Origin of the sequence: Martelella endophytica (genome assembly GCF_000960975.1) — a bacterium.
Taxonomy (GTDB): domain Bacteria; phylum Pseudomonadota; class Alphaproteobacteria; order Rhizobiales; family Rhizobiaceae; genus Martelella; species Martelella endophytica.
Genome location: NZ_CP010803.1, coordinates 4,265,518 through 4,716,602 on the forward strand (window position 1 = coordinate 4,265,518; position 451,085 = coordinate 4,716,602).

A 451,085-nucleotide genomic window follows, 5' to 3' on the forward strand; every position below is an offset into this window, starting at 1 on the left:
CGGACTGGGCGATGCCTCTCAACCAACAATCTCCCGCCTTGAGTGGAGAGATCGAAGGGGGCTATGCGAAATCAAGCCGAGTGCCAGCATCGAACTGAACAGCCGGGACGCGACCCGGTGCCAAAAACCAGAGGAAACATCATGAAGGCGATCCAGCATTTCATCGGCGGCAACAGCGTGGCCGGCAGCGGCAGCCGCACCGTTCCGACCTATAATCCGGCAACCGGCGAGCAGAGCGGCGAGCTTTCGCTGGCAAGCCCTGCCGATGTCCGCGCTGCGGTCGAAGCGGCGAAGGCGGCGTTTCCCGGCTGGGCCGGCACGACGCCGCTGCGGCGCGCGCGCATCCTCAACAAGTTCCTCGGCATTCTCGAGGACCGCATCGGAGAGCTCGCCGCCATCATCACTGCCGAGCACGGCAAGGTGATTTCCGACGCCATGGGCGAAATCCAGCGCGGCATGGAAGTGGTCGAGTTCGCCACGGCCGCCCCGCAGCTGCTGAAGGGCGAATATACCGAAAACGTCGGCACCGCCGTCGATAGCTGGTCGATGCGCCAGCCGCTCGGCGTCGTCGCCGGCATCACGCCTTTCAACTTCCCGGCCATGGTGCCGATGTGGATTTTCCCGGTGGCGCTTGCCTGCGGCAACACCTTCGTTCTGAAGCCTTCCGAACGCGATCCCTCCGCCTCACTGAAGATCGCCGAATGGCTGACGGAAGCCGGTCTGCCCGACGGGGTTTTCAATGTCGTGCAGGGCGACAAGGAAGCCGTCGACGCGATCCTCACCGATCCTGATATCGAGGCCGTTTCCTTCGTCGGCTCGACGCCGATCGCCCGCTACATCTACACCACCGCGACCGCAGCCGGTAAGCGCTGCCAGGCGCTCGGCGGTGCCAAGAACCACATGATCGTCATGCCCGACGCAGACATGGACCAGGCCGCCGACGCGCTGATGGGCGCCGGTTACGGCTCTGCCGGCGAACGCTGCATGGCAATTTCGGTCGCCGTGCCTGTCGGTGATGAAACAGCCGACCGGCTGATCGAGAAGCTGAAGCCCCGCATTGCTGCCCTGAAGGTCGGCCCCGGCACCGATCCGGAAGCCGATATGGGCCCGCTCGTCACGGCCGAGGCGCAGAAGCGTATCCTCTCCTATATCGACTCCGGCGTTGCCGAAGGCGCGGATCTCGTCGTCGACGGCCGCGGACTGAAGCTGCAGGGCTATGAGAACGGCTATTTCGTCGGCGCCACCCTGTTCGACCGCGTCACCACCGACATGAAGATCTACAAGGAGGAGATTTTCGGTCCGGTGCTCTCGATCGCCCGTGCGCAGAGCTACGACGAGGCGGCCCAGTGGATCAACGACCACGAATTCGGCAACGGCACGGCGATCTTCACCCGCGACGGCGACGCCGCCCGCGAATTCGCGCACAAGATCCGCGTCGGCATGGTCGGCATCAACGTGCCGATCCCGGTTCCGATGGCATTCCACTCCTTCGGTGGCTGGAAGGCCTCGCTCTTCGGCGACCATCACATGCACGGCCCGGAAGGCGTTCGCTTCTACACCCGCATGAAGACCATCACCAGCCGCTGGCCGAAGGGCATCCGCTCGGGCGCCGAATTCTCGATGCCAACGATGAAGTGACGATCGCTGCCTCCGCCCCGTATGCCGGGGCGGAGGCAGATATGACAACCTCACTATACCCGATTGCAAGCGTCGCTTTAGCAGCCATTTCGTCTCTGGACGTCGGCGTTTTTTTTGAGCGCTCCTTGAAAATATGGGATGTCTCGACGCTTCTGGGCCAATTGGTCTCGTCTATAAGCGAGAAGTTGCTTCGCTTCTTTCAATTGCGCTTTCTCATCTGCAATGAGTTTGAACTGTGCGATCGCTTCCGGTGCGCTTTCCGGCTTTGGAAACGGAAGGCGCCGCTTGCTTTTCATAAGGGATCTCAGGAGATCTACGGCACTGGCAAGTATGATCGATAGCCCTTGTTCCAAGTTTATCAGCTTGCCCTGGCTCTGTGAGATGAATTCTTCAAGCTTGCGGACTTCTTGCTTGTTCAGTTCTTCCTCTCGGACGGCCTGCTTCAAAAATGCACGCGCTTCATTTGCATTCTGACCAAGTTCACGACAGCGCCTGCTATCAGTAGCCATTGACATTTCTCCATCTTTTTTCAAACGAGGAGAAATGCTACACTTCAACTACCTAGCGGGAATTTTGTAGGAAACTGCAGATGCGGGCGCTGCTGACCTTCATATTGTTCGTCGTGACAGCTCCCGCTGCCCTCGCTTGGTCTTTCGAGGACCACCCGCAGCCCGTCCGGTCGGAAATGACGTTCGAGGAATGGGAATTCGTGACCTCCGAACTCGAATACAATCCCCGCATCCCCGACTGCGGTGACTATCTCCGCGGGCACTACGAAATCTACGAGAAGCGTTACCCGGCATATGCACAGGAAGGACCACCGGACGAACGATATGCACTTTGGCGCGCATACATTCAGACAGATAGTGCCTTCGACAATCTCAACACCTGCATGACTCTGCCCTATGTTATGGAGATGTTCAGGCTGGCCAAGGGCGAACTTGTGCAAAGCGATCTCCGCTATTGCGGCCAGTTTTCCCGCGAGCCCGAAACCGAGCGGGAGGCCGAGTTCGCCGCGCTGATGGATCGTCTACAGGAAGCTGCCCAAAGAGGCAGCGAGGCCGCCCTGCTTTCCTTCCTCGTGACAGACAATGGCGAGGGCATGACGCCGTTGAATCCGGATGTGCTTTTTTATCTGCGGCTAAGCCTGACTGGCACGCAGACGGCCAACGAGCAGCGCCTCTTCGACGACGACTTCATCTACTGGTATCGCGCCTGGAACCAGGACAATCTCGCCGCCCAGCTTTCGCCCGAGCGAAGGCGCTTCGTCGAGCAGGCGGTCAGGGACCGCGATCTCGCAGCCGTCCTCGCGACCACCGGACCTTGCGGCGACATGGGATGGCGGCCCCCCACGCCGGAGTAACGCCGCCCCTTACCAAGCGGATTTTTTCTGTTATAACGACCCCACAAGAGCGACAGGGGCGTCGGTGGAAGCCGGCTGAGAAGCACCCTTCGAACCTGATCCGGATCATACCGGCGGAGGGAGTCACTCGGGTCCGCTTTCGATCTTCTGCCGGCCCTGAGCGTTTCCCCGCCACACACAGGGAGACCATCATGACAACGATCGCCGTCGACACCATCCTCGAAAAAATGCGCGCCGAGACACCGCTCGTGCAGTGCATCACCAATTATGTGGCGATGAACATCGCCGCCAATGTGCTGCTGGCTGCCGGTGCTTCGCCGGCGATGATCCATGCCGAGGAGGAAGCCGGCGAGTTCGCCGGCATCGTTTCGGCGCTCACCATCAATATCGGCACGCTGTCGCCGCCATGGATCGCCGGCATGAAGGCCGCGGCGGCTGGCGCCAAGGCGGCAGGCACGCCCTGGGTGCTCGATCCCGTCGCCCATTTCGCCACCAGCTATCGGGCCAGGGCCGCGCAAGAGATCCTCGACCTCGGGCCAACCATCCTGCGCGGTAATGCGTCTGAAATCCTCGCCTTCTCGGGTGCCACCAGCGGCGGCAAGGGCGTCGATGCGGGGGACACCGTGGAGGCGGCGGAGGAGACCGCGCGCGCACTCGCCCGCGAACGCAAGATGGTCGTCGCTGTCACGGGCGAAACTGACTTTGTCACGGATGGCGAGCGCGAGGCCCGCATCGGTGGCGGTTCGGCGCTGATGCCGCAGGTGACGGCACTCGGCTGCGCGCTGACCTGCCTCGTCGGCGCCTTCGCCGGCGCCTGGCGCGACGATGCCTTCGAGGCAACCGTCACCGCGCTGGCGCTCTATGGCGTTGCCGGCAAGCGCGCGCATCAGCTGGCCCAGGGCCCCGGCTCGTTCCAGGTCGCCTTCCTCGACACGCTCGCCGCGATCAACCCGGCAGAACTCAAGGCAAAGGTCGAAATCGCATGAAGTTCGACCTTTCCCTCTACCTCGTGCTCGATCCCGAACTTTGCGGCGATTACGGCATGGTCGAGACCACGCGGCAGGCGATCCGCGGCGGGGCGACCATGGTGCAGCTACGCATGAAGGAGGCGACGACATCGGAACGCATCGACATTGGTCGCCAGTTGAAGGCGGTCACCGATGGCACGCCGGCACGGCTGATCGTCAATGACGACGTCGAGGCGGCGATCGCGATCGATGCCGACGGTGTCCATGTCGGCCAGTCCGACGAGCGCCCGCAACAGGTTCGGGCCATGATCGGCCCAGACAAGCTGCTCGGCGTTTCGGTCGATGGCATTGAGATCGCGAAGCGCTTCGATCCGGCCGGCATAGACTATATCGGTGCGGGCCCGGTCTTTGCGACATCGACCAAACCCGGCCACGAACCGCCCGTCGGTTTCGACGGGTTGAAGCAGATCATCGCCCTTGCCGGACTGCCTACCGTGGCGATTGGCGGGTTGAAAGAAAGCCATGTGGGCGCCACATTCGAAGCGGGCGCTGATGGCATTGCCGTCGTTTCGGCGATCTGCGGCACGCCCGATCCCTATCAGGCGACACTTGCGCTCGCCCGGGCCATCGAAAAGGCAAAGAGATGATTGCGAACGTTCTATCGATCGCCGGTTCCGACCCTTCAGGCGGCGCCGGCATCCAGGCTGACCTCAAGACATTTTCGGCACGCGGCACCTATGGCATGGCCGTGCTGACCGCACTGACGGCGCAGAACACGCAGGGCGTGACATCGGTCCACAACGTTCCATCGGCCTTCGTCGCCGAGCAGATTGCCGCGATCTTCGATGATATCGCGGTCGGCGCCATCAAGATCGGCATGATCGCCAGTGCCGATATCGCCGGCGCGATTTCCGACAGCTTGCGCACGCAGGTGCAGACCCCGGTCGTGCTCGATCCGGTCATGGTCGCCAAGGGCGGCGCCCGCCTGCTGCCCGAAGATGCGATCGAGGCAGTGCGGCACGAACTGCTGCCGCTCGCGGTTCTGCTCACGCCGAACCTGCCGGAAGCAGCAGCCTTGCTCGATAGGCCGGAAGCGCAAAGCCGCGATGAGATGCTCGCCCAGGCAAACGACCTGAGGGCGCTCGGCCCGACGGCAGTTCTCCTCAAGGGCGGCCATCTCGACGGTGGCGACAGCCCTGATCTCCTGGTCACCGCACAAGGCTCCACCTGGATCGAGGGCGAACGGATCGACACCCGGAACACGCATGGCACCGGCTGCACGCTCTCAAGCGCCATCGCCGCCGAGATCGCCAAGGGTGCCTCGATCGAGGAGGCGGTGCGCACGGCAAAGGACTATGTCACTCACGCAATCGCTGCTTCCGGTTCGCTGTCGGTCGGCTCGGGCCACGGACCGACGCACCATTTCCACGCATTCTGGTAAATCATCAATAATTCGTGAGAACCGTGGCTGACGGGCCAACCGCCATTCATCTTTACACACTTAGCCTTCATACTGACGATATGAACGCGGCGGCAGAGAGGCCGCCTTGCAGTGAAGGAGGCTTTATGAAGAACCGTTATTTGATCGCCGGCGTTGTCGCGCTCTGTCTTGGCGCTGGCGCTGTTGTCGCCGAGGACGCGCCGCAGATTCTGCGTCAGGATGACATGAAGGGCATCGGCCGCGCCATGGGCCAGCTCGGCGCCATCGCCAAGGGCGAGAATGCCTACGATCCGGTCGTCGTCGAAGGCGCGCTGTCGACAATCTCGGCCAATGCCAAGGACTTTCCAACCCATTTCCCGCCCGGCTCCGAAACCGGCCTCGACACCGAGGCGAGCCCGAAAATCTGGGAAAACATGGACGATTTCACCGCCCACTCCGAAAAGCTCGCAAGTGCCGCGGATGCGTTGCTTGCCGATCTCCCCGCCGATCAGGCCGCTGTCGGCGCAGCCGTGAAGTCGCTCGGCTCCAATTGCGGTACCTGCCACCAGCTCTATCGCGTGAAGAACTGACGCCCTTGCGCGCGCCGCCTCTTTTGCGGCGCAAGGTGCTGTTACGCTCTCGATATGCGTGACGCGGAAAACCGGTTTCGGTTTTCCGCGCCTTACGTTAGAATCGGCTCCGTCCGGCGCTCTCGGCGGGCGGAGATCAGCGTCCAGGGAGGCGTCCGGTGAAAAAACTTGTTGTCGTCGTTCTTATCGTCGCGGCGCTGTTCATGGGCGGCGCGTTCGCGGTCGCCTTCACGCCCGCCAAACTCGATCCGGCGGATTTCGAGACGCTTCAAGCCGCCAATGTCGACAATGGCGAAAAGGTATTCTGGGCTGGTGGGTGCGCCGGCTGTCACGCCGCGCCCGGTACGACCGGCGAGGAACGCCTCGTGCTCTCCGGCGGTCTTGCCATCCACAGCGATTTCGGCACCTTCTATGCGCCGAATATCTCCCCGGACAAAAGCCACGGCATCGGCAACTGGTCACTCGTCGACTTCGCAAATGCAGTGAAGAAGGGAATCGACCGGCATGGCAGCAACCTCTACCCCTCCCTGCCCTATACCTCCTACGTCCGGATGAAGGATCAGGACGTCAAGGACCTGCATGCCTATATCGGCACCCTGCCGCCGAGTCCGGAGCCGAGCAAGCCGCACGAGATCGCCTTCCCGTTCAACCTGCGTCCGGCGCTCAGCTTCTGGAAGCTTCTCTATTTCGTCGACAAGCCCAGGGTCGAACTTGCAAGCAGTTCACCCGAAGTGATGCGCGGCCAGTACCTTGTCGAAGGCCCCGGCCATTGCGGCGAGTGCCATACACCGCGCAACGCGCTTGGCGGCCCGGAATACAGCAAGTGGCTGGCCGGCGGGCCAAATCCCGATGGCGAAGGCCGGATACCGGACATCACGCCCGGCTCGCCCGATATCGGCAACTGGTCGGCGGGCGAGATCGCCGACTATCTCGAAACCGGCTTCACGCCCGATTTCGATTCCGCCGGCGGCTCCATGGTCGAGGTCCAGCAGAACATGTCGCATCTGCCTCGCTCGGACCTTGAGGCGATCGGAGCCTATCTGAAGGCCGTGCCAGCGCACTAGAGCGCCGTGCATCCATTCGGATGCACAAAGGACGCTCTAAACCTATTGAATCTACGCATCGTGCTTTCCGAAAATCGATTCCGATTTTCGGGCCGATGCTGCAAGCCGCCTCATTACGCCAGCGTCTGGAGGTAGCGCATGCCGGTCACAGGCCGGGCGCTGAATTCCATCTGCTGGTAGAAACGGTGGGCGTTGATGTTGCCGGTCGCGGCACTGACGGAGAGATAGGCGCAGCCGGCGGCTTTGGCGAAATCGCGGGCACGGGCAATCAGATGCTGGCCCACACCGTAGTTGCGGTGGCCTTCGCGCACGAAGAGATGGTGGAGATCCATGCCGCGCTTGCCCTGCTGGGCACGGTAGAGCGGTGCCAACATGGCGTAACCGAGAAGCTCCGCTCCGGCATCGGCTACCAGCGCCGTCACCCACGGCGCGGGGCCGAAGAGATCGCGCTTGAGCCCCTCCTCGCTCGCCTCCGAGGTATCGCCGTGGAAGGCAGCGAGCATGCCGATCATTTCAACGAGTTGCGGAATATCGTTCGCGACCGCCTTCCTGATGGTCATCAGTGCGGGTCTTGGTAGCGAGATTTCATCCTGATCATCTATCATTGTCTTCGTCCCTTGGTCGTTTTCAGTGCCGCCGGGGACGTGACGTTTTCAACACCTTGCCGCCCCTGGCGACCGGTGTTGAACAAGATCAAACGCGGCCGCTCCTATCGGAACAGCCAAAAATACTTCGCGGTGGTGAGTGCGTGTCTGATCATGACAAATCCAATGCGCTCAAACGCCAGGATTGTCAATTCGAAAACTCAGTCGTGCTCGTGGACGCATAGGCCATGATCGGAGAGCGAACGAATGACGTAGCAGTCGCCCACGGCATGGCCGTCGCAACGCGAGACGATCCGTTCCAGCTCATCCTCGAGCCGCCTCAGCCGCGCAATCCTGGCCCGAACGGCGTCGAGATGCTCGCGGGCGATCACGTCGGCACGCGCGCATGGCTCCTCCGGATGGGCCGAAAGCTCCAGCAATTCGCGGATCGCGTCGATGGTAATGCCGAGGTCACGCGCGTGGCGGATGAAGGCGAGCCGCTCGAGCTCGTCCTCGCCGTAACGCCGCTGGTTGCCCTCAGACCGCTCGGCCGGACGGATGAGGCCGCTCGTCTCGTAATAGCGGATGGTCGGCACCTTCACGCCGGTCCTGCGGGAAAGCTCGCCAATCGAAAGCATGTCGAAAAAACCTCTTGAAGCTCTAGTCGCTAGAGGAATTATGGTGCCTGCCAACCGGAAAAACAACAGGTGGCAGACAATGAGTGCAGGATGCGGACACAGCCATGGGCCTTTCGACGGCATGTCGGAGACCTACAAGCAGCGACTCTGGATCGTGATTTTCCTCAACGCGGCGATGTTCATCGTCGAGATGACGGCTGGCCAGCTTGCCCGCTCCCAGGCGCTGCAGGCCGATGCACTCGATTTCTTCGCCGATGCGCTGACCTACGGCATCTCGATGGCCGTGATCGGCGCTTCGCTGAAGACCCGCAGCATGGCCGCGGCCGCCAAGGGCATCAGCCTGTTCCTGATGGGCCTGTGGGTGTTTGGCTCCACCGTCTGGCGCATCTTCGGCGCTGGCATGCCCGAGGCCCCTGTGATGGGCATCATCGGCTTCCTGGCGCTTGCCGCCAATCTCGCCACCGTGCTGCTGCTGGTCAGCTACAAGGATGGCGATGCCAATGTCCGCTCGGTCTGGCTCTGCTCGCGCAATGATGCGATCGGCAACGTCATCGTGATGATCGCGGCCCTCGGCGTCTGGGGCTCGAACACAGCCTGGCCGGACCTCGCGGTCGCCTTCGTGATGGCCGGCCTGTTTCTGACCTCCTCCTTCCAGATCCTCACGCAGTCCTTCCGCGAGTATCGCGCTGGCGGCGCGGCGGCGCTTGCGGCCTCGCTGGAGGATGACGGGCATGGGCATGGCGACAGCTGCTGCGGCCATCATCACCACGAGGATCACCGGCACCACCAGCACGGCTGAAGCATTGGCGTTTTGCCGCCAATCGACTAGAACCCGTCCCAGACGGCCATCCGGCGGATGGCGCGATTATCCAAGGACGGCAGAATGAAACCGAGAGACAGAGCGAACGCGAAAGCGGTGACCGGGACGGCCGGCCTCGTCGAGGCCGGCCTGGTGCCGCCTGATGCCGCTCTGGAACTCCGCGCCGTCGAGGAGAACTTCCGTATCCGCATTCCCGCCCATGTGCGCGAGCAGATGCAGGCCGTCTCGCCCGAAGACCCTGTCTTTCGCCAGTATGTGCCGGATGTCCGCGAGCTCGACCATCGACCGGAGGAAATGGACGACCCGATCGGCGACGGCGTCTTCGAGAAAGTGAAGGGCATCACCCACCGCTATCCCGATCGTGTGCTGCTGAAGCCGACGCATACCTGCCAGGTCTATTGCCGCTTCTGCTTCCGCCGCGAGAAGGTCGGCCATCCGGAAGAGGCTTTGAGCGCAGACGAGCTCGAAGCCGCGTTCGACTATATCCGCGCAAATGAGGCGATCTTCGAGGTGATCCTCACCGGCGGCGACCCGCTTGTGCTCTCAGACCGCCGGCTCGGCGACATCATGGACCGTCTCGGCACGATCCCCCATCTTGGCGTCATCCGGCTCCACACCCGCGTGCCCCTTGTGGAACCGGATCGTGTCGGCGCGGCGCTTGTCGCCGCCCTGAAGCGCGCCGGCAAGGCTGTCGATGTGACCATCCATATCAACCATCCTGCAGAGCTCACCGAACCGGTGAAGGCGGGGCTGGCGCTTCTTGCCGACAACGGCATTCCGCTGCTCTCGCAGACCGTGCTGCTGAAGGGCGTCAACGACGATGCCACCGTGCTCGCCGCCCTCTTTCGCGGCCTCGTCGCCAACCGGGTGAAGCCCTATTACCTGCATCATCTCGACAAGGCGCGCGGCGTCAGCCACTTCCGCGTGCCGATCGCGCGCGGTCAGGAGATCATGCGCGAGTTGCGCGGTCGCGTCTCCGGTATCTGCCAGCCGACCTATGTGCTCGACATACCGGGCGGCCACGGAAAAGTGCCGATTGGCCCTGATTTTCTGCGCGAGCCTGCCAAAGGCTACTACCAAGTAACCGACTATCTCGGTAAAAAGCATGAGTATCGCGACGACGGCTGACGAATGGGTGGAGGTCTCTCTCTTCGGCTAGCGGTCGTTCAGGAGGCGGGCATTCGCCCATTCTAAAAGGCATTCTCATGAAATACGCCATCGTCGGAACCGGTTCGCGCCACAAGATGTTCCGCAACGCCATATCGGACACCTATGCCGACCGCAACGAACTGGTCGGGCTTTGCGACATCAACGAAAAGCGGCTGTCGCTGTCGGCCGAAGCGGTTTCCGCCGGCGGCAACGGCATCGCCACCTATCACGCCTCGCAGTTTCCCGAACTGCTGGAGGAGCAGAAGCCCGATACCGTCGTCGTCACCGTTCCCGACTACCTGCATCACGAATATATCGTTGACGCCATGCGCGCCGGTTGCGACGTGATGACCGAGAAGCCGATGACCGTCGATCTCTCCAAGCTGAAGGCGATCCTCGACGCCCAGGCCGAGACCGGCCGCAAGGTGACCGTCACCTTCAACTACCGCTACACCCCGGCCCGCACCCAGCTGAAGGATATCCTGATGTCGGGCGCGATCGGTGAGATCACGGCGGTCAGCTTCCGCTGGTATCTCGACCGTGTTCACGGCGCCGATTATTTCCGCCGCTGGCACCGCTACAAGGAACAGTCCGGCGGGCTGCTCGTCCACAAGTCCACCCACCACTTCGACCTCGTCAACTGGTGGCTCGGCTCCACGCCGACCGAAGTCAGCGCCCAGGGACAGCGCGCCTTTTACCGCCCGGAAATGGCCGAGAAGCTCGGCCTGTCGGAGCACGGCCCGCGCTGTCATGACTGTCCGGTCGCGGAGCGGTGCGACTTCCGCCTCGATCTCGAGGCTGATCCGGCGCTTCGCGAGCTTTATCTGGATGCGGAGGACCTCGACGGCTATCTGCGCGACCGCTGCGTCTTCGACGAGGACATCACCATCGAGGACACGATGCAGGTCCAGGCACGCTATGAAAGCGGCGCGAGCCTGAATTACACGCTCTGCGCCTACAGCCCCTGGGAAGGCCTCGAAATCAAGTTCTACGGCACCAAGGGCGAACTCTCGCACCGTCATGTCGAGGTCCACGGCGTTTTCGGCGGCAAGCGCGACAAGGCTGACGGCTCCGAATCGATGACGACGACGCTGCATATCGCTGGCCAGCAGCCGGAAAACCTCAAGGTCTGGGAAGGTGCCGGCGATCACGGCGGCGCCGATCCGGTCATGCTCGGCTACCTGTTCGATCCCGACGCCGAGGCAGACCGTTACGGCCGCTCCTCGAGCCACGTCGACGGCGCCTGGTCGATCCTCACCGGCATCGCGGCCAACCGTTCGATGGAAACCGGCGAGACGGTCCATGTGGAGAAATTCCTGGCCGAGAACGGCATCGTCCTGCCGCAGAAGGACTGGGTGAAGTAACGCCCTGTTGCCGGCGAAGCGGTCGCATGGCCGCCTCGCCTGACAAAAGCATAGCAGAAAAAAAGCCGGGCGCTTTCGCACCCGGCTTTCAATTAATCCACGTCGGTCAGAAGACCTTACGCGGCTTCCATTTCCGCTTCGGCTTCGACGCGGGCCTTGTCGGCGGCGCCCTTAGCGTCGGCGTCGCGGTCAACGAATTCGATGACGGCGAGCGGGGCGTTGTCGCCGTAGCGGAAGCCGGCCTTCATGATGCGGGTGTAGCCGCCGTTGCGCTCGCCGTAACGCGGAGCGAGCGTATCGAACAGCTTCTTGACGGCCTCGGCATCCTTGACCTGCGCGATCGCCTGACGGCGCGCGTGAAGGCCGCCACGCTTGCCGAGCGTGATGAGCTTTTCGACGATCGGGCGAATTTCCTTCGCCTTCGGCAGCGTGGTAACGATCTGCTCATGCACGATGAGCGAGACGGCCATGTTGGCAAACATCGCCTTGCGATGGCTTGCCGTTCTGTTCAGCTTGCGGCCTGCACTTTTATGGCGCATTGCTATTCTCCTTCACTTGCAGGCTGAAAGCCCACAGTATGATTGATTAGTACTGATCCTCGTACCGCTTGGCGAGGTCGTCGATATTTTCCGGCGGCCAGGCCGGCACTTCCATGCCCAGATGCAGGCCCATGGAGGCCAGCACTTCCTTGATCTCGTTCAGAGACTTGCGACCGAAATTCGGCGTACGCAGCATTTCGGCTTCGGTCTTCTGGATGAGATCGCCGATGTAGACGATGTTGTCGTTCTTCAGGCAGTTGGCCGAGCGGACGGAGAGCTCCAGTTCGTCGACCTTCTTGAGAAGGGCCGGGTTGAAGGCGAGTTCGGTGACGTCGTCCTCTTCCGTATCCTTCTGCGGCTCCTCGAAGTTGACGAAGACCGAAAGCTGGTCCTGGAGAATGCGGGCTGCAAAGGCAACCGCGTCTTCGCCGGAGACCGAACCATCCGTCTCGATCGTCATCAGAAGCTTGTCATAGTCGAGAACCTGGCCCTCACGGGTGTTCTCAACCTTGTAGGAGACCTTGCGGATCGGCGAGTACAGGCTGTCGACCGGGATCAGACCGATCGGCGCGTCTTCCGAGCGGTTACGCTCGGCAGGCACGTAGCCCTTGCCGTTGTTGACGGTGAATTCCATGCGGATTTCAGCGCCCTCGTCCAGCGTGCACAGTACCAGTTCCGGGTTCAGTATCTCGATGTCGCCCACCGTCTGGATATCGCCGGCGGTGACAACGCCCGGGCCCTGCTTGCGCACGACCATGCGCTTGGCCTCATCGCCTTCCATGCGGATGGCGATTTCCTTGATGTTCAGGACGATATCGGTGACGTCTTCACGTACACCCGGGATCGACGAGAATTCATGCAGAACGCCATCGATCTGAACCGCAGTCACGGCAGCGCCGCGCAGCGAGGACAGCAGGATGCGGCGCAGCGCATTGCCGAGCGTCAGGCCGAAGCCGCGCTCCAGCGGCTCAGCGACGAGCGTGGCCTTTTTCGGGCCGCTCGAGGTGAATTCCACCTTGCTGGGCTTGATCAGTTCCTGCCAGTTTTTCTGTATCATAATTTCTACCTTTCGTTCGCCGCACTATCCAATCGTGACGGCCGAGCTTCGTAGAACCGACGCCAGAAGCGCCGGAGCAAAGTGACAGATGATCAGACGCGGCGCTTCTTGCGCGGACGGCAGCCGTTGTGCGGGATCGGCGTAACGTCGCGGATCGACGTGATGACGAAACCGGCAGCCTGGAGCGCGCGCAGAGCCGACTCACGACCCGAACCCGGACCGCAGACTTCGACTTCCAGCGACTTCATGCCATGCTCCTGGGCCTTCTTGGCGCAGTCTTCAGCAGCAATCTGGGCAGCAAACGGGGTCGACTTACGCGAACCCTTGAAGCCCTTGGCACCGGCGGACGACCAGGCAATCGCGTTGCCCTGTGCATCCGTGATGGTGATCATCGTGTTGTTGAACGACGAGTTTACGTGGGCAACGCCCGACGAGATATTCTTGCGCTCGCGGCGGCGAACGCGGGTGGCTTCCTTGGCCATGACTTCCCTTTCGTTGATCTCTGCACCGCCGTAACACCAGCGGCTCCACCGACGGGGGCCGGCAGGCCCCAATCATTCTTGTTGTTGCTGCGCTCTCAAGCCTGAGCTGCGATACGCAGAAAGCCGGCGTTCATCCCGCCGGCTTCGTCCGGAACAGATACGTTCCGAAAATTACTTCTTCTTACCTGCGATCGCCTTTGCCGGGCCCTTGCGGGTACGGGCATTGGTGTGCGTGCGCTGGCCGTGAACCGGAAGGCCACGACGATGACGCAGGCCGCGGTAGCAGCCGAGGTCCATCAGGCGCTTGATGTTCATCGAGTTCTCGCGACGAAGGTCGCCCTCGACCATGTAGTCGCGGTCGATGGCTTCGCGGATCTGAAGAACTTCAGCGTCCGTCAGTTCGTGCACACGGCGCTCGGCCGGGATGGAAACCTTCTCGCAGATTTCCTGAGCGAATTTCGGTCCGATCCCGTGGATATACTGCAGCGCGATCACTACGCGCTTGGCAGTCGGGATGTTGACGCCAGCAATACGAGCCACGCCGATTCTCCTTAAAGCATTATCAATGGGCAGCAGGCGAGCCGCCGGTTTCATCTGGCGGGTGACCGCCTCAATCTGCTCAGCCGCGACAACAGTCCGATTTGCATGCAAAAGGGACTCAAGACATTCATGCCCCATGTCGCGAGTTGGAGCGCTCTTAGCGGAAACAGCGCCTGAATGCAACCGTTTCCTTCATTTTTGTGACGTCGGCGCGCCGTCTTCCGGCACGCCGACACCTGCTCAGGCAGCGACGCCCGACAGGATCTTCTCGACGCTGGCGGTGACCGTGTCCATGTCGGCCATGCCGTCCACCGTGTGGAGCTTGCCCTTGGCATAGTAGTAGCCGATCAGCGGAGCGGTGCTCTTGTAGTAGGCCCTGAGCCGATCGGCATAGACCTCGGCATTATCATCCTTGCGCACTGGCTGGCCAGCGGCCTTCGCCTCTTCGGCACGACGCAGGATGCGGCCGACCATGGCCGAATCATCCACCGCGAGTTCGATCGCGACGTCGAGCGCCTGGCCCTTGTCCTTCAGCATCGCATCCACAGCATCGGCCTGCACCAGGGTGCGGGGATAGCCGTCGAGTATAAAACCGTCGGCGCAATCCGCCTGCTCGATGCGATCGGAAACGATGGCATTGACCACGTCATCCGGCACCAGTTCGCCGGCATCCATCAGCGCCTTGGCCTTCAGGCCGACATCGGTGCCCGCGGCCACAGCGGCGCGCAACATATCGCCCGTCGAAAGCTGCGGAATACCGAACTTGTTAACAATCCGCTGTGCCTGCGTCCCCTTGCCTGCACCGGGCGGCCCCAGAAGTATAAGCCTCATCGTCCCCTCTTGCCTCCACGCAATTTCGATTTCTTGATCAGCCCCTCATATTGCGCGGCGATCAGGTGACCCTGGATCTGCGAAACGGTATCCAGCGTGACGCTGACGATGATGAGCAGCGACGTGCCGCCGAGCGCCAGGGATACGCCAGTCCGCGCCACCAGGATTTCCGGCAGGATGCAGACGAAGACCAGATAAATGGCACCGACCACGGTAATGCGGGTCAGCACATAGTCGATATATTCCGCGGTGCGCTCGCCCGGACGGATGCCCGGAATGAAGCCGCCATGCCGCTTCAGATTGTCCGCGGTCTCCTTCGGATTGAAGACGATCGCGGTGTAGAAGAAAGCGAAGAACATGATCAGCAGGCCGTAGACGATCATGTAGAGCAACTGGCCGTGGCCAAGAGCAGCAATCGTTGCCGTCGCCCAGTTCGGCAGGTCGCTGGAGGTGAAGCCAGCAAGCGTTGCCGGCAGCAGCAGCAGCGAGGATGCAAAGATCGCCGGGATAACGCCCGAAGTGTTGAGCTTCAGCGGCAGGTGCGAGGTGTCGCCCTGGAACATGCGGTTGCCGACCTGGCGCTTCGGATACTGGATCAGCAGGCGGCGCTGTGCGCGCTCGACGAAGACGATCAGCGCAAACACGGCGACGACGACGACGAGGACGAGGACCGCCACGAATGCGGAGATCGAGCCGACGCGTGACAGCTCCAGCATGTTGCCGACAGCGGCCGGAAGGCCTGCGACGATGCCCGAGAAGATGATCAGCGAAATGCCGTTGCCGATGCCGCGCGAGGTGATCTGCTCACCGAGCCACATCAGGAACATGGTGCCGCCGACCAGCGTGATCACGGTCGAGATGATGAAGAACCAGCCCGGATCGGTGACCAGATTGTTGCCGGACTGCAGGCCGATCGCAATGCCGTAGGCCTGCGCCGTCGCCAGCACGACCGTGCCATAGCGGGTATACTGGTTGATGATCTTGCGGCCCTGCTCGCCTTCCTTCTTCAGGTTTTCCAACGAAGGAACAACCGCCGTCAGAAGCTGAACGATGATCGAGGCCGAGATGTAGGGCATGATCCCAAGCGCGAAGATCGCCATGCGCTGCACGGCCCCGCCGGAGAACATGTTGAACATGCCGAGAATGCCTTCGGACTGCCCCTGGAAGGCCTGGGCATAGGCATCGAGATTGATGCCGGGAAGCGGGATATGCGTGCCCAGCCGGTAAACCAGAAGCGCCAGAAGGGTGAACCAGATACGCTTCTTGAGATCCGTCGCCTTGGCGAAGGTTGAAAAATTCAGGTTGGAAGCTAGTTGTTCCGCTGCAGAAGCCATGCGTCTCTCCGCGTCGCCGCCCCGGCCGGATGGCCGGAACATTCGGTTGCCTTATCGCAGGATGACAAGGCAGCTATTGAAAGCGCTCAGTCGTCTTCGCGATCAATCACCGGCGAGAAGAAGACCTTCAGCCGGTGACCGAGGCCACATATGGAAGAAAAAACGCCCGGTGTGAAGCACTCCGGGCGATCATTTTGCGTTGTGGGCCGATTTTATTCGGCGTCTTTGGCTGCGGCGGCAACGGTAATCGAACCGCCGGCCTTCTCGATCTTCTCGATAGCGGCCTTGGAAGCGCCGGCAACCTCGAGGGTCAGCTTGGCCTTCAGTTCGCCATCGGAGAGGACCCGGACGCCATCCTTGGCGCGGCGAATCACGCCGGCTTCCAGAAGCGCTTCGGCATTGACCGTCTTCTTGGCGTCGAGCTTCTTGGCATCGACGGCGGCCTGCAGGCGGCCGAGCGATACTTCAACATACTTCTTGGCGAAGATGTTGACGAAGCCGCGCTTCGGCAGGCGACGATAGATCGGCATCTGGCCGCCCTCGAAGCCGTTGATCGCTACGCCCGAACGAGCCTTCTGGCCCTTGACGCCGCGTCCACCGGTCTTGCCCTTGCCGGAGCCAATGCCACGGCCAACGCGCTTCTTCGAATGGGTAGCGCCTTCGCGATCCCTGATTTCGTTGAGTTTCATCTTGCTCTCCCGTCTCACTTCTCGTCGACGACGCGGACGAGATGGGGAATACTGTTGATCATGCCACGCACGGAGGGGGTATCTTCCAGCGTGCGGACGCGATGCATCTTGTTGAGACCGAGGCCGATCAGCGTCTTGCGCTGGGCTTCCGGACGGCGAATCGGGCTGCCGATCTGCTCGACGGTAACGGTCTTCTTGGTGCTAGCTTTGGCCATGGATGCGTCTCCCCTTATTCGTCGACGACAGCGCCGGCAGCTTCGCGGCGGGCCTGAAGCGTGGCGTATTTGAGGCCGCGCTGAGCAGCAACATCCTTCGGATGAACCTGGCTCTTCAGGGCGTCAAACGTCGCACGGACCATGTTGTAGGGGTTGGACGAACCGGTCGACTTGGCAACCACGTCGGCAACGCCCAGCGTTTCGAAAACGGCACGCATCGGACCACCGGCAATGATACCGGTACCGGCCTTGGCGGTGCGCAGCAATACCTTGCCGGCGCCGTGACGGCCCTTGACGTCGTGATGCAGCGTACGGCCATCGCGCAGCGGCACGAAGATCATCTCGCGCTTGGCGGCTTCCGTCGCCTTGCGGATGGCTTCCGGCACTTCGCGTGCCTTGCCGTGGCCGAAGCCTACGCGACCCTTGCCATCGCCGACGACGACGAGGGCTGCAAAACCCATGCGACGGCCGCCCTTGACGGTCTTGGCAACGCGATTGATGGCAACGAGCTTGTCAACGAATTCGCTGTCGCGCTCATCCCTGTTGTTGTGGCGATCGTCGCGCGATCCCCGCCTGTCCTGTGCCATTGTCCTGTTCCTTTTTCTTTTCCGGGTGCAATCGGCATATGCATTGGCCACCGCTTCGAAAGCACTGTGGCCGGTGAATGACCGAGGGCGACTTGAACCATCGAGGGGTCAGTATCGCCCTGGCCGAACGCTGAAGGCGCCCGAGGCAAGCCAGGGGCGCCGGAGAGGAGCCGGCCGGAGCCGGCATCCATCAGAACGTCAGACCGCCTTCGCGGGCGCCATCGGCCAGCGCCTTGACGCGGCCGTGGAAGATGAACGAGCCGCGGTCGAAGACAACTTCCGAAACGCCGGCCTTGACGGCACGCTCGGCGACGAGCTTGCCGACGGCTTCGGCAGCCGCACGGTCAGCACCGGTCTTCAGATCGCCACGCAGCGAAGCGTCGAGCGTCGAAGCGGCGGCCAGCGTGCGGCCGGCAACGTCGTCGATAACCTGGGCATAGATGTTCTTCGAAGAACGGTGAACCGAAAGACGCGGACGACCGTTCGCGACCTTCTTGAGCTGACGGCGCACGCGGCTGGCGCGGCGCGTAATCGCTTCTTTCCTGCTTGCCATATCCGGTGTTCCTTACTTCTTCTTGCCTTCTTTGCGGACAATCCGCTCTTCCGCGTACTTGACGCCCTTGCCCTTGTAGGGCTCGGGACCGCGGTATTCGCGAATGTTCGCGGCCACCTGGCCAACCTGCTGCTTGTCGATGCCGGTGACGGTGATTTCCGTCGGCTTCGGGCAAGCGATCGTGATGCCTTCCGGCGGCTGGTAGACAACTTCGTGGGAGAAACCGAGCGAGAGCTGCAGGTTCTTGCCCTGCATCGCCGCACGGTAGCCAACGCCGTTGATCTCGAGCTTGCGCTCGTAGCCAGTGGTGACACCCTTCATCAGGTTTTCGACCATGGTGCGCGACATGCCCCACTTGGAGCGCGCGTCCTTGGTCTCATTGATCGGAGCAACAACGATGGCGTCGTTCTCCAGCTTGACGCTGACTTCGTCATTGGCGACGAAGACCAGCTCGCCCTTGGGGCCCTTGGCAGTGATTTTCTGGCCGTCTACCGACGCCGTCACACCCTTCGGAACCTGAACGGGCTTTTTACCGATACGAGACATTTTTTCTACCTGTCTGTTTCGCTAGGAGGATCTGCTCGGGCCTTAGAAGACCGAGCAGAGAACCTCGCCACCAACATTCTGTTCGCGAGCCTGGTGATCAGCCATCACGCCCTTGGGGGTCGAGAGAATGGTGATACCGAGACCGTTTGCGACCTGCGGGATGGACTTGACCGAGACATAAACCCGGCGGCCCGGCTTCGATACGCGGGCGATCTCACGGATCACCGACGAACCTTCGTAGTACTTCAGCTCGATTTCGATCTCGGACTTGCCGTTTTCGAATTCGGTCTGGGTGTAACCGCGGATGTAGCCTTCAGCCTGCAGAACGTCCAGAACGCGTGCACGCAGCTTGGAAGCCGGCGTGGAGACGGAGGACTTGCGGCGGGAGGCGCCATTGCGGATGCGGGTGAGCATATCGCCCAGGGGATCAGACATTGCCATGGAACGCCTCCTTACCAGCTCGACTTGACGACGCCCGGCACCTTGCCGGTGTTGCCAAGGTCACGAAGTGCGATACGGGACATGCCCAGCTTGCGGTAGTACGCACGCGGACGACCGGATACTTCGCAACGGTTGCGGATACGGGTCTTGGAGCCGTCACGCGGCATTTCGGCAAGCTTCAGGGAAGCCCGGAAACGCTCTTCGATCGGCAGTTCCTGATTCTTGATGATCGCCTTCAGTGCGGCACGCTTTTCAGCATCCCGGGCAACCGTCGCGCGGCGGCGCTTGTTCTTTTCGACTGCGCTTACTTTCGCCATGTCGTTTTCCTTTTCTACGCTCGTCGTTACGGTTACTGGCGGAACGGGAAGTTGAACGCCTTCAAGAGCGCCCGTGCTTCGTCGTCCGTCTTAGCCGTCGTGCAAACGATGATATCCATGCCCCACATCTGATCGACCTTGTCGTATTCGATCTCAGGGAACACGATGTGCTCCTTGATGCCCATGGCGAAGTTGCCACGGCCGTCAAAGCTCTTCGGATTGAGGCCCCGGAAGTCGCGAACGCGCGGAAGCGCGATGTTGACGAGGCGGTCAACGAATTCATACATGCGGTCGCCGCGCAGCGTCACCTTGGCGCCGATCGGCATGCCTTCGCGGACCTTGAAGCCGGCGATGGAGTTGCGCGCATGCGTAACCTGAGCCTTCTGGCCGGAGATCGCCGAAAGATCGGCGGCAGCGGTTGCGGGCTTCTTGGAGTCATTGACAGCTTCACCGACGCCCATGTTGATGACGATCTTGTCCAGACGCGGCATCATCATTTCGTTGGCGTAGGAGAACTGCTCCTGCATCTGGGCGCGGATCTGGTCGTTGAAGACCTTCTTCAGCCGCGGCATGTACTTTGCATCAGCCATCGATCACTTCTCCCGAACGCTTGGCAAAACGGACCTTCTTGTCGCCCTCAACCTTGAAACCGACACGGGTCGGCTTGCCGTCCTTGGGGTCGGCGATGGCGAGGTTCGACAGATGAACCGGCGCTTCCTTGGAGATGATCCCGGCTTCGGTCGTCTGCGACTGGCGCTGATGACGACGAACGACATTGATGCCGGAAACGACGGCGCGGTCTTCCTTCGGGAAAACCGAAACAACTTCACCGGTGCGGCCCTTGTCCTTGCCGGCGATCACGACGACCTTGTCGCCCTTCTTGATCTTCTGCATTGTTCGCGCTCCCCTTACAGAACTTCAGGAGCCAGGGAGATGATCTTCATGTGGCTCTTGGCGCGCAGTTCGCGCGGCACTGGCCCGAAGATACGCGTACCGATCGGCTCTTTGTTGTTGTTGATCAGAACGGCAGCATTGCTGTCGAAACGAATGACGGAACCGTCGGCACGACGGATGTCCTTTGCCGTGCGGACGACAACGGCCTTCATCACATCGCCCTTCTTGACGCGCCCGCGCGGAACAGCCTCCTTGACCGAAACGACAATGATGTCGCCGATCGAGGCATATTTGCGCTTGGAGCCGCCCAGAACCTTGATGCACATGACACGACGTGCGCCGGAATTATCCGCCACGTCGAGGTTTGTTTGCATCTGAATCATATCAGGTCGCCTTCTTGTTGTTACCGGCCCGGTTGGGCGTGAGCCACCCCCTAGACCAGCTTGATCGACACGTATCGAAGCGTCCGCCCTGCCCTTTTCGAGCCTGGCGTCCGCTCAAATTATCCTTCCGGCCGTGACCCCGACCCGCTCAATGCGGATATCGTCTCTGCCGGAGCGTCTTTTTCAGCAGCGTCTTTCAGGTCGCCGGGCCGGTATCAGACCGTCCGCACCCCGAAACCGGGGAGGCGCCCTTACGGAAAAGGCCGCCCGTTGCCGGACGCCCTTTGCACTTCAATGCCGTGCTTCATACAGATATTTCGCCAAAGCGCAAGGGCCGTGGCGAAATCACTGTGTTCTTTCCGGTTAAGCCTGGGCGGAAACCACCGTCCAGCGCTTGTCCTTGGAGATCGGTGCGCATTCTTCGATGAATACGGTGTCACCAATCTTGTACTGGTTCTCGGCGTCGTGCGCCTTGTACTTCTTCGAGCGGCGTACCGTCTTCTGCAACAGCGGGTGGGCGAAACGACGCTCAACCCGGACTACGACCGTTTTATCGTTCTTGTCGCTGACGACAACGCCCTGCAGGATGCGTTTAGGCATTTTCTTGTCGGTCCTTTAATCTCAAGCCTTGGCGGCTGCCGCCTTCTGGGCGGCAATGGTTTTCACACGCGCGATGTCGCGACGCACTTCCTTGATGCGTCCCGTCTGCTCCAGCTGGCCGGTCGCCTTCTGGAAGCGCAGGTTGAACTGCTCCTTCTTCAGCTTGGCGAGCTCGTCCTTGAGCTGGTCTTCGGTCATGGCGTGTACGTCAGAAGTCTTCATCGGTACCACTCCTTACTCTGCGATACGCTGGACAAAGCGCGTCTTGACCGAAAGCTTGGCTGCGCCGAGGCGCAGGGCTTCGCGGGCAAGCTCTTCGCTCACGCCATCGATTTCGAACATGATACGGCCGGGCTTGACCTTGGCTGCCCAATAATCGACGCCGCCCTTACCTTTACCCATACGCACTTCGGTCGGCTTGGAGGTGACCGGAACGTCAGGGAAAATACGGATCCACACGCGACCGGCACGCTTCATGTGACGCGTGATCGCGCGGCGGGCCGCCTCGATCTCGCGTGCGTTGACGCGGTTGGGTTCCTGCGCCTTAAGCCCATATTCTCCGAAAGCCAGATCGCTGCCGCCCTTGGCAACGCCATGGATGCGGCCCTTGAACTGCTTGCGGAACTTTGTACGCTTTGGCTGCAACATTTTTTTCTATCTCCGAACTTCGCGGAAAGCGCCCGATCAGGCGTTTTCGCGGCGGCGATTGTTGCCGCTGTTACCCTTGTTGTCGCCTTCGGTCGCGCGACGCTCGGAGGCCATCGGATCATGCTCAAGGATTTCGCCCTTGAAGACCCAGACCTTGATGCCGCAGATGCCGTATGCGGTTTCAGCTTCCGCCGTGCCGTAGTCGATGTCGGCGCGCAGCGTATGAAGCGGAACGCGGCCTTCGCGATACCATTCGGTACGCGCGATTTCAGCACCGCCGAGGCGGCCCGAGCTAACGATACGGATGCCTTCGGCGCCGAGACGCATGGCCGACTGAACCGAACGCTTCATCGCACGGCGGAACGCCACGCGGCGCTCGAGCTGCTGCGCGATCGACTGTGCGATCAGCGTTGCGTCGGTTTCCGGCTTGCGCACTTCAACGATGTTGAGGTGCATTTCCGAATCCGTCATCGTGCCGAGCTGGCGGCGCAGCTTTTCGATGTCCGCGCCCTTCTTGCCGATGATGAGACCCGGACGAGCCGAGTGGATGGTGACGCGGCACTTCTTGTGCGGACGCTCGATGACGACCTTGGAAACACCCGCCTGCTTCAGTTCCTTCTGGATGTAGCTGCGGACCTTCAGGTCTTCGTGGAGCAGCTTACCGTATTCGTGGTTGTCAGCGAACCAGCGGCTGTCCCAGGTACGGTTGACGCCGAGACGGAAACCGATCGGATTGATTTTCTGACCCATTATGCGGCCTCCTCTTCGACTTCGCGAACGACGATCGTCAGGTGCGAGAACGGCTTCTCGATACGCGATGCGCGGCCACGACCACGAACCATGAAGCGCTTGGCGACAATCGACTTGCCGACATAAGCTTCCGCGACGACGAGCTGGTCGACGTCGAGGTCGTGATTGTTTTCAGCGTTCGCGATCGCGGACTCGAGCGTCTTCTTGACGGTGTCCGAAATCCGCTTGTTCGAGAATTCGAGTTCGGCCAGAGCCTTGTCAACCTTCTTGCCACGGATCATGGCTGCGACGAGGTTGAGCTTCTGGGGGCTTACGCGGATCGTGCGCGTAACGGCCTGCGCCTCGTTTTCCTTGAGCCGGCGTGCGGCTTTTGCCTTGCCCATTGTTACTTCCTCTTCGCCTTCTTGTCGGCGCCGTGACCGTAATAGGTCCGCGTCGGTGCAAACTCACCGAACTTGTGGCCGACCATCTCTTCCGAAACGGATACCGGAATATGCTTCGATCCGTTGTAGACGCCGAAGGTCAGACCGACGAACTGCGGCATGATCGTGGAGCGGCGGCTCCAGATCTTGATCACTTCGTGGCGACCGCCTTCACGCACCTTCTCAGCCTTCTTGAGAAGATAGCCGTCAACAAACGGTCCCTTCCATACTGAACGAGCCATCTAGGACTACCTCTCTTACTTCTTCTTCTGGTGGCGCGAGCGCATGATGAACTTGTCGGTCGACTTGTTCTTGCGCGTACGCTTGCCCTTGGTGGGCTTGCCCCAGGGCGAGACCGGGTGACGACCACCCGAGGTGCGACCTTCACCACCACCGTGCGGGTGGTCGATCGGGTTCATGACGACGCCGCGGTTATGCGGACGCTTACCCCGCCAACGCGAACGACCGGCCTTGCCGTCATTCGTGTTGGAATGGTCGGAGTTCGATACAGCGCCGATCGTTGCAAGGCAAGTGCCCGAAACCAGGCGCTGCTCGCCTGAGTTCAAACGCAGGATCGCCATGCCCTGGTCGCGGCCGACGAGCTGAACGTAGGTGCCAGCCGAACGGGCGATCTGGCCGCCCTTGCCCGGCTTCATCTCGACGTTGTGCACGATCGAACCAACCGGCATGTACTGCAGCGGCATGGTGTTGCCAGGCTTGACGTCGATTGCCTTGTCCGAGGCCAGAACCTTGTCGCCGACAGCAAGACGCTGCGGCGCCAGGATGTAAGCCAGCTCACCGTCATCATAGTTGATGAGGGCGATGAAGGCGGAACGGTTCGGGTCGTATTCCAGACGCTCGACGGTGCCTTCGACGCCGAACTTGCGGCGCTTGAAGTCGACGAGACGGTAGCTGCGCTTGTGGCCGCCACCCTGGAAACGGGCCGTGATGCGACCGTAGTTGTTACGGCCGCCCTTGGACGAAAGGCCTTCGGTCAGTGCCTTGACCGGCTTGCCCTTGTAAAGCTCCGACCGGTCGACGATGACCAGCTGCCTCTGGCTCGGCGTTGTCGGATTGAAAGTTTTCAATGCCATCTTATCATTCCCTATTGGGTTTTTACCCTAACGGGCCTGTTCAAACGCCGGTCGTCACGTCTACCGACTGACCTTCGGCCAGCGTGACGATCGCCTTCTTGACGTCCTTCTGCTTGCCGGAGAAATTCCGGAAGCGCTTGATCTTGCCCTTGCGGACGAGCGTGTTGACCGACTTGACCTTGACGCCGAAGAGCTCTTCGACGGCGGCCTTGATTTCGGGCTTGCTCGCATTCTTCGCAACGTTGAACACGACCTGGTTGTTATCGGAAACCAGCGTGGCCTTTTCGGTGATGACCGGCGAAACGATCACGTCGTAATGGCGGATATCGCTCATTTGAATCGCTCCTCCAGAGCTTCGACCGCAGCCTTGGAAAGAACGAGCTTTCCGCGGCGCAGAATGTCGTAAACGTTGATGCCCTGAACCGGCAGAACATCGATGTTCGGAATGTTGCGAGCAGCAAGCTTGAAGTTGCCGTCAACTTCCGAGCCGCCGATGATCAGCGCATTGTCGAGGCCGAGACCGGCGAACTTCGCCAGAAGACCCTTGGTCTTGGCTTCCGAGGCGACCAGATCGTCGATGATGATCAGGTTCTCGGACTTCGCCTTGGTCGAAAGCGCATGCTTCAGAGCCAGAGCACGGAGCTTCTTCGGAAGATCGTGCGCGTGGTCACGGACAACCGGACCATGGGCGCGACCACCGCCGCGGAACTGCGGAGCGCGTGCAGAATGGTGGCGGGCGTTACCCGTGCCCTTCTGCTTGTACATCTTCGAACCGGTGCGGGCGATTTCCGAACGGCCCTTGACCTTGTGCGAACCCTGACGCTTGAGAGCGAGCTGGTAGCGCACCATACGGGCGAGGATGTCTTCGCGCGGTTCCAGGCCGAAGATCTCTTCCTTCAGGCTGAGCGTGCCGGCGTCCTTGCCCTCAAGTGTTTTAACAGTGAGATCCATTATTCGGCTCCATTGGTTTCAGCTGCACGCAGGCCAGCCGGCCGCGGCGCATTTTCAGGAACACCGGACTTCACGGCATCGCGGACGGTGATCCACGCACCCTTCGAACCGGGAACGGCGCCCTTCACGAGGATCAGGCCGCGCTCTTCATCGGTGCGGACAACCTCGAGGTTCTGCGTGGTCACGCGGGTCTGACCCATGTGACCAGCCATCTTCTTGCCCTTCCAGACCTTGCCCGGATCCTGGTTGTTACCGGTCGAACCGTGCGAGCGGTGCGAAACCGAAACACCGTGGGTGGCGCGCAGGCCACCGAAGTTGTGGCGCTTGATCGCACCGGCAAAACCCTTACCGATGGTGGTACCGGTCACGTCGACGAGCTGACCCGAAACGAAGTGGCTGGCCGTCAGTTCGGCGCCGACATCGAGAAGGAAGTCTTCCGATACACGGAACTCGACAACCTTGGCCTTGGGCTCGACGGAGGCCAGGGCGAAATTACCGCGCTCGGCCTTGGTCGTGTTCTTGACCTTCTTGGCGCCGGCGCCGAGCTGAACGGCGGTGTAGCCGTTCTTTTCCTTGGTGCGCGTGCCGACGACCTGGCAGCCGTCCATTCGCAAAACTGTTACAGGGATATGCTCTCCTGCGTCATTGAAGACGCGGGTCATTCCCACCTTCTGTGCTATCACACCTGAACGCATCGGTTCATTCCTTTAAGAGTTCCGGCCGAGGCAATAAGCCCCCGCGTGTCTCCGTTTGGGACATCATCCACGCCGTTTCCGACGTGAAGCGATTGGTCCCGTTTCGTTATTCCCTCGCCCTGAAAATCAGAGCTTGATTTCGACGTCTACGCCAGCGGCCAGATCGAGCTTCATCAGCGCATCGACCGTCTGGGGGGTCGGATCGACGATGTCGAGCAGGCGCTTGTGGGTGCGCATTTCAAACTGCTCGCGGCTCTTCTTGTCGATATGCGGACCGCGGTTGACGGTGAACTTCTCGATCCGGGTCGGCAGCGGAACCGGACCGCGCACATTGGCGCCGGTACGCTTGGCCGTGGAAACGATCTCACGCGTCGAGGCATCAAGGATCCGGTGATCAAACGCCTTCAGGCGGATGCGGATATTCTGGCCGTTCATGCGACTCGTCCTTGTCTTCTTATTCTCTCCGCCGTCTCGTCATCGATCGGGCGCGTTGTTAACTTCAGTTCCGGGCTTGCCGGCTTTCCAAATATCTGCAGGGGCGGGTAACCCGCCCCTACGAAATCGGCCTCAAGCCCGAAGGCCCGTCGATTACTCGACGATCGAAGCGACGATGCCGGCGCCGACGGTGCGGCCGCCTTCGCGGATCGCGAAGCGCAGCTTTTCTTCCATCGCGATCGGAACGATCAGCTGAACGTCAACAGTGACGTTGTCGCCAGGCATGACCATTTCCGTGCCTTCCGGAAGCGTCACGATGCCGGTCACGTCCGTCGTGCGGAAATAGAACTGCGGACGGTAGTTCGTGAAGAACGGCGTGTGACGGCCACCCTCTTCCTTCGTCAGGATGTAGGCTTCAGCCTTGAACTTCGTGTGCGGCGTAACAGAGCCGGGCTTGCAGAGGATCTGGCCACGCTCGACCTGGTCACGGTTGATACCGCGGATCAGCGCGCCGATGTTGTCGCCTGCCTGGCCCTGGTCGAGCAGCTTGCGGAACATTTCAACGCCGGTAACCGTCGTCTTCTGCGTCGGGTTGATACCGACGATTTCGACTTCTTCACCAACCTTGACGATGCCGCGCTCGACACGGCCGGTCACGACCGTACCACGACCCGAGATCGAGAAAACGTCTTCGATCGGCATCAGGAACGGCTGGTCAACCGGACGCTCAGGCGTCGGGATGTAGTCGTCGACAGCAGCCATCAACTCGCGGATCGCGTCTTCGCCGATCTTCTTGTCCGAATCTTCCAGAGCAGCAAGAGCAGAGCCCTTGATGATCGGGATTTCGTCGCCGGGGAACTCGTAAGAGTCGAGCAGCTCGCGAACTTCCATTTCGACGAGCTCGAGAAGCTCTTCGTCGTCGACCTGGTCAACCTTGTTGAGGAACACGACGATCGCCGGAACGCCAACCTGACGGGCAAGCAGGATGTGCTCGCGGGTCTGCGGCATCGGGCCGTCGGCAGCCGAGCAAACCAGGATCGCGCCGTCCATCTGGGCAGCACCGGTGATCATGTTCTTGACGTAGTCGGCGTGGCCGGGGCAGTCGACGTGCGCGTAGTGGCGCTTGTCGGTTTCATACTCGACGTGTGCCGTCGAGATGGTGATGCCACGGGCCTTTTCTTCCGGGGCCGCGTCGATCTGGTCGTAGGCGCGGAAATCACCGAAATACTTCGTGATCGCAGCCGTCAGCGACGTCTTACCATGGTCAACGTGGCCGATCGTGCCGATGTTTACGTGCGGCTTGCTCCGCTCAAACTTTGCTTTTGCCATTTTAAGGCTCCTATTCTTTCAGAACCCGCGACGGGGTTATTGCTATTCGACGTAACGGGTAACCCCGGTCACTTCTGACCGGAGTACTTTGCCTGAATTTCCTGTGCGACGTTCGACGGTACCGGCGCATTGTGGTCGAAGACCATCGAATACTGGGCACGGCCCTGCGACATCGAGCGCAGGTTGTCGACGTACTTGAACATGTTGGCGAGCGGGACCTGCGCCTCAATCACGACGGCATTGCCGCGCGATTCCTGGCCCTGGATCTGGCCACGGCGGGAGTTCAGGTCGCCGATGACGTCGCCAACATAATCTTCCGGGGTCACAACCTCGACATCCATGATCGGCTCGAGCAGCTGGGCACCGGCCTTGCGGGCCGCTTCGCGGAAGCATGCACGGGCAGCGATTTCGAAGGCGAGAACCGACGAGTCAACGTCATGGTAAGCACCATCGAGAAGCGTCGCCTTGATGCCGAGCATCGGGAAGCCCGCGAGCGGACCGGACGACAGAACGCTTTCGATACCCTTCTGGACACCGGGGATGTATTCCTTCGGAACGGAACCGCCGACGATCTTGGATTCGAAAACGAATTCCTCGCCATCCGGGTTCGGTTCGAACAGGATCTTGACGCGCGCGAACTGACCCGAACCACCCGACTGCTTCTTGTGGGTGTAGTCTTCTTCGTGCGCGGCCGTGATGGTTTCGCGGTAGGCAACCTGCGGCGCACCGACGTTGGCCTCGACCTTGAACTCGCGCTTCATGCGGTCGACGAGAATGTCGAGATGAAGCTCGCCCATGCCAGCGATGATGGTCTGGCCGGATTCTTCGTCGGTCTTGACGCGGAAGGACGGATCCTCGGCAGCCAGACGGTTGAGCGCGAGACCCATCTTTTCCTGATCGCCCTTGGTCTTCGGTTCGATCGCGATCTGGATAACCGGCTCGGGGAATTCCATGCGCTCCAGGATAACCTGCTTCAGCGGGTCGCAGAGCGTGTCACCGGTCGTGGTTTCCTTCAGGCCGGCCAGGGCAACAATGTCACCAGCATAGGCAACGTCGATGTCCGAACGGGAGTTCGAGTGCATCTGCAGCATACGGCCGACGCGCTCGCGCTTTTCCTTGACCGTGTTCATGACCGACGAACCCTTCTCGATCGTGCCGGAATAAACGCGGCAGAACGTCAGGGAGCCCACGAAGGGGTCGTTCATGATCTTGAAGGCCAGCATGGAAAGCGGCTCTTCGTCGTCAGCGTGACGCTCGATTTCGCCTTCGGTCTTGACGTCGATACCCTTGATCGCAGGGATATCGATCGGCGACGGCAGGAAGTCGACAACAGCGTCGAGAAGCGGCTGAACGCCCTTGTTCTTGAAGGCCGAACCACACAGCATCGGGAAGAACTGCACGTCGATCGTGCCGCGACGGATGAGCTGACGGATCTTGTCGTTGTCGGGCATTTCGCCTTCAAGGTAGGCTTCCATAGCCGCCTCGTCGACCTCGACGATCGTTTCGATCATCAGTTCGCGGTATTCTTCAGCCTTTTCCTTCATGTCAGCCGGAATGTCGGTGACATCCCACTGCGCACCAAGATGCTCGCCGTCCCAGACGAGAGCCTTCATCTCGATCAGGTCGATCACGCCGGCAAAGTCGTTTTCAGCGCCGATCGGCAGCTGAATGACAACCGGGATCGCGCCGAGACGGGACTTGACCATGGACACCGAGCGATAGAAGTCGGCGCCGATCTTGTCCATCTTGTTGCAGAAGATCATCCGCGGAACGTTGTACTTGTCGGCCTGGCGCCAGACGGTTTCCGTCTGCGGCTCGACACCGGCATTGGCGTCGAGAAGCGCGACAGCACCGTCGAGAACGCGCAGCGAACGCTCGACTTCGATGGTGAAGTCAACGTGTCCGGGAGTGTCGATGATGTTGAAGCGACGCTTCTTGCCGTCGCGGCCCTGCCAGAAGGTGGTGGTGGCAGCGGACGTGATCGTGATGCCACGCTCCTGCTCCTGCTCCATCCAGTCCATCGTGGCCGCGCCGTCGTGAACTTCACCGATCTTGTGGGACTTGCCGGTGTAGAAGAGGATGCGCTCGGTCGTCGTGGTCTTGCCAGCGTCGATGTGCGCCATGATACCGAAATTACGGTAGTCTTCGATTTTATATTCGCGAGCCATGATGTTAGGCCTTCCCTCGGATCTTGATTACCAGCGGTAATGCGAGAATGCGCGGTTCGCGTCAGCCATCTTGTGCGTGTCTTCACGCTTCTTGACAGCCGAACCACGGTTGTTCGCCGCATCCATGAGCTCGCCCGAAAGGCGCTCGATCATGGTGGTTTCGTTGCGCTTGCGGGCAGCAGCGATCATCCAGCGGATGGCGAGTGCCTGGCGGCGCTCCGGACGAACGTCAACCGGAACCTGATAGGTCGCACCACCAACGCGGCGGGAACGGACCTCGACGTGCGGCGCGACGTTGTCGAGCGCCTGATGGAAGACCTCGACCGGGTCCTGCTTCATCTTGCCTTCGACGGCGTCGAGCGCACCGTAGACGATCGACTCTGCGACCGACTTCTTGCCGTGCAGCATGACGGCATTCATGAACTTGGTGACAACCAGATCGCCGAACTTCGGATCCGGGTTGATCTCACGCTTTTCTGCACTGTGGCGTCGTGACATGCTTTTGTCTCTCAACAGTTGCGGCGCTTAAAACGCGGAGAACCTCGCGCAGCGCCAGAGAAATGAAAACCGAATTACTTCGGACGCTTCGCACCGTACTTCGAACGACGCTGCTTACGATTCTTAACGCCCTGGGTATCGAGCACACCACGGATGATGTGGTAGCGGACACCCGGAAGGTCCTTGACGCGGCCGCCGCGGATCATGACGACGGAGTGTTCCTGCAGGTTGTGGCCTTCACCCGGGATATAACCGATGACTTCGAAGCCATTGGTCAGACGGATCTTGGCAACCTTACGCAGAGCCGAGTTCGGCTTCTTCGGCGTCGTCGTGTAGACGCGGGTGCAGACGCCGCGCTTCTGCGGGTTCTGTTCCAGCGCGGGAACCTTGTTCCGCTTGACCTGGGGCTGGCGCGGCTTGCGGATCAGTTGGTTTACGGTAGGCATATACCCATCCCTTAATATTCGTGTCTCATCGCCCTTCTGGGGCATTTCATGCCGTCGCCGGCGATAAAGAAGCACATAAACGCCTATATGCGCACAAGCACGGCCCGACCCGCCTACCCGGCAGATGGACCTTAAAGCAGAGGACACAGGCGCCTTGCCGCGTCATGCGTGCAGCATTTTGATCTTCAACGTGCTGTTTAGAACCTAGTCCGAGGTGAACTCCGGGACATTTGGCTTCCCGAACGGCCAAGCCTCACTTGGGTTCTGTTGGCGCCGACATACTCAAATCCCTTGTCTTCGTCAAGGGCGCCGGCGGAAAATCTTAACCCTGAGGCGCTGTCTGGCAGGGCTTTAGGGGCGGCATTCCCGAGTTCGGCAATTTTCGGCATTCCTTGTAGCGATTGACGCAAGAAAATGTCAGTCGCCCCTTTTCCCCCGTGGTCCAAGGCGAATCTGGCGGGTGATGCCGATTCTGGCGAGGAACACCGGATCGTGGCTGACCACGAGCAAGGCGCCGTCATAGGCATTGAGCCCCGTCTCTAGCGTGGCCAGCGTGTCGAGATCAAGGTGGTTGGTGGGTTCATCCAGGATCAGGAGCTGCGCCGGCCTGCTGCCGCCGATCGCAACCGCAAGCCCTGCCCTGAGCGTCTCCCCGCCGCTCAGCGTCGCAACCTGCCTGAGGGCGGCATCGGCGCGGAAGCGGAACCGGGCCAGTGTGGCGCGGCAGGCATTTTCGTCATCGTCCGGATTGAGCCGGCGGAAGTTGTCGCGCACCGTCTCTGCTGGATCGAGAAGCGACACGGTCTGGTCGAAGAAGGCATGGGGAACAAGGATCTCTGCTTTGCCTGACAGCGGCCGACACCGGCCCGCGAGGTGCTTCAGCAGGGTCGACTTGCCCGTGCCGTTCGCCCCGGAAATCGCCACCCGCTCCGGCCCGGCCATCTCGAAGGTGAGATCGGCAAAGAGGGGCACTTCGGGGCGATATCCGCCGCAAAGGCCGGTCACGCTGATTACGTGCCTGCTGGAAGCGAGCCCCGAAGGCGAGAGCGCGACGGCGAAGGGCTGGACCACCTCGAAGCGCGCCTTGGCGGAAGCGAGCCGCTCTTCGGCCTGCTCCATCTGCCGCTGCGACAGATCCCTTTGACGCGCGGCCGTTGCCTCGGACGTCGCCTTCATACCGTCGAGCATCATCTTGGGCATATCCCCACGCTTGCGCAGCGCCCTTCCCCTTGAATCAGTCCTCGCCTTGCGCTCGCTCCTCTGGCGGACCACCCCGGCCACCCTGCGGCTTTCCTTTTCCGCCTCGCCCAGCGCATGTTCGCGCGCCTGACGCTCGGCCTCCTTTTCCGCTTCATAGAAGCCGAAATTGCCGCCGTAGCGGGTCATCCCAAGTGAGGTCAGTTCGACGATCGCGTCCATCGCCTCCAGCAGCGCCCTGTCGTGGCTGACCACGAGCGCTCCGCCGCTGAACGCATGCAGGAATTGCAGAAGCGCGTCGCGCCCATCCGCATCGAGATTGTTGGTGGGCTCGTCGAGCAGGATGAAGTCCGGCTCATCGAAGAGCAATGCTGCCAGCCGGCCGCGGGTCATCTCACCACCCGAAAGCCGGGCGAGCGGCGTGGCGAGCGGGAAGGCCAGGCCGAAGCGGGCGAGTGCGGCCTCCGCCCTCTCCTCCGCCGCCCAGTCGATGCCGGCGATGAGTTCGGCGTCCGCCTCACCCCGTCCCGCCCGCTCGATCGCCTCGAGGTTCGCCGCGATGCCGAAAAGCGAGGCCAGCGTTTCCCGCTCGCCCGCAGCAACCGATTGCTCGAGCCTGGCGATGCGGCCATTGACCTCGACACTGCCGGACGCCGGCGACAGTTCGCCGGCAATGAGTTTCAGCAGGGTGGTCTTGCCGACGCCATTGCGACCGACAAAGCCGGTCAGGCCCTTGCCGAACACTGCGGAAATATCTTTGAAAAGCGTGTGGCTGTCAGCAGTGCTGTAGGACAGGCAGGAAAGCGTGATTGACGCATGCATGGATAGAATTCTCCCTCGAAGCCAGAACGTGTGCTGTCTTGAGGTGAGAAATCATCGTCGTGTGCATCCCTTCGCTTTCAATGACCTCTCTATACGCGCCTTTTGCTGTTTGCTCAAGGCGCGACTGCGGTCAGAAGGTGGCCTGGGAGCTTGGAAGCTTCACGAAACCGGCCCGCTTCCAAGGGTGAACTGTCCGAAGTTCGGAAACGCAGACGAAGCGGTATTGCCGTCATGCGGCAGCGGCTTGGCGATCTCCATCTCGCGCTGGAACAGCGCCCACTGATTGCCGCCGAGCATCTGCTGCGTGCCTGACCAGCCAGTGGAGCCGGCAAGCCAGATCAATTCAGCATAGCGCGCCTGCTGCACTGCGGATGCGACCGTTCCGGAGCCGTAGACACCCACCCTGTAAGCGCCTTGCAGCGCCGCATCGACGGCGGCGAAATAGGCCTTGATGCTCTGCAGATCGGCGCTCGAGTCGTAGTCATAATCGACCGAGAAATAGATCGCCGAGCCGTGCGGCTGGCCGATCTCTCCGGCAAGCTTCAGTGCCTGTGTGGCATCGCGGCTGCCGGTCTCGCCATCGAGATCGCTGATCTTGCCGCCCGCCCCGCCGGTCTGCTCGAAGACGACGGCCATCGACAGTCCCGCCGCCGCGAGAGCGATGGCCTCATCCGCGCCGAATTGCTTCTCCGGCAGAGACGATGAATCCTCAAGATTGTAGTAGCGGATGACGGTCTCGACACCGCCGCTTTTGAGCTGGGGAATATAGGAGGTTGTATCCCACGGAGTGTCGATGATCGTGTACATCAGGAGTCATCCTTGCCTGGCCTTAATGCAACTTATGGTATATATTTTCCATAAAAGCAACCAGCTAAAAACGAGGGTCGCAATCTTCCCCTCGATTGCGGTATCATTCCGACAGCTGGCCAAACGCCAAATATCCTCCCCCTCCCCGCGCTCATCGCGAAGGAGGTCGATCATCAGCTTCAGAGAAAGGCCCGACATGATTGCCATACCCGGCTACACCAGCGACGGCGAGCGCATGATCTTCATCATCACCGGCAAGGTCTATCACGAATGGAACGGCGATACCGAGGTCCACGTGCTGATCGCCGCCCCCGACGAGGACACCGCTGTCCGCAACACGCTGAACGCGCTCGCCAATGAAGGCTATTCTGAAGCCGACCTCGACCAGATCGGCCTGATCACCGAGATCCCCGACGAAGAACCCCACGCCTCCGCCTACCAGACGGCGATGGAAGGCGAAGTGGCGATTGTGAAGCTTTCATAGGAGTAGCCACTCTCCTTCTCGTGTCGAAAGAGCCCCACCTCTGTCGGCATAGGCTTTTTAAAGAGTACGCCCCTAGGACGAAGCCGTGGAACCGGCCAATTCCGGCGTGGTTCGTGTAGCCGAACATAGGCACGGCAATGTCGCACTGTTGCGTCCTGTCGGAATGCGGCGCGTTGCCTCCAGACGCCTCGCCTCCAGGTATTTGACGGTCCAGTGAGCATCACAGTCTTCCGGCCAAGCATTGCCGGTTTGTCCTTCTTGGTACCCGGGCTATCGCCCGCCCTGATCGCATCTTTTCGTCCTGAAGGTTGGGCTGGAAAATACTCCATCGCACCGTACCCAAAACAGTGGAAAATCCGTGATGTTAATGCAAAAATAACATATTCATATAAAACTACTAATAAATTACGTTTATTTTAAATTTTACATTTATATTGACTATTATTTCATTTATTCTAAGTTAAATTATTATTATTAATACTGGGAGCTAAACATGTCATTAGAAAATGTATCAAACAGATCTCTTTACGATTTGGTTGTAACAAAACTAGAAGATACAAAAAATAACGTTCTTGTACCGGCCGGACAAACTATGGTTGGTTTAGGATACTGGACACCTTGGGTAGACAATCAGCATGAACTTCAAACTAAATCCATCGTTATCGTCGTTGGAAACTCAGGATCGAATACCTCAGGATATTTTCTTTTCGAACACGATGGAAAAATTTATACGGCACTTCGGTTTGAAAAAAAGAGGCAGCTACTCGATAATAAGAAAAACTTTAATCTGATTGTCGACAACAACGATATTTGGATGGAACAGTAACGGGCGCAAAGCATAGTGAATTGAACGACTAGACATTGACTATTTTCGATCCAGAGTGAAAATACCGTTTACACGCCCGCAAGCAGATTTCACTTTATTGACCGAATAACCGCGTCGCACACATCTTCTAGACATGAAAAGGCCCAGCAGATCGATCTGCCGGGCCTTTCTTTGTCGTCTCATGATATCCGCGGGGCCTATTCGCCCGGCTGCGGCTCTTCGTTCATCTGCGACAGCATCGGCGTCGCCTCGTCGGCGCCGGAAGCCTTGCGGCGGGCGTCGATGATGAGGTCGTCGCGGGTCGTCGCGATGCGGCGGATCTGCGACATCGCGCGGCCGGTACCGGCCGGGATCAGACGACCGACGATGATGTTTTCCTTCAGGCCCTGCAGGGTATCGACCTTGCCGGCAATTGCCGCTTCGGTCAGCACCTTGGTGGTTTCCTGGAAGGAAGCCGCCGAGAAGAAGGACGGGGTCTGCAGCGAAGCCTTGGTGATGCCAAGCAGCACCGGCTCGCCTTCGGCAGGACGCTTGCCCTGCTCGATCAGCGCCTCGTTCATGTTCTCGAAGGCGATCGCCTCGACAACATCACCCGTGATGTACTCGCTGTCGCCCGAAGCCGTGATCTCGATCTTCTGCAGCATCTGGCGAACGATCACCTCGATGTGCTTGTCGTTGATCACAACGCCCTGCAGACGGTAGACTTCCTGGATCTCGTTGACGAGGTAGGAAGCCAGCGCCTCGACGCCCTTGATCGCAAGGATGTCGTGCGGAGCCGGGTTGCCGTCGAGAATGTAGTCGCCCTTCTCGATGTAGTCGCCATCCTGCAGATGGAACGGCTTGGCCTTCGGAATGAGATATTCCACCGGCTCGACACCATCTTCCGCAGGCTCGATCTGGATGCGGCGCTTGTTCTTGTAGTCGCGGCCGAAGCGGATCGTACCGTCGATCTCGGCGATCACGGCATGGTCCTTCGGACGGCGGGCTTCGAACAGTTCCGCAACGCGCGGCAAACCACCGGTAATGTCCTTGGTCTTGGCGCTTTCCAGCGGCGAACGCGCAAGCACGTCACCCTGGCTGACCTTCTGGCCCGGCTCGACCGAGAGGATCGCGTCAACCGACAGCGGCAGGCGGGCTTCGCCACCACGCGGCAGCTTCATCACCTCGCCATCGGCGTCCTTGATCACGATCGCCGGCTTCAGGTCGGAACCGCGCGGCGTCGAGCGCCAGTCGATGACCGAACGCTTGGTGAAGCCGGTGGCCTCGTCCGTCGTTTCGGTGACCGACAGACCTTCGACGAGGTCCTCGAAGTCGACCGTACCGGAGACTTCCGTCATCATCGGGCGGGTATAGGGGTCCCATTCCGCCAGACGCTGACCGCGGCGAACGGTGTCGCCATCGTCCACGAACAGCTTCGAACCATAGGCAACCTTCTGCGACGACCGCTCCTGATCGCGCTGGTCGAGGATCTGGATCGCCATGTTGCGGCCCATCGCCACCAGAACGCCGTCGGAGTTGCGCAGAACGTTGCGGTTCTTGATCCGCACGGTGCCCTCGTAAGAGGATTCCAGGAACGACTGGTCAACCACGGTTGCCGTACCACCAAGGTGGAACGTGCGCATGGTCAGCTGCGTACCGGGCTCACCGATCGACTGCGCGGCAATGACGCCGACAGCTTCGCCGATGTTGACCGGGGTACCACGGGCAAGGTCGCGACCGTAGCAGACCTGGCAGACGCCGGTCTGCACTTCGCAGGTCAGCGCCGAACGGATCTGGACGGACTGGATGCCCGAGGCCTCGATCTTGATGACATCGGCTTCGTTGATCTGACGACCGGCCTCGACGATGAGTTCGCCGGTGACCGGATCCTCGATGTCGACGAGAGCCGCACGACCCAGCACGCGCTGGCCGATCGAGGCAACCACCTGGCCGGCATCGACGATGGCCGTCATGGTCAGGCCCTTGTCGGTACCGCAATCCGGCGTGTTGACGATGCAGTCCTGTGCGACGTCGACGAGACGACGGGTCAGGTAGCCCGAGTTCGCGGTCTTCAGGGCGGTATCGGCCAGCCCCTTACGGGCACCGTGTGACGAGTTGAAGTACTCGTTCACGGTCAGGCCTTCCTTGAAGTTCGAGATGATCGGGGTCTCGATGATTTCGCCGGACGGCTTGGCCATCAGGCCGCGCATGCCGCCGAGCTGACGCATCTGGTTCACCGAACCACGCGCGCCCGAATGGCTCATCATGTAGATCGAGTTCATCTGCTTCTGACGACCGGTCTCCGGGTCGAATTCGACCGCGCGAATGCGGGCCATCATCTCTTCGGTGACCTTCTCGGTAGCCTTGCCCCAGGCATCAACGACCTTGTTGTACTTTTCGCCCTGGGTGATCAGGCCGTCATTGTACTGCTGCTCGTACTCCTTCACGAGAGCTTCGGTCTCGGCAACGATCGTGTGCTTGGCATCCGGGATCACCATGTCGTCCTTGCCGAACGAAATGCCGGCGCGGCAGGCATGGCCGAAGCCGAGCTGCATGATCCGGTCGCAGAAGATCACAGTGTCCTTCTGGCCGCAGTGACGATAGACCGTGTCGATCATCTTGGAGATGTTCTTCTTGGTCATTTCCTGGTTGCAGGTCTCGAACGGCACGGCAGCGTTCTTCGGCAGAAGTTCGCCGATGATCATGCGGCCGGGCGTGGTTTCGTAGATCTTGGAGACCTCGTTGCCATCCTCGTCAACGGTCTTGAAGCGACCCTTGATCTTGGTGTGCAGCGTGACGACCTTGTTCTCCAGCGCGTGATGCAGTTCGCCCATGTCGGCAAACGCCATGCCCTCGCCCGGCTCCTTCTCGTTCATGATCGAGAGGTAGTAGAGGCCGAGAACCATGTCCTGCGACGGCACGATGATCGGCTGACCATTGGCCGGGTGCAGGATGTTGTTGGTCGACATCATCAGCACGCGGGCTTCAAGCTGGGCTTCGAGCGACAGCGGCACGTGAACGGCCATCTGGTCACCATCGAAGTCGGCGTTGAAGGCCGTGCAGACGAGCGGATGCAGCTGGATCGCCTTGCCTTCGACCAGCGTCGGTTCGAAGGCCTGGATACCCAGACGGTGCAGCGTCGGCGCGCGGTTCAGGAGAACCGGATGCTCGCGGATGACCTCGTCGAGGATATCCCAGACTTCCGGACGCTCCTTCTCAACCAGCTTCTTCGCCTGCTTGACGGTCGAGGAGTACCCCTTGGCGTCGAGACGGGCGTAGATGAACGGCTTGAACAGCTCGAGCGCCATCTTCTTCGGCAGGCCGCACTGGTGCAGCTTCAGCTCCGGACCGGTCACGATGACCGAACGGCCGGAATAGTCGACGCGCTTGCCGAGCAGGTTCTGACGGAAGCGGCCCTGCTTGCCCTTCAGCATGTCGGAGAGCGACTTCAGCGGACGCTTGTTCGCGCCGGTGATGACGCGGCCGCGACGGCCGTTGTCGAACAGCGCATCAACCGATTCCTGAAGCATGCGCTTCTCGTTCCGGATGATGATGCCCGGCGCGCGCAGCTCGATGAGACGCTTCAGACGGTTGTTACGGTTGATCACGCGACGATAGAGATCGTTGAGGTCGGAGGTCGCAAAGCGGCCGCCGTCCAGCGGAACCAGCGGTCTGAGGTCCGGCGGGATCACGGGAACGACCTTCATGATCATCCATTCCGGACGGTTGCCGGATTCGATGAAGTTCTCGACGATCTTCAGACGCTTCAGAAGCTTCTTCTGCTTCAGGTCGGACGTGGTCTCGGCAAGCTCGGCACGCAGGTCGCCGGCGATCTTCTCCAGATCCATGCTGGCGAGCATCTCGTAGATGGCTTCAGCACCGATATTGGCCGAGAACTGGTCCTCGCCGAATTCGTCGACGGCGAGCATGTACTCTTCTTCCGAAAGGAGCTGGTTCTCCTTCAGGTCGGTGAGGCCGGGCTCGGTGACGATGTAGTTTTCGAAATAGAGAACGCGCTCGACATCCTTCAGCGTCATGTCGAGAAGGGTCGAGATACGGCTCGGAAGCGACTTCAGGAACCAGATATGGGCAACCGGAGCAGCAAGCTCGATATGACCCATACGCTCACGGCGAACGCGCGACAGCGTCACTTCGACGCCGCACTTTTCGCAGATGATGCCCTTGTACTTCATGCGCTTGTACTTGCCGCACAGGCATTCGTAGTCCTTGATCGGACCAAAGATGCGCGCGCAGAACAGGCCGTCGCGCTCGGGCTTGAACGTACGATAGTTGATGGTTTCCGGCTTCTTGATTTCGCCATAAGACCAGGAAAGGATCTTTTCCGGGCTGGCGATCGAGATCCGGATCGAATCAAAGACCTGCGCAGGCGCCTGCGGATTGAAAAGATTCATGACCTCTTGGTTCATGCCTGTCTCCTTGATGGGCGGCATCGCCCTTGCTGACAGATCACCGACAAAGCCCCGTGGCGGATCAGCTGTCTTTTGAAACGGTTATGGCCGCAAAATGCGGCAAAATTGACATTCCGCGCTTACGGTAAGCGGGGAAGGTCGCAGACGCGCCTCTTGGCGGGCGCGCCTGCCGTTTTGTCATTCCGCAGCGTCGGGAAGCTCTGCCTCAGGCTCTTCGGGAGCCTCGGCCTGGTTTTCGAGTTCAACCGACAGGCCCAGCGAGCGCATTTCCTTGACGAGAACGTTGAAGCTTTCCGGAATACCGGCTTCGAACGTATCATCACCACGGACAATGGCTTCATAGACCTTGGTACGACCGGCAACGTCATCCGACTTCACGGTCAGCATTTCCTGCAGCGTGTAGGCGGCGCCGTAAGCTTCCAGAGCCCAGACCTCCATTTCGCCGAAGCGCTGGCCACCGAACTGCGCCTTACCACCGAGCGGCTGCTGGGTGACGAGCGAGTACGGACCGATCGAACGGGCGTGGATCTTGTCGTCAACCAGGTGGTTGAGCTTGATCATGTACATGTAGCCCACGGTCACCTTGCGGTCGAAGGGTTCGCCGGTACGGCCGTCATAAAGAACCGACTGACCCGACGGATCATAGCCTGCCCAGGACAGCATTTCCGAGACGTCGCCTTCATGCGCACCGTCAAAGACCGGTGTTGCAATCGAGACACCGCGCTTGGCTTCATCGGCCAGACGCACCAGGCTCTCGTCATCGAAGGTCGAGACTTCGTCCTTGGCTTCCGAGGCATAGACCTTGGTCAGCGTTTCCTTCAGCGGCGCGATGTCATTGGTCTCGCGATACTCTTCGAGCATCTCGCCAATGCGCTTGCCCATGCCGGCACAACCCCAGGCCAGATGCGTCTCGAGGATCTGACCGACGTTCATGCGGCTCGGCACGCCGAGCGGGTTCAGCACGACATCGACATGCGTACCGTCTTCCAGGAACGGCATGTCCTCGGCCGGCAGGATGCGGGAGACCACACCCTTGTTGCCGTGACGGCCAGCCATCTTGTCGCCCGGCTGGATCTTGCGCTTCACAGCCACGAAGACCTTGACCATCTTCATCACGCCCGGAGGCATTTCGTCGCCGCGCTGGACCTTCTCGACCTTGTCCATGAACCGCTGTTCAAGCCGGTTCTTGGATTCGTCGTACTGGCCACGGAGCGCTTCGAGTTCGCCCTGAACGTCTTCGCTTTCAACGGCAAACATCCACCACTGCGAACGCGGATAGGCCTGGATCACCTCATCGGAGAGCTCGACACCCTTCTTGAAGCCCTTCGGGCCTGCAATCGAGGTCTGGCCGCGCAGCATGTCGGAAAGACGGGCATAGACGTTGCGGTCCAGAATGGCCTGCTCGTCGTCGCGGTCCTTGGCGAGGCGTTCGATTTCCTCACGCTCGATCGCCATGGCGCGCTCGTCCTTCTCGACGCCGTGACGGTTGAAGACGCGAACTTCAACGACGGTACCGAAGGTGCCGGGCGGCATGCGCATCGAGGTGTCGCGAACGTCCGAAGCCTTTTCACCGAAGATGGCGCGCAGAAGCTTTTCTTCCGGCGTCATCGGGCTTTCGCCCTTCGGCGTGATCTTGCCGACGAGAATATCGCCCGGATGCACTTCCGCGCCGATGTAGACGATACCGGCTTCATCGAGGTTCTTCAGCGCTTCTTCCGAAACGTTCGGAATGTCGCGGGTGATTTCTTCCGGACCGAGCTTGGTGTCACGGGCCATGACCTCGAATTCTTCCAGATGGATCGAGGTGAAGACGTCATCCGAAACGATCCGCTCGGAAAGCAGGATCGAGTCCTCGTAGTTGTAGCCGTTCCAGGGCATGAACGCGACGAGCGCGTTACGGCCGAGCGCCAGGTCGCCGAGATCCGTCGACGGACCGTCAGCGATGATGTCGCCCTTGTTCAGAATGTCACCGACGCGCACCAGCGGACGCTGGTTGACGCAGGTGTTCTGGTTCGAACGCTGGAACTTCATCAGCCGGTAGATATCAACGCCCGACTTCGACGCATCGAGGTCTTCGGTGGCGCGGATAACGATACGGGTCGCGTCAACCTGGTCGACGATACCACCACGCTTGGCAGCGATCGCAGCGCCCGAGTCACGGGCAACGACCGGTTCCATGCCGGTACCGACGAACGGAGCTTCGGCTCTGAGAAGCGGCACGGCCTGACGCTGCATGTTCGAGCCCATCAGCGCGCGGTTAGCGTCGTCGTTTTCCAGGAACGGAATAAGAGCGGCGGCAACGGAAACGAGCTGCTTCGGCGAAACGTCCATCAGGTTGATGTTTTCGCGCGGGGCCAGCATGACTTCGCCGGCATGACGGCAGACGACGAACTCTTCGGAGAAGGTGCCGTCATCGTTCATCACCGAGTTGGCCTGGGCGATGTAGTACTTGGCCTCTTCCATGGCGGAGAGGTAGATCACATCGTCGGTCAGCTTGCCGTCATCCGAAATCTTGCGGTACGGGCTCTCGATGAAGCCGTACTTGTTGACGCGGGCGAAGGTCGCAAGCGAGTTGATCAGACCGATGTTCGGGCCTTCCGGCGTCTCGATCGGGCAGATACGGCCGTAGTGGGTCGGATGCACGTCGCGGACTTCGAAGCCGGCGCGTTCGCGCGTCAGACCGCCCGGGCCAAGTGCCGAAAGACGACGCTTGTGGGTGATTTCCGACAGCGGGTTGATCTGGTCCATGAACTGCGAAAGCTGCGAGGAGCCGAAGAACTCACGCACGGCAGCAGCTGCCGGCTTGGCATTGATCAGGTCCTGCGGCATCACGGTGTCGATCTCGATCGAGGACATACGTTCCTTGATCGCGCGCTCCATGCGCAGGAGACCCAGACGATACTGGTTCTCCATCAGCTCACCAACGGAGCGGACACGACGGTTGCCGAGATTGTCGATGTCGTCGATCTCGCCCTTGCCGTCACGCAGGTCGACCAGCGTCTTGACGACGGCCAGGATGTCGTCCTTGCGCAGCACGCGCATGGTGTCCGGAGCGTCGAGGTCGAGACGCATGTTCATCTTGACGCGACCGACGGCCGAAAGGTCGTAGCGCTCGGCGTCGAAGAACAGCGAGTTGAACATCGCTTCGGCCGAATCCATGGTCGGCGGCTCGCCGGGGCGCATGACACGGTAGATGTCGAACAGCGCGTCCTGGCGGTTCTCGTTCTTGTCGGCAACCAGCGTGTTGCGGATATAGGCACCGACGTTGACATGGTCGATGTTGAGGATCGACAGTTCGTCGATGCCCTGCTCGATGATGCCGGCAAGGTTCTTCTCGTCCAGCTCTTCGCCGGCTTCGAGATAGATCTCGCCCGTTTCCATGTTGACGATGTCTTCCGCAAGGAAGGTGCCGTAAAGCTCTTCGTCGCTGACCTTCAGCGCCTTGACGCCGCCGTCGGAAAGCTTCTTCAGCATGCGCGGAGTCAGCTTCTTGCCGGCCTCGATGACGACTTCGCCGCTGTCGGCGTCGACGAGATCGGTGACGGCTTTCTGGCCGCGCAGCCGCTCCGGCGAGAAGGGAACCTTCCAGCCTTCGCCATCACGCGTGTAGGGCGCCTTCTCATAGAAGGTTTCGAGGATTTCCTCGGTATCCATGCCGAGCGCCATCAGCAGCGACGTTACCGGGATCTTCCGGCGACGGTCGATACGTGCATAGACGATGTCCTTGGCGTCGAACTCGATGTCGAGCCAGGAACCACGATACGGGATCACGCGGGCAGCAAACAGCAGCTTGCCGGAGGAGTGGCTCTTGCCCTTGTCGTGGTCGAAGAACACGCCCGGCGAACGGTGCATCTGCGAGACGATAACGCGCTCGGTACCGTTGACGATGAACGTCGCGTTGTTGGTCATGAGCGGCATATCGCCCATGTAAACGGACTGTTCCTTGATGTCCTTGATGGACTTCGCGCCGGTATCTTCGTCGATATCGAACACGATAAGACGCAGCTTCACCTTCAGCGGCGCTGCATAGGTGAGGTCGCGCTGGCGGCATTCCTCAACGTCGAACTTCGGCTGTTCGAACTCGTAGGAAACGAATTCGAGCATCGAAGCGCCCGAGAAATCGGTCATCGGAAAGACGGATTTGAAAACCGCCTGCAGCCCCTCGTCGGGACGACCGCCCTTGGGCTCGTCTACCATAAGGAACTGGTCGTATGATGCCTTCTGAACCTCGATGAGGTTCGGCATTTCCGCGACTTCCGGGATCTTTCCGAAAAACTTGCGTACGCGCCTGCGACCATTAAAGGAAAGGGTCTGAGCCATCGTCGCTCCTTGTCAATCTGCATCCGGGCCTGCAACAGACGGTCACCGATGGCCAGTCGGCTCCGTCATCATCAAAGGGTCTTCTTGAGAACCCATTACCCAAAGGCCCGAAAAGGGACTTTGGGTAATGGTTTCAAATCAGTTTTGGCCCTGCGGGCGGAGGACCCGCCCGCAAGACACAAATAGTAGAGCTTACTTGAGCTCGACCTTGGCGCCAGCTGCTTCCAGCTTGGCCTTGAGGTCGTCAGCTTCGGCCTTGGAAACAGCTTCCTTGACCGGCTTCGGAGCGCCTTCGACGAGGTCCTTGGCTTCCTTGAGGCCGAGACCGGTGATGGCGCGAACTTCCTTGATGACGCCGATCTTGTTACCGCCGGCATCAGCCAGGATAACGTCGAATTCGGTCTTTTCTTCGGCGGCTTCAGCAGCAGCGGCAACGCCACCGGCAGCAGCAACAGCAACCGGAGCAGCGGCGGAAACGCCCCACTTTTCTTCGAGCATCTTGGAAAGCTCAGCAGCTTCGAGAACCGTCAGCTCAGAGAGTTCTTCTACGATTTTGGCGAGATCAGCCATGTTAGTCTTCCTTTAGTGTGTCTGGTTCGAACTGGGTCGAAATTTTCGTAAACAGCGAAAAACCGCCTCAAGCGGCTTCGTCCTTCGTGGCGTAGGCGTTGAGCACGCGCGCAAGCTGGCTTGCGGGTGCCGAAGCAATCGTCGCGATGCGGGTAGCCGGGGTCTGGATCATACCAACCAGCTTCGCACGCAGCTCGTCCAGCGAAGGCATCGTCGCAAGCGACTTGACACCATCAGCATCGAGCACGGTTGCCCCCATGGCGCCGCCGATGACAACGAGCTTGTCGTTGCCCTTGGCGAAATCCATGACGACCTTCGGAGCCGTCACCGGGTCATCGCAATAAGCGATGAGCGTCTGACCTGTGAACAGGTCAGCCATTCCCTCGGACTCCGTACCCTGAAGGGCAATCCTGGCCAGGCGGTTCTTCGCGACTTTGACAGTGCCGCCCGCAGCGCGCATCTTCGAACGGAAGTCGTTCATCTGCGCAACGGTGACACCGGCATAGTGGGCCACGACAACCGAACCGGAAGCCTTGAAGACTTCGTTCAGTTCCGTGACGAATTCGCGTTTTTCCGCTCTTTCCACTGCCTATCTCCAGTTGACAGGACCATTATCGGACCTGCCGGTTTGCCTTTGCCGCATGGGGCTTCTTGTTTTTATCCAAGATCCCAAGCGACGCTCGAGGATCCTGCCCCCTTTGGCGCGCGATTTCTCAAGCGCCTAGGCACAACCAGGTTCGAACCAAACTTTTCCGCCAAAGGGCTTGGGGCCAGAGCCGCCGCACCGTACGGTAAAAATTGGGTCTCACCCGTCTCATGCAGGCAATGAATTAAGGTTGCCCACCTGCAATCTCGGACAGGAAACCGGAATTTTCATTCCGGATTTTTCCGGGCCCTGGAGCCCGGAAACTTGTTACCGGAAGCAGAAGCTTCCGGAGAATTCGTGGCTTACGCGCCGACCGACGAGAAGTCGATCTTGACGCCCGGGCCCATCGTCGAGGACAGCGCAACGCGCTTGACGTAGTTGCCCTTGGCGCCTGCCGGCTTTGCCTTGACGACAGCGTCGGCAAAGGCGCGGATGTTTTCTTCCAGCGCATTGACGTCGAACGAGGCCTTGCCAACGCCAGCGTGAACGATACCGGCCTTCTCGACGCGGAACTCGACAGCGCCGCCCTTGGAAGCTTCAACAGCCGCCTTGACGTCCATCGTGACCGTTCCGACCTTCGGGTTCGGCATCATGCCGCGCGGGCCGAGCACCTTGCCGAGACGACCGACGAGCGGCATCATGTCCGGCGTGGCGATGCAGCGATCGAAATCGATCGTGCCGCCCTGAACGGTTTCGACCAGGTCTTCCGCACCGACGATGTCCGCGCCGGCTTCCTTGGCTTCATCAGCCTTGGCGCCGCGGGCGAAAACGGCAACGCGCACGGTACGGCCCGTGCCGTTCGGCAGGTTGACCACGCCGCGGACCATCTGGTCTGCATGACGCGGGTCGACACCGAGGTTCATCGCAACTTCGATGGTCTCGTCGAACTTGGCGGTGGCGCGCTCCTTGACGAGCTGCACGGCTTCGGAAAGCGAGTACAGCTTGTTGGCGTCGATGCCTTCGCGGTTCTTCTGGATACGCTTTGCAATCTTGGTCATGGCAATCAACCCGTCACTTCCAGGCCCATGGCGCGGGCGGAGCCCTCGACCATGCGCATTGCGCCTTCGATATCGGCGGCATTGAGGTCGCTCATCTTCGCTTCGGCGATCTTGCGGACCTGCTCGGCGGAGATGGAACCGGCTGCGGCCTTGCCCGGCGTCTTGGAGCCAGACTTGATCTTCGCTTCCTTCTTGAGGAAGTAGGAGACCGGCGGCTGCTTCATGACGAAGGTGAAGGACTTGTCCTGGAAATAGGTAATGATGACCGGGATCGGCATGCCCTTTTCCATTTCCTGCGAGGCGGCATTGAACGCCTTGCAGAATTCCATGATGTTAATGCCACGCTGACCAAGCGCGGGACCGATCGGCGGGGACGGATTAGCCGAACCTGCCGGGACCTGCAACTTGAGCTGGCCTGCAACTTTCTTAGCCATTACTCTGCCTTTCCTTATTCAGACCGGCTTGCCGGCCCTTCATGCCGGCATCTGCCGGCGGCTGCGGTTGCGTGGTGCGAACATCAATGGACACCGGCTAAGCGTCCGTTCTTCCACGCGAAAATGCCCCAAAGGGCAAACCTTTTAAACTTTCTCGACCTGAGCGTATTCGAGCTCAACCGGCGTGGCACGACCGAAGATCGAAACCTCGACCTTCAGGCGGGCGCGCTCTTCATCGACATCCTGTACAACACCGTTGAACGATGCGAACGGACCGTCGGAAACGCGGACATTCTCGCCGATCTCGAAGGATACCGTCGCCTTCGGGCGCTCGACGCCTTCCTGCACCTGGCCAAGGATATGCTCGGCCTCGGAGTCCGGAATCGGAACCGGCTTCTGGTCACTGCCGAGAAAGCCCGTGACCCGCGGCGTATTCTTGATCAGGTGGAACACCTCGTCATTCAGGTCGGCGCGCACCAGCACGTAACCCGGAAAGAACTTGCGTTCCGAATCGACCTTGCGGCCGCGACGGACCTCAACGACCTTTTCGGTCGGAACGAGGATACGATCAAAGAAATGATCGAGGCCCTTCTGCTTGGCCTTCTCCTCGATTGCCTCGGCCACCTTCTTCTCGAAGTTGGAATAGGCATGTACAATATACCAGCGCATCGCCATCTTGCTTCTCCCCTTTTCCCGATCAGGCGCCGAGATTGAGGATGAAATTCATCGCCAAGCTCAAAAGCTGATCGGCAGCGAAAAAGAAGAACGCTGCCACGACAACCATCACCATCACCATGAGGGTGGAAATCACAGTTTCGCGCCGTGAAGGCCAAACGACTTTGGCCGTCTCAGCGCGCACTTGCTGCAGAAACGTGAATGGATTGGTTTTCGATGCCATAAACTGCCCACGCCTTTACGGCACGTAAAGCGGAAGTTTCCAGCTCCACGCACCGCGAGTCTGTTTTGCATTACATATCATCGTTTTTCCCCAATTCAAGAGAAAAACGAAACTGATCCGAAATTTCGACATTCCACGCCGAAGCGCGAATGGCAGGGGCAGAGGGGCTCGAACCCCCGACCTGCGGTTTTGGAGACCGCCGCTCTACCAACTGAGCTATACCCCTTCACCGGATCCGGCTGCATGCGTTTCCGCGCCGCCCGACCTGATCTGGCGCCCCATTTACGGGGATGGGGCGCGCTTGGCAAGAGTGTTTTTGATGATTACCGGGGAAGCGTTCAGGAAAAGCAGGCCACCTGTCCCCGCAGTGACTGCTTGCCCCTCCTCCAGCCCCTACGCCCCCAGTGCCGCATTGTCCGGATCGAACGGGCTCTCCTCCACCACGGTCGCATCGTAGAGCGCGCCGAGGATCTTGATCTTCAGCTTGGTGCCGGGGGTCGCATAGTCCGGCTTCAGCATGGCAAGCGCAATAGAATGACCGATGCGCCAGCCGAAGCCGCCCTGGGTCGCCCGGCCGGCGAGATTGCCGTCGGCGTCATAGATCGCTTCGGAGCCGCGGGCATCGCAATCGGTGATGCCGTCGACGATCAGCGTGGAAAAGACGGCGGAAAGCCCTTCTTCCTTCTTCGACAGCAACGCCTCCTTGCCGATGAAGTCCTTCGTTGGACGAATGAAGCGGTCGAGGCCTGATTCGTAGGCCGTGTATTCGATCGACATCTCCCGCTGCATCGCGCGGTAGGATTTTTCCAATGCCATCGCGTTCATCGCCCGGATACCGAAAGGCTTGATGCCGAATTCCGCGCCGGCTTCCATCAGCTTGTCGAAGATATAGGTCTGCATCGCGATCGGGTGATGCAGCTCCCAGCCGAGCTCGCCGACGAAATTGACGCGCAGTGCGTGGCAACTCGCCGCACCGATCGCGATCGGCTGACCGGTGAGCCAGGGGAAATCGGCATTCTCCAGCGAGCTCCGCGTGAGCTTCTTCAACAGATCGCGCGATTTCGGTCCGGCGACGACCAGAACACCCATTTCCATGGTCAGCGGCCGAAGCGTCACCGAACCGTCGCTCGGCGCAAGCTTTGCCAACAGGTCGTGGTCATGGTTTTCCAGCCCCGCGCCGGAGACCAGATAGAAGCGGCCCGGTGCCCATTCATAGAGCGTGAATTCCGCCCTCACCCCGCCGGCCTGCCCCAGCAGATGACAAAGCGCGATGCGGCCACGCTTCTTCGGCACCGCATTGGCAAAGATCGAATCGAGAAAGGCGCGGGCGCCGGGACCGGAGACTTCCATCTTGGCAAACGGCGTCATGTCGAGCACGCCGACATGCTCGTGCACATGCTTCACCTCGTTGCCGACATGCTCGAAATAGTTCGAGCGGCGGAACGACCATTTCTCGACGATCCGACCATCGTCCAGCGCCGGCGCGTGATTGTGGCTGGTGATCACATCGGCGCCGACGCCGAGCTCGCTTTCATCGAGCGCATAGCCCGCCGGCGCATACCAGTTGGCGCGCTCCCAGCCATAGACCGAGCCGAACACGCCGCCCGCCGCCTTCAGCCGCGAATAGACCGGCGCGGTCTTCAGCGGCCGAGCGGCGGAGCGCTCCTCGTCGGGATAGTGCATGGTGAAGACGTTGGCATAGGCCTCCTCGTTCTTGGCGATGAGATAGCCTTCCGTCGCATAGGGTCCGAAACGGCGCGGATCGACGCCGGCGAGATCGACGGTCGGCTCGCCGCCGACGATCCACTCGGCAAGCTGCCAGCCGGCGCCGCCGGCGGCCGTGATGCCGAAGGAGTGTCCCTCGTTCAGCCAGAAATTCTTCAGCCCCGGCGCCGGGCCGACGATCGGATTGCCGTCCGGCGTATAGGCGATCGCACCGTTATAGACCTTCTTGATGCCAACCTCTGCAAAGGCCGGAACGCGGGCGAAGGCCGTCTCGATATGCGGCATCAGCCGGTCGAGCTCCTCCTGGAACAGCTCGTATTCGCTGTCGTCGGATGGTCCGTCGACATAGCAGACCGGCGCGCCGGCTTCATAAGGCCCGAGGATCAGCCCGCCCGCCTCCTCGCGCATGTACCAGGCGCTGTCGGATTCGCGCAGCACGCCCATCTCCGGCAGGCCCTGCTTCTTGCGCTCCAGAATGGCCGGATGCGGCTCGGTGACGATGTACTGGTGCTCGACCGGGATGACCGGGACGTTGATCCCGACCATTTCGCCTGTCTTGCGCGCGAAATTGCCGGTGCAGGAGATGACGTGGTCGGCGGTGAAGGCCTCCTTGTCGGTCTCAACATGCCAGGTGCCGTCCGGGTTCTGGTGGATCGCGTTCACCGTGGTGTTGCGCATGATCCGTGCGCCGCGGTCGCGCGCGCCCTTCGCCAGCGCCTGCGTCAGGTCTGCCGGCTGGATATAGCCGTCATCGGGATGCTGGATCGCGCCGAGCAGGCCATCGGTCTCGCAGAGCGGCCAGACCTCCTTCACCTCTTCGGGCGACAGGAACTTTACGTCGACCCCGATGGTCTCGGCGATGCCGGAATAATAGAGATACTCGTCCATCCGGTCCCTGGTCATCGCCAGACGGATGTTCGAGACCTTCGAGAAGCCGACATTGAGCCCGGTCTCCTCTTCCAGCGACGAATAGAGATTGACCGAATATTTGTGCAGCTGGCCGACGGAATAGCTCATGTTGAAGAGCGGCAGCAGACCGGCGGCGTGCCAGGTCGAGCCGGAGGTCAGTTCCTTGCGCTCGATCAGGACGGCGTCCGACCAGCCCTTCTTCGCCAGATGGTAGAGCGTCGACACGCCAACCACGCCGCCGCCGATCACCAAAGCCCTTGTCTTCGTCGTCATCCGTTCCGCCTCTGAGAATTTCGCGCCCGCAGGCATTCTCAAGACTATGCAATGCCGGCCCCTGCCCCCGAAAGCCCGTTTGCGACATGCATGGCTGCGGGCGCGACGCGGTTCGATTTGGCGGCGGCTCAGCGAGCGCCGTCATCGTCATTGCCGGCATCGGGATGATCGTAAGCCGGCTTGGCATCAGTCTCGATGCCGCTTTCCTTCGCCCTTTGCACACGCTTCTCGATTTCCTGTGCCAGCGCATCGGTCTGCCCGCCGCCGGAAACGATGTGAAGGTCGCGCTGCGGGAAGGGAATGGAAATGCCTTCCGCCTTGAAGCGCTCATAGATCGCAACGCGGATATCGTTGCGCACCGTGATGCCGTTGAAGATATCGGCGAGATAGACCCGCACCTCGAAATCGAGTGACGATTCGCCGAAGCCCACGAAGATCACCATCGGCTCAGGGTTTTGCAGCACCAGCGGATGCGAGGTGCCGATCTCCATCAGGATTTCCATCACCTTGCGCGGATCCGCGTCGTAGGACACACCGACGGCCACTTCCGAGCGGCCCATCTGGTTGTGGTGCATCCAGTTGCCGACCGAGGCGTTGATCAGCTCCGAGTTCGGTACGATGATCGACTGGCGCTGAAAGGTCTCGATCTCGGTGGCGCGCACCGAGATGCGCTTCACGAAGCCCTCGGCGGAACCGGAGACGATCCAGTCTCCGACCTTGAACGGCCGCTCGACGAGCAGGATCAGGCCCGAGACGAAATTCGAGACGATGGTCTGGAGACCGAAGCCGATGCCGATCGAAAGGGCCGAAGCCACGAGGGCAAGGCTCGAGAGATTGACGCCTGCCGCCGAGATCGCCAGCAGGCCGGCCAGCACGATGCCGAGATAGTTGATTCCCGTCTTCACCGAATTGCGCACGCCGGCATCGGCGCGCGAACGCAACAGCACGTTGCTGTCGAACCACTTCTCGAACCAGCGCGTCGCCAGAAAGGCGCCGATGAAGAGCAGAATGCCGATGAAGATGCCGCCGAGCGAGATCGAGATCGAGCCGAGCTTGATCGCGGTCAGATGGTTCTCGGCCCAGAGCCTGATCTGCGAGAACCGGACGCCCCAGGAGAGCAGCAGGAGCGTGATGCCGATCACCAGCGCCACGACATAAGTGACAAGCCCGGCGACAAGCGACAACTGGTCGGCGCGCACCGCACTCAGCGAGAACCGCTCGACGAAGCGCCGCCCGAAGCTGGTGCGCATCATGCCGCCCGGCTGCGCCACCGCCTGGCCGACGAGGATACCGATATAGGTCGTGATCAGCACGGCGCCGGTCAGCACCACCTGCATGGCGGCAAACCGCGCCAGCGAGACATATCCCGTCAGCGCGCTCAAAACCACGAAGCCGCCGCCGAGGCGCACGACGAGCCTGATGAAGGAGGGGCGCAGGAAGTTCAGAAGGCCGCGCCCAGGTGCCACCGTCCCCTCTCCTGCCCTCAGCTTGATAAAGGAGATCGCGATCAGGATGCTGCCGATGAGTACCGCCGTTATCAGATTGCGCATCACCTCGAGATGAACGTCGGCGTTCAGCGTATCGTTCAGGACAGCGAACAGCCGGTCGAGCCAGTTGACGGCGACCATGGTCGTCAGCGCCAGGGTCAGCTTGCGCGCGGCGCTGTCGCTGATCGGCAGGAGCCGCCATTGCGGCCGGCCCGGCGCGAGCGTGTTGCGCGACAGCAGATAGGCGAAGGTGATGATCGCGAACACCGCAAACGCCACGCCGACGAACCGCCGGGCATCTGGCAGCAGCACGTTCATGCTCTCAAGCAGGATGAAGGAGGCGATCAGGAACACGACCAGCACGATGATCGGCACCATGGTCGTCCAGAACGCTACCAGCAGCCTCGCGACATAGTCCGGCTCCTCCTCCTGAAAGTCGATCTTGGTGCGCTCGACGAACTTGCCGGAAAGCCGATAGAGGAAGAAGGCGGCGAAGGCGGAAATAACGATCGACAGAGCGAATTCGACGCGCTTCTTTTCCCAGACATAGGTCAGCCAGGCACCGTAGGTCGCCGCGAAATTGTCGACCTCATCCTTCATCAGCGGCCGAAAGTCGGTCGAAAACAGTTCGATCAGCGCCGTGTGCTTGAACAGCGTCTGCTTGAAATATTCGCGCCGCTTGGTGCTGATCTCGTTCGAGAGCGCGTTGGCCGAGGTGGTCAGCTTCGTCGACTTGTCGGAGACGGCGTTGATCTCGGAACGCTGTGCGAGAAGCTGATTGCGCTCATCCGTGGTCACCGCCGGCTCGGGTGGCTCGCCGGGACCGGGCGCCGTGCCAAGCTCGGTAAGGCTGTCGCGCACATTCGAAAGCTGTGTCTCGATCAGGTCCTGCCCCTTGCCGAGCTCGCTCTCGATCTCATCCACCTGCGTCTGCAGCGCGGCAAGCGTCGCGTCGTCCAGGTCGCCCTTGGCCACCTGCTTGGCGATATCGGACAGTGTCTTTTCCACACTGTCGAGGCGCTGATTGGCATCCTGCACTAAGGGGTCGGCGGCCGACGCAGACGCCGGCGCGGCATTCCTGGCCGGTTTCGTCTGGGCAAGGGCACTTCCGGCGAAGGCACAGACAAGGGCAACGAGCAACAGACGGGCGACAAGGGCCGGTAGCAAACCAGACGTGGCGTATCTCAAACCGTGATCCCTTTCCTCTGGCCCGGGCTGAACATCAGGCTAGCATTCATGTCGCGACGACTGCAGGATATTTGTGAACTTTTTCAGACGGACGCGCCGGCGACCTTCCGATTTCGCAACGATGCTATTTCTGTCCCCAGCCGGTATTCTCCTCACTTGCAAGATAGCCGAGCTCGGCGCGGGTCGAGCGGCGCTTCAGAGTCGCATTGCGATGAGGGAAGCGGCCGAAGCGGGCGATCACATCGCGGTGGCTTTCGGCGAACTTCAGATATTCGGGATTGCCCAGTTTCTCGAACAACGCGACGGAACGGTCCTGATCGGCGAGATCCTCCGAATGTTCGAACGGCATGAAGAAGAAGGCGCGGCGCTCCGCGGGCAGCTTCTCGTGCGCGCTGCTCGCAATCGCGAGCTTGGCTTCCCGAAGCGCCAGAACATCCGTGGCAAAGGCCATCGGCGTACCGCGGTAGATGTTGCGCGGAAACTGGTCGAGCACGAGGACGGCGGCAAGCTGGCCCTCCGGAGTCGCACGCCAAGCGCCGCCGATCGACCGTGCGAGCGCCCTGTGAGTCGAGAAGAAGCGGAACAGGATCGTGCGGTCGAGGCCGTCCCGATCCTCGGGATCGAACCAGTCCTTCGGCGTCAATTCCTCGAACCAGAATGCCAGCACCGCCTCCGGGCTGCTGACAGTTTCGGTGAATTCGCTCATCGCCTCTCCTTCCCCTCCTGGCCCTGCAAGGCCAAGACTTCACTTGCGCATGGTCGGCCGGAACGATACATTTTCATCAACATCCGCTCAAGCAGACATTACCCAAGAGACATGCATGCCTGAAATGGGACCGGTGGGTTCGCGACGCGCCGTCACCGTCGTCACATCGCTGATTTTCGTCATTCTGCTGCTGCTGGCGGTCCGCTGGGCTGGCGGGTTCCTGAAGCCCGTGGCGCTGGCGCTGTTCATCATCGCCGTCACCTGGCCGATCAAGAACGCGCTGCAGAAATTCATGCCGCCGCTTCTGGCGCTCGCGGTAACCGTCATCGCCACCATCGTTGTCTTCATCGTCTTCACCATGCTGGTCGTCTGGGGCTTCAGCCGCATGGCGACCTCTTTCATCAATGCGGCATGGCAGCTTCAGATCGCCTATCAGGATGCCGTCAAATGGCTGGGTGACAACGGGATTTCGGTCGCAAGCTCGCTCAACGACGTCTTCAACGTCAGCCTGCTCGTGCGCACCATCCAGCAGGTGACCGGACAGGCCAGCACGACGCTCAGCTTCTGGCTGGTGGTACTCGCCTATGTCGTTCTCGGGCTCACCGAAGTCGACAAGCTGCGCGGCAAGCTCGGCGCCCTGCAGCAGCCAGATTTTGCCGCAACGCTGATCCGCATCGCCGACGACACCGCCAAGAAGTTCGGCCGCTACATGCTGGTGCGCACCGCGATGAGCGCCATGACCGGCCTGCTGTTCTGGGGCTCCGCCACCGTAACCGGCCTCGACTTTCCGGTCGAATGGGGCGTCATCGCCTTTGCGCTGAACTACATTCCGTTCATCGGCTCGGTGATCGCCACCGTCTTCCCCTCGCTCTACGGAGTGATCCAGTTCGAAAACTGGGAGACGGCCCTCGCCCTGTTCATCTGCCTCAATCTCATCCAGTTCATCATCGGCAACTATGTCGAGCCGATGGTTTCGGGCTCGACGCTGTCGATCTCGCCCTTCATCGTCGTGTTCTCAATCTTCTTCTGGACCTTCATGTGGGGCCTGTTCGGCACGTTTCTGGGCGTACCGATCACCATCGCCCTGCTCACCGTCTGCGAGCACATCCCGTCGCTGAACTGGGTTGCGGAAATCCTCGGCGGGCGACCGCGACGGCACGAGCGTGTCGCCGCAGAGGCCTGATCACCACATGCTCTTTGCCGCGCGCTCCGGCCACTCGCGGTCATAGGCCTCGGCGTCGAACGCCGCAGCGCTTGCCTGCTTCGTCATCTCGCCCGCTGTCGGCAGCGCCTTCGGATCGACGACGCGTTCCGGGTCCCAGAGCCGCGCACGGATGATCGCCCGGGCGCACTGGAAATAGACTTCGTTGATCGTGACGACGATGACGCTGCGGGGATGCCTGCCGTCCATCTCGAAGCTTTCGAGCAAGGCCGGCTCGATGGCGAGCACAGCCCGGCCATTGATCCTCAACGCATTGTTCGAACCCGGCACCATGAACATCAGGGCCACCCGCGGATCGCGCACGATATTGGCGAGCGAGTCGACGCGATTGTTGCCGCGCCAGTCCGGCAACAGCACCGTCTTCTCGTCGGCAATGCGCACCACCGCCCCATCATCGCCGCGCGGCGAGCAGTCGAGCCCTTCCGGCCCGACGGTGGCAAGCGCCAGGAACGGCGATGCCTCGATCCAGCGCCGGTAGGCCGGCGTCAGGGCCGGCGTCACCTTGGCGAGCGAGGCCTCACCCGGTTCACCGTAAAGTGCTTTCAGCTCCGCAACGGTCTCGACAGTCTTCATATCGCCCTCATCTGTTCAGCGCGGCCGTTCCGCCTTGTCACGGGTCATGCCCTTCTCGCTCAATTCACGCTCGTAACCGGCAAACAGCACATCGCCATCCTCGCCGAGTTCGCGCAGATAGACCCAGGTGTAGATGCCGCTGTCGTGCATGTCGTCGAAGCCGATGCGAACGGCATAATTGCCGGCGGGTCTTACCGTCATGATCTCGACATTGCGCTTGCCCGGCACCGTCACCTTCTGGTCCGGCCCATGCCCCTGCACTTCCGCTGACGGCGAAAGCACGCGCAGCATCTCGGCGGGAAGCGCATGGCGCGCGCCGTCTTCGAAAGTGACCGTCAGCGTACGGCGATCTTTGGAAACCCGGATTTCGGTCGGTATTGCGGTCATGGGACCTCCCGATGGTGCGCGATGCAGTCATATCACGGCCAAGTGTTTTACACTTCCCTTGACGCTTGCCAAGCCTCGACACATGTTCAGGGTCAGTCAGGAGATGTGGCTTGAACATTCAACTCGCCGAAAGAAAAGTGGAAACCGCAGACCAGCCGATGATCGATCCCTTCGGCAGGACAATCAGCTATCTGCGCGTCTCGGTGACCGATCGCTGTGATTTCCGCTGCACCTACTGCATGGCGGAAAACATGACCTTTCTGCCCAAGCGAGACCTGCTCTCCCTGGAAGAACTCGAACGTCTCTGCAATGCCTTCATCGACAAGGGCGTGCGCAAGCTCCGGCTGACCGGCGGTGAGCCGCTGGTGCGCAAGAATGTCATGCACCTCATCGAAGCGCTTGGCCGCCGCGTTTCCGACGGCGCGCTCGACGAACTGACGATGACCACCAACGGTTCGCAGCTCCACCGCTACGCAACCGCCCTCCACGACGCCGGAATGCGCCGGATCAACGTCTCGCTCGACACGCTCGATCCCGACAAGTTCCACGCGATCACCCGCTGGGGCGATTTCGGCAAGGTGATGGAGGGGCTGGACGCCGCACAGGCGGCCGGGCTCAAGGTAAAGCTCAACGCGGTCGCTCTTTCCGGCGTCAACGACCACGAAATCCCCGATCTGATTCGTTTCGCCCATGGCCGGGGTATGGACCTGACGCTGATCGAGGCCATGCCGCTCGGCGAAGTCGACCAGGATCGCTCCTCCCATTACCTGCCGCTATCGAAGCTGCGCGGCGATCTCGGCCGCGAATTCACGCTTGAAGACATCCCGCTCGATACCGGCGGCCCGGCCCGCTATGCGCGCGTCACCGAAACCGGCGGCCGGATCGGCTTCATCACCCCGCTCTCCCACAATTTCTGTGCAAGCTGCAACCGGGTGCGGCTCACCTGCACCGGCATGCTCTACATGTGTCTCGGCCAGGACGACAATGCCGATTTCCGCAAGGTGCTGCGCGAAAACCCCGATGACGACGGCGTTCTCAAGGCCGCTATCGACGCCGCGATCGCGCGCAAACCCAAGGAACATAATTTCGAACTCGATGAGACCCACTCCCGCATCGCGGTCTCGCGGCACATGAGTGTTACCGGCGGGTAGCCTCATCTGATCGAGATCACTTCCAAGTCTGCCCATTCGTCTATATGTACTTACTTCTTGTAACAGAGACGAATGATGCGACTATCGCCCAATGTAACCGGCGCGCTGTTCATGATCGCGGCCATGGCCGCGTTCTCGATCAATGATGCCACCGTCAAGCTTCTGACAACCGAAATCGGCATCGGCCAGATCATGTTCGTGCGTGGACTGATCCTCTCCATCTTTGCGGTCGGCATCGCCTGGCGCAGCCGCGTCCTTTCCCGGCTCGGGGCGATGTTCGATATCAGGGTCGGGCTGCGCAGCTGCTGCGAACTGGTGGCGGCGATCGCTTTCCTCGAGGCGCTGAAGCAGATGCCGCTCGCCAATGCGGCCGCGATCATCCAGTGTCTTCCGCTCGCCGTCACGCTCGGGGCGGCGCTGTTCATGGGCGAGCCCGTCGGCTGGCGCCGCTGGAGCGCGATCATCGTCGGCTTCATCGGCGTGATGATCATCATCAAGCCGGGCCCGGACGGTTTCGAGCAAGGTGCGGTCTTCGCTGTGGTGGCAATGCTGGCGGCATCCGGGCGCGACCTCCTCACCAAGACGATCCGTACCGACATCCCCGCCATCATCATCACGCTCGGGACCGCTCTGACGCTCACGATCGGCGGGGCCATTCTCGGATCGATCGAGCAGGACTGGAGCATGATGTCGCTGCCGATCACCGCGAAGCTCCTGCTTGCGGCACTGTTTCTGCTGTCGGGCTACCAGTTCCTGGTATTCGCCGTGCGGCTCGGCGATATCTCCTATATTGCGCCGTTCCGCTATGCGGGCCTGATCTGGGCGACGCTTCTCGGCATGCTGCTGTTTTCAGCCTATCCCGGCCCGAATGTCCTCGTCGGTGGCGCGATCGTCGTCGTTGCCGGCCTCTATTCCTTCTATCGCGAACGCAAGCGCGTCGCGCAGGGTAACCTCGCGCCGGAAACGCTGGTGCCGGCGGCGCGCGGCACCGTCGTGGTGCCACCGGATGAAGACGGGAAAGGACCATGAGCGACTGCGGCCTTCCCGCTGTCATTCTCGCAGGCGGACAGTCGCGGCGGATGGGCACCGACAAGGCAAGGCTGCGCATCGCCGGCCGGACGCTTCTGGACCACGCCATCGCTCGGCTTTCGCCGCATGTGGGCCCGATGGTCATCAGCCGCCACACGGCAGACATCAACCCTCCGGATGGCATCGGCCTGGTCACCGATGAAGGCACGGATTTCGACGGACCGCTTGCCGGCATTGCGGCAGCACTCTGCCGCTTTCGCGGCGAACCGGCCACCCATATGCTGTCCATCGCGGTCGACAGTCCCTTCTTCCCGAGGGATATTTCGCACCGGCTGAGCGCCGGCTTCATCGATGGCGGCAATATCGCAATTGCCGCCTGCGAAGGTCACAGACATCCCGCCTTCGGCATCTGGCCGATCGACCTTGCCGAGTCACTCGCGGACCATCTTCGGGAGGGCGGCAGCCGCCGGATGACGGATGTCATCGAACGCTATCCCCATATCACGGTCGAGTTCCCGATGGTCAGCACACCGCTCGGGGCAGTCGACCCGTTCTTCAACATCAACACGCCGGCAGATCTCGATCGCGCCCGCGAGCTCGCGCCGCACCTTTCTTGAAACACCCTTTTGCGGTTGCGCCGGGGCGAGCAGCAGCGTAGAGCGTGCGCTCAATCCTCAATGGCCGAGACGAGACCCATGGCAGGCAAGATCAACGAAAAGAAACTGGCGAAGGCCTACAATCAGGCCCTGGCGCTGGAAAAGGCCGGGGATTTCGCAGCCGCCGCCGAAGCCTATCGCGCCGTGCTGGCGCTCGACCCGGACGATCATGGCGGCGCGGCCGTCCGCCTTGCCGCCATCGGCCACGGCGAGGCCCCGTTGAAGGCGCCCGATGCCTATGTCGAGACCCTGTTCGACCAGCATGCCGACGATTTCGAGGACATCCTTGTCGAACAGCTCGGCTATTGCGTGCCGATGATCGTACGCCAGCGTTTCCAGTCGCTGGAACTCGGCGGTTTCAAGCGCATGCTCGATCTCGGCTGCGGCACCGGCCTTGCCGGCACGGCGCTGCGCGACATGGCCGATGACATCACCGGACTCGACCTTTCGGAGAACATGGTCAGCATCGCCTATGACAAGGAGGTCTACGACACCCTGTTCGTGGCCGAGGTCGTCGACTTCCTGCAGGAAAACGAGGAGGAGGCGTTCGACCTCGTCGTTGCCGCAGACGTATTGCCCTATCTCGGCGCGCTCGAGCCCATTTTTGCCGGCGCAGCGGCCAATATGCAAAAGGGCGGCACATTCGCCTTCTCAGCAGAGACACTCCCCGATGATGCCCTGAAGGGGCGCGGTTACACCGTCGGCCCGCATCACCGTTTCGGTCACAGCCTCGCCTACATTTCGAACGCACTTGCGGAGGCTGGTTTCGAAACCCTCGAAGTCACCGACATCAATGTCCGTTTCGAAGACGGCCAGCCGACGCCCGGTTATCTGGTGATCGCACGCTACGCGCCGTCGTGACGCCGGCCCGCCTCCAGATAACGCCACGGCAGATACCACCGCCAGCGCGGTTCGAGTAGCTCCGGGACAGGATCGAAACCCGATGTCCCTCCCGGCCCGCAGCGGCCGACGCGAAACAGCGTCAGGAAACCGCCGGCCCAGAGGCCATGGCGGGCGATCGCCTCGTATCCATATTCCGAACAGGTTGGCAAATGCCGGCAGGATTGGCCGATAAGGCTGGAAAAGGTGAGCTGGTAGGCGCGGATGAAGCCAAGGCCGAGGAGCCGACCCGGCGTCTTGCGAAACGGCCCCTGCCAGTTGCGCGAGGCGGCCGGGTGGCCACTCTCACACATTGGCCGTTCCGGCCGGCTGAGGCACCGCCTCGCCTTCGGCCATGTCGAGCGCTTTCACCGTCGCCTCGAAGGTCAGCATCACCGAGCCGTGGCGCGCGGGATAATCCCTGACCGGCAGCAGACAGCGCATCTCCTCGAAGCGGCCTTCCGGCCCTTCGCCCCCCGCCTTCAGCATTGCCCGCATCGCCTCGCGCGCGGCGCGGATCTCCCCCGGAGTGGCGCCAATAACCGTTTCGGCCATGATCGCCGCGGATGCCTGGCCGAGGGCACAGGCCTTGAGCTCGTGGGAAAAATCGCTGACGCGACCATCGGTCAGCTTGAGATAGACGGTGAGGCGCGAACCGCAGAGCTTGGAATGGGCCGGCGCCATGCCGTCGGCATCCTCTAGCGCGCCAAGCCGGGTCACGTTGCCGGCATGTTGCAGAATTCGGGCTGAGTAGATGTCGTCCATGGCGTTTCCAGCGGCGTTCGTCACTAAGTGTGGTTACAGGAAAACATGGGCGTGCGGCAAGGCCGGGGCAAGAGGCGACGATTGCAAGAAGGGACGCGGCGGGCTATCACATCGCCCGCAGACAGGAAAAACCATGCTCCAATTCGAAAAGCCGCCGCAGGACAAGGCCCTGCTTGATGAAGCGAAAACCTTCACCCCGCGTTTCGACGCGCACGGCCTCGTCACCGCCGTCGTGGTCGACGCGCGCGATAATGCCGTGCTGATGCTTGCGCACATGAATGCCGAGGCGCTGGCGCTGACGATCGAGACCGGATTTGCCCACTACTTCAGCCGTTCGCGCGGCAATATCTGGAAGAAGGGCGAGACCTCCGGCAACCTGCAGCGCGTGACCGAGGTTCTGGCCGATTGCGACCAGGATGCCGTGCTCCTGAAGGTGGCCATGGAAGGCCATGACGCGGCCTGCCACACCGGCCGCCGCTCCTGCTTCTACCGCAAGGTCAGCGTCAGGGACGGCGCCGCCGTGCTCGACAGCATCGACGACAACCGCGCCTTCGATCCGCAGGCGGTCTACGGCAAGTCCTGATCCGGGCTCAGCCCGCGATATAGGACTTGATGTGCTCCGCTTCCTGCTCGACCTCGCGGATGCGGGACTTCACCGCGTCACCGATCGAGATGATGCCCGAAAGCCGACCCTCGGTCTCGACCGGCACATGGCGAAAATGCCGCTCGGTCATCACCTGCATCAGTTCGTTGACCGTGGTTCCCTCCTCGCAGCGATAGACCTTCTCGGTCATCTCCTGGGAGACTGGCGTGGTGAGTGTCGCGGCCCCATGCTTGGCGATGGCGCCGACCAGGTCGCGTTCGGTGAAGATGCCGGCGATCTTGTTGTCGGCGCTGACGATCACCACAGCGCCGATCCGGTTCTGGTGCAGGATCGACGCCATTTCGGCAATCGGTGTTCCCGCCGGCGCGGTCACGACCGCACGCCCCTTCTGATCAAGTATCATTCTGACCGTAATCGCCATGGAAACCTCCTCGTTCACGGCTCGCGCCCGCCTCCTCCGCAGGCGCCTGCCGGAATGGTGCATGAGGTGTCCCGCGATTGCAAGCTTGCGACGGTCCGGGGGTGTCAATAGCCGAGCGTGTGCGGCAGCTTCACGTCGAACAGCGGAAAGGCGAGAAAGCCGAAAAGGAAACCGCCAATATGGGCCTGCCAGGCAATCTCACCGGCACTAACACCGGCAAGGCTGACACCGACGGCCACCAGCAGATTGCCGAGAAGCCAGATGATGACGAAGGCGCGGGCGGTGCGATCGGCAAAGACCTCCGGGATGGTCAGGCGCCGGTTGAGATGGGCATAGGGCGAGAGCCCGCCGCGGCCGGCAAAGGCAAACCGGCAGGCCGCTCCCATATAGGCGGAAACGACGCCGGAAGCCCCAATCAGCACTGCGACGGCGCCCCAGTCGACGGCGGCGAAGAAGAAGGCGGAGGCTGCAGCGCTCGTCACCCAGAGGGCGAGAAAGCGCACGGCTCCGATCCGCCGCGCGACCGGCGCGCCAAAGATCGCCAGCCAGAGCGAATTGAAAATGATGTGAGCCCAGCCGCCATGCAGAAGCGAATAGGTGACCGGCGACCAGAGCCAGGCCAGGTCCTGCTCGCCGAGCGGATGAACGTAACGCGCAGGCATGAAGCCGAAATCGCGCCAGACGATCAAGTTCGTCGCATAGCTGAGAAAATATTCCTGCACCAGGAAGATCGCGAACAGGATGCCGAGCGCCGACAGCACCGCCCCCGGCAGATTGACCGGCGGATTGCGCGGTGGGCGGGTCGGGTTACCGGCTTGCGGTGTGCGCATAAGGTTGCCTCCTGTTCGCGACCTGCTTATCCGATACGAACGCCCTTGAAAAGCGCGTGCGGTAAGGGTTACACATTGGTCATGTAGGGGGGCGACGCACACCGTGCTTCCGTCTTCGGGGAATTGATCGCTAAAAGCCGCGGACAGCTTGAAAAGCTTAAATGAATGTTAACCGCAAAGTGATGAGACTAACCGGCAGTCTAGCCTCGCTGGCGCCGGACCGGTAACATCCGTTCACGGCTTTGCCAGGAACAACAACCGCCAGATTTCGCAAGAGTTTATCGAATGCAGAGACAGGCCTCCCGCCGCTTTCAACTGAGCCGACTGTCAGACGCCGTGACGGTTCTGGCCGCCATCCTGGTTTTCCTCACCGGCCTTGCCGCCGTAGAGGCGCGTGCCGATACCAATGACGCGGCCATCGTCATCGACACCAACACCGGCAAGGTGCTCTACAGCGACAATCCCGATGCCCCGCGCTATCCCGCATCGCTGACCAAGATGATGACGCTCTATCTTCTGTTCGAAGCGATGGACGAAGGTCGCGTTTCGCTGAACACGAAGATTCCGTTCTCCAAGAATGCCGCAGCCGAACCGCCGACCAAGCTCGGCATTCCGGCCGGCGGCAGCATCACCGCCGAGACCGCGATCTACGCGCTGGTGACGCGCTCCGCCAACGACGTCGCGACGGCGCTCGGCGAATATCTCGGCGGATCGGAAGACAATTTTGCCCGGATGATGACCAACAAGGCGCATTCGCTCGGCATGACCCACACCACCTATCGCAACGCCCACGGCCTACCGAACAGCGCGCAGAAGACCACGGCGCGCGACCAGGCCCGCCTCGGCATTGCCCTTAGACAGCACTTCCCGCAGTACTACAGCTATTTCAGCACCCGCAGCTTCCAGTACGGCAAATATTCGATCGGCAATCATAATCACCTGCTCGGCAAGGTGAAGGGCGTCGATGGCATCAAGACCGGCTATACCAATGCTTCCGGCTTCAACATCGCCACCTCCGCTGTCGTCGGCAACCGGTCGATCGTTGCCGTCGTTATGGGCGGCTCCACGGCCGCAAGCCGCGACAAGTGGGTGACCGGCCTGATCGAGAAATACATGTCGAAGGCTTCGAATGGTCGCGGCGGCGGTTTCGTCATCGCCCGTGGCGCCAGCAGCACCCGGCTTGCCATGCAATTCCCGAAGACCGGTCCGATCCCCTATCCGCGTCCGGTCAACGACAATGCGGGCGTCGCGCTTGCCTATGCGGCCAATGACGATGCCGTACCGGCCGCCACTGCCGCTCTCTCGGGCCCGCAGGCCGATCTCATCGCCAATGTTCCGGTTCCGACAGAGCGTGTCGAGCAGCCCGACGACGGCCTGAGCGTTGAGGATATCCTCGACACGGCCGACGAAGTCGCAGATAGCGTGGGCAGCGCCATCATCACCCCTGCCGCGGCCGCGACCGCGCCCGACCGCTCGATCAAGACCAACTCGGTTCGCCCGAAGAGCGGCTGGGTCGTCCAGGTCGGCACGGCAGCAACGCCCGAAGGCGCCAAGGCGATCCTCGATCGCACGCGCGGCCAGGCCGGCGGTGCGCTCGACAGCTCCGAGCCCTTCGCGCTTGCCTACAACAGCGGTGGCCAGCAGATATACCGCGCCCGCTTCGGCGGCTTTTCCGACCAGGAAGAAGCCGTCCGGGCCTGCCGGGCACTGAAGAGCAGCGGCGTGAGCTGCTGGGCCAGCCTGCAGTAAAAGCCCGCTCCATTCCAGAGCTTCAAAACAGAAAACGCCGGTCCGCATGCGGGCCGGCGTTTTCCGTAAAGAGTTTGGAAACGTTTACCATTTAGATTCGGCGTCAAGGCTTTCGAAAGCAAGAAAAGCGAAAGCTCAATCCAGCAACTGTCTTGCGTAGCTATGGGGATTGACGTGAACAGGAAGCAGCGATCCGGATCTATGACAACCAATACACTTGCCCAGCGTCGCGGTTTCAGCCCGTTTCAGGAAGCGGCCCACAAGCTGGCCGAATACGCCCGCTCGCAGAGCCGCTACAAGGCACGCGAGCTGGTGAACATGCTGACCAGCCAGGGCGAGCGTGCCGCGCGCGGCGCAAAGCCGTACGTCACCATTCACCTTTACATTCCGAAGAGCGGCGGCCGCCACCGGCCCGTCAATCTGAAGCTTCGCTGAGCTCCTCCCGCAGAAGACTGCGAAAGTCCCAAACTGAAAAAGGCGCCCGATGGGCGCCTTCTTTTTTTGAGTTGGTCGATCGGCCTTACATCTTGACCGCAGAGATCTGTACCTCGACACGACGGTTCTGGGCCCTGCCTTCCGGCGTCGCGTTGGAAGCGACCGGGTTGCTCGGACCGAAGCCGACGGCGGAGATGCGGCTGCCGCTGACGCCGCTCTGGATCAGGTAGTTGGCGACGCTGTTGGCGCGCTGCTGTGACAGGGTCTGGTTGTATTCGGCAGAACCGGTCGAGTCGGTATAGCCGTTCACGTTGACCGCGGTGCGGTTGTACTTGGCCAGAACGGTCGCGACGGCGTTCAGCGTCGAATAGAAGTTCGGCAGGATCGAGTACTGGTCCGTCGGGAAGGTGACGTTGCCCGGCATGACGAGCGTCAGCATGTCGCCGTTGCGGACGACGGAAACGCCGGTACCGGCAAGCGCGCGACGGAATTCGGCTTCCTGCTGGTCCATGTATGCGCCGATGCCGCCGCCGGCGATCGCGCCGATGGCGCCGCCAATGGCCGCTCCCTTGGCGTCACCGCCGATGGCCAGACCGGTCAGCGCACCCAGTGCGCCACCAGCCAGCACGCCCGTGCCGGTATTGTTGGCGACCGGCTGGCCGGAATAAGGATCAGTGGTGGTGCAGCCCGCCAGAAAGGCCAGGCCCACGGCGGCAATCGTCAGGTTTTTCAGCATTTTGTCCCTCGGGTGCGAAAAAAACAGTTATTCAGTTCAAGCCGTGCCATTGCGGCAAACATATGGCTCCCACTGCCAAAATAGAGCGGGGATGGTCCGGGGCAATGCCCGGACCGGATTGATCAGCCGCTCATGCCCGGCGCCATCGGATCAGCCGGCGGCGCGATGCGGATTTCGACGCGGCGGTTCTTGGCACGGCCCTCGGCGGTATCGTTGCTGGCCACCGGATTAGCCTTGCCGTAACCAACGGGCTTGATGCGCATCGGGCTGACGCCGCGCTGGATCAGCGCGCCCGCAACCGAATTCGCCCGCATCTGCGAGAGCTTCAGATTGTAGGCATCTGTTCCGGTCGAGTCGGTATAGCCGTTTATGTCGAGATTGGTGGCCTGGTACTTCTGCAGAAGACCGGCGATGACATCGAGCGCGGGGCCGAAGGCCGGTACGATATCGGACTTGTCGGTTGCGAAGGTGATCGAGGACGGGAACACCAGAGCAATATACTTGTCGGTGTGAACGATGGTGACGCCGGTGCCTTCGAGCTGCTGGCGGAACTCGCTCTCCTGGTTGTCCATATAGGCCGGATCGTCGACCGAGATCTGGGTAACCGTGACGGTTTTCGGCGCAGGCTCGTTCATCGACGTGCTGGAGCAGCCCGCAAGCAGGGCGGCGGCGAAAGCCGCAGGTACGAGTTTGTAGAACATGTTTCCCCCTTCAAGGATCAAAAGCCGGCCGAGCCGGACTCATCGTTTGAGGCCGACATAACAGCAGGTGTCCGCCGCAGAAGCAAGTCAAAGGCATAAGACGCCCCCATCACGACTACGCTCTCCAGCAGACGCGGCCGGCAGTGCGGCCTACTGCTCCAGCATGGAGGCCTGGTGCATCTCGACATTGAGACGCTGCTCCTCGTCCGCCTTCGGCTTGGAGAACCGTCCGAGGATCAGATAGGCGACCGGCGTGACATAGAGTGTCACGATGGTGGCGAGCCCCAGTCCGCCGACAATCACCCAGCCAAGCGCAACACGTGCTTCCGCGCCGGCACCCGAGGCCAGCACCAGCGGGATGCCGCCGAGCACGGTCGAGATCATCGTCATCATCACCGGCCTCAGGCGCAGCATCGTCGCGTTCTCGATCGCCTCGCGCACGCTCTCGCCTCTGTCGCGAAGCTGGTTCGCGAATTCGACGATCAGGATGCCGTTCTTCGCCATTACGCCGATCAGGAGGACAAGACCGATCTGGGAATAGATGTTGAGGCTGGTTCCGGTAATCAGCATGGCGATGACGGCGCAGCCGATACCGAACGGCACGGTCGCCATGATGATCAGCGCGCTCCAGAAGCTTTCGAACTGGGCGGCGAGCACAAGCATCACGATGACGATGGCAAAGCCGAACACCATGCTCATGCCCGAGGCATTTTCGCTGAGGGCAGCCGCCTCCGCCTGCGCCTCGATATGGGCGCCGGCGGGCAGCAGCGGTTCGGCGAGCTCGACCATCCGGTTATAGGCCTGGCCGAGCGCGACGCCATCGCCAAGACTCGCCGAGATCGACACCGCCGGAAGCTGCTGCTCACGCTCGAGTGTCGGGGCGATCGCCTTCTCGGTCAACGTCGCGATGGTGGAAAGCGGCACGATACGGCCATCCGATGTCCTCAGGAAGATATTCTGAAGATCGGTCGGATCATCGAGCTTGCGGGTATCGGCCTCCAGTTGAACGTCGTAGGCATCGCCGTCGACATAGACATCGGCGATGGAATTACCGTCGAGAAGCGCTCGCAGCGCCTGCGACAGGGCGGAGATGTCGATGCCGAGATCGGAGGCCCGCTGGCGGTCGAGCGTCAGGGATATCTGCGCCTGGGTCGCGTCATTGCCGAGGCGGGGATTGGAGAAGGTCGGATCGCCTTCCATCTCCGTTACCAACGTGGCGGCTGCCGCGGCGAGCCTCTCATGCGTAGCACCGACCAGCGCGAAACTGAGGCCACTGCCGCCGCCGCGGATGTTGAGCGAATTCGGCTGGAAGGCAAACGCTCGCACGGCCGGCACCTGCGCGGCAGCCGCATTGACGTCGCGGGCGATCTCGTCCTGGCTGCGGGTCCGCTCGTCCCATGGCGCCAGTGTCATCACCATGAAGCCGCTATTGGTGGAGCTGCCAAAGCCGGAAATCGAGAAGATGCTCTCAATTTCGCCACTGTCGACGAGCGGCTGCAGCTTCTCCTCGACCTGCTGGATACGGTCGCGGGTGTAGTCGAGGCTGACGCCCTGCGCCGTCGAGATCCGCATCATCAGCGACGAGCGGTCCTCCTTCGGCAGAAGCTCATTTGTGATGTTGGTATAGGCGATGTAGGCGCCGAACATCAAAAGCGCACCGAAGGCCAGAACCACCATGGGTGCGCCAAGCGACCAGCGCAGTGTGCGCGCGTAAAGGCCGGTAAAAGCCATTCCGAGCCGGGCTATGTGCCCCGGCTTCACATGCTTGTGCTCGACCAGGATGCGCGAGGCGAGCATGGGGCAGAGCGTCAGCGCGACGAAGGAGGAGAGCAAAACGGCAAAGGCCAGCACGAAACCGAATTCGCGGAACAGCCCGCCCGCCTGCCCCGGCAGGAAGGAGAGCGGCACGAACACGGCCGCAAGCGTCGCAGTCGTGGTTATGACGGCAAAGAACACCTCGCGCGTGCCGAGCACGGCGGCGGCGCGCGGGCCCATGCCCTTGGCCCGCAAGCGCACGATGTTCTCCAACACGACGATTGCATCGTCGACCACCATGCCGGTCGCCAGCACGATGGCGAGCAAGGTCAGGATATTGACCGAGAAGCCGGCAACATAGATGGCTGCAAGCGTACCGATCAGCGCCACCGGCAGCGTGATCGCCGGGATGATCGTTGCCCGCCAGTCGCGCAGGAACAGATAGATGATCGCGACGACGATGAGCGAAGCCAGGATCAGCGAGCGGACCACCTCATCGATGGAACCGGCGATGAAGACAGCGTCATCGCTCGAAATCTGGATCTCGGTGCCTTCCGGCAGCGTCTCGGACAGCTCGCTGACGACCCGGTGCACGCCCTGGGAAATCTCCAGCGTGTTCGATCGCGCCTGCCGGATGATACCGAGGCCGATGCCCGGCTGGCCATTGTAGCGCAGCGCCGTGGCCGCGGTGTCAGGGCCGAAGATGACGGTCGCGACATCGCCGAGCCGGACATTGTCGGCGATGATCAGGTCCTTGAACGCTTCCGGCGTGGTGACGTCGGCGGTCGCGCGCACGGAGAGGTCCTGTGTGGTCGAGGTGAGAGAGCCGGCCGGAACGTCCCAAGAGACGTCCGAGAGCGCGGAAGCGAGGTCCGCAACCGTCAGGCCGCGACTGGCAAGGGCGGCCTGATTGATGTCGATGCGGAAGATCTTGTCACGGTCACCGTAGACCTCGATGTCGGCCACGCCCGGCACGGCGGCAAGGCGGTCCTCGACCTCGTCGGAAACGAGCTTTGTCAGGTCGTCGATATTCATCGTTGTGGAGGTGACGGCAAGACGGAGGACGGGCTGCGAATCCGAATCCGCCTTGACGATGCGCGGCTCATCGGCATCGTCGGGCAACTGGCCCTCAACGCGGCCGACCGCATCGCGGACATCCATCGATGCGACGTTGACGTCGGTGTCCTTGCTGAACTCCAGCGTCACCCGGCTTGAGCCGGTCTGCGATCGCGACGACATTGACTGCAGGCCCGAGACGCGGGCAACGGCACCTTCGATCACCGAGGTGATCTCCCGGTCGACCGTCTCCGGCGAGGCGCCCGAGAAGCTGGTGCGCACCGTGATGACCGGCTGGTCGACATCGGGGAGCTCGCGAACCTCGACGCCGAAATAGGCGGCCAGGCCGGCCACGACGATCAGCGCATTGAAAACCAACGCCAGGATCGGCCGGCGCACGAAGAGCGCGGTGAAGCCGTGTTCGGTGGCATAGTCCGCGGAGGTTTCCTCACCGGGCGCTACGCCGGGGTTCTCGCTGTCACCGGAGACGGAAGGCTCGTCGTCGCGGCTCATGAGCGGGTCCCCCCGGCTCCGGCCATTTCCTCAGTCGCTGCCGAATTGGCAGGCGTTACGGCAACGCCTTCGCTCAGCCGCTGGATGCCCTCGGTGATCACCATGTCGCCGGGCTTAAGCTCGGCATCGACCAGAACCACGTCCGGGTTGCGCTGGATGATGCGCACGCGCTGCTTGGTCGCCTTGCCGTCGACGAGCTGCCACACAAAGGAGCCGGTGCTGTCCCACTGGACAGCCAGCGGATCAACGCCGGGATACTGGTCGCCGGGAAAATGCATGTTGACCTCGAAGGACATGCCGGCGCGAAGCGCGTCATCGTCGTTTGCGATGCTGGCGCGCACCATGAAGGTACGGCTTGCCGCATCGATGCGGTTGTCGACCGCCGAAACCTCGCCGTCAAAACGCATCTGCGGCGCAGAAACGAGGCTTGCCTCGACAGCCTGCCCGGCCTTTACGGAGGCGGCAAACCGTTCCGGCACGGCGAAATCGACGAGGATGGAAGACCGGTCATCGATCGTCACGATCTCGGAGGTCGTGGTGACATAGTCGCCGACATTGGCGTCGACGATGCCGGCAACACCTGAGATCGGAGCAACGATCTCGCGCCGCGACAGGGCAAGCTCTGCATTCTGCAGGTCGAGTTCGGCGGATTTCTCGGCAATCTCGGCGTTATAGACTTCGGTTTCGGAGATCGACGACTTGATCTTGCGGTTGACCTGAGCCTGACGAGCCGCACTTTCGAGCGCGACCTTCGCCTGGTCGCGGGCAAGCGTTTGCTCGCGGTTATCGAGCCGCACCAGAACCTCGCCCTTCTCCACCTCCTCGCCGGAGCCGATCAGGATTTCCGTGATGGTGCCGGCCTCTTCGGGCTTCAGCGTCACGGTCTGCTCGGCCTCGCCGTCGCCGATCGCGCTTAGCTCGTCATTGAGCGTTCCGGTGGTCACCGGCGCGGTAACGACCGCGATGCCCGCGCCACCAAAACCGCCACGGCCGCCACCGCCCGGAGTGCGCGGCGCTTCACTCGCCGTATTTTCAACGAGCCCGGCGCTCGCCAACAATGCGCGGCCGTCAGGCGCCAGCAGAAGCCAGGCTCCGGCCCCCACGGCCAGAACACCAAGACTGACGGCAGCCTGTTTGTATAGACGCATTGATAACCCCGGCTAGACCTGACGCAATGACTTGAAAAGAAAGCGCATACGGAAACGTTGCAGGCTTCGAGTATCCTGATCGGTTTGCGATCTGCAAGCGTCTAATCCCAACCTCTCCAAATTGTAATGTAACCTGGAGTTCAGTGGCTACTCCGGTCCCGCAATGCCGCGCGGGGTCGGGTCCGATATGCAAATGTTCCTATTTTATTCATGTTTGCCGGTATCATCTCTTTGCCTTTTGCAGGTGAGCCACTAAATTGGCATCCATGAATCAGGGCCACGACGACATTCCGTTTTTCGACGACGACGAACCGACGCCGCGCCAGCCGGCAGCCTCGGCCGCCGGCTCCATTGCTGCGCGTGCCATGGCGGCCCGGCGGGCGCCGGAAGCGCCGGACTATCTGATCGGGCTGAACCCCGAACAGCGCGACGCCGTGGAGACGACCGAAGGCCCGCTGCTGGTGCTGGCAGGAGCCGGAACCGGCAAGACGCGGGTGCTGACCACCCGCATTGCCCATATCCTCGCCTCCGGTCGCGCCTATCCGAGCCAGATCCTCGCCGTCACCTTCACCAACAAGGCAGCGCGTGAGATGAAGGAGCGCATCGGCGTGCTTGTCGGCGGCGCCGTCGAGGGCATGCCGTGGCTCGGCACCTTCCACTCCATCGGCGTGAAGCTTCTGCGCCGCCATGCCGAGCTTGCCGGCCTGAGGTCGGATTTTACCATCCTCGACACCGACGACGTGATCCGCCTCATCAAGCAGCTCATCCAGGCCGAAGAGCTTGATGACAAGCGTTGGCCGGCGCGGCAGTTTGCCTCGATGATCGACGGCTGGAAGAACAAGGGGCTGACGCCCGAGCTGATCCCGGAAGGCGACGCCCGCGCTTTCGCCAATGGCCGCGGTCGGCAGCTCTATCAGGCCTATCAGGACCGGCTGAAGACGCTCAACGCCTGCGATTTCGGCGACCTGCTGCTGCATCCGATCCGGCTGTTTCGCGAAAATCCGGACGTGCTCAAGGAATACCATCGCCGCTTCCGCTACATTCTGGTGGACGAGTATCAGGACACCAACACCGCGCAGTACATGTGGCTGAGGCTTCTCGCCCAGCGTCCCGCCGGCGAGACCGTCAATCTTTGCTGCGTCGGCGACGACGACCAGTCTATCTATGGCTGGCGTGGCGCCGAGGTCGACAACATCCTGCGCTTCGAGAAGGATTTTGCCGGCGCCAAGGTGATCCGGCTTGAGCGCAACTACCGCTCGACAGCCCATATTTTGGGTGCTGCCGGCAACCTGATCGCCCATAATGACGGCCGCCTCGGCAAGACACTGTTTACCGACCGCTCCGACCCCGAAGACGACAAGGTTCAGGTCCACGCCTCCTGGGATTCCGAAGAGGAAGCCCGTGCGATCGGCGAGGAGATCGAGCAGTATCAGAAGAAGGGCGAAGCGCTGAACGACATGGCGATCCTCGTGCGTGCCTCTTTCCAGATGCGCGAATTCGAGGACCGGTTCGTCACCCTCGGCCTCAATTACCGCGTCATCGGCGGCCCGCGCTTTTATGAGCGCCTGGAGATCCGCGACGCCATGACCTTCTTCCGGCTCACCTGCCAGCCGGCCGACGACCTGGCGCTGGAGCGCATCATCAACACCCCGAAACGCGGGCTCGGTGATCAAAGCGTGCGCAAGATCCACGACTATGCGCGCTCCCGCAACATTCCGATGCTCGCCGCCGCCCGCGAGATGATCGACACCGACGAGTTGAAGCCGAAACCGCGCAAGGCGCTGTTCGACGTCGTGACCCAGTTCACCCGCTGGCAGGAACTGCTGGAGACCACGCCGCACACCGAACTTGCCGAGCAGATCCTCGACGAGAGCGGCTATACCGAGATGTGGCAGAACGACCGTTCTGCCGAGGCCCCCGGCCGGCTCGAAAACCTCAAGGAGCTGATCCGCTCCATGGAGGGGTTCGAAAGCATGCGCGGCTTCCTCGAACACGTCTCGCTGGTCATGGATGCCGACCAGAACGAGGACATGGATGCCGTCTCGATCATGACGCTGCATTCGGCCAAGGGACTGGAGTTCAAGACCGTGTTCCTGCCGGGCTGGGAGGAAGGCCTCTTCCCGCATCAGCGGGCACTTGATGAATCCGGCCGCGCCGGGCTGGAGGAGGAACGCCGCCTCGCCTATGTCGGCATCACCCGCGCCAAGCGGAACTGCCACATCTGGTTCGTCTCCAACCGCCGCATTCACGGGCTCTGGCAATCGACCATGCCGTCGCGCTTCCTGGATGAATTGCCGGAGGCGCATGTCGAAGTGGGCGAGACGGAGGTCTCCTATGGAGGCTACGGCCAGTCGCGCTTCGATCGCGCCGAGCCGTTTTCCAACACCTATGCCACGCCGGGCTGGAAACGGGCCCAGCAGAACAGCAACGACGCCACCCGCGACAACTGGGGCAGCCGCTCCGGCCACGCGGTCGAGCGCATCGGCTATGGCGAGAGCGGACCGCGCGGACGCACGATCGAGGGCGAGCTTGTGGCGCGCAGCACCGAGGAAACGCCATCCCGCTTTTCCATCGGCGACCGCGTCTTCCACATGAAGTTCGGCAACGGCAATATCGTGGAGATAGAGGGCAACAAGCTTACTATCGACTTCGACAAGGCCGGGCGGAAAAGAGTCCTCGACGGCTTCGTACAGCCTGTGTGAGCGCGCTGTTTGACGCGTTCAAATGAACAGGCAACGGCAGCGGAAAACCTTCGTTCGCGCAAAGTCTCATTCAGATCGCCACCGTATTGTTCCTACTTAATGGAACGATGACAATGTTAGTAACTTCTTGAAAATTTTCCCATGCTATCCGTTTGGTGATGATCGCGCTGTCTTCGATATCTCATCGACGTTCAGCTCGCGTTCACGGTGCGCAACAATAAATTACACCTAGATCTAGCAAAGATCATACTTCTTGAACGGGGCACATCACGAAATGCGAATGCCGGGGCAGACACTGGGGAACTGTGCGAAACTGGCTTTTGCATTCTGCCTTTTCATTGTTCTGTTTACCGACCCGGCCTCTTCGCAGACCGACAGGAAAGCCTTTCCCCTGCCCGCCCTGTTCGAAAAAAGCCCGGTCGCGATGCTCGTGGTCGACCCCGGCAACGGACGCATCCTCGCGACCAATCCTGCGGCCCAGGCGCTCTATGGCTGGGACGCCAAGGCCTTCAGTCAGCTCTATATCTTCGATCTCAACCAGATGTCGCGCGAGCGGATCAACGACTATATCGAGCAGGTCATTTCAGATCAGAAACATGATTTCGTCGTGCCCCACCGTTTCGCCGACGGTTCCGTTCATGCCGTCAGGCTGTTGTCCTGGGCCACCGACTTCGACAATCGGCGCGCCCTTCTTTCGCTAGTCACCGAAGATGGGTCCCAGCCGGAAGCGGGCAAGCCGGCGGCGACCTATTCCAAAAACCTCGAGGATGCGGTGCGCGCCAAGTCGGCCGAGCTCGACCAGAGCTACAGCCTGCTGACACTCACCCTGAGCGTCGCGATCGCCGTCCTCGCGGCGATTGTCGTGCTGCTGGTGATCTTCGTTCTGCGCCGGCGGCATCTCGTGCGGGAACTCGCGCGCCAGCACCTGCTGCTGCGCGTCGTCATCGACGCCATACCGGACCAGATCTACTTCAAGCGGTCCGACGGCCGGCTTGCCGCCTGCAACCAGGCGGCCGCGGAGTTTGTCGGCAAGCCCGCCGAAATGATCATCGGCAAAACCGACGTCGAGATATTCGGAAACAGTAATGACGCCCTCTTGAAGCAGCAGGTGTTTTCCGAGATCGACAACGAGGAAGAATTCGTCAGTCAGGGCGAAGTCGCCAGTCCCACCGGCCGGAAATATGCGCTGGAAATGATCAAGGCGCCGGTGATCGACGCTGGCGGCGAGCGCCTCGGCACGGTCAATGTCTGGCGCGACATTTCCGAACGGCGGCAGATCGAGGCCCGGATTGAATCGCTCGCCTTCTACGACCCGCTGACCAAGCTCGCCAACCGCGCCAAGGCACACGACGTGCTGATCGGCTTCCTCGCCTCGCATCGCCAGCAAAATCAGTATCTGGCGCTGGTCATCTTTGATGTCGACAATTTCGCTGCCGTCAACTCGATCTTCGGCCACAATGTCGGCGACGGCCTTCTGCGCATCATCGGTACCCGGCTCAAAGACAATATCGGGGCCGGCAGCTTTGCGGCACGGCTTTCGAGCGATGAATTCCTGGTACTGCTCTCCGGCCTGGGCACCGATCCGGAGACCGCCCGCGAAAGGGCGCAGGCGAAACTCGAAGCGCTGATTGAGGCGCTTTCGCAGTTGGCGGTGATCAACACCAGCCACATCACGCCGAGCACCTGCGCCGGCGCCGTCATGGTCGGCGACGATGCGATGGGCGCGGAGGAAGTCCTGCGCCGAGCCGACCTCGCCATGCATGCCGCCAAGCGCAGGGGCCGTGGACAGCTCTCCTGGTTCGACAACAACATGGATGACGATCTCGTCGAGCGCTTCGATCTCGAAACCGCGCTCGGCCAGGCGCTTGCCAATGACGGCTTCCGCCTCTACCTCCAGCCCAAGGTCTATCTGAATACCTCGGAGCGCCATTTCGAGGTGCTACTCAGGCTGCAGCATCACGAACGCGGCACGATCAGCCCCGGCGGGTTCATCGACGTTGCCGAAAGCACCGGCATGATCGTCCCCATCGGCGCCTGGGTGCTGGAGGAAGCGGCGCAGCTCCTGTGCAAGCATCCAAATGTTCACCTCTCGGTCAATGTCTCGGTGCAGCAGCTCCTACAGGTCGAGTTCGTCGACGGACTAGCGGAGCTGCTGCAACGCTATCCCTTCGATCCCTCGCATCTGACGCTGGAAATGACCGAAAGCCTGATGATCGCGAATTTCGAGCTGGCATTGTCGCAGCTCCGGAAAATCCGTGCGCTCCGGGTGCGGCTGTCGATCGATGACTTCGGGACGGGCTATTCGGCGCTCGTCTATCTCAAGCAGCTGCCGATCGACGAGCTGAAGATCGACCAGACCTTCATTGCCGGCCTGCCAGACGAGAGCAATGACAGCTCGCTCGTCGAGCTCATCATCGCCACCGCCCATCACCTCGGCCTTTCGATCGTCGCCGAGGGCGTGGAAACGCCAGAGCAGGAGGCATGGCTGCGCGAGCGCGGTTGCGAATGCCTGCAGGGCTATCTTTTCGACGAGCCGCGCCCGGTCGCCTTCTATCTGTCCTGACGCCATTTCCACCCTTCACAAGCGCCGGTCCGCCGTGGCAATTTGCCGGTGACGCGAATGGAGATGTGTGATGAAGGCGCTGCTGCTTGTCGATATCCAGAACGGTTTCTGCCCGGGCGGCAATCTCGCCGTCGCAGAGGGTGATGCGGTGGTGCCGGTCGCCAACACGCTGATCGAGCGCGGCGGCTATGGCTTCGTCGTCGCCTCGCAGGACTGGCATCCCCCGGGGCATGGTTCCTTCGCCTCCTCTCATCCGGGCAAGGCGCCGTTCGAAGTGGGAGAGCTCGCCGGCAAGCCACAGATGATGTGGCCGGACCATTGCGTGCAGGGCACGGAAGACGCCGCCTTTCATCCCGACCTCAACGTCAGCGCCATCGACTATGTCCAGCGCAAGGGCGAAGACCCAGCCGTCGATTCCTATTCCGCCTTCCGCGACAACGACAAGAATGCCGTTACCGGCCTTGACGCAGTGCTGAAGGAAAAGAACGTGACGGTGCTCGATATCGTCGGGCTGGCGACGGATTATTGCGTCCGCTTTTCAGCGCTCGATGCCCGCGCCATGCTGCCGCACGCAACCGTCCGGCTGGTCACCGATGGTTGCCGCGGGATCACCGAAGAGGGCGTGACGGAAGCGCTTGCCGAAATGCGCGACGCCGGCGTCGAAATCATCAGCCTCGACGAGGCGCTTCACGACCACCGCTAACACCTGTCGCTAACAGGCCACCGAACACGTTCACCAGCATCAGACGGCTTCGTCGGGGTGCGGGAGGTTCCAGGTGCCAAGGCGCATGAGGTCGGCAGCGATCACCTTTCGGGGGGGCGGATCGGCCTTTTCTGCCTGCTTCTCCGCTTTGCCTTCCTTCATCTGCCGCCGCAGAGCGTCAAAGGCGGCGCGTGCCAACGCCTCTTCATCCTGACGCACGACGATGACGGGGTTGGGCAACAGCTCAAGAAAGCCGTCATAGTCGAAAGTGCCGACGATCAGATCGGCGGGCACGTTTCCCCTTTCGCGCTTGAGACGGCGCAGTGCGCCTTCAAGCACCAGCAGCGATGAACAGAGGATGGCCGGCGGCAGGTTGTCGGCGGCGAGCAGGCCTTCCATCATGCTTTCGCCGGCGGCGACGCTGTCGTGGCGCGCGGTCAGAACCCGCAGCTTGCGCTCGTCGATGCCGCTTGCCTTTCCCGCACCATAGAAGCCGGTCACACGGGCGCCGATGCTCGGATTGTCGGGATGGCCGCAGAGAAAGGCGATATCCTCAACGCCAGCGGCGACAATGCCTTCGGTCAGGAGCCGGGCATTCTCCTCGTGATTGCTGGCAATGGCCGGCGCTGCGTCACCCGGCCAGGCGCGGTCGATCAGAACGAGTGGGGTTGCCTTGGCGCGCTTGCGGGCGGCCTCGCGCGGGCGCGGCGTACAAGGGGCGAGCACCAGGCCGTCGACGCCACGGGCGACGAGGCTCGACAGTGCCCGCGCCTCGACCTCCGGATCCTCGGCGCTCGAGGTCGTCACCAGAACGAGGCCCTCGGCGCGGCAGAACTCTTCCAGATGGGCCATCACCCTTGCGAAGAAGGCATTGGCGATGTCGGGCGCGACGAAACCGACGGTCTGGCTCTGGCGCGTCTTCAGGCTGCGGGCGGTCTGGTTGATGGTGTAGCCGTGCTCGGCGACATAGGCGTTGATGGCGTTCTGCGCCCGTTCGCTGATGCGATATTCGTTGGCCCGTCCGCTCAGCACCATCGTGATGGTCGTGCGCGAATAGCCCGTCTCCTCAGCAATTTCGGCGATGGTCTTCGCCATGCTCTCCTCTTTCTCCCCGGCCGATGGACCGGAGACAGCCCATGAGCCACGAATTTGCTGCGGCTCAAAAGCGAAATTTCAACGGAATCACAGGATTCCGCCCCCGAGATGCGGCGGCCCTCCAAGCCGCCCTGCCAGCAGCGGCGATGGGGCGAGGCAGAAATGCCCGCGCGCCCATCGCCACCGCAGCGGTTCCCTTGGGAGGATGGGAACCCTTAGTCCTGCATCAGGGCGCGGATCTTGCGATCGGCGTCCTGCAGCATGGCAAAAGCCTCGAACTTTTTGGCGTGCAGCGCTGCGGCAGCACTGCCGGCCGGCGCGATGATCTCGCGGATCGAGGACATCTTCTCCGCGCCCGCCTTCAGGTCGGAGGCGTGGCCGGAGGCAACGGCACCAAGGATGGCACCGCCGAGAAGCACCGGCTCCGCCGTATCGGGAAGCGCGACCTTCAGCCCGGTGGCGTCGGCAAGGATGCGCCTCAAGAGCGCGCTCTGGGCCGCACCACCACTGACGACCAGGGTTTCGAGCGGCAGGCCCTTCGCCTTTTCGGCCTCGATGATCTGGCGCGTGCCGTAGCAGAGGCCGCAAAGACCGGCGACATAGAGCTTCACCAGGCTTTCTTCCGACGTGTCGAGCGTCAGGCCCGAGATCACGGCGGTCGCTTCCGGATCGGCATAAGGCGCACGATTGCCGAGGAATTCCGGCACGACGTGGACACCCGCAGCAAGTTTTGCCGCGTCTTCGGCCGAGCCCGCCTTGGCGATCGCTTCGGCTTCGAGATAGAACGGCAGCGCCTTGCCGGCGGCCTCCGCCTTCGCCTTGACCGCCATATAGGCCGGATGCAGCGTCAGCAGATAGTCGAGTGCTGCGCCGTAAGCGGACTGTCCGCCCTCAAGCAGCCAGTAGCCGGGCACCATGGCCCCGAAATACGGGCCCCAGACGCCATCGACGAAATTGGCTTCGTCGGCGAGCGTCATGGCGCAGGCGGACGTGCCCATGATCAGCGCCATCTGGGTGGCCGGCGGCAGTTCCTCGCCGTCCGGGCCCTTGCAGGCAAAGGTGCCAACGCCGCCGCAATGGGCGTCGATCAGCGAGGCGCCGACCGGGGTTCCGGCAACGAGGCCGAGTTCGGCCGCGGCTTCCGCCGTCAGTCCGTCGCCGAGCGGCGTACCGATATCGGCGACCGTCGAGCCGATGCGGGCGAAATCATCTTCAGCGAGCTCTTCCAGACCGATGGCGCGGAAGTAGTCGCCGTCCCAGCGCTTTTCATGCGCCAGATAAGTCCATTTGCAGGTGACGGTGCAGACCGAGCGTGCCGTCGAGCCCGTAGCCCGCCACGAAAGAAAGTCCGACAGGTCGAAGAAATGCTGCGCCTTGGCAAAGGTTTCCGGCCGGTTTTCCTTCAACCAGAGAAGCTTCGGCGTTTCCATCTCCGGAGAGATGCGACCGCCGACATAGTTCAGCACGTCATAGCCACCGGCATTGATGCGGTTGGCCTGGCCGATAGCGCGATGGTCCATCCAGACAATGATGTTGCGTGCCGCATCCTCGGAGGGACCGACGGCCAGTGGTGCGCCTTCGCCATCCAGCACCACCAGCGAGCAGGTGGCATCGAAGCCGAGCCCCTTGACGGTAGCGGGGTCGATGCCCGCCTGCGCGATCGCCGTCTTGGTGCAATAGCAGATCGCCTGCCAGATATCGTTGGAGGACTGCTCGACGATGCCGCCCGGCTCCCGCCAGATCGTCAGGTCCTTCTTGGCAACGCCCAGTAGGCGGCCGTTTTCGTCAAACACGCCGGCCCGGGCGCTGCCGGTCCCGACGTCGATGCCGATGAAATGTGTGCTCATGATCTTCCGCCCCGAGAAAAGAGGCCCCTGCCCGGTCTCGCCGGGAAGGGGCGCGGTTTATCAGCTCTTCAGCGCGCCGCCCTTGGCGTCCGTGCCGCAGAACGACACCTTGATGCCGAGTTCATGGGCAAGGGCCGCCTTGGCCGCCATGGCGAAATCGGCATCGTCGGCGCTGTTGGCGTAGACGACCTGAATGTGGTTTGCCTTGTGGCGGGCCATCATCTGATCGCGGGAAACGCCGTAGAGCACGCCGTGCATCATCGGCCAGGCGTAGTCGGTCAGCTTCCAGCGACGTTCGGTCTCTTCTTCCGGAAGTTCGACGGCCTTGCCGCGACCGATATCCATGTGCAGGGCACCGTCCATCAGGAAGATGCGCGACCAGACGATCTCGCCGGGCTTGGCAACGCCGCGCAGCGTACCACCACCGGCCGGGAAGAACATCGCCGGCTGGCGCATCGAGGACGACTTGTCGTAACCGCCGTGATGGGCGGCAGGCGCCGCGCCCGAGATTTCGAAGGTCCAGACATACTCGTCGGTCGTCCCGGTGGGGTCATTGTCGCCCCAGCGCAGATCGTGCAGCGTGGTTTCGAGCGGCTGACCGATGGCGGAGTGGACACGATTGATCAGCAGCGCGTCGAGACCGGCGCATTCATCCACCTCGTTGAAGTGGGTGACCGGCTTGCCGTCGCGAATGATCTTGCCGTCGATACCCTTGACCGGCGGGCGCTCGGCGTTGTTCAGCAGGCCTTCCACCAGGTCGGACGCCGGCAGCAGATCCTTCAGGCCCTGCTGGTACTGGATGCCGATCGTCTCGCAGCCGAACTGTTCCGCAAGGCGGACGGCGGCGATGTACATCTTGCACTGGATGACAACCTGTTCCTTGACCAGATCCTCGGCGCCGTTGGTGCCGAAGTGGAACTTCAGGCCCTTTTCGACGAGCCAGTCGAAGGCAGCTTCTGCTTCGGCGTCCGGCACCTGCGTTGTGGCGTAGTAGAGTGCCGACTGAGACAGGCGCTCCTTGAAGACACCGAGCGGGAACAGCAGTTCGTCGGGGATGATGGCATTGTACATGCCCATGCAGCCCTCGTCGAAAATGCCCATGATGGAGCGGCGGTTGCGCAGATCGTCGGCGATCGTCCTGGCCGTCGACAGCACCTTCTCATTGCTGGAAGGCGTATAGGGCTTAACGTGCGAGGTATCCTGATTGACCTTGCCGGTCTTCACCCACTGTTCGAGACGGGTCAGGAACCATTCGTCCTGGAAGTCGATGGTCCAGAGCGAGGAATATTCGACACCGGCCTTGGTCAGCGAACCATTGAGGTTCAGAAGGCCGACGAGACCGGGCCAGGTCGGCGACCAGTTGCCGACAGTGAGGATCGGACCTTCATGGGCGATGAGGCCCGCCAGCAGGTGCTGCGAGTACTGCCACACGGCCTCGGCGACGATGATCGGCGCCTTGCGGTCGATATTGGCGAAGACCTCGAGGCCTTCCTTCTGGCTGGCGATGAAGCCGTGGCCGAGATCGGCCTTGACCTTATGGGCGCGCTCGACCTTGCCGCCGAACTTGGCGACCGCTTCGGTGAGCTTGTCCTCAAGCTCCTTCTGTGCCGGCCAGCACTTGACGTTGGCGCTCTCGCGCAGGTCGCCGCTTGCAACCATCAGAATATTTGTCGTCATTTTGTTTTGCTCCTTGGAAGCCCAACTGGCCTCCTCCCCGAATATGAAGTGTGCAGCCCCGGCGGACCGGGGCCGCGTATTACGTCTCGTTCTCGGCCTTGCCGCCGGACGCAGCGCGCATCTTGCGGAACGCCTTGATCTTCGGCCCGACGATCGGCAGCAGCAGCGTCAGAATCGCAATCGTAAGGAAGATGGCGCTGACCGGGCTGGTGACGAAGATCGACGGATCACCGTCCGACATGATCAGCGAACGCCTGAGATTGCCCTCGATCATCGGCCCCAGAATGATGCCGATGATGACCGGCGACATCGAGAAGTCGAGCTTCAGCGCCACATAGGCGAGAACGCCGGCAGTCATCATCACGAAGACATCCGTCATCGTGTTGTTGACCGAATAGGCACCGACCGTGCAGAGCACGAAGATGATCGGAACCAGGATCTTGCGCGGCACGGACATGACGCGGCTGAAGAGGCGCAGGCTGGAGAAGCCCAGAATGCCCATCATCAGGTTGGCGACGAACAGGCCGATGAAGATGGTGTTGACGTCGACGGCGTGCTCGGTGAAGAGCAGCGGGCCGAGCTGCAGACCCTGCACCATGAAGGCGCCCATCATGATCGCGGTCGCGCCGTCACCGGGAATGCCGAGCGTCAGCAGCGGCACCATGGCACCGCCAGCCACCGCATTGGCGCCGGCTTCCGGGGCAGAGACGCCCTCGATCGAGCCATTGCCGAATTCTTCCGGATGCTTCGACCAGCGCTTGGCCTCGGTGTAGGAGATGAAGGACGCGATATCGCCGCCGGTGCCCGGGATCGAGCCGATAGCCGTTCCGATCGCCGAAGAGCGCACATAGGTCGGCAGCACCCGGCGGAAGTCCGGCCATGTCGGCAGAACACGGGTGATCTTGGCGTTAACCTTGCGGACGATGCCCTCGCGGTTCTCGCGAATGTTCTCCTCGACACCCAGCATCGCCTGGGAGAAGGCGAAGAGGCCGACCAGGATCGGGACGAAGGAGAGGCCGCCCATGAGGTAATAGGAACCGAAGGTGAAGCGCATGCCGGCGGTCATCGGATCGAGACCGATCGTGGCGATGAACAGACCCACGGCGCCGCCCATCAGGCCCTTGATGACCGAATGCGACGAGACCGAGGTGATGATCGAGATGCCGAAGACGCCGAGGGCGAAATAATCCGGCGCGGAAAGCCCGGTCGCGACCTTGGCAAGCTGCGGCGCGATGATGACCAGCGCCAGCGCGCTGAACAGTCCGCCGAACATCGAGCTCGCGGTTGAAAGGCCGAGCGCGCGCCCTGCCTCGCCCTTGAGCGTCATCGGGTAGCCGTCGAGAACGGTGGCGGCCGATGCCGGCGTGCCGGGCGTGTTGATGAGAATGGCGCTGATCGAGCCGCCGTAGATGGCGCCGCAATAAACGCCGAGCAGCATCAGTATGCCTTCCATGCCGTCGAAGGTGAAGGTCAGCGGCATCAGCAGCGCAATGCCCATGTTCACCGTCAGGCCCGGCAGCGAGCCGATGATGATGCCGGCGAGCGCGCCAAGGAAGGTGACCAGGAGTGCCTGCCAACTGAAGACGATGGCCGCGGCCTGAAGAATATCATGCATGTTCGAACCCTCCGCCGACTATTCGAGAAATGCCGGAAGCGGCAGCGAGATGTGGAAGACGTGGACGAAGAAGATCCAGATCACCGCAACGGCGGCGACGGTCGTAACTCCGATCACGAGCGGGCGACGCTCGCCCATGATGAGCATGACGGCCGGCATTGCGATCACGGCGCCCACCAGGAACCCTGCCCAGGCCATGAGCCCGGCGAAGCAGAAGCCGACGATTGCGGCGAGATAGGCCCAGCGTTGTTCTGGAGCGAACAGGGCAACCTCTCGGCCCGCATTGACGGCGGAGAAGAAGATGACTTCAACGAACTGGAGAATGCCAAGTGCAATCAGAAGCCAGGCGATCATGTGCGGCCAGAAGGCCTCACCGGGCACGCCGTCGGAGCCCGTTATAGTCAGTCCACGAGAGAACCAGAAAATGGCCAGACCGAACAGAATGGACAGGGCGGCCACGATTATATTGAGTTTTCGCATTGTTTCCTCCCGTCCAGCCACCCGCGACACATGCGGTCGCGGGTGGTGTTCAGGTTAGCCGTCGTTAGTTGGCCGCCTTGGTGTCGGCGATCAGCTTTGCGTACATTTCGTCATCCTGCTGCATCATCTCGGAGACCTGGTCTCCGACAAGCGTGCTCGGCATGATGCCCTGGTTCTTCATGGCCTGCTGGAATTCGGGATCAGCGGCAACGGCCGTGAAAACGTCGACGAGCTGAGCCGTGACATCTTCAGGAAGATCGGCCGGACCGGCGATTGCGGCCCATGCACGCATCGTCGTGTTGGTACCGGCGCCGAGGGCTTCATTGAAGGTCGGAACGTCCGGGAACAGGTCGAAACGCTTGGTGTCCATGACGCCCAGCATCTTCAGCGCGCCGGCGTCGATCTGCGGCTTGGCAGAACCGGGCGTGGTGATGACGGCATCGACGTGACCGCCCACGAGCGCGGCGATCGACGGACCCGTGCCTTCCGAATACGGAATGTGCTTCAGCTCGATGCCGAGCTGCTGCTCCATGTTCGTGGTGGCGAGGTCGTAGATGGCACCGGCGCCAGAGTTGGCGACCTGGATTTCACCCGGATGATCCTTCGCGTACTGCACGAATTCCTCGAGCGTCTGGTAAGGCGCATCGGCCTTGACGATCAGGGCGCAGGGGTCAGCGATCGGCGCGAAGAGACCGGTGAAGTCCTTGTAGGTGACCGGCGACTTGTTCTGATGCGGGAACATCGCCAGCTCGACCGTGGTCATGACCAGCGTCTGGCCATCGGGCTTGGCGCGGGAGGCCTCGATGAGACCGGTGACGCCGTTGCCGGCCGGCTTGTTTTCTGGAACGAAGATGACGCCTTCAGGCAGGTACTTCTTCGCATATTCCAGCGTCAGACGAGCCGACGTGTCCGTACCACCGCCCGGATTCTTCGGAATGATGACGGTGATGTTCTTCTTGGGGTAGGTCAGCTCCTGAGCGCTGGCCTGCACGGATGCAATGGCGAGTACGCCGCACAGTGCCAATCCAATAGCTTTTAACATTCTCAACTCCCTGTAGTTGCTCTGGTTAGTCCGCTGGCCCCGAAGGCCTGCGGCAGTACTAGCCATCCTCCAAAGACAAATGGCAGTATACGATCGACTTACGGTTATGCGTGTAAGTCACATGAAGCTCCTTTTCCCGCGCAATGATGGCGGGATAGGAGAACTCTCCCTCTTCCGTTTCGAGGTCGAGAACCTGGTGGAATGCACCGCCATTATCCGTGGAGAGCGCGACCGACAGCGGCGAACGCCGCCCCCAGTTGCCACCGTTCGGATTGTAGACGAGTGCCAGAACACCTCCTGCATCGGCAAGATCGATGCCGGAATTATTGTTGACCACTGAGGTCGGATAGGCCTCGCTCCAGGTCTGGCCGAAATCGGCGCTGTCGGAGCGGTAGATGAAGCCGCGGGTCGATCGCATCATCAGATGGATATGCCCCGGGGCTGATTCCCATGCGCTCGGCTGGATGACACCGTCCCAGGAGAACACCTTGGCGGGATCGGTTTCCCACAGCGCATTGTCGGCAAGTCCCGACCAGACGCCGCCCGCCTCGCCAGCCTTGCCGGCTTCGCGGTGGGTGAAGGGAATATCGACACGGCTCCAGGTCTTGCCCTTGTCAGCCGAGATATCGACAAAGGCATCCCAGAGCTTGCCGGCCTCGATGGAAGCTGGCGCAAGCCAGCCGCCGTTCGACATCACCAGAAGCTTGTTCTTGACCGGACCGCGCGGCGCCTTGTCGCCGGGAACGAGCTCGGCGGGCGTCGACCATGTCAGCCCGCCATCGTCCGAAACGCTCCAGCGGGTGACCCAGTCATGAACCGTCGGGCCAACCTTGTAGAACAGATAGACCGTGTTGCCCTCGTTCAGAAGAACGGGATTCCAGTGGGCAAGACCGTGCTCGGCGAAGAGGCGCCTTGGCGGATGCCAGGCCTCGCCGTCACCACGCACGGTCCAGATCGCGACGTCATCGGCGCCCTCGCGCTCGCCGCCGAAAAAGGCGATGAGACGCGTTCCGTCCGGCAACACCACGACAGTCGAGGCGTGGCAATTGTTGAACAGGTCATGCCCTTGCGGGACGATGAAGCTGCGGCTTTTGAGCCGTGCCGTGAACATGATCGCTTCCTCCCACGCTGCCCTTAGCGGGCAGCGAGACGCATTTCTTCTTTTTCTTCGGCAAGTCCGAGGAATGCCGTAACCTCTTCACCGAGCGAAATCATCTGACGCACGGTCGAGGAGAAGTGATTGCCGAAATAGCCGTTGATCGGCCGCGTGCGGCTGTACATGCCGGCGAAGTTGCCGATTTCCTTCTGGTAGTCCTTGGCGCAAAGCGGGTAATCCATGCTTTCCGTCATCGCAGCAACCGAAAGATAGTTGGACAGAACTTCGGCCTTTTCGGGCTCGGCCTTCCAGTTTTCGGTCAGCCAAACATAAAGGGCCGGATGGAAGTTGGCCATCACGCCGCTATAGCCATGGCAGCCGGCCTTCAGGCTTTCCAGAAGCGTCTGCGCATTGGCGTTGGCGATGTGCAGGTCCGTGCCTTCCACCAGGTTGGCGCGACGGCGCAGAGTTTCGATGTTGCAGCAGGTATCCTTGAGGAAGGTGAAACGGCCGGATGCCGCAGCCCAGGAAACCGCTTCGTCGCTCAGAAGGCGCTTATAGGGATAAGGGCATTCGTAGACGCCGATACCGACCTTCTGCGGAACCTTTTCCGTCAGCGCGGCGAGGCGCTCCAGCAGAACCGCATCGCTTTCGTCGGAACTCGCCAGGCGGTTCGAGATCATGATGACACTGTCGACACCGCATTCCGCGGTCGCCTGAAGCTGTTCGGCCTGATGTGCCGGCGAAACCGCCGTGTGGCCGGAAGCGACGACCGGAACCCGGCCATCCACATAGTCAACGACGAAACGCGTCAGCTTCAGCGATTCTTCGTCGCTCAGAAAGAACATCTCGCTCGACTGGCAGTTGGCGAAGAGGCCGTGAACGCCGGCACCGATGTACCAGTCGATCAACCTTTCGAGGGATGCCCAATCGATTTCGAGATTTTCGGTGAAGGGAGTCAGCATGACGGGCCATACGCCCGTGTGATGATCTTGTGCCCCGTTGGTGGCCGTCATTTTCAAATGCCTCGCTCAAATTTCCACGCTGACCGTGGCATCGTCCGTGGGAGACGGAGTTTTCGTTTTTCGGGGAAGAAGCGATGCGCAAAGGCTGGTCTCTGTGTCGGATTTTGCCGACGGCCTCACCTTGCCGCAACCGCGCATTTCCTCCCAGAAACGCTTGCTGTCACGAGTTAGCAATCCGTAGCTACATCTTTTTCCGAAGCCACGCAAGCGGATTCAAATCAGGTTCCAACTTTTTGAACACGGCGCCGAGGCGCCCTTTCGGACGGACGCCGCGCGCTCTGGCAGCACTGTTTTGTGCCCGGGCCGGCCTGTGGATAAGTGCCGGAACGGGGTGCCCCGTTGATAAGGCACGAGGCCAGGTACCCCCCGGCCGCCTGCAACCCTGTCTTAAAAGCTTCAAAAATCTGCAATTCGTCTGTCGTGAGCGTGGTCGATAAGTTTTTGCAAGCGCGTGCAAGCTGTGCCAAGCTGGATGCACGCGTGTGCAAAACCTCCACGCGTATGGGAGGAGAAGGATTAATCATGACCAATACAAAGCTATTGGCCGCTGCCGCGGTCATTCTTGCTGGCACGACGGTTACCGCCGCTGCCGAGGAATACACCATCACCGTCTGGGCTGGTGGCACCAACCCGACGGAGAACTATCGCCTCGACAACATCGAGCTTGCCGCCGACCTGCTCGAGCGCGAAGCCGCCATCAATGGCGAAGAGCTGACGATCAACATCGAGAAGCAGTCCTGGTCCGGCTGGGACGATTTCCGCCAGGCGGTGACGCTCGCCGGCGAAGCCGGCAATGGCCCCAACATTCTCGTCGCCGGCCATGACGACATTCCGACCTGGTCGAAGTCCGGCCTGCTGCGCCCGATCGGCGACTATATCTACACCGACACCTATCCGCTGTCGCAGATCTATCCGAACCTCTGGGACGTGGTCACCTATAACGGCCAGATCTGGGGCGTGCCGCAGGACGCCGAAGCGCGTGTGATGTACTGGTCGATCCCCGGCCTCAAGGCCATCGGCTGGAGCGATGCCGAGATCGCGGACCTGCCTGCAAAGGTCAAGTCGGGAGAATTCACGCTCTATGACATGCTCGACGCGGTCAAGAAGATGCAGGACGAGGGCGCCGTGGCCGCCGGCGACGGCTTTGCGCCGCGTCCGTCCAATGGTGGCGACTACTGGCAGTTCTACCAGTCCTTCGGCGGAGAAATTGCCGACGAAGAATCCGGCAAGCTGGTGCTCGACAAGCAGGCGATGCAGGACTTCTACACGTTCTTTGCCGATGCCGTTGACGATGGCGTCGTCTCCTCCACCTATCTCGGCCTGCCCTGGGACACCTGGCACGGCTCGGTCGTCGAAGGCAAATACGGCGTCTGGCACGGCGGCTCCTGGCACTATGCCCAGTGGACCCGCCAGAACGGCATGACCGACTTCTTCGACAAGGTTCAGTACACGCTGATCCCGGCCGGCAACGAAAACGGTCGCGCCAACTCGATCACCCATCCCCTCGCCTATCTGCTGACCGCGCAGGGCAGCGAAGACGAGGCTGAGATCGCTGCCGAACTCATCGCCCGCGCATCGAGCCCCGAGCTGAACGCGTTCCACGCCGTCAAGTCGGGCCACCTCGCCATCGGTGAGGATGAGGTCAACGTACCGCTCTATGCCAACGATCGCTGGCTGTCGGAGGCAAGCGCCTTCCTGCCGGATGCCAATGCCACGCCGAACAACGTCAATGTCGGCATCTTCCAGAACGACATGTTCGCCGGCCTCGAGTCGGTCTGGACCGGCACGGCCACGCCCGAGCAGGCGGTCAACGATCTGGAAGCCAAGCTTCATGCCGATGTTGGCGACGACCTGATCGTCCGCTGATCCGATTGTGACAAACCGGCCGGCGGCTCCCCGTCGGCCGGGCATTTTTAAAGGATCAGAGGATGCGAACCAGGACCAGCTTGCTGGGTCTGGCGTTTCTGACGCCGACCCTCGTTCTGCTCATACTTTTCTTCATCATGCCGGTGGTTTTTACCGCCTATTTTTCGTTTACGAACATGAGTACGTCGACCGGTATCGGCCGCGGCGAATACATGTTGACCGACACGCTGCTGCGCCGGCTGAAGTCGGAGGGGCTGTCGCAGGCCGATGTCGACGCCGTCTCGCGCGAGACCTTCACCGTCGACGCGGCCGGCCACGATACCGCGATCGCTGCCGGCGTCGACAAGCGTTTTGCCGACGATATTCTCGATAACTTCGCCGGCCAGAGCTTTAGCGACGCGCGCGACTTCGAACGGGCCCTGCGCGGCCTGCGCTCGGCGCCGCGTTCGCCGCGCGCCGTCAAGGAGGCAGCGCGTGCCTTCACCCATTCCGCGCTCAACACCCGCTATCGAACACCCGATGAACTGTCGGCCGTGCTCACAGCCGTGGCGCCGGAGGTTGAGGAAGAGACCCGCGACCTGATAGTTCACCGCAGCTATACCGGCCACGTGCTGACCACGGATAACTTCCGCAAGCTCGCCAGCGCGCCCGACACGCTGCAGCTCATCGGCAATACGGTTCTTTACGTCGGCCTGACGCTGGCCTTCTTCAATGTCAGCCTCGGCCTGTTCCTCGCGATCCTGATGTTCTACCTGCCGAAGCGGGCAAGCGGCATCTTCAGCGCGCTGTGGCTCCTGCCGCGCATCACCCCGATGGTTCTCTATGCGGTGTTGTGGAAGTGGTTCACCTGGGATTCCGGCTTCCTGCCGACGCTGGCCGCCCATCTCGGCCTGCCGAGCTTCAACTACATGAAGGGCTCGATCGTCACGGCCTGGATCACCATGATCTGCTCGAATGGTTTCGTCGGCGCCTCGTTCGGCATGCTGCTGTTTTCCGGCGCCCTGCGCTCGATCCCGATCCAGCAGATCTGGGCCTCCGAAGTCGACGGTGCCAATCGCTGGCAGCAGGTCCGCCGCATCATCCTGCCGCAGATGCGCTGGCCGATCCTGTTCGTGACATCCTATCAGACGCTGTCGCTGATCGCGTCCTATGAACTGATATGGCTGACCACCAACGGCGGTCCCGGCAGTTCCACCACGGTCTGGTCGCTCTCCGCCTTCAAGACCGCCCTCTTCAACTACACCGGCAATCTCCAGTACGGCCTTGGTGCCGCAATGGCGCTGGTGCTGGTTGTCATCGGTCTGGTGGCGTCGATCTTCTATCTGCGGCTCTTCAAGTTCAACGAGCTTCTGACGAAGCCGCGGATCGAGTTCTGAGGAAAGCCCATGACCAAGAACTTCGCAATGTTCCCGATCATCGTGCTTTTGACGCTGCTCACTGCACCGATCATCATCATGTATGTCTACCTCGTGCTCGACACCTTCTCGAACACGCCGCCGGGCGCCCTCTTCCCGACATCCTTCACGCTCGAGCACTGGCGCTTCCTCATCGATCCGTCCATTGCCGGCAATGTCTGGATACCGACGCTCAACTCGCTGATCTTCGCCTCCTGCTGCACGGTGATCGTGCTGACGATCTCCTCGACCGGCGGCTATGCGCTGTCGCGGCTCAACATGCCGTTCCGCTCGTTCTTCCTGGGCGGCCTGATGGTGCTGCACGCCTTTCCGGCGGTAACGCTCCTGATCGGCATATTCCTGATCCTGAACTTTTCCGGGCTCTACAACACGCTGACTGGCATCGTGCTGGTCAAGGCGGCACTGACGCTGCCGCTCGGCGTCTGGATCATGAAGGGCTTCTACGACGCGGTTCCGTGGGAAATCGAGATGGCGGGCGTCCAGGATGGGGCGAGCCGCTTCACCGTCTGGCGCAGGCTCGTCCTGCCGCAGATCCGGCCGGGCTTCGTCGCGCTCGGCGCCTTCGCCTTTCTCGAAGGCTGGGGCGAATACCTTCTCCCCCGCGTACTGGCGCCCAGCGCCGATTTCCGGGTGCTCTCCGTCTTCCTCGCCACCCTGTCGGCGCCCGATACGGCCAATTACGACTTCTCGCTGTTCCAGGCGGTCGGTCTTTTCTACACCCTGCCGGTGCTTCTGCTTTTCCTCATCTTCCAGAACCGGCTGATGAACATCTTCAACGGAGGCACGAAGGGCTGATGCGTCTCGAACTCGACAATTTCACCAAAAGCTTCGACGACGTCAAAGTCATCGAGAATCTCAACCTCACCGTCGAGGAAGGCGAGATGCTGGCCCTGCTCGGCCCTTCCGGCTGCGGCAAGTCGACGACGCTGTTTGCGATCTGCGGAATTCACCGGGTCAATGGCGGGCGCATTCTGTTCGGCGGCAAGGATTTTTCCGATCTGCCGTCGCAGAAGCGCAATGTCGGCGTCGTCTTTCAGAACTACGCCCTCTATCCGCACATGACCGTGTTCGAGAATATCGCCTTTCCGCTGGAGGTGCAGAAGCGCTCGAAGGCGGAAATCGACAAGGCGGTGCGCGAAATCGCCGAGCTGATCCATATCGAGGAACTGCTGGAGCGTCGCCCGGCACAGCTTTCCGGCGGCCAGCAGCAGCGCGTGGCGCTTGCCCGCGCCATCGTTCGCCGCCCCAACGTGTTGCTGCTCGACGAGCCGCTCGCCAATCTCGATGCCAAGCTCAGGCTGGAAATGCGCACGGAAATCCGCCGCATTCAGCTCGAGACCGGTATTACTGCCATCCTCGTCACCCACGACCAGGTCGAGGCGATGAGCATGTGCGACCGGGTGGCGATCATGAACAAGGGCAAGATCCTGCAGATCGCGACCCCGACGGAGATGTACCGCGCGCCGGCCAACCAGTTCGTCGCCGGCTTCCTTGGCAACCCGCCGATTGTCTTCGTCGAAGGCAAAGTCGGCGAAGGCGCCACCTTCGAGCGTGAGGGCCATATCCGCCTTCCGCTTCCGGCCCGCCTCAAGGACCTCGCCCCCGGCACGCCGATCACCTACGGCATTCGGCCGGAGCATTTCGGCACGAATGGCGGCGCGCCACTTTCCGGGGTGATCCGCTTCGTCGAGCCGCAGGGCCGCGAGATGCTGTTCGACGTGGAGGCGGCACCCGGCGTGCTGCTGCGCTCGATCCAGCCGGTGCGCCAGGATGTCGGCATGGGCGACCGCGTCGACTGGTTCGTCGATATCGACCATGTCCTGGTCTTCGACAGCCACGGGGAGCGGCTCTGAGATGGATGTCTCCCGCCTCGACCTCTGGCCTGCCCGCCGCCCCGGCGGCAGGCCCTCCTCGATCGCCCATCGCGGCGCCTCTGCCTATCGCACCGAGAACACGCTCGCCGCTTTCTCGCATGCGGCCGCGCTCGGCGCCGACATGTGGGAGATCGACCTACATCTGACGGCCGATGGTGTTCCGGTCATCTCGCATGATGCCTCGACAGCCCATGTCTTCGGCATCGACCGGATGATCGCCGAAACCACGGCCGCCGATCTTGCCGCCGCCGTGCCGGACCTGCCGACCTTCCGTGCCGTGGTCGATCTGGCACGGGAACTTGACCAGGCGCTCTATGTCGAGGTCAAGGCCAGGGGTGCCGGGCGCGTCGGCATGGCCCTGCTCGATGAATGGGGTTTCGGAGCTGCCGTTTTCGGCAGCTTCAACCACGACGAAGTTCGCGACATGGCGGCGGCAGGAAGCCGCTTTCCGCTGTCGGTGCTGGTGCGCTCGGGCGAGGACCCGTTCGCAGCCGCATATGAGACTGGCGCCGGTATCGTTCATCTCTGCTGGGAGCGCGCCGCACCCGCCCCGCAGACGCTGGTGACGCCGGCGCTGCTTGCATCCGCCGCCGAGAAAGAGCTCGGCGTCGTCCTCTGGCACGAGGAACGCAACCCGGTGCTCGCCGACCTTGTCGGCCTGCCGGTACTCGGCATATGCTCCAACTGCCCGGAGCTTGTGACGCTTTCCCGCGCCGAACTGCTCGCGGCACAGCGCAAGGACCCTCTCCATGAGCGATGACGGCGAAGAGCGTTTCAGACCGGCAACCGCCGATGATGTGGCCCGCCTTGCCGGCGTTTCGCGATCGGCAGTGTCGCGCACCTTCACCCCCGGCGCCAGTGTGGCACCGGCAACGCGGGAAAAGGTACGGGAGGCCGCCGAGCAGCTTGGTTACCGCGTGAATTTCCTGGCCCGCTCGCTTTCCATGCAACGCACCAAGCTTGTGGCAATGGTCGTCTCCGACCTCGACCACTCGCTGCGAGCACTTCTGGTCGACAGGCTGGCGCGCGGGCTCGTGGCCCGTGATTTTCGGCCGTTTCTGCTGCCGTGGAGCACCGGCGACGACATCTCGCACCTCACCGACATGATGCTGCACTACAACGTCTCCGGCGCCATCGTCACCTCCGATACGCCACCCAAGGCGATCGCGGCGGAATGCATGCGCCACGGCGTGCCGCTGGTTCTGGTCGAAAAGGCCACCATCGGTGGCCGGGTCGCCAGTGTCGGCCACGATCACGCCAAGGCCGGCCGGCTGGCGGCTGAGGAGCTCTACCGCATCGGTTGCCGCAAGATCGCCTATGCCGGCCAGCACCGCCCCTCCTATTCGATCGGCACGCGCAAGAAGGCATTCGACGCTGCCTGCGCCGAGTTCGGCATCACCATTGCCGGCCGCTATTACGGCGCTCGGCAAAATTATGCTGGCGGAACCGAATCAGCCACGGCCTTCCTGTCCGCCTCGCCGTCGGTCGACGGCATCTACTGCGCCAATGATTTTCTCGCCCTCGGCTTCATGGATGGCGTCCGCAAGCAATCGGGCGCACGTTTTCCCGAGGATTTTTCATTGGTTGCCTGCGACGACATTCCCGAAGCCGCCTGGGCGAGCTACGATATGACGACGGTCCGGCAAAATCCCGATCGCGTTGCCGAAGAGGCGCTGGAAGCGCTTGTCGGGCGCATGCGGTCGGACGCGGTGGCGCCCCACGTCGCCACGATCGATGTCGCGCTCGTCAAGCGCGGAACCACGGCAGGCCGGCAGCAACAACAAGAAGAGCAAGCGTAAATTCCATGACAACAGACAGCAAAGAAGCCGCCCGCGCCGAGAGACTCGCGGCGGCCAAGACCATCATCCGTGCGGCAGGCGACGTGGCGCTCGACTATTTCAGCCGGCTGGAAAAGCTGACCATCGAGCGCAAGACCAGCGGTCAGGACACCGTGAGCGAGGCCGACCGCAACGTCGAGGAGACGATCCGCAAGGCGATCCTCGAGCGCTTCCCGGAAGACGGCCTGCTTGGCGAGGAACATGGCGGCAAGGATGGCAAGAGCGGCTATACCTGGGTCATCGACCCGATCGACGGCACCACGGTCTTCCTCCACGGCCTGCCCACCTGGACGGTCGTGATTGCCATTCTGGCAGATGGGAAGCCGGTGCTTTCCTGCATCCTCGTGCCCGCCCAGAACAAGCTCTATCACGCCATCGACGGCGCTGGCGCCTTCTGCAACGACAGGCCGATCCACGTCGATGAGACAACGCCGTTTGACGCCGGCCTGTTCGGTGTCGGCCCCGGCGCGCCGGAATTTGCGGGCCATGTCGGCACGCTCGTGACGAGGCTGATGTCGGCCGGCAGCATGTATCTGCGCTTCGGCTCGGCCGCCCATTCACTGGCGCTGGTCGCCGCGGGCAACCTGCTCGGCTTCTACGAACCGCGCCTCAACGCCTGGGACTGCGTGGCCGGCCTGCTGCTGGTTCGCGAAGCCGGCGGCACCAGCCGCGGTTTCGAACAAGGCACCGACTGGACGAAGCGCCAGCCCGTGATCGCCACCGCATCAACAGTGACCAAATCCTTCGAGACGATGATTTCGGAGAGTATCTAAGCGGAGATTGCCGACTGCAATCTCTCCCTTAAGGCACGGCGGTTGCATATGGAGCCGCCTTGCCGCCCGCATTTCTTCTCGCCCCGGAGGGAAGAGATGCCCCGAAAGGGGCCGTGAGGGGCGAGTGTTTCCGCGCGAGCGCCCTCACGAAATGAAATGCAGCATCACCCTCACTGTCGCTTTCGCGACATCTCTCCCGCAGGCGGGAGAGAATGTTAGGAGCAAGCCTCAAGGCACATATCCAACTCGCCGACTTCCGAGGAAGCAGGCGAGTTGATTGAAGGCTCCATCAGCCTTACTTGCAGGTCGCCCGGGCCCAGTCCATGTAGAGTTCCATGGCCTTCTTGGCCCTCGGCCCCTGCTGGAAGTCGCGGTCGTCGAGTTTGATGACGGGGACGACCTTGTTGTAGTTGCCAGTGAGGAACAGTTCGTCGGCTTCCATGAAGTCCTTTACCGTCAGCGTCCGCTCCTCGGCCGGAATGCCGTTGTCGCGGAACAGCTTGAGGATGCGCTTGCGGGTGATACCGGCAAGGAAGCAGCCGTTATCGGCGGGCGTCATCGGGATACCGTCCTTGACCAGGAAGATATTGGCCGAGGCGGTCTCGGCGACGTTGCCGTTCATGTCGCAGGCGAGCGCATTGTCGAAGCCGCGGCTGCGCGCTTCCAGCATCATGCGTCCGGAATTCGGATAGAGACTGCCGGCCTTGGCATGGGTCATCGCCACTTCCGGCGACGGGCGGCGGAACGGCGAGACGGTGAGCTTGACCGGTACGGTCGAACGCATCGGCGTCTCGAACAGGCAGAGCGCGAACCGGGTCGAGGCGGGATCGACCGGCACCAGACCGGCCTGACCATGCTCGCCCCAATACATCGGCTTAATGTAGACGGCGGCATCCTTGTCAAATCTTTTCAGGCCTTCCCAGACCAGCGCCTCGATCTCTTCCGGCTGCATGGTCGGCGCGAGGCCGAGCGCACGAGCCGAGCGGTTGATACGCTGGCAATGCTGGTCGAGGTCCGGTGCCATGCCTTCGAAGTAACGGGCACCATCGAACACGGTTGATGCAAGCCACATTGCGTGCGATGTCGGGCCGATCAGCGGCGGATTGCCGGGAAGCCACTCGCCATCGACATAGGTCCAAGTCGTCGAGGACGGGGAAGTATCGACTGCCATTTCCATTCTCCTTGCAGAACGCCATCCGCCCGCACCGGCCTTGCTGCAGGCCGCGCCTTGATCATGCGCCATGCGGGATAAGCGGCGTGAAATCACCGCGCACAATCAATTCGCATCGCCATCCAAGGTCAAGAACAAAATCGCGCACGTTGGCGCAACTTCCTTGCGCGGCGGTCGAGTTGATCGCGGCACGCGAAAGGAATATGACTGCGCAAGAACGTGCCGCAGGGGCCAGCCTGCGCTGTCGTCGGACCGCGAAACCCGAGACCGCCTTGGGAACGATCGCGCGTTCTGGCGGTTGTACAGGTCACACACACCGGAGGCTCAATCCCCATGTCCTGCTCGGCCTATGTCTTCGATGCCTATGGCACCTTGTTCGACGTCCATTCCGCCGCCCGCAAACACCAGGACCGTGCTGGCGGACAATACCGCCTGCTCTCCAACATCTGGCGCGCCAAGCAGCTCGAATATTCCTGGGTACTGACGTTGACCGACGAATATGAGGATTTCTGGACGCTGACCGAGCGCTCGCTCGATTTCGCCATGCATTCGGTCGGCCTGCTCGACAAGAACCTGCGCGCCGACCTGCTGGAAGCCTACTGGACGCTCGATTGCTATCCGGAAGTGCCGCGCGTGCTAGCCGCATTGAAGGCCCGCGATGCAAAGGTCGCGATCCTGTCCAACGGCACCAACGCGATGATCGACGCGGCCGTGAAGAAGGCTGGCATCGAGACCCTCATCGACGACGTGTTCTCGGCCGAGCAGCTCCGCCGTTTCAAGCCCGCGCCCGAAGTCTACGATCTCGCGGTTTCGGCCTATCAGGTCTATCCCGACGCGATTTCCTTCCAGTCGTCGAACCGCTGGGATATTGCGGGCGCCGCCAATTTCGGGTTCCGCACCGTCTGGGTGAACCGCCACCAGACGCCGAACGAATATGAAGGCATGGGTCCGAACCTGATCCTGCCGAGCCTTGACGGACTTTGAGGGAAACAGGATGGAATGGTCGGCGACGCAATATCTGAAATTCGAGGATGAGCGCAGCCGCCCCGCCCGCGACCTCATCAACGCCCTTCCCGACATCTCGCCCGGCACGGTCATCGATCTCGGCTGCGGGCCGGGCAATTCCACCGAACTCCTTGCCGAACGGTTTCCGAATGCGCGGATTTCCGGAAACGACGTCGATGACGACATGCTGGCAAAGGCCCGAGCGCGGATGCCCGGGACCCGCTTCGACAAGGTTGATCTCGAGGAGTGGCTGCCGGAAAGCCCGCCCGACCTGATGTTTTCGAACGCGGTCTTCCAGTGGGTTCCGGATCATCTTTCAGTGCTGGCGCGACTGATGGGTGCTCTTGCCGCTGACGGCGTTCTTGCCGTGCAGATGCCCGACAATCTGGCGGAGCCCAGCCATCTAGCCATGGAGGAAACGGCGCGGGATCCGGCCTTTACCGCACATTTCTCTGGTGGCAGCGTTCGCCGGTCACCCCTGCCTGCGCCGAAAACCTATTATGACCGGCTGAAGCCGTTCGCAGCACGGCTCGATCTCTTCCACATCACCTATCATCACCCGCTTGCAGATGCCGCGGCGATCGTCGAATGGGTGAAGGGGACCGGGCTGCGGCCCTATCTCGCCCGCATCCCCGCCGAGGCTGAGGGCGATTTTCTCGCCGCCTATACCGAGCGGATCGCGAAGAGCTATCCCGCTATGGAAGACGGCCGGGTGCTGCTGAAATTCCCGCGCCTTTTCCTCGTCGCCACAAAAGCGTGAACGCCCGCCATCGGAAACGACAAGGTTTGGCCGCTTTTCCGGCCGACGTTTGGCGTTCTGATATCCGCGCCTTATCGGGCAAGCGGAACAATGCGGAGAATGTGATGAAAAGACATCTCGTAGCGGCAGCAGCCTGCCTGTTTCTTGCAGCAAGCCCGGTGCTTGCCGCGCCCTTCATTCACGATCAAAGCGCCGTTCCCCATCCGGGAAAGACGGAAAAGGCGCCCGTGGGAAGCACCTTCACCATCGACACTTATGGCAAGTTCGGTGTGCAGTATGCCAACGTGTTCAAGGTCCAGCCGGACAGATCGTCCAAGCTTGTCTACCAGTACGTGACGGCCAGCCAGCCGACGAATGACTGACAGGCACCGAAACGCATTCGCGCCGCACCCGGACTTGTCCGGATACGGCGCGCTCAACAATCGAAATCAATCGGCGAGCGATACCGGAACCTCGTAGTTGACCCGCAGTGCATGGCTGTAGGGGCAGACGATATGGGCGGCGTGCGCCAGTTCCTCGCCCTCGGCGCGATCGATCCCCGGAATGGAAACCGTCAGTTCGGCCTCGATACCGAAGCCGCCGCCATCGTCACGCGGACCGACACTGACCGTGGCGGAAACCGTGGTGCCTTCGGGAAGCTTGACCTTCTTGGAGGCCGCGACGTTGTGAAGCGCGGAATTGAAGCAGGCAGCATAGCCGGCGGCGAAAAACTGCTCGGGATTGTTACCCTTTCCGGAACCGCCCATCTCCTTCGGCAGTGCCATGCTTGCTTCGAACAGGCCGTCTTCGGTGCTGACTGTGCCTTCGCGACCGCCCTTGGAGGTGGCCTTGGTGGTGTAGAGCTTCTTGATCATATCAATTCTCCTTTGCCGACGTGGTGTTTGAACGACGCGCGGAACCGAAAAGAGTTCCTTCGCTTGAACTGCACAAATTATATAGGACACTGTTTAATTGTGCGCAATATAATTTGGCAAATTTTATCGTAGGCTCTATATTGGCGGCATGAACGCTTACGAAACCGAAGCGCCCGAGCCGCTTCTCAACATCGACCACCAGCTCTGCTTTGCCGTCTATTCGGCCGAGCACGCCTTTGCGCGCGCCTATAAGCCGCTGCTGGCGGAGCTTGGCATAACCTATCCGCAATACCTGGTGATGATGATACTCTGGGAGGGCAAGCCGCTGACCGTCAACGAGATCGGCATGCGCGTCGGTCTTGATTCGGGGACGCTGTCTCCCCTGCTGAAGCGGCTGGAAGCGGCAGGCTATGTTCAGCGCAAACGCGCGGAAGAAGACGAGCGGCGCGTAACCGTCGCCCTGACGGCGAAGGGGAACGCGGCCAAGAAGAACGCCCGCGAGGTCGCCCGCTCGATCGCGGTCAAGACCGGCTGCAGCCTGGAGGAAGCCCGCACCCTGCTCGCCGAACTGAATGCCCTGCGCCGGCGCCTCTCCGCCGCTGTCGAAGAGGATTAGTGCGGAAGCACGGCCTTGACGGCGCCGACTTCGGTTCCGTTCCAGTTGATGAGCGTTCTATTCGCCATCGCTTCAAGCGCCGCCGTCACTTCAGCATCATCCGCGAAATAGCGCATCAGCACCGCCGCGATCATCGCCTCGGCGGCGCGGGTGGCGCCATCCTCGCATTTGAGCGCGATGCCGAGGCCGTGCTCCGGCAGCGCCGCGCAGAAAACGCCTTCGGCGCCGGTCTTGGCGAAGATGCGCCCAGGTGCGGCCTGCATCAGCTCGGTGCAGGCCCGGTCCGTGCCCGCCACGTAGAAGGGCTCGGCCATGCATGCGGTAAGGATGCGCTTGCCGGCGGCCGCCCGACCTTCCGACAGGCCGGTACCCGTCACCAGTTTGGCAAAACCCTGCGCCAGCGCCTTCACCGGCACGGCATAGGTCGGTATGGCGCAGCCATCGATACCGGCCACGTCCTCGCCGATATGGGCGCCGGTGACATCGGCCATCGCCACGCGGATTTCCCGCTGCAGCGGGTGCTCGTAACCGGTATAGCCCTTGGGGTCGACGCCGAGATGGCAGCAGGCGCAGATGAACCCGGCATGCTTGCCGGAGCAATTGTTGCAGAGCGCATCCGGCGCCTTCCGGGTGCGCGCCTGATGGATCAGGACATTCTGCTGGCCGGACCAGTGCGCGCCGCATTCGAGGTCGGCGACGCTTCGGCCGACCTTGGCGAGCATGCTGCCGGCGAGCGCAATATGCTCGTCCTCGCCCGAATGCGAGGAGGCCGAGAGCGCGATCTCGCGGTCGGTGAAGCCGAGCGCGTCGGCCGCCCCGCTTTCGACAAGCGGCAGCGCCTGGATGGCCTTGCAGGCCGACCGTGGAAAGATCGCCGCATCGATATCGCCGGCAGCGTAGGCCACATGACCGTGGGCGTCGAGCACGGCGATCATGCCATGATGGCGGCTTTCCACCCGACCACCGCGCGTTACTTCCACAAGAACCGGATTCGCCATCACAAAACCTCCCGCAGTGCCGCTTCAGGCGGCATCACTACACCCGAATTGCCTCTATTTTTTGACGGAATTCAAGAGTGAAACTCACTCGAAGCTCAGCACGATCTTGCCGATATGGCTGCCGTCTTCCATCAGCCGATGGGCAGCGACGACGTCTTCGAATGCAAAGACCCGCTCGATCACCGGCTTGATGGCGCCTTTGGCCAGCAGCGGCCAGACCTGCTCCCTGAGTTCGTCGCGGATCTGGCGTTTCTCGACCTCGGTGCGCGGCCGCATCGTCGAGCCGGTCACCGTCAGGCGTTTGGCCATGATCGGCCCGAGATTGACGCTGTCGGCCTTCGGTCCGCTGAGGAAGGCGATGATCGACAGACACCCGTCTTTCGCCAGTGCCGAAAGATTGCGCTGGAAATAGGCGCCGCCGACCATGTCGAGAATCACGTCGACACCCCTGCCGTCGGTCAGGCTCTTCACCACCTCGACGAAATCCTGTTCCCGGTAGTTGATTGCCGCGGAAGCCCCGAGCGCGACACAGGCCTCGCACTTGGCTTCCGAACCGGCGGTGACGAACACGGTTGCGCCAAAGGCGCGGGCAAGCTGGATGGCGGTGGTGCCGATGCCGCTTGAGCCGCCGTGAATGAGCACGCTCTCGCCCTCGGTCAGTCCTGCCATCTGGAACAGATTGGCCCAGACCGTGAAGAAGGTTTCGGGCATGGCGGCCGCCGTCACGTCATCCATGCCATCGGGAACGGGGAGCGCCTGGCCCGCCGGCAGCAGGCAGTATTCGGCATAGCCACCGCCGTTCGCGAGACCGCAGACGCGATCGCCAGGGGCAAACTCGGTCACCGCCGCGCCTGTCTCGACGACGGTTCCGGCAACCTCGAGGCCCATGACCTGACTGGCGCCGGGCGGCGGCGGATACTGGCCCTGCCGCTGTGCCACATCCGGCCTATTGATGCCGGCGGCTGCGACCTTGACGAGGATCTCGCCGGGACCGGGGCGCGGCCTCGGGCCGGTCGCCATCTGCATCACGTCTGGGCCGCCGAAACCACTGATGGTTATGTAGCGCATGGAACCGTCTGAAGACATGTTTCGCTTCCTTCGGACCGCAGTCTGTCTGAATGGCAAGACCCGGCGCAGGCTGCGCCGGGTCTTCTAGTTTCGGTTTTTAAGCGCGCGGCTTCAGCGCCAGTGCGAACACCACCAGCGAAATCCCGTAAACGAGGAAGTCGGCCGCAACGAACAGGCCGAGCAGCCACAGGCTGTTCTGCGGGAAGTTCGAGGCGATGAGCACGGCAGCAAGCACGAGCACCAGGCCGGAGAAGATCATCCAGCCCCAGCCCTTTACCGGACGCATGGTCATGCCGAGATAGATCCGGAAACCGCCGGCAACCGCCAGCGACACCCCGATGAAGATGGTGAAGAGGCTGGAACCGAGCAGCGGGTTTCTAAGCAGCAGGATGCCCGCGATCACATAGAGCAGGCCGCTCAGCACCCAGAACACCACGTGCCCTGTCGAACGCCGGTAGAAGAGCTGCGAAAGATGCACAACACCCGCGACGATCAGCATGATCGCGCAGAAAAACACCGATGCGAATGTCGCCACGGCAAGATTGCCGAGCAGTGCGAGACTGAACACGATCAGCAGGATGCCGAAAGCCAGCACCCAGCCCCAGCGCCCCCTGACGCGCTCCACTTCCGGAAGCCGATCGCCGAGATATGTCATTTAAGTAGCCCTTCCCTCTGTCAAAATCGAAGAGACGATAGTGAGGAAGGGAGGGGTTAGCAACCGTTCTCTAACCAGCGCTTTGTCGCACGTGGTCAGTGGGCGACGTTGCGGACCGAAGGGCGCAGATAGATCAGCCAGTAGACGAGGCCGACGAAGGCGCCGCCGAGGATATTGCCGATGGTGACCGGCAGAAGGTTGTGCGCCAGGAAATTCGCCCAGGTGAGATCGGCAAAATCGGCCGCCCGCGCACCGGCCATCGTCCAGAACTCCTGCCCGGCGCCATTCTTGGTCAGGATAGCCATCGGGATCTGGAACATGTTGGCGACGCAGTGCTCGAAGCCCGAGGCGACGAACATGGCGACCGGAAGCACCACCGCCAGCAGCTTGTCGGTGAGCGAGCGTCCGGCATAGCTCATCCACACGCCGAGGCAAACGAGAATGTTGCACATCGCGCCAAGCGCGATCGCTTCGGCAAAGCCATGATGCAGCTTGTGCTGGGCGATCTGCATGTAATTGATTCCCAGCTGTCCGCCATCGCCGTCGTAGTGACGCGCGATCTGCATCACGATGACAAGCCCGATGGCGCCCACAAAGTTGCCGGCATAGACGATCAGCCAGTTCTTGGCGAAGGCGCCCCAGCCGACCTTGCCGCTCGCCTTGGCGACGATCGTCAGCACGGTCGAGGTGAAGAGATCGGCGCCGCAGACGACCACAAGCATCAGCCCGAGGCTGAAGGCGAGGCCACCGATGAACTTGTTCGCGCCCCAGCCCATGTCGCCGTTGCCGGTCGTCACGACCGTGTAAAAGATGAAGGCTATGCCGATATAGGCGCCGGCCGTGACCGCCGAGAGAAACAGCGAAAGCGGATCTTTCCTGATCTTGGCGAGGCCCGCCGCTTCTGCTTTCTCGGCCATGGTTTGCGGAGGAAAGGCATCGAAATTCAGGTGTTGCATGGTTTCCGTGGCTCTCTGTCGTTGCACAGCGCTTCGATAAGGTCGAAAGTCTGGTTCTAACTACCAGCCTGCCCCTTACCCGCGTTGATCAAGATCATGTCCGGGCGGGCACCGTCTTGAAGGAATCTCTTATGTTGAACATCTGGGGCCGCAATACCTCCTCCAACGTCCAGGCCGTGATGTGGACTGTCGGCGAACTCGGCATCGCCCACAGGCGCCACGATGCCGGCGGCAAATTCGGCGGGACCGACACGCCCGAATTCCGGGCGATGAACCCGAACGGCCTCATCCCGGTGATCAGGGACGGCGATGACGAGCCGATCTTCGAATCGGGGGCGATCTGCCGCTATCTCGCGGCGCGCTACGGTAACGACAGCTTCTGGCTCGCAGATCCCGTCGCCCGCGCCCAGGTCGACAAGTGGGCAGAATGGGGCAAGGTGACGGCCGCCGCCGCCTTCACCATGCCGATCTTCTGGGTGATGGTGCGCACGCCCGCCGAGAAGCGCGATCTTGCCGCTGTCAGCCGCGCCATCGCCAGTTTCGACCGCCTGCTCGGGATTGCCGCCCCTGAGCTCGAGAAACACGCATTCCTTGCCGGCGAAAGCCTGACACTCGCCGACATCATGTTCGGGCACCTGCTTTATCGTTACTACACCATCGACATGGAGCGCCCGTCACGGCCGGTGGTTGAAGCCTATTACGACGCCCTCACCAGGCGCCCGGCCTTCGCCGAACATGTGATGGTCTCCTACGAAGAGCTGAAAGCCTGATGCCCGGCATTTTCGTCGCCGGTGCGACCGGATATCTCGGTCGACGCCTCTGCCGCGCCTTCCGCGCAAGCGGCCTTGCCGTGACGGCGCTGGTGCGCGACCGGGAGCGGGCGGGCGCAATCAGCCTCGACGCGGATCGTCTCGTCGAGGCAGAGGCCACCGATCCGGCGGCGCTTGGCGGCAGCATGGCGGGTTGCGACACCGTGATCTCGGCACTTGGGATCACCCGGCAGACCGATGGCCTCACCTATCGCGACGTCGACTATCAGGCCAACCTCAACCTTCTGCGCGAGGCAGAGGCCGCGGGCATCACCCGCTTCGCCTATGTCCACGTCTTCAACGGCGCGCTGCTTGCCAGGGAAAGCGCCCTTGCCCGCGCCAAGCAGGATTTCGTCGAGGCGCTGGAGAAAAGCCCGCTTGCCGCCACAGTCATCGCGCCGACAGGCTATTTCTCGGACATGGAGAGTGTTTTCGACATGGCGCGCAAGGGACGCGTCTTCCTCTTCGGCGACGGCTCCGTGCGGGTTAATCCGATCGATGGCGACGATCTGGCCGCGGTCTGCGTCGACGCGGTGCAAGCCGGCGCGCCCTATATCGAGGCCGGCGGGCCGGACATCATGACGTTTGACGAGATCGGTCAGCTTGCCTTCGAAGCGCTCGGCCGCAAGCCGCGCTTCCTGCACATGCCCTACCCTATCGCCGATGGCGCGCTGAAGCTGATCCGCCGCGTCACCCCGCAGCAGGCCTACGGTCCCTTCGAGTTCTTCGTCGCCGCCTCGCGCAGCGACATGGTTGCCCCCTGCCACGGAACGCTGAGACTTGCCGATCATTTTCGCGCCCTTGCCGCGGCGAAGGCCTGACCGCAATTGCGCCAGCGCATTTCCATCGGCGGCAAAGCGGAGTATGACCCTCGCGTAAGGCAAGGCGCCTGACGGCGCCCACGCCGTCCCCCAATGCAAGTTCGAGGAATGACCCCGTGCAGAACAATTACGCGGAGAAGATTGTCGAAGCCCACAAGACCGGCAAGGCGATAGACCACCAGGAATTCAACGCCATCAGTGCAGACGAGGCTCGCACCGTGCAGGCCGAGGTGATGGCAAAGCTCGGGACCAAGCCCGATGCCTTCAAGGTGATGATGGCTGCTGACGGAGCCGGCTCTGCCGCGCCGATCTTTGCCGAACGCGTGGTCAATTCCGGTGAGGCGCTGTCGGTCCCGGCCCGTGGTGTCATCGGCCTCGAAGTCGAGCTGGCGGTTGTTCTCGGCAAGCCGGTGACCGCCGAGATGGCGCGCGGCGGGATCGATGCGGTGCTGCCGGCGGTCGACCATTTCGTCTTTGGCATCGAAATCTGCGCCACCCGTTTTGACGACCAGAAGCAGGCGACACCTGCCGCCCAGCTCGCCGACAACCTCTCAGGCGTCGGCTATATCGTCGGCACGGAGCCCTTTGAGGGCGGCCCCGCGATTGACGGCATGCCGCTCGTCGTCACCGCCGATGGCGTGGAAATCTACAACAAGCCGGCCAAGCACCCCTTCGGTGACGCAATCGCCCCGATCATCGCCTGCGCGCTCTCCGGCGAGAACCGCCTCGGCATGCTGGATGCCGGCGCGCTGATCACCACCGGATCGCTCTGCGGCGCCGTCGCCTTCACCGCCCCGTGCGAGATCGTGGCGAAGATCGGCGACAAGCACGAAGTCCGGGTCAAGCTCACGGCTTGATTCTCGAAGCCCCGCCATCCCAATCTCCCTTCTTGAGGGGAGATTAAGGGAGCGAGTGACCGGCAAAGGTGCTGGTGGAGCGCTCTTAGGCCTCCACCGCCCGCATCGGCTTCAGCCGGGTCATCAGCGCGCCGTAGGGCAAAAGCATGATCAGGCTGAAGAGAAGCTTGACGGAGAGATCGCCGAGTGCCCACGAAATCCAGCGCGGAATGTCGATGGGGAACACGCCGAAGAGCGGGGCGAAGCCGAGGGCGAACTCGTCATTCGGGCCAATGAAGGCGAAGACGGCGGCAAAGCTGATCGAGAAGAACAGCACCGTATCGATCGTCGAGCCGAACAGCGAACCGATCAGCGGCGCCTTCCACCAAGTCTGGCGGCGCAACCGGTTGAAGAGGGTGACGTCGAGCAGCTGGCCGATGAGGAAGGCCGTTCCCGAAGCGATCGCAATCCGCGGCACCGAGGCATAGAACGAGAAGGCGACACCGACCACGAAGCCGGCGAACACCACTTTGCGCGCAGCCGAGGGGCCGAACTGACGGTTGGTCAGGTCGTTGACGAGAAAGGCGAAGGGATAGGTAAAGGCGCCCCAGGTCAAAAGGTCGGCCAGCGAAATGCCGTAAACCGTTCCCTGAACGGGATACTGGACCAGAATGTTGGAGGCGAGAACCACGCCTGCCATCAGCAGGCTGTAGATGATGACGGATTGAGTCTGACGCATTTTTTTACCCTGGGTGATGCCACCAGCTGGAGCGGGAATAAAGAGAGCCTTGCCACGGTGCGGCAAGGCTCTCCAGTTCAGGTATCAGTGCCTGGAATCAGGCAGCAGCCTTTTCGGCCGTCTTCTTGATGATTTCCTTGCGCAGCAGACGTGCGCGCGGGGAAAGCTCGGTGTCGGCTGCCTTGATCAGGAAGGCATCGAGACCGCCGCGATGCTCGACCGAGCGCAGGGCTGCGGCAGAAACGCGCAGACGGTAGCTCTGGCCGGTCACTTCGGACATCAGGGTCACGCGGCACAGATTCGGGAGAAACTTGCGGCGGGTCTTGTTGTTGGCGTGGCTGACATTGTTGCCGGACAGCACGCCCTTGCCGGTCAATTCGCACATGCGGGACATGGTTACACCTATTCTCGTCTTCGCCACAGGCTTGCAACGGGACGTCAGAGCCCCGCGATCCAATTGGCGGCTAATTGGAAAGTCGCGGTTCTATAATCTTTGGACTTGGAAAGGTCAAGGCGGGCGACCGGTTTTTCGAAAACGCCCTGAAATTTACCGCTGTTTTTTTACGGCAGGCTGAGACATAAACAATGTTAAGCTTCGGCGAAACACAGATTTGTCGTCCATCCGTGCGATGATCGGCTCTGTTTCGAACGCCCCCGCAAGCGCCCTGAATGACCCGAGCGAGAGTGCCAGATGCCCATAAGCCTTAACCGATACCTTGCAATCGCCTTGGTCTTCTTCGGATGCAGCACCGCTGCAAAGGCCGAGGACGTCACCCAGAAAACCGTCTACACGCTCTCCTTTTCCGGCATCAAGATCGCCGATGCGGCGTTCAATACGGAGGTGAAGGACGGGGATTACACCATCCAGGCCGATATCAAGGCCGCAGGCATCGGCAGCCTGTTCTCCGACATCGCCGTCGGCGTGAAGGCGCAAGGCGTGTGGCAGAACGGCGGACCCGAATCGCGCCATTTCTTCCTCAAGTACCGCGACGGCGACTATGCCCGCGATTACGCGGCGGAATTCTCACGCAAGCGCGTCATCGGTTCGACGATAACGCCCGATCCCGGCCCGCGCGGCGATGACTGGGTGGACGTGCGCTCCAGCCACCTTCGCAATGTCATCGACCCGATCTCGGCGCTGCTGTTGCCGCCCTCGCCCAATCCCTGCCAGGGATCGATCGCGATCTTTGACGGCGAGACGCGGTTGAACCTCGAACTTGCTTCCGCCGGCAGCCGGCCGTTTTCGACCAAGGGCTTTTCCGGCCGTGCCGTCGGCTGCGCCATCCGCTTCAAGCCGATCGCCGGCTACGAGCGCAAGGATGACGACATCGAATACCTCGCCAACAGCCGCGAGCTGGTGGTCTGGTTCGCGTTGAACGACGAGCTCAACATCTACGCACCGGTCATGGCCAAGATCCCGCTGAAGATCGGCCAGCTGACGATCTACGCCTCGCAGTTCGGCGTCTGACCAGGTGGCCGAGACGTCCCATCTGCGCGCGACGCTGATCGGCTTCACGGCCGTCATCATGTGGTCGTTCCTGGCGCTGTTCACCGCGGCTTCCGGCAAGGTGCCGCCGTTCCAGCTTTCCGCCATCGCCTTTGCGATCGCCAGCATTCCCGGCATTGCGGTTCTCGCCGCAAGGCCGGCGCGCCGCGCCGCCCTGCGCCAGCCCGCAAAGGTTTGGGTTGCCGGTATCGGCGGACTGTTCGGCTATCACTTCCTCTATTTCACCGCGCTGCGGAACGCGCCCGCCGTCGATGCCGGGCTGATCGCCTATCTCTGGCCGCTGCTGATCGTGGTCGGTTCGGCGCTGCTGCCGGGCGAGCGGCTGAAGTGGCACCATATTGCCGGCGCGGTTGCGGGCTTTGCCGGCACGGCGCTGCTGGTGACACGCGGCGGCGGCCTGACGCTCTCCGGCGCCTACACGCTCGGCTACATCTGCGCCTTTCTCTGCGCCTTCACCTGGTCCGGCTATTCGCTGATCTCGCGCTCCTTCGCCAAGGTCTCGACCGATGTCGTCACCGGTTTCTGCCTCGCGACCGCGGTGCTCTCGCTGGTCTGCCACGTGCTACTGGAAACGACGGTGTGGCCGGCAAGTGCCGGCGAATGGCTCGCCGTCATCGGTCTCGGCCTGTTTCCCGTCGGCCTCGCCTTCTATGCCTGGGATTTCGGGGTGAAGCGCGGCAACATCCAGGTCTTGGGCGCTGCGAGCTATGCCGCACCGCTGCTGTCGACCATCATCCTCATCTTGTTTCGATTCGGCGAGCCCGGCTGGCGCGTCGTCGTCGCCTGCCTGCTGATCACCGGTGGCGCCGTTCTCGCCGCCCGCGAAATGATTCTGGGAAAGAAATCCTAGGCTTTCGGCGTCCAGTCCGGCGGCGCCAGTTCGAAATCGTCGAAGGCGAAGCCCGGCGCGACGGTGCAGCCGACCAGCGTGAAGTCTCCGGTCGTTTCCGCCGCCTGCCACACACCGCGAGGCACCACGGCCTGCGGCCGAGCGCCTGTGGCCAGATCCGGCCCGAGCGTCATGCTCTCGGTCGCGGCACCATCAGCGGAGAGATGCAGGATCAACGGCGCGCCGGCATAGTAGTGCCAGACCTCGACCGCCGTGTGCAGGCGATGCCAGTGCGAGCGCTCGCCGGCCTTCAGCAGGAAGTAGATGAGGCTCGAAACCCCACGCTCCGTGCCATCGGAAAGATCGCGATAGGTTTCCGCGAACCAACCGCCTTCAGGGTGGCCCTGAAGGCCAAGCTTTGCGATGATTTCGTCGGCAGTCATCAGAAATTGTCTTTCCGAACCCGCACTTCGGCGAACACCTCGGCGTCCGTGGCGCCCTCCATGCCGATGGCCTTGCGCAAGCCCGAATCCGTGACGCGCAGGAAGGGGTTGGTCTTCTTCTCGAGGCCGATCGTGGTCGGGATCGTGAAGTCGCCGGCCTCGCGCAGCTCGGCAACCGCCTCGGCGCGCTCCTTCAGCACCTGATTCTCCGGATCGACGGTCAAGGCGAACCTGGCGTTGGCGAGCGTATATTCGTGGCCGAAATAGACCTCGGTGTCGTCCGGCAGCGCCATCAGCTTCTGGAGCGACGGCCACATGTCGGAAGCGGGGCGCTCGAACAGCCGGCCGCAACCCATCGCAAACAAGGTGTCTGCGGAAAACAGCAGCTTTTCCGAAGGGATCGAATAGCAGACATGGCCGGCGGTGTGGCCCGGCGTCCAGATCACATCGACCTTTCGGCCGGAAAATTCGAGCTCATCGCCCTCCGCGACGGCAAGATCGAGTCCAGGAATCACCACGGCTTCCTCCACCGGGCCGACGATGCGGCAGTCGTAGCGTTCCTTCAGCGTCAGGTTACCGTCGACATGGTCCTTGTGGTGGTGAGTGGTGAAGAGGTCGGTGATGGTCCAGCCGCGCTTGTCGGCCTCCGCAATCACCTTGTCGCCGTCGGGGGCGTCGATGCTCAGCGTCGCGCCGGTTTCGGGATCGTGAACCAGCACACCGTAATTGTCGGAACGGCACATGAAGACGGCGATTTCCAGTGAAGTCATGGGAAGCTTTCCTCGCGAAGGCTGCAAACTGAAACGAATGTAGTGCCTTGGGACTTGAAGTCCAACCGGAGCCGGGATTAACTCTGATCATGAACGCCGATATCGTCGACCTCCGCGCCTTTTATCATTCCCGCCTCGGGCGGCTTGCCGCCCATTCGATCGCAATGGCGATCGCGCCGATCTGGTCGCGCATGCCGGAAGAGCGGCTGGTCGGGCTCGGCTACAGCCTGCCCTATCTCGACCGTTTCGCAGCCGACGCCGAGCGCGCCATGGCGCTGATGCCGGCCTCGCAGGGCGCGGTCAACTGGCCGGCGGGCGAGGCCTCGGCCACCGCACTGGTCGATGACTGCGACCTGCCGCTGCCGGATGCCTCGATCGACCGCGTGCTGCTCGTCCACGCTCTCGAATTCGCCGAAAGTCCGGCCGAGATGATGCGCGAACTCTGGCGCATCCTCGCCCCCGGCGGCCGGCTGATCATCGTTGCCCCCAATCGCCGCGGCGTCTGGGCGCGGCTGGAGCACACGCCCTTCGGCAATGGCCGTCCCTACTCGAAGGGCCAGATCATCCAGCTCCTGCGCGAGACCAACTTCACGCCCGGCGCCTTTGCCGAGGCGTTGTTCTTCCCGCCCTCGCGCAGCCGCGCTGTGCTGAAATTCCGTTCCAGTTTCGAGCGCTCGGGCCGCACGCTTTGGCCGGCCTTTTCCGGCGTCATCATTGTCGAGGCGCAGAAACGGCTCTATCAGGGCCTGCCGGTCGCCGCCCGCGCCCAGCGCAAGGTTCTGGTGCCGGCGCTTTCCCCGCAAGGCGTTCCGACGACGCGCACGCACCATCCCTGAAGCGCGTTTGCGGCCTCGACAAGCGGGCCGTTGGTGATTATTGCTGTCCGCGTTTCAACACGCCTTTTCGAGGTTTTTCGATGCGTAATTCGACGATGAAGCCCACTCCCCGTCCCGGTATCATGGATATTGCCGCCTATGTGCCCGGCAAGGATCATGTCGAAGGCGTGGCGAAGGTCTATAAGCTCTCGTCGAACGAGACGCCACTCGGGCCGAGCCCGAAGGCGATCGCCGCCATGCAGGAGATCGCGGGCCATCTCGAAATCTATCCGGACGGCCAGGCGACGAAGCTGCGCGAAGCGATCGCCGGCCTCTACGGCCTCAACACGAAGAATATCGTCTGCGGCAACGGTTCCGACGAGCTGCTCGGTCTTCTCGCCCATATCTATCTCGGCGAGGGCGACGAGGCGATCATCACCGAGCACGGCTTCCTCGTGTACAAGATCCAGATCATGGCGAATGGCGGCATCCCGGTCACCGTCAAGGAGAAGGACGCGACCGTCGATGTCGACGCCATCCTCGCCGCCGTGACCGACAAGACACGCCTCGTCTTCATCGCCAATCCGGGCAACCCCACCGGTACCTACGTACCGTTCTCCGAGATCCGTCGCCTGCACGACAACCTGCCGCCGAACGTGCTGCTGGTTCTTGATGCCGCCTATGCCGAATATGTCCGCCGCAACGATTATGGTGCCGGCATCGAACTCGTCTCGGAAAGCGAGAACGTGGTGATGACCCGCACCTTCTCGAAGGTCTACGGGTTGGCCGCCCTGCGCGTCGGCTGGCTCTATGGCCCGAGCCACATCGTCTCGGCGATCGAGCGGGTGCGTGGGCCGTTCAACCTGAATGCCGCCGCGATTTCCGCCGCCGCCGCTGCCGTTTCCGACACCGGTTTTACGGAAAAGGCGATAGAGCACAACACCAAGTGGCTTGAGACGCTGACGCGCGAATTCGGGGCGCTCGGGCTGACGGTGACGCCTTCGGTGACAAACTTCCTACTCATCCACTTCCCCGATGAGGACGGGCTTCGCGCCCCCGATGCGGACCGATACCTTTCTTCGAAAGGCTATGTGCTGCGGGCCGTCGCGGGCTATGGCTTCCCCAATGCGCTGCGCATGACCGTCGGCACGGAAGAGGCCAATCTCGGTGTCATCGCCGCGTTGAAAAGCTTCCTGGCCGGCAAGGCGGATGCGGCATGAAACCGTTCGAACGCGTCACCCTGATCGGCATCGGCCTCATCGGCTCGTCGCTTGCACGCGACATCCGCGCCCATGGACTGGCGAAGGAAATCGTCGTCTCCACCCGTTCCCCGGAAACGCTGCGGCGGGCTGAGGAACTGGGGCTTGGCGACCGCTACACGACGTCGGCGGCTGATGCCGCCCGCGGCGCCGACCTCGTGATCGTATCGGTTCCTGTCGGCGCCTCCGGCACTGTCGCCGAGCAGATCGCGCCGTCGCTGAAACAGGGCGCCATCCTCACCGATGTCGGCTCGACCAAGGCTTCCGTCATCGCCCAGATGACGCCGCATGTGCCGGAAGGCGTCCACTTCATCCCCGGCCATCCGATCGCCGGTACCGAGCACTCCGGCCCGGATGCCGGTTTCGCGGGGCTGTTTGCGGGCCGCTGGTGCATCCTGACGCCGGCCGAAGGGGCCGACGAGCAGGCGATCGAAAGCCTCGCCAGCTTCTGGCGCACGCTCGGTTCGAAGGTCGACCGGATGACGCCGGAGCACCACGACAAGGTGCTTGCCATCGTCTCCCACCTGCCGCACATCATCGCCTACAACATTGTCGGCACGGCCGATGATCTGGAAACAGTGACCGAGTCGGAAGTCATCCAGTATTCGGCATCGGGCTTCCGCGACTTCACCCGCCTGGCCGCATCCGACCCGACCATGTGGCGCGACGTTTGCCTGCACAATCGCGATGCGATCCTGGAAATGCTGGCGCGGTTTTCGGAAGATCTCGCCTATCTGCAGCGCGCCATCCGCTGGGGCGAAGGCGACAAGCTTTTCGAACTCTTCGCCCGCACCCGCGCCGTCCGCCGCTCGATTATCGAGGCCGGCCAGGACGTCGAAGCCGCCGACTTCGGCCGCCACGGACTTTCCAAGAAGAACTGATTTTCCAGATCCCGCTGCTCAGATCGGCGGGATCTGGCCAAGCGGGATCAGCCCCATCGTCGCCCGCCCATGGGCCACCCTGACATCGAGCGAGAGCGTGCGCTGGCCCGAGGTGAACGCCTTGACCAGGCCTGTTACCGTTGCGACCAGATCAGCCGCCTGCGGCAGCGCAAGCTGCAGCGCACCGGAGACCGCATCGATTCCCGTCAGTTCGAACGAGAAGCGGCCGTCGAGATAGCCGTCCTGATCGAAGGAGAACGGACCGGATAGCGCCAGGTTGGAGTTGCTCTCGCCCACCACGACCACCGCCTGATTGAGGATACCGCTCTTGCCGCGCAGCATCTGGGGCCGGATACGCTTGCCGAGCAGCGGCCCTGCGTCATCGACGGTGGCGAGCAGGTTCAGGGATACCGGCTCCAGTGCCTCGCCGGCGTTCTGCGGCCGGAGAATGGCATTGCTGACGGAGAGCGCGACATCCAGGTCGCCATCAGTGTTGCGGGCGAGGCCCTGGGCCTTTTCCGTCGTCAGCGTCCCCTGCCTCCCGGTCGCATCGGAAAAGCGCAGCACCAGATCGGAAAGATCGTAGGTCACAAGTCGCGGTGCGCTGGAGCCATAGATCAGCTTACCGCCGAGATGACCGAATTCCGCGCGCAGGATGACCCCTTCGTCATTGGCAACCGTCGCCGGTCCCTCGATCGTGGCCAACACCGTCCAGGGCGAATAAACCGGCGCCTTGGCAAGCAAGCGCGGTGTATCGAAGGTCGTGTCCGTCCGGCGGTCGCGGATATGAACGCCATCGCAGGAAAAGCCGAAATCGGCGGGAAAGCCCTGATAGCCGACATCCTCGCAGGCGACCACGACGTCACGATCGCCCTGCCCTTCGAGCAGGGTGAAGATGCGCGACTTGACGGTGCGGGCAATGAAGAACCAGGCGAGGCCATAGAGAATGGCGACGATGACGACCACGACAATGGTCCACTTGAGAAGTTTTCTCCCACGGGTTGACCTTGCCATGCCGCTTCTCCACTTTCGATCATCAACGTGTATTCGAGGCTTGGCATAGCATATGGACGAATTCTGGGTTTTTGGCTACGGCTCTTTGATGTGGAATCCGGGTTTTAAAAGCCACCGCCGCGTCCACGCCCGCCTCTCCGGCTATCATCGCAGCCTGTGCATCCGCTCCTTTGTCCACCGCGGCACAGCCGAGGCGCCGGGTCTCGTTCTCGGGCTCGATCGTGGCGGTTTCTGCGAGGGTCTGGCATTCGCCGTCAAGGGCAATGACGAGGACACCGTCATGGCCTATCTGCGTGAACGCGAGCTGGTGACCAATGTCTACCGCGAGCTGGTTCTGCCCGTCCGGCTGCCGAGCGGCGAGCATGTACCGGCCGTCTGCTATGTGGTGGACCGCGCGCACGCCCAATATGCAGGCGCCGTCGACGTCGAGAAGGCGGCCACCATCGTCAAGAACGCCCACGGTCAGGCAGGCCCCAATCGCGATTACGTGCTGAACACCGCCCGACACCTGCGCGAGATGGATATCGAGGATGCCGCTCTGGAAGCGGTGGCGGCCCTGCTTACGAACGAGGACCCGCGCCCGGTCAAGCGCAATAGCGGCGCCTGATCAGCCCTTGAGGGCGGAAAGCCGTGCCTGCGTCTCCGCGGGTAGGACGAGATGTGGGTTCTCGGCCACGGTCTCGATCAGCAGCCGGTCGCTTTCGCGTTCCATCGTCTGGACCAGTTCATCGAAAAAGGCGCGCGGTTCCATGCCTGGCGCGATCGGCGGCAGGACACGCACCTTGAAATGCCCCCGCTGCCGGCGGAATTTGCCGCGCGGCCAGAAAAGCCCGGGATGCATCACGACCGGCACGACCGGAACCCCGAGATCGCGATAGAGGCGCTGGATACCGCGCTTGTAGTCTGCTGCGGCACCCGGCGGGCGGCGCGTACCCTCCGGAAAGATGATGAGCTGGCGACCGGTCTCGACCTCTGCCTTCGTCGCCTGGATCGCTTCGGCCATGGCGCGGCCGGTGGCGGCCCGGTCGACGGCGATCTGCCGCTGCTTCTTCAGGTACCAGCCGAACAGCGGCATCTGGATCAGCTCGCGCTTCAGCATGAACACCGAATCCGGCACGGAGGGCAGGAGCATGATCGTGTCCCAGGCAGACTGGTGTTTGGGGGCGATGATCGCCGCCCCCTGCGGCAGGTTCTCGAGACCTTCGATCTCGAAGGTTGCGCCCGCCCAGAGGCGCATCTGGCTATTGACGAAGCGGCCCCAGCCCTGAACGACGACACGATAGGCATTCTTGCGCGAGGCCAGGAAATAGTAGGGCGACATCACGATCATCATCACCGCCGTTCCGAGATAGAAGGCGATGTTGAAGGCAACCGATCTCAATGCCGTCATACGGCCCCTCCCTGCTGCTCGCCGCCGGCCGGCTCCAGGGCCTTCCATCCGGTGAGAGCGCGCACATGCGCGCCGATGAATTTCATATATTCAGCGCCCAGCAGCTTGGCATAGCGTCCGATGGCCACGAGGTTCCGGGGCTCCTCGCCAATCGGCACCGGATAGCCGACAAAGATGGTTCCCGGGTCGATGTGGCGCAACTCGAACAGGCTGCGCGGCAGATGATAGGCGCTGGTGACCACCAATACCCGCCGATAGTCGTTTTCGGCAATCCATTTGCTGGTTTCCACGGCATTGCCGTAGGTATCAAGCGCCTCGTAGCCGATATCGACGCAGCATTCGAACAGCGCGACATCGCCATCGACGGTCTTGCGGATGCTTTCGGCGGTGGTCGAGGGATTGACGCCGGAAATCAGCAGCCGTTCGCCAGCACCTTCGGCGAGCAGGCTGAGCGCCGCCTCGATCCGCCGCGACCCGCCGGTCAGCACCACGATCGCATCGGTCTCGTAGATCGCCGGTGGCCGGGCGGTGAGCGCGTTGATCGCAAACCAGACGAAGCCGCCACCGAAGAAGACGCCGGCAATGAGCAAGAGGGTGGCAAAGGCGCGCACAACAGCACCGCCCCAGGAGCGGCTGCGGCCGCGCCCGGAATCGTTGTTCGGGTCCCTTACGTTCGGGTTGCGCACCCGGTCCGCCATGCCTTTCCGTCCTGTTGATGCCCGGTTCTGAACCGACCGGTTTCACCTCTCCGCCTTCCGAATCATTCGCAAGGCCCGCTCTTAATACATGACAGGCAATCGAGATAAAATTCGGGCCGGATGTTTTGTCGGCAAATACTTACCAGACGTCAGTTCGTTCGGGGTCGGAGCGCACCCGATCGATCTCGCGAATGGTGCGGATGACGGTCAGACGCGCCGTCAGTGTCGTCAGCGCGGCGATCACCAGTATCGTGACGAAGATGCCGAAATAAGCGCTCCAGCCGATCGATATCGAGCCGAACAGCGCCGTCGCCTGGTCGGCGCCCGGCGTGGCGAGAAAGCTGTGCTGCCACAGGCGGGCGATCACGAAGAACAGGCAGGCGAGAAAACCGCCGACGAATGCGCCCTTCAGCGCCACGTTGAAGAAATGCCGCTGGAACTGACGCGCGACAAAACTTCCCTCGGCGCCGACGAAATGCAGCACTTCGACGATGTCGCGGCTGCCAGCGAGCGCGCCACGGGTCGCAAACACCACGGTCAGCACCATTGCACCGAAGACGAGCGACATGATCGCGGCGCCGATCGTCGTCGTCGCGTCCGCCATCGCCGAAAGCCGGTTCACCCAGGCGCGATGGTCGTCGAGATAGGCGCCCGGCACGGCCTTCTGCAGCGCCTGGTTCATGGCAGCAAAATCCGGCGGATTGTCCTCATCGATGGTAACGATGACGAGCCGCGGCACGGGCAGCTCATCGAAATCAAGCCCGGTTCCGAGCCAGGGCTCCAGCAGTCGCTCGGTCGCCGCCTCATCAACGATGCGGCCGTCGAGCGTGCCGACGAACTGCATGGCGATATCGCGCGCATCGAGCAGCGCGGTGTTCATGTCGCGCCCTTCCTGCGGCTTGATCTGGATCGTGATTTCCCGCGAGATGCCGCCCTGCCAGCTGGTTGCGGTGGCCCGCACCATCGACACGCCGCCAAGCGTCAGGCAGGCGAGAAAGGCCATGATCGCGATGACCGCCATCAGCGCCCGCGACTGGACGTTGGATGGCGGCACGATCGGCGTCGGCTTGCGCGACTGTCGTTGACCGGTCTTCGGCCGCCGCGCGGACGTTGGCTCCTTGAAGCTCGCGCGTGGCAGTGCCGGGCGTGACGGCCGCTCCTCGGCGTGGGGGGGCGTGGGCCGCGCCTCAGCGGAAGGCGGGCGTCGTGGTGAGGCCGGCTGCTGATCGGCCGGTACAGGCGTCGCTTGCGAGGGACGCTGGCGGCGGGCGCGCTGTTCTTCGGCGGCGCGTTCCTCCAGCAGCCTTTCCTCCTCGCGCCTTCGAAAGGCAAGCTCCTCCTCCCGGCGGATCGCCTGCAGCCGGCGAACCTCGGCCAGACGCTCGGCCTCGGCCCGCTCTTCAGCAAGACGCCGCTCCTCCTCGAGGCGCGGATCGCGGATGGAGCGCGGCGGCTTACTCATGAATCTCGAGCCTTCCATCCGTCAGGATCATCCGCCGCGCATCGTAACGGTCCATCAGGGCGATGTCGTGGGTGGCGATCACCACCGCAGTGCCGAGCCGGTTGAGCTCGACGAACAGGCTCAGAATGCGCCGCGCCATCGGCGGGTCGACATTACCCGTCGGCTCGTCGGCCAGCAGCACTTCGGGCTGGTCGATCAGCGCGCGCGCAATCGCGGCACGCTGCTTCTCGCCGCCGGAAAGCACCGGCGGGCGCACATGCAGCCGCTCGCCAAGCCCGACCCACTTCAGAAGCTCGATCACATCATTGCGATAGGAGACCTCCTCCTTGCCGCGGACCCTCAGCGGCAGGGCGACATTCTCATAGGTCGTCATATGGTCGAGAAGGCGGAAATCCTGAAACACGATGCCGACACGGCGCCGCAGCATCGGCAGTTCGCGATGCGGGATGACGGCGATGTCGCGGTCGAACAGACGGATCAGGCCGCGTGTCGGCGTCAGCGCCATCAGCATCAGCCGCAAAAGCGTCGTCTTGCCGGCGCCCGATGGTCCGGTCAGGAACTGGAAGGAATGCTTGGGGATATCAAAGCTCATATCCCGAAGCACTTCCGGCCCCATGCCATATCTCAGCCCGACATTTTCAAACTGTATCAAAGCCATCCGCCCGGCCGTTCGTGCGCCATCAAATCGTTCCCATGAATATCAGGTCAGAGGCTGGCTGCAAGCCTGCAACCGCCGCAACGATATCCACGGTGTTTTCGCACTGCTTTCGGGCTTGCGATTGCCGTTACCGCCCAAAGCCTCTAAAAACCGACACTTCGGCTATATAGTAGACAACTACGGCGCTCTGGCGCCGACGGGGAAGGAGCCTCCGAGATGCACGTCGTTCGCGGCAAGACGATTGAAGTTCTGTTCTCCACCGAGGAGATCGCAAGGCGTAATGAGGAACTTGCCCGCGAGATTGCCGCCGGCCCTTCCGACGACCTGCTGGTGATCGCGATCCTGAAGGGGTCCTTCGTGTTTGCCGCCGACCTCATCCGCGCGCTGCACCACACTGGCCTCGCCCCCGAAGTCGAGTTCATGACGCTGTCGAGCTATGGTACCGGCACTGTCAGCCAGGGTGTTCGCCTCGTGAAGGACATCGACAGCACGGTGAAAGGCCGCGACGTTCTGCTCGTCGACGATATCCTTGAGTCGGGCCGCACGCTGCGCTTTGCGCGCGAGCTGATGCTGGAGCGTGGTGCCGCCAACGTCTCGATCGCGGTGCTGCTCGACAAGCAGAACAAGCGCCAGGAAACGCTGGAAGCCGACTATTCGGGCTTTCACTGCCCGGACAAGTTCGTCGTCGGCTATGGCATGGATGTTGCCTATGCGTTCCGCGAGCTGCCCTTCGTCGGCGTTGTCACGGGTGATGCTTAATCAAGCATAAATGCTGTCGGAACAGCTTGTTAACTACACGTCCCGTCAATTTCCGATGTTTACTTCTCGCTAGGAAGTTCTGGTCATTCTCTCCCTCAACAAAGCCCGTGGAACAACGGGCATGAAATACGGGTTATGAAGACAGAGAGAGCTTGGAAGCGCCATGGCCAGGATTTTGATTACGGAAGATGAGGCTTCGCTGCGTGCCTTCGTGGCACGGGCGTTGCGCCTTGACGGGCACGAAACCGTTGAGGCCGGCGATGGAGCGGAGGGACTGGAGCGGCTTTCCGAAAGCCAGTACGACCTGCTGCTATCCGATGTCCGCATGCCGATCATGGACGGTATCGCTCTTGCCCATGCGGCCGCGAACGACCATCCCGGCATGAAGATCCTGCTGATGACCGGCTTCGCCGAGCAGCGCGAACGCGCCGACGACCTGATGGAAAAGATCGTCGACGTCGTACCGAAGCCCTTTGCCCTGCCGGATATCCGCCGCGCCGTGGCGCGCGCCCTGGCGGCATAAGTCCCTGACTTCAGAATGATCGGTGGCAGGGTTTGCCCCGATGAACGCCGCGGCTTGAGGGCTGCGGCGTTTTGTCTCTGGATTACTGGGCGCTGTAGGCGCCATCGACCAGATGATAGCTGCCGGTCACAAAGGATGCTTCCTCGGCCAGCAGAAAGGCCGTCAGCGCGGCAACTTCCGGCGTCTCGCCAAGCCTGCCGATCGGATGCAGGCTGACAAGCGCATCGCGCGTTTCCTGATCCATCTTCTCCTTGAACAGCGGCGTGTTGATGAAACCCGGGCCGACAGCATTGACGCGGATACCGCGCTTGGAATATTCGAGCGCGGCCGACTTGGTCATGCCGATGATCGCGTGCTTGGAGGCCACATAGGCCGGCGCCGTCGCAAACCCGTTGGTCGCCAGGATCGAAGCCATGTTCACGATCGAACCGCCACCGGATTTCTCGATCGCCTCGAGCTCGTATTTCATGCAGTAGAAGACCGCGTTGAGATCGACATCGATCACCTTCTTCCAGCTGTCGATATCGTGATCGCCGATCGGCAGGGCCGGGCCACCGATACCAGCATTGTTCACGGCGCCGTAAAGGCCGCCAAACGTTTCGACCGCGAACGTCACCATGGCCTTCACCGCTTCGGGATCGCTGACATCGAGCGCAAACGCGGCGGCCTTGCCTCCGGCCTGCTTGACGTCGGCAACGGTTTTCTCGGCATGATCAGCGTTGAGATCGGCAACCACCACATTGGCGCCTTCCTGGGCCAAACGATGGACGCAAGCCTCGCCGATACCGGATGCACCGCCGGTGACGATGATGGTCTTGCTCTCAAATCTGTTGTTCATAACTAACCTCACAAAACGAAAATGGGGCACGTCGCCGTGCCCCCCGGATGAGATTTAGCGCCGGCATTGCGGCTTTTCCACATATTGACGGTTGTCAGTTTTCAGATTGCGGCTCCAGAAGCCGCTCCAGATAGGGCGGTTCGGAAGGCAGCGGGGCCTGCTGGTTGAGGCGCTCGCGGATGGCATCGAGGATTTCGCGGGCGCGCTGGACGGTGATTTCGTCGGGCACCTTCACGTCGTCGCCGAAGTCGAGACCATCCGTTCCCTGATTACGGCCAAGCGGATCGCGGCCCGCCTGGTTGCCCCAGCCGGTCTGGCCATTCGGGCCGGGCTGCCCCTGCCCCGGCTGGCCTTGCCCCGCCATCAGCGAATTCATCATCTGCTGGGCACCATCGCGAAGGGCCTGAAGGGCATTGCCCTGGCCCTCGACAGCGCTGCCGCCATCGCCCTCGCCAAGCGCGCCGGCGGCGCCGTTCATCGCCTCGCCCGCCTCGCCGAAGCCTTCGGATGGCGGCATGCCGAGTTCGGCCAGCTTGTCCTGAAGCTGCTGCAACTCGCCGGCAAGATCCTGCTGCTGCTGCTGCAGGTTCTTGAGCGCTTCGCGCAGCTCCTCGGCGGTCATGTCACGGGGCGCCTTCTGGCCGCCCTCGCCCTGTTGACCTTGCTGTCCCTGCTCACCCTGCTGACCTTGCTCTCCGGGCGGAGGGTCTCCCCATTGCTCGCGATCCTGCAGCTCGCGGTCGAGATTGAAGGTCTCGTTCATCAGTCGCTGCTGCTCCTGAATAAGTTCGCCGAGCTTGTCGACCTGCTGGCGCATTTCGGAGTTCTGCTGGCCGTTCTGAGCCATCGATGACGGCGGCTGAAGGTTGTTCATCATCCGCTGAAGCTCCGACAGAAGCTGCTGGGCCGCATCGCGGTTGCCCGAGCGCGCCAGGTTTTCGAGCTGGTTCAGCATATTGTCCAGATCGCTCTGGCGCAGCGCCTGCTGGTTCGCCGGCATCTGCTGGTCGGACGGCTGCATCTGCTGCGCCATCTCGGAGAGGTAGTTCTGCATCGCATCGCGCAATTCCTGCATCAGCCGGGCGATCTCGGCGTCCGATGCGCCCTCTTCCAGCGCTTTGCTGAGCGCGTCCTGCGCCTCGCGCAGCCGCCGTTCGGCATCGGAGAGCGCACCATCCTCGATGCCGGTCGCGATCTGCCACATGTAGTCTGCGGTATCGCGGAAAGCCGCGTCGTCATAGGCGACCGCCATGCGGGTCTGGGCCGACTTGATCAGCAGGAACTGGGTGATGTCGGGGATAGTCTCCTCGGGCCGCAGCGTCATGGCCCGGCTATATTGCAGCGCTTCCGGCATCCTGCGGCTGTCGAGCGCGAAGATCTGCCGTTGTTCGGCGATGGCCGCAGCCAGCGGATTGTAGAACGGCCGCGCCGGCAGCACCATTTCGAGCGCAGGGCTTTTGCCGATATGGCCGGCCGCATCTTCGGCAACCAGCGTCACCGTCACCTTCGTGCCGGAGAGCGGATGCTCGGTGATGTTGCGGCTGGTGAGCGCCGAATGATCCTTGCTGGCCCGCGAGGGCAGGTTCAGGACAAACTCGGGCAACGGATAGACCGGGCTTGCCGACGGGTCGGCGTCGACAGGTTCGATCTCGGCGCGGGCAGCGGTGGCGCCATAGTCATCGGTCAGCGTGTATTCGATTTCGAGCGCGCCATTGGCGGCAGCCCGTGGCTTGCCCTTGAAGGCGATGACCGGCGCTTCGTCCGGCACGACAGCGATATTCCACTCACCACCCGCCGCCCTCAGCGCACCACTTTGCGAAAGCGTGAACGTGGCGCTGCTTGCAAGCGGACCGGTGGTCTCCTCATCGGGTGCCTGGGCGTCGCCATCAGCCGTTTCGAAGGCGATCGCCTTTTCCGCTCCGTTGCCGGAGAGGCGGACCGTCAGCACCGAGCCTTCCGGAATGTCGGCGATCGCATCCCCGCCATCCTGCTGCAGATAAATGGGCGCCTTGCGTGTGTAGGCCGGCGGCGAGATCCAGGCGTCGAAGCGCAACGCCACCGTCGTCTCGGGCTCTTCGGCCGGCGGCAAGAAGGCATCGGCCATGCGGCCCGAACCGGACGAGCCGGCATAGCAGAAGGCGACAAAGATCAGCAGCACGGGAACCGCGCGCAGGCCGTAAGGATCGGCACCGGCAAAATCCGGCGCCGGCCAGCCGCTATCCAGACTATCGAGGTCCCGCGACATGCGCGCCTGATGCGCGCGCCAGAGCGCCAGCGCCTCGGGCGTTTCATGCGCGGGCCGATCGGCGCGCACCGAGATTGCCTGATGGGCAAGAGCGTTCTTTGCTTCCACCCGCCGCTCCGCCGCAGCAAGGCTCGGAAAACGCAGGTGCCGCAGCGGCCACAGGCTGACGACAAAACCCGCGGCCAGAATGACCAGCAACGTCAGGCGCAACGCGTAAGGCAGGATATGGAAGACGCCGAACCAGGAAAGCGAGACGAAAAGCAAAACGACGCAGACGGGCCAAAGCCCCAGCGTCAGCAACCGCTCGACAAACAGGCTCGCACGCGCCAGCGCGACCTTGCGCCGGATGCGCCCGGTCAACGCGCTTTCGCGCCGGTCATGGTTGCTCGCATCGTGTCCGATCATCAACCCGTCTGTTGGCTTGAACCTCGTTCGTCAAGGATAGCATGCTTTGTGTCGATAGCGAGGTGAAGTACCAAATTCGGCCTTCACGAAAGTGTGCGGCTATAGCCAATCCGGCAGGGAATCGAGGCCGATCAGTTCCTCATAGCTTCCACGCGGGCGCACAACATGGAACTGGTCGCCATCGACCAGCACTTCCGGCACCAGAAGCCGGGTGTTGTAGGTGCCGGCCTGGACCGCGCCGTAAGCGCCCGCGGTCATCACCGCGATCAGATCGCCCGGTTCGGGACGCGGCATTTCCCTGGCGAGCGCCAGATAATCGCCAGTCTCGCAAACCGGACCGACGACATCGGCGGTGATGCGCGCCGCCGACGGCTTCAGCGTGACCGGGCGAATATCGTGATAGGCGTCGTAGAGCGTCGGGCGGACGAGATCGTTCATCGCGCCGTCGACGATCACGAAACTTCGCGCTTCGGCGTCCTTCACATAGATGACTTCGGTGACGAAGATGCCGGCATTGCCGGCGATCATCCGGCCGGGTTCGGCAACGATCCGGCAATCGAGACCGGCCAGTTCCTCGCGGATGACGGCGGCATAGGCCAGCGGCTCCGGCGGCGGATTGTTGTTGAATTCGTAGGGAATGCCGAGCCCGCCGCCGACATCGACATGGTCGATAGCGTGGCCGGCCGCGCGCAGCTCGGTCACCAGCGTCTTCATCAACCGGAAAGCATCGCGGAAGGGCGAAAGCTCGGTGATCTGGCTGCCGATATGCATGTCGATGCCGGTCACGCGGATGCCGGGCAGTTCGGCCGCGTGCGCATAAACATCGTGCGCACGGGCGAAGGCGATGCCGAACTTGTTTTCCTTCTTGCCGGTCGAAATCTTGGCATGGGTCTTCGCATCCACATCCGGATTGATGCGGAAGGAGACCGGCGCCGTCAGCCCCTTGGCCACGGCCCGTGCATTCAGCACCTCAAGCTCGGGCTCCGATTCGATGTTGAAGCAGTAGATGCCGGCATCGAGCGCGAAGTCGATCTCGCGCACGGTCTTGCCAACTCCGGAAAACACGATCTTTTCGGCCGGCACGCCGGCGGCAAGCGCGCGCCGCAGCTCGCCCTCCGAAACCACATCCATACCGGCGCCGAGCTTGGCCAGCGTCTTCAGCACCGCCTGGTTGGAATTGGCCTTCACCGCGTAGCAGACGAGCGCGTCCGTGCCAGCGAAGGCCTCCGCGAAGACCTTGTAGTGCCGGGTGAAGGTGGCCGTGGAATAGCAATAGAACGGTGTTCCGACCGCAGCGGCAATCGCCGGGATGGAAACGGATTCGGCGTGGAGCACGCCATCGCGATATTCGAAATGGTTCACGGAAAAAGCCTCGGGCCTACTGGATCAATGCGTCGAGGAAAAAGGAATCACCCTCGTCCTGCCCCTGCGCGGCCGGTCCGAGCTCGATGCTGCGGCCGGTGCCATCAAGCACGACGGGTTTGTCGTTCGGCGCGACCTCGATGTCCTGCTGCTGCGCATTGGCCGCCTGCTGCTTTGCCGTTTCCGGCGGCAGTTCCAGCGGTCCCTTGCGGCCGCAGCCCGAAAGCGCGAGCGCACCGAGCATCAAGGCGATAACCGCGATCGTGAATTTTCTCATTGCATGCCCCGGACAATCTGGCGCCGGAAAGTCCGGAACGCCCTTCGCCCATTCTGATAGCGGAACATATTCCGCTTGTGCACCCCAAATTTGCCGATTGGCTGCAAGGAAGCAGGCGGAATTCATTCCTCGTAGGAAAGCTCAAGCCGTCGTTCGATGCGGTCGAGGCGCGCATAGATGCTGGCCTGCTGGCTGTCACGGTTGAGGTCGCTTTGAACAAGCGCTGCGACATGGGCCATCACGGCACGGAGCTCATCGCGAATTTCGCGACGCTCCTCGCGCGCCCTTCCTGCATCGACATGGAGGGCCTGCAGATGCTCCAGAATGAGTTCATTGGTGACATTCTCCGCCATCGCGGTGCCTCCCGCAGGTTCCGCTCAAGAATCGGACGGAAGGGCAAAACTGTCAATGCGGTGTTTTTCGGGGTCGGCGGGTGAAGCCGGCGTGCTCAGTTGCGCGCCTTCCACCAGGCAATCTGCTTCCGGACCTCATCCGGCGCCGTGCCGCCGAAACTCTTGCGGCTGGCGACGGAGGCCTCCACCGTCAGCACGTCGAAAATGCCTTCGGTGATCGCCGGATTGATGCCCTGAAGTTCTTCCAGCGAAAGTTCGGCAAGGTCGCAGCCCTTCTTTTCGGCAAGCGCCACGGCGGCACCCGTCGCATGATGGGCATCGCGGAAGGGCAGGCCCGCCTCGCGCACCAGCCAGTCGGCAAGGTCCGTCGCGGTGGAAAATCCGGAACCGGCGGCAGCCTTCATCGAGGCGACGTTGACGGTGAGGTCGCCGACCATGCCGGTCATCGCCGCGATCGCAAGCTCCAGGCTCTTCGCCGCATCGAAGACCTGTTCCTTGTCTTCCTGCATGTCCTTGGAATAGGCGAGCGGCAGGCCCTTCATCACCGTCAGAAGCGCTACCAGCGAGCCGTTGATGCGGCCGGTCTTGGCGCGCACCAGTTCCGCCGCATCCGGATTCTTCTTCTGCGGCATGATCGAGGAGCCGGTCGAAAAACTGTCGGAAAGCCGCACGAAATTGAACTGCGGCGTCGACCAAATGACGATTTCCTCGGCGAGCCGCGAAAGATGCGTCGCGCAGATTGAGGCAATCGACAGGAACTCCAGCGCGAAATCGCGGTCGGAGACCGTGTCGATGGAATTGCGCGTCGGCCCTCCGGAAAAGCCGAGCGCCTTCGCCGTCATGTGCCGGTCGATAGCAAAGCCGGTGCCCGCGAGCGCCGCGGCGCCGATCGGGCTTTCGTCCAGATGCTCGATAGCGTGGCGCACGCGGCTCCGGTCGCGGCCGAACATCTCGACATAGGCCATGCAGTGGTGGCCGAAGGTGACGGGCTGGGCGGTCTGGAGATGGGTGAAGCCAGGCATGACGGTATCGGCATGCTCTTCCGCGCGCGTCAGGAACACGCCGATCAGCCGGGTGAGTGCCGCCTCGGTGCGCTGTAATTCCTTCTTCACCCACAGGCGGAAGTCGAGCGCTACCTGATCGTTGCGCGAGCGGGCGGTATGGAGCCTTCCGGCGGCCGGGCCGATCAATTCGCGCAGCCGGCTTTCGATATTCATGTGAATATCCTCAAGCTGGCGCGAGAAGGTGAATTCGCCCGCCTCGATCTCACGGCGAATTGTCTTCAGACCCTCGATAATTGAGACGACATCCTCTTTCGAAATGATGCCTTTTTCGGCAAGCATGGTGGCGTGCGCGATCGAGCCGTCGATATCCTCGTTATAGAGCGCCTTGTCGAAATCGATGGAGGCATTTATTTCCTCCATGATCGCATCGGGACCGGAGGCGAAACGGCCGCCCCACATCTTGTTCGAGGTCTTGGTATCAGACATGAATAGCCTATCTGGAGAATGACATGACCGAGAAGCGCCGTAAAAGCCCCGTCTCCGCCAAACTGGTTCTGATCGCGCTTGCCGCTGGCCTGATTGCCGGCGCCGTGGCGGTATACGTGAAAAACGCCGTTTCTGGCAATGGTGCGGGTGCGATCGCCGATGCCGGCCAATGCCAATCGGCTGTCGAGACCGCCGAAAAGCTCAAACCGCTCGCCGCCGGCGAGGTCGCCGCCTTTGTGCCCGCCGAAAAACCGCGCCCGATGCAGAACCTTTCCTTCCGCAATATCGACGGCGAGACGACGCTTGAAAGCCTCAAGGGCAAGACAGTGCTGATGAACCTGTGGGCGACATGGTGCATCCCCTGCCGCGAGGAAATGCCGGCGCTCGAAGCGCTTCAAGCCGAGATGGGCAGCGACAATTTCGAGGTCGTCGCCGTCAACATCGATACCGGCTCGGACGAAAAACCCGTCCGCTTCATGGACGACATCGGCATCACCAACCTCGCCTTCTACCGCGACGAAACGATGAATACGTTCAATACCCTGAAAAAGGACGGCCTCGTCTTCGGCCTGCCGGCGACGATGCTGATCGACGAAAACGGCTGTCTGCTGGGCTCGATGAACGGCCCGGCTGAATGGGCAAGCGAGGATGCGAAGGCGCTGGTGGGGGCGGCTGTCGGGGGGTGACGGCGAGACTTCTTGCCTGTTCATCCGCGGGATCATTTCCCCTTCGCCGCCAACAGCTCGCCGGGGACAGCAAGCCCCGGCGATCATTTTTTTGAGAATAAGCGCCTTCAGAAAACGATCACGGCTCGGCCGCGCATGCCGCCGGCCATTGTCAGGCGCTGTGCCTCGGCGACACGCTCCGGCGAAAATTCGCCGTAGACACCGGGCGCGATGACACCCTTGTCCACCGCATCGGCCAGCTTCTCGAGCCATTCGGTGCGCTCGAATACGTCCGGCACCATAACCGGCTTGATCCGGATGCGGGCCTCGCTTTCGGGATCGGACCAGCCGCGGACGGGGATGTAGACGCCGCCGTCGCGGATCGCCGGGAAACTGCTTTCGCCCAGCAGGGCCGTATCGAGAAGGGCGTCGACGCCCTCAGGAAATTCCTTCAGAACGGCCCCGGCAAAATCGGAACCGCGCGGAACGACCACGTCAGCACCCAGGCCGGCGACCTTGTCCATTTCCTCGATTTTGGCATCCGCAATCACCCTGAGCCCCTGTTCCTTGGCAAAGGCGATTGCAAAGCCGGCCATATACCCGGCGCCTCCGCTGACCGCGAAGACCTGGCCAGGCTTCAACCCGGCAATTTCCAACGCGTAAAGAGCGGTCAGTCCGTTCATCGGAAGGGTGGAAGCCTCGACAAGGCTCGCCGTTTTCGGCCTGGCAACCACGGAAGCGGCCGGGACGACGACGTAAGATGCCTGGCCACCGCCATCCTCGCGAACGGGCAGCACCGCCGCCATGACCTCGTCACCGACAGCCAGCCGGGTAACATCAGGTCCCACCGATTCCACGGTACCCGCCAAATCCATACCCGGCGTCACGGGCCTGAAAGGTGCCGGGCCGCCGGTCTTGCGCAAAAGCACATCGGTGGGGCTGACCGCGGCGGCTGCGACCTTGACGCGCACTTCGCCTGATTTCGGCGCGCGCACCACGCGCTCCGCGATCGAGATGACCTCCTCGCCACCGGGGCCCGTATAGGTAACGGCCCTGGCGCGTATCGTCGCGTTTTCGGAAGAAGAGCTCATGTTTCGTCTCCATGAATGTTGGATCTAGCGTTGGTTACAGCCTCACAGACGACCTGAAAAATGGAGCTTGCGGGACCATTGCGACGCGCCCGCTGAAATCTGGACAGCCCAATACGCCGCGATGACAGCCGCGCTCGAAATGAATTGTATTCCGCAGGCTGCGCATGAATTCGCTGTTTGGCAATGCGCGCACCGACGACGTGAAGGCCACCGCGATCTGCGGTGGCCTTGTCTTGGGTGATTGCGGCAAAGCCGGGATCGCCCCGTCAGGCGAGGTGTTCGTCAAAGAAGGCCTGCAGCTTGTCGAAGGGGATGATGTCGGTCTGGTCGTAGAGGTCGACATGATCGGCCCCTTCGATGATCATCAGCTCCTTCGGCTCCGCTGCCGCGGCATAGGCGTCCTCGCTGAAATAACGCGAATGCGCCTCGGAGCCCGCGATCACCAGCATCGGGCGCGGCGAGATCTCATCGACATAGGTCAACAGCGGCATGTTCATGAACGACAGCGGATTGGTCACGGTCCAGCCGGCGTTCGAATTCACAGACCGCTTGTGATAGCCGCGATCCGTCTTGTAGTAGCCGTAATACATCCGGGTGACCGGATCTTCGATCCCGTCGAGGCTATCGGGCAGCCCACCGGCCAATGCCGGCTCGCCGCTTTCGGCGTCTTCCCAGCGCTGATAGCTCATCTGCTGCAGACCTGCGGCGCGTTGATCGTCGGTCAGGGCATCGTAATAGCCCTTCGCCATCACGCGTGACATGTCGTACATGCTGGTGGTGGCAACAGCCTTGACGCGCTTGTCGGCCGCAACAGCGTTCAGCGCCATGCCGCCGAAGCCGCAAATGCCGATGATGCCGATGCGTTCGCGGTCGACATTGTCATGCAGGCCGAGGAAATCGATCGCCGCCATGAAATCTTCGGTGTTGATGTCCGGAGAGGCGACGCTGCGCGGTTCGCCGCCGCTTTCACCCACATAGGACGGGTCGAAGGCAAGCGTGATGAAACCGCGTTCGGCCATGGTCTGGGCGTAAAGTCCGGCGGCCTGTTCCTTGACCGCACCGAACGGGCCGGCAACGGCGATGGCCGGAAGCGAGCCGTCGGCTGTATCCTTCGGCGTGTAGAGGTCACCGACGAGCGTGATACCGTAGCGGTTGGTGAAGGTTACCTTCTTGTGGTCGACATTGTCGCTCTTGGGAAAGGTCTTGTCCCATTCGCTGGTTATGTCCATCGTCTGGGCCGATGCAGGGGCAGCGGCAAAGGACGCTGCGCCGACAGCAACGGCGCCGACACCGGCGACCTTCAGCAGGTTACGACGGCCGGTATTGGTAGTGCCGTCGCGCTCGACGGCATTCGTGGCTTTGGTTTGCACTGGCAAAGCAGGTCTCCTGAATGATTCTGGTCACACCAGGTAGATGGAGACGATCACTGCCAGAAACTATCACCTTTCCCGCGATGACAAAGATGAAGGAAACTCATAAATCTCGCACGCCTGCCCGATCGGGCATATGAACAGCACGCGCTGCCACCAGCTTTTCGGCGGGGAGATCACCCAATCCGTGCGCCCTTTTCGTCAAGCACCGGCTCGCCGTCTTCCTTGGTAAAAGCCCCCTTGAAGGCATCGGCCGGCAGAATGTCGAGGACGACTTCGGAGGGGCGCGACAGGCGGGTGCCGAGTGGAGTGACCACGAACGGCCGGTTGATCAGGATCGGATGCTCCAGCATCGCATCGAGAAGCTGATCGTCGCCAAGCGCCTCGTCATCGAGGCCAAGTTCGGCATAGGGCGTGCCCTTCTTCCGGATCGCCTCGCGCACGGTTAGTCCGGCATCGGCGATCATCCTGACGAGCGTTTCACGCGTCGGCGGGGCCTTCAGGTATTCGATGACATTCGGCTCGATGCCGGCATGGCGGATCAGTGCCAGCGTGTTGCGCGAGGTGCCGCAGGCGGGGTTGTGATAGATGGTGACGTCCATGGTTCAGGCCTTTTCGCTTGCGGTTTCGGAGACACGACGCACCGCCGCGCCGCGCTCGTACCAGCCCTTCGAGCGGTTCACGATGGCGACGACGGAAAGCATGACCGGCACTTCGATGAGCACGCCGACGACCGTGGCAAGGGCCGCCCCCGAATTGAAGCCGAACAGGCTGATGGCGGCGGCCACCGCCAGTTCGAAGAAGTTCGACGCGCCGATCAGCGCCGAGGGTCCGGCAACGCAATGCGCCTCGCCGGTCGCCCGGTTCAGCAGATAGGCAAGACCGGAATTGAAATAGACCTGGATCAGGATCGGCACCGCCAGAAGCGCGATCACCGCCGGCTGGGCGATGATCTGCTCGCCCTGAAAGCCGAACAGCAGCACAAGTGTGGCCAGAAGCGCTACCAGCGACACCGGCTGAATGCGGGCAAGAAGCGCCTGAAGCCGCGACGTGTCGTCACCGGAAATCAGCGCCTTGCGGATCACCTGCGCGATGATCACGGGGATGACGATATAGAGCACGACGGAGAGCACCAGCGTGTTCCACGGCACGGTGATCGCCGAAAGGCCGAGCAGCAGCGCCACGACCGGCGCGAAAGCGACCACCATGATCGCATCGTTCAGCGCCACCTGCGACAGGGTGAAATGCGGCTCGCCCCTGGTCAGGTTCGACCAGACGAATACCATCGCCGTGCAGGGGGCCGCCGCCAGAATGATGAGGCCGGCAATATAGGAGCTGATCTGGTCCGCCGGCAGAAGCGGGCGGAACAGATACCCGATGAAAAGCCAACCGAGCAGCGCCATCGAAAACGGCTTCACCGCCCAGTTGACGAACAGCGTGACGCCGATGCCGCGCCAGTGGCGGCCGACCTCGGAGAGCGCCGAGAAGTCGATCTTCAGCAGCATAGGGATGATCATCAGCCAGATCAGCACCGCGACCGGCAGATTGACATTGGCGACTTCCAGCGCGCCGACGGCGTGAAAGGCGCCGGGTATCGTATGGCCGAGCGCCACGCCGGCGACGATGCAGAGCGCGACCCAGAGGGTCAGGTAGCGTTCGAACAGCGACATTCATCATTCTCCTGGGCCGGCTGACATCCGGCGGTAAGCGCATCAATCAGCGGCGCGCAGAGCCCGGCATTGCCGCCGCAGCAATCCTCGAGCAGATACATGACAAGGCGACGAAAGCCTTCGAGATCGGCCCGATAGAGGATTGACCGCCCCTGCCGTTCTGAGGTCAGCAGGCCGGCATTGCTCATGATCGAGAGATGCGCCGACATCGTGTTTTGCGGCACGCCGAGCGCCCGTGCCAGCTCCCCGGCCGCCACCGGCTCCGGCTCGCGCGAAATCAGCAACCGGAAACACTGAAGGCGCGTCGGCTGCGCAAGGGCGCCGAGCGCCGCGATGGTCAAAGAATCATCCATATATCTAGAATAATGGATATTTATTTCACGTCAATCCATCTTTCCATTGTGCCGCAACGGAGGTCCTGCCTGATCCCCTCTTCGCGACATTTTCCCACCTTCGCTGGCGGACAAAACATCAACACACAGTCATTCTGCGCAAATTTTAGGCAGCAAATGTTTCCGCACAAATTTCGATCTTTTGATTGACGTATTGCGATTTTGATTCTTATATCTCGTGGCATCTCAAAAATATCCTTTGAGAAATATCACATTAAATCAAACGGGGAACATATATGCGTAAATCAATCATTGCACTCTCCAGCCTGCTTGCAATTTCAAGTTTTGTCGCGCCGAGCGTTCAGGCTCAGGACTACAGCGGATCGGTCGCCGCCATTAAGTCCGCCGGCACGCTCAGGAACTGTATCGACCCTTCATATCAGCCTGAAATCTACCTTAAGGACGGCAAGCCCGCAGGCCTTGCCGCCGACCTTGCAGAGGCGATGGCCGCATCTCTCGGTGTCTCGGTAACCTATATCCAGTCCGATTTTCCGGGCCTGATTGCGGGCCTGCAGGCTGACAAGTGCGACATCGCGCTTTCCGGCGTCACCGCCCGCGCCAAGCGCGCCGAATCCGCAACCTTCGCCAAGACCTATCTCCTGCTGGTGCTCGGCCTTGCCGTTCGTGACGACGAGACCCGCTCGACCCTGGAAGAGTTCAACACCGCCGAGACCAAGATCTGCGTCGTTGAAGGCACCTCGTTCGAGGCCGCCATGCGGCTCTCCTTCCCCGAAGCCGAGACCGTTGCGCTTCAGGACGTGAACTCCTGCTTCCTGCAGCTCGCCACCGGCAAGGTTGACGGCTACATCGTCGACAATTCGACCGGCGCGACCTACAGCTCCCGCCATCCCGACCAGATCAAGATGGAGTTCATCGAAAACGGCGGCCTGCAGTCCGTGCCGAGCGCGATCGCCGTGCGTTACGGCGACACCGAGTTCCGCGACTGGGTCAACGTCTTCCTCGCCGAATTCATCGATGCCGGTTCCTACACGGAGCTTTACGAGAAGAACTACGGCTCCATGCCCGACATCCAGCAGCTGAAGATCGCGCGCGGCGCGTTCTGATGATGTCGAAGGTCCACAAGCACATTGGTGAGGGCGCTGGCGCGCCCTTCCTCTCTGTCAGGAATCTGTCCAAGAGTTTCGGCATCGTCAAAGTGCTGAACGATGTCTCGCTTGATGTGCACAAAGGCGAGGTCGTCGTGCTTCTCGGCCGCAGCGGTTCCGGCAAGAGCACCGTTCTCCGCTGCATCGCAGGCCTTGAACCGATTGATGGCGGTGACATTACACTGCAGGGCATGACCGCCCGAAAGCCATCCGATCTCCACGGACGTGTCGGGTTCGTTTTCCAGCAATTCAACCTGTTTCCACATCTGACCGCCCTTGAGAACGTCGCCCTGGGCCTGAAGTGGGTGAAGAAGATGGAGAGGTCCGCCGCACGGAAACTTGCGGAGGCCGCGCTTGGCGATGTCGGGCTTGGCGAACACCTCAACAAGAAGCCGGCGAACCTTTCCGGCGGGCAGCAACAGCGTGTTGCCATTGCCCGCTCCGTGGTGATGGAACCCCAGGTAATGCTCTTCGACGAGGCGACATCCGCCCTCGACAGGGAACTGGTCGCCGAAGTTCTGGTGGCCATTCGCCGGCTCGCCGAACAAGGGATGACGATGCTTCTGGTCACCCACGAGCTGCACTTCGCCGAAAAGGTCGCCGACCGGATCATCTTCATGCACCAGGGAGAAATCGTCGAGAACGGCCCCACAGATCAGGTTCTGTCCAATCCCGCCAATCCCAACTTCCGGAAGTTTCTGGGAGCCCTCAAGGCGCCCGAAGAAATCGATGAGGACGAGTCATGAACTATAATTTTGACTGGTCCGCCGTCACCAGCAACGCCACCCTGATCCTTGCCGCACTCGGCATGACCTTCAAGGTTTCGATCGTTGCCGAGATTCTGGCTTTGATCCTTGGGCTGATCGTGGCCCTGGCACGCGTGCAGCCGCTTTCGCTGTTTCGCGCACCGGCGATCGCGTTCATCGAGCTGTTCCGGTCCGTGCCGCTGCTTGTGCTGCTGATCTGGATCTACTACGGCCTGCCGATCGTCGCCAATCTCGATATCTCGCCCTTTACCGCCGGCGTCGTCGGCCTGGGCCTGCTTTACGGTGCCAACATCGCCGAGGTCTTTCGTTCCGGCCTGCAGGCGGTCGCGAAGGGGCAACGCGAAGCCGCCATGACGTTGGGCTTCAGCAGATCGAAGACCGCAATCCTGATAACCATTCCGCAAGCGACCCGCATCGTCGCCCCTGCCCTGGCGAACACTTACGTCAGTATGATGAAGGACGCCACGCTCGTCTCGGTGGTGGGGCTGGTCGAAGTCATGCGCATGGCACAGACCGTCGTGGCGGAAACCTTTCGCCCGTTCGAAGTCTACACATTCGTCGCACTCATCTACCTCGTTCTGACGATCGCACTCGGTCGCGTCGTCGACTATCTGGAGTACCGCAACACATGAGTAAAATTGAAGATCGCCTTGCCGAACTCGGCCTCGAGCTTCCGGACTCGGCGCCTATGACGGCGCCTTCCTGCCCGGCGTCATCGTTGGTGAAGTCGTCTACCTTTCCGCGCAGGCATGGTTTGAAGACGGCAAGGCCGTCGTCGCCGGTCCGGTTGGCAGCGATGTCGACATCGAAACCGCCGGCAAGGCCGCCTGCCGATGCACGCTGAACGCGCTTGCCGCCGCAAAAATGCTGCTCGGGTCCCTCGACGACATCGAACAGGTGGTGCGCATGAGCGGCTACGTCTATTCGGCGCCTGGCTTCAACAAGCAGTCGGCCGTCCTGAACGAGGCCTCGAAAATGCTCGTCGACATCTTCGGCGAAAGCGGGCGCCACACGCGCACATCCGTGGGCGTTGCAGGCCTTACCGGCGATGCCTCGGTCCTCATCGAACTCACCATTCAGAAGAAAAGCTGAAGCTGCAAGGCGGCAGTCTCCGCCCGTCTATAACAAGAAAGGTATATACCAATGGCCTATACGCAAGCCGATCGCCATCACTGGCAGATGAACACCATCGTTCGGCCGGCAGCCGACGCTTCCATCGCCGAAGTCGTCGCTGTCTGCGAACTGTGCGGCACAGTCCGTCGCTATGATCTCTCCAAGACCACCGAACAGATGATCATCGGCGGCACCTGCCCGAAGACCTCGCCCGAGCCGGCCTGATACCGCGACCGCGCAGAGCTTTTTGCGTGCACCAGGGAAACCCGCCTGTCCGCGCTAGCGGGCAGGCTTCCGGCGAGACGTCCGGCATTTCGACCGATTGCGGCCTCGCCGCCACATTTCCGCCGTCAACGACTTGCCCTCTTCGGCCTCCCCCTCTATTAACGTTCGTCAATGAACCCCGGACCCGGTGAAAACCCGGGTGGCTCTTCCGGCCGCCGATCCGCCGGACAACCAGTGAATCCTTTCTTTCATTTCCGAGCTGGCCCGTCCCTCCCACGCGGGCCGGAACAAGGGACCATTGATGACACAATTCTCTCTGACGCAATATCGCCAGGAGTGGTTTGGCAATCCGCGCGCCGATGTGCTTTCCGGCCTCGTGGTTGCCATGGCCCTCATTCCTGAGGCCATCGCCTTCTCGATCATCGCCGGTGTCGACCCCAAGGTCGGGCTGTTCGCCTCGTTCTCGATCGCGGTGATTATTTCCTTCATCGGCGGCAGGCCGGGCATGATCTCGGCAGCGACCGCCGCAACGGCGGTGTTGATGACACCGCTCGTCGCCGATCACGGCCTTGAATATCTGCTGGCCGCCACCGTGCTCGCCGGCGTTATCCAGGTGCTGTTCGGCATCCTCCAGCTCGGCTCGCTGATGCGCTTCGTCTCGCAATCGGTGATGACCGGCTTTGTCAACGCGCTTGCCATCCTGATCTTCATGGCGCAGCTGCCGCAGCTCATCAACGTGCCATGGCTGACCTATCCGCTGATTGCCGTAGCGCTTGCGATCATCTACCTGCTGCCGCGCCTGACCCGTGCCGTGCCCTCCCCGCTTGTCGCCATCATCGTGATTACCGCGATCTCGATGATCTTCGGCTTCGACGTCAATCATGTCGGCGACATGGGCGAGCTGCCGGACAGCTTCCCGAGCTTTCACCTGCCGGCCGTGCCGTTCACGATCGATACGCTGCTGATCATCCTGCCCTATTCGCTGGCGGTTGCGGTAGTCGGCCTGATGGAAAGCCTGATGACGGCGCAGCTGATCGATGATCTCACCGATACCCGCTCCAACAAGAACCAGGAATGCGTCGGCCAGGGCGTCGCCAATTTCGCCACGGGCTTCATCGGCGCCATGGCCGGTTGCGCAATGATCGGCCAGTCGATGATCAACGTGAAGTCCGGCGGCCGCGGGCGGCTTTCGACCTTTGTCGCCGGCGTGGTGCTGCTGATCCTCGTGGTCGTGCTCGACCGCTGGGTCAGCCAGATTCCGATGCCGGCATTGGTCGCCGTGATGATCATGGTTTCGATCGGTACCTTCTCCTGGTCGTCGCTGAAGAACCTCAAAAGCCATCCGCGCTCGTCCTCCACTGTCATGCTGGCGGTGGTGGCCGTGGTCGTCGCGACCCATAATCTCGCAATCGGCGTGCTCACCGGCGTGCTGCTCTCCGGCATCTTCTTTGCCTGGAAGATCTCGCAGTTCTTCCGCGTTCGTTCCGATGTGTCGGACGACGGCATGACCCGTACCTATCATGTCGAGGGGCAGCTGTTCTTCGCCTCCGTCGAGCGCTTCAATGCCGCCTTCGATTTCCGCGAAGCGCCGGAACGGGTCGTCATTGATGTGTCGCGCGCCCATATCTGGGACATTTCCAGTGTTGCGGCACTCGACATGGTCGTGATGAAATTCCGCCGCGAAGGCGCCGAGGTCGAGATCGTCGGCATGAACGAGGCCTCGGCCACCATCGTCGACCGGCTGAGCGTGCAGGACGATTCGCTTGACGCCGTGATGAAGCACTAGGGAGAAGCCAGATGACTAAACTCACCGCATTCATCGACGGCTCGGCCTATGCCGAAAGCGTCTGCGACCATACGGCCTGGATGGCGAAGCAGCTTTCCGCCTCCGTCGAGCTTGTGCATGTGCTTGGCCGCCGTCACGATAGCCAGGCGCCGGCCAATCTTTCCGGTGCGATCGGGCTCGGCGCTCGCTCCGCGCTGATGGAAGAGCTTGCCGAGGCCGACGCCCAGAATGCCCGCCTCGCCCACAAGCGCGGCCGGCTGCTGCTGGAAAGCGCGGCCGAGCGGCTGCGCGCCGATGGCGTCACCGATGTGGCTATGAAGCTGATGAACGGCGATTTCGTCCAGGCCGTCGAGGCGATCGGCGAGGACAGCCGCGCACTTATCATCGGCAAGCGCGGCGAAGGCGCGGATTTCGCCTCCGGTCACCTCGGCTCCAACCTCGAGCGCGCGGTGCGCGCCGCCCGTCGGCCGGTGTTCGTCGCTGCCCGCGCCTTCAGCCCGATCGAGAAGGTGCTGATCGCCTATGATGGCGGCGCGAGCGCCGAGAAGGCGGTGGAAACCGTGGCGGAAAGCCGGGTGCTGGCCGGAACCGAAGTGACGGTTCTGGCGGTAGCCAAGGAAGGCGATGCGCTGGCCGCAAAGGCCGCGGCGGCCGTCAACCGGCTTGAAGCAAGCGCGGTCACGCCGAAACTCGTCATCCGTGCCGGCCATGCCGAAGCAGTGATCGAAGAGGTCGCGGCGCAGGAAGGAACGGACCTTCTGGTAATGGGCGCCTACGGCCATTCGCGCATCCGCACGCTGGTCATCGGCTCGACCACGACGGCCGTTCTGACCGCCTGCAAGATCCCGGTTCTGCTGGTGCGTTAGCAGCCGCCATTTTCTTCCGCCGGCGTTCTCGCCGGCGGGACTTTTTCTGGTAGAGCCTCGACATGCAGAAACCTGCCAGCTATCTTTAACCATCTGAAAAATTTAAAATTTTTATACCGACCCGGGGATTGCCCCCTCCCCCGGGCGTCGGTAAGCCGCATTGACCTTTCGCGCCGTATCACCTGTATCAAACGGCAGGCATCCGAAACCGGATTCCGCTTCAGAAGGAGGCACCCCCATGATCACCAGAACCTTCGGCCGCAAGCTCGCGGCTGCTCTTATGGCCTCGGCCATGCTCGCCGCACCGGCCGCCGAGGCTTGCACCGGCATAACGCTGACGGCCGCGGACGGCTCGGTCGTGCGTGCGCGCACGATGGAATTCGGCGTCGATCTCCAGTCCGATGTCATCGTCTCGCCACGCAATTACGAGCGCACCGGTGAGACGCCGGATCAGAAGCCGGGCCTCAGCTGGAAGGCGAAATATGCAAGCGTCGGCACCAATGGCGCTGGCCTTCCGGTCATCGTTGACGGTCTCAACGAAAAGGGCCTTTCCGTCGGGATCTTCTATTTCGACCAGTCTGCGCAATTCCAGCCCTATGACGCCGCAGATCCGTCCAAGACCATCGCGCCGTGGCAGCTCGGCTCCTACATCCTCGACAATTTTGCAGGCGTTGAGGAAGTCAAGGCGGCACTTCCCGATATCAACGTCGCACCTGTGGTCCTGGAGCAGTTCAAGATCGTCCTGCCCGTGCACTACATCGTCACCGAGGAGTCGGGAAAGAGCATCGTCATCGAGTATGTTGATGGCAAACTTTCCGTTCAGGACAACCCGCTCGGCGTGATCACAAACAATCCGCCCTTTGACTGGCACATGACGAACCTGAAGAACTACGTGAACCTCGACTACGCCAATGTCGAACCGAAGAAACTCGGCGACCTCACTATCTCCGGCTTTGGTCAGGGCACGGGAATGCTGGGGGCTCCGGGCGACTTCACCTCACCGTCACGCTTCGTGCGGGCGGCGTTCTTCCAGACGGGCGTCGCACAAGGCAAGACCAGCGATGACGCGATCTTCGAGGCCTTCCACATTCTCAACAATTTCGACATCCCGAAGGGTTCGGTGCGCGAAATGGGCTCGGATGGCCAGTACACACCCGACTACACCCAGTGGACGTCTGCCGACGACCTGTCTCAGAAACGGTTCTACTTCCGCACCTACGACAACAGCACGATCCGCTTCGTTGATCTGCTGAAGCAGGACCTCGACGCCAAGGATATCAAGACCATCAAGATGGATGGTTACGAGACCGCCGAAGAAGTCGGCAACTGACTTTCGGTCATTGAAAACAAAAACCCCTCCGCAACAGACGTTGCGGAGGGGTTCGTCATTGGTGCGAACCGGTAAAGCGCTTAGATGGCGCTGAGGTTCTCAGCGGCGCTCTTGCCGGTGCGGCGGTCGGCGACGACTTCGAAGTTGACCTTCTGGCCTTCAGCCAGGGAGGTCATGCCGGCGCGCTGTACAGCAGAGATGTGGACGAAAACGTCCTTGCTGCCGTCTTCCGGCTCGATGAAGCCATAGCCCTTGGTGGTGTTGAAGAATTTTACGGTTCCAACGCTCATGACGATTTCCTTTCAAATCGTTAGGCTCAAATTCACATGATGCAACTCATGCAGTGTCGTCGATTTTGATAGGAAGGTCGTTTCCGGCGTTTGGTCCGGACGTAACTCGGCAACAAATTCGATAGCGTCGCGTTTACGCGACAATTTTGACCGGAGCAAGACACTAATTTTTTAATTCGCTGCACGCGGGACGGGCACGCACCCCCTGCGGCGCAAAGAAAAACCCTCTGCCCGCGACAGCGGACAGAGGGCGTTTGGGAGGTGTTGCGATGCGTTTTCGCGGGTCATCGCCGCCGCATCATCGGGCCGTTTCGGCCCCTGTCCTGATACCCGTTCAGCGGGTGGCCTTGCGGGCAACACGGCGAATGTCTTCGCGATTGATGCCGAGGTCGGACAGTTCGCGTGCGTTCATGCGGTTCAGTTCGCTGACCGTCTGACGATACTTCATCCAGTTGCTGAAGTTGCGTGCCATATCCATTGTCCTGTCTCCCTTCCTTCAGAAGGTTTGAGCACCGCGGCCCTTCCGCAGCGCTTTCGTCGTCTTGACAATGAGAGATATAGCCCGACCGAAGGCCGTGAGGCAGGTGGGCAGAAGCAAAGTTCCCATGCACTCAATGCAAGGCTTTGCAAAAGGCGGGAAAATCTGCCTGCCAGGAAGGCAAACAGGCAAAAAAATAACGCTCACCGGGGGAGGAGGATCCGGTGAGCGTCATTTGGGTGGTCAGCGAAGGGAGGAGGAGGAGTATCGCTGACCTATCGAAGGGCATTGGGAGGAGGAGGAGAATGCCACTCCGAATTTGGTAATTCTATCAGTCTGGACCTTAGAAGGCCGCCCGGCGGGCAACGCGGCGGATATCCTCGCGGCTGATGCCAAGGTCGGCGAGTTCGCGCGTCGACATGCGGTCGAGTTCTTCAACGGTGCGGCGGAACTTCATCCAGTTCGAAAAGGTGCGGGCCATGCTCATCGGTCTATCTCTTTCTTGAGCCATTGCGGCGCCTCGTTTGAGGTACGCTCGTCAATCTCTGTTGTCCGGGATATAATCGATTGATTGTTGTCGAGGCAGCCCCTTTTCAGCATTGCCCCTATGCGCGGAATGCAAGGCTTGACGACTGTCGGCCTGTGCTGGTGCTTAGGTTGCTGTTTGGAAGCAAATGGTGTCCCTGTTCGCCTGAATCCTCAGGTGCAAAATGGCTGGTCGATTTGCGGCAAACGGAAAATTACGATGAGAAGAAAATGGTGCTGCTAGAGAGATTTGAACTCTCGGCCTCTCCCTTACCAAGGGAGTGCTCTACCCCTGAGCTATAGCAGCCCGACTTCGACGGTGCGAAGCGTGTCCGGCACCTCTTCGGTGCAGGCAAGCGGCCTATTGCCATAGCTCCGCTTCGAGTGCAAGACGCTAATTCGAATTCTTTTTCCTGTCCCCGCTTTTGGCGGACAGGCGAGCGGGAGTGGCGCCATGGCGGGCGAAGGCAACAAGCAAGGCAAGAGCAACACCAGGGCGGCGGAAGAGCGCCGCGCGCGTGCCGCCGAGCAGCTGCGCGAAAACCTGATGCGCCGCAAGCAGCAATCGCGTGCCCGCCGCAAGGGCGATGCCGACGAGACCAGTGGCCTTCCGGCATCACGGCCGAAGCCTCGTGACTGAGACGGCCGGCAGTTCGTCAGCGCCTTCTTCGGAGGCCATGCCGCCGCCACTTTTGACTGGTTTGACCGTCGGCACGCAACGACTTGTCAACCATTGCCATTGATGATGGCTGGCTAATCGTCTAGAGCGACGCGCCAGAGCTTCAAGGAGAGGCCGGGGCTCCCCCCGGATAGTTTTACGGATGGATAAAATCAGAGTCGTCGGTGGCAACCCACTCAAGGGTGTCATTCCCATTTCCGGCGCCAAGAACGCGGCACTGCCGCTGATGATCGCATCATTGCTGACCAGCGACACGCTGACGCTCGAAAACGTGCCGCATCTGGCCGACGTCGAGCTTCTTCTGCGCATTCTCGGCAATCACGGTGTCGATTTTTCGGTCAACGGCCGCCGCGAGCGCCAGGACGAGGCCTATTCGCGCACGATCCATTTCACCTGCCGCACGATCGTCGATACGACGGCCTCCTACGACCTGGTGCGCAAGATGCGCGCCTCGTTCTGGGTCATCGGCCCGCTTCTGGCGCGCGAGGGCGTTGCGCGGGTGTCGCTGCCGGGCGGTTGCGCCATCGGCACGCGTCCGGTCGATCTTTTCATCGATGGGCTGGCAGCGCTCGGCGCCGAGATCGATATCGACCAGGGCTATGTCGAGGCCAAGGCACCAAAGGGCGGCCTCATCGGCGCCCGCTATGTCTTCCCCAAGGTGTCCGTCGGCGCCACCCACACACTGATGATGGCGGCAACGCTTGCCCGCGGCACCACCGTGCTCGAGAATGCCGCGCGCGAGCCGGAAGTCGTCGATCTCGCCAACTGCCTGAAGGCCATGGGCGCGAAGATCGAGGGCGCCGGCACATCGACCATCACGATCGAGGGCGTGACCTCGCTTTCCGGCGCCCGCCACAGCGTGCTCCCGGACCGCATCGAGACCGGCACCTATGCCATGGCCGTTGCCATGACCGGCGGCGACGTGACGCTGCAAAACACGAACGAGGCCCTGCTTGCGAGCGCGATCGAAGCGCTGCGTGCGGCCGGGGCTGAAATCACCACCACCGAATCCGGCCTTCATATCGTCGGCCATGGCGACGACATCCGCCCCGTCGATATCACGACGGCCCCCTTCCCCGGCTTCCCGACCGACCTGCAGGCGCAGTTCATGGGGCTGATGACCCGCGCCAAGGGTGTGTCCCACATCACCGAGACGATCTTCGAGAACCGTTTCATGCATGTGCAGGAGCTCGCCCGGTTCGGGGCGAGGATCGCGCTTTCCGGCCAGACCGCGACGATCACCGGCACGCAGGAACTGCACGGCGCCCCGGTGATGGCAACGGATCTGCGCGCCTCCGTGTCGCTCGTCATTGCCGGCCTTGCCGCCAAGGGCGAGACCACGGTCGGCCGCGTCTATCATCTCGATCGCGGCTTCGAGCGGCTTGAGGAAAAGCTCACCCGCTGCGGCGCCGAAATCGAGCGTATCGCCGAATAGGACGATTTTCCTGCCGATATCCGGCAAATGCAGTCCCGGCGGCGGTTGCGCTATGGCGCCCTTCGGCTTATCTCGAAGGGCAACGCCAACCCGCCGGGAATGAAAATCATGCCGACCGAACCACTGAAGCTCATGGCGCTCGAAGAAGAGGACCTCGCCACCATCTCGGCCCTGATGCAGGATGCCGTGTTCGTGGCGAAGGACCTGACCTTCTCGAAGCCTGCCGGGCGTCTCGAGCTGCAGTGCAACCGCTTCGTCTGGGAGGAAAAGCGCGGCTTCTTCCGCAAGCCCGCCCGCCGCAGGGCGGTGCTGGTGTGCAAGCGGGTGAGCGCGGTTCGCAGCATCGACTTCACGCCCGGCGCCGATGATGCCGTGGCCAATCTTCTTGCCATCCAGTTTGAAAAGACGGGCGACGGGCCGGAAGGTTCGCTGGTGTTCACGCTTTCCGGCGGCGGCGAGATCGTGGCCGATGCCGAATGCATCGAGGTCCTGCTCTCCGACCTCACGACCGACTGGGAAGCACGCGGCACGCCGCACCATCCCCGCTGAACGAACCGGAACAACAACAAGACCTATCGCAATACTCGTGAGGCAAACATGGCACTCTGGCTCGATGCGGCGGATGCGGATTTCGAAAGCGCGTTCAAGGAACTGATCTCGATGAAACGCGAAGTGTCGACCGATGTCGGCACAGTCGTTGACGGTATCATCGCCGATGTGCGCAAGAACGGCGACGCGGCGCTCGCCGCCTATTCCGCCCGTTTCGACAGCGTCGATTTCTCCAATCCGGCAACGCCGATGCGCATCGGCGAGGATGCCATCGAGGCGGCCGTCGCAGAGGTTGATCCAAAGGTGATCGCAGCGCTGACGCTCGCCGAAAAGCGCATCCGCAGCCACCATGCCCGGCAGTTGCCGCCGGACGATTTCTACGAAGACGAGATCGGCGTCGGCCTTGGCCACCGCTGGACGGCGGTTGAAGCCGTCGGGCTTTACGTTCCGGGCGGCACGGCGAGCTATCCGAGCTCGGTGCTGATGAACGCCGTGCCCGCGAAGGTCGCCGGCGTGGAGCGCATCGTCATGGTCGTCCCGGCGATGAAGGGCGCGGTCAATCCGGCTGTGCTGGCCGCAGCAAAGATCGCCGGCATCACGGAAATCTACCGCATCGGCGGCGCCCAGGCCGTGGCGGCGCTTGCCTATGGCACAGAAACCATCGCGCCGGTCGCCAAGATCGTCGGCCCCGGCAATGCCTATGTCGCCGCCGCCAAGCGCGCAGTCTTCGGTATTGTCGGCATCGACATGATTGCCGGGCCTTCCGAAGTGCTGGTGATCGCTGACGGCGACAACAATCCGGACTGGATTGCCGCCGACCTTCTGGCGCAGGCCGAACACGATGAAGCCGCCCAGGCGATCCTGATCACCACCGATGCGGCGCTCGGCGAGGCCGTTGACCAGGCCGTCGAGCGTCAGTTGAAGACCTTGCCCCGGAGCAATATCGCCGGCGCCAGCTGGCGCGATTTCGGCGCCATCATCACCGTGCCGGACCTCGATGCCGCCATGCCGCTTGCCAACCGCATCGCGCCGGAGCATCTGGAACTTGCCGTCGCAGATCCCGATGCGCTGATCCCCAAGGTCCGCAATGCCGGTGCGATCTTTGCCGGACACTATACGCCCGAGGCGATCGGCGATTATGTCGGCGGCTCGAACCACGTGCTGCCGACGGCCCGTTCGGCGCGGTTCTCCTCCGGCCTTTCGGTGCTCGATTTCGTCAAGCGCACCTCCATCCTTCGTCTGGGTCCGGAGCAGCTGAATAAGCTTGCGCCTTCCGCAATTGAGCTTGCAGAATGCGAGGGGCTGGGCGCACACGCGAAATCGGTCGCGATTCGCCTCAATTCCAAGGGATAGTGATGGCCAAGGGCGATTTCAGGCTGAGCGATGTTGTTCTCGACGAGAGCATCGGCCGCGCCTCGCCCGATGTCGAACATGAGCGCGCCGTCGCCATTTTCGACCTGCTCGAGGAGAATGTGTTCGAGCCCGTCGGCCACGACGGCGGGCCTTACAAGCTGACGCTGTCGATCGCCGAAAAGCGCCTTGTTTTCGACATCAGCCTCGAGAATGGCGACAAGGTGGCGACCCACCTTCTGTCGCTGACGCCGTTCCGTCGAATCGTGAAGGACTATTTCATGATCTGCGAGAGCTACTACGAAGCGATCAAGACCGCCTCGCCGAACCGGATCGAGGCGATCGACATGGGCCGCCGCGGCGTCCACAACGAGGGATCGCAGACGCTGCAGGACCGGCTGAAGGGCAAGATCGAAATGGACTTCAACACCGCACGCCGGCTTTTCACCCTGTTCTGCGTGCTTTACTGGCGCGGATAGGCCACCAAAAACCAAAGACGAACAAAAAATGGCGAGGGCAGCAAACAAGGTTCACAAACGATGAACTATTGTGTAGGTTCCGCCGCAAATCCTCCGCAGCGCCTGACGCGGCAAGCGCGCGCTGCGCCGAATTGAAACAACACCGCCTGATCCGCTCCCTGCGTATGAGGGATTGCGGATCGTGGCGTTTTGGGGTCCGCCCCATGCACGAAAGAAACGACATAGATGGCTAAAGAAGAAGTACTTGAGTTTCCGGGCGTCGTCGTCGAGCTGCTGCCGAACGCGACCTTCCGGGTCAAGCTCGAAAACGAGCACGAGATCATTGCCCACACTGCAGGCCGCATGCGCAAGAACCGCATCCGCGTGCTCGCCGGCGACAAGGTTCTCGTCGAAATGACACCCTACGACCTGACCAAGGGCCGTATCACCTACCGCTTCCGGTAAGTCATATCCGGGCGTAGCACCGTGGCGAAGACCAAGCTCATCCTGGCGTCCGCATCGCCCCGGCGTGTCGACCTCCTGGCCCAGATCGGCATCGTGCCCGACAGGATCGCGCCTGCCGACATCGACGAAACGCCGCTTGCCGGCGAAACGCCGCGTTTGCTTGCGGGCAGGCTCGCAAGCCGGAAGGCCGAGAAGGCAGCCGAAATCGTCGCAGGTGATGCCGACTGGCAGGGCGCTCTGGTGCTCGCCGCCGACACCGTCGTGGCTGTCGGCCGCCGTATTCTGCCGAAAGCGGAGACCGAGGACGAGGCCCGCACCTGCCTGCGGCTTCTTTCCGGGCGCGGACACCGCGTCTACACCGGCGTGGCCGTGATCACGGCCGGAAGCCCCGGCAACAGTCTGCGCGTCGTCGAGACGCGGGTTTCGTTCAAACCTCTTTCGAAGCTCGACGAGGATGCCTATATCGCGTCGCAGGAATGGCACGGAAAGGCCGGCGCCTATGGCGTGCAAGGTCTGGCTGCTGCCTTCGTGACCCGGATCATCGGCTCCTATCCCGCCGTTGTCGGCCTGCCGCTCTACGAGACGGCATCCCTGCTTGCCGGCCGTGGCTATGCGGTCGCCGAAGGATGGAGGAAAGAATGAACAGTAAAGCCAGCGTCGAACCCCTGCGCAAGCCTCGCCAGTGCCCCGAATGCGGCCGTCCCTCCAGCCGCGACACCTATCCCTTCTGCAGCGCCCGCTGCCGCGAACTGGATCTGTCGCGCTGGCTGACCGGCAGCTACGCCATCCCCGTTGCCGAGGATGAATCAAAGGCTGGCGGCGACGAAGGCGACAACGGCTAGCCAAGCCTTGGCCGTTTGATGCCCGGCGAACCAGTCGGGCAACGCCACGCCCAATGCCGGCGGGTTCCGACGCCAACCCTCCTCCTCTCATCTGCCCTGATTTTGCGGTTGTTCTGATTTATCTGTAAGTCTATAGACTGATACAACCTATGTTAGCTGTAACGTATAGATTATAACCTTGACCTGCAGGGTAAAACCGGATGTCGACCAACCTCCAGCGCCTTGGCTCTCAATGCCTGCGCGATGCGGTCTGGGCCCCCGAGAGCGGCTCACAGTCTGGCCCGGAAGGCCTGAACGAACTTGCATTGCTGGTGCGCAACTTCAGCCGCGACGCGATCACCTGCGGGCTCGCTGCGGCCGACTTCGTGCGGTCTCATTCCGAAGTCAGCGGCGCCCAGGCGGCGGAAGTCATCATGGACGTGATTGTCGATGAGCCGGGCAAGGCCATGGCGGCGCTGGCCTCGCAACTGAGGGCCGGTGAACGCGTCGCGGCATTGATGACGGCGCTTAACAGCGTCGCACCTCACCATGCTGCCGAGCTTGCCGAGAGCGTGTGGCGCGCCTCATCACCGCAAGCCCAGGCGGCGATGCGCGACGACATCGTTCTCGCGGCGACCGAAGTTCTGGAGACGGATGCCCTTGCAGCCGTGCTCGAGCGCTTCGTCCTCGTTTCCCGTCCGGTTGAGACGCCTCCGCACGCCTCGTTTCCAGGCGAGCAGCAGAGCTTCAGATCGCCCCTGCTGGATGAGAATGCGAAGGACGATGTCGGGCCCGACGCATCAGCTCGGCGTCCCTCTGCGGCGCCGCCCCGGCGCGCCAACTGGGCGTTGTTACTGACGCTTGCCGGCAGCGCCGCCTTCTTCATGACGGCCGGCCTCGTGCTTCTCGCCGTGGCATTCTAACGCGCCGGAGCCTCAGCCGGCCGGCGAGACGGAATATTGCTGCCAGGCGCCGCCCGGCGCGGTCGCGGCGTTGAGCGCGTCGATATTCTGGCGCGCCTGTTCCGGCGTCACCCCGGTCATCGCAACACGCTGTGCCTCTTCGCGCTTACCCTGCAGGGCCAGCACGAGCGCAAGGTTGACGCGGACATCGGGGCTGGCGTTCCTTTGGGCGACCGCCTGCCGCAGATAGTTCTCGGCCTGTGCCAGATCGTGGGTCAGCACATATGAGGTCGCCATGTTGGAGAGCACCTCCGGGTTGTCGCGCGACAGCGTCAGTGCCTGCCGGTAGCGCATCCGCGCCTCGATCGGCTTGCCAAGCTGATCCAGCACCAGGCCTTCCTGAGAATAGGCCTGCCAGTCGTTGGGCAACAGCCTTTCCGCCGTGCGCGCGGAGCGCAGGGCATCGGGATAGTAGCCGAGCGCTGCCTCGGCCTCGGAAAGCCTCAGCTGCGCCTCGCCGGAGCTCGGATTGTTGTCTGCAACCTGCTTCATCACCTCATAGGCGCGGTCATAGCGCCCATAGGCCGTGAGGAATTCCGCATAGGTCACCCCGGTCGTCACATCGCGCGGATCGCGCTGCCAGCGACTTTCGAGCCGCTGGCTCAGCACGGCCCGTTCCGATTGCGGCATCGCCGCGATCTGCTCCGCCGTCATGCCGGCGATCCGGTCGACGGAACTGCCGCGTGTGCTGGCGCAGCCCGCCAGGATGAGGCCCGCAAGCGCGAGCGTGGCGGCAGCTTTTCCACCAAAGCCGTGAAGATGAGCCATTTTCCGTGAACTCCGTCTGTTCTGATCGTCGCGTTCGGCGTATGGAATCACACGCGGATGTGTTGAGAGCTTACAGGAAGTTTCGTGGCGCAAAAGTGTGCCGCAGGAAAGACAGAGACGATGCCGATTTTCAAATTGACCGACTCCCCCTCCCCCTTTGCCCCCTCAGATGCCGAAACCCGCCCACTTTACGCGGTGAGCGAGGCCGATTTCGAAAGGCCGGATCTCGTCCCGGATGGCTTCCGCGCTTTTGCCCTGTCCTCGGGCTTCAAGGCCCGCGAGGGCGAAGTCGTTCTCTGTCCGGGCAGCGACGGCAAGCTTGCCGGCGCCCTTTTCGGTCTTGGCAACGGTGCCAATCCCTTCGCCGCCGGACGGCTGTCGAAGCGGCTGCCTGCCGGCGACTGGCATTTCGCCCACTTTTCCGGCGACAAGGCCGCAGCCCTCCTCGCCTTCGCCACCGGCAACTATCGCTTTGACCGCTACCTGAAGCCGGCGGCGACCAAAGTGCGGGTCGCAATTCCCGAAGACTGCGACGCCGCGGCGATCGAACGCGGCTACGGCGCCGTCGCACTTGCTCGCGATCTGATCAACACGCCGACCAACGACATGCAGCCGGACCATCTGGAACAGGCATTCGAAAGCCTCGCCAATCACTATGGCGCCCACTTCAAGGCCATCCGTGGCGATGAGCTGCTGAAGGCCGGCTTCCCGCTGGTTCATGCCGTCGGACGCGCCGGTGAAAAGGCCCCGCGGCTGATGGAGATGCACTGGGGCCGCAAGGGCGCCCGCGCCGTCACCCTTGTCGGCAAGGGCGTCTGCTTCGATACCGGCGGCCTCGACCTGAAGCCGGCGGCAGGCATGCTCTTGATGAAGAAGGACATGGGCGGCGCGGCGAATGTCATGGCGCTTGCGATGATGATCATGGATGCCGGGCTGGACATCGACCTGCGCGTCATCGTGCCGAGCGTCGAGAATTCGGTGGCCGGCAACGCCTTCCGACCCGGCGACATCTACCGTTCGCGCAAGGGCCTGACGGTCCAGATCGACAATACCGACGCCGAGGGCCGCCTCATCCTCGCCGATGCGCTGACCTATGCGGACGAAGACCTGCCGGACCTGATCATCGACATGGCGACGCTGACGGGTGCGGCCCGTGTCGCGCTCGGCCCCGACATGGCGCCGTTCTTCACCACCAGCGATGCCTTTGCCGACGCGCTCTATCAGGAGGGCGAGCGGGTTCTCGATCCCGTCTGGCGGCTGCCGCTCTTTGCCGGCTATGACGCCAAGCTGAAGACCGGGATCGCCGACCTGACCAACGCGCCCGCCGGCGGCATGGCAGGCTCGATCACAGCAGCGCTGTTCCTGAAGCGCTTCGTCACCCGCGCCAGGAACTGGGCCCATTTCGATATCTACGGCCATGCGCCGTCCGACCGCGACTTCGGCCCGGCAGGCGGCGAAGCGCAGGCAATCCGCGCGATTTTCGAGACGCTTGCGAAAGGATAAAGATGGAACTCGACCGCCGGCTTCATGCCTTCCGTCCCGATCTCGCCGATCAACGCCTTTCCGGCCTCGTCAAGGCCGAACGTTTTGCGGAGCCGATTGCCGGACAGGTAATTGTTCCGGTCGCGCCGCTCAGGGGCAAGCCGCTACCTGCAGCCGGCGTCGAAACCCAGCTCCTGTTCGGCGAGGCTGTCGACATCTTCGAGCGCAGGGATGGCTGGGCCTGGGTGCAGTCGCGCTTCGATTGCTATGTCGGCTATCTGCCGGAAGAGATGATCGCCGAAGGCGAGCCGGCCGCGACCCACATCATCGCGGCGCCACGCACCTTCCTCTATCCCGAGGCTGAGCTGAAGATGAGCCCGGTCTGTGCGCTCTCCATGGGCACCCGCCTCGCTTTCACCGACGAGGCGGAGACGCGCGGGACCCGCTATCTGGTCTCGGCCGATGGCACCGCCGTCTTTGCCGACCACTGTTTTCCGATCGGCCGCCCATTCGAGCGCGATCCGGTCAAGACGGCGCTGCGCTTTCTCGAAACGCCCTATCTCTGGGGCGGCCGCTCAGGCTTCGGTGTCGACTGCTCAGGCCTGGTGCAGCTGGCGATGCTGATGGCGGGACGCTCCGTGCCACGCGATTCCGACATGCAGGAACTGATGGACGGCGAGCCGGTCAACCGCCGTAGCCTGAAGCGCGGCGACCTGGTGTTCTGGAAGGGCCATGTCGGCATCATGGAAGACGAGAAGACCCTCATCCACGCCAATGGCGCCACCATGCGCGTCACCCGCGAAAACCTCGACCACGCCATCACCCGGATCGCGCCCTTTTATGGCAATCCGACATCGTATCTGAGGCCTGCAAAGCTGGGATGAGCGCGTGCGCGCCGCGCCTGTGAGCGGGAAATAAGATAGCAAAACGCCGCCCGAAAGGAGCGGCGTCATACTGCTGACAACCCCTGATGGCGTATGTTGCTTCCGCCGCCGACCTTCCCACAGGGGTCATGCTCGGACTCGATCCGAGCATCCAGGCGGATTAACGCATTGAATTGTCGAAGACGTATTGTGAGCCCTTGCCACACTGCCTGGATCCTCGGGTCAAGCCCGAGGATGACGCCGAGTTTGAGGAAAGGTTTGTCAACAAACAAACGCCGCCCCCGAAGGAGCGGCGTCTTTTCGTCAGAGGGTCGGTGTGCGCGGCTACTTGCGTGCAGCGAGCGGCACGACCGAGCTCTTTTCTTCGGCCTCACGGACCACGCCTTCCTGGTATGCCCGGCCATAATAGGTATCGAGCAGGACCTGGCGGATTTCCGAGATCAGCGGATAGCGCGGGTTAGCGCCGGTGCACTGGTCGTCGAAGGCCTTTTCGGCAACCGCGTCGAGGTGGTCGAGGAAGTCGGCTTCGCCGACACCCGCAGCCTGGATCGATTCGGGGATATCGCAGGCCTTGTTGAGGCTTTCGATCCACTTGACTAGGTTTTCGACCGACTCTTCGTCACTCTTGCCGCCAAGGTCCAGATGGCGGGCGATTTCAGCATAGCGGCACAGCGCCTTCGGCCGGTCATACTGGCTGAAGGTGGCCTGCTTGGTCGGATTGTCGACCGCGTTGTAGCGGACCACATTGGCCAAAAGCAGGGCATTCGACAGACCGTGCGGCAGGTGGAACTGCGCGCCGATCTTGTGCGCCATCGAGTGGCAAACGCCGAGGAAGGCGTTGGCGAAGGCGATGCCGGCAATCGTTGCCGCGTTGTGAACCTGCTCGCGGGCCTTGGGATCGGCAGCGCCGTTCTTGTAGGCCGAGGGCAGATATTGCTTCAAGAGCTTCAGGGCCTGCAGCGCCTGACCATCCGAATATTCATTCGCCATGATCGAGACATAGGCTTCGAGCGCGTGGGTCACGGCATCGATACCACCGTGGGCCGTCAGCGACTTCGGCATGTTCATGACGAGGTCGGCATCAACGATGGCCATGGTCGGCGTCAGTTCGTAGTCGGCGATCGGATACTTCACGCCGGTCTTCTCGTCGGTGACGACAGCGAACGGGGTGACTTCCGAACCGGTACCCGACGTGGTCGGCACGGCGACGAACTTGGCCTTAACGCCGAGCTTCGGGAAGTGGTAGATGCGCTTGCGGATATCCATGAAGCGCAGTGCCAGATCGGCGAACTCGACTTCCGGATGCTCGTACATCACCCACATGATCTTGGCCGCGTCCATCGGCGAACCGCCACCCTGTGCCAGGATGATATCCGGCTCGAACGAGCGAGCCAGTTCCCAGCCCTTGCGGACAACGGCGAGCGTCGGGTCAGCCTGAACGTCGAAGAAGGTTTCGACCTCCATGCCGAGGCCCTTCAGCACGCGAACCGTGTCGTTCACATAGCCGTTTTCGAACAGGAACCGGTCGGTGACGATCAGGCAGCGCTTGTGGCCCTTCAGTTCTTCCAGCGCGAAGGGAAGCGATCCGCGACGGAAATAGATCGACGGGGGAAGCTTGTGCCACAGCATGTTTTCAGCCCTCTTGGCGACTGTCTTCTTGTTGATGAGGTGCTGCGGACCGACATTCTCCGAGATCGAGTTGCCGCCCCACGAACCGCAACCAAGCGTCAGCGACGGCGCCAGGCGGAAGTTGTAGAGGTCGCCGATACCGCCCTGCGATGCCGGCGTGTTGACGAGAACGCGGGCCGTCTTCATCCGTTCGCCGAAGGCATTGACGCGTTCGGGCTGCAGGTCCTGATCGGTGTAGAGAACCGAGGTGTGACCGATGCCGCCAAGCGCCACCAGATCAGCCGCGATGCGGGTGGCCTGGTCGAAGTTCTTGGCGCGGTACATCGCCAAAGTCGGCGACAGCTTTTCGTGGGCGAAAACTTCTTCTTCCGACACATCCTCGACTTCGGCGATCAGCACCTTGGTGCGCGGCGGCACGGTGATGCCGGCCATGGCCGCGATCTTTTCGGCCGACTGACCGACGATTTCGGCGTTCAGCGTGCCCTTCTTGTTCATGATGATGTCACGAACGGCACCGGCCTCGTTGCCCGAAAGCACGTAGCCACCATGGCTGATGAAGCGTTCACGAACCTTGTCGTAAACCTTGTCGACCGCGATGACCGACTGTTCCGAAGCGCAGATCACGCCGTTGTCGAAGGTCTTCGACATCAGGATCGAGGCAACGGCGCGCTTGATGTCGGCAAACTCGTCGATGACGGCCGGCGTATTGCCGGCGCCAACGCCGATGGCCGGCTTGCCCGACGAATAGGCTGCCTTCACCATGCCGGGGCCGCCGGTAGCGAGGATCAGGTTGATGTCGGGATGATGCATCAGTGCATTCGACAGTTCAACCGTCGGCTCATCGATCCAGCCGATGATGTCCTTCGGCGCGCCGGCCTTGACGGCGGCTTCCAGCACAACACGGGCAGCCTCGCAGGTCGAGCGCTTGGCGCGCGGGTGCGGCGAGAAGATCACGCCGTTCCGGGTCTTCAGGCTGATGAGAGCCTTGAAGATTGCCGTCGAGGTCGGGTTGGTGGTGGGCACGATGGCGCAAATCAGGCCAACGGGCTCGGCGACGGTGAAGATGCCGTATTCGGGCTCTTCCGAAAGCACGCCGCAGGTCTTTTCGTCCTTGTACTTGTTGTAGATGTATTCCGAGGCAAAGTGGTTCTTGACCACCTTGTCCTCCATCACGCCCATGCCCGTCTCTTCAAATGCCATACGGGCGAGCGGGATGCGGGCGTCGGCGGCAGCGAGCGCCGCTGAACGGAAAATGAAATCAACCTGTTCTTGGGTGTAGGTCGCAAACTTCTGCTGCGCTGCCTTCGTCCGGGCAACGAGCTGGTCAAGTTCGGTCGTGCTGATGGCCGGCATGGGACTCTCCTGCGCTTGTCCGGCCTCTTCTCAGACCGGCGGTTCAAACAAACTGGCGGATGGCCGTCTTGGGTCCGACCGCACCATATCCCGCTCTCCGAGGCCTTGTCATCCGTAAGCCGGATTTGAACCTTTTTAATAGATCGAGCAAGGAAGGCGCCTTTTCGCCGTGACCATCACTAGGGGCATTTAAATCGGTTTGTATTGATCGGAATCAAACGGTCCTGCCATTTGCGGAATTTCTTTCTGTCAATTCCGCGAGACCTGCCCAACCGACCCGCATTTGTCCCGGAAACGCGTCCCCGGCACCGGGAAATCCGGTTCCGGAAGTCCTCAGGCGACCTTCCGGAACCGCTTCAGCCGGAGCGCATTCGACAGCACGAAGACGCTCGAAAGGCCCATGGCCGCGGCGGCGAGCATCGGCGACAGCAGCGTGCCATTGACGGGGTAGAGCACGCCCGCAGCGATCGGAATCAGCACGACGTTATAGGCGAAGGCCCAGAACAGGTTCTGCGCGATATTGCGCATCACCGCCCGCGACAGCGCGATCGCGTTGACCACGCCGGAAAGATCGCCGGACATCAGCACCACATCCGCCGTTTCGATGGCGATGTCGGTGCCAGTACCGATGGCGATGCCGGTATCGGCAGCCGCGAGCGCCGGCGCGTCGTTGATGCCGTCCCCGGCAAAGGCGATGGCGCCGTGGCTTTTCCGCAGCTCTTCGAGCGCTGCAACCTTGCCGTCGGGCAGGACGTCCGCCACCACGGTGTCTATGCCGACTTCGGCGGCGATCGCATGGCCCGTCAGGGCATTATCGCCCGTGATCATCGCCGTCCTGACGCCGACCTCATGCAGGGCCGCAATAGCCGCCTTCGCCGAAGGCTTGACGGGATCGGCCACGCCGACGAGCCCGGCGAGCCTGCCATCGACCGCAATGAAGAGCAGCGATCGGGCCTGTTCCGCCAACCGGTGCGCGGCCTCAGCGAGCGGTCCGGCATCGATCTCCCGCAGCGTCATCAGACGTTCCGCACCGATCGAGACACGCCTGCCACCGACAACGGCCTCCACGCCGTATCCGGGTACGGCCTCGAACGTCTCGGCCTTCTGCGGTGCCAGTCGTTTCTCCCGAGCGGCCGTAACCACGGCTTCGGCGAGCGGATGCTCCGAACCGGCCTCGACGGCGGCGGCAAGAGCCAGGAGTTCGTCGGCGGAGAAGCCATCTGCCGGCAGGATATCGGTCACCTGCGGCTTGCCTTCGGTCAGCGTACCGGTCTTGTCGAAGGCGACGATCCTGGTGTCGCGCAATGTCTGCAGCGCCTCGCCATTGCGAAACAGCACGCCGGTCTCGGCCGCGCGTCCGGTGCCCACCATGATCGATGTCGGCGTCGCGAGCCCCATGGCGCATGGGCAGGCAATGATCATCACCGCCACCGCGTTCACGAGTGCGAAGGAGAGCGCCGGCGACGGCCCGAACACCAGCCAGATGAGGAAGGTCAGCGCGGCAGCGGCGAGCACCGCAGGGACGAACCACGCCGTCACCTTGTCGACCATCGCCTGCACCGGCAGCTTGGCACCCTGCGCGGTCTCGACCATCTTGACGATGCGCGCGAGAACGGTGTCGGCGCCGATGGCCGTGGCGCGGAAGGTGAAGGAGCCGGTCTTGTTGATCGTGCCGCCGGTGACGGCATCGCCCTCGCCCTTCTTCACGGCGAGCGGCTCTCCGGAGATCATCGATTCATCGACATGCGAACTGCCGGAAACGATCTCGCCATCCACGGCGATGCGCTCGCCGGGCCGCACGACCACGCGGTCACCCTGCCGGACCTCGGCGATCGGTATGTCGGTGGTTTCGCCATCGCGTTCGACCCGCGCCGTCTTCGGCTGCAGGCCCATCAGGTGGGTGATCGCCGCCGACGTCCGGCCCTTTGCCTTGGCTTCCAGATAGCGGCCGAGCAGGATCAGCGTGACGATGACGGCGGCACTTTCGAAATAGACCTGCGCGGCGCCTTCCGGGAAGAGCTGCGGCACGAAGGTCGCCAGCGTCGAATAGCCCCAGGCCGCGAGCGAACCGAGCATCACCAGCGCGTTCATATCCGGAGACAGCCGCCGGAACGATGCCGCGCCGTGGCGAATGAAGCGTCGGCCGGGTCCGAACTGGACGATGGTCGCGAGCACGAAATAGAAAACATGCAGCGGAAAGGCGCCGACGGTCTGCATCAGCGCGTGGCCGAGCGGCGGAATGAGATGCGAGCCCATCTCCAGGACGAAGAGCGGCAGGGTAAAGATCAGCGCGGTGATGAAATCGCGCCTCAGCGCCGCCTGTTCTTTCGCCCGGATATCGGCATGGGTCTCGGCTTCGGCATCGGTGATCGGGCGCGGTGTGTAGCCGGCCGCCTCGACGGCGGCGGCAAGCGTCGTATAGTCGGCCGCGGCCTCAACCGTCGCCCGCTCGCTCGCAAGGTTCACATGCGCAGAGACCACACCTGGAACCGAAGTCAGCGCCCGTTCGACATTGCCGACGCAGGAAGCGCAATGCATGCCTTCTATACCAAGCTCGACGGTCTGCAGCGCAACGCCATAGCCGGCCTTTTCGATCGCCGAGACCACATTGCCGGCGGCACCGCTGTCGGCAAGGGTCACGTCCGCCGTTTCGGTGGCGAGATTGACGGAAACCGCATCCACGCCCTCGACGCGACCCACGACCCTCTCGACGCTTCGGACGCAGGACGCACAGGTCATGCCCGTCACCGGCAGGGTGATGTGAATTGGCTTTCTTGCTGTCGTGACTGTCTGTTCCATGACCAGTTCCTTGCTACATAGTTGCCGGTCCGTCTTCGCTACCAGCTTCGATCTACCCCTTTTGGGGGAGATTGTTGGGGGGACACACTCGCCCTCCCAAACCGTCCTTCAGACGAGATGGCTCGGCGGCCGCCAGAGGTCCTCACCCCTTGACGTCGTAACCCGATTCCTCGACCGCCTTTACCGCCTGCTCGCGCGTCGCCGGGGCGTTGAGGGCGAAGCGGGCTTCGGCTTTTTCAAGACTGACATTGATGTCGGAAATGCCCGGCACGCCGGCAAGCGCCTTGGTCACAGTCGACACGCAGCCGCCACAGCCCATGCCTTCGATCTTGAGTGTCTCGGTCATTACAATTCTCCTTTCGGTATTGTGCTGACGACAGAGGTAAGGTTTCCAGTTACTGGAAGGTCAAGGCTGCAGATCAAGAATTTTCGGAGTGCCGCTTGAAAATGCGCCCGGGCTCTGTCTTTGCTCGACAAAACGGAGAGGGAAACGATCATGGACCTGCATATCTGGCTCGCCTTTGTCGCCGCATCGACAGCACTTCTGCTGATCCCCGGGCCGACCGTGCTTCTGATCCTGAGCTACGCGATCAGCCAGGGCCGGCGCGTTGCGCTGGCGACGGTCGCCGGCGTGGCGCTTGGCGATTTCATCGCCATGACGGCATCCCTCGCGGGTCTCGGTGCGCTGGTGCTCGCCTCTGCAAAACTCTTTCTGGTTCTGAAATGGGTCGGCGCCGCCTACCTCGTCTATCTGGGCGTCCGGCTTTTCCGTAGCAAGGGCGTCGGCGATGCCGTGCCGCCTGCTTCGAGCGCCACGCTCTCGCCCCGCCACGTCTTTCTGCATGCCTTGATGGTGACGGCGCTGAACCCGAAATCGATCGTGTTCTTCATCGCCTTCGTGCCGCAATTCGTGAAGCCCGACGCGCCGCTGCTGCCGCAATTTTCGATCCTGATCGCGACCTTCGTCGGCCTCGCCGTCGTCAACACGCTCTCCTATGCGCTCGCCGCCGACAAGCTGCGCGAGAAGATCGCCTCCCCCGCGGTCACCGCCATCCTGCCCCGCATCGGCGGCGGCGCGCTGATGGCCATGGGCATCGCCACCGCAGCCTGGCGGCGGGCGGCATTATAAGAGAGAACACATCAGAGAGGAGCGTGAAACCTTGGAAATTGATGAGGAATGGGCAGAGTTTAGGCGTTGGATCGGTCTCATCAACAAATCCCACGGCTATGCCGGGATTTTCAACTACCAGTCTGAAACCGACAAAAAGATCGTCGAGAGGACTGTCATCGAAGAATGGAGTAATTCTCTCACCTACACGCTTGGTGTTAAGGTCGCCTCTATCGAGACAAACGCCAGTGAACCACCTGATTTCTTCGTAGATATCGGCGGAAAGAACATCGGCGTGGAGCTCGTTCAGTTGGTCAACCAGAAGCACAAGCATCGAGCTGCGCACAACGAGTTTGTTCACAGTGGAAGTTTATTCCAAGATATGCAGTGGACCGACGAACGCCTAACAACTGAAATTTCGAATATTATCGATAGGAAATCTGAACGATACGATCGGCGGGGCATAGAAATAGACGTTCTGCTGATTTTCTCAGCCGAGCCTTGGCTCACAGCAGGCCAGTTGGATCGTTGGATTCGAACGGCTGAAATTGCGAAGCCTACTACCTTCAAGTGCGCCTTTCTTTTGCTTGATTATGAGTCCGGACGAGGCACTGATAGCTGGCCACTTTTTCCGCTTTTCGGTGACATTGACGCGATCATTTAGTGCTTCGGGCGGCAGGCGGCATCCTAGGCCCAATATTGACGTACGCCATCTACGGCGCTATTGACTTCCTCCTCGTGGTGATTTGGCCGGCCGGCTTGCAGCCACGTTAAACAAGTCGCTAAAGGGCCGAGCGAGCGGAAGCCCCCGGCCTGCGATTTGGACGCGGCCGGTTTTCTGTTTGTATGGACGTGAACATGCCTATCAAGATTCCAGATACACTGCCCGCCTATGAAACGCTGATTGCGGAAGGCGTGCGGGTCAAGACGGAAACGGTGGCGGAGCGGCAAGATATCCGCCCGCTGCACTTCGGGCTGCTCAACCTCATGCCGAACAAGATCAAGACCGAGCTGCAGTTCGCCCGCCTGCTCGGTGCCTCGCCGCTGCAGATCGAATTGTCGCTGGTGCGCGTCGGCGGCCACAAGGCCAAGAACACGCCGATCGAGCACCTGCTGTCCTTCTACAACACCTGGGACGAGATCGCCGAGCGCAAGTTCGACGGCTTCATCATCACCGGCGCGCCGGTGGAGACGCTCGATTTCGAGGAAGTCACCTACTGGGACGAATTGAAGGAAATCCTCGACTGGACGACCACCCACTGCCACTCGACGATGAACATCTGCTGGGGGGCGATGGCGGCCGCCTATCACTTTCATGGCGTGCCGAAGACGCTGCTCGACAAGAAGGCCTTCGGCATCTATCGCCACCGCAACCTGAAACCGGCCTCGGTCTATCTCAACGGCTTCTCGGATGATTTCCAGATTCCGGTTTCGCGCTGGACGGAGATGCGCCGCGAGGACCTCGAGCAGGTCGACGGGCTGGAGCTGCTGATGGATTCCGACGAGGTCGGGCCCTGTCTCGCGCATGAGAGTTTCGCCAACCGCCTCTACATGTTCAATCACATCGAATATGATTCCGGCTCGCTTGGCGATGAATACCGGCGCGACGTCGCCGCCAATGTGCCGGTCGACCTGCCCTACAACTATTTCCCGGGCGACGATCCGGCGCGCACGCCGCAGAACCGGTGGCGCTCGCACGCGCATCTCTTGTTCGGCAACTGGATCAACGAGGTCTACCAGACGACCCCCTATTATCTGGAAGAAATCGGCGCGCCGGCGACTTGAAGGCGGCAAGGTTCCGGCGCAATATCCGCCCGCAATGGCATTCCATACACGGAGGAACGATATGAACGCGCCGCAACCCTTTGGTAAAACGAAAGACGGCGAGACCGTCTCCCGTGTGACGATCTCAGGCGGCGGGCTGACCGCGAAGGTGTTGAACTGGGGCGCCGTCGTCCAGGACCTGCGCCTTGAAGGCCACGATCACGCCCTGGTGCTCGGCTTCGACAGCTTCGATCACTACCTCACCCATTCTCCCTATTTCGGCGCCACGCCCGGCCGTTCATCAAACCGCATCGCCAATGGCCGTTTTTCGATCGACGGCAAGGAATATCAGGTCGACTGCAACGAGAAGGGCATCACCAATCTCCATGGCGGCAGCGATGGCATCGGCGTCAGCATGTGGGAATTCGAAGAGGTCGCCGATGACCGGGTGACGCTGAAGATCGTCGACAAGGACGGCCGCGGCGGCTTTCCCGGCAACTGTACCATCCGCGCGCACTTTCACCTGAAGCCCGGCGGCGTGTTCTCGGTCGTCTATGAGAGCACCACCGACCAGCCGACCATCGCAAACATCTGCAACCACACCTATTTCAACCTCGGCAACGGTACGGACACGCTCGACCACGAACTGATGATCGCCGCCGATCATTATCTGCCGGTCGACGAACGCCAGATCCCCACCGGCGAGATACGTCCCGTGGACGGCACGGCTTTCGATTTCCGCAAGGCCAAGCCGATGCGCCAGCGCGACGCGGATGGCAAGCAGGCGCTTTTCGACCACAACTTCTGTTTCTCGCCGGAGCGCACCGAAAAGCGGCCCGTCATCCATGTCCATGCGCCTTCCTCCGGGGTCACGCTGGACGTGCTGACCACCGAGCCGGGCGTGCAGTTCTATGCCGCCTTCAAGCTGGACGAAACGCCCGAGGGCCTGAACGGCTTCACCTATGGCCCCTTCGCCGGCTTCTGCCTGGAAACCCAGGTCTGGCCGGATGCGGTCAATCACAAGGGTTTTCCGAACGCAATCCTGAGGCCCGGCGAAACGCTGCGGCAGGAAACGGATTACGTGTTCCGGAAGGGCTGAGGCCTGCCTTGGGAGCGCCGCAGTTGTCTGACAAGGACGGCGCTACCCTGGGTTTTGCAATGCGGAGGCCGGATGTTCATTCTGTCGAAACTCTTCTGGCTGGTGCTGCAGCCGCTGGCCTTCGCCTTCCTGTCAATGCTTCTGGCACTCTTCTGCCTCGCCTTTGCCAAGGCGGGGGCCGCCGCCGTCTTCACGATCCTGGCGATCCTGGTGCTCGGCCTTTCGGCCTTCACCAATGCCGGCACGGTGATGATGGCCGGGCTGGAAAGCCGGTTCTCGCGTAGCGAATTTCCCGAAACACCCGCCTGCGCCATCGTGCTGGGCGGCGGCATCAATACCGGGCTTTCGGCACGACGTGGCAGCTACGCCTTCACCCGCGCCGCCGATCGCTACATCGAGACGCTGCGGCTGGCGCGGCTTTATCCCGACATGAAGATCCTGGTGACCGGCGGCGACAATTCGCTCACCGGCAACATCAATGGCGAGGCGGAGCCGGCCGGCCGGTTCTTCGCCGACCACGGCATTGCACCGGAGCGGCTGCTCTATGAGCCGGAAGCCCGCAACACTGCGGAAAATGCAGCATTGTCAGCGGTGCTGATGCGGGAACATGGCCTTGACGGCCCCTGCCTGCTGGTGACGTCGGCCTATCACATGCCGCGTTCGGTCGGCCTGTTCCGCAAGCAACAGCTCAGCGTGCTGCCCTGGCCGGTGGATTATCGTACGGCGGGCAGCGAGCGTCTGTCGTTCAGCCTCGATCGGCCGCTGATCAATACCGTGATGTTCTCGACGGCGCTCAGGGAATGGGCGGGACTTCTGATGGCGCGGGCCACGGGGCGGAGCGATGCGGTCGCTCCCCGGTGAACGCTGAAGAACATCAGCGCTTGGGCCGGAGCCTCACGATGACATCGACATGGGCGATTTCCATGCCGTCCGGCGGAGTCGGCAGGCCGCCGAGCGAAATGCTGCTCTCAGGCATGTCGATGACGCGGTTGTCGCCTTCGACGAAGAAGTGATGATGGTCGGATGTGTTGGTGTCGAAATAAGTCTTGGCGCCCTCGACGGCGAGAACGCGAATCATGCCGGCGCCGGTGAACTGATGCAGCGTGTTGTAGACGGTCGCCAGCGAAACCGGAACGCCGGCTTCCTGCGCCTCGCCATGCAGTTCCTCCACGGTCACGTGACGATCGCCCTTGGCGAAGAGCAGGTCGGCAAGCGCAACACGCTGCCGCGTGGGCCGCAGCCCACTTTCCCGCAATCTTTCCTCTGCAAGACGATTCCTGCCTGTCATGGCCGCTTTATCCGGACCTTTCCGATATTCGACTGATAAAACACAATTAACGCCCGATATAGCCGTATTGAGAATCGCTTTCAATAGGAGAAGGGCTTGCAGCATTTGAAATTAAACTGCAAATACGCCCCTGAAACGCGTTTCGCTCTGGCCGCGGGCAGGGGCTTCATGTATGCGGGCGGGCGGAACGGAAGAAGAGCGGCTTGAGGGATTTCGGGGAAGAACACGCCGGGCATTGCTGCGACGGCCTTACACCCCTATCTTGTGGCCGGGAGCCGCATACGCCCTCGCCGAACGAAGGGAAATTGAATTTTTATGAGCGACAGACAGACGCAGTTCGATTACGACGACATCATCAAATGCGCGGAGGGGGAGCTTTTCGGGCCGGGCAATGCGCAATTGCCGCTGCCGCCGATGCTGATGGTTCACCGGATCACCGAGATTTCCGAAACCGGCGGCGCATTCGACAAGGGCTTCATCCGGGCCGAATATGATGTCAGCCCCGACGACTGGTATTTTCCATGCCACTTCAAGGGCAACCCGATCATGCCCGGCTGCCTCGGTCTCGATGGCATGTGGCAGCTTACCGGTTTCTTCCTCGGCTGGCTGGGAGAAGAAGGCCGCGGCATGGCCCTGTCGACCGGAGAAGTGAAATTCAAGGGCATGGTACGCCCGAGCGTCAAGCTCCTGGAATATGGTATCGACTTCAAGCGCGTGATGCGCGGTCGCCTTGTTCTGGGCACGGCCGATGGCTGGCTGAAGGCCGACGGAGAGACGATTTATCAGGCAACCGATCTTCGGGTCGGCCTGTCCAAGGATAAATCCGCCTGAAGGCCGGGCGCAAAATACAAGAAGAGGTCATTGATATGAGACGTGTTGTCGTTACGGGACTGGGTATCGTATCCTCGATCGGAAACGATGCCGCCGAGGTCACCGCTTCGCTGCGCGAAGCCAAGTCCGGCATTTCCTTCTCACAGGACTTTGCCGACCACGGCTTCAAGTGCCAGGTCTGGGGCAAGCCGACGCTTGATCCGACCGATCTGGTCGACCGCCGTGCCATGCGCTTCCTGTCGCAGGGCGGCGCCTGGAACCACGTGGCCATGAAACAGGCGATCGCCGATGCCGGGCTCGAGGAAAACGACATCACCAACGAGCGCACCGGCATCGTCATGGGTTCGGGCGGACCTTCCACCCGCACCATTGTCGAGGCGGCGCTGACCACCGAGAAGAACGGCTCGCCGAAGCGTATCGGCCCGTTTGCCGTTCCGAAGGCGATGTCCTCGACCGCATCCGCCACGCTTGCCACCTGGTTCAAGATCCACGGCGTCAACTATTCGATCTCGTCGGCCTGCTCGACCTCGGCGCACTGCATCGGCAACGCCGCCGAGCTCATTCAGTGGGGCAAGCAGGACGTGATGTTTGCCGGCGGCCACGAGGATCTCGACTGGACGATGTCGAACCTCTTCGACGCCATGGGCGCAATGTCCACCGACTTTAACGAGAGCGCCCCGAACCGCGCCTCGCGCGCCTATGACGCCAACCGCGACGGCTTCGTCATTGCCGGCGGCGCCGGTGTCGTCATTCTCGAAGAGCTGGAACACGCCAAGGCCCGCGGCGCCAAGATCTACGGCGAGATCATCGGTTATGGCGCAACCTCCGACGGTTACGACATGGTCGCCCCATCGGGCGAAGGCGCGGTGCGTTGCATGCGCCAGGCACTTGCCGGTGTTGACGACGAAATCGACTACATCAACACGCATGGCACGTCGACTCCCGTCGGCGATAGCCGGGAAATCGGCGCGATCCGCGAAGTCTTCGCTGACAAGATTCCGCATATCCAGTCGACCAAGTCGCTGACCGGCCATTCGCTGGGCGCAGCCGGCGTGCAGGAATCGATCTACGGGCTTCTGATGATGCAGGAAGGTTTCATCGGCGAAAGCGCCCATATCGATGAACTCGACCCCGAATTCGAAGGTGTTCCGGTCGTTCGCAGCCGCATCGACAATGCGAAGATCGACACTGTTCTTTCAAACTCGTTCGGCTTCGGCGGCACGAACGCCACGCTGGTTTTCCGGCGCTACAATGGATAATGCGCACATGAGCGGACTTATGCAGGGCAAACGCGGCCTCATCATGGGCGTTGCCAACAACCACTCGATTGCCTGGGGCATCGCCAAGGCCGTTCACGCCGAAGGCGCGGAACTGGCCTTCACCTATCAAGGCGATGCGCTTGGCCGGCGGGTGCATCCGCTCGCGGCCGAGCTTGGCTCGGATTTCGTCGTTCCTTGCGACGTCGAGGATATCGCCAGCGTCGATTCGGTGTTCGACGCCATCAAGGAGCGCTGGGGCAAGCTCGATTTCGTCGTCCATGCCATCGGTTTCTCCGACAAGAGCGAGTTGAAGGGACAGTACGCCAACACGACGCGGGAAAATTTCGTCCGCACCATGGTGATATCCTGCTTCTCCTTTACCGAGATCGCCAAACGCGCTGCGGCCTTGATGCCGGACGGCGGCTCGCTTCTGACGCTGACTTATGGCGGATCGACCGCGGTCGTTCCGAACTATAACGTCATGGGCGTTGCCAAGGCCGGGCTTGAGGCATCGATGCGCTATCTCGCCGGCGACTTCGGCCCGCAGGGCATCCGCGTCAACGCCATTTCGGCCGGTCCGGTGCGCACGCTTGCAGGCTCCGGCGTCGGCGATGCCCGCCTCGTCTATGCCTGGCAGCAGCGCAATGCGCCGCTGCGCCGTTCGACCACGATCGAGGACGTCGGCGGCTCGGCGCTCTACCTGCTATCCGACCTCGCTGCGGGCGTCACCGGCGAGATCCACTTCGTCGACAACGGCTACAATATTCTCTCCATGCCGATCCCGGAGATGATGCGGCGCGGCGATCCGGAGACCTGATCCGGAGCGAGGATACCGAAAAATATACTTATGGTTGCATAGAGCGTGGTCGAATTTTTCGGCCACGCTTTTTGTTTGGCAACAGCTTGCCTACAACCACATCCCGTCTGGACAAGGATCCCCACGACATCGGCGGAGTAGCCGAGTTGCAAAACCCGCCAATCCGATTTTTCCTGATGCTATTGTAAAATAACGCTTTTATATGCCGATCATCTCATTAACCGGTTGCATCTGCAATGCAGCACTGCGGCTGACATCGTCTGGAAAAAGTCGTTACATGTCACTTTTGGGCCGAAATATGGCACCGCAAAAAGTTTCCGATTATTCCACTCGCGGATGAATCGTCAAAATTGAGAGACAAGAGATTCGATCGCCGCTGCCGTAATTCCCCTCTGTTAATCATTCGATTGATTTTTAAGGACTTTTGAGCCCGAAGCGTGGTGATCTGCCATCACCAGAGCGTGTTGAGTGCTTGCTCTCGCTCGCTTTTTTGGGATTCCGCAGGCAGCGAATGTGTGGCCGAACTGCACCACCCCTGTTTAATCACTCGATTGAATAGAATTTCCACCTGAGGTTCATTGTGAGAGCGGCCGTCTGCCGCGATTAATGACGCAAGGAGCCGGGGTGTTCGCCCGGTCTTCTGACCTCGGGGCCGGGACTTCCCTTCCCGCTCTAAAATCACTTGAGGAGTAAATTATGACCTTGAAAAGCCTTTTCCTGGGCTCTGCAGCGGCCTTCGTAGCCGCCTCTGGCGCACAGGCCGCCGATCCGGTCGTCGTCATCGAGCCGACCCCGGCAAACTATGTTGAAGTCTGCGACGTCTTCGGCGCCGGCTACTTCTACATTCCGGGCACTGAAACCTGCCTCAACATTGGCGGTTATGTCCGTTTCCAGGTTGACGCTGACGACAGCAACTGGGGCGTTCTGAGCCGTGGCCACCTCGGCGTCACCGCAAAGTCGGACACCGAACTCGGCGTCCTGACGGCTGACATCGAAATCAACGCCAACGCTTACAGCGACGGCACCAACGAAGTCGTTCTCGACAACGTTTACCTCGGTCTCGGTGGCTTCCAGGCCGGTTACTTCGACACCTACTGGGATGAAGATCTCGTTGGCGAAGTTGACCAGCTGTCGGGCAACACCAAGATCAGCGAAATGCGCTACGCCTTTGTAGGCAACGGCTTCGTCGCCGGTCTCGCCCTCGATGCGCTCGAGCCGGGCATGGTCAACGTCTATGATGACCAGAACACCGACATGAACAAGCTCGGCGTTGCCGGTCGCGTCGGCTTCTCCGCTGGTGGCGCTTCCGCCAAGCTCGATGCCGCTTACGACACCTACAACGAAGAAGCTTCGTTCCGCGTGCTGAGCAGCTTCGCTCTCGGCCCGGGCGCTCTTGAGCTGGCCGCCCTCTACAACACCGGCGCCAACGCTTACGCCCAGACGTGGGATATCAATTCCTCGTACTACGGCTACACCGAATGGGCCGTCGCTGCTGGTTACCAGCTCGACGTTACCGACAAGCTGCGCATCACGCCGCAGGTTCAGTACAGCCAGCTGAAGACCGACAACGACATCGGCCTCGGCGACGATCCGGACCTGTGGAACGGTGGCGTGTACTTCGAATACGAGCTGGTTCACAACTTCTGGGCCAAGCTGAACGTTCAGTACACCGACTACAACGACGATCTTTCCGACGCCGGTGCATCCGACTGGTCCGGTTACTTCCGTCTGCAGCGCGACTTCTAAGCGCCTCATCTGGCAGACAGGCCCGTACACCACGCGGGCCTGTTCCTCCCCGCAGAAGCAGGTTCGCCCTGTCTGCGGGTTTTTTTATATGTCGCCCGGAATCACGACCTCAACGAGATGAACGCCGCCGCTTGCGACCGCGCCTGAAACCGCCGCGACCGTCTCTTCATCTGAACGGGCACGGCAGAACGCCAGCCCGAAAGCCCGTGCCAGGGCTTCCATGTCGGGGGCTGCCGGCCTGACACCTTCGGGCACGATGCCCGCGTCGCGCATGAAGCTCTCGATCTCGCCGTAGCCGTGGTTGTTCCACACCAGAAAGACGATGTTCAGCCGCTCGTCTACGGCCGCTCCGAGCTCCGCGACTGAAAACTGCAGGCCGCCATCCCCGACGATCGCAACGACCGGGTGTTCGGGATCGGCAAGTGCCGCGCCGACGGCCGCCGGCAGGCCGTAGCCGAGCGCACCATAGCCCGTTGCGGCATTGAACCAGCGCCCCGGCGCCGCTGCCGCATAGTAGAGATTGCCAGCATAGACGAGCTGGGTGGAATCGCCGATGAAACGGGCATCCGGAACGGCATCCCGTAGCGCATGCAACAGCAGGACCTCGGCCCGGATCTTCGCCGAAAGGCCATTCCAGGCCGCCTCGCGCGTTGCCGCAGCCCGGCGCGCGCCACCGGTATCACGTTCCTCCGGCAGGCAGGCAAGCAGGCGGGAAAGCGCGGAGGTGCAATCCTCGACGATCGCCACTTCCGCCTCAAGGCCAGCGGCCATCCGAACCGTGTCGATGCGGATGAGTCTCCTGAGAGCCGGAAAGCCGCCGTCGGCGTAGACGTCGTAATCGGTCTGTCCGAGCTCCGTGCCGACGGCGATGACGACATCGCTTGCCGCGATCAACTCGCGCACCGGCGCAAGGCTGGCGCTGGCCGGAACCTGCAGCGGGTGCTCCGCCATCAGGCCGCGCGCATTCGCCGTCAACACCACGGGCGCGTCGATACGATCGGCAAACGCAGCCAGAGCCTCGCCTGCCCGCACCGCACCGCCGCCGACGAGGATGAGCGGTGCCTTCGCCTGGGCAATCAGCGCCGCAGCCCGCTTCAACAGTGTTTCGTCAGCCCGAGCCGGGGTCATATTGCCCATGACCGGCGCCGGAAGCGCGATCCGCTCGACCATGACGTCGGTCGGAATTTCGAGATGCACCGGTCCGGGGCGACCCTCGGTCGAAAGCCGGAGGCAGCGGGAGAGCGCCGCGGCAAGTTCGCCGCCTTCCGAAAGTGTCACCGATGCCTTGGCAAACGTCCGCATCATCGCGCTCTGATCCGGCAGTTCGTGCAGCAGACCGAGGCCCTTGCCCTGGCTTCCGCGCGCATTGACGCCGGAGATCACCAGCATCGGAACCGAATCGGCCCGCGCCTGCGCCATCGCCGTGATCGTGTTGGTGAGGCCGGGGCCGGTAATGACGAAGCAGACGCCCGGCCTGCCGGTAACCCGGGCATATCCATCCGCCATGAACCCCGCGCCCTGCTCGTGGCGCGGCGTCACATGCCGGAGCCTCGAAGTTGCAAGCCCCCGGTAGAGCTCGGCGGTGTGGACGCCGGGAATGCCGAAGACGATCTCGACGCCATGGGCTTCGAGCAGATGAACGAGGGCCTCGCCGACTGTAACCGTGCTCATGCCGTTCTCGCCCCCCGCGCCGAAAGGCTCGCGGCATAGCGAGCGATACGGTGCGCCGCCTCGGCAATATCGGCATCGTCGACGGTCAGGCTGATGCGGATGAAACCGTCCGCCTGGTCGCCGAAGGAGGAACCGGGCATCACCGCCACCTGTTCCGCTGCGAGCAGGCCGAGCGCGAAAGCCTCACCGGAAAGGCCGGTCTCCGAGACATCGGCGAAGGCAAACATGCCGGCTTCCGGCATGGCGCAGGCGATACCTGGGGCGGCCGCAAGCGCCTCCACCAGCAGCCATGCGCGCCGCCGCAGCGATTGCCGCAAGGCTGCCGAAACACCGCTCGGGCGGAGGATGGCCGCCGCGGTCGCATCGGCGATGAAGGGCTGGTTGCCGAAGAGCATGGTTTCGGCGACGGGCAGCAGCCGCTCGCAGAATTCCGCCGGCCCCACCGCCCATCCGCTGCGGAAACCGGGGGCGGCATGGGATTTCGAGATGGAGGAAACGGAGATGGTGCGCCCGGCCAGATCGGCATCATCGAGCGGCGAGGCGAATGCGGCGCCGAAGATCAGCTCTTCGTAGACTTCGTCGGCAATGATCCAGAGGCCATGCCGGCGGCAGACCGCACCGATTGCGGCAATGTCATCGGCACTCAGCACGGCACCGGTCGGGTTGTGCGGGGTATTGAGAAGCAGCACCCTGCAATCCGGCGTGATCGCCCGTTCCAACGCGTCGGCGCGCATGTGGAAGCCATCCTCCGCCGAGAGCGGCACAGGCTGCATCCGGGCGCCGGTCGAGCGGATCACCCCTTCATAGGTAGCATAGAGCGGATCGCCGACGAGCACCGCGTCGCCGGCCTCGACCAGCGTCAACATCACCGCGAACAGCGCCGTCTGGGTACCGGGAAAGCAGACGATGTTCTCGTGGCCGATCGTGCGGCCGGTGCGGGCGCTATAGCGCCTTGCCAGCGCGTCGAGAAGCGGCGCTTCGCCGCGCCCGTTCGAATAGCCGACGCGGCCGGCGGCAAGCGCCGTCGTCACTTCGGCCGCGAGCACCGGATCGGGTGCGACATCGGGCTCGCCGATGGTCAGTTCGAGAACCGACGTTCCGGCTCGCTTCATCGCACGCGCCTTCAGGTGTACGGCCCACTTGTCGGAGCCGAGACCGCTGAGCCGCTCGGATATCGTCGCATAATGCATGTCAAACCTCCGCAAGGCGAACGCCGGCAAGCGTTTCCACCGCATGCAGGCCCGCCTTCAGCAATTCATCGTTTTCAAAAAGGTCGCCGGCGAGCGAGCCCTCAAGCCAGAGCCCGTCGAGAACGGCGTTGATTTCAATCGCGCGCCGGGTCAGTTCGGCCGCCGTCTGTCGCTCGCCCGTTTCGGCATAGGCCTCGGCGAGCAGGCGCTCGATCAGCGCCCGGTAGGCGAGGTAATTCTCGCGGTGGATCGCGCCCATGGCGGGATCGATTCGCGCCATGGCGACAAAGGCCGCCCACAGCGAAAGCCGCCGGGCATCGATCATCGGCGGCGTCAGGCAGGCGACGACGAAATCGCGAAGCCGCCGTTGGGCGGTGATCTCCGTGCCGTCGCCGACAGCCTCGCCAATCGCCAGCATCTCGCCCATCGTCTGCTGATAGGCGGCATGGAGAAGCTGCTCCTTGGTTTCGAAATAGTGGCGGATGAGGCCGCCGCTGACGCCGGCCCGCTCCGCCACCTCCCTCACCGTCGCATGCTGGAGCCCGCCCTCGGCGATGCAATCGAGCATTGCCTCGATCAGGTCGGCGCGCCGTTCGGCATCACCTGCGCGACGGAAGGGCTTGCGGCTCATCTCAACCTCGCAAAATCGGCCGGGTGAGGCAGGTCGGCCCGCCCTCGCAGGCAATGCAGAGCGCATCAGCCTCGAAGGTTGAAACCGTGCAGCCGGCCTCTTCCATCGCCGCTCTGGTCTTGTCGAAGCCGGCAACGGCGATGACGTCGAAGGGCTTTGTCGGCAGGACGTTGAGGTTTAGACCGTTGGAGGCCATGAACTCATCGTCAGGAGCTTCGACCAGCGTGTAACCGCGCGCCTTCAGCAATTGATAGAACGGCGCCGGCAGGAGCGGCGCGTAAACCAGCGCCAGCTTGTCGGCAAGCGGCGAGATCACGCTCATCAGATGCAGGCAGGCTTCCTCGCCCTGCCACAGCGGCAGGTCGAAGGACAGGACGTTAATGCCATGCGGCGCGAGCAGTGCGCGGACCTGGGCGATACCTTCCGCATTGCTCCTGACACCGCGACCGATGGCGAGCGTCTTCTCGTCCACCCAGACGCAGTCGCCGCCCTCGACCGTCCCCGTGCCGGAAAGCCGGCCGAGAATCGGCACGCCGGCGGCGGCATAGACGGCCTCATGGCCGGCGACTTCATCGCGGCGGAGCGGCTTGCCCATGTTGAGCAGGATCGCGCCATGGTCGCTCACCAGCGACGGATCGTGGGTAAACATCGCATCCGCCAGGCCATCGCCTTCATCTGCGTACCAGAGAATCTCGGCGCCCGATTTCGCCACCAGCCCGGCGAAGACATCGTATTGTGCGGCTGCACGCGCGGCATCGAAGGTCTTGCCATAGTGCCAGACGGCTGGGTCGGCATCGGCAAGGCTTTTGCCCGGCCTGCGCATCATCACCCGCCGGATCGGCTCCGCCATCGTCTGGGCCCCGAAACTCATGTCGTATCTCTCCAATCTGCAAAAAAACCTGCCGTAGTTATACACTTGCATAATAAGCTCGCAAGTGTACTAATGTGGCAACAGAATGATTTTTGACTGCCGGAACGGTTGCACCGCAAGAAGTGCATAAGACCCGTCTGGCCCACCGGGAACGGCAAGCGTTTTTGATGAAGGCTGAAAACATTGCGGGTGACGCCCTGGAAGCTGTCACCGTCGACGAACTCCATAAATCTTTTGGCGATTTCGAGGTGCTGAAGGGTGTGTCGCTGTCCGCCCGCCAGGGCGAGGTGATCGCGATCATCGGCGGCTCCGGCTCCGGCAAGTCCACGCTTTTGCGTTGCATCAACATGCTGGAATGGCCGACCCGCGGCCGTGTGCGCGTTCATGGCGAGGAGATCGCCCTGAAGTCCGATGGACACGGCGGGCTGATGCCGGCCGACCGCAAGCAGATCCAGCGCATCCGCACCCGTCTTGCCATGGTGTTCCAGAGCTTCAATCTCTGGCAGCACATGACGCTGATGCAGAATGTCATTGAAGTGCCGGTGCATGTTCTCGGCGTCAAACGCGACGAGGCAATCGCCGAGGCAGAGACGCTGCTGAAGCGGGTCGGGCTTTATGAAAAGCGCGAGGCCTATCCGGCCTTTCTCTCCGGCGGTCAGCAGCAACGCGCAGCCATTGCCCGGGCGCTGGCGATGAAGCCGGAGGCCATGCTGTTCGACGAGCCGACCTCGGCGCTCGATCCGGAACTCGTCGGCGAGGTGCTGACCGTGATCCGCGATCTCGCCGAAGAAGGCCGCACCATGCTGCTCGTCACCCACGAGATGAATTTCGCCCGCGAAGTGGCAAGCGAGATCGTGTTCCTGCACGATGGCCGCGTCGAGGAGCAGGGGGAGCCGCAAACCGTTTTCGACAACCCGCAATCGGAACGCCTGAAGAAGTTCATCAGCACGGTTCAGTAATCCGGCGGGCCAGCCCGCCATCCAGCCCAACAGAGGGATAACGTCATGAAGACATTCAAATCCGCAATGATCGGCGCAGCCGCGCTTGCATCGCTGATGGCCGCCGGCAGTGCTGCCGCCGAAACCGTCAAGGTCGGCGTCGCCGCCGAGCCCTACCCGCCCTTCACCGTCCCAGACGCTTCCGGCAACTGGAGCGGATGGGAAATCGACTTCATGAACGCCATCTGCGCCGAAGCCGAACTCGACTGCGTCGTCACCCCGATCGCCTGGGACGGCATCATCCCGGCACTGACGGCGGGCAAGATCGATGCGATCATGTCGTCGATGTCGATCACGCCGGAGCGCGAGAAGGAAATCGCCTTCTCCAACAAGTACTACAGCACCCCCGGCGCGATCGTGACCGAAGCCGGTTCGGGCATCACGCCGACCAACGAATCGCTCTCCGGCAAGGTTCTCGGCGTCCAGGTCTCGACCACCAATCAGGATTATGCCGAAAAGCACTTCCCCGATGCCGAGCTGAAGACCTACCAGACGCAGGATGAGGTCAACCAGGATCTCTATGCCGGTCGCATCGACGCCGAGATCGCCGACCTCGTGACGCTGCAGCCGTTCCTCGAAAGCGATGACGGCAAGGCCTGCTGCGAAATGGTTGGCACCGTTCCGGAAGATGTCGAAATCTACGGCCCCGGCATCGGCATCGGCCTGCGTCAGGATGACACCGCGCTGAAGGACAAGTTCAACGCCGCCATCGCCGCCGTCCGCGAAAACGGCACCTATGAGGAGATCTCGAAGAAGTACTTCGACTTCGATATCTACGGCGATTGATCGAGACAGAAGCAGCGCCGACAAATACGGCGCTGCTTTTTTTCGCGAGCAAGCCCCGACCTCCATCAATCTTCCCCCTTGAGGGAAGGTTGTCGCGGAAGCGACCGAGAGGGGCGCCTCCCTTTATCGGGATTCGGAATCTGTAAGCTGGTGCTGCCCCGCTCTGCCCCTCTCGGGGCATCTCCCCATCGAGAGGAGATTGTTTGGAGGGTCATACCCTGCTCGCCAAAACGGGAAAGACGCATGAACTGGGAATTGCTGGCCTTGTCGCCGCCCGGCTGGGGCGGAGTGCTGCTGAAGGGGCTCGTCACCTCGCTTGAGGTCGCCGCCGGCGGCTTCGCGGTTGGCCAGGTCATCGGCATATTCGGCGCGGCAGGCAAGCTCTATGGTGGGCCGGTGATCAAGGACCTCCTTGAAATCTACACGACCGTCGTGCGCGCCATCCCCGAACTGGTGCTGATCGTGCTGCTCTATTATGCCGGCACCGCCTCGCTCAACAACCTGATGGGCGCGCTCGGCTTTTCCTCGGTCGACATCTCCGGCATGCTCGCCGGCATCATCGTCATCGGACTGGTGCAAGGCGCCTATTCCACCGAGGTGCTGCGCGGCGCGATCCTCGCCATTCCGCATGGCCAGATCGAGGCGGCCCGCGCCTATGGCATGCCGCCCGCCATGGTGATGCGCCGCATCACGCTGCCGGCGATGCTGCCGCACGCAATCCCCGGTCTCGCCAATCTCTGGCTGGTGACCACCAAGGATACTGCGCTTCTGGCCGTCGTCGGCTTTACCGAGTTGACGCTTGCGACCCGGCAGGCCGCCGGCGTCACGCATGAGTATTTCCTGTTCTTCTCGGCAGCCGGCGTCCTCTACCTCGCCGTCACGCTGGTCTCCAACGTGCTGCTCGCCATTCTCGAACGCCGCGTCAGCCGCGGCACGGTCAGGAGGAAGGCATGAGCGACAACAGCCGGCTGGACGATCTCGCCGAACTCGAAACCCCGCCGCCCCTGCCCCGGCTTTCCGCGCTTCTGCGCCCGCATCGCCTGGTCATCATCGCCGTCGCTGTCGCGCTGCTGGTGCTGATGGCGGTGAAGATGCGCTGGGACTGGCTGCCCGAATATGCCGGCATGCTGGTGACCGGCCTCTGGGTGACGGTGCTGCTGCTGATCGCCTCCACCGTGCTCGGCCTGCTGATGGCCATCCCACTCGGCCTCGCACAGGCCAGCGGACCGGTGTATCTCGCATGGCCGGCGCGGGTGTTCTGCACCATCATTCGCGGCACGCCGCTGCTCTTGCAGCTCTGGCTGCTCTATTACGGCCTCGGCTCGCTGTTTCCCGGCATTCCAGGCATCCGCCAGTCCTTCATCTGGCCCTATCTGCGCGAAGCCTGGCCCTACGGCCTGCTGGCCCTGACGCTCTCTTATGCCGGCTATGAAGGTGAAGTGATGCGCGGCGCCTTCGCGGGCGTGCCGAATGGCGAGCTGGAAGCGGCGAAGGCCTATGGCATGGGCCGGTTCACCATGCTGCGCCGCATCTGGCTGCCGCGCGCGCTGCACCGGGCGCTGCCGACCCTTGCCGGCGAAACCGTGGTGCAGCTGAAGTCCACGCCACTCGTCGCCACCATCACCGTCGTCGATCTCTATTCGGTCGTCGGCGATATCCGCCAGTCGACCTACCTCACCTACGAGCCCCTGCTCTTCCTCGCATTCCTCTATCTCTGCCTCACCGGCATCCTCGTCAGCATCTTCCGCTATTACGAGAAGAAGATCCCGACGCGCGGACGCTAGAAAGTGCCCGCGCATCGGCCGGACCTCAGTCCCGTACGCCGCCGAGCCCGGCAAATCCGGCGATCGTATCGATGATACGGGCGTGCACGGCAGCACGATCGGCACCTTCCGGATCATCGCAAACCGGATCATCCTGCTCTTCCGCCAACAGGGCAGCACCCGCTGGCTTGCACTCGGCCAGAAAGGTGAAGTGATGCGCGGGGGCGATCACGACGCGCTCGGCATCCGGCAGGCGTGCAACGAGATTGCTGCCTTTTTCCGAGACATCCGCGGCCTTCGTCAGGTTCTTCTCTCCGAGATTGATCACCAGAACCGGCTGTTTGGAAGCAGCAATGCTGTCTGCTGTCGCCGCATAGGTAAAGCCAGGATCGATGGCGACAACGCGGCTGATCCGTTCATCGCGCGCATCTGCGGAAAAGTCTTCCGGCAAATGGTCGAGCGCGAGATTGCCTTTCGAAATGAAAATGCAATCGAGGTTGTCCGGATTTGAGCGGCAATAATCGGCATAGGCATCGCCACTGAAACGCACACCACCGAGATTGAGCGCTGTCGCCCCGCCCAGCGAAAACCCGATGGCAGTAATCGCCGACCGGTCGACATGCGGGCCGAGCACCGGATCGCTCAAAAGCATGTCCAGCGCGGATGAAAGATCGCCGGCGCGCCTGCCCAGGAAAGTAGAGGCGCGCGGCGAGGAATCGCCCGATGTGCTGCCCGGATGATTGACTGCGAGCACCATTGCTCCGTGTTCGGCAAGTGCAGCCATCAGCCAGGCGCTGTTGTCCATGTTGCCGCCCGAGCCATGCGAGAAGAGAAACAGTGGGAACTTGCCATCGGCAATCCGTGCGCCCATCAGGCCGGACGTGCCCTTGAAGACGGCGTTGTCGCCGACAAGCCCGGCATAGCTGCGGACACCGGCCGGATACCAAAGGGTCGCTGCAACAGGTCCTGGCCTGTTTTCCGGAAAGACCGTCATCCGTTCATAGCCGGGCAGATCCTCGGCGGCACGGGCGGATAGTGTCATGGCTGCGCAAAGCAGTATCGAAAGCAGAATGCGTTTCATAGGGGTGATCCTTTGTTGGGACGAACACCGCCTGTCTCCACATTCTCGGCTTTCGAGGCGTCCTCGATCCGGTTTCAGGTCGCCCATAACCGGTTTTGGGACTATCAAGCGAACCATGAAAGGAGACGCCATGCTGGTTCTGCCCGTGCCCCTGGTGACCGCGCTGATTCTCGGCTTCATGATCCTCAGGGTCATGACTGTCGAGAAACGGCCGCCCGTGATCACCGTGTTTCTGAGCGCCTGCGCGCTGCAGAGCCTGATCGTGGCGCTCCTGCAATATTACGGCATGCGCATGCTGCATCCCGTCCAGCCGGTGACCGCGACGATGATCCCGATCCTGGCCTGGCTGACCTTCCAGACATCCTTCCTGCGACCACCGAAAGCCTCCCGCGACGGACTTCATTTTCTGGTGCCGGCATTTGCGGTGTTCTGCATCGTGTTTGCGCCGCTCACCATCGATGTCGTGATCCCGGCCGTTTTTCTGGCCTACGGTCTCCTCATTCTTCATGCGCTCCACATCAGAGGCGATACCTTGCCGCTGGCACGGCTTGAAGCGGGCCGCCAGCCGCAATGGCTTTGGACCGGCATCGCCATCAGCCTCATTCTATCAGCGGCGAGCGACAGCCTCATCGCGATGGCCTTCTGGTCCGGCCGGCCGGAGTGGGGCTATGCGATCATCAGCGTCTTCACATCCTGCGCGCTTCTGGCCGTCGGCCTTCTGAGCGTATCGCCCAACGCCTTTGGCGAAGTGGATGAAGCCGGGCCGCCGGAGACCGCCACGCCCACGGAGCCGACGGACGGCGACAGACAGATCGTGGAGCGCCTGGACCGGCTGCTCGCGACCGAAAAACTCTATCTCGACCCGGCACTGACACTGTCGCGCCTCGCCCGGCGCCTGCAGGTGCCGACAAAGCAGCTTTCGGCCGCGCTGAACCGCACCACCGGTGAGAACGTCTCCCGCTATATCAACCGCTATCGCATCGACAACGCCTGCAGCCTGTTGAAAGCCGGAGACAATGTCACCACCGCCATGCTTTCAAGCGGCTTCAACACCAAGTCGAATTTCAATCGTGAATTTGCCCGCGTCACCGGCAAGAGCCCGACTGCATGGCTGCAGGCGCAGAACTGAAAGCGCCAGTCAGAAACGGCTGGCGAACAGATCCGGCTGGGCGGGCTCCGGGAGCGCGTTTTCGAGTTTCAGCAGGAATTTCTTGGTCGGCAACCCACCGCCAAAGCCGGTGAGTGCGCCATTGGCCCCGATCACCCGGTGGCAGGGCAGCAGGATCGGCAGCGGATTGTTGCCATTGGCGGTACCCACGGCGCGGCTGGCATTGGCGTCTCCCAGCGCCCTGGCGATCGCGCCATAACTCGTCGTCTCGCCATAGGGGATTGTCGCCAGATATTCCCAGACGCGGTTCTGGAAACCGCTTCCCGAGAGATGATAGGCAAGATCGAATGTCTTCAACGCGCCAGCGAAATAGGCATCTAGCTGACGCCGCGCTTCCGCAAACGGCGCGTCGTAGCGCCGCCAGTCCGGCTTCGGCCCGAAGGCCTTGTGGCCGGTGGGGAAGGAAATGAAGTGCAGCCGGTTGCCATCGCCAGCGACCAGCAAGGCGCCCACCGGGCTTTCAACATAAGTGTAGAACAGCCCCGTCATCGCGCCGGCCTGCGGATTGCGGACGGCGGACGACCGTAAAGCCTCGAAAAGGCGGCATTGAATCGCCGGATGCTGCCGAAACCGCAGCGTAGCGCCACTTCGGTGACAGGAAGCGCCGTCTCGTCGAGAAGCCGCTTCGCCCGGCCGATCCGCAGCGTTTGCGCCGTCTGCAGCGGCGAGGCGCCGACATGGACGGCAAAGAGCCGCGACAGGTGCCGCGCGCCGACGCCGAGACGTGCGGCAAGTTCGTCCACCGAGCCGTTGTCCAGCGCCCCCTCGGCAATCAGCTTCAGCGCCCGCTCCACCGTGGTGCGGGTGCCGTTCCAGGCCGGCGAAAACGGCGCGGTTTCCGGACGGCAGCGCAGGCAAGGCCGGTAGCCTGCCCGCTCGCAGGCGGCCGCCGTCGGGTAATAGCTGACATTCTTCGTCAGCGGCTGCTTAACCGGACAGACCGGGCGGCAATAGATCATCGTCGTCCTGACCGCAGTAAAGAACCTGCCGTCATACGCTGGATCACGCGCCTGCCGCGCCTTCTCGCATGTGTCGAAATCTAACATGGGCCGATGTTAGCAGCAGCCGATTTATGAGGCGAGCGTGATGTCATGATGAGGTCCGAAAACGACCGGGCGGGCCGCCGACATGACGGCTGAAGGCGGTGCTGAAGGTGCTTGCGGAGCTGTAGCCGACTTTCTCCGCAACCTCATCCAGCGAGTGGCCGCCGCCCCTGAGCAGATCCTTGGCGAGGCTCATGCGCCAGGCAGCGAGATATTCCATCGGCCGGGTGCCGAGCGTGCGGGCAAAACGGTCGAAGAAGGCCGAACGCGACATGCCGGCGACACGGGCAAGGTCTGGCACGGTCCAGGCCTGATCCACCGCGCCATGCATGGCCCGAAGTGCTGCCGCAATCCGCGGATCGGCAAGGCCGCGCAGCAGGCCAGGCAGTGTCCTTTCGGCGGGCACGGCCCGGAGCGCCTCGATCAGCAGGATTTCGACATAGCGTTCGAGAATGAGGTCTCGGCCGGCATTTTCCTGTGCCGCCTCCTCCCCCACGAGGCGGACGAGCTGCGCTAGCCTCGAAACGCCGCGAATGTGGATCATGCGCGGCAGAAGCGACACGAGAAGCCCGGCATCGGGCGAGGCAAAGCTGAACCAGCCGCCGAACTGCCGCAGATCGACCGGCCCGTCCTGCCGTCCATATCGGACCGGCAGGTCGGGCGACGGATTGGCGTGCGGATCGATGAAGACCGGATGCGCCGCTTCCATGCCGGACATGGTGAAGGCGGGCGTCGCCGACAGCAGCACGAAATCCCCTTCTTCCAGCACCACCGGCTCTTCGCCGTCGACGGCAAGCCTGCAGCAGCCCTCAAGCACCGCGCAAAACCCCGGCTGACCGAAGGCCGCATAGCGCACGGCCCAGCGGCCGGCGCCACTGATGCCTTTCGAAAACACCGCGCCGGGCCGAAGAAGCCGGATAACATCGGAAAGCGGATCCGCCATTATGGACTATCTCAAATTAAATCAGGACTAATGATCGAAGATAGTCCGATTAACGCAGGTTATATCGATCCCGTCAACACAGGAGATCGACATGAAAACCATTCTGATTACCGGCGCCTCATCCGGTTACGGGCTTGAGACCGCCCGCCACTTCCACGCCCAGGGCTGGAACGTCATCGCCACCATGCGCCGTCCGCGCCCGGAACTTTTTCCCGCATCGGAGCGCATCCGCGTGCTGACGCTCGATGTCACCGATGCTGACAGCATCGCTGCCGCCATCGAGGCGGCCGGCCCGATCGACGTCCTCGTCAACAATGCCGGCATCGGCGTTGTCGGCGCCTTCGAGGCAACGCCGATGGCCCATATCCGCAAGGTGTTCGAGACCAACACCTTCGGCGTGATGGCGATGACGCAGGCGGTTATCCCCGGCATGCGGGCGCGCGGAACCGGCATGATCGTCAACGTCACCTCCAGCGTGACGCTTTCGCCGATGCCGCTCGCCGCCGCCTATACCGCCAGCAAGCAGGCGATCGAGGGTTTTACCGGCTCGCTCGCCCATGAACTCGGCGCCTTCGGGATCAGCGCGAAACTGGTGGAGCCCGGCTATGCGCCCACCACGCAATTCGCCGCCAATACCGATATCCCAGTCATGGATCTGATTCCCGAAGCCTATATGGACTTCGCCGCCCCCATTTTCGCCGGCTATGCCAGCCCGCCGCTGACAACGAAGGAGAGCGATGTCGCAGAAACAGTCTGGCGGGCGGTGCATGATAGATCGGGACAATTGCGCTTCCCGGCAGGCGCGGATGCCGTGGCATTGATGGAACAGGCATGAGGGGACGGCTGCGCTCACGCGTTTGTTCCCTTTTCATTCTCATCCGATCCGCTATATCATGCGGCCATGCAGGATGAGTTTTCGACCATATTTCCACTTACACGCGGCCGGGTGCATGATGCCTCCGGCCCCGGCGCGGCGTTTTTTGCAGCAGCGCTTGCCGGCATGACGCGCGGCACGGTGCTGTGGATCAAGCCGGCGTGGTTTTTCGAGGAGATAAACCCGGTGGCGCTTTCGGCGTTTTTCGATCCGCGCGACATCATCCTCGCGCGCACCGCCGACCAGACGGAGACGCTCGCCGCCGCCGAAGAGGGCCTGCGCTCCGGTGCGGTTGGCCTCGTCGTCATGGAGGTGGACAAACCGATCGAGCTCACCCCAGGCCGCCGCCTGCAGCTTGCCGCCGAAAGCGGCCGCAGCATTGGCCTTTCGCTTCATCCAGAAGGCGCCGGCAACCAGGCGGCCACCACGCGCTGGTTCTGCAAACCGCTGTTTTCGGCTTCCGACTCGACTCTGCAGGCGTGGTCGATTATAAAGAACAAAACAGGAACAAATAACAGTTGGGCAGTGCGTTGGGATGAAACGGCGCGTCGTATCCGTATGGTTTCAAAGACTGCCGAGCGAGCGGCTTCTCAGGGCCCGCCCGGTTGATGGACCGTTTGCCGTCACCCTGACGGAAGGCAATCATGACCGACTTTACTGCCTTAACCGGGAGGCCGGGCGCCAGGGGCTGGAACGCGGCATGGGGCTTGCCGACGCCCGTGCCTATGTGCCGGATCTCATCACCCGCCCCGCCGATCTCGACGCCGATCGGCGCTTCCTCGTAATGCTCGCCCGCTGGGCGACGCGCTATACGCCCCATGCCGGGCTCGATGGCGAGGACGGGCTGGTGCTCGACATCACCGGCGCTGCCCACCTCTTCGATGGCGAGGCGGCGATGCTTGAAAACATGAAGGCCCGGCTTTTACGCAGCCGGCTATCCGCAAGGATCGGTATCGCCGATACGCGCGGCGCGGCCTGGGCGCTGGCCCATTTCGCCCCTGGCATTGCGCCTGAAGGCAAGACATCCGCCACGCTCGGCCCGCTTTCGGTCTCGGCACTGCGCATAGATGAAAAGACCGCGACCGCGCTGAAGCGCCTCGGCCTCAACACCATTGCCGATATGTCGGCCCTGCCCCGCGCCACCCTCGCCCGCCGCTTCGACATGGGCCTGATCGAGAAGCTCGAGCAGGCGCTCGGCACACGCGGCGAGGCCGTGTCGCCGCTTTCCGAACCGCCGCATTATGGCGTGCGGATGACATTTCCCGAGCCGATCGGCCTTGTTGATGACGTGATGGCAGCTCTTGCCCGCCTGCTGGACACGCTCTGCCTGCGACTGAAGAACCGGGAGGCCGGTGCCCGGGCGATCACGCTTTCCGTCGAGCGCGTCGATCAGACCCATCAGAACGTCACGCTGCGCCTTGCCCGGCCGATGCGCGATGGCCCCCGCATTCTGAGGCTGTTCGAGCGCCCTGTCGGTGAAATCGACGCCGGCTTCGGCATCGAGCGGATACGTCTTGAGGCGGGCGAGGTGGAAAATCTGCCCGCCGAGCAGATCGGCGAAGGCGGCCTGATTGAGGGCGAGGCGCTGGACGATCTCGTCACAAGGCTCGGCGCCCGTATCGGGCTCGACAATATCGTCCGCTTCCAGCCCGTCGCAAGCCACATTCCCGAACGCGGCTTCACCGAGATTCCCGCCGCCTATGGACGGGTGGAGGCCGAATGGCGCATGGACCATCCCCGCCCCTTGCGCCTGTTTGCCCCCGAGCCGGTGACCAGCGACGCCGCGCGTCGTCCGCCCTCGCGGTTTTCCTGGCGGCGGATGCGGCTCGAGACGGCCTCAAGCAGCGGGCCGGAGCGGATCGCGCCGGAATGGTGGCGGCCGGACGAGGCCTGGCGCTCGGGGCTTCGCGATTACTGGCGGGTCGATACCCGCCAGGGGCTGAGGCTGTGGATGTTCCACACGCCCCAGGTCCCCGGCTGGTTCGTGCATGGCCTGTTTTCGTGAGTTTGTCCGATGGATTATGCCGAGTTATGCGTCACCACCAATTTCACCTTCCTCACCGGCGCCTCGCATCCGGAAGAGATGGTGATCCGCGCCGCCGAGCTGGACCTCGCTGCCATCGCCATCACCGACCGCAATTCGCTCGCCGGCGTGGTCCGCGCCTTCCGGGCGCTGAAGGAGATCAGGCGCAAGATCGAGAAGCAGGCGGAGGAGCAAACGATCCAGCTTGCGCCGCATGTCGACCCGTCGTCGCGCCAGCCGGTCGGCAATGCCAAAGCCATTGCCCTGCCCCCAATCCGCCGCCTGCCGCGCCTGATCGTCGGCTGCCGGCTGGTGCTTTCCGACAGCCCCGTCGATTTCGTGGCGCTGCCGAAGGACAAGCCCGCCTACCAGAAACTCGTGCGGCTCCTGAGCCTCGGCAAACGGCGCACGGAAAAGGGCGAGTGCCTGCTTTATCTTAGGGACATGCTGGAATGGGCAGATGGCTCCATTCTGATCGCACTGCCTCAGGGGCTGGAAAAGAAGGCGGAGGCGACCGAGCATATCACGCAGGCGCTCCGGCGCTTTCCCGGCCACGTCTTCACGGGTGCTGCCCCCCGCTATGACGGTTCCGATGCCGCCTGGTTCAAAACCCTGACGGCGCTTTCGCACACCACCGGCGCGCCCATGGTCGCCGTCGGGGATGTACTGATGCATCATGCCAGCCGCCGCCAGCTCGCCGATGTGCTGACCTGCATGCGCCATCACATCACCATCGACGATATCGGCCACCTGGCGCTGCCGAATGCCGAGCGGCGGCTGAAGCCGGCTGACGAGATGGCGCATATCTTCCGCGACCACCCCGCCGCCATCCGCCGCACGCTGGAAATTGCCGCTCGCCTCACCTTCGACCTGACCGAGCTTTCCTACAACTACCCGGCCGAAGTCGCCCATGGCGAAGACCCACAGGCCCGCCTTGCCCGCCTCACCTGGGAGGGGCTGAAGCGGCGCAACCCGGAAGGCATTCCCGCGCGCAACCGGGAGCTTGCCGAAAAGGAGCTGGCGCTGGTCGACGAACTCGGCTTCGCCGCCTATTTCCTCACAGTGCATGACATCATCGCCTTTGCCCGCAGCAAGGGTATTTTATGTCAGGGGCGCGGCTCGGCGGCCAATTCCATCCTGTGCTATGCGCTCGGCATCACCGATGTAAAACCGGACATGATCGGCATGGTGTTCGAGCGCTTCGTCTCCCGCCATCGCGGCGAGCCGCCCGATATCGACGTCGATTTCGAGCATGAGCGGCGCGAGGAGGTGATCCAGCATATCTACAAAGAATATGGCCGCGAAAACGCCGGGCTCTGCGCCACCGTTATCCATTTCCGCTCGCGCGCGGCGATCCGCGAGGTCGGCAAGGTGATGGGGCTGTCGAACGATGTCACCGCCGCCCTTTCCGGCCAGATCTGGGGCATCTCCAGCAAGGGCGCCGAACCTGAACGGCTGAAGGAGGTCGGCCTCGATCTTTCCGACCGCAGGCTGACCCAGACGGTGCGCATCATCGGCGAAATCATCGGCTTTCCCCGGCATCTGTCGCAGCATGTCGGCGGCTTCGTCATCACCCGCGACCGGCTGGACGAGCTCTGTCCCATCGAAAACGCCGCGATGGAGGACCGCACCGTCATTGAATGGGACAAGGACGATATCGACGCGCTGAACATCCTCAAGGTCGACGTCCTGAGCCTCGGCATGCTGACTTGCCTCAAGAAATGCTTCGGCCTGCTGACCCAGCATTACAACCGTCCGCTGACCATAGCCGAGGTTCCTCAGGACGACGAAGCGACCTACGACATGCTCTGCACCGCCGATGCCATCGGCGTGTTCCAGGTGGAAAGCCGGGCACAGATGAACTTTCTGCCGCGCATGCGGCCCCGCGAATTCTACGACCTCGTCATCGAGGTGGCGATCGTGCGTCCCGGTCCGATCCAGGGCGGCATGGTGCAGCCCTATATCCGGCGGCGGCTCGGTCTGGAGAAGGTCACTTACCCAAAGGAGGAGTTGCGCGGGGTTCTCGAAAAGACCAAGGGTGTGCCGCTGTTTCAGGAACAGGCGATGCTGATTGCCGTGGTCGCCGCCGGTTTTTCACCGGAAGATGCGGATCGGCTGCGCCGCTCGCTCGCGAGTTTCCGCCAGATGGGTACGATCGGCGAATTCGAGGAGCAGTTCATCAATGGCATGCTCAAAAATGACTACGAACTCGATTTCGCCAAGCGCTGCTTCGCCCAAATCAGGGGTTTTGCTGATTACGGCTTTCCCGAAAGCCATGCGGCCGCCTTCGCCATGCTCACCTATGTCTCGGCCTGGCTGAAATGCCATTATCCGGCGGCCTTCGCCTGCGCGCTTTTGAACTCGCAGCCGATGGGCTTTTACGCGCCGGCCCAGATCGTCCGCGATGCCCGCGAGCATCAGGTGGAAGTCCGTCCCGTCTCGGTCAATCACAGCGCCTGGGACTGCACGCTGGAGCGCCGCGCCGATGGCGCCTATGCGCTCCGGCTCGGTTTCCGTCAGATCAAGGGGCTGAAGAAGGAGGATGCCGTCTGGCTGGAGAACGCGCGCGGCAATGGCTATCAGGCACCGGAAGACGTGTGGCTGCGCGCCGGCCTGATGCCCGCGGTGCTGGAGCGCCTCGCCGAGGCCGATGCCTTCGCCGATGCCGGGCTGTCGCGCCGCGATGCACTCTGGCGCGTCAAGGCGATCCGCGCGCCAAAACCGCTGCCGCTCTTTTCCGACCCGATCGACGGCGAGCATATCAGCGAGCCCGACGTCATCCTGCCGACGATGAACCTTGGCGAACAGGTGGTGGAGGATTACGTCGCCACCCGCATGAGCCTCAGAGCCCACCCGATGGAGCTGCTGCGCCCAAAAATGCCCGGCCTGACGCTGCACTCGTCACTGGCAACGACGCCGGAAAGGCGCGTCAGCGTCTCAGGCCTCGTCATCACCCGCCAGCGCCCGGGCACGGCCTCCGGCGTCATCTTCCTGACGCTGGAGGATGAGACCGGCGTTTCCAACGTCGTCGTCTGGAACAAGGTCTATGAGCGCTTCCGTCGCACGGTGATGGGCGGCCGGCTGTTGAAGGTCACCGGCAAGCTTCAGCGCGAAGGCGTCGTCGTGCATGTGATCGCCGAAACCATCGAGGACTGCTCCTGGCGCCTCTCGGAACTCGGCCACCCGATGGACGACGCCATCGGCATCACCGACCCGAAAGCCGACGACACGCCCCGCCGCCCGAAACTCCAGCCCCGCGCCCACCACCCGCGCGAACAGGCCAAGAAGCTGTTCCCGAGCCGGGATTTTCATTAGGAATTCAATACATCGACTTCCGATACCCCTCCTCCAGCGCATCATCCAACTTCTTCATCTCTTCCGGCTTCTTCGGCGCGGCGTCGATCTGGTCGAGGATGATCTTTGCGAGCGAGGGCATTTCGCTGCGGTCCTGGCGTTCTGCCGGATCCCAGAGTTTGGAGCGGCGGAAGGCCTTGGCGCAGTGCAGGAAGACTTCCTCCACGTGAACGGCAATTGCCGTCAGCGGCAGGCGGTCGCCCACGGCAAGGAGCGCGAGGAGTTCGGGATCGCGAGTGATCACGGCCCGGCCATTGACCCGCAGCGTATCGTCAAAGCCCGGCACCAAGAAGATCAGGCCGACGGCCGGATTGGCAAGAATGTTCGATTGGGTATCGAGCCGGTTGTTGCCGGGCCGGTCGGGGATCAGCAGCGTCCTGTCATCGAGCACATGCACGAAACCGCGCGGATCGCCGCGCGGGCTGACATCCGCTCGACCGTCGGCCGCCTGGGTGCCGATACAGAGAAACGGCGAGCGCGCGATGAAATCGATAGCATGCCGGTCGAGGCGCGGCTGGCATTTCTTTGACGCCAGCTCGTGCGTCGCCGGAAACAGGGCGCGCAGTTCCTGCTCGTCGGTTACCAGGAATTCCGGTTTCAGTTCGCGCGCCATAGCCTCGTCCTCCGTTCATGCCCGGCCATGGATGACGGCAGAAGGCCGCTTTGACAAGCAAAAACCGGCCGGGCAAGCATGGTTCGGCATGGAGACCACGCCTTTCGGCAGTCGCACAGCGTTACCGCTCAGGCCGCCGGTACCTGTGCAAACAGGCCGGTAATTTGTGCCCACCCCGGAATTTGCGTTGAGATTTCATCCGATCCCGACGCATGAGATCATATCGACGCAGCCATGAGAGGACGCAAACGTGAAGACCCTTATCGCTTTCGCAGGACTGCCTGGTACAGGCAAGAGCACCATAGCCAAGGCGCTTTCGGTCATGACGGGCGCGGTCTACCTCCGGGTCGACGAAATCGAGGCCATCATGCTCGCCCATAGCCCCGAACGGGAGATCGGACCGGAGAGTTACGAGATTCTGGCCGCGCTCGCGCGCTCCAATCTCGCGCTTGGCCATACCGTCATCACAGATTGCGTAAACCCCTGGCCCCTCACGAGAGACTTGTTCGCAGCGGCAGCCGCGCGGGCCGACGCCCGGTTCATCGGGGTCGAGATCATCTGCTCCGATCCCGCCATGCACCGTTTGCGCGTCGAAGGACGGCCGATCGATATCCCCGGCTGGAAGACCCCAACATGGCAGGCTGTGGTAGACCGCGACTATAGAGATTGGCCCGATGCTGACGTCCGCATAGACACCGCCACAGGCACGGCGGAGGAGAGCGCTTCGAAAATCGCCTCGAGGCTGTGAGGCAACAGCGAGCCCAACGTTTGACGCCTCAATCGGCAAAGCTGACTGCGATCTTCAAGCATAAGTCGAATCTCGTGTCATCTGAAACACTTCCGAAGACGTAGACAAATCTGGTTTCAGATAATAACGGCATGTTTATCTTGCGAAACGATACGCGTTTGACCATAGTTTTCCTCCCTAAGGCGAAGATCGGCTCAATAATGAACAACCAGAGACAGGTCACCCGCCGCTCGAACTTCTTCCTGACCCGCGCCCTGCCCGCACTCACCCTCACGCTGATGGTTGGCCTTGGTGTCTTCGTCCTGCTGATCTGGGCGGGCAAGGAGACGGACGAAGCATCCCAGGAGCGCCAGGCGCGGCTCGTTCGTCTCGTGATTTCCCAGTTACAGACCGATGTTGCCCACAGCCAGGAAAGCGCCACGGTTTGGGACGATGCCGTCGTCGAGGTCCGCGCTGGCAACGCCGCCTGGATCGACGACAATCTCGGCACATGGATGCACGACTATTTCGGCTTCGACAGCGTCTATGTCCTGGATACTTCCGACAGGCCGATCTATGCCTTCACGGATGGCACCATTGCAAACCAGTTCGCCTATGATGCCATCGAAAGCGAGGTCGCGCCGCTTGCCGAAGCGCTCCGGGCGAAACTGGCAGCCGGCGACGACAGCCAGGTGAACGATCAGGTTCTGACCCCCGGCATATCCGATCTGGCTGTTATCCGGGACCGTCCCGCCGTCGTCAGCGTCAAGCCGATCGTCCCCCATTCGCCTCTCGTGCAACAGGAAACGGGTGAGGAATATCTGCATGTCGCCATAAGGTTTCTCGATGGCAGCCTGATCGAGGAACTGCAGACCGACTACATGTTCGAGGACCTTCACTTTTCCTGGACCCCGGACGGCTCGAACCAGCCCTTGACCACGGCGGAAAACACGATCATCGGCTATTTCGTCTGGCAACCATACCGCCCGGGCTCGGCGGTGATGACGCGGGTGATCCCGGTACTGACCGGAGTTCTGGCGGTCGCGCTCGTTTCGATCGCGGTTTTCCTGATCATCCATCACAACCGGTCGAAGAAGCTTGAGGAAAGCGAAGAGCGGATCCACTATCTGGCCATGCACGATCCGCTGACCGACCTCCCGAACAGGATGCATTTCAACGAGAGGGTTGATCGCCGACTGGCGGAACACCCCGAAAGCCCGCTCGCACTGCTCTACCTTGACCTTGATCGTTTCAAGCAGGTCAACGACACGCTCGGCCATCCGGCGGGCGACGCGCTGATCAGCGATTTCGCCAGAAGACTGAGGACGATCCTGCGCGAAGACGACCTTGTTGCCCGCATCGGCGGAGACGAGTTCTCCATCATGCTGAGCGGCAAGGGCGGCGAAGCGGAGATCGACGCGCTCTGTCGACGCATCGTCGATGAAGCACGGGTCCCGTTTCAGATCGAAGGCAACACGGTTTTCGTCGGCGTCAGCATCGGAGCGGCCATCTGTCCCCGCGACGGCGATGACCGGGTCAACCTGCTGCGCAAGGCGGATGTCGCGCTTTATTATTCCAAGACCACCGGACGCGGCCGCTACTCCTTCTTTTCCGACGCCATGGACGAAACGCTCGGTTTGCGGCGAAAGACGGAAATGGACCTCCGGCAGGCGCTTCTCGGCGAAAACCAGCTCTCGGTCTACTTCCAGCCGATCCAGTCTGCCCGTACGCAGCAGATTGTGGGCTGCGAGGCCCTGTTGCGCTGGCATCATCCAGAAATCGGATGGATTTCGCCTGAATTGTTCATTCCGATCGCTGAGGAGGCAGGACTGATCGAGGATCTCGGCCAGTTCGCCCTGCGCAAAGCATGCACAGCCGCGGCAAAATGGTCAGGTCTGTCGATCGCGGTCAATGTTTCGGGGGTCGAACTTGCCAACCCCGCCTATGCCGGCAAGGTCGAACAGATCCTGGTTGCGACCGGGCTCCCGCCGGCCCGTCTCGAACTCGAAATCACCGAATCCGTGGCAACCAACGAGGACAGTGCCGCAGCCGCCAATCTGAGCGCGCTTCGCGATCTCGGCGTGCGGATAGCCATTGATGATTTCGGCACCGGCTTCTCCTCGCTCGGACGCCTGCAATCTCTCAATATCGACAGGATCAAGATCGACAGAAGCTTTGTTCAGGCGCTTGAAGGCAGGGGCGATGACGAGGCCATCATTCGCGCGATCGTCGATATCGCCCATGCCAAAGGGCTGCAAACCACTGCCGAAGGGGTGGAAACCCCGGAACAGGACAGAACCCTGACCAGAATGCACTGCGACGATCTGCAGGGCTTTCTCTACGGCCGACCAATGCCGCTGCAGGACATCAACAGAAAACTGGGTCTCGCATTTGAAGCCCCGAAACGGGACTCTGGCCTGGCAATGATGCCGGGGAGCGGCGCCAAGGACTAACGCCCTTCCGAAAACGCGGCGTCGCTCTGCCTGTTTATCCTGCCGCGATTGCCCCCGCTCAGGCCGCGGCCACCTTCGCCAGCGCTGCCAGCGCCTCGACGCAGGCGGCGGCGGCCTCGCGGCCCTTGTTGTGGCTGTCGTCAGCGCAACGGGCGAAGGCCTGCTCGGCGGTATAGGTGGTGAGGATGCCGAAGGTGACCGGGATTTCGGTATCGAGCGAAACCTGCATCAGTCCGTGGGCGGCGGCTTCCGAGATATATTCGAAATGGGCCGTCTCCCCCTTGATCACCGCGCCGATGCAGACAACGCCGGCGAACTTGCCGGTATGCGCCAGCTTCTTGGCAACGAGCGGAATCTCGAAGGCCCCGGGCACGTCGAAGATGTCGGCCTCGGCAACCGGCGCGCCGCGCTCGGCAAGCTCGGCCTTGGCGCCGTTCAGAAGGCCGGTCGTGACCTTTTCATTGAAACGGGAGATGACGATAGCGATGCGATGGGACACGCATTTTCCTTTCAGAGGCTGTTCAAAGCGGCAGGATATGACCGAACTTCTCGCGCTTGGTGGCGAGGTAGGTCTCGTTGAATGGGTTGGTGGCGGTGATCAGCGGCAGGCGCTTCTCCACGGTGATGCCGCAGCGAGCCAGCGCCTCGGGCTTGTCCGGATTGTTGGAGAGAAGCTGCAGGCGGGTGATGCCCAGGCTCTTGAGGATATGGGCGGCAACGTAGTATTCGCGGGCATCCGCCGGCAGGCCGAGCGCCAGATTGGCGGCATGGGTGTCGAGGCCCTTCTCCTGCAGGCCATAGGCGCGGATCTTGTTGGCAAGACCGATGCCACGGCCTTCCTGGCCCTTCAGATAGACGACCACGCCGCCCTTCTCGCCGATGAGCGCCATGCTTTCGCGCAACTGGTCGCCGCAATCGCATTTCAGCGAGCCGAAAACGTCGCCGGTCAGGCATTCGGAATGGACGCGCACCAGTGGATTGTCGGAAAGCGGGCCCTTCACCAGCGCGATGTGCTCGACACCGTCGATCAGGCTCTCGAAGGCGTGCGCGGCGAAGCCGGCGACCTTGGTCGGCAGCGACGCCTGCGCCACTTCCTTCACCAGGATTTCGGTGCGCATGCGATATTCGGCAAGTTCGCGGATCGTTAGTAGCGGCAGGTCATGTTCGGCGGCAAAGCGGGCGAGATCGTCGCGGCGCGCCATCTCGCCATCATCGCGCATCACCTCGCAGATGACGGCCGCCGGATTGAGGCCGGCAAGCCGCGCAAGATCAACAGCGCCTTCGGTATGGCCGTCGCGGGCCAGCACCCCACCCTCGGCCGCCCGAAGGGGAAACATGTGGCCGGGGGAAACGATATCGGCGGATTTCGCGCCGGGGTTCGCGGCTGCAGCGACCGTGCGGGCGCGTTCCGCGGCCGAGATCCCGGTGGTGATCCCTTCGGCAGCTTCGATCGAGATCGTGAACGCGGTGGAATGGCGGGCGCGGTTGCTCGCCACCATCGGCGGCAGGCCGAGCCTGTCGACCTGTTCGCCCGTCAGCGTCAGGCAGATGAGGCCGCGGGCATGCTTTGCCATGAAGTTGATCGCGGCAGGCGTCGCAAAGTCTGCGGCGACGACCACATCGCCCTCGTTTTCGCGGGCCTCGTCATCGATCAGCACCACCATACCGCCGGTGCGGAGCTTCTCGAGCGCCTGTTCAACGGGAGCTGCGGAAAGATTGCGTTGCATCATTGTCATTGCCGTTCTCCGGGCTGTTCTCCGGCGCCATTCAGGGCATCGAATTCTGGGATTGCGTGGCTGATCCTGACGCGATCGGGTTCCCCCTTGGTAATCAGGACATGTTCATCGACGAGCCCGGCACCGAACATGGCGCGGGTGATGGCAGGGCCGGCCTCGACCAGCACTTCCAGCACGCCCTCAGCGCCGAGACGATCAAGCGCGTCATCAAGGTTGACAGCGCGGAAGACATCGAAGCCGCGCTGGGTGGCCTCCTCGACGTAGCGCTCAGGCACGCGTTTGCGCCGATCAAGGAGCACCAGAAAGCGCTTCTTGCCTGGAAAATCAGCGACCAGGCGAACGGTGAAGGCGGGATCATCGGCGAGCACGGTGCCGGAGCCGGTGAGGATTGCATCGGCGCGGCGGCGAAACTGGTGGGCAAGCCGCAGCGATGCTTCGGAGGTGAAGGTCTTTTGGCCGGGCGGCGGGATCATCCGTCCACCTTCATCGACCGCCTGCTTCAGGGTCACCCAGGGCCGGCCGGTCAGCACGAGCTTGGAAAACGGCGCAATGAGCCGCCGGGCGGAAAGCGCAAGGCGGGTGTCCGCTGCGTTTCTGCTCTGCTCGGGCCAGACGATATCGAGCCCGGCTTCCGCCAGAAGCGCGGCACCGCCGCCCCTGACGGATGGGTTCGGATCAGCGGCTGCAATGACCACGCGGCGAGCGGGCGTCTTCAGGATCGCCTCCGCACAGGGCGGGGTTCGGCCATGGTGATTGCAGGGCTCTAGCGTGACGACGACCGTGTGGATCAGGTCTTCGACGTTGCGCATCCGCGCTTCGGCGATGGCGGCGGCCTCGGCATGCGGCGCCCCGGCCTTCAGGTGATAGCCTTCGGCAAGCACAGCGCCATCCGCATCAAGCAGCACGCAACCGACCGGCGGATTGGGCGCGGTCGCGCCGACAAGACGCGAAGCGCCCTCGATCGCACGCGCCAGCGCGGCGCGTTCGGCTGCCGATATCAGCAAGTCTCTGGCGGGAAGAATGCCCATGCCATTTCGCCTCGTTTCAACAACAAGACGCCAGCAGGGCGAAAGCGGAAAGAATGACGCACCGCCCCTTCAAAAGGTGCAGTTCGCCTGTCATTGCGCCTGTTCTCTTCCATCCGGACTATACCGTCGGCTCCGGAATCACACCGGATCTGCTGACCCTCTTCTTCGGCAAGAACTGTCCTGCGATCGAAAGAGGCGCTCGCGGGCTGATGCTCCAGAGGAGCAATTACCGCCGGTGGGGAATTTCACCCCGCCCTGAGAACGTCACCGGCCGTTGGTCGACCGGTGAGGTAAATCTAGGTTTCGCATTTGCAAAAGACAAGTCTGTTTTTATCACCGGCCGGTGCGCTTTCGACAGACACAGTGTCCACCATCAGGCGTCGAGGCCGAAAATCGGGCTGAAACCGCCATAGATCATCCGCTTGCCGTCAAACGGCATGTCGGCCGGGCCCGGCATGTCCTCGTCCTTCATCATCGCCTCCCAGGCCTTGTTGCGGGCATCCTTGTCCGGCCAGATAACCCAGGAGAACACCACGGTTTCATCCGCCTCACGCTTCACGGCCATGGGGAACGAGGTGACCGCGCCTTCCGGCACGTCCTCGCCCCAGCACTCGACGTAGTCGATCGCACCAAGTTCCTTGAACTTTTTCGCCGCCTTTGCACATAATTCGACATAAGCCTGCTTGTTTTCCGTGGGAACAGCGACCAGAAACCCGTCTACATAAGCCATAAAACCCTCCGATATCTTGACTTAAAGCCTTGAGCCTTTTAGGTTGATATCAACATAATAGGCATGGATATGCGCGAGAGTCTACCCATAGACGTCACACTGGAAGTGCGGGACCGCTGCCTTTGTCTTCACATGCAGCGTGCCTCGCGGGCCGTCGGACGCTTTTTCGACGATGCCCTCAGGCCTCTCGGTCTCACCAATGGCCAATATTCGCTTCTCGTATCGCTGAACCGGCCCGAGCCGCCGCGGGTTGCCGAGGTCGCCCACGTGCTGGCCATGGACCGCACGACCTTGACGGCGTCGGTCAAGCCGCTCGAGCGACGGGGACTGATGCGGACATTTCAGGACAGTAAGGACAAGCGCGTCCGGCGGCTGGCGCTCACCGATGAGGGGCTCGATCTTCTGGAGCGTGCCGTGCCGGTGTGGCGCGAAACCCACGATCGGCTTGACAGCGTTGTCGGCTCGGACCTCGAGCGGCTGCGCCAGAACCTCCTGGCGCTGACCTTCGCCCTGCCCGACGGCGAAGACGAGTAGACGCCGCGCTGTGTTGCAGCGCGGCACCTGTTTGCATGATCAGCGGCTCAGCGCCGTCATCACGCCGCGCAGCTCGGCAAGCCCCTTGAGGCGGCCGATCGCCGGATAGCCGGGCTGGGCCTTGCGGTTCTGGTCATCAAGAATATCGAGACCGTGATCGGGCCGGAAGGGAATGTTCCAGTCGGCCCGGCCAGCATCGCGGCGGCGCTTTTCTTCCTTCAGCGCGGCCGCCACCAGCGCCACCATGTCGGTGTCGCCACCGAGGTGCTCCGACTCGTAGAAGGAACCCTTGATATCCCCGGTCTCGCGGTGAACGTTGCGAAGATGCAGGAAGTGGACGCGATCACCGAGACGCTCCATCATCCCCGGCAGATCGTTGTCCGGCCGGGCGCCGAGCGAGCCGGAGCAGAGCGTGATGCCGTTTGCCGGCACATCGACGGCATCCATCAGCGCCTTGTAATCGGCTTCCGTCGACATCACCCGCGGCAGGCCGAGAAGGCCGAAGGGCGGATCATCGGGGTGGCAGCACATCCGGATGCCGACCTCTTCGGCAACCGGCACGACCTCTTCAAGGAAATCGACGAAATGGGCAAAGAGTCCTTCCGCCGAGATCGAGGCATATTCGGCGAGATGCTGCCGTACATCCTCAAGCGTGAAGTTCTCGGCCGCACCCGGCAGGCCGAACACGAGGTTTGTGGTCAGAAGCTGCTGGCGCGCCTCATCCATTGCGGAAAAGCGGCGAGCGGCCTCTTCGCGCACGGCTTCCGAGAAATCCTCGGCGGCGCCATCGCGCTTCAGGATGTGGATGTCGAAGGCAGCGAAATCGGCATAGTCGAAGCGCATGCAGGTCGCGCCGGTTTTCAGCCGGTAGGCTAGATCGGTGCGGGTCCAGTCCAGCACCGGCATGAAGTTGTAGCAGACGACCTCGATGCCGGCCTCGGAAAGGTTTCGCAGGCTGACCTTGTAGTTCTCGATATGGGTGCGCCAGTCGCCCTTCTGCTTCTTGATGTCTTCCGACACCGGGAGGCTTTCAACCACCTCCCATTTCAGCCCGGACTCACCGCCGTCTTTCATGACGGCAAGCTCGGCCTGCCGTTTGGCGATTTCTTCGGGCGTCCACACCACGCCGGTCGGGACGTGGTGGAGCGCGGTGACGACGCCTTCCACGCCGGCCTGCAGCATGTCATCGATCGACACGCGGTCTACGGGTCCGAACCAGCGCCAGGTCTGCCTCATTTTCTCTCTCCCTGAATATGCTCTTTGAATGCGGACGGATGGGATGAATACGCTATGCCCCATAGTCGAAATTCGTACCAGTTATTTTCGCTGTTGACTAGTATGGAAGTATGGTGCAAGCTTGTTTTTGTCGGGAGGACGAAGCCATGCTGCCAGATACGATCGCAACCTCAATTTCGCCGGGTGCACCGGTCGGGTCGCAATTGCACGGCATTCTGCGTGACCTCATTCTCCGCAACGATCTGCCGCCCGGCACGCGCCTGTCCGAATCCGAGCTTGCCGCCCGGTTCGCCGTCAGCCGCCAGCCGGTGCGCGAAGCCTTCATCAAGCTATCCGAAGAGGGGCTTCTCGAAGTGCGTCCGCAACGCGGCACCTTCGTGCGCCGGATTTCGCAGGCAGCCGTCATGGATGCCCGCTTCGTGCGTGAAGCGATCGAGGCGGACATCGTCAAGCTTCTGGCGGAAAAGGCGGACCAGGGCCTTGTGCGTGAGCTTCGTCAGCAGCTGGCCGAACAGCGCGAAGCGGCCCGCACCGATGCCAGCCGCTTCATCAAACTCGACGAACTGTTCCACAAATCGCTGGCCGATGCGGCCGGCAAGGGCAGAGCCTGGATGCTGATCGAAGGGCTGAAGGTGCAGATGGACCGTGTCCGATATCTGAGCCTTCTGCGCTTTCCGATGGTCAAGCTGACCGACCAGCACGAAGCCATCGTCGATGCCATCGGCAACGGCGATCAGCACGCGGCGGAAATGGCCGTGCGCGGACATTTGCGCGAAATCCTCAGTGATCTTCCGGCCATTTTCGAGGACCGGCCGGAATTCTTTGAAGAGCCGGGGCGATAAGCCCCAACACTTGAACCGTCTGAATGGGAGGACGTCATGAACTATCACATCAATCTCAAGAGCATCGCACTCGCAGGTCTGGCTGCCAGCCTGATGGCCGGTTCGGCACTTGCCGCCGACTACACGTTGAACGTCAACACCGCGCTTGCCACCAACGACCCGCTCTATGCCGGCCTTGAGGCTTTCGCGGAAAACGTGGCCACGGCTTCGGATGGTGCGCTGGAAGTGCGCCTGTTCCCGAACTCGCAGCTCGGCCCCGATGAGGACGTGCTGGAACAGGCCCGCGCCGGCGCGCCGGTTGCCGTCGTCGTCGATGGCGGTCGCCTGGCGGTATTCGTCAACGAATTCGGCGTTCTCGGCGCTCCTTACCTCGCCAGCGGCTATGACGGCATCCGCAAGGTCGTCACCTCGGACCTGTTCAATGAATGGGCCGAAAAGCTGCATGATGATGCCGGCCTCGATGTGCTGAGCTTCAACTGGTGGCAGGGCGAACGTCATCTGCTGACCAAGAAGGAAATCACCGGCCCGGCTGATCTCGCTGGTGTGCGCATGCGCACGCCGGGTGCCCCGGTCTGGACCGGCACCATCGCCGCGATGGGCGCAACGCCGACACCGATGCCCTGGGGCGAGGTCTACTCGGCGATCTCCTCCAACGTCATCGATGGCGCAGAAGCCCAGCTTCCCGCCGTTGTCGGCGCCAAGCTCGACGAGGTGATCACCAACATCACGCTGACCGGCCACATCAACCTGATCACCGGTCTCATCACCTCCGCAGGCTGGGTCGATTCGCTTCCGGAAAACCTGCAGACCATCCTGCACGAGGAAGCCCTGAAAGCCGGCGACATCGCCTCCCACGGCACGGAAGAAGCCCTTGCAGGCCTGGAGCAGCAGCTCAAGGACGAAGGCGTGACCATCGAAATCATCGACGTCACACCGTTCAAGGAAGCAACCGCCGTCGTCTATGACGACCTCGGCTATGGCGAACTGCGCGACCAGCTGCAGGCGATCGCCGCGCAGTAAGGCGCAGGGCAGCAGACCGTGAAATGACGGGCCGCGTCCGCAGATGTCGGGCGCGGTCCGTCCTCCCAAGGCTCGAATACGGCCGGCGCCAGTGTGGCGAGGCCGCCTCAGAACAAGCGTTCGTGAGCATTTCGACACCGGCAACGACCGGGACCCGGCACAGGGCCGAAATGCTCCTCAACCAAATCCGGAGGGGCCATCATGCCCGGTTTCCTCGCTAAGATAGAATTTGTCGCAGGCGCGATCCTGCTGGCGGTCATCACGGGGCTCGTGTTCATCGCCGCCACCATGCGCTTCTTCGGCCATCCGCTGATCTGGTCGGTGGACCTGGCCCAGCTTCTGTTCATCTGGCTCTGCTTCATCGGCGCCGCGCGCGCCATGCGCGAGCGCGGCCATCTCGGCGTCGACTTTCTCGTCCGCCCCTTCCCGCACCGCTTCAGGCTGATCCTCGAAACGCTGCTGGCGATCGTGTTCATCGGCTTCCTGATGATCCTCGCCGTGGAAGGCTATGACCTCACCATGCTGAACAAGGAACGCCAGTTCGGCGATTCCGGCCTCTCCTATGCCTGGGTCACGATCGCGGTTCCAGCCGGCTGCATCATGCTGTCGCTGTCGATCCTCGGCAATCTCGTCCAGGCCTGGCGCAATGCGAAGAGCAAGATGCTGGTCTTCACCCGCACCGCCACTCAGGAAGAACCGGTCGTTTCGACCGGCGCCGCGGAGTAAGCATCATGGCCCTTATCGGTATCGTCTTCTTCGTCCTGATGCTGCTTGGCGCACCCATCGCGTTTGCCATCGGCATCTCCGGCTTCACCTTCTTCCTCACCTCGGACATCATGCCGCTGTCGATCGGCGTTCAGAAGATCGCGACGGTGTCGCAGAGCTTTCCGCTACTCGCCGTTCCCTTCTTCGTGCTGGCCGGCCACCTGATGAACGAGAGCGGCATCACCGACCGCCTCTTCACCTTCTCCAAGGTCGCCGTCGGCTGGATGGCGGGCGGGCTTGCCCAGGTTGCGATCATCCTTTCGACCCTGATGGGCGGCGTCTCCGGCTCGGCGGTTGCCGATGCGGCGATGGAAGCCCGCGTTCTCGGCCCGCAGATGATCAAGAACGGCTATTCGAAGGGCTTCTCCTCGGCCGTCATCGCAATGTCGTCGCTGATTACCGCGACCATTCCGCCCTCCATCGGGCTCATCCTCTATGGCTATGTCGGTCAGGTCTCGATCGGCCGGCTGTTCATGGCGGGCATTGTCCCCGGCATCCTGATGATGGCGTTCCTGATGACGGCCGCATGGATCGTCTCGCGCCGTCGCAACTATGTGCTCTCCGACATGCGCAAGCCGACGCGGGGCGAACTCGGGCGCGCGGCCTGGGGCGCCAAGTGGGCGCTGCTGTTTCCGGTCCTGCTCATCGGTTCGATCCGCGGCGGCCTGTTCACCCCCTCGGAAGTCGGTGCCTTCGCCGTGGTCTACGCCATCCTCGTCGGTCGCTTCGCCCATCGGGTGATGACCTTCGAAGCGATCAAGCGCGCGTTTGCCCACGCGATTTCGGATATCGGCCTGATCATGCTGATCATCCTGATGTCGGGAATGATCGGCTTTGCGATCATCTTCCTGCAGGTGCCGCAGCACGTGGCCGGCTTCATGCTTGAGAGCCTGGTGAACCCGGTGCTGATCGTCACCGTCATCCTGATCGGCCTGTTCATTGCCGGCCTGTTCTTCGAAAGCACGATCCTGGTGCTGCTGCTGACGCCGATCCTCGTGCCCGTCGTCATCAAGGCCGGCGTCGATCCGGTTCACTTCGGTATCCTGATGATGACGATCGTGACCTTCGGTTCGATGACCCCGCCGGTCGGAGTCGCGATGTTCACGGTCTGCAGCCTGCTCGATACGCCGATCGAGGAATATGTGAAGGAATCCTGGCCGTTCATTGCCGCCATCATCGGCCTGGTCGTGCTGCTGCTGTTCTTCCCCGGCGTCGTCCTGTTCCTCCCGAACCTCATGTATGGCGGATAGTCCCATCCGCCCTTGAGGAAACCACTGGCCGCACTGGAAACGGTGCGGCTTTTTTTGGTATTGAGAGCACCGCACTTCAACAGCATGCTTACGAAAGGCCGGAAAGAGGAGCAGAAAATGGTCGTAAAACGCATCGTCTCCAACATCGCGACGACATCACCCGGCGAAGTCCGCGCCTTCTATGTCGATCTTCTGGAGCTTGATGTGGCAATGGACCTCGGATGGATCGCGACACTCGTTTCCGGGGAAAAGGCTCAGACCCAGATCAGCATCGCCAGCGAAGGTGGCTCCGGTACGCCGGTTCCCGACCTCTCGATAGAGGTGGACGATGTCGACGCGGTACACCGGCGGGCCGAAGAACTCGGTCACGAGATCGTCTATGGCCCGGCCGATGAGCCATGGGGCGTACGACGGTTCTACCTTAAGGATCCGAGCGGAAAGCTGGTCAACATCCTGACGCACAAGGGCTGACGGCCGCGGCTCAGGACGAAGGGCAGACGAACGGGATCTTGTGGCCGCCGTCATAGGGCACAGCATAGCCGCCGGAGAGCAACAGCATGCTGAGGTCGCGCTTGTCCGCCAGCGCCACATCGGCGACCACCCGGCCGAAATACTTGTCGCCGGCGATATTGCGCAACTGCACTGTCTCGCCTTCCCGGACATTCGACATCACGAAAGCCCTGGCGGCATTTGCCGCGTCCCGCTCGGCGTCGCAGGACGAGCGCAGCTCCGGCGTATCGACGCCGCGCACCCTCACCGAGGTCTCGACGATCTGCCCAGGCCACGGCCGCGCCTGAACGACGATCGTGTCACCGTCGATCACCCGCACCACCTCAGCCCGCACCGGGCCGTCGAAGATATCTTCGGCAGCGACGGACGGCGCCCGCACGGTGGCGATCAGCAATGACGTGGCCAGAAAGGCGATTCGAGACATGAAAAGGAATTTATTCCTTTTATGGAAAGCGCTCAATAGGAATAATTACCTATGATCAGAAGTCGATCGCCCTGCCCTTGATCTCCCAGTCGCCGAAGCGTGCAGGGTCCAAGCCGCCACGGCCGCCTTCTTCGGGCGCCGGCTTGGCCTCGGCGTCGGCCACCCTGCGGCGCTCGGCGGCCTCGGCCAGAGCGCGCTTCGCCGCCTCGGGGAGATTGCGACGGCGTTCTTCTTCAGGATCGACCATCTCACCGGAAGCGCCGGCGGCGGTCAGGGCCGCAAGCTCGGCGGCGGAAGGGAAAGTCGAAACTTCTTCGCCGGCGTTCTGTTTTGCGCCGGTCTTGTCTTTTTCGTCCATGATGATTGCACCAATTTCGCGGCCGCGATTATTGATATGCGGCGATTTTCGTCCCACTTATATCCGCAATTGGTGCCGGAAAGAAGACCGGCGCATCCATCCTATCGGAGACCGGCAGATGAATCTCGTTCGTACCGCCATGCTTCTCGCCTTCATGACGGCATTGTTCATGGGCATCGGCTATATGATCGGAGGCCAGAGCGGCATGATGATCGCGCTCGTGATGGCCGCCGGCATGAACATCTTTTCCTACTGGAATTCCGACCGCATGGTGCTCTCCATGTACCGCGCGCAGGAGGTTGATGAGCGCTCTGCGCCCGAATATTACGGCCTGGTGCGCGAGCTTTCCGGCCGCGCCGGGCTGCCCATGCCCAAGGTCTATCTCTATGACAGCCCGCAGCCGAACGCCTTTGCGACCGGCCGCAATCCGCAGAATGCTGCCGTCGCGGCCTCAACCGGCATTTTGAAGATGCTTTCCCGCGAGGAACTCGCCGGCGTCATGGCGCACGAGCTTTCCCATGTGCAGCACCGCGATACGCTGACGATGACGATCACCGCGACGCTGGCCGGTGCGATCTCGATGCTCGGCCATTTCGCCTTCTTCTTCGGCGGCAGCCGCAACAACAACAATCCTTTCGGCTTCGTCGGGGTGCTGATCGCGATGATCGTCGCGCCGCTGGCTGCGGCGCTGGTGCAGATGGCGATCAGCCGGACGCGCGAATATGCCGCCGACCGCCGCGGCGGCGAGATCTGCGGCAATCCGCTGTGGCTCGCCTCTGCGCTCCAGAAGATCCATCACGGCAACCAGGTGATCCACAACGAGCGCGCGGAACGCAACCCCGCGACCGCCCACATGTTCATCATCAATCCGCTGTCCGGCCAGAACATGGACAACCTTTTCTCCACCCACCCGAACACGGACAACCGCATCGCAGCGCTGCGCGACCAGGCTGCCCGCATGGGCGCGACCTCGACCGCGGCGTCCGGACCTGCTAGAGCGACCCGGAGATCGCAATCGGTGCCCGACACCGGCCGCGACCGTAACGGCGATCCGCCCTTCAAAGGTCCATGGTCCTGATGCAAGATGAGAACAAGCCGGCGCGGGCAGGAAACGCCCGTCCGGCACAAAAGCCTGGTTATCCGCCCCGCGCAGCCGCCACGAAAATCCTTGCCGCCGTCATCGACCGCAAGACCTCGCTCGACGGCATGCTCGACAGCGACAACGGCAATGCCGTCTATCGCAGCCTGACGCCGGCCGATCAGGGGCTTTGCCGGGCGCTGGTGCTGACGGCGCTGCGCCACAAGCCGATGATCGAAGCCGCGATTTCAGGCCTGCTCGACCGGCCGCTGCCTTCCGGCGCCCGCGCACTGTCACATGTGCTGACCATCGCCGCAGCCCAGATCCTCTACCTCGATGTTCCCGATCATTCCGCCGTCGACATCGCCGTCGAGCAGGCCAATGCCGACCCGCGCAACAAGCGCTTCGCCGGGCTGGTGAATGCGGTGCTTAGGAAGCTGGCACGGCAGAAGGAACGGACGCTTTCCCGCATCGCCGGCATCTCACCGCTGCCCGACTGGTTCCTGGAAAGGCTCACAGAAATCTACGGGACGGAAAAGGCCGCGGCGATCGGGACGGCCCAGCTGACCCCGCCATCGATCGATCTCTCGGTGAAATCCGATCCGGAAGGCTGGGCCGGCCGCCTCGGCGGACGGGCACTTGCGACCGGCTCCGTGCGTCTGGAGAAGACCGAGGGTGCGATTTCCGCGATGGACGGCTTTGCCGAAGGCGAATGGTGGGTTCAGGATGCGGCCGCCGCCATTCCTGCAAGCCTTTTCGGCGATCTTTCTGGCCAGCGCGTCGTCGACCTCTGCGCCGCGCCCGGCGGCAAGACCGCGCAGCTGATCGTGCAGGGTGCAAGCGTGACCGCGCTCGAGCGCTCGAAATCCCGGCTTAAGCGGCTCGACCAGAACCTCGAACGCCTTGGATTGAGCGCAGAAACCGTTGCAGCCGACATGATGGAGTACCGGCCGGCTGCGCTCTTCGACGCCGCCCTCCTCGATGCGCCCTGCTCTTCCACCGGCACGGCGCGCCGGCACCCAGACGTGCCGTGGACCAAGGACATGGCCGACATCGAGAAGCTTGCGGAGGTGCAGTATGCGATGCTGCGCCAGGCGCTGGACCTCGTCCGCCCCGGCGGCATCGTGATCTTTTCAAACTGCTCGCTCGATCCGCTCGAAGGTGAAGCCATGGTCGCGCGGCTTCTGGCCGACGGCGCGCCGGCCGAGCGCTGCGAATTCCCGGCCGGCCGGCCGGATGCGCTGAAGCATCTGTTCGACGCCGACGGCGCCATCCGTACCACCCCGGCCGATACGCTGGACGGCGAGGCCGGCCTCGACGGCTTTTACGCCGTCGCACTGAAAAAACGCTGACGCAGAAAAGGCTTGCAGAAGTCGTCAAACTGATTTCTTTTCAGCATTGCTGCGGTGGAACAAACACGAAAAACCGTCCAGCAAACTCTTCAGCCTGACCCAATGGGCCGGAGATTTGGGTCACGCCGGGGAGCCGGTGCGAGGAAAAAACGATTCGGGTGCGCGATTTGGCCTTTCCGGTTTCGGAAATCTGGCGTTACGCTTTGCTGTATGGATATGAGACCGCGCTGCGCATCAGACGCGGGCTCATGGCCTTGCGCCCGCAATCCACAGTTTCCTTCGGCAATGCCAACCGGCAATTGCTCGTCGCCCCCACCGATCTCAGGGCCGCAGACCCGCTCGAAGCGGAAAACCTGGTGAGCTGGCGCTTCGCGCTCGCGGGCGAGACGCTGGATACAGCCGGCCGGCCGCCGTTTTCAATGGAGATGCCGAGCGCGGACTTCGCGTGCCTGCTTGCCGGCTTCTCGTGGCTTCGGCATCTGCGGGCGTTGCGCGGCGAGGAAGCCAACAATTTCGCCCGCACGGTGACGCTGAATTTCCTGCGCCGCAACGGGCGGTGCAAGGGCCCCGCCTGGCAGAATGCCGTCGCCGTGGAACGTCTCTCCGCCTGGCTCAGCCATTCCACCGTGATATTGAAGGGGGCGGACGCTGCCTTCTATCGCCGTTTCGTGGCGGCGATCCTCCGTCACGAACAGGTGCTGCGCCGCCGCTACCCGACAATGCCGCACGACGAGACGCGGCTGAAGGCGGCGATCGCGCTCGCCATGGCATCGATCTCGATGGATCTTTCCGATCACCGCAAGCAGCAGGCCGCAAGGCGGCTCGACGAGGCGCTGTCGAAGCAGATCCTCGCCGATGGCGGCCATATCGCACGCAATCCGCAGACGCTGCTCGACCTGCTCTTCCAGCTGCTGCCGCTGCGCCAGACCTACATCAACCTCGATATCGCGCTGCCGCGCCAGCTCGTTCCGGCAATCGACCGGATTTACGCGGCGCTCGCCTTCTTCAGGCACCGGGATGGCAATCTCGCGCTCTTCAATGGCGCAGGCCCTGTCCTAGCGACGACGCTGTCGGCGCTGCAACGTTACGACGAAACCGGCGGCAGCGGTTTCCGGGCCTTGCCGCATACCGGGTTTCAGCGGCTCGATGCCGGAGGGACGGTGCTGATCGTCGACGCCGGCAACCCCCTTTCCACCCATCTGTCGAAAGCGGCTCATGCCGGCGCATTGTCCTTCGAGATGTCGTCCGGCACCAGCCGTTTCATCGTCAATTCCGGCCGTCCGCTCCATCCGGATGCGGCGACCATTGCAATGGCGCGCTCGACCCCGGCCCACTCCGCCGCTACCATTGATGACGCTTCGTCGATGCGGTTTTCCCGCTCTGAATTCCTCGGGCCTGTCGCCGCCGGCGGGATCCGCCGGGTCGAGGTGGAGCGCAGCGAGACCGACGACGGCGATACGCTTCTGATGCGCCATGACGGCTATCTCGCCCGGTTCGGGCTGATGACGGAGCGGCGGCTCGCACTTTCAGCCGATGGGCGCGTGATTGCCGGCCGCGACAGCTTCCGCCGCCGCCGCGACGAAATGCCGGCTGCGACCAACCGCCACCAAGCCATCATCCGCTTCCACCTGCATCCCTCGATCTGGGTCATGCATGAGGATGCCGACACGATCTTCATGACGGCGCCGGACAATGAGAGCTGGCTGTTTTCCGCACCCGGCCTTGCCCCGGAGCTCGAAGAGGATGTGTTCTTTGCCGCCAGTGCCGGCATGGCCGCCTCCCGCCAGATCGTCATCACCGCGCCGATCGGCGAACATCCCGATGTCGAATGGCGGCTGGAGCGGCTGAGCTAGGTTTCACATTGTCTCCAGTCATGCTAAGCGCGAGGCAACCTCTCGCCATCGTATCGATGAAGGACTTCGCACCATGGCCGTTGCCTCCAAGAAAATCCCCGCCCCCGATCTCGTCACCGTCAAGACCGCGCTGCTTTCCGTCTCCGACAAGAGCGGCATCGTCGAATTCGCCAGCGCGCTTGCTGCACGCGGCGTGAAACTCTATTCGACCGGCGGCACTCACAAGGCGCTGGCCACAGCCGGCCTCGACGTCACCGATGTGTCCGAGGTCACGGGCTTTCCGGAAATCATGGATGGCCGCGTCAAGACGCTGCATCCGAAGGTTCATGGCGGCCTGCTCGCCATCCGCGATGACGAAGAGCATCAGGCGGCCATGAGCGCGCATGGTATCGAGGGCATCGACCTTGCCGTCATCAATCTCTATCCCTTCGAGGAAGTCCGTGCCGCCGGCGGCGACTATCCGACGACCGTTGAGAACATCGACATCGGCGGCCCGGCGATGATCCGCGCTGCGGCCAAGAACCACGCCTATGTCACGGTGATCACCGATCCGGCCGATTACCGTGAGGTGAGCGAGGCGCTGGAAGCCGGCAACGGCACCATCCCTTACGCGCTCCGCCAGCAGCTTGCCGCCCGCGCCTATGCTCGCACCGCCGCCTATGACGCGACGATCTCGTCCTGGTTTGTGGAGGCCCTCTCGCTGGAAAACCAGCGCCACCTGACGCTTGGCGGCACGCTGAAGCAGGAAATGCGCTACGGTGAGAACCCGCATCAGTCGGCCGCCTTCTACGTGACGGGCGACAAGCGGCCGGGCGTTGCCAATGCCGTCCAGCATCAGGGCAAGCAGCTTTCCTACAACAACATCAACGATACCGACGCCGCTTTCGAACTGGTTGCCGAGTTCCCACCGGAACAGGCGCCGGCCGCCGCCATCATCAAGCACGCCAACCCTTGCGGCGTTGCCCGTGCGGACACGCTGGTCGAGGCCTATCGCCGGGCGCTTGCCTGTGACAGCCAGTCGGCTTTCGGCGGCATCGTCGCGCTGAACCAGACGCTGGATGCCGTGACGGCCGAGGAAATCGTCAAGCTGTTCACCGAGGTTATCATCGCGCCGGACGCGGATGAAGATGCCAAGGCCATCATCGCGGCCAAGAAGAACCTTCGCCTGCTGACCACGGGCGGCCTGCCCGATCCGCGCTCGAAAGGCCTCAACTTCAAGACGGTTGCCGGCGGCTTCCTGGTGCAGGGCCGCGACAACGCGATGATCGACGAGATCACCCTGAATGTCGTCACCGAACGTGCCCCGACCGACCGTGAACTCGAAGACCTGAAGATGGCCTTCGCGATTGCCAAGCACGTCAAGTCGAATGCGATCGTCTACGTCAAGGACGGCCAGACCGCCGGCATTGGCGCAGGTCAGATGAGCCGCATCGATTCGGCCATCATCGCCGGCATCAAGGCCAAGGAAGCCGCCAAGACGGCCGGCTGGGCCGAGCCGATGACCAACGGATCGGCGGTCGCTTCCGAAGCCTTCTTCCCGTTCGCCGATGGTCTGCTGTCAGCCGTTGCCGCCGGCGCTACCGCCGTCATCCAGCCGGGTGGTTCGATCCGCGATCAGGAAGTTATCGATGCCGCCAACGCCAATGGCGTCGCCATGGTGTTCACCGGTGTCAGGACCTTCCGCCACTGACGGGCCGCATCGCCGGGAGGAACAGCACCAGTCCGGCGACAAGAAAGACAAGCAGGCTCGCCATGCCGACATTCGGCGAGCCTGTCCATTGCGTCAGGAACGCAAAGCTTGCCGTCGCGAGGAAGCTCGTCATCCGCCCGGTCAGCGAAAACAGGCCGAAATAGCGCCCCGCCTCCGCCCCCTCGACACGCGCCGCCAGATATGCCCGAGAGGCCGCCTGCACCGGGCCGAAGGCAAGCCCGATGATCACGCCGTAAGCAAGAAACGCCTTTTCCGCTCCGGCTGAGAACAGACCGCCGCCACCGGGCCCGAGCGGAAGCAGCCCGAACAGGGTCGCGCCATCGTCCGTCGAGACGACGCCGAGCGTCGCCATGATCAGCATGACGAGGGCGGTGACGATCACCGGGCCGGCACTCACCAGCCGCCCGAGCCGGGCAGCGATGAAGCAGCCGAAGATGGCCGCGACGTTCAGCACGATGCCGAAAATGCCGATCTCCATGGTCGACCAGCCGAAGGTCGCCGCCGCGAAGGCGCCGCCGAGGATCAGCAGGCCGTTGACGCCGTCCATGTAGAGCATGCGGGCAATGAGGAAGCGGAGCAGGTCCGGCCTGTCCTTAAGCGAGAGCACCGTCCGTTTCAGTTCGGAGAGGCCTTCGGCAACGGCATGGCCGGCACGCTTGCGCCGCGCGATATCCGGCGTGAAAACCAGCATCGGCAGCAGGAAGATGAGGTACCACGCAGCCGAGAGCGGTCCGGTCAGCCTCGCCGGCTCTCCTGCGATGGCATCGAGCCCGAACAGTGCGGGCTGGCCGAGAAGGGTGAGGCCGGTATCGGGATCGGCAGCGAACCAGAGAAGGAAGCTGATGAGAAAGATCATGCCGCCGAGATAGCCGAGCCCCCACGCATCGTTCGAGGTCCGGTTGAGAGCTTGAGGCGGCACCAGATGCGGCAGCATCGCATCGTTGAAGACCACGGAGAGTTCGGCCGCGACGGTCGCGAGCACGATGAAGGCCGCCGGCCAGAAATAGCCGCTGCCGGGCGCGGCAAGCCAGAGCATTGCGAGGCCTGCGACCTGCAGGACGGCGAGCATGCCGATGAACCGCTTGTTGCCGCCGGCCGCATCCGCGAGCGCGCCGGCCACCGGCGCGCCAAAAGCGATGATGATGCCGGCAACCGTCGCGGCATTCGCCCAGGCCGCCTGGCCCGCAACCGGGTCGGCCCCGAGCTCGTTGACGAAATAGGGACCGAAGATGAAGGTGGTGACGACGGTGAAGAAGGGCTGCGCGGCCCAGTCGAACATCATCCATCCGAAAACGCCGCGTCGGCCACCCGTCGCGATATCTGTTTCGTCGCCGGCAATCGTCAAGCCACCATCCCCTGCATAGAACGTGCGGCAGCATTGTCTGCGGCACTGTGCTTGTCCAGAGCGGACATCGTCGTTGCGGTACTGTCGCGGCACCTCTTCGCCGGATCGGCAGACGGTTTGCCTTTCCCGCCTGATGCGCTAGGGATGGTCGCGTCAGCCCCTGCCCCAAAGGAAATCCCCGCCATGCCTGCACGACGCGCCCACGACCTGCCCTATCGCCCGAATGTCGGCGTCATGATCCTCAATCCCGAAGGCAAGGTCTGGCTCGGCCGGCGGCTTTCGGAGAACAACACCGAGTCCGATGGCACACCGCAGCTCTGGCAGATGCCGCAGGGTGGCATAGATCCCGGCGAGACGCCGCTTGTGGCGGCAAAACGCGAGCTTTACGAGGAGACCGGCATGAAGACGGTCGAACTCCTTGCCGAGACCAGGGGATGGATCAACTACGATCTTCCCGACCATCTGATCGGTATCGGCCTGCACGGGCGCTACCGTGGCCAGACCCAGCGCTGGTTCGCCTTCCGCTTCAACGGCGACGAGAGCGAGATCGCCATCGATCCGCCGCCTGAAGGCCACGCGCGCGAGTTCGATGCCTGGCAGTGGGCCGATATCGACGCGCTCCCCTCGCTCATCGTCGCCTTCAAGAGGGCGGTCTATGAACAGGTCGTCGCTGAGTTCCGGCACCTCGTTTCCGGCTGATCTGCCGAAACTTTCGGTCGTGCAATGCGTTCTTCAGGTGCGGGGAAGCCCGCCGCCGCAAGAGGGATCCCGATGCCGCCCGGCAGGTTCGAACAGTGCCACATCGTGTTGAACGCCAATGCGGGGAGCGCCGAGAAGGCGGACCTGGCGGAAACGCTTGTCGAGCGCTTCACCGAAGCCGGCATCCGCGCGACCATCGATGCCGATCGCGAAGCGCCGCTTGAGGCGCGTATTCTTCGCGCCGTGGAAAGCGAGGCACCGCTGATCGTCGCCGCCGGCGGCGACGGCACGGTCACGGCGATCGCGGAGGCCCTGATCGGTACCAGGAAGACGCTTGCCATCGTGCCGCTTGGCACGGCCAATCTTCTCGCGCGCGATCTCGATATCCCGCTGGATATCGATACGGCGATCGGCGCGATCCCCGACATGCACGTCCGCCACATCGATGCTGGCGTGCTGAACGGCCGGGTTTTCCTGCACAAGGTGGTGGTCGGGCTGGTGCCCGGCATTGCCGCCGGACGGGAACGCATCCGCCACCGCTCCGGCCTTCGCACCTATCTGGGCCTCGCCGCCTATTTCCTGCGCCGCCTCGCCCGCGCCCGACCGATGATCGCGCGGATCGAAAACGGCGAGAGCCGCACCGAGAGGCTCTATTCGGTGGCTGTGGCCAACAATGGCTATGACGAGGGCTTCGGGCGCTTCTTCGCGCGAAGCCGGCTTGATCGCGGCGTGCTCTGCCTCTACCGCATCCGGCGGCTGACACTCGCCGATGTTTTCCGACTGACCATCGGCATGCTCATCGGCCGCTGGCGCAATGACGTGGCGATCGATGTCGCCGAAGTGCGCACGGTGCGGCTGCGCGGCCGCAAGCCGGCAACGCAGGTGATGATCGACGGCGAAATCGCCCTGATCACCGGCACGCTCGATTTCTCGATCCGACCCGGCACCGTGGCGGTGCTGGCACCCCCAAGCTGACGGGAGAGCCCCGATGCGCATCGCCCACCTCTCAGACCTCCACTTCGGACATCACGACGACGGGCTTGCCGGCATGATTGCCGACGAGGTCAACGCCCGCCGACCCGATCTCGTCGTCGTCAGCGGCGATTTCACCCAGACCGGCAGCGAGGCCGAATTCGAAACCGCCGCGGCCTTTCTGGAAACACTCGATGCGCCATTCTTCGCCGTGCCCGGCAATCATGATGTCCCGGCGCGCAACCTGCTCGCACGCTTTACCGAGCCATACGGCCTCTATCGCACCCATATCCACCCCGAGATCGAGCCCCTGTTTGAGGGGCGAAAGGTGGTGCTTGCCGGCATCAACACGGCGCGGCGGCTGCGACTCGGCCTGAACTGGTCGCACGGCTCGATCAACGGAAAGCAGCTTGGTGCCTTGCGGGAGCGCCTGGAGACGGCAGACCCGGCCGCCATCCGGGTGATCGTCGCGCATCATCCGTTGCTGCAGCCGGAAATCCCCGGCGAGAAGGCGATGCGCCTAGTGAAACACGCCGACCGCGCGCTTGAGACCTTCGCGACACTCGGTGTGCGCCTCGTCCTGTCCGGGCACTTCCACATGTCCTATGTCCGCCGCTACCCGCACCAGAACGAGGTCCAGGAGGGCGCACCGGCAGGCGCGCGTCAGGCCGCTGCGGCCCCTATCCTTGTGGTTCAAGCCGGCTCGGCGATCTCGACCCGGCTGCGTGGCGAGCCCAATGCCTACAACATCATCGATATCGAGGGCGAAAGCCTGAAGGTGTCGGTGCGGCAATGGCAGGACGGACAGTGGGTCGACGGCGATGTCACCCATGCGCCGCCGCTTGCGCCGCCCCGCATGGGTGGAAACGCATAAGGCCCGGCGCGCGGGCCGGGCCTTGAAACAGCAAAGATCGCTAAAGCCTATTCGGCTTCGTTGGTCGCGCCGGCGTTGAGCTGGGCGTATTTCTTTTCGCCAAGCGATTCCAGCAGCTCAAGCTGGGTCTCGAGGAAGTCGATGTGACCTTCCTCGTCGATCATCAGTTCTTCGAAGAGCTTCATGCTGACGTAATCGCCAGCCTCGTGACAGATGTCGCGACTTTCCTTGTAGGAATTGCGCGCCTCGTATTCACCGGCGAGATCGCCTTCGAGGACTTCCTTAACGGTCTGGCCGATGCGCAGCGGCGCCACGGTCTGCAGGTTGGGATGGCCTTCGAGGAAGATGATGCGGTCAACGAGCTTGTCGGCGTGGTGCATCTCTTCGATGGACTCGGCACGCTCCTTGGCGGCGAGCTTGGTCAGGCCCCAGTCTTCGAGAAGACGGTAGTGAAGCCAGTACTGATTGACGGCGCCGAGCTCAAGAAACAGGGCTTCGTTCAGCCGCTCGATTACTTTTTTGTCGCCTTTCAACGTCCGTTCTCCTTTTATGTTCCTGGAATTGCTTCAGGCGGCTCAAAAAATCACAAAACTTCTCGCCGGTCGAGTGGCGATTGTGGTGATACTGCTCTGAAGTACGGACGATGATATCGATGACGTTGGGAAAACAGCCGCAACACCGGCCCCGCTTCGACATGCGGTGGTAGACCTTGGCCGGAACTATGATTTGCCAGCAATCCTCATCGAGGAGTTCGGTAACGACCTCCACGATTTCCTTTTCAGTAATGAAATTGCAGCTGCAGACAAGCATTCTCTCACCATTGACGGCTGTCACTGATGGCCTCTCTTCGCAAAAGAGGATGCTCATTGTCAAGATTAAACCTGAGTATCGGACTCACATTCCCTTAAATGTGATGCGGCGAGGGCCGCGACATTAAGCCTCAGGCAAATAGGGCGGCGCCTAGCGACGCCGCCAGAAGGGCGCAGATCAGTTGACGGCGGCCGTGACCGCGCACGGATCCACACCATAGGCCGGCGCGCAGCCCTTCGTCGCAGCAACAGTACCGGGCGCCACGAGAGAGGCAGCCACAATGATCAGAGCCGCACCAGCAAACAGGACAGCAATCGATTTACCCATTTTGGAAGACACCTTATTTTCACCAAAGTCCCGTCGGGCCATCATCCCTGTGACCCTTCAATAAACAGTAAAGACGCAAGCGGTATGACGGGTTCCCGACAATGCGCATTTTTTATGTCATGTGTGGCGCAGGTGTCCTGTCTTAAGCAGGCTTTCCGAATTGTCCATGCTGACGGTACTGCACCAGATAGCTGGGCAGGATGGCGTCGAGCTGGGCCGGGCGAATGCCCAGGCCCTTCAGCGTGCGGCCTTCCGCTTCGGCTTCCTTCGACACGATCGTATCGGTCTTCAGAAGCTTCACCTGGTCGGCGGTCAGCGGCGGCTTGATGAGCGGAATGGCAGCAGCAATGCCGCCAATCAGCGAGGCGAGCCCGAAGGGCAGCGAGACCAGCGCGCGCTTGCGGCCGGTCGCGGAAAGCACCTTTTCGAGGCATTCACGGAAGGTGAGAACGTCACGCCCTCCGAGTTCGTAGGTCTTGCCCTTTTCGACCTTGCCGTCAACGGAACGGGCAATGACCTCGGCAACATCGCCGACATAGACGGGCTGGAACTTCGTCTTGCCACCGCCGATGAGCGGAAGGAAGGGCGAGATCAGCGTCATCTTGCCGAACTTGTTGAAGAAGTCGTCCTCAGGGCCGAACACGATCGACGGCCGCATAATGACAGCATCGGGACAGATTTCGCGGACAGTGGCTTCCGCCTGGCCCTTCGACCGGGCGTAATGCGACAGGCTGTCGGGATCGGCGCCGATGGCGGAAACATGGGTGAGCGCGGCGCCGGCATCGCGCGCCGCTTCGGCAATCAGGCGGGCGCCCTCTGCCTGGACGGCGTCGAATCCGTTCTTGCCGCTTTCAAACAGCACGCCGACGCAGTTGACGACATGATCGGCGCCCTCGACGGCCCGGCGCACGGAATCACCGTAACGCAGATTGGCCTGCATGAAGGTGATCTGGCCGACATTGCCGAGCGGCTGCAGGAACAGCGCCAGATCGGGACGGCGCACGGCGACGCGGATGCGATAGCCTCGCTTGGCCAGAAGCCGGACGACATAGCGGCCGATAAAACCCGAACCGCCGAAAACCGTGACCAGCGGGGGAATGTTCGAAAGCGTCATGCCTAGCTCCTGATGTCGTCGAAACCCTGAAAGTTTACCCCCGTCCCTTAGCCCAATCCGGACCCGAGGTGAAGGGTCAAGCTGCCGCACTGCGATATTACAATCATGGCAACCGTCAAAATTGCAGACCGCGTGACCAAAGCGACACAGAGACGGTTGCGGGCGGCCGCAAGTGGTCGTCCGTCAATCGTTTGCCGGCGCCATCATTGTCGTCTGCATCTCCGTCAGCACCTGCTGTGCTGCGGCACGCGGATCGGACGCAGCGACGATCGGCCGGCCGACAACCAGATGACTGGCACCGGCGACTATGGCGTCGCGTGGTGTCATGACGCGCTTCTGGTCGTTGGCTGCGACGCCCGCGGGGCGGATGCCCGGGGTAACGATCGCCATTTCGGGACCGGTGATCGCGCGGACCCGCTCGGCTTCCGCCGCCGAGCAGACGATGCCACCCATGCCGGCCGCCCGCGCCTGCTCCGCCCGCTTTTCGACCAGGGTTCGCGCATCGGTCGTGTAGCCGGCCTCGATCAGGTCGCCGTCATCCATGGAGGTGAGCACCGTGACGCCGAGGAGGCAGAGCGGCGTTCCGGCCGCGGCCTCGACCGCCGCGCGCATCGCCTTCGGATAGGCGTGCAGCGTCAGCATGGTCACACCCATCCGGGAAATGTTCTCCACCCCCTTCGCCACCGTGTTGTCGATGTCGAGGAGCTTCATGTCGAGAAATACCTTCTTGCCGCTGTCGACCAGTTCGCGGGCAAAGGAAAGCCCGCCGGCAAAGGCGAGCTGGTAGCCGATCTTGTAGAAGCTGACGCTATCGCCGAGCGTCTCGACCATGGTGGCCGCCTCGGCGACGGTCGGTACATCAAGCCCCACAATGAGTCGATCGCGTGCAATCATTGTCCGGTCCATCCCTGCCATGTTTCGATGGGTGTCCAATCGCACAAAACCGCCCTTTCGGAAAGGCTGAAGGCGAAAAGATTGCCGCCACCACCAGCGCCCTGATCCTCGGCGCGGCTGATTTCAACACCTTTCAGATGGCATTTGAGCAGCGTTCCGACAACGCCATGGCCGACGAAGGCGACCGGCTGACGGGTGTCATGCCTTGCCAGCACATCATTCACCGCCGTCACGATCCGCTTTTGCGCGTCGACCGCGCGCTCCCAGCCGCGAAAGGACTTCTCCGGCTCGGCAAAGAAGGCGTCCGCCGCGGCCTCGAAGACATCGGGCGGCAGGAAGCCGGTCGCGCTGCGGTCGTTTTCGTGAAAATCAGGCAGGATTTCGGGTTCGATGCCGGTGGCCCGGCCGAAGAACGCGGCCGTTTTCTTCGCTTTCACCTCGTCGCTGGAAACGATACGGGAAAGCGCCTGCACCCAGGAGAGGCGGGCGGCCGTCTCGGCGCGGGCGGCGCCCGTCGCCGAGAGCCCCCAGTCAGGCACCGGCACCTCGGGATCGATCAGAACCTGCGGGTGGGTGATGTAGACGGCGAACACGATCCCCTCCCCGCATGGCCTGCTAGACGCGCATCGGCATCAGGACATAAAGCGCCTGATCGTTCGCGGTATCGCGCACCAGCGTCGGCGAACCGGCATCGGCAAACAGGAAGATCGCCTCATCGCCGGTGAGCTGGCCGGTGATGTCGAGGAGGTACTTGGCGTTGAAGCCGATATCCATCGGCTCGCTCTCGTAGCCGACGGGAAGCTCGTCGGTGGCGCTGCCGGAATCGGGATTGTTGACGGTGAGCGTCAGTTGCCCCTCGGTCAGCGACAGCTTGACCGCACGGCCGCGTTCCGACGAGACCGTCGACACACGATCGACTGCGCGGGTGAAATCCTGGCAATCGATGCGCATCTCGCGGTCGTTATTGGCAGGGATGACACGCTGGTAATCCGGGAAGGTGCCGTCGATCAGCTTCGAGGTCAGCACCACGGAACCGATGGTGAAGCGGATCTTGGCATCGGAAACCTCGACCTTCACGATGATTTCCGGGTCGTCCATGAGCTTCTGCAACTCGCCGACCGTCTTGCGCGGGATGATAACGCCCGGCATGTTTTCGCAGCCCGACGGTGCGTCGACCTCGGCACGGGCAAGACGGTGGCCATCGGTGGCGACGGCACGCAGCTTCAGCGCCTTGCCCTCGCTCATGGCGTGGAAGAAGATACCGTTCAGATAGTAGCGGGTTTCCTCGGTGGAGATCGCGAACTGGGTGCGATCGATCAGCATCTTCAGATCGCTGGCCTTCAGCTGGAAGGCATGGCTGAAGGTGCCGGCCGTAAGATCCGGAAAATCCTCCTGCGGCAGGCACTGCAGCGAAAACTTGGACCTGCCGGAAGCGACCGAGATGGTCTGCCCGTCGGTATCGGTTGCAAGCGAGACTTCCGAGCCGTCTGCGAGCTTGCGCACGATTTCATAGAGAAGATGTGCGGGCACCGTGGTCGCACCGGCCTGCTCAACCATTGCCGGCGTCTTCTCGGTGATCTCGAGATCGAGGTCGGTCGCCTTCATCTCGAGGTCAGCGCCTTCGGCCTTCAGGAGAACATTGGAGAGAATCGGAATGGTGTTGCGGCGCTCGACCACGCGATGGACGTGGTTCAGGGACTTCAACAGATTGGATCTCTCAAGCGTGATACGCATGACTTTCGCTTTCACTCTTTCGCCCGGACGGGTGCCGGCAGGCAGTCAATGAGGCATGCGCCACAAGGGGCACAGGCGGGGAGACAAAATGACCCCATTTGAGCTTCGAATGCAAGGGGCTCCTATCTGCTGCGGGGTTTATCCCAATCACTGTTTTGACAAGAGGCCTCACGACCGCCAGGCAGCCCTCTTGCCGGCTGCCTGGCGGTCGTGTTCAAAGGAAAGGGAAACTGAGCGGGAATGACAGCATGAGCGACGACAGCAACCGGTTTGAAATTTCAGGCCACGCCATCGAGGCGCGGCCGCTGGCGCCGGGGCTCTATCTTGTTGCGACCCCGATCGGCAATCTTGGCGACATCACCATAAGGGCGCTGGAAACGCTGGCCGGTGCCGATATTCTCGCCTGTGAGGATACCCGCGTCACCCGCAAGCTGCTCGACCGCTTCGCCATTCGCAAGCGTCCGTTCGCCTATCACGAACACAATGCGGAACAGGCCGGCGAAAAGCTGATGGAAGCGCTCCGCGATGGCAAGAGCGTTGCGCTCGTCTCCGATGCGGGGACGCCGCTCGTTTCCGACCCCGGTTACCGGCTGTCGCTGTTGGCGATCGCCGAAGGCATCAGGGTGACGCCGGTTCCGGGCGCCTCCGCACCGCTTGCAGCCCTCGTCGGCGCTGGCCTGCCGAACGATGCCTTCTTCTTCGCGGGCTTTCCGCCGGCAAAGGACAAGGGGCGGCGCGACCGCTTCGCCGAACTGACCACGGTGCAGGCGACGCTGATCTTCTTCGAATCGCCCCACCGCATCGGCGCCACACTTGCAGCCGCCGCAGACGTTCTGGGGGCCGAACGCGCTGCCGCCGTCTGCCGGGAACTGACCAAGACCTATGAGGAATTCCGGCGCGGCACGCTTGCCGAGCTCGCCGCATCCTATCGCGATGCCGAGGTGAAGGGCGAGATCGTGCTGGTCATCGGCCCTCCCCTTGCCGATGCGGCGCCGGATGAACAGGACGTCGATGCGCTTTTGACCCGGCTTGTCGCCGACATGCCGGCTGCCAAGGCGGCCGCGCAGGCGGCAAAGGAAACCGGCCTGCCGCGCAAGGATCTTTACCAGCGGCTTCTCGCGATGAAGGACGGGGATGGATAACAGCGCCGGCAGACGGAGAGCAGAGCGCCGCGGCCGCAATGCCGAGCGGATCGCAGCACTTTACCTGCGGCTGAAGGGATATCGCATCATCACCACCCGTTTTCGCTGCCATGCCGGCGAAATCGACATCATCGCCATGAGACGCGACCTCGCTGTCTTCGTCGAGGTCAAGGCGCGCGCGGATGAACGGGTCGCCATCGACGCCGTGACGCCTTCGGCCATGCGCCGCATTCGTGCGGCATCGGACGTCTGGCTTGCAAGGCAGGAGGATGCACATCTTCTCTCCCAGCGTTATGACATTGTCGCTTGCCTGCCGGGGCGTCTCCCACGACATTTCATCGATGCGTTCTGACCATCCGAACACGAATTAAGCTCGAACGAACGCATTCCGAGCCTGCGTTTAACAAATTTGAAACAAAAGCGTCGCTCAGCCGTCATGCAAGCGCGCTACCTCCGTTCCATCATCTCAAGCGATGATTTCGAACCTTATCGAACGGGGACTTTCACGATGAAGAAATTTGTTCTGGCCGCGCTTGTCGTCGGCCTTTCGAGCTCGACGGCTTTCGCCGCAACCCAGGTTCAGTGGTGGCACGCAATGGGCGGCGAACTGGGCAAAAAAGTTGACGAAATCGTTGCTGGCTACAACGCCTCGCAGGACGAATACGAAGTTGTCGCTTCCTACAAGGGCGGCTACGCGGACACGATGAACTCGGCGATCGCTGCATTCCGCGCCGGCCAGCAGCCTGCCATCGTTCAGGTCTACGAAGTCGGCACCGGCACGATGATGGCCGCCAAGGGCGCCATCTACCCGGTCTATCAGCTGATGAGCGACACCGGCGAAGATTTCGATCCGAGCGCCTTCCTGCCCGCCGTCGTCGGCTACTACACCGACACCGACGGCAACATGCTTTCGATGCCTTTCAACTCTTCGACGCCGATCCTCTATTACAACAAGGACGTCTTCGAAAAGGCCGGTCTCGACCCGAATACGCCGCCGAAGACCTGGGCCGAAATGGAAGACTTCTCCAGGAAGATCGTCGATAGCGGCGCTGCTGACTGCGGCTTCACCACAGGCTGGGTATCCTGGATCCAGACCGAAAACCTCTCCGCCTGGCACAACGTTCCGCTCGGCACCGAGGAAAACGGCTTCGGCGGCCTGGACGCGCGCCTGACCATGAATGGTCCGGTTCAGGCCAAGCACTGGGGTAACCTGAAGAAGTGGGCCGATGACGGCCTCTACAAATATGCAGGCCCGGTTGGCGGTGACGATGCCCAGCCGCTGTTCTATGCGCAGACCTGCGCGATGATGATGAACTCGTCGGCTTCGCGCGCCGGTGTCATGGCCAACGCCAAGGACTTCAGCGTCGGCTTCGGCATGCTGCCTTACTATGACGACGTCGACGGCGCTCCGCAGAACTCCATCATCGGTGGCGCAACGCTTTGGGTTCTCCAGGGCCAGAAGGACGATGCCGTCTACAAGGGTGTGGCGGATTTCTTCTCCTACCTCTCGTCGCCGGAAGTCCAGGCTGACTGGCACCAGTTCTCCGGTTACCTGCCGATCACCACGGCCGCTTATGAACTCGGCCAGGAACAGGGCTACTACGAAGCCAACCCGGGTGCCGACGTCGGCATCAAGGAAATCACGCTGAACCCGCCGACCGCCAACTCCAAGGGTCTGCGCTTCGGCAACTATGTTCAGATCCGCAACATCATCGACGATGAATTCGAAGCCCTGCTCAACAACCAGAAGGACGCCCAGGGCGCCCTCGACAGTGTTGTCTCGCGCGGCAACGAGCTGCTCATCGAGTTCCAGGCCTCCAACTAACAGGCCGGAACGCTTCGTGATGCATGGGTCCGCGCTCGGCTGCGCGGACCTTCTTCCGTCTTTCGCCCCGCTTGCGCGGCGTGTTCTTCCAAAAGTTTGCCATGTCAACAAAGCGCACGATTTTCCGCAATCCGGCCCTGCCCTATCTGCTTCTGGCCCCACAGATGGCGATTACGATCGTTTTCTTCCTGTGGCCTGCGGCGCAGGCGATCCGGCAGTCCTTCCTCCGCGAGGATGCCTTCGGCTTCAAGACCACATTTGTCGGGCTGGCAAACTATACGCGCCTGTTTCACGATCCGGTCTACATCAACTCCGCCAAGGTCACGGTCGTCTTCGCCCTTTCGGTGGCGATGCTTTCCATGGGGCTGGCGCTGTTGTTTGCGGTTGCCGTCAACCGTCTGGTGAAATCGTCGCAGACCTACACGACGCTTCTGGTCTGGCCGTATGCCGTGGCACCGGCCGTCGCCGGCGTGCTGTGGTGGTTCATCTTCAACCCGACGCTTGGGGTGCTACCTTATCTTCTGCGGCAGATCGGCTATGACTTCAGCCAGACCGCGTCATCGACCGACGCCATGATCCTGGTGGTGATCGCGGCAAGCTGGAAGCAGGTGAGCTACAACTTCCTGTTCTTCCTCGCCGGACTGCAATCCATTCCGAAATCCCTCCTCGAAGCCGCCGCCATCGACGGTTCCGGCCCGTTCAAGCGCTTCTGGACGATCACCTTTCCGCTGCTGTCGCCGACGACGTTCTTCCTGATGGTGGTCAATGTCGTCTACACCATGTTCGACACCTTCGGCGTGATCGATGCGACGACCTCGGGCGGCCCGGCGCAGGCCACCAACATCCTCGTCTACAAGGTCTACCAGGACGGCTATATCGGCCTGAACCTCGGCTCTTCGGCCGCGCAGTCCGTCGTTCTGATGCTGGTCGTGATCGCGCTCACCGTGATCCAGTTCCGCTTCATCGAACGCCGCGTCGCATACTGAGGGTAAGCAAGATGGTTGAAAACAAACGCTGGCTCGATGTCCTTGCCCATGCCGTCCTGATCCTCGGACTGCTAATCGTGGTCTTCCCGGTCTATATCGCGGTCGTCGCCTCGACCCATACGTCCGGCGATTTCCTGACGGGCATGATCCCGCTCCTGCCGAGCACGCATGCCGTCGAGAACTACAAGGCTGTTCTTTTCTCGGGGATCGACAATTCCGGCACGCCGCCGATTTCCCTGATGCTGTTCAACAGCCTGCTGATGGCCCTGATCGTCGCCATCGGCAAGATCGCGATCTCGATCACCTCGGCCTTCGCGATCGTCTACTTCCGGTTTCGCTTTCGCATGCTGGCATTCTGGCTGATCTTCGTCACCCTGATGCTGCCTGTCGAGGTTCGCATCATGCCCACCTACAAGGTGGTGGCCGACCTCGGCCTGCTGAACAGCTATGCAGGACTGTCTCTGCCGCTGATTGCCTCGGCGACGGCAACGTTCCTGTTTCGCCAGGTCTTCCTGACCATGCCCGACGAACTGACCGAGGCAGCCCGCATTGACGGCGCCGGACCGATGAAATTCTTCCGGGATATGCTGCTGCCGCTGTCGCGCACCAATATCGCGGCCCTGTTCGTGATTCTCTTTATCTTCGGCTGGAACCAGTATCTCTGGCCGCTTCTGATCACCACTGACGAGCGCTTTTACACCATCGTGATGGGCATTAAACGCATGTCCGACGCCGTTGACGCCGAACCGCGCTGGCATCTGGTGATGGCGACAGTGACGCTCGCCATGCTGCCGCCGATCATGGTCGTCATTTTCATGCAGAAGCTCTTTGTGAAGGGCCTCGTCGAGACGGAGAAATAAGATGGCTTCAATTTCCCTGCAGAACATCTCCAAGGTCTATCCCGGCGGCGCCAAGGCCGTCAGCGATATCAATCTCGACATTGCCGACGGCGAGTTCATCGTGCTGGTCGGCCCGTCTGGCTGCGGAAAATCGACCCTGCTGCGCATGGTTGCCGGGCTCGAAACCATTTCGGCCGGCAGCGCCTCGATCGGCGACAGAAAGGTCAACAACGTCGAGCCCGCCGACCGCGACATCGCCATGGTGTTCCAGAACTACGCGCTCTACCCGCATATGAGCGTCTACAACAATCTCGCCTACGGCCTCAAAAACCAGAAGACGCCAAGGGCAGAGATCGACAAGCGCATCCAGGCGGCAGCGAAGATGCTGGAGATCGAACAGTATCTCGAGCGCAAGCCGCGTGCGCTTTCCGGCGGTCAGCGCCAGCGCGTTGCAATGGGCCGCGCGATCGTTCGCGAACCGAAGGCCTTCCTGTTCGACGAGCCGCTATCGAACCTCGATGCGAAGTTGCGTGTTTCGATGCGCGGCGAGATCAAGCACCTGCAGAAACGGCTCGGCACGACATCGCTTTACGTGACCCACGACCAGCTCGAGGCAATGACGCTTGCCGACCGGCTGGTGGTGCTGAATGCAGGCCGCATCGAGCAGATCGGCACGCCGCTCGAAGTCTACCACACCCCGGCCTCGACCTTCGTTGCCAACTTCATAGGCTCGCCGGCGATGAACCTCGTCAGCGGTGAAATCAACGGCAACCGGCTCGCCGTCGGCTACAACGTGCTTCAGCCTGGCGGCAGTCTGCCCGCTGATGGACCGGTCACGGTCGGCATCCGCGCCGAGGACCTGCAGCCCTACGAACAGGCCGGCATGACGCTGAAGGCGCGGCTCGACTATATCGAGGAACTCGGCGCCACCCGGCTTGCCCATTGCCTGATCGGCGAGCAGAAGATCATAGCGGCCCTCTCGCCCGAAATTCCGCTTGCCGAAGAGGTGACGTTCTCAGTCGATCCGGATAAGCTCCACTTCTACGATGCGAATACCGGAAAGCGCATCAACCGGAGTGCCACCCCGCCCGATAGACCTTGCCGAGGCCTGACATCAGCATGATCAAACCGATTACCGCGCGCGTCGATGCGCTTGCCGTGCCGACGCTTGCGGAGCGCGACGGCTTTCGTGCGCTCGAACGCACCGAAGCCGCCCATGACGCCAAACGCGCGGCGCTTGCCTGTTTCAACACGATCGAGACCGGCGGCACGACCAGGGCCGAGGCGCCCCTCGCCTTCCCCCTGACCATCGCCGCCTGGAACCTGCAGCGCGGGCTTTTTCCCGCCGAAAGCGCCAACAAGATCGCTGAGCAGCATGCGGACATCGTTCTGCTCACAGAGATGGATAACGGCATGGCGCGCACCGGCCAGCGCCACCCGACAGCCGAGATCGCAGAACATCTGGGCATGGCCTATGCCTATGGTGTCGAATTCATCGAACTCGGCCTCGGCAACGAGGAAGAACGCCCGTATTGCACCGATGATTTCAATGCCAGGGGCTTTCACGGCAATGCCTTTCTCTCTGCGGCGCCAATGCGGGAGCCCTTCATCCTGCCGCTCAGCGGCGAACCGCTCTGGTTCCTGTCGAGCAAGGATCAGCCGCGCGTCGGCGGGCGCATGGCGATCGGTGCGGTGATCGAGACCACCGCAGGCCCGTTGGTCACGATCTCAACCCACCTTGAAAGCCACGGCACGATCCCGCTGCGCGAACGCCAGATCGCCGACATACTCGACGACATCGACGCCCGCTTCCCCGGAATACCGGCAATCGTCGGCGGCGATTTCAACAGCGGCAACCGTACGGGCGGTGACTATCGCGCCGAAACCCTGTTTGCGCTTGCCGAAAGCCGCGGCTATCAGGCCCACAGCGGCGGCACCGAACAGCCGACCACACGCGAAAGCCTGATCTCCAAACCGGGCGACAAGAAGCTGAAACTCGACTGGTTCCTCACCCGCGGGTTTGACGTCGCAAAGAGCGCTATCGTGCCGGCGATTACCGAGGACGGAAAGCCGCTCTCCGATCATGAGATGATTACGATCACGGTCACGGGTTTCAGCGCCTGACAACGTCCGGACCGGCGAACTGCCATGCAGCAGCGGCTTCGCCGGTGCCGTGCTGGAACTTGCACGCCCCGATTTTGGACCGAAACTTGTCGCCTTCCCAAAATTGCGCGGCACACTGGCTTCACAGCGGTCATCGCGAAAAATGGTGAGGCCAGGAAGCGACCCCTGGTGTGACAATATCTCGTCCAAGGGGTGGTTGTATCACTCCTCCTCTCAATGGTATTGTCGCCCTGATGGCCGGAGGGGGCTAGCGGTGGATCGCAACCGGCTTGACGGGAGGAAGAGCTATGACGGAGCAGCAATCGGACGTCACCAGCGTCAGGGACACGGCCTATGACCTCTTTCAGCATGTGCTGATGAGTGGGCGGCTGCGGCCTGGCCAGATGGTCAGCCAACGTGCATTGGTCGACATGCTCAATCTCTCGATCGGTGCCCTGCGGGAACTGCTGCCGCGGCTGCAGGCTGAGGGGCTGGTCAACGTTCTCCCGCAACGCGGCGTTCTCATCCCGGCAATCGACCTGCCGATGATCCGCAACGCCTTCCAGATGCGTGGGGCGCTCGAGCGCGAAGCCGTCATTCAGGCTACCAGAACCATGCCGGACGCCGTCATTGAAAATCAGCGCCGCCTGCACCTGAAGCTCATGGATGAGGCCAAGCGGGCGCCGAGTCCCGAGCTCTTCGAACATGGGCAGGAAGTTGACGCCGGATTTCACAACCTCCTGATCGCATCGACAGGCAATGCGCTGCTGCAGAATGCCTACAACATCAACGCTATCCGCATTCGTCTGATCAAGCTTGACCGCATCAAGCTTAACGAGGTGGTTCTGCCCCAGGCATTCAGCGACCATATTGCCATCATCGATGCGCTCCTGGAGCGCGACCCCACGCGCGCGGTCGAGGCGATGGACCGCCACATCCATAATGCCCGTGAAAGGGCGCTGCAGCTGTGAGGCGGGCCATTGCCAAGGCTCCGGCCAGCGCCTAAATGGTGTTGCACCGATACCAAGCGAGACCGCGCCTCATGCCGAACATCAAGAACGTCGCCGTCCAGATGGACCATATTTCCACCGTCAAGATCGCCGGCGACTCCACCTTCGCCATGAGCCTTGAGGCGCAGGCCCGCGGCTACAACCTCTTCCACTACACGCCGGACCGGCTGTCGCTGCGCGACGGCAAGATCTTCGCCGCCGTCGAGCCGATGACACTGCGTGATGTCGAGGGCGACCACTACACGCTCGGGGCGTCGGAACGGGTCGATCTTTCAACCATGGATGTGGTTCTGCTGCGCCAGGACCCTCCCTTTGATATGGCCTACATCACCTCCACCCACCTGCTTGAACGGATTCATCCGAAGACGCTCGTGGTCAACGACCCGGCATGGGTGCGCAATTCGCCTGAAAAGATTTTCGTCACCGAGTTCGCCGATCTGATGCCGCCGACGCTGATTACCAAGGATGTTGGCGAAATCCGTCGCTTCCGCGAGGAGATGGGCGACATCATCCTGAAGCCGCTCTACGGCAATGGCGGCGCCGGCGTGTTCCACTCGACGCGCGACGACCGCAACTTCACCTCCCTTCTCGAAATGTTCGCGCAGATGTTCCGCGAACCCTACATCGCCCAGGCCTATCTGCCGGCGGTGCGCAAGGGCGACAAACGCATCATCCTCGTTGACGGCGAATTCGCCGGCGCGATCAACCGCGTGCCGGCCGAGACCGACAGCCGTTCCAACATGCATGTCGGCGGTCGCGCCGAACCGGCCGGGCTGACCGCCCGCGAAGAGGAAATCTGCGCGCGCATCGGCCCCGCACTCAAGGAGCGCGGCTTCATCCTCGTTGGCATCGACGTCATCGGCGACTACATGACCGAGATCAACGTCACCTCTCCCACCGGCATCCGCGAGGTCAAGAAATTCGGCGGCGCCGATATCGCTGCGCTGATGTGGGATGCCATCGAGAACAAACGCAACCAAGCAGGCTGATCGCCTGCCCCGTTTCGCGCCCCGGCAGGCACGGCAAATATGTTCTCATTTTGTTCTTGCATATAGGTCACACCTGTGGAATCATTGCAACCCTAGGACACAGAAAATCCGCTCGCATGGTGGGCGGTTGGTGTAAACGGGGTGGAGCGGGGCATGGTTTCACGGGTTCATACGGTTGCATTTCAGGGTGTGGAAGGCGTGCCTGTCGATGTGCAGGTGATGATTGCGCCCGGCAAGATCGGCATGCAGATCGTCGGCCTGCCGGACAAGGCGGTCGCCGAAAGCCGGGAGCGGGTGCAGGCGGCACTGCACGCCTCCGGCCTGGCGCTGCCGGCCAAGCGCGTGACGGTCAATCTCGCGCCGGCGGACCTGCCCAAGGAGGGCTCGCATTTCGATCTGGCGATCGCGCTTGGGCTGATGGCCGCCCTTGGCGCCGTTCCGGGTGATGCCCTTTCCGGCTATGTCGTCATCGGCGAGCTCAATCTCGATGGCACTATTGCAAGCGTGACCGGCGCCCTGCCCGCCGCGATCGCCGCCAACGCGGTCGACAAGGGCCTGATCTGCCCTGCAGGCTGCGGCCCGGAGGCCGCCTGGGCAAGCACCGATCTCGACATCCTCGCACCGAAGAGCCTGATTGCGATCGTCAATCATTTTCGCGGCACCCAGGTGCTGACGCGGCCGCACCCTGCCATCCGCTCCGGGGCGCAGGATCTGCCCGATCTTGCCGATATCCGCGGCCAGGAAAGCGCGAAGCGGGCGCTCGAAGTGGCTGCCGCCGGCGGCCATAACCTGTTGATGGTCGGCCCGCCCGGCGCCGGAAAGTCGATGCTCGCCGCCCGCCTACCCTCCATCCTGCCGCCGCTGTCTCCGCCCGAACTGCTCGAGATGTCGATGGTGCATTCGATTGCCGGGAAACTTGCCGGCGGCAAGCTCTCCGACAGGCGCCCCTTCAGGGCGCCACATCATTCAGCCAGCATGGCCTCGCTTGTCGGCGGCGGCATCAAGGCAATGCCGGGCGAGGCTTCGCTTGCCCATCACGGCGTGCTGTTTCTCGACGAACTGCCCGAATTCTCGCCGCAGGTTCTCGATGCTCTGCGCCAGCCGCTCGAAACCGGGGAATGCGTGATTGCACGCGCCAATCATCGCGTGTCCTATCCGGCCGCCTTCCAGCTGATCGCGGCGATGAACCCCTGCCGCTGCGGCATGGCCGGCGAGCCCGGACACAGCTGCCCACGCGGGCCGCGATGCGCGGCCGACTACCAGGCCCGCATTTCCGGCCCGCTAATGGACCGCATCGACATTCGCATCGACGTGCCGGCGGTCAGCGCGATGGACCTGATCGGCTCGCGGGTGGAGGGCGAGACAAGCGCCGCCGTCGCCCGCCGCGTCGAAAAGGCACGCCAGGCCCAGCGCGACCGGTTTGCGGCCCTTGGCGAGCAGGCCATCAACGCCCGCTGCCCTGCGAGCCTCGTCGAGCGGCTTGCAGAGCCTGATACCGCGGGGCTTGCGCTGCTGAAGGAGGCTGCGGAGAAGATGCGGTTTTCCGCCCGCGGTTATCATCGGGTTCTCAAGGTCGCCCGCACCATCGCCGATCTCGATGGCCAGACCACCGTCAGCCGCATGCATATCGGCGAGGCGATCGCCTATCGGGTGCCCGCCTCGACCCGCGTCGGGACCCTGGCCTGACGTCTGCCATCAGGCGCAGAAGTGGCGGACAACCTGCAGGAGGACCAACCGTTTTCCCCGCGGGCTGCGACAGCCGATAGGCTTGTGGCACCGCAGATGCCACCGGCTCTGCCCGCAAGGAGATTTCGATGTCCGACATGACGGCAAAACTTGGCCTTCCCTTCATCCTGCCGGCGCAGGCGCAGAAACACGTAACCCATAACGAGGCCCTGCAGCGGCTCGATGCGGTCGTCCATCTGGCGATCGTCGCCGAAGCCGATGATCCGCCCGCAAGCCCCGAGGACGGGAGCTGCTACGTGGTGGCAGACACTCCGACGGCGGCCTGGAGCGGCCATGCGGGCGATGTCGCGATCTTCCAGGATGGGCTCTGGCAGTTCGTCACCCCCGTTTCAGGCTGGTCGGCATGGTTTGCGGATGACGGGACGCTGCGCTGCTTCGACGGCGCGGCCTGGGCCGGCCCCGCCCTTCCGGCAGCGCCAAGTTTTGCGACGGTCGGAGTCAATGCCACGGCGGACGCGACCAACAGGCTCTCGGTCTCCGCTCCGGCGACATTACTCAATAATGCGGGCGCCGGCCATCAGCTCAAGATCAACAAGGCGGCTGCGGCCGATACCGCCTCACTGCTGTTCCAGACGGGCTGGTCGGGACGGGCGGAAATGGGGCTTTCGGGCTCGGACAATTTCGCGATCAAGGTCAGCCCGGACGGTGCGAACTGGTATGAGGCGCTGAGGATCGCTCCCGAAGGCGCTGTCGTTATGCCGCAACGACCGCTGGTGCGCGCGGCCTATGCCGGCGGCACGACGGCGATCACCACTGCCACAGCCCTCGGTTTCGACAATCTCTACACCAATCAGGGCGACTTTGCCCTCGGAACCGCGGTGGCCGGTGGCGGCGAAACGCTGCTCTTTCCGGTCAGCGGATATTATACGGTGTTCCTGACGGTCACCGCCACGGCGACGGGCGCCTATTCGGTGACGCTGCAAAAGAACGGATCCGAAAACAGCGTCATCCTCCGCGGCGGCGGCACAGATGGCGCGGCGGTGACGCTTGCTGCAACGGCGATCACCTATTTCTCCGCCGGAGACAATGCCCGTCTGCTCTTCGATGGAAGTGCCACATATGATCTCGGCTACGGCGCGACCGAAGTGCTGGCGATGCTCGCCTGAAGGACCGCACCTTCCAACCGCGGAGAGGTCGGCGTGCTTGACTCCATCTGGCTGCACTCGGCCTCTTCGCCCTCCCCTTCCTCGAATGCTTTCCACGCTCGATGGCTCTTTGCCCCTCGGGCGGCCAGACCGGGCGCGCGGCACCAACCGCAATCCGGACCGCGTTGCGCAGCACGCAGCGCGACAAGGGACGATGAAGCGCCAGACACAAGACGGCGTCCATCGGCAAGCGCCCTTATCGGAAGACGACCGTGTTGCTTGGGATTCTAGAAAAACCTAAAAAGTCTCGCCGCACCGTCAGGCGCACCCCGAACAGCGAGTTTACTGCCCCAAGAAAAAAGCCTAGAGAAAATCAGCGACGGCCGGAGGCCTTCTTGCGCTTCTCGCTCATCACGCCGGCACCGAGCCTCAGGATCGCGTTGCGCAGCGCTTCGGATTCGATGCCTTCAAGCCTCAGTTCGAGTGCGCGTTTTTCGGCGGGCGAAAGCACTGGCTGCGCCCGCCTTCGCGCCGAAAGCGGCTGCACCGGTTTCTGCACCACGCGGATGCGATCGATTGCGGAAAAGCCGAAGAAGCCGTTGACCCGGTGGATGAGTTCGCCCTCGGCATGGGTGAGAAACAGCACGCGCGCGCCCTCGCAGGCGACCGTCAGCGTTCCGGGACGGAAGGTCCCGTCCTCGTTGTCGCCCGGTCGTTTCGGCCAGGTGATCTTTTCCGGGCGCGAAAAATCGGCATAGGCATCGCCGGCGATTTCTTCCCAGGCACTGAGCAGCGAGGTGGTGATCCCCGCACGTCGCGCAAGGATCGGGTCGACGAGACCGTTGGCCACATCGGCAATCTGACTTGCGGTTTTCTCGCGGCTCGCGCGCATGCTCACATCCCGGTCAAAGCTCTGCCCAGATATAGGCTTTTCTCGCCGGTTTGAACAGAAGGGGCGGCGGGCAGCGCATTACAAAACCTTGCCGGAGCCGGCAGATGCCGCTAGAGCGGGGGACCTCCAACAACCGACTTGCCGCATGGATCATTTCGCAGCCGAACTCCTCACCTGGTATGACCGCCACCACCGCGAACTGCCCTGGCGCGTCGGGCCGGCAGACAAGCGTTCCGGTGAGCGGCCGGATCCCTACCATGTCTGGCTTTCCGAGATCATGCTGCAGCAGACGACGGTGCAGGCGGTCAAAGCCTACTACGAAAAATTCCTCGCTCGCTGGCCGAGGGTCGAGAATCTCGCCGCCGCGGCAACGGACGAGGTGATGGCGGCATGGGCCGGGCTTGGCTATTATGCCCGCGCCCGCAACCTCAAGAAATGCGCCGAGACGGTTGCCGCCGAACATGGCGGAAAATTTCCCGATACGTTTGACGGGCTGAAGGCACTGCCGGGCATCGGCGACTATACGGCGGCGGCCATCGCTGCCATCGCCTTCGACCGACCGGAAGCCGTCGTCGACGGCAATGTCGAGCGCGTCGTCACCCGGCTCTTCGCCATCGATACGCCGCTTCCGGCGGCAAAACCTGTCGTCCGGGACCGAACGGCGTCGATGACGCCAGAGGGACGGCCCGGCGATTTCGCGCAGGCGATGATGGATCTCGGCGCCACCATCTGCACGCCGCGGCGCCCGACCTGCGCGCTCTGTCCCTTCCGCGCGGAATGCGCGGCGCTTGCGAAAGACGATCCCGAGCGGTTTCCGGTCAAGCTGCCGAAAGCTGCCCGCCCTGTGCGCCGGGGTGCTGCATTCGTGGCCGAGACCCCCGATGGCCGCCTGCTTCTTCGCACGCGAAAGGCCTCCGGGCTTCTGGGCGGCATGGCGGAGGTGCCGACGACCGGCTGGACGTCGCGCAGCGATGGCGAGACCGACGCGGAGGCCGCGCCCTTTGTCGCCCGCTGGGCGTTTCGCGGCGAAATCGTCCACGTCTTCACTCACTTTGAGCTGCGGCTGTCGGTCTGGCATACGGTCGCGAGCGAAAGCCGGGTTGATGGCGGGCGATGGGCGCCGCTTACCACGCTTGGCGAGGAGGCCCTGCCGAGTGTAATGAAAAAGGCAATCAGCCAGGCTATACCGGATGCATTCAAGGCACTGAGGAAATAACATGACGCATGAAGTCCGCCATATCGTGTTCGACATCGGCAAGGTGCTGGTGCATTACGATCCGACCATTCCCTTCAAGCGGGTCATTCCGGATGATGAAAAGCGAGCCTGGTTCCTTTCCGAGGTCTGTAGCCACGCCTGGAACCACGAACAGGACCGCGGCCGGCCTTGGGCCGAAGCCGAAGCGGAGGCGATCGCCCGCCATCCAGAAGAGGCGGAGAACATCCGCGCCTTCCGCGCCAACTGGCACGAGATGGTGCCTTATGCCTATGACGACAGCGTCGCGCTGCTGAAGGTGTTGGTGGAAAAAGGCCACGACATCACCATGCTGACGAATTTCGCACCCGATACCTTCGCCGAGTGCCGTGCCCGCTATCCCTTTCTGGAGAGCAGCAGAGGCATAACGGTATCCGGCGAAGTCGGGCTGGTTAAGCCGGACCGGGAGATCTTCGAGCATCACGTAGCGACCTTCGGCCTCGAGCCGGCGGCAACGCTGTTCATCGATGACACCGCGGTGAATGTCGAGGGGGCGAAGCTCGCAGGCTGGCAGGCGGTGCGCTTCACCGATGCCGAAACGCTGAGGCGCGATCTCGCCGAGCGCGGCATCGCTGTCTGAAGCGATGGCCTATCCGTAAATTGCCGATCGTACTGCCGTAAAAGCGCCGGGCCCGGTTTGCACCGGGCCCGGGAAATCGCCGCGTCGCGTTCGGAGGTCCTGAACGGGAGACGCCGGCTGGCAGGGTTTGCATAACAACTCGTAAAGGGAAATGGTAAATTATTCCCTAAAGGGTTGTATTGCCGTGGTCACACACCTGCGACTGCGGCGCGGATGCAGCCGCGCAGGCGGTCGATGGGATAGAGTTCCCCGGCCTCTTCATAATGCCAGTATGTCCAGCCATTGCAGGCTTCGGCCCCCTGAACGAGAGCGCCGAGGCGGTGGATCGAGCCTGCATCGGCACCGCGCACCAGCGTGCCATCGGCCCGAACGGTCGCGACATGATCGCCCTTCGGCGAGGTCAGGCGGTCGCCAGCGGAAAGCAGGCCACTTTCGATGAGCGACAGGAAGGCGACGCGCGGCAGGCTTTTCTTGCTCGGAAGCGGCTGCAGCATGCTCGCATCCAGCGGCTCGACCGCAGCAATGCGGGCCTCGGCGGCGTCGATATAGTCCTGCTCCCGCTCGACGCCGACGAAATGGCGGCCGAGACGTTTGGCGACGGCGGCCGTGGTGCCGGAACCGAGGAACGGATCGAGCACGATGTCGCCGGGACGGGTCGATGACAGGATGATGCGCGACAACAGCGCCTCGGGCTTTTGCGTCGGATGCACCTTCTGGCCATCCTCGCCCTTCAGCCTCTCGCCGCCGGAGCAGATCGGAAACAGCCAGTCAGAGCGCATCTGCACGTCGTCATTGGCGGCTTTCATCGCGTCGTAATTGAAGGTGTAGCCCTTGGCGTCGGCATTGGGGCTGGCCCAGATCAGCGTCTCGTGAGCGTTCTGGAACCTGCGGCCCTTGAAGTTCGGCATCGGGTTGGTCTTGCGCCAGACGATGTCGTTCAGGATCCAGAAGCCGAGGTCCTGCATCTTGGCGCCGACGCGGAAGATATTGTGATAGGAGCCGATCACCCAGAGGGTCCCGCTCGGCTTCAGCACCCGCTTGCAGGCCAGCAGCCAGGCGCGGGTGAAGGCGTCATAGGCCTCGAACGATGCGAAACGGTCCCATTCGTCATCGACGGCATCGACCTTCGACTGATCCGGCCGGTGAAGAACACCGCCGAGCTGAAGATTGTAGGGGGGATCGGCGAAAATGACATCGACCGAATGGTCCGGCAGCCGCTCCAGGGCCGCCACGCAATCACCCTTGATGATGCTGTCTATCCATTCCGCGCTTGAAGGGCGCGACGCCATGCGGGCCGTGACCGGAACCATTTGCTACTCGCTTTTTACACGTACTCGAAAACTGGTGACGGGGCCGAGTTTCCGCGAGTTTGGTTACCAAAGGCTGAAGCCGGCGCGAAATTCTGTCACGGCGACGTCCAGACATCGCCATGCTTCAGTCATGCTGCGTTCATCTTCGAGGCGCCATAGAACGATGCTGGAAAACCGCAATGGTCCTGCCAGTCAGGCGATGCGGGTCTTTCCCCATGGGTGAATTCGCCGTCCATGCCACGCCCTTCGTGACGGACAAGCGGCGGCATTGAGCGCAATAGGAAAACCGATGTTCAAGCCCCTCATCACCGGCGCTGCGATCGCAGGCCTTCTCCTTGCCCCCTTAAGCGGTTTTGCCGCCGACCAGTCCCCCGCCACGATCGCCGAACAGGCGACCGTCTACGGCCTGCCGATGGTGGACCTCTACAAGCTGATGTACGATCAGGCGATCGACAAGGACAACCCGCAGTTCAAGGCGCCGTTCAACACCTTGCACAACGAATCCAACGTCTTCACGCCGGCCGACACCACCATTGTCACGCCCAACAGCGACACGCCCTACTCGGAGCTGTGGATGGACCTGCGTGCCGAACCGATGGTGCTATGCGTGCCGGCGGTCGACAAGGACCGCTACTACTCGGTGATGCTGACCTCGCTTTACACCTTCAATTTCGGCTATATCGGCTCGCGGACGACAGGCAACGACGCCGCCTGCTATGCTGTCGCCGGCCCCGAATGGCAGGGCGATACGCCGAAAGGCATTGCCAAGGTGTTCCAGTCCGAAACCGAATTCGCGACGGCGCTTTACCGCACCCAGCTTTTCGATCCGGCCGATATCGACAACGTCCGCAAGATCCAGGCCGGCTACACTGTCGAGCCGCTTTCCGCCTTTCTCGGCGAGCCGGCGCCGGCAGCACCGCCGGCGGTCGACTGGCCGAAGATCGACAACCAGTCGGCCAAGGATGACCTGCTGAACTATCTGGCCTTCCTGCTGCAGTTCGCGCCCGCCACTGGCCCTGCCGCCGTGGAGCAGCCGATGCGAGCCGCGTTTGAAAGCATTGGCCTTGAAGCGGGCAAGCCGTTTCCCCCGGCTGGTGCCAGTGCGGATGAGCTTGCCGCGATCAAGAAGGGAAGCGAGGCCGGCTTTGCCGATGTCATCGCCAAGCTCAAGCACATGGGTGAAAACGAAAACGGCTGGAGCGTGACCACCGGCATCACCGGCGACCGTGCGGGTTACAATGGTGACTGGGCATTGCGCGCGGCCGTCGCCGTTGCAGGCCTTCTCGCCAACGATACCGACGAGGCGGTCTATCCAATCACCAATGCCGATGTCGACGGCCAGAAGCTCGACGGCTCGAAGTCGGCCTACACGATCACCTTCAAGAAAGGCGAATTGCCGCCCGCGAACGCCTTCTGGTCGGTCACCATGTATGACGGCAAGACCCAGCATCTGGTGGCAAACCCGATCGACCGGTATCTCATCAATACGCCGATGCTGCCGGATTTGACGACAAACGCCGACGGATCGCTGACGCTTTATGTCCAGAAGGATGAACCGAGCGATCCGGCCAAGAAGGCCAACTGGCTGCCGGCTCCTGACGGGCCCTTCTACCTGGCAATGCGGATCTACTGGCCGAAGCAGGCCGTGCTCGACGGTGACTGGCAGCCGCCCGGCATCATCCCCCACGCCCTCACCAAAAAGGGCTGAGGAACACACAAGAAGACCCGCCAATCCGGCGGGTCGCTTCTTTTCTAGCGGTCGTGCAGCCCCTTGCCGGCCAGGATGGCAGCAGTGCTCCTTTCGATCCGCGCGACCCGGGTGGAGGCGTTTTTAGGCTGCGCGAAATAGAGGCAATAGCCGCGCTGGCGACCGGGCGTCAGCGCGCGGAAGGCCTGCTCCAGAGCCGGATCGTCTTCAAAGGCCACGATGAGCTCTTCGGGCAGCGTGAAGTCGTCCTTCGCCAGAACGACCTTCGTTCCCGCCTTCTCCAGTCCGATCGCTTCTTCGACATAGAGACGAAGCACCGGCTCGGCAGCCTCGATTTCGGCCACGGAGGTGAAACGCACAAGCCGCATCGAGCGGGAATTTTCGCCAGGGGCAGCGAGCAGTTGCGCCGTATCCTTCAGCAGCACGCCCTTGAAGAAGGAGAGCGTGCAGAACTGCTTCATCCCCCAGACGGCCGCGATATTGGCACCTTCGAAGGTGTAGCAGGGCGCGTTCCATTTGAAGTCCTCATCAAGCGCCGTCGACCGGAGCACTGCTCTCAGGGCCCCAAGCTCGGCCTGCCAGCGATCGGCCTCGGCATAGAACGTCTCAACCTTCTCGTTGGCCATGGCCTCTCCTCCTTTGGTCCGCAGCATCTTGCGCGCGTCCTGCTCTCCTGGACCGGCAGGCGCTGCAGGTTTATCGGTTACCGACATCCGGGGATCGGCTGCGGCTCAGCCATAGCAGCGCAAGCCCGAAGACCGGCAGCAGAATGTCGGTCCAGAAGATGACGCCGGCATTGCCCGGCGCAAAGTTGTGGGCGCGCACCATGTCGAGCACATGGCCGATGGCGGCGCCCCACAGGAAGAAGGTCGGCCCCACGATCGCCGCCACGCGCAAGCCGCGACCACCCGCAAACGCCAGGAAGCCGACCACCGCAAAGCCGAGGCTCGCATAGCCGACCTCCGCCTGGAACGGGCTGTCGGCCCAGCCGATGAAAGAGGCCGCCATCTTGCCGAAGAAGACGTGCATGACGAAGTTGTAGAAGAACGAAACGCCGATCGAGAAGAACAGAAACCAGGCGAGAAGAGCCTCCACTGCACCTCCCGGCACACCCGGCCGCATGCCAATCCGCACGGCGGCGACAATCAGGCCGAGCACGAAAAACGTCAGCGTGAAATTCGAAAGCACGAAACCGATGAATGCCGCCATGAAGCCCCCTCCGACCGCAGCAGATGCCGGCGCGGCACCTGCTGATATCCTAGATGGCATACAGTCGATCTGCAAACGGTGAGCGGCCTCTGCCGCCTACGATCCGACCTCGCGGGCGAGATCGGAAAGCAGGCCGGCGGCGACCGTGATCTTGGCGATCGAAGGATCGACCGCCGACGACAGGCGGGCGAGCTGCGCCGTGATCTGGCCGATACGCGCTGCATGGGCCTCCTTCCAGGCCTTGACGGGTTCTGTGCTGTCGCCGCGACTGATCAGTGCGCTGGCGGCAAGATCGCGCCGGCTGGCCGAAATCTGGTCCATCGACCGCGCGAGCGCCAGCGAATCGTAGAAATCCGCCGGCGCGATCCGGCCTGCGACGCTCAAGAGCGGCGAGACATGGAACAGGTTGGTGACCCGGAAATAGGCATCGGCCGCGCGGTCCACCGTCACGCCGCTGCGGCTGGCGATCTGCAGCGCCTCCGGCACGAACATCATGCCGAGGTGATGCGCAAGACGCGTCGACAGTGCATCCGGCACGCCGGCCTCGCGCCACTGGTTCTCCTGTTCCGACAGCCACTCGACCCGCGCTTCCGGCAGCATCGCCTCGATATCGCCCTCAAAGGCGGCAAAGGCGTCTCGGAGCCGGTGCACGGATGCCGAAATATCTCCCTCGGCAAGACCGTTGCGGATGAGCAGGTGGGTGAGGATACGGAAGAAATAGCGCAGCCGCGTGTAGATCGCATTCTGCGTCGCGCCGTCAATGACGCCATCAAGCGCGTGAACGTCCTGCCACAGCGCTTCCATGCCGAAGCCATCGCGAGCGATCACCGCCGCCTTGACGACCTCCGCCGGCGTTGCCGCAGTCATGTCGCAGGCGTTGATGACGAAATCCGGACCGCCGCGATTGATCACGTCATTGGCAAGCCGGGTCGCGATGATTTCCCGCCTCAGGCGATGCCCGCCGATATCCTCGGCAAAGGCACCCCGCATCCGCTCGGGGAAATAGGAATAGAGCAGCGGCTCCATGTAGGGATCGTCCGGCAGCGCGCTTTCGAGAAGCTGATCGAACAGCACGATCTTGCCATAGGACAGCAGCACGCCGGTTTCCGCCCGCGTCAGCCCCTTGTCCGCTTGGCGGCGGAGCCGCAATGCCTCTTCGTCCGGAAGCGTCTCGACCGCGCGGTCGAGATGGCCATCGGCCTCCAGAACCTCCATCATCCGCGTGAGGAGCGGCAGACCGCCAACGCCCTCCCCGGTGCTGACCGAGATGGAGAGCGTCTGCAGGTAGTTGTTCTCGAGCACGATATCGGCAACCGCATCGGTCATCTCGAACAACAGCCGGTCGCGATCCTCGCGCGTGAGCCGGCCGCTGCGCATGGCCGAGGCGAGCGCGATCTTGATGTTGACCTCGACGTCGGAGCAGTTGACGCCGGCGGAATTGTCGATGGCATCGGAATTGCAGCGCCCACCATTGAGGCCGAATGCGATGCGGCCCTTCTGCGTGACACCCAGATTGGCGCCCTCGCCGATAACCTTGACGTTGAGCTCCCTGGCATTGACCCGGATCGCGTCATTGGCGCGGTCGCCGACCTCCGCATTGCTTTCGCCGGCATCCTTCACATAGGTGCCGATCCCGCCGAACCAGAGGAGGTCGGCCCGGCTCTTCAGAATCGCGGTCATCACGTCAAAGGGTGTATATTCGCCGGCATCGAGCCCGATCGCGGCGGCGGCCTCCGGCGTCAGCGTCATCGCCTTCTCCCGCCGCGAGATGATCATGCCGCCTGCCGAAATGGCGTTGCGATCGTAATCCTGCCAGCTCGAACGCGGCAGGGCGAAGAGCCGGGTGCGCTCGGCGAACCCCTTTGCCGGATCGGGGTCCGGATCGATGAAGATGTCGCGGTGGTCGAAGGCGGCGACGAGCCGGATCTGCTCGGAAAGCAGCATACCGTTGCCAAAGACATCGCCCGACATGTCGCCAACGCCAACGACGGTAAAGGGCGTCGTCTGGATATCGATGTTCATCTCGCGGAAATGCCGCTTTACCGCCTCCCAGGCGCCGCGGGCGGTGATGCCCATCTTCTTGTGGTCGTAGCCGGCCGAGCCGCCGGAGGCAAAGGCATCGTCCAGCCAGAAATCCGCCTCCTGCGCCAGCGCATTGGCCGTATCGGAGAAGGTGGCCGTGCCCTTGTCGGCGGCGACAACGAAATAGGGATCGTCGTCATCGGCGCGCAGCGTATCTGCCGGCGGCACCACCTCGCCATCGATGATGTTGTCGGTGATCGAAAGCAGCGTGCGAATATAGCTCTTGTAAGCCTCGCGGCCGGCGTTGAAGACCTCCTCGCGATTGCCACCGGTGGGAAGCCGCTTCGGATAGAAGCCGCCCTTGGCGCCGACCGGAACGATGACGGCGTTCTTCACCTGCTGCGCCTTCACCAGGCCCAGCACCTCGGTGCGGTAGTCCTGGCCGCGATCCGACCAGCGCAATCCGCCACGCGCGACCTTGCCGAAGCGCAGATGCACGCCCTCGACCTCCGGCCCGTAAAGGAAAATCTCCCGGAACGGCCGCGGCTGCGGCAGGATGGCGAGCGAGCGCGAGGCGAACTTGAAGGCAAGGTTCGGCCGCGGTGCGCCAGCCTCGTCGCGCTGGAAATAGTTGGTGCGCAGGGTCGCGTCGATGAGCTTGACGAACAGCCGGAGGATACGGTCATCATCAAGGCTCGGGACGCTTTCGAGCCCCTCCATGATGGTGCCGCGCGCGCTTTTCATCCGCTCAGCGCGGAGATCCTCGGCGAGTACCGGATCGAAAGCGGTTTCGAAGAGCTGGTAGAGCGCCCTGACGATGACGGGATAGGAGGAGAGCGACTGGGCGATGTAGTCCTCGGTGAAGTTCACCCCGCCCTGGCGCAGGTAATGCGCATAGGCGCGCAGAACATTGGCCTGGCGAACCGTCAGCGCCGACAGCAGCACCAGCCGGTTGAAGCGGTCGTTGTCGACGAGGCCGTGGAAGGCCGCAACGAAGGCCTCTTCCAACCGCGCGCCATCGGCCTCAAGATCAAGACCCGCCGCATCTTCGGGAAAGAGCTCCATGTCATGCAGGACGACGTCGACGGTCGGCTCGCCGACGCGCGCAAGCGACAGTTCGAAGGTGCGCTCGGAGACCACGACAAAGCCGAGATTTTCGAGAAGCGGCACGCGCCGCGACAGCGACAGATGGCTTTGCGCATGGAAGATCTTCAGGCGCAGCCGGTCCGGCTCTTCCTCGGCATTGTAAAAGGCGATGCTGATCCCGCCCTTGGCGGCCGATTTGATCAGATCGAGATCGGCAAAGGCGGCATCCGGCGAAAACGCCTCGTGATAGGCTTCGTTCGCGGAAAAGGCCGGCGCACCGGGACCGGCAAGCGCCTTGAACCGCTCCTTCCAGTCCGCCGCAAGCTTGCGGACTTCATCCTCGAGCACGGACTGCTCCACCTGCGGGGTGCTGTCGTCATCGTGGCGACCGATGATGAAATGCACACGCGCGGAACTGCCCTCCGGGAACGAGGGATAGTAGGCCGAGACCCGGCCACTATAGACGCGGGCGAGATAGGCGCCGATCTTCTCGCGCAGCTGCGAATCGTAGAGATTGCGCGGTACGTAGACGAGCACCGAAACGAACCGGTCGAAACCGTCGATGCGGCTCAGCACCCTGATGCGCGGCCGCTCTGCGACCTCCATGATCTGCTCGGCGAAATCCGCCAGCAGCGGCACCGGTATCTGGAACAGTTCGTCGCGCGGATAGGATTCGAGAATGTTCTGCAGCATGCGCCCGGCATGGCTCTTCGGCTCGAAGCCGAACCGGCCGGTGACCTCGGCGACCTTGGCGCGCAGCAGCGGGATGCGCGCTGCAGGCTGGGTATAGGCGGTGAAGGTGAAGAGCCCGACGATGCGGAGCTCGCCGACGACCTCGCCGTTCTCGCCGAAACGCTTGACGCCGATATAATCCATATAGCCGCGGCGATGGACGGTGGACGTCGTGTTTGCCTTGGTGACCAGCAGCAGTTCCGGTCCCTCCAGGAAGGCGATAATCTCCGGCGTCGAGACCACGGGGTTGCGACCGCGCCGCAGCACGCGCATTTCCGGATCGGAAAGAATGCCGATGCTGGAACCGGTCACATGTTCGACACGGGCACCGTCATCGTCCTGCACGTAGACGAGTTCGCGCATGCCGAGGAAGGTGAAATTGCCATCACGCAGCCATTCGAGGAAGTGAACCGCCTCCCCGCGTGCCGCTTTCAGATCCGCCGGCGCACGGCTCTGCAGCCCCTCCATCGCCGTTTCGAGCTTGGCCAGCATCGGCGACCAGCCGTTGACGGCGAGGCGGACATGGCCAAGCACATATTCAAGCCTCTGCTTCAGGAAGGCCCGCCCTTCATCCGAAAGCGCGGTGACATGGACCTGAACGTGGCTGATCCGGTTCTCCTCGCGATGCTCGACGCCGGGCGAGAAGGCGACGACGGGCTTGCCGGGCTCGACCACCAGGATCGGGTGGACGGCGAGCACGAAATCGCTGGTGGTGGCGCCGATCTCCGCCATCACCGAATCGTAGATGAACGGCATGTTGCGATCGGTGATCGCGATGACGTCGGTCGCAACGCCCGCCGGCGCGACCCCTTCCACGGGGCCGATGGTGACACGGGCATCGCCGCCGTCATAAGCGGCAATTTCGGCGGCGGCATGGGCCGAGGCTGCGGCGAGCATCTCGGCACTATAGCGGTCGAGGTCCTCGGGGCTCGCACGGTCGAACATGAAGAACGGGCTGATGAACGGCTTACCCGCCTGCTCGGCTTTCTCCTCTGCGGCCTTCATCAGCCCCTTGCGGATAAAATCGCTCTGTCGTTCCATGCTTCCTCCGATGCGCTGTTTTCTGGCCTTGCGGCCGTTCACGCTTGTGGCCTCTTCAGTCGAGACCGGACTGTCGCATACTTGCCAACCACACGCGACAGCGGCTTGACAGTTTCCTCCAAAAGGCGATTTAGAGCGTAAATATGGCAAATGGCAAAGCATTTCGCCGATTTTAAACGTTCAGGTTGCAGATGAGGCGTAACGGCGATGATCGAGAACTCCGAAGGCGCGGTGATTGCGATTTCCAGCCACGTGATGCGCGGCACTGTCGGCAACCGCGCCATCGTGTTCGCGCTCGAAACGCTCGGCTTCGCGACATGGGCGGTTCCAACCGTTGTCCTGCCCTGGCATCCGGGCCATGGCCGCGCGACCCGGCTCGGCTTCGATCCCGAAGGCTTTGCCGCAGCGCTTTCGGAACTGGCGGCAAGCCCGTGGCGGAATGAGGTGCGCGCCGTCATCAGCGGCTATCTCGCCGATGCCCGCCAGGCCGAGGCCATTGCGGCGCTGGTGACGGCGCTCAAGGCCGATAACCCCGAGCTTCTCTACCTCTGCGACCCGGTGATGGGCGACGAGCGCGGGCTCTACGTGCCGATGGAGACCGCCGACGCCATCCGCGACCTTCTGCTGCCGCTTGCCGATATCGCGACGCCCAACCGCTTCGAGCTGGCCCACCTTGCCGGAACGACAATCGCCGACAATTCGGCCGCGATCGCCGCGGCACTGGCGCTCGGGCCGGCGGAGGTCGTCGTCACCTCCGCCCATTCGATGCTGAAGGATGGGGTTGCGACGCTGTTCGTCGATGCCCGGCAGGCGCTGCTTGCCGAGCATCCCCGGCTGGACAATGCGCCGAACGGGCTCGGCGACCTGTTTTCCGCGCTGTTTGCCGCAGCCGTGCTTTCCGGCAAGCCGCGGCCGGAAGCGCTCGAGGTCGCCACCGCCGCCGTCTACGAAGCGCTCGTTCGCGCCGTCCGGACGGGCAGCGACGAACTGGAACTCGAGCGGGCACCCGAAAGTCTGAGGGCACCCATGGCAAAAGTTGGACTGCGTCAATTGATGCATCCGGCGCGGCGGCGTAAAAGAAGCTGACATGCGCTCTGCGCAGCCCACAACGTAAGGACCAAAGCACTGATGGATGCGTTTCCCAAAATCCTTCTCGATGGCTACAAGAACTTCATGGCCGGCCGCTACGTCGAAGAGCGTGAGCGCTACCGGACACTGGCCGAGGAAGGACAGAAACCGCAGACGCTGGTGATCGCCTGTTGCGATTCGCGCGCAGCGCCCGAAATGATCTTCAACGCCCGCCCCGGCGAACTCTTCGTCGTGCGCAATGTCGCCAACATGGTGCCACCCTATGAGCCGGACGGCCAGTATCACGGCACGTCGGCCGCGCTGGAATTCGCGGTCGAAGGGCTCAAGGTGAAGAATATCGTGGTGCTGGGCCATGGCCGCTGCGGCGGCATTCACGCGGCGCTTTCGCCGGAAGCCGAGCCGCTCTCGCCCGGCGATTTCATCGGCAAGTGGACCAACCTGCTGAAGCCGGCCGCCGAGCAGATCAACTCGAACTCGATCATGACCCAGAGCGAACGCCAGACGGCGCTGGAGCGGATCTCGATCCGCAACTCGCTGGCCAATCTGCGCTCGTTCCCGAACGTCGCGGCCGCCGAAAAGCAGGCAACGTTGAAGCTCTTCGGCGCCTGGTTCGACATTTCGAGCGGCGAATTGTGGGTGATGGACCAGAAGACCGGCGACTTCATACGCCCGAACTGACGCATGTCACCGTCAGGTGACTTGCCGCGATAAAACCATGTCGAGCGGTCTGACGCCTGTCGGGAATGCGGACCGCTCGCCTCTAGCGCCGGGCCTCGTCGTTTTCGGCGCTTTCCTCGATGCGCTCCATGTCCTCGTCGGATAGCCCGAAATGGTGGCCGATCTCATGGATCAGCACGTGGGTGACGATGTCGCCGAGCGTTTCCTCGTTTTCGGCCCAGTAGTCGAGAATCGGGCGCCGGTAGAGAGTGATGCGATTGACCATCTCGCCGGTTTCCATGGTGAACCGCTCGGAGACGCCACGCCCCTCGAACAGGCCGAGCAGGTCGAACGGCGTTTCCAGCGCCATGTCCTCGAACACGTCGTCACTGGGGAAATCGGCGATTTCGATGACGATGTCGCCGGTGAGCGCGCGAAAGGCCTCCGGTAGCCGGGCATAGGCCTCGATCGCCAGGGATTCAATCGTTTCCAGGCTCGGGGAGTACCGCCCCTGCCAATCCTCGCTGTTGTTCATGCGCGCCATTGAAGCTCCTTCATCTGGCCCATATAGAGCTTTTGGCGGCGCATTTCGAGAGCATAATGACGCGGCCGCAAAGTCGCGGATGCACTGTGCCGCAGCGCCCGGAACGCCCCGCCTGCAGCAGTGCGCAAACGGCACCGCAATTTTCGCCCGAACCAGCTTGACACCCCTGCGCTGAGGCCCTATTACGCCCCCGTTCCGCCAGCGCCCCGCGCTCGCGGGAACCACCCCTCGCCTGACACGGCGGGACAGGTTGGCGGAGTAGCTCAGTAGGTTAGAGCAGAGGAATCATAATCCTTGTGTCGGGGGTTCAAATCCCTCCTCCGCTACCAAAGTTTCCGAATTTCAATAACTAAATGCTGATGACGTTGACGAGTTGAGAACGGCGCTTGCTCCACAAGCGGACCCGTTGCCTTGCTTTTGTCAAATTTTTATGTAGTATGCTAACTAATAGCCAATTAACTTGTAGCCTACTAATATCATGACAACCAAACCATCCACAGATCTGCAGTTCGCCTTTGTCGAGGCCATCGGCGTTACCAGCCGAAAAATGCGCAAGGCCTATGATCAGCGAGTGGCGCAGCTCGGGCTGACCTTTGCGCGGGCGCGGGTGCTCACACTTCTCGCCGCCCACAAGACCTGCAACCAGAGTGTGCTCGCCTGCGAACTGGAGCTGGAAAAGCCGACGCTGGTACGGATGCTCGATCGGATGGCGGAACTTGACCTTGTCGAGCGCGTGCCGGACCCGAACGACCGCAGGGTCAATCTCGTGCGGCTTCGCCCGCATGGCGAAGCGATGGCGAAGCAGCTGCTTATCGAGCGCGCCGGCTTCATCAATGCCTTTTTCACTCCCGCAGACGATCAGGCACTACAAGATGCCACGCGCCTGCTTCAGGCGATCGCCGAGCGTATCGAAAACACGGAGGCGCATTCATGAGCGCCGTCGAGGAAGTACGCGCCGCACACCCGGCTCAACCCACACCACAGACAGCGGACGATCGAGCACCCGCCGCAGCGCAGCCCTCGCCGCCCCCGCTTTATCCCGGTGCGCCGCCGGCGCAGCCGCCGAAGCCCCTGCCCCAGCTGCTGCTCTATATGTTTGCCGCCACCGTTGTCGGCATCACCCAGGGGCTCGGCATGGCCTTCATTTCAGTGACGCTGCAGCAGATCGCCGGTCCGCTGCAGGCAACAACCAATGAGGCGACATGGCTTGTCGCGGCCTATCTGGTGCCGAATGCCAGCCTCACACTGATGCTGTTCAAGATGCGCCAGCAGTTCGGCCTTCGCCGTTTTGCCGAGATCTCGATCGTCATCTATGTGCTGATCAGCCTCTGCCACCTGTGGGCCGACAGCTTTCAGACGGCGCTCATCGTCCGCTTTTTTGCAGGCGTTGCGGCCGCACCCATGTCGTCCATCGCGATCCTCTACATGCTGGAAGGCCTGCCGCGCGAGAAGAAGTTCTCGATCGGCATCTGCGCCGCAATGACGGTGATGTCGCTGGCGACCCCGCTGGCAGGCCTCATCTCGCCGTCGATCATGGATATTGGCGGCTGGCGGACCTTCTATATCTTCGAAGTCGGACTTGCGATGATCTCGTTGGCCTTGATCTTCAAGCTGCCGCTCGTCTCCGGCGAGAGGGTGAAGGTCATCAGCCGTGCCGATCTCATCGCCTTTGCCTTCCTCTTTGTCGGCATGGGCGCCTTCGCCGCCGCCTTGACGGTCGGTCGGGTCTACTGGTGGACGGAAAAGCCCTGGATCGGCTGGATGCTGATTGTCGGCGTCGCCTGCCTCACCATCATGGTGGTGATGGAGATGAACCGGGAGAACCCGCTTCTCGATGTCCGCTGGATCACCTCGGCCGAGATCCTTCACTTCACCGGGGCGCTCCTGGTCTTCCGCATCATCCTGTCGGAACAGTCGAGCGGCGCGCGGGCCTTCTTCATGATGCTCGGGCTCAGCAACGAGCAGATGCGCCCGCTCTACATCGTCATCATCCTGTCGACGATCGCGGCCGGGGTGACCTGTTCGCGGATCCTGAAGCCCGGGCGCGTCGCCTACATGCATGGCTTCGCGCTTGTGCTGCTGATCATCGGCACCTGGCTCGACAGCCATTCGACCAGCCTGACGCGGCCGCCGCAGATGTTCCTGAGCCAGACGCTGATCGCCTTCGCCGCGGGCCTGTACCTGCCGCCCGCCATGCTGGTCGGCCTGATGTCCGCCCTCAAGAAAGGTCCGAACTATATCCTGAGCTTCATCATCGTGTTCCTGACCACGCAAAGGGTCGGCGGCATTCTGGGCTCGGCGCTGTTCGGCAGCTTTGTCACCTGGCGCGAGCAGGTCCATTCCGCCGCGCTCGTCCAGGACCTGACCTCGGGCGATCCGCTGATCAGCCAGCGCATCACCCAGCTTGCCGGCGCCTATGCGCAGACGATCACCGATACCGCGGTTCGAAACGCCGAAGGCGCGGTGCAGCTTGCGAGCCAGGTCCGCACCCAGGCCTATGTGCTCGCCTATAACGACGCCTTCCGCTTCCTCTCACTTCTGGCCTGCGTCGCTCTCGTCGTTCTCATCATCGATGTTGCATTCGAAACCTGGGAACACAAGCGCGCGGCCGCCGAAGGCCTTGCGGCCTGAAAACGACAAAGACAAGAAAATGACACGCATCATTCGCTCCCTTTCCACCTATCTGACGCTTGCCATCGGCATTGCCGGCATCGTCGCGCTGCTCTTTGCCTGGAACCTTCCGCCGTTCGCCGGCTCTGTCGAGCGCACCGACGACGCCTATGTTACGGGCAAGGTCACGCTGCTCTCCCCGCAGCTGTCCGCCATCGTCACCGACGTTCCGGTCAAGGATTTCCAGTCGGTCAAGAAAGGCGACCTGATCGTTCGCCTCGACGACCGCATCTACACGCAGCAGCTCGCCCAGGCAGAGGCGAGCCTCGAGGCCGCCAAGGCTTCGCTTGCAGCCAATGCGCAATCGCAGCAGACCGCCAAGGCCAATATCGCCTCGGCCGAAGCCGGTGTCGAAAGCGCCAGGGCCAGCCTCGAAAACGCCCAGTCCCAATGGGATCGCATCGAGCGCCTGCAGGCCAAGGAACTCTCAACCGGCAGCGATGTGGACAAGGCAAAGGCGGCCCTCGACCAGGCGAAATCCGCCCTGTCGCAGGCCAATGCCTCGGTCGACGTGGCCAAGGAAGCCCTGCAGACGGCGATCGTCAACCGCCGCTCGCTCGAGGCGAATGTCTCGGCCGCCGAGGCCTCACGAGAGCTCGCGGCGATCAACCTCGACAACACCCGGATCACCGCTCCCTTTGACGGCACACTGGGCCAGGTGAAGGCGCGCAGCGGACAGTATGTCTCGGCCGGTTCGCAACTCGTCGCCCTTGTGCCGCCGGATCGCTGGATCATCGCCAACTACAAGGAGACCCAGCTCGACGGGCTGAGAGAAGGTCAGAAGGTCACCTTCACCGTCGATGCCCTCAATGGCGAGCGCTTCACCGGCCACATCGAGAGCTTCTCGCCGGCCTCCGGCTCACAGTTTTCGGTGATCACCCCCGACAATGCCACCGGCAACTTCACCAAGGTGGCACAGCGCGTCCCGGTCCGCATCGCGATCGATCCCGGCCAGCCGGACGCCGAAAAGCTGGGACCGGGGCTCTCTGTGGTCACCAGCATCGATACCAGCCAGAGCTGAAGCGATACCGGTTCACGGGCCGGAAACACAAACGGCGCCGGGATTTTCCGGCGCCGTTTGATTTTCAGCGATGACTGGTGGGAGCTCAGGCGAGCGCGCGCGGCTTGACCAGGTTGCGCTCAACGAGAAGCTCGGCGATCTGCACGGCGTTCAGCGCCGCGCCCTTGCGCAGGTTGTCGGAAACGACCCACATGGCGAGACCGTTCTCGACCGTCGCGTCCTCGCGAATGCGCGAGATATAGGTAACGTCCTCGCCGGCGCATTCGACCGGGGTGACGTAACCGCCATCCTCATGCTTGTCGACGACCAGGCAGCCCGGTGCCTCCCGCAGGATATCGCGAGCCTCGTCAGCGGTGATTTCCTTCTCGAATTCCAGGTTGACCGCTTCCGAGTGGCCAACGAAGACCGGTACGCGCACGGCGGTGCAGGTGACCTTGATCTTCGGGTCGAGCATCTTCTTGGTCTCGGCCAGAACCTTCCACTCTTCCTTGGTGTAGCCATCCTCCATGAAGCTGTCGATGTGGGGAATGACGTTGAAGGCGATGCGCTTGGTGAACTTCTTGGTCTCGATCGGATCGGCGACGAAGACCGCGCGGGTCTGGTTGAACAGCTCGTCCATGCCATCCTTGCCGGCACCGGAAACGGACTGGTAGGTCGAGACGACAACGCGCTTGATGGTCGCGGCATCGTGCAGCGGCTTCAGTGCGACGACGAGCTGGGCGGTCGAGCAGTTCGGATTGGCGATGATGTTGCGCTTGGTGAAGCCGGTGACAGCGTCCGGATTGACCTCCGGCACGATCAGGGGCACATCGGCGTCGTAGCGCCAGGCCGACGAGTTGTCGATGACGACGCAGCCCTGCGCACCGATCTTCGGCGACCACTTCTGCGAGATCGAGCCGCCGGCCGACATCAGGCAGATATCGGTATCGGAGAAGTCGTAGGTCTCGAGGTTTTTCACCTTCAGAGTCTTGTCGCCAAAAGACACTTCCTTGCCGACGGAACGGCTGGAAGCCAGCGCCACGACCTCATCGGCCGGGAACCCGCGCTCTGACAGAATGGACAGCATTTCACGCCCGACATTGCCGGTAGCGCCTGCGACTGCAACCTTGAAACCCATGATAATCAGCTCTCTTTCGTTTCTCTCCTCAATGTGGCGGGAGCGGAAGAGCGGCCTGAACGGCGCCTTCCCGTCCCCGGCCAGACCGGGGAGAGAGCGGCAGGGCCAGAGACGTCAGACGGTTTTCGTCGTCTTCTTGGCCGTTTTTGTCTGGATGGAGGACGAGGCAAGCCCGCCGCTGGCGCAAACGCCCCGGCAGGTGCAATCGGCAATGTGCTGCAGAGATTGCGGCATGACCTATTCCTTCTACGCGAAGGCTAATGACCCTTTTGCGGGCTCAAGTCAAGTTCGGATTGCGGGCGGCCGCGCTTGCGCGCACTGCGGTGCAGGAAATCGAGCTTCAGCGCTGCCATGCTGTTGCGTGGAACCGGCCAGCCGCTCTCGTCGATGCGGAAGACCATGCGGTAACGCGAGAACAAGATCGCGACGAAATAGGTGCACCAGGCCCCGAATGCAAGGCCGGCAGCGACATCGCTCGGGTAATGCGCCCCGACGATTGCCCGGCTGATCGCGATGCAGACCGCGATCGAGAAAAACAGCACCCGGTGCTTCGGGAAGAAGAAGGCTGCTGCCGTGAAGAAGACGGCGGTCGTGGTCGAGTGCCCCGACGGGAAGCTGGCGAATTTCGCACTGAATTCCAGCGGCTGGAAGCTGAATGGTCCGTAATTCTCGTAGAGCATGCTTGGCCGCGCCCGGCCGATCGTCTTCTTGATGAGGTTGACGGCCAGACCCGAAGAGGCAACGGAGATGAACAGGAATGCGGCCGCCTGCGCCATGAACACACCGCGCGCGCGCAACCTGCGCGTCTTTTCGCCGGCGCCTCCAGCGGCCGCGATGCCGACGACAAATGCAAGGAAGCTGGTGAAAAGGATCCAGCCGGAATTGCCGAAATCGGTGACAAAACTGCCGTAGTCGAGCACGGCCGGGTTCAGCTCCTTCGCCATCTTGCCGACCGGATAATCAAACACGGCAAACGAAACGGCGACGATACCAAGCGAACCAATGAGAAAGCCGCGCCAGTGCGTGCATGGCCAAGCCTGCCCCTTCAGCTTCCGGCGCGCGCTGAACCATCGAAATGGTACTGACATTCGTTCCCCAACCCAGACATTTCCGCCTGCCTTGCGACAGACGCCCTCTTTCCACGAAGCGTCGCGGTTGAGAGCGAGTTTAAACGAGCGCGCCCGCCACATCAACGGTGGCCGACCGCAGAGGTCCAGCTTATCAACGCAAGGCGGCGGCTTTATAACGATGTAGCGTCGGAAATCAGGTCGTTGTGGGGCGCAACCGGCGGCGTCGGACCGGCAGACCTTTTTCGGGAATTTCGAACAAAAGCCGGTATCGGGCAAAGAGGCAGGCCATCACGACCGCCACCCAGGCGCCATAAAACAGGCCGGCGGAGACATCGCTCGGATAGTGGGCGCCGACGGCGACACGGCAGAACACGAAGAAAATCGCAAGGCAGGCGAAGAGAGGGCGAAAGGCCGGAAACAGCAATCCGAGCGCGGCAAAGGTCGCCCCTGCGGCCGTCGAGTGGCCGGACGGAAAGCTTGCGTAATCATAGGCCCAGCCGCCGAAGCGGAAATGAAAATCGCCGACCGTATCGAAGAGCTCCGGCCGGGCCCGACCGATGAGGCGCTTGACGACATTCACGGTGGAGCTCGCAAGCGCCAGCGTCGCAAACACGTAAAGCGCCTGCCAGGCGACAAGCATTGCCCGCCGCTTCGCCCCCGTCGTCTCGGCTCTCTTCATTGCAACGGTTGCCACGATGAAGAGCAGACCGGTGGCAATCAGGATCCAGGGCGCCGTGGTGATGTCGGTCAGGTGACGCGCGATCGCCACAAACCGATCCGACATCGCGTCATGCGAAGTGGCGACCGGCCCGTCGAGCACGAGGAAGGACAGAAGCGCCAGCGTCGCACCCGGCAGGAGAAAATACGGCCAGCAGGTGGAAGAGAAGCGGAATGTCCCGGCTTCGCGACCATAGCCTCTGAGGAAGCGCGGCCGCCGCCGGGCGGCATCATGTGACTGTTTCATGAAACCAAGATAGCGCAGGGGCGCCGGTTTGGAAGAACCGCCGCCCCTTCGTCAACAATGGATCAGATCTCAGAGCGAAAGCGTCTTCGCGTAGGCGGCGAGTACGGCATCGCCCATGCCGGCGGTACCGACCTTCTTGCAGCCTTCCGACATGATGTCGCCGGTGCGGTAGCCCTGCTCGAGCACATCCGAGATCGCCGCTTCCAGCGCATCGGCCTCGGCAATCATGTTGAAGGAATAGCGCATGCACATGGCGAAGGAGGCAATCATGGCCAGCGGATTGGCGATGCCCTGGCCGGCGATATCCGGCGCCGAACCGTGAACGGGCTCATACATCGCCTTGCGCTTGCCGGTCGCCGGATCCTCGGCGCCGAGCGAGGCCGAAGGCAGCATGCCGAGCGAGCCGGTCAGCATCGCGGCGACGTCGGAGAGCATGTCGCCGAAGAGGTTGTCGGTGACGATGACATCGAACTGCTTCGGGGCGCGCACGAGCTGCATGCCGCCGGCATCGGCCAGCATGTGCGACAGCTCGACGTCGGCGAATTTTTCCTTGTGCACGCGGGTGACGACCTGATTCCAGAACAGGCCGGACTTCATCACGTTGCGCTTCTCCATCGAGCAGACGCGGTTACCGCGCGTGCGTGCCAGTTCGAAGGCGACGGAAGCGATGCGCTCGATCTCGTAGGTGTCGTAGACCTGCGTGTCGATGGCGCGCTGCTGGCCGTTGTCGAGATCGATGATTTCCTTCGGCTCGCCGAAATAGACGCCGCCGGTCAGTTCGCGCACGATCAGGATATCGAGCCCTTCGACCAGCTCCGGCTTCAGCGACGAGGATGCCGCCAGCGCGGAATAGCAGATGGCAGGGCGCAGGTTGGCGAAAAGCTGCATGTCCTTGCGCAGCCTGAGAAGGCCAGCCTCGGGGCGCACCTCATAGGGAACGCTATCCCACTTCGGGCCACCGACGGCGGCGAGGAACACGGCATCCGCCGCCATGGCGCGCGCCATATCGTCCTCGGAGATCGCGACGCCGTGGACATCATAGGCCGAACCGCCGACTAGGCCTTGCTCGACTTCGAAGCCAGCGCCGGCCTTGTCGTTCAGGAAATCGATGATCTTGACGACTTCCGCGGTGATTTCGGGACCGATGCCGTCACCCGGCAGCAGAAAAAGTGTGCGATGGCTCAACGTGGCCTCCCTGCTTAGGGGCGCACCGGCGTTGAAATCCGGATCAAGGTCCGTGATCGCGAGCAATGCGCCATTTCTGGATGCGTGCGGTTCTAGACCGGTGCAAACCCCATTTCAAGCCGCAGGCGTTCGCTTGCGGTACGCCTCAGATGCCCTTTGGCAACCGACCGAACACGTTGACGAGCAGGGGCTCCGGCGCAGGCTCCGGCGGCTTGCCGTAGCGCAGCGTCACGACCTTGTAGCCATCGGCCTCCAGCCGGTCGAGCAGCGGGCCAATGGCGCGCGCGGTGCGGCCCTGGAGATCGTGCATCAGCACGATGCCGCCGCCGTGAGCCTCCAGCCCCGTCATGACACGGCTGACGATCTCGTCGGTGGTTGAAGGCTGGTAGTCGCGCGAATCCACGTCGATACCGACCGGGATGATACCCCGGCTCTGCAGGGCGCGGCCGAGTGCCTCGTTTTCGGCCAGATAGGGAAAGCGGAAGAAATGCGGCGTCACGCCGGTCGCCTTCTCCACACTGGCATTGCCCTTGTCGATATCGGCGATCGCACCCGTCAGGCCGATCGAGGTCAGATGCGGATGCTGATAGGTATGAGAACCGATGGTCTGGTCATCGGCGACGACCGCTTTCGCAGCCTCTCCATGCCAGTCCGCCATTTCGCCAACCATGAAGAACAGCCCCTTGACGCCGTGGGCGTCCAGCGCATCGAGAACGGAACGGGTGTTGTAGGGCACCGGACCGTCATCGAAGGTCAGCACCACTTCCTTCGGCGCCAGCACCAGGTCCCGGGTCTGTTCGAGATAGATGGTGCGGCCGGCAAGTGGCTTGGCGATCGTATCCGCGACGGTAACGACGGGCGCCGCCGCACCGGCTCCGGGCACGATACGCGAATGGATGGAGCCGAGTTGCTCGGGCGGGTCTGCCGGTAGTGGTTCGCTGCCAATGGAACCTGTCATGATATCCTCGATCGCCTCACCGCCCTCGGGCGCCGATATTGCGGGATGATCGGTTGAAAGCAGCGCCGTCTTGAGGCTGGCTGTATCCCGCTCGCCCGTTGATGCGCAGGATGCGAGGGCGAGCACGCAAAGGCCGGCGACGCCGGTCACGAAACGGTTCATCGATAATCCACTTCAATCAGCAAACCCAGGCCGGAAAAGCCCGACGCGGCCTCACTGAAAAATGTGGCATTATGGTTACCAAACCGTAAAACGGGACGAACGCATGGCGTGTCTCGCAGATTTTTTCGCGCAGCTCAGAGGATCAGGATGGCGCGGAAATCATTGACGTTGGTGAGCGTCGGCCCGGTGATCACCTGATCGCCAAGCGCCTCGAAAAATCCGTGTCCGTCATTGTCATCGAGTGCGGCGCGGGCATCAATGCCGGCCTGGCGGGCTCTGGCGAGCGTATCCGGCGCGATCACCGCGCCTGCGACCTCTTCGCGGCCGTCGACGCCGTCGGTATCGCCGGAAAGCGCATAGACCGAATCGAGCCCGTTCAGCTGCACGGCCAGCGACAGCAGAAATTCGACATTGCGGCCGCCGCGGCCATTGCCGCGCACGGTGACACAGGTTTCCCCGCCCGAAAGGATCAGCGCCGGACGCGGCACGGGGGTGGCATGGTGATAGACCGCCTCCGCAATCCCGGCATGGACGATGCCGGTCTCTCGCGCCTCACCCTCAATCGTGTCGCCAAGCACCAGCACCGAAAGCCCCTCGCCTTTCGCCTGCTCGGCCGCAGCCTCCAGCGACATGAACGGCGTGGCGATGATGTGGTTTTCGGTGCGGGACAGGCGGATATCGTCGGGCGCGATGCAGCTTGCAGCCGGTGTATCGAGGTGGCGGGCGACATGCTCCGGCACGGCGATACCGTAGCGTTTCAGGATCGCCTTGGCGTCCTCGGCCGTGGTCGTCTCGCCGACCGTCGGCCCCGACGCAATGATGGCGGGATCGTCACCGGGGACGTCGGAGATCATCAGCGCGTGACACCGGGCGGGATAGATCGCCGCCGCCAGCCGACCGCCCTTCACGGCGGACAGATGCTTGCGCACGCAGTTGACCTCGTCGATGGCGGCACCGCTCCGCAACAGCGCCTTGTTGATCTCGATCTTGTCTTCGAGCGTCAGCCCCGCGGCCGGCAGTGACAGCAGGGCGGAGCCGCCGCCCGAGATCAGCACGATGACCAGATCATCCTCGGTGAGCCCGGAGACGGTGTCGAGGATGCGCTGGGCCGCCCGTTCGCCGGCCGCATCCGGTACGGGGTGCGAGGCCGAGAGGATTTCGATGCGGCTGCAGGGCGCCTCATGGCCGTAACGGGTGACGACGACACCTTCGAGCGGTTCGCCCCAGCAGGCCTCCAGCGCCTCGGCCATGCGGGCCGAACCCTTGCCGGCGCCGACAACGATGGTGCGGCCTTTCGGCCGCTCGGGCAGGAATTTCGAGACCTGTTTCATCGGGTCGGCTGCGGCAACGGCGGTGGTAAACAGCGAGCGCAGAAACGCGGTGGGGTTGTCCTTGTAGCTCATGTCTCTCCCTTTCCGGCATGCGCATCTTGGCTTGAATGTTTCATAGAAAATCGCAGCGCTCAAGATTTCTTGGGAACCTAACAACCATTCGGTGCGTTTGATAAAAGCGGGACGTGCGCCCGGCCGCTCCTGTCGCTTGGATATGCCTTCCAGTTTTTCTTCGGAATGCCGCGTCTCAGAGCGCTGACGGCCGCCGCCAAACCCGCCAGGATTTGCAAGGAAGGACCGATTATGGCTCTCACGAACGATACTGACAAATTCCCCCGTATCGCTCTCGTTTCCACCCATGGCTATGTTGCCGCCGACCCGCCGCTTGGCGCTGCCGATACCGGCGGACAGGTCGTCTATATTCTCGAACTCTCGAAGAAGATCGCCCAGCTCGGCTTCACCGTCGACATCTATACCCGCCGTTTCGAGGACCAGCCGGAGATCGACGAGGTCGACGAACGCGTGCGCGTGGTGCGCATTCCCTGCGGCGGCAAGGATTTCATTCCGAAGGAATATCTCTACAAGCACCTCCTGGAATGGAGCGAGAACGCGCTGCGCTACATGCGCGAGCACAACCTCAACTATACTTTCATCAACTCCCATTACTGGGATGCCGGCTATGCCGGGCTGCGGCTCGCAGAAGCGCTTTCCATCCCCCACCTCCACACGCCGCACTCCCTCGGCCTGTGGAAGAAGAAGACGATGGAAACCGATTATCCGGACCAGAAGGAGCAGTTCGAAAAGGACTTCAACTTCACCGAACGGATCAAGCACGAAAACAAGATCTACCGCGCCTGCGACAGCGTGATCGCAACGACGCCACTACAGGTGGATATGCTGGTTGAAGACTACGGCATCCGCGAGGACCGGGTCTACATGATCCCGCCGGGGTATGACGACAACCGCTTCTATCCGGTTTCCGCCGCGACCCGCGAAATGTTGCGCGAGCACTTCGGCTTCAAGGGCAAGACCGTGCTCTCGCTTGGCCGGCTTGCGACCAACAAGGGCTATGATCTGCTGATCAACGCCTTCTCGGTGATGGTCGAACGGGTGCCGGATGCGGAACTGCATCTTGCCGTCGGTGGCGAGGACATGGACGAACTCGAAACCCGCATTCTCAACGAGTTGAAGGACCAGGTGAAGGAACTCGGCCTCGAGGACAAGGTGCACTTCTCCGGCTATGTCTCCGACGAGGACCTGCCGGACATCTACCGCGCCGCCGACATGTTCGTGCTGTCCAGCCGCTACGAGCCGTTCGGCATGACCGCGATCGAGGCGATGGCATCGGGCACGCCGACAGTGGTGACTACCAATGGCGGCCTTTACCGCGCCATTTCCTTCGGCCGCCACGCGCTATTTGCCGACACCTTCGACAAGTATGATCTCGGCATCATCATGATGAAGCCGTTCAAGCATCAGCGGCTCTATAACCGGCTTGCCCGCATGGGCGCGCACAAGGCCCGCAGCCTGTTCACCTGGACGGGCATTGCCCAGCAGATGATCTCGCTGGTCGAGGGCCGGCCGATGCGCCAATCGCTTCAGGACAGCGATTGGGCCGAGCCGTGGAACGACGGCGATTGATGCGGGGACGCGCGGGGACATGACCATCAGACTTTTCTCGTCCGATCTGGACGGCACGCTTGTCGGCGACAACGGCTCGACGGTGCGCTTCCGCGAGGCCTTTGAGGCCATTCCCGAAAACGACCGGCCGCTGCTTGTCTATAACAGCGGCCGGCTCACCGACGACATCCACGCGCTGATCGACAAGGTCGGACTGCCGGAGCCCGATTTCCTGATCGGCGGCGTCGGCACGATGGTGGTCGACCGCAAGGCCGGCGCTCCGCTGGACGGGTTCGAGAGCTTCCTCGCCGGTGCCTTCGATGCGGCCAAGGTCGGCCGCATCATGGGTGATATCCCGGATGTCAGCTACCAGCCGGCCCGCTACCAGCATGCCTTCAAGTCGAGCTGGTACCTCAACAATGCGCGGCCCGAGCGCCTTCAGGCCATCGAGGAGGCGCTTGCCGCCGAGGGGCTGGAGATCAAGCTGGTCTATTCGTCCGATCGGGATCTCGACATTCTGCCGCGGGCCGCCGACAAGGGCGCCTGCCTTTCCTGGCTCGCGGCCCGGCTCGGCATCGGTCACGAGGAGATCGTGGTGGCCGGCGACACCGGTAACGACAAGGCGATGTTCGAGGTGCCGGGCGTCTGCGGCATCATTCCGGCCAATGGCTTTGAGGAACTGCGCCAGCTCGCCCGCTCCAACGACCGCATCTACGAGGCGCGCGGCGAGATCGCCGACGGCGTCATCGAGGGTCTGCGGCACTTCGGCGTGCCGATCTGATCACCAGGCCGGGCGGCTCTGCGCTGCCCGGCCTGCTGCGGTATTCAAACCTTTATCGAAGCCGGGCAATGGTCGAACTTGTCGATCTTGATCTCCTTGCGCGAGCCGGCGCAGTCATAGGCGCAGATCTTGTCGAAGCCGTCGCTATCCTCGCCCTTGAAATCACAGGTCCAGGCCAACCTGTCCCCTCCCCATTCTGCAAACGACTGCCGGGCCGGCTGCGGTTCGCCCAGCCCGGCCGGTGCAAACGACATCAGCGCGATCAAAGCCAACGGATAGGCCAGTATGCGGTAATTCATCTCAACCCCTCTCGAAGAACATCCTACACGTAAACTCTAGTATAGATTGCATCCGGTTTCAATGCGGGAAACGGGTTGTGGTGCGGCGCCGACCGGACTGTCGGGCGCAAACAAAAAGGCCGGTCAGAAGACCGGCCATCGCACAGGAACATATGTATCGGGCTGTCAGGCCCAGGGACGCTCGGCAGCGAGCCTGGTTTCGTAGGTCGCAATATTGTCGCGTTTCTCGAGCGTCAGCGAGATGTCGTCGAGACCGTTCAGCAGGCAGTGACGCTTGAAGGCGTCGAGTTCGAACGTGATCGAACCGCCATCCGGACCGGTTATTTCCTGCTTCTCCAGGTCCACCGTCAGCACGGCATTGGACCCGCGCTCGGCGTCGTCCATCAGCTTTTCAAGCTGCTCGGGCGAGACGATGATCGGCAGGATGCCGTTCTTGAAGCAGTTGTTGTAGAAGATGTCGGCAAAGCTGGTGGAGATCACGCAGCGGATGCCGAAGTCGGCGAGTGCCCACGGCGCATGCTCTCGCGAGGAACCGCAACCGAAATTATCACCGGCGACAATGATCTTGGCGCTGCGATAGGCCGGCTTGTTCAGCACGAAATCGGCGTTTTCGGAGCCATCCTCATTGTAGCGCGCTTCGGCAAACAGGCCCTTGCCAAGACCGGTGCGCTTGATCGTCTTGAGGTAATCCTTGGGAATGATCATGTCGGTATCGACATTGACCACCGGAAGGGGGGCAGCGACGCCCGTCAGCTTGACGAATTTTTCCATGGGATGTCCTCGGCGCGATTGAAGCTGGTTTCGATCTACAGCGCCAGCCGACGAATTTCAATGAAAAACTGTACCTTGGGGTACGCTCGTGCCAAAGGCGGCCGAAGGCCGCCTGCAGAAGGATACTGAAAGCGCTTCAGAGATCGATGATCTTGCCGCGGCCATCATCCCAAACGCGCATGTTTTCGCGCTTCTGGGCATCACGGGTTTTCACCGGCACGGTCGCCTGGTTAAGGCGCACGGCCACCATGCGAGCAAAGGTCAGCACCGCCAGCATGGCGATAAGGGCGAGACCAACGGAAGCGGCAAAAACTGTCACGAACGCCACGGCGGCCAGACCCACGATTGCCATGAAAACGGAGCGGATATTTCCCATCGTCATTTTCCTTTCACATTCGATAATCTGGCGCTTCGCAGCGGGTTTCGCAAGAGGCCCGCTGCCATTTTGTCTCATTGATCGGCGGAGAAAACTTTGAAAAGCTTCAATTCCACGTGAGTCCGGTATTATTGAGCCGGGAAGTTGTTAGGAATATGGCCATGACAGAAACCAAAATCTGGCGTTCCGTGCTGTCCGTACCCGCCGTCAATCGGCGGGCGCTGGAGAAATCGAAAACGCTTGCAGCCGACGTGATCATCTATGACCTTGAGGATTCCGTTGCCTCCGGCCGCAAGGCCGAGGCGCGCGAGAACCTCGAGCAGCTTTTTGCCCACGATCGGCCCGATGTCACCACCGCCATCCGCATCAACCCGCTCGACACCGAGACCGGCCAGGAAGACATGAAGACGGCGCTCGCCTGCCAGCCGGACGCCGTCCTGCTGCCGAAGGTCGAGACGGTGGCCACCGTTGCGACCGCAAGCGCGCTTCTCGCCCGCAACGGCGCACCGCTGCGCATGCGGCTCTGGGCGATGCTGGAGACACCCGCCGGCATCGTCAACGCAGCCGCCATCGCCGGCGCCTGGTCGCATGCCTCAGCCGGCGGCCGGCTCGAAGCGCTGATCGTCGGCGTCAACGACCTGCGCTCCGCCACCAACGTTGCCCAAGCGCCCGGCCGTGCCTACCTGGTGCCCTGGCTGATGCAGGTCGTGCTCGCTGCCCGCGCCTACGGACTGGCCGTCGTCGATGGGGTCTACAACGATTTCACCGATGTCGCCGGCCTTGAGGCCGAGTGCGCCGAAGCCCGCGCCATGGGCTTCGACGGCAAGATGCTCATTCACCCGAAGCAGATCGACACGGCGAACACCAGCTTCCGCCCGTCCGATGCCGCGATTGCCGAAGCGCATGCCATTGTCGAAGCATTTGCCAAGCCGGGCGCGGAAGCGCTAAACGTCATCGATCTCGGCGGCCGCATGGTCGAGCGCCTGCATCTCGAACAGGCGCAGACACTGCTGGAAACAGCCGCTCGTCTCAACAACACCAAGGCAAATCAATGAAACTCTATCGCTTTTTGACAGGCGTCGACGATTCCAGCTTCTGCCACAGGGTGACCGACGCCCTCAACAAGGGCTGGGAACTGCATGGCTCCCCTTCCCTGACCTTCGATCCGGTGCTCGGCAAGACCTATTGCGGCCAGGCCGTGACCAAGGAGGTCGAGGGCAAGGACTATGATCCGTCGATCAAGCTCGGCGAGCAGTAATCGTCAATCTACAGGCTGAAACGGGCGCAGCAGGTAGCCATCGGGATCGCGGACCCAGAGCTGCCGCTGCGCCTTTTCGCCCTCGGACGTCCGGTAGCGGCGCTCCTCCGGACCCAGCACCAGCGGCCAGCCCGCAGCCTTCAGCCGGGCGACGATGCTGGCGAGGTCAGCCACCTCGAGCTGAAAATTGATGCCCCCGCCGAGGATCGGCTCGTCCTCACCGATCGTGCGGCCCATGCCGATCGTATCCAGCATGAGCTGCGCTTCGCCCAATTCGAGAAACGCAAAGCCCTCTTCCGGCCGGTCATAGGCCACCGAAAAGCCGATCAGCCCGACATAGAAGTCGAGGCTCTTGGCAAGATCGGTGACGCCGAGCTCGGGGATGAGGGCATTGAACCTCACTTCGTGCCCCAGAGCAGCTTGAAGCGGGCGTTGCGGTATTCCTCGCCGCTCTTCTTGCAATGAGCCGCCAGCACATCTTCATAAGGCAGACCGCGATTGGCGATGATCATCACCCTGCCGCCGGGCTTCAGCGTATCCGCGGCAGCCTTGACGAAGGCCTTGCCGAGTGATGGCTCAGCCGCCTTGCCGGTGTGGAAGGGCGGGTTCATGACGATCAGATCGTACCGCGCCTTGACCTTCTCACCGGCGACGTCCTGCCAGAAATAGCGGAAGTTCCCGCCTTCTGCGGCAAGATTGACCTTGGCGCGTGCGAGCGCCCGGTAATCGGCCTCGTAAAGATCGATCGCCTCGGCCCGCGGCGCGGCCTCGGCAAGCCGCGCGGCCAGATAGCCCCAGCCTGCGCCGAAATCGGCCGCCAGGCCGTCAAAGCCTTCCGGCAGGCGATCGCCGAGAATGCGCGAGCCCTCGTCGACCCGGTCGTGCGAGAACAGGCCGGGCGTGGTGGTGAACCGCCCGTCGATCTCGACCGTCGGATGGCTGAGCGTTTCGACCGGCGCCGCAACATCGTCGGGGCGGGTGAACCACAGCACGACGCCATGATATTTCGGCATTGCCTCGAGGTCGGCGAACATGGCGCCGAGCCGCTTCCTCATCGACTGGACACCGTCTTCCTTGGTGCCGGCGATGACGATGGTGCCGCCCGGAACGGTCTTCGTCAGCGCCTCGGCGATGCGGTTCTCGTTCTCGCCACGATGCTTGGTGAGGAGGATGAACGAGAGGTCATAAGGCCCCTCGCCGGCTTCCGGGGCGACGGTGACGCCAGCGCGCTCCAGCGCCGTATAGAACGGGCGGAACGGCTGCACGGCCTCGATCTCGGCGGCAAAACCGTCCGGCAGGCGATAGCCAGCCTCGGCGCCCAGAAACAGCGCGCGCCCGGTGGGCGGCGGCAGAACGCCGGTGTCGAAGGGATGGAAAAGGGTTTTCAGGGTTTCGCGCATGTGCCGCACCTATTGAAAAAGGCGCGAGCGATGCTGCTCACGCCTGTCATTTTGGCTTACGCCTTCCCTCATTCTCCCCCCTTGAGGGGGAGATGCCCCGACAGGGGAAGAGGGGGGGGTGAACCGCAAGCCACGAGTTCAGAGAAAATGGGAACCGCTGCACCCCTCTCTGTCGCTTGCGCGACATCTCCCCCTCAAGGAAGGAGATTGAAGGGGACCATCGGCAAGGTCATTCCTCCGTCGGGGACGACACCTTACTCGGCAGCGTCGTCCTTCTTGCGCTCGGGCTTCGGCAGTTCCTTGCCGCTTTCCTGATCGACGACCTTCATCGACAGCTTGACCTTGCCGCGCTCATCGAAGCCGATGAGCTTGACCCAGACCTTGTCGCCTTCCTTGACCACATCGGTGGTCTTGGCAACGCGTTCCTGCGCCAGCTGCGAGATGTGGACGAGACCGTCGCGGGGGCCGAAGAAGTTGACGAAAGCGCCGAAGTCGGCGGTCTTGACGACCGTGCCTTCGTAGATCGCGTTCAGTTCCGGCTCGTCGACGATCGAGTGGATCCACTTCTTGGCGGCCTCGATTTCCTTGGCCGAAGACGAAGCGATCTTGATCGTGCCGTCATCCTCGATGTTGATCTTGGCGCCGGTCTTCTCGACGATTTCGCGGATGACCTTGCCGCCGGAGCCGATGACGTCGCGGATCTTGTCGACCGCAATGTTCATGACTTCGATGCGCGGAGCGAACTCGCCGAGCTGGCCACGGCTTTCGGAAAGGGCATTGGCCATTTCGCCGAGAATGTGCGAGCGACCGCCCTGAGCCTGGCCGAGCGCGACCTTCATGATCTCTTCGGTGATGCCGGCGATCTTGATGTCCATCTGCAGCGAGGTGATGCCATCGGCAGTACCGGCAACCTTGAAGTCCATGTCGCCGAGGTGATCCTCGTCACCGAGAATGTCGGAGAGAACCGCGAAGCGATCGCCTTCGAGGATCAGGCCCATGGCGATACCGGCAACGGGCTTGGCGAGCGGCACGCCGGCATCCATGAGCGCCAGCGAGGTACCGCAGACGGTCGCCATCGAGGACGAACCGTTGGATTCGGTGATTTCGGAGACGACGCGCAGCGTGTAGGGGAACTGCTCCGCAGACGGCAGCATCGGGCGGATGGCGCGCCATGCAAGCTTGCCGTGGCCGATTTCGCGGCGGCCCGGGGAGCCCATGCGGCCCGTTTCACCGACCGAATAGGGCGGGAAGTTGTAATGCAGCAGGAAGCGTTCCTTGTACATGCCAGTCAGGGCATCGACATACTGCTCGTCTTCGCCGGTGCCAAGCGTGGCAACGACCATGGCCTGCGTTTCACCGCGGGTGAACAGCGCCGAACCGTGCGTGCGCAGCAGGATGCCGACTTCGGAGACGATCGGACGAACGGTCTCGAGATCGCGGCCGTCGATACGGCTCTTGGTGTCGAGAATGTTCCAGCGGACGATCTTGGCCTGAAGATGCTTGAACACCGTGCCGATTTCCTCGGCCGTGTACTTGGCTTCCTCGCCTTCGGCAGGAGCGTAGCGTTCCTTCACCTTCGCCTTGCAGGCGTCAACGGCGGCGTAGCGGGCAGCCTTCTCGGTGATCTTGTAGGCTTCGCGCAGTTCGCCCTCGATGAAGGAGAGCATGTCGGCTTCGAGTTCGGAGAAATCTTCCGGTTCGAATTCGCGCGGCTCCTTGGCGGCAACTTCGGCGAGCTTGATGATCGCGTCGATGACCGGCTGGAAGCCCTTGTGGCCGAACATGACGGCGCCGAGCATGACGTCTTCCGGCAGTTCCTTGGCTTCCGATTCCACCATCAGGACGGCATCACCCGTACCGGCGACAACGAGGTCGAGCGCGGTTTCGGGCATTTCGTCGATGTGCGGGTTCAGAACGTATTCGCCGTTGATGTAGCCAACGCGCGCGCCGCCGATCGGGCCCATGAAGGGAACGCCGGAAAGCGTCAGCGCCGCGGACGTTGCGACCATGGCCAGGATGTCGGGGTTGTTCTCAAGATCGTGCTGGAGAACGGTCACGATGACCTGGGTGTCGTTCTTGTAGCCATCAGGGAAGAGCGGGCGGATCGGACGGTCGATCAGACGCGAAACCAGGGTTTCGTTTTCGCTCGGGCGACCTTCGCGCTTGAAATAGCCGCCGGGGATCTTGCCGGCTGCGTAGGTCTTTTCCTGATAGTTGACGGTGAGCGGGAAGAAATCCTGGCCCGGCTTCGGCTCCTTGGCGGAGACGACGGTCGCAAGAACGGCGGTCTCGCCGTAGGTCGCGAGCACGGCGCCGTCAGCCTGACGGGCAATCTTGCCGGTCTCAAGCTTGAGCGTGCGTCCGGCCCACTCGATTTCCACAGTGTGGGTGTTGAACATGTCTTGTCCTCTTACAGAAAAGCGACCGCTTCTTTCCGATCGGAAATCAGAGGCGCTTTCAGCGTTTCATTCGACGTATCATGGGCAAGACAACGGGCAGCTTGAGAGTGCCAAGCAGCCTGCAATCCTGCCCCATGACAGGTCCGTTTCGGCCTGCGGCCCGCAGGGGCCGCGTTGTCAGATCTTCACCCTGCCACGGTGTGGAGACCGGCGCCCGGTCGGGCGCAATGAAAACCGGCGGGCGCAAACGCCCGCCGGAAGATAAAGCTTAGCGACGGATGCCGAGACGACCGATGAGGGTCGTATAGCGGCTTTCGTCAACGCGCTTCAGATAGTCGAGCAGCGAACGGCGGGTCGAAACCAGCGTCAGCAGACCACGGCGGGAATGGTTATCCTTCTTGTGGTCCTTGAAGTGTTCGGTGAGGTTGGTGATCCGCTCGGTGAGGATCGCAACCTGAACTTCCGGCGAACCAGTGTCGCCTTCCTTGGTTGCGTATTCCTTGATGAGTGCGGCCTTGCGCTCGGCAGTAATCGACATCGGTCATCCTTTCTGATGTAGATGATTTAAGGGATGCCCAGGCCGGGATGTCGTCCAGCGAGGGCCGTTCAAGCGCATATATTACAATGCTGGCGCCCATATAGGGCAAACGGGCGATAATGTCGAGTGGGGCGTTTCCCCTGCAGTTGTTTGGGGCTTCAGGTTGTTCGAGCCGAGCCCGCATGCGAAACTCGGCGGCGAAACAGAAAGACGCCGCGACCGATGGCTTACCTCGGAAAAATTGTAGTCCCGATCATGACACTTCTTGCGACAGCCGGTCCGGCGCATTCCGGCCCCACCGAAATCGAAACAATCGAAACCCTCTGGCAGGCGCCGGCCGATGCGGCTCCGATGCTATCGCAGAGCTTTGCCGCGGCCGTGCCGGCCGACCAGATCGCCGCGATCATCAGCCAGGTTCAGGCGCAAACCGGAGCGGCGCTGTCGGTCACCGGCGGTGACGGACGCTACACCATCCGCACCCAGACGCATGAGATCCCGGTCGAACTCGTTCTCGATGACAACGGCAAGATCGCAAGCCTCTTCATCCGCCCGCCCCAGGCGCTGACGATGAGTCCGGCCGAAACGCTTGCCGCATTCGAGGTGCTTGGCGATAGGGTGTCATACACCGTCATGTCCAGCGATCACGTGCTTTTCGAAAAGGACGCCGATACCGCCCATGCGGTGGGTTCCACCTTCAAACTCGGCATCCTGAAGGTGCTGATGGACGAGATCGAGACGGGCCAGCGCCACTGGCGGGACGTGGTCACGCTTGAGGCCGGCGACAAGTCGCTGCCTTCCGGCAGGCTCCAGACCTTCCCCGTCGGCGCGCCGCTGACGCTTCACACCCTCGCCACGCTGATGATCGCCGAAAGCGACAATACCGCGACCGACGTGCTGATCCGCGTGCTTGGACCAGCGCCGATCGCGAACGAACTCGGCATCGACACCCTTCTGACGACGCGCGCTTTCTTCACCATCAAGGCCGATCCGGCGCTTGCTGAACGCTATCGGGAAGGAACAGCAGAGGAAAAGTCCGCGATCGCAGCCGAGGCGTCGGGTCGCCAACTGCCGCCGGCCAGCGCGGTGATGCACCCACTGACAGAGGGCGTCGAATGGTATCTGCCGGTCAGTCGGCTCTGCGCGCTCATCCGGGCCGTCAGCGCTGCGGATGTATTCACGCTCAACCCCGGTCCGGTCGCAACCGATGACTGGCAGTCGATCGCCTATAAGGGCGGCAGCGAAATCGGCGTGCTTAACTTCACCGCGGCACTTTCCGGCAGCGATGGCGCCGATATCTGCGTTTCAATCACGCTGAACCATACGACAGCCATAGACGAAGCGAAGGCGGCCGGCCTGTTCACGCGACTGACCCACCAGCTCTCGCAACGTTGACCCAAGTCTCAATCAGTTTTGCTTGCGTAGCCAAAAGCGGGTCGCGTCCCTATATGCCCGTGAAGCCGACACACTCAGAAGATCACGGAGACAATCATGCTCGCTGCCATTCACGACACTTTTGGAGAACCCGCGGACGTGCTCGTCGCCAAGGAAACTTCGAAACCGGCACCTGCTGCCGGCGAAGTTCTGGTGCGCATGATGCTGAGCCCGATCCACAATCATGATCTCTGGACCATACGCGGCAATTATGGGTACAAGCCGAAACTTCCCGGCGCGATTGCCGGCAGCGAGGCGCTCGGAACCATCGAGGCCGTTGGCGAAGGCGTTGACCAAGCGCTGATTGGCAAGCGGGTTACAGCTGCAGGCGTTCATGGTGCTTGGGCGGCGTTCTTCACCGCGCCTGCGAAAGGTGTAGTGCCGCTTCCCGCCGAAATCTCCGATGAAGCCGGCGCCCAATTGATCGCCATGCCGTTCAGCGCCCTGTCGCTTCTCGATACGCTGCGCGCCCGAAAGGGCGACTGGATCATCCAGACAGCCGCCAACGGAGCGGTCGGCAAGCTTATGGTGAGCTTTGCCAAGGCACGCGGCATCAACATCGTCAATCTGGTCCGCAGGGCAGAAGCCGCAGCCGAGCTCCGTGATCTCGGTTTCGAGAACGTGTTATCAACGTCGGAATCGAACTGGAAAGACGAAGTACGCAGCTTGATCGGTGAAGACGGAGCGGCCTCAGCCATCGATTCCGTCGGCGGCGACATTGCGGCCGCGCTTGTCGATCTCCTGGGGCGCGATGGCGAACTGGTTGTGTTCGGAACCGCGACCGGCGCGCCCATGCCGCTGTCATCCGGCGCGCTGATCATGAAACACATCGTGGTTCGCGGTTTCTGGGGCGCGCGCGTCAGCGCGGAAATGCCCGCCGAGACGAAGGCGAAGCTCTTTACCGAACTGCTGACCCTCGCCACCAGGGGCGAGCTGCGGCTCGACACCGACGGCATTTATCCGCTCTCGGAAATCACCGAAGCGGCCAAGGCTTCGCTTGTGCCGGGCCGCAAAGGCAAGGTGCTCCTGCGCCCTTGAGCCATGAAAGATAAGCGCGCTTCAACGCGCCCTTCTCCCGAAAAACTCAGCCGAATACCCGTCTCGGCCGAAACTGCCCCTGGGCAATGTCACCGATGGCCACCAGCTTGCCGGCGGCGGAAGCATAGGCTTCCGGCTCTTCCACGGGCGCGTGCTGGCCGCGCAGGATGATCGGGTTGCCGAGACGCAGGCGCCGGGCCTGTTCGTCGGTCACCGGCACATGCGGCAGGCTGGCGAGAGCCTCGGCGGTATCGATCAGGAAGGCCTCGAGGGCGGCGAAGCGCTCGGCATCGTCCTCGATTTCCTCAAGCGCCGTCAGCTCGGAAAGCGGAACCAGCATGTCTTCGGCAAACGGCGCCACGAAGGGCCGGCGCAGCGAGGAGATGTGGCCGCAGCAGCCGAGGTCGCGCCCCATGTCGCGGGCAAGCGCGCGCACATAGGTGCCCTTGCCGCACTCGACCTCGAATTCGGCTGTGTTTTCGTCGGGGCAGCCGAGAAGCGTCAGCCGGTGGATTTCCACCTCGCGGGTCGGCATCTCGACGACCTCGCCCTCGCGCGCCAGGTCGTAGGCGCGGTTGCCGTCGATCTTGATCGCGGAAAACTGCGGCGGCACCTGTTCGATAACGCCGGTGTATTTTTCCAGGAGCGCCTCAATCTCGGCACGCGACGGGCGCTTGTCGGAGGTGGCGCTGACCTCGCCTTCGAGGTCGTCGGTCGTGCGCTCTTCGCCCCAGGTGACGGTGAATTCGTAGATCTTGCGGCCGTCCATGACATAGGGAACGGTCTTGGTCGCATCGCCCAGCGCGATCGGCAGCATGCCGGAGGCGAGCGGATCGAGCGTGCCGGCATGGCCGGCCTTCTGGGCCTTGAACAGCCACTTGATCTTGGACACGGCCTCCGTCGAGCCGAAATCGACGGGCTTGTCGAGGATCAGCCAGCCTGAAACCGGGCGACCCTTGGGTTTTCTCTGTCTTGCCATTCTTATTCTTCGTTGTCGTCGTCGTTATGGTCGAGGTCGCGGGCGACTTCCGGCGAATGCAGGAGCTCGTCGATCTTGCGGAAGTTCTCGAAGCTCGTGTCGTCGCGGAAGCGCAGCTCCGGCATGTACTTCATGTTGCGCAGTTCGCGACTGATGCGGCCGCGGATGAACTTGGCATGATGATTGAGCGCCTTCACCAGCGCATCGTGATCCGACTGGCCGAGCGGCGTGACATAGGCGGTGGCAACCTTGAGGTCGGGCGACATCCGCACTTCGGAAATCGAAACCACGGTGGTCTCGATCAGCGGGTCGCTGACATCGCCGTGCTGCAGCACCTTGGTGATGGCGGCGCGCACCTGTTCGCCAACGCGAAGCATGCGCTGGGAGGGCGCCGAGGAGGTAGCTCTCGTCATAAAACTTCCTGGTCTTTGGTACACTTCTGTCCGGTCAATGCGGGGCTCGAACCCGGCCGGACGCAATCGCATGTGCGCCGTTTACCGCCTCAGCGATTTCAGGTCAATCTCGGCGGCGTCAAAGAAACTTCATAAATTTCGCCCGCCTTCCATTTCATTTGATTCAGCTCAAACCGCTTTGGGGTGAGCGGCGCTAAAACAAGGCCAAGACACACGGGGCGACAGCCTCGCAAACAAAGGAACTGGTTTCAAAGCGTTTCACGATCTCCTCCTCCTTCAATAGCTGAAGCGCTTTGTTAGGCTGCCCGCAGGCCAATCTCCCTCCTCTCACATGCGGGATAAACGAAACCCTCCTCGGTTTTCGTTTCAGTTCCGGCTCCGGCCGGAAAAAACAGCCCGGCGACCCCTTCCCTGTTGAAGCGGCGAGCCGGGCTTTCTGTTTCTACGCCCCGGCCCGACGTTTTCTTAGTTGTTATATTGCTAAATAACGCTACCTGAGATTGTATAATGGTCTGAAACCCGGATCGCCGGAACGAGACCCATGCGCCTTACCGCTGTCGCCGCCATGCTCTCTGCATCTGTCGCCTCCGGCTGCACGGTCACGACGATCACCGCGATCGATGGCACACGGATGCAAGCGATCAGCTTCGGTAGCCCGGTGATCGAGGGTTGCAGCGCTGATAAACCTTTGTCCGCCGAAACGCTGAGTTTCGGCCTCTGGAACGAAGCCGGCTCGGCCGGCATCGGGCTCCGCTCGGCGCGCTATTACTGCGGCAACGCCGAATGCCAGGTGATCGTCTGGGCAGATGCGGGCGCGGATGCCACGGCCTTCAGGGCGCGTTTCGCGGACATCGAGAATGTATGCGTCATCGAGAGGAAACGAGGATGAGACCATCGGGCATGACATCCGTCGCAGTGCTGGCGGTACTTACGCCGATTACCGCCTGTTCGGTCAACGAAGGCGTGCCGTTGCTCTACGGCCAGACAACCACCTTCGGCGTCGCGGCCGGCACATCGCCGAGCTCGCCGAAAATCCCGGAACTGGTCGTCGGCCTCAAACACGCCAATGTGGCTGTCGTCCCGACCGTCGTGCCGAAGGACCAGCAGTCTTCGGATCAAAGCCAACCGGTGCGGATCGCGGCCCAGGGCGGCCTTCGTGCGAAAGACCAGGATGCCCTATCGACCTATGGCAGCTTCGGAGGCGCTGTCTCCGGCGGGCGGAAGAAGGACGTCGACGCCTCGATCTTTTTCAGCACTGGCATAGCGGCGCAGTATCTGGCGGCAGGAGAACTTTGCGTCGGCATGCCGGCGGATCAGATCAACGATTGCGTGCAGCAGGCCTTCAAGGCGACTTCCTCGCCCCTGGAGCCCGGTTGACGAGCCCTCAAAAGCGAAAGGCCGGCATTGCTGCCGGCCTTTGCAAATCTTCGAAGCGGCCCTGAAGCTCAGAGCGAGCGAGAGACGTGTTCGACGCGGAAGGCTTCGATCGTGTCTCCGGCGCGGATGTCTTCGTAGTTCTCGAAGGCCATGCCGCATTCCTGGCCGACCGGCACTTCCGACACTTCATCCTTGAAGCGCTTCAGCGTCTTCAGCTTGCCCTCGTGAATCACGACGTTGTCGCGGATCAGGCGGACGCCCGCACCACGTTCCATGCGGCCTTCGGTAACGCGGCAACCCGCGACCTTGCCCACCTTGGTAATGTTGAAGACCTCGAGGATCTCCGCGTTGCCGAGGAAGGTCTCGCGACGCTCCGGCGAAAGCAGGCCCGACATCGCCGACTTCACGTCATCCACCAGATCGTAGATGATGTTGTAGTAGCGGATCTCGATGCCTTCCTGCTCGGAGACCTTGCGGGCCTGCGCATTGGCACGAACGTTGAAGCCGATGATCGCAGCGTTCGACGCCTCGGCGAGCGAGATGTCCGACTCGGTAATTCCGCCCACGCCAGCATGGATGATACGTGCGCGCACCTCATCCGTGCCCAGCTTGTCAAGCGCGGCGCTGATGGCTTCAACCGAGCCCTGAACGTCGCCCTTGATCAGCAGCGGGAATTCCTTGCGGCCGGTATCCTGAAGCTGGCTCATCATCTGCTCGAGCGAACCGCGCGAACCGGACTGACGTGCCGCCGCCTTGTCGCGGGACAGCCGCTGGCGGTATTCGGAGACCTCACGCGCCTTGCCTTCGTTCTCGACGACAGCAAAGCGGTCACCGGCTGACGGCGTGCCGTTAAGGCCGAGAACCTCGACCGGCATCGACGGCCCGGCTTCCTTCACATGCTCGCCGCGATCGTTGACCAGCGCGCGAACGCGGCCCCACTGATCGCCCGCGACCACGATCTGACCCGGCTTCAGCGTACCCTTCTGCACCAGAACCGTCGCGACCGAACCACGGCCACGATCGAGCTCGGCTTCGATAACGACGCCTTCGGCGGTACGGTCGGGGTTGGCCTTGAGGTCAAGAACCTCGGCCTGCAGCAGGATCGCCTCAAGCAGCTTGTCGAGGTTCTGGCCGGTCTTGGCCGAGACTTCGACTTCGAGCGTCTCGCCGCCCATGGTTTCAACGAACACTTCATGCTGAAGCAGTTCGGTGCGCACCTTCTGGGCGTCGGCCGACGGCTTGTCGATCTTGTTGATCGCCACGATGATCGGAACTTCGGCAGCCTTGGCGTGGCTGATCGATTCGATCGTCTGCGGCATCACACTGTCATCGGCGGCGACCACCAGAATGGCGATATCCGTCGCCTGGGCGCCACGGGCACGCATCGCGGTAAAGGCGGCGTGGCCGGGGGTATCGATGAAGGTGATCTTCTGACCGTCCTGCTCGACCTGGTAGGCACCAATATGCTGGGTGATGCCGCCGGCTTCGCCGGAGACCACATTGGCGTGGCGAATGGCATCGAGCAGCGAGGTCTTGCCGTGGTCGACGTGGCCCATGATGGTAACCACCGGAGCACGCGGCTCCAGATCGGCCTCATCATCCTTGACGTTGAAAATGCCTTCCTCAACGTCGGATTCGGCAACGCGCTTGACGGTGTGACCGAATTCGGTCGCGATCAGCTCGGCGAGATCGGCATCGATCACGTCGCCGGGCTTCATCATCTGCCCTTCCTTCATCAGGTACTTGATGACGTCGACGGCGCGTTCGGACATGCGCTGCGACAGTTCCTGAATGGTGATGGTTTCCGGCAGGATGACCTCGCGCAGAACCTTTTCACGCGGTTCCTGAGCCTGAGCGCGGCGCATCTTCTCCTGACGGCGGCGCATGGCCGAGAGCGAACGGCCACGCTGGGCGCCACCATCCTCGTCGGAGGTGACGGCCGTCACGGTCAGCTTGCCACGGCGACGCTCGCCGGTGCCCTTCGGGCGCGATGCGGGCTTGGCCGGAACTTCCGGACGCGCGGTGCGGCTGCGGGCTGCACCTTCGGCCTCTTCGTTTTCACGACGCGGCTTGCGGCCACGGGCGGCGGGCGATTCGTCCTCGTCTTCCGTAGCACGCGCAGCCGGACGCACGCGCGGAGCCACACGGCTCGGCTTGGCATCCTCACCCGGCGGCAGCTCGGCTGCGGCGGGCACGGCCTCGTCGGCGGACGGTGCTTCAGGCTCGGCCTGCGGCGCGGCAGCCTTTTCGGCGGCGCGCTTCTTGGCCTCTTCAGCCTCGCGCTTGGCCTGTTCTTCGGCTTCACGCTTTGCGGCTTCTGCTGCCTTCTGGCGTTCCGCTTCCTCGACCTTGCGGCGTTCGGCCTCTTCGACCTCACGCTGCTGCGCCAGGATCAGAGCCCGGCGCCGGGCATCCATTTCGCCCTGGGAAAGGTCATGCAGTACATTGCCGCGACGCTGCTGGTTGTTGCCGCCACGGTCGGGCTGGCCACCACGCTGCTGCGGGCGCCCCTGCTGGCCCGGGCGCGAGGCCTGGCCCTTCTGCTGGCGATGCGGCTGGCGCTGCTGGTCGTCGTTCCTGCGGGTCTGCTGCGGCTCGGCCTGGCGAGGCTGGCTGGCAGCAGGGGCGGCCGGCGCGCGCGGTGCGGCCGGTGCAGGAGAAGAAGATGAAGTTTCTTCGCCGGGCTTGTGTATCCGGCGCTTGCGTGTCTCAACCACGACCGCCTTGCTGCGGCCGCGCCCCATATCCTGGCGCACCGTGCCCTGGCTGACACCCGACGGCTTGAGGCTCAGTGTCTTCTTGCCGGCGTCATTGAGTGTCTTGTCGTCTTTGCTATCCGTCATTCGGTTCCCGTTCCTTGGCGCGGGAACCATCTCCAGCTCAGGAGAAGTGAGTTCCCGCCGTAAAAAAATCTTGCTGGCGTCCGGCCAAATCCCGTGACGTCGTCATTTGTTCGTCATCGCGGCTTTTCCTTCGGTTCCGGATTGAGACCGGTACCTTTGAAGTATCATTGCGCGCTTCACTACACCCTCACCGGCCTTTCCCGCAAGCACCGCGGCATGTTTAAACGCATTCTCATGCAAAAGAGTGCCTATTTCGTCCGCCCCGAAGGGGCGCAATGCCGGAATCGGCTCTTCCTCCTCCGCCATATGCATATAGGCGGTGCGCGCCTGATCGAGCTTGCGCACGCCATCGGCCGCCGCATCCGCCGCATGAAACACCGCGATCGCCGCACCGCTTCTTATCGCAAGATCAACCTTGGCAGAGCCGGTGACGAACTCGCCGGCCTTCATCGCCATGTTGATCATACCCGCAAGCTGGCGGGCAAGCAGCGTGTCGACGAGCACACCGAGGTTCTCGTCCGCGCTCACCTTGTCCTTCAGGGCACGCGCAAACATGCCCTTGGCAACCGCCTTGTCAACGGCGGAACGCTCCGCCGTGACCCAGCAGCCCCTGCCCGGCAGTTCCCGCTTCAGATCGGGAACCACCGTACCATCCGGTGCTGCGACGAAGCGGATGAGCTCATCCGCCTCGCCCTTGTTACGGGTGACGATGCAGGTCCTGTCGTTCAAGTCCGGCTCCCTGCGTGGCATCGCCCTTATGCGGTCTCGCCGTTTTCGTCGCCGGAGGCGGCTTCGGCATCTTCAGCGACCTCTTCTTCGGAAGCTTCCTCTGCCTCGGCTGCCTGCGCCGCAAGGTCTTCCTCGGTGATCCAGCCGGCCGCAAGGCGGGCCTGAACGACCATGTTCTCGGCTTCCACCCGCGACAGGTCGAAACCGGAGAGGATGCCCTCGAAGCGCTTGGTCTGGCCGTTCTGGCGCTCGGACCAACCGACGAGGTCGTCGGCAGCGCAGCCGGCAAAATCTTCCATCGTCTTGATGCCGTCCTCGCCGAGCGCAACCATCATCGCAGAGGTCATGCCATCGATCTGGCGCAGTTCGTCAGAAACGCCAAGGCCACGGCGCTTCTCGTCCATCTCGGCTTCGAGGCGCTCCAGGTGTTCGCGGGCGCGCATCTGGATTTCCTCGGCCGTCTCCTCGTCGAAGCCCTCGATCGAGGCGATTTCGTCGAGTTCGACATAGGCGAGTTCCTCGATGGCCGCGAAGCCTTCCGAGGCGAGAACCTGGCCGACCATCTCATCGACGTCCAGCGCATCCATGAACAGCTGCGAACGCTCGTTGAATTCCTTCTGACGGCGTTCCGACTCCTCGTTTTCCGTCATGATGTCGATGTCCCAGCCGGTGAGCTGCGAAGCCAGGCGGACATTCTGGCCACGACGGCCGATCGCGAGCGATAGCTGATCATCCGGCACCACGACATCGATACGCTCGGCATCCTCGTCGAGAACCACCTTGGTGACTTCCGCCGGCTGCAGCGCGTTGACGATGAACGACGCCGGGTCTTCCGACCACGGAATGATGTCGATCTTCTCGCCCTGCAGTTCGCCGACAACAGCCTGAACGCGCGAACCGCGCATGCCGACGCAGGCGCCGACCGGGTCGATGGACGAATCGGACGAGATCACCGCGATCTTGGCGCGCGAACCCGGATCACGGGCAACCGACTTGATGGTGATGATGCCGTCGTAGATTTCCGGCACTTCCATGGTGAAGAGCTTGACCATGAACTGCGGATGGGTGCGCGACAGGAAGATCTGCGGACCGCGCTGTTCGCGGCGGACGTCATAGACATAGGCGCGGATGCGGTCGCCGTAGCGCGGCACTTCGCGCGGGATCATCTCGTCACGACGGATGATGGCTTCGCCGCGACCGAGGTCAACGATGACATTGCCGTATTCAACACGCTTGACCGTGCCGTTGACGATCTCGCCGATGCGGTCCTTGTATTCGTCGAACTGGCGATCACGCTCGGCTTCGCGAACCTTCTGGACGATGACCTGCTTGGCCGACTGGGCAGCGATGCGGCCGAAATCCATCGGCGGCAGCGGGTCGGCGATGAAGTCGCCGAGCTTGGCATCGGGGTTTCGGTCGAGCGCCAGCGTCAGCGGGATCTGGGTGCCGTAATCCTCGGCTTCCTCGACCACTTCCAGGAGGCGCTGCAGGTGAATTTCACCGGTCTTCGGGTTGATGTCGGCGCGGATATTGGTGTCCGTGCCGTAGCGCGAACGCGCCGCCTTCTGGATGGCATCCGCCATGGCGGTCAGCACGATCTCGCGATCGATGGATTTTTCGCGCGCCACTGCATCGGCAATCTGCAACAGTTCAAGCCGGTTCGCACTTACTGCCATTTTCCTGTTCTCCGTTGTCGGGGCCTAGGCCCTAAAAATTCAGTGTGCCGCGTCGTCCGCGTCGTTTTCATTGGCCGCTTCCTCGGCCGCCTTTTCCTTGGCGAGCTTGTCGGCCCTGAGCGCTTCGCGGATCAGTTCGTCCGTCAGCACCAGCTTGGCGTCCGAAAGCGCGCTGAAGGGGATTTTCACCTCGTTCGGCTCGCCATAGGCAACGCCATCGCGCAGGAGGGTGAAGCCATCCACATCCGCCTCGATGATACGGCCGCGGAAGCGCTTGCGCCCCTCGACGACGACCGAGGTCTCGCATTTCAGCAGGTGACCCTTCCAGCGATAGAAGTCGGACTTACGCACCATCGGCCGGTCGATACCGGGCGAGGAAATTTCCAGATGGTAGGCACGGTCGATCGGATCCTCGACATCGAGCACCGGCGAGACGGCGAGCGAGACTTCCTCGCAATCTTCCACCGTCATCGTGCCGTCGAAACGCTCGGCCATGATCTGCAGCGTCAGCCCGTTCTGGCCGGACAGCAGTACCCGGACAAGCTTGAAGCCGATGTCCTCAAGCACCGGTTCGATAATATCGGCAACGCGCTTGTCGATACCGGTCTCGACAATCAGCCGTTCTTCTCTCTCTTTGTCCGTCATCGCAGTCTCTCCCGACGGGCATCGTGCCGTCCGCGCCAAACAAAAAAGAGCGGGTCCTTGCGGCCCCACTCTTCATCTGACGATCAAGAATTTGAGCCCCAGATAAGCCCTTGGCGCCAAAATTGCAAGTTTTATCGCGCGCTTCCCGCATTTGACCGCGCCCGCGATATAGGCAATTGCCAGAATTCGGCTCTATAGTGTTTCTCCCGGGAGAGCTTCGAACAACAAAAACACCCGGAGGAAGCATCGTATTCATGGACAAGGCGTCGCCCTCGCTGTTCGCGCCCTTTGCGCACCCCACATTCCGTTATGTCTGGCTTGCCGCCATCGCCTCCAATCTTGGAAGCATGGTGCAGAACGTCGGCGCCGCCTGGATGATGACGTCGATCTCTGCGTCGGAAAGCATGGTGGCGCTGGTTCAGGCATCGACAACGCTGCCCGTCATGCTGTTCGCACTCGTCGCCGGCGCCATTGCCGACAATTATGACCGACGCCAGGTGATTCTCGCAGCCCAGGGCTTCATGTTCACTGTCTCGGTAATGCTGGCGCTTGCCGCGTTCGCCGGCATTATAACACCTTGGGTGCTGCTTGCATTCACATTCCTCATCGGCTGCGGCAATGCGGTGAACAATCCGTCCTGGCAGGCTTCAGTCGGCGACATGGTGCCGCGCTCAGACTTGCCCGGCGCCGTGACCCTCAACTCGGTTGGCTTCAACATCACCCGCAGCCTTGGCCCGGCCGTCGGCGGCACGATCGTCGCCATCGGCGGCGGCGCGGCGGCCTTCACCGTCAATGCCTTCAGCTATCTCGGCCTGTTGACGGTCATTTACCGTTGGGACTTCCGGCGCCCCGAAAGCCCCCTGCCGCGCGAGAAAATGACCACGGCGATCGGCGCCGGCCTGCGCTATGTCTCAATGTCGCCGAACATCCTGAAGGTGCTGTTGCGCGGCTTCCTCTTCGGCCTGTCCTCCGTTTCGGTGCTGGCCCTTTTGCCAATTGTCGCCCGTGATGTCATCGTCGGCGGCCCGCTCACCTACGGTCTCATGCTCGGCGCCTTCGGCATCGGCGCCATTGGCGGCGCCTTCACCAATCAGTGGCTGCGCGAGCGGCTTTCCAATGAATGGATCGTGCGGCTCGCCTTCCTGGTCTTCGGGGCCGCCACGACGACCATCGGCCTGTCCACCTCGATGGTGATCGACTGCGTGGCGCTGATGGCCGGCGGTGCCTGCTGGGTTCTGGCGCTGTCGCTGTTCAACACCGTGGTGCAGCTGACCACGCCCCGCTGGGTCGTGGGCCGGGCGCTATCGCTCTACCAGACCGCCTCCTTCGGCGGCATGGCGAGCGGCAGCTGGCTCTGGGGCTATGTCGCGGAAAACCACACCATCACCATCGCCTTCCTTTCAGCCGCCGGCGTGACACTCATCGGCGCCGCGATCGGCTTCGTCTTCAGAATGCCGGCGCTCGAGAGCCTGAACCTCGACCCGCTCAATCGTTTCCAGACGCCGGAGCCGCGGCTCGACGTGCTTGCCCGCAGCGGCCCGATCGTGGTCGAATCGCGCTTCATCATCAATGCGGCCGATACCGAGGAATTCCTGAAACTGATGATCGAGCGCCGCCGCATCCGCCTCCGTGACGGCGCCCGCAAATGGGCGTTGATGCGCGACATCGCCGAACCGGAGGTCTGGATCGAGACCTATCACGCCCCGACCTGGGTCGATTACGTCCGCCACAACCAGCGCCGCACCCAGGCCGACGCCGTCAACCTCGACCGCATCCGCGAACTCCACCGTGGCGAAGGGCCGCCGGAAGTCCGCCGGATGATCGAGCGCCAGACGATTCCGCCTCGCGACGAGCTCTTCAACCGCCCCTACTACATGCACCATCAGCATCACTGATGTACGAACAAGTAAGGGCGACAGCATGAGCCGCCGCCCTCGAGGTCACGTCAAAACCGACAAAATCGCAGCGATGCCGAAGAGGCATGATGCTAAGTTGATCTTGATCGATATCTGGATCTTAGTTCTATTCCTCATGGAATGGCCCTCGATCCCGTGGCCACGGAACCAATAGGTTTCGTGATTCATGCCAGAGTTTCGAATAACCCGTCGTTCTCCGGTTTATCGGGGCACTCTCCACGTTGTACACCGTGTCAAGTACATCCAGCCTGCATTCCGAACGAATGAACGGCTTTGGGCACATCCATGCTTTCCAGCGGAACAACGCTTGGGACTGGCCGCGGGTGTGCACAAGATAGGGTACCGACATGCCTGTCGAAGCCTTCTCGTGGCCGCAAGTTGAGTATGTCCCAGTTTCTAGAGGCTGTCCAACTTCTCTTGCTTTGAATGTGGATAAGTTTCTGGAGCTCAATATGCCTTGAACGTCTCTGCGCAGGGTGCTCGAACTTTACCGCAGCAGTTCGGTCTTCAGCTCCGGCGTCGGCCAGCAGGTCTGGCTCACGCGGTTGCGCGTCTGCCAGTCGCCGATGGAGCGGCGGGTCTTGAAGCCGACGAGGCCATCGGCACCGCCGACGTCATAACCCATGCCCTCGAGCTTGCGTTGCATGGCGGCCACATCCGAGCGCAGAAGCGTGCCGGTGCGCTGCCAGGGCTGAACGAAGGCGCCCATGCCATACTGGATGCGGTCGGCGAGATTGCCGACAAAGAGCGCATAAAGGTCGGAGTTGTTGTATTCCTTCAGCACGTAGAAATTCGGCGTGACGACGAATTCCGGCCCGTAGCGGCCCTGCGGCACCAGCATCATGCCGGGTTTGCCGAGCTCCTCGGGCGGAAAGCTCTTGCCGCCGACGCGCGTGATCCCCTGCTTGGCCCAGGCGGAAATCGGCCGCGCATTATCAGGGCCCTCCTGGGCGCAGGAGACGTTGTCCGGAATGACGGCCTCGTAGCCCCAGTCGCGACCGCGCTGCCAGCCGTCGCTGGCGAGATGCTTGGCGATCGTTGCCAGCGAATCGGGCACCGAATTCCAGACGTCGATGACGCCGTCGCCGTCGAAATCGACCGCATAATTCTGAAAGTTGGACGGCATCAGCTGCGGCTGGCCAAAGGCGCCGGCCCACGAGGCCTTGCGTTTGTCGAGAGGCGCGGCGCCGCTCTGGATAAGCTGCAGTGCGGCGATGAACTCGCGCTGGAACATCTCCTGCCGCGATGAGGTCATGAACCCCTTGGTCGCAAGAACCTGCAGGATGTCGTACTTCTCCTCGGCCGCGCCATAGCCCATCTCCCGCCCCCAGATGGCGAGCACGATGCGGCCGGGAACGCCATAACGTGCCTCGATCTGATCAAGCACGGGCTTGTACTGGTTGTAGAGCTGGCGTCCCTTGACGGCGAGGTAATTCAGGTTGTTTTCACTGAAGTAAGGCCCGGGCTCGGAAAATTCCGGCTGGGTCTGCTTGCGCTGGGCTGGCGGCTTTGTGCCGGGCGGCACCAGGTCCGGCAGCGACCAGTTGATCGTAAGCCCACTGGTGACACGATCATAGACCGCGGCGGAGACGCCGGAACGCAGCGCCGCCTGGCGCATGTCTCCGCGAATCCAGCCCTCGAACTGCCGTTCGACCGTGCCCCGGTCATAGGCGCTGGCGACCGAGGAAAACCCCACACCGGCGACGAAGGCCAGAGCAAGGGCAAAAACTGCACACAGCAGACGCAAGCCAGCAAACGGGCGGAAGCTGAACATCGGTGATCTCCTTTTCCGCTCGTGGACTCTCAGTGAAAATGGTTACCGAGTTATGAACGTCGGCGCCATCGCGGTCGTTGTCCACAGCCGCGCCGATGGCATCCGATCGGGTCCCTCAGGCAACTCTCGGCCCGTTCAGAGCTTGCCGGCCTCGACGTCCGGCCCATAATCGTTCTCACCGGCTTTTCCGGGCAGGCAATACCAGTAGAGAAGCAGGATGGCGCCGATCACGGTGAGGAACAGGAGCTGCCACCAGCCGCTGTGGTTGAGGTCGTGCAGCCGGCGGGTGTTGAGCGCAATGCCGGGGATCAGCGTGATCAGGCCCCAGAGCCCCTGGAACACCCCTTTCTGCGCGCCGAACAGGAAATAATCGACGGTGGAAAGGACAACGCTGATGATGATCGTCCACAAGACCCAGTACCAGAAGGCGCCGCGTGACGAACGGCCGCTGAACTGCACGTAATTCCTGAAGTAGAGCGAGAACGCTTCCTGAAAGCCAACCTCGCGTTGGCTGCGGTCGGTCGCGGATGTGTCGGTCATGTTTCCCCCCTGGCCTTGTCTGCAATGATCTCTCCGACAGCAATCTACAAAAAAGCGGCCCCGCCGACAACTGCGCGCCCATCCGCGGCTCGACGGTCCACCCTTTCCAAGGTTCGTTCATTCGACTACTGATAAGGCTGCTGTGTCCCCTCGGGGCTGATTTCAATTGAGCGATTTTTCACCGTTTCCGGTCACTTATTTAAGGACGTTTGAAGGCATGACGATTGGTTGGATCGAGGCCGCATTTCTCGGCCTGCTGCAGGGGCTCACCGAATTTCTGCCCATTTCCTCAAGCGCGCACCTGCGCATCGCCGGCGAATTCCTGCCGGCAGGCGCCGACCCTGGCGCCGCCTTCACCGCCATTACCCAGATCGGCACGGAAACGGCCGTGCTCGTCTATTTCTGGTCCGACATCATGCGCATCGCCAAGGCCTGGCTCGGACGCAACCTGCGGATCGGCGGCGGCCACGACACGGCCGATGTCCGCATGGGCTGGCTGATCATCATCGGCTCATTGCCGATCGTGATCCTCGGCCTGCTCTTCAAGGACCAGATCGAGCACTCGCTGCGCAATCTCTATATCACCGCCACCATGCTGATCGTCTTCGGCATCATCATGGGGATCGCCGACAAGGTCGGGCAAAAGCGCATCAGGCTGGAACAGCTCACCTGGCGCGACGGCATCCTCTACGGCTTCGCGCAGGCGATGGCGCTGATCCCAGGGGTCTCCCGTTCCGGCGGCACGATCAGCGCCGGCCTGCTGCTTGGCTATACCCGCGAAGCTGCGGCGCGCTATTCCTTCCTGCTCGCAGTCCCGGCCGTGTTCGGCTCCGGCTTCTATCAGCTCGTCAAAAGCATCGGCGAGGACAATCCGGTCGGCTGGGGACCGACGGCGCTGGCCACCCTGATCGCCTTCTTCGTTGGCTATGCGGTGATTGTCTTCTTCCTCAGGCTGGTCTCGACCCGCAGTTACATGCCCTTCGTCTACTATCGAGTCGCACTCGGAGCGCTTCTCTTCGTGCTTCTCGGCATGGGGGTCATCAATGCCGGCGGCTGAGCACGCCGGCGCAAGCGGTCACCCATCATTAATCCTTCGGTGGCAAAATACGGCCGAATAGAGTCCGAAGACCGGCGAACCGCAAAGAGGGCGTCGCGGCCATGCCGCGTCCCCGGCTATTTTTGAGTGCCCGATGACAACGCTTTACCACCACCCGATGTCCGCAGCCTCGCGCTTCGTGCGCCTGATCATCGGCGAATATGATTTCGACGTCGACATGATCGAGGAACGCCCGTGGGAGAAACGCCGGGCTTTCCTCACGGCCAACCCTGCCGGCACGCTGCCGGTCTATGTTGACGACAACATGCGCGCGCTCTGCGGCCCCTTCGTCATCGCCGAATTCATGGACGAGACCCACGGCGTGCTGCAGCGCGAACGCCGGCTGCTTGCCGAAGAACCGTTCCAGCGCGCCGAAATCCGCCGTCTTACCGAATGGTTCCTGCTGAAGCTCGAACAGGACGTCACCTACCCGTTGGCGCGCGAGCGCGTCTACAAGCTGCAGATGAGCAGCGAGGCCGGCGGTGGCGCACCCGATTCGCGCATCCTGCGTGCCGCCCGAGCCAATATCCGCCAGCACATGAAATATATTGCCTGGCTCGGCGCCAATCGCGGCTGGCTTGCCGGCAAGCGCATGAGCTATGCCGACCTTGCAGCCGGCGGCGCCATCTCGGTGCTCGATTATCTCGGCGAAATCGCCTGGGACGAGACGCCGGCCGCCAAGGAATGGTACCAGCGGCTGAAATCCCGCCCGGCCTTCCGCTCCCTTCTTGCTGATCGTGTGCGCGGCGTCGTGCCGGTTTCCCATTACGCCGATCTGGATTTTTGACTGCCGAGGGGCCACCTTGTGGTAAAGCGCCACACCAACAGCAACGGCCCTGACGCATGGCGGAACGCGGCGACAAACTGAAACGCTTCATCAAGGACGAGGCCCGGGCTCTCGGCTTCAGCGATTGTCGTATCGCGCGGGCCGAGGATATGCCCGAAGCAGCCGCGCGCCTTCGCGACGGCGTCGCACGCGGCTATTACGGCGAGATGGCGTGGATGGCCGAGACGCTGGAGCGGCGCAGTTCTCCCCTGGCGCTGTGGCCCGAGGCCCGCTCGGTCATCATGCTTTCGATGAATTACGGGCCCGATGAGGATCCCCGCCCGCTGCTCGCCCGCCGCGACCGGGCCAACATCTCCGTCTACGCCCGCAACCGCGACTACCATGATGTGGTCAAGGGAAAGCTCAAGCAGATGGCCGGCCGCTTTGCCGCCCGTACCGGCGCCGAGGTGAAGGTCTTCGTCGACACCGCCCCGGTGATGGAAAAACCGATCGCCGAAAAGGCCGGCATCGGCTGGCAGGGCAAGCACACCAATCTGGTCAGCCGCAGCCAGGGTTCGTGGTTCTTCCTCGGCTCGATCTTCACCACCGAAGAGCTCGATCCGGATGCGGCCGAGCGGGATCACTGCGGCTCCTGCCGCGCCTGTCTCGATGCCTGCCCGACCGATGCATTTCCCGCCCCCTACCGGCTCGATGCCCGCCGCTGCATTTCCTACCTCACCATCGAGCACCACGGCACCATTCCGCTCGAATTTCGGCAGGCGATGGGCAACCGCATCTATGGCTGCGACGACTGTCTGGCCGCCTGTCCCTGGAACAAGTTCGCCAAGGCTGCCTCGGAGATGAAGCTTGCCGCGCGAGAGGACCTGAAGGCGCCCGAGATCGCACGCTTTCTCGCCTTCGACGATGCCGGCTTCCGCAGCTTCTTCACCGGTTCGCCGGTGAAACGCATCGGCCGCGACCGGTTCGTGCGCAACTGCCTGATTGCCGCCGGCAACAGCGGACTGGCGAGCCTGATCGCCCCCTGCAGGGCTTTGCTCGATGACGAAAGCCCTGCCGTGCGCGCCATGGCCGTCTGGGCGCTATCGCGACTGCTGCCGGCGGATGCTTTTGCCACTTTGGCACGAACGCGGAAACCGGAGCATGATAAAACCGTTTTGGAGGAGTGGTCGGGGGCAGGAGAAACGCTATGCATCTGATGATTTTCGGCGCGGGCTATTCCGGACGGGTGATCGGCGCAACGCTGGCACCAGCCTGCCACCATGTGTCCGGCACGACGCGGACGGCGGACAAGGCCGCGGCTCTTGGCGGCGTGGGCATCGAGACCTTCATCTTCGACGGCGCGGCGATCGATGCCTCGCTCGCCCACAAGCTCCGATCGGTCACCCATATCGTGCAGACGATCCCACCCGGCGCGGAGGGTGACCCGGTTCTGAATATCGCAAGCCGCTCCGCGCATCAGAGGCTGCCATCGCTGCAATGGCTCTGCTACCTATCCACCGTCGGCGTCTATGGCGACCACGACGGCGAATGGGTCGACGAAACCTCCGAATGCCGGCCCACTTCCGAGCGATCAAAGCGGCGGCTGGCCGCCGAACAGCAATGGCTGGAAACCGGCGAGAAGCACGGGCTGCCGGTCGCGATCCTCAGGCTTTCCGGCATCTACGGTCCCGGCCGCAACCCCTTCCGCAAGCTGCAGGACGGCACGGCCCAGCGCATCATCAAGGAAGGCCAGGTATTCAACCGCATCCGCGTCGAAGACATCGCCTATGCGACATCCTTCCTCGCCGAGCATGGGTTCAGCGGCATCTATAATGTCACCGATTCGCTGCCGGCCCCGCCTCAGGACGTCATCACCGAGGCCGCCCGACTGATGGGGATCGAGCCGCCGCCCGAAATCGCCTTCGAGGATGCCGACCTTTCCCCGATGGCACGCTCCTTCTGGGGCGAAAACAAGCGGGTGAGTAATGCCAAGCTCAAAAAGCTCGGCTACGAATTCGAGTTTCCGGATTACCATCAATCGCTGAAGCAGCTGTGGGACATGAAGGCATTCTGAGCGATGGACGGGTTTATCGATATCTATTGCGAGCGCACGGCCGCCGGCTTCTGGAACGAGCCCATCAATGCGCTGACCAATCTCGCCTTCATCTTCGCCGCCATGGTGGCATGGCGTCTTGCGTGGCAGAGGGCACGAAAAAGCCCGCTCGAGCTTACGGTGATCGCGCTGGTCGCCATCATCGGCGTCGGCTCGTTCCTGTTCCATACGCTTGCGACACCGCTTTCCGCCGCCTTTGACGTCGTGCCGATCTGGCTGTTCTTCTTTGCCTATCTGTTGCTGGTCTTCACGCGCATTTCCGGCGGCCGGGCGTTTGACGTGATCGGCTACATGGTCGCAACGCTGCTCGGCTTCGTCGCCATCGTCTTCGTCGTCGGCCAGCTTGGCGCCGGCGGCACGCTCAACGGTTCGCTGCAATATGCCCCGGCGCTGCTCGCCATGGCTGTCGCGACCGCTATTGCCCTCTGGCGGCATCACCCGGTCTGGCGCTATTTCGCCAGCGCCACAGCGATCTTCATCATGTCGCTGACCTTCCGCAGCCTCGACCAGGCGGCCTGCGTCGCCACTGCCGGCATTGGCACGCATTTCCTCTGGCACATGCTGAACGCTACCGTACTCGGCATCCTGCTTGTCGGCGCCGTCCGGGAACTACCGCCGGCGGAAGCGGGCTCAGAACTTGAACCAGGCCGTGACCGGAACGTGATCTGAGGGCTTTTCCCATCCGCGCGCCTCGGAGAGGATCTCGAAGCGATCGAACGCAGAGACGAGATCGGCGGATGTCCAGATATGATCGAGCCGCCGGCCGCGATTGGCGGCCTGCCAGTCCTTGGCGCGATAACTCCACCAGGTATAGAGCTTCTCATCGGCAGGCGTGACATGGCGCATCAGGTCGACCCAGCCGCCCTTGGCGATGAGGTCCATCATTCCATCGGTTTCCACCGGCGTGTGGGAGACGATCTTGAGTAGCTGTTTGTGCGACCAGACGTCGTTCTCCATCGGTGCGATGTTGAGATCGCCGACGAGAATGGAGCCGACGCCATCGCCGGCATCGGCCTTCAGCACCTTCATCTCTTCCAGGAAGTCGAGCTTGTGGCGGAATTTCGGATTGATCTCCGGATCCGGCTCGTCGCCGCCGGCAGGCACATAGAAATTGTGGAGCCGGATACGCCGCCCGCCGGCATCGAACACGGCGGCGATGTGGCGGGTATCGCCCATCGCGCAGTAATCCGTCGAAAACCCTTCGCCGAGCGGCAGGCGGGAGACGATGGCGACACCGTGATAGCCCTTCTGCCCGTGAACCGCGATATGCTCGTAACCCAGTTCCCTCAGCGGCTTGTAGGGAAACTGATCGTTCAGGCACTTGATCTCCTGAAGGCAGAGGATGTCGGGCGCATGTTCCTTCAGAAACCGCTCGACGATCGGCAGCCGCAGGCGCACCGAATTTATGTTCCAGGTGGTGATTTTGAGCTGCACGTGCGCCGTCCTTGCTGATGGGATTTCAGCAATAGGCGATTCGCTTCTGCACAGAAAGACCGGGCGTCAGTCGTCTGAACCGGGGCCCTTCATGATCTGGTCGTAAGGAATGCGGAAGACGGAGCGGCCGAACTTCACGCCGGTCTGGACATTCGACAGGATGACCGTCGTGTCCTTGCCCTGCGCATCCGTGATCGTCCACTGACGCAGCTCGAAGCTCTTGGTGTCGAACATCAGCGTGATCACCTGATCGCCGAAAATCGTGCTGTCGCCCAGCACGATAACGGTCAGATCACCCTGCTGGCGGACGCCCCGCACCATGCGGTGCTGCAGGTCGATCTGGTCTGCCAGAAGCAGCGACAGCGGCGTGCGCGACAAGGGATAGAAGTCCCAGGTGGAAAGCTCGCCATTGCCGACGGCGACGTTGCGGCCATCCGCAATGACCTTCAGGGTCGACGGCGGATCGTAATCGAAACGCAGCTTGCCCGGCCGCTCCAGATAGAACTTGCCGCCGGCCTGATCGCCGCGCGGGCCAAACTGCATGAACTCCCCGGTCATCGACTTCACCGAGGAGAAGTGATTGGCGATCTTCTGGGCCACATCGGCAGGCGCCTCGGCAACGGCCGCCACCTGCTGCGAGCCGCCGCTGCGCTGTGTCGGCAGGGGAACGTTTCCCTGGGAGGGTAGATCCTGCGCGAGCGCCGGGACGGCAAGACCGGCGACAAGACCGGCGCCGGCCACCAGAAACAGCCTGCGGGAAAGATTGGAGTTACGCTCACTCATTTGGTTATCCTGAATGCCTGTTGCCATGCGCGCTTTTACCGCTGGCGAAATTTGTTCCTGCCGGCAAAATGGGGCGTCAGTTCGGCCCTTCAATGATGTCCCGCTCCGTCGGCACCAGAATTTCGCGTTTTCCGGCATGATTGGCGGGGCCGATGACGCCCTCCTGCTCCATCCGCTCGATCAGCGTGGCGGCGCGGTTATAGCCGATGCCGAGGCGACGCTGGATGTAGGACGTCGAGGCCTTGCCGTCCTTCAGCACGATGGCCACGGCCTGGTCGTAGGGATCGTCGGAGCGCGCCATGCCGGAGGTGTCGCCGTCATAGCTGCTGCCATCGTCGTCATCGTCGTCGGCGGTGATCGCGTCGAGGTAGTCGGGCGTGCCCTGCGTCTTCAGATAGGCGACGATCTCCTCGACTTCCGGATCCGACACGAACGGCCCGTGGACGCGCTGGATGCGGCCGCCGCCGGCCATATGCAGCATGTCGCCCTGGCCCAGAAGCTGTTCGGCCCCCTGCTCGCCGAGAATCGTGCGGCTGTCGATCTTCGATGTGACCTGGAAGGAAATGCGCGTCGGAAAGTTAGCCTTGATCGTACCGGTGATAACGTCGACGGACGGACGCTGCGTTGCCATGATCACGTGGATGCCGGCGGCACGCGCCATCTGCGCCAGGCGCTGCACGGCGCCTTCGATATCCTTGCCCGCGACCATCATCAGGTCGGCCATCTCGTCGATGATGACAACGATATAGGGCATCGGCTCGAGGTTGAACTCTTCCGTCTCGTAAAGGGCCTCGCCGGTCTCGCGGTCGAAACCGGTCTGCACGGTGCGCGACAGCGTCTCGCCCTTTTCCTTCGCCTGCGCGACCCGGCTGTTGAAGCCGTCGATGTTGCGCACGCCAAGCTTTGCCATGTTCTTGTAGCGCTCTTCCATCTCGCGCACCGTCCATTTGAGCGCGACGACGGCCTTCTTCGGATCGGTGACGACCGGCGACAGCAAGTGCGGAATGCCGTCATAGACGGAAAGTTCGAGCATCTTCGGGTCGATCATGATCAGCCGGCACTGCTCCGGCGTCAGCCGGTAAAGCAGCGACAGGATCATCGTGTTGACGGCAACGGACTTGCCCGAGCCGGTGGTGCCGGCGATCAGCAGATGCGGCATCTTGGCAAGGTCGACGGTGACCGATTCGCCACCGATCGTCTTGCCGAGCGCCATGGCGAGCTTTGCCTTGGAATTCTCGAAATCCTGGCTGGCGACGATCTCGCGCAGAAAGACGGTCTCCCGGTTCGGGTTCGGCAGTTCGATGCCGATGGCGTTGCGGCCGGGAATGACGGCAACGCGTGCCGAGATCGCGGCCATCGAACGGGCGATGTCGTCGGCAAGGCCGATGACGCGCGACGACTTGATGCCGGGCGCGGGTTCGAGTTCGTAGAGCGTCACGACCGGGCCGGGGCGGACGTGAATGATCTCGCCCTTGACGCCGAAATCCTCCAGCACCTTTTCCAGCGTGCGCGCATTGTCTTCGAGCACTTCCTTCGACAACGACTTGTCGCGGGCAAGCCCCTTCGGTTCGGCGAGGAGAGAAAGCGACGGCAGCTCGAAGCCGCCCTGGCGCAGGAATGAGGTCTGGGCCTCGCGTGCCACGCGGGCGCCCGGACGCGGCGGCGGCGCCGGCGGTGCAACGACAGATCCGCGCTGGTCCTGCGGGCGACGGTCGAAATCGGCGCTCAGAACACCGGCCGGCAGGTCGTCGTCGAATTCGTCTTCATCAAGGTCGAACGGGGCGGTCGGCGTGTATCCGGCCTCACGGCGGATATCGGGATCGACAAGGCTCGGCTCGCCGCGCTGTGCACCGAAGCCGGTGTCATCGAGCCGGTCGAACTGCTCCTCGTTAAAATCGTAGGGCTCCTCGAAACCGCCGTCTTCATCATCCGCAGCGCGGCGACCGAAGACCTTCTGGAACCGGGCGTGGGTGATATACCACATGTGGGCGCAGTGACCGATCAGCGGCGCCAGGCTGAAGAAGCCGTCGCGCTCCTCGGAGAGATCGGAGACCGAAGGCGCACCAAGGTCGCGTGCGGATACGGCGCCACGCTCCTTCTGCGGCTTTTCGGCGACCGGCTTCGGCTGGCGAACGATCAGCCCGGCCGCATAGAGCTGCAAAAACAGCGCCGGTACCGCGAAGATCCCGCCGACGATCAGTGCCGGCAGGCCCGAGGGATAATGGCCGATGAAGAGCGCGGGAAAGCGCAGGATCAGGTCTCCCGAGACCCCGCCGAGACCATTCGGCAGCGGCCAGGTCGGCGGCGGCGGGAAGCAGCCGAGGACTGCAGCGGTGACGATCGCGCCGCCGATCCAGGCGAAGAAACGCGATGGCTTGCGGTGGATGCGCCGTCCCGCCATCAGCGCCAGCGACCAGGCCAGTACCGGCAGGAGCGCGAACACGCTGGCAAGGCCGAGTGCCTGCATCACGACATCTGCGAAATCGGCGCCGGGATAGCCCAGAATATTCGTCGGCAGCCGGCCGGTGGCATGCGAGCCGCTCGGGTCGTCGACATTCCATGTGGCCATGGCGGCGATGGCAAAGCAGAGGCCGACGAACAGGGCAAAGCCGAAAAGGGCTGCGACCTGGCGCAGGATGAAGCCGAGCAGGGAAAACCCGCCGCCGTGCTTTTGTCCGATTCGCTCTGCCTCAGCCATTGCTCTGCTCATGCCCCGATCCGCTCTTTTGCGCCGGTCGCCCGTCGGCTGCCGGCTTTCGCTACCTCGTTCCGCCGGCCGGAAACCAAGGCTCCGCAGCCGGAATTCTTCCGCGAGGCTAGCAGCGATGGGTTAAAGCCTCTTTAACCATCACCGCGGGGCTCAGCTTTTTGCGAATGACAAAAAAAGCCCGGGTCGAACGACCCGGGCTCTTCCGGCCCGCCAGGACGGCGGACCGATATCGATGAAGGAATTACATGAATTCCGGATAGGCTTCGACGCCGATTTCCGCCTTGTCGAGACCTTCGGTCTCTTCTTCCGGCGAGACGCGGATGCCCATGATGGCCTTGAGGATGAACCAGATGACCAGGGAGACCACGAAGGTGAAGACGCCGATGGCGACGATACCGATGATCTGGGTGCCGAAGCTCGTGCCGTCATTGGTGAGCGGAACGATGAACGTGCCCCAGATACCGGCGCAAAGGTGAACCGGGATCGCACCGACAACGTCGTCGATCTTCAGCTTGTCGAGCAGCGGAACAACGGCAACGACGATGACGCCGCCGATGGCGCCGATGAACAGCGCGGCCGGAACGGACGGCGTCAGCGGCTCGGCCGTGATCGAGACCAGGCCGGCGAGAGCGCCGTTGAGGACCATGGTGACGTCGACCTTCTTGTAGATGATCTGCAGAAGGATCATGACGATGACGGCGCCGGCGCAGGCTGCGAGGTTGGTGTTGACGAAGATCTTCGAAACATCACCCGCATCGGCGATGGAGCCGAGGGCGAGCTGCGAACCGCCGTTGAAGCCGAACCAGCCGAGCCACAGGATGAAGGTACCGAGAACGGCGAGCGGGATGTTGGAACCCGGCATCGGATGAACCGAACCGTCGGTGCCATACTTGCCGAGGCGCGGACCGAGAACCAGAGCACCGGCGAGAGCGGCCCAGCCACCGACGGAGTGAACCAGCGTCGAACCGGCGAAGTCGGAGAAGCCCATTTCGGACAACCAGCCGCCGCCCCACTGCCAGGAACCGGTGATCGGGTAGAGGATACCAGTCAGGATGACGGTGAAGACCAGGAACGGCCACAGCTTGATGCGCTCGGCAACGGTACCGGAAACGATCGAAGCGGTCGTGGCGCAGAACACCATCTGGAAGAACCAGTCGGAAGCGACCGAATAACCGGCAGAGCCGTCATCCATGCCCGGGCCCGGGAAGACGTAGGGGCCGAACGAACCGATGAAGCCGCCGTCGACGCCGGTGTACATCAGGTTATAGCCGGTGAACCAGAACATCAGGCCGCCGATGGCATAGATGGCGACGTTCTTGAGGCCCTGCATCGAGGCGTTCTTCTTGCGCACCAGGCCCATTTCGAGCATGGCGAAGCCCGCGGCCATCCACATGACCAGGAAGCCCATCACGAGGAAGAGCAGGGTGTTGAAGACTTCGGCGGTCGCCGGCGATACACCCGTGGCCGTGGAAAGGTCGATCACGGTCTCATCCTGCGCAAGCGCGGGAAGGGCAAAGGCAACCGCACCAAGTGCAGCAGCGCCCGCAATGAGTTTGAGTTTGGAAGACATAGACTGATTACCCCCTGCTGTCTTACAGCGCTTCGGAATCGGTTTCGCCGGTGCGGATGCGCACGGCCTGTTCGATGGAATAGACAAAGATCTTGCCGTCACCGATCTGGCCGGTCTTTGCGGAAGAGGCGATCGCCTCGACAGCCTTTTCCACCACGTCGGCAGCAACCGCGACCTCGATCTTCAGCTTGGGAAGAAAGCTGACGGCGTATTCCGTGCCGCGATAGATCTCGGTGTGTCCTTTCTGCCGGCCGTAACCCTTCACTTCGGTCACGGTCAGGCCCTGAATGCCGACTGCGGTGAGGGCCTCGCGCACCTCATCCAGCTTGAACGGCTTTATGATGGCCATCACAATTTTCATCTGGTTTCCCATCCTTTGTTACCCTCGGCTCGCTGAGCCGAATCTCCTACCGCCTGCAAAGGAATTCTTCAGCGGCCTATCAGACACATACAAAGTCCGTGCCAGATTCGATCATCCAGCGTAATCCTTTGTTTTTCATGAAGCTTTTGTGTAACTGGCAGCAAAGATGGCAGTTCGCGGCAAAGTTAGGGCGGATTGATGCGCAATTCGCGGCATTTGCCTAAATTATGTGCATTTGACAGCTTCGAAGTCGCCCTGCATTTGCCGAAACCGGTCGCGACACCGATCGACAACGCTTACCTGCGCGCATTATGGGCAAACAAGGCCCTCTACGCCACGTATGGGGAAAGCGGCCTCAGCCGCCGCCCTGCTCGTAAAACCGCGGTGCGTTTTCGCGTATGCGGATGAGCCCTTCCTGGGCCACGGAAGCCACCAGCCTGCCGGCCCGATCGAAGATCTGCCCCTGCCCCAGCCCGCGCGCGTTGCCGGCAAAGGGGCTGTGGTGCACGTAGAGCAGCCAGTCGGAGACATCGAAGGTGCGATGGAACCAGACGGCATGATCGAGGCTGGCGCCCTGCACCCGGTCGGAGAAGACCGAACTGCCGTGAAAATAAAGCGTCGAATCGAGCAGCGTCATGTCGGACATGTAGGCGAGGAAGGCGGCCTGGTAGTCGCGCCCCTTCGGTGGTTCGCCCGTCGCCCTGATCCAGATGCACTGCCCGCGCGAGCCCTTCTTGCGCCAGAGAAAATCCTCGAGGTCGACCGGCCTCAGCTCGATCGGCCGCTCGCGCTTCCAGTAGTTGCGGATCGGCGCCGGCGCATGTTCGCTGTCGTTCATCAGGTCACTGGCCGAAAGCGCCTCCGGTGGCGGCACGTCGGGCATCTCGTCCTGGTGCTCGAAGCCCTCCTCCTCGACCTGGAACGAGGCGGCCATCATGAAGATCGGCTTGCCGTGCTGGATGGCACGCACGCTGCGGGTGGAAAAGCTGCGCCCGTCACGCATGCGGTCCACCTGGAAGATGATCGGCAGGCTGGTATCACCGGGACGCATGAAATAGCCATGCAGCGAATGAACGAACTGCCCCTCCCCCACGGAGCGCTGGGCGGCCACCAGGGACTGCGCGACGACCTGACCACCGAATACACGCTGCCAGGTCGTTACCGGGCTGCCGCCGCGATAGAGATCCTCCTCGAGCCGTTCGAGATCGAGCAGTCCGGCAAGCGCGGCGCCGCTTCCTCCTTCATTGGCCTGTGACATTGCGTTGCGTTCCCTATATATCATTCGGATGAACCGTGCGCCCGCAATGGTGCCTCGGTAACCCGTCATTTTGTGTTTCAGGCTATCCGGACGGTTTCGTTTTCCCGCCCCGATGCGCTAGATATCGCAACGCCATATAGCAGCTTCCACCCGAAGGGGCGAGAAGCGTCAGCAACAAGGGAGCGCGCAATGAAGGACATCATCATCGTCGGCGGTGGCTATGTCGGCCTTTCGGTCGCCGTCGCCGTGAAAAAGGCAGCGCCCCATCTCGACATCACGCTGATGGAAGCCGCTCCGGAACATGTCTGGGAAAAGGACGAGCGCGCCTCGGCCATCATTGCCGCCGCGATCAACATGCTGAAGACGCTGGAACTCTGGGACGAGATCCGCGAGCACGCCCAGCCGATCAACGACATGATCGTCACCGATTCGAAATCGGGCGAGCCGGTGAAGCCGGTGTTCCTCACCTTCGCCGATCGCTCCGAGACCAGCGGTCCCTTTGCCTACATGATCCCGAACGTCGCAATGGTCCGCGCGCTGCGCCGCGCTGCCGAGGCACTCGGAATCACCATCCGCCACAACGCCGCCGTCACCGCGCTTTCGAACGATGGCGCCCAGGCGACGATCACCCTTGCCGGCGGCGAAACGGTGTCGACGCGTCTTGTGGTGGCCTGCGACGGCGTGCGCTCGCGGCTTCGTGACATGGCCGGCATCCGGACCGTCAAGTTCGACTACGGCCAGTCGGGCATCGTCACCACCGTCGCCCATGAGCGCCCGCACAACGGCAGGGCAGAGGAACATTTCCTGCCGGCCGGCCCGTTCGCCATCCTGCCGCTTACCGGCAACCGCTCCTCGCTGGTCTGGACCGAGCGCACCGACGACGCCAAACGGCTGGTCGAGAGCGACGACATGATCTTCGAATTCGAGCTGGAACGCCGTTTCGGCCATCATCTCGGCAAGCTGACGCTTGCGGGCGGCCGCCGCGCCTTTCCGCTCGGACTGACACTGGCGCGCGCCTTCATCGCGCCGCGACTGGCGCTTGCGGGCGATGCTGCGCACGGCATCCATCCGATTTCCGGCCAGGGCCTCAATCTCGGCTTCAAGGATGTTGCAGCCCTTGCCGAGACCATTGTCGACGCCGATCGCATGGGCCTCGATATCGGCGCGATCGACACGCTCGAACGCTACCAGCGCTGGCGCCGGTTCGACACCGTGCGCATGGGCGCCACGACGGATGTCCTGAACCGGCTGTTTTCCAACGACATCGGCCCGCTCAGGCTCGCCCGCGACGTCGGCCTCGGCATCGTCGACCGGATGCCCGGCCTGAAGCGCTATTTCATCGAGGAGGCTGCCGGCAGGACCATGCATGACAAGCCGAAGCTGCTGGCCGGAGAAACGCTCTGAGTCATGCCGGCGGCGCGGCGGAGAGAGGAATCAGTCTTCCTCGATATGCCGCGCCTCGGACACCAGCATGATCGGCACGCCATCGCGGATCGGATAGGCAAGCCTTGCCTTTTCCGAGACGAGTTCCTGGCGGTCGGCATCGAAAACGAGCCGCCCCTTGGTGAGCGGGCAGATCAGCAGTTCCAGCATCTTCGGGTCGATACCGACATCCTTGGCGATCATCGGCGGATTTCCTATTGCAGCCGGTCGCCGGGATCACCGGCAAGGGCGAATTCGATGATGGCCACGAACAGCTCGGCCCGAGTCTTGAGATCCGGCGCCTCGAGCAGGGCCTGCTTCTCCGCCGGACCAAACGGCGCCATCATTGACAATGAATTGACCAGCATGAGATTGCTGGCCTGCTCGATATGCTCCCACTCGGTCTCCAGCCCCTCAGAATCGAGATAGGCGCGGAACGCAGCCAGAAGCCCGGCGCGATCGACGGTGTCATCCTGCTGCTCGGCATTGAGATCGGTCAGAAAGGGCGCAATCTCGAAGCTGCGGAAGGGCTTGGTGGTACGGACCTCCTCGATAAGCCGCATCCGGCAGATGCCGGTGAGCGCCACTAGATAGCGCCCGTCGCCGGTTTCGGCGAAGGAGGTGATGCGACCAAGGCAGCCAATGCCGGAAAGCGGCGTCAGCGCATTGACATCAAGCGTCGGATCGTGGTGCGCCGGCTGAACCATGGCGACGAGGCGATTGCCGGAAAGCGCCTGATCGATCATCGCCAGATAGCGCGGTTCGAATATGTTGAGCGGCAGCTGGCCGAGCGGCAGCAGCAATCCGCCGGTCAGCGGAAACACGGGGACGGTCTCCGGCAGATCCTTTCGGCTGAGATAGCGCTGGTTTCCGACCTGCATGTCCGCTCCAGACCTCATGAAAAGAGGATTGTCGACAACCTCCGACGGGCAGCGATCGTCGCCGGATCCTTCGGCCCCCAGGCTTCGAAGAAGGCGAGAAGCTGCCGGCGGGCGCCATCCTCATCGAATTCCCGGTCCTTGCGCATGATGGTCAGGAGCTCGTTGGCCGCCTCCTCGCGCTTACCCTCGGCATTCAGCACCTTGGCAAGCTTCATGCGGGCTTCGTGGTCGTCGGGATTGGCGTCGAGAGCCTGGCGGAGTGCGGCCGGATCGCCGAACTTGCGCGCCTCCTCGATCTGGGCGATGCGGGCCGCGAGCGCCTTGATCGCATCGTCCTCACGCATTTCCTCGGGCACCTGGTCGAGCACTTCCCGCGCCCGCTCCAGCTGGCCGGCTGCCACCATGGTGCGGCCGATGCCGGCTAGCGCCTTGGCATTTTCCGGATCGGCCTGGAGGATGGCGGCGAAGAGCTGGCCGGCTTCCTGGATCTGGTCGCCGGCAAGCAGGCCCTCGGCCTCTTCCAGCGCCGCAGCGATCTCCGCGGCACGGTCCTTTTCCGACGGGCTTGCCGCGGAGAGCTTGTCGATGAATTCCCTGACCTTGCTTTCCGGCACGGCACCCATGAAGCCATCGACCGGCTGACCGCCGGAGAAGGCGATGACGGCCGGAATCGACTGGATGCCGAGCTGGCCAGCAACGGACGGATGATCGTCGATATTCATCTTGACGAGCTTGACCTTGCCGGCGGCCTCGGTCACCACCTTCTCGATGATCGGTCCGAGCTGCTTGCACGGGCCGCACCAGGGCGCCCAGAAATCCACCAGGACGGGGACGGTCTTTGATTCCTCGAGAACGTCGCGGGCGAAGTCGGCCGTGGTCGTGTCCTTGATCAGGCCCGCCGGCGGGGTCGCGCCGTTGGTTCCCTGGGAAACGTTCATCTGGCCACCCAGCGAACCGCCATAGGGATTGTCAAAACCGCTCATCATCATCTCCCGTGGGGCGCGAAAGCCCTTTACTTGCCGTATGTTCTAAATCGTGTGTCACGCGGTTACTTTCAAGACAAGGGGCTCGTGCCCGGTTGCCTTGATGAACCTGAGAAGGTCGTCCCGGCCGATGGATGTCGTCGCCGTATTGCGCAAGGGATGGCAATTGATCACCGCGTGTTCCATCAGCGTCTCGTCGAGAATGAAGGTGACCTGACATTCGGTGTCGTTGATCGCGGCAAGCGCCGTCACCGAACCCGGTTCGACACCGAGAAAGTCCATCATCGCATCCGGCTTGCCGAACGAAACGCGGCCGGAGGCGCCGATCAGCGTGTGCACCTGCTTCAGGTCGACCGTCGCATGTTCCTCGACGGTAAGCATGAAGTAGCGGCTCTTCTTGTCCTTCACGAACAGGTTCTTGGTGTGGCCGCCGGCGATCTCGTCGCGCAGATCGCCACCTTCGGCAACGGTGAACACCGCCCGGTGCTCGCGGTTTTCATAGGAAATCCCGAGCGCATCGAGACTGGCGAAAAGCTCCTCGGACGTCTTCGGCATGGCGGAACGCTCTCTCTTCTGTGCGGTCCCTTTTCACCACCCTTCGCCGCCGATTGCAACACGCCCGGTGCGCGCGGGCCCGGAGCGAGGCCTGGCGATACGGCCCCGTCCGACCGGATCGGCAATACATTGAAAAACAACGCCTTTCGCGGGCACACAAAAAAAAGCAATTTTCCGTCATTTCCCTGTTGCATTTAAAAACGGCTTGGGCCATATACGCCCTCGTCGCCGACACGGTGACGGCCCGGTCAACACTACCCCAGACCGGCGCCAGTTGAGCGGGTGTAGCTCAGGGGTAGAGCACAACCTTGCCAAGGTTGGGGTCGAGGGTTCGAATCCCTTCGCCCGCTCCAGTTTTCCTAAAGAAATCAAAGATTTATACCGGCCCTTTGCGGGCCTATTTTGTCGCCTGAATTCCCGGTCGCCACCGGGTCGCCACGCGGATGAATGTCGGAATCGATACCGACACGCCCCTCCTCCGAAGACAAAGGCCCCCTCCTCCACAAAAGAGAGATAGAGATAAGGCTAAGAGAGAGTTTGCTTTCCTCGGAGCCGCCTTCGCACAAAGCGAAGGAAGGCGGGTCCGAGGGAAGCAAACGGGCTTTCCTTGGTGAGCTGGAGTAATCTGCTTTGCCTACGTCGACGCCACCCGCTTCGCCATCCGAAGACGCACGTGTTCCACCCGATGACAGGTCGGGCAAAGCAGAGCAAAATCAGCTATTGTCGTGTAGCGAACGCCCTCGTCCAGCGGGTTCTTGTGGTGAACATCGAGAAAGCTTCGGGCATTTACACCGAACTCCTCCGCAACTTTTCTCGGATCGAATTCACATTCATCGCAAGTGAGACTCCCGGCCCTCCGTCGCTCGCGGACGAAACTATCTGCGATCCACGCGGCGCGTCGTTTCACTCTCGCCAGACGATGCTCCTCGATACCTTCCAGCGCTGCTAAATCTTGATTTATTGCTCGCTCCACGGCTGGAGTTATCTGACTGCGCTCCGCCATGAGGAACTCGTCTTCGATTCCAATCCAAGCATTTTTTGTTTCCACCGGCTCGATCGCCAGCTCTGAGATCAATTCACGCTCGGCATCCGTCAATGGCCTGAGCGTGGCAGATGAGTGTGCGTACAGCCGCGCATAAGCTTCCGGCCCAAGAATTTCCTTGGCTTTTCGATCATCCTTTATGCGGAAGCTCTGAACGATAGGGAAAGCGACCGACCAGCGGAATCGTTTACCATCTTGGGCCCACATATCCTGAAGTTTCATATACTCGTCGGGGCCAAGTATCGTTTCGAGGTCGCGAGAGGTTGTTCTGAGTTTGTGGACTGCTAGCAGGCGACCTGCCCGCTCTCGATGCGCTTCACGATCAGCGATATATTGCGGGTCACGTTCAAACCCGAGATTTGGTTTTTGGAACGTCTCGGTGATGTATTCGATAACGTAACCGTCTCCGAACTGGCGCTGAATAGTACTTTGGCATTTATTCCGCGAATCGAGATCGCCATCCGTAGGTGTAAATCCCAGCCAAGTTGTTCCCGGAAGCCAGTCGCCTTTCGAGGCCGTAACGGGGGCGGGCAAGTCTCCAATCTTCAATCGTGACTCCGTCTCTATTTTTGATAGGCCGCAAAGAAATCGGGCTCGATAATCAGCGCTTTAGTCTCGCGGATACCAAGGCCTTCTTCGATAAGCAGTTCTAGTAGCCGGTCGATATCGACGAGTTCGATGGCGGCGGCGTTGTCCTGAGCTGCCGCCTCGCGCGCGCCTTTAGTAAAAGTGCCGGTTGTCAAAAGGATTCCACGCTCGGCTTTACCCTGAATCGCACCGCGAAACTCCCGAACTTTTTCCGGACCAACCGTTCCGTCGTAACGCTTACATTGAAAATTGAAACATGACCTTGGTGCGCACAAATCGGTTGATCAGGAGATAGCCCTCGCCGTCGATCCCTTGATCGCCACGTGGGCCCGTCACTTTTACATTTTCAAAACCGATGTGTCGCAAGAGGCGCGCGCAATGTTCCTCGAAGCCTTTATCGGGGGTGCTGCGTAAAAGCGCGACAAGCCGCTCCTGAATCTCGTCCTGATTAAGATAAGCTTTCTCGTCGGGCGCGCTAGCGTCTTCGTCTTCTGTGGGCGAAAGAGGCTCGTCCTGCTCTGCCGTTTTGTCCGGGCGCGGGAAACCGTCGTGGATTGTCTTAAACAACAGGTAGGCCTGCTCATGCGAGAGGTTCGCCGAGCGCCCCTTCTCTGTGAGCACCCATACACCACGTTGCTCCGTGTCAATCAGGCCAGCCTTCGCCAGATAGAAACGCGCCCAGCCCACTTTATTTTCGAATTTCGACTGCCCGCCCTTTGTTGTGCCCTCTATCTCCTCCTTCGGAATGTCGTGGTGCTCAGCAATCCAGGCATAGACTTCTTTCGGCTTTGCCGAGGACCCGAGTTCGCGAAGGCCATCGATTACCGGTTGAAAATATTGGACGAATTTCGGGCCTTTGGGTTTTACCATCATTTCAGCCTATAGAAGATTTCAAGTGCCTCTTTGAGACTAGAGATAAGATCTAGGTCGCCGTCGAACCTGATTTGCTGCCAAGCGCGCAAATTGAACCCTATATCTTTGTCAGTGATTTTGGTCTTGTCGGCTATCAAAATAAAATTGTCTTGCTCACCGCCTCGCCCCTTATTCAGGCCCATCATGAAGCCCACCTCGTGATAGACGTTTTTATTACCCTGCGTCAGATCGGCGATTAACAGACCAGACCCGTCGATAATGCTCAGAATTTCACTATCGATTGTGTAGGAATGACCTTTTGAAACGCGGTCAATACGGATTGGACGCAAGGCGAGGTCGGCCTGTTTAAGCTTGTGTGTCGAGTTCACTTCAGTGTCAATCAGCGTTGTAATGGGACCCCATTTAGGCGTCCAAAAGGAACCCCTCCCTTGGGTTGCACTCGGCGATCAGCGCGCGCAGGCCCGGAGCCATCAATTTAGCGTAGAGGCTTGCGGGCGCGGGTTGTTTGGCTTCTTCGGCTTTAGCTTTGAGAACGGTTTCTGAAGCGCCAGGATTCGTTTCCGGTTTCGATGATCTCGCAGTGGTGCGTGAGCCGGTCGAGGAGCGCAGCGGTCATCTTTGCGTCGCCAAACACGGCTGGCCACTCGCCGAATGCAAGATTGGTGGTGACGATGATTGATGTGCGCTCGTAGAGCCTGCTGACCAGATGGAAGAGAAGCTGGCCACCAGCCTGGGCAAACGGAAGATACCCCAGTTCATCCATGATAACGAAGTCGAGTCTGGTGATGAAGTCGGCGAGCCGCCCTTGTTTGCCATTTCGTGCTTCTGTCTCGAGCTGATTGACGAGGTCGACAACATTGAAGAACCGTCCTCTTGCCCCGTTGCGGATCAGGGCGCGGGCAAGTGCGATCGACAAATGCGACTTTCCTGTTCCCGTTCCGCCGACCAGAACCAGGTTATGTTGCGGAGAGAGGAAGTCGCCTGTGGCGAGCTGGCGGACCAATCCTTCGTTGACCGGCGTATCCGAGAAGTCGAAGTCATCAATGTCCTTAGCCAGCGGCAACTTGGCGACGGTGAGCTGGTATTTGATGGAGCGCGCCTGCTTCTCGGCGATCTCAGACTGCAGCAGGTTACCCACGATGCGCGGCGGCTCATGCTGCCGCTTGATACCGGAGGCCATGATCTCGTCGTAGGCGCCACGCATACCGAACAGCTTCAGCGCACCCATCATGTCGAGGATTTGGGATCGTTCCATATCAGCTTGCCCTCCGGAGGCTATCGTAACGTGCGCAATCTGCCAGAGGCTCATGGGTCAGACGAAGGGCGTCGGGAATGGAGAGAATGGCGGGTGGCTGCGGATCACGATTGCGAGCCAGGATATTGATGATGATGGCGGCCGAGAACACGCCTTGATCGAGCGCTTCCTGGCAGGCCGCCTCGACAGCGGGAAGTCCGTCCAGCCCTACACATTCCAGGATCGACACCATCTGACGATCACCGTCAGCCATGGCCTTTAGCCGACGGCGCACCTTCTCCATGGCAGCCGGCAGAACCCAGTCATGGAAGGGCGCGCCGTTTCTGAGTGCTCCCGGCTTGCGGGTCAGGACCGGTACATAATGCCAGGGATTATAGATCGTCTCGCCGCGGCCGAAGCAGCGCTCATGCTGACCGATCTCGACGCCATCCTGGCGAATGACGATGTGCTCAGCGTATGCGTGGATCTCGGCCGGACGGCCCACAGCGGTCGACAGTACGGAATACTTGTTGTTGTCGAAGCGGACGAGGCAAGTCTTGCCGATCGCGGCCTGAACAGCATGGAAGCCATCGAACTTGCCCGGGTATCCGATCAGATTGGATCGCTCTTCCTCGAAGACGTCCCAGACCGTGCGCTGTGGCTGATCGACATGTTTGTGGGCACGGGCGTAATTGATGCATTTGTCCAGCAGCCACCCGTTCAGCTCCCCATAGGACTTGAAGCGTAGTCTTGGTGTGAAGAAGCGCTCCCTGACCAGGTTAACCTGGTTCTCGACCTGTCCCTTCTCCCAGCCGGACGCCGGCGTACAGGCCACTGGCTCGACAAGGAAATGACTGCACATCTGTGAGACAAACGGCGGTTGTATTGCCTTTCCTTGCCGACAAAGACCGTCTCCACCGCGGTCTTCATGTTGTCATAGATCCCGCGCGTACAAGCCCCGCCGAAGAAGGCGAATGCCCGGTCATGGGCGTCGAAGACCATCTCCTGTGTCTCTCGCGGATAGGCCCTTACATACATCATCCGGCTGTGGCAGAGCCGGACATGCGCCACCTTGATGGTTGTCGTCACGCCGTTCAGCACGACAATCTCGTGGCTCCAGTCGAACTGGTAGGCCTCACCGGGTGCGTAATAGAGCGGCACATAGGCTTCTGTCGAAACAGAACCGCGCTCCTTAGACCATTTGCGGGCATAACGCCGGACGGCATCGTAGCCGCCTTCGTAACCTTGATCGCGCAGATCTTCATATATCCGGATGAGCGTCAGCCGTTCGCGCGACGGCTTGGCATCATTGGCGAGCAGTATTCCATCGAGCTGGTCCTGCCACGGTCCAAGCTTCGGGCGAGGCTGCGTCGTGCGCTCATAGGAGAACGCTGTCTCACCACCGCGCAGAACCTTCCGTACCACTTTACGCGAAATGCCCAATTCCCGGCAGATCGCTTTGATCGGCATGCCTTGCGTCAGGGCAAGCCGGCGTATCTTCGCAATTGTTTCCACAACAAGCATCCAAATAAAAAGCCTCCGAGATAAACCGGAGGCTGTTGTAACCCCTGTGCCAGAAGGGGTCCCTTTTGGAAGCCGATCACCCCTCTAACGGGGTCCTTATTCCACGCCTAATCACAGGCAATCGAAGCGATGGCGTGGCGCGCGTGATAGCGCACGCGGTTGGGAAGCCCGGCCCTTTCGCGCGCCTGCACCCAAATTTTCTTTGATCCGTTGAAAGGGCCGTCGCCGCGCGTGGCGGGAAACACGTATGGCGAACCGAGCCGCCGTGGTTGTGCCACGATGATCTCAAGCGCCATTTGCGAGAGCGGGCGAACCGAATAGCCCGTCTTGCTCTTTTCAAGGCGCAAGCACCGTCCCGCCTGATCGACTTCCGCCCATCGCAATTGCTCGATCTCGGAAGGTCGCGCTCCGGTGAGCAAGAGCAGCCGCAAGACCGCAATGCCGGTGGGGCTCACGCCTTCGACTTCCAGCTCGGTCAAAGCCTGCGCAATAGCGGCGAATTCGCTCTCATTGAGGTAATCGTAGCGTTTCCCGGCACGGGGTTTGCGCGCCGCCGTTACCGGATTAGCAATAACGATGCCCTTTTCGACCGCATAGCCGAAGATCAAGGACAGATCGGCGGCAACCTTCCGGGCAGCACCTTCCCCGCCGCGCACCTTGACCCGGCCACGTTTGCGAGGACCAAGAGCCGTCTTCGCGGTTTCGCCTTTGGAGACGCGGCGGATGAAATCGTTGATGTCGTCTACCGTCACCTCGCTGACGCGCTTTCGCCCGAGGATTGGCACGGCGTGATGGCGAAGACGCGAGAGGGTGTAGGCTTTGGTGCGCGGTTCCATCGGCCGACCTGTACGGCGGCCGGGCGGATTTTCCTCATCCCACTGGTCAATGAGACCGTTGACGGTCATTTCCCGGCGCTTGGTCTGGCGATCCCCCAAAGGGTCCTGACCGTGGCGGACTTCGCTCAACCGGTTGCGCGCCAGATTGCGGGCCTCTTCCGGCGTCATTTCGCCGACGCGGCCAAGGCTCATCCGCTTCTTGGTGACATTGCGCCCGCCGCCATCGGGCCGGTATTCCAGAATATAGGTCGCGGTCCCCGAAGGCGTCATTCGAACGCCGAAGCCTTTGACCTCCGTGTCATAGATGACATAGCGGCTGGCCTGCCGTTCCAGGCTGTCAACGAGCCTTTTGGTGATCTTTGCGCGGGCCATTCGCGGTGCTCCGGGTCGCCACCGGGTCGCCACGCGGATGTAAGTCAGCGTAATTTGGCGTGCGGCAGCGGGTTGCCTACACACCAAGAAAAACAGTATTTTTCTTTAAAAATCAAATCCTTAAAGTTAGTCCAGGTTGACCGCCGCAAGACGCCGTAAACTGCCCGGCAGCCTTTGCCAAGGTTGGGGTCGAGGGTTCGAATCCCTTCGCCCGCTCCAGTTTCCTTAAGAAAATTTGATTTTTCGAAGTCTTGAAGTGTCGATCGGCTTGATCGGCTTCGCGATCGATGTTGGGCCTGAATGTCAACTGTTTCCATGCGCCGGCGCGGATGCGGGACAAGCAGACGTCGTGGCTCAGACAGTTCGAAGTGGCCCTTCCTCCGCTGCAGCATGGCCAAGCCATGCACTATGTCCGAAACACGGCAAGACGGTGTCATTTCCGTGGTGACTAATTAAGCTTTAAGTTATGCACCAGACGCAGGCCTGCCATTCGAACAGCGAATGTCGGCATGCCCCTGCACCAGCAACTATCGGCCAAGCCTCGGCGGCGCAACTTGACACATGCAAATTAGCGGCGCGAATTCAAGGCGTTGCTCGTCAGCCATAGGTTACGCCCTAGGCCAGGCCGGACGGCGCAAACGCATACGTCCGACGGCAAATGCGACAGAACAAAGGCGGCAAAAAAGGATGACAGGAAACCCGCTTCGCGGTATTAAAGCTAAATAAGAATTATCTAATACTTTGTAAACAAACCTTAAGGGTATTGCAGTGAGCGCGGCGGATTTCCAGGCCTCACCCACGGCCTCTCTAGCACAAGCGGGTACATTGCCGACCAGAGCATTTGGTCACGAGCTGGCGATTTCCGGGGTCTCCCGGAAGCGCAGTCTTCATCTTGCAGGAAAGCGGCTGTTCGATATCCTTGTTTCGTTCGGCGCTCTGGTGGCGCTTTCACCGCTCTTCCTTGTGATTGCGGTGATGATCAAGCGTGACAGTCCCGGCCCGGTGTTCTTCAGCCAGGTGCGCTGGGGCCGCGGCGGCAAGAAGATCAACATCTACAAGTTCCGCTCGATGCGCAACGATCTCGGCGACAAGTCGGGCGTGCAGCAGACGGTTGAAAACGATCCCCGTGTCACCAGGATCGGCAACTTCATCCGCCGCACCAATATCGATGAATTGCCGCAGCTCATCAATGTGCTGAAAGGCGACATGTCGCTCATCGGACCCCGCTGCCATGCCGTCGGCATGTTGGCAAACGGCATGCTGTTCGAGGAGCTGGTGCCGGAATACCACCAGCGCCACGTCATGCGCCCCGGCCTCAGTGGCCTCGCCCAGATTCGTGGCTGGCGCGGTCCGACGACGCGGCGCGGCGAAGCTCGCGCCCGGGTGATGTGCGATCTCTACTACGTCTCCAATTACAGCCTGCTTCTGGACATGAAGATCCTCTGGTCAACGCTGCGGAGCGAAATCGGTCGCGGCACCGGCTTCTGATCGCAGACCACGAACATGAAGACAACGAGAGGGTGTGGCCTGGCCGCCCCTCTTTTTCTGTTGCCCTGCCGCTCTCCTGCGAAAACATCGACAATCTGGTTACCAGAGCGTTACGCACGCCTTAGGCAAATTTTAAAAATGTGGCGCTAGTCTCGCGACAGTAGGTTGTGAGTTTTTGTAGAGAGTACGATGACCGAATTGTCCCGCGTTCGCGCGAAATATGTCATAGGACCAGACGGTAGCCCGCTAACGGTTGCCGATCTTCCACCCTCCAACACCAGACGCTGGGTGATCCGGCGAAAGGCCGAAGTGGTCGCTGCCGTGCGTGGCGGGCTGCTCAGCCTGGAGGAGGCCTGCGAACGTTATTGCCTGACGGTGGAGGAGTTCCTCTCCTGGCAGTCATCGATTGACGACCACGGTCTCGCGGGCCTCAGAACGACCCGCATCCAGCAATATCGCAACTGAGGACGCCAGAGCGGCGCCTCAGCCATTGTCGGGCCGAAGAGAGGTTTCCCGCAGCCCCTGCGCGGAAGCCGGCTCTGCGGCCTTTTGGCGTTCGATGAGGCCACGATCCACACAACGCCCATGAAAAAAGCCGCACGGACCCTGTGCGGCTTTTTTCGTCAGATCGGTTCGTTGCGTGCCCCGCCAATGGCGGCGAGGCCTCCTATGCTCTCTTGCGGCTCGCGCTGTCACGCTCCTCGAGCGCTGCAGCGCGCTCGTAGTCGAGCTCCATCTCGGCAAGCTCGCTCTCGGCCGCATTTCGCTGCTGGCGCAGATCCTCGACGGAAACGGCTAGGTTCTGCGCACGCTGGCGCGCCGATTTGGCGAATGTCGAATAGGCGAAATGCGCGGGGTCGGTGATCCCGGTCTTCTGCTCTTCGGCATTGATCTGCTGATAGAGATCGTCCGACATGCGGGCGAACTCGTCCATCATCATCTGCAGCTGTTGCAGCTGCCTCTTCTTTTCCTTCACCTGAAACGCCTTCAGGCGCAACAGACTGTTTCGTGCCTTCATACGCAAAACTCCCCGGCTGACGAACGCATGCGTGAAAGGTGCCCCCCGATAATGATTCGTTTTCCTGCTGCGATCATGCTTAACGAAAACCGAATGCCGGTAACCTTTCATTTACAGTCATGGCCGATCATAGGCGCTATCACTTAAAGGTCGGTAAACCCGAAGGCGAAAAGACACGAAACTTGCGAGTCGAATGAATCACTTAGCGGGTTTGGTTAATCTTTTTTCTCGGTTTTCTGCTTTGGAAAAGCCTAATAAAATCAATGCCATAACTATTTTGATTAATAAATTCCTTCCATCTTGCCAAAGAGAATCAGAATTTGTTAACCATTAGATGGCAGCTTCCAAATCAGGTCATCACTGAGTCCGTATCGCGTCGGGGGCGACATCAGACCTTTCATTGCGACGGTCCAAGGGGAAAGACATGCGGGTTCTTTTAATCGAAGACGACAGCGCCACAGCACAAAGCATCGAGCTGATGCTGAAGAGCGAAAATTTCAACGTCTACACGACGGATCTCGGCGAGGAAGGTGTCGACCTCGGCAAGATTTACGATTACGACATCATCCTTCTCGACCTCAATCTTCCGGACATGTCCGGATATGAAGTGCTCAAGGCGCTTCGGGTCTCCAAGATTGCCACACCCATCCTGATCCTCTCCGGCATGTCCGGCACCGACGACAAGGTGCGCGGCTTCGGTTCCGGCGCGGACGACTACCTGACAAAGCCCTTCCACAAGGAAGAGCTGGTCGCCCGTATCCACGCCATCGTGCGCCGCTCGAAGGGCCATGCCCAGTCGATCATCACCACGGGTGATCTTTCGGTCAATGTCGACGCCAAGACCGTCGAGGTCGCCAGCCAGCGCGTCCACCTGACCGGCAAGGAATACCAGATGCTGGAGCTGCTCTCGCTGCGCAAGGGCACGACGCTGACCAAGGAAATGTTCCTGAACCACCTTTATGGCGGCATGGACGAGCCGGAACTGAAGATCATCGACGTCTTCATCTGCAAGCTTCGCAAGAAGCTCGCCAACGCCGCCGGCGGCACGAACTTCATCGAGACGGTCTGGGGCCGCGGCTACGTGCTGCGCGAACCGGAAATGCAGGAAATGCAGAAGCGCGCCTGAGGCGCGCAGATCGTTTCACGGAAAAACCGGCGCCCGCGAGGCGCCGTTTTTTTTGTGCCCTACCCGGCGTTGGCGACAGTCGCGGGGGACGCGGCCGGCGCATCGTCGTGAAGCCCCTCGGGCATATCCACCTTCTTTTCGCTCAAGGGCGCGCAGAGGAGCCGCAACCGGCCCTTCAGCGTATCGATCTTGTACTCGGCCTTGGCCACGGCCTCACGCGCCTTGCTGAGATCGATATCGGCGGCACAGCGCTCGATCTCGTCGGCGTTTCCGAGTGTCGTCTCGGCCTTGGCAAGGGCAGAACTGGCTGCGGCAAGTTCGCTTTCCGCCTCGGCGATCTCGAGATTGAGCGAATCGAAGTCACTCATGAAGCTCCGGCGGTTGTCGCGCGCCGTCAGGATCGTCTCGAGCAGGGTCAGCCGTGCCTGCTGCGTCAGCCGCAGCGCATCGCCCTGGTCGATGACCGGCAGAACGTAGGAAACGAGAAACTGCAGATTGAAGCCGCCGGTCTGGGTCATGAAGCTCGGGATCGAGGTGGTGAGGCGGGTAAACCGCGACTGCCGGGCGAGATCAAGCTGGGCCGATGCTTCCTGGACCAGCAGTTCCTCGAGTTTCTTGCGGCCCGAGCTTGCAAAGCAGACATCCGCATCGTCAGTCGAAACCGGCGGATAGTGGCCGAGCGCCGAAAGAACGGAAACACCCGGAGAAACCGCATAACCGCCCTCGGCAAGCCCGGCGAGACCGAGCAATTCATCGCGCTTGGAGGCGACCGAGCGCGACACAGCCATCGCCTCGCGCTTCGCCGCCGCGATCTGCTCGCGCAGGGCATCCAGCTCGGACGGGCTTGAATTGCCAAGCGCCACCTCGACCTCCATGTCGTTGGCGCTGCATTTCAGCCCGTCCTGCTTGAGAGCCACCTCCTGGCGCTTGAAGTCGAGCGCCGTGTATTCATTGTAGGTGTCGACGAGGTTGTCGGTCGCGGTGCGCTGGGCGATCTGGTACTGCACCGGAATAAGCTCGCCGGCGACCTTCACCTTGCTGCGGTCGAGCCGCAAGAGCGCCCGTGAGACGTCCCAGTTGACGCCGAGAACGATATTGGAGACGGCGGTCATCTCGCCATCGTCGCCGTTATAGGTCGAAATACGCCGCGCTTCGGTGGAGATGCGCGGATAGCGGTCGGACTTCACGTCGTCGAGATCGAGCACCGCGCGAGCGCGGCTCATGCGGGCGCGCAGGAAATCCTTGCCGCGGGCGTTCGCGTTGGTGAGCAAGGCATCGGGCCCGAGCGCCTTGCCGTCGGCCGGCGGTTCGGGCGGCGGGGTCTCGAGTTCCTGCTGCATCACATCGATGCGGTCGACGGTCTCCTTCAGCTGCGGCGAGGCGCAGCCGGCAAGTGCGACGGCGCCGAGCATGGCAAGCCCGACCGGCGCGCCGAGCCGGCGCGATGGTATCGAAACTCTCACTGAATGATGCCAATGCCTATTCAAGAACCAGATCACCCGGCTTCAGGCCGGACAATACGCGGACGTAATCCTCGTCCACATCGCCGAGCTTGACCTCGATAAGCTTCGCGCCGTTGCCTTCCAGCTTGCGGACGAAGGAGTGATCATCCTGGATCAGGACGGCCGAAACGGGGACTGCGGGCGCCTCCTCGGCCTGCGGTTTGGTGAAGTGGCAGGTTGCGTCGGTGTTGATCAGTGCCGGGCCCTGGGGATCGCTGAAGGCAACCTCGACCTCGGTGGTATACTCGCCCCTTTCGCGCTCCTCCGGCCGTTCCACGGATCGGATTGCAGAAATGCTGGCCTTGCGCGGGGCACCGTCGGCATTGGGTACGACAGCGACATCGGCGGCGCGCACGAGGCGCATATCCTGATTGCCGAACTGGACCCTGGCACCAAGCGTGTGCGGGTCGACCAGGAGAGCCAGCCGCTCTCCTTCCGAGACAGTCAGCTTGCCGTCGGCCGCAGATGAGGTTTCGACATCGACGAGACGGCCGCTGGCGGTCGCCCGGACCGTCGCACTCGAAAGCTTCTCGGATGCCTCCGTCAGGGCGTTCTTGCGCTTTTCGAGGTCGTTGCCCAGGCGGATCTCGTCGAGTGCGGCCTCGCGACGCTGCGAATCATGCTGGCGTTCGGCCGTCTTCAGCGCATTGTCGGCAGCGTCGAGATCGCGTTGGGCCTCCTGGAAGCGGCCAAGCGCAAGCCGGCCCTGCCCGTAGAGCCGTTTCATTTCGGCAACCTGGGCGGCGAGATGGTCGCGCTTGGCGGCTTTATCGTCTTCGTCGATACTCTGAATGGCGTGCGTGTTTTCGCGGTAAGGACCGGTCTTGTAGGCGAGCTGCGCCGTCAGGTAATCAACATCGAGCTGGATCTCGTCGGCGCGACGCTGCAGTGCATCAGTATCATATTGCGCGAGTATGTCGCCTGCCGTAACCTGCTGGCCGCTCTGCGCCTCGACGCGCAACCGGCCCGAAATAGGCGCCACAACGGCCACGGGACGGCCATAGCCGATCTTGCAATTGCGGACGATCTCCTCGACGAAGGGCTTCATTTCGACGGGGACCTTGCGCACCGGCGCCGCGGGATCGGCAACCGCGATCCACATCGGCTCATCCGGTTCGGCAAGCGCGATGGAAGGCGCGGCGATGGCCGCAATCAGGGTTGAAACACAGGTGGGTATGTCGCGTCGCATCATACCGGAAACTCCCTCGATGACTTCAAGCATGCCGGCTAGCGTCTGGATCAGACATGCTAAAAACGTATTCCTGCCTCACACCTGCATCGCGAAAACGGGTGTTTCGCAAGATCAGATGCGCGTCTCGTCAGGTGGGATTCTCTATTTTCATTGTTCCTCGGGAAACGCACGCTACCGGAAAAGGTTTCGAACAACCCGAGGTTCCGTTGCCCTGTCTAAGCGTCAAGCTTGGCGAAATTTGGATTCCGCAATTTTTTGCGACGCAAAATCGAGCACGGAGCCTATATCGCTCCTATAGCGCAGCAGCCGAAATTCCTGAACCGATTTCCAATCACAATGACGTTGAACGCCGTTCTCCTCGGCGCGGGCGTGCTCGAAAGGACACACCAACAGACCGCCGCGGCCATTGCAGGTCGCGGACGGTCGAAGACTTTGTCGGGAAGCCCAGATCAGGTAGCGGGCTTTGCCTCGAACACGACCTCGCCCTCATTGACCACGAACTGGACGCTCATACCGGATTCTTCGGCGAGGAGAGCCGTATAATAGGGCTGCACATTGTGGGAGGTGATCGGGTCTTCCATCACGCCGCCATAGATGCGGGCAAAATCGGCCGGCATCTGGACGTATCCGCCGCGGGCGCGGATGATGAAGGCGAAGATATCGCCGGCGGATTCAAGACCGACATCGATCGTGCCGCCGCGCGGAATGGTGGTCTGGGCAATCAGGAACAGGTTGAGCAGCAACTTGACCCGGTCCTTCGGCGCATTGACGCGCGGACCGACCCAGTTGAGCGTGGTGCGCTTGCCGAGTGCCACGAGATCGCGCACGGCCGTTTCCGCCTCGCCGGTGTCGAGCGGTGAGTTGAGCGTGCCGGAGGCACCGAAGGCGAGCCGCGCGAACTTCAGGTGCGTTGCGGCCGAATGCGTGCTCTGGCGGATAAGGTTCACCGCCTCCTCGTCCATGCCGCCCTCGTCCAGCAGTTCGACGCCGTTTCCGGCTGCACCGATCGGATTGACCACATCATGGCAGATGCGGCTGGCGAGAAGGGCTGCAAGCTCGCCGCCGCTCAGTGTCAGATTGGGATTTTTGACCATCTCGCTTTTCCTTCCGCTCCGGCAGGCCGGCACATTCAATGCGGCCGCCCCTGTCTTTGGCCAAGGGCTTTATCCGCTTTCACAGAAAAACACCACATTTGGTAAATCCATTGTTAAGAGGTCACCGTCACAATGGAGTCCAAGTCCACGCTTGTCAGATTCTTCGGAATTGGCAAAGCCCGAGAGAGCAACAGGAATGGAACCGCCATGTTCGCCAGAACAAACCTTCGCTCGGCATCGGCCGCACTGATCGCCCTCCTGATGATGGCACTTTTCGTGCTGCCTGCCCGCGCGCAGACCCAGACGACACAAAGCAGCAACTTCTCCGCCGATGAGATCGTCACCGCCGGCAACACCTTCTTCGGTGAGGCAAGCTCCGGCCTCGCCCAGGCCCTTCAGAACGCGTTTTCGAAATACGGCCTGCCGAACGGCTATATTCTCGGCACGGAAGGCTCCGGCGCCTTTATCGCCGGCCTGACCTATGGCGAAGGCGTGCTCAACACCAAGAATGCGGGCTCGCATCAGGTGTTCTGGCAGGGGCCCTCGCTCGGCATCGATTATGGCGGCGACGGTTCGCGGGTGATGATGCTCGTCTATAACCTCCCGACGGTGCAGGACCTCTATCACCGCTACGGCGGGGTCGCGGGCTCCGCCTACCTCATCGCCGGCTTCTCGATGCAGGTCTACAAGAACCAGAATGTCATCCTCGTGCCGGTGCGCACGGGCGTCGGCGCCCGGCTTGGCGTCAATGTCGGCTACCTGAAGCTGACCTCCAAGCCGACCTGGAACCCCTTCTGAGGCGGAAACGGCAATGGCGGGCGAGGCAATGAAACGCGCTATCGAGGAGCGCTACGCCGTGCTCTGCGCACGCGTGGAGGCGGCCGCCGGCTCCGATGCGAAGGACGACGCCTTGCGCGAGGATTTTGCCGAGCTTGCCGCCATGATGATCGCCTATGCCCATGAGACCGGCGAGAAGGAAGCGCTCGATGCAGCCCTGTCGCTGTCGTCGGCGCGTGCGAGCGACAGGCTCAGCCTCGCCGAGCGCGCTCGCCGCCTGATCGACGACTAAAAAATCAGGCGATACGCCCCTTCAAAAGTGCAAGCTGATAGAGCGCGATACCCGCGGCGGTGGAGACGTTGAGACTGTCGAGGCCCGGCGACTGCGGGATGCGCACAGGCCGGAAGCTCTTCAGGATATCCGCCGGCAGCCCCTCGCCTTCCGTTCCGAGCACCAGCGCCGTGCGCCGCGCCCTTTCGACCGCGTGGAGCGGCACCTCGCCCGATGGCGAGAGCGTCACCACCTGGAAGCCGGCGCCGGCAAGCTCGGCGAGAATATCCCGAGCCTCTCCTTGCCGGCTCCACGGCATCTTCAGCACCGAGCCCACCGAAACACGCAAAGCCTTCCGGTAGAGCGGATCACAGGAGGTGGAATCCAGCAGGACAGCATCGGCGCCGAAGGCGGTGGCATTACGGAAAATGCCGCCGGCATTGTCGTGATTGGAAAGGCCGATGGCGACGGCCACCAGCGCATCGTCCGGCAACCGGGCGATCAGCTCGGCCGTGGTCGGCTGCCGGCCGATCCGTCCGAGCGCCAGCACGCCGCGATGCATGTCGAAGCCGGCAATTCGGTTCATCACCTCGGAACGACACGTGAAGACGGGAACGTCATCGGGAAAGGTTTCCAGAATATCGGCGACCCCGGCAAGCCGGTTTTCGAGCACCAGAATACGGTCTGCCGAAAACGGCCCGCCAGCGCGATGGGCCTCGGCCAACACCCGCAACACCACGGTTCCCTCGGCGATGAACAGCCCGCGCCGCCCGACAAGGTCCTTCTCGCGGATGGCGCTGAAAGGCGCAATGCGCTCGTCATCGGCATCGGTGATTTCGGTGACGGCCCGCACCATGCCTCAGTCGAAACGGATTTCGACGTCGGCGGCCATACGGCCGGAATTCAGGTCGTAAAGATACATCGTCTGCTCGCCGTTTTCCTTCTGGCCATAGATCAGCGCCTGGCCGTCGCCATAGCTGATATTGGCAATCTGGAAGCCGCGCGGCAACGTCGCCGTCAGCGCTCGCGGCGCATCGGCGGGCACGACGACACCGGACGATGTCGCCACCTGCGCCGCGTCGTCGCGGCCCATCACCTTGTAGATGATGGCGCCGAAAACGGCCATCAGCGACACGATCATGATCAGCGCGGAAATGACCTGAAGCCGCAGCATGCGCCGGCGGACCAGCTCGACAGCGGGGTCGAGCGGTTCGTCTTCTTCATGCTCTTCGATGCGATCTCTCGACATTGGCATTGCCCCGCGGCCCGGTTTCGCTTAACAAGCGCCAGTTCAAACCCTGGCGATTTCAGATGACAGACGACCCCTTTAACCAAACAAACGGCGAGAGAAAAGACTTTCTCGTTCCGGAAGGGACGAAAGAGCGCCTTGACGCCTTCGTCTCCCGGCAGATGGGCGACGATTTCTCGCGCACGCGGGTTAAGGCGCTGATCACCGAGGGTGTCGTCACCGTGGACGGCAGGACGGTGACCGAGGCAAGCCGCAAGGTAAAGGGCGGAGAGACGATATCGCTCGTCATTCCCGAAGCCGAAGAGGCCGAGCCAGAGGGCGAGGATATTCCCCTCGACATCCTCTATGAGGACGACGACATCATCGTCATCAACAAGCCGGCGGGCCTCGTCGTTCATCCGGGCGCCGGCAACTGGACCGGCACGCTCGTCAACGCACTCATCTATCATTGCGGCGACACGCTTTCCGGCATCGGCGGCGTAAAGCGTCCCGGCATCGTTCACCGCCTCGACAAGGACACGACCGGTGTGATGATCGTTGCCAAGAACGACATCGCCCATCGCGGTCTCGCCGCCCAGTTCGCCGATCACGGCCGCACCGGACCGCTGGAGCGCGCCTACAAGGCGCTGATCTGGGGCCGGCCGCGCATGCTGCAGGGAACGATCGACGCGCCGCTCGGTCGCGCATCCGACCGCATCCGCCGCGCAGTCAAATCCGAAGACAGCGCCGATGCCGATTTTGCGATCACGCATTATGTCATCACCCGCCGCTTCGGCGAGAAACCGGATGGCACGGCGCTCGCAAGCCTTGCCGAATGCCGGCTCGAGACCGGCCGCACCCACCAGATCCGCGTCCACATGGCTCATATCGGCCACCCGCTGATCGGCGACCAGATGTATGGTGCCGGCTTCAAGACCAAGGCAAACCTGCTGGAAGAACCGGCACGCTCGCTGTTCCGCGACTTTCCGCGTCAGGCGCTGCATGCGGCGCTGCTTGCCATCGAGCACCCGGTCACGGGCGAAGCAATGCGCTTCGAGGCACCGCTTCCGGCCGATATGGAAGCGCTCTGTGCAGCGCTGGAAGCGTAAGCGAACAACATCCTTCCAGTAAATGGATAGTTTGTAATGTTGCGATCTTGAAAAGGCCGCTTTTAAACCCCAAATCAGGGCTTCCCTTCACGACATTGGCTTGATGGTTTGCGGGGTCGGAACCCTGAGCCATAGCCATGTGTTTTTTCTTCGAAGGGGTCACGAAACAAGGGGGTGAAAGCCTTGGCCAATACTCTACCCAGCATTCGCGCCGGAGAAAACGGTCTTAACCGTTACCTCGAGGAAATCCGCAAATTCCCCATGCTGGAACCGCAGGAAGAGTACATGCTCGCCAGGCGGTATCAGGATCACGAAGATCGCGGCGCCGCCCACAAGCTGGTGACCAGCCATCTACGCCTCGTCGCTAAGATTGCCATGGGCTATCGCGGCTACGGCCTGCCGATTGGCGAAGTGGTCTCGGAAGGCAATGTCGGCCTGATGCAGGCCGTGAAGAAGTTCGACCCTGAAAGGGGTTTCCGCCTCGCGACCTACGCCATGTGGTGGATCAAGGCCTCGATCCAGGAGTATATCCTGCGCTCGTGGTCGCTCGTGAAGATGGGCACTACTGCCAACCAGAAGCGCCTGTTCTTCAACCTGCGCCGCCTGAAGGGCCGCATCCAGGCCATCGATGACGGCGATCTGAAGCCGGAACAGGTGACCGAGATTGCCACCAAGCTGAATGTCAGCGAGGAGGAAGTGGTCTCGATGAACCGCCGCCTGTCGGGCGACGCCTCGCTGAACGCACCGATCCGCGCCACCGAGGGTGAATCCGGCCAGTGGCAGGACTGGCTTGTCGACGACAACGACAACCAGGAGGAAATCCTGGTCAATCAGGACGAGCTCGAAACCCGTCGCGAAATGCTGTCTTCGGCACTCGATGTGCTGAACGACCGCGAAAAGCGGATCTTCCTCGCGCGTCGTCTCTCCGAAGACCCGGAAACGCTGGAATCGCTCTCCGCCGAGTTCAACATCTCGCGCGAGCGAGTCCGCCAGATCGAGGTCCGCGCCTTCGAGAAGGTTCAGGACGCCGTGCAGAAACAGGTCGCCGACGCCGCCCGTGCGGTGCGTGCCGTTCGCGACAACGCGGACGCATAGTCCGCGCCATAGCTGACGATATGTTTGAAACCCGCCGGTCGCCCCGGCGGGTTTTTGCTTATTTTGGCGGCAGAGACCTCACTGCGCGCCCTGCGGCTTGAACTCGCTTTCGATCAGCACGTCCACCGCATCGCTGATAGCCGGGACCGCGAAGGTGAAACCCCAATCGGAGCGGTTGATCGCCATGGTTCCGGAAAAGCCGAGCGTGGCAACCTTGGTCATCGGATGACTGGCCAGCGAGCCGTTGAACGTCACGTCGATGACGGCCGGATGGGTCTCGCCGCGCATCGTCAGCGCACCATAGACCTTGCCGGTATCATCGCCGTCGACCTCGATCCGTTCAGAGGCGAAGCGGATCGGCGTGCCGGCGAGGAAGTCCGCAGCGGTGCCGATCTTGCCGTCGAAATCCTCGACCTCGGGAAAGGGAAAATCGGTCCGGACCGAGGCCGGATCGATGGTGACGAACAGCATCGACTGCTCCGGCGCCTCCGGCTTCCAGTCGAGTTCGGCCGCGATCTTGGTGAACCGCGCGGTATAATGCGACATGCCGAAGTGGCCGACGCGCCAGGTGACGCTGGTGTGGGCCGGATCGGACACATAGGCGCCGCCCGGCGCCATCTCCTCAGCCGCGACTGCCGGCGCGACGAGAAGCAGGGTGAGAAGGAAGACGGGTCGAAACATGGGTGATGACCTCTTTGCTGGTTTTGGGAAAGGTTGGGCAGGTGCCGGCGCGCCGTTTCGGGCAATTCGCGCAGCCGCCTGCCACCGTGGGCTTGGGCCGGCCTCTCATGCGGCGAGGCCGATATCGTTGGAAAGAGCGGCGAATTCAGCGGGCGCGAGCACCGGCCGGATAGCAAACCCGATCACCGCATCGAATACGGGCCGCGGCATCGAGCGGAACATGCCGCCGACCATTGCCCGTCGCTCGGCCGGCGCCATCGCCGGCACCATGATGCGGGTGAAGGCCATGTTTTCTTCCGGCGACATCGAGCCGATGATCCGCATCTCCATGTCGAGGAGTTCGGCATCGGTGAAATGCTGCCACAGAAGCGGCATCACCACCGTTTCCTCCTCGTGCATATGGGCGAAATCGTCGGCCACATACGCAGCGAAGGCGAGATAAAGGGCGCGACCCGCCTCGAGGCGGGCCGGCCCCTCGGCATTTTCGACGCGGTCCGCCAGGGCGTCGAATGCCAGGAAGGCGGCGCGATGATCGTCGTGCTGTTCGTCGATGAGGTCGGTCGGAAGCGACAGCGAGCGCAGCGCGATATGCACCGTCGCATCCTCATGGACGACGTGGGCGGCGGCGAGGCCGAGCAGTCGGCGGAATTCGTCGAGAAGCGCGTCCGTCTGTTGCGCATCCGCGAAATCGGCCGTGCCGACGGCGGCGAGCATGTTGCACTGGGCGCGGCGCAGCCCCTTGTGGACGGCGCCGTAAAAGTCATAGCGGCCGGCAAGAGCGGGCACGCGGGTCATGTTTTCTATATGCGTCATTTTCGTCTCCGTGAGGCGTGCCGCCGGCGGGCTGCCGGGGCCGTGGAGATGCGAATAAACCCATACGTTGCAGGCCGCTTCCTAAATGCATGCTAAACGGATTGCCGAAATCCTAAAACTTTACTATCGCCATGGGAGGTGCATCGGGAAAACGGGTGATGCTGGACGAGGATGTTGCAGGATTTATCGGTGGCAAGGTTCTGATGATCGCCGCCACGCGCGACGAGCGGCTGAAGGCCCATGTCGGGCGTGGCTGCGGCGCGCGCTTCGATGAGGCTGCCGGCGACGTTGTGCTGCTCGCCTCTTCCACCCAATGGCCCGCTTTCGCGCACTATGCCGAACCCGGCGCGCCGATTGCGGCAACCTTTGTCGATCCTGAAAGCTACCGCGCCTATCAGGTCAAGGGCCGGATCAACCGCGTCGCGCCCTCCAGTCCCGCCGAATGTACCCGCGCCCGCGACTATATCAACACCATGCTCGCCCGCATGGCCGAGCTTGGCGTGAGCCGGCTGCAGCTTTCGAGCGTGTTTGCCGATGACACGCTGATCACCATCCGCTTCTGGCCGGCCGATCTCTACCTGCAGACGCCCGGGCCCGGGGCCGGCTCGCCGATCCGTTCGGGGGAGCGCCGATGATCCCGCTCGAGAGCATTCGAGACGCCTTCGAAGGGATCATGCCCTCGATCATCGCCACGACCGATCCGAGCGGCATCCCCAACCTCTCCTACCTGTCGCATGTCTATTACGTCGACCGGAACCATGTGGCGCTCTCCAACCAGTTCTTTTCCAAGACGGCCGCCAATGTCCGCGCCACCGGCCGGGCGACGCTGATCGTCATCGATGGCCGCACCGGGCTTCAGCACGTTCTCGACCTCGTCTTCGAGACATCACAGGAGAGCGGGCCGGTGTTCGATCACGTCGACGCCCATCTCGACGTGATGGCGGCACTGCAGGACAAGTCCGGCATGCTGAAGCTGAAGGCCGTTGACATCTACCGCGTGCTCGACTGCCGGCGCATCGATCCCGTCGCGCCGCTGGACGTGCCTGATCCCGATATTCCGCCGCCGCCCGATCACCTGCCGCGCCTTGCCGCTCTCGTCCGCGCCATCGAAGCCAGCGAGGATACCGAGCGCATGCTTGATGTCAGCCTCGAAATGCTGGAGAGCGAGTTCGGCTTCCGTCACACGCTGATCATGATCGCCGATGGCGACAAGCTGACGACGATCGCGAGCCGCGGCTACCCGCATTACGGTTTCGGCGCCGAGATCTCTGTAGGCGATGGCATTATCGGTGTGGCTGCGGAGCGTGCCCGCACCATCCGCATCTCTGACATGCGCCGCAGCCAGCGCTACGTTTCGGCGGTTGCAGCTGCAACAGGCACAGCTGAAGATCCAATACCGATGCCGCTCCTGGAACAGCCGCAGACGCAGATGGCGGTGCCGCTCACCTTCCGATCCCGCGTCATCGGGGTGCTGTTTGCCGAATCGGAGACGAGCTTTTCCTTCTCCCACGAAGACGAGACCGCGCTCCAGATCGTCGGTGGCCATATCGCCGCAGGGCTGGTGCTTGCGGAGCTTTCGGGCACCGATGGCGAGGCGACCGCAGCGGCGCCGGGCGCGCCCGACGAAAGCGGCACGGCGACCTTTCGCATGACCTATTACGAGCGCGACGGCAGCGTCTTCATTGACGATGCCTATGTGATCCGCGGCGTGCCGGGCCGCCTCCTCCATTATTTCCTGAAGCGCACGGCTGAGACCGGCAGGCTAGAATTCACCAATCGCGAAATCCGCCGCGACCGCTCCCTGCTTTTGCCGGACGTGAAGGACAACCTCGAGACCCGCCTCATCCTGCTGCGCCGCCGGCTCGATGAACGCGGCGGTCCGGTACATCTCGAGCGCCCCGCCCGCGGCGTCATCCGCCTTGTTCTTCACGGAAGCTTCACCATCGAGACAATGGCTGAATAAACCCTGTCGACCGAATGTATGGCAGGGCTTCCGTGTTACAGGGGAAGTCTGCTAGGACCGGCCAACAAAGTTCATGGCAGAAGGAAGCGCGGATATGGTCAGGATCAGTCCGGCCGGAGACAGCGCTGTTACGGTCGAATTCGCCGACGGGATTGATGATGCGATCAACCGCGACGTGATCGCGCTCGACCGCTCGCTGGCGGAGACGCCGATACCGGGAGTGCGCGAGACCATTCCCTCATATCGTTCGCTCCTCGTATTCTACGACCCCGCCCGCATCAGGGGCGCCTCCCTGACCGAGAGACTGGCGGCGCGTGCCCAAACCCTGAAGCCGGAAGAGACGCCGGCGCGCCGCTTTTGCGTGCCCGTCTGCTACGACGGGCCCGATATGGACGAACTTGCGGCCCTGAAGGCGATGACGCCCGCCGCACTCGCAGCCGCCCATGCCGAAGGGCACTACCGGGTGCACATGATCGGCTTTGCACCGGGATTTGCCTATCTTGGCGGCCTGCCGGAGCAGCTTGCGACGCCGCGGCTCGACGTGCCGCGCCAATTAGTCGAGGCCAGCTCCGTCGGGATCGGCGGCGCCCAGGCCTGCATCACGTCGCTGCCGGGGCCCAGCGGCTGGCGCTATATCGGCCGCACACCGCTCACCCTGTTCGATGCCGGACGGAAGGAGCCCGCCTTCTTTCGGGCCGGAGACCTTATCAGCTTCTTTGCCGTCACCGCCGATGACCACGCGGCGCTTGCGCGCCGAGCGGCGGCGGGCGAGATGATCGCGGAGGCACTATGACCACGCTCGAAGTGCTCCGTCCTGGCCTCGCCGTCTCGGTCCAGTCGCGCCCGCGCTATGGCTATCTCGCCGCCGGCGTGTCGCCATCGGGCGCCATGGACGAGGCCGCGTTCCGCATCGCCAAGGCGCTTGTCGGCAATGGCGAGGATGCCGCCGCGCTGGAATTTGCCCAGTTCGGCGGCAGCTACCGCGTCGATCGGCCGACCCTGATCGCCGTCACCGGCGGCGCTGTCGAGATCCGCATCGACGGCGAGCGCATTCCGGCCTGGGAAAGCCGCGTGCTGCCCGCAGGGGTCACGCTTGAAGTCGGCAGCATGCGCGGCGCGGTCTGGGGCTACATCGCCTTTTCGGGCGGCATCGACGTGCCGGAGGTAATGGGATCTCGCTCGACGCATCTGCGCACCGGCATCGGCGGCTTCCAGGGCCGCACTCTTGCCGCCGGCGACCGGCTTTCCCTTGGCGAGGCGCCAACTCCGGCACCCCGTCGGCTCGCTGGCCTGTTCCGGCAACCGCGCGGCCCGATTCGGGTCATTGCCGGCCCGCAAGCCGCTTATTTCGACAGCCGGGCGTGGGCCTCGTTTCTGGGCGAAGACTACACCGTATCGCGCAAGCGCGACCGCATGGCGTCCCTGTTGGACGGACCGTGGCTCACCGCATGTCGCGGCCACGACATCGTCTCGGACGGCACGCCGGCCGGCTCGATCCAGGTTCCAGGCTCCGGCCAGCCGATGGTGCTGACCGCAGAACGGCAGACGACCGGCGGCTACCCGAAGATCGCCACCGTGATCTCGGCCGACCTCGCCCGGCTGGCCCAGATGCCGAGTGGCGTGCCGTTCCGTTTCCGCTCCATCGACAGGGACGAGGCCGAGGATATCCTGATTGCCGATGCTCGACGAATGTCGGAGACAATTGACGCAATTGTGCGTTGACTGTCGCGCGCCGTCATGGCCAATGGAACGGAATGTAACGAACAACGTTACTCCGCTATTATGCTCACCGGGTGCGCAGCCGGTGAGAGGAAGCATATGCCTGCGGTTTCGTAAGGCACCGCTTCGCGCACCGGAAACAAGGCGTTTGCGGCGTGTGAACAGGGCCGGTCCGCATACCGCGTCCTCTCTTGCCAGGCCTCAAGCCTGCGCCTGAAACACGCATGCCGCGGGGCTCGCCGGTTTTTCCGACGAGCCCCTTTTCATGCATGCCACGTGGGCAAATCATGCCTCTCGGTTATTACGGCTGACCGCCCGGGCTCCGCAAAAGTCCGTAGACAGAGCGACTTTCCGTGTCGGAGAAAATCGCACCTGCCTTGGTCGCCGCTTGCCTCCGTATCCACGTTCGGGACCTTTCCGCGGAAAGCGGAAAGGCATTCACCCACGGCGTCAGAACTTCACATCGAGCCGGGCACTAACGCTGTTTTGCGAAATGCCGGAGCCGAACTGGCCGCTGTAGCTGACACCGATGCTGGCCATTTCGGTGATACCGAAATCGATCCCCGCACCGATGACCGCGGTGTCTTCCGCGATCGGAACACCCGCAACCAGGAACGGTGAGGAGCCGACAAAGGATGCGATCGCATCCGGCGTCGTATCGCCGTAGGCGTGGCGCCAGCCGATATCGAGAAAGGCTGACGAACCAACTTGGCCGAGATCGAAGCCAGTCGAAGCCCGGAAGCCCAGCGTGGTGAAATAGGTGTTCACAGACTGGGAGGCGACGGAAAGAGCCGCGGCAGACGTTCCGGTCTCGGAGAAGCTGTCAGCGTTGAAGTTGACATAGGAGAGATTGGCATACGGCTCGACGGCAATCTCTTCCGACGGCTTGTATTCATAGGCCAGTTCGCCGAACACCTGGAATGTTCCGGCATCATACTCGCCCTTCAGCTTGTCGGAGAAACCGGTGAAGCTCACCGTACGGTCGACCGAAGGCGTGTTCCATGTGTAGGAAAGGCCCGAACTGACGGAAAGACCGCCAGTTGCGCTCATCGGCCACAGACCACCGGTGTAAGCGCCAATCGTGTAGGCTTCGCTATCGCCGGAGGCAGCCGCCTTGTTCGAGAACGAGGTGTAGCCATAGCCTGCCAGCACACCAGCCCGCCAGTTGTCGCCAAGCGCGCCGTCGAAACCGGTCAGGAAACCGCCGCTTGACGATTTGAGCTTGCCGGCATTGCTGTTGCCATCCCAATCGGTCCAGCCGCCATAGGCATAACCCCAGGCACCGAAGGTGCTTTCGGGCGCCGTGTCGTAACCGGCTATGCTCTCCGGGCCATCCTCGGTCTCGGCGTAGGACATCGAGGTGACCTTGGTGGTCGACACACCGCCGAAGGCCTGCTGCAACCGGCCGGTGACAGCGTCCTGAATATAATGCGCCTGATCGATCATCGCCGTGCTGGCGGAGGCATAGATTTCCGGCGACAAGGCGTTATAGACCGTCGGCGCCTGGTCGACGGTGAGCGTCAGAATGATGTCGTCATAAAGCGCCGGCGGGGTCGCCATGGTGCCGAGATCCTCGAGCGCATCGGCGACGGCCAACTGGTTCGGCGTTTGCGCATAAGCGGAAAGCGGCACGCCGTTGCGCTGGATGGTCAGGTAGACGTTGTTCGCGTCATAGGTGACCAGCGGCGAGACGAAGGCATAGTCGTTGATGTTGTTCCACACCGGCGTGTCGGAATCGAAGCGCGTTCCGTTGAACCCGCCATCGGCGGTCAGGATCACATAGTCGTAGTTCAGCAGATAGCCATCGATAACATCGACGACGACCGAACCATCAAGGTTGGCGACACCACCGACGTCGATCAGATCCGCATTGCCGGCCAGATCGACTTCGACGTTGTAGACGGAAGTCGGCCCGAGATCGAGGTTGCCGCCGATGGTGACCATACCGATCGAATTGCCCGGCGCGAAGAAGCCGAAGCTCTGAAGGTCGCGACGGATAAAGAAATTGCCGGCCAGGGTCGATGTCTCGTCGACATAGCCGCTACCCTCGATGACGACCGGAGTTTGAGTGGTGCCGCCGGACGACGAGGAAAGCTGCGTGAGAACCAGATCGCCGTTGATAGTGACCGGAGAGGCTCCTGTAATCGTTGGGAAAAGCAACTGGGCCCGTCGAGCATTGACGTTCCCCTCAACCGTCACGCCCGAACCAAAGGTTACAGGCTGAATAATCTCCGGGTTGCCGCGAACGACAACCGAACCACCAATCGTGGACCCTGATGTGATGGTTACGGCCGTACCATCATTCTGCACACGAACATTGCCAGGCGTGTCCCCCAGCGTGGTCTGGCCTTCGGCGAGCAGGAGGCCAGACATCAGATCGGACCAATAGGTCGTATAATCGGTCACCTGATTGTTAAAGTTATTGAGGTACATCCTGAAATACTGCTCTGGCACGTTCCCCGTCACGCCGACAGGCGTATCCCAAGTGTATATGAGCGTCTCGTTGAAATAGAACTCGACGCGAATTTCGTCGGGGTCGTCCGAGGCGATATACATGCGCATGTCGACCGTATTCCAGCCGCCGTAAGAAATCAGCCCTGCAGTCTCCGGAAGGTCGACCCAGCCGCCCTGGTTATAGATGTAGACTTCCAGATGGCCTTCGCCGTCTTGGTTGGTGAAATTGACAATGGGAAAGATGACGTTGTTGCCGTCATAGACGTTGTTTTCGACATTCTCGGCACTGGTGGCGGATCCCCACATACCAGTGCGGATATAGTCGCTATCGGAGCCCTGCTGCCAGCCATCGGAAATGAAGATGTCACCCCCGATGAACGAGTCCCCCGCCGGGACGTCGAGTCCCTGCATATAGCCCTCGTAGGATTGATGGCTATTGTTGCCGTGAACATCTCCATCGGTGGTAATCGCAAGCACACCAGACCGACCACCATAATCGACAGATGCGAAGCCTGCAGGCTTCTGACGGTCGACGGTCCACACCGACGGGTCCATATTCACCGGATAAGAGACCACGGTCTCCGCAGACGCGCCGCCCGCCAAGCCACACGCAAGCGCTCCGGCCACAGCCGTCGTGCGCAGAAGCCTGAATCTGATATCTTGCCTTTTCAACATGACTTTCCCTCTAAAAGCGTGTCGCCCTGCAGGCTGACACTGTCAGGCTGAGACCTGACGCCCCGTTCTCCAGTCGACGCGAGAGCACGCACGACCCCTCAGCAATCCCCCGCGGAATTCGCGCTGGATAAATTCGCCCGGTCGACCATAGCGACGCAGGCTTCGACCCTTTTTTTTCCCTCCGGAACCTGCACCTATCCCATCAGCCGTGCAGTCAACCGCAATATCGATATTGCTAACATCGCCTATCAGCGTCACGCAATAAAAATGGGTATCGCGTATAGATTGAATAATATCCATAGTTGCCTTAATATCACAAATGACCTGGCAACCTAGCGAGCCGACATCCACACAGGCATTCGTATATGCCACCCAGACAACATGTAAATATATGTTAATAAATGCTTTATTAATTTTTTCTGATGATGATTTTTGGGGGAAATTTAAAGTGACACCATGTAAGCAATATTTGACAATGCAACTATAAATATTATTGGTATCTAATTTACTGACATCTAAATCAGCAAAAGCAATCATAAGGTGTGGTGAAAAGAAGCCATATGCAGGGGCCAAATGCTCGTGCGTCCGCCCGCTGCGGACGGGGCAGGAAGCAATCGCTATCGATCGTCAGGATACGACTTTTCGCCCGGTGTCTGGCCACCGGTTATGGCCGGTTCACACCGGCGCAGCGACGAGAGAGAGGTTCAGCCGAGGAGGCTTGCCACCGTGTCCTTGTCATACGGCTTGCTGAGGATGCGGATATCCTGAAGCTCGTCGGGAAGCCGTGTCCCCTCGCCGTAGCCGGAAGCGAAAGCGAAGGGGACGCCGAGCTCTTTCAGCCGCAGCGCGACCGGGAAGCTCGTCTCGCCGCCGAGATTGATGTCCAGCAGAGCGAAGGACAGCGGCTCGTCACGATTCTCGATATGATCGAGGGCACCCTCGACGCTGGAATGCACGACCACCTCCTCGGCACCGAGGCTTTCGAAGATGACCTCTGCGTCCATGGCGATGATCAGATTGTCCTCGACGATGAGAATGTTCTGCGGCGGCGTCACTTCCTGCCGCTCCACCACCGACTTCCGCGCCGCCGGCACGGCCATGGTCTCGCCCGGCACCACATGCTCGGGCGGCAGCACGAATGTGCCCGCCAGCCCCTCCAGACGGTAGTCGACATCCGCCTTGCCGGTCAGTTCGAAGGGGATGGTGCGCTCGATGATGGTGGTGCCGAAGCCACGGCGCTCGGGCGCCTGCACGGGAGGGCCGCCAAGCTCGCGCCAGGAGATCTTGAGGCTGCCATTGCGCTCGATCTTCCAGCTCACATTCACCGTTCCGCGCGGCACGGAAAGGGCGCCATACTTGGCCGAATTGGTGATCAGCTCGTGGATGACCAGTGCGAGCGAGGAATAGGCGCGCGAGGTCAGCAGGACATTCGGCCCTTCGAGGAGCAGCCGGTCCTTCTTGTCGAGGAGGTAGCTTTCCGCTTCGGTCTCCAGCAGTTCGGTCAGCGCCGCAGGCCCCCAGTTGTGCCGGGTGATCTGGTCGTGGGCGCGCGCCAGCGCCTGGACACGGCTGTCGAGCTTGCTGAAAAAGTCCTCCGCCGTCTGCGCATGCGAGCGAGTCTGGACGATGAGGCCACGGACAAGGCCGAGAATGTTGCGAACGCGGTGGTTGAGCTCGGCAATCAGCAGTTCCTGCTTCTCGTTGGCGAGCTTGCGCTCCCGGCCGGCCTCGTCGGTCAGGCGAAGCACGACCTCGAGCAGCATGATCCTGAGCTGGGCTGCGGCGCGCCGGTCGGCCGGCGTCCACTTGGCGCTCTGGCCGCGCACCGTCGTCTGCCATAGCTCGAAACTCTTGCGGGGCGTCAGCCGCGCGCCATTGGGGCCGAAGCTCATCGCCTTTTCCGGGTTGCCCGCCCAGTTCACCTGCCGGACCAGCTCCTGCCGGAAGAACAGAAGATAATCTCGGGGCGAGCGCGAGATCGGCACCGCCACGACCCCGGCGGCCCGCTCGACGAAATCCGCTGCCTTCGGCATGAAGGCCGCAAGATGATGGGTGGCGTAAACCTCGTTGCCCGGCAGCGCGTTCAGCGCATCGCAAAGCGCCAGGGTCTCCTCGCGCTCCGGTGTCAAGCCGCCCCGCACCACCCGTTCGTCCTGAACGATCGCATAGCCATCGGCATGGAGAACCTCGGCAAAGGCCTCGGCCGAAGATTTCAGCAGCTCCGGGGCCGAGGTGCCCTGCGACAGGGTGCGCGAGATGTTCGCCGTCAGCGTCGCGACCGCCTCGTCATTGGCGCGTTCCTCGGCCGTCAGCCGGGTCTGCAGGATCAGCGACAACATCTGGCCGAACAGAAGTGCTGCATTTCTGAGCCGCATCGACGGCACATGCGGGGCACCATGATGGCATGCGATCAGGCCCCACAATGCGCCGTTGACGATGACCGAAATCGACATAGACGCGGCGACATCCATATTGCGCAGATATTCGAGGTGAATGGGCGATACGGCGCGCAAACGGCTGCCCGAAAGATCGAGCGGCCCGTCATCCCTCAGCGCCCGCACCGGAATACCCTCATGCGTCGAGGATGCGATGAGACGGATCGGATTTTCGACATAGAGGGCGCGCGCCTGCCGCGGAATATCGCTTGCCGGGTAGCGCAGGTTCAAAAACGCTTCGAGTTCGCTCTGCTTGGCTTCGGCCACCACCTCGCCGCTGCCGTCGCTGTCGAAGCGATAGAGCATCACCCGGTCGAAACCGGTGATAAGCTTGACGAAGCGGGCGGTCTGGGAAAACACATCCTCCAGGTTCGGCAATTCCGCCATCCGGTCGATGGCATTGCGGACATTGGCGATGTCGGTCGCGGCCCCTTCGAGCGGCGAAGCGACCTCGAACTCCAGGATGGTGTGAGCGTCGAGCGCATGCACCGAGGCATCGAAATGGCGGTCCGAGCCTTCGATCAGCACGTCGTAGACCACCTCCACACCGCGATGCGGAGACAGGAACTGAAGCCGGTTTCGGATCGAATGCAGCGTGTCATCCGGCAGCAGCTCGCCCACCGGGCGGCCCAGCAGGTCATCCGGCGCCCGGCCGATGAAGTCCTTGGCGTTTTCGGAGACGTGGGTGATCACCCAATCGCGGTCGACACCGATCAGAAAGCCGAAATCCTGGACACGGCCGAGCAGATGGATAGGCTCGCGGTCGCAATTGGTGAGATCCACCCGTTCGTGCATGTCGGTTCCCTTGTTACCGATGTTGAAGCGCATCGAGATAGGCGTTGAACAACATCTGCGCCGAACCGACTGCCAAATTGACGGCCCGTGGCGAAGCATCCTGCACCGCAAGCCATTGGAGATAGGACTGCCAGAAACGGGCCTTTTCCCCATGGCTCAGAAAAGCCATCGGAAGGTTGAGACCCGTCTGAGCAAGGCGCTTGCGCAAGAACGCGGCGCCAAGCCTGGAACCCTCCAGCACATAACAGATACCGGCCACCGAAAGTTCCCTGTCGGCAAACGAAGCCCCGGCGATCGCGGTCGGCCGCTCGGCTCCCAGGCCGGCGAGGTCGGACCGCAGCGCATCGGTCCTGAGCCGCGCCTGGTGATCAGGAAGCGTGGCAAAGGTCGGCTGGGCCACCAGCCAGTCCTCGATCGCGGGAATGACGTGAGCGTGCATCGACAGAAACCGGCCATAGCCCTCTTTTGTCGTCAGCTCACCAACTGTCGCATCCAGACGTTCATGAAGGTCGCGGGTGTTTTGTCTGAGCTCGGTGAGTAGTTCCATATACCATACACGGGAAATCATTCAGGAAACGCTCCTTAGCCGAATATTTCCTGCCGTGCCATAGGCTGGCTGAGGGAGGAGCATGATTTTGCAGGGCCCTGGCAGAAGCGGCAATGCAGGCCGTCGACCCTGCGGCATGGACGGCCAAACGCCGAGCGGCTAAAGAGAAACGAGGCTGGAAGGCACGCCAGTGCTGGACGGCAGGGATGCGCCCCGGGGGCTGTTTGTTGAAAATCACGACGATACAAGGCATGGACGCTGAAGGTTTCGGCTGGCTTGCGGGCAACCGCCAGGGCCTTTCGGGCATCAGCACCGCCGATATCGCCGATCACAACTCCCGCGTCCTCATCGCCACGCTTCGTGAAAACGGCGCGATGTCGCGGCGGGCGCTTGCGGCAGCACTCGGCCTTTCGGAGACCGCCATCGCCGGCATAGTTCGTCGCCTGATGGGCGCGGGCTATCTCGAGCAGCGCAAGCGCTCAGATGGCGGCCGCGGCACGGTGTTCTTCGTGGTCGAAGGCGCCGCAACCGGGATAGGCATCCACCTCACCTCGACGGGCGCCGGACTCGCCCATACCGACATCGGCGGGCATCTGCTTGCCGAAGGCACAGCCGCAACCGCGAGCGACGCAGAGGCCTGGGTCACGGCGGCGCGCGGCGGCGGCGGCAAGCTCGCGGGGCTCGCGATCGCCTGCGACGAGGCGATGCTCGACGAGGCACGGGCGCTTGCTCGGCGTTTCGTCGATATCCGCGTCGACTGGGTGCGCGATACGGAAGCGGCGCTGCGCTGTGAACAGCTCTGTTACCACACCCGCACCGAACGCGGGCTCGCCGTGATCCTGCTTGACGAGACCGTGCGGGCTGGAACGATGTTTTCCGGCCGTTTCTTCCAGGGAGCGCATGGACGCGCTGGCGCGATCGGCGCCATGCGGCCAGCATCGCATGTGTCGACGCTGAGCGAGGTGGCAAGCGCGACCTCCTATGCCCTCCACATGAAGGATGGAAAGGACGAAGCAGCCTGGATCGCCCACGCCGCTAGCCGCCTGCTCGATGCCATCATGGCCATTTCGGGCTTCGTCTCGCCGGATGCTGTGCGCATCGGCGGCAGGCTGCCCGACACAGTGCTCGACCGGCTGATTGCCGAAATCGTCGCCGACAAGGCGCTGAAGGCCGGTCATTTCATCGCCGCCGACTGGATCCCGGATGTCACCCGGCTCGAAGGCGGCATGCGCGCCATCGCACGCGGCGCAGCCATGGTTCCGCTGCGCTATGCGCTGCTGCCGCTGGAAACCGCGCCGTTCGACTGAACGGCATGCCGCAACCGGCACTGAAAACTCAGGTCTTCATCTCCAGCGCTGCGATGGAATCGGCAAAATCGTCCATCTTCTTCATCAGCAGCGCCTGGGCATCGCGCAATCCGCTATTATAGAAGACCGGCGCGAACTCCATCGCAATGAACTCGACAAACAGGTCGGCCTGCAGGCTGCCCATCTCGCAATCGAGCTCGGTTTCGCAATAATCGCGCAGCCGGGCGGCGAGAGCATCCTTCTCCCTTGGGGTCAGTTTCATCATCCTCACCATTGATCGCATTATCAATTCTTCTCATTTGTGCACGGATCGCAAAGCCGGTAAAGCTTCTGACTCGTGCGGCCCGAATGCCCTCTTCCCGCCCCTGCCCTCCCGACAGGAGAACCAAGAATTGACCTCCGACACGGACTTCCTGAGCGGCCTGCGCTCCGGGCTGGTGCCGGCGCTTTCCGCCGCTCCATTCGGCATGCTGTTCGGCGCGGTAGCCGTGGCGCAGGGGCTCAGCATCACCGAAACCTCGCTGATGAGCCTCACCATCTTTGCCGGCGCGAGCCAGCTCGTCGGTGTCGAACTCTTCGGCCACCGGGTCGCCGCCTGGCTGATCATCGCCTCGATCGTCGCTGTCAATTTTCGCCATGTGCTCTATTCCGCGGCGATCATGCCCGCGATCCGGCATTTCTCGATGCCGAAGAAGCTCACCGCCTTCTTCCTCCTGACCGATCCGCAATTCGCCGAGACGCTGAAGCGTTTCGAGGCCACCGGCCACGTCAGCTTCTCGTGGTATCTCGGCGTCGGCGCGGCATTGTACGGGCTCTGGAATATCATGACGCTTGTCGGCGCCACCATCGGCGGGTTCATCTCCGACCCGGAAGCGCTCGGCCTCGACATCCTGCTGCCGATCTATTTCCTCAACCTGGTGGTCGGCTTTCGGCACAGGACGAATTATGCGCCGGTTGTCGCCGTCAGCGCGCTCGGCTCGATCCTCGCCTATGCAACGATCGGCTCCCCCTGGCATGTCAGCGTCGGAGCCGTTGCGGGGATTGCGCTTGCCGCCATCCTGCCGCCGAAAAAGCGCGAGGCAGCGTCATGAGCGACTTCACCAACGAGCACATGATGCTGGTGATTCTGGGCGCCGCGATCGCGACCTATCTGACCCGCATCGGCGGCTATCTGCTGCTCTCGGTGGTCTCCGACATACCGCCGCGTGCGGAAGCCGCGCTGAACGCCATTCCCGCCGCCGTTCTGACGACGCTGGTGGCACCCGCCTTCTACGCGACCGGCTGGGAGGGCAAGCTCGCGATCGCCGCCGCCCTCCTCGTCGGGCTTCGCTACAAATCACCCCTGCCAATGATCGCCGTCGGCTGGGTCATCGTCATGGTCTGCCGCCGCTTCATTATCGGCTGACGGGTTCCGTCGCCTGCTCCAGCCATTTTCGCTCGGCGTCGTCGGCAACGAGCGGCATCAGCTTCTCGCGGGTCCTGGCGTGATAGTCGTCAAGCCAGGCGATCTCGGCGGCGGTCAGAAGCTGCGGCAGGATCAGGCGGCGGTCGATCGGGCACCATGTCAACGTCTCGAAGCCCAGCATCGGAATTTCACCGCCATCAACCATTGTGGCCTCGGTAACCAGCAGCAGGTTCTCGATACGGATACCGAAGGCGCCGGGGCGGTAATAGCCGGGTTCGTTGGAAAGGATCATGCCGGGCTTCAGCGCCACGGTGCCGAGCCGCGAAATCCGCTGCGGGCCCTCATGCACGGAAAGATAGCTGCCGACCCCATGGCCGGTGCCGTGGGCATAATCGACGCCGGCTTGCCAGAGCGCCATGCGGGCCAGCGGATCAAGATCCTGCCCGCGCGTTCCGACCGGAAACCGCGCAGTGGAGATCGCGATCATGCCCTTCAGCACCAGCGTGAAGAATTTCTTCTGTTCCTCTCCAACCTCGCCGATAGCGAGCGTGCGAGTGATGTCGGTGGTGCCGTTCTGATACTGCGCGCCGGAATCGACCAGATACATCTCGCCGGACTGAAGCATGCGATTGGTTTCGGTGGTGACGCGATAATGGATGATGGCGGCATTCGGACCGGCGCCGGAAATCGTGTCGAAGGAAATGTCCTTCAGCGGGTTCTGGCTGTTGACGCCGGTGGCCGCGCGCGCGGCTTCCAGCGCCTTTGCGGCATCGATCTCGCTCACAGTGCCGGGCGTTTGCCGGTCGAGCCAGGAGAGATAGGAGACCATCGCTGCGCCATCCTGGAGATGGACCGCGCGTGCCCCCGCCTTCTCGCCCTCGTTCTTGATAGCGCGAAGGTCCACGACCGGGTCGGCGGCATGAACCCACTGGCCACCCGCGGCCTCGAGAATGCCGATCACGGCATAGGGCACGCTGGCGCGATCGAGCATCAGCGTCTTGCCGGCGGCGGCGAGAGCGGTGAGCGCACCTTCGAGCGCATCCGGGGCCTCGACATCGGCGAGCCCGTCAAGATAGGCGGCGGCCTCGCCGGTGACCTTCTCCGGCGCGACGAACAGTGCCGCACTGCCATCCGCGCGCACGATCGCGCGTGCGAGCGGTGCCGGCGTGTGGACGACATCATTGCCGCGGATGTTGAAGAGCCATGCGACGGAGGTGGAATCGGAGATCAGCACCGCGCCGGCCTTCTTCGCCGCAAGCGATCCGGCGATCTCCGCGATCTTGTCGGCGGCCGGCCGGCCGGCAAACTCGGTCTTCTGCACGCTAATCGGTTCCGCCGGCTCGGCGGGCCGGTCGTGCCAGATCGGATCGACCGGGTTTGCGGCCAGAAGAACCAGCTCGCCGCCGATCTCCTGCAGTGCCTTTTCCAGACGCTCGACCTCGCTTGGCGTGTGCAGCCAGGGATCAATCCCAAGGCGCAGAGCCTTCGGCCGGTGCTCGGTCAGCCATTCAGGCGGCGGCGCACCGACAAGATCGCCACCGGTGATCAGCGCCGGATCGGCCTGTGCCTTGAGCTGGGTGGTGTAGCGTCCGTCGACGAAGACGATCGCCTCCTTCTCCATGATCAGCGCGATCCCGGCAGAGCCGGTAAAGCCCGTCAGCCAGGCGAGCCGCTCGGCCGAGCGGGGCACGTATTCGCCCTGATACTCGTCGGTGCGCGGCACCAGCACGGCATTGATGCCGAGAGCGGCGAAGGATGCACGCAGCGCCGCGATGCGCGGAGCCGCCTGTTCGGGGCGGGAGGTGACGTCGAAAGTCTGAAACATGAAGGTCATCCGTGATTTTTGCCGGCGACGATAGAGCGATTCATCCCTGGCCACAACATCGGGCATGCGCCGGCCTCCAGACGGTGTGCGCCTATGGTTCAGCCGCCCGTGCCTAAAATGGATGCACAAACGACGACGGCTCTTAAAGCATGCACAGAGCGCATGGCTCCCATGAGAATGCCCGTCTGCCAAGGCTTTCCTGCATGGTCTATATAGGGTTCAGTTGATGACGAGGGATCGAAGAGAGGCGTTCGGAACGAATGCGCCGGTCCCCGAAAGGAGCAAAGAAATGGGTATCTTCAAGAACGCTTACAAGAACATTTCCGAGGCCCGCCAGCGTCAGGCTCAGCGTTTCGTCAACGCCGAACTGCTGAAGCTCGATGACGCTTCGCTGAAGGCCATGGGCAAGTCCCGCGCTGAACTGCGCCGCAACAGCAACAACTCGATGCTGTTCTAGTCATTCAGATGGCGCCGCAAGGCGCCTTTTCGACCCCGCACCCCGCTTGAGCGCTCCTCCCAGCTCGCGGGTGCGGCCGGTCCTCCCAGAAAAGGCGGTGCCTCCGGGCGCCGCCTTTTTTTTCGTGCCGTCAGTCCATGTCGGGAAACAGAAGATCGACGATGTAGCTCGCGTCGAAGCGGGTATCGAGCATGCCGTAGGTCGAGCGCCAGCCGGCGGCGAGACGCGTCTCGAGGAAGGCATCGGCAATGCGCCCTGCCCCGAGCCGGTAGAGTTCGGCGGCACCGGCGGCGAGCGCAAGCTGTTCTGTGAAGATGCGGGCGGCGCTTTCATCGGAGCGGCTGAGCGCCATCGCGGCCTTCAAAAGCTCAACGATCTTTGCGCCGGAAGACCCGAGGTCACGGGCAATGCCGCGGAAGACCGCATCGAACAACTCGCCGCCATGCTCGACCACCCGGCGGAGATCGAGCGCCATGGCATTGCCGCCGCCATCGGTGAGCGCCAGCCCCGGTGCGTCGCGATAATGGCGGGCAATCGGACGATCCTCGACGAAACCGTTGCCGCCCATCGCTTCCATGGCTTCTGCAATCACGCCGGGCGCGATCTTGGTGCACCAGTATTTGGCCACCGGCGTCATGATTCGCGCATAGGCCGCTTCTTCAGTGCTGTCACGGGCCCTGTCGAAGCTCTCGGCAAGGCGGAAGACCAGCGCGCCGGCGGCCGCGACATCAAGCGCAAGGTCGGCCAGCACGCGCAGCATCAGCGGCTGGGTGACGAGCGCCCTGCCCTGCACCTCACGACCCCGCGCGGCATGCACCGCCTCGGCGAGTGAAGCTCGCATCAGGCCGGCGGACATCACCGCTGCATCAAGGCGCATCAGCGTCAGCATGTCGACGATGGTGCGAACGCCGGCATCAGGGGCACCGAGCAGGAAACCGAAACTGTCGGAGAATTCCATCTCCGCCGTCGCATTGGACCTGAGGCCAAGCTTGTCCTTCAGCCGCTGGAAGCGCAGCCCGTTGGCATGGCCTTCGTCAAGAAGCCGCGGCACAAGGAAGCAACCGCGCGCGCCATCCACTTCCGCCAGCATGACGAAGGCGTCGCTCATCGGCGCGGAAACGAACCATTTGTGGCCTGAAAGGCGATAGATGCCCTCGCCGACGCGCTCGGCATGGCTCTGCACCGCCCGCATGTCGCTGCCGGCCTGCTTTTCCGTCACCGCAAGACCAATCGTGACGCCGGATTTCTGGGCTTCGGTGCGATTGGTGGAATCGTATTTGCGCGACAGCAGCTTTGGCGCCCATTCGGCACGCAGCTGCGGTGCTGCGGACAAAACCGCAAGCGAGGCCGAGGTGGCGGAAAGCGATTCCAGATGGCCGCATTCGAGCTGGGCCGACAGGAACAGCCGCACCGCGCGCAGCTTGTGCGCCTTCGATTTCGAATCGGCATCCCGCGGCGTTTCCCAGAGCGATGACGACAGCCCGGAAGCGACCGAGCGGCGCATCAGAGCATGCCAGGCAGGATGGAAGATGACCGTGTCCAACCGCTCTCCTGCCGGCCCATGGGTCTTCAGCTGCGGCAGGATGGTGTTCGCCATCTGCGCCAGTTCCTGTGCCTCCGGCGAGGTCACATAGCGGCCGAGCGAATCAAGCTCCTCGCGCACCGGCCCGGACATGCTGCGGGTCAGGTCGCCCAGCAGCGGGTCTGAGTGAAAGGCATTGAAGCCCGACCACGGTCGCGGCTGGTTCAGTGCCCTGAAAAGATCGTCGTCGGTCCGATTGGCCATGGCTTGGCACGCACTTCTTCTTTATTCCTGTGGCCCGTGAGTTCGCACGCTTCTATATCGCCTGTCAAAGCTTGCGGGCCGGCGGGGGACACTTTATAGACCGCAGGACCTCATACGGAGGAAAACTATATGGTCTTCTTTCCCCACCGTCACCTGATCGGCATCAAGGGCCTGTCTCCCCTCGACATCGGGATCCTTCTCGACAAGGCCGAGGAGGCGATCGCATTCAACCGTTCACGCGAGAAGAAGAACAGCGTTCTGCGCGGTCTCACACAGATAAATCTGTTCTTCGAGGCTTCCACGCGAACGCAGGCTTCCTTCGAACTCGCCGGGAAACGCCTCGGCGCCGATGTGATGAACATGTCCGTCGGCAATTCCTCGGTGAAGAAGGGCGAGACCCTGATCGACACCGCGATGACGCTGAACGCGATGCATCCCGATGTCCTGGTCATCCGCCATTCCTCCGCCGGAGCCGCAGCCCTGCTGTCGCAGAAGGTCGCCTGCTCGGTGATCAACGCCGGCGACGGCGCCCACGAACACCCGACCCAGGCGCTGCTCGACGCTTTGACGATCCGCCAGGCCAAGGGCCGGCTCGACAATATCGTGGTGGCGATCTGCGGCGACATCCTGCATTCGCGCGTCGCCCGCTCCAACATCATCCTGCTGAACACCATGGGCGCCCGCGTGCGCGTCGTCGGGCCGGCAACGCTGCTGCCCGCCGGCATCCGCGACATGAGCGTGGAGGTCTATGACAGCATGGAAGAAGGGCTGAAGGGCGCCGATGTGGTGATGATGCTGCGCCTGCAGCGCGAGCGCATGTCCGGCTCCTTCGTGCCGTCGGTCAGGGAATACTTCCACTTCTGGGGTCTCGATGCCGAAAAGCTGAAGGCCGCCAAGGAGGATGCGCTGGTGATGCACCCCGGCCCGATGAACCGTGGCGTGGAGATCGCCACCGACGTCGCCGACGGCCCGCAGAGTGTCATCGAAAGACAGGTCGAGATGGGCGTTGCCGTGCGCATGGCGGTGATGGAAACGCTGATGCTGTCCGAAAACGGAGGGCCGCGCGCATGAAACCGCTTGTTCTGAAAAACGCCCGCATCATCGACCCGTCCCGCGATCTCGATGAAACCGGCACGATCATCGTCGAGGACGGCCGTATTGTCGCAGCCGGCGCCGATGCCCTGAACCAGGGAACACCGGACGGCGCGGAGATTGTCGACTGCAACGGCCTCGTCGCCACGCCCGGCCTCGTCGATGCCCATGTCTTCGTCGGCGAGCCCGGCGCCGAACACACCGAAACCATCCATTCGGCAAGTCTCGCAGCGGCGGCCGGCGGCATCACCTCCTTCGTGATGATGCCGGATACCAGCCCGGCGATCGACGATATCGCGCTTCTGGAATTCGTGCTGAAGACCGCCCGCGACAACGCCGTCGTCAACGTCTATCCGGCCGCAGCGCTGACCAAGGGCCTCGAAGGTCACGAGATGACCGAGGTCGGGCTGATGAAGGCGCAGGGCGCCGTCGCCTTTGCCAATGGTCGCTACTCGCTCTCCGACAACCGCGTGCTGCGCCGGGCGATGACCTATGCCCGCTCCTTCGACGCCGTCGTGGCGCTGGAGCCGCGCGACCGCTATCTCTCCGAGACCGGGGTGATGAACGAGGGGCTTTTCGCAAGCTGGCTTGGCCTTTCCGGCACGCCGCGCGAAGCAGAGGTGATCCCGCTCGAACGCGACCTCAGGCTCGCGGCCCTCACCGGCGTGCGCTATCACGCGGCGCTGATCTCGGTGCCCGAATCCGTCGAAGCGCTCGGCGTTGCCAAGAGGCGCGGCGCGAAGGTATCGAGCGGCATTTCGATCAACCATCTGACGCTGAACGAAAACGACATCGGCGAATACCGGACCTTCTTCAAACTGTCGCCGCCGCTGAGGGCCGAAGACGACCGTCAGGCGATGGTCGCGGCGCTGAAGGCGGGGGAGATCGACATCATAGTGTCCTCGCACGACCCGCAGGACGTCGATACCAAGCGCCTGCCCTTCTCCGATGCCGCCGATGGCGCGATCGGGCTCGAGACCATGCTCTCGGCGGCACTGCGCCTTCACCACAGCGGCGATGTTCCGCTGATGCGGCTGATCGACGCCATGTCGACGCGGCCGGCAACGATCTTCGGTCTCGACGCAGGCACGCTGAAGCCGGGCGCAAAGGCCGATATCACGCTGATCGATCTGGACGAGCCATGGCTCGTCACCACGGCGGGCCTCGTCTCCCGCTCCAAGAACACGGCCTTCGAAAATGCCCGGTTCTCGGGACGCGCGGTGCGCACTTACGTAGGCGGAAAATGCGTGTATCAATCGCACTGAGGGGGAAGCGTTCGTGACCGGTATTTTCGCGTTTGATCTGACGGCGATGCAGGCCGTCACAGTGCTCGTTGGCGGCTATCTGCTCGGCTCCATTCCGTTCGGCTACCTGATCACCCGCGTGGCCGGGCTCGGCGATATCCGCTCGATCGGCTCCGGCAATATCGGCGCGACGAATGTGCTGCGCACCGGCAAGCGCCACCTCGCCGCCCTCACCCTGCTGCTCGACGCCCTGAAGGCGACGATCGCCGCCATCCTCGCCGCGCATCTTTACGGTCCGCAGGCCGGGCTGCTGGCGGGTGCAGCCGCCTTCATCGGCCACCTCTTTCCGATCTGGCTCGGCTTCAAGGGCGGCAAGGGCGTCGCCACCTATATCGGCGTGCTGCTCGGCGTCGCACCGGCGACGGTGCTGATCTTTGCCTTCGTCTGGCTGCTCATGGCCAGATTGTCGCGCTATTCCTCGCTTTCCGCGCTTGTCGCCACGCTTGTCATTCCGGTTGCACTGTGGATAATGGGTCAACCGCAGATATCGCTTGTGATGGCGCTTCTGACGGTGATTTCGTGGTGGCGACACAAGGCCAATATCGAACGTCTGATCCGTGGGACTGAAAGCAGGATCGGAGAGAAGGGGTGAGCGGGGCATGGCATCTTCCCGGAAGGCTTTTCGGCCTTCTGGCGCCCTTGGCGGGCTTCCAGGAGGCATAGGCCGGCAGATTGATCTGCCGCGGCGGCGGTTCTCCGCCGCCCTTGCCCCGATTGTTGCGAAAGCCCGCCCGTGACCGCCCCGGCCGGCATCACGCTTTCCGAGAGGCAGCGCATCGCCTGGCTCAGGCTGATCCGCAGCGACAATGTCGGCCCCGTCACCTTCCGAGAACTCATCAATCATTGCGGCAGCGCCGAGAAGGCGCTGACCATGCTGCCGGAACTTGCCGCGCGCGGTGGCGCAGCCCGCAACATCCGGGTTGCGAGCGTGAGCGAGGCCGAGCGGGAAATGGAGATCGCAACGCGCCACCACGGGCGCTTCGTGGCGATCGGCGAACCGGACTACCCGCCGGCCCTGCGTGCTCTCGACAGCGCGCCGCCGCTTCTCGCCATGTGCGGCAGCGGCGCGGCGGCAACCCGGCCGGCGCTCGGCATTGTCGGCGCCCGCAACGCCTCGATCGCCGGCATGAAATTCGGCAGCATGATCGCCAGTGCGGCGGCTGGCGCCGGCTACACCGTGGTCTCCGGCCTTGCCCGCGGCATCGACACCGCCGCCCATCGCGCAAGCCTTTCCCACGGTACCTTCGCCGCGATCGCCGGCGGCCTCGATCGGCCCTACCCGCCGGAAAACATCGAGCTCTATCGCCGCATCCCCGCTGAGGGGGGCGTCGTCGTCAGTGAAATGCCCTATGGCTGGGAGCCGCGGGCGCGCGACTTTCCGCGCCGCAACCGGCTGATCGCCGGCGCATCGCTTGCCGTCGTCGTCATCGAGGCGGCGGTTCGTTCGGGCTCGCTGATCACGGCGCGGCTTGCCAATGAATATGGGCGGCTGGTGCTCGCAGTACCGGGTTCGCCGCTCGATCCAAGAGCCCAGGGCACCAACGGCCTCCTCAAGCAGGGCGCGATGATCGTCTGCGAGCCCGCCGATGTGCTCGAAGCCCTGGCGCCGCTTTCAGCCCTTGAACTGCCCCTTGCCGGCGGCGCCGGAGAGGAAAGCGAGGCCAGCCCCGAAGTCGAACCGCCGGGCGACGACGAGCGAAGCCGCGTCGCAGGTGCGCTCGGGCCAAGCCCGTGCGAAATCGATGACCTGATTCGGTTCACCGGGGTCAACCCAGCCGCCGTTCAGCTCATCCTTCTCGAACTCGATCTCGCGGGCCGTCTCGTCCGCCATCCAGGCGGCATGGTTTCGCTCGCCTGAGCCTCAGGAATCGACTCGCCCCTCGGCCAACCGCGCTTGCGATTCACCGGCTTCCATGTAGGCCATATCGATGAGGTAGCAGAGCATCTCCGTGCCCTCCCTGTCGGAGAGACGGCGAAGCTGACCCAGTATCTGCCGAATATAGGTTATCTCATCTTCCGTGAGACTCCGCGAGGAGTCTGGCTCGAAGCTCTTAGACGACATATGTGCACCCAGTTATTGCGGCGCGGGCCATGCACGCACCGGTTTTTTTGTTTAGCTGAATCAGCATACCCCGGAACTAGCAGATTGCAATCCGCAAACGCAGATGCCCTTGGTTGCAATTATGCTGGACACAGCCTCACCCTGCAACCGTAAGATTTGCCGCACGAAGATGGCTTGAGCGGGGCAAAATACCGCTTCGCGGCAGTCTCAAGAGCACGAATTTTGCGACGAGGGACTTGACCGGCGCTCAATCCCTGTCCATTTCGTGGGCCGGAAGAACCGGCAGCGGATCGACGGCACCAGACCGTGCCAGCTGCCCGAAAGCCTAGAACCGGCGGTGCGAATTCCCGTTGTCATTGGCGCGGATGGACCGCCCGTACCGGCCGCGGGCTGGTACGGATGGCTTTTTCGCGTATGCTGCGCCGAATTGGGGCAAAGGCTTCCAAAGAAACTTGGCCGCCCGTTTGATGGCGGTGGCCGCGGCTCTGGCCTGCGGCAAAAACAGAATTGAGACGGAAGACATGGACGTAGTCGTCGTTGAATCCCCTGCCAAGGCCAAAACCATCAACAAGTACCTTGGCAAGGACTACAAGGTATTGGCCTCTTTCGGCCATGTGCGCGATCTGCCGGCCAAGGACGGCTCCGTGCTGCCGGACGACGACTTCTCGATGTCCTGGCAGGTCGACACGGCCTCCGCCAAGCGGGTGAAGGATATCGCCGAGGCAGTCAAGTCCGCCGATGGCCTGATCCTCGCAACCGACCCGGACAGGGAAGGCGAAGCGATTTCCTGGCACGTCCTCGACCTGCTGCAGAAGAAGAAGGTGCTGAAGGACAAGCCGGTCAAGCGTGTCGTCTTCAACGCCATCACCAAGAAAGCCGTGCTCGACGCGATGGCCAATCCGCGCGATATCGACGAGGCGCTGGTGAATGCCTATCTCGCCCGCCGCGCGCTAGACTATCTCGTTGGCTTCAACCTGTCGCCGGTGCTGTGGCGCAAGCTGCCCGGCGCCCGCTCGGCCGGCCGCGTGCAGTCGGTCGCGCTGCGTCTTGTCTGCGACCGCGAAAACGAGATCGAGCGCTTCGTTCCTGAAGAATACTGGAACATCGTCGCCGACCTGAAGACGGTGCGCGGCGACGCCTTCGAGGCGCGGCTGGTGCAGGCCGACGGCAAGCGCGTCCAGAAGAACTCGGTGAAGAACCAGGAACAGGCCCACCGCATCCGCGACCTGCTCGAGGGCGCGACCTATTCGGTGGCGAGCGTCGAGGCCAAGCCCGTCCGCCGCAATCCCGGCCCGCCCTTCACCACCTCGACCCTGCAGCAGGCAGCGTCCTCGCGTCTCGGCTTTTCCGCCTCGCGCACCATGCAGGTGGCGCAGCGGCTTTACGAAGGCATCGCGATCGGCGGCGAGACGGCCGGTCTCATCACCTATATGCGTACCGACGGCGTCTCCATGGCGCCGGAGGCCGTGACGGCTGCGCGTGACGCGATCGGCGACCAGTTCGGCACCCGTTATCTGCCCGAAAGCGCCCGCCACTATTCGGTGAAGGCGAAGAACGCGCAGGAGGCCCATGAGGCGATCCGCCCGACAGACTTCACCCGCACGCCGCAATCGGTGAAGAAATACCTCGATGCCGACCAGTTCCGCCTCTACGATCTCGTTTGGAAGCGCGGCATTGCCAGCCAGATGGCATCGGCCGAGATGGAACGCACCACCGCCGAAATCACCGCCGCCAAGGGTGGCGAAAGCGCCGGGCTGCGCGCCGTCGGGACGGTCGTCAAGTTCGACGGCTTCCTCGCCGCCTATGCCGACAATCGCGAGGAAAAGCAGCCCTCCGACGAGGATGACGATGATGGTCGTCTGCCCGAGATCAACCAGGGCGAAAACGTCGACAAGGACAAGATCCGCGCCACCCAGCACTTCACCGAGCCGCCGCCGCGCTATTCGGAAGCCTCGCTGATCAAGAAGCTCGAAGAGCTCGGCATCGGCCGGCCGTCGACCTATGCCTCGACGCTCGCGACGCTGCGCGACCGCGAATACGTCACCATCGAGAACCGCAAGCTGACACCCGAGGCCAAGGGCCGGCTGGTGACGGCCTTCCTCGAGAATTTCTTCAACCGCTACGTCGAATATGACTTCACGGCGGAACTCGAGGAAAAGCTCGACAAGATTTCCGATGGCTCGCTGGAGTGGAAGCAGGTTCTGCGCGACTTCTGGAAGGATTTCTTCGCCCAGGTCGAAGACACCAAGGAGCTGCGCGTCACCAATGTGCTGGATGCGCTGAACGAGGCGCTGGCGCCGCTGGTGTTCCCGAAGCGGGAGGATGGCTCCGATCCGCGTACCTGCCAGGTCTGCGGCACGGGCAAGCTGTCGCTGAAGCTCGGCAAGTACGGCGCCTTCGTCGGCTGCTCCAACTATCCGGAGTGCAACTTCACACGCCAGCTCGGCGCCGATGCCGAGGCGGATGCCGCCAATTCCAACGAGCCGAACGAGCTTGGAACCGATCCGGAAACCGGCGAGCCTGTCACGCTGCGCTCCGGCCGTTTCGGACCTTATGTCCAGCGTGGCGAAGGCAAGGAAGCCAAGCGCTCGTCGCTGCCGAAGGGCTGGAAGCCGGAGGATATCGACCTCGAAAAGGCGCTGCAGCTTCTGTCGCTGCCGAGAGAGGTCGGCGCGCATCCTGAAGACGGCAAGATGATCACCGCCGGGCTCGGCCGCTACGGACCCTTCGTCCTGCATGACGGTACCTACGCCAATGTCGACAGCATCGAGGACGTGTTTTCCGTCGGCGTCAACCGCGCGGTCTCGATCATCGCCGACAAGCGCGCCAATGGCGGCCGCCGACGCTCTGCGCCCGCGGCGCTCAAATCGCTCGGCGAACATCCCGAAGGCGGCGGCGAAGTGACCGTCAATGACGGCCGCTACGGGCCCTACGTCAAATGGGGCAAGATCAACGCGACCATCCCCAAGGGCAAGGACCCGCAGTCGATCACCATGGAAGAAGCCATTCCGCTTCTCGCCGCACGTGCCGAAAAGGCCGGCGTGAAGAAGCCGGCGAAAAAGGCTGCCGCGAAGAAGCCCGCAGCCAAGAAGACCGCGGCGAAGAAGACAACCGCGAAATCCAAAACCGCATCGGCAACGAAGAAGACGACCGCTTCGAAAAAGACGTCGGCCGAGGCTGAAAAGAGCGACAGTTGAGCGCAAAACCGACCGCCTCCCGGTCCCGCAAGCCGGATGAGATCATTCACGGACAAGTGCCGCCGCGCGATGTGCTCTTGAAGTTCATCGCCGACAATCCCGACCAGGCCTCCAAGCGCGACATCGCCAAGGCCTTCGGGATCAAGGGCGAGGACCGCGTCGTACTGAAAGCTATGCTGCGCGAGCTGGAGGACGACGGCCTTCTGCAGAAGAAGCGGAAAAGCCTGATGCGGCCGGGCGCCCTGCCCCCTGTCACCGTGCTCGACATCACCACCCGCGACAAGGACGGCGAGCTGATCGGCCGCCCCGCCGAGTGGCCTGTCGAGGAAGGCGCGGCCCCCGCCGTGCTGATCCGCCAGCAGGGCGGCGGCAAGAATGGCAGGCGCAAGCCGGCCACCGCCGGGCTCGGCGATCGCATCCTTGCCAAGATATTTCCCTCCAAGTCCGAGACCGGCCCGGCCTACACGGCCCGCATCATCAAGGTCATCGACAAGCGCCGCACCGCCGCGCTCGGCGTCGTGCGCATGCTCGATGACGGCTCGGCCCGACTGATGCCGATCGAACGTCGCGACAGCGAGGTCGAGCTTGCCGACCTTGCCGGCGCCAAGGATGGCGATCTCGTGGAAGTCGATATCCAGCGATCGGGCCGATACGGTCTCGCACGCGGCTCGGTGCTCTCCGTGGTCGGTTCGTTGGCGTCGGAAAAGGCGGTCTCGATGATCGCGATCCACGCCCATGGCATTCCGCACATCTTCCCGAAGGAAGTGCTCGACGCTGCCGAGGCGGCACAACCCGCCACCATGTCGCACCGCGAGGACTGGCGCGACCTGCCGCTCGTCACCATCGACCCCGCCGACGCCAAGGACCATGACGACGCCGTCTACGCCGAGCCGGACACGCGGCCGGAAAACGAAGGCGGCGTGATCGTCACCGTCGCGATTGCCGACGTCTCCTATTATGTCCGCCCGAAATCGGCGCTGGACCGCGAGGCGCTGAAGCGCGGCAATTCGGTCTATTTCCCGGATCGCGTCGTGCCGATGCTGCCCGAGCGGATTTCCAACGACCTCTGCTCGCTGCGCGAGGGCGAGGACCGGCCGGCGCTTGCCGTGCGCATGGTCTTTTCCAAGGAGGGTCGCAAGGCCTCCCACACCTTCCATCGCATCATGATGAAGAGTGCGGCGAAGCTCTCCTACCAGCAGGCTCAGGCCGCCATCGACGGCACCACCGACGACAAGACCGGCCCGCTGCTCGAACCGGTGCTGAAGCCGCTCTGGGCCGCCTACAGGACGATGACGATCGGCCGCGACCGTCGTCAGCCGCTCGAACTCGACATGCCGGAGCGCCGCATTCTGCTGAAGGGCGACGGCACGGTCGACAAGGTGGTGGTGCCGCCCCGCCTCGATGCGCACAAGCTCATCGAGGAGATGATGATCCAGGCGAATGTCGCTGCGGCCGAAACGCTGGAGCAGAAGCGTCAGGCGCTGATCTACCGCACCCATGACGCGCCGTCGCTTGCCAAGCAGGAGACGCTGCGCGAGTTCCTGGCGACGCTCTCCATCCCGCTGGCGAAGGGCGGCAATCTGCGCGCCAATTCGTTCAACGGTATCCTGTCGAAAGCCGAGGACAGCCCGCACAAGGACATCGTCAACCAGATGGTGTTGCGCTCGCAGAGCCAGGCGGTTTACTCGCCGGAAAATATCGGGCATTTCGGCCTGAACCTGATGAAATATGCCCATTTCACCTCACCGATCCGCCGTTATGCCGACCTGATCGTCCATCGCGCGCTGGTCGCCTCGCTCAATCTCGGCGAAGGCGGGCTGACGGCCGAGGAAGAGGCGCAGCTCGACGACATCGCCGCCGAGATCTCGACCTTCGAACGCCGCGCCATGGCCGCCGAACGCGAGACCGTCGACCGGCTGATCGCCCATCATCTGGCCGGCCGCATCGGCGAGAGCTTCGATGGCCGCGTGGCCGGCGTCACCCGCTCCGGCCTGTTCATCGCGCTGCCGGAATATGGCGCCGACGGCTTTGTCCCCGTTTCGACACTCGGCAGCGACTATTTCGTCCACGACGAGGTACGCCAGGCGCTGGTCGGCGAGCGGACCGGCCTTGGCTATCAGCTCGGCGATGATGTCGAGGTGCAGCTCGTTGAGGCGATCCCGCTTGCAGGGGCACTGCGCTTCGACATGCTGAGCTCCGGCAAGAAACTGCCGGCGGCAACCCGCTCGTTCCACAAATCGAAGCGCGGCCGCCCGATGCGCGGAGGCAGGCCCGGCAGGCGCTGAGGGAGGCATGATGGAGGAAGCAGAACACCATCGCTATGGCGAAGGGCGGCAACTGATGCCGGCGATCGTCAACGGCCTCAAGTGCCGTTGCCCCGCCTGCGGCAAGGGACGCCTGTTCGGCAAGTTCCTGAAGACCGTTGACGCCTGCGAAGTCTGCGGCACGGAAATCCACCACCACCGCGCCGATGACCTGCCGGCCTATCTCGTCATCCTGATCGTCGGCCATTTCATGGTCGGCGGTTATATGAGCGGCGAAGCGCTGATGGACGTTCCCGCATGGGTGCATCTCGCCATCTGGGTGCCGCTCACCACCCTCGTCGCCTTCCTCGTCATCCAGCCCGTCAAGGGCGCCGTCATAGGCCTGCAATGGGCGCTGAAGATGCACGGGTTCGACGGCAAGGGCGACGATGAGCCGGCAGAGTTTTAGGCTGGGCTTCCCGAAACCTTCATCAACACGATACCGGCGATGATCAGCGCTCCGGCGATCAAACGGCCGGGCGTTGCCGCTTCGCCGAGCACGACCACGCCGACGACGAAGGCGCCGACAGCACCGATGCCGGTCCACACGGTATAGGCCGTGCCGAGCGGCAGCGTGCGCATGGAAAAGGACAGCAGCACGAAGCTTGCGAGCGATGCGATGATGGTGATCGCCGTCGGCACCAGAAGGGTGAAACCGGCGGACTTCTTCATCGAGAAGGCCCAGACGACTTCGAGAACACCGGCGATTGCGAGATAGAACCAGGCCATGGCGCGGCCCTCCTTTTGAAGTGGCCGGGCCGTCCCGGAATGAGAAGATGCGCGGGTCGTCCCGCACGGCTCTCCTAGCCGAACCTGGCTGCACCGGTCAAGGCGGTTCTAGACCTGCGTGCTGACCCTGTTCTTGCCCTCGCGCTTGGCGCGGTACAGCGCGGCATCGGCGCGTGCATAGAGCTCGGACTGCGGCTCGCCCTTTTCCGCGAGGGTGACGCCGGCCGAGCACGAATACCAGAAGTCGGGATAATCGACGAGCGGGCGAAGGCCGCTGATCTGGCTCAGCATGTGCTCGATGATCGCAACCGCTTCGGCGAGCGTGGCGCCTGGCAGAACAAGGCCAAACTCCTCACCGCCGAGCCGTCCGAAGCAATCCGTTCGCCGGACGATCGCCGATATCTGCTGAGCAAAGCCGATGAGAAGCTGGTCGCCGGCGAAATGGCCGAAACGATCATTGATCTGCTTGAAATTGTCGACGTCGAGGATGGCGAAACAACCGGCCGGCTGATCCTGCGGGCGGGCTTCGCGCGACTGCAAATCTGAGAGACGTTCCATGACGAAGCGGCGGTTGGCGATGCCGGTCAGATCGTCGGTCAGCGACGACTTCAGCGCCAGGTCTCGCTCCTGCCTCAGGTTTCGTCCCTGTGAGCGCAAATCGGTAACGTCGTTGGCAAGGCACATCATCCAGCCGTCTTCGTCCACCGTCTCGGTCATCCACAGCCAGCGGCCATCGTGCACATCGGTCTCGAAGGCACGGAACGGCACCTTGCCGCGGCGGGACAGCGTGCCCTTGAGCCACAGTTCGAAATCGGGATTGGAGATCACCGTGCCGCGCCCCGCATGGAAATTGCGGCGCATGAGCTGCGGCCAGTCAGGATACTCGTCAGGACCGATGAAGAATGCCTCGCGGTAATGGCGGTTGGCAAAGACCAGTTGATCGCGCTCATCGAAAATGGCGAAGAACGTGTCGGCAAGCTCCATCAGGCGGAGTATCTTTTTCAGTTTGCGTTCCATGCCCGAAGTTCGCACCCTAGACGTCACGGTTTCTGCCTGACTTTCCTCGGCAGCCCCTTATTTCTGTTCGCACGGTTTGCCAAAGGCTGCAACGGGAAGCGTGTGCTGACAGAAACGACAATTTACTTTCGGCGCTATGGCTTATCGGAAATGTATTGACGATCGTCAAGGATTGCGAACCGAATCTCCGTTCCTCAGCGGCATCCGAGCCAGATCACATGCCGCGCACCACGGCGTTTGGCATTGGCGCGCACCGTCTTCACCTCGGTGAGGAAACCGCTTTTCTTCATACGGGCGGTGAAACGATCATCCGGCCCGGACGACCAGACAGCAAGCACGCCTTTCGGGCTCAGCGCCTCGCGGGCGCGGGCGAGACCGGCAAGATCGTAAAGCCGATCATTGGCAGCCCGCGTCAAACCGTCCGGCCCGTTGTCGACATCCAGCAGTATGGCGTCGAACCCAGCTTTTGACTGCGCGATCAGCTGCGTGACATCGCCCACGGAGATTTCCATGCGAGGGTCGTCGAGCGCGCCCTGGAACACATCCGCCATCGGCCCCTTCGCCCAGCGGACGACCGCCGGCACCAGCTCTGCCACAACGATGCGCGCATCGGCAGGCAGCACGGCGAGCGCTGCCCGGAGCGTGAAGCCCATGCCGAGGCCGCCGATCAGCACGCGGGGGCCTGCGCAGCCTGCAAGCTTTTCTGCGGCGAGCTCCGCAAGCGCCTCCTCCGAGCCGGAAAGGCGGCTGTTCATCAGCTCGTTGGCGCCAAGCATGATGGAGAACTCCGCGCCGCGTTGCTTGAGGCGCAACGTCGCTGTCTCACCTGGAATTTCGGCTCTGTCGAGCTCGATCCACGGAATCATCGGCCTCTCTCTTTCAGGATTTCCCGCGCCCTGCTACATAGCCCATTCTCGTCGCGCGCCAAGGGCCCGGCCGCGGGAAAGGGCGATGACGAGCGGTTTCCGCGGCAATTTTACCGCCAATGGACGCCCTGAAGGCCGATCTCGTGGATTTCGGGCATGCTTCTCCTTGACTTTTGCTTCAGGATTCGTAGTGTCCGGCCAGATTTTGCCGAGGTCAGCCAGGCTGTCGCGGTAGGAAGATGAAGCGTCCCGAGCGGGCGCTTCCTGATTTTTAGGAAAAATTCCGGGCGTACCGGTTCCGTCGTTCCAGTGAGAAGACGGATTGCTCTTGAAGGCGGAATAAAATGGCAAAGGCAACAACGATCAAGATCAAGCTGCTGTCGACGGCAGATACCGGCTTTTTCTACGTCACCAAAAAGAACAGCCGCACGATGACGGACAAGATGGTCAAGACCAAGTATGATCCGATCGCGCGCAAGCACGTCGAGTTCAAGGAAGCCAAGATCAAGTAATCTGGTTTTCAGAACTGTTTCTTGAAAACGCGCGGGCGCTTCGCCCGCGCGTTTTGCGTTATGCCTGCATGCGTGAAATCAGGCGGGGGCGGAGTACGGTCATCAATAAAGCCAGCGCGATGCTGGCCAATCCCATGGCCGCAATCTGCCCCGGATAGCTGACGCCGATATCGATCAATGCCCCCGTCAGCCCCGGACCGACCGCCGTTGAAAACACGATCAGCGCGATGACGATGGAGCGAATGCTGCCCAGATGTCTCGAGCCATAAAGCTCGGGCCACAACGCTCCGTTCAGCGTGCCTGAAGCGCCCATCGACAGGCCGATGAGGGGCATGAACACATAGGGTGTCCATGCCGCACCGGAGATGCCCATCACCAGACAGGCCGCCGCGATCGGCACCAGCAGGAAGGGCAGCACGGCGACGGAGGAGAACCGGTCGACCAGCGCGCCGGTCACCAGCATCGAGACCAGGCTCGCGATCGACAGCAGGAAAAACGAGCCCGCAAACAGTTCCAGCGTCCAGCCGCGCAGCTCCACCAGATAAACCTGATGGAAGAAGATCGTCGTGCCGATGAAGGGCGGCGCCAGGAAGGCGCACAACACAGCCCAGAACAACGGATCGCGCAGCACCTCGCCGCGCGTCCAGTCACGCGGTGTTGCTGCCGTCTTGCGGCCGAGCGCCTCGCTCTGCGGCTCACGCTCCACCCGCATCAGCACCGAGATCAGCGGCAAGCCGACGGCGAGGATCATCACCGCCGCCGCGATCCAGCTGCCGCGCCAGCCGATCAGTCCGGACACGAGAACAAAGATCACCGGGAAAGTCGCCTCTCCGGTCTGCAGGCCGAGCGAGGACAGCGATACGGCGCGTCCGCGCATGGCATTGAACCATCGGCCCATCGCCGTCACCGCCGTGTGGCTCATCATGCCCTGCCCGAAAAGCCTGAGCATGTAGAGCGACAGGAACAGCAGCGCGACATGGTGCGAGACCGCCATGATGAGGGTGGCGACCGCCAGAAGCGGCATGACAATGAAAACGACCTGGACGACGCTGCGCGTATCGACGATGCGGCCGAGCCGCGTCAATGTCAGAGCGCTCAGCAACGTCGCGCCCATGTAGATGAAGCCGAAATCGCCAGGGCTCAGTCCATATTCGGCACGGATGTCGCCGGCAGAAAGGCTGATGAAATAGGTCTGACCAAAGGCGGTGAAGTAGTTCATCAGAAAGGCGCCGCCCACCCAGCGGGCGTTTTCGCGCAGGAATGACAGAAGGTTCATGGAAAGGGCCCCCGAAAGAAGTGACTGCGGGCCGAACCGAAAGCGTGGACTTTCCTCCCGGCGCGCCAGGCCGGGGCCTCTCGCGCGGATCGCGATGGGCTGATCACGGGAAGGTTAGCGTATGCTGTTGCAAAAGGCCAACCCCACCTCAATGCGATCCGCGATCGGGATCCGCCTCCCCGCCCTTGCTAGCAGGAACAGTTTCGCCAACCTGGTTCTGATCCTTCTCTGCCTTCGCCTCGGCCTTTCTGCGGCGACGTTCGCGCCGGGCGTGATTGAAGGCGCCGATACGAGCGCGCAGGCCGGCAATGCCGCGACCGAGAAAAACGCGACCCCGATCCACTTCCCGAAGCTCGGTCGCATAAGCGACGGCGAGCGCATTGCGATAGCTCTGCAGCCCCTCGCTCAGCGTCACTTCCAGGCGGCGCATGACGGAGACCCAGACGGGCGAAACCAGCAGGGTGATCGCCGTCATGGCGATGACGAGACGATAGAGATCCTCGCCAAGCGCTGCGGCTGAAAGACCGGCAGCGGCAAGCACGAAGGAAAACTCGCCCACCTGCGCCATGGAAAGGCCCGCCACCAGCGCCGTCTGCGGCGAGGATCCGGTCCAGCGCAGCAGCATCACGTTCAGCACCGTCTTCGCGGCAATCACGCCGACCGCCGTGAGCAGAACAGCAAGAAGGTTGTTCCAGATGAAGCCAAGATCGATCAGAAGGCCGATGGAGAGGAAGAAGATGACCAGCAGCACGCTCTGGATCGGCTCGACCACCGGAATGACGCGGCTGCGCAGCGTCGAATTGCCGACACAGATGCCGGCGAGGAAGGCGCCATAGGCCGGCGACATGCCGGCGACGCCGGAGATTGCGGCAGCGGAAAAGCAAAGGGCGAGCGCGCCGAGCGCCAGAAGCTCCACCTTATCCTCGACCTTCTCGGCATAGGGGATGCGCAGCTTGCCGAAGCGGCCGAAATACCAGAGAAGCCCCGCCATCATGCCGACGGCGACGATCACCTTGACCGCCGTTGCCGTGACGTCGAAGCCGGCGCCGCCGAAGCTCGACACGAAGATCAGCATCGGCACCACGGCAATGTCCTGGGCGATCAAGACGCCGACGGCGATGCGGCCGGCGTCGCCGCGCAGCATGCCCATCTCGTCCAGCATCTTCATCGCCACCACGGTGGACGAAAGCGCGATGACGAAGCTGAGGATCACCATTTCCCGTGGCGTCGCCTGCAAGAAGAAGCCGATCAGCACTGCCAGCAATGCCGCGCTGGCGAGCTGCCCGCAGACCACCAGCAGCGCCTGCCTGAGAGAGACGACGAAGGCCCTGATCGAAAGCTCCATGCCGATGAAGAACAGCAGCACGACGACGCCCATCTCGCCGAGAAAGGCGACGCTTTCATTGTTTTCGATCAGCCCCAGCCCCGTCGGGCCGAGCAGGATGCCGGCGAGGATGAATCCGACCAGCGGTGGCTGCCTGAGCCACAGAAAGCCAAGTCCCGCCAGTGCGGCGACAGCAATCACCAGTGCCACGGCAATGAGATTGCCGCCATGGGCGCCAGCCTGCGCGACCGTTTCCTGAACCACATGCTCCATCGCCACCTTCCTTTCGACGGCAGAATAAGGTCGGAGACGGCGAAACCTCAAGCCGGCGCCCGGTGACAGAAATATAACCAGCGCTTATCTTGCGATGCATGATTTCTATCGCTTCCGCAAGATACTGAAAGATTTATATAAATTCCTGCCGCGCACGAAGCGGAATTGTGGAAAAGCAACGGAATCGGGGCATCACGCAGGCGCGCGTTGCGCAGCGCAGCGACGATTTTTCTTTTTCGCCTGTAAAAATCGTCATATATTATTAATCATAAATGGAGGAGACGACATGAGTTTATCACGTTCCCTGCATACCATCCTGATCAGCGCCGCGTTTGTGTTCGTGGCAATCATGCTTTTCATCTGACAGGATTTTGCGCGCAAGCGCCTTCGTGCCAGCCGGTCCACTGAATCATTTGTCGGAACCGGCTGCCATAGTTTCGCGTTTCTCAAGTCATATTGACTTTAACATCGGTCGATGCGGGCAATGTCTGCAGGGCCGATGTTGGTCCGATCGCCGCCCGCATTGCGGCGGTCGGACGGAACAACCGGCACGGAGTGAAACATGTTTGACAGCAAGACCACGACCAGCGACATCCTCGAACGCCTGCATCTGAGCGAGCCGAAACCGGCAGCATCGGCAACCGCGCTGGTGCGCGACGAAATCGACGCCCTCGCCAGAACCGCCCGCAAGCACCCGGCCGGCAGCGGCTCGGCTCTGGCGCTCGTCGGCCTCGTCGCCTTCGGCATCGGCTTCCTGGTCGGCCACGCGGACAGCTCCGAATCGGTTCCGCGCAAGCGCCTGTTTCGCCAGCGCCCGAAGCGGTGGCCGGCCCGAACGACGCATAGCGGCGGCGTTTTCAGCGGCCGCAAGTAAGGCGCTGATATCCAGGACTGACGAGGCGCCGTTCGGCGCTGACAAAGCTGCTGAGCTTGAGGACAGTACCCGTCTGCCTTTAGCACATGGGGTGTCCCGAGCCGTCTCGGGTGACGAAACGAAAAGCCCGCCAGAAATGGCGGGCTTTTCGTGATGACAGAGCCGACAAGGAAGGCCTGCCTGAACTCAACATACTGAAATAATGGTAAAAATGGTCGGGGTGGCGGGATTCGAACCCACGACCCCTTGACCCCCAGTCAAGTGCGCTACCGGGCTGCGCTACACCCCGACCCATGCCGCCGAAACGGCCCGTCCCCTTTAGACTTTCGCGCCGGCCCGCGCAAGGGCAAAAGAGCAGGTGCGATACAAAAAGAAGGCTCCGCCCAGAGTGATACGCACGGCGAAAACCATCGCCGCCGCAGAGCCTGCGACCGACGCTGGTCGTCCCCACCCGGTGATGACGCTATCAGCTGACGAACAGGGAAAGAACGAAAGCTGCGATCAGAACGATCAGCGCCAGAATGGCGAGTGCCCAGAAAATCTTACGATTGTAGAGCGGGGTCATCATATAGCAGGACGAACAAACCGGACGTCCGAAACGAAGATGATGACCACAGTACTTGCAATGGAAAAACCGCATTCTTTCCATTTCTCCGTGGTTTTTTGTTGGTGCACCGCGAGGCGCACGGCATTTATAAAATTAGCTATGACTAAAGCATCAGATTAACAACTTTTGGTTCATCTAGGCTCAAGGCATGATGCCAATGGTGGCGCTATCAATGTTAGATCAAGCTTATATGAAAAATCAATGCCCGATCATACTTCAACCAAAAATGGCGTAGGAAAATGTGATTTTTGTCACAGATCGCTTCGCCGTCGCTCGCCACGCCCCTTGGCCCCAAGGTTCAGTAAGAAATAGCGAACACATAAATTCGGCATTTGCTGGCTTTTTGATCAATTGCAAGAAAATCGGTATCACAATTTACATGAGCTCTCCCTGGCGTGAGAACTTTCACCACACCGTCAGGCTGTAACCGCACGAGTCAACCGTTACGCACCGCGTGGTGGTACTTCCGGTAGATGTCATCAATATCGACGGTCGGCTGTGGCGGCTTGATTTTCATGTCGCGGAGCGTGTCGAGGATGATGTTGGCCGTTGCCAGGTTTCGAAACCATTTCCGGTTGGCCGGGATCACATACCAGGGCGCATGCTCGGTCGAGCAATTGGTAAGCATCGCCTCATAAGCCGCGATGTAGTCGTCCCAGCGATCGCGCTCGGCATAGTCGGAGGTGGAAATCTTCCACTGCCGGTCCTTGTCCTGCAGCCGCTTCTCGAAGCGTTCGAGCTGCTCGTCCTTGGAGATGCACAGGAAGAACTTGACGATGGAGACGCCGTTTTCGCTCAGGAATTCCTCGAAATTGTTGATCTGGTGATAGCGCTTCGACCACACCTCCTCCGGCACGAGGTTGTGGACGCGGGCAACCAGAACATCCTCGTAATGCGAGCGGTTGAACACCGCGACCTGTCCGAGAGCCGGAGTGCGCTGATGCACGCGCCAGAGAAAGTCGTGCGCCCGCTCGACGTCCGTCGGCTGCTTGAAGCTTGCGACATAGGTGCCCTGCGGGTTCATCGCGGTGATGACGTGCCAGCAAACGCCGTCCTTGCCGGCAGCATCGATCCCCTGCAGCACGATCAGCAGTGCGTGCTTCTTCTCGGCATAGAGCTCTTCCTGCAGCGGCGTGATCGCCTCGAGAACGGAACCGAGCGCCTCCTTGCCCGCCTCCTTGTCCTCCACATCACCGTGATAGTCCGGGTCGAACTCGGAAAGCTTAACCGTACTTCCGGGTGTGACGATCAGTTTCTTGCGATAGTCCACGTCTCTCACTCCTCGTCGTTTCGTCTGCAAATCAACCGACCCGGCTAACGGTTAAGCCGGGCATTGACGACGTCAATAGACATGGCCCGCCGCGCGCTGCGGTTTTCGAGAACATGATCGATGCCGATCCTGACGCCTCCTATGATAAACAGCCAGACAAGCAGATAGATCCAGACGAGGCCAATGGTCAGCCAGGGAATTTGCGGCACAAGAATGCCGAAACCGCACATCAGCACCGCGACCAGTTGCGTCGCCACGATGGCGATGACGAGCGGCAGGGCCGGATAGGGCCGCTTCATGAACCAGTTCTCCTTGCGCGAGACCAGCATCAGCAGGTGGCCGCCGGCAACGAGCTGCAGGAACATCATCGATTGCAGATGCGCCTGATCGGTGAGCCCGAGCCCCGGCCAGCGCGCGGCGTCCGAGAGCACCTCCATGCCGATGAGCAACAGGCCGAAGGACTGCACGATGGAAAAGAAGCCGAGCACCGCGGAAACCGAAAACAGGTGCGGCATGCGCCACTTGATCGGCTGTTCGGAAACGCTGGTATTGTCATAGGCGACGGTCATGATCGGAATGTCGTCGAGCAGCGACATCAGCACGATCATGATCGGCGTCAGCGGCTGGAAGCCGAGGAAGATCGTCGAAAGCACGACCAGGAACATGATGTCCATGGTCAGCGCCACACGATAGATGGTGTAGCTGGTGATCCGCCCGAAGATGCGCCGTGCCTCGTCGATCGCATTCTGGATGACCGAGAGGCCGGGTGCGGTCAAAATCAGCGCCGCCGCGCCCCGCGCGGCATCCGTGGCGCCGGAAACGGCGATGCCGCAATCGGCCTGCTTCAGCGCCGGCGCGTCATTGACGCCGTCGCCGGTCATGGCCACGAGATGGCCGTTCTTCTGGAAGGTCTTGACGATGGCATACTTGTGCTCGGGGAATACCCGGGCGAAACCGTCGGCTGTCAGGATACGGTTGGCGATCGGTCCTGGAACGTTGTCGGGGTCCATATCCTTCGGAAACACATCGGCGGCTGTCAGGATGTTGGTTCCAAGGCCAAGCTGACGGGCAGTCTCACGGGCGATCGCCGTGTCATCGCCGGTGATCATCTTCACCGTCACGCCCTTGCCGCGGACATTCTCGATGGTCGCTTTGGAATCGTCGCGCGGCGGATCGAACATCGGCAGCACGCCAAGCAGCGTCCAGCTCTTGCCGTCATCGTCTGAGCGGGCGACGGCAAGCGCGCGATAGCCCTTGGCGCCGAGTTCGGCCACATGGGCGTCCACCGTATCCGCCACAGCCTTGTCGCCACCGGCGAGCATGACGATGGCATGCGGCGCGCCCTTGGCCGTCAGGAAACGCTTGCCGTCCAGGCCCGTCACCTCGGCTTCGGTACGCTTCGAAACCGGATCGAAAGGCGTAAACTTTCCGATGCTGTAGCCTTTCAGCACACTCACGTCGGGCAGCGCGCCGATTACGGCGCCGTCGATGGCATCGCCATCTTCCGCGCGTGAGGCAAGTGCGCCGGCGAGCACGATGTCGGCCGCCGCCGCGCCGCCGATCGCGATCGGCTCGCCAAGGGTCAGGATATTCTTGGTCAGCGTCCCGGTCTTGTCCGAGCACAGAATGTCGGCACCCGCCATCTCGTCGATCGAGGAGAGCCGCGAGACAATCGCCTTCTCCTTGGAAAGCGCCAGCGCGCCGAGCGCCATGGTGATCGAAAACACCGCCGGCATTGCCACCGGGATCGAGGCGACGAGCAGCACCAGAACGAACTGAAGGATGCCGAGCGCATCGGAAAGCCCCCAATTATCGGCAACGACAATATCGGTATAGACCTCGACCGCGACCATGATCAGCGCCAGCACGACGGCAACGACAATCAGGAAATTGCCGATCTGGAACATCGCCTTCTGCGCCTGGCTCACCGCGCCAGCCCCGGCCACAAGCTTCGCCGTGCGGCCGAAGAAGGTGTTGGCGCCGGTGGCGATCACCACGGCGTTCATCTCGCCCTGCTTGACGACGCTTCCGGAATAGGCGCTGTCGCCGATCTTCTTGTTTACGGGCAGCGATTCCCCGGTCAGCGCCGCCTGGTCGATCGAGGCATAATCGCCCTCCACCAGCCGGATATCGGCCGGCACGATGCCGCCGAGCCTGATCTTGACGATATCGCCCGGCACGAGGGTAGCCGCATCCACGACCTGGAAGCTGCCGTCACGCAGCGCGGTGGCCTGCGGCGCAAGCGAGTTCTTCAGCGCGGCAAGCGCATTGGTCGCCTTGCTGTCCTGGTAGAATTCGAGCCCCGCATTGAACAGCAAAAGACCGAAGATGATGGCGAAGTCGCCGAGGTCACCGAGAAACAGCGACACGAGAGCCGCAGCCTCGATCATGAAGGCGATGGGCCCGACGAAATGGCCGACCACCTGGCGCCAGAGACTGGTCTTCTTTTCGGGAAGCGCATTGGGCCCATACTGGGCAAGGCGCCTTTCGGCTTCGGCGGTGCTCAGCCCTTTGGCGGGATCGCTCTCAAGCTGCCGCAATACGTCATCAACAGGGATCGTTTCCAGATCCCGGCTATCCTGATTGTCCGTCATCCGCTTTCTCCAGCATCGCCAAATGCAAACCCGGAACGGTCCACTACCCGTTTCTGCTACTATAAGACGAACCAGAATCGGGCAATTTTAGCAATATGCCGGACGGAAAACCGCGCTTACGCGGATGAGATTATCCCATCCACGCTGATTTCATTTGACGAAACGCAAATGAACGCCGGTTCAGGCAGATTTTCGTAAAGAGAACGGGACGGGGTTGCGACGGCGCCGTCAGCGCACCTGATCCAGCAGACGCTTGCATTCCAGGAGATCGTAGAGAACCTCCTGCAGCATCGCGTCATCGGAGCGCGTCAGCCCCGAGGCCGGTGAAATCTCGCCGTCATCATCCTTGCCGCGCCGGAAGAAGCCCTTCGACTTTTTCGGCCGGCCGACGACCTGATCGTCGTCGAACATGGAGGGCTGGTCGGCCTTGTCCGCCGGCACCTCGGGCGCTGGCGTCAGCGCCTCCATCAGCTCGGCATCGCCGCTACCGACAGCGGAAACGAAGCGGTTGCCATTGCTGCGCAGCAGCTTCTGCACGCCCTTGATCGTGTAGCCGTGATCGTAGAGGAGATGGCGGATGCCCTTCAGGAGCTCGACATCCTCCGGGCGATAGTATCGCCGGCCACCGCCGCGCTTCATCGGCTTGACCTGCGTGAACCGCGTTTCCCAGAAACGCAGCACATGCTGGGGCAGATCCAGATCCTCGGCGACTTCCGAAATGGTGCGGAACGCTTCCGGGCTCTTGTCCATGATGAAAGGCCTCTCGACAGCAACGAATCGTTGTTATTTCAGCGCGGTCTGCGCCGAAACACAAGCCTTGTCGATGAAAGAGAAGAAACGCTCAGGAAGCGGTGCGCGAGGCAGCCTTTTCAGCGCGGGCCTTGCGGGAAACATGCGACTTCAGAATTTTCTGCTTGAGCACGTTGGAAGCCTTGAAGGTCATGACCCGGCGCGGCGAAATCGGCACTTCCTCGCCGGTTTTCGGGTTGCGGCCGATGCGCTCATTCTTGTCGCGCACCTGGAAGGTGGCGAAAGAAGACAGCTTCACGGTCTCGCCGCGGACGATGGCGTCGCAAATCTCGTCGATCACTGTTTCGACCAGTTCGGCAGATTCCGTCCGAGACAGCCCCACCTTGCGGAACACCGACTCGGCGAGGTCTGCACGCGTCACAGTTTTGCCTGACATTGCCACACCCCAGTTTTTGACTAATTCCCCGTTTTGCAGACACTATTGCTCCGCGCTAACGCGGTCAAGCACGAGTTCGCCTGCAAATTGTTTCGTTTCGCCCTACCAGCGCAACAGCACGGCGCCCCATGTAAAGCCGCCACCCATCGCTTCCAGCATCACGGTATCGCCGCGCTTGATGCGACCATCTTCCACAGCCGTAGCGAGTGCCAGCGGGATGGATGCAGCCGACGTGTTGGCATGGCGGTCGACGGTAACAACGACTTTCTCCATCGGAATGCCGAGCTTCTTCGCCGAACCTTCGATGATCCGCCGGTTCGCCTGGTGCGGGACCAGCCAGTCGAGCCCATCGGCGCCGATGCCCGCCTCGTCGAAGACGGCCTCGATGACGTCGGTGATCATCCCGACGGCATGCTTGAAGACTTCGCGGCCTTCCATGCGCACATGGCCGATCTCTCCGGTGGAGGAGACGCCGCCATCGACATAAAGCTTCTCGCGGTGACTGCCATCCGAGCGCAGGCTGACGGCGGCGATGCCGCGACCTTCCGCCATGGTCTCCTCGATCCCCTCGAGCACCACGGCGCCCGCGCCGTCACCAAAGAGGACGCAGGTTGTCCGGTCGGTCCAGTCGAGAATGCGCGAGAATGTCTCGGCCCCGATGACGAGGACACGCCTGGCACGTCCGGCGCGGATATAGTTGTCCGCCGTCGTCACGGCATAGACGAAGCCGGAACAGACGGCCTGCAGGTCGAAGGCGAAGCCGTGCGCCATGCCGAGACGGTTCTGGATGTTCACGGCGGTCGCCGGAAAGGTATTGTCCGGCGTCGACGTCGCGACGATGATGAGATCGATATCGGCCGGCGTCAGGCCGGCATTGTCGAGCGCGTTGCGGGCAGCAGCCTCGCCGAGCGATGCCGTGGTTTCGCCTTCGCCCGCGATATAACGCTGCTTGATGCCGGTCCGCTGCTGGATCCAGGCGTCGGAGGTGTCGACAAGCTGACGCAGTTCGTCGTTGGTCACCACACGTTTCGGCAAGGCCGACCCGACCCCACAAACGACAGAACGGATCATCTTGTTATTCCTTATTGGCTGGCAGTGCGCCGCTCATAAACAATTTCAGGTCGCACGTCACCAGTGAACCCGAAGAAAGACGGCCATCAGGCCGCCTCCGGTCCCATCGGAGATTCGTTTCGTGCGTGATATTCGGTCAGATCGTGCTGAATCTTGGCCTGCAGTCCGTTGTGGACCATGTCATAGGCGACGTCGATCGCCGCCGCGTAGCCTTCGGCATCCGTGCCGCCATGGCTTTTGATGACAATGCCATTGAGCCCGAGGAACACGCCACCATTGACCTTGCGCGGATCAAGCTTGTCGCGCAGCATGCGGAAGGCGCCGCGTGCGAACAGATAGCCGATGCGCGACATCCACGTCCGCCCCATGGCGGAACGCAGATATTCGGCGATCTGCCGGGCGGTGCCCTCGGCGGTCTTCAGCGCGATATTGCCGGTGAAGCCCTCGACAACGAAGACATCGACCGTTCCCTTGCCCAGATCGTCGCCTTCGACGAAGCCTGCATATTCCAGATTGTCGATATCGGCTTCGCGCAGAAGCTTGCCCGCTTCCTTTACCTGCTCGACACCCTTGACCTCTTCGACACCGACATTCAGCAGCCCGACAGTCGGGCGCTTGATCTCGAACAGGGCCCGCGCCATGGCACCACCCATCAGCGCGAAATCGAGAAGCTGCTTGGCATCGGCGCCGATCGTGGCCCCGATATCGAGCACGATGCTTTCGCCATTTGTGGTCGGCCAGATGCCGGCGATCGCCGGTCTGTCGATGGCCGGCATGGTCTTCAGACAGAACACCGCCATCGCCATCAGCGCACCGGTATTACCCGCTGAGACAGCGGCATCGGACTGCTTTTCCCTGACAGCCTCAATGGCGCGCCACATGCTCGAGACATTGCGGCCGCGCCGCAGCGCCTGGCTCGGCTTCTCGTCCATTCCGACGGCGACTTCGCAATCGAAGACCTCGGCCCGCGCCGCGAGCTTGGGAAAGCGCGCCAGGATAGGCACGATCTCCTGCTCATGACCATAAAGCAGATAGGTGATGTCAGGGTGTCGGGTGAGCGCCTTCGCCGCACCGGCGATGGCGACTTCAGCGCCGACATCACCACCCATGACATCAATGGAAATCTTTATCACGCGTAACAGTTCCCTGTTTACAAGCACCTGGCAGAGCCGGGCCAAAATACCTCTTTTGCGACACGACACAACTGTGGCCGTGTAAAATACAGGTTCTTCAGCGCAACAGCTCTCGGCCAGAGACCCGACCGGGTCCCTTCAAACAAATCTTTGCACAAACGGCAAGAGGCATCGAAACACCATCGGGCCGTTCAGCTCTCGTTTCCGGAACCTCCCTTCCAGTCCTTCAGCGCCGCAAAGGGCGATGCAGGCCGCTCTTCCTCCTCCTCTTCGGCCTCTGCCGGGGTCTCCGGCAGCGCCGCGCCTTCCTTGCGCGGATAGGGATCGATCGAGAGCGCGATGGCTTCTGCCACAAGCGCACCGAGATCGATTTCGCCGCCAGTGAAGGGCTCCGGCTCGTCCGGCCCGTCGGGGTCGATGACCAGTTCTCCCTCCTCGTTGGTCTGGCGGCGGAAATGCTTCGAATTTTCGGGCAGGAATGTCGCGTCGATGGCTTCGACAATATCCGACTCGATCGGCTCCAGCGTCACCACGCAGGCTTGCGTCAGATGGGCGGCGACCTCGCCGCGCACCCGCACGCCATCGCGCCGCCAAGGCGAAATCGTCAGGTCGCCGGCAAGGCTTTCGACGCTCTCCACCTCCCAGAAGCCGGCGAGCGCCCGGCGCTCATCCTCGTTGGCCTCCAGATGCATGTCGAAGGACACGGACGACACGCGGCTGACCGGAAACGGACGTGCAAAGGGTATGAGATCAGGCACGACGAACCTCGATGCTTTCGGGCACGAGGAAACTCACCATGCCGGTTTCGACGACGATCTCGTCCAATCTCGAGAGATGATCGGAATTTTCCAGCATCCAGCGCGCCAGATCGGCCATCTCCGCATGATCGGCGTCGACGCTGTGGATATTCTGGGCAAGCGCAATCGACAACTGCTCGAGATCGCGGTCCTCGAGGCAGCGGGCATAGCGCTCGAGCCGGCCATAGAACATGCCGGCGAGCTTCTTCATCCGCTTCGGCACGGAATTGTCGCCGACGCCGAGTTCGCGGATCGAATAATCGATGTCCATGAAGAAGGCATCGACGATCTCCTGCGCCAGGCCCTTGCCGCCTGCGCCCGAATTCGCCGTGCGCCGCAAGAACAGGATCATGACCGCCGAGAGCATCTCGAATCGGCCCATCACCGTGTCCGGCACATGATAATGCGTATAGAAGCAGGGCTGCCGCGCCGTGGTCGTGATCACGCCATATTGTCGTTCCACGACTAGGCGGTTGCCGCGCCGCTTGCTGAAAAACCCAAGAACCATGCCACTCTCTTAAATACACGTCTGCCCGAAACGACCTTACAGGCACAATTGCATCCCGTCACAAGCTGGTTTATCCAGTTACACTGGAAAACACGAAGCTGCGAGGTTTTCCGGTAATGACCCCGCCCTTACCGGGCAGAGCGATGGTAAATTGCGCGGGGCCGGCTCGCAACCGGGAATCGGAGCGGGCACCGGAAGCTGATGGCAGCCGGCAATGGGCATACCGGGCGAGAGTCCGCGGGCCGGAAACAGGACTTGGCAGGGAGCTTAATTTTGAAGACGCGCCGAAACATTTTCGAAATCAAGCCGTTGCGGCCGGCAGCCGCCGGCGCGCTTGTGGCAGTGGCCCTCATCGGCAGTGGCTGCTCCACGAGCAATGTCATCGGCAGCCCGAACGTGCTTTACCAGGGTTATGTCATCGACGATCAGATGATGCAGCTCGTCAAGGAAGGTTCCAGCCGCGAGCAGGTTCTGCTCTCGCTTGGCCAGCCCTCGGCGACCGCGACCTTCGACAACGAGGTGTTCTATTACATCTCGCAGCAGAAGCAGCGCCGCTTCACGTTCCAGAAGCCGCGCCTCGTCTCGCAGGACATCCTCGCCGTCTATTTCAACAAGGACGGACGCGTCGAGCGCCTCGGCCACTACACGCTGCAGGACGGCAAGCTGGTCAACATGGCCTCCGACACGACCCCGACAGGCGGCAAGGACATCACCTTCCTGCAGCAGATCCTGCAGGGCACCGGCGCCACCGACTTCAAGAACGCGCTGCTCAGCCAGCAGAATGCGGTTCCGTAATCGGACGCGCTCTGCCGGAGACGGCGCAGGGACAGATCGACAAGCGGCGGGCCAAAAGCCCGCCGTCAGTTTGTTGACAAACCTTCCTCAAACCCGGCGTCATCCTCGGACTTGATCCGAGGATCCAGGCAGCGCGGCCAGAGATCACAATAAGTCAGCGGAAATTCAGTGAGCCAATCCGCCTGGATGCGCGGATCAAGTCCGAGCATGACCCTTGTGGGAAGGCCGGCGGCGGATCAACATACGCCTTCATGGCTTTGTCAGTAGTCTGACGGCGGGCCGAAAAGCCCGCCGTTTTCGTGTGTGCCTTGAAGATCAGGCCAGGACCGCGAGCAGCAGCAGCGCCACGATGTTGGTGATCTTGATGGCCGGGTTGACGGCCGGGCCGGCAGTATCCTTGTAAGGATCGCCGACGGTATCGCCGGTCACGGAGGCCTTGTGTGCGTCCGAGCCCTTTTCGTGGGTCACGCCATCGGCATCGACGAAACCGTCCTCGAAGCTCTTCTTGGCGTTGTCCCAGGCGCCGCCGCCCGATGTCATCGAGATCGCGACGAACAGGCCGTTGACGATCACGCCAAGAAGCGAGGCGCCGAGAGCGGCGAAGGCCGAGGCCTTGGAGCCCGAAAGCCCCCAGACGCCGAAGAACACAACGATCGGCGCCAGCACCGGCAGCAGCGACGGCACGATCATCTCGCGGATCGCGGCCTTGGTCAGCATGTCGACGGCACGGCCGTAATCCGGCCGTTCGGTGCCTGCCATGATGCCGGGCTTTTCCTTGAACTGGCGCCGGACTTCGGAAACGACAGCACTTGCCGCGCGCCCGACCGCCGTCATCGCGATACCGCCAAAGAGATAGGGGATCAGCCCGCCGAAGATCAGGCCGGCGACCACGTATGGGTTCGATAGCGAGAACGAGATGTCGCCCATATTCGCATAGAACGGATATTTGTCGCCGTTCGCCGCGAAGAAGGTCAGATCGTTCGAATAGGCGGCGAAGAGCACCAGAGCACCGAGGCCGGCCGAACCGATGGCATAGCCCTTGGTGACCGCCTTGGTGGTGTTGCCGACCGCATCGAGCGCATCCGTCGATTTGCGGACTTCCGGCGGCAGGCCCGCCATTTCGGCAATGCCACCGGCATTGTCGGTGACCGGGCCGAAGGCATCGAGCGCCACGATCATGCCGGCAAGGCCGAGCATGGCGGTGACCGCGATGCCGGTACCGAACAGGCCGGCGAGCTGATAGGTGGCGATGATGCCGCCGCAGATCACGATCGCCGGAAGCGCGGTGGCCTCAAGCGAAACGGCAAGCCCCTGGATGACGTTGGTGCCGTGACCGGAGACAGAAGCCTGGGCTATCGAGGTGACCGGACGCTTGCCGGTGCCCGTATAGTATTCGGTGATCACCACGATCAGCGCCGTGACGATCAGGCCGACGATACCGCAGATGAACAGGGCAAAGCCGGTGATGTTGCGACCGGCGACCTCGCCGAGCGAGCCGAAACCGACCGTCACCCAGGTCGCAAGCGCGATGCCGACGATGGAGAGCAGGCCGGTCACGATCAGCCCGCGATAGAGCGCGCCCATGATCGAGCCGTTGGCGCCGAGCTTGACGAAAAAGGTGCCGACGATCGAGGTCAGGATGCAGACGCCGCAGATCGCAAGCGGCAGCAGCATGACATCCGGCAGGATGGCGGCGCCGCCGAAGAAGATCGCGCCGAGCACCATGGTTGCGACCACCGAGACAGCGTAGGTCTCGAAAAGGTCGGCCGCCATGCCGGCGCAGTCGCCGACGTTGTCGCCGACGTTGTCGGCGATGGTGGCCGGGTTGCGCGGGTCATCCTCCGGAATACCGGCCTCGACCTTGCCGACGAGATCGCCGCCGACATCCGCACCCTTGGTAAAGATGCCGCCGCCGAGACGGGCAAACACCGAGATCAGCGAGGCGCCAAAGCCGAGCGCCACCAGCGCATCGATGACTTCGCGGTCATCTGAGGCATGGCCGAGAATAGCGGTGAGATAGTAATAATAGACCGAGACGCCGAGCAGCGCGAGACCGGCCACCAGCATCCCGGTGATCGCACCGGACTTGAAGGCGATGCCGAGACCGGCCGGAAGGCTGTAGGAGGCGGCCTGCGCTGTGCGCACATTGGCGCGCACGGAGACATGCATGCCGATGAAGCCCGCCGCTCCGGAAAGCACGGCGCCGATGACGAAGCCGATCGCCGCGTTCAGCGACAGGAGCACCCAGGCCAGAATAAAGACGACGACGCCGACGATCGCGATCGTCGAATACTGGCGCGTCAGATAGGCCTGCGCCCCTTCCCTGATGAACCCCGCGATTTCCTGCATCCGCGGCGTTCCCTGATCGGCAACCATGACCGAGCGTATCGCCCACAGCGCATAAACGATCGACAAAAGGCCGCAGACAATCACGGCAAGCAATATTGTCATTTCACGCTTTCCTTCCCTCTACGGCGGAGGCGACAAGCGCGCGATCCGCCGAATTGTTAACCGGCCCCCGCGGACCGACCAGGGACGCAACCCCTGCAAGCGATCCGATACGCCGCGTTCCACCGCCAGACGCCTCTTTATCCTCCACGTCCCACGGACTTGCGGAGAGTGCGGTGGCTTGGCCAAGGCGTCAAGAGCTTCGGTTGCACATTAGGAGAGGCAAAAGTCAGCAAGCTTTGCGATAGCGCAAAGAGCATCGGGAAAATACGAAACGATTTGGGGAAGTGTTGGTGAGGACGGAGGCAAGAGCTTCACCGCCATTCAATCTCCCCCCTTGAGGGGGAGATTGGTGGCTGCAAGGTTTGCGCTCTTTGCAAGCGCGGAAACCGACGTCTCGGCCTCAGGCCTCGTTCGGCTGACCGCGCTCGCGTCGGGCGATACGGTCGAGCACGGCGTGGACGAGCTTGGCTTCCTCGCCCTCGAAGAAGGCAACGGCGATCTCGACGTATTCGGTGACGATCACAGCGGTCGGCACATCCTTGCGCTCGACGATCTCGAACACTCCGGCGCGCAGGATGGCGCGCAGGGTCGAGTCGAGCCGCGACAGCGTCCAACCTTCGGAGATCGAACCCGCGATCATCGGGTCCAGCGCCTTCTGGTCGCGCACGACACCTGTGACGATGGCGCGGAACCAGTGCGGATCGGCCTTCAAATAGGTCTCGCCGTCGATTTCCTTGCCGAGACGATACACCTCGTATTCGGCGAGCACATCGGCAAGCGCCGTGCCGGCGATGTCCATCTGGTAAAGCGCCTGAACGGCGGCGAGACGGGCTGCGCCTCGCTGATTGGCGGTCTTGTCGGTTGTCATGCTACTCCTCGCATTCCCAAAGGAAGCGGTTGCCGCTAAGCGGCCTTCATCGAGACGGGCTTAATCACGCCTTCGGCCTGCTGGCAAGTGTTTTGCTGAATTTACGGCTCGTCGGCCTTCGAATCGCGGGCGAGCTTTGCAGAGAACTCGGCGATGATCTCCTCGAAATTCTCCGTAGTGGAGAAATCGCGATAGACCGAAGCGAAGCGGACGAAGGCGACGTCATCGAGGTTCTTCAGAGCCTCGAGCGCGTGGAGACCGATTTCCTCCGACTGGATTTCGCTCTCGCCGGAACTCTCCAGCCGCCGGACGATGCCGGAGACGGCACGCTCGATGCGATCGCGATCAACCGGGCGCTTGCGCAGTGCCAGCTCGAAGGAACGCATCAGCTTGTCACGGTCGAAGGGAACCTTGCGACCGCTCTTCTTCACCACGACGAGCTCGCGCAGCTGCACGCGCTCGAATGTCGTGAAACGCCCGCCGCAATCCGGGCACACGCGCCGGCGGCGGATGGACGTGTTGTCCTCCGCCGGCCGGCTATCCTTGACCTGCGTATCAGGTGAATTGCAGAACGGACAGCGCATCGCGCCCCTTAACCCATATAGCCATACATCGGGAAGCGATCGGTGAGTGCTACGACCTTGTCGCGCACGGCCGCTTCGACGGCGGCATTGCCCTCGTCGGAATTGGCTTCCTTCAGACCATCGAGAACCTCGACGATCAGCTTGCCGATCTCGGCGAATTCGGTCTCTCCAAAGCCGCGCGTCGTGCCAGCCGGCGAGCCGAGGCGGACACCGGAGGTGACAAATGGCTTTTCCGGATCGAAGGGAATGCCGTTCTTGTTGCAGGTGATGTAAGCGCGGCCGAGGGCTGCCTCGGCGCGCTTGCCCGTCGCATTCTTCGGACGCAAGTCGACCAGCATCGAGTGGTTGTCGGTCCCGCCGGAGACGACGTCGAGGCCGCCTTCCATCAGCGAGCCGGCAAGCGCCTGCGCGTTCTTGACGACCTGCGCGGCGTATTCCTTGAATTCCGGCTGCAGCGCTTCGCCGAGCGCGACCGCCTTGGCGGCGATGATGTGCATCAGCGGGCCGCCCTGCAGGCCGGGGAAAACGGCCGAATTGATCTTCTTGGCGATATCGGCGTCATTGGTCAGCACCATGCCGCCGCGCGGGCCGCGCAGCGATTTGTGCGTCGTCGTCGTCACCACATGCGCATGCGGGCACGGCGAGGGATGAACGCCGCCGGCAACGAGACCGGCGATATGGGCCATGTCGACCATCAGATAGGCGCCAACGGAATCGGCGATCTCGCGGAACCGCTTCCAATCCCAGATCCGCGAATAGGCCGTACCACCGGCGATGATCAGCTTCGGCTTGTGCTCCTCGGCCTTCTTCGCCACCTCATCCATGTCGATGAGATTGTCTTCGCGGGAAACGCCGTAGGAGACGACGTTGAACCACTTGCCCGACATGTTGACCGGCGAACCATGGGTCAGGTGACCGCCCGAATTGAGATCGAGGCCCATGAAGGTGTCGCCCGGCTGCAGGAGCGCCAGAAACACCGCCTGGTTCATCTGCGAACCCGAATTCGGCTGCACGTTGGCGAACTCGACGCCGAACAGCTTCTTGGCGCGCTCGATCGCAAGTTCCTCGGCAATGTCGACGAACTGGCAGCCGCCGTAATAGCGCTTGCCCGGATAGCCCTCGGCATATTTGTTGGTCATGATCGAGCCCTGGGCCTCGAGCACGGCACGCGAAACGATGTTTTCCGAGGCGATCAGCTCGATCTCGTGACGCTGGCGACCGAGTTCCTTGCCGATCGCGCCGAAAATCTCCGGATCGGTATCGGCGAGCGTGCGGTTGAAGAAATTCTCGGTGAATCCTGACTGGCTGGTCATCGGGGGCTCCTCGGTGTTGCGGGCGGAAGCGTTCTAGCGCCGGATGCATCATGGTGCAATAGACGAAAGCCGCCGGCAGACATGGTCCGCCGGCGGCAATTATTCCAAGTTTTGCGAAGCTTCGGTCGATTACTCGATGCCGCTCGTCGTCTGCAGCGCCAGTTCCGGCGCGCCGTCGAGATTGTAGATGTCGTCGCGGAACTGAACGATACCGTCCTTCGCCGACCAGGCGGTGATGTAGACGAAGTGGTTCGGAACCTGATCGGCGAGGTTCACCGGCGTCGAAATGCCGGAGTGAATGGTCTCTTCGATCTTCTGGCGATCCCAGCCGGGCGTGTTCTTCAACAGCCAGACGTCGAGGTCGCGAACGTTCTCGATACGCACGCAGCCGGACGATTCGAAACGCACCACGTCGTTGAACAGCGACTGGCTCGGCGTGTCGTGCATGTAGACTGCGTACTTGTTGTGGAAGTTGATCTTGGTCGAGGCCATAGCGCTGTTCGGGCCCGGATCCTGGCGGAAGGTCAGGTTCGGCGCCTTTTCGGCGTTCCAGTCGATCGTCATCGGATCGACTTCCTGGCCCTTGTTGTCGTAGAGCCTGATCTTCTGGTCCGTCAGATAGTTCGGATCCTTCTGCATCAGCGGCATGATATCCTTCTGGATGATCGAGCGCGGCACAGTCCATGGCGGATTGAAGATGATCTCGAAGATCTTCGAATCCAGAAGCGGGGTGGGGCGCGAGGGCCGACCGACGATCGCGACGTTGCGCAGCGCGACAGCATTGTTCTCGACCGCCTCGGCATAGGCCGCGGGAATGTTGACGAGAACATAACGCTGGCCGAGGTCGGAGCCGAGGTCCTCGACGCGGCTGAGGTTCGTCTCAAGCTGGGCAAGGCGAACGCGGGCGCCGACATTCAGTGCCTTCAGCGTGTATTCGTCGATAAAGCCGGTTTCGCTGAGGCCATGGCGAGCCTGGAAGTGACGCACCGCGCCCTGGACGTAGGAATCGTAGGAATCCGACATGCCGGCCGACTGCGGCAGGTCGCCGGAGACGATCAGGCGCTGGCGAAGCTGGCGCACGGACGGGTCGTTGACGCCGAACTGCAGCGGCACGTTCGGATGAACCTCCGGCCAGCCGCCGTTGCTGACGATCCGCTGATACTCGGCGATTGCCTGCATCAGGTTCATCGGTGCGTTGGGGCCGAGAATGGGCTGGTTGGAGGTCACCGCAGCCTGGCTGCGCGAGGTCACGGCATCAAACTGATCGTCCCAGTTACCGCGGCCGGGGGCGTTGATCAGCTCCTGCACCGCGGTCTGGGCGGAGGCCAGCTTCGGAAGAGCAATCACACCGGCAGCTGCGGCCATGAAATGGCGGCGCGAGAATGCCTTGCGTGTCGCGTTCGGAAATTCCTTTGTCATTTAACCCAATCTCGTTCGGTCCCTCGGGTGGCGCCGATCCGGGTGATCGCGCAAACCCCGTGTTTAGAAATCACGTTCCACAGCAATATGGCCGTTTGTTGTCACATAGGCACGGCCGTCCGGAAGGAAAGACTATCGCCTTCGAATAAAGACAAGGTAAACCCAGAAAGCGGCGTAAATCCCGATAAACAAAATGTGAAGGCCGACCCGCGTCGGCGCAGCGCCGAAAAGCTGCGGATAGCCGCCATGGGCGCCGATCTCGACCGCCGCGCCGAGCGCCCAGAGCACAAAACCCCAGCCGACCCCGAACCAGAGCCCCGTCGCCGCAACCGGGTAAAGTACGGCGAGCGCCAGCTCGACGAAGCGCACATTGGCATTGACCACATCGAACCGGCCGGCGCCGTCCATGGTCAGCCCGATAAGTCCGGACCAGCTCGAAAGCGCCAGCACCACGAGATAGACCGCCACGACGCGCTTGAACACGACGAAGGCTGTCTGTGAGAAACCGGGGCGGACCGTCATACTGTTTCCTGAATTCATCGCTGGCGTTATACGCGCTCCTTCTTTCCTGACAAAGCCCAAGATCGCCCAAACTCCGCCCCGCCAACAGGTTCCTACGTTTGCGCAAAGCGGCGCACCCGGCCGCGCGACAATCTGGATGGTTTGCGGCCCCTTCCCGGCGTGATAGAAGCCTGTCGAACATCAAGGACGGAGACGCCGCATGAACGAGTTCAACGACAAGACCCATCTCGTCGACCGGATCACCGGCCACCGCCGCATGCGCCGCATCCGCAAGGCCGACTGGACCCGGCGCATGGTGCGCGAGAACAGTCTCACCGTCGACGATCTGATCTGGCCGGTTTTCGTCATTCCGGGAAACAATCTCGAAGAGCCGATCCCCTCCATGCCCGGCGTCTCGCGCATGAGCGTCGACCGGCTGGCGGAAGCTGCGCGCAAGGCCGCCGATCTCGGCATCCCGGCGATCGCCACCTTCCCCAATGTCGAACTGGAAAAGCGCGACATGACCGGCTCGGAAATCCTGAAGCCGGACAACCTCCTCAACCAGGCGACCCGCGCGATCAAGAAGGCAGCGCCGGGTATCGGCGTCATTACCGATGTCGCCCTCGACCCCTTCACCAGCCACGGCCATGACGGCATTCTTGTCGGCGACGAGATCGTCAACGATGCCACGGTCGACCATGTCTGCGAGGCGGCCGTGCTGCAGGCGGAAGCCGGCTCCGACATCATCGCGCCATCCGAAATGATGGATGGCCGCATCGGCGCGATCCGCGAGCGACTCGACAGCGCGGGCTTCCAGGACGTCGGCATCATGTCCTACGCCACCAAGTTCTCATCGGGTTTCTATGGCCCCTATCGCGAAGCGATCTCCACCAAGGGGCTGCTGAAGGGCGACAAGGCGAGCTACTACATCGATCCCGCCAACGCGACCGAAGCGCTGCGCGATGCGGCGCTCGATGTCGAGGAAGGGGCCGACATGCTGATGGTGAAGCCCGGCCTGCCCTATATCGACATCTGCTGGCGGATGAAGGAGGCCTTCGGCCTGCCCGTCTTTGCCTACCAGGTCTCCGGCGAATACGCGATGATCCGCATGGCCGCCGAACGTGGCGCTATCGACGGCGATCGGGTGATGATGGAAACGCTGCTGGCGTTCAAGCGCGCCGGCTGCGATGGCATTCTCACCTATTTCGCCATGGAAGTGGCCGAGAAACTGTCGAAATCATAGTCCAAGCGACGTTTGTCTGTTGTATTCGCCGCGCTGTTCACCCACATCTCCTCCGAGACAAGAAGGGATGACCAGACGATGAGTGTTGAACGCGAATATGACACCTATGCCCCGGTCGGCGGGCGTGCCTATTCGGGCGTACTGTCACGCCGGATACTGGCGTTTTTGGTCGATTACCTGCTGATCGCCATCCTCTGGGTTCCGGCGGCGGTGCTGCTGTTCTTTATCGGCATTGCCACGCTCGGCCTCGCCTTCTTCCTTTATCCAGTGCTCTATTTCATCGTCGCCGTTCTCTATTTCGGCATGACGATGGGCGGCGCGGCGCAGGCTTCGCCGGGCATGCGGGCCATGGGGCTTCGGGTCGTGCGCACCGATGGTTTCCGGATGGACTTCCTGACGGCGACGGTTCACCTCGCGCTGTTCTGGCTGTTCAACTCGATCCTGACGCCGCTGGTGCTGCTCGTCGGCCTGTTCACGGACCGCAAGCGGCTGCTCCACGACTTCCTCGTCGGTGCTGTCATCGTCCGCGATGAAAGCATCTGAACCGGCGGTTGACCTTTTCCCCTTTTGCGCCATGCTAGTGTCCGTATCGCAACGCATGGTGTGCTGGTCATGAACACGCAAGCCACTCAGTCGCCTCAGTTTTATCTGACCGCGCCGGCGCAGTGCCCCTATCTGGAGGCCGAGCGCGAAAGGAAGGTCTTTACCCATCTCGTCGGTCCCCGCGCCGCCGAGATGAACGACCTTTTGACCCAGGGCGGCTTCCGGCGCTCGCAGAACATTGCCTATCGGCCCGCCTGCGAAAATTGCCGGGCCTGCGTGTCGGTGCGAATCGTTGCCGGCGAATTCGACCTGACGCGCTCCTTTCGCCGCACCCTCTCGCACAATCGCGATCTTGTCGGCACTGAGCGGCCGGCGATCGCCACCGACGAGCAGTATGATCTCTTCCGTACCTATCTCGACAGCCGCCACCAGCGCGGCGGCATGGCCGACATGACCGTGGACGACTATGCGGTGATGGTCGAGGAGACACACGTCGAGACGCGGGTCATCGAGTACCGGGTAGCCTCCGGCCGGCTGGACGAAGAGGGCGAACTGATCGCCGTCGCACTCTCCGACGTCATGATGGACGGGCTTTCGATGGTCTACTCCTTCTTCAACCCAGCCCATGAGCGCCGGTCGCTTGGCAGTTTCATGATCCTCGACCACGTGATGCGCGCCCGCAACCTCGGCCTGCCCTATGTCTATCTCGGCTACTGGGTGAAGGGCTCGAAGAAGATGGACTACAAGAAGCGCTTCCAGCCGCAGGAACATCTCACCGGCCATGGCTGGGAACGGGCACTGGCCGACGAAGACTGAGCCAAACCGACATTTTCGACGACAAGCCGTGGAAGCCTGTCGCTACTGCCCTAAATCCGCTAAAGATTTTATGCCGGGCACCCGCTCGGCCGCGGAGTGAACAGGGGAAAAGCAGGATGCTGAAGGAATTCCGGGATTTCATTTCCAGGGGCAATGTCGTCGACATGGCCGTTGGTATCATTGTCGGCGCGGCTTTTACCGCAATCGTCAGGTCGCTCGTCTCGGACCTCATCGATCCGATCATCGGCCTGATCATCGGCGGCGTCGATTTCTCCGACATGTACGTCGTCCTGAGCGGCGACGTCGCGGCGGACGCAAGCCTTGCAGCAGCCCGCGAACAGGGTGCAGCAATCTTCGCTTACGGCGCCTTCATAACCGCTGTCATCAACTTCCTGATCATTGCCTTCGTCGTCTTCATGCTGGTCAGGGCGATCAACCGGATGCGCGCCGCAGCCGAAGCCCACCGCAAGGCCGCCGAGCAGGAGCCAGCCGTTCCCAATCCGCCGCCCGGCCCGAGCGAACTCCAGGTCCTGCTCGAAATCCGGGACGAACTGCGCAAGCGGGAACAGCCGAACACGCCTTGATCGAGGCTATGCGCCTCTTCAATTCAGCCTGCTCCCGCTGCTATTCAGCGGCGAGAGCGGGCGTCTCCGGCAAGCTCTGCCTGGCGCGCCTGAATTGCTGCGGCGTCACCCCGACCAGCCGCCGAAAGGCCGTGACGAAGGCGCTGAGCGAGGCATAACCGAGGTCGCTCGCGATCTCGGCGAGCGGCGAGCCCGCATGTTCGAGCCGATCGCAGGCAAGCGCCATGCGCCAGCGCGCGAGATACTGCATGGGCGTCTCGCCCATGACCGTACGAAAACGTTCGGCAAAGACGGTGCGCGACATGCCGGCCTCCGCTGCCAGCGCCTGCAGCGTCCAGCGGCGGGCGGGATCGGCATGAATGGCCGCGACCGCCAGGCGAAGGTTCTTGTCCGAAAGCGCGGCGAGCCAGCCCTGTTCTCCCGGGCTTGATCGTTCAAGATGAGCGCGCAGCGTCTGCAGAAGCATCATGTGGGCGAGGTCCTGGGCCATCAGCTCTGAACCGGGCCGCGCCTCCCGCATCTCCTCGATCATTCTTTCGAGCGACCAGCGCATCGCGGCCCGCTCGGTCGAACCGCGCAGGTGAACGATCGGCGGCAGAAGATCGAGCAGCAGCCGCGCCGCGCCCCCACTGACGGCAAAGCGCGCGCCGGCCAGGGTAAATTCGCCGCCCGTGCCCACGACCACCTGGCCACCGGCCCGCGCCGGCGGAAAAATCACGCTGGCCGAAACAGGTTCTGCCGCAAGATGTCCCGCCATCTTGAACGCGCAGCCGCGCGGCAGAACGAAGGCCTCACCGGCCTGCAGCCTGATCGGCTCGGCCACACCTTCGATCTGCAGGAGACACGTCCCCGACAGGATGGCGTAGCATTTGAGCTTGCCGGTCTGATCGCCGAAATCCACGCACCATGCGCCACCAGCCTCGAACCCAGAGGAGACCGTGGCCGAGGGGCGCAGCAGCGAAAGAAGATCGGAAAGCGGATCCATGGGTTTATCCGGACGATTGCGAAACAGAGGCGGACTTTCGAGAATAGATCGTCCGCTTGATCACGACTATCTCTTCATCACTGGAAAATCAACTGTCGGGCTCATGCAGTGCCGACGCATGAAAGAGGTGAATCCATGATCGTCATAACAGCCCCGACAAGCCGCATCGGTCACCAGCTCCTGCCCTTGCTGCTCTCTGCAGGCGCCTCCGTCCGCGTGATCGTGCGCGATGCCGGAAAGCTGCCAGCCGAAATCCGCGACCGGGTTGACGTTATCGAAGGCAGCCACGGCGACCGAGCGACGCTCGACAGCGCCCTTGCCGGCGCAACGCGGCTCTTCTGGCTGTGCCCAGCCGATCCGCAAGCCGAAACGCTGGAAGCGGCCTATACCGGCTTCACCCGCCCGGCCGCTGAGGCAATCGTTGCGCATGGCGTGGCGCGCGTCGTCAATATCAGCGCCCTTGGCCGCGGTACGCCTTACGCGGACCGCGCAGGTTATGTCACGGCATCGCTTGCCATGGACGATCAGCTGGCGGCAACCGGCGCCCACTTCCGCGCGCTTGCCCTGCCCTCCTTCATGGACAATCTCCTGTGGCAATTGCCGGTGATGCGCGAGAAGGGCATGGTCTTCTCTTCCCTTCCGGGCGACCTGGAACTGCCGACCTGCTCGGTCAGCGATATCGCGGCCGCTGCCGCCCGTCTCCTGCTTGACGACAGCTGGGAGGGCACGGGCGAGGTGCCAGTGCTTGGGCCGGAGAACCTGTCCGTGAACCAGCAAGTGGAGATCATGAGTGCGGTTCTTGGAAAGACCATCCGCGCTGCACACGTCTCGCTCAAGGATCAAAACGCCATGTTGGTTGGCAGGGGCTTCAGCCAGGCCATGGCCGACGGCATGACGGACATGTGGCGCGCCAAGGCAGAGGGCCTCGATCTCGGCGTGGAGCGCAACGCCGAAACCGCCTCGCCCACGACATTCCGAGCGTGGTGCGAGACGACATTGAAGCCGGCCTTCGCCGGCTGAGGAAACCACGGTGCGGCGCGGCCCCCCGCCGCGCCGGCCACCCTGTCAAAGGCTCAGTCGTGCGTTCCGTACTTGCGAAAGAGCGCAGCCGCAGCGGCCATCAGGGCGACGATTCCGCCATAGACGATGACCGTCGCATCGAGGCCGAAGATCGGCAGTGCGAGGCCCGCGAGCACCGCCGGCACGCCGAAGGCGAGGTAGCTGAGGGTGAACAGCGAGGCAAAGAGCTCGCTGCGCTCGTCCGGTGCGGCGAGCGGACCGAGTGTGCGCATCACCCCGTAGAAGCAGGCGCCGAAGCCCGCCCCGCCTGCAGCCAGCGCCGCGAGGTAGAGCGCGAAGAGGTGACCGGCGATGGCAATGAGCGTCACCACCGTTCCGATGGCCAGCACGCTTGCGCCGATAAGCGTCGGGCGCCGCGGTGCATGCCGGGTCGCAAAAAGCGTGGCCGCAGCGCCCCCACCCGCCATCAGCGTCACCACCAGTCCCTGCAGGACGAAATCCGTATGTCCGAAGATCGACGACACGATCGCCGGGCCGAGCGAAAGGTAGAGCCCGCCCGTGGCCCAGCCGGCAAAGATCGCCGGTGCGCCGCGCCAGAAGGCGCCGCGGGCCCGCGGCGGCACGCCGAGGCGCGGTGTCAGCGAACGCAGCAGTCCTTCATGCCGCGGCGCGGTTTCCGGCTGCAGCCAGACAATGAACACGAAAACCAGCGACATGCCGACGATGCCGCCGAACACCTCCGCTTTCGGCGCCCCGCCGAAATCCATGACCAGACCGGCGGCCAGGGAGCCGATCGCCAGCCCGCCGAGCGGCAGCACCGCATTGCAGATGGCCGCAAGCCCAGGCATCGCGGCCGGTTCGAGATCGACGATGGTGGCGGGAAGCGTGGACAACAGCAGACCACAGCCAATCCCCTGAATGACGCGCGCGACAAGCAGGCCGGTGACGTCGGAGGCGGTGGCGAAGATCAGGGCCGAAAGGCCGAGGATGAAGAACCCGGCCGACAACACCGGCCGCCTGCCGATATGATCCGAAAGTGACCCCGCGATCAGCAGCGTCAGCAGCAGGGCCACGGCGTAGATGGCGAAGATCGCCGTCATCATCGCCGATGAAAAGCCCAACTCCTGTTTCAGAACGGGATAGAATGGCGAAGGCGCGCTGGCCGTTGCCATCATCACGGCGCTGCCCGCCATCATGATCCAGAAGCCGCTGCGGGCCCGAATGGGGCTGGCGATTGAGAGTGTATCCGACATGAAAGCTCCATCGGGTTTGCGTGCGGCTCAGCGTCCGACACAAATGGTTCCAAATTTTTCGAACCTTTTATTACTGTCAATCACGCGACAGTTCAACTATATTCGAACCATGAAAACGCCGACCCACCTCACCGAACTGCCGCATCCAGAACCGGAAGAGCTTGCGCTGACGCAGGTCCTGTTCGCGCTCAGCGATCCGGGACGTCTGGAGATCGTGCGGCAGATTGCGGACGGCCCCATGGAAATGGCGCAATGCCTGTGCGACCCGTCCATGCCGAAATCGACCAAATCCCATCTGATGAAGGTGTTGCGTGAATCCGGCATCGTCCGCAATGAGCCGTTCGGCCGCGGACGGTTGCTCACGCTTCGACGCGAAGACCTCGACGCCCGCTTCCCGGGACTGATCGACGCCGTCCTGAAGGGCGAAGGCTAAGTCAACTGAAGTGGGTACCGGCTCAACGTCCGGAATTGCTCAATCACAAAGAGATAGAGCGTGTTCGCGTTTCGAAGATAGGCGGAAACGTTCAGTCGCTCTTTGGCGGCTCGTCCGGTCGGCCCAGCCGGTCATAGAGGGCCTCATTGAACTGCCCGAGATAAGCGGCAAATCGGGTAACGTCACTCTCCTCCCAGCCGGAGACGAGCCTGGCGATGCGACGGGTGCGGGCGTCGCGCATGGCCTCCGCCAGTGCCGCCCCTTCCGCGGTGCGGGCGACAAGGGCACTGCGGCGATCGTCAGGATCGGCCTGCCTGGTCACGAGACCGCGTTCCTCCATCGCCGAGACCTGCCGGGTCACCGTCGTCGCATCAAGGGCGAGGATATGCGAAAGCGCACTCACCTTGCGCGGCCCCTCGGCAAGCTGCAGCAGCAGCAGATAGTGCGATCGTTCAAGCGGATAGATACGCCGGCGGTTCAGGGCTTCCAACAGCCGCGCCAGCACCGCCATCTCCTGCTCGAGTTCGGCGGCGCCCGAACCGGTCACGTTTTCCAAAGTCAAACCTCCTCGACATTCACCTGAACCGCTCTAGTCCTGTTGCGGAGGCAGGTCAACGGGTGTATGCATTATACAGTATATGCATCATACACATTAACCGAAAGACCGCACATGAGCGCCGCCGCACCAAATTTCCTCAACCAGCCCAAGGCCGTTTGGGCGACCGCCTTTGCCTGCGTTGTCGGCTTCATGTCGATCGGCCTCGTTGACCCGATCCTGACGTCGATCGCCAAGGGGCTCGACGCCTCACCCTCAGACGTCTCGATGCTGTTCACCAGCTATTTCTTCGTCACCTCGGTCATGATGCTGGTGACCGGTTTCGTGAGCAGCCGCATCGGCGGACCAAAGACGCTGCTGCTCGGCGCAGCGCTGATCGTCGTCTTCTCCGCGCTGGCCGGGCTTTCGACATCCGTCGGCGAACTCGTGCTGTTCCGCGCCGGCTGGGGCCTCGGCAACGCCTTCTTCGTCGTGACGGCGCTTTCCGTCATCGTCGCCTCCTCGCGCGGCGGCATGGGAGCCGCGATCCTGATGTACGAGGCGGCTCTCGGCCTCGGCATCTCGGTCGGGCCACTGCTGGGGGCGCTGCTCGGCGGCATGTCGTGGCGCTATCCCTTCTTCGGAACCGCAACGCTGATGGCGATCGGCTTCATCGCGATCTTCTTCCTGCTGCCGCCGATGCCGAAACCGGAGAAGAAGATCGCAATCTCTGCGCCGATCCGCGCACTGGGCCATGGCGGGCTGCGCACCGCGGCGATCGCGGCGTTCTTCTACAATTACGGCTTCTTCACCGTGCTCGCCTTCGTGCCCTTCGTGCTCGACATGTCGGCCCATGCCATCGGCCTCATCTTCTTCGGCTGGGGTCTGCTGCTCGCCTTGTTTTCGGTGCTGATCGCGCCGCGGCTGCAGGCGCGCTTCTCCACGGTCCAGATCCTCGCCGGCAGCATGCTGATCCTGGCGGTGCTGCTGCTGGTCATGGCCTTTGGCTCGATCCCGGTGATTGCGGCCTGCGTCATCATCTCCGGCGCGTTGATGGGGGTCTGCAACACCGTCTTCACTGAGCTTGCGCTCGGCGTTTCCGACAGCCCGCGCCCGGTGGCCTCCGCCGGCTATAACTTCGTGCGCTGGTTTGCCGGCGTCATCGCCCCCTTCGCCGCCCCACATCTTGCCGAAAGCTTCGGCACCGCCTCAGCCTTCTATGTGGCCGTGGTGGCGGCACTGGCTTCCGCGCTGGTGCTCTACATGCGTCGCGACACGCTGAAGGAGAAGGACGAAACGGAGACCGCTGCTGCGCCCGTTGGCGTCGTCCTGTCGCTTGCCGGCGACGCACACGACCAGGCCGTCATCGCCCGCGCAGCCAAGCTCGGCCGCGATGAAAACCTCACAGTCCATGTGCTCCATGTCCGGACCTTCGAGGTGATCGACGGCAATGCCGCCGCCGTGGAGGACAAAGCATCGGCAGAAGCACTGCTGGCGGAAGCGATCGCCGCGCTCAAGGCCCGCGACGTTACCGCCGACGGTGAGCTGATCGAAGCGGCTGCCGCTCACCTCGCACCCGCCATCGACACGCGGCTGAAGGTACTCCGGCCGCGCTATGTCGTGATCGGCCACGGCGCCGGCGGCGATCTCAGCCACGGCAGCACGGTCCGCAGCCTTGTGCACGGCATGCCTGCCGGCCCGGAACTGGTGCTCGTCTGAGGGGGGGAGTCGCTTATGCTGCAACGCAGCATTCTATCTCAAGGGTGCCATCAGCCAATGGCGGTGGCCCCTCAAAAATCATGACCTCAGATCATGCAGTTTTACTGGACGGAATAGCGTTGCGACGATATGGCGTAATGGCTGACTGAGCGGAGCGTGCGGCGCCAAAAGCCCTTGCACCGGGTCGGCAAGCTTCTTCGCACCTGCAACACGACGCCAGACAGAAAGACCCGCCCATGCATGCCGAAGGTGCGACCGCCGCCACCGCCGACCACACCATACGCGGTGTCGTTCTGAGTTTCATATCATTTGCCGCCTTCTCCTTCAGCGATGCCTGCGTCAAGATGCTTGAGGGCGGGTTGCCGGCCTATGAGGCCGCCTTCTTCGGCGCCCTGTTCGCCTTTGCCGCCCTGCCCTTCATCATGAAACGCGGCGACCGGCTGAGCGACATCGTGCGCACCGGCAACCGGCCGCTGTGGCTATTGCGCTTCATCGCCTATCCCGTCGGCGTCATCGGCTCGGTCACCGCCTTCACGCATCTCTCGATGGCTGAAGCCTTCGTGCTGATCTTTCTGCAGCCCGCCTATGTCACCGTCATGTCGATGGTGTTCCTCAAGGAACAGGTCGGCTACAGGCGCTGGCTGGCGGTGCTGGTCGGCTTCATCGGCGTGCTGATCGTGCTGCGGCCCGGCTTCCGCGAACTCTCGATCGGCCATCTGGGTGCGATCTTCGCCGGCCTCGGCGGCGCTGTCTCGGTCATCACCTATCGCATGTCCGGTTCGGACGAGAAGAAGATTTCGCTGTTCGGCGCTGGCGTGCTTGGTGCCGTCATCGTCTGCGGCGCGCTGACGCTCACCGATTTCCAGATGCCGGACGCGCGCCAGTGGCTGGCGCTTGCCGGCTACGGCCTGGTCGCGGCGATCGCCAATGTCATCCTGATGCAGGCCGCTCTCTACGCGCCCGCCAACCTGGTCGGCCCGACGCAATACAGCCAGATGCTCTGGGCGGTGTTCTTCGGCTACGTGTTCTTCGGCGATCGCATCGACGGCCCGATGATCGCCGGCATCATCCTCATCGTCGGCGCCGGCATGCTGACGCTGATGCGCGAACGAACCCGCGGAACCCCACTGCCCCCACCGATCCTTGCCGGCAACACGCAGGCGCCGATCGCGATGGAAGAGGAAGAGATGCAGCTCTGAGGGGCAACCGGCAGCCTCGTCATGGCCGAGGCAACACGCCTGCCACCCATGGCTAATGGGCGTGACACCCACGATTGCTTACAGTAAGAGTATCAGCAACGATGCGCATCGGGGGAAGCTCGAACGATGGGGAACGACGCTCACTTCCTTGATGGCGGTGGAGAAATGGCCGATGCGATCAGGTCTCACGACTGGTCCTCGACCGAGCTCGGACCACCGGAGGGCTGGCCATCCGCTCTCAAAACCGCTCTCAGCATGGCCCTTAATTCGAAGTTCCCGAAATGCATCGTCTGGGGTCCGGACCTGACCACCCTCTACAACGATGCTTTCCGGCCGATCCTTGGAAAGAAGCCCTCGGCTCTCGGCAGGCCGTTCAGCGACGTCTGGAAGGAGGCCTGGCATGAGATCGGGCCGATTTGCGAACAGGCCTATGCGGGCGAAGCGACCTTCATCGAAGACTTCCCGCTCGTCATCGATCGCCACGGCTATCCGGAGCAGTGCTATTTCACCTTCTGCTACAGCCCAATCCGTGACGAGCATGGTGTGGTGAAGGGCATGATCGACACGGTGATCGAAACCACCAAGACCGTCGAGACGCAGCGCCAGACCTACCTTCTGGCCGGCGAACTCGAGCACCGGATCAAGAATACGATGGCGGTCATTTCCGCCATCGTCGGCCAGACGCTGGATTCGACCGGCCTGGAAGGACAGGCCAGGGCGTCGCTGACCCAGAGGATCGCCGCCCTTGCTGCCGCCCAGTCCTTGTTGAGCGGACAACATACCATCGGGGCGGATATTTCCGATGTCATCAAGCGCGCGCTGCTACCGTTTCGCACCGATACCGGCCGGTTTAGCATCGAGGGGCCAGCGGTTCAGCTCGGCCCCGGCCAGGCTCTGATGCTGTCGCTTGCGATCAACGAGCTGGCGACCAATGCGCTCAAATACGGCTCTCTTTCGTCCGCATCCGGAAAGGTCGCGATTGCATGGACCGGCTGCGACGCTGACGGGAAGGATGACTTTCTGCTGACGTGGGTGGAGCGGGGTGGCCCTGAGGTCGCCAGGCCGGAACGGCGCGGCTTTGGGTCACGCATCGTCGAGCAGGTGCTGGCGCAGGAGTTCCGCGGCAAAGCCGAGATTATCCACGATCCGGCCGGACTCCGGTTTGAACTCCGCACCAAGCTGGCGAACCTCAGTCAAGCCTGAACACGGGCCATCCTTCGCGATAAGCCGCCCCCCCCGGCCTAGCCCTTGAACTTGCCGTTGCGGGGGAAGCCCTTCGGGGCGATGCGGCCGGCCATGGCACGGTCGCCGCGCCATTCCATCAGTTCTTCGGAGACGCAGATATGCCAAAACTCTACATTCTGGATCTCTGCAGAGTAATAGCTATCTCTGAAAGAGTGCCGAGTATCAAAGCGATCGCCACCCCATAAAACCCCTGATCGATAGCCGCACCTGCGCTCGCATTACCCAAGTAGCGAGGCCCTAATACCTGTGCTGGGCCGATGACCCCAGCTGCAATTGAAAAGCCGATCACAATCCTCGATACAGAAATTATGAGGATGAGAAACGCTATGTAGCGAGTTGCACGTGAGAAAAACAATTCACCCCCCATTGTGCGCCATCCAGACAGCGTCTGACGTCCGCGCGTCGCGGTAACGCAATCAGTGTAACACGCCGATGCCACCAAATACACTGTCTGGTTGCGGGTTTCAGTCCGGCTTTGAGCGCACTATCGCCCGTCGCCCCTTCACCCCTTGAACTTGCCGTTGCGGGGGAAGCCCTTCGGGGCGATGCGGCCGGCCATGGCACGGTCGCCGCGCCACTCCATCAGTTCTTCGGCGTTACGGGTGTGGGTGCGGCCGGCACTGTCTTCCCAGGTGAGGCCGGCTTCGAGGGCGAAGCACTTCGCATCCGACAGGCCGCCATCCTTGTAGCGCTGCAGGCGCACCCCCTTGCCGCGGGCCATTTCGGCGACCTGGTTCATCGGGAAGACGATCAGCTTGCGGTTTTCACCGATGACGGCGATGTGGTCGCCGGTCACGGGGGTGAGCAGTTTCACTTCCTGCGGGCTGGTGACGTTCATCACCTGCTTGCCCTTGCGGGTATTGGCCACCATCTGGTCTTCCTCGACGATGAAGCCGTTGCCGGCGGTCGAGGCGATCAGCTGCTTGCGGCCGGCCTCGTGAACGAAGGCCGCAACCACATCCTGATCGGCCTCCATGTCGACCATGATGCGCAGCGGCTCGCCATGACCGCGTCCGCCCGGAAGCTTGTCGGCGCCGAGCGTGAAGACGCGACCGCCGGTGGTGACCACGAGCAGCTTGTCCGTGGTCTGCGCCGGGAAGGCAAGCCTCAGGCTGTCCCCCTCCTTGAACGACACGCCGGAGGTATCGACATGCCCCTTCAACGCCCTCACCCAGCCCTTTTCGGAGACGACGACGGTCACCGGCTCCTTCTCGATCATCGCCTGCTGGATGGCTTCAATGTCGGTCTCCGGCGCGTGATCGAAGGTGGAACGGCGCTTGCCGAGCTCTGTTGCCTTGGCAAAGGTCTTCTTCACCTCGCCGATCTCCCAGGCCACCGTCTGCCACTGCTGGGTCTCGGAGGCAAGCAGCGCCTCGATCTCGGCCTTCTCCGCCGTCAGCGCGTCGAATTCCTTGCGGATCTCGATTTCCTCGAGCTTGCGCAGCGCCCTGAGGCGCATGTTGAGGATGGCCTCGGCCTGCACATCGGTGATGGAGAAACGCTCCATCATCACCTGCTTCGGCTCGTCCTCCTCGCGGATGATTCTGATCACCTCGTCGAGGTTCAGATAGGCGACCAGCAGGCCGCCGAGGATTTCGAGACGGCGGTCAATGGCGGCCAGGCGATGGCGGGAGCGGCGCTGCAGCACCTCGCGGCGGTGGCCGAGCCATTCCTTCAGCACATCGACAAGGCCCATCACCTTCGGCACCTTGCCCTGCGAGAGCACATTCATGTTCATCGAGAAGCGCTGTTCAAGATCCGTCAGCTTGAAAAGCGATTCCATCAGCAGCGCCGGGTCGACCGTGCGCGACTTCGGCGTCAGCACGATGCGGATATCTTCGGCGGATTCGTCCTGAATATCTTCCAGCAACGGCAGGCGGCGGGCGATCAGCAGTTCGGCGATCTTCTCGATCAGCCGCGATTTCTGCACGCCGTAGGGAATTTCGGTGACGACGATCTGGTAGCCGCCGCGGCCGAGGTCTTCCCTGTCCCAGCGGGCCCGCACGCGAAAGCCGCCGCGCCCCGTCTTGTAGGTTTCGACCATACTGTCGAAATCCTCGACGATGATGCCGCCGGTCGGGAAGTCCGGCCCCTGGATCATGTTCGCCTTCGGGCCATCGGCGCCGGGCAGCGTCATGATGTCCTCGACGGTCGCGTCCGGATGCTTGATCAGATAGATCGCGGCCTCGCACAGCTCATGGGCATTGTGCGGGGCAATCGAGGTTGCCATGCCGACGGCAATGCCGGTGGAACCATTGGCGAGCAGGTTCGGAAACGCGCCGGGCAGCACGGCCGGCTCGTCATCCTCCTCGTTATAGGTCGGGCGGAAATCGACCGCGTCTTCGCCAATGCCTTCCAGCATCAGCGCGGCGACGGCCGTCATGCGCGCCTCGGTATAACGCATGGCGGCAGCGCTATCGCCGTCGATATTGCCGAAATTGCCCTGGCCGTCGACCATCGGATAGCGCTGGGCGAAATCCTGCGACAGACGCACCAGCGCATCGTAGATCGAGGCGTCGCCATGGGGGTGGAATTTACCCATGACATCGCCGACGATGCGGGCGCACTTCTTGTAGGCGGAGCCCGGCCGTACGCCGATCTCGCTCATGCCATGGATGATGCGGCGATGGACGGGCTTCAGCCCGTCGCGCACATCCGGCAAGGCGCGGTGCATGATGGTTGAGAGCGCATAGGCGAGGTAGCGTTCTTCCAGCGCCTTGCGCAGATCCACGGCATCGATGTTGTTGTCGCCGTCATCCGGCGGAAGAATCTCGTTTCCCATGGGTTTCTGTTAGACGATGGCAGGCCGACGGGCAAGGTGCGCCGCCCGCAATCCCCTGCAGATCAAGGGTTTCCACGGGCCTCTCAACGGCAGGTTACGGTAAAAAATCACCTACACCGTCATGGTATAATTTCAATTTGGCCATATATGGCCCATAACGACGACCATCTGGAAACGGAACCGGGGGATCACCCATGCCTGACGTCAGACACATCTTCATCGCCGGCGGCCTTGTCGCCGCATCGGCCCTGCCCGCATTCGCGCTCGATGCCGATGACATGCTCGCCAAGATGAAGGCCGCCTATGAAGCCGAAAGCGGCGTCACCTTCACCTACGACAATGTCCAACCGCAGGGCGATGACGGCCTCTCGGTCGAGTTCACCAGCATCTCCATCACCGATGACGGCGCGGGCGAATTCGCGCTGACGAAGCCGCTCACCGTAACGATGACCGACATCACCGAGAATGGCGACGGCAGCTACACGATCGGCCACACCGCCTCCGGCGACATCGCCTTCAGCATGGGCGAGGCCAATATCACCATCGCCTCATCAGAGCAGGAAAACGTCCATATTCCGGCGACACCGGCGACCGACACCTTTTCCGGCTGGGTGTTTGCCGATAGTGGCACGGTCAAGGATGTCAGCATCACCGTCGACGGCGACGAGATCGCCACGATCGATTCGGGCGAGGTCAGGCAGCCAATGCCTTCGGACGGAACGAAGGCGACGTTCGACGGCAGCCTCACCGGCCTGACGCTGATGCTCGGCAAGATCGACGACCTGACCGACGAGGCGCGCCAGAATATCGAAAAGCTCGACCTCGAAGAGACGCATACGAACATCGACATGTCCGGCAGCTGGGATCAGACGAGCGGCGTTCTGGACATCGCCAGGATCAACTTCGACACTGAAAATGTCGGTACGCTCGAGCTCGCGATGAAATTTACCGGCTTCGACGTCGCCACCATGCAGCAGTTCCGCGAACTCGGCGCGATGGACAAGCCCTCGGCCGAAGAGATCGCCGCCAAGACCGAGGCGGCTCAGGCCTACCAGGCCAAGGTGCTGGCAACGACGGGAAAGATCGGTATCGCCTCGATGTCGATCAGCTTCATCGACGATTCGATCACCGAAAAGGCGCTTGAGATTGCCGGAGCCAAGCAGGGGCTGACGGCCACCGAAATGGCAGATACGCTTGCCACCCAGGCTTCCGCCGGGCTTGCCGGGCTCAATGCGCCAGGCGTCTCCGAAATGGCCTACAAGGCGGTCGACACCTATCTGCACGATCCGCAGAACATCTCTGTCAGCGTGCAGCCGACGATGCAGACGCCGCTCATCGCGCTGTTCATCGCAGCCGCCTCCGCGCCGCAGTCGATCCCGCAGCTTCTCGGGCTGAAGATCGAGGCAAACCAGTAGGTTTTCCGCAAGCAAATGCCGATCGGCCGGGCCGCTCAAGGTCCGGCCCTTTTGCCCAGGTGCGCTGCCGCTGTCAGTCTTCTTCGGGACCTGGCCAACGCGTCGTGGCGAGGACCCAGAGGCCGATGATGTTTCCGAGCGGCACGAAGCACAAAAGCACCCAGAAGCCGGAGAAGCCCATGCGGTGCAGGATCTTGGCCACAGGCCAGCCGAAGATCAGCCACCAGACCAGAAACGCGATGGCAAGCTGCCAGAGCCCCCAGTGCCCCAACATCCAGAACGAATAGTCATGCCCTTGCATGGCACCACCTCATATTCCAAAGAACTGCCGCCGGAAACGGCGACCGGGCTGAAATTAATCCGACAGCGGCGGCTTGTCCAACCCGCCCATGCGGCAGACTTCCAGCCATTCATCTTTCGTCACCGGCTGCACCGATAGCCGCATCGAGGTGACGAGCGACATCTCGGCCAGCTTCGAATTGGCCTTCACGTCCTTGAGCGTCACCGGCTTCGGCATATCGGCGACGGAGCGGATGTCCACACACTCCCAGCGCGGGTCATCGGTGGTGGTGTCGTGATGGGCGAGCGCACAAACCTCGCAGATGCCGACGACCTCCAGCCCCTCGTTCGAGTGGTAGAAGAAGCCCTTGTCGCCGATCTTCATCGCCCGCATGTTGTTGCGGGCCTGATAGTTGCGCACGCCGTCCCATTGCTCGCCGGCCTCGCCTTTCGCCTTCAGCATCTCCCAGGAGAACTTGAAAGGCTCGGATTTGAACAGCCAGTAGGCCATGAAATCAGGCCTCCGGATTGTTGTAGAGCCACTTGTAGGGCTTGACCTCGACCTTCTCGAACAGGCCGGCATGAGCGTAAGGATCCTCGGCCGCGATCGCTTCGGCCGCAGCCTGGTCGGCCGCCTCGATCAGCAGCAGCGAACCGCAGGGTTTCTCCTGAGCGTCGAGAAAGGGACCGGCGATCTTCAGCGTACCCTTCTCGTTAAGCCCGTCGAGCCATTCGAGATGGCGCGGACGGTTTTCGAGGCGGATATGAATGTGGTCTGGCTTGTCCTTGTTGATAACGGCGAAAAGCATCAGTCTCTCCTCTTCATTCGGTCGTGATCGGCCGGGTCATCAGTTCTTCGAGCGCCTTTTCGATGCCGAGCTGGCCATCGAGCACACGGGCCACGGCATTCGAGATCGGCATCTGCACGGCATGGCTCGCGGCAAGCTCGCTTGCGACCGAAGCCGAGTAGACGCCCTCGACGAGGGCCGCGTTGACGCTCTCGAAGTTGCCTTCGGCCAATGCCACACCATAGCGGAAATTGCGCGACTGTCGCGACGAGCCGGTGAGCACGAGATCGCCAAGGCCGGACAACCCACGCACCGTTTCCGCCTCGCCACCCATGGCGACGGCAAGCCGCGACATTTCGGCAAGGCCGCGCGAGATCAGCGCCGCACGGGCGGATTCGCCAAGCTTGGCGCCCTCGACGATGCCGCAGGCGATCGCCAGCACATTCTTCAGCGCTCCGCCGATCTGCACGCCGACGGGGTCGCCCGAGGCATAGATGCGGAAGGTGCGGCCGGAGAGGATCGTGGCGGTATCCCGTGCTAGCTCCGGGCTGCGGAAGGCAAGCGCCATCGCGATCGGCTTGCCGGCGGCAAGATCGACGGCAAAACCGGGCCCCGATAGCGCGCCGGAATGATGATGCGGCAGCGCCTCGTTCAGGACATCGGTGATCAGCCGGCCACTTGCCCGCTCGATGCCCTTGGCGGCAGAGACGATCACGGCATCGCCGTTGAGATAGGGCGCATAATAAAGTGCAGCCGAACGTTGCGCCTGCGCCGGAACGGCCATGACCACCGTATCCGCCGTCTGCAGCACGGAGGGATCGATGGTGAAGTTCAGCGCCTGAGGCAGGTCGACGCCCGGCAGAACCGCTTCATGGCGCCGGGTCTTCCGCAGTTCCTCGATCAGCGGCGCGTTACGGCCAAGCAGCATCACCTCATCCTCACCCTCGCGGGCAAAGACCGCGGCAAGCGCGGTCCCGAATGCACCGGAGCCAATGACGACCGTCTGTTTTGACTTGCTCATGCCTTGGCCCCTTTTCGTCCGCTGCCGATCAGCGCCTTCGCGTTGCCGTCAAGCGGCCAGCGCGAGCGCACGGCAATTTCCATATCATCCGCCGGAAGCCCAGCGCGGACACGCTCGAGCCCCGCCCAGGCGATCATCACCGCATTATCCGTGCATAGCCGCAAAGGCGGCGCGACGAAGGCAAAGCCTTGCCTTTCGCAAAGCCCGGTCAACATGTCGCGGATCGCGCCATTGGCGGCGACACCACCGGCCACGACAAGCGACGGCGGGCCGCCGTCTGCGAGCCCTTCTTCCGTGAAACGCGTAAGCGAGCGCCTGATGCGGTCCTGAAGCGTGTCGGCGACGGCAAGCTGGAAGGCGGCGCAGATATCGGCGATATCCTGTTCGCCGAGCGGCGCCATGGCTTCAGCGGCCTGCCGCACCGCCGTCTTCAGTCCCGAGAAGGAAAAGTCGAGACGCGCCTCGCCCTTCATCGGCCGCGGCAGCGGGATACGTTTGGGGTCACCCGTCTTCGCAGCCTGTTCCACTTGCGGACCGCCCGGATAGCCGAGCCCCAGAAGCTTCGCCGTCTTGTCGAAGGCCTCGCCCAGCGCATCGTCGATGGTCGTGCCCCAGCGCTCGTATTGGCCGACACCCTTGACCAAGACGATCTGCGTGTGGCCGCCGGACACGAGCAGCATCAGGAAGGGGAAGTCGACACCATTCGTCAGACGCGCCGTCAGTGCGTGGCCTTCAAGATGATTGATACCGTAGAAGGGTTTTCCAGCCGCATAGGCAATCGCCTTGCCGCTCATCGCCCCGACGATCAGCCCGCCGATCAGGCCCGGCCCGATGGTCGCGGCGATACCGTCAAGGTCGGAAAGCGAAACGTCGGCATTTGCAAGCGCGCCGGCAATCAGCCCGTCCATCGCCTCGACATGGGCGCGGGCGGCGATTTCCGGCACCACGCCGCCAAAGGCCGCATGTTCCTCGAGCTGGCTCAGCACCAGTTCGGAAACGATCTCGCCCCGCCCGTCCGCATCCATGGCGACGATGGCGGCGGCGGTTTCGTCGCAGCTCGATTCAATCCCGAGAAAGAGTTTGCTTTTTTTCATGACGTTGTTTGCGGCGGCGCGCGATCCGGTTTACGACACACCCGGTAACAATGGTGGACGCAGGATGCAAACGAAACCTTTGAGGATCGGCACGCGCGGCAGCCCGCTGGCGCTCGCCCAGGCACACGAAGCCCGCAACCGGCTGATGGCGGCACACAGCCTGCCGGAGGATATGTTCGAGATTGTCGTGCTCTCCACCAAGGGCGACCGCATCACCGACCGCGCGCTCGCGGAGATCGGCGGCAAGGGCCTGTTCACCGAGGAAATCGAGGCCCAGCTTCTTTCCGGAGCACTCGATTTCGCCGTGCATTCGTCCAAGGACATGCCGACGGTGCTGCCCGAGGGACTGACGCTCTCAACCTTCCTGCCGCGCGCCGATCCGCGCGATGCCTTCATCGGCCGCGATGTTCAAAAGCTCGATGAACTGCCGGAAGGTGCGGTGGTCGGTTCTGCCTCGCTTCGCCGACAGGCGCTGATTCGCCGGCTCCGGCCCGATATCGAGGTCGTGGTGTTCCGCGGCTCGGTGCAGACCCGCCTCGACAAGCTGCGCGAAGGGCAGGTCGACGGTACGTTTCTCGCCAATGCCGGCCTGATCCGGCTCGGCATGGAAGACGTTGCGACCGAGGTGCTGAGCGTCCGCGAGTTTCTGCCGGCGCCGGCGCAGGGCGTCATCTGCATCGAACAGCGCGCCGACGATGCCCGCATCAGTGAACTGCTGGCGCCGATCAACGATGACGACACCTTCGATGCCGTAACCTGCGAGCGCGCCTTTCTGGCAGCGCTCGACGGCTCCTGTCGCACGCCGATCGCCGGCTTTGCCCGCTGCTTCAACGAGCGGATCTCGTTTTCCGGCATGATCCTGACGCCGGATGGCAGCAAGGCCTTCGACATCAAAACCGACAGCATGCGCGGCGAAGCCGAGAAGATTGGCCGTTGGGCGGGCAACGAACTGCGCCGCCGCGCCGGCCCCGGCTTTTTTGACGACTGGAGCTGAGCGGCGATGCGCGTGCTTGTGACCCGGCCGGAAGCGAGCGCGGAACGTTCCGCAGCCCGTCTTGCGGCGCTCGGTCATTTGCCGTTCACGCTGCCGCTGTTTGAGCCGGTCCACCAGCCCGACGCCGCAATTGCGGCGCTTGCCGAGGAGGCATGGAGCGCTGTCGCCGTCACCAGCGCCGAAGCGGTGCGGGCGCTCGGCCGGGCAGCGCCGCTCAGGCTTTATGCCGTGGGAGAGGCTTCGGCCAAGGCAGCACGAGACGCGGGCTTTGCCGATATCGTCACCGGCCCCGGTGATGGCGCCGGGCTTGCCGAGCGCATTGCGGCAGATGGTGTCGACAGACTGCTCTACCTTGCCGGCTCCCCGCGCATGCCGGATTTCGAGCAGCGCCTTGCGGCATGCGGCGTTTCCTTCCTGAGCGTTGATTGCTACCGGATGATGCCCGTCGCCCTTTCCGATGACGAATTCGCCGCCCGCCTCGTCGATGCCGCGCCGGACGCGGTGCTGCTTTATTCCGCCCGGACGGCGGACCGCTTCTTCGCGCTCGGTGGCGCGGCGTTTCTACCGCGGCAGGCCTTCGTCGTCTGCCTGAGCGCCGCTGTCGCAGCGCAGGTGCCGGCGGGCATCCCCGTCCGTATCGCCGCGGCGCCTGACGAAAAAAAACTGTTTGCCTGTCTCGATTGAAGCCCCCGAATCCGGCCATTGCGGAGGGCTCCGGGAACAAGAAGCCAATTAAGACCTTTTCTATTCAGCACGCGCCCACTAATTTGTGAGTATCAAGCGCGAAAGAGGTAAACATGGTTTCGGATACGCCCTCCCCCAAGGATGAGAAACGCGAACCGCAGGCGGAAGCCGCTTCGCAGGAGACCGAAACCACGGCCGCCCCGCCGGCAGCGCCGGAGACCAATGATGCCGCTGTGAAGACGGCCATGGCCGATGTCGCGGCCGCCATCCGCCGCCATGAGGAACACGGCGCGGCGGAATCCTCCGAAGAAACGACAACCGATGAAGAGCAAAAGGCGACCACCGGGCCCGAGACGCCGGTTACCCCTCCGCCCCGCAGCAACACCGGCGGGCTCGTCGCCGCAGCCATTGCCGGCGGCATTATCGGCATTGCCGGTGCAGTTGCGCTTTCCTATGCCGGGCTCCTCGGCAGCACCCGCGACAACAGCCAGCTCGAAAGCGAAGTCGCAACCCTTCGCCAGGAGATCGCCACGCTGAAATCCGACAGTCAATCCGGCGCAGGCGATCTTCAGTCGCGCGTGGCAGCGCTCCAGCAGAAGGTCGACGGGCTTTCAGCGGGTGGCGGCGAAACGCTATCGGCCCTGCAGCAGCAGGTCGCCGATCTCCAGAATGCGGTGAAATCGGACGAGGGCCGGATCGAAGGCCTTTCGCAATCGCTGCAGGGATCGATTTCCAACCTGCAGTCCAGCGTGTCCGGCGCCGAACAGAAACTCACCACGCTCGAGCAGAAGGTGAACACGCCGGGCAAGGATCTCGCCGTCGCGCGCGCCATCGCCGCAGCTGGGCTGAAATCGGCCATCGACCGCGGCGCGAGTTTCGCAGCCGAGCTTTCGACCTATGAACAGGTGGCCGATGACAAGAGCGGCATCGAAGCGCTGAAGCCGATGGCCAGCGAAGGCGTCCCGACGCAGGAGGAACTCGCCGCGCAATTCTCCGCCATCGCCGATCACATCATCGAGGCTTCCGACGCCCCACCGGCCGACGCCAACATCTTCAACCGCCTCGTCGACAGTGCCAAGGGCCTCGTCAGCGTTCGGCCGGTCGGCGATGTCGAGGGCGAAGGCACGCCCGCCATCGTCGCGCGCATCGAAAACGACCTCAATCAGGGCAGGCTGAAGGATGCCGCGTCCGAATGGCAGTCGCTGCCCCAGGACGGCAAGGACGTTTCCGCCCAGTTCGACAAGGCGCTGCAGGCGCGGATCAAGGCCGACGACCTGGTGTCGGAAACATTGTCGAAGGCACTCGGCGCCACGGCCGGCGTTTCAGCAGAACCTGCAACGCCAGCGAATGAGGGAGGCTCGCAATGATCAGGCTCGTCATCTTCGCCATCATCGTCCTGGCCTTTGCGCTGGGCTTCTCGTGGTTTGCCGATCGGCCGGGTGAGCTGTCGCTCGTCTGGCAGGGGCATCTGTTCCAGACACCGCTGACGACGGCTCTGGCGCTTCTGATCGCGCTGATCTTCGTGGTCATGGTGATCTGGTGGCTCATCACCGTCATCTGGACCTCGCCCAACAGCGTCCGCCGCTATTTCCGTGCCCGCAAGCGCGACCGCGGCTACCAGGCCATCTCCACCGGCCTGATCGCGGCCGGTTCCGGCAATCTGGTGCTGGCGCGCAAGATGAGCACCCGTGCCCACGCGCTCCTGCGCGCCGATCAGGAGCCGCTGATCCACATGCTCGATGCCCAGGTCGCGCTGATCGAGGGCGACCACGACAAGGCACGGCGCCTGTTCGAGCGGATGTCGGAGGACCCGGAAACCGCCGAACTCGGCCTGCGCGGACTTTACCTCGAAGCCAAGCGCCTGGGTGCCGACGAGGCAGCCCGGCAATATGCCGAACGCGCCGCCGACAAGGCACCCTACCTTGCCTGGGCCGCGCAGGCGACGCTTGAAAGCCGCACGCGGCAGGGTCGCTGGGACGATGCGATCCGGCTTCTCGACCAGCAGCGGTCCGCCAAGGTGATGGAAAAGCAGGAGGCGGCGCGGCTCAAGTCGGTGCTGCTGACGGCGCGCGCCGAGAGCAAGCTCGAGACCGACCCCAAGGGCGCTTCCGCCGATGCGCTGCAGGCGCTGAAGCTGCGGGACGACTTCCATCCCGCCGCCATCATCGCCGCCAAGGCCTATCTGGCACAGGGTAGCCTGCGCAAATCGGCCGGCGTGCTCGAGATGGTGTGGAAGAAGGAGCCGCACCCGCAGATCGCCGCCCTTTACGTGCGTGCCCGTGGCGGCGACACCGCCGTCGACAGGCTGCGACGGGCGGAAAAGCTGGAAGCGCTGAAGCCCAACAACCCGCTGTCGCTGATGGCCGTCGCCCGCGCCGCCCTCGATGCCCGCGAATTCGCCACGGCCCGGACCAAGGCCGAGGCGGCCGCCCGGATGCTCTCGCGCGAAAGTGCCTTCCTGCTGCTTGCCGATATCGAAGAGGCGGAGACCGGCGATCAGGGCCGCGTGCGTCACTGGATGGCCCAGGCGCTGCGTGCAGGACGTGACCCGACCTGGGTCGCCGATGGCCTCGTTTCGGAATACTGGCGGCCGTTCTCGCCCACAACGGGCAAGATCGATGCCTTCGAATGGAAGGTTCCCTATGGCGAGATCGAGGGTCCCGTCGAGGAAGGATCGGCGACCCGGCTCGACGAGGCGCTGAAGAGCCTGCCGCCGATCGGCGGCACCAGGGCCGAACCGGACAAGTCGGACGCCCCGATCTTCTCCGACTTGCCCGATGAGGACACGCCGGACGCGCCGAAGGAGACGACAACCCCGCCGCCAGCGCCGACGGTGATCGACGCTGCCGCCGCCGCGCCTTCGGCGGTCAGCGAAGCCGCCCGCATCGTCGAGGACGAGGAAGAGCCGGCAAAGCCCGAGCCACCGGCGCCGGCCGCCGCGGAGACACCGACATCCGAAAAGGCTGCCGAGCCTGAGCCGCCGCACCCGGCAGAAGGTGTGACCGAAGATGACGACGACGAGGCCCGACGCGACCCGGTGCTTTCGCCCTTCGGCGGCCGCACACCCGATGACCCCGGTGTCGGCGATGACGAGGAAACTCCCGAGCCGAAGCGCAAGCTTTTCTGAGGGACGCGGCGCTGTTGACAAATCCGTAATTTGACCGGATCGCGGCGCGCGGCTATGCCTGGGGCTACACCAATCACGATGACACCATGACAGGTCTTGCCATGTTCGAAAGAATCAGCCGCTTCCTTCAGGAGATTTCCAGCGAAGGCGATCAGGGGCTGGCGGAACCCAATGATGCGCGCGTTGCCGTTGTCGCGCTCTGCTATCAGGTGATGGAAGCCGATGGCGTCATCAGCGCAAGCGAGCAAAACCGGTTGCGGGAGTTGCTCGAAGGCATATACGACGTGCATGGTACCAGTCTCGACGATTTGATTTCCGCCGGTGAGGAAGCGGGAAGCGAAGCTGTCGATTTCTACCGCTTCACCTCGGATGTGAAACGCCACCTCGATGAGGATCAGCGGATCAGGCTGATCGGTCTCCTGTGGGACATTGCCTATGCCGATGGCAGCCGCAGCGAGATGGAGGACAACGTCGTGTGGCGCATCGCCGAACTCATCGGTGTATCCGGGCGGGATCGGGTGCTCGAACGGCAGGCCGCGCTCAAGCGCGCTGCGATTGACGACGAAGGAGATATGGGTGAATCCGCAGAAGAGTAAGAAGCCGATCCTGATCGTCCTCCATCAGGAACGCTCGACCCCCGGCCGCGTCGGCCAGCTCCTCATCGAGAAAGGATATCCGCTCGACATGCGCCGCCCGGCGCTCGGTCAGGCCCTGCCTGACACGCTGGAGCATCACGCCGGCGCCGTCGTCTTCGGCGGCCCGATGAGCGCCAATGACAATGATGACTTCGTCCGCCGCGAAATCGACTGGCTGGAGGTGCCGCTGAAGGAAAACCGGCCCTATCTCGGCATCTGTCTCGGCGCCCAGATGCTGGCCCGGCATCTCGGTGCAAAGGTCTACGGCAATCACGACGGCTCGGTCGAAATCGGCTGGTATCCGCTGGAGGCGACACGCCACGGCCGGCTGATGATGAAATGGCCTTCCATGGTCTACCAGTTCCACCGCGAAGGCTTCGAGCTTCCGCATGGCGCCGACCTTCTGGCCCGCGGCGATCTCTACCCGAACCAGGCCTTCCGTTACGGTGAGAAGGCCTATGGCGTGCAGTTTCATGCAGAGCTGACGCGGATGATGATGCAGAGCTGGGTGGTGCGCGGCGCAAGCCGTTTCTCACTTCCCAAGGCCCAGCCCGGCCGCCTCCATCTCGAAGGCCGGATGCTGCACGACCGGGCGCTGAAAGCCTGGCTTGGGGATTTTCTCGACACCGTCTTCGAAAACGAAGCCGTTTCGGCCTGATCGGCGACCGCCCTACTCCTGACGGCCGATGAGATGCTCGGGTGTCTCCAGGCTGTCGATGGTCCTGAGCTTGGTGAACTTCATGGCCCAGATCACGGCGACGGCGAGCGAGCCGACACCGCCGAAGACAACGGCCGGCACTGCGCCGATGAAATGCGCCATCGAGCCGGCGCGGAATTCGCCGAGTTCATTCGAAGCCCCGACGAAGACCATGTTGACCGCATTGACGCGGCCGCGCAGTTCGTCGGGCGTCCACAGCGCGATCAGCGTTTCGCGCACATAGACCGAAATCATGTCGGCGCCGCCCATGACGGCGAGCGCGGCAATCGAAATCCACGGGCTCGCCGACAGCCCGAAGACCAACGTCGACAGACCGAATATGGCGACACCCGCGAACATGAAATAGCCGGCGTGGTGGCGGATCGGCACGCTGGCGAGGACGACGGCGACGATGATCCCGCCGACGCCGGGCGCGGCGCGCAGCAGACCCAACCCCCAGGGGCCGAGGTCGAGAATATCGCGGGCAAAGACCGGCATCAGCGCGACAGCGCCACCGAGCAGCACCACGAAGAGATCGAGCGAGATCGCGCCGAGCACGACCTTTTCCGTGGTGATGAAGCGGAAGCCGGCAAGAATGGTCTCGAGCGACACCGCGGTGCTCTGGCGCTGCTGGTTCGGCTTCGGCACCATCACCATCAGCACCGTTCCGGCAGCGAAGAAGGCAACGGCCGTGGAATAGGCCGCAGCGGCCCCGAGCCCATAGAGCAGGCCGCCGGCGACCGGGCCGACGATCGAGGCGATCTGCCAGGAGGACGAATTCCAGGCAATCGCATTTGCCAGGTCGCGCTCCGGCACCAGGTTGGGCGCAAGCGACTGCAGGGCCGGGCCGGAAAAGGCCCGCTCCGTGCCAAACAGCACGAGCAGCCCGAAGACCGGCCAGGGCGAGAACAGGCCGAGCACCGTAATGGTCAGCAGGCTCGCAGCGCAGGCAGTGGCGATCGCAAAGCAGATGGCGGCGATCATGCGGCGGTTGTAGCGGTCGGCAACCGTGCCGGTCACCAGGGTGAGCAGCAGCGAGGGCAGGAACTGGAACAGGCCGATGAGGCCGAGATAGAAGGCGTTCCCGGTCTCGTCATACATCTGCCAGCCGACCGCGACCGAAACGATCTGCACCGCGAAGGTGCCGAGGAAACGCGAGAAGAAGTAAAGCGTATAGCCCCTGTGGCGGAAGGCATCGAAGCGGGCGCCGGTGGGTGAAATTGTCATCGGATGTTCCGGTTGGCAGGAAAGTCGTGCGGAGGATGCACGTTTCAGGGACGGTTGTTACAACTCCACCTCTTGCCCGCCAAGACGTCAATGTCTAAATGGTTGTCAGCAAGGAACAGGAGCTTATGCATGATCGCGTTGTTTGAAACGATTTTCTACGCCCTCGAAATCTACAAGTGGGTGATCATCGCCAGCGCGATCTTCTCGTGGCTTTACGCATTCAACATTGTCAACGCCCACAGCCAGTTCATCAATTCGATCGGCCGTGCGCTCTATGCGGTCACCGAGCCGGTCTATCGCCCGATCCGCAATTTCCTGCCCAATCTCGGCGGCATCGATATTTCGCCGGTGATCGTGCTTCTGATCGTATTCTTCCTGCAGAGGCTCATCCTGACCGGCATCATTCCCCGGCTTTACTGAGCTTTTCTCGGAAAGAATGAACCGCCCGTCACCGGGCGGTTCGGTGTTTATGGCGCTCGGCCGGCAGAAGATTACTTCTCGGCCTTGGCGCGCTCGATGGCTTCGACGATGAGCTTCTTGGCTTCGTCGACACCGTGCCAGCCAAAAATCTTCACCCACTTGCCGGGCTCCAGATCCTTGTAGTGCTCGAAGAAGTGCTCGATCTGCTTCAGCTGGATTTCCGGAATATCGGTGAAATCCTGAACCTTGTCGAAGCGGGCGGAAAGCTTCTGGGAGGGAACGGCAATGATCTTTTCGTCCTTGCCGGAATTGTCTTCCATCATCATCACGCCGATCGGGCGGACATTGATGACGCAGCCGGGAACCAGCGGACGATAGTTGCAGATCAGCACGTCGATCGGATCGCCGTCGTCGGAGAGCGTGTGCGGCACGAAGCCATAATTGCCGGGATACATCATCGGCGTGTAGAGGAAACGGTCGACCACCAGCACACCGGCGTCCTTGTCCATTTCATACTTGATAGGCTGTCCGCCCATCGGCACTTCGACGATGACGTTGATATCGTCCGGCGGGTTCTTGCCGATGGAAATCGCTTCAATACGCATCAGGTTCTCCAAACAGGGGGGATTTGATGCTGTTGGATAATCAAATTGGCGCTGCAAAGCAACCTGAAGGAATGACTTCCGGCAATTTCATCGGCCTGTCGCCGGCTCGGGATGCCGCATATTGCAACCGCAAAACCGGCTCAATCCCAGACGAATGAAACCTTGGCGAGCATGCGACCGCCGACGCTTTCCTCGGCAAATGCCATCGGTTTTCCGCCCATGGCCGAGAAGAACAGCGAAGCCTGTTCGAGCGCGTCGATGCTCCAGCAGATCGTGCCCTTGCAGCCGAGCGAGGCCAGCAGTCGCCGCGCCTCGTTGAACAGCGTCCGCCCGAAGCCCACGCCCTGAAACTGCGGCAGCAGGTAGATTTCGTAGATCTCGCCCTCCTGCGGCAGCGACCGCGATCGGTTGAGACCGACGGTGGCGTAACCCACCGGCTCGCCGTGCACCTCAAGGACGAGCAGCGTCGCATCGCCCTCGATGGCCTTGCGCCACCAGGCAGCATTGCGGCGGGTGATCATGTCCTGCAGAGCGCGATGAGGGATGATGCCGGCATAGGCGTGCTGCCATGTCAGCCAATGCACATTTGCAATCTTCTCGGCGTCTGCCGTCTCCGCGGCTCTGACGTCGCTTGATAGTATCCTCATAACCGACCCTTGTGTCCGGTCCCTGAAGCATACTGCAATCAATCGGATTTGCCCATCACAAATCAGTCATCGCTTTTCTCTGCCGGGCCTGCGGGCGAAGGCCGCGACGGTGGCGTCGACGATACGGCCCGGCATATCGGGCTCGGCGAACATGATCTCGATGGCAAGAATCTCGCTCTTTGCCCTGAGGTCGGCGATCGCAGGATCGGTTGCGCCGGCAGAGCGGGCATGGTCCTTGGCGGTCGTGACCAGGGCAAGGCCGTCCGCGTCATCGAGCAGCGATCGCGCGAGCTCTGGCGTCAGCGGCTGGTGGTCGGCAAGCGGTACGGCCTTGACCACGGTGGCGCCGATTTCTTCAAGCGTATCGAAGAGCTTGCGTGGATCGCCGATCCCTGCATAGGCCAGCACATCCCGCCCCCGGAAGCGGTCCGCCCCTTGCGCCGGCACGGCGCGCACCGCGGCGACCGGTAAACCATGAGCGTCCGCAAACGCGCCGACCGCACGATTGCCGCCGCTGCCGTTGACAACGAGCAGATCGACCTTCAGCCGCTGGATGTCCAGGGGCGCCCGCAGCGGCCCGGCAGGCAGGCAGCGGCCATTGCCAAGCCCGCGCGCCGCATCAACGACCGCGAGCGCAAAATCGGGCGCGATCCGGCCGCTCTGCAGGCCATCGTCCATGATGATGAAATCGACGCCCTCGGCCTCCAGCAGGTGGGCCGCATCGAGGCGGGCGGGCGAGACGGCGACGGGCGCGGTGGCCGACAGCATTACCGCTTCATCGCCGACGTCATCGTGGGTATGCTGTGCGGGATCGACCAGCATCGCGCCATCGACCCTGGCGCCAAAGCCGCGCAGCACGAAACCGGGTTTCAGACCACGAGCGAGAGCCGCCCGCGCCAGGGCTTCCGCCACCGGTGTCTTGCCCGTGCCGCCGACGGTGAAATTGCCGACGAGAACGAGCGGCACACCGGCGCGCGCGCCGCTGGCCCGCTGCATGCGCCGACCGGCAAAATAGCCATAGATCCAGCCAAGCGGCGAGAGCAGCAAGCCGAGCGGATGACCCGCCTGCCACCAGAAGCGCGGCGCCTTCATCAGCATCGGCCGGCATCCGGCATGGACTTGGGAAAAGCGCGCCACTCGGCCCGGACGGCAGGATTGCCCATCATGAAACGCTCGCCTTTCTTCACGCCGCCCGCAGGCGGCTCAGCGCGAGGCCTTGCGGATGGCAGGTTCGATGGTGTTCTGCCGGAGCGGCAGCGACCAGCTTTCGCTGGCGACCGGCCGTGGCTTCGGCCGGGCGCAGAAACGCGCCTCCAGTATCAGCGGCGCAAGGAAACGTTCAAGCCCCTTGATGGTCTTGACCAGCGCGCCGCGCATTTCGCGCACCGCGGCATAGCCTGCATCGACCATGTCAGCGCGAGCATTGTCGTCGGACAATAACAGGTCGACGGACTGCAGCAGCGCCTCTGCGCCATCAACGGTGCGCACGGCGCCGTGCTGGCGCATGCGGCGATAGGTCTCGCGGAAGTTTTCGATATAGGGGCCGGTCAGCACCGCAGCGCCGAGCATCGCCGGCTCCAACGGGTTCTGCCCGCCCTTGGCGGTCATCGATCGCCCGACGAAGGCAATCTCGGTGAGGCGCAGGTAGAGGCCCATGTCGCCCATCGTATCGCCAAGCAATATGTCGGTCTCGGGCGTCACCGGATCGGATGTGGAGCGGCGCGCCACCTTCAGGCCCTTGGCGGCGAAAAGCGCAGCCAGCACATCCGCGCGGTCGGGATGGCGGGGCACGATGACGGTCAGCAATCCTTCGTGACGCGCCTTGAGCGCCATGTGAACGTCGGCAGCAGCCTTTTCCTCACCGTCGAAGGTGGAGATCGCCGCCCAGACCGGCCGGTCGCCAATCTCTTGTCTCAGCGCCGCCAGGGCTTCAGCGTCTGCCGGCGGTGCGTCGCGATCGACCTTCAGGTTGCCGGTAATGCCGACATTGAGCGCGCCGAGATCGGAAAACCGCTCGGCATCGAGGTCGGTCTGCGCCATGACATAGGCAAATCGGGAGAAGAGCGTGCGCGCAAGTTCGCGACGGTGGTTCCAGCGGTCGAAGGAGCGGTCGGAAATCCGGCCGTTGACAATGATCTGGGCGATGCGCCTGCGGGAGAGCTGGTTGATCGTGACCGGCCAGACCTCGGTTTCGACATTGATCGCGAGATCCGGTTTCCAGTGATCGAGGAAGCGCCCGATCGCGGGCGCAACGTCAATCGGCACATATTGATGGATGACGCGGTCGCCGAACCGCTCCGCGGCGACCTTGGCCGAAGTCACCGTGCCGGTGGTCACCAGTACGGAGATCCCGTAGTCGCAGATATGTTCGATGAGTGGTGCTACGGCCAGCGTTTCGCCGACACTGGCGGCATGAATCCAGACGACCGGACCTTCGGGACGGGCCACCTCGGTGCGGCCGAACCGCTCGCCAAGGCGCTCTCGATCTTCCTTGTCAATCTGGACGCGGCGATTGAGATAAAATTTCAGCAAGGGATAGCCGACGATACCGCCGAGCCAGTACCCCTTCTGCGCGAACCATGTCGAAATTCCAGCCTGCATGCCCAATCCGAAAGTCGCCCCCGCTGTGAAGTACGCCTGCACACACTCATACGCGAATCATCGGTTGTCCCTTCAGGATAACACCAGAAAATCACGTATACTACCGCATACCCGTAAATGAGCGTTTATACAACCTTGCCGAGATACCGACCCGACAAGGCCTTCAGGACTTCGCTACATTACGTCTTTGTTATACGGCCGCACAAACAATGCATTACGGATGCGGCAAAATCATGAAGCATCAGCTCTCAGGATCGAGCAGGCGATGCAGATGGACGATGAAATAACGCATGTGAGCATTGTCGACGGTCTGCTGCGCCTTCGATTTCCATGCTTTCAGGGCCGACGCGTAGTTGGGATAGATGCCGACGATATCGAGTGCATCGAGATCGGAGAAACGGACACCTTCGAGACTTTCAAGCTCGCCGCCGAAGACGAGATGAAGAAGCTGCTTGTTTTCCACGGAGTCGATCATTTTGAGCCTCACCTAATCGTTTTAAACAATATGAGTGGTCTTCGTGTCGCGGGTTTGCCCCGGCTTGTCAAGGCGCGTCCGGAGGTCCGAATTGCCGCAGCATTTCGCTGACCAGCGCCGGGTGGCCGGCAAACAGCGTCCCCTGGCTGACATCGGCGTGATTGTAGCCGAGCGTCCGCTCCGCCTCGTCCACCAGCACCCCGCCGGCGCGCTCCAGTATAATGTCGGCTGCGGCGAGATCCCAGTCATGCGAATGCGCTCGCACCAGCGTCCCGTCGAGCCGACCGTCCGCCACCATGGCAAGACGATAGGCAAGCGAGGGGATGTGCGGATGGCGCCGCAGACGGGCGCCGAAATCGGCGTTGAACCTGCCGGCCAGATTGCCGGGCATAGAGATTTCCACCGGCCGCCGCTCTTCGCCGGCTGCCGCAATGGCGATGGGAACGCCGTTCTTCAATGCCGGTCCCGAAAGTTGAGCCGAATAGATCTCATCGAGCGCCGGCGCCACCAGAACGCCAGCGACCGGCCGGTTGCGGGCCACGACGGCGACGCTCACCACCCAGGTCTTGCCGCCGCTCAGAAAGCCGCGCGTCCCGTCGATCGGATCGACGACGAAGGCACATTCGGCCGCTATCCGGGCGGGATCGTCCCGACTCTCCTCCGACAGCCAGCCATAATCCGGCCGCGCCTTGCGGAGAATGTCTTCGAGGCAACTGTTGGCGGCAAGGTCGGCAGCGCTTACCGGCGACTGTCCGCCATTCTTCCACCAGACCTCGGGCGCCCCGCCGAAGTGCGACAGGGCGACAGCCCCTGCCTCCCGCCCCGCCATCTCGATCAGCGCCAGATCGTCCGTCCAGTCCTTCGTGGTGTCAAAAGCATCGGTCACGGCAACGCCCTTACCGTCCCGCGAGGGTCAGTCCCTCGACAAGGATGCTGGGCGCAGCAACGGAGAAGCGACGGTCGATATCGCTCGCCGGCGTCATCGCCATGAACATCGATTTCAGATTGCCCGCAATGGTGAGCTGGGCGACAGGAAACGCGATCTCGCCATTCTCGATCCAGAAGCCGCTGGCGCCGCGCGAATAATCGCCCGTTACCATATCGACGCCGCTGCCGATGAGCTCGGTGACATAAAGCCCCGTGCCGATTTCGGCCATCAGTTCGGCTGGCGATTTCTCGCCCGGCTCGAGGATCAGGTTGGTCGGCGAGGCCCCGAGCGAATTACCCGCCCGCGCGCCGCGGCCGTTGGTTGACATGCCGAGCTCACGCCCGAGCGCGGTCGACAGGAACCATTGCGTCAGCACGCCGTCCTCGACCATGGCGAGGCGCTCGCTCGAGACCCCTTCGCCGTCAAAGGGCTGCGAGCTGGCGCCGCGCGGGATGCGCGGATCGTCGATGACGTTAAGGCCGGCCTTCAGCACCTGCTGGCCGAGCTTGTCGCGCAGAAAGCTGGTCTTGCGCGCGACAGCGGTGCCCGAGATCGCGCCGGCGAGATGGCCGACGAGGCTGGTCGCAAGCCGCCGATCGAAGATGACGGATGCGCCGCGACGGGTTTCGATCTGGCGCGGAGCAAGCCTCGCAACGGCGCGCTCGCCGGCGCTGCGGCCGATATCCTCCGGCGCGTTCAGGTCGCCGTCGTGCGAGCGCGCGTCATAGTCATAGTCGCGCTGCATCGCCGTCCCCTCGCCTGCCACCGCGGAAGCGGAGACGGAGGAATAGGAACGCCGATAGCCGCCGGCAAAGCCACCCGATGTGACGAGCGCGAAGGCGACCGATCCGCGCCCGGCGCTCGCGCCAGAGCTCTTGGACACACCCTTCACCGCAAGCGCCGCCTCTTCGGCGGCAAGCGCCCGCGCCACCAGGGCCTCGGGCGAGACATCCGACTCGTCATGAAGGTCGAGATCCGGATAGTCACGTGCCAGCCGATCGCTGTCGGCGAGGCTCGCATAGGGATTTTCCGGCGAAACCTTTGCCATGGCGAGCGCCCGCTCGGCCAGCCGCTCGACGTCACCATCGTCATTGGTCGAGACGCTTGCGACCTTCGCACCGACAAACACGCGCAGCGAGAAACCCTGATTTTCCGAAGCCTGCGCATTCTCGCGCTCACCGTTTCTGACCGAGACGCTGTTGGAGGCGCCTTCGGAGACGACGACATCGGCGGCATCGGCACCCATTTTCTTCGCGACATCCACGATCCGGGAAGCGCGCTCGATCAATTCATTGCAATCTGCAGACATGGCTTGGCCTTTCCTTGCGCTTCCATTTATTGTTCGCTTTGTATTCCATCAAGGCCTTTCGGAAACGTGGCCTCTTCATTCTTTTGCAGGGACGAACTTATGGCGACAACGACGAGCCTGTTTTCCGAAACCGTGTGGATGCTCGGCGCGGCCGCTGTCGCCGCGCCCATCTTCAAGCGCCTCGGCCTCGGAACGGTGCTTGGCTATCTGGCGGGCGGCATCGTTATCGGCCCGGTGCTGCAGCGCATCACCAATGGCGAGGAAGTGCTGCACGTCGCCGAACTCGGCATCGTCTTCCTGCTGTTCATGATCGGACTCGAGCTGAAGCCGGCGCGGCTCTGGACCATGCGGCGCGACATCTTCGGCCTCGGCCTGGCGCAGGTGCTGGTCACCGGCGCGCTGCTGGTGCCGCTTGCCCATCTTGCGCTGTCGAGCTGGCCGGCGGCGCTGATCGCGGGCTTCGGTCTCGCCCTGTCCTCGACCGCATTCGCGATGCAGATCCTCGACGACAGCGGCGACGTGAATACCCGCTACGGCCAACGATCCTTCTCGATGCTGCTGTTCCAGGACATCGCCATCGTGCCGCTTCTGGCGCTGGTCAGCATTCTCGGCGGCGGCGCGGAGGATGCGACGGCCGGCGACATGGCGACGAATGCCGCCCTGGCGCTGGCGGTAATCGCCGCCATGATCGCCGCCGGCCGCTACGTGCTGACCCCGGTGTTCCAGATCATCGCGGCGACCGGCGCCCGTGAGGTGATGATCGTCGCCGCGCTGTTCCTCGTCATCGGCGCGGCCATGGCGATGCAGATGGTGGGGCTTTCGATGGCGATGGGCGCGTTCCTCGCCGGCGTCATGCTCGCCGAATCATCCTATCGCCATGAACTCGAGGCCGATATCGAACCCTTCCGCGGCGTGTTCCTTTCGATCTTCTTCATCGCTGTCGGGCTGTCGCTTGAGCTTCAGGTCGTCTACGAGAACCTGCTGCTCATTGCGATCGCCGTGCCGGTGCTGATCCTGGTGAAGGCACTCGTCATCTACGGCCTCTGCCGCCTTACCGGATCGCCGCACGCCGATGCCGTCCGCATCGCCGCGCTTCTGCCGCAGGGCGGCGAATTCGGCTTCGTGATGTTTTCGACGGCCGCAGCGGCCGGCATCTTCTCCAACGCGACGGCCTCGTTGCTGATCGCGATCGTCACCGTTTCGATGGTGGCCACGCCGCTTTGCGTCAGGCTTGCGGAACGGCTCTTTGTTCGGCGCGAGGCCTATCACGAGGAGATCGAGGAGGATTTCGCCGATGCCGGCGCCGACGTGCTGATGATCGGCTTCTCGCGATTCGGCCAGATCGCCGCGCAGATCCTGCTGGCGAGCGGCCGCGAGGTGACCATCATCGACTTTTCGGCGGAGCGCATCCGCCAGGCCTCGGCCTTCGGCTTCCACATCTACTTCGGCGACGGCACCCGCAAGGACGTGCTGATCGCCGCCGGCATCGAGAAGGCGAAGATCGTCGCGGTCTGCACCCAGAAGCGCGAGATCACCGACCGGGTGATCGATGTGGTTCAGGAGAATTTCCCGCGCGCCCACATCTATGCCCGCTCCTATGACCGCGGCCACACGCTGGCGCTCAGGCAGCGCGGCGTCGAATATGAGTTGCGCGAGACGCTCGAATCCGGACTTGTCTTCGGCCGCGAGACGCTGATTGCGCTCGGCAGCAGCGAAGAGGAGGCAATGGCGATCACCGACGATATCCGCAAGCGCGACGCCAAGCGTCTGGAGATCCAGGCCGTCGAGGGCATCATGGCGGGCGCCGATATGCTCCACACCCACCCGGTGAGCCCGGAACCCCTGATGCGCCCGAAACGCCGACAACCCGACCCGACGGTCAAGGTGACCGGCAAGGACATGGCATGAACGGGGCGTTGGTCATCAAAAGCTGCGGCTTCAGTCGTCCTCGTACTGGAACACCACCGTCGACAGACGGGGCGTGATCTCGGCATAGGCGCATTCATTGTCGTCGAGCCTGGCCACCCACTGGTGGCCGACATAGGTTTCCATGTCCATTCCCTGCCCCGGCACGAGCCGCGTGTAGAGCAGCCAGGCGCCGTCAGGGTCGATCCAGTAGAGATCGAAGGGAAAACCGAGCGCCGTGCCGCCCTCAAAATGGACAAGCCGCCGGGCGCCCGTGAATTCGGTGCGGATGCCATAAAGAACCAGCGCACCGTCATAGCGATCCTCATCGCTGCGTCCGGTCGGGACGACAAGCTGCCAGTGGCCCATATACCGCTCGATTACCAGCTCGCCGGCGGCCTCGGTCCTGATCGCGCCGCACCCCAGGAACCCCTCGTAGGACTGGCCGATCGCGTAGACCTCCCAGCCTTTGACATCGGCATAGGGCACGATACGGTGCTCCTCGCGATGATCGAGCCAGCCGGCCGAAGCAGAGCCCGCGCACGACCACGCGACGACGATCATCAGGATACAGAAAAGCCTGCCTGGCATGCTGTTCCCCCTCTACCAAAGCCAATTTGCGTTTTAGCGAAAACGCATACGCCCAGCATTGCCATCAAGGCGGATTTCCGGCAATCTGCGATTTAAGTTGATATCAACCTATATAATCTGATGAACGGGAGGAGCGCAAACAATGGCGAAGAACACGATCTGCATCTGGTATGACAAGCAAGCCGAGGAAGCCGCAAACTTCTATGCTGACGTGTTTCCGGACAGCATGGTCAAGGCGGTGCACCGGGCACCGGGAGACTATCCCTCCGGCAAGGCGGGCGATGTGCTGACGGTGGAGTTCACCGTCGCCGGCATCCCCTGCCTCGGCCTCAACGGTGGCCCGGCTTTCACCCACAGCGAAGCCTTTTCCTTCCAGATTTCAACCGAGGACCAGGCGGAAACCGACCGCTACTGGAATGCGATCGTCGAGAATGGCGGCCAGGAAAGCGCCTGCGGGTGGTGCAAGGACAAATGGGGTATCTCCTGGCAGATCACGCCCCGCACCCTGATGGAAGCGCTCGCCGCCGGCGGCGGCGAGGCCGAACGCGCCTTCGCAGCGATGATGGAGATGAAGAAGATCGACGTGGCGGCGATCGACGCAGCGCGGCGGGGATAGCCCCATCCTCATGGCCTGACGCAAAAACTTTTACCGTTTGATAAAATTTTCGAACTGAGTTAGCATCCTCCCCAACAACCACCAATAATTGGGGAACATTGCTATGCGAGAATTGAACCCGGCCCTGAAGGGCGGGCGACTTGCGCCCGATTCATACAAGGGCAATTTTTCCGACCTGCATCCGCCGCTGGACAGGCATGAGGCGGCTGTCGAGGCGGATCGCTGTTATTTCTGCTACGATGCGCCGTGCATGACGGCCTGTCCGACGGCGATCGATATCCCGCTGTTCATCCGCCAGATATCGACCGACAATCCGCTGGGCGCGGCAAAGACCATCCTCGACCAGAACATCTTCGGCGGCATGTGCGCCCGCGTCTGTCCCACCGAGACGCTGTGCGAGGAAGCCTGCGTGCGCAACACGGCGGAGGAAAAGCCCGTCGAGATCGGGCTGCTGCAGCGCTATGCCACTGATGCGGCGATGGCAGAAAACAGACAGTTCTACACGCGCGCCCACGAGACCGGAAAGCGCGTCGCAGTCGTCGGCGCCGGACCTGCAGGCCTTGCCTGCGCCCATCGCCTCGCCATGGCGGGCCACGATGTGATCGTGCTCGAAGCGAAGGACAAGGCCGGCGGCCTCAACGAATACGGCCTCGCCGCCTACAAGACCGTCGACGATTTCGCCCAGAAGGAGATCGCCTATCTTCTGGAAATCGGCGGTATCGAGATCCGCGGCGGGCAGATGCTCGGCCGCGATTATACGCTCGGGGAACTGCGCCGCGATTATGATGCCGTCTTCCTCGGCATCGGCCTCGGCGGCGTCAACGAACTCGGCATTCCGGGCGAAACCCTTGCCGGCTGCGACAACGCCGTCGATTTCATCGAGGAGCTGCGCCAGACCGAAGACATTTCCTCGGTGGCCGTCGGCAGCCATGTCGTGGTGCTCGGCGGCGGCATGACCGCCATCGACGCTGCCGTGCAGTCGAAGCTTCTCGGCGCCGACGAAGTGACGCTCTGTTACCGGCGCGGCGCGGATGCCATGGGCGCCTCGAAATTCGAGCAGGAGCTTGCCGCCTCGCGCGGCGTCTTCATCCGCCACTATCTGGCGCCGAAGGAAATTCTCGGCGAGGACGGCAAGGTCGCCGGCGTGCTGTTCGAGCATACCGAAGTCAGGGACGGCAAGCTGGTACCCACCGGCGAGACCGGCGTGATTGCCGCCGACCACGTGCTGAAGGCGATCGGCCAGACGTTTGTCACCGAGCATCTCGAGGGCCTGAAGCTGGAGAACGGCCGCATCGCCATCGATGCCGAGGGCCGCACCTCGCTTGCCGATGTCTGGGCGGGCGGCGACTGCGTGAAGAAGGGCGAGGACCTGACGGTCACTTCGGTCGCCCAGGGGCGAGACGCCGCGATTTCCATCAATCACGTTCTGGCGGGCGAAGCACCGCTGGCAAGCGCCGTGGCCTGAGGAGAGAAGACAATGGCTGATCTTTCCAACAATTTCGTCGGCATCAAGTCGCCCAACCCGTTCTGGCTCGCCTCCGCACCGCCGACGGACAAGGCCTACAACGTCGAGCGCGCCTTTCGCGAAGGCTGGGGTGGCGTCGTTTGGAAGACACTCGGCGAGGAAGGCCCGCCGGTCGTCAACGTCAACGGCCCGCGCTATGGCGCGATCTGGGGCGCCGACCGCCGGCTTCTCGGCCTCAACAATATCGAACTCATCACCGACCGCGACCTCTACCTCAATCTCCGCGAGATCAAGGAAGTGAAGATGCGCTGGCCGGATCGCGCCATCGTGGTGTCGATCATGGTGCCCTGCGAGGAGGAAAGCTGGAAGGCGATCCTGCCGCTCGTCGAAGAGACCGGCGCGGACGGCATCGAGCTCAATTTCGGCTGTCCCCACGGCATGTCCGAGCGCGGCATGGGCGCCGCCGTCGGACAGGTGCCGGAATATGTCGAGATGGTGGTGCGCTGGTGCAAGCAATACACCCGCATGCCGGTGATCACCAAGCTGACGCCGAATATCACCGATATCCGCCATTCGGCCCGCGCCGCCTATCGCGGCGGCACGGATGCGGTGTCGCTGATCAACACCATCAACTCGATCGTTTCCGTCGACCTCGACAACTTTGCGCCGAACCCGACGGTCGGCGGCAAGGGCACGCATGGCGGCTATTGTGGCCCGGCGGTCAAGCCGATCGCGCTTAACATGGTGGCCGAGATTGCCCGCGACCCGGAAACCGCCGGCCTGCCGATCTCCGGCATCGGTGGCATCACCACCTGGCGCGATGCGGCCGAATTCATGGTGCTCGGCTCGGGCAATGTGCAGGTCTGCACCGCGGCGATGACCTATGGCTTCAAGATCGTCAAGGAAATGATCTCCGGCCTTTCCGCCTGGATGGACAGCAAGGGCTTTCAGACCCTTGACGACATCACCGGCCGCGCCGTGCCGAATGTCTCCGACTGGCAGTATCTGAACCTCAACCACATCGCCAAGGCGCGCATCGACCAGGATGCCTGCATCAAGTGCGGCCGTTGCCACATCGCCTGCGAGGACACCTCCCACCAGGCGATCACCGCTATGGTCGACGGCGAACGCCACTTCATGGTGAAGGAAGAAGACTGCGTCGGCTGCAATCTCTGCGTCAACGTCTGCCCGGTCGAAAACTGCATCGACATGGTGTCGCTCGCACCGGGCGAGAAGGACCTGCGCACCGGCAAGACGGTGTCCGCCGACTATGCCAACTGGACAACCCACCCCAACAACCCGATGGCCTTCAAGGCCGCTGAGTAAGGGGCGACAAACAGACATTTTGAAGGAGGCCGCATGTCCCCGACATGCGGCCTTCGGTTTGTTGACAAGCCTATTCTTTTGACGGGCGTCATCCTCGGGCTTGACCCGAGGATCCAGGCAGCACGGCAAGAGTTCCCAATAAGTCTTCGTAAATTCAATGAGCTAACCCGCCTGCATGCTTTCATCAAGCCCGAGCCTGCCCACTGTGGAGAGGCCGGCGGCAGGATCAACATACGCCTCCAAGCCTCTGTTGGCACTCGGGTGGCCGCATATTCTCCACATACATCCTTATTTACAAAATCAAAATATAGACCACAACTTACTAAAAATTCTCTGTTAATACTAATAGTAACCTCCGCAATTTTGCGTATTGCAATCCCGCCGCGATAATTTCAAAAGTGTAATACTTTTTCGGCGCGTGGGAAGTCCAGATAGAACGCTCTTCCCACCGGGAGGTGGGTAGGCTTGCGACGGTTTGCTGCCAGGGCAAGAGAGAAAATTCGATATGCGCCCGCCGTCTGGGCGCGCATTCGGCCGACCGCGGGCGACCTCCTCGCTCTTGCCGTCATCGTGCTCGTCATCGGCTCGATGATTGTTGCCAACCGCGAGGCGGCGCGCGCCTACACAAACGGCCTGCGGCTGAAGACGGCGGAACGCATGGCGCTCTCCAGCATCCGCATCGAAGAGGACATCAATGAGAACCTGCGCCTCGTCGAAGGGTTCGGCAGCGCGCTTGCACTCGAACCCGAAATCGACCAGAGCCGCTTCGAGCGGCTTGCCCGCAAGCTTCTCTCCGGCGACACAGAGCTCCGGAGCCTGGCGATCGCCCGCGACCTCTTGATCGAGATGGTCTACCCCTTTGCGGAGAACCAGGAAGCCCTCGGCCTCAGCTACGCCGACAGGCCGGACCAGCTTGCCGCGGTGCGCAAGGCGCTGATTTCACGCAAGGCCGTGATCGACGGCCCCATCCAGCTTGTGCAGGGCGGTGCGGCGCTGCTGGCCTACTACCCGCTTTACGACGGCACCGACGCCAATGCCTGGGGTATCCTTTCTGCCGTCATCGACCTTGAGGACGTGCTGTCGGACGAGGTGATTGGGGCCGACCAGCCGGACCTCGCTTTCGCCGTCGGCAAACGTGGGCCGGATGGCAAGATCACCGAAATCCTGTTCGGGCAGCCAGAGGTGTTTGCCGAAAGCCCGGTCATCCATGAACTCAGCCTTGCCAACACGACATGGGCGGTCGCTGCCGCCCCTGAGGTCGGCTGGCGCCAGACCTTTGCCGCCGCCCTTCCACGAAGGCTTCTGATCGATGCTGTCGGGATCATCATCATCACGGCCGTCCTCGGTATCGCCCATCTGATGCGGATCAGAAGCCGCAACCTTGCTGCCCTCAGGAAGAGCGCCGCAGACACGCAGAGCCTGTCACGGCGCATGCAGCTCGCGCTCAACGCTTCCGCCATCGGCGTCTGGGAAATGGATCTCGAAAGCGGAAAAACCATCTGGGACCAACGGATGTACGAGCTCTACGGCGTCCCGCCCGACACGGACGAGAGCGGCCTCGACATCTGGCGCAAGCATCTCGCGCCGGAGGACCTCGAAGAGGAGACGTCGTCGCTTGAGAGCATCCTTGCGGCCGGGAAGCCGTTCCGCGACACCTACCGGATCGTTCACCCGGACGGGGCGATCCGCTACCTGCAGGTGTTTGGCGATTTCTATACCGATCCCGGCGGCCATCGGCGCCTGATCGGCGTAAACTGGGACATCACCGACGATATCCAGCTCCAGAACGACCTGAAGCACGCCAATCAGGAAGCTCGCCGCAAGAATGCAGCGCTGGAGCATGCGCAGGATGTGCTGCGCCACACCGCATTGCATGACGCCCTGACCGATCTCGCCAATCGGCAATATCTCGAGCATGTGTTCGTCAAGGGCAATGAGACCTCGATGCTCGAGCCGCCCTATGCCGTGCTGCATATCGACCTCGACCGCTTCAAGGAAATCAACGACACGCTCGGCCACACCGCTGGCGATGCCATGCTGCGCCATGCCGCGCGCATGCTGAAGAGCATCGCCCGACCGAACGATTTCATCGCTCGCATCGGCGGCGATGAATTTGCGCTCGTCACCGCCTTCGACGGTGATGTTGCGGCGCTGAACCGGCTTGCCCAGGACATCATCCGGGCGCTGGGCCGGCCGCTCAGCTACGGCGACCATCAAATCCGGATCAGCGCCAGTGTCGGCATAGCCTGGATGGATGCCGAGGCGGAAGCGATGCGCGACGTGCTCGTCAACGCAAGCATTGCGCTTTACGAAGCCAAGCGCATGGGCCGCAATCGTCTCGTGGTCTTCGACGCCGCGCTACGCAACATCGCGATCACCAACAAGAAGGTGGCCGACGAGATCATCGATGCGCTGGAGAATGACGAATTCTTCGTCTCCTATCAGCCGCAGATCAATGCCCATACGCTGGAGCTTTCGGGTGCCGAGGCGCTGGTGCGATGGAAACACCCGACCCGCGGCATGGTCGAGCCCGGCTTCTTCATCGGCACGGCCGAGACCATCGGCGCGATCGCGAGGATCGATGCCCTGGTGTTGCAGAAGGCGCTGGATCAGCAGCGCAGATGGCTGGAGCGCGGGCTCGATGTTCCCCACATCTCGGTCAACATCTCGGCACAGAGGCTCGCCGACGAAATGCTGCTGTCGAACATCGAAACCCTGAAGCCACCGCCCGGCCGGCTGCGTTTCGAGCTGCTGGAGTCAATCTCCTTCGAAGACAGCGAGACCCGGCTCGACGAAAACGTTGCGCGCATCAAGGCGCTTGGCATCGATGTCGAGATCGACGATTTCGGGACCGGCTACGCCTCGATCCTGAGCCTTCTGGCGCTCTCGCCGAAGAGCCTCAAGATCGACCGGCAGCTGGTCTTTCCGATCACCATCGGCGCCGGCGAACGCAGGCTTGTCGCCTCGATCATCGAGATTGGCAAGGCGCTTGGCATCGAAGTCATCGCCGAAGGCGTGGAAACCCTGGAGCATGCCCGTATCCTGCGCGAGCTCGGCGTCGATTCCTTCCAGGGCTATCTGTTCGCCCCGCCCCTGGCACCGGACGCGCTGGAACGTTTTGCCCGCGAGAAGGCCTGGGTGGCGCAGTTTGCTGCCAACAACGGCGTTTCGCGCAGAAGGCCGGGATAGATCGTCAAGGGCGCTAGCGGACGATCAGGCCGTTGACGAAGAGCGTCTCCAGATAGCGCGCCGCATCCTCGAACCGGCCCTCGCCCGAAAGCCCCTCGCCGAGAACCGACTGAACCTGAATGTCGAAATCCGAGTAATGCTGCGTGGTCGCCCAGATCGAGAAAATCAGGTGATAGGGATCGACCTTGCGCAGCTTTCCAGCACGCTGCCAGGAACGGATAACCTTGGCCTTTTCGTCCACCAGGTCCTTGAGCTCGCCTTTCAGAAAACTCTCCGTATTGGGCGCGCCCTGCAGCACTTCATTGGCGAAGAGACGGCTTTCCCGGGGGAAATCCCGTGCCATTTCGAGCTTGCGGCGTATGTAGGAGCGGATTTCGCTTTCAGGCTCCTTGTCGGCGTCGAAAAGCCGCAACGGATCAAGCCAGACATCCATTACACGGGCAATCAACTCCGAAAACATCGCCTCCTTCGAGCGGAAATAGTAGAGCACGTTCGGCTTCGACATGCCGGCGGCCTCGGCGATCTGGTCGACGGTCGAACCCCGGAAGCCGTTAGCCGAGAAGACATCAAGCGCAGCCTCAAGGATGATCTCTTCCTTGGCCTCCTGAATGCGTGTCCGCCGCTGGGTCTTCGCTGCCCGTGCCATCATTGCCGTCTACGCTCCTTGGGGTCAGTTCTGCACAAAAACAAATCACGCTCATTCTTTAGGCTATTTTTTACGAAAATGTTGAGTGAATTGTCTTTCGTCACTTGAGCACGGGCCCTAAAGTTGTAAAGTTTACCAACCGGTCAAATTCGTCAAGGATCGGAATCACAAGAACGGTACGGTCATGAAACCGGCCACATGTATGGGGACTGAAATGGCAGCGTCAGCAGGCGAAAACATGCGCGTCAACGGAGATCGGCTCTGGGATGCGCTGATGGAGATGGCAAAGATCGGCCCCGGCATAGCCGGCGGCAACAACCGCCAGACGCTGACGGATGCCGACGCCGAAGGCCGCGCCCTGTTCAAGTCATGGTGCGACGATGCCGGTCTTTCGATGGGCGTCGACAAGATGGGCACGATGTTCATGACGCGCCCCGGTACGGACCCGGATGCGCTTCCCGTCTATGTCGGAAGCCACCTCGACACCCAGCCGACCGGCGGCAAATATGACGGCGTTCTCGGCGTTCTCTCCGCGCTTGAGCTGGTGCGCACGTTGAACGACCTCGACATCAAGACCAAACACCCGATCGTCGTCACCAACTGGGCCAACGAGGAAGGCGCCCGTTTCGCCCCCGCCATGCTGGCCTCCGGCGTTTTCGCCGGCGTCCACACCATGGATTACGCCTATGCCCGCAAGGACCCCGAAGGGCTCGCCTATGGCGATGAACTGAAGCGCATCGGCTGGGTCGGCGACGAGGAGGTCGGGGCGCGCAAGATGCATGCCTATTACGAATACCATATCGAGCAGGGCCCGATCCTCGAGGCAGAGGATAAGCAGATCGGCGTCGTCACCCACTGTCAGGGCTTGTGGTGGCTGGAATTCACGCTCACCGGCAAGGAGGCCCATACGGGCTCGACGCCGATGGCGATGCGCGTCAATGCCGGCCTCGCCATGGCCCGTATTCTGGAGATGGTGCAGAAAGTGGCGATGGACGCCCAGCCCAATGCCGTCGGTGGCGTTGGCCAGATGTTCTTCAAACCGAATTCCCGCAACGTCTTGCCGGGCTCGGTCACCTTTACCGTCGACATCAGAACGGTGGACCAGGACAAGCTCGACAGCATGCGCGCCCGCATCGAGAAGGAAGCTGCGGAGATCTGCGAGGCGCTCGGTGTCGGCTGTTCGGTCGAAGCGGTCGGCCATTTCGATCCCGTCACCTTCGCGCCGGAACTCGTCGATAATGTCCGCGCGGCGGCCGTCGAACTCGGCTACAGCCACATGGACATCGTCTCCGGCGCAGGCCACGACGCCTGCTGGGCCGCCAAGGTCGCACCCGCCACCATGGTGATGTGCCCATGCGTCGGCGGGCTTTCGCACAACGAGGCCGAGGAGATTTCCAAGGAATGGGCCACCGCCGGCGCCGACGTGCTGCTCAGGGCGGTGTTGAAGACGGCGGAGATTGTTGAATGACGGCGGGCGCAGCATCCTCACCCGGCGCATTCGCGCCACCCTCTCCCCCAGGGGAGAGGGGGAGCGCGGGGCCGGCTACGAAAGACTATCAAACACAGTCGCCGAGCGCGAAGCGCCGCCCCTTCTCCCCTGAGGGGAGAAGGTGGCCGAAGGCCGGATGAGGGGGGCTTATGCCGAACTCGAGCACCCAATTCGCCCGCGCTCTACGCCGCAACGAGACGGACGCGGAAAAGGTGCTGTGGCGCGAACTTAGAAACCGCAACCTCAACGGCTTCAAATTCACTCGGCAATATCCGATCGGACCGTTTATCGCCGATTTCGCCTGTCGTGAGAAAACGCTTGTGATTGAGCTGGATGGTGCGCAGCATGCCGACAATATGAGAGACATGGAAAGGACGCGCTATATCAACTCTGCTGGCTTTTCCGTTATCCGCTTTTGGAACGAAGAAGTGCTTCGCGAGCGAGAGGACACCCTCGAAACCATTGTCGCCATTCTCGAAGAGCGCCTGACCGATCTATGCGAGATCACCCGATTCTATCCGAGGAAGCCAGAGATCCAATGAAATCCACGGAAAAGCCCCCGCTCCGCTCCCGCGGCTTCATCGGCGCCAAGCCTGCTTCGTCGGTGACAGCCGGCACAGGACCGCAAAAGCTGACCGGCCCGGCGAAGAGCCGGGGCGTCGTCACACCGAACACCACGGCCGCACCGAAAGCCATTGACAGCAACATCAAGCCACCGGGAAAGTGGCACCTGAAGTAGACCAAACCATGGGCAGAGAAGCGGAAAACCGCCCGCCCGCGCAGATAAGGGAACAGCTATGAGCACAGTCATCAAGGGCGGCACGGTCGTGACCGCAGACCTCACCTACAGAGCCGATGTGAAGATCGAAGGCGGCAAGATCATCGAGATCGGCGCGAATCTTTCCGGCGACGAAACGCTGGATGCGAGCGGCTGTTTCGTCATGCCGGGCGGCATCGATCCGCATGTCCACCTCGAAATGCCGTTCATGGGCACCTATTCCTCCGATGATTTCGAAAGCGGCACCCGCGCGGGCCTTGCCGGCGGCACCACCATGGTCGTCGACTTCTGCCTGCCCGACCCCGGCCAGTCGCTCATCGACGCGCTGAAGCGCTGGGACAACAAGTCGACGCGGGCCAACAGCGACTATTCCTTCCACATGGCGATCACCTGGTGGGACAAGCAGGTTTTCGAGGAAATGGAAACCATCGTGAAGGAAAAGGGCATCAACACCTTCAAGCACTTCATGGCCTACAAGGGCTCGCTGATGGTGAACGACGACGAGATGTTCGCCTCCTTCCAGCGTTGTGCAGAGCTCGGCGCCCTGCCGCTGGTTCATGCCGAAAATGGCGATGTCGTCGCCTCGATGTCGGCCAAGCTGCTCGCCGAGGGTAATACCGGGCCGGAAGGCCATGCCTATTCGCGCCCGGCCGAAGTGGAGGGCGAGGCCACCAACCGCGCCATCATGATCGCCGATATGGCCGGCGTTCCGCTTTATGTCGTGCACACCTCCTGCGAACAAAGCCACGAGGCGATCCGCCGTGCCCGGCAGAAGGGTATGCGCGTTTATGGCGAGCCGCTGATCCAGCATCTTCTGCTCGATGAAAGCGAGTATTTCGACAAGGACTGGGATCACTCCGCCCGCCGCGTGATGTCGCCGCCCTTCCGCAACAAGCAGCATCAGGATTCACTCTGGGCTGGGCTGCAGGCCGGCTCTCTCTCCTGTGTGGCCACCGACCACTGCGCCTTCACCACCAACCAGAAGCGCACCGGAATCAACGACTTCACCAAGATCCCGAATGGCACGGGCGGGCTCGAGGATCGCCTGCCGCTGCTCTGGACCTATGGCGTCGCGACCGGCCGGCTGACGATGAACGAATTCGTCGCCGTAACCTCCACCAATATTGCGAAAATCCTCAACATGTATCCGAAGAAGGGGGCAATCCTTGTCGGCGCCGATGCGGACCTCGTTGTCTGGGATCCGAACCGCGAGAAGACAATCTCGGCTTCCAGCCAGCAGTCGGCGATCGACTACAATGTCTTTGAGGGCATTCATGTGAAGGGTCTGCCGCGCTTCACGCTTTCGCGTGGCAAGGTCGTCATCGAGGAGGCAACGGTGAAAACCGAGGAAGGCCACGGCAAGTTCGTTGCCCGCGAACCTTTCACACCCGTCAACAAGGCGCTCTCCACCTGGAAGGAACTGGTTGCCCCACGCAAGATCGAACGCGCCGGCATTCCGCCGTCAGGGGTCTGATCGATGGATTGGTCGAACGTAGCCGCCTTTGCCGCGACCGAATTCCTGCTCTGCCTGTCGCCGGGTCCGGCGGTGCTTCTGGTCGTAGGCCTATCGATGCGCCAGGGGTTCTGGCGTTCGCAATGTGCGGCCGCCGGCATCCTGACCACGAATGCGGTCTATTTCGCGCTCTCGGCTGCCGGCGTCGCCTCGCTGATCCTCGCCAGCGCCACGCTGTTCTACGTGGTGAAGATCGTCGGCGCGATCTACCTCGCCTGGCTCGGCATCAAGATGGTGGTGCCCCTTATCAGGGCCTTGCGCAGCGGCGCGAAGGCCGGTGCGCCTCTTGTGGAGGCCGCCAATGCACCGCGTGCCAGGACCGCACCGCTGAGGCTCTACTGGAAGGGCATCAGCATTCAGGCGGCCAACCCGAAGAACCTCGCATTCTTCGTTGCGATCCTGCCGCAGTTCATCGATCCGCACGGGCCGGTGGCGCTGCAGATGGTGGTGCTCGGCAGCGTTTCGGTGCTGCTGGAACTGCCGGTTCTGCTGATCTATGCGCTGGCCTTCTCGTCGCTCGCAAGGCTCATCACCGAGCGGGTCGTTCTCTGGATCGAAGCCATTGCCGGTGGCGTGCTGATCGGGCTTGCCGGCGTGCTGGCTTTCGAAAGGAGGGCGTGAGCACGATGAACGACACAATCCGCATTGCTGTCGCCCTCATCATCAATCACCGCGGCGAGATGCTGCTGGTGCGCAAGCGCGCCACCACCGCCTTCATGCAGCCGGGCGGCAAGATCGATGCCGGCGAGACGCCGATTGCCGCGCTCGTGCGTGAATTGCAGGAGGAGCTTTCGCTTTCCTGTCGCGCCGAAGATTTCGTCTATGAAGGTCGCTACAGCGAAAAAGCGGCAAACGAGCCGGGCATGATCGTGGAAGCGGAAGCCTTTTCCTGGTTCGCAAGCCCGAAGGTCGCGCCCGCTGCCGAGATCGAGGCGCTAAAGTGGCTGCCGGTCGACGGGCCGTTCGAAGTGGAGCGCGCCGCGCTGACTGCAAACCATCTTTTCCCGATTGCCCGCAAACGCCTTGCCGAAACCCGGAGCGCTTCATGACCCTTTCCGTCGTCTCGGCGAAGAAACTGTCCCTCACCTTCCAGACCAATGACGGGCCCGTCCATGCGCTGAAGGATGTCGATCTTGAGGTGAAGAAGGGCGATTTCGTTTCCTTCATCGGTCCTTCCGGCTGTGGCAAGACCACGTTCCTGCGGGTGATTGCCGATCTGGAGAAAAAGACTGCCGGCGAAATCACCGTCAACGGCACAACGCCGGAAAACGCGCGGCTCGATCGTGCCTATGGCTATGTCTTCCAGTCCGCCGCCCTCTATCCGTGGCGCACGATCGAAAAGAACATTGCCCTGCCGCTCGAGATCATGGGCTATACGAAGTCCGATCAGCAGCGGCGCATCGAACGCGTCCTCGAACTCGTTGACCTCGCGGGCTTCGGCAAGAAATTCCCGTGGCAGCTTTCCGGCGGCATGCAGCAGCGCGCTTCGATTGCCCGCGCGCTCGCCTTCGATGCCGACCTTCTCTTGATGGACGAGCCCTTCGGCGCACTGGACGAAATCGTCCGCGACCATCTGAACGAACAGTTGCTGAAGCTCTGGGCGGCGACCGACAAGACCATCTGTTTCGTCACCCACTCAATCCCGGAGGCCGTCTATCTATCGACCAAGATCGTCGTCATGAGCCCCCGCCCCGGCCGCGTCACGGACGTTATCGACAGTCCTCTACCAAAGGACCGTCCGCTCGACATCCGCGAAAGCCCCGAATTCCTGAAGATCGCCCACCGCGTGCGCGAGGGGCTGAGGGCGGGGCATAGTTATGAGTGAACTCTGTCGCCCCTCATCGCTCCCCGGCCTGGCAGCCACCCGCCGGTCGATCTCCCCCCTTGAGGGGGAGATGCCCCGACAGGGGCAGAGGGGGGTGAAGCGCAAGCCACACACGCAGAGCAAGTCGGAAGCGCTGCACCCCTCTCTGTCGCTTCCGCGACATCTCCCCCCTCAAGGGGGGGAGATTGGGGGGGTGAGTTTGGCTGGGGCTGCGACTTCCCGATCGGCATCCGCCCGCCGGAAAGGACTTCACCATGCTGCGTGAACGCATCCTCCCCGTCGCCACCGTCGTCCTCGCGATCCTCGTGCTCTGGTGCGTATTCGTCGTTGTCATGAACCGGCCATTCGCCGAGGATCAGGCGCGTCGCGCAGGCGAGACGCTGACCTTCGGCGAGCTTGTCACCGAAACCTACAACGCCAAGCGCCCGGTGCTGCCCGCGCCGCAGCAGGTCGCGGCTGAGCTCTGGAAGACGACGTTCGAAACCAAGATCACCTCGAAGCGCAGCCTCGTCTATCATGCCTGGATCACGCTCTCCTCGACCGTGCTCGGCTTTGCCATCGGCTCCGCCTTCGGCGTCATCCTTGCCATCGCCATCGTCCACAACCGGACAATGGAACGCTCGATGATGCCGTGGATCATCGCCAGCCAGACCATTCCCATCATCGCCATCGCGCCGATGCTGATCGTGGTGCTGAATGCGATCGGCATCACCGGGCTTCTGCCGAAAGCGCTGATCTCGACCTACCTATCGTTCTTTCCGGTCGCCGTCGGCATGGTCTCGGGCCTCCGCTCGCCCGACCGACTGCAGCTCGACCTGATGCGCACCTACAACGCCAACGACCGGCAGGTGCTGTGGAAGCTGCGTCTGCCATCGGCCATGCCCTATCTCTTCACCTCGCTGAAGATCGCCATCGCGATCTCGCTGGTCGGTGCGATCATCGCCGAGTTGCCGACAGGCGCCGTCGCCGGTCTCGGCGCCCGGCTCCTGTCCGGCTCCTATTACGGGCAGACGGTGCAGATCTGGTCGGCACTGTTCATGGCCGCAATCCTCGCCTCGATCCTTGTGGCGCTGGTCGGGCTTGCCCAGACGATCGTGCTGAAGCGCATGGGGGTCCGGTCATGAGCAGCTGGTTTGTATGGTTTGCCCTCGTCTTCTGGCTTGGCGGCTGGGCCTTCAACGAATGGCTGGTGCGTCAGAATTTTTCCAACAGGACACTGAACCGGATCGCGTTCTTCATTGTGCCGGTAATCTTCGGCGCCTCGCTGATCGTCCTCTGGGAAGGCGTCGTGCGCGCCTTCAACATCCCGCCGATCCTGCTGCCGGCACCAACGGCCATCTGGGCGCGGCTTTCGACTTCACTGCCGACGCTCTGGGCGGATTTCCGCCAGACCTTCATGAAGGCGGTTCTGATCGGTTATGTGCTCGGCTGCGGCTCCGGGTTTCTGGTCGCAATCCTCATCGACCGCTCTCCCTTCCTGAAGCGCGGCCTGCTGCCCTTCGGCAATTTCGTCGCGGCCCTTCCGATCGTCGGCATCGCGCCGATCATGGTGATGTGGTTCGGCTTCGACTGGCCGTCCAAGGCCGCCGTCGTGGTGGTTTCAACCTTCTTTCCGATGCTGGTCAACACCATTCAGGGCCTGTCGTCTGCGAGCGACATGGAGCGCGACCTGATGCGCACCTATGCGGCCTCGTGGTCGCAGACGCTTCTGAAGCTGCGCCTGCCGGCCGCATGGCCGTTCATATTCAATGCGTTGAAGATCAATTCCACACTGGCGCTCATCGGGGCCATTGTGGCAGAATTTTTCGGCACGCCCACCGTCGGCATGGGTTTCCGGATTTCCACCGAGGTGGGCCGGGCCAATATCGACATGGTGTGGGCCGAGATTGCGGTGGCGGCTGTTGCCGGCTCCGCCTTCTACGGCGTGGTGGCGCTCATTCAGCGCGTCGTCACGTTCTGGCATCCGTCCGTCCGCAGGTCGTGACGGGGCATCAAAGCAAAAGGGGAACCAAGACATGAAATCGACACTTATGACGGCACTTGCCGCCGGCACCATGCTTCTCGGTGTGGGACAGGCCTTCGCCGATGACGACGTCACGCTGCAGCTAAAGTGGGTTACGCAGGCCCAGTTCGCCGGCTACTACGTCGCCCTCGACAAGGGCTACTATGATGACGAAGGGCTCAATGTCACCGTCAAGCCGGGCGGCCCGGACATTGCTCCCGAGCAGGTGATTGCCGGTGGCGGCGCCGATGTCATCGTTGACTGGATGGCAGCGGCCCTGGCCGCGCGCGAACGCGGCGTTCCGCTCGTCAACATCGCCCAGCCGTTCAAGAATTCGGGCCTGCTTCTCACCTGCCTGAAGGAAACCGGTATCGAGACGCCGGCCGACTTCCCCGGCCACACGCTCGGCGTCTGGTTCTACGGCAACGAATATCCGTTCTACGCCTGGATGGCCAAGCTTGGCCTGCCGACCGACGGTTCGAACGAGGGCGTCGAAGTGCTGAAGCAGGGCTTCAATGTCGACCCGCTCCTGCAGAAGCAGGCCGACTGCATCTCGACCATGACCTATAACGAATATGGTCAGGTTCTCGATGCCGGCATCTCGGAAGACGAACTGACTGTGTTCAACTATCGCGACGAAGGCGTCGGCATGCTGGAAGACGGCCTTTACGTGATGGAAGACGACCTGCAGGATCCGGAATTCGTCGAGAAGATGGTCAAGTTCGTCCGCGCGTCGATGAAGGGCTGGAAATATGCCGAGGAGAACCCGGACGAAGCTGCCGAAATCGTCATCGAATATGACGACACCGGTGCCCAGACGCTCGAGCACCAGCAGTACATGATGGGCGAAGTCGCGAAGCTGACGGCCGGGTCCAACGGCGCGCTCGATGTCGACGACTACACGGAAACCGTCCACACGCTGCTGTCGGCCGTATCCCCGGACAATCCGGCGATCACCAAGGAGCCGGAAGGCGCCTATACGCTCGACATCACCGACAAGGCGCTGTCGAACTGAGGCGACCCGGCCATTCTGTTGAATCACTTGATTAAATAAAGTTGCACGCGGCCTTTCGAGCGCCGCGTGTATTGCATTTTTGCATCACCTCATGCGATAATCGAACCACTTGGTTCAATTAATTCGGTTTTTGTGACAAGCCTTCTTGAAATCATACAGGCCCATGCCGAACTGCCCTCGGGATGCGGATGATTGGGACCCTGACACCGCCGTCCGCCGCGTCTGCTGACGCGCTTTATTTGATGCGACCGCGCCATATTGCCATGCTGGCTCTTGAACTGAAGGCCTCCTTCCGGCCGTAAGAGGTATATCGACATGACGTTCCGCCTTGCTTCCATCGCATCCGTGGTTCTGGCGCTCACCGCCACGCCGCTTCTCGCCGCCGAAGCCAACACGCCGCCGGCCGAAGAAACGAGCAACCTGCCCTCGATCGTCGTCACAGATGCACTGGTGAAGCCGCTGACGGAAGTGGTTCTCGCCACCGGCACCATCCGCCCCGTGGAGGAGGTCTATGTCCAGCCGCTGGTCGAGGGTCTGTCCATCGAAACCATTACTGCCGATATCGGCGATCACGTCGAGAAGGACCAGGTGCTGGCGACGCTCAGGACCGATGCGCTGCTGCTCGAAAAGAGCCGCCTGGAGGCCAACAAGGCCAAGGCCGAGGCAAGCCTCGCCCAGCTGAAGGCACAGCTGACCGCAAGCGAGGCCGCGCAGACGGATGCCCGTCGCCAGTTCGAGCGGACCAAGCGGCTTGCCGAGAATGGCTCGGTCTCCACCTCCGCCCGCGAGCAGGCCGAGACCGAGGCGCTTCGCGCGGATGCCAGTGCGGCCGCCGCGCGCGAATCCGTCAGCGTCGCCGAGGCCGATATCGTCGTCACCGACGCCCAGATCAAGGATATCGAGCTGAGGCTTGCCCGCACCCAGATCAAGGCGCCGGTCGCCGGCGTCGTCTCGGCCAAGAATGCCCGCATCGGCGCGATCGCCTCTGGCTCGTCCAATCCGATGTTCACCATCATGGAGGATGGCGCCATCGAGCTTGACGCCCAGGTGCCGGAATCGAACCTGATGAAGGTCGAGGCCGGACAGAAGGCGCGGATCCGCCTCGTCGGCGCCGATGCCACCATCACCGGTACCGTCCGCCTGGTGTCGCCAACGGTCGACGACACGACCCGGCTTGGCGACGTGTTCATCACCATCGATACGCCGGAGCGCGCCCGCGCTGGCATGTATGCGAGCGCCGAGATCATCGTCGAGGAGACGGAAAGCCTGGCGCTGCCGCTGACGGCGGTCAATGTTGACCAGAAAGGTTCGTCGGTGCGCCGCGTCAAGGATGGCGTGGTCGAGATCGTCTCGGTCGAAACCGGCATTCAGGATGGCAACAGCGTCGAGATCGTCGACGGACTTGACGAAGGCGACCAGGTCGTCGCCAAGGCCGGTGCCTATGTGCGCGAAGGCGACCGCATCAATCCGGTCCCGGCACCTGCCGGCGCCACCAATTGAGGGCCTGAGCGATGAACTTCTCCGCCTGGGCCATCCGCAACCCCGTTGCGCCCCTGCTGCTGCTTGGCCTGCTGCTGTTCATGGGCCTGCAGGCCTTCCGCGACATGCCGATCACCCGGTTCCCGAACATCGACGTGCCGGTCGTCGCCGTCACCGTCACCCAGTCGGGCGCGGCCCCCGCCGAGCTCGAAATGCAGGTGACCAAGAAGATCGAGGACGCGATCGCCAGCGTCACCGGCGTCGATGAGCTGAACTCGTCTGTCACCGACGGCGTCTCTACGACATCCGTCCTGTTCCGCATGGAAGTGAACCCGGACGAGGCGCTGCGCGACGTCAAGGACGCGATCGACAATATCCGCTCCGACCTCCCGGCAAACGCCGACGAACCGGTGGTGCGCAAGATCGATGTCGAGGGCCAGGCCATCCAGACCTTTGCCGTCTCCTCGCCCAACATGTCGCTGGAGGAACTTTCCTGGTTCGTCGACGACACGATCGAGCGGGCGCTGCAGGGCATTTCCGGCGTCGGCCGGGTCGACCGCTACGGTGGCGCCGACCGCGAGATCCAGATCTCGCTCGATGCCGACAAGCTCGCAAGCTATGGCATCACGGCCTCCGACGTGAATGCGCAGCTGCGCCAGACCAATGCCGATGTCGGCTCCGGCCGCGGCCAGGTGGCCGGCGCCGAACAGGCGATCCGTACGCTCGGCGACGCCCGCAGCGTCTCCGATCTCGCCAACACCGTGATTGCACTCGGCAATGGCCGTTTTGCCCGGCTTTCCGATCTCGGCACGGTGACCGACACCTATGAGGAGCCACGCACCTTCTCCCGCTACGAGGGCGATCCCGTCGTTTCCTTCGGCGTCTTCCGCTCCAAGGGCGCCAGCGAAGTGACCGTGGCCGACGAAGTGGCGGCAGCCCTTGACGAGGTCCGCGCCGAGCATCCGGACGTGACGATCTCGCTGATCGATGACGCCGTCTATTTCACCAAGGGCAACTATACCGCCGCGCTGGACACGCTTTATGAGGGCGCGATCCTCGCCATCATCGTCGTCTTCCTGTTCCTGCACAACTGGCGCGCGACGCTGATCGCCGCCGTGGCACTGCCGCTCTCCGTGATCCCGACCTTCTGGATCATGGACATGCTCGGCTTTTCGCTGAACCTCGTGAGCCTGATCTCGCTGACGCTCGCGACCGGTATCCTGGTCGACGATGCGATCGTGGAAGTGGAGAACATCGAGCGGCACATCAACATGGGCAAGTCGCCCTATCGTGCCGCCCTCGATGCCGCCGACGAGATCGGCCTTGCGGTGATCGCGACGAGCTTCACCATCATCGCCGTATTCGCGCCGGTTTCCTTCATGCCCGGCATTCCCGGCCAGTACTTCATCCAGTTCGGCCTGACAGTTGCCTTTGCAGTGTTCTTCTCGCTGGTCGTTGCCCGTCTCATCACTCCGGTGATGGCGGCCTATTTCCTGAAGCCGGTGAAGCACAAGCAGAAGGAAGACAGCGAGGAGCATGACGGCCGGCTTATGCGCGGCTACACCGCCGCCGTGCGCTGGACGACGAAATGGCGTTACGTGACGCTGCTGATGGCAATCGGTATCCTCGCCATCTCGCTATTCTTCCTGATGCGCATTCCGGGCAGCTTCATGCCGCCGGAAGATGCATCCCGCATCGTGCTCTCGGTCGAACTGCCGCCGAATGCACAGCTTGCCGATACCGAGGAGATCACCAACGAGATCGCCGATCGCATCGAAAGTTTCGAGGGTGTCGACAGCGTCACCGTGCTCGGCGGCTCCTCGCCGCTCGGCGACCTCGAGTACCGGCGCGCAACGATCACGGTCACGCTCAACAATCTCGATCACTCGCTCTCCGAGGCGATCGTCAACGACGTGATCGGCGGCATACCGCTGATCGGCCGTTACCTACCGAAGCTCGAGCCGCATGGCCGCCAGATCCCGCAGTGGCAGATCGAGCAGGATGTCCTCGCCGACCTCGCCGACATTCCGGACCTGCGCGTCACCAAGCTCAACGACCGCGGCCAGCGCGACATCCAGTTCAACTTCCTCTCCGACAACGAGGAAGACCTGCAGGAGGCCGTCGCCATTCTCGAAGCAAAGCTTCGGGCCGAGCCGATGCTGGACAAGGTCTCTTCGGAAGGCGCACTGCCGCGGCCGGAGCTGAAGATCCGGCCGAAGAAGGAGATCGCTGCGCGTCTGGGCGTCACTCCGGCGCAGATTTCCGATACGGTGCGTGTTGCGACCGTCGGCGACATCGACGCCAACCTGCCGAAGATATCGCTCGACAACCGGCTGATCCCGATCCGGGTGCGCACCGACCTCGAGATGCGGCGTGATCTGGCGGAGATCCGGGCGTTGAAGGTCAAGACGGCCTCCGGCGACATGGTGCCGCTGTCGGTCGTCGCCGATGTCGATTATTCCGAGGGCGTCGCCACCGTCGACCGCTATGACCGCCACCGCGTGGTGACCATCGGCGCCAACCTGCCGCAAGGTGTCGCGCTCGATCCGGCGACGGCGCGGTTCCGCGAGATCGTGGAGAACACCGAAATCCCGGAAAGCGTGAGCCTTGCCGAGAGCGGCGACGCCAAGATCCTCGCCGAAATGCAGCAGAGCTTCATGAATGCGATGATGCTCGGCCTGTTCCTGGTGCTGGCGGTGCTGATCCTGCTGTTCAAGGACGTGATCCAGCCCTTCACCATCCTGTTCTCGCTGCCACTGGCGCTGGGCGGGGTGGCGATCGCGCTGATCCTCACCGACGAACCGCTATCGATGCCGGTGATGATCGGCCTCCTGATGCTGATGGGTATCGTCACCAAGAACGCCATCCTGCTGGTCGACTTCGCCAAGGAGGCGATCTGGAAGGGGCTCGAGCGGCGCGAGGCGCTTGTGGAGGCCGGACGCAAGCGCGCGCGGCCGATCATCATGACCTCGATAGCGATGTCGGCGGGCATGCTGCCGGCAGCCCTTGGCGTCGGCGAAGGTTCGGCCTTCCGCGCGCCGATGGCCATCGCGGTGATCGGCGGCATCATCGTCTCGACGGTGCTGAGCCTGCTCGTCGTGCCGGCGTTCTTTACCATCATGGACGATCTCGCGCGGCTGCTGCGCCGGCTATTCAGCCGCTTCATCGGCACCCGCGACCCGAACGATGTCGTCTACACGACCGAGACCGTGGCGTATCTCGGCGAAGCCAACAAAGCGAAAATTGCCAAACTCGAAGAACGTCTCGACGACATCGAGCACAAGGGCGACGGCTACGGCCGACACGGCATGGCCTGAGGCGAGCAAAAGCCCCGGCCTGCCACGCCCTGTGGAAAGGCCGGGTTTCTTTAAACCGATTTGCGCGAAGGGCCGGTGTCGAACCGGCCCTTTTGCCATTTGCAACACTGCCTCTGCAAGAAAAGCGCAAATATCAAAAAAACTTACTTCCATTGATTGAAATCAATCCTCCCGCGGCCCGCTACAACTAACGTCTGTCACAAGCGAAAGGGCGATATTCTCGATGCAAGGCAAGGAAAACCGCCCCGCTGACCAGCCCGGAAACGGAAACTGGGAATTTGAACGGCAGGGCAATGCGTGCCCAAGCGCAAACCGCCCTGCATCGCCACCGGCGACATTGCGGCGTGCACCGGTCCGGCAGTTGAGGCAGCTGAATGTCCGGTCGCCGCGGGGCTGGGCGAGGAGATGGAACAGTGAACAGGACCCTTTTGCTGAACGAACGCAAGAAGACACTGTTTGTGGAAACCAGGCTGACTTCTTCCATGGACATGGCAACGATGAACCGGCTGATGGAGTGCGCAACCTTCGCCAATTGCTATCCGCGCGACGTGGTATTCCGCCAAGGCGATCCGGCGACGCATTTTTACAGCGTGCTTTCCGGCTACGTCCGGCTTTACCGCCAGAACAGCGAAGGCCGCGAAGCCGATATCCGGGTCTGCGGACCGGGCGAGAGCTTTGCCGACGACCTCGTCTTCGGCGGCGACACCTACGAGTATCACGCCCAGGCTGCCGACAAGGCAATGCTGGCACGCTACGACCTTTCCAAGGTGCGCCATGTGGCGAACTCGGATGGCGGGCTTCTGGCACGGGCGATTGCCGGTTCACTCTCCGGCCAGCTTCAGGAAACAATGGACTGCATCGCCAACGACCGGCTGAACACCGCCGTGCAGCGCGTTGCGCTCTATCTTCTCGAACAGTGCGAAGGTCAGGAATCCTCCGGTTCCTTCCGCCTCGCCTTCCAGAAGAGCCTTCTTGCCGGAAAGCTGGGGCTTGCCCCCGAAGCGCTTTCCCGCGCATTCGCGACGCTGAAGGAACTCGGCGTCCAGGTACACGGCCGTATCATCGAGATTGAGGATATGGATGCGCTGAGACGTCTGTAACTACAGACGGACTTTCGAGCGCGCCGATCATACGGCCGACCCTATCAATGCAAGCAGAGAGCCGGCGGGACAAACGTCCCGCCGGTGTTTTATTTGTTGAGCTTCTTGGCTGACGCTATAACCTCGCAGGCACTAGGAAATCCCAGCTTGACGAAATCGCGCAAAATGCCGCCAACCAATCTCCCCCCTTGAGGGGGAGATGTCGCGAACGCGACAGAGAGGGGTACCGGACACAAGGCGCAGACTCCGAATTCGCAGCGAGGGTTCACCCCTCTCTGCCCCTGTCGGGGCATCTCTCCCTCAAGGGGAGAGATCGATTTGGCTATCAGGGCAGCAACGGCCGAATGCTCACAACCCGCCGGTTTCCTTCAGAAACGAAACGATCGCCTCGACGCCTTCGCCGCGCTTCAGGTCCGTGAACACGGTGGCCCCCCCGGCGCGCATGCGGTCGGCGTCCGATGCCATGACATCGAGATTGACCTCGACATAGGGCGCCAGATCCTTCTTGTTGACGATCAGGATATCCGAGCGGGTGATGCCCGGCCCACCCTTGCGGGGAATTTCCTCGCCCTGGCAGACGGAAATCACGTAGATGGTGATGTCGGCGAGGTCGGGCGAGAAAGTGGCAGCGAGGTTGTCGCCACCTGACTCGATGAAGATCACGTCGAGATCGGGAATGCGGCTGTTGAGCTCGGCGATCGCCTGCAGGTTGATGGTGGCGTCCTCGCGGATGGCGGTGTGCGGGCAACCGCCGGTCTCTACGCCGACGATGCGATCCGACGTCAGCGCCTGCATGCGCACCAGCGCGTCGGCATCCTCGCGGGTATAGATATCGTTGGTGACGACGGCGACCGAATAGTCGCGGCTCATCGCCTTGCAGAGCTTTTCCGTCAGCGCCGTCTTGCCGGAGCCGACCGGGCCACCGATGCCGACGCGAAGGGGGCCGTTTGCGGATTTCATGGTCTACCTCGTCTTTATCGCATCAGCCGATGCGCATGTCCGATCGCCGCGGGCGATCACTTGAAGTTCAGGAGCGGAACAACCGAGAGTGCTGGGTTTCGTGACCCAGCACGGCGATATCGGCGCGGAAGGTGCACCCGCCCAAATCGTCAAGGCTGGAGGCGGCTGCCCGCGCCGTTGCCGCCAGAATGTTTGCCTCCAGCGCCGAGAGCACGCTCAACCCGGCGACCTGTCCGGCGAGCGACAGCCTGATCGCGGCGGAAATCGATTGCGAGACCTGGGCATGCAGGTACCCCTGACAGGCGGCCTCGAGACCAATGCCATGGGCGGCGGCAACCGCGCCGAAGGCAACGGGAAGCGCCGTCTCAGCCGGCAGCGCCTCCAGCACCGGAGACGGCCAGGCGCTGGCGGCGGTGATGAAGGCCGCGCCGAGCGCCAGGGTCTCGGCATGGCGTTCGCGCGAACCGGCAAGGGCCGCAGCAAGCGCGGCAATCGCGCCGATGTCGTCATCGCCGACCCGATGGCTCGCAGCGAGCAGCACGGCATCATTCCAAAGGAAGCCATGTTCGAGGCCGGTTGCGAGCCAAAGCTCGAGGTCGCCGGCATGCTTCAGCAGGCCATCATGCACGGCGCGTTCCAACCCGCCCGAATAGGAAAAGCCGCCAAGCGGAAAGGCTGGCGACAACCAGGCGAGCAGCCTCAGAAGCGGTGCGCCCGAGACGGCAGCGCCGTCAATCGTGGTGGTGGTGATGGCCGTGATGGTCGTGGTCTCCGTGGCCGTGGTCGTGATGATCGTGGTGATGATCATGACCGCCATGGCTGTGATAGGCGCCGCGCACCGGCTGGAACGGCTCGACAACCTCGCCGACCGTGGCGCCGAGGCCGGCCAGCATCTGCCGGATCACGTGGTCGCGCAGGATCAGGATGCGACCGCGCTCGATCTGCGCCGGCAGGTGACGGTTGCCGAGGTGCCAGGCGAGTTCGATCAGGTGCAGCGGATCGCGGGCGCGCACCTCGTAGAGTTCTTCGGGCGCCGCGACGATCTCGATCTTCGAGCCGTCTTCCAGCACCAGCCGATCACCGGTCGCAAACAGAACCGCCTCTTTCAGGTCGAGCATGACGCTGCCGCCATCGGCAAGCTTCAGCGCCTTGCGGCGCAGGTGCCGGTCGTCATGGGTCAGCTCGATGCGCCCGGACAGCGAGCCGTCGTCCTCGCCTGCCGGAATATAGGTGGTCACACGTTGCATTCTTTCCCCTAACGCGTCCGCCTGAAACGATACCGGACGCATGTGCATTCATAACAAGATTGCGACGGTTGGCAAGCGCGTGCCGCCGGGCGAGCCTGGCCACAAAAAAGGCGGCCGGTGAACGGCCGCCTGAAATTCATCGAGAAGAAGGGGCCTCAGGCCGCCTTCGCTTCCTCGCGGATGTTTTCGAGAATGTTCTGCGGCGAGGAGACGCCGTAGGGGTCGGTCTCGCACAAGTCGGAGAAGCCCTCTTCCTCGAACCACTTCTCGACGACGCCGTCGTTGATGACGGCCGCATAACGCCAGGAGCGCATACCGAAACCGAGATTGTCCTTGTTGACGAGCATGCCCATCTTGCGGGTGAACTCACCCGAACCGTCCGGGATCACCTTGACGTTCTGAAGGTTCTGGCCCTTCGCCCAGGCGTTCATGACGAAGGCATCGTTGACCGACATGCAGTAGATGTCGTCGACGCCGGCCGCCTGGAAATCAGGGAAAAGCTTTTCGAAATCGGGAAGCTGGTATGTCGAGCAGGTCGGGGTAAAGGCGCCCGGCAGCGAGAACAGCACGACGCGCTTGCCCTTGAAGTAGTCGTCCGAGGTCATGTCCTGCCAGCGGAACGGGTTCGGGCCCTCGATGCTTTCGTCGCGGACGCGGGTGCGAAAGGTCACGTTCGGAACTTTACGGCCGATCATTCTCATCTCCATGTAATTCAAGCTTGGGAAGGTTAGTCGATGGTGACTGAAATCTGGCTTGATTTTATCAAGATTCGAGTGGGAATAAAGGCATTAACCTGGAATAATTCTAAGGTAATGGCTCATATGCAGCAGGCGCATAGCTACGCCACCCGCAATTTTCGCAGGTCCGCCCCGGTTTCGGCGCGGCAGCGCCGGCTATGTCAGTCAATGCAAACTTACCGGCGCCTTCAAAATCGCCAGTCGGTAATCGCCACAGGGCTCGAAGCCAACGGCACGGTAGGCCCGGTCACCCGCCGGGTTCGAGGTAAACAGCACAGCTTTCGTCGCTCCCTCGGCGAAGGCCTTTTCGAGGATGAGCGCCAGCAGCAGGCGGGCATAGCCGCGCCCGCGATTTTCCGGCGGCGTCCAGACCGGGCCGACCTGCACCAGACGGTCCACCCTGGCATTGAAGCCGGCGAGCGCGACCGGGGCTCCATTCACCTCGAGCACCCAGCGATCCAAACCGGCCGCCATCGCCACGGCGGCGGCCATTTCCTGGTCGAGCTTTTCGCCCGGCTCGGCGCCGAGCGTCTCGAGGTTGTAGTCGCGCAGCCATCGCCGCATCAGCGCCGGGTCACCTTCCTTCCAGTGATAGACGCTGACGGTACCCTTTGGCGCGGGCATGAGCAGCGCCGTGGCCGGCAGCGCAAAGAGCTGTTCGCGAAGATCGGCGGCGAAATCCGCATCGCTCAGCGCGAGCCGCGACAGGCCATCGGCGACCTGATCATCCGGACCGAGAATGCCGGCGACCGGTCGCGTCAGGGATTTGCGCACTTCGGCGAAAAGCGCCACGCGCGCCGCCGCATCCGGGACCTGGAGAATGACGTTGTGGTTCCAGAAATGGCCAAGCACGCCGACAAGGCGGCCGTCGAAGGCGCCCCAGTAGTCGCCGCCATAGCGCAGGTTCGGATTGCCGATGCCGGCGGCTGCGATATTCGACAGCAGGAACATGCTGCTCTCGGCGCGAGCCTCAAGGAAGGCGCGCACCGCTTCTGCCTCTCCCGCCTGCAGTTTTCTCACTTCATACATAACGTCACCCACCGTTTTGGAGGTCGCCAGTTTGGCGGCCGCAGACGAGGTGGTAAACGGGCAAAAAAGGCCGTTCTGATGAAATCTGGTGATGTCGGCAGAACGAAAATGAATACCTCATCCACCGCCAGTATTCCGGAAGCACCGCCTGCATCAGCGCAACGGTTTCAGCAACACACGACTGAGTTTCCCATTAAATTGTTTACACTCTTTCCTCCGCCTCGTTATAGAAGGCCCACCGAAACCGTTCGGCAGGGAGCCCCCATGACCCGTCATTTCAGCACAGTCCTCGCAACCGCACTGTTCGGCGCGCTGCTTTGCGCAACAGGCACAATAGCCGCGCCGCGCACGGATGCCGTCATCGGCATGTCGATCGAGCCGACCGGGCTCGACCCGACCGCGGCGGCCCCGGTCGCGATCGGCCAGGTGGTGTGGAAAAACCTGTTCGAGGGGCTGGTGACAATCGATGAAAACGGCAAGATCGCGCCCGCGCTGGCCAGCGATTGGGCAGTCTCCGATGACGGGCTCACCTACACCTTCAATCTGCGCGAGGGCGTCAGCTTCCAGAACGGCGAGCCCTTCAACGCCACGACGGCGAAGTTCACGCTCGAGCGGATTATCGCCGACGACTCGGTCAATCCACAGAAGGCGCTCTACAGCGCCATCGAAAGCGTTGCCGCCCCGGACGAGAAGACGCTGGTGCTGACGCTGTCGCATCCGTCCTACGATCTTCTCTACTGGCTCGGCTTTCCGGCCGCCGTGATGGTCGAGCCGAACAGCATCGCCGACGAGGCGACCCATCCGGTCGGCACCGGACCATTTCAGTTCGAGGCGTGGAAGAAGGGCAACGAGGTGACGCTTTCAGCCTTTGACGGCTACTGGGGCGACAAGCCGAAACTGGACAAACTCACCTTCCGCTTCATCGCCGACCCACAGGCCCAGGCCGCCGCGCTTGCCTCCGGCGGCGTCGATGCGATGCCGGAATTCGGCGCGCCCGAACTCGTCAACCAGTTCGAGGACAAGGCCGGTTTCGATGTCGTCATCGGCTCCACGGGCATGGAGGTTGTCGCCGGCATGAACAGCACCCGCGAGACCTTCAGCGACAAACGCGTGCGACAGGCGCTGATGATGGCGATCGACCGGCAGGCCATCGTCGACGCGACGAATTCGGGTTACGGCACGCCGATCGGCAGCCATTTTTCGCCCTCCGATGCCGGCTATGAAGACCTGACCGGCGTGCTGCCTTACGATCCAGCCAAGGCAAAGGCGCTGCTGGCCGAGGCCGGCTATCCGAACGGCTTCTCATTCACCATGAAAGTGCCGAACCGCGCCTATGCGGAGCGCGCCGCCGAAATCATGCAGGCCTATTTCATCCAGATCGGCGTGACCGCAACGATCGAATCCTCGGAATTTCCGGCGACCTGGATCAAGGATGTGTTCAAGGACACCAATTACGACATGACCATCATCGGCCATGCCGAGCCGCTCGACATCGGCATCTATGCCCGCCATCCCTATTACTTCAACTATGACAACCCGGATTTCGACGCGGCGATGACCGCGATCGCCGACGCCACCAGCCCCGACGAGCGGCTCGAGGGCTACCGCAAGGCACAGGAAATTCTGGCAGAAGACGTGCCGGCATTGTTTCTCTATGCTTGGCCGAAAATCGGGATCTGGAATGCCGGGCTCAAGGGCCTTTGGACGAACGAGCCGGTGCCCTCGAACGACATGACGGAAGCCTACTGGAGCAATTGAGTGAATGATGACAGGCGCGCCGCCGGCGGCACGATCGGCCGCATTTTTGGGCGCTTCGCCATTCTGGTCGCAAGCCTGCTGGCCATCTCGCTCGTCATCTTCCTGATGATCTCGGCCGTGCCGGGCGATCCGGCCGAGATCATGCTCGGCACCTCGGCAGCGCCGGACACGCTCGCGGGGCTGCGCCATCAGCTCGGCCTCGATCAGCCGCTGATGTGGCGCTATCTCGCCTGGCTCTCCGGCCTCGCCCATGGTGACCTCGGCATGTCCTATACCTATTCGACGCCGGTCGCGACACTGATGGGCGAACGGCTGGCGGTGACGCTGCCGCTTGCGGGGCTGGCCGTGACGCTTTCGCTGGCGATCGCGCTGCCGCTCGGCACCTTCGCCGGCGCCCGGCCGAACGGGGCCGTTGACCTTGTTGCCACCGCCTTCAGCGAACTCGGCATTGCCGTGCCGAATTTCTGGATCGGGCTGCTGCTGATCCTCGGCATCGCGCTCGCCACCGGCTGGTTTCCGACCGGGGGCTTTCCCGGCTGGGATGCGGGGCTTCTGCCGGCGCTCACGGCGCTCACCCTGCCGGCCGTGGCGCTCGCCATCCCGCAAGCGGCGGTGCTGACACGGGTGACACGCGCGGCCGTCATCGACATCACAGGCGAGGATTTCGTCCGCACCGCCCGCGCCAAGGGGGCAAGCCGCACCCATGCGCTCATCCGGCATGTTCTGCCGAATGCGCTGATACCCGTCGTCACCATGCTCGGCTTGCAGGTCTCGGTGCTGATTGCCGGCACGGTGCTGATCGAAAATGTCTTCACACTGCCCGGCATGGGCACGCTTGCCTATCAGGCGCTGGCGCAGCGCGACCTGATCGTCATCCAGAACGTGGCGCTGTTCTTCGCCATGATCGTCATGGGGCTGAACTTCATCGTCGACGCGCTCTATACGATCATCGACCCGCGCCTGAGGGTGCGCCGATGAAACGGCTTCCCGGACGGCTTTTGATCGGCGGCGTCATCACCATGCTCCTGATCGGGGCGGCGGTCGTGAGCCGCTTCTGGACGCCGGCCGATCCGGCCGCCATCAATATCGTCAACCGGCTGAAGGGCCCGGGACCCGGGGGCCTGCTCGGCGCCGACCAGCTTGGCCGTGACGAATTCTCGATGATCATGGCCGGAGCATGGACCTCGCTCTCGATCGCCATCACCGGGGTGGCGCTCGGTGCCATTCTCGGGGTCGCCATCGGCGCGGAGGCCGCCGCACGCCGCGGGCGCTTCGAAGCCGTGACGATGCGGATTGCCGATGTGCTGTTCTCGTTTCCGCCGGTGCTTTCGGCGCTGCTCATTGCCGCCGTTCTCGGCGGCGGGCCGCAGACGACCATCGTCGCGATCGCGCTGTTCATGGTGCCGGTCTTCGCCAGGGTGACGCGCGGGGCCGCCCTGCAGGCGCGCGCCCGCGACTATGTCCTGGCCGCCCGCATGGCGGGCCTCAGCGATTTCCGGATCACGCTTGGCCATGTGCTGCCGGATATCGCCGGGCAGATCATCGTCCAGCTTGCGATCCAGACCGGGCTCGCAATCCTGACGGAGGCCGGCCTTTCCTTTCTCGGCCTTGGCGTGCCGCCACCGACGCCGAGCTGGGGGCGGATGCTTGCCGATGCCCGGACCTATCTTTCCGCCGCCCCGCATCTGGTGCTGGCGCCCGGCCTCGCCATCACGCTCGCCGTGCTCGGCTTCAATCTTCTCGGCGACGGCCTCAGCCGGGCGCTCGATCCACGCCGGCGGGAGGGCGAATGATGCTCGACATTCGCGACCTCAGCATCGGTTTCACCGGACGGAACAGCCCTGTCGAAGTCGTCCACGGCATCAGCCTGTCGCTCGGCCGCGGCGAAACGCTCGGCATCGTCGGCGAGAGCGGGGCCGGCAAGTCGATGCTGGCGCTTGCGATCATCGGCCTGCTTCCCGCCAATGCCAGGGCGAGCGGAACCATCGACTTCAACGGCGAAAACCTGCTCGCCCTGCCGGAACGACGGCTCGACCGGCTGCGGGGCGCCGAGATCGGCATGATCTTCCAGGAGCCGATGACGGCGCTAAACCCGGCCATGACCGTCGGCCACCAGATCGCCGAGGCTCTGCTGCTGCACACGACAATCTCCCGTGCCGACGCCCATGCCCGGGCGCTGCAGCTGATGGACATGGTCCGCATCGCCCGCGCCGAAAGCAGGATTAGCGCCTATCCGCACGAACTCTCCGGCGGCGAACGCCAGCGCATCGGCATCGCCATTGCGCTCGCCCTTAAACCGGCACTTCTGCTCGCCGACGAGCCGACCACCGCGCTCGACGTCACGGTGCAGGCCGAAATCCTCGACATTCTCGACGATCTCGTAACCGAAATGGGGATCGGGCTGATCCTGATCTCGCATGATCTCGGCGTCGTCGCCCGCATGGCCGACCGGGTGCTTGTGATGCAGGACGGAAACACGATGGAGGAAGGTCCGACCGCGGTCGTGCTCCGCAGCCCCCAAAGCCCCTATACCCGCCGCCTGATCGCCGCCCTTCCTCGCCGGGTTCGCGCCGGGCTGGAGACGGCGCCATGACCACGCTCCTCAAGGTCGAAAACCTCTCGCGGCGCTATCAGGGCACAACGGCGCTCGACGGCGTTTCGCTGCAGGTTGCGCCGGGCGAAATCCTCGGCATCGTCGGCGAGAGCGGTTCCGGCAAATCGACGCTCGCGCGGCTCGTCATGGCGCTCGACCGGCCGACATCGGGCCGGGTGCTGTTTGAGGGCGACGACATCTTCGCCCTGTCCGAGCGCCGCCTGCGGCCGCTCCGGCGCCATTTCCAGATGGTGTTTCAGGACCCTTACGGATCGCTCGATCCACGGCTGAGCGTCGGCCACATCGTCGCCGAACCGCTGGCGCTCGTTGCCGAAGCGCCGAAGGGCCGGCAGCGGCGGGAGCGCGTCGCGACCCTTCTCGAAGAGGTGGGCCTGGCGGCGACAGACATCGACAAATATCCGCACCAGTTTTCCGGCGGCCAGCGTCAGCGCATCGCCATCGCCCGCGCGCTGATCACCCGGCCAAAACTGATCGTCGCCGACGAACCGACCTCCGCGCTTGACGTGACCGTGCAGGCGCAGGTGCTGAAGCTGATCCTCGGCATGCGCGAAAGCCACGGGCTGGCGGTCCTGCTGATCACCCACAATATCGGCATCGTCGATGAAATCTGCGACCGTGTGGCCGTGATGCAGGCTGGGCAGGTCGTCGAGGAGGGAACGGTGCGGGCCGTGCTCGACAGCCCTGAGCAGGCCTATACCCGCCGCCTGATCGCCGCCGAGCCGACGCTTTCGGCGATCGGTCGGAGGCGAAAACAGGAGCGGCCAGGCGCGGCAAAAAGCCCGACCTGACGATGCAGATCGGGCTTTTCTCACGGTTCTGACAAAACCGCGGGAGAGACTTTCAATAAGGCTTTCGGCGTCAATCGGCCGTCATGCCGCCATCGACGGGCAGGCGAACGCCGGTGACGAATTTCGCCTGGTCGCTCGTCAGATAGACGACGGCGTCGGCGATCTCGTCTGGCTCGGCATAGCGCTGCAGCGGGATGCTGGTGGCAAAGCCCTTCTTCGCCTCCGCCGCCTTGCCAGGAGCAAACCCCTCCTCGAGCGAACGCATCATCCGCGTCTCTACCGGTGAAGGATGGATCGAATTGACCCGAACGCCATCGCGGGCGCCTTCGAGCGCAGCGGTGCGCATCAGGCCGACGAGTGCGTGCTTGGAGGTGATATAGGCCGAAACATCCGGGGTGCCACCGAGACCGGCGACCGATGACATGATGACGACATTGCCCTTCGTCTTCTTCAGTTCCGGCATCGCGTATTTGATGCCGAGGAAGACGCCGCGGACATTCACGGCCATCACCTTGTCGAACATGTCGAGCGGATATTCGCTGATCGGCTTGACCACACCTTCGATGCCGGCATTGGCAACGACAATATCGAGCTTTCCGAACGTGTCGACGGCGGCGGCGACATAGGCCTTCGTCTGGACCGGATCGGTGACATCGGCCTTGGCATATGCGGCCTTGTCGAGGCCGAGTTCGGCGACCGCATCCTTCAGCGCATTTTCATCGAGATCGACCAGCAGCACCTTGGCCCCTTCGGCGGTCATGCGCTTGGCAGTGGCGATGCCTATACCGCCCGAACCGCCCGTGATGATGGCAACTTTTTCCTTCAGCATGGTCATCGTTTCCTCCCATGATTGCCTTACCTTCATGTGGGGGTTGGCAGGGTCCAAGACAAGCAAGATGAACCAAATGTCATGCGGCCTCAGAGCGCGCTTCCGGCGAAGATGTCGCCGACCCAGTCGAGAAATACCCTGAGCCGCGACGAGGTCTGGCGGTTCTGCGGATAGACGGCCGAAAGCGGCGTCGGCGGTGGGGGGAAATCGGGCAGGACCTCCACCATGCGGCCGGCCTTGAGGTCTGCCTCGAAATGATAGCGCGGCGCCTGCACCAGCCCGAGACCAAGCCGCGCCAGTTCCAGCGCCGTGCCGGAATCATTCGCCGTGACCCGACACTCCAGCCCGACAAAACGCGTCTTGCCGCCTTCCAGCAGTTCGAGCGGCATCACTTCGCCGGTGCGCGAAGAGATGAAGCCGACTCCCAGGTGGCCCGCAAGATCGTCGGGCGTCATCGGCGTGCCGTGTTCGGCGAGATAGGCCGGGCTCGCAGCGGTGATCTCGCGCAGCGCCCCGAGCCGGCGGGCGATCATGCCACTATCATCCAGCTCGCCGGCCCGTATGGCGCAATCAACGCCCTCGCGCACGAGATCGACGTAGCGATCGCCCTGACCGAAGTGAATTTTCAACCCCGGATAACGCGCCAGAAACGCCGGCAGCCGTGGCAGCAGGAAGGTGCGGGTGAGATGCGGGTGGGCATCGATACGCAACAGCCCGCCGGGATTGCCGCCGCGAAACGCGCTCTCGGCCTCCTCGATATCGGCAAGGATGGAAATCGTGCGGCGATAATAGGCCTCGCCATCGAGCGTCGTGGTCACATGGCGCGTTGTGCGTTCGAGCAGCCGGATGCCGAGATCGGCCTCCAGCGTCTTGATTGCCGCCGTTGCGGTCGAACGGGCAAGCCCCAGGTCCTGCGCCGCCGCAGAGAAACTGCCGCGTTCGACAACCCGGGTGTAAAGCAGCATGCGATCAAGCCTGTCCATGGCTATTGTTCACCATACGCGAATTATGATGTCAATTGCTGGGCAATTGTTTCTCCTGCACAGGCGATTATCTTCCACCCATCGCTTCAAACACAGGAGATCAACATGACCCGAACAGCCATCGTCACCGGCGCATCGCGCGGGATCGGCGCCGAAATCGCCAAGCGTCTCGCAGCCGAGAACATCAATGTCATCGTCAACTATGCCGCAAACAGTAAAGCCGCTGACGCGGTTGTCGCCGCGATCACCGAAAAGGGCGGCAAGGCCGTCGCGGTTCAGGCCGACATCGCCGACGCCAACGGCATGAAAACACTCTTCGACGCCGCCGAGCAGCACTTCGGCAAGGCCGACATCCTTGTCAACAATGGCGGCATGATGAAGCTCGCGCCGCTCTCGGCCTTTTCCGACGCCGATTTCGAACGACAGGTCGCCGTCAATTTCGGCGGCACCTTCCGCGCTATCCGCGAAGGCGGAAACAGGCTTGCCGACGGCGGCCGGATCATCAACTTCTCGACCAGCGTGGTGGGCACCAAGTTCCCGACCTACGGCGTCTATGCCGCAACCAAGGCAGCCGTCGAGACAATGACGCAGATCGCCGCCAAGGAGCTTGCCGCCCGTGGCATCACCGTCAATGCGGTCGCCCCCGGCCCGGTCGCAACCGAGCTTTTCCTCGGCGACAAGAGCGACGAACAGGTCGCCGGCATCACCCGGATGATCCCCGCCGGCCGTCTTGGCGAGCCTGCCGACATCGCAGAAGTCGTCGCTTTCCTCGCCGGCCCGGCCAGTGCCTATGTCAGCGGCCAGGTAATCCGCGTCAATGGCGGCATGGTCTGACCAGAGGAGAACGCAAAGATGCCCTTCGTCAATATCAAGACCCCTGAAGCCGCGCTGACGGCGGCACAGAAGGAAGAGATCATCCACCGCACCACGGATATGCTCGCCGAATATTTCAGCGAGGCGGCCCGGCCGCACACCATGGTGCTGATCGAGGAAGTGAAGGATGGCGGCTATGGTCGCGCCGACGAGGTGTTCGTCCTGCCGCCGGAATACCGCGCGCAACAGGGCTAGCCCTGCTGCGGAAACGCCGCGACGAGCGCCTCCACGAACCGGATGATCTTGGCGCTCGGCTTGCGGCCGGCGGCATAAAGCGCCTCCATGGGGCGCTTCGGCGACCGATAGTCGGAAAGAAGGCGGACCAGACGGCCCGCCTTCAAATCTTCACCGACGATCACCTCCGCTCCAAGCGCAATCCCATGCCCCTCGACCGCGGCCTTCAGCAGAACCCGCCAGTCGTTGCTGAACAGGCGCCCCCGCACCTGCACGTCCGTCACGTCGTCTCCCTCGCCAAAGCTCCATCGGCATGGCGAGTGCCCCGCGCGCTCTCCGAAGATAAGGCACTCGTGGCCCGCAAGCTCCTGCGGCGTTTCCGGCGTCCCGTGGCGCGCGAGATAGGCCGGCGCCGCGCTGACGATCAACTGGTAGGGCGCGAGCGGCACGCTGACCAGCGCCGGATTGTCGGTCGCACCGATACGGATGGTGATGTCGACCCCCTCCTCCAGCGGATCGATGAACCGGTCTTCCAGCGTCAGCTCGACCTGTACTTCCGGATGAAGCGCCAGAAAACGCGTCACGAAAGGCGCCAGCACCAGCCCGCCAAAGCTGCGCGGCGCGTTGACACGCAACAGCCCCTTGGGGTGGCGGTGCATATCCGAGGCGAGACTTTCCGCTGCCTCCGCCTCACTCAGCACAATCTTGCAGCGCTCGTAGAAGGCCCGGCCGATATCGGTCAGGCTCTGCCGCCGGGTGGTGCGCGACAGAAGCGTTGCGCCCAGCCGGTCTTCCAGGAACACGATGTGCTTCGAGACCATTTGCGGCGATATCTGCATTGCTTCGGCGGCGGCCACGAAGGACCCCAGGTCAACGACCTTCAGATAGACGGCCATGCTCGTGAGTCTGTCCAAAGATTACCCCCTTAGAGTTGTTTCTGAATGCCAATATTGAAACTTTATTCCCCTGTAGTGGATATTTAAACCAGAGGCCATTCACAAATCCGAATGGAGAAACACATGAAGATCGGGATCATAGGGGCGGGTTATGTCGGGCGCGCTGTCGGCAAGAAGGCCGTGGAGACCGGCCACGACGTGATGCTCAGCAATTCGCGCGGGCCGCAGACGCTGATGAGCACCATCGGCGCCATCGGCTGCAAGGTGGGAACCATGGACGAGGCTATCGCCTTCGGCGATGTCATCGTCATCGCGATCCCGCTATTGGCCTACGAAGCGCTGCCCGCCGAAAGCCTTGCCGGCAAGATCGTCATCGACGCGGCCAACTACTATTTCGAGCGCGACGGCCATATCGAGGCGCTGGACAAGGGCGAAACCACGACCAGCGAGATGATGGCGGCCCACCTCAAGGAGGCACGCCTCGTCAAGGCGTTCAATTCGATCCGCATGATCGACCTCGACGATGCGGCCCGGCCGAAAGGTTCACCGGAACGCGTCGCCCTGCCGCTCGCCGGAGAGGATGCCGACGCCAAGGCAGTGGTCAGCGACCTGTACGATCAGTTCGGCTACGACACCGTCGATGCCGGTCCGCTTTCGGAAGGCTGGCGCTTCGAACGCAACCGTCCCACCTATTGCGTTCTGATGCCGAAGGAAAAGCTCGCGGAAGCGCTCGCCGCTACCACGCGGTCGTCCTGGCAGGGGCAGTAGAGCTCGGGCGCCACAGAATTACCTAAGACGCATTTTGCCGAAAACAATCTCCCCCCTTGAGGGGGAGATGTCGCGAAAGCGACAGAGGGGGGTGAACCCTCTCAATCCGCTCAGAGTTAGGGGGTGCGCTGCACCCCTCTCTGCCCCTGTCGGGGCATCTCTCCTTCAAGGGGAGAGATTGAATGGTGCGACGCTTTCGGTGCTCTCCACGACCAGAAGCAGACTGAAGGACCGCAGTGCAAAGCGGATTTGCTCACACCGCGTTCAACGCCTCGAGCGATTCGGGCAGGATCTGGCCGCCATCGACGACGATCTGTTGGCCGGTGATGTAGCCCGCTTCCTCGGAGGCGAAGAACAAGGCGGCGTTGGCGATGTCGGTGACCGTGCCGAGGCGCTTCAGCGGGATCGAGGCTTCCATGGTGGCGATATAGTCCGCGCCCATGCCGTCAAGGCCCTCGGTGGCGATATTGCCCGGCATCACGGCGTTGATGGTGATACCCTTGCCGGCGAGCTCGATCGCCGCCGTGCGCATGAAGCCGAGCTGGCCGGCCTTGCTTGCCCCGTAATGCGACCAGCCGGGAAATCCGGTGATCGGGCCGGTGATCGACGAGGTGACGATGATCCGGCCACCGCCGATCTTCGTCATCTCCGGCAGCACGGCGGTGACGGAGAGGAAGGTGCTCTTCAGATTGGTGGAGATGACATGGTCGAAATCTTCCGCCGTCATCTCGCCGAGCTTGGCAGAGGGGAAGATGCCGGCATTGGCGCAGAGAATGTCGACGGCGCCATAAAGCGAGATCGCCGCCTTCACCATGGCGTCGCAATCGCTGCCCCTGGAGACGTCGGCAGCGAAGCCGGTGGCGTTCGGACCGATCTCTTCGGCAACCTTCTGCGCATCCGCGAGGCTGCGCGACACCACCAGCACATTGCAGCCGACCTCGCCGAACCGCATGGCGATGCCCTTGCCGATGCCGCGGCTGGCGCCGGTGACGATGACGGTCTTTCCCTGTAGTGACTTCAACATTTCATGGTCCTCTCTGGATCGTTTCGGCGGCTTCGCACACGCGGAAGTCAGAAGCTTCCGCCCTGTACGAGCTGCCTGTTTTTTAGCGCCCTGCACAAAAGAAATGCATCTATAATGCCTTATTTTAGGCGATTTACCGCTGTTTTGCGAAGTTCACGGAATCTGCCAACATCGGACATTCGCCTCATCTGCGTCGCAACATAGTCATGCAGAAAAATGTTGTAAACAACACATTTTTGCGACACACTTCCCACATCGTCACAACAAATTTCCAACAAGGGGAACCGCAGATGCAGAATTTTTCCAGGCGCAATGTGCTGCAAATGATGGGCGCGGCAGCGCTTGCCGGCCCGATGATGAGTGCCGGCAAGGCCTTCGCCGCCCGCGAAAACGAACTGAACATTCTCTGCTGGGAAGGCTATAACTCGGCGCAGGTGCTGGACCCCTTCCGCAGCGATTTCAGCGCCAATATCCACGCCGAAAGCCTCACCAACGATCCGACCATGATCAACCGGCTGCGCGCCGGCGAGACCAATGTCTGGGACCTCATCAACGTCAACAATCCATGGGCCCGCAAGGTCATGTATCCGGCAGGCCTCATCAAGCCGCTGCCGAAGGAAGAATTCGAGCCCTATTTCGACAGCATGATGCCGGCGTTCAAGCCGCCTTATAAGTGGGCAATGAGCGATGACGGCTCCGAGCTTCTCGGCATGGCCCAGCGTTTCGGGCCCTACAGCTTTGTCGTCAACACCGATGTCGTTTCGCGCTCCATGGCCGAAGAGCAGGGTTGGGATCTGTTCAATGATCCGGGCCTCGAAGGCCGCTACGGCATTCTCGAATCCGACGACTGGAACGTCTTCAACATCTTCCTGATCGCCGGCATCAATCCCTTCATCGAGCACTCCGACGACGACATGAAGAAGTTCGAGGAAACGGCGGTTCGCGTGTTCAAGGGTGCCAAGCTTGTCGGCGACATCGCGGCGATGAACCAGGCGCTCATTTCCGGCGAAATCGACCTGCACATGACCGGCGGCACCTATTCGGTTTCGCCCGCGCGCGCCGATGGCTTCACCAACCTGCGCGCCGTGACCCCGCTGAAGGGCCCGATCGACGGCAAGGGAGGCGTCGCCTGGATCGAGATCACCTCGACCGTCAACAATCCCCAGCTTTCGCCGCTTGCGACCGAGTTCCTGAAATATGTCCAGGACCCTGAAGTCGCCCACACCGTGGCGTTCGCCGAGGGCACGTTCAACCCGGTCTCGCAGATGGGCAACAAGGCCTGCTTCGACCTCTTCACCAAGGATGAGCTCGACGCCATCCAGTGGGACAGCCTCGAAGAGGAAATGGACCGCTCCGCCGAGTACGACATCGTGCCCGACTACGACAAGGCGCTGGAAATCATGACCGCCGCCAAGCGGTGATGGATTCGCATCCCGGCACCACAATGCCGGGATGACCTCGTCCCAAACACGGCGTCATGCTCGGGCTTGACCCGAGCATCCAGGCGCAGATGCCGCAGCAGGAAAAAGGCGGATCCTCGGGTCAAGCCCGAGGATGACGCAGCGGAAGACAGCAAAGCTCCAACTTCTCCGCAAGAGAGGTGTTCCTGTGAGCGTTTCTGCAGCGGACAAGAACCAAAGTGTTCCTACACATACAGAGAACAACAGCATGACCGACGTGACCACCGCTCCGAAAACCACCGCGAAGCCCATTCTCCAGCTTGTGGGCGTCAAGAAGGTGTTCGGCGACTTTGCCGCTGTCGATGGCATCAACCTCGATATCCGCGAGGGCGAGTTCGTCACCATCGTCGGCCCGTCGGGCTCCGGCAAGACGACCCTGCTGCGCATGCTGGCCGGTCTTGAGGCGCCGACATCGGGCAATATCTCGCTTCACGGCGAACTGATGAACAACGTGCCGCCGAACAAGCGGCCGACATGCCTCGTTTTCCAGTCTCTGGCACTGTTCCCGCACAAGACCGTCGGCGACAACATCGAGTTTCCGCTGAAGGTGAAGAAGATCGATCCCGCCGCCCGCAAGGCCCGCGCGCTGGAACTGCTGCGCATGGTCCGCCTGCCGGAGAGCTACTACGGCAAGAATGTCATGCAGTGCTCCGGCGGCGAACGCCAGCGCGTGGCGCTCGCCCGCGCCTTCGCCTATGACCCGGAGGTGCTGTTCTTCGACGAGCCGTTGTCTGCCCTCGACTACAAGCTGAAGAAGTTGCTCGAGAAGGAATTCAAGGACCTTCACCGCCAGACCGGAAAGACCTTCGTCTACATCACCCATTCGCTGGAAGAGGCGATGGTGATGTCCGACCGGATCGGCGTCATGCGCGCCGGCAAAGTGGTGCAGATCGGCACGCCGGAGGAGATCTACGGACGACCGGTCGACCGCTTCGTCGCCGAGTTCTTCGGCGAGGTGAACAGCTTTGCCATTACCCGCGATGGCTTCGGCAAATGGAATGCGCCCGAGCTTGCATCCCCGGTGACGATAGCACCCGGTCGCGAGCCGGCCGAAGGCAAGGCGACCGTGATCATCCGTCCGGAGAACATGCGTTTCGCCAGCCACGAGGGCGACGCCGAAAACATCCTTTCCGGCATCCTGTTCAACGAATACGCATTGGGCTCGCGCGTCCAGTATCAGGTGCGCGCCGGCAAGAAGACCTATCTCCTCGAACTGCCGCGCGGCGCCGCGGTCTCTCCCGGCCCCAACGGCGAAGTCATGATCGGCTGGGATGCCGCCGACGCCATTGTCGTGGAGGCGTAAGGATGAGCACCGACAAGCGCCGCTTCAGGCTCTCGGCGGGTTCGGCTTCGGCCGTGCCGGTCGGCGTGCTTCTGGTTCTCGGTTTTCTCGCGCCGCTGATCACGGTCGCGGCCTATGCCTTCGCCACGCCAAAGAGTTTTGACGTCTTCCGCTCATTCACCTTCGCCAATTTCGCGTCGATCTTCGATCCATCCAACACCGTCTGGCAATCCTTCGCATGGTCGCTGTTCTTTGCAGCGCTGACCGTCATCCTGCTCGCTGTCATCGCCTATCCGATCGCCTACGGCCTCAACAAGGTCTTCGGCAAATGGTCGGGCCTCGTCAGCGTGCTGTTTGTCTTCCCGCTGTTCGTGTCGGAAAACGTGAGGCTTTACGGCTGGGTGCTGTTCTTCATCAAGAACGGCGTGCTCGACGGCGCGATGAAATGGCTGGGCCTGCCGGGTGGGCTCGACCTGCTCTATACGCCGGCCATGATCCTGTTCGGCATGGTCTATGTCTACCTGCCCTTCATGCTCTTCCCGATGACGCTCGGCCTCGCCATGGTGCCGAAGGATCTGGCAGACGCCGCGCGCGATCTCGGCGCCGGGCGGATGATGATCTGGCGCGAGATCGAGTTGCCGCTCGCCATGCCCGGCATCCTGATCGGCATGCTTTTGACCTTCGTGCTCGCCGCCGGCGCGCTGACGGAATCTAAGATCCTCGGCGGCCAGTCGATCATCACCATCGCCCAGGATATCGAGGTGGCCTTCACCTATGCCCAGAACTGGCCGCTCGGCTCGGCTCTGGCGCTCATTCTGGTGGTCATCGTCAGCGGCCTGTCGCTGCTGATCCTGTCCAAGCTCGACCTCGACCGCATTCTCGGAAGGCGCTGATCCATGGAAACCAGCCAACGCTCCAAGCTCCTCATCCGTGTGTGGACCGCGATCGTCGTCCTGTTCATCTACATGCCGATCCTCTGCGGCGCACTCTCGGGCCTGTCGAAGAGCCGCTATTTCATGTTTCCGGTGCGGAAATGGTCGTTCGAATGGTGGCAGAAGACCTTCGATTCCTTCGAGATCCAGGTGCTGCTGCAGAACTCGCTGCTGATCGCCTTCATCGTCACGCTGATTTCAGTGGTGATCGGCTTCTTCGGCGCGCTCGCCTTCGCCCGCTACGACTGGAAGGGGCGCAGGCTTTATCAGAAACTGCTGCTGCTCCCGGTATTCTTCCCGCAGCCGGTGCTGGGGCTGGCGCTGCTGCTCTGGTTCAACGCGCTCGGCATCAATGCCAGCTGGCAGACCGCCGTCGTCGCCCATCTCGTCTGGATCGTGCCGGTGGTGACGCTGGTGATCGCAATCCAGGTCTACGGCTTCGATCCGACGCTGGAAGAGGCCGCACGCGATCTCGGCGCCTCCAACCTCACCATCCTGCGCGAGGTGACGCTGCCGATCCTCTGGCCCGGCATCTGGTCCGGCGCCCTTTTCGCCTTCCTGCTCTCCTGGGGCAACTTCCCGCTGTCGCTCTATACGACCGGCGTCGACTCGACGATCCCGAAATGGCTTTATGCCAAGATGGTCGCCGGCTATACGCCGATGGTGACGGCACTCGGCACGATGAGCACGCTCGGCGCGGCGGCCATACTGCTGATTGCCGGCCTGATCGCCATGATGGCGCGGCGGGCGCGGGAGAAGGGAAGAGAGGCATGAACTGGAAGACCAACTGGCGCTCGTTCTACTATCAGGGCGCACCCGAACCGGTGGACCCGGTGCTCGAAGCCGGCAAGGTCGCGCTGCTCGTGATCGACGTGCAGAATACCTATCTCGAGCGCCCCGATCCGGCGACGCTGTCGGGCGAGGACCTCGACCGCTACCATGCCTGGACGCCGTTTCACGAGCGCATGCACGAGAAGGTCATTCCGAATACGCAGAAACTGATGGCGACCTTCCGCGCAAAGGGCCTCGATGTGCTTTTCGCCCGCATCGCCTGCCTGCGCCAGGATGGCCGCGACCGGTCGCTGAGCCAGAAGAAGCCCGGCTGGAACAATCTGCTTCTGCCGAAGGATGATTGGGACTCCCAGATCGTCGACGCGCTGAAGCCCGAGGGCGACGAGATCGTCGTCACCAAGACCACCGACAGCGCGCTGACCGGCACGAACCTGCGCCTCGTGCTTGCCAATCTCGGCATCACCCACGTGGTCTGCGCCGGCATCTTCACCGATCAGTGCGTCTCCTCGACCGTGCGCTCGCTCGCCGACGAGAGTTTCGACGTGATCGTCGCCGAGGATGCCTGTGCCGCCGGGAGCGACGAACTGCATGATCGCGAGATCGAGATCATCAACATGATCTATGCGAGCGTGATGTCCACGGACGAGGTGCTGGGCTACCTGCCAGGCTGAGGGTTCGTCTTGCGCGACACTGTTGAAACTGCCACAACCAGGTCTGCGAGGTCACACAATCGGAGGAAACATGAAGCTCAGCAAGGCGGAACGGCAGGCCAAGATCCTGAACGAACTCAGCGGCACTGCGAGCCTGCGCGTTGCTGAACTCGCCGGCCGCATGGGTGTTTCCACGGAGACCATCCGCCGTGACCTGGATGAGCTGACCGACAAGGGGCTCCTCAACCGAACCTATGGCGGCGCCACCCGATCGCTTTCGAGCGAGCCCTCCGTTTCCGAGCGCCACACACTCCACGTGACCGAGCGCGAACGGATCGCCAAGGCGACCATTCCGCTCCTCAAGGATGCCCGCATTCTGATGATCGGCTCCGGCTCGACCACGGTCCACGTCGCCCGCCGCATCGCCTCGGAAATGCGCGACATCACCGTGCTCACCCACGCCTTCGGGGTGGCGACCGTGCTGTCGATGAACCCCACCATCCGCGTGCTGATGCTGCCCGGCGAGTATCACGCCGAGGAAGGCGCCACCATCGGCGTCCACACTGTGTCCTTCCTCGACAACTACTTTGCCGATGCCGCCATTCTTGGTGCGAGCGGCCTTTCCGAGGAAGGCCCGTCCGATGCGCTGATCGAAGCCGCCGCGATCTATTCCGCCATGGTACGCCGCGCCGCCAGCACCATCGTCGTCGCCGACCATTCCAAGCACAACCGGATATTCCCGGCCCGCTACGCCCGCTGGCGCGAGGTGACCCATCTGGTGACCGATACAGCGCCCGACGGCGATGTCGCACGGACGACCAAGAAATACGACGTCAAGGTCCGCATCAGCGGCTGAACCCGTTTCGGCAGCAGAAGAACAGCGGCCGCCTTTTTCCCGGAATGATCACCGGCTCGCTTCGGCGATTTCATGACCTCAAAAAAAATCTCGAATACCCCTCCGCGTTGGGCCTGTTTTGATGCTACTGATTGGTAGCTAAGCCGAACGGCGACCAGGGGCGCCGGCTTGGGAGACCTGATATCCAGGTGGAGTGGAATTCGAGGACGTGGCCGGCAGGGACCGGCCCGGAATGAGGAGTGAGAAATGTTGAGGTTTGCAGCCGTCGGTCTCGACCACGGCCATATTTTCGATCATGTGAAGGGGCTTCTGGCGGCCGGCGCCGAATTTGTCGGCTACTGCCCGGAAACCACCGCGCCCGGTGTCGTCACGGCGATCGAGGAAAGCTATCCGGACGTCCCCAAGCTCGATCGCGACAGGATATTCGATGATCCGACGATCGACGTCATCTGCATCGCTGCCATCCCCGCCGACCGCGCCGGGCTCGCGGTCCGTGCCATGAAGGCCGGCAAGGACGTGATGGTCGACAAGCCGGGTCTGACGACCTTCGAGCAACTGGCCGAGGTTCGCAAGACCCAGGAAGAGACCGGCAGGATCTTCTCGATCTGCTTTACCGAGCGCCACAGCGTCCGCTCCGCCGTCAAGGCCGGCAGGCTGGTGCAGGAGGGCGCGATCGGCCGCGTCATCCAGACCATCGGCACCGGGCCGCACAAGCTGCAGCTTCCCACCCGGCCCGACTGGTTCTTCGACCCCGAGCGCTTCGGCGGCATCATCGTCGACATCGCCTCGCACCAGATCGACCAGTTCCTGTTCTATACCGGCTCGACCAGCGGCGAGGTCGTGGCCAGCAGCGTCGGCAACTTCTCCATGCCGGAAAAGCCCGCCTTCCAGGATTTCGGCGACCTGCTGCTGCGCTCCGACAAGGCCACCGGCTATGTCCGCGTCGACTGGTTCACGCCGGACGCGCTCGGCACCTGGGGCGACGGCCGACTGACCATCCTCGGCACCGAGGGCTATATCGAACTGCGCAAGTATATCGACATCTGCGGCCGGCCCGGCAAGGATCACCTGTTCCTCGTCAACGGTGAGGAAAAGACCTACATCGATTGCAGCGGCGAGGAGCTCATCTATTTCCGCGCCTTTGTCGATGATGTCGGTGAGCGCACCCAAACGGCAATGTCGCAGGCGCATGTCTATGAAGTCTGCCGCCTCTCGCTCGAGGCGCAGGCAAATGCCGCCCGGATCGGCGGCTAGGGAGGAAATCTGCAATGACCAGGAAATTTCGCGTCGGCGTGATCGGCGCCGGCATCGCCGCACGGCATCTTTCGGGCTTCGGCTGGAACCCGGACCTGTTCGAGGTCGCCGTGCTGTGCTCGCTCGATGAGGAGCGCGGCCGCGCGCTCTGCGCCGAGCACAAGATTGCCGACTATACCCAGGATGTGGACACGCTGCTTGCCCGCGACGACCTCGACATCATCGACATCTGCACCCCGCCGGATTCGCATTTCGAACTCTGCAAGCGCGCCATCGAGGCCGGCAAGCATGTGATCTGCGAGAAGCCGCTCTTCGGCTCGATCGCCGATGTCGACGCAATGATGAAGATCGTCGGCGCCACCGATCGTGTGGTGATGCCGATCTTCCAGTATCGTTATGGCACCGGCCTGCAGAAGCTCAAATATCTCATCGAGCACGGGCTGACGGGCCGGGCCTATCTCACCACCATCGAGACCCACTGGTGGCGCGGGCCGGATTACTACGCGGTTCCGTGGCGCGGCAAGTGGAAGAGCGAACTCGGCGGCGGCCTGCTTGGCCACGCAATCCATGCCCACGACATGCTCAACTATGTCCAGGGCGCTTGCGCTGAAGTCTTCAGCCACGGCACGACGCTGGTAAACCCGATCGAGGTCGAGGACACCGCGACACTGTCGGTGAAGATGGAGAACGGCTCGCTCGCAGCACTTTCGATGACGCTCGGCTCCCGCAAGGAGATCTCGCGCCTGCGCTTCTGCTTTGCCGATCTCGTCGCAGAAAGCGTGCTGGAGCCCTACACGATGGGCCGCGATCCCTGGACCTTCACGGCCGGCACTGAAGAACATCAGGCACGCATCAATGAAGCGCTTTCGGGCTACAAGGAGGAGGAGGACGGCTATACCCGCCAGTTCCAGCTCCTCCACAAGGCGCTCGTCGACGGCACCGAACCTCCGGTGACACTCGAGGACGCCCGCCGTTCGCTGGAGCTTGTGACCGCCGCCTATCACTCCCAGCGCACCGGCATGCCGACGCCAATGCCGATCAAGGCCGACCACCCGCTCTACCGCTCCTGGCTGCCGGAAGCCGCGCTGGTCTGAAACATATCGCCGAAGACGACCAGAGGCCGCGTCCATCCGAGCGCGGCCTTTTTCGTTCGACACCCGCTTGCGGCCTCGCCTCTTGCAAATCCTCGAACGCTCGGGAACCGAAACGGCCCGGAAACGGTTTGAAGAGGAGGAAACAAGCGGGAGACGTAAGGATATGGCGGAGAAAGTGGCATTGGTCACCGGAGCAGGCTCCGGCATTGGTCGCGCCGCCGCCCTCAAACTGGCGGAGGACGGCTTTGCCGTCGGTGTTCTCGGCCACACGCCGGAGGAAAATCACGAAACCGCCAAAGCGATCCGCGAGAATGGCGGCACGGCTCTGGAACTGGTCGCCGACGTCACCAGCGACGATGAACTTCAAGCCGCATTCGACACGCTCTCAGCCGAGCATGGCCGACTGGACGTTGTCGTTGCCAATGCGGGCATCAACGGCGTCTGGGCGCCGATCGATGAACTCGCTCCTGACGAATTCGACAAGACCATCACCGTCAACCTTCGGGGCACCTTTCTGACGATCCGTGCCGCGGTCCCGCATCTGAAACGCGCGGGCGGCGGCTCGATCGTGGTCATCTCCTCGATCAACGGCACCCGGACCTTCACCTCGCCCGGAGCCACCGCCTATTCGGCCACCAAGGCCGCGCAACTGGCAATCGTCCAGCAGCTGGCGGCGGAACTCGGGCAGCACCGCATCAGGATCAATGCGATCTGCCCCGGCACCATCGACACCGAGATCGACGACAATACCGATATCCGCCACCCCGAAAAGAGCGGCGTGCGCGCCGAATGGCCGAATGGAAGCGTGCCGCTGACGGACGGAAAGCCGGGCACCAGTGTCCAGGTCGCCAACGTCATCGCCTTCCTGGCCTCAAACCAATCCGACCACATCACCGGCTCGCCAATCTGGGTTGATGGCGGTCAGAGCCTCTTGCGCTGAAACGACTGAAAAGGAGACTGACATGCTGAAATGGGCACTTATCTTTCTGGTGATTTCGCTGGTAACCGGCTTTCTCGGCTTTTCCGGCATCTCTGCCGCGACCGCCGGCATCGCGAAGATTCTGTTCTTCATCGCGATCGTGATCTTCGCCCTGTTCGTGATCCTCGCCCTCGTCGGCGTCGGCATTGCCACCTGACAATCGCAGCGTGCCGGCCGCCACTCTTCAGGCGGCCGGATAGCGGTACTCGCGCCCCTCCATCGGGCTGGCATAGACCGTGTCGCCTTGGGCAAGGTTTGTGTCACCTGCGGCGCGCGCGACCAGCGGCCCCACCCCTTCGGCCTCCAGGTGCACGATCGTGTCGGCGCCGAGGCGTTCGAGGTGGCGCACCGTGCCTTTCCACAGACCCGCATCCCGCTCGAGGACGATATGTTCGGGGCGGACCCCATAGGTGCCGCATCCCATCCTTTCGGCCACCTCGCCCTCGAACAGGTTCATCCGAGGACTGCCGATGAACCCGGCGACGAAGGGCGTTGCCGGGCTGTCGTAAAGCTCCATCGGCGTGCCGACCTGCTCGACGCGGCCACCGTTCAGAACCACGATCCTGTCTGCCATCGTCATCGCCTCGACCTGGTCGTGGGTCACGTAGATCATCGTGTTGCCGAGCTTGGCATGCAGGTCGGTCAACTCGATGCGCATCTGGGCTCTCAGCGCCGCATCCAGGTTGGAAAGCGGCTCGTCGAACAGGAAGACATGCGGATCGCGGATGATGGCACGGCCGATGGCGACGCGCTGACGCTGACCGCCTGAGAGCGCCTTCGGCTTGCGCTCCAGCAGCGCCTCGAGCTGCAGCACCTTCGCAACCGCCTCCACCCGACGCTTGATCTCCGCTTTCGGCGTATGCGCCAGCGAAAGGCCGAAGCCGATGTTTTCGGCGACCGTCAGATGCGGGTAAAGCGCATAGGACTGGAACACCATGGCGATGCCGCGCTTCGACGGCTCGGCATAGGTCACATCCTCGCCGGCGATCTCGATGGTACCGGAAGTCACCTCCTCAAGGCCGGCGATCATCCTGAGAAGCGTGGACTTGCCGCAGCCGGACGGGCCGACGAAGACGCAAAACTCGCCCGCCTCGATGGTGAGGTTCACGCCCTTGATCACTTCGAGCGCGCCAAAGGACTTGCGCACGTCTTTGAGAATGACATCGGCCATGGTCTACCCTTTCACAGCGCCGGCGGTCATGCCGGCGACGATCTGGCGATTGAAGAAGATGAAGACGAGGAGCGGCGGCACCGTCACCAGAAGAATGTTCATGAACAGAAGATTCATCTGGCTGACGAACTGGCTCTGGAAATTGTAGAGCGTGATCTGGACGGTGACGTTCTCGCTGCCCGGCAGGTAATAGAGCGGATGGGTGAAGTCGTTGAAGATCGAGATCGACTGCACCACGATCACGGTGACGGTGACCGGCTTCAGCAACGGCAGAACGACGCGGAAGAAGATCTGCCACGGCTTGGCGCCATCGATCAGCGCGGCCTCGTCGAGATCGCGCGGGATCGTCGAGATGAAGGCCCGGTAGAGAAGCACGGTGAAGGACAGGCCATAGGCGACCTGGATCAGGATCATGCCGTGCAGCGTCTTGAACAGGCCCAGCCCCTGCAGCACCCAGATCGTCGGCACCACCGCGGGCGGGATCATCAGCCCGGCCAGAACGAAACCGTAGATGACGCGGTTGAATTTCGAAGGCCGGCGCTGCAGCACATAGCCGACCATGGCCCCGAAGATGACCAGCAGGACAATCGCCCCGACGGTGATGACCGTCGAGTTGAAATAGGCAAGCAGCAGCATGTAGTCGCGAGCCTGAACCACGGCGACGAGGTTCTGCCATAGCTGCCAGTTTGCCGGCATGGCAAAGCTCGGGCTTGCCGCCTCCGGCCCCGCCTTGCCGGCATTGATCAGGACGAACAGAAACGGGATGACGAAGATGACGAAGGCAGCCGCGAGCGCGATGAGGCCGTGGATCAGCTTTCGGCGTCTTTTGGTTCTCAGGCTCACAGGTCCAGCTCCTTGCGGTTGAACCACCAGGCAAGCGGCGCGATGATGAGCGCGATCAAGGCGAAAAGAATGACATTGCCCGCCGTGGAAAGGCCGTAGAAGCCGGCCTGGTACTGCTTGTAGATGACCGAGGCCAGCACATCCGAGGAAAAGCCCGGCCCGCCGCGCGTCATCGCCCAGATGAGATCGAACAGGCGGAGACCGCCGATCAGCGACAGGATCACCACCGTCGTCGTCGCCGGACGCACCAGCGGCACGGTAACGCGCCAGAACAGCTGCAGCCGCGTCGCGCCGTCAATGCGCGCCGCCTCGTAATATTCGTTGCCGATGGCGGCGAGGCCGGCGATATAGATCAGCGTCGCAAGCCCGACGCCGCGCCAGATATCGACGAGTGCGATCGAATAGAGCGCGAGCTTCGGGTTGGTGAGCCAGCCGGGGCCGTCGATTCCGATATAGCCGAGCGCGACATTGATGGCGCCGTGTGTTGGGTGCATCATCTCGGCAAACAGGATGCCAACGCCGATGGTCGACACCAGCACCGGAAAGAAGACGATCGAGCGCAACAGCCCCTGCCCGAAGAGGCCGGAGGTCAAAAGCACGGCCAGCAGCAGACCCAGCACCGTCTTGGCGCCGGAGGTGAGCACCGCGAAAATGATCGTGTTGGTCAGTCCCTTGATCAGAAACGGCTCGCTGAAGAAGTCGATGAAGTTCTCAAGGCCGATGAACTGAAAGCCGAACAGGTCCCAGTTCGTCAGGCTGAACCAGAAGGATGCCGCCGTCGGCACCAAGAACAGCACTGTAAAGATCACGGCCGCTGGAGCCACGAACCAGTATGGATAGGGTGATTTCATCTGCATTGATGCCGGGCTCCGTTGCGCTGGAAAGCAGGGAGAACACGGACCCGCCCTGCGGCGGATCCGTCTAGGGTCTGGCATTGAGGTGAAGCCGAGGTGATCGCGGCCACCGCGCCGTTTCACCAGTTCGGCAGACGCAGCTGCTTGGCCTGCTTCTCGACATCGCGGTCGTAGAGCTCGGCGGCACTGTCGGCGTCGCGGATACCGCTGCCGACCTCGACCGTGATCTGTTCAAGACCCGGCCCCTTGACCGGCGACAGGAACTCGAGTGCCGGAGCATTGCGGCCATCGCCCTCGAAGTAAGGGAGCATGTCGGCAACCGATGGCGGCACATCGTCCGGCAGGGTGCAACCCTTGATCAGATAGGGCCCGGACGCGCCGACGGCTTCCGTCATGATCTCGCAGGCCTCAGGCGTTGCGACGAAATTGACGAAATCCAGGGCGATATCGGTGTGGTCGCCGCCTTTCGGAACATAATAGGCCGCCGGCATCCAGACCGTCAGGCCGTTTTCATCGGCATTGTCACCGGGCTGGGCGAAAAAGCCGACGTCCTTCAGTTGCTCCGGATGGTTCTGCTGGATCGCGGCGATCGCGAAGGTCAGCATCGGATAGTGTACGCCTTCGCCGGTCGCGACCATACGCAGGCCGTCATTATAGGTCGCGGCACCGAAGTCCTCGTTGAAGTAGCCGGACTCATAAGCTGCCTGCAGACGCTCGAAGCCCTTCTTTGCGGCGGGCGTGTCGGCATATTTCGCCTCGTTGGCGGTGTACTTCTCGGCAAAGTCGGGCTCTGCCATCTGGACATTGTAGTAATCGGCCAGAACGAAGAGCTGCGACGTCCATGTCTCGCGATAGGTCTGGATGATCGGCGCCTTGTCGGTCTTTTCGGCGATGATGGCGTTGTTCGCCATGAACGCGTCCCAGGTCTTGGGAATTTCGAGCCCGAGTTCCTCATAGGTCGGAATATGATAGAGAATACCCCCGCCCATGGCCGCCTGCACCGGAACGCCGTAGATATTGCCGTCGTCGTCGGAGACAGTGCTGGTGAAGCTCTCCATCACATTGCCGATGTTCGGCAGATCGTTGAGCGGTTCAAGCGTCCGCGACGGGCGCAGCGCCTGAAGCAGCGAACCGGAATTGTAGAGAAACACATCCGTCATCTCGCCGGTGGTAAGCCGGGTCTTGACGATGTTGTCGCCTTCGCTGCCGCCCGGCCGCGCTTCCACGGTGAAGGTGACATCCGGGTTGCTCTGCGTATAGGCCGCCGTCAGCGCTTCGGCGATTGCGACCGTGTCCGGACTGTTGTCGACGAGCAGGGTGAGTTCTTCGGCGTAAGCCTGGCCGCCTGCGGTTGCCAGGCAGACGGTCATCGCAGTCGTGGCAAAAAATCGCATTCTCATGATTTCTCCTCCCAATGGCCCGGCCTCCTCTGCCGGGAGCGAAAATGCGGAGACCTATTCCCCGCGGATATCGAAACCGATTTCGTGGCGACCGGAGCGCAGCACAATCTCCTCTTGCCTGCCGTCGGCCGGCTTTCCGTCGATTTCGAGATTTGCCTGTCCGGCGGCGGGCCAGATGGCCTCGATGCCTTCCGGAAGGGTGACGACATAGGATACGCGACCGTCCTCGATGCCCCAGCCAGCCTCAATGCGCCCGTGCCCGGTTTCGTGCCACATGGACACATGACCGAGCGCCGGCAGGATGGAAGGCTCCAGCATGACGCGCGCAAAGCCCGGTGCACTGGCCAAAGGCCTGACGCCTGCAACATCCTCGAACAGCCACTGACAAACGGCACCATAGGCATAGTGGTTATAGCTGTTCATTTCAGGATCGTAGATCGTTCCGTCCGGGCCGAGCGCGTCCCAGCGCTCCCAGATCGTCGTCGCGCCCTGCTCCACCTGATAGAGCCAGCCCGGCACCTTGCGGTTCAGAAAGACCTTTTCGGCAACATCGTCCATGCCGAGCCTGGTGAGCGCCGGCAGCAGTGCCGGCGTGCCGATGAAGCCCGTGCCGATCAGGTAATCCGCGTCTTCGATGACCTTGCGGAAATAGGCCTTGGCCGCCTCGAAATGTTCTGCGGGGACAAGGTCATGGAGGAAGGCCAGCGCGTAGGATGTCTGGTCGTTATGCGCCAGACGCCCGGTCGCACTGAAATACTCGCGGGCGAAAGCCCCGCGGATGTCGGCGGCACGCGCTTCAAGCCTTTTCTGCTCCGCGTCGTTTCCAAGAATGCCGGCGATCGTTGCAGCGAGCTCAGTCGAGATGAAGTGATAGAGCGTTGCCGCGCAGTCATCGCCGATTGTCGGGCGCGGCTTGCGATTGTCGCCCACCGGCTGCAGCCAGTCGCCGAAGGTGAAGCCGTCGCTGCCCCAGACCGAATTCGGGCGAATGATCGGCCCATCCGAGATCGACCAGAGATAATCAAGCCAGCGCAACATGGCGGGGAAGCATTCCTCCAGCGCCGCGCGGTCGCCGTAATGCAGGTAGAGCTGCCACGGTATGGTGACGATCGCATCGCCCCAGCCGGTGGAACCCGCCCAGTCGCCTTCGACGGCTTCCGGATGCAGGCGGGTCGGGTCCGGCGAGAAATGCGGCACGGCGCCGTTGTCGCGCTGATCATGCATCACGTCGCGCAGGTATTTCTTCAGGAAAGCTTGGCAATCGCCGAGCCAGCACGCCGTGCCGGCAAAGACCTGGGCGTCGCCGGTCCAGCCGAGACGTTCGTCGCGTTGCGGGCAATCGGTCGGTATCTCGATGAAGTTGGCGCGCTGCGACCAGAGTGTGTTCAGCACCAGCCGGTTGACCGTCTCGTCGCCGCAGGTGAAACCGCCAGTGGCCTGCGGGATCGAGGAAATCGGCACCAGCTCGATCGACAGGACCTCCGCTTCGCCCTCGATCGCCACACGGGCATAGCGAAAGCCGGTAAAGGTGAAGACCGGCGCATAGACCTCGTCCCCCTCGCCCTTCAGCGTATAGCCGAGCGCGGCGCGAGCGCTGCGATAGTTGCGGTTGTCAAAGGCCTTCTCCGGGCCCAGCACCTCGGCATGGTCGACGTAAAGCCGCGCCCCGGCCGCGCCCCTGACGGTGAAACGCACATAGCCGCCGGCATTCTGGCCGAAATCGTAGATATGCCGGCCCTCGGCATCGTCCCAGGCCTCGACGGGCCGCAACGGCTCCAGTTCGCGCACCGGCGGTGCCTCGTGAGCAACGAGCTTCGCCGTTTCGAACCCGACAAGCGACACACTGCCCGTGTCCTCAAGCCTTTCGAGCCGCGCGTCATAGTCCTCGCCGTAATAGATACCGGAGCGGGTGATCGGCAGCAGCCCGCTCGTCCAGTTCCCATCCGACTTGAGCACCAGCGCGTCGCGATCGACGATCTCGGCAATCGCCGCGATGCGATCGCCCCAGCAATTCACGATCATCTGGTGGCGCCACATCATCTGCGAACGATACCAGCCATCGCCGAGCCAGATTTCGATGCGGTTTTCGCCCTCGTGGACAAGGTCGGAAATGTCGTAACTCTGATAGGCGATGCGGTCGTCATAGCAGGTCCAGCCGGGCGTCAGCAGGTCATTGCCGACACGCCGGCCGTTGACGAAGGCGCGATAGAGGCCGAGCGCGGATATGAACAGCATCGGGCGCGAGCCGGCCGGGAGCGTGAAAGGCGCGGCGACGAAACTCTGCCGTGTGCCCTGCCCCGCATCGACCGACGGCGCGATCATTTCCGCCGTCCACTCACGTCGCTGGACGGCACCGAGCGGCCGCGCACGGGTTGCGATATTCATGCTGTTCCTCCCTCTGGCAGGTCTACAGCTCCTCGCTCTGTAGACCGTTATACGTAGACTGTTCTACAAAAGCGTTTGCTATGCAAGGGCAAACTGGTCTATTTTTCATTGCAGACTGATTTCGAAGGGAAATTCATGGACAAGCCGGTTCGCCCGAGCCGCGTCACGATCCGCACGGTGGCCGCTGATGCCGGAGTTTCGGTCGCCGCTGTCTCCAAGGTCCTGCGCAATGCCTATGGTGTCAGCGAGGCGCTGCGCGAAAACGTGATGCAGTCGATCGAAAAGCTCGGTTACCGGCCGAGCACGGCTGCGCGCGGCATGCGTGGGCGGACCTTCACTGTCGGCGTGCTGCTTGTCGGCATGGACAATCCGTTCCTGCCGCCGCTCGTCGGCGGCTTCAAGCGGACCATGGCAAAGGCCGGCTACAACACGCTGATCGGTGTCGGCGAGGCCCGCACCCATGTCGAAAGCGCGCTGATCGAATCCATGATCGACATGCGGATCGATGGTCTTCTGCTGATTGCGCCGCGCATCGGCGGCGAGGTGCTCGAACGCTATGCAAGCCAGGTCCCGGTTTCTGTGATCGGCCATCACGAGCACACCGTCACCACCTTCGACACAGCCAATATCGACGATTGCATGGGCGGCAGGATCGCCACCGAGGCGCTGCTTGCCAAGGGCTATCGCGATATCGCCATGCTGTCCCTGATCTACAACAGGCGCAAGGAAGGCCAGGTCTGGTACGAGCGCGAGAGGGGCTATCGCGCGGCCATGACCGATGCTGGTCTGGAGACATCCATCGAGATCGTGCGTATCGCGGAGCGGCCGGAGGAGATGCAGCCTCAGCTCCATGAACTGCTGGCGCGGCCGGACCGGCCTGAAGCCTTCTTCTGCTGGAGCGACATTCACGGCGTACCGCTCATCAACCTGGCGCGCCGGGAGAATAACAGCGTTCCCGGCGATCTCGGCCTCGTCAGCTTCGACAACACGGCCCCCGCCGCCCTGCCGCTGGTCGATCTCGCCAGCATCGATCAGAGCCCCGATCGCCTCGGCGCGCTCGCCGCCGATCAGCTCATCTCGCGCATCAAGGGCAGAACCGATGCCCGCCACGACCTCATCGAGCCGAGCCTCGCCTTACGGCCGAGCTACTAGCGCGGCTCAGCCCTCACCGCTTCCGCTCCAACTGACGATTGCCCGCGACCGCCGTGTTGGCAGGCCGATCCGCAATGGTCGGCTTCGGGGGCGGATGACGCGCCGCACAAAATTACCCATGAAAGCACAATCCCTCCCTGTCTTCCCGACAAGTCCTCTGCATAATGCAGATCGGGAGTTGAAAATGACTGCAAGAATGGGAAAGGCACAGCGCCTCCGGTGCGTTTGACGACGTATTCCGGACCGGTCTTTTCGTATTCGATTTTACCCTACCTGCACAATGAATATGGGAGGCCACCGTGAGCGCTTTCAAGATTGCCATTATCGGAGCCGGCAGCGTCGGCTTTACCAAGACACTTTTCAAGGACATCCTCTGCGTTCCGGAATTCGCCGAGATCGAGGTGGCGCTGACCGATGTCAGCGAAAAGAACCTGACGATGGTGAAGACCATCCTTGAGCGGATCGTCGAAGCCAATGGCCTGCCGACGAAAATCACCGCCACCACCGACCGCCGCAAGGCGATCGAAGGCGCGCGCTACGTCATTTCCTGCGTGCGTGTCGGCGGGCTCGAAGCCTATGCCGATGACATCCGCATCCCGCTGAAATACGGCGTCGACCAGTGCGTCGGTGACACGATTTGCGCCGGCGGCATTCTCTATGGCCAGCGCAACATTCCGGTGATCCTCGATTTCTGCAAGGACATCCGCGAGGTGGCGGAGCCCGGCGCCCGCTTCCTCAACTATGCGAACCCGATGGCGATGAACACCTGGGCCGCGACCGAATACGGCAAGGTCGACACGATCGGGCTTTGCCACGGCGTCCAGCACGGCGCCGAGCAGATCACCGAGGTGCTGGGTGCCAAGCCCGGCGAACTCGATTACATCTGCTCCGGCATCAACCACCAGACCTGGTTCCTCGACCTGCGCGTCAACGGCCGCAAGATCGGCAAGGACGAGCTGATCGCCGCCTTCGAGGCGCATCCGGTCTATTCGAAACAGGAGAAGGTGCGGATCGATGTGCTGAAACGCTTCGGCATCTATTCGACCGAGAGCAACGGTCATCTTTCCGAATACCTGCCCTGGTACCGCAAGCGGCCGGACGAGATTTCCCGCTGGATCGACATGTCTGACTGGATCCACGGCGAAACCGGCGGCTATCTGCGCCACACGGCGGAAAACCGCAACTGGTTCGAGACCGAGTATGACAGCTTCCTCGCCGATGCGGCAAAGCCGATCGATCCGGCAAAGCGCTCCAGCGAGCATGCGAGCTACATTCTCGAAGGCCTCGAAACCGGCCGTGTCTATCGCGGGCATTTTAACCGCAAGAACAACGGCGTGATCACCAACCTGCCCGCCGACGCCATCATCGAGTCGCCCGGCTTCGTCGATCGCTTCGGCCTCAACATGGTCGCCGGCATCACGCTGCCGGAGGCTTGTGCTGCGACCTGCCTTTCATCAATCAACGTTCAGCGCATGTCGGTTCACGCCGCCGTTTCCGGCGATATCGAGCTCCTGAAGCTCGCCATGTTGCACGATCCGCTGGTCGGCGCCGTCTGCACGCCGGAGGAGGTGTGGCAGATGGTGGACGAAATGGTCGTCGCCCAGGCCAAATGGCTGCCCCAGTATGCCGGCGCCATAGAGGGCGCGAAGGAGCGGCTTTCAAAGGCCACCGTCAAGACCCGCGACTGGGAGG

General features: G+C 62.4%; 444 protein-coding genes, 5 tRNA genes, 2 pseudogenes, 3 riboswitches and 1 other annotated feature (1 of these 455 running past the window's edge). Of the genes and pseudogenes, 214 read left to right on the forward strand and 237 right to left on the reverse strand.

Translation table 11 applies throughout. The features are described from left to right. Positions 1–141: 141 nt before the first annotated feature. Positions 142–1,638 (forward strand): CoA-acylating methylmalonate-semialdehyde dehydrogenase, encoded by a 1,497-nt coding sequence (locus tag TM49_RS19775; RefSeq protein WP_144409623.1) that lies wholly within the window; start codon positions 142–144, stop codon positions 1,636–1,638. Between the two features lie 77 nt (positions 1,639–1,715). Here TM49_RS19775 and TM49_RS19780 read toward each other — a convergent pair whose 3' ends face one another. Beyond that, on the reverse strand, positions 1,716–2,147 hold the full coding sequence (locus tag TM49_RS19780) for a hypothetical protein (protein ID WP_144409624.1): 432 nt from the start codon (positions 2,145–2,147) through the stop codon (positions 1,716–1,718). An 80-nt stretch (positions 2,148–2,227) separates the two neighbouring features. Here TM49_RS19780 and TM49_RS19785 point away from each other — a divergent pair, with 80 nt between their 5' ends. The 6 genes from TM49_RS19785 to TM49_RS19810 all read left to right on the forward strand — a co-directional run bounded on the left by TM49_RS19785 (position 2,228) and on the right by TM49_RS19810 (position 7,043). Continuing rightward, positions 2,228–3,001 carry a hypothetical protein gene (locus TM49_RS19785; protein WP_045683760.1) on the forward strand — a complete coding sequence of 258 codons (774 nt, stop codon included), beginning with the start codon at positions 2,228–2,230 and terminating at the stop codon, positions 2,999–3,001. A 44-nt stretch (positions 3,002–3,045) separates the two neighbouring features. Further along, positions 3,046–3,140, forward strand: a riboswitch (TPP riboswitch). A gap of 49 nt (positions 3,141–3,189) precedes the next feature. After that, entirely contained in the window at positions 3,190–3,987 is a 798-nt protein-coding gene (thiM, locus tag TM49_RS19790) for a hydroxyethylthiazole kinase (protein WP_425283297.1), read from the forward strand. After that, a complete protein-coding gene (gene thiE, locus TM49_RS19795; RefSeq protein ID WP_045683763.1) occupies positions 3,984–4,616 on the forward strand; it encodes a thiamine phosphate synthase in 633 nt (210 codons plus the stop codon). The genes thiM and thiE overlap by 4 nt, the downstream gene beginning before the upstream one ends. Then, positions 4,613–5,410 (forward strand): bifunctional hydroxymethylpyrimidine kinase/phosphomethylpyrimidine kinase, encoded by a 798-nt coding sequence (gene thiD / locus TM49_RS19800; RefSeq protein ID WP_045683764.1) that lies wholly within the window; start codon positions 4,613–4,615, stop codon positions 5,408–5,410. The genes thiE and thiD overlap by 4 nt, the downstream gene beginning before the upstream one ends. Positions 5,411–5,535: 125 nt before the next feature. Beyond that, positions 5,536–5,979, forward strand: a complete 444-nt coding sequence (locus tag TM49_RS19805; RefSeq protein WP_045683766.1) for a c-type cytochrome — start codon at positions 5,536–5,538, stop codon at positions 5,977–5,979. A gap of 203 nt (positions 5,980–6,182) precedes the next feature. Then, positions 6,183–7,043, forward strand: a complete 861-nt coding sequence (locus tag TM49_RS19810) for a cytochrome c (RefSeq protein WP_045685545.1) — start codon at positions 6,183–6,185, stop codon at positions 7,041–7,043. Between the two features lie 113 nt (positions 7,044–7,156). On the opposite strand, the gene TM49_RS19815 is transcribed toward TM49_RS19810, so the two are convergent. Continuing rightward, positions 7,157–7,648 carry a GNAT family N-acetyltransferase gene (locus TM49_RS19815; RefSeq protein WP_045683768.1) on the reverse strand — a complete coding sequence of 164 codons (492 nt, stop codon included), beginning with the start codon at positions 7,646–7,648 and terminating at the stop codon, positions 7,157–7,159. A 200-nt stretch (positions 7,649–7,848) separates the two neighbouring features. Then, on the reverse strand, positions 7,849–8,265 hold the full coding sequence (locus TM49_RS19820; RefSeq protein WP_045683770.1) for a MerR family transcriptional regulator: 417 nt from the start codon (positions 8,263–8,265) through the stop codon (positions 7,849–7,851). A gap of 79 nt (positions 8,266–8,344) precedes the next feature. On the opposite strand from TM49_RS19820, the gene TM49_RS19825 reads away from it, so the two are divergent. The 3 genes from TM49_RS19825 (at position 8,345) to TM49_RS19835 (ending at position 11,598) form a co-directional block, all read left to right on the forward strand. Beyond that, on the forward strand, positions 8,345–9,064 hold the full coding sequence (locus tag TM49_RS19825) for a cation efflux transmembrane domain-containing protein (protein ID WP_082074936.1): 720 nt from the start codon (positions 8,345–8,347) through the stop codon (positions 9,062–9,064). 84 nt (positions 9,065–9,148) lie between these two features. Further along, positions 9,149–10,213 (forward strand): lysine-2,3-aminomutase-like protein, encoded by a 1,065-nt coding sequence (locus tag TM49_RS19830; RefSeq protein ID WP_045683772.1) that lies wholly within the window; start codon positions 9,149–9,151, stop codon positions 10,211–10,213. A gap of 77 nt (positions 10,214–10,290) precedes the next feature. Then, positions 10,291–11,598 (forward strand): Gfo/Idh/MocA family protein, encoded by a 1,308-nt coding sequence (locus TM49_RS19835; RefSeq protein ID WP_045683773.1) that lies wholly within the window; start codon positions 10,291–10,293, stop codon positions 11,596–11,598. Between the two features lie 116 nt (positions 11,599–11,714). Here the strand turns inward: TM49_RS19835 and rplQ are convergent, their stop codons facing one another. From rplQ to TM49_RS22790, 33 genes are all read right to left on the reverse strand, one after another. Beyond that, positions 11,715–12,137 (reverse strand): 50S ribosomal protein L17, encoded by a 423-nt coding sequence (gene rplQ, locus TM49_RS19840; protein WP_045683774.1) that lies wholly within the window; start codon positions 12,135–12,137, stop codon positions 11,715–11,717. Between the two features lie 46 nt (positions 12,138–12,183). After that, positions 12,184–13,194, reverse strand: coding sequence for a DNA-directed RNA polymerase subunit alpha (locus TM49_RS19845; RefSeq protein ID WP_045683775.1), 1,011 nt, complete (start codon positions 13,192–13,194; stop codon positions 12,184–12,186). Positions 13,195–13,286: 92 nt separating this feature from the next. Next, a complete protein-coding gene (gene rpsK / locus TM49_RS19850; protein ID WP_018065590.1) occupies positions 13,287–13,676 on the reverse strand; it encodes a 30S ribosomal protein S11 in 390 nt (129 codons plus the stop codon). 171 nt (positions 13,677–13,847) lie between these two features. Further along, complete coding sequence (rpsM, locus tag TM49_RS19855; protein ID WP_045683776.1) at positions 13,848–14,216, reverse strand: 30S ribosomal protein S13; 369 nt, start codon at positions 14,214–14,216, stop codon at positions 13,848–13,850. Positions 14,217–14,456: 240 nt separating this feature from the next. After that, positions 14,457–15,047, reverse strand: a complete 591-nt coding sequence (locus TM49_RS19860; RefSeq protein ID WP_045683778.1) for an adenylate kinase — start codon at positions 15,045–15,047, stop codon at positions 14,457–14,459. After that, positions 15,044–16,381, reverse strand: a complete 1,338-nt coding sequence (gene secY, locus TM49_RS19865; protein WP_045683779.1) for a preprotein translocase subunit SecY — start codon at positions 16,379–16,381, stop codon at positions 15,044–15,046. The genes TM49_RS19860 and secY overlap by 4 nt, the downstream gene beginning before the upstream one ends. 212 nt (positions 16,382–16,593) lie before the next feature. Next, positions 16,594–17,070, reverse strand: coding sequence for a 50S ribosomal protein L15 (gene rplO, locus TM49_RS19870; protein WP_045685547.1), 477 nt, complete (start codon positions 17,068–17,070; stop codon positions 16,594–16,596). Between the two features lie 14 nt (positions 17,071–17,084). Continuing rightward, the gene (gene rpmD, locus TM49_RS19875) at positions 17,085–17,285 is read right to left on the reverse strand and encodes a 50S ribosomal protein L30 (protein WP_045683781.1); all 201 of its coding nucleotides are present in this window, start codon (positions 17,283–17,285) and stop codon (positions 17,085–17,087) included. A 14-nt stretch (positions 17,286–17,299) separates the two neighbouring features. Further along, entirely contained in the window at positions 17,300–17,872 is a 573-nt protein-coding gene (gene rpsE, locus TM49_RS19880; protein WP_045683783.1) for a 30S ribosomal protein S5, read from the reverse strand. A 190-nt stretch (positions 17,873–18,062) separates the two neighbouring features. Continuing rightward, on the reverse strand, positions 18,063–18,425 hold the full coding sequence (rplR, locus tag TM49_RS19885; protein ID WP_045683784.1) for a 50S ribosomal protein L18: 363 nt from the start codon (positions 18,423–18,425) through the stop codon (positions 18,063–18,065). 12 nt (positions 18,426–18,437) lie between these two features. Continuing rightward, the gene (rplF, locus tag TM49_RS19890; protein WP_045683786.1) at positions 18,438–18,971 is read right to left on the reverse strand and encodes a 50S ribosomal protein L6; all 534 of its coding nucleotides are present in this window, start codon (positions 18,969–18,971) and stop codon (positions 18,438–18,440) included. Between the two features lie 42 nt (positions 18,972–19,013). Then, positions 19,014–19,412, reverse strand: a complete 399-nt coding sequence (gene rpsH / locus TM49_RS19895; RefSeq protein ID WP_045683787.1) for a 30S ribosomal protein S8 — start codon at positions 19,410–19,412, stop codon at positions 19,014–19,016. An 11-nt stretch (positions 19,413–19,423) separates the two neighbouring features. Next, complete coding sequence (gene rpsN / locus TM49_RS19900; RefSeq protein WP_045683789.1) at positions 19,424–19,729, reverse strand: 30S ribosomal protein S14; 306 nt, start codon at positions 19,727–19,729, stop codon at positions 19,424–19,426. A 32-nt stretch (positions 19,730–19,761) separates the two neighbouring features. Next, complete coding sequence (rplE, locus tag TM49_RS19905; protein ID WP_052699958.1) at positions 19,762–20,319, reverse strand: 50S ribosomal protein L5; 558 nt, start codon at positions 20,317–20,319, stop codon at positions 19,762–19,764. Then, positions 20,312–20,623 carry a 50S ribosomal protein L24 gene (gene rplX, locus TM49_RS19910; RefSeq protein ID WP_045683790.1) on the reverse strand — a complete coding sequence of 104 codons (312 nt, stop codon included), beginning with the start codon at positions 20,621–20,623 and terminating at the stop codon, positions 20,312–20,314. The genes rplE and rplX overlap by 8 nt, the downstream gene beginning before the upstream one ends. 14 nt (positions 20,624–20,637) lie before the next feature. Beyond that, the gene (rplN, locus tag TM49_RS19915; protein WP_045683793.1) at positions 20,638–21,006 is read right to left on the reverse strand and encodes a 50S ribosomal protein L14; all 369 of its coding nucleotides are present in this window, start codon (positions 21,004–21,006) and stop codon (positions 20,638–20,640) included. 363 nt (positions 21,007–21,369) lie between these two features. Beyond that, entirely contained in the window at positions 21,370–21,606 is a 237-nt protein-coding gene (gene rpsQ, locus TM49_RS19920; RefSeq protein ID WP_045683794.1) for a 30S ribosomal protein S17, read from the reverse strand. Between the two features lie 21 nt (positions 21,607–21,627). Next, positions 21,628–21,828, reverse strand: a complete 201-nt coding sequence (gene rpmC, locus TM49_RS19925; RefSeq protein ID WP_045683796.1) for a 50S ribosomal protein L29 — start codon at positions 21,826–21,828, stop codon at positions 21,628–21,630. Between the two features lie 12 nt (positions 21,829–21,840). Continuing rightward, positions 21,841–22,254, reverse strand: coding sequence for a 50S ribosomal protein L16 (rplP, locus tag TM49_RS19930; RefSeq protein WP_045683797.1), 414 nt, complete (start codon positions 22,252–22,254; stop codon positions 21,841–21,843). A gap of 36 nt (positions 22,255–22,290) precedes the next feature. Beyond that, positions 22,291–23,004: a 30S ribosomal protein S3 gene (gene rpsC, locus TM49_RS19935; RefSeq protein ID WP_045683799.1), complete on the reverse strand. Its 714-nt coding sequence runs from the start codon at positions 23,002–23,004 to the stop codon at positions 22,291–22,293. Further along, entirely contained in the window at positions 23,004–23,387 is a 384-nt protein-coding gene (rplV, locus tag TM49_RS19940) for a 50S ribosomal protein L22 (RefSeq protein ID WP_045683800.1), read from the reverse strand. Before rplV ends, rpsC begins: the two co-directional genes overlap by 1 nt. Positions 23,388–23,389: 2 nt before the next feature. Next, entirely contained in the window at positions 23,390–23,668 is a 279-nt protein-coding gene (gene rpsS, locus TM49_RS19945; RefSeq protein WP_024708105.1) for a 30S ribosomal protein S19, read from the reverse strand. A gap of 15 nt (positions 23,669–23,683) precedes the next feature. Beyond that, entirely contained in the window at positions 23,684–24,520 is an 837-nt protein-coding gene (gene rplB / locus TM49_RS19950; protein WP_045683805.1) for a 50S ribosomal protein L2, read from the reverse strand. Positions 24,521–24,560: 40 nt separating this feature from the next. Beyond that, on the reverse strand, positions 24,561–24,854 hold the full coding sequence (locus TM49_RS19955) for a 50S ribosomal protein L23 (RefSeq protein ID WP_045683807.1): 294 nt from the start codon (positions 24,852–24,854) through the stop codon (positions 24,561–24,563). Beyond that, entirely contained in the window at positions 24,851–25,471 is a 621-nt protein-coding gene (rplD, locus tag TM49_RS19960; protein WP_045683808.1) for a 50S ribosomal protein L4, read from the reverse strand. The genes TM49_RS19955 and rplD overlap by 4 nt, the downstream gene beginning before the upstream one ends. Next, on the reverse strand, positions 25,471–26,166 hold the full coding sequence (rplC, locus tag TM49_RS19965) for a 50S ribosomal protein L3 (protein WP_045683810.1): 696 nt from the start codon (positions 26,164–26,166) through the stop codon (positions 25,471–25,473). The genes rplD and rplC overlap by 1 nt, the downstream gene beginning before the upstream one ends. A 126-nt stretch (positions 26,167–26,292) precedes the next feature. Continuing rightward, positions 26,293–26,601, reverse strand: coding sequence for a 30S ribosomal protein S10 (gene rpsJ / locus TM49_RS19970; protein ID WP_018065614.1), 309 nt, complete (start codon positions 26,599–26,601; stop codon positions 26,293–26,295). 153 nt (positions 26,602–26,754) lie between these two features. Further along, complete coding sequence (tuf, locus tag TM49_RS19975; RefSeq protein ID WP_045683812.1) at positions 26,755–27,930, reverse strand: elongation factor Tu; 1,176 nt, start codon at positions 27,928–27,930, stop codon at positions 26,755–26,757. Between the two features lie 68 nt (positions 27,931–27,998). Continuing rightward, the gene (fusA, locus tag TM49_RS19980; protein WP_045683814.1) at positions 27,999–30,098 is read right to left on the reverse strand and encodes an elongation factor G; all 2,100 of its coding nucleotides are present in this window, start codon (positions 30,096–30,098) and stop codon (positions 27,999–28,001) included. Between the two features lie 27 nt (positions 30,099–30,125). Continuing rightward, positions 30,126–30,596 (reverse strand): 30S ribosomal protein S7, encoded by a 471-nt coding sequence (rpsG, locus tag TM49_RS19985; RefSeq protein ID WP_045683816.1) that lies wholly within the window; start codon positions 30,594–30,596, stop codon positions 30,126–30,128. Between the two features lie 74 nt (positions 30,597–30,670). Next, a complete protein-coding gene (gene rpsL / locus TM49_RS19990; protein ID WP_018065617.1) occupies positions 30,671–31,042 on the reverse strand; it encodes a 30S ribosomal protein S12 in 372 nt (123 codons plus the stop codon). A gap of 417 nt (positions 31,043–31,459) precedes the next feature. Continuing rightward, positions 31,460–33,061 (reverse strand): ABC-F family ATP-binding cassette domain-containing protein, encoded by a 1,602-nt coding sequence (locus tag TM49_RS19995; protein ID WP_045683818.1) that lies wholly within the window; start codon positions 33,059–33,061, stop codon positions 31,460–31,462. Between the two features lie 159 nt (positions 33,062–33,220). Beyond that, entirely contained in the window at positions 33,221–33,868 is a 648-nt protein-coding gene (locus TM49_RS22790; protein WP_052699959.1) for a glycoside hydrolase domain-containing protein, read from the reverse strand. Positions 33,869–34,064: 196 nt separating this feature from the next. Here TM49_RS22790 and TM49_RS20010 point away from each other — a divergent pair, with 196 nt between their 5' ends. Further along, positions 34,065–34,352, forward strand: a complete 288-nt coding sequence (locus TM49_RS20010) for a hypothetical protein (RefSeq protein WP_045683821.1) — start codon at positions 34,065–34,067, stop codon at positions 34,350–34,352. A gap of 493 nt (positions 34,353–34,845) precedes the next feature. Then, positions 34,846–35,178, forward strand: coding sequence for a hypothetical protein (locus TM49_RS23540; RefSeq protein WP_144409625.1), 333 nt, complete (start codon positions 34,846–34,848; stop codon positions 35,176–35,178). A 197-nt stretch (positions 35,179–35,375) separates the two neighbouring features. Here the strand turns inward: TM49_RS23540 and rpoC are convergent, their stop codons facing one another. The 12 genes from rpoC to TM49_RS20070 all read right to left on the reverse strand — a co-directional run bounded on the left by rpoC (position 35,376) and on the right by TM49_RS20070 (position 53,741). Continuing rightward, entirely contained in the window at positions 35,376–39,584 is a 4,209-nt protein-coding gene (gene rpoC / locus TM49_RS20015) for a DNA-directed RNA polymerase subunit beta' (protein ID WP_045685553.1), read from the reverse strand. Between the two features lie 180 nt (positions 39,585–39,764). Beyond that, positions 39,765–43,907, reverse strand: a complete 4,143-nt coding sequence (rpoB, locus tag TM49_RS20020; protein ID WP_045683823.1) for a DNA-directed RNA polymerase subunit beta — start codon at positions 43,905–43,907, stop codon at positions 39,765–39,767. Positions 43,908–44,099: 192 nt separating this feature from the next. After that, positions 44,100–44,477: a 50S ribosomal protein L7/L12 gene (gene rplL, locus TM49_RS20025; protein WP_045683825.1), complete on the reverse strand. Its 378-nt coding sequence runs from the start codon at positions 44,475–44,477 to the stop codon at positions 44,100–44,102. Positions 44,478–44,544: 67 nt separating this feature from the next. Further along, on the reverse strand, positions 44,545–45,063 hold the full coding sequence (gene rplJ / locus TM49_RS20030; RefSeq protein ID WP_045683826.1) for a 50S ribosomal protein L10: 519 nt from the start codon (positions 45,061–45,063) through the stop codon (positions 44,545–44,547). A gap of 362 nt (positions 45,064–45,425) precedes the next feature. Then, positions 45,426–46,121 carry a 50S ribosomal protein L1 gene (rplA, locus tag TM49_RS20035; RefSeq protein ID WP_045685555.1) on the reverse strand — a complete coding sequence of 232 codons (696 nt, stop codon included), beginning with the start codon at positions 46,119–46,121 and terminating at the stop codon, positions 45,426–45,428. 5 nt (positions 46,122–46,126) lie between these two features. Continuing rightward, on the reverse strand, positions 46,127–46,555 hold the full coding sequence (gene rplK / locus TM49_RS20040) for a 50S ribosomal protein L11 (RefSeq protein WP_045683828.1): 429 nt from the start codon (positions 46,553–46,555) through the stop codon (positions 46,127–46,129). A 144-nt stretch (positions 46,556–46,699) separates the two neighbouring features. Then, positions 46,700–47,230, reverse strand: coding sequence for a transcription termination/antitermination protein NusG (gene nusG / locus TM49_RS20045; RefSeq protein WP_024707355.1), 531 nt, complete (start codon positions 47,228–47,230; stop codon positions 46,700–46,702). Positions 47,231–47,252: 22 nt separating this feature from the next. Further along, positions 47,253–47,453, reverse strand: coding sequence for a preprotein translocase subunit SecE (gene secE / locus TM49_RS20050; protein ID WP_045683831.1), 201 nt, complete (start codon positions 47,451–47,453; stop codon positions 47,253–47,255). A 150-nt stretch (positions 47,454–47,603) separates the two neighbouring features. Beyond that, positions 47,604–47,679: transfer RNA gene (locus TM49_RS20055), tRNA-Trp, on the reverse strand. A gap of 167 nt (positions 47,680–47,846) precedes the next feature. Continuing rightward, complete coding sequence (locus TM49_RS20060; protein ID WP_045685556.1) at positions 47,847–50,360, reverse strand: GcvT family protein; 2,514 nt, start codon at positions 50,358–50,360, stop codon at positions 47,847–47,849. 128 nt (positions 50,361–50,488) lie between these two features. After that, positions 50,489–52,885 (reverse strand): mechanosensitive ion channel domain-containing protein, encoded by a 2,397-nt coding sequence (locus tag TM49_RS20065; RefSeq protein WP_144409626.1) that lies wholly within the window; start codon positions 52,883–52,885, stop codon positions 50,489–50,491. A gap of 274 nt (positions 52,886–53,159) precedes the next feature. Beyond that, positions 53,160–53,741, reverse strand: coding sequence for a DUF924 family protein (locus TM49_RS20070; protein ID WP_045683833.1), 582 nt, complete (start codon positions 53,739–53,741; stop codon positions 53,160–53,162). Positions 53,742–53,856: 115 nt separating this feature from the next. Here TM49_RS20070 and TM49_RS20075 point away from each other — a divergent pair, with 115 nt between their 5' ends. Beyond that, positions 53,857–54,924, forward strand: coding sequence for an AI-2E family transporter (locus TM49_RS20075; protein WP_045683835.1), 1,068 nt, complete (start codon positions 53,857–53,859; stop codon positions 54,922–54,924). On the opposite strand, the gene TM49_RS20080 is transcribed toward TM49_RS20075, so the two are convergent. Continuing rightward, on the reverse strand, positions 54,925–55,536 hold the full coding sequence (locus tag TM49_RS20080; RefSeq protein WP_045683837.1) for a pyridoxamine 5'-phosphate oxidase family protein: 612 nt from the start codon (positions 55,534–55,536) through the stop codon (positions 54,925–54,927). A 15-nt stretch (positions 55,537–55,551) separates the two neighbouring features. Next, positions 55,552–55,923, reverse strand: coding sequence for a gamma-butyrobetaine hydroxylase family protein (locus TM49_RS20085; protein WP_045683839.1), 372 nt, complete (start codon positions 55,921–55,923; stop codon positions 55,552–55,554). A 158-nt stretch (positions 55,924–56,081) separates the two neighbouring features. On the opposite strand from TM49_RS20085, the gene moaA reads away from it, so the two are divergent. From moaA to TM49_RS20105, 4 genes are all read left to right on the forward strand, one after another. Next, complete coding sequence (moaA, locus tag TM49_RS20090; protein ID WP_045685559.1) at positions 56,082–57,074, forward strand: GTP 3',8-cyclase MoaA; 993 nt, start codon at positions 56,082–56,084, stop codon at positions 57,072–57,074. A 75-nt stretch (positions 57,075–57,149) separates the two neighbouring features. Continuing rightward, entirely contained in the window at positions 57,150–58,103 is a 954-nt protein-coding gene (locus TM49_RS20095; RefSeq protein ID WP_045685561.1) for a DMT family transporter, read from the forward strand. Continuing rightward, positions 58,100–58,720, forward strand: coding sequence for a molybdenum cofactor guanylyltransferase MobA (mobA, locus tag TM49_RS20100; protein ID WP_045683841.1), 621 nt, complete (start codon positions 58,100–58,102; stop codon positions 58,718–58,720). The genes TM49_RS20095 and mobA overlap by 4 nt, the downstream gene beginning before the upstream one ends. A gap of 78 nt (positions 58,721–58,798) precedes the next feature. Continuing rightward, complete coding sequence (locus TM49_RS20105) at positions 58,799–59,620, forward strand: class I SAM-dependent DNA methyltransferase (protein WP_045683843.1); 822 nt, start codon at positions 58,799–58,801, stop codon at positions 59,618–59,620. On the opposite strand, the gene yidD is transcribed toward TM49_RS20105, so the two are convergent. Both yidD and TM49_RS20115 read right to left on the reverse strand, forming a co-directional pair. Further along, positions 59,605–59,952 (reverse strand): membrane protein insertion efficiency factor YidD, encoded by a 348-nt coding sequence (gene yidD / locus TM49_RS20110; protein ID WP_045683845.1) that lies wholly within the window; start codon positions 59,950–59,952, stop codon positions 59,605–59,607. The two genes, TM49_RS20105 and yidD, sit on opposite strands and share 16 nt — an antisense overlap. Continuing rightward, positions 59,945–60,403, reverse strand: a complete 459-nt coding sequence (locus TM49_RS20115) for an iron-sulfur cluster assembly scaffold protein (protein ID WP_045685563.1) — start codon at positions 60,401–60,403, stop codon at positions 59,945–59,947. The genes yidD and TM49_RS20115 overlap by 8 nt, the downstream gene beginning before the upstream one ends. A gap of 133 nt (positions 60,404–60,536) precedes the next feature. Here TM49_RS20115 and hisI point away from each other — a divergent pair, with 133 nt between their 5' ends. Continuing rightward, positions 60,537–60,986, forward strand: coding sequence for a phosphoribosyl-AMP cyclohydrolase (gene hisI, locus TM49_RS20120; protein WP_045683846.1), 450 nt, complete (start codon positions 60,537–60,539; stop codon positions 60,984–60,986). A gap of 7 nt (positions 60,987–60,993) precedes the next feature. On the opposite strand, the gene TM49_RS20125 is transcribed toward hisI, so the two are convergent. Then, positions 60,994–61,428 (reverse strand): CBS domain-containing protein, encoded by a 435-nt coding sequence (locus TM49_RS20125; RefSeq protein ID WP_045683848.1) that lies wholly within the window; start codon positions 61,426–61,428, stop codon positions 60,994–60,996. A gap of 104 nt (positions 61,429–61,532) precedes the next feature. Further along, positions 61,533–62,258, reverse strand: a complete 726-nt coding sequence (locus TM49_RS20130) for a rhomboid family intramembrane serine protease (RefSeq protein ID WP_045683849.1) — start codon at positions 62,256–62,258, stop codon at positions 61,533–61,535. Between the two features lie 285 nt (positions 62,259–62,543). On the opposite strand from TM49_RS20130, the gene TM49_RS20135 reads away from it, so the two are divergent. Then, positions 62,544–64,007, forward strand: a complete 1,464-nt coding sequence (locus TM49_RS20135) for a D-alanyl-D-alanine carboxypeptidase (protein ID WP_052699962.1) — start codon at positions 62,544–62,546, stop codon at positions 64,005–64,007. Between the two features lie 201 nt (positions 64,008–64,208). Then, positions 64,209–64,442, forward strand: a complete 234-nt coding sequence (locus TM49_RS20140; protein WP_045683850.1) for a hypothetical protein — start codon at positions 64,209–64,211, stop codon at positions 64,440–64,442. An 85-nt stretch (positions 64,443–64,527) separates the two neighbouring features. Here TM49_RS20140 and TM49_RS20145 read toward each other — a convergent pair whose 3' ends face one another. From TM49_RS20145 to TM49_RS20160, 4 genes are all read right to left on the reverse strand, one after another. Further along, positions 64,528–65,178 carry a YiaD family glycine zipper/OmpA-like lipoprotein gene (locus tag TM49_RS20145; protein ID WP_045683852.1) on the reverse strand — a complete coding sequence of 217 codons (651 nt, stop codon included), beginning with the start codon at positions 65,176–65,178 and terminating at the stop codon, positions 64,528–64,530. Between the two features lie 122 nt (positions 65,179–65,300). Next, complete coding sequence (locus tag TM49_RS20150) at positions 65,301–65,879, reverse strand: YiaD family glycine zipper/OmpA-like lipoprotein (RefSeq protein ID WP_052699963.1); 579 nt, start codon at positions 65,877–65,879, stop codon at positions 65,301–65,303. A gap of 150 nt (positions 65,880–66,029) precedes the next feature. Continuing rightward, positions 66,030–69,203 (reverse strand): efflux RND transporter permease subunit, encoded by a 3,174-nt coding sequence (locus TM49_RS20155; protein ID WP_082074825.1) that lies wholly within the window; start codon positions 69,201–69,203, stop codon positions 66,030–66,032. Continuing rightward, positions 69,200–70,351: an efflux RND transporter periplasmic adaptor subunit gene (locus tag TM49_RS20160; RefSeq protein ID WP_045683854.1), complete on the reverse strand. Its 1,152-nt coding sequence runs from the start codon at positions 70,349–70,351 to the stop codon at positions 69,200–69,202. Before TM49_RS20160 ends, TM49_RS20155 begins: the two co-directional genes overlap by 4 nt. A 266-nt stretch (positions 70,352–70,617) precedes the next feature. Between TM49_RS20160 and TM49_RS20165 the strand changes: the two genes are divergently transcribed. The 3 genes from TM49_RS20165 (at position 70,618) to pncA (ending at position 76,319) form a co-directional block, all read left to right on the forward strand. Next, on the forward strand, positions 70,618–73,053 hold the full coding sequence (locus TM49_RS20165; RefSeq protein ID WP_045683855.1) for an ATP-dependent helicase: 2,436 nt from the start codon (positions 70,618–70,620) through the stop codon (positions 73,051–73,053). Between the two features lie 280 nt (positions 73,054–73,333). Continuing rightward, a complete protein-coding gene (locus TM49_RS22795; RefSeq protein ID WP_052699964.1) occupies positions 73,334–75,616 on the forward strand; it encodes a sensor domain-containing protein in 2,283 nt (760 codons plus the stop codon). A gap of 70 nt (positions 75,617–75,686) precedes the next feature. Further along, positions 75,687–76,319 (forward strand): bifunctional nicotinamidase/pyrazinamidase, encoded by a 633-nt coding sequence (gene pncA / locus TM49_RS20175; protein WP_045683857.1) that lies wholly within the window; start codon positions 75,687–75,689, stop codon positions 76,317–76,319. 39 nt (positions 76,320–76,358) lie between these two features. Here pncA and TM49_RS20180 read toward each other — a convergent pair whose 3' ends face one another. The 8 genes from TM49_RS20180 to TM49_RS20215 form a co-directional block, all read right to left on the reverse strand. After that, complete coding sequence (locus tag TM49_RS20180; protein WP_052699965.1) at positions 76,359–77,414, reverse strand: substrate-binding domain-containing protein; 1,056 nt, start codon at positions 77,412–77,414, stop codon at positions 76,359–76,361. 215 nt (positions 77,415–77,629) lie between these two features. After that, a complete protein-coding gene (locus TM49_RS20185) occupies positions 77,630–79,261 on the reverse strand; it encodes an FGGY-family carbohydrate kinase (RefSeq protein ID WP_045683859.1) in 1,632 nt (543 codons plus the stop codon). A 60-nt stretch (positions 79,262–79,321) separates the two neighbouring features. Continuing rightward, positions 79,322–80,938: a fucose isomerase gene (locus TM49_RS20190; protein WP_045683861.1), complete on the reverse strand. Its 1,617-nt coding sequence runs from the start codon at positions 80,936–80,938 to the stop codon at positions 79,322–79,324. Between the two features lie 79 nt (positions 80,939–81,017). Then, on the reverse strand, positions 81,018–82,553 hold the full coding sequence (locus TM49_RS20195) for a tripartite tricarboxylate transporter permease (protein WP_045683863.1): 1,536 nt from the start codon (positions 82,551–82,553) through the stop codon (positions 81,018–81,020). Positions 82,554–82,571: 18 nt separating this feature from the next. Beyond that, a complete protein-coding gene (locus tag TM49_RS20200) occupies positions 82,572–83,033 on the reverse strand; it encodes a tripartite tricarboxylate transporter TctB family protein (RefSeq protein ID WP_045683864.1) in 462 nt (153 codons plus the stop codon). Between the two features lie 64 nt (positions 83,034–83,097). Then, on the reverse strand, positions 83,098–84,075 hold the full coding sequence (locus tag TM49_RS20205) for a tripartite tricarboxylate transporter substrate binding protein (RefSeq protein WP_045683865.1): 978 nt from the start codon (positions 84,073–84,075) through the stop codon (positions 83,098–83,100). 58 nt (positions 84,076–84,133) lie between these two features. Then, a complete protein-coding gene (locus TM49_RS20210) occupies positions 84,134–85,186 on the reverse strand; it encodes a sialidase family protein (RefSeq protein WP_045683867.1) in 1,053 nt (350 codons plus the stop codon). Positions 85,187–85,209: 23 nt separating this feature from the next. Then, positions 85,210–86,187 carry a dihydrodipicolinate synthase family protein gene (locus TM49_RS20215; RefSeq protein WP_045683868.1) on the reverse strand — a complete coding sequence of 326 codons (978 nt, stop codon included), beginning with the start codon at positions 86,185–86,187 and terminating at the stop codon, positions 85,210–85,212. A 531-nt stretch (positions 86,188–86,718) separates the two neighbouring features. On the opposite strand from TM49_RS20215, the gene TM49_RS20220 reads away from it, so the two are divergent. The 7 genes from TM49_RS20220 (at position 86,719) to TM49_RS20250 (ending at position 93,962) form a co-directional block, all read left to right on the forward strand. Further along, the gene (locus TM49_RS20220) at positions 86,719–88,062 is read left to right on the forward strand and encodes an extracellular solute-binding protein (RefSeq protein WP_144409628.1); all 1,344 of its coding nucleotides are present in this window, start codon (positions 86,719–86,721) and stop codon (positions 88,060–88,062) included. A 62-nt stretch (positions 88,063–88,124) separates the two neighbouring features. Continuing rightward, positions 88,125–89,438, forward strand: coding sequence for a carbohydrate ABC transporter permease (locus TM49_RS20225; RefSeq protein WP_045683872.1), 1,314 nt, complete (start codon positions 88,125–88,127; stop codon positions 89,436–89,438). Between the two features lie 9 nt (positions 89,439–89,447). After that, positions 89,448–90,272: a carbohydrate ABC transporter permease gene (locus tag TM49_RS20230; protein ID WP_045683873.1), complete on the forward strand. Its 825-nt coding sequence runs from the start codon at positions 89,448–89,450 to the stop codon at positions 90,270–90,272. Next, positions 90,272–91,330: an ABC transporter ATP-binding protein gene (locus TM49_RS20235; RefSeq protein ID WP_045683875.1), complete on the forward strand. Its 1,059-nt coding sequence runs from the start codon at positions 90,272–90,274 to the stop codon at positions 91,328–91,330. The genes TM49_RS20230 and TM49_RS20235 overlap by 1 nt, the downstream gene beginning before the upstream one ends. A gap of 1 nt (position 91,331) precedes the next feature. Then, positions 91,332–92,111 (forward strand): glycerophosphodiester phosphodiesterase, encoded by a 780-nt coding sequence (locus TM49_RS20240; protein ID WP_045683877.1) that lies wholly within the window; start codon positions 91,332–91,334, stop codon positions 92,109–92,111. Next, on the forward strand, positions 92,101–93,150 hold the full coding sequence (locus TM49_RS20245; RefSeq protein ID WP_045683879.1) for a LacI family DNA-binding transcriptional regulator: 1,050 nt from the start codon (positions 92,101–92,103) through the stop codon (positions 93,148–93,150). Before TM49_RS20240 ends, TM49_RS20245 begins: the two co-directional genes overlap by 11 nt. Before the next feature lie 5 nt (positions 93,151–93,155). Further along, positions 93,156–93,962 carry an inositol monophosphatase family protein gene (locus TM49_RS20250; protein WP_045683881.1) on the forward strand — a complete coding sequence of 269 codons (807 nt, stop codon included), beginning with the start codon at positions 93,156–93,158 and terminating at the stop codon, positions 93,960–93,962. A gap of 295 nt (positions 93,963–94,257) precedes the next feature. Here the strand turns inward: TM49_RS20250 and TM49_RS20255 are convergent, their stop codons facing one another. Then, positions 94,258–95,133 carry a branched-chain amino acid aminotransferase gene (locus TM49_RS20255; protein WP_045685574.1) on the reverse strand — a complete coding sequence of 292 codons (876 nt, stop codon included), beginning with the start codon at positions 95,131–95,133 and terminating at the stop codon, positions 94,258–94,260. 333 nt (positions 95,134–95,466) lie between these two features. On the opposite strand from TM49_RS20255, the gene TM49_RS20260 reads away from it, so the two are divergent. The 3 genes from TM49_RS20260 to TM49_RS20270 all read left to right on the forward strand — a co-directional run bounded on the left by TM49_RS20260 (position 95,467) and on the right by TM49_RS20270 (position 97,260). Then, the gene (locus tag TM49_RS20260) at positions 95,467–96,117 is read left to right on the forward strand and encodes a haloacid dehalogenase type II (protein WP_045683882.1); all 651 of its coding nucleotides are present in this window, start codon (positions 95,467–95,469) and stop codon (positions 96,115–96,117) included. A gap of 10 nt (positions 96,118–96,127) precedes the next feature. After that, on the forward strand, positions 96,128–96,898 hold the full coding sequence (gene tam, locus TM49_RS20265) for a trans-aconitate 2-methyltransferase (protein ID WP_045683884.1): 771 nt from the start codon (positions 96,128–96,130) through the stop codon (positions 96,896–96,898). Positions 96,899–97,002: 104 nt separating this feature from the next. After that, entirely contained in the window at positions 97,003–97,260 is a 258-nt protein-coding gene (locus tag TM49_RS20270; protein WP_144409629.1) for a hypothetical protein, read from the forward strand. 66 nt (positions 97,261–97,326) lie between these two features. Here TM49_RS20270 and TM49_RS20275 read toward each other — a convergent pair whose 3' ends face one another. Then, positions 97,327–97,749 carry an organic hydroperoxide resistance protein gene (locus TM49_RS20275; RefSeq protein WP_162484901.1) on the reverse strand — a complete coding sequence of 141 codons (423 nt, stop codon included), beginning with the start codon at positions 97,747–97,749 and terminating at the stop codon, positions 97,327–97,329. A gap of 151 nt (positions 97,750–97,900) precedes the next feature. Here TM49_RS20275 and TM49_RS20280 point away from each other — a divergent pair, with 151 nt between their 5' ends. Then, the gene (locus tag TM49_RS20280) at positions 97,901–98,368 is read left to right on the forward strand and encodes a MarR family winged helix-turn-helix transcriptional regulator (RefSeq protein WP_045683889.1); all 468 of its coding nucleotides are present in this window, start codon (positions 97,901–97,903) and stop codon (positions 98,366–98,368) included. Here TM49_RS20280 and TM49_RS20285 read toward each other — a convergent pair. From TM49_RS20285 to focA, 4 genes are all read right to left on the reverse strand, one after another. Continuing rightward, positions 98,365–99,366 carry an asparaginase gene (locus TM49_RS20285; RefSeq protein ID WP_045683890.1) on the reverse strand — a complete coding sequence of 334 codons (1,002 nt, stop codon included), beginning with the start codon at positions 99,364–99,366 and terminating at the stop codon, positions 98,365–98,367. The genes TM49_RS20280 and TM49_RS20285 overlap by 4 nt on opposite strands. A gap of 84 nt (positions 99,367–99,450) precedes the next feature. Beyond that, a complete protein-coding gene (locus tag TM49_RS20290) occupies positions 99,451–100,452 on the reverse strand; it encodes an NAD(P)H-quinone oxidoreductase (protein ID WP_045683892.1) in 1,002 nt (333 codons plus the stop codon). Positions 100,453–100,531: 79 nt separating this feature from the next. After that, a complete protein-coding gene (locus tag TM49_RS20295) occupies positions 100,532–101,089 on the reverse strand; it encodes an HdeD family acid-resistance protein (RefSeq protein WP_045683893.1) in 558 nt (185 codons plus the stop codon). Between the two features lie 95 nt (positions 101,090–101,184). Continuing rightward, a complete protein-coding gene (gene focA / locus TM49_RS20300; protein ID WP_045683895.1) occupies positions 101,185–102,045 on the reverse strand; it encodes a formate transporter FocA in 861 nt (286 codons plus the stop codon). A 131-nt stretch (positions 102,046–102,176) separates the two neighbouring features. Here focA and TM49_RS20305 point away from each other — a divergent pair, with 131 nt between their 5' ends. The 3 genes from TM49_RS20305 to TM49_RS22800 all read left to right on the forward strand — a co-directional run bounded on the left by TM49_RS20305 (position 102,177) and on the right by TM49_RS22800 (position 104,532). After that, on the forward strand, positions 102,177–102,815 hold the full coding sequence (locus tag TM49_RS20305) for a glutathione S-transferase family protein (protein WP_045683897.1): 639 nt from the start codon (positions 102,177–102,179) through the stop codon (positions 102,813–102,815). Continuing rightward, positions 102,815–103,675, forward strand: coding sequence for an SDR family oxidoreductase (locus tag TM49_RS20310; RefSeq protein ID WP_045683899.1), 861 nt, complete (start codon positions 102,815–102,817; stop codon positions 103,673–103,675). Before TM49_RS20305 ends, TM49_RS20310 begins: the two co-directional genes overlap by 1 nt. A 116-nt stretch (positions 103,676–103,791) precedes the next feature. Continuing rightward, entirely contained in the window at positions 103,792–104,532 is a 741-nt protein-coding gene (locus TM49_RS22800; protein ID WP_052699966.1) for a fumarylacetoacetate hydrolase family protein, read from the forward strand. An 85-nt stretch (positions 104,533–104,617) separates the two neighbouring features. Here TM49_RS22800 and TM49_RS20320 read toward each other — a convergent pair whose 3' ends face one another. Together TM49_RS20320 and rpmB are read right to left on the reverse strand one after the other, a co-directional pair. Next, positions 104,618–105,250, reverse strand: a complete 633-nt coding sequence (locus tag TM49_RS20320; RefSeq protein WP_045683901.1) for a VUT family protein — start codon at positions 105,248–105,250, stop codon at positions 104,618–104,620. Between the two features lie 97 nt (positions 105,251–105,347). Beyond that, entirely contained in the window at positions 105,348–105,644 is a 297-nt protein-coding gene (gene rpmB / locus TM49_RS20325) for a 50S ribosomal protein L28 (protein WP_045683902.1), read from the reverse strand. Positions 105,645–105,941: 297 nt separating this feature from the next. On the opposite strand from rpmB, the gene TM49_RS20330 reads away from it, so the two are divergent. Beyond that, a complete protein-coding gene (locus tag TM49_RS20330) occupies positions 105,942–106,718 on the forward strand; it encodes a DUF3108 domain-containing protein (RefSeq protein ID WP_082074827.1) in 777 nt (258 codons plus the stop codon). A gap of 4 nt (positions 106,719–106,722) precedes the next feature. Next, positions 106,723–107,607 (forward strand): aromatic amino acid exporter YddG, encoded by an 885-nt coding sequence (gene yddG / locus TM49_RS20335; RefSeq protein ID WP_280136244.1) that lies wholly within the window; start codon positions 106,723–106,725, stop codon positions 107,605–107,607. Here yddG and TM49_RS20340 read toward each other — a convergent pair. Both TM49_RS20340 and gloB read right to left on the reverse strand, forming a co-directional pair. Then, positions 107,604–108,029, reverse strand: coding sequence for a cupin domain-containing protein (locus TM49_RS20340; protein WP_045683906.1), 426 nt, complete (start codon positions 108,027–108,029; stop codon positions 107,604–107,606). The two genes, yddG and TM49_RS20340, sit on opposite strands and share 4 nt — an antisense overlap. Continuing rightward, a complete protein-coding gene (gene gloB / locus TM49_RS20345; RefSeq protein ID WP_045683907.1) occupies positions 108,029–108,799 on the reverse strand; it encodes a hydroxyacylglutathione hydrolase in 771 nt (256 codons plus the stop codon). The genes TM49_RS20340 and gloB overlap by 1 nt, the downstream gene beginning before the upstream one ends. Positions 108,800–108,888: 89 nt before the next feature. On the opposite strand from gloB, the gene TM49_RS20350 reads away from it, so the two are divergent. The 3 genes from TM49_RS20350 to TM49_RS20360 all read left to right on the forward strand — a co-directional run bounded on the left by TM49_RS20350 (position 108,889) and on the right by TM49_RS20360 (position 111,754). Next, positions 108,889–109,635, forward strand: coding sequence for a class I SAM-dependent methyltransferase (locus tag TM49_RS20350; RefSeq protein WP_045683909.1), 747 nt, complete (start codon positions 108,889–108,891; stop codon positions 109,633–109,635). An 80-nt stretch (positions 109,636–109,715) separates the two neighbouring features. After that, positions 109,716–110,834, forward strand: coding sequence for a histidinol-phosphate transaminase (hisC, locus tag TM49_RS20355; RefSeq protein WP_045683911.1), 1,119 nt, complete (start codon positions 109,716–109,718; stop codon positions 110,832–110,834). Continuing rightward, positions 110,831–111,754, forward strand: coding sequence for a prephenate/arogenate dehydrogenase family protein (locus TM49_RS20360; RefSeq protein WP_045683913.1), 924 nt, complete (start codon positions 110,831–110,833; stop codon positions 111,752–111,754). The genes hisC and TM49_RS20360 overlap by 4 nt, the downstream gene beginning before the upstream one ends. An 18-nt stretch (positions 111,755–111,772) precedes the next feature. Here TM49_RS20360 and TM49_RS20365 read toward each other — a convergent pair whose 3' ends face one another. Then, positions 111,773–112,768, reverse strand: a complete 996-nt coding sequence (locus tag TM49_RS20365; protein WP_082074828.1) for a DUF2125 domain-containing protein — start codon at positions 112,766–112,768, stop codon at positions 111,773–111,775. 52 nt (positions 112,769–112,820) lie between these two features. On the opposite strand from TM49_RS20365, the gene TM49_RS20370 reads away from it, so the two are divergent. Further along, on the forward strand, positions 112,821–113,375 hold the full coding sequence (locus tag TM49_RS20370) for a gamma-glutamylcyclotransferase (RefSeq protein WP_045683918.1): 555 nt from the start codon (positions 112,821–112,823) through the stop codon (positions 113,373–113,375). Here the strand turns inward: TM49_RS20370 and TM49_RS20375 are convergent, their stop codons facing one another. From TM49_RS20375 to ftsE, 4 genes are all read right to left on the reverse strand, one after another. Next, entirely contained in the window at positions 113,376–114,158 is a 783-nt protein-coding gene (locus TM49_RS20375) for a lysophospholipid acyltransferase family protein (RefSeq protein ID WP_045683919.1), read from the reverse strand. After that, positions 114,155–114,856, reverse strand: a complete 702-nt coding sequence (locus TM49_RS20380) for a YdcF family protein (RefSeq protein WP_052699967.1) — start codon at positions 114,854–114,856, stop codon at positions 114,155–114,157. The genes TM49_RS20375 and TM49_RS20380 overlap by 4 nt, the downstream gene beginning before the upstream one ends. Before the next feature lie 139 nt (positions 114,857–114,995). Further along, positions 114,996–115,994, reverse strand: coding sequence for a cell division protein FtsX (locus TM49_RS20385; RefSeq protein WP_045685579.1), 999 nt, complete (start codon positions 115,992–115,994; stop codon positions 114,996–114,998). A 316-nt stretch (positions 115,995–116,310) separates the two neighbouring features. Beyond that, complete coding sequence (gene ftsE / locus TM49_RS20390) at positions 116,311–116,970, reverse strand: cell division ATP-binding protein FtsE (protein ID WP_045685580.1); 660 nt, start codon at positions 116,968–116,970, stop codon at positions 116,311–116,313. 222 nt (positions 116,971–117,192) lie between these two features. Between ftsE and hpt the strand changes: the two genes are divergently transcribed. Together hpt and TM49_RS20400 are read left to right on the forward strand one after the other, a co-directional pair. Beyond that, positions 117,193–117,735 carry a hypoxanthine phosphoribosyltransferase gene (gene hpt, locus TM49_RS20395; RefSeq protein WP_045683921.1) on the forward strand — a complete coding sequence of 181 codons (543 nt, stop codon included), beginning with the start codon at positions 117,193–117,195 and terminating at the stop codon, positions 117,733–117,735. A gap of 163 nt (positions 117,736–117,898) precedes the next feature. Beyond that, positions 117,899–118,258, forward strand: a complete 360-nt coding sequence (locus TM49_RS20400) for a response regulator (RefSeq protein WP_045683923.1) — start codon at positions 117,899–117,901, stop codon at positions 118,256–118,258. 82 nt (positions 118,259–118,340) lie between these two features. On the opposite strand, the gene TM49_RS20405 is transcribed toward TM49_RS20400, so the two are convergent. The 6 genes from TM49_RS20405 to argH form a co-directional block, all read right to left on the reverse strand. Then, the gene (locus TM49_RS20405) at positions 118,341–119,096 is read right to left on the reverse strand and encodes an SDR family NAD(P)-dependent oxidoreductase (RefSeq protein ID WP_045683924.1); all 756 of its coding nucleotides are present in this window, start codon (positions 119,094–119,096) and stop codon (positions 118,341–118,343) included. 94 nt (positions 119,097–119,190) lie between these two features. Beyond that, a complete protein-coding gene (locus TM49_RS20410; protein WP_052699968.1) occupies positions 119,191–121,746 on the reverse strand; it encodes a TIGR02302 family protein in 2,556 nt (851 codons plus the stop codon). Positions 121,747–121,845: 99 nt separating this feature from the next. After that, entirely contained in the window at positions 121,846–123,108 is a 1,263-nt protein-coding gene (gene lysA / locus TM49_RS20415) for a diaminopimelate decarboxylase (protein ID WP_045683926.1), read from the reverse strand. 16 nt (positions 123,109–123,124) lie between these two features. Then, positions 123,125–123,385 (reverse strand): LPS translocon maturation chaperone LptM, encoded by a 261-nt coding sequence (lptM, locus tag TM49_RS20420; protein WP_045683928.1) that lies wholly within the window; start codon positions 123,383–123,385, stop codon positions 123,125–123,127. Positions 123,386–123,507: 122 nt separating this feature from the next. Beyond that, a complete protein-coding gene (locus tag TM49_RS23545; protein ID WP_144409631.1) occupies positions 123,508–123,738 on the reverse strand; it encodes a hypothetical protein in 231 nt (76 codons plus the stop codon). 95 nt (positions 123,739–123,833) lie between these two features. Beyond that, positions 123,834–125,228, reverse strand: a complete 1,395-nt coding sequence (gene argH / locus TM49_RS20430; RefSeq protein WP_045683933.1) for an argininosuccinate lyase — start codon at positions 125,226–125,228, stop codon at positions 123,834–123,836. 23 nt (positions 125,229–125,251) lie between these two features. Between argH and tlpA the strand changes: the two genes are divergently transcribed. After that, the gene (tlpA, locus tag TM49_RS20435; protein WP_045683934.1) at positions 125,252–125,914 is read left to right on the forward strand and encodes a thiol:disulfide interchange protein TlpA; all 663 of its coding nucleotides are present in this window, start codon (positions 125,252–125,254) and stop codon (positions 125,912–125,914) included. 107 nt (positions 125,915–126,021) lie between these two features. On the opposite strand, the gene TM49_RS20440 is transcribed toward tlpA, so the two are convergent. From TM49_RS20440 to TM49_RS20460, 5 genes are all read right to left on the reverse strand, one after another. Further along, positions 126,022–126,984, reverse strand: coding sequence for a quinone oxidoreductase family protein (locus tag TM49_RS20440; RefSeq protein WP_052699969.1), 963 nt, complete (start codon positions 126,982–126,984; stop codon positions 126,022–126,024). Positions 126,985–127,250: 266 nt separating this feature from the next. Further along, complete coding sequence (locus tag TM49_RS20445; RefSeq protein WP_045683936.1) at positions 127,251–128,360, reverse strand: alpha/beta hydrolase; 1,110 nt, start codon at positions 128,358–128,360, stop codon at positions 127,251–127,253. A gap of 170 nt (positions 128,361–128,530) precedes the next feature. After that, complete coding sequence (gene arsC, locus TM49_RS20450; protein ID WP_045683938.1) at positions 128,531–128,956, reverse strand: arsenate reductase (glutaredoxin); 426 nt, start codon at positions 128,954–128,956, stop codon at positions 128,531–128,533. Between the two features lie 3 nt (positions 128,957–128,959). Then, positions 128,960–130,024, reverse strand: a complete 1,065-nt coding sequence (gene arsB / locus TM49_RS20455; protein WP_045683939.1) for an ACR3 family arsenite efflux transporter — start codon at positions 130,022–130,024, stop codon at positions 128,960–128,962. Next, on the reverse strand, positions 130,000–130,377 hold the full coding sequence (locus TM49_RS20460; RefSeq protein WP_045683940.1) for an ArsR/SmtB family transcription factor: 378 nt from the start codon (positions 130,375–130,377) through the stop codon (positions 130,000–130,002). Before TM49_RS20460 ends, arsB begins: the two co-directional genes overlap by 25 nt. Before the next feature lie 275 nt (positions 130,378–130,652). Between TM49_RS20460 and TM49_RS20465 the strand changes: the two genes are divergently transcribed. From TM49_RS20465 to TM49_RS20500, 8 genes and pseudogenes are all read left to right on the forward strand, one after another. After that, positions 130,653–131,480 carry a substrate-binding periplasmic protein gene (locus TM49_RS20465; RefSeq protein WP_045683941.1) on the forward strand — a complete coding sequence of 276 codons (828 nt, stop codon included), beginning with the start codon at positions 130,653–130,655 and terminating at the stop codon, positions 131,478–131,480. Further along, positions 131,480–132,268: an amino acid ABC transporter ATP-binding protein gene (locus TM49_RS20470; protein ID WP_179945009.1), complete on the forward strand. Its 789-nt coding sequence runs from the start codon at positions 131,480–131,482 to the stop codon at positions 132,266–132,268. Before TM49_RS20465 ends, TM49_RS20470 begins: the two co-directional genes overlap by 1 nt. Further along, positions 132,265–132,921: an amino acid ABC transporter permease gene (locus TM49_RS20475; RefSeq protein ID WP_045683942.1), complete on the forward strand. Its 657-nt coding sequence runs from the start codon at positions 132,265–132,267 to the stop codon at positions 132,919–132,921. The genes TM49_RS20470 and TM49_RS20475 overlap by 4 nt, the downstream gene beginning before the upstream one ends. A 67-nt stretch (positions 132,922–132,988) precedes the next feature. Then, positions 132,989–133,381 (forward strand): annotated as a pseudogene (locus tag TM49_RS23220) (RidA family protein); the annotation flags it as partial. A 51-nt stretch (positions 133,382–133,432) separates the two neighbouring features. Next, complete coding sequence (locus TM49_RS20485; RefSeq protein ID WP_045683943.1) at positions 133,433–133,627, forward strand: hypothetical protein; 195 nt, start codon at positions 133,433–133,435, stop codon at positions 133,625–133,627. 177 nt (positions 133,628–133,804) lie between these two features. Beyond that, positions 133,805–133,860: a sequence feature (sul1 is cis-regulatory element that is thought to sense ions involved in sulfur or methionine metabolism; They are found in Alphaproteobacteria), on the forward strand. A 68-nt stretch (positions 133,861–133,928) separates the two neighbouring features. Continuing rightward, a complete protein-coding gene (locus tag TM49_RS20490; RefSeq protein WP_045683944.1) occupies positions 133,929–135,413 on the forward strand; it encodes a SulP family inorganic anion transporter in 1,485 nt (494 codons plus the stop codon). Positions 135,414–135,424: 11 nt separating this feature from the next. After that, positions 135,425–136,279, forward strand: coding sequence for a universal stress protein (locus TM49_RS20495; protein WP_045683947.1), 855 nt, complete (start codon positions 135,425–135,427; stop codon positions 136,277–136,279). Between the two features lie 238 nt (positions 136,280–136,517). Continuing rightward, positions 136,518–137,609 (forward strand): linear amide C-N hydrolase, encoded by a 1,092-nt coding sequence (locus TM49_RS20500; protein WP_045683949.1) that lies wholly within the window; start codon positions 136,518–136,520, stop codon positions 137,607–137,609. A gap of 80 nt (positions 137,610–137,689) precedes the next feature. On the opposite strand, the gene TM49_RS20505 is transcribed toward TM49_RS20500, so the two are convergent. From TM49_RS20505 to TM49_RS20510, 4 genes are all read right to left on the reverse strand, one after another. Further along, complete coding sequence (locus TM49_RS20505) at positions 137,690–137,899, reverse strand: cold-shock protein (protein WP_045683952.1); 210 nt, start codon at positions 137,897–137,899, stop codon at positions 137,690–137,692. 334 nt (positions 137,900–138,233) lie between these two features. Continuing rightward, on the reverse strand, positions 138,234–138,377 hold the full coding sequence (locus tag TM49_RS23225; protein WP_082074831.1) for a DUF1127 domain-containing protein: 144 nt from the start codon (positions 138,375–138,377) through the stop codon (positions 138,234–138,236). Between the two features lie 343 nt (positions 138,378–138,720). Beyond that, complete coding sequence (locus tag TM49_RS23230; protein WP_082074832.1) at positions 138,721–138,864, reverse strand: DUF1127 domain-containing protein; 144 nt, start codon at positions 138,862–138,864, stop codon at positions 138,721–138,723. A 270-nt stretch (positions 138,865–139,134) separates the two neighbouring features. After that, positions 139,135–139,209, reverse strand: a tRNA-Thr gene (locus TM49_RS20510). A 147-nt stretch (positions 139,210–139,356) separates the two neighbouring features. Here TM49_RS20510 and TM49_RS20515 point away from each other — a divergent pair. The 9 genes from TM49_RS20515 to TM49_RS20555 all read left to right on the forward strand — a co-directional run bounded on the left by TM49_RS20515 (position 139,357) and on the right by TM49_RS20555 (position 145,582). After that, positions 139,357–139,542, forward strand: a complete 186-nt coding sequence (locus tag TM49_RS20515) for a hypothetical protein (protein WP_045683954.1) — start codon at positions 139,357–139,359, stop codon at positions 139,540–139,542. A 181-nt stretch (positions 139,543–139,723) separates the two neighbouring features. After that, on the forward strand, positions 139,724–141,016 hold the full coding sequence (gene murA, locus TM49_RS20520; RefSeq protein WP_045683956.1) for a UDP-N-acetylglucosamine 1-carboxyvinyltransferase: 1,293 nt from the start codon (positions 139,724–139,726) through the stop codon (positions 141,014–141,016). A gap of 108 nt (positions 141,017–141,124) precedes the next feature. Continuing rightward, a complete protein-coding gene (locus TM49_RS20525) occupies positions 141,125–141,565 on the forward strand; it encodes a DUF2948 family protein (protein WP_045685587.1) in 441 nt (146 codons plus the stop codon). Positions 141,566–141,613: 48 nt separating this feature from the next. Further along, positions 141,614–142,918: a histidinol dehydrogenase gene (gene hisD, locus TM49_RS20530; protein ID WP_045683958.1), complete on the forward strand. Its 1,305-nt coding sequence runs from the start codon at positions 141,614–141,616 to the stop codon at positions 142,916–142,918. 2 nt (positions 142,919–142,920) lie between these two features. After that, positions 142,921–143,394: a UPF0262 family protein gene (locus TM49_RS20535; protein ID WP_045683960.1), complete on the forward strand. Its 474-nt coding sequence runs from the start codon at positions 142,921–142,923 to the stop codon at positions 143,392–143,394. Between the two features lie 225 nt (positions 143,395–143,619). Then, entirely contained in the window at positions 143,620–143,838 is a 219-nt protein-coding gene (gene infA, locus TM49_RS20540; RefSeq protein WP_045683961.1) for a translation initiation factor IF-1, read from the forward strand. A 21-nt stretch (positions 143,839–143,859) separates the two neighbouring features. Further along, positions 143,860–144,480: a Maf family nucleotide pyrophosphatase gene (locus TM49_RS20545; RefSeq protein ID WP_045683963.1), complete on the forward strand. Its 621-nt coding sequence runs from the start codon at positions 143,860–143,862 to the stop codon at positions 144,478–144,480. Continuing rightward, positions 144,477–144,680 (forward strand): DNA gyrase inhibitor YacG, encoded by a 204-nt coding sequence (gene yacG, locus TM49_RS20550; protein WP_144409633.1) that lies wholly within the window; start codon positions 144,477–144,479, stop codon positions 144,678–144,680. Before TM49_RS20545 ends, yacG begins: the two co-directional genes overlap by 4 nt. Before the next feature lie 200 nt (positions 144,681–144,880). After that, positions 144,881–145,582 (forward strand): hypothetical protein, encoded by a 702-nt coding sequence (locus TM49_RS20555; RefSeq protein ID WP_045683967.1) that lies wholly within the window; start codon positions 144,881–144,883, stop codon positions 145,580–145,582. A 12-nt stretch (positions 145,583–145,594) separates the two neighbouring features. On the opposite strand, the gene TM49_RS20560 is transcribed toward TM49_RS20555, so the two are convergent. After that, positions 145,595–146,389, reverse strand: a complete 795-nt coding sequence (locus tag TM49_RS20560; protein ID WP_052699971.1) for a tetratricopeptide repeat protein — start codon at positions 146,387–146,389, stop codon at positions 145,595–145,597. Between the two features lie 120 nt (positions 146,390–146,509). Between TM49_RS20560 and TM49_RS20565 the strand changes: the two genes are divergently transcribed. Both TM49_RS20565 and TM49_RS20570 read left to right on the forward strand, forming a co-directional pair. Beyond that, a complete protein-coding gene (locus TM49_RS20565; protein ID WP_045685591.1) occupies positions 146,510–147,892 on the forward strand; it encodes a leucyl aminopeptidase family protein in 1,383 nt (460 codons plus the stop codon). A 2-nt stretch (positions 147,893–147,894) separates the two neighbouring features. Continuing rightward, complete coding sequence (locus tag TM49_RS20570) at positions 147,895–148,755, forward strand: C40 family peptidase (protein WP_045683969.1); 861 nt, start codon at positions 147,895–147,897, stop codon at positions 148,753–148,755. Positions 148,756–149,079: 324 nt separating this feature from the next. Here the strand turns inward: TM49_RS20570 and adhE are convergent, their stop codons facing one another. The 3 genes from adhE to TM49_RS20585 form a co-directional block, all read right to left on the reverse strand. Further along, positions 149,080–151,737, reverse strand: coding sequence for a bifunctional acetaldehyde-CoA/alcohol dehydrogenase (gene adhE, locus TM49_RS20575; protein WP_045683971.1), 2,658 nt, complete (start codon positions 151,735–151,737; stop codon positions 149,080–149,082). A gap of 333 nt (positions 151,738–152,070) precedes the next feature. Next, positions 152,071–154,536, reverse strand: a complete 2,466-nt coding sequence (locus tag TM49_RS20580; protein ID WP_045683972.1) for a heavy metal translocating P-type ATPase — start codon at positions 154,534–154,536, stop codon at positions 152,071–152,073. A 142-nt stretch (positions 154,537–154,678) separates the two neighbouring features. Then, positions 154,679–154,882: a heavy-metal-associated domain-containing protein gene (locus tag TM49_RS20585; protein WP_045683974.1), complete on the reverse strand. Its 204-nt coding sequence runs from the start codon at positions 154,880–154,882 to the stop codon at positions 154,679–154,681. A gap of 150 nt (positions 154,883–155,032) precedes the next feature. On the opposite strand from TM49_RS20585, the gene TM49_RS20590 reads away from it, so the two are divergent. The 5 genes from TM49_RS20590 (at position 155,033) to TM49_RS20610 (ending at position 159,368) form a co-directional block, all read left to right on the forward strand. After that, positions 155,033–155,665: a LysE family translocator gene (locus TM49_RS20590; protein WP_045685593.1), complete on the forward strand. Its 633-nt coding sequence runs from the start codon at positions 155,033–155,035 to the stop codon at positions 155,663–155,665. Positions 155,666–155,696: 31 nt separating this feature from the next. Beyond that, positions 155,697–156,308, forward strand: coding sequence for a hypothetical protein (locus TM49_RS20595; protein WP_045683976.1), 612 nt, complete (start codon positions 155,697–155,699; stop codon positions 156,306–156,308). 64 nt (positions 156,309–156,372) lie between these two features. Beyond that, a riboswitch (SAM riboswitch) is annotated at positions 156,373–156,450 on the forward strand. A gap of 52 nt (positions 156,451–156,502) precedes the next feature. Then, positions 156,503–157,429, forward strand: coding sequence for a homoserine O-succinyltransferase (locus tag TM49_RS20600; protein WP_045685595.1), 927 nt, complete (start codon positions 156,503–156,505; stop codon positions 157,427–157,429). A 61-nt stretch (positions 157,430–157,490) separates the two neighbouring features. Beyond that, positions 157,491–158,507, forward strand: coding sequence for an aldose epimerase family protein (locus TM49_RS20605; RefSeq protein ID WP_082074834.1), 1,017 nt, complete (start codon positions 157,491–157,493; stop codon positions 158,505–158,507). A gap of 72 nt (positions 158,508–158,579) precedes the next feature. Continuing rightward, positions 158,580–159,368 (forward strand): YdcF family protein, encoded by a 789-nt coding sequence (locus TM49_RS20610; RefSeq protein ID WP_045683980.1) that lies wholly within the window; start codon positions 158,580–158,582, stop codon positions 159,366–159,368. A gap of 13 nt (positions 159,369–159,381) precedes the next feature. On the opposite strand, the gene irrA is transcribed toward TM49_RS20610, so the two are convergent. After that, the gene (gene irrA, locus TM49_RS20615; RefSeq protein WP_045683982.1) at positions 159,382–159,795 is read right to left on the reverse strand and encodes an iron response transcriptional regulator IrrA; all 414 of its coding nucleotides are present in this window, start codon (positions 159,793–159,795) and stop codon (positions 159,382–159,384) included. A 315-nt stretch (positions 159,796–160,110) separates the two neighbouring features. Here irrA and fabA point away from each other — a divergent pair, with 315 nt between their 5' ends. The 4 genes from fabA to TM49_RS20635 all read left to right on the forward strand — a co-directional run bounded on the left by fabA (position 160,111) and on the right by TM49_RS20635 (position 164,448). Continuing rightward, entirely contained in the window at positions 160,111–160,626 is a 516-nt protein-coding gene (fabA, locus tag TM49_RS20620; protein ID WP_045683984.1) for a 3-hydroxyacyl-[acyl-carrier-protein] dehydratase FabA, read from the forward strand. Positions 160,627–160,661: 35 nt separating this feature from the next. Then, positions 160,662–161,885, forward strand: a complete 1,224-nt coding sequence (gene fabB / locus TM49_RS20625) for a beta-ketoacyl-ACP synthase I (protein ID WP_045683986.1) — start codon at positions 160,662–160,664, stop codon at positions 161,883–161,885. Positions 161,886–161,892: 7 nt separating this feature from the next. Continuing rightward, on the forward strand, positions 161,893–162,702 hold the full coding sequence (gene fabI / locus TM49_RS20630; protein WP_045683988.1) for an enoyl-ACP reductase FabI: 810 nt from the start codon (positions 161,893–161,895) through the stop codon (positions 162,700–162,702). Between the two features lie 696 nt (positions 162,703–163,398). Further along, a complete protein-coding gene (locus TM49_RS20635; RefSeq protein ID WP_045683990.1) occupies positions 163,399–164,448 on the forward strand; it encodes a porin in 1,050 nt (349 codons plus the stop codon). Positions 164,449–164,532: 84 nt separating this feature from the next. On the opposite strand, the gene TM49_RS20640 is transcribed toward TM49_RS20635, so the two are convergent. The 4 genes from TM49_RS20640 to TM49_RS20655 are packed head-to-tail and all read right to left on the reverse strand — an operon-like array spanning position 164,533 to position 168,811. After that, positions 164,533–166,119, reverse strand: coding sequence for a 5-guanidino-2-oxopentanoate decarboxylase (locus TM49_RS20640; protein ID WP_045683992.1), 1,587 nt, complete (start codon positions 166,117–166,119; stop codon positions 164,533–164,535). Next, entirely contained in the window at positions 166,116–167,309 is a 1,194-nt protein-coding gene (locus TM49_RS20645) for a pyridoxal phosphate-dependent aminotransferase (RefSeq protein ID WP_045683994.1), read from the reverse strand. Before TM49_RS20645 ends, TM49_RS20640 begins: the two co-directional genes overlap by 4 nt. A gap of 1 nt (position 167,310) precedes the next feature. Next, positions 167,311–167,940, reverse strand: a complete 630-nt coding sequence (locus TM49_RS20650; protein WP_045683996.1) for a TetR/AcrR family transcriptional regulator — start codon at positions 167,938–167,940, stop codon at positions 167,311–167,313. A gap of 1 nt (position 167,941) precedes the next feature. Next, positions 167,942–168,811: a dimethylarginine dimethylaminohydrolase family protein gene (locus TM49_RS20655; protein WP_045683998.1), complete on the reverse strand. Its 870-nt coding sequence runs from the start codon at positions 168,809–168,811 to the stop codon at positions 167,942–167,944. Positions 168,812–168,978: 167 nt separating this feature from the next. Here TM49_RS20655 and TM49_RS20660 point away from each other — a divergent pair, with 167 nt between their 5' ends. From TM49_RS20660 to TM49_RS20675, 4 genes are all read left to right on the forward strand, one after another. After that, positions 168,979–169,770, forward strand: a complete 792-nt coding sequence (locus TM49_RS20660) for an ABC transporter ATP-binding protein (protein WP_045684000.1) — start codon at positions 168,979–168,981, stop codon at positions 169,768–169,770. A 45-nt stretch (positions 169,771–169,815) separates the two neighbouring features. Then, on the forward strand, positions 169,816–170,595 hold the full coding sequence (locus tag TM49_RS20665) for a transporter substrate-binding domain-containing protein (RefSeq protein WP_045684002.1): 780 nt from the start codon (positions 169,816–169,818) through the stop codon (positions 170,593–170,595). A 243-nt stretch (positions 170,596–170,838) separates the two neighbouring features. Beyond that, entirely contained in the window at positions 170,839–171,549 is a 711-nt protein-coding gene (locus TM49_RS20670; protein WP_045684004.1) for an ABC transporter permease, read from the forward strand. Continuing rightward, the gene (locus tag TM49_RS20675) at positions 171,546–172,379 is read left to right on the forward strand and encodes an ABC transporter permease (RefSeq protein ID WP_045684006.1); all 834 of its coding nucleotides are present in this window, start codon (positions 171,546–171,548) and stop codon (positions 172,377–172,379) included. The genes TM49_RS20670 and TM49_RS20675 overlap by 4 nt, the downstream gene beginning before the upstream one ends. A gap of 25 nt (positions 172,380–172,404) precedes the next feature. Here TM49_RS20675 and TM49_RS20680 read toward each other — a convergent pair whose 3' ends face one another. Further along, entirely contained in the window at positions 172,405–173,439 is a 1,035-nt protein-coding gene (locus tag TM49_RS20680; protein WP_045684008.1) for an alpha/beta hydrolase family protein, read from the reverse strand. A gap of 130 nt (positions 173,440–173,569) precedes the next feature. Between TM49_RS20680 and TM49_RS20685 the strand changes: the two genes are divergently transcribed. Next, the gene (locus TM49_RS20685; protein ID WP_045684010.1) at positions 173,570–174,568 is read left to right on the forward strand and encodes a helix-turn-helix domain-containing protein; all 999 of its coding nucleotides are present in this window, start codon (positions 173,570–173,572) and stop codon (positions 174,566–174,568) included. 9 nt (positions 174,569–174,577) lie between these two features. Here the strand turns inward: TM49_RS20685 and TM49_RS20690 are convergent, their stop codons facing one another. Genes TM49_RS20690 through TM49_RS20700 form a run of 3 tightly spaced genes read right to left on the reverse strand, consistent with a single transcriptional unit; the run spans position 174,578 to position 176,593 of the window. Then, positions 174,578–175,096, reverse strand: coding sequence for a methylated-DNA--[protein]-cysteine S-methyltransferase (locus TM49_RS20690; protein ID WP_045684012.1), 519 nt, complete (start codon positions 175,094–175,096; stop codon positions 174,578–174,580). Next, a complete protein-coding gene (locus TM49_RS20695) occupies positions 175,093–175,653 on the reverse strand; it encodes a bifunctional transcriptional activator/DNA repair enzyme AdaA (RefSeq protein WP_045684014.1) in 561 nt (186 codons plus the stop codon). Before TM49_RS20695 ends, TM49_RS20690 begins: the two co-directional genes overlap by 4 nt. Positions 175,654–175,696: 43 nt before the next feature. After that, positions 175,697–176,593: an AraC family transcriptional regulator gene (locus TM49_RS20700; protein ID WP_045684016.1), complete on the reverse strand. Its 897-nt coding sequence runs from the start codon at positions 176,591–176,593 to the stop codon at positions 175,697–175,699. Positions 176,594–176,684: 91 nt separating this feature from the next. On the opposite strand from TM49_RS20700, the gene TM49_RS20705 reads away from it, so the two are divergent. From TM49_RS20705 to TM49_RS20720, 4 genes are all read left to right on the forward strand, one after another. Next, positions 176,685–177,428, forward strand: a complete 744-nt coding sequence (locus tag TM49_RS20705) for an SDR family oxidoreductase (protein WP_045684018.1) — start codon at positions 176,685–176,687, stop codon at positions 177,426–177,428. A gap of 66 nt (positions 177,429–177,494) precedes the next feature. Further along, positions 177,495–178,076, forward strand: a complete 582-nt coding sequence (locus tag TM49_RS20710) for an ImuA family protein (protein WP_045684020.1) — start codon at positions 177,495–177,497, stop codon at positions 178,074–178,076. Further along, on the forward strand, positions 178,003–179,472 hold the full coding sequence (locus TM49_RS20715; protein ID WP_082074835.1) for a Y-family DNA polymerase: 1,470 nt from the start codon (positions 178,003–178,005) through the stop codon (positions 179,470–179,472). Before TM49_RS20710 ends, TM49_RS20715 begins: the two co-directional genes overlap by 74 nt. A gap of 9 nt (positions 179,473–179,481) precedes the next feature. Continuing rightward, positions 179,482–182,805: an error-prone DNA polymerase gene (locus TM49_RS20720; protein WP_045684024.1), complete on the forward strand. Its 3,324-nt coding sequence runs from the start codon at positions 179,482–179,484 to the stop codon at positions 182,803–182,805. A 4-nt stretch (positions 182,806–182,809) separates the two neighbouring features. Here the strand turns inward: TM49_RS20720 and TM49_RS20725 are convergent, their stop codons facing one another. After that, the gene (locus TM49_RS20725; RefSeq protein ID WP_045684026.1) at positions 182,810–183,457 is read right to left on the reverse strand and encodes a pyridoxamine 5'-phosphate oxidase family protein; all 648 of its coding nucleotides are present in this window, start codon (positions 183,455–183,457) and stop codon (positions 182,810–182,812) included. 250 nt (positions 183,458–183,707) lie between these two features. On the opposite strand from TM49_RS20725, the gene TM49_RS20730 reads away from it, so the two are divergent. Both TM49_RS20730 and TM49_RS20740 read left to right on the forward strand, forming a co-directional pair. Beyond that, positions 183,708–184,205 (forward strand): P-loop nucleotide/nucleoside kinase family protein, encoded by a 498-nt coding sequence (locus TM49_RS20730; RefSeq protein ID WP_045684028.1) that lies wholly within the window; start codon positions 183,708–183,710, stop codon positions 184,203–184,205. Between the two features lie 200 nt (positions 184,206–184,405). Continuing rightward, a complete protein-coding gene (locus TM49_RS20740) occupies positions 184,406–186,637 on the forward strand; it encodes a putative bifunctional diguanylate cyclase/phosphodiesterase (protein WP_045684031.1) in 2,232 nt (743 codons plus the stop codon). A gap of 58 nt (positions 186,638–186,695) precedes the next feature. Here the strand turns inward: TM49_RS20740 and ribH are convergent, their stop codons facing one another. The 4 genes from ribH to TM49_RS20760 form a co-directional block, all read right to left on the reverse strand. Continuing rightward, on the reverse strand, positions 186,696–187,136 hold the full coding sequence (ribH, locus tag TM49_RS20745) for a 6,7-dimethyl-8-ribityllumazine synthase (protein WP_082074836.1): 441 nt from the start codon (positions 187,134–187,136) through the stop codon (positions 186,696–186,698). Between the two features lie 22 nt (positions 187,137–187,158). Continuing rightward, on the reverse strand, positions 187,159–188,373 hold the full coding sequence (ribB, locus tag TM49_RS20750; RefSeq protein WP_244464762.1) for a 3,4-dihydroxy-2-butanone-4-phosphate synthase: 1,215 nt from the start codon (positions 188,371–188,373) through the stop codon (positions 187,159–187,161). After that, positions 188,370–189,401, reverse strand: coding sequence for a bifunctional diaminohydroxyphosphoribosylaminopyrimidine deaminase/5-amino-6-(5-phosphoribosylamino)uracil reductase RibD (gene ribD, locus TM49_RS20755; RefSeq protein WP_045684035.1), 1,032 nt, complete (start codon positions 189,399–189,401; stop codon positions 188,370–188,372). The genes ribB and ribD overlap by 4 nt, the downstream gene beginning before the upstream one ends. 97 nt (positions 189,402–189,498) lie before the next feature. Further along, positions 189,499–189,668: riboswitch (FMN riboswitch) on the reverse strand. A 106-nt stretch (positions 189,669–189,774) separates the two neighbouring features. Next, positions 189,775–190,131: a DUF1428 domain-containing protein gene (locus tag TM49_RS20760; protein ID WP_045684037.1), complete on the reverse strand. Its 357-nt coding sequence runs from the start codon at positions 190,129–190,131 to the stop codon at positions 189,775–189,777. Positions 190,132–190,194: 63 nt separating this feature from the next. Here TM49_RS20760 and TM49_RS20765 point away from each other — a divergent pair, with 63 nt between their 5' ends. Further along, entirely contained in the window at positions 190,195–190,665 is a 471-nt protein-coding gene (locus tag TM49_RS20765; protein ID WP_045684039.1) for a MarR family winged helix-turn-helix transcriptional regulator, read from the forward strand. A gap of 39 nt (positions 190,666–190,704) precedes the next feature. On the opposite strand, the gene uxuA is transcribed toward TM49_RS20765, so the two are convergent. Beyond that, positions 190,705–191,901, reverse strand: coding sequence for a mannonate dehydratase (uxuA, locus tag TM49_RS20770; RefSeq protein WP_045684041.1), 1,197 nt, complete (start codon positions 191,899–191,901; stop codon positions 190,705–190,707). A gap of 146 nt (positions 191,902–192,047) precedes the next feature. Here uxuA and TM49_RS20775 point away from each other — a divergent pair, with 146 nt between their 5' ends. The 5 genes from TM49_RS20775 (at position 192,048) to TM49_RS20795 (ending at position 196,249) form a co-directional block, all read left to right on the forward strand. Next, positions 192,048–192,743: a GntR family transcriptional regulator gene (locus TM49_RS20775; RefSeq protein ID WP_045684043.1), complete on the forward strand. Its 696-nt coding sequence runs from the start codon at positions 192,048–192,050 to the stop codon at positions 192,741–192,743. 36 nt (positions 192,744–192,779) lie between these two features. After that, positions 192,780–193,763 (forward strand): C4-dicarboxylate TRAP transporter substrate-binding protein, encoded by a 984-nt coding sequence (locus TM49_RS20780; RefSeq protein ID WP_045684045.1) that lies wholly within the window; start codon positions 192,780–192,782, stop codon positions 193,761–193,763. A gap of 201 nt (positions 193,764–193,964) precedes the next feature. Further along, a complete protein-coding gene (locus TM49_RS20785) occupies positions 193,965–194,489 on the forward strand; it encodes a TRAP transporter small permease (protein ID WP_045684047.1) in 525 nt (174 codons plus the stop codon). 5 nt (positions 194,490–194,494) lie between these two features. Further along, positions 194,495–195,778, forward strand: coding sequence for a TRAP transporter large permease (locus TM49_RS20790; protein WP_045684049.1), 1,284 nt, complete (start codon positions 194,495–194,497; stop codon positions 195,776–195,778). Positions 195,779–195,895: 117 nt separating this feature from the next. Continuing rightward, the gene (locus TM49_RS20795) at positions 195,896–196,249 is read left to right on the forward strand and encodes a VOC family protein (RefSeq protein WP_045685599.1); all 354 of its coding nucleotides are present in this window, start codon (positions 195,896–195,898) and stop codon (positions 196,247–196,249) included. A 10-nt stretch (positions 196,250–196,259) separates the two neighbouring features. On the opposite strand, the gene TM49_RS20800 is transcribed toward TM49_RS20795, so the two are convergent. Then, on the reverse strand, positions 196,260–196,712 hold the full coding sequence (locus tag TM49_RS20800) for a thermonuclease family protein (RefSeq protein WP_045684050.1): 453 nt from the start codon (positions 196,710–196,712) through the stop codon (positions 196,260–196,262). A 55-nt stretch (positions 196,713–196,767) separates the two neighbouring features. After that, positions 196,768–196,959, reverse strand: a complete 192-nt coding sequence (locus tag TM49_RS20805) for a DUF1674 domain-containing protein (RefSeq protein ID WP_045685601.1) — start codon at positions 196,957–196,959, stop codon at positions 196,768–196,770. Positions 196,960–197,188: 229 nt separating this feature from the next. Between TM49_RS20805 and htpX the strand changes: the two genes are divergently transcribed. The 4 genes from htpX (at position 197,189) to purH (ending at position 203,043) form a co-directional block, all read left to right on the forward strand. Then, a complete protein-coding gene (gene htpX / locus TM49_RS20810; protein ID WP_045684052.1) occupies positions 197,189–198,148 on the forward strand; it encodes a zinc metalloprotease HtpX in 960 nt (319 codons plus the stop codon). After that, a complete protein-coding gene (locus TM49_RS20815; RefSeq protein ID WP_162484891.1) occupies positions 198,139–199,500 on the forward strand; it encodes an RsmB/NOP family class I SAM-dependent RNA methyltransferase in 1,362 nt (453 codons plus the stop codon). The genes htpX and TM49_RS20815 overlap by 10 nt, the downstream gene beginning before the upstream one ends. Positions 199,501–199,748: 248 nt before the next feature. Next, on the forward strand, positions 199,749–201,353 hold the full coding sequence (locus TM49_RS20820) for a heparinase II/III family protein (RefSeq protein ID WP_158498671.1): 1,605 nt from the start codon (positions 199,749–199,751) through the stop codon (positions 201,351–201,353). 73 nt (positions 201,354–201,426) lie between these two features. Beyond that, positions 201,427–203,043 carry a bifunctional phosphoribosylaminoimidazolecarboxamide formyltransferase/IMP cyclohydrolase gene (gene purH / locus TM49_RS20825; protein ID WP_045684054.1) on the forward strand — a complete coding sequence of 539 codons (1,617 nt, stop codon included), beginning with the start codon at positions 201,427–201,429 and terminating at the stop codon, positions 203,041–203,043. Here purH and TM49_RS20830 read toward each other — a convergent pair. Further along, entirely contained in the window at positions 203,024–204,346 is a 1,323-nt protein-coding gene (locus TM49_RS20830) for an MFS transporter (RefSeq protein WP_082074937.1), read from the reverse strand. The genes purH and TM49_RS20830 overlap by 20 nt on opposite strands. Before the next feature lie 246 nt (positions 204,347–204,592). Here TM49_RS20830 and TM49_RS20835 point away from each other — a divergent pair, with 246 nt between their 5' ends. The 3 genes from TM49_RS20835 (at position 204,593) to TM49_RS20845 (ending at position 206,954) form a co-directional block, all read left to right on the forward strand. Then, complete coding sequence (locus TM49_RS20835) at positions 204,593–205,108, forward strand: RNA pyrophosphohydrolase (protein WP_144409635.1); 516 nt, start codon at positions 204,593–204,595, stop codon at positions 205,106–205,108. Positions 205,109–205,180: 72 nt separating this feature from the next. Beyond that, entirely contained in the window at positions 205,181–206,083 is a 903-nt protein-coding gene (locus TM49_RS20840) for a diacylglycerol/lipid kinase family protein (RefSeq protein WP_045684060.1), read from the forward strand. A 13-nt stretch (positions 206,084–206,096) separates the two neighbouring features. Next, complete coding sequence (locus TM49_RS20845; protein WP_045684061.1) at positions 206,097–206,954, forward strand: metallophosphoesterase family protein; 858 nt, start codon at positions 206,097–206,099, stop codon at positions 206,952–206,954. A 47-nt stretch (positions 206,955–207,001) separates the two neighbouring features. Here TM49_RS20845 and bfr read toward each other — a convergent pair whose 3' ends face one another. The 7 genes from bfr to dnaN all read right to left on the reverse strand — a co-directional run bounded on the left by bfr (position 207,002) and on the right by dnaN (position 211,833). Continuing rightward, on the reverse strand, positions 207,002–207,487 hold the full coding sequence (gene bfr / locus TM49_RS20850) for a bacterioferritin (protein ID WP_045684063.1): 486 nt from the start codon (positions 207,485–207,487) through the stop codon (positions 207,002–207,004). Beyond that, the gene (locus tag TM49_RS23240) at positions 207,435–207,821 is read right to left on the reverse strand and encodes a BFD-like (2Fe-2S) protein (RefSeq protein WP_082074837.1); all 387 of its coding nucleotides are present in this window, start codon (positions 207,819–207,821) and stop codon (positions 207,435–207,437) included. The genes bfr and TM49_RS23240 overlap by 53 nt, the downstream gene beginning before the upstream one ends. Before the next feature lie 120 nt (positions 207,822–207,941). Beyond that, complete coding sequence (locus TM49_RS23745) at positions 207,942–208,091, reverse strand: hypothetical protein (protein WP_045685607.1); 150 nt, start codon at positions 208,089–208,091, stop codon at positions 207,942–207,944. A gap of 142 nt (positions 208,092–208,233) precedes the next feature. After that, positions 208,234–209,205, reverse strand: coding sequence for a complex I NDUFA9 subunit family protein (locus TM49_RS20865; RefSeq protein ID WP_045684065.1), 972 nt, complete (start codon positions 209,203–209,205; stop codon positions 208,234–208,236). 183 nt (positions 209,206–209,388) lie between these two features. After that, positions 209,389–210,099, reverse strand: coding sequence for an orotidine-5'-phosphate decarboxylase (pyrF, locus tag TM49_RS20870; protein WP_045685609.1), 711 nt, complete (start codon positions 210,097–210,099; stop codon positions 209,389–209,391). Beyond that, positions 210,096–210,692 carry a histidine phosphatase family protein gene (locus TM49_RS20875; protein ID WP_045684067.1) on the reverse strand — a complete coding sequence of 199 codons (597 nt, stop codon included), beginning with the start codon at positions 210,690–210,692 and terminating at the stop codon, positions 210,096–210,098. The genes pyrF and TM49_RS20875 overlap by 4 nt, the downstream gene beginning before the upstream one ends. 22 nt (positions 210,693–210,714) lie before the next feature. Further along, positions 210,715–211,833, reverse strand: coding sequence for a DNA polymerase III subunit beta (gene dnaN, locus TM49_RS20880; RefSeq protein ID WP_045684069.1), 1,119 nt, complete (start codon positions 211,831–211,833; stop codon positions 210,715–210,717). A gap of 248 nt (positions 211,834–212,081) precedes the next feature. Between dnaN and rsmI the strand changes: the two genes are divergently transcribed. The 11 genes from rsmI to TM49_RS20935 all read left to right on the forward strand — a co-directional run bounded on the left by rsmI (position 212,082) and on the right by TM49_RS20935 (position 223,579). Then, the gene (gene rsmI, locus TM49_RS20885) at positions 212,082–212,975 is read left to right on the forward strand and encodes a 16S rRNA (cytidine(1402)-2'-O)-methyltransferase (RefSeq protein ID WP_045684071.1); all 894 of its coding nucleotides are present in this window, start codon (positions 212,082–212,084) and stop codon (positions 212,973–212,975) included. Then, on the forward strand, positions 212,968–213,327 hold the full coding sequence (locus TM49_RS20890) for a YraN family protein (protein WP_045684073.1): 360 nt from the start codon (positions 212,968–212,970) through the stop codon (positions 213,325–213,327). Before rsmI ends, TM49_RS20890 begins: the two co-directional genes overlap by 8 nt. 156 nt (positions 213,328–213,483) lie before the next feature. Beyond that, on the forward strand, positions 213,484–214,800 hold the full coding sequence (ugpB, locus tag TM49_RS20895) for a sn-glycerol-3-phosphate ABC transporter substrate-binding protein UgpB (RefSeq protein ID WP_045685610.1): 1,317 nt from the start codon (positions 213,484–213,486) through the stop codon (positions 214,798–214,800). Positions 214,801–214,901: 101 nt separating this feature from the next. Further along, positions 214,902–215,786, forward strand: a complete 885-nt coding sequence (gene ugpA, locus TM49_RS20900) for a sn-glycerol-3-phosphate ABC transporter permease UgpA (RefSeq protein ID WP_045685612.1) — start codon at positions 214,902–214,904, stop codon at positions 215,784–215,786. 11 nt (positions 215,787–215,797) lie between these two features. Next, a complete protein-coding gene (gene ugpE, locus TM49_RS20905) occupies positions 215,798–216,646 on the forward strand; it encodes a sn-glycerol-3-phosphate ABC transporter permease UgpE (RefSeq protein ID WP_045684074.1) in 849 nt (282 codons plus the stop codon). 1 nt (position 216,647) lies between these two features. Next, positions 216,648–217,748: a sn-glycerol-3-phosphate import ATP-binding protein UgpC gene (locus TM49_RS20910; protein WP_045684076.1), complete on the forward strand. Its 1,101-nt coding sequence runs from the start codon at positions 216,648–216,650 to the stop codon at positions 217,746–217,748. Beyond that, positions 217,745–218,749, forward strand: a complete 1,005-nt coding sequence (locus tag TM49_RS20915; protein WP_045684078.1) for an endonuclease/exonuclease/phosphatase family protein — start codon at positions 217,745–217,747, stop codon at positions 218,747–218,749. Before TM49_RS20910 ends, TM49_RS20915 begins: the two co-directional genes overlap by 4 nt. A 287-nt stretch (positions 218,750–219,036) precedes the next feature. Continuing rightward, a complete protein-coding gene (locus TM49_RS20920) occupies positions 219,037–219,699 on the forward strand; it encodes a GntR family transcriptional regulator (RefSeq protein WP_045684080.1) in 663 nt (220 codons plus the stop codon). A 71-nt stretch (positions 219,700–219,770) separates the two neighbouring features. Further along, positions 219,771–220,727: a glutathione synthase gene (gene gshB, locus TM49_RS20925; RefSeq protein ID WP_045684082.1), complete on the forward strand. Its 957-nt coding sequence runs from the start codon at positions 219,771–219,773 to the stop codon at positions 220,725–220,727. A 153-nt stretch (positions 220,728–220,880) separates the two neighbouring features. Then, positions 220,881–222,413 (forward strand): YifB family Mg chelatase-like AAA ATPase, encoded by a 1,533-nt coding sequence (locus TM49_RS20930; protein ID WP_045684083.1) that lies wholly within the window; start codon positions 220,881–220,883, stop codon positions 222,411–222,413. 128 nt (positions 222,414–222,541) lie between these two features. Then, positions 222,542–223,579: a DUF2793 domain-containing protein gene (locus TM49_RS20935; RefSeq protein ID WP_045684085.1), complete on the forward strand. Its 1,038-nt coding sequence runs from the start codon at positions 222,542–222,544 to the stop codon at positions 223,577–223,579. Between the two features lie 352 nt (positions 223,580–223,931). On the opposite strand, the gene TM49_RS20940 is transcribed toward TM49_RS20935, so the two are convergent. Then, the gene (locus TM49_RS20940) at positions 223,932–224,450 is read right to left on the reverse strand and encodes a DUF721 domain-containing protein (protein ID WP_045684086.1); all 519 of its coding nucleotides are present in this window, start codon (positions 224,448–224,450) and stop codon (positions 223,932–223,934) included. A gap of 145 nt (positions 224,451–224,595) precedes the next feature. On the opposite strand from TM49_RS20940, the gene mutY reads away from it, so the two are divergent. Further along, complete coding sequence (gene mutY, locus TM49_RS20945; RefSeq protein ID WP_045684088.1) at positions 224,596–225,666, forward strand: A/G-specific adenine glycosylase; 1,071 nt, start codon at positions 224,596–224,598, stop codon at positions 225,664–225,666. Position 225,667: 1 nt separating this feature from the next. Then, complete coding sequence (locus tag TM49_RS20950; RefSeq protein WP_045684090.1) at positions 225,668–226,282, forward strand: HAD family hydrolase; 615 nt, start codon at positions 225,668–225,670, stop codon at positions 226,280–226,282. A gap of 188 nt (positions 226,283–226,470) precedes the next feature. Here TM49_RS20950 and TM49_RS20955 read toward each other — a convergent pair whose 3' ends face one another. Beyond that, positions 226,471–227,592: a site-specific DNA-methyltransferase gene (locus TM49_RS20955; RefSeq protein ID WP_144409637.1), complete on the reverse strand. Its 1,122-nt coding sequence runs from the start codon at positions 227,590–227,592 to the stop codon at positions 226,471–226,473. 289 nt (positions 227,593–227,881) lie between these two features. On the opposite strand from TM49_RS20955, the gene TM49_RS20960 reads away from it, so the two are divergent. Beyond that, positions 227,882–229,300, forward strand: coding sequence for a DUF1254 domain-containing protein (locus TM49_RS20960; RefSeq protein ID WP_045684092.1), 1,419 nt, complete (start codon positions 227,882–227,884; stop codon positions 229,298–229,300). Positions 229,301–229,344: 44 nt separating this feature from the next. On the opposite strand, the gene TM49_RS20965 is transcribed toward TM49_RS20960, so the two are convergent. From TM49_RS20965 to TM49_RS20975, 3 genes are all read right to left on the reverse strand, one after another. After that, entirely contained in the window at positions 229,345–229,926 is a 582-nt protein-coding gene (locus TM49_RS20965) for a YdeI/OmpD-associated family protein (RefSeq protein WP_045684094.1), read from the reverse strand. Positions 229,927–229,996: 70 nt separating this feature from the next. Continuing rightward, the gene (locus TM49_RS20970; RefSeq protein ID WP_045684096.1) at positions 229,997–230,509 is read right to left on the reverse strand and encodes a DUF6790 family protein; all 513 of its coding nucleotides are present in this window, start codon (positions 230,507–230,509) and stop codon (positions 229,997–229,999) included. 96 nt (positions 230,510–230,605) lie between these two features. Then, entirely contained in the window at positions 230,606–235,390 is a 4,785-nt protein-coding gene (locus tag TM49_RS20975; RefSeq protein WP_045685615.1) for an NAD-glutamate dehydrogenase, read from the reverse strand. 207 nt (positions 235,391–235,597) lie between these two features. Between TM49_RS20975 and pdxY the strand changes: the two genes are divergently transcribed. Next, positions 235,598–236,476 (forward strand): pyridoxal kinase PdxY, encoded by an 879-nt coding sequence (gene pdxY / locus TM49_RS20980; RefSeq protein WP_045684098.1) that lies wholly within the window; start codon positions 235,598–235,600, stop codon positions 236,474–236,476. 42 nt (positions 236,477–236,518) lie between these two features. Then, positions 236,519–237,157, forward strand: coding sequence for a carbonic anhydrase (locus TM49_RS20985; protein ID WP_045684100.1), 639 nt, complete (start codon positions 236,519–236,521; stop codon positions 237,155–237,157). An 82-nt stretch (positions 237,158–237,239) separates the two neighbouring features. Here the strand turns inward: TM49_RS20985 and TM49_RS20990 are convergent, their stop codons facing one another. Next, on the reverse strand, positions 237,240–237,680 hold the full coding sequence (locus TM49_RS20990) for a metallopeptidase family protein (RefSeq protein ID WP_045684102.1): 441 nt from the start codon (positions 237,678–237,680) through the stop codon (positions 237,240–237,242). 252 nt (positions 237,681–237,932) lie between these two features. Here TM49_RS20990 and TM49_RS20995 point away from each other — a divergent pair. The 4 genes from TM49_RS20995 to TM49_RS21010 all read left to right on the forward strand — a co-directional run bounded on the left by TM49_RS20995 (position 237,933) and on the right by TM49_RS21010 (position 241,371). Beyond that, positions 237,933–238,009: transfer RNA gene (locus TM49_RS20995), tRNA-Met, on the forward strand. Between the two features lie 149 nt (positions 238,010–238,158). Next, positions 238,159–238,614 (forward strand): MarR family winged helix-turn-helix transcriptional regulator, encoded by a 456-nt coding sequence (locus TM49_RS21000; RefSeq protein ID WP_052699974.1) that lies wholly within the window; start codon positions 238,159–238,161, stop codon positions 238,612–238,614. Next, positions 238,611–240,311 (forward strand): MFS transporter, encoded by a 1,701-nt coding sequence (locus tag TM49_RS21005; protein ID WP_045684104.1) that lies wholly within the window; start codon positions 238,611–238,613, stop codon positions 240,309–240,311. Before TM49_RS21000 ends, TM49_RS21005 begins: the two co-directional genes overlap by 4 nt. A gap of 19 nt (positions 240,312–240,330) precedes the next feature. Continuing rightward, complete coding sequence (locus TM49_RS21010) at positions 240,331–241,371, forward strand: HlyD family secretion protein (RefSeq protein WP_045684106.1); 1,041 nt, start codon at positions 240,331–240,333, stop codon at positions 241,369–241,371. Positions 241,372–241,456: 85 nt separating this feature from the next. Here TM49_RS21010 and TM49_RS21015 read toward each other — a convergent pair whose 3' ends face one another. The 6 genes from TM49_RS21015 to TM49_RS21040 all read right to left on the reverse strand — a co-directional run bounded on the left by TM49_RS21015 (position 241,457) and on the right by TM49_RS21040 (position 248,230). Beyond that, positions 241,457–242,488: an aspartate-semialdehyde dehydrogenase gene (locus TM49_RS21015; protein WP_045684108.1), complete on the reverse strand. Its 1,032-nt coding sequence runs from the start codon at positions 242,486–242,488 to the stop codon at positions 241,457–241,459. 257 nt (positions 242,489–242,745) lie between these two features. Then, complete coding sequence (locus tag TM49_RS21020) at positions 242,746–243,576, reverse strand: phosphatase PAP2 family protein (RefSeq protein WP_052699975.1); 831 nt, start codon at positions 243,574–243,576, stop codon at positions 242,746–242,748. Positions 243,577–243,751: 175 nt separating this feature from the next. Beyond that, complete coding sequence (locus TM49_RS21025; RefSeq protein ID WP_052699976.1) at positions 243,752–244,522, reverse strand: phosphatase PAP2 family protein; 771 nt, start codon at positions 244,520–244,522, stop codon at positions 243,752–243,754. A gap of 69 nt (positions 244,523–244,591) precedes the next feature. Next, entirely contained in the window at positions 244,592–245,707 is a 1,116-nt protein-coding gene (leuB, locus tag TM49_RS21030) for a 3-isopropylmalate dehydrogenase (protein WP_045685622.1), read from the reverse strand. Positions 245,708–245,852: 145 nt separating this feature from the next. After that, on the reverse strand, positions 245,853–246,827 hold the full coding sequence (locus tag TM49_RS21035; RefSeq protein WP_052699977.1) for a polysaccharide deacetylase family protein: 975 nt from the start codon (positions 246,825–246,827) through the stop codon (positions 245,853–245,855). A gap of 134 nt (positions 246,828–246,961) precedes the next feature. Further along, positions 246,962–248,230, reverse strand: coding sequence for a glycerate kinase type-2 family protein (locus TM49_RS21040; protein ID WP_082074839.1), 1,269 nt, complete (start codon positions 248,228–248,230; stop codon positions 246,962–246,964). Between the two features lie 231 nt (positions 248,231–248,461). Here TM49_RS21040 and TM49_RS21045 point away from each other — a divergent pair, with 231 nt between their 5' ends. Further along, positions 248,462–249,799 carry a glycosyltransferase gene (locus tag TM49_RS21045; RefSeq protein WP_045684110.1) on the forward strand — a complete coding sequence of 446 codons (1,338 nt, stop codon included), beginning with the start codon at positions 248,462–248,464 and terminating at the stop codon, positions 249,797–249,799. A 19-nt stretch (positions 249,800–249,818) separates the two neighbouring features. After that, positions 249,819–250,559, forward strand: coding sequence for an HAD-IIB family hydrolase (locus TM49_RS21050; protein WP_045684112.1), 741 nt, complete (start codon positions 249,819–249,821; stop codon positions 250,557–250,559). 44 nt (positions 250,560–250,603) lie between these two features. Here the strand turns inward: TM49_RS21050 and TM49_RS21055 are convergent, their stop codons facing one another. The 3 genes from TM49_RS21055 to TM49_RS21065 form a co-directional block, all read right to left on the reverse strand. Continuing rightward, a complete protein-coding gene (locus TM49_RS21055; RefSeq protein WP_045684114.1) occupies positions 250,604–250,858 on the reverse strand; it encodes a hypothetical protein in 255 nt (84 codons plus the stop codon). A 165-nt stretch (positions 250,859–251,023) separates the two neighbouring features. Continuing rightward, positions 251,024–251,629 (reverse strand): 3-isopropylmalate dehydratase small subunit, encoded by a 606-nt coding sequence (gene leuD, locus TM49_RS21060; RefSeq protein ID WP_045684116.1) that lies wholly within the window; start codon positions 251,627–251,629, stop codon positions 251,024–251,026. Positions 251,630–251,765: 136 nt separating this feature from the next. Next, positions 251,766–252,005 (reverse strand): hypothetical protein, encoded by a 240-nt coding sequence (locus TM49_RS21065; RefSeq protein WP_045685627.1) that lies wholly within the window; start codon positions 252,003–252,005, stop codon positions 251,766–251,768. A gap of 155 nt (positions 252,006–252,160) precedes the next feature. On the opposite strand from TM49_RS21065, the gene TM49_RS21070 reads away from it, so the two are divergent. Further along, positions 252,161–253,060 (forward strand): HpcH/HpaI aldolase/citrate lyase family protein, encoded by a 900-nt coding sequence (locus tag TM49_RS21070; protein ID WP_045684118.1) that lies wholly within the window; start codon positions 252,161–252,163, stop codon positions 253,058–253,060. After that, a complete protein-coding gene (locus TM49_RS21075; RefSeq protein ID WP_045684120.1) occupies positions 253,057–253,263 on the forward strand; it encodes a DUF1737 domain-containing protein in 207 nt (68 codons plus the stop codon). The genes TM49_RS21070 and TM49_RS21075 overlap by 4 nt, the downstream gene beginning before the upstream one ends. A gap of 3 nt (positions 253,264–253,266) precedes the next feature. On the opposite strand, the gene TM49_RS21080 is transcribed toward TM49_RS21075, so the two are convergent. The 4 genes from TM49_RS21080 to rpsO all read right to left on the reverse strand — a co-directional run bounded on the left by TM49_RS21080 (position 253,267) and on the right by rpsO (position 257,600). Further along, complete coding sequence (locus tag TM49_RS21080; RefSeq protein WP_045684122.1) at positions 253,267–253,665, reverse strand: bleomycin resistance protein; 399 nt, start codon at positions 253,663–253,665, stop codon at positions 253,267–253,269. After that, positions 253,662–254,663: a class I SAM-dependent methyltransferase gene (locus tag TM49_RS21085; protein ID WP_045684123.1), complete on the reverse strand. Its 1,002-nt coding sequence runs from the start codon at positions 254,661–254,663 to the stop codon at positions 253,662–253,664. Before TM49_RS21085 ends, TM49_RS21080 begins: the two co-directional genes overlap by 4 nt. A 254-nt stretch (positions 254,664–254,917) precedes the next feature. After that, complete coding sequence (pnp, locus tag TM49_RS21090; protein WP_045684125.1) at positions 254,918–257,062, reverse strand: polyribonucleotide nucleotidyltransferase; 2,145 nt, start codon at positions 257,060–257,062, stop codon at positions 254,918–254,920. A gap of 268 nt (positions 257,063–257,330) precedes the next feature. Continuing rightward, a complete protein-coding gene (rpsO, locus tag TM49_RS21095; protein ID WP_045684126.1) occupies positions 257,331–257,600 on the reverse strand; it encodes a 30S ribosomal protein S15 in 270 nt (89 codons plus the stop codon). A 255-nt stretch (positions 257,601–257,855) separates the two neighbouring features. On the opposite strand from rpsO, the gene TM49_RS21100 reads away from it, so the two are divergent. Together TM49_RS21100 and TM49_RS21105 are read left to right on the forward strand one after the other, a co-directional pair. Then, entirely contained in the window at positions 257,856–258,992 is a 1,137-nt protein-coding gene (locus TM49_RS21100; protein WP_052699979.1) for a serine hydrolase, read from the forward strand. 96 nt (positions 258,993–259,088) lie between these two features. Further along, on the forward strand, positions 259,089–260,069 hold the full coding sequence (locus TM49_RS21105) for a zinc-binding dehydrogenase (RefSeq protein ID WP_045684128.1): 981 nt from the start codon (positions 259,089–259,091) through the stop codon (positions 260,067–260,069). A gap of 46 nt (positions 260,070–260,115) precedes the next feature. Here TM49_RS21105 and truB read toward each other — a convergent pair whose 3' ends face one another. Together truB and rbfA are read right to left on the reverse strand one after the other, a co-directional pair. Next, complete coding sequence (truB, locus tag TM49_RS21110) at positions 260,116–261,048, reverse strand: tRNA pseudouridine(55) synthase TruB (RefSeq protein WP_045684129.1); 933 nt, start codon at positions 261,046–261,048, stop codon at positions 260,116–260,118. A gap of 2 nt (positions 261,049–261,050) precedes the next feature. Continuing rightward, the gene (rbfA, locus tag TM49_RS21115; protein ID WP_045684132.1) at positions 261,051–261,461 is read right to left on the reverse strand and encodes a 30S ribosome-binding factor RbfA; all 411 of its coding nucleotides are present in this window, start codon (positions 261,459–261,461) and stop codon (positions 261,051–261,053) included. A 541-nt stretch (positions 261,462–262,002) separates the two neighbouring features. Between rbfA and TM49_RS21120 the strand changes: the two genes are divergently transcribed. Further along, positions 262,003–262,350 carry a hypothetical protein gene (locus TM49_RS21120; RefSeq protein ID WP_045684134.1) on the forward strand — a complete coding sequence of 116 codons (348 nt, stop codon included), beginning with the start codon at positions 262,003–262,005 and terminating at the stop codon, positions 262,348–262,350. A gap of 11 nt (positions 262,351–262,361) precedes the next feature. Continuing rightward, positions 262,362–262,838, forward strand: coding sequence for a hypothetical protein (locus TM49_RS21125; protein ID WP_045684136.1), 477 nt, complete (start codon positions 262,362–262,364; stop codon positions 262,836–262,838). Positions 262,839–262,906: 68 nt separating this feature from the next. On the opposite strand, the gene infB is transcribed toward TM49_RS21125, so the two are convergent. The 4 genes from infB to rimP form a co-directional block, all read right to left on the reverse strand. Next, entirely contained in the window at positions 262,907–265,681 is a 2,775-nt protein-coding gene (gene infB, locus TM49_RS21130; RefSeq protein WP_045684138.1) for a translation initiation factor IF-2, read from the reverse strand. A 102-nt stretch (positions 265,682–265,783) separates the two neighbouring features. Next, entirely contained in the window at positions 265,784–266,431 is a 648-nt protein-coding gene (locus TM49_RS21135; RefSeq protein WP_045684140.1) for an RNA-binding protein, read from the reverse strand. A 5-nt stretch (positions 266,432–266,436) separates the two neighbouring features. Beyond that, positions 266,437–268,086 carry a transcription termination factor NusA gene (nusA, locus tag TM49_RS21140; RefSeq protein ID WP_045684142.1) on the reverse strand — a complete coding sequence of 550 codons (1,650 nt, stop codon included), beginning with the start codon at positions 268,084–268,086 and terminating at the stop codon, positions 266,437–266,439. Between the two features lie 39 nt (positions 268,087–268,125). Next, on the reverse strand, positions 268,126–268,731 hold the full coding sequence (gene rimP, locus TM49_RS21145) for a ribosome maturation factor RimP (RefSeq protein ID WP_045684143.1): 606 nt from the start codon (positions 268,729–268,731) through the stop codon (positions 268,126–268,128). 254 nt (positions 268,732–268,985) lie between these two features. On the opposite strand from rimP, the gene TM49_RS21150 reads away from it, so the two are divergent. Then, positions 268,986–270,626, forward strand: a complete 1,641-nt coding sequence (locus tag TM49_RS21150) for an MFS transporter (RefSeq protein ID WP_045684145.1) — start codon at positions 268,986–268,988, stop codon at positions 270,624–270,626. 508 nt (positions 270,627–271,134) lie between these two features. On the opposite strand, the gene TM49_RS21155 is transcribed toward TM49_RS21150, so the two are convergent. After that, positions 271,135–272,421, reverse strand: a complete 1,287-nt coding sequence (locus TM49_RS21155; protein ID WP_045684147.1) for a lytic murein transglycosylase — start codon at positions 272,419–272,421, stop codon at positions 271,135–271,137. 135 nt (positions 272,422–272,556) lie between these two features. Next, positions 272,557–272,961, reverse strand: a complete 405-nt coding sequence (locus tag TM49_RS21160) for a DUF805 domain-containing protein (RefSeq protein ID WP_045684148.1) — start codon at positions 272,959–272,961, stop codon at positions 272,557–272,559. Positions 272,962–273,178: 217 nt separating this feature from the next. Between TM49_RS21160 and TM49_RS21165 the strand changes: the two genes are divergently transcribed. From TM49_RS21165 to TM49_RS21185, 5 genes are all read left to right on the forward strand, one after another. Further along, positions 273,179–274,018: an undecaprenyl-diphosphate phosphatase gene (locus tag TM49_RS21165; protein WP_045684149.1), complete on the forward strand. Its 840-nt coding sequence runs from the start codon at positions 273,179–273,181 to the stop codon at positions 274,016–274,018. Between the two features lie 133 nt (positions 274,019–274,151). Next, positions 274,152–274,844: a glutathione S-transferase family protein gene (locus tag TM49_RS21170; protein ID WP_045684150.1), complete on the forward strand. Its 693-nt coding sequence runs from the start codon at positions 274,152–274,154 to the stop codon at positions 274,842–274,844. A gap of 56 nt (positions 274,845–274,900) precedes the next feature. Further along, positions 274,901–276,040, forward strand: coding sequence for a tRNA epoxyqueuosine(34) reductase QueG (queG, locus tag TM49_RS21175; RefSeq protein WP_045684151.1), 1,140 nt, complete (start codon positions 274,901–274,903; stop codon positions 276,038–276,040). Further along, the gene (locus TM49_RS21180) at positions 276,031–276,897 is read left to right on the forward strand and encodes an SDR family oxidoreductase (RefSeq protein ID WP_045684153.1); all 867 of its coding nucleotides are present in this window, start codon (positions 276,031–276,033) and stop codon (positions 276,895–276,897) included. The genes queG and TM49_RS21180 overlap by 10 nt, the downstream gene beginning before the upstream one ends. A gap of 3 nt (positions 276,898–276,900) precedes the next feature. Further along, on the forward strand, positions 276,901–277,605 hold the full coding sequence (locus tag TM49_RS21185; RefSeq protein WP_045684155.1) for a ceramidase domain-containing protein: 705 nt from the start codon (positions 276,901–276,903) through the stop codon (positions 277,603–277,605). On the opposite strand, the gene xth is transcribed toward TM49_RS21185, so the two are convergent. From xth to tesB, 6 genes are all read right to left on the reverse strand, one after another. Continuing rightward, positions 277,567–278,370: an exodeoxyribonuclease III gene (gene xth, locus TM49_RS21190; protein WP_045684157.1), complete on the reverse strand. Its 804-nt coding sequence runs from the start codon at positions 278,368–278,370 to the stop codon at positions 277,567–277,569. The two genes, TM49_RS21185 and xth, sit on opposite strands and share 39 nt — an antisense overlap. Positions 278,371–278,436: 66 nt before the next feature. Beyond that, positions 278,437–279,153, reverse strand: a complete 717-nt coding sequence (locus TM49_RS21195) for an outer membrane lipoprotein carrier protein LolA (protein ID WP_082074938.1) — start codon at positions 279,151–279,153, stop codon at positions 278,437–278,439. A 76-nt stretch (positions 279,154–279,229) separates the two neighbouring features. Further along, positions 279,230–281,851, reverse strand: coding sequence for an FtsK/SpoIIIE family DNA translocase (locus TM49_RS21200; RefSeq protein ID WP_045684161.1), 2,622 nt, complete (start codon positions 281,849–281,851; stop codon positions 279,230–279,232). Positions 281,852–282,104: 253 nt separating this feature from the next. Further along, positions 282,105–283,433, reverse strand: a complete 1,329-nt coding sequence (locus TM49_RS21205; protein ID WP_045684162.1) for an ammonium transporter — start codon at positions 283,431–283,433, stop codon at positions 282,105–282,107. Positions 283,434–283,455: 22 nt separating this feature from the next. After that, positions 283,456–283,806, reverse strand: coding sequence for a P-II family nitrogen regulator (locus tag TM49_RS21210; RefSeq protein WP_018064835.1), 351 nt, complete (start codon positions 283,804–283,806; stop codon positions 283,456–283,458). 343 nt (positions 283,807–284,149) lie between these two features. Then, complete coding sequence (gene tesB / locus TM49_RS21215; RefSeq protein WP_045684164.1) at positions 284,150–285,052, reverse strand: acyl-CoA thioesterase II; 903 nt, start codon at positions 285,050–285,052, stop codon at positions 284,150–284,152. Between the two features lie 123 nt (positions 285,053–285,175). On the opposite strand from tesB, the gene TM49_RS21220 reads away from it, so the two are divergent. After that, positions 285,176–286,456 carry a ubiquinone biosynthesis hydroxylase gene (locus tag TM49_RS21220; protein WP_425283298.1) on the forward strand — a complete coding sequence of 427 codons (1,281 nt, stop codon included), beginning with the start codon at positions 285,176–285,178 and terminating at the stop codon, positions 286,454–286,456. Positions 286,457–286,486: 30 nt separating this feature from the next. On the opposite strand, the gene TM49_RS21225 is transcribed toward TM49_RS21220, so the two are convergent. Genes TM49_RS21225 through TM49_RS21240 form a run of 4 tightly spaced genes read right to left on the reverse strand, consistent with a single transcriptional unit; the run spans position 286,487 to position 288,893 of the window. Then, positions 286,487–286,678 carry a Trm112 family protein gene (locus tag TM49_RS21225; RefSeq protein ID WP_045684168.1) on the reverse strand — a complete coding sequence of 64 codons (192 nt, stop codon included), beginning with the start codon at positions 286,676–286,678 and terminating at the stop codon, positions 286,487–286,489. An 11-nt stretch (positions 286,679–286,689) separates the two neighbouring features. Then, on the reverse strand, positions 286,690–287,373 hold the full coding sequence (locus tag TM49_RS21230; RefSeq protein WP_179945010.1) for an LON peptidase substrate-binding domain-containing protein: 684 nt from the start codon (positions 287,371–287,373) through the stop codon (positions 286,690–286,692). Continuing rightward, positions 287,370–288,338, reverse strand: a complete 969-nt coding sequence (trxA, locus tag TM49_RS21235) for a thioredoxin (RefSeq protein ID WP_045685631.1) — start codon at positions 288,336–288,338, stop codon at positions 287,370–287,372. Before trxA ends, TM49_RS21230 begins: the two co-directional genes overlap by 4 nt. Positions 288,339–288,395: 57 nt before the next feature. Next, positions 288,396–288,893, reverse strand: a complete 498-nt coding sequence (locus tag TM49_RS21240) for a prolyl-tRNA synthetase associated domain-containing protein (protein ID WP_045684172.1) — start codon at positions 288,891–288,893, stop codon at positions 288,396–288,398. A 278-nt stretch (positions 288,894–289,171) separates the two neighbouring features. Between TM49_RS21240 and TM49_RS21245 the strand changes: the two genes are divergently transcribed. Then, positions 289,172–289,246: transfer RNA gene (locus TM49_RS21245), tRNA-Gly, on the forward strand. A 281-nt stretch (positions 289,247–289,527) separates the two neighbouring features. On the opposite strand, the gene TM49_RS21250 is transcribed toward TM49_RS21245, so the two are convergent. From TM49_RS21250 to TM49_RS21275, 7 genes and pseudogenes are all read right to left on the reverse strand, one after another. Then, a complete protein-coding gene (locus tag TM49_RS21250) occupies positions 289,528–290,484 on the reverse strand; it encodes an HNH endonuclease (protein WP_045684174.1) in 957 nt (318 codons plus the stop codon). Between the two features lie 14 nt (positions 290,485–290,498). Further along, the gene (locus tag TM49_RS24000) at positions 290,499–290,798 is read right to left on the reverse strand and encodes a restriction endonuclease (protein WP_082074842.1); all 300 of its coding nucleotides are present in this window, start codon (positions 290,796–290,798) and stop codon (positions 290,499–290,501) included. Beyond that, complete coding sequence (locus TM49_RS21255) at positions 290,761–291,393, reverse strand: winged helix-turn-helix domain-containing protein (protein ID WP_158498672.1); 633 nt, start codon at positions 291,391–291,393, stop codon at positions 290,761–290,763. The genes TM49_RS24000 and TM49_RS21255 overlap by 38 nt, the downstream gene beginning before the upstream one ends. Then, positions 291,393–291,764 (reverse strand): hypothetical protein, encoded by a 372-nt coding sequence (locus TM49_RS21260; protein WP_045684176.1) that lies wholly within the window; start codon positions 291,762–291,764, stop codon positions 291,393–291,395. The genes TM49_RS21255 and TM49_RS21260 overlap by 1 nt, the downstream gene beginning before the upstream one ends. Before the next feature lie 152 nt (positions 291,765–291,916). Beyond that, entirely contained in the window at positions 291,917–292,651 is a 735-nt protein-coding gene (gene istB, locus TM49_RS21265) for an IS21-like element helper ATPase IstB (RefSeq protein WP_045681447.1), read from the reverse strand. Next, positions 292,548–294,154 (reverse strand): annotated as a pseudogene (gene istA / locus TM49_RS21270) (IS21 family transposase). The gene istB and the pseudogene istA overlap by 104 nt, the downstream one beginning before the upstream one ends. A gap of 107 nt (positions 294,155–294,261) precedes the next feature. Continuing rightward, on the reverse strand, positions 294,262–295,446 hold the full coding sequence (locus TM49_RS21275; RefSeq protein ID WP_244464878.1) for a tyrosine-type recombinase/integrase: 1,185 nt from the start codon (positions 295,444–295,446) through the stop codon (positions 294,262–294,264). A gap of 768 nt (positions 295,447–296,214) precedes the next feature. On the opposite strand from TM49_RS21275, the gene TM49_RS21280 reads away from it, so the two are divergent. After that, positions 296,215–296,850, forward strand: a complete 636-nt coding sequence (locus TM49_RS21280) for a sugar transferase (RefSeq protein ID WP_244464879.1) — start codon at positions 296,215–296,217, stop codon at positions 296,848–296,850. Positions 296,851–297,039: 189 nt separating this feature from the next. Beyond that, positions 297,040–297,315, forward strand: coding sequence for a CtrA inhibitor SciP (gene sciP / locus TM49_RS21285; RefSeq protein ID WP_045684178.1), 276 nt, complete (start codon positions 297,040–297,042; stop codon positions 297,313–297,315). A gap of 202 nt (positions 297,316–297,517) precedes the next feature. On the opposite strand, the gene TM49_RS21290 is transcribed toward sciP, so the two are convergent. After that, positions 297,518–297,868, reverse strand: coding sequence for a flagellar export protein FliJ (locus TM49_RS21290; protein ID WP_045684180.1), 351 nt, complete (start codon positions 297,866–297,868; stop codon positions 297,518–297,520). A 424-nt stretch (positions 297,869–298,292) separates the two neighbouring features. On the opposite strand from TM49_RS21290, the gene ctrA reads away from it, so the two are divergent. Beyond that, a complete protein-coding gene (gene ctrA / locus TM49_RS21295) occupies positions 298,293–298,994 on the forward strand; it encodes a response regulator transcription factor CtrA (RefSeq protein ID WP_045684182.1) in 702 nt (233 codons plus the stop codon). A 59-nt stretch (positions 298,995–299,053) separates the two neighbouring features. On the opposite strand, the gene TM49_RS21300 is transcribed toward ctrA, so the two are convergent. The 3 genes from TM49_RS21300 to TM49_RS21310 form a co-directional block, all read right to left on the reverse strand. Next, entirely contained in the window at positions 299,054–300,457 is a 1,404-nt protein-coding gene (locus TM49_RS21300; RefSeq protein WP_144409640.1) for a hypothetical protein, read from the reverse strand. Between the two features lie 16 nt (positions 300,458–300,473). Beyond that, positions 300,474–301,688, reverse strand: coding sequence for an efflux RND transporter periplasmic adaptor subunit (locus TM49_RS21305; RefSeq protein WP_158498673.1), 1,215 nt, complete (start codon positions 301,686–301,688; stop codon positions 300,474–300,476). Between the two features lie 449 nt (positions 301,689–302,137). Continuing rightward, positions 302,138–302,782, reverse strand: coding sequence for a histidine phosphotransferase family protein (locus TM49_RS21310; protein ID WP_045684187.1), 645 nt, complete (start codon positions 302,780–302,782; stop codon positions 302,138–302,140). A gap of 207 nt (positions 302,783–302,989) precedes the next feature. Here TM49_RS21310 and TM49_RS21315 point away from each other — a divergent pair, with 207 nt between their 5' ends. Beyond that, positions 302,990–303,580, forward strand: coding sequence for a DUF1134 domain-containing protein (locus tag TM49_RS21315; RefSeq protein WP_045685641.1), 591 nt, complete (start codon positions 302,990–302,992; stop codon positions 303,578–303,580). Between the two features lie 13 nt (positions 303,581–303,593). Continuing rightward, entirely contained in the window at positions 303,594–303,851 is a 258-nt protein-coding gene (locus tag TM49_RS21320; protein ID WP_045684189.1) for a hypothetical protein, read from the forward strand. A gap of 4 nt (positions 303,852–303,855) precedes the next feature. On the opposite strand, the gene TM49_RS21325 is transcribed toward TM49_RS21320, so the two are convergent. Together TM49_RS21325 and TM49_RS21330 are read right to left on the reverse strand one after the other, a co-directional pair. After that, on the reverse strand, positions 303,856–304,686 hold the full coding sequence (locus tag TM49_RS21325; protein WP_045684190.1) for a TrmH family RNA methyltransferase: 831 nt from the start codon (positions 304,684–304,686) through the stop codon (positions 303,856–303,858). A 3-nt stretch (positions 304,687–304,689) separates the two neighbouring features. Beyond that, positions 304,690–305,079 carry a hypothetical protein gene (locus tag TM49_RS21330; RefSeq protein ID WP_045684192.1) on the reverse strand — a complete coding sequence of 130 codons (390 nt, stop codon included), beginning with the start codon at positions 305,077–305,079 and terminating at the stop codon, positions 304,690–304,692. A 62-nt stretch (positions 305,080–305,141) separates the two neighbouring features. Here TM49_RS21330 and TM49_RS21335 point away from each other — a divergent pair, with 62 nt between their 5' ends. Together TM49_RS21335 and rpoH are read left to right on the forward strand one after the other, a co-directional pair. After that, complete coding sequence (locus TM49_RS21335; RefSeq protein WP_045684194.1) at positions 305,142–306,167, forward strand: RluA family pseudouridine synthase; 1,026 nt, start codon at positions 305,142–305,144, stop codon at positions 306,165–306,167. Positions 306,168–306,350: 183 nt separating this feature from the next. Further along, a complete protein-coding gene (gene rpoH, locus TM49_RS21340) occupies positions 306,351–307,262 on the forward strand; it encodes an RNA polymerase sigma factor RpoH (protein WP_045685642.1) in 912 nt (303 codons plus the stop codon). Between the two features lie 78 nt (positions 307,263–307,340). On the opposite strand, the gene TM49_RS21345 is transcribed toward rpoH, so the two are convergent. Together TM49_RS21345 and TM49_RS21350 are read right to left on the reverse strand one after the other, a co-directional pair. Then, a complete protein-coding gene (locus TM49_RS21345) occupies positions 307,341–307,943 on the reverse strand; it encodes a YceI family protein (protein WP_045684196.1) in 603 nt (200 codons plus the stop codon). A gap of 105 nt (positions 307,944–308,048) precedes the next feature. Beyond that, complete coding sequence (locus tag TM49_RS21350) at positions 308,049–308,756, reverse strand: hemerythrin domain-containing protein (protein ID WP_045684198.1); 708 nt, start codon at positions 308,754–308,756, stop codon at positions 308,049–308,051. A gap of 158 nt (positions 308,757–308,914) precedes the next feature. On the opposite strand from TM49_RS21350, the gene TM49_RS21355 reads away from it, so the two are divergent. From TM49_RS21355 to TM49_RS21370, 4 genes are all read left to right on the forward strand, one after another. After that, entirely contained in the window at positions 308,915–309,391 is a 477-nt protein-coding gene (locus tag TM49_RS21355) for a hypothetical protein (protein ID WP_045684200.1), read from the forward strand. Further along, on the forward strand, positions 309,388–310,719 hold the full coding sequence (locus TM49_RS21360; RefSeq protein ID WP_045684202.1) for a GAF domain-containing protein: 1,332 nt from the start codon (positions 309,388–309,390) through the stop codon (positions 310,717–310,719). Before TM49_RS21355 ends, TM49_RS21360 begins: the two co-directional genes overlap by 4 nt. Before the next feature lie 94 nt (positions 310,720–310,813). Continuing rightward, entirely contained in the window at positions 310,814–311,512 is a 699-nt protein-coding gene (gene pxpB, locus TM49_RS21365) for a 5-oxoprolinase subunit PxpB (RefSeq protein WP_082074844.1), read from the forward strand. After that, a complete protein-coding gene (locus tag TM49_RS21370; RefSeq protein ID WP_045684206.1) occupies positions 311,509–312,441 on the forward strand; it encodes a 5-oxoprolinase subunit C family protein in 933 nt (310 codons plus the stop codon). The genes pxpB and TM49_RS21370 overlap by 4 nt, the downstream gene beginning before the upstream one ends. A 447-nt stretch (positions 312,442–312,888) precedes the next feature. Here the strand turns inward: TM49_RS21370 and TM49_RS22815 are convergent, their stop codons facing one another. The 4 genes from TM49_RS22815 to TM49_RS22820 form a co-directional block, all read right to left on the reverse strand. After that, positions 312,889–315,468, reverse strand: coding sequence for an autotransporter family protein (locus TM49_RS22815; protein WP_158498674.1), 2,580 nt, complete (start codon positions 315,466–315,468; stop codon positions 312,889–312,891). A 141-nt stretch (positions 315,469–315,609) separates the two neighbouring features. Next, positions 315,610–316,140, reverse strand: coding sequence for a hypothetical protein (locus TM49_RS23550; protein ID WP_144409641.1), 531 nt, complete (start codon positions 316,138–316,140; stop codon positions 315,610–315,612). A 131-nt stretch (positions 316,141–316,271) separates the two neighbouring features. Then, positions 316,272–318,797: an HWE histidine kinase domain-containing protein gene (locus TM49_RS21380; protein ID WP_045685646.1), complete on the reverse strand. Its 2,526-nt coding sequence runs from the start codon at positions 318,795–318,797 to the stop codon at positions 316,272–316,274. A gap of 13 nt (positions 318,798–318,810) precedes the next feature. Further along, entirely contained in the window at positions 318,811–319,365 is a 555-nt protein-coding gene (locus TM49_RS22820; RefSeq protein WP_082074845.1) for a biliverdin-producing heme oxygenase, read from the reverse strand. 230 nt (positions 319,366–319,595) lie between these two features. Between TM49_RS22820 and TM49_RS21390 the strand changes: the two genes are divergently transcribed. Next, positions 319,596–320,651, forward strand: coding sequence for a winged helix-turn-helix transcriptional regulator (locus tag TM49_RS21390; RefSeq protein ID WP_045684208.1), 1,056 nt, complete (start codon positions 319,596–319,598; stop codon positions 320,649–320,651). Between the two features lie 28 nt (positions 320,652–320,679). Here TM49_RS21390 and TM49_RS21395 read toward each other — a convergent pair whose 3' ends face one another. Continuing rightward, complete coding sequence (locus TM49_RS21395; protein ID WP_052700050.1) at positions 320,680–320,913, reverse strand: DUF2164 domain-containing protein; 234 nt, start codon at positions 320,911–320,913, stop codon at positions 320,680–320,682. Positions 320,914–321,043: 130 nt separating this feature from the next. On the opposite strand from TM49_RS21395, the gene TM49_RS21400 reads away from it, so the two are divergent. After that, complete coding sequence (locus TM49_RS21400) at positions 321,044–321,742, forward strand: AzlC family ABC transporter permease (protein ID WP_045684211.1); 699 nt, start codon at positions 321,044–321,046, stop codon at positions 321,740–321,742. Next, positions 321,739–322,056: an AzlD family protein gene (locus tag TM49_RS21405; RefSeq protein ID WP_045684213.1), complete on the forward strand. Its 318-nt coding sequence runs from the start codon at positions 321,739–321,741 to the stop codon at positions 322,054–322,056. Before TM49_RS21400 ends, TM49_RS21405 begins: the two co-directional genes overlap by 4 nt. On the opposite strand, the gene TM49_RS21410 is transcribed toward TM49_RS21405, so the two are convergent. Further along, positions 322,046–323,881, reverse strand: a complete 1,836-nt coding sequence (locus TM49_RS21410) for an aminopeptidase P family protein (protein ID WP_045685650.1) — start codon at positions 323,879–323,881, stop codon at positions 322,046–322,048. The two genes, TM49_RS21405 and TM49_RS21410, sit on opposite strands and share 11 nt — an antisense overlap. 289 nt (positions 323,882–324,170) lie before the next feature. Here TM49_RS21410 and TM49_RS23750 point away from each other — a divergent pair, with 289 nt between their 5' ends. Next, complete coding sequence (locus tag TM49_RS23750) at positions 324,171–324,338, forward strand: hypothetical protein (protein ID WP_045684215.1); 168 nt, start codon at positions 324,171–324,173, stop codon at positions 324,336–324,338. 130 nt (positions 324,339–324,468) lie between these two features. On the opposite strand, the gene TM49_RS21420 is transcribed toward TM49_RS23750, so the two are convergent. Next, positions 324,469–326,124 (reverse strand): acyl-CoA dehydrogenase family protein, encoded by a 1,656-nt coding sequence (locus TM49_RS21420; RefSeq protein ID WP_045684217.1) that lies wholly within the window; start codon positions 326,122–326,124, stop codon positions 324,469–324,471. A 129-nt stretch (positions 326,125–326,253) separates the two neighbouring features. Here TM49_RS21420 and TM49_RS21425 point away from each other — a divergent pair, with 129 nt between their 5' ends. From TM49_RS21425 to TM49_RS21460, 7 genes are all read left to right on the forward strand, one after another. Further along, entirely contained in the window at positions 326,254–327,195 is a 942-nt protein-coding gene (locus TM49_RS21425) for an aspartate carbamoyltransferase catalytic subunit (RefSeq protein WP_045684218.1), read from the forward strand. Next, positions 327,192–328,481, forward strand: coding sequence for a dihydroorotase (locus TM49_RS21430; protein WP_045684221.1), 1,290 nt, complete (start codon positions 327,192–327,194; stop codon positions 328,479–328,481). The genes TM49_RS21425 and TM49_RS21430 overlap by 4 nt, the downstream gene beginning before the upstream one ends. A 46-nt stretch (positions 328,482–328,527) precedes the next feature. Then, positions 328,528–329,112 (forward strand): glycerol-3-phosphate 1-O-acyltransferase PlsY, encoded by a 585-nt coding sequence (gene plsY, locus TM49_RS21435; RefSeq protein ID WP_045685652.1) that lies wholly within the window; start codon positions 328,528–328,530, stop codon positions 329,110–329,112. 141 nt (positions 329,113–329,253) lie between these two features. Continuing rightward, positions 329,254–330,378: a DNA-processing protein DprA gene (gene dprA / locus TM49_RS21440; RefSeq protein ID WP_045684223.1), complete on the forward strand. Its 1,125-nt coding sequence runs from the start codon at positions 329,254–329,256 to the stop codon at positions 330,376–330,378. A 725-nt stretch (positions 330,379–331,103) separates the two neighbouring features. Beyond that, positions 331,104–333,779, forward strand: coding sequence for a type I DNA topoisomerase (topA, locus tag TM49_RS21450; RefSeq protein WP_045685654.1), 2,676 nt, complete (start codon positions 331,104–331,106; stop codon positions 333,777–333,779). Further along, positions 333,776–336,064, forward strand: a complete 2,289-nt coding sequence (gene rnr / locus TM49_RS21455) for a ribonuclease R (RefSeq protein ID WP_045684226.1) — start codon at positions 333,776–333,778, stop codon at positions 336,062–336,064. The genes topA and rnr overlap by 4 nt, the downstream gene beginning before the upstream one ends. Positions 336,065–336,071: 7 nt before the next feature. After that, a complete protein-coding gene (locus TM49_RS21460) occupies positions 336,072–336,491 on the forward strand; it encodes a DUF983 domain-containing protein (RefSeq protein ID WP_045684227.1) in 420 nt (139 codons plus the stop codon). Here the strand turns inward: TM49_RS21460 and TM49_RS21465 are convergent. The 3 genes from TM49_RS21465 to TM49_RS21475 form a co-directional block, all read right to left on the reverse strand. After that, positions 336,488–336,811, reverse strand: a complete 324-nt coding sequence (locus tag TM49_RS21465; RefSeq protein WP_045684228.1) for a DMT family transporter — start codon at positions 336,809–336,811, stop codon at positions 336,488–336,490. The genes TM49_RS21460 and TM49_RS21465 overlap by 4 nt on opposite strands. A gap of 108 nt (positions 336,812–336,919) precedes the next feature. Then, a complete protein-coding gene (locus tag TM49_RS21470) occupies positions 336,920–337,828 on the reverse strand; it encodes a GGDEF domain-containing protein (RefSeq protein ID WP_045684229.1) in 909 nt (302 codons plus the stop codon). A 194-nt stretch (positions 337,829–338,022) separates the two neighbouring features. Next, positions 338,023–338,694, reverse strand: a complete 672-nt coding sequence (locus TM49_RS21475) for a spermidine synthase (protein WP_045684230.1) — start codon at positions 338,692–338,694, stop codon at positions 338,023–338,025. Between the two features lie 344 nt (positions 338,695–339,038). Between TM49_RS21475 and rpmG the strand changes: the two genes are divergently transcribed. Then, positions 339,039–339,206 (forward strand): 50S ribosomal protein L33, encoded by a 168-nt coding sequence (gene rpmG / locus TM49_RS21480; RefSeq protein ID WP_045684232.1) that lies wholly within the window; start codon positions 339,039–339,041, stop codon positions 339,204–339,206. Between the two features lie 58 nt (positions 339,207–339,264). Here the strand turns inward: rpmG and TM49_RS21485 are convergent, their stop codons facing one another. Beyond that, entirely contained in the window at positions 339,265–340,482 is a 1,218-nt protein-coding gene (locus TM49_RS21485; protein WP_045684234.1) for an MFS transporter, read from the reverse strand. Between the two features lie 148 nt (positions 340,483–340,630). Continuing rightward, positions 340,631–342,079: a cation:proton antiporter gene (locus tag TM49_RS21490; protein WP_045684236.1), complete on the reverse strand. Its 1,449-nt coding sequence runs from the start codon at positions 342,077–342,079 to the stop codon at positions 340,631–340,633. A 562-nt stretch (positions 342,080–342,641) separates the two neighbouring features. Here TM49_RS21490 and TM49_RS21495 point away from each other — a divergent pair. Further along, on the forward strand, positions 342,642–342,953 hold the full coding sequence (locus tag TM49_RS21495; RefSeq protein WP_045684238.1) for a hypothetical protein: 312 nt from the start codon (positions 342,642–342,644) through the stop codon (positions 342,951–342,953). A gap of 212 nt (positions 342,954–343,165) precedes the next feature. Here the strand turns inward: TM49_RS21495 and TM49_RS21500 are convergent. From TM49_RS21500 to TM49_RS21540, 9 genes are all read right to left on the reverse strand, one after another. Further along, a tRNA-Pro gene (locus TM49_RS21500) sits at positions 343,166–343,242 on the reverse strand. A gap of 754 nt (positions 343,243–343,996) precedes the next feature. Next, entirely contained in the window at positions 343,997–344,830 is an 834-nt protein-coding gene (locus TM49_RS21505; RefSeq protein ID WP_045684240.1) for a polyphosphate kinase 2 family protein, read from the reverse strand. Positions 344,831–344,874: 44 nt separating this feature from the next. Then, complete coding sequence (locus TM49_RS21510) at positions 344,875–347,424, reverse strand: plasma-membrane proton-efflux P-type ATPase (protein WP_045684242.1); 2,550 nt, start codon at positions 347,422–347,424, stop codon at positions 344,875–344,877. Positions 347,425–347,652: 228 nt separating this feature from the next. After that, entirely contained in the window at positions 347,653–348,174 is a 522-nt protein-coding gene (locus TM49_RS21515; protein ID WP_045684245.1) for a MerR family transcriptional regulator, read from the reverse strand. Positions 348,175–348,265: 91 nt separating this feature from the next. Then, a complete protein-coding gene (locus tag TM49_RS21520; RefSeq protein WP_045684247.1) occupies positions 348,266–348,610 on the reverse strand; it encodes an integration host factor subunit alpha in 345 nt (114 codons plus the stop codon). A gap of 102 nt (positions 348,611–348,712) precedes the next feature. Next, on the reverse strand, positions 348,713–349,681 hold the full coding sequence (locus tag TM49_RS21525; RefSeq protein WP_045684249.1) for a beta-ketoacyl-ACP synthase III: 969 nt from the start codon (positions 349,679–349,681) through the stop codon (positions 348,713–348,715). Between the two features lie 86 nt (positions 349,682–349,767). Next, positions 349,768–350,814 (reverse strand): phosphate acyltransferase PlsX, encoded by a 1,047-nt coding sequence (plsX, locus tag TM49_RS21530; RefSeq protein ID WP_045685656.1) that lies wholly within the window; start codon positions 350,812–350,814, stop codon positions 349,768–349,770. Positions 350,815–351,005: 191 nt separating this feature from the next. After that, positions 351,006–351,572, reverse strand: coding sequence for a YceD family protein (locus tag TM49_RS21535; RefSeq protein ID WP_045684251.1), 567 nt, complete (start codon positions 351,570–351,572; stop codon positions 351,006–351,008). After that, positions 351,565–352,119 carry a ubiquinol-cytochrome C chaperone family protein gene (locus tag TM49_RS21540; RefSeq protein WP_045684253.1) on the reverse strand — a complete coding sequence of 185 codons (555 nt, stop codon included), beginning with the start codon at positions 352,117–352,119 and terminating at the stop codon, positions 351,565–351,567. Before TM49_RS21540 ends, TM49_RS21535 begins: the two co-directional genes overlap by 8 nt. Positions 352,120–352,392: 273 nt before the next feature. On the opposite strand from TM49_RS21540, the gene TM49_RS21545 reads away from it, so the two are divergent. Beyond that, positions 352,393–352,914: an outer membrane protein assembly factor BamE gene (locus TM49_RS21545; RefSeq protein WP_045684254.1), complete on the forward strand. Its 522-nt coding sequence runs from the start codon at positions 352,393–352,395 to the stop codon at positions 352,912–352,914. A 315-nt stretch (positions 352,915–353,229) separates the two neighbouring features. Here the strand turns inward: TM49_RS21545 and TM49_RS21550 are convergent, their stop codons facing one another. The 6 genes from TM49_RS21550 to TM49_RS21575 all read right to left on the reverse strand — a co-directional run bounded on the left by TM49_RS21550 (position 353,230) and on the right by TM49_RS21575 (position 360,071). After that, positions 353,230–355,365 carry a sodium-translocating pyrophosphatase gene (locus TM49_RS21550; protein ID WP_045684256.1) on the reverse strand — a complete coding sequence of 712 codons (2,136 nt, stop codon included), beginning with the start codon at positions 355,363–355,365 and terminating at the stop codon, positions 353,230–353,232. Between the two features lie 400 nt (positions 355,366–355,765). Continuing rightward, complete coding sequence (nusB, locus tag TM49_RS21555) at positions 355,766–356,233, reverse strand: transcription antitermination factor NusB (RefSeq protein WP_045684258.1); 468 nt, start codon at positions 356,231–356,233, stop codon at positions 355,766–355,768. A 101-nt stretch (positions 356,234–356,334) separates the two neighbouring features. Further along, positions 356,335–356,817, reverse strand: a complete 483-nt coding sequence (gene nrdR / locus TM49_RS21560; protein ID WP_045684259.1) for a transcriptional regulator NrdR — start codon at positions 356,815–356,817, stop codon at positions 356,335–356,337. A gap of 8 nt (positions 356,818–356,825) precedes the next feature. Beyond that, on the reverse strand, positions 356,826–358,130 hold the full coding sequence (gene glyA, locus TM49_RS21565) for a serine hydroxymethyltransferase (protein ID WP_045684261.1): 1,305 nt from the start codon (positions 358,128–358,130) through the stop codon (positions 356,826–356,828). A 129-nt stretch (positions 358,131–358,259) separates the two neighbouring features. Beyond that, complete coding sequence (locus tag TM49_RS21570; protein ID WP_045684263.1) at positions 358,260–359,549, reverse strand: L,D-transpeptidase family protein; 1,290 nt, start codon at positions 359,547–359,549, stop codon at positions 358,260–358,262. 132 nt (positions 359,550–359,681) lie between these two features. Beyond that, positions 359,682–360,071 (reverse strand): DUF6163 family protein, encoded by a 390-nt coding sequence (locus TM49_RS21575; RefSeq protein WP_052699985.1) that lies wholly within the window; start codon positions 360,069–360,071, stop codon positions 359,682–359,684. Between the two features lie 199 nt (positions 360,072–360,270). Between TM49_RS21575 and hemB the strand changes: the two genes are divergently transcribed. From hemB to mscL, 4 genes are all read left to right on the forward strand, one after another. Beyond that, entirely contained in the window at positions 360,271–361,293 is a 1,023-nt protein-coding gene (gene hemB, locus TM49_RS21580) for a porphobilinogen synthase (RefSeq protein WP_045684267.1), read from the forward strand. Between the two features lie 78 nt (positions 361,294–361,371). Then, positions 361,372–361,836, forward strand: coding sequence for an RDD family protein (locus TM49_RS21585; protein WP_045685658.1), 465 nt, complete (start codon positions 361,372–361,374; stop codon positions 361,834–361,836). A gap of 69 nt (positions 361,837–361,905) precedes the next feature. Next, positions 361,906–362,652: an arginyltransferase gene (locus TM49_RS21590; RefSeq protein WP_045684269.1), complete on the forward strand. Its 747-nt coding sequence runs from the start codon at positions 361,906–361,908 to the stop codon at positions 362,650–362,652. Positions 362,653–362,768: 116 nt separating this feature from the next. Then, positions 362,769–363,236 carry a large conductance mechanosensitive channel protein MscL gene (gene mscL, locus TM49_RS21595; RefSeq protein WP_045684271.1) on the forward strand — a complete coding sequence of 156 codons (468 nt, stop codon included), beginning with the start codon at positions 362,769–362,771 and terminating at the stop codon, positions 363,234–363,236. Between the two features lie 40 nt (positions 363,237–363,276). Here the strand turns inward: mscL and TM49_RS21600 are convergent, their stop codons facing one another. Then, positions 363,277–364,221 carry an AraC family transcriptional regulator gene (locus tag TM49_RS21600; RefSeq protein WP_045684273.1) on the reverse strand — a complete coding sequence of 315 codons (945 nt, stop codon included), beginning with the start codon at positions 364,219–364,221 and terminating at the stop codon, positions 363,277–363,279. Between the two features lie 135 nt (positions 364,222–364,356). Between TM49_RS21600 and TM49_RS21605 the strand changes: the two genes are divergently transcribed. Further along, positions 364,357–365,241 carry an NAD(P)H-binding protein gene (locus tag TM49_RS21605; RefSeq protein ID WP_045685659.1) on the forward strand — a complete coding sequence of 295 codons (885 nt, stop codon included), beginning with the start codon at positions 364,357–364,359 and terminating at the stop codon, positions 365,239–365,241. A 53-nt stretch (positions 365,242–365,294) separates the two neighbouring features. Here TM49_RS21605 and TM49_RS21610 read toward each other — a convergent pair whose 3' ends face one another. After that, positions 365,295–366,494, reverse strand: coding sequence for an MFS transporter (locus tag TM49_RS21610; protein ID WP_045684275.1), 1,200 nt, complete (start codon positions 366,492–366,494; stop codon positions 365,295–365,297). Between TM49_RS21610 and TM49_RS21615 the strand changes: the two genes are divergently transcribed. Beyond that, on the forward strand, positions 366,493–366,927 hold the full coding sequence (locus TM49_RS21615) for an ArsR/SmtB family transcription factor (protein WP_244464763.1): 435 nt from the start codon (positions 366,493–366,495) through the stop codon (positions 366,925–366,927). The genes TM49_RS21610 and TM49_RS21615 overlap by 2 nt on opposite strands. Before the next feature lie 91 nt (positions 366,928–367,018). On the opposite strand, the gene TM49_RS21620 is transcribed toward TM49_RS21615, so the two are convergent. Further along, positions 367,019–367,474, reverse strand: a complete 456-nt coding sequence (locus TM49_RS21620; RefSeq protein ID WP_244464882.1) for a MarR family winged helix-turn-helix transcriptional regulator — start codon at positions 367,472–367,474, stop codon at positions 367,019–367,021. A 123-nt stretch (positions 367,475–367,597) separates the two neighbouring features. On the opposite strand from TM49_RS21620, the gene TM49_RS21625 reads away from it, so the two are divergent. From TM49_RS21625 to TM49_RS21635, 3 genes are all read left to right on the forward strand, one after another. After that, on the forward strand, positions 367,598–369,181 hold the full coding sequence (locus tag TM49_RS21625; RefSeq protein WP_045684280.1) for an MFS transporter: 1,584 nt from the start codon (positions 367,598–367,600) through the stop codon (positions 369,179–369,181). 236 nt (positions 369,182–369,417) lie between these two features. Continuing rightward, a complete protein-coding gene (locus tag TM49_RS21630) occupies positions 369,418–370,380 on the forward strand; it encodes a DMT family transporter (RefSeq protein WP_045684282.1) in 963 nt (320 codons plus the stop codon). A gap of 126 nt (positions 370,381–370,506) precedes the next feature. Then, positions 370,507–371,583 carry a PAS domain-containing sensor histidine kinase gene (locus TM49_RS21635; protein ID WP_045684284.1) on the forward strand — a complete coding sequence of 359 codons (1,077 nt, stop codon included), beginning with the start codon at positions 370,507–370,509 and terminating at the stop codon, positions 371,581–371,583. A gap of 544 nt (positions 371,584–372,127) precedes the next feature. On the opposite strand, the gene parC is transcribed toward TM49_RS21635, so the two are convergent. Then, positions 372,128–374,407 carry a DNA topoisomerase IV subunit A gene (gene parC, locus TM49_RS21640; RefSeq protein WP_045684286.1) on the reverse strand — a complete coding sequence of 760 codons (2,280 nt, stop codon included), beginning with the start codon at positions 374,405–374,407 and terminating at the stop codon, positions 372,128–372,130. A 194-nt stretch (positions 374,408–374,601) separates the two neighbouring features. Between parC and TM49_RS21645 the strand changes: the two genes are divergently transcribed. Continuing rightward, complete coding sequence (locus TM49_RS21645; protein ID WP_045684288.1) at positions 374,602–375,822, forward strand: YdgA family protein; 1,221 nt, start codon at positions 374,602–374,604, stop codon at positions 375,820–375,822. Positions 375,823–375,895: 73 nt separating this feature from the next. Here the strand turns inward: TM49_RS21645 and TM49_RS21650 are convergent, their stop codons facing one another. From TM49_RS21650 to tsaD, 5 genes are read right to left on the reverse strand one after another with little or no spacing between them, the layout of a single operon-like run. Next, positions 375,896–376,123: a DUF805 domain-containing protein gene (locus TM49_RS21650; RefSeq protein ID WP_045684290.1), complete on the reverse strand. Its 228-nt coding sequence runs from the start codon at positions 376,121–376,123 to the stop codon at positions 375,896–375,898. A gap of 54 nt (positions 376,124–376,177) precedes the next feature. After that, positions 376,178–376,612 (reverse strand): EVE domain-containing protein, encoded by a 435-nt coding sequence (locus tag TM49_RS21655; protein WP_045684292.1) that lies wholly within the window; start codon positions 376,610–376,612, stop codon positions 376,178–376,180. Between the two features lie 4 nt (positions 376,613–376,616). Then, entirely contained in the window at positions 376,617–376,910 is a 294-nt protein-coding gene (locus tag TM49_RS21660; protein WP_045684294.1) for a YciI-like protein, read from the reverse strand. A gap of 13 nt (positions 376,911–376,923) precedes the next feature. After that, positions 376,924–377,910, reverse strand: coding sequence for an NAD(P)H-dependent glycerol-3-phosphate dehydrogenase (locus tag TM49_RS21665; RefSeq protein WP_045684295.1), 987 nt, complete (start codon positions 377,908–377,910; stop codon positions 376,924–376,926). Next, the gene (gene tsaD, locus TM49_RS21670; protein ID WP_045684297.1) at positions 377,907–379,004 is read right to left on the reverse strand and encodes a tRNA (adenosine(37)-N6)-threonylcarbamoyltransferase complex transferase subunit TsaD; all 1,098 of its coding nucleotides are present in this window, start codon (positions 379,002–379,004) and stop codon (positions 377,907–377,909) included. Before tsaD ends, TM49_RS21665 begins: the two co-directional genes overlap by 4 nt. Positions 379,005–379,068: 64 nt before the next feature. Here tsaD and hemC point away from each other — a divergent pair, with 64 nt between their 5' ends. The 6 genes from hemC (at position 379,069) to TM49_RS21700 (ending at position 385,102) form a co-directional block, all read left to right on the forward strand. Next, complete coding sequence (hemC, locus tag TM49_RS21675; protein ID WP_045685661.1) at positions 379,069–379,998, forward strand: hydroxymethylbilane synthase; 930 nt, start codon at positions 379,069–379,071, stop codon at positions 379,996–379,998. Positions 379,999–380,004: 6 nt separating this feature from the next. Then, complete coding sequence (locus TM49_RS21680) at positions 380,005–380,682, forward strand: uroporphyrinogen-III synthase (protein ID WP_045684298.1); 678 nt, start codon at positions 380,005–380,007, stop codon at positions 380,680–380,682. A gap of 113 nt (positions 380,683–380,795) precedes the next feature. Next, the gene (locus TM49_RS21685) at positions 380,796–382,049 is read left to right on the forward strand and encodes a mitofilin family membrane protein (RefSeq protein WP_052699987.1); all 1,254 of its coding nucleotides are present in this window, start codon (positions 380,796–380,798) and stop codon (positions 382,047–382,049) included. Then, the gene (locus tag TM49_RS21690) at positions 382,046–383,809 is read left to right on the forward strand and encodes a heme biosynthesis protein HemY (RefSeq protein ID WP_045684299.1); all 1,764 of its coding nucleotides are present in this window, start codon (positions 382,046–382,048) and stop codon (positions 383,807–383,809) included. The genes TM49_RS21685 and TM49_RS21690 overlap by 4 nt, the downstream gene beginning before the upstream one ends. 101 nt (positions 383,810–383,910) lie before the next feature. Continuing rightward, entirely contained in the window at positions 383,911–384,405 is a 495-nt protein-coding gene (locus tag TM49_RS21695; RefSeq protein WP_045685665.1) for a tellurite resistance TerB family protein, read from the forward strand. Then, positions 384,386–385,102, forward strand: a complete 717-nt coding sequence (locus TM49_RS21700; RefSeq protein ID WP_425283263.1) for a glutamine amidotransferase — start codon at positions 384,386–384,388, stop codon at positions 385,100–385,102. Before TM49_RS21695 ends, TM49_RS21700 begins: the two co-directional genes overlap by 20 nt. A 12-nt stretch (positions 385,103–385,114) precedes the next feature. Here TM49_RS21700 and TM49_RS21705 read toward each other — a convergent pair whose 3' ends face one another. Next, entirely contained in the window at positions 385,115–386,368 is a 1,254-nt protein-coding gene (locus TM49_RS21705) for an MFS transporter (RefSeq protein ID WP_045684301.1), read from the reverse strand. 129 nt (positions 386,369–386,497) lie between these two features. Here TM49_RS21705 and TM49_RS21710 point away from each other — a divergent pair, with 129 nt between their 5' ends. Then, entirely contained in the window at positions 386,498–386,788 is a 291-nt protein-coding gene (locus TM49_RS21710) for a YggT family protein (RefSeq protein ID WP_045684302.1), read from the forward strand. 71 nt (positions 386,789–386,859) lie between these two features. Here TM49_RS21710 and ppa read toward each other — a convergent pair whose 3' ends face one another. The 7 genes from ppa to TM49_RS21745 all read right to left on the reverse strand — a co-directional run bounded on the left by ppa (position 386,860) and on the right by TM49_RS21745 (position 393,353). Then, positions 386,860–387,393: an inorganic diphosphatase gene (gene ppa, locus TM49_RS21715; protein WP_045685667.1), complete on the reverse strand. Its 534-nt coding sequence runs from the start codon at positions 387,391–387,393 to the stop codon at positions 386,860–386,862. A gap of 140 nt (positions 387,394–387,533) precedes the next feature. Next, complete coding sequence (locus TM49_RS21720) at positions 387,534–388,040, reverse strand: GNAT family N-acetyltransferase (protein WP_045684303.1); 507 nt, start codon at positions 388,038–388,040, stop codon at positions 387,534–387,536. 66 nt (positions 388,041–388,106) lie between these two features. Beyond that, a complete protein-coding gene (gene lpxK, locus TM49_RS21725; protein WP_045684304.1) occupies positions 388,107–389,138 on the reverse strand; it encodes a tetraacyldisaccharide 4'-kinase in 1,032 nt (343 codons plus the stop codon). 105 nt (positions 389,139–389,243) lie between these two features. After that, entirely contained in the window at positions 389,244–390,641 is a 1,398-nt protein-coding gene (waaA, locus tag TM49_RS21730) for a lipid IV(A) 3-deoxy-D-manno-octulosonic acid transferase (protein WP_052699988.1), read from the reverse strand. Between the two features lie 241 nt (positions 390,642–390,882). Next, positions 390,883–391,116: a DUF4170 domain-containing protein gene (locus tag TM49_RS21735; protein ID WP_045684305.1), complete on the reverse strand. Its 234-nt coding sequence runs from the start codon at positions 391,114–391,116 to the stop codon at positions 390,883–390,885. Positions 391,117–391,183: 67 nt separating this feature from the next. Further along, complete coding sequence (locus tag TM49_RS21740) at positions 391,184–391,945, reverse strand: 3'(2'),5'-bisphosphate nucleotidase CysQ (RefSeq protein ID WP_045685671.1); 762 nt, start codon at positions 391,943–391,945, stop codon at positions 391,184–391,186. A gap of 67 nt (positions 391,946–392,012) precedes the next feature. Then, complete coding sequence (locus TM49_RS21745; RefSeq protein WP_045684307.1) at positions 392,013–393,353, reverse strand: TldD/PmbA family protein; 1,341 nt, start codon at positions 393,351–393,353, stop codon at positions 392,013–392,015. A gap of 99 nt (positions 393,354–393,452) precedes the next feature. Between TM49_RS21745 and TM49_RS21750 the strand changes: the two genes are divergently transcribed. Beyond that, the gene (locus TM49_RS21750) at positions 393,453–395,261 is read left to right on the forward strand and encodes a monovalent cation:proton antiporter-2 (CPA2) family protein (RefSeq protein WP_045684308.1); all 1,809 of its coding nucleotides are present in this window, start codon (positions 393,453–393,455) and stop codon (positions 395,259–395,261) included. A 30-nt stretch (positions 395,262–395,291) separates the two neighbouring features. Here the strand turns inward: TM49_RS21750 and TM49_RS21755 are convergent, their stop codons facing one another. Further along, complete coding sequence (locus TM49_RS21755) at positions 395,292–395,849, reverse strand: VHL beta domain-containing protein (protein WP_045684310.1); 558 nt, start codon at positions 395,847–395,849, stop codon at positions 395,292–395,294. A 142-nt stretch (positions 395,850–395,991) separates the two neighbouring features. Here TM49_RS21755 and TM49_RS21760 point away from each other — a divergent pair, with 142 nt between their 5' ends. From TM49_RS21760 to TM49_RS21775, 4 genes are all read left to right on the forward strand, one after another. Next, positions 395,992–396,465: a VOC family protein gene (locus TM49_RS21760; RefSeq protein WP_045684312.1), complete on the forward strand. Its 474-nt coding sequence runs from the start codon at positions 395,992–395,994 to the stop codon at positions 396,463–396,465. Between the two features lie 103 nt (positions 396,466–396,568). Next, positions 396,569–397,930: an NAD(P)-dependent oxidoreductase gene (locus TM49_RS21765; RefSeq protein ID WP_045684314.1), complete on the forward strand. Its 1,362-nt coding sequence runs from the start codon at positions 396,569–396,571 to the stop codon at positions 397,928–397,930. Positions 397,931–397,942: 12 nt separating this feature from the next. Further along, positions 397,943–399,256 carry an NAD-dependent dihydropyrimidine dehydrogenase subunit PreA gene (preA, locus tag TM49_RS21770; RefSeq protein ID WP_045684315.1) on the forward strand — a complete coding sequence of 438 codons (1,314 nt, stop codon included), beginning with the start codon at positions 397,943–397,945 and terminating at the stop codon, positions 399,254–399,256. Positions 399,257–399,721: 465 nt separating this feature from the next. After that, the gene (locus tag TM49_RS21775) at positions 399,722–402,445 is read left to right on the forward strand and encodes a bifunctional diguanylate cyclase/phosphodiesterase (RefSeq protein ID WP_052699989.1); all 2,724 of its coding nucleotides are present in this window, start codon (positions 399,722–399,724) and stop codon (positions 402,443–402,445) included. A gap of 13 nt (positions 402,446–402,458) precedes the next feature. Here TM49_RS21775 and TM49_RS21780 read toward each other — a convergent pair whose 3' ends face one another. Beyond that, a complete protein-coding gene (locus TM49_RS21780; RefSeq protein ID WP_045684317.1) occupies positions 402,459–403,094 on the reverse strand; it encodes a TetR family transcriptional regulator C-terminal domain-containing protein in 636 nt (211 codons plus the stop codon). Positions 403,095–403,305: 211 nt separating this feature from the next. Here TM49_RS21780 and TM49_RS21785 point away from each other — a divergent pair, with 211 nt between their 5' ends. The 13 genes from TM49_RS21785 to TM49_RS21845 all read left to right on the forward strand — a co-directional run bounded on the left by TM49_RS21785 (position 403,306) and on the right by TM49_RS21845 (position 417,609). After that, on the forward strand, positions 403,306–404,559 hold the full coding sequence (locus TM49_RS21785) for a Zn-dependent hydrolase (protein WP_045684318.1): 1,254 nt from the start codon (positions 403,306–403,308) through the stop codon (positions 404,557–404,559). A 170-nt stretch (positions 404,560–404,729) separates the two neighbouring features. Continuing rightward, positions 404,730–405,122 carry an endonuclease domain-containing protein gene (locus tag TM49_RS21790; protein ID WP_045684319.1) on the forward strand — a complete coding sequence of 131 codons (393 nt, stop codon included), beginning with the start codon at positions 404,730–404,732 and terminating at the stop codon, positions 405,120–405,122. Beyond that, positions 405,119–405,319: a hypothetical protein gene (locus tag TM49_RS21795; RefSeq protein ID WP_045684320.1), complete on the forward strand. Its 201-nt coding sequence runs from the start codon at positions 405,119–405,121 to the stop codon at positions 405,317–405,319. Before TM49_RS21790 ends, TM49_RS21795 begins: the two co-directional genes overlap by 4 nt. A 58-nt stretch (positions 405,320–405,377) precedes the next feature. Continuing rightward, entirely contained in the window at positions 405,378–406,832 is a 1,455-nt protein-coding gene (hydA, locus tag TM49_RS21800) for a dihydropyrimidinase (RefSeq protein WP_045684321.1), read from the forward strand. Positions 406,833–406,835: 3 nt separating this feature from the next. Continuing rightward, positions 406,836–407,492: a LysE family translocator gene (locus TM49_RS21805; protein ID WP_052699991.1), complete on the forward strand. Its 657-nt coding sequence runs from the start codon at positions 406,836–406,838 to the stop codon at positions 407,490–407,492. A 5-nt stretch (positions 407,493–407,497) separates the two neighbouring features. Further along, a complete protein-coding gene (locus tag TM49_RS21810) occupies positions 407,498–407,920 on the forward strand; it encodes an NUDIX hydrolase (protein WP_045684322.1) in 423 nt (140 codons plus the stop codon). After that, on the forward strand, positions 407,917–408,696 hold the full coding sequence (locus TM49_RS21815) for an ABC transporter ATP-binding protein (protein WP_045684323.1): 780 nt from the start codon (positions 407,917–407,919) through the stop codon (positions 408,694–408,696). Before TM49_RS21810 ends, TM49_RS21815 begins: the two co-directional genes overlap by 4 nt. Before the next feature lie 332 nt (positions 408,697–409,028). Beyond that, entirely contained in the window at positions 409,029–409,820 is a 792-nt protein-coding gene (locus TM49_RS21820; protein ID WP_425283299.1) for an ABC transporter permease, read from the forward strand. Then, on the forward strand, positions 409,817–410,680 hold the full coding sequence (locus TM49_RS21825) for an ABC transporter permease (RefSeq protein WP_045684325.1): 864 nt from the start codon (positions 409,817–409,819) through the stop codon (positions 410,678–410,680). The genes TM49_RS21820 and TM49_RS21825 overlap by 4 nt, the downstream gene beginning before the upstream one ends. Before the next feature lie 31 nt (positions 410,681–410,711). Further along, positions 410,712–411,713 (forward strand): ABC transporter substrate-binding protein, encoded by a 1,002-nt coding sequence (locus TM49_RS21830; protein ID WP_045684327.1) that lies wholly within the window; start codon positions 410,712–410,714, stop codon positions 411,711–411,713. 315 nt (positions 411,714–412,028) lie between these two features. Further along, positions 412,029–413,213 (forward strand): efflux RND transporter periplasmic adaptor subunit, encoded by a 1,185-nt coding sequence (locus TM49_RS21835; RefSeq protein ID WP_045684329.1) that lies wholly within the window; start codon positions 412,029–412,031, stop codon positions 413,211–413,213. An 11-nt stretch (positions 413,214–413,224) separates the two neighbouring features. Beyond that, positions 413,225–416,509 carry an efflux RND transporter permease subunit gene (locus tag TM49_RS21840; protein ID WP_045684331.1) on the forward strand — a complete coding sequence of 1,095 codons (3,285 nt, stop codon included), beginning with the start codon at positions 413,225–413,227 and terminating at the stop codon, positions 416,507–416,509. A gap of 413 nt (positions 416,510–416,922) precedes the next feature. Next, positions 416,923–417,609, forward strand: coding sequence for a Crp/Fnr family transcriptional regulator (locus TM49_RS21845; RefSeq protein ID WP_244464764.1), 687 nt, complete (start codon positions 416,923–416,925; stop codon positions 417,607–417,609). A 348-nt stretch (positions 417,610–417,957) separates the two neighbouring features. On the opposite strand, the gene ureG is transcribed toward TM49_RS21845, so the two are convergent. From ureG to TM49_RS21870, 5 genes are all read right to left on the reverse strand, one after another. Continuing rightward, on the reverse strand, positions 417,958–418,569 hold the full coding sequence (ureG, locus tag TM49_RS21850) for an urease accessory protein UreG (RefSeq protein ID WP_045684334.1): 612 nt from the start codon (positions 418,567–418,569) through the stop codon (positions 417,958–417,960). Positions 418,570–418,636: 67 nt separating this feature from the next. Then, a complete protein-coding gene (locus TM49_RS21855) occupies positions 418,637–419,386 on the reverse strand; it encodes an urease accessory protein UreF (protein WP_244464765.1) in 750 nt (249 codons plus the stop codon). Beyond that, entirely contained in the window at positions 419,301–419,816 is a 516-nt protein-coding gene (gene ureE, locus TM49_RS21860) for an urease accessory protein UreE (protein ID WP_045684335.1), read from the reverse strand. Before ureE ends, TM49_RS21855 begins: the two co-directional genes overlap by 86 nt. A 155-nt stretch (positions 419,817–419,971) precedes the next feature. Beyond that, positions 419,972–420,511, reverse strand: a complete 540-nt coding sequence (locus TM49_RS21865; protein ID WP_045685678.1) for a peroxiredoxin — start codon at positions 420,509–420,511, stop codon at positions 419,972–419,974. Between the two features lie 207 nt (positions 420,512–420,718). After that, positions 420,719–421,582 (reverse strand): GNAT family N-acetyltransferase, encoded by an 864-nt coding sequence (locus TM49_RS21870; protein ID WP_045684337.1) that lies wholly within the window; start codon positions 421,580–421,582, stop codon positions 420,719–420,721. Positions 421,583–421,846: 264 nt separating this feature from the next. Between TM49_RS21870 and TM49_RS21875 the strand changes: the two genes are divergently transcribed. Genes TM49_RS21875 through TM49_RS21895 form a run of 5 tightly spaced genes read left to right on the forward strand, consistent with a single transcriptional unit; the run spans position 421,847 to position 426,742 of the window. After that, on the forward strand, positions 421,847–423,340 hold the full coding sequence (locus TM49_RS21875) for an ABC transporter substrate-binding protein (RefSeq protein ID WP_045684339.1): 1,494 nt from the start codon (positions 421,847–421,849) through the stop codon (positions 423,338–423,340). Between the two features lie 33 nt (positions 423,341–423,373). After that, positions 423,374–424,318 (forward strand): ABC transporter permease, encoded by a 945-nt coding sequence (locus TM49_RS21880; protein ID WP_045685680.1) that lies wholly within the window; start codon positions 423,374–423,376, stop codon positions 424,316–424,318. Further along, on the forward strand, positions 424,315–425,133 hold the full coding sequence (locus TM49_RS21885; RefSeq protein ID WP_045684341.1) for an ABC transporter permease: 819 nt from the start codon (positions 424,315–424,317) through the stop codon (positions 425,131–425,133). Before TM49_RS21880 ends, TM49_RS21885 begins: the two co-directional genes overlap by 4 nt. Continuing rightward, positions 425,130–425,933: an ATP-binding cassette domain-containing protein gene (locus TM49_RS21890; RefSeq protein WP_045684343.1), complete on the forward strand. Its 804-nt coding sequence runs from the start codon at positions 425,130–425,132 to the stop codon at positions 425,931–425,933. The genes TM49_RS21885 and TM49_RS21890 overlap by 4 nt, the downstream gene beginning before the upstream one ends. Next, positions 425,930–426,742, forward strand: coding sequence for an ABC transporter ATP-binding protein (locus TM49_RS21895; protein WP_045684345.1), 813 nt, complete (start codon positions 425,930–425,932; stop codon positions 426,740–426,742). Before TM49_RS21890 ends, TM49_RS21895 begins: the two co-directional genes overlap by 4 nt. 70 nt (positions 426,743–426,812) lie before the next feature. Here the strand turns inward: TM49_RS21895 and TM49_RS21900 are convergent, their stop codons facing one another. Both TM49_RS21900 and TM49_RS21905 read right to left on the reverse strand, forming a co-directional pair. Next, positions 426,813–427,577 carry an SDR family NAD(P)-dependent oxidoreductase gene (locus tag TM49_RS21900; protein ID WP_045684346.1) on the reverse strand — a complete coding sequence of 255 codons (765 nt, stop codon included), beginning with the start codon at positions 427,575–427,577 and terminating at the stop codon, positions 426,813–426,815. Between the two features lie 83 nt (positions 427,578–427,660). Further along, positions 427,661–428,554 carry a LysR family transcriptional regulator gene (locus tag TM49_RS21905; protein WP_045684348.1) on the reverse strand — a complete coding sequence of 298 codons (894 nt, stop codon included), beginning with the start codon at positions 428,552–428,554 and terminating at the stop codon, positions 427,661–427,663. Between the two features lie 105 nt (positions 428,555–428,659). On the opposite strand from TM49_RS21905, the gene TM49_RS21910 reads away from it, so the two are divergent. Together TM49_RS21910 and TM49_RS21915 are read left to right on the forward strand one after the other, a co-directional pair. Next, the gene (locus TM49_RS21910; protein WP_045684350.1) at positions 428,660–429,388 is read left to right on the forward strand and encodes an SDR family oxidoreductase; all 729 of its coding nucleotides are present in this window, start codon (positions 428,660–428,662) and stop codon (positions 429,386–429,388) included. A gap of 18 nt (positions 429,389–429,406) precedes the next feature. Beyond that, on the forward strand, positions 429,407–429,622 hold the full coding sequence (locus tag TM49_RS21915; RefSeq protein ID WP_045684352.1) for a tautomerase family protein: 216 nt from the start codon (positions 429,407–429,409) through the stop codon (positions 429,620–429,622). Here the strand turns inward: TM49_RS21915 and TM49_RS21920 are convergent. Continuing rightward, complete coding sequence (locus tag TM49_RS21920) at positions 429,619–430,515, reverse strand: LysR family transcriptional regulator (protein WP_045684354.1); 897 nt, start codon at positions 430,513–430,515, stop codon at positions 429,619–429,621. The genes TM49_RS21915 and TM49_RS21920 overlap by 4 nt on opposite strands. A gap of 105 nt (positions 430,516–430,620) precedes the next feature. On the opposite strand from TM49_RS21920, the gene TM49_RS21925 reads away from it, so the two are divergent. Further along, positions 430,621–431,265, forward strand: coding sequence for an NADPH-dependent F420 reductase (locus tag TM49_RS21925; RefSeq protein WP_045685682.1), 645 nt, complete (start codon positions 430,621–430,623; stop codon positions 431,263–431,265). A gap of 253 nt (positions 431,266–431,518) precedes the next feature. Here TM49_RS21925 and fabG read toward each other — a convergent pair whose 3' ends face one another. Continuing rightward, the gene (gene fabG / locus TM49_RS21930; RefSeq protein WP_045684356.1) at positions 431,519–432,289 is read right to left on the reverse strand and encodes a 3-oxoacyl-ACP reductase FabG; all 771 of its coding nucleotides are present in this window, start codon (positions 432,287–432,289) and stop codon (positions 431,519–431,521) included. Positions 432,290–432,579: 290 nt separating this feature from the next. On the opposite strand from fabG, the gene TM49_RS21935 reads away from it, so the two are divergent. From TM49_RS21935 to TM49_RS23250, 10 genes are all read left to right on the forward strand, one after another. After that, positions 432,580–433,710, forward strand: coding sequence for an ABC transporter substrate-binding protein (locus TM49_RS21935; protein WP_045684358.1), 1,131 nt, complete (start codon positions 432,580–432,582; stop codon positions 433,708–433,710). Between the two features lie 247 nt (positions 433,711–433,957). Continuing rightward, the gene (locus TM49_RS21940; protein WP_045684359.1) at positions 433,958–435,052 is read left to right on the forward strand and encodes an ABC transporter ATP-binding protein; all 1,095 of its coding nucleotides are present in this window, start codon (positions 433,958–433,960) and stop codon (positions 435,050–435,052) included. Positions 435,053–435,054: 2 nt separating this feature from the next. Further along, positions 435,055–435,924, forward strand: coding sequence for an ABC transporter permease (locus tag TM49_RS21945; protein WP_045684360.1), 870 nt, complete (start codon positions 435,055–435,057; stop codon positions 435,922–435,924). Between the two features lie 3 nt (positions 435,925–435,927). Beyond that, positions 435,928–436,737, forward strand: a complete 810-nt coding sequence (locus tag TM49_RS21950; protein ID WP_045684362.1) for an ABC transporter permease — start codon at positions 435,928–435,930, stop codon at positions 436,735–436,737. Continuing rightward, positions 436,734–437,426, forward strand: a complete 693-nt coding sequence (locus TM49_RS21955) for a cysteine hydrolase family protein (RefSeq protein WP_045684363.1) — start codon at positions 436,734–436,736, stop codon at positions 437,424–437,426. Before TM49_RS21950 ends, TM49_RS21955 begins: the two co-directional genes overlap by 4 nt. A 70-nt stretch (positions 437,427–437,496) precedes the next feature. Next, the gene (locus TM49_RS21960; RefSeq protein ID WP_045684365.1) at positions 437,497–438,261 is read left to right on the forward strand and encodes a DeoR/GlpR family DNA-binding transcription regulator; all 765 of its coding nucleotides are present in this window, start codon (positions 437,497–437,499) and stop codon (positions 438,259–438,261) included. 246 nt (positions 438,262–438,507) lie between these two features. Further along, positions 438,508–439,515 carry a Gfo/Idh/MocA family protein gene (locus TM49_RS21965; RefSeq protein WP_045684367.1) on the forward strand — a complete coding sequence of 336 codons (1,008 nt, stop codon included), beginning with the start codon at positions 438,508–438,510 and terminating at the stop codon, positions 439,513–439,515. 14 nt (positions 439,516–439,529) lie between these two features. Beyond that, positions 439,530–440,609 (forward strand): Gfo/Idh/MocA family protein, encoded by a 1,080-nt coding sequence (locus TM49_RS21970; protein ID WP_045684369.1) that lies wholly within the window; start codon positions 439,530–439,532, stop codon positions 440,607–440,609. Between the two features lie 163 nt (positions 440,610–440,772). Beyond that, positions 440,773–441,549 carry an SDR family oxidoreductase gene (locus TM49_RS21975; RefSeq protein WP_045684373.1) on the forward strand — a complete coding sequence of 259 codons (777 nt, stop codon included), beginning with the start codon at positions 440,773–440,775 and terminating at the stop codon, positions 441,547–441,549. A gap of 22 nt (positions 441,550–441,571) precedes the next feature. Continuing rightward, complete coding sequence (locus tag TM49_RS23250) at positions 441,572–441,745, forward strand: DUF1328 domain-containing protein (protein ID WP_045684375.1); 174 nt, start codon at positions 441,572–441,574, stop codon at positions 441,743–441,745. A 27-nt stretch (positions 441,746–441,772) separates the two neighbouring features. Here TM49_RS23250 and TM49_RS21985 read toward each other — a convergent pair whose 3' ends face one another. From TM49_RS21985 to TM49_RS22005, 5 genes are all read right to left on the reverse strand, one after another. After that, a complete protein-coding gene (locus TM49_RS21985; RefSeq protein WP_045684377.1) occupies positions 441,773–442,759 on the reverse strand; it encodes an ABC transporter ATP-binding protein in 987 nt (328 codons plus the stop codon). 3 nt (positions 442,760–442,762) lie between these two features. Next, complete coding sequence (locus TM49_RS21990) at positions 442,763–443,596, reverse strand: carbohydrate ABC transporter permease (RefSeq protein ID WP_045685683.1); 834 nt, start codon at positions 443,594–443,596, stop codon at positions 442,763–442,765. A gap of 2 nt (positions 443,597–443,598) precedes the next feature. Further along, positions 443,599–444,459, reverse strand: a complete 861-nt coding sequence (locus TM49_RS21995; protein WP_045684379.1) for a carbohydrate ABC transporter permease — start codon at positions 444,457–444,459, stop codon at positions 443,599–443,601. Between the two features lie 116 nt (positions 444,460–444,575). Then, positions 444,576–445,856 carry an ABC transporter substrate-binding protein gene (locus tag TM49_RS22000; RefSeq protein ID WP_045684380.1) on the reverse strand — a complete coding sequence of 427 codons (1,281 nt, stop codon included), beginning with the start codon at positions 445,854–445,856 and terminating at the stop codon, positions 444,576–444,578. A 54-nt stretch (positions 445,857–445,910) separates the two neighbouring features. Next, positions 445,911–448,241, reverse strand: a complete 2,331-nt coding sequence (locus TM49_RS22005) for an alpha-L-rhamnosidase (RefSeq protein ID WP_045684381.1) — start codon at positions 448,239–448,241, stop codon at positions 445,911–445,913. A 135-nt stretch (positions 448,242–448,376) separates the two neighbouring features. Between TM49_RS22005 and TM49_RS22010 the strand changes: the two genes are divergently transcribed. Both TM49_RS22010 and melA read left to right on the forward strand, forming a co-directional pair. Next, the gene (locus tag TM49_RS22010; protein WP_045684382.1) at positions 448,377–449,393 is read left to right on the forward strand and encodes a LacI family DNA-binding transcriptional regulator; all 1,017 of its coding nucleotides are present in this window, start codon (positions 448,377–448,379) and stop codon (positions 449,391–449,393) included. A gap of 299 nt (positions 449,394–449,692) precedes the next feature. Then, positions 449,693–451,085, forward strand: partial view of an alpha-glucosidase/alpha-galactosidase gene (melA, locus tag TM49_RS22015; RefSeq protein WP_144409642.1) — the 5' portion only. Its footprint extends 74 nt past the window's final position; 1,393 of the gene's 1,467 nt are visible here — the first part of the coding sequence; its start codon is at positions 449,693–449,695; the stop codon falls past the right edge of the window.

Excerpts from the sequence above, each read along its gene's own strand:
- TM49_RS19775 (WP_144409623.1), top strand. The coding sequence starts at position 142 with ATGAAGGCGATCCAGCATTTCATCGGCGGCAACAGCGTGGCCGGCAGC.
- TM49_RS19780 (WP_144409624.1), bottom strand. The coding sequence starts at position 2,147 with ATGGCTACTGATAGCAGGCGCTGTCGTGAACTTGGTCAGAATGCAAAT.
- TM49_RS19785 (WP_045683760.1), top strand. The coding sequence starts at position 2,228 with ATGCGGGCGCTGCTGACCTTCATATTGTTCGTCGTGACAGCTCCCGCT.
- thiE (WP_045683763.1), top strand. The coding sequence starts at position 3,984 with ATGAAGTTCGACCTTTCCCTCTACCTCGTGCTCGATCCCGAACTTTGC.
- thiD (WP_045683764.1), top strand. The coding sequence starts at position 4,613 with ATGATTGCGAACGTTCTATCGATCGCCGGTTCCGACCCTTCAGGCGGC.
- TM49_RS19805 (WP_045683766.1), top strand. The coding sequence starts at position 5,536 with ATGAAGAACCGTTATTTGATCGCCGGCGTTGTCGCGCTCTGTCTTGGC.
- TM49_RS19810 (WP_045685545.1), top strand. The coding sequence starts at position 6,183 with ATGGGCGGCGCGTTCGCGGTCGCCTTCACGCCCGCCAAACTCGATCCG.
- TM49_RS19815 (WP_045683768.1), bottom strand. The coding sequence starts at position 7,648 with ATGATAGATGATCAGGATGAAATCTCGCTACCAAGACCCGCACTGATG.
- TM49_RS19820 (WP_045683770.1), bottom strand. The coding sequence starts at position 8,265 with ATGCTTTCGATTGGCGAGCTTTCCCGCAGGACCGGCGTGAAGGTGCCG.
- TM49_RS19825 (WP_082074936.1), top strand. The coding sequence starts at position 8,345 with ATGAGTGCAGGATGCGGACACAGCCATGGGCCTTTCGACGGCATGTCG.
- TM49_RS19830 (WP_045683772.1), top strand. The coding sequence starts at position 9,149 with ATGAAACCGAGAGACAGAGCGAACGCGAAAGCGGTGACCGGGACGGCC.
- TM49_RS19835 (WP_045683773.1), top strand. The coding sequence starts at position 10,291 with ATGAAATACGCCATCGTCGGAACCGGTTCGCGCCACAAGATGTTCCGC.
- rplQ (WP_045683774.1), bottom strand. The coding sequence starts at position 12,137 with ATGCGCCATAAAAGTGCAGGCCGCAAGCTGAACAGAACGGCAAGCCAT.
- TM49_RS19845 (WP_045683775.1), bottom strand. The coding sequence starts at position 13,194 with ATGATACAGAAAAACTGGCAGGAACTGATCAAGCCCAGCAAGGTGGAA.
- rpsK (WP_018065590.1), bottom strand. The coding sequence starts at position 13,676 with ATGGCCAAGGAAGCCACCCGCGTTCGCCGCCGCGAGCGCAAGAATATC.
- TM49_RS19860 (WP_045683778.1), bottom strand. The coding sequence starts at position 15,047 with ATGAGGCTTATACTTCTGGGGCCGCCCGGTGCAGGCAAGGGGACGCAG.
- secY (WP_045683779.1), bottom strand. The coding sequence starts at position 16,381 with ATGGCTTCTGCAGCGGAACAACTAGCTTCCAACCTGAATTTTTCAACC.
- rplO (WP_045685547.1), bottom strand. The coding sequence starts at position 17,070 with ATGAAACTCAACGAAATCAGGGATCGCGAAGGCGCTACCCATTCGAAG.
- rpmD (WP_045683781.1), bottom strand. The coding sequence starts at position 17,285 with ATGGCCAAAGCTAGCACCAAGAAGACCGTTACCGTCGAGCAGATCGGC.
- rpsE (WP_045683783.1), bottom strand. The coding sequence starts at position 17,872 with ATGGCACAGGACAGGCGGGGATCGCGCGACGATCGCCACAACAACAGG.
- rplR (WP_045683784.1), bottom strand. The coding sequence starts at position 18,425 with ATGGCAAGCAGGAAAGAAGCGATTACGCGCCGCGCCAGCCGCGTGCGC.
- rplF (WP_045683786.1), bottom strand. The coding sequence starts at position 18,971 with ATGTCTCGTATCGGTAAAAAGCCCGTTCAGGTTCCGAAGGGTGTGACG.
- rpsH (WP_045683787.1), bottom strand. The coding sequence starts at position 19,412 with ATGGCAATGTCTGATCCCCTGGGCGATATGCTCACCCGCATCCGCAAT.
- rpsN (WP_045683789.1), bottom strand. The coding sequence starts at position 19,729 with ATGGCGAAAGTAAGCGCAGTCGAAAAGAACAAGCGCCGCCGCGCGACG.
- rplE (WP_052699958.1), bottom strand. The coding sequence starts at position 20,319 with ATGGCTGATGCAAAGTACATGCCGCGGCTGAAGAAGGTCTTCAACGAC.
- rplX (WP_045683790.1), bottom strand. The coding sequence starts at position 20,623 with ATGCAGAAGATCAAGAAGGGCGACAAGGTCGTCGTGATCGCCGGCAAG.
- rplN (WP_045683793.1), bottom strand. The coding sequence starts at position 21,006 with ATGATTCAGATGCAAACAAACCTCGACGTGGCGGATAATTCCGGCGCA.
- rpsQ (WP_045683794.1), bottom strand. The coding sequence starts at position 21,606 with ATGCCTAAACGCATCCTGCAGGGCGTTGTCGTCAGCGACAAGAACGAT.
- rpmC (WP_045683796.1), bottom strand. The coding sequence starts at position 21,828 with ATGAAGACTTCTGACGTACACGCCATGACCGAAGACCAGCTCAAGGAC.
- rplP (WP_045683797.1), bottom strand. The coding sequence starts at position 22,254 with ATGTTGCAGCCAAAGCGTACAAAGTTCCGCAAGCAGTTCAAGGGCCGC.
- rpsC (WP_045683799.1), bottom strand. The coding sequence starts at position 23,004 with ATGGGTCAGAAAATCAATCCGATCGGTTTCCGTCTCGGCGTCAACCGT.
- rplV (WP_045683800.1), bottom strand. The coding sequence starts at position 23,387 with ATGGGCAAGGCAAAAGCCGCACGCCGGCTCAAGGAAAACGAGGCGCAG.
- rpsS (WP_024708105.1), bottom strand. The coding sequence starts at position 23,668 with ATGGCTCGTTCAGTATGGAAGGGACCGTTTGTTGACGGCTATCTTCTC.
- rplB (WP_045683805.1), bottom strand. The coding sequence starts at position 24,520 with ATGGCATTGAAAACTTTCAATCCGACAACGCCGAGCCAGAGGCAGCTG.
- TM49_RS19955 (WP_045683807.1), bottom strand. The coding sequence starts at position 24,854 with ATGAGCGATATCCGCCATTACGACGTGATCGTTTCGCCGGTCATCACC.
- rplD (WP_045683808.1), bottom strand. The coding sequence starts at position 25,471 with ATGGATCTCACTGTTAAAACACTTGAGGGCAAGGACGCCGGCACGCTC.
- rplC (WP_045683810.1), bottom strand. The coding sequence starts at position 26,166 with ATGCGTTCAGGTGTGATAGCACAGAAGGTGGGAATGACCCGCGTCTTC.
- rpsJ (WP_018065614.1), bottom strand. The coding sequence starts at position 26,601 with ATGAACGGCCAGAATATCCGCATCCGCCTGAAGGCGTTTGATCACCGG.
- tuf (WP_045683812.1), bottom strand. The coding sequence starts at position 27,930 with ATGGCAAAAGCAAAGTTTGAGCGGAGCAAGCCGCACGTAAACATCGGC.
- fusA (WP_045683814.1), bottom strand. The coding sequence starts at position 30,098 with ATGGCTCGCGAATATAAAATCGAAGACTACCGTAATTTCGGTATCATG.
- rpsG (WP_045683816.1), bottom strand. The coding sequence starts at position 30,596 with ATGTCACGACGCCACAGTGCAGAAAAGCGTGAGATCAACCCGGATCCG.
- rpsL (WP_018065617.1), bottom strand. The coding sequence starts at position 31,042 with ATGCCTACCGTAAACCAACTGATCCGCAAGCCGCGCCAGCCCCAGGTC.
- TM49_RS19995 (WP_045683818.1), bottom strand. The coding sequence starts at position 33,061 with ATGCATGCGTCAATCACGCTTTCCTGCCTGTCCTACAGCACTGCTGAC.
- TM49_RS22790 (WP_052699959.1), bottom strand. The coding sequence starts at position 33,868 with ATGTACACGATCATCGACACTCCGTGGGATACAACCTCCTATATTCCC.
- TM49_RS20010 (WP_045683821.1), top strand. The coding sequence starts at position 34,065 with ATGATTGCCATACCCGGCTACACCAGCGACGGCGAGCGCATGATCTTC.
- TM49_RS23540 (WP_144409625.1), top strand. The coding sequence starts at position 34,846 with ATGTCATTAGAAAATGTATCAAACAGATCTCTTTACGATTTGGTTGTA.
- rpoC (WP_045685553.1), bottom strand. The coding sequence starts at position 39,584 with ATGAACCAAGAGGTCATGAATCTTTTCAATCCGCAGGCGCCTGCGCAG.
- rpoB (WP_045683823.1), bottom strand. The coding sequence starts at position 43,907 with ATGGCTCAGACCCTTTCCTTTAATGGTCGCAGGCGCGTACGCAAGTTT.
- rplL (WP_045683825.1), bottom strand. The coding sequence starts at position 44,477 with ATGGCTGATCTCGCCAAAATCGTAGAAGAACTCTCTGAGCTGACGGTT.
- rplA (WP_045685555.1), bottom strand. The coding sequence starts at position 46,121 with ATGACCAAGATTGCAAAGCGTATCCAGAAGAACCGCGAAGGCATCGAC.
- rplK (WP_045683828.1), bottom strand. The coding sequence starts at position 46,555 with ATGGCTAAGAAAGTTGCAGGCCAGCTCAAGTTGCAGGTCCCGGCAGGT.
- nusG (WP_024707355.1), bottom strand. The coding sequence starts at position 47,230 with ATGGCGATGCGCTGGTATATTGTACATGCCTATTCCAACTTCGAGAAG.
- secE (WP_045683831.1), bottom strand. The coding sequence starts at position 47,453 with ATGGCATCGAAAACCAATCCATTCACGTTTCTGCAGCAAGTGCGCGCT.
- TM49_RS20060 (WP_045685556.1), bottom strand. The coding sequence starts at position 50,360 with ATGACGACGAAGACAAGGGCTTTGGTGATCGGCGGCGGCGTGGTTGGC.
- TM49_RS20070 (WP_045683833.1), bottom strand. The coding sequence starts at position 53,741 with ATGAGCGAATTCACCGAAACTGTCAGCAGCCCGGAGGCGGTGCTGGCA.
- TM49_RS20075 (WP_045683835.1), top strand. The coding sequence starts at position 53,857 with ATGCCTGAAATGGGACCGGTGGGTTCGCGACGCGCCGTCACCGTCGTC.
- TM49_RS20080 (WP_045683837.1), bottom strand. The coding sequence starts at position 55,536 with ATGAAGACTGTCGAGACCGTTGCGGAGCTGAAAGCACTTTACGGTGAA.
- TM49_RS20085 (WP_045683839.1), bottom strand. The coding sequence starts at position 55,923 with ATGACCGCAATACCGACCGAAATCCGGGTTTCCAAAGATCGCCGTACG.
- moaA (WP_045685559.1), top strand. The coding sequence starts at position 56,082 with ATGATCGATCCCTTCGGCAGGACAATCAGCTATCTGCGCGTCTCGGTG.
- TM49_RS20095 (WP_045685561.1), top strand. The coding sequence starts at position 57,150 with ATGCGACTATCGCCCAATGTAACCGGCGCGCTGTTCATGATCGCGGCC.
- mobA (WP_045683841.1), top strand. The coding sequence starts at position 58,100 with ATGAGCGACTGCGGCCTTCCCGCTGTCATTCTCGCAGGCGGACAGTCG.
- TM49_RS20105 (WP_045683843.1), top strand. The coding sequence starts at position 58,799 with ATGGCAGGCAAGATCAACGAAAAGAAACTGGCGAAGGCCTACAATCAG.
- yidD (WP_045683845.1), bottom strand. The coding sequence starts at position 59,952 with ATGTGTGAGAGTGGCCACCCGGCCGCCTCGCGCAACTGGCAGGGGCCG.
- TM49_RS20115 (WP_045685563.1), bottom strand. The coding sequence starts at position 60,403 with ATGGACGACATCTACTCAGCCCGAATTCTGCAACATGCCGGCAACGTG.
- hisI (WP_045683846.1), top strand. The coding sequence starts at position 60,537 with ATGCTCCAATTCGAAAAGCCGCCGCAGGACAAGGCCCTGCTTGATGAA.
- TM49_RS20125 (WP_045683848.1), bottom strand. The coding sequence starts at position 61,428 with ATGGCGATTACGGTCAGAATGATACTTGATCAGAAGGGGCGTGCGGTC.
- TM49_RS20130 (WP_045683849.1), bottom strand. The coding sequence starts at position 62,258 with ATGCGCACACCGCAAGCCGGTAACCCGACCCGCCCACCGCGCAATCCG.
- TM49_RS20135 (WP_052699962.1), top strand. The coding sequence starts at position 62,544 with ATGCAGAGACAGGCCTCCCGCCGCTTTCAACTGAGCCGACTGTCAGAC.
- TM49_RS20140 (WP_045683850.1), top strand. The coding sequence starts at position 64,209 with ATGACAACCAATACACTTGCCCAGCGTCGCGGTTTCAGCCCGTTTCAG.
- TM49_RS20145 (WP_045683852.1), bottom strand. The coding sequence starts at position 65,178 with ATGCTGAAAAACCTGACGATTGCCGCCGTGGGCCTGGCCTTTCTGGCG.
- TM49_RS20150 (WP_052699963.1), bottom strand. The coding sequence starts at position 65,879 with ATGTTCTACAAACTCGTACCTGCGGCTTTCGCCGCCGCCCTGCTTGCG.
- TM49_RS20155 (WP_082074825.1), bottom strand. The coding sequence starts at position 69,203 with ATGAGCCGCGACGACGAGCCTTCCGTCTCCGGTGACAGCGAGAACCCC.
- TM49_RS20160 (WP_045683854.1), bottom strand. The coding sequence starts at position 70,351 with ATGCGTCTATACAAACAGGCTGCCGTCAGTCTTGGTGTTCTGGCCGTG.
- TM49_RS20165 (WP_045683855.1), top strand. The coding sequence starts at position 70,618 with ATGAATCAGGGCCACGACGACATTCCGTTTTTCGACGACGACGAACCG.
- TM49_RS22795 (WP_052699964.1), top strand. The coding sequence starts at position 73,334 with ATGCCGGGGCAGACACTGGGGAACTGTGCGAAACTGGCTTTTGCATTC.
- pncA (WP_045683857.1), top strand. The coding sequence starts at position 75,687 with ATGAAGGCGCTGCTGCTTGTCGATATCCAGAACGGTTTCTGCCCGGGC.
- TM49_RS20180 (WP_052699965.1), bottom strand. The coding sequence starts at position 77,414 with ATGGCGAAGACCATCGCCGAAATTGCTGAGGAGACGGGCTATTCGCGC.
- TM49_RS20185 (WP_045683859.1), bottom strand. The coding sequence starts at position 79,261 with ATGAGCACACATTTCATCGGCATCGACGTCGGGACCGGCAGCGCCCGG.
- TM49_RS20190 (WP_045683861.1), bottom strand. The coding sequence starts at position 80,938 with ATGACGACAAATATTCTGATGGTTGCAAGCGGCGACCTGCGCGAGAGC.
- TM49_RS20195 (WP_045683863.1), bottom strand. The coding sequence starts at position 82,553 with ATGCATGATATTCTTCAGGCCGCGGCCATCGTCTTCAGTTGGCAGGCA.
- TM49_RS20200 (WP_045683864.1), bottom strand. The coding sequence starts at position 83,033 with ATGCGAAAACTCAATATAATCGTGGCCGCCCTGTCCATTCTGTTCGGT.
- TM49_RS20205 (WP_045683865.1), bottom strand. The coding sequence starts at position 84,075 with ATGTTAAAAGCTATTGGATTGGCACTGTGCGGCGTACTCGCCATTGCA.
- TM49_RS20210 (WP_045683867.1), bottom strand. The coding sequence starts at position 85,186 with ATGTTCACGGCACGGCTCAAAAGCCGCAGCTTCATCGTCCCGCAAGGG.
- TM49_RS20215 (WP_045683868.1), bottom strand. The coding sequence starts at position 86,187 with ATGACGGCCACCAACGGGGCACAAGATCATCACACGGGCGTATGGCCC.
- TM49_RS20220 (WP_144409628.1), top strand. The coding sequence starts at position 86,719 with ATGACCAATACAAAGCTATTGGCCGCTGCCGCGGTCATTCTTGCTGGC.
- TM49_RS20225 (WP_045683872.1), top strand. The coding sequence starts at position 88,125 with ATGCGAACCAGGACCAGCTTGCTGGGTCTGGCGTTTCTGACGCCGACC.
- TM49_RS20230 (WP_045683873.1), top strand. The coding sequence starts at position 89,448 with ATGACCAAGAACTTCGCAATGTTCCCGATCATCGTGCTTTTGACGCTG.
- TM49_RS20235 (WP_045683875.1), top strand. The coding sequence starts at position 90,272 with ATGCGTCTCGAACTCGACAATTTCACCAAAAGCTTCGACGACGTCAAA.
- TM49_RS20240 (WP_045683877.1), top strand. The coding sequence starts at position 91,332 with ATGGATGTCTCCCGCCTCGACCTCTGGCCTGCCCGCCGCCCCGGCGGC.
- TM49_RS20245 (WP_045683879.1), top strand. The coding sequence starts at position 92,101 with ATGAGCGATGACGGCGAAGAGCGTTTCAGACCGGCAACCGCCGATGAT.
- TM49_RS20250 (WP_045683881.1), top strand. The coding sequence starts at position 93,156 with ATGACAACAGACAGCAAAGAAGCCGCCCGCGCCGAGAGACTCGCGGCG.
- TM49_RS20255 (WP_045685574.1), bottom strand. The coding sequence starts at position 95,133 with ATGGCAGTCGATACTTCCCCGTCCTCGACGACTTGGACCTATGTCGAT.
- TM49_RS20260 (WP_045683882.1), top strand. The coding sequence starts at position 95,467 with ATGTCCTGCTCGGCCTATGTCTTCGATGCCTATGGCACCTTGTTCGAC.
- tam (WP_045683884.1), top strand. The coding sequence starts at position 96,128 with ATGGAATGGTCGGCGACGCAATATCTGAAATTCGAGGATGAGCGCAGC.
- TM49_RS20270 (WP_144409629.1), top strand. The coding sequence starts at position 97,003 with ATGAAAAGACATCTCGTAGCGGCAGCAGCCTGCCTGTTTCTTGCAGCA.
- TM49_RS20280 (WP_045683889.1), top strand. The coding sequence starts at position 97,901 with ATGAACGCTTACGAAACCGAAGCGCCCGAGCCGCTTCTCAACATCGAC.
- TM49_RS20285 (WP_045683890.1), bottom strand. The coding sequence starts at position 99,366 with ATGGCGAATCCGGTTCTTGTGGAAGTAACGCGCGGTGGTCGGGTGGAA.
- TM49_RS20290 (WP_045683892.1), bottom strand. The coding sequence starts at position 100,452 with ATGTCTTCAGACGGTTCCATGCGCTACATAACCATCAGTGGTTTCGGC.
- TM49_RS20295 (WP_045683893.1), bottom strand. The coding sequence starts at position 101,089 with ATGACATATCTCGGCGATCGGCTTCCGGAAGTGGAGCGCGTCAGGGGG.
- focA (WP_045683895.1), bottom strand. The coding sequence starts at position 102,045 with ATGCAACACCTGAATTTCGATGCCTTTCCTCCGCAAACCATGGCCGAG.
- TM49_RS20305 (WP_045683897.1), top strand. The coding sequence starts at position 102,177 with ATGTTGAACATCTGGGGCCGCAATACCTCCTCCAACGTCCAGGCCGTG.
- TM49_RS20310 (WP_045683899.1), top strand. The coding sequence starts at position 102,815 with ATGCCCGGCATTTTCGTCGCCGGTGCGACCGGATATCTCGGTCGACGC.
- TM49_RS20320 (WP_045683901.1), bottom strand. The coding sequence starts at position 105,250 with ATGCGTCAGACTCAATCCGTCATCATCTACAGCCTGCTGATGGCAGGC.
- rpmB (WP_045683902.1), bottom strand. The coding sequence starts at position 105,644 with ATGTCCCGCATGTGCGAATTGACCGGCAAGGGCGTGCTGTCCGGCAAC.
- TM49_RS20330 (WP_082074827.1), top strand. The coding sequence starts at position 105,942 with ATGCCCATAAGCCTTAACCGATACCTTGCAATCGCCTTGGTCTTCTTC.
- TM49_RS20340 (WP_045683906.1), bottom strand. The coding sequence starts at position 108,029 with ATGACTGCCGACGAAATCATCGCAAAGCTTGGCCTTCAGGGCCACCCT.
- gloB (WP_045683907.1), bottom strand. The coding sequence starts at position 108,799 with ATGACTTCACTGGAAATCGCCGTCTTCATGTGCCGTTCCGACAATTAC.
- TM49_RS20350 (WP_045683909.1), top strand. The coding sequence starts at position 108,889 with ATGAACGCCGATATCGTCGACCTCCGCGCCTTTTATCATTCCCGCCTC.
- hisC (WP_045683911.1), top strand. The coding sequence starts at position 109,716 with ATGCGTAATTCGACGATGAAGCCCACTCCCCGTCCCGGTATCATGGAT.
- TM49_RS20360 (WP_045683913.1), top strand. The coding sequence starts at position 110,831 with ATGAAACCGTTCGAACGCGTCACCCTGATCGGCATCGGCCTCATCGGC.
- TM49_RS20365 (WP_082074828.1), bottom strand. The coding sequence starts at position 112,768 with ATGGCAAGGTCAACCCGTGGGAGAAAACTTCTCAAGTGGACCATTGTC.
- TM49_RS20370 (WP_045683918.1), top strand. The coding sequence starts at position 112,821 with ATGGACGAATTCTGGGTTTTTGGCTACGGCTCTTTGATGTGGAATCCG.
- TM49_RS20375 (WP_045683919.1), bottom strand. The coding sequence starts at position 114,158 with ATGACGGCATTGAGATCGGTTGCCTTCAACATCGCCTTCTATCTCGGA.
- TM49_RS20380 (WP_052699967.1), bottom strand. The coding sequence starts at position 114,856 with ATGGCGGACCGGGTGCGCAACCCGAACGTAAGGGACCCGAACAACGAT.
- hpt (WP_045683921.1), top strand. The coding sequence starts at position 117,193 with ATGCACGTCGTTCGCGGCAAGACGATTGAAGTTCTGTTCTCCACCGAG.
- TM49_RS20400 (WP_045683923.1), top strand. The coding sequence starts at position 117,899 with ATGGCCAGGATTTTGATTACGGAAGATGAGGCTTCGCTGCGTGCCTTC.
- TM49_RS20405 (WP_045683924.1), bottom strand. The coding sequence starts at position 119,096 with ATGAACAACAGATTTGAGAGCAAGACCATCATCGTCACCGGCGGTGCA.
- TM49_RS20410 (WP_052699968.1), bottom strand. The coding sequence starts at position 121,746 with ATGATCGGACACGATGCGAGCAACCATGACCGGCGCGAAAGCGCGTTG.
- lptM (WP_045683928.1), bottom strand. The coding sequence starts at position 123,385 with ATGAGAAAATTCACGATCGCGGTTATCGCCTTGATGCTCGGTGCGCTC.
- TM49_RS23545 (WP_144409631.1), bottom strand. The coding sequence starts at position 123,738 with ATGGCGGAGAATGTCACCAATGAACTCATTCTGGAGCATCTGCAGGCC.
- argH (WP_045683933.1), bottom strand. The coding sequence starts at position 125,228 with ATGTCTGATACCAAGACCTCGAACAAGATGTGGGGCGGCCGTTTCGCC.
- tlpA (WP_045683934.1), top strand. The coding sequence starts at position 125,252 with ATGACCGAGAAGCGCCGTAAAAGCCCCGTCTCCGCCAAACTGGTTCTG.
- TM49_RS20440 (WP_052699969.1), bottom strand. The coding sequence starts at position 126,984 with ATGAGCTCTTCTTCCGAAAACGCGACGATACGCGCCAGGGCCGTTACC.
- arsC (WP_045683938.1), bottom strand. The coding sequence starts at position 128,956 with ATGGACGTCACCATCTATCACAACCCCGCCTGCGGCACCTCGCGCAAC.
- arsB (WP_045683939.1), bottom strand. The coding sequence starts at position 130,024 with ATGTCGCTGTTCGAACGCTACCTGACCCTCTGGGTCGCGCTCTGCATC.
- TM49_RS20460 (WP_045683940.1), bottom strand. The coding sequence starts at position 130,377 with ATGGATGATTCTTTGACCATCGCGGCGCTCGGCGCCCTTGCGCAGCCG.
- TM49_RS20465 (WP_045683941.1), top strand. The coding sequence starts at position 130,653 with ATGCGTAAATCAATCATTGCACTCTCCAGCCTGCTTGCAATTTCAAGT.
- TM49_RS20470 (WP_179945009.1), top strand. The coding sequence starts at position 131,480 with ATGATGTCGAAGGTCCACAAGCACATTGGTGAGGGCGCTGGCGCGCCC.
- TM49_RS20475 (WP_045683942.1), top strand. The coding sequence starts at position 132,265 with ATGAACTATAATTTTGACTGGTCCGCCGTCACCAGCAACGCCACCCTG.
- TM49_RS20485 (WP_045683943.1), top strand. The coding sequence starts at position 133,433 with ATGGCCTATACGCAAGCCGATCGCCATCACTGGCAGATGAACACCATC.
- TM49_RS20490 (WP_045683944.1), top strand. The coding sequence starts at position 133,929 with ATGACACAATTCTCTCTGACGCAATATCGCCAGGAGTGGTTTGGCAAT.
- TM49_RS20495 (WP_045683947.1), top strand. The coding sequence starts at position 135,425 with ATGACTAAACTCACCGCATTCATCGACGGCTCGGCCTATGCCGAAAGC.
- TM49_RS20500 (WP_045683949.1), top strand. The coding sequence starts at position 136,518 with ATGATCACCAGAACCTTCGGCCGCAAGCTCGCGGCTGCTCTTATGGCC.
- TM49_RS20505 (WP_045683952.1), bottom strand. The coding sequence starts at position 137,899 with ATGAGCGTTGGAACCGTAAAATTCTTCAACACCACCAAGGGCTATGGC.
- TM49_RS23225 (WP_082074831.1), bottom strand. The coding sequence starts at position 138,377 with ATGGATATGGCACGCAACTTCAGCAACTGGATGAAGTATCGTCAGACG.
- TM49_RS23230 (WP_082074832.1), bottom strand. The coding sequence starts at position 138,864 with ATGAGCATGGCCCGCACCTTTTCGAACTGGATGAAGTTCCGCCGCACC.
- TM49_RS20515 (WP_045683954.1), top strand. The coding sequence starts at position 139,357 with ATGGCGGGCGAAGGCAACAAGCAAGGCAAGAGCAACACCAGGGCGGCG.
- murA (WP_045683956.1), top strand. The coding sequence starts at position 139,724 with ATGGATAAAATCAGAGTCGTCGGTGGCAACCCACTCAAGGGTGTCATT.
- TM49_RS20525 (WP_045685587.1), top strand. The coding sequence starts at position 141,125 with ATGCCGACCGAACCACTGAAGCTCATGGCGCTCGAAGAAGAGGACCTC.
- hisD (WP_045683958.1), top strand. The coding sequence starts at position 141,614 with ATGGCACTCTGGCTCGATGCGGCGGATGCGGATTTCGAAAGCGCGTTC.
- TM49_RS20535 (WP_045683960.1), top strand. The coding sequence starts at position 142,921 with ATGGCCAAGGGCGATTTCAGGCTGAGCGATGTTGTTCTCGACGAGAGC.
- infA (WP_045683961.1), top strand. The coding sequence starts at position 143,620 with ATGGCTAAAGAAGAAGTACTTGAGTTTCCGGGCGTCGTCGTCGAGCTG.
- yacG (WP_144409633.1), top strand. The coding sequence starts at position 144,477 with ATGAACAGTAAAGCCAGCGTCGAACCCCTGCGCAAGCCTCGCCAGTGC.
- TM49_RS20555 (WP_045683967.1), top strand. The coding sequence starts at position 144,881 with ATGTCGACCAACCTCCAGCGCCTTGGCTCTCAATGCCTGCGCGATGCG.
- TM49_RS20560 (WP_052699971.1), bottom strand. The coding sequence starts at position 146,389 with ATGGCTCATCTTCACGGCTTTGGTGGAAAAGCTGCCGCCACGCTCGCG.
- TM49_RS20565 (WP_045685591.1), top strand. The coding sequence starts at position 146,510 with ATGCCGATTTTCAAATTGACCGACTCCCCCTCCCCCTTTGCCCCCTCA.
- TM49_RS20570 (WP_045683969.1), top strand. The coding sequence starts at position 147,895 with ATGGAACTCGACCGCCGGCTTCATGCCTTCCGTCCCGATCTCGCCGAT.
- adhE (WP_045683971.1), bottom strand. The coding sequence starts at position 151,737 with ATGCCGGCCATCAGCACGACCGAACTTGACCAGCTCGTTGCCCGGACG.
- TM49_RS20580 (WP_045683972.1), bottom strand. The coding sequence starts at position 154,536 with ATGGAACAGACAGTCACGACAGCAAGAAAGCCAATTCACATCACCCTG.
- TM49_RS20585 (WP_045683974.1), bottom strand. The coding sequence starts at position 154,882 with ATGACCGAGACACTCAAGATCGAAGGCATGGGCTGTGGCGGCTGCGTG.
- TM49_RS20590 (WP_045685593.1), top strand. The coding sequence starts at position 155,033 with ATGGACCTGCATATCTGGCTCGCCTTTGTCGCCGCATCGACAGCACTT.
- TM49_RS20600 (WP_045685595.1), top strand. The coding sequence starts at position 156,503 with ATGCCTATCAAGATTCCAGATACACTGCCCGCCTATGAAACGCTGATT.
- TM49_RS20605 (WP_082074834.1), top strand. The coding sequence starts at position 157,491 with ATGAACGCGCCGCAACCCTTTGGTAAAACGAAAGACGGCGAGACCGTC.
- TM49_RS20610 (WP_045683980.1), top strand. The coding sequence starts at position 158,580 with ATGTTCATTCTGTCGAAACTCTTCTGGCTGGTGCTGCAGCCGCTGGCC.
- irrA (WP_045683982.1), bottom strand. The coding sequence starts at position 159,795 with ATGACAGGCAGGAATCGTCTTGCAGAGGAAAGATTGCGGGAAAGTGGG.
- fabA (WP_045683984.1), top strand. The coding sequence starts at position 160,111 with ATGAGCGACAGACAGACGCAGTTCGATTACGACGACATCATCAAATGC.
- fabB (WP_045683986.1), top strand. The coding sequence starts at position 160,662 with ATGAGACGTGTTGTCGTTACGGGACTGGGTATCGTATCCTCGATCGGA.
- fabI (WP_045683988.1), top strand. The coding sequence starts at position 161,893 with ATGAGCGGACTTATGCAGGGCAAACGCGGCCTCATCATGGGCGTTGCC.
- TM49_RS20635 (WP_045683990.1), top strand. The coding sequence starts at position 163,399 with ATGACCTTGAAAAGCCTTTTCCTGGGCTCTGCAGCGGCCTTCGTAGCC.
- TM49_RS20640 (WP_045683992.1), bottom strand. The coding sequence starts at position 166,119 with ATGAGCACGGTTACAGTCGGCGAGGCCCTCGTTCATCTGCTCGAAGCC.
- TM49_RS20645 (WP_045683994.1), bottom strand. The coding sequence starts at position 167,309 with ATGCATTATGCGACGATATCCGAGCGGCTCAGCGGTCTCGGCTCCGAC.
- TM49_RS20650 (WP_045683996.1), bottom strand. The coding sequence starts at position 167,940 with ATGAGCCGCAAGCCCTTCCGTCGCGCAGGTGATGCCGAACGGCGCGCC.
- TM49_RS20655 (WP_045683998.1), bottom strand. The coding sequence starts at position 168,811 with ATGAGTTTCGGGGCCCAGACGATGGCGGAGCCGATCCGGCGGGTGATG.
- TM49_RS20660 (WP_045684000.1), top strand. The coding sequence starts at position 168,979 with ATGAAGGCTGAAAACATTGCGGGTGACGCCCTGGAAGCTGTCACCGTC.
- TM49_RS20665 (WP_045684002.1), top strand. The coding sequence starts at position 169,816 with ATGAAGACATTCAAATCCGCAATGATCGGCGCAGCCGCGCTTGCATCG.
- TM49_RS20670 (WP_045684004.1), top strand. The coding sequence starts at position 170,839 with ATGAACTGGGAATTGCTGGCCTTGTCGCCGCCCGGCTGGGGCGGAGTG.
- TM49_RS20675 (WP_045684006.1), top strand. The coding sequence starts at position 171,546 with ATGAGCGACAACAGCCGGCTGGACGATCTCGCCGAACTCGAAACCCCG.
- TM49_RS20680 (WP_045684008.1), bottom strand. The coding sequence starts at position 173,439 with ATGAAACGCATTCTGCTTTCGATACTGCTTTGCGCAGCCATGACACTA.
- TM49_RS20685 (WP_045684010.1), top strand. The coding sequence starts at position 173,570 with ATGCTGGTTCTGCCCGTGCCCCTGGTGACCGCGCTGATTCTCGGCTTC.
- TM49_RS20690 (WP_045684012.1), bottom strand. The coding sequence starts at position 175,096 with ATGACGGGGCTGTTCTACACTTATGTTGAAAGCCCGGTGGGCGCCTTG.
- TM49_RS20695 (WP_045684014.1), bottom strand. The coding sequence starts at position 175,653 with ATGTTAGATTTCGACACATGCGAGAAGGCGCGGCAGGCGCGTGATCCA.
- TM49_RS20700 (WP_045684016.1), bottom strand. The coding sequence starts at position 176,593 with ATGGCGGATCCGCTTTCCGATGTTATCCGGCTTCTTCGGCCCGGCGCG.
- TM49_RS20705 (WP_045684018.1), top strand. The coding sequence starts at position 176,685 with ATGAAAACCATTCTGATTACCGGCGCCTCATCCGGTTACGGGCTTGAG.
- TM49_RS20710 (WP_045684020.1), top strand. The coding sequence starts at position 177,495 with ATGCAGGATGAGTTTTCGACCATATTTCCACTTACACGCGGCCGGGTG.
- TM49_RS20715 (WP_082074835.1), top strand. The coding sequence starts at position 178,003 with ATGAAACGGCGCGTCGTATCCGTATGGTTTCAAAGACTGCCGAGCGAG.
- TM49_RS20720 (WP_045684024.1), top strand. The coding sequence starts at position 179,482 with ATGGATTATGCCGAGTTATGCGTCACCACCAATTTCACCTTCCTCACC.
- TM49_RS20725 (WP_045684026.1), bottom strand. The coding sequence starts at position 183,457 with ATGGCGCGCGAACTGAAACCGGAATTCCTGGTAACCGACGAGCAGGAA.
- TM49_RS20740 (WP_045684031.1), top strand. The coding sequence starts at position 184,406 with ATGAACAACCAGAGACAGGTCACCCGCCGCTCGAACTTCTTCCTGACC.
- ribB (WP_244464762.1), bottom strand. The coding sequence starts at position 188,373 with ATGACAATGATGCAACGCAATCTTTCCGCAGCTCCCGTTGAACAGGCG.
- ribD (WP_045684035.1), bottom strand. The coding sequence starts at position 189,401 with ATGGGCATTCTTCCCGCCAGAGACTTGCTGATATCGGCAGCCGAACGC.
- TM49_RS20760 (WP_045684037.1), bottom strand. The coding sequence starts at position 190,131 with ATGGCTTATGTAGACGGGTTTCTGGTCGCTGTTCCCACGGAAAACAAG.
- TM49_RS20765 (WP_045684039.1), top strand. The coding sequence starts at position 190,195 with ATGGATATGCGCGAGAGTCTACCCATAGACGTCACACTGGAAGTGCGG.
- uxuA (WP_045684041.1), bottom strand. The coding sequence starts at position 191,901 with ATGAGGCAGACCTGGCGCTGGTTCGGACCCGTAGACCGCGTGTCGATC.
- TM49_RS20775 (WP_045684043.1), top strand. The coding sequence starts at position 192,048 with ATGCTGCCAGATACGATCGCAACCTCAATTTCGCCGGGTGCACCGGTC.
- TM49_RS20780 (WP_045684045.1), top strand. The coding sequence starts at position 192,780 with ATGAACTATCACATCAATCTCAAGAGCATCGCACTCGCAGGTCTGGCT.
- TM49_RS20785 (WP_045684047.1), top strand. The coding sequence starts at position 193,965 with ATGCCCGGTTTCCTCGCTAAGATAGAATTTGTCGCAGGCGCGATCCTG.
- TM49_RS20790 (WP_045684049.1), top strand. The coding sequence starts at position 194,495 with ATGGCCCTTATCGGTATCGTCTTCTTCGTCCTGATGCTGCTTGGCGCA.
- TM49_RS20795 (WP_045685599.1), top strand. The coding sequence starts at position 195,896 with ATGGTCGTAAAACGCATCGTCTCCAACATCGCGACGACATCACCCGGC.
- TM49_RS20800 (WP_045684050.1), bottom strand. The coding sequence starts at position 196,712 with ATGTCTCGAATCGCCTTTCTGGCCACGTCATTGCTGATCGCCACCGTG.
- TM49_RS20805 (WP_045685601.1), bottom strand. The coding sequence starts at position 196,959 with ATGGTCGATCCTGAAGAAGAACGCCGTCGCAATCTCCCCGAGGCGGCG.
- htpX (WP_045684052.1), top strand. The coding sequence starts at position 197,189 with ATGAATCTCGTTCGTACCGCCATGCTTCTCGCCTTCATGACGGCATTG.
- TM49_RS20815 (WP_162484891.1), top strand. The coding sequence starts at position 198,139 with ATGGTCCTGATGCAAGATGAGAACAAGCCGGCGCGGGCAGGAAACGCC.
- TM49_RS20820 (WP_158498671.1), top strand. The coding sequence starts at position 199,749 with ATGGCCTTGCGCCCGCAATCCACAGTTTCCTTCGGCAATGCCAACCGG.
- purH (WP_045684054.1), top strand. The coding sequence starts at position 201,427 with ATGGCCGTTGCCTCCAAGAAAATCCCCGCCCCCGATCTCGTCACCGTC.
- TM49_RS20830 (WP_082074937.1), bottom strand. The coding sequence starts at position 204,346 with ATGATGTTCGACTGGGCCGCGCAGCCCTTCTTCACCGTCGTCACCACC.
- TM49_RS20835 (WP_144409635.1), top strand. The coding sequence starts at position 204,593 with ATGCCTGCACGACGCGCCCACGACCTGCCCTATCGCCCGAATGTCGGC.
- TM49_RS20840 (WP_045684060.1), top strand. The coding sequence starts at position 205,181 with ATGCCGCCCGGCAGGTTCGAACAGTGCCACATCGTGTTGAACGCCAAT.
- TM49_RS20845 (WP_045684061.1), top strand. The coding sequence starts at position 206,097 with ATGCGCATCGCCCACCTCTCAGACCTCCACTTCGGACATCACGACGAC.
- TM49_RS23240 (WP_082074837.1), bottom strand. The coding sequence starts at position 207,821 with ATGAGCATCCTCTTTTGCGAAGAGAGGCCATCAGTGACAGCCGTCAAT.
- TM49_RS23745 (WP_045685607.1), bottom strand. The coding sequence starts at position 208,091 with ATGGGTAAATCGATTGCTGTCCTGTTTGCTGGTGCGGCTCTGATCATT.
- TM49_RS20865 (WP_045684065.1), bottom strand. The coding sequence starts at position 209,205 with ATGACGCTTTCGAACATTCCCCCGCTGGTCACGGTTTTCGGCGGTTCG.
- pyrF (WP_045685609.1), bottom strand. The coding sequence starts at position 210,099 with ATGATTGCACGCGATCGACTCATTGTGGGGCTTGATGTACCGACCGTC.
- dnaN (WP_045684069.1), bottom strand. The coding sequence starts at position 211,833 with ATGCGTATCACGCTTGAGAGATCCAATCTGTTGAAGTCCCTGAACCAC.
- rsmI (WP_045684071.1), top strand. The coding sequence starts at position 212,082 with ATGAGCGACGACAGCAACCGGTTTGAAATTTCAGGCCACGCCATCGAG.
- TM49_RS20890 (WP_045684073.1), top strand. The coding sequence starts at position 212,968 with ATGGATAACAGCGCCGGCAGACGGAGAGCAGAGCGCCGCGGCCGCAAT.
- ugpB (WP_045685610.1), top strand. The coding sequence starts at position 213,484 with ATGAAGAAATTTGTTCTGGCCGCGCTTGTCGTCGGCCTTTCGAGCTCG.
- ugpA (WP_045685612.1), top strand. The coding sequence starts at position 214,902 with ATGTCAACAAAGCGCACGATTTTCCGCAATCCGGCCCTGCCCTATCTG.
- ugpE (WP_045684074.1), top strand. The coding sequence starts at position 215,798 with ATGGTTGAAAACAAACGCTGGCTCGATGTCCTTGCCCATGCCGTCCTG.
- TM49_RS20910 (WP_045684076.1), top strand. The coding sequence starts at position 216,648 with ATGGCTTCAATTTCCCTGCAGAACATCTCCAAGGTCTATCCCGGCGGC.
- TM49_RS20915 (WP_045684078.1), top strand. The coding sequence starts at position 217,745 with ATGATCAAACCGATTACCGCGCGCGTCGATGCGCTTGCCGTGCCGACG.
- TM49_RS20920 (WP_045684080.1), top strand. The coding sequence starts at position 219,037 with ATGACGGAGCAGCAATCGGACGTCACCAGCGTCAGGGACACGGCCTAT.
- gshB (WP_045684082.1), top strand. The coding sequence starts at position 219,771 with ATGCCGAACATCAAGAACGTCGCCGTCCAGATGGACCATATTTCCACC.
- TM49_RS20930 (WP_045684083.1), top strand. The coding sequence starts at position 220,881 with ATGGTTTCACGGGTTCATACGGTTGCATTTCAGGGTGTGGAAGGCGTG.
- TM49_RS20935 (WP_045684085.1), top strand. The coding sequence starts at position 222,542 with ATGTCCGACATGACGGCAAAACTTGGCCTTCCCTTCATCCTGCCGGCG.
- TM49_RS20940 (WP_045684086.1), bottom strand. The coding sequence starts at position 224,450 with ATGCGCGCGAGCCGCGAGAAAACCGCAAGTCAGATTGCCGATGTGGCC.
- mutY (WP_045684088.1), top strand. The coding sequence starts at position 224,596 with ATGGATCATTTCGCAGCCGAACTCCTCACCTGGTATGACCGCCACCAC.
- TM49_RS20950 (WP_045684090.1), top strand. The coding sequence starts at position 225,668 with ATGACGCATGAAGTCCGCCATATCGTGTTCGACATCGGCAAGGTGCTG.
- TM49_RS20955 (WP_144409637.1), bottom strand. The coding sequence starts at position 227,592 with ATGGTTCCGGTCACGGCCCGCATGGCGTCGCGCCCTTCAAGCGCGGAA.
- TM49_RS20960 (WP_045684092.1), top strand. The coding sequence starts at position 227,882 with ATGTTCAAGCCCCTCATCACCGGCGCTGCGATCGCAGGCCTTCTCCTT.
- TM49_RS20965 (WP_045684094.1), bottom strand. The coding sequence starts at position 229,926 with ATGGCCAACGAGAAGGTTGAGACGTTCTATGCCGAGGCCGATCGCTGG.
- TM49_RS20970 (WP_045684096.1), bottom strand. The coding sequence starts at position 230,509 with ATGGCGGCATTCATCGGTTTCGTGCTTTCGAATTTCACGCTGACGTTT.
- TM49_RS20975 (WP_045685615.1), bottom strand. The coding sequence starts at position 235,390 with ATGGAACGACAGAGCGATTTTATCCGCAAGGGGCTGATGAAGGCCGCA.
- pdxY (WP_045684098.1), top strand. The coding sequence starts at position 235,598 with ATGATCGAGAACTCCGAAGGCGCGGTGATTGCGATTTCCAGCCACGTG.
- TM49_RS20985 (WP_045684100.1), top strand. The coding sequence starts at position 236,519 with ATGGATGCGTTTCCCAAAATCCTTCTCGATGGCTACAAGAACTTCATG.
- TM49_RS20990 (WP_045684102.1), bottom strand. The coding sequence starts at position 237,680 with ATGGCGCGCATGAACAACAGCGAGGATTGGCAGGGGCGGTACTCCCCG.
- TM49_RS21000 (WP_052699974.1), top strand. The coding sequence starts at position 238,159 with ATGACAACCAAACCATCCACAGATCTGCAGTTCGCCTTTGTCGAGGCC.
- TM49_RS21005 (WP_045684104.1), top strand. The coding sequence starts at position 238,611 with ATGAGCGCCGTCGAGGAAGTACGCGCCGCACACCCGGCTCAACCCACA.
- TM49_RS21010 (WP_045684106.1), top strand. The coding sequence starts at position 240,331 with ATGACACGCATCATTCGCTCCCTTTCCACCTATCTGACGCTTGCCATC.
- TM49_RS21015 (WP_045684108.1), bottom strand. The coding sequence starts at position 242,488 with ATGGGTTTCAAGGTTGCAGTCGCAGGCGCTACCGGCAATGTCGGGCGT.
- TM49_RS21020 (WP_052699975.1), bottom strand. The coding sequence starts at position 243,576 with ATGTCAGTACCATTTCGATGGTTCAGCGCGCGCCGGAAGCTGAAGGGG.
- TM49_RS21025 (WP_052699976.1), bottom strand. The coding sequence starts at position 244,522 with ATGAAACAGTCACATGATGCCGCCCGGCGGCGGCCGCGCTTCCTCAGA.
- TM49_RS21035 (WP_052699977.1), bottom strand. The coding sequence starts at position 246,827 with ATGAACCGTTTCGTGACCGGCGTCGCCGGCCTTTGCGTGCTCGCCCTC.
- TM49_RS21040 (WP_082074839.1), bottom strand. The coding sequence starts at position 248,230 with ATGAGCTACAAGGACAACCCCACCGCGTTTCTGCGCTCGCTGTTTACC.
- TM49_RS21045 (WP_045684110.1), top strand. The coding sequence starts at position 248,462 with ATGGCTCTCACGAACGATACTGACAAATTCCCCCGTATCGCTCTCGTT.
- TM49_RS21050 (WP_045684112.1), top strand. The coding sequence starts at position 249,819 with ATGACCATCAGACTTTTCTCGTCCGATCTGGACGGCACGCTTGTCGGC.
- TM49_RS21055 (WP_045684114.1), bottom strand. The coding sequence starts at position 250,858 with ATGAATTACCGCATACTGGCCTATCCGTTGGCTTTGATCGCGCTGATG.
- leuD (WP_045684116.1), bottom strand. The coding sequence starts at position 251,629 with ATGGAAAAATTCGTCAAGCTGACGGGCGTCGCTGCCCCCCTTCCGGTG.
- TM49_RS21065 (WP_045685627.1), bottom strand. The coding sequence starts at position 252,005 with ATGGGAAATATCCGCTCCGTTTTCATGGCAATCGTGGGTCTGGCCGCC.
- TM49_RS21070 (WP_045684118.1), top strand. The coding sequence starts at position 252,161 with ATGGCCATGACAGAAACCAAAATCTGGCGTTCCGTGCTGTCCGTACCC.
- TM49_RS21075 (WP_045684120.1), top strand. The coding sequence starts at position 253,057 with ATGAAACTCTATCGCTTTTTGACAGGCGTCGACGATTCCAGCTTCTGC.
- TM49_RS21085 (WP_045684123.1), bottom strand. The coding sequence starts at position 254,663 with ATGCGCGAAACCCTGAAAACCCTTTTCCATCCCTTCGACACCGGCGTT.
- pnp (WP_045684125.1), bottom strand. The coding sequence starts at position 257,062 with ATGTTCAACACCCACACTGTGGAAATCGAGTGGGCCGGACGCACGCTC.
- rpsO (WP_045684126.1), bottom strand. The coding sequence starts at position 257,600 with ATGTCGATTACTGCCGAGCGCAAGGCCGCACTCATCAAGGAATACGCA.
- TM49_RS21100 (WP_052699979.1), top strand. The coding sequence starts at position 257,856 with ATGACACTTCTTGCGACAGCCGGTCCGGCGCATTCCGGCCCCACCGAA.
- TM49_RS21105 (WP_045684128.1), top strand. The coding sequence starts at position 259,089 with ATGCTCGCTGCCATTCACGACACTTTTGGAGAACCCGCGGACGTGCTC.
- truB (WP_045684129.1), bottom strand. The coding sequence starts at position 261,048 with ATGGCAAGACAGAGAAAACCCAAGGGTCGCCCGGTTTCAGGCTGGCTG.
- rbfA (WP_045684132.1), bottom strand. The coding sequence starts at position 261,461 with ATGACGAGAGCTACCTCCTCGGCGCCCTCCCAGCGCATGCTTCGCGTT.
- TM49_RS21120 (WP_045684134.1), top strand. The coding sequence starts at position 262,003 with ATGCGCCTTACCGCTGTCGCCGCCATGCTCTCTGCATCTGTCGCCTCC.
- TM49_RS21125 (WP_045684136.1), top strand. The coding sequence starts at position 262,362 with ATGACATCCGTCGCAGTGCTGGCGGTACTTACGCCGATTACCGCCTGT.
- infB (WP_045684138.1), bottom strand. The coding sequence starts at position 265,681 with ATGACGGATAGCAAAGACGACAAGACACTCAATGACGCCGGCAAGAAG.
- TM49_RS21135 (WP_045684140.1), bottom strand. The coding sequence starts at position 266,431 with ATGCCACGCAGGGAGCCGGACTTGAACGACAGGACCTGCATCGTCACC.
- nusA (WP_045684142.1), bottom strand. The coding sequence starts at position 268,086 with ATGGCAGTAAGTGCGAACCGGCTTGAACTGTTGCAGATTGCCGATGCA.
- rimP (WP_045684143.1), bottom strand. The coding sequence starts at position 268,731 with ATGACGGACAAAGAGAGAGAAGAACGGCTGATTGTCGAGACCGGTATC.
- TM49_RS21150 (WP_045684145.1), top strand. The coding sequence starts at position 268,986 with ATGGACAAGGCGTCGCCCTCGCTGTTCGCGCCCTTTGCGCACCCCACA.
- TM49_RS21155 (WP_045684147.1), bottom strand. The coding sequence starts at position 272,421 with ATGTTCAGCTTCCGCCCGTTTGCTGGCTTGCGTCTGCTGTGTGCAGTT.
- TM49_RS21160 (WP_045684148.1), bottom strand. The coding sequence starts at position 272,961 with ATGACCGACACATCCGCGACCGACCGCAGCCAACGCGAGGTTGGCTTT.
- TM49_RS21165 (WP_045684149.1), top strand. The coding sequence starts at position 273,179 with ATGACGATTGGTTGGATCGAGGCCGCATTTCTCGGCCTGCTGCAGGGG.
- TM49_RS21170 (WP_045684150.1), top strand. The coding sequence starts at position 274,152 with ATGACAACGCTTTACCACCACCCGATGTCCGCAGCCTCGCGCTTCGTG.
- queG (WP_045684151.1), top strand. The coding sequence starts at position 274,901 with ATGGCGGAACGCGGCGACAAACTGAAACGCTTCATCAAGGACGAGGCC.
- TM49_RS21180 (WP_045684153.1), top strand. The coding sequence starts at position 276,031 with ATGCATCTGATGATTTTCGGCGCGGGCTATTCCGGACGGGTGATCGGC.
- TM49_RS21185 (WP_045684155.1), top strand. The coding sequence starts at position 276,901 with ATGGACGGGTTTATCGATATCTATTGCGAGCGCACGGCCGCCGGCTTC.
- TM49_RS21195 (WP_082074938.1), bottom strand. The coding sequence starts at position 279,153 with ATGAGTGAGCGTAACTCCAATCTTTCCCGCAGGCTGTTTCTGGTGGCC.
- TM49_RS21200 (WP_045684161.1), bottom strand. The coding sequence starts at position 281,851 with ATGGCTGAGGCAGAGCGAATCGGACAAAAGCACGGCGGCGGGTTTTCC.
- TM49_RS21205 (WP_045684162.1), bottom strand. The coding sequence starts at position 283,433 with ATGTCTTCCAAACTCAAACTCATTGCGGGCGCTGCTGCACTTGGTGCG.
- TM49_RS21210 (WP_018064835.1), bottom strand. The coding sequence starts at position 283,806 with ATGGGAAACCAGATGAAAATTGTGATGGCCATCATAAAGCCGTTCAAG.
- tesB (WP_045684164.1), bottom strand. The coding sequence starts at position 285,052 with ATGTCACAGGCCAATGAAGGAGGAAGCGGCGCCGCGCTTGCCGGACTG.
- TM49_RS21225 (WP_045684168.1), bottom strand. The coding sequence starts at position 286,678 with ATGATCGCCAAGGATGTCGGTATCGACCCGAAGATGCTGGAACTGCTG.
- TM49_RS21230 (WP_179945010.1), bottom strand. The coding sequence starts at position 287,373 with ATGAGGTCTGGAGCGGACATGCAGGTCGGAAACCAGCGCTATCTCAGC.
- trxA (WP_045685631.1), bottom strand. The coding sequence starts at position 288,338 with ATGAGCGGTTTTGACAATCCCTATGGCGGTTCGCTGGGTGGCCAGATG.
- TM49_RS21240 (WP_045684172.1), bottom strand. The coding sequence starts at position 288,893 with ATGCCGAAGACGTCCGAGGAGCTTTTCGCCAGTCTCGATGCGCTCGGG.
- TM49_RS21255 (WP_158498672.1), bottom strand. The coding sequence starts at position 291,393 with ATGGTAAAACCCAAAGGCCCGAAATTCGTCCAATATTTTCAACCGGTA.
- istB (WP_045681447.1), bottom strand. The coding sequence starts at position 292,651 with ATGGAACGATCCCAAATCCTCGACATGATGGGTGCGCTGAAGCTGTTC.
- sciP (WP_045684178.1), top strand. The coding sequence starts at position 297,040 with ATGACCGAATTGTCCCGCGTTCGCGCGAAATATGTCATAGGACCAGAC.
- TM49_RS21290 (WP_045684180.1), bottom strand. The coding sequence starts at position 297,868 with ATGAAGGCACGAAACAGTCTGTTGCGCCTGAAGGCGTTTCAGGTGAAG.
- ctrA (WP_045684182.1), top strand. The coding sequence starts at position 298,293 with ATGCGGGTTCTTTTAATCGAAGACGACAGCGCCACAGCACAAAGCATC.
- TM49_RS21305 (WP_158498673.1), bottom strand. The coding sequence starts at position 301,688 with ATGATGCGACGCGACATACCCACCTGTGTTTCAACCCTGATTGCGGCC.
- TM49_RS21310 (WP_045684187.1), bottom strand. The coding sequence starts at position 302,782 with ATGGTCAAAAATCCCAATCTGACACTGAGCGGCGGCGAGCTTGCAGCC.
- TM49_RS21315 (WP_045685641.1), top strand. The coding sequence starts at position 302,990 with ATGTTCGCCAGAACAAACCTTCGCTCGGCATCGGCCGCACTGATCGCC.
- TM49_RS21320 (WP_045684189.1), top strand. The coding sequence starts at position 303,594 with ATGGCGGGCGAGGCAATGAAACGCGCTATCGAGGAGCGCTACGCCGTG.
- TM49_RS21325 (WP_045684190.1), bottom strand. The coding sequence starts at position 304,686 with ATGGTGCGGGCCGTCACCGAAATCACCGATGCCGATGACGAGCGCATT.
- TM49_RS21330 (WP_045684192.1), bottom strand. The coding sequence starts at position 305,079 with ATGTCGAGAGATCGCATCGAAGAGCATGAAGAAGACGAACCGCTCGAC.
- TM49_RS21335 (WP_045684194.1), top strand. The coding sequence starts at position 305,142 with ATGACAGACGACCCCTTTAACCAAACAAACGGCGAGAGAAAAGACTTT.
- TM49_RS21345 (WP_045684196.1), bottom strand. The coding sequence starts at position 307,943 with ATGTTTCGACCCGTCTTCCTTCTCACCCTGCTTCTCGTCGCGCCGGCA.
- TM49_RS21350 (WP_045684198.1), bottom strand. The coding sequence starts at position 308,756 with ATGACGCATATAGAAAACATGACCCGCGTGCCCGCTCTTGCCGGCCGC.
- TM49_RS21355 (WP_045684200.1), top strand. The coding sequence starts at position 308,915 with ATGCTGGACGAGGATGTTGCAGGATTTATCGGTGGCAAGGTTCTGATG.
- TM49_RS21360 (WP_045684202.1), top strand. The coding sequence starts at position 309,388 with ATGATCCCGCTCGAGAGCATTCGAGACGCCTTCGAAGGGATCATGCCC.
- pxpB (WP_082074844.1), top strand. The coding sequence starts at position 310,814 with ATGGTCAGGATCAGTCCGGCCGGAGACAGCGCTGTTACGGTCGAATTC.
- TM49_RS21370 (WP_045684206.1), top strand. The coding sequence starts at position 311,509 with ATGACCACGCTCGAAGTGCTCCGTCCTGGCCTCGCCGTCTCGGTCCAG.
- TM49_RS21380 (WP_045685646.1), bottom strand. The coding sequence starts at position 318,797 with ATGCACGAACGGGTGGATCTCACCAATTGCGACCGCGAGCCTATCCAT.
- TM49_RS22820 (WP_082074845.1), bottom strand. The coding sequence starts at position 319,365 with ATGATTTCCCGTGTATGGTATATGGAACTACTCACCGAGCTCAGACAA.
- TM49_RS21390 (WP_045684208.1), top strand. The coding sequence starts at position 319,596 with ATGGACGCTGAAGGTTTCGGCTGGCTTGCGGGCAACCGCCAGGGCCTT.
- TM49_RS21395 (WP_052700050.1), bottom strand. The coding sequence starts at position 320,913 with ATGAAACTGACCCCAAGGGAGAAGGATGCTCTCGCCGCCCGGCTGCGC.
- TM49_RS21405 (WP_045684213.1), top strand. The coding sequence starts at position 321,739 with ATGAGCGACTTCACCAACGAGCACATGATGCTGGTGATTCTGGGCGCC.
- TM49_RS21410 (WP_045685650.1), bottom strand. The coding sequence starts at position 323,881 with ATGTTTCAGACTTTCGACGTCACCTCCCGCCCCGAACAGGCGGCTCCG.
- TM49_RS23750 (WP_045684215.1), top strand. The coding sequence starts at position 324,171 with ATGGGTATCTTCAAGAACGCTTACAAGAACATTTCCGAGGCCCGCCAG.
- TM49_RS21420 (WP_045684217.1), bottom strand. The coding sequence starts at position 326,124 with ATGGCCAATCGGACCGACGACGATCTTTTCAGGGCACTGAACCAGCCG.
- TM49_RS21425 (WP_045684218.1), top strand. The coding sequence starts at position 326,254 with ATGGTCTTCTTTCCCCACCGTCACCTGATCGGCATCAAGGGCCTGTCT.
- TM49_RS21430 (WP_045684221.1), top strand. The coding sequence starts at position 327,192 with ATGAAACCGCTTGTTCTGAAAAACGCCCGCATCATCGACCCGTCCCGC.
- plsY (WP_045685652.1), top strand. The coding sequence starts at position 328,528 with ATGCAGGCCGTCACAGTGCTCGTTGGCGGCTATCTGCTCGGCTCCATT.
- topA (WP_045685654.1), top strand. The coding sequence starts at position 331,104 with ATGGACGTAGTCGTCGTTGAATCCCCTGCCAAGGCCAAAACCATCAAC.
- TM49_RS21460 (WP_045684227.1), top strand. The coding sequence starts at position 336,072 with ATGATGGAGGAAGCAGAACACCATCGCTATGGCGAAGGGCGGCAACTG.
- TM49_RS21465 (WP_045684228.1), bottom strand. The coding sequence starts at position 336,811 with ATGGCCTGGTTCTATCTCGCAATCGCCGGTGTTCTCGAAGTCGTCTGG.
- TM49_RS21470 (WP_045684229.1), bottom strand. The coding sequence starts at position 337,828 with ATGGAACGCAAACTGAAAAAGATACTCCGCCTGATGGAGCTTGCCGAC.
- TM49_RS21475 (WP_045684230.1), bottom strand. The coding sequence starts at position 338,694 with ATGATTCCGTGGATCGAGCTCGACAGAGCCGAAATTCCAGGTGAGACA.
- rpmG (WP_045684232.1), top strand. The coding sequence starts at position 339,039 with ATGGCAAAGGCAACAACGATCAAGATCAAGCTGCTGTCGACGGCAGAT.
- TM49_RS21485 (WP_045684234.1), bottom strand. The coding sequence starts at position 340,482 with ATGAACCTTCTGTCATTCCTGCGCGAAAACGCCCGCTGGGTGGGCGGC.
- TM49_RS21490 (WP_045684236.1), bottom strand. The coding sequence starts at position 342,079 with ATGGAGCATGTGGTTCAGGAAACGGTCGCGCAGGCTGGCGCCCATGGC.
- TM49_RS21495 (WP_045684238.1), top strand. The coding sequence starts at position 342,642 with ATGTTTGACAGCAAGACCACGACCAGCGACATCCTCGAACGCCTGCAT.
- TM49_RS21510 (WP_045684242.1), bottom strand. The coding sequence starts at position 347,424 with ATGACGGACAATCAGGATAGCCGGGATCTGGAAACGATCCCTGTTGAT.
- TM49_RS21515 (WP_045684245.1), bottom strand. The coding sequence starts at position 348,174 with ATGGACAAGAGCCCGGAAGCGTTCCGCACCATTTCGGAAGTCGCCGAG.
- TM49_RS21520 (WP_045684247.1), bottom strand. The coding sequence starts at position 348,610 with ATGTCAGGCAAAACTGTGACGCGTGCAGACCTCGCCGAGTCGGTGTTC.
- TM49_RS21525 (WP_045684249.1), bottom strand. The coding sequence starts at position 349,681 with ATGATCCGTTCTGTCGTTTGTGGGGTCGGGTCGGCCTTGCCGAAACGT.
- TM49_RS21540 (WP_045684253.1), bottom strand. The coding sequence starts at position 352,119 with ATGGTTCTTGGGTTTTTCAGCAAGCGGCGCGGCAACCGCCTAGTCGTG.
- TM49_RS21550 (WP_045684256.1), bottom strand. The coding sequence starts at position 355,365 with ATGACAATATTGCTTGCCGTGATTGTCTGCGGCCTTTTGTCGATCGTT.
- nusB (WP_045684258.1), bottom strand. The coding sequence starts at position 356,233 with ATGACAACCGACAAGACCGCCAATCAGCGAGGCGCAGCCCGTCTCGCC.
- nrdR (WP_045684259.1), bottom strand. The coding sequence starts at position 356,817 with ATGCGCTGTCCGTTCTGCAATTCACCTGATACGCAGGTCAAGGATAGC.
- glyA (WP_045684261.1), bottom strand. The coding sequence starts at position 358,130 with ATGACCAGCCAGTCAGGATTCACCGAGAATTTCTTCAACCGCACGCTC.
- TM49_RS21570 (WP_045684263.1), bottom strand. The coding sequence starts at position 359,549 with ATGACAAAGGAATTTCCGAACGCGACACGCAAGGCATTCTCGCGCCGC.
- TM49_RS21575 (WP_052699985.1), bottom strand. The coding sequence starts at position 360,071 with ATGACGGTCCGCCCCGGTTTCTCACAGACAGCCTTCGTCGTGTTCAAG.
- hemB (WP_045684267.1), top strand. The coding sequence starts at position 360,271 with ATGAACGAGTTCAACGACAAGACCCATCTCGTCGACCGGATCACCGGC.
- TM49_RS21585 (WP_045685658.1), top strand. The coding sequence starts at position 361,372 with ATGAGTGTTGAACGCGAATATGACACCTATGCCCCGGTCGGCGGGCGT.
- TM49_RS21590 (WP_045684269.1), top strand. The coding sequence starts at position 361,906 with ATGAACACGCAAGCCACTCAGTCGCCTCAGTTTTATCTGACCGCGCCG.
- mscL (WP_045684271.1), top strand. The coding sequence starts at position 362,769 with ATGCTGAAGGAATTCCGGGATTTCATTTCCAGGGGCAATGTCGTCGAC.
- TM49_RS21600 (WP_045684273.1), bottom strand. The coding sequence starts at position 364,221 with ATGGATCCGCTTTCCGATCTTCTTTCGCTGCTGCGCCCCTCGGCCACG.
- TM49_RS21605 (WP_045685659.1), top strand. The coding sequence starts at position 364,357 with ATGATCGTCATAACAGCCCCGACAAGCCGCATCGGTCACCAGCTCCTG.
- TM49_RS21615 (WP_244464763.1), top strand. The coding sequence starts at position 366,493 with ATGAAAGCTCCATCGGGTTTGCGTGCGGCTCAGCGTCCGACACAAATG.
- TM49_RS21610 (WP_045684275.1), bottom strand. The coding sequence starts at position 366,494 with ATGTCGGATACACTCTCAATCGCCAGCCCCATTCGGGCCCGCAGCGGC.
- TM49_RS21625 (WP_045684280.1), top strand. The coding sequence starts at position 367,598 with ATGAGCGCCGCCGCACCAAATTTCCTCAACCAGCCCAAGGCCGTTTGG.
- TM49_RS21630 (WP_045684282.1), top strand. The coding sequence starts at position 369,418 with ATGCATGCCGAAGGTGCGACCGCCGCCACCGCCGACCACACCATACGC.
- TM49_RS21635 (WP_045684284.1), top strand. The coding sequence starts at position 370,507 with ATGGGGAACGACGCTCACTTCCTTGATGGCGGTGGAGAAATGGCCGAT.
- parC (WP_045684286.1), bottom strand. The coding sequence starts at position 374,407 with ATGGGAAACGAGATTCTTCCGCCGGATGACGGCGACAACAACATCGAT.
- TM49_RS21645 (WP_045684288.1), top strand. The coding sequence starts at position 374,602 with ATGCCTGACGTCAGACACATCTTCATCGCCGGCGGCCTTGTCGCCGCA.
- TM49_RS21650 (WP_045684290.1), bottom strand. The coding sequence starts at position 376,123 with ATGCAAGGGCATGACTATTCGTTCTGGATGTTGGGGCACTGGGGGCTC.
- TM49_RS21655 (WP_045684292.1), bottom strand. The coding sequence starts at position 376,612 with ATGGCCTACTGGCTGTTCAAATCCGAGCCTTTCAAGTTCTCCTGGGAG.
- TM49_RS21660 (WP_045684294.1), bottom strand. The coding sequence starts at position 376,910 with ATGCTTTTCGCCGTTATCAACAAGGACAAGCCAGACCACATTCATATC.
- TM49_RS21665 (WP_045684295.1), bottom strand. The coding sequence starts at position 377,910 with ATGAGCAAGTCAAAACAGACGGTCGTCATTGGCTCCGGTGCATTCGGG.
- tsaD (WP_045684297.1), bottom strand. The coding sequence starts at position 379,004 with ATGAAAAAAAGCAAACTCTTTCTCGGGATTGAATCGAGCTGCGACGAA.
- hemC (WP_045685661.1), top strand. The coding sequence starts at position 379,069 with ATGCAAACGAAACCTTTGAGGATCGGCACGCGCGGCAGCCCGCTGGCG.
- TM49_RS21680 (WP_045684298.1), top strand. The coding sequence starts at position 380,005 with ATGCGCGTGCTTGTGACCCGGCCGGAAGCGAGCGCGGAACGTTCCGCA.
- TM49_RS21685 (WP_052699987.1), top strand. The coding sequence starts at position 380,796 with ATGGTTTCGGATACGCCCTCCCCCAAGGATGAGAAACGCGAACCGCAG.
- TM49_RS21690 (WP_045684299.1), top strand. The coding sequence starts at position 382,046 with ATGATCAGGCTCGTCATCTTCGCCATCATCGTCCTGGCCTTTGCGCTG.
- TM49_RS21695 (WP_045685665.1), top strand. The coding sequence starts at position 383,911 with ATGTTCGAAAGAATCAGCCGCTTCCTTCAGGAGATTTCCAGCGAAGGC.
- TM49_RS21705 (WP_045684301.1), bottom strand. The coding sequence starts at position 386,368 with ATGACAATTTCACCCACCGGCGCCCGCTTCGATGCCTTCCGCCACAGG.
- TM49_RS21710 (WP_045684302.1), top strand. The coding sequence starts at position 386,498 with ATGATCGCGTTGTTTGAAACGATTTTCTACGCCCTCGAAATCTACAAG.
- ppa (WP_045685667.1), bottom strand. The coding sequence starts at position 387,393 with ATGCGTATTGAAGCGATTTCCATCGGCAAGAACCCGCCGGACGATATC.
- TM49_RS21720 (WP_045684303.1), bottom strand. The coding sequence starts at position 388,040 with ATGAGGATACTATCAAGCGACGTCAGAGCCGCGGAGACGGCAGACGCC.
- lpxK (WP_045684304.1), bottom strand. The coding sequence starts at position 389,138 with ATGCTGATGAAGGCGCCGCGCTTCTGGTGGCAGGCGGGTCATCCGCTC.
- waaA (WP_052699988.1), bottom strand. The coding sequence starts at position 390,641 with ATGCAGGCTGGAATTTCGACATGGTTCGCGCAGAAGGGGTACTGGCTC.
- TM49_RS21735 (WP_045684305.1), bottom strand. The coding sequence starts at position 391,116 with ATGATCGACTCCGTGGAAAACAAGCAGCTTCTTCATCTCGTCTTCGGC.
- TM49_RS21740 (WP_045685671.1), bottom strand. The coding sequence starts at position 391,945 with ATGGCGGGGCGGGAGGCAGGGGCTGTCGCCCTGTCGCACTTCGGCGGG.
- TM49_RS21745 (WP_045684307.1), bottom strand. The coding sequence starts at position 393,353 with ATGTCTGCAGATTGCAATGAATTGATCGAGCGCGCTTCCCGGATCGTG.
- TM49_RS21750 (WP_045684308.1), top strand. The coding sequence starts at position 393,453 with ATGGCGACAACGACGAGCCTGTTTTCCGAAACCGTGTGGATGCTCGGC.
- TM49_RS21755 (WP_045684310.1), bottom strand. The coding sequence starts at position 395,849 with ATGCCAGGCAGGCTTTTCTGTATCCTGATGATCGTCGTCGCGTGGTCG.
- TM49_RS21760 (WP_045684312.1), top strand. The coding sequence starts at position 395,992 with ATGGCGAAGAACACGATCTGCATCTGGTATGACAAGCAAGCCGAGGAA.
- TM49_RS21765 (WP_045684314.1), top strand. The coding sequence starts at position 396,569 with ATGCGAGAATTGAACCCGGCCCTGAAGGGCGGGCGACTTGCGCCCGAT.
- preA (WP_045684315.1), top strand. The coding sequence starts at position 397,943 with ATGGCTGATCTTTCCAACAATTTCGTCGGCATCAAGTCGCCCAACCCG.
- TM49_RS21780 (WP_045684317.1), bottom strand. The coding sequence starts at position 403,094 with ATGATGGCACGGGCAGCGAAGACCCAGCGGCGGACACGCATTCAGGAG.
- TM49_RS21785 (WP_045684318.1), top strand. The coding sequence starts at position 403,306 with ATGGCAGCGTCAGCAGGCGAAAACATGCGCGTCAACGGAGATCGGCTC.
- TM49_RS21790 (WP_045684319.1), top strand. The coding sequence starts at position 404,730 with ATGCCGAACTCGAGCACCCAATTCGCCCGCGCTCTACGCCGCAACGAG.
- TM49_RS21795 (WP_045684320.1), top strand. The coding sequence starts at position 405,119 with ATGAAATCCACGGAAAAGCCCCCGCTCCGCTCCCGCGGCTTCATCGGC.
- hydA (WP_045684321.1), top strand. The coding sequence starts at position 405,378 with ATGAGCACAGTCATCAAGGGCGGCACGGTCGTGACCGCAGACCTCACC.
- TM49_RS21805 (WP_052699991.1), top strand. The coding sequence starts at position 406,836 with ATGGATTGGTCGAACGTAGCCGCCTTTGCCGCGACCGAATTCCTGCTC.
- TM49_RS21810 (WP_045684322.1), top strand. The coding sequence starts at position 407,498 with ATGAACGACACAATCCGCATTGCTGTCGCCCTCATCATCAATCACCGC.
- TM49_RS21815 (WP_045684323.1), top strand. The coding sequence starts at position 407,917 with ATGACCCTTTCCGTCGTCTCGGCGAAGAAACTGTCCCTCACCTTCCAG.
- TM49_RS21820 (WP_425283299.1), top strand. The coding sequence starts at position 409,029 with ATGAACCGGCCATTCGCCGAGGATCAGGCGCGTCGCGCAGGCGAGACG.
- TM49_RS21825 (WP_045684325.1), top strand. The coding sequence starts at position 409,817 with ATGAGCAGCTGGTTTGTATGGTTTGCCCTCGTCTTCTGGCTTGGCGGC.
- TM49_RS21830 (WP_045684327.1), top strand. The coding sequence starts at position 410,712 with ATGAAATCGACACTTATGACGGCACTTGCCGCCGGCACCATGCTTCTC.
- TM49_RS21835 (WP_045684329.1), top strand. The coding sequence starts at position 412,029 with ATGACGTTCCGCCTTGCTTCCATCGCATCCGTGGTTCTGGCGCTCACC.
- TM49_RS21840 (WP_045684331.1), top strand. The coding sequence starts at position 413,225 with ATGAACTTCTCCGCCTGGGCCATCCGCAACCCCGTTGCGCCCCTGCTG.
- ureG (WP_045684334.1), bottom strand. The coding sequence starts at position 418,569 with ATGAAATCCGCAAACGGCCCCCTTCGCGTCGGCATCGGTGGCCCGGTC.
- TM49_RS21855 (WP_244464765.1), bottom strand. The coding sequence starts at position 419,386 with ATGGCGGTCATGATCATCACCACGATCATCACGACCACGGCCACGGAG.
- ureE (WP_045684335.1), bottom strand. The coding sequence starts at position 419,816 with ATGCAACGTGTGACCACCTATATTCCGGCAGGCGAGGACGACGGCTCG.
- TM49_RS21865 (WP_045685678.1), bottom strand. The coding sequence starts at position 420,511 with ATGATCGGCCGTAAAGTTCCGAACGTGACCTTTCGCACCCGCGTCCGC.
- TM49_RS21870 (WP_045684337.1), bottom strand. The coding sequence starts at position 421,582 with ATGTATGAAGTGAGAAAACTGCAGGCGGGAGAGGCAGAAGCGGTGCGC.
- TM49_RS21875 (WP_045684339.1), top strand. The coding sequence starts at position 421,847 with ATGACCCGTCATTTCAGCACAGTCCTCGCAACCGCACTGTTCGGCGCG.
- TM49_RS21885 (WP_045684341.1), top strand. The coding sequence starts at position 424,315 with ATGAAACGGCTTCCCGGACGGCTTTTGATCGGCGGCGTCATCACCATG.
- TM49_RS21890 (WP_045684343.1), top strand. The coding sequence starts at position 425,130 with ATGATGCTCGACATTCGCGACCTCAGCATCGGTTTCACCGGACGGAAC.
- TM49_RS21895 (WP_045684345.1), top strand. The coding sequence starts at position 425,930 with ATGACCACGCTCCTCAAGGTCGAAAACCTCTCGCGGCGCTATCAGGGC.
- TM49_RS21900 (WP_045684346.1), bottom strand. The coding sequence starts at position 427,577 with ATGACCATGCTGAAGGAAAAAGTTGCCATCATCACGGGCGGTTCGGGC.
- TM49_RS21905 (WP_045684348.1), bottom strand. The coding sequence starts at position 428,554 with ATGGACAGGCTTGATCGCATGCTGCTTTACACCCGGGTTGTCGAACGC.
- TM49_RS21910 (WP_045684350.1), top strand. The coding sequence starts at position 428,660 with ATGACCCGAACAGCCATCGTCACCGGCGCATCGCGCGGGATCGGCGCC.
- TM49_RS21915 (WP_045684352.1), top strand. The coding sequence starts at position 429,407 with ATGCCCTTCGTCAATATCAAGACCCCTGAAGCCGCGCTGACGGCGGCA.
- TM49_RS21925 (WP_045685682.1), top strand. The coding sequence starts at position 430,621 with ATGAAGATCGGGATCATAGGGGCGGGTTATGTCGGGCGCGCTGTCGGC.
- fabG (WP_045684356.1), bottom strand. The coding sequence starts at position 432,289 with ATGTTGAAGTCACTACAGGGAAAGACCGTCATCGTCACCGGCGCCAGC.
- TM49_RS21935 (WP_045684358.1), top strand. The coding sequence starts at position 432,580 with ATGCAGAATTTTTCCAGGCGCAATGTGCTGCAAATGATGGGCGCGGCA.
- TM49_RS21940 (WP_045684359.1), top strand. The coding sequence starts at position 433,958 with ATGACCGACGTGACCACCGCTCCGAAAACCACCGCGAAGCCCATTCTC.
- TM49_RS21945 (WP_045684360.1), top strand. The coding sequence starts at position 435,055 with ATGAGCACCGACAAGCGCCGCTTCAGGCTCTCGGCGGGTTCGGCTTCG.
- TM49_RS21950 (WP_045684362.1), top strand. The coding sequence starts at position 435,928 with ATGGAAACCAGCCAACGCTCCAAGCTCCTCATCCGTGTGTGGACCGCG.
- TM49_RS21955 (WP_045684363.1), top strand. The coding sequence starts at position 436,734 with ATGAACTGGAAGACCAACTGGCGCTCGTTCTACTATCAGGGCGCACCC.
- TM49_RS21960 (WP_045684365.1), top strand. The coding sequence starts at position 437,497 with ATGAAGCTCAGCAAGGCGGAACGGCAGGCCAAGATCCTGAACGAACTC.
- TM49_RS21965 (WP_045684367.1), top strand. The coding sequence starts at position 438,508 with ATGTTGAGGTTTGCAGCCGTCGGTCTCGACCACGGCCATATTTTCGAT.
- TM49_RS21970 (WP_045684369.1), top strand. The coding sequence starts at position 439,530 with ATGACCAGGAAATTTCGCGTCGGCGTGATCGGCGCCGGCATCGCCGCA.
- TM49_RS21975 (WP_045684373.1), top strand. The coding sequence starts at position 440,773 with ATGGCGGAGAAAGTGGCATTGGTCACCGGAGCAGGCTCCGGCATTGGT.
- TM49_RS23250 (WP_045684375.1), top strand. The coding sequence starts at position 441,572 with ATGCTGAAATGGGCACTTATCTTTCTGGTGATTTCGCTGGTAACCGGC.
- TM49_RS21985 (WP_045684377.1), bottom strand. The coding sequence starts at position 442,759 with ATGGCCGATGTCATTCTCAAAGACGTGCGCAAGTCCTTTGGCGCGCTC.
- TM49_RS21995 (WP_045684379.1), bottom strand. The coding sequence starts at position 444,459 with ATGCAGATGAAATCACCCTATCCATACTGGTTCGTGGCTCCAGCGGCC.
- TM49_RS22000 (WP_045684380.1), bottom strand. The coding sequence starts at position 445,856 with ATGAGAATGCGATTTTTTGCCACGACTGCGATGACCGTCTGCCTGGCA.
- TM49_RS22005 (WP_045684381.1), bottom strand. The coding sequence starts at position 448,241 with ATGAATATCGCAACCCGTGCGCGGCCGCTCGGTGCCGTCCAGCGACGT.
- TM49_RS22010 (WP_045684382.1), top strand. The coding sequence starts at position 448,377 with ATGGACAAGCCGGTTCGCCCGAGCCGCGTCACGATCCGCACGGTGGCC.